341 protein-coding genes and 3 pseudogenes are annotated in these 392,370 nt (G+C 64.8%); 149 read left to right on the top strand and 195 right to left on the bottom strand.

Annotated features, from left to right (window positions below; genetic code table 11):
- Positions 1-106 precede the first annotated feature (106 nt).
- The 4 genes from LPW26_RS00005 to LPW26_RS00020 all read right to left on the bottom strand — a co-directional run bounded on the left by LPW26_RS00005 (position 107) and on the right by LPW26_RS00020 (position 4,548).
- Positions 107-1,339, bottom strand: a complete 1,233-nt coding sequence (locus LPW26_RS00005) for an ABC transporter substrate-binding protein (protein WP_238732186.1) — start codon at positions 1,337-1,339, stop codon at positions 107-109.
- A gap of 98 nt (positions 1,340-1,437) precedes the next feature.
- Entirely contained in the window at positions 1,438-2,166 is a 729-nt protein-coding gene (locus tag LPW26_RS00010; RefSeq protein ID WP_238732187.1) for a FadR/GntR family transcriptional regulator, read from the bottom strand.
- A gap of 292 nt (positions 2,167-2,458) precedes the next feature.
- Complete coding sequence (gene ilvC / locus LPW26_RS00015) at positions 2,459-3,478, bottom strand: ketol-acid reductoisomerase (protein WP_238732188.1); 1,020 nt, start codon at positions 3,476-3,478, stop codon at positions 2,459-2,461.
- 194 nt (positions 3,479-3,672) lie between these two features.
- Positions 3,673-4,548: an EamA family transporter gene (locus tag LPW26_RS00020; protein ID WP_238732189.1), complete on the bottom strand. Its 876-nt coding sequence runs from the start codon at positions 4,546-4,548 to the stop codon at positions 3,673-3,675.
- A 215-nt stretch (positions 4,549-4,763) separates the two neighbouring features.
- Between LPW26_RS00020 and LPW26_RS00025 the strand changes: the two genes are divergently transcribed.
- Complete coding sequence (locus LPW26_RS00025; RefSeq protein ID WP_238732190.1) at positions 4,764-5,162, top strand: host attachment family protein; 399 nt, start codon at positions 4,764-4,766, stop codon at positions 5,160-5,162.
- 54 nt (positions 5,163-5,216) lie between these two features.
- Here the strand turns inward: LPW26_RS00025 and ilvN are convergent, their stop codons facing one another.
- The 4 genes from ilvN to miaA form a co-directional block, all read right to left on the bottom strand.
- The gene (ilvN, locus tag LPW26_RS00030) at positions 5,217-5,759 is read right to left on the bottom strand and encodes an acetolactate synthase small subunit (RefSeq protein WP_238732191.1); all 543 of its coding nucleotides are present in this window, start codon (positions 5,757-5,759) and stop codon (positions 5,217-5,219) included.
- A 224-nt stretch (positions 5,760-5,983) separates the two neighbouring features.
- Complete coding sequence (locus LPW26_RS00035; protein ID WP_238732192.1) at positions 5,984-7,762, bottom strand: acetolactate synthase 3 large subunit; 1,779 nt, start codon at positions 7,760-7,762, stop codon at positions 5,984-5,986.
- A gap of 363 nt (positions 7,763-8,125) precedes the next feature.
- A complete protein-coding gene (locus LPW26_RS00040) occupies positions 8,126-8,977 on the bottom strand; it encodes a DUF3800 domain-containing protein (protein WP_238732193.1) in 852 nt (283 codons plus the stop codon).
- 209 nt (positions 8,978-9,186) lie between these two features.
- A complete protein-coding gene (gene miaA / locus LPW26_RS00045) occupies positions 9,187-10,125 on the bottom strand; it encodes a tRNA (adenosine(37)-N6)-dimethylallyltransferase MiaA (RefSeq protein WP_238732498.1) in 939 nt (312 codons plus the stop codon).
- Between miaA and serB the strand changes: the two genes are divergently transcribed.
- The 4 genes from serB (at position 10,124) to LPW26_RS00065 (ending at position 14,575) form a co-directional block, all read left to right on the top strand.
- A complete protein-coding gene (gene serB / locus LPW26_RS00050) occupies positions 10,124-11,017 on the top strand; it encodes a phosphoserine phosphatase SerB (RefSeq protein ID WP_238732194.1) in 894 nt (297 codons plus the stop codon). The two genes, miaA and serB, sit on opposite strands and share 2 nt — an antisense overlap.
- 487 nt (positions 11,018-11,504) lie before the next feature.
- A complete protein-coding gene (locus LPW26_RS00055) occupies positions 11,505-13,253 on the top strand; it encodes an ATP-binding protein (protein ID WP_238732195.1) in 1,749 nt (582 codons plus the stop codon).
- A gap of 237 nt (positions 13,254-13,490) precedes the next feature.
- On the top strand, positions 13,491-14,072 hold the full coding sequence (locus tag LPW26_RS00060) for a peroxidase-related enzyme (RefSeq protein ID WP_238732196.1): 582 nt from the start codon (positions 13,491-13,493) through the stop codon (positions 14,070-14,072).
- 26 nt (positions 14,073-14,098) lie between these two features.
- Complete coding sequence (locus tag LPW26_RS00065) at positions 14,099-14,575, top strand: MgtC/SapB family protein (protein ID WP_238732197.1); 477 nt, start codon at positions 14,099-14,101, stop codon at positions 14,573-14,575.
- Positions 14,576-14,603: 28 nt separating this feature from the next.
- Here LPW26_RS00065 and LPW26_RS00070 read toward each other — a convergent pair whose 3' ends face one another.
- On the bottom strand, positions 14,604-15,233 hold the full coding sequence (locus LPW26_RS00070) for a ParB-like protein (RefSeq protein ID WP_238732198.1): 630 nt from the start codon (positions 15,231-15,233) through the stop codon (positions 14,604-14,606).
- 191 nt (positions 15,234-15,424) lie between these two features.
- Between LPW26_RS00070 and LPW26_RS00075 the strand changes: the two genes are divergently transcribed.
- The 8 genes from LPW26_RS00075 (at position 15,425) to LPW26_RS00110 (ending at position 23,409) form a co-directional block, all read left to right on the top strand.
- Positions 15,425-15,757 carry a hypothetical protein gene (locus LPW26_RS00075; protein ID WP_238732199.1) on the top strand — a complete coding sequence of 111 codons (333 nt, stop codon included), beginning with the start codon at positions 15,425-15,427 and terminating at the stop codon, positions 15,755-15,757.
- A 180-nt stretch (positions 15,758-15,937) separates the two neighbouring features.
- Entirely contained in the window at positions 15,938-16,219 is a 282-nt protein-coding gene (locus LPW26_RS00080) for an acyl carrier protein (protein WP_054163491.1), read from the top strand.
- 24 nt (positions 16,220-16,243) lie between these two features.
- Positions 16,244-16,714 (top strand): 3-hydroxyacyl-ACP dehydratase FabZ family protein, encoded by a 471-nt coding sequence (locus LPW26_RS00085; protein WP_238732200.1) that lies wholly within the window; start codon positions 16,244-16,246, stop codon positions 16,712-16,714.
- Positions 16,707-17,906 carry a beta-ketoacyl-ACP synthase gene (locus LPW26_RS00090; protein ID WP_238732201.1) on the top strand — a complete coding sequence of 400 codons (1,200 nt, stop codon included), beginning with the start codon at positions 16,707-16,709 and terminating at the stop codon, positions 17,904-17,906. The genes LPW26_RS00085 and LPW26_RS00090 overlap by 8 nt, the downstream gene beginning before the upstream one ends.
- Before the next feature lie 28 nt (positions 17,907-17,934).
- On the top strand, positions 17,935-19,215 hold the full coding sequence (locus LPW26_RS00095) for a beta-ketoacyl-ACP synthase (protein ID WP_238732202.1): 1,281 nt from the start codon (positions 17,935-17,937) through the stop codon (positions 19,213-19,215).
- Between the two features lie 27 nt (positions 19,216-19,242).
- A complete protein-coding gene (locus LPW26_RS00100; RefSeq protein ID WP_238732203.1) occupies positions 19,243-20,265 on the top strand; it encodes a zinc-binding dehydrogenase in 1,023 nt (340 codons plus the stop codon).
- Positions 20,265-21,197, top strand: coding sequence for a lipid A biosynthesis lauroyl acyltransferase (locus LPW26_RS00105; RefSeq protein ID WP_238732204.1), 933 nt, complete (start codon positions 20,265-20,267; stop codon positions 21,195-21,197). The genes LPW26_RS00100 and LPW26_RS00105 overlap by 1 nt, the downstream gene beginning before the upstream one ends.
- A 250-nt stretch (positions 21,198-21,447) precedes the next feature.
- Positions 21,448-23,409 carry a B12-binding domain-containing radical SAM protein gene (locus tag LPW26_RS00110; protein WP_238732205.1) on the top strand — a complete coding sequence of 654 codons (1,962 nt, stop codon included), beginning with the start codon at positions 21,448-21,450 and terminating at the stop codon, positions 23,407-23,409.
- A gap of 15 nt (positions 23,410-23,424) precedes the next feature.
- Here the strand turns inward: LPW26_RS00110 and LPW26_RS00115 are convergent, their stop codons facing one another.
- The 9 genes from LPW26_RS00115 to LPW26_RS00155 form a co-directional block, all read right to left on the bottom strand.
- The gene (locus LPW26_RS00115) at positions 23,425-24,507 is read right to left on the bottom strand and encodes a polyamine ABC transporter substrate-binding protein (RefSeq protein ID WP_238732499.1); all 1,083 of its coding nucleotides are present in this window, start codon (positions 24,505-24,507) and stop codon (positions 23,425-23,427) included.
- Positions 24,508-24,546: 39 nt separating this feature from the next.
- Positions 24,547-25,701: an aminotransferase gene (locus LPW26_RS00120; RefSeq protein WP_238732206.1), complete on the bottom strand. Its 1,155-nt coding sequence runs from the start codon at positions 25,699-25,701 to the stop codon at positions 24,547-24,549.
- Positions 25,702-25,708: 7 nt separating this feature from the next.
- Complete coding sequence (locus LPW26_RS00125) at positions 25,709-26,035, bottom strand: rhodanese-like domain-containing protein (protein WP_238732500.1); 327 nt, start codon at positions 26,033-26,035, stop codon at positions 25,709-25,711.
- Positions 26,036-26,235: 200 nt separating this feature from the next.
- On the bottom strand, positions 26,236-28,134 hold the full coding sequence (locus LPW26_RS00130) for a potassium transporter Kup (protein WP_238732501.1): 1,899 nt from the start codon (positions 28,132-28,134) through the stop codon (positions 26,236-26,238).
- Between the two features lie 110 nt (positions 28,135-28,244).
- Positions 28,245-29,066, bottom strand: a complete 822-nt coding sequence (locus LPW26_RS00135; protein WP_238732207.1) for an OmpA/MotB family protein — start codon at positions 29,064-29,066, stop codon at positions 28,245-28,247.
- A 30-nt stretch (positions 29,067-29,096) separates the two neighbouring features.
- A complete protein-coding gene (locus LPW26_RS00140) occupies positions 29,097-29,870 on the bottom strand; it encodes a motility protein A (RefSeq protein WP_119858024.1) in 774 nt (257 codons plus the stop codon).
- A 435-nt stretch (positions 29,871-30,305) separates the two neighbouring features.
- Positions 30,306-31,175: a CDP-diacylglycerol--serine O-phosphatidyltransferase gene (gene pssA / locus LPW26_RS00145; RefSeq protein ID WP_238732208.1), complete on the bottom strand. Its 870-nt coding sequence runs from the start codon at positions 31,173-31,175 to the stop codon at positions 30,306-30,308.
- A gap of 74 nt (positions 31,176-31,249) precedes the next feature.
- Positions 31,250-31,948, bottom strand: coding sequence for a phosphatidylserine decarboxylase (locus LPW26_RS00150; protein WP_238732209.1), 699 nt, complete (start codon positions 31,946-31,948; stop codon positions 31,250-31,252).
- 48 nt (positions 31,949-31,996) lie between these two features.
- A complete protein-coding gene (locus tag LPW26_RS00155; protein WP_238732210.1) occupies positions 31,997-33,952 on the bottom strand; it encodes an ABCB family ABC transporter ATP-binding protein/permease in 1,956 nt (651 codons plus the stop codon).
- A 184-nt stretch (positions 33,953-34,136) separates the two neighbouring features.
- Between LPW26_RS00155 and LPW26_RS00160 the strand changes: the two genes are divergently transcribed.
- The gene (locus tag LPW26_RS00160; RefSeq protein ID WP_238732211.1) at positions 34,137-34,736 is read left to right on the top strand and encodes an LOG family protein; all 600 of its coding nucleotides are present in this window, start codon (positions 34,137-34,139) and stop codon (positions 34,734-34,736) included.
- 6 nt (positions 34,737-34,742) lie between these two features.
- Here LPW26_RS00160 and LPW26_RS00165 read toward each other — a convergent pair.
- The 5 genes and pseudogenes from LPW26_RS00165 to cysS form a co-directional block, all read right to left on the bottom strand.
- Positions 34,743-35,048: pseudogene (locus LPW26_RS00165) on the bottom strand (thiamine pyrophosphate-dependent enzyme); the annotation flags it as partial.
- A 124-nt stretch (positions 35,049-35,172) separates the two neighbouring features.
- Positions 35,173-36,771 (bottom strand): citramalate synthase, encoded by a 1,599-nt coding sequence (gene cimA, locus LPW26_RS00170; RefSeq protein ID WP_238732212.1) that lies wholly within the window; start codon positions 36,769-36,771, stop codon positions 35,173-35,175.
- The gene (locus tag LPW26_RS00175; RefSeq protein WP_238732213.1) at positions 36,768-37,277 is read right to left on the bottom strand and encodes a GNAT family N-acetyltransferase; all 510 of its coding nucleotides are present in this window, start codon (positions 37,275-37,277) and stop codon (positions 36,768-36,770) included. The genes cimA and LPW26_RS00175 overlap by 4 nt, the downstream gene beginning before the upstream one ends.
- Positions 37,278-37,280: 3 nt before the next feature.
- Positions 37,281-37,412: a hypothetical protein gene (locus LPW26_RS25330; protein ID WP_263858942.1), complete on the bottom strand. Its 132-nt coding sequence runs from the start codon at positions 37,410-37,412 to the stop codon at positions 37,281-37,283.
- Between the two features lie 244 nt (positions 37,413-37,656).
- Entirely contained in the window at positions 37,657-39,048 is a 1,392-nt protein-coding gene (gene cysS / locus LPW26_RS00180; protein WP_238732214.1) for a cysteine--tRNA ligase, read from the bottom strand.
- Positions 39,049-39,357: 309 nt separating this feature from the next.
- Here cysS and LPW26_RS00185 point away from each other — a divergent pair, with 309 nt between their 5' ends.
- The 3 genes from LPW26_RS00185 (at position 39,358) to LPW26_RS00195 (ending at position 42,445) form a co-directional block, all read left to right on the top strand.
- Complete coding sequence (locus LPW26_RS00185) at positions 39,358-39,666, top strand: hypothetical protein (protein WP_238732215.1); 309 nt, start codon at positions 39,358-39,360, stop codon at positions 39,664-39,666.
- 186 nt (positions 39,667-39,852) lie between these two features.
- Positions 39,853-41,001 carry a DUF2865 domain-containing protein gene (locus LPW26_RS00190; protein WP_238732216.1) on the top strand — a complete coding sequence of 383 codons (1,149 nt, stop codon included), beginning with the start codon at positions 39,853-39,855 and terminating at the stop codon, positions 40,999-41,001.
- A gap of 106 nt (positions 41,002-41,107) precedes the next feature.
- The gene (locus tag LPW26_RS00195; RefSeq protein WP_238732217.1) at positions 41,108-42,445 is read left to right on the top strand and encodes an FAD-dependent oxidoreductase; all 1,338 of its coding nucleotides are present in this window, start codon (positions 41,108-41,110) and stop codon (positions 42,443-42,445) included.
- Here the strand turns inward: LPW26_RS00195 and LPW26_RS00200 are convergent.
- Positions 42,442-43,182, bottom strand: coding sequence for a helix-turn-helix transcriptional regulator (locus LPW26_RS00200; protein ID WP_238732218.1), 741 nt, complete (start codon positions 43,180-43,182; stop codon positions 42,442-42,444). The two genes, LPW26_RS00195 and LPW26_RS00200, sit on opposite strands and share 4 nt — an antisense overlap.
- A gap of 618 nt (positions 43,183-43,800) precedes the next feature.
- Positions 43,801-44,226: a cupin domain-containing protein gene (locus LPW26_RS00205; RefSeq protein ID WP_238732219.1), complete on the bottom strand. Its 426-nt coding sequence runs from the start codon at positions 44,224-44,226 to the stop codon at positions 43,801-43,803.
- A gap of 174 nt (positions 44,227-44,400) precedes the next feature.
- Here LPW26_RS00205 and LPW26_RS00210 point away from each other — a divergent pair, with 174 nt between their 5' ends.
- A complete protein-coding gene (locus LPW26_RS00210) occupies positions 44,401-44,664 on the top strand; it encodes an antitoxin (RefSeq protein WP_238732220.1) in 264 nt (87 codons plus the stop codon).
- Positions 44,661-45,071: a type II toxin-antitoxin system VapC family toxin gene (locus tag LPW26_RS00215; RefSeq protein ID WP_238732221.1), complete on the top strand. Its 411-nt coding sequence runs from the start codon at positions 44,661-44,663 to the stop codon at positions 45,069-45,071. Before LPW26_RS00210 ends, LPW26_RS00215 begins: the two co-directional genes overlap by 4 nt.
- 89 nt (positions 45,072-45,160) lie before the next feature.
- Here the strand turns inward: LPW26_RS00215 and LPW26_RS00220 are convergent, their stop codons facing one another.
- From LPW26_RS00220 to LPW26_RS00235, 4 genes are all read right to left on the bottom strand, one after another.
- Complete coding sequence (locus LPW26_RS00220) at positions 45,161-46,189, bottom strand: COG3904 family protein (protein WP_238732222.1); 1,029 nt, start codon at positions 46,187-46,189, stop codon at positions 45,161-45,163.
- A 230-nt stretch (positions 46,190-46,419) separates the two neighbouring features.
- Positions 46,420-48,174: an NAD+ synthase gene (locus LPW26_RS00225; RefSeq protein WP_238732223.1), complete on the bottom strand. Its 1,755-nt coding sequence runs from the start codon at positions 48,172-48,174 to the stop codon at positions 46,420-46,422.
- A 108-nt stretch (positions 48,175-48,282) separates the two neighbouring features.
- A complete protein-coding gene (locus LPW26_RS00230; RefSeq protein WP_238732224.1) occupies positions 48,283-48,636 on the bottom strand; it encodes a diacylglycerol kinase in 354 nt (117 codons plus the stop codon).
- A 133-nt stretch (positions 48,637-48,769) separates the two neighbouring features.
- Positions 48,770-50,158 (bottom strand): class II 3-deoxy-7-phosphoheptulonate synthase, encoded by a 1,389-nt coding sequence (locus LPW26_RS00235; RefSeq protein WP_238732225.1) that lies wholly within the window; start codon positions 50,156-50,158, stop codon positions 48,770-48,772.
- Between the two features lie 604 nt (positions 50,159-50,762).
- On the opposite strand from LPW26_RS00235, the gene LPW26_RS00240 reads away from it, so the two are divergent.
- Positions 50,763-51,389 carry a site-2 protease family protein gene (locus LPW26_RS00240; protein WP_238732226.1) on the top strand — a complete coding sequence of 209 codons (627 nt, stop codon included), beginning with the start codon at positions 50,763-50,765 and terminating at the stop codon, positions 51,387-51,389.
- Here LPW26_RS00240 and LPW26_RS00245 read toward each other — a convergent pair.
- The 6 genes from LPW26_RS00245 to rpiA form a co-directional block, all read right to left on the bottom strand.
- Positions 51,386-52,003: a TadE/TadG family type IV pilus assembly protein gene (locus LPW26_RS00245; RefSeq protein ID WP_238732227.1), complete on the bottom strand. Its 618-nt coding sequence runs from the start codon at positions 52,001-52,003 to the stop codon at positions 51,386-51,388. The genes LPW26_RS00240 and LPW26_RS00245 overlap by 4 nt on opposite strands.
- 17 nt (positions 52,004-52,020) lie before the next feature.
- Positions 52,021-52,563, bottom strand: a complete 543-nt coding sequence (locus LPW26_RS00250) for a TadE/TadG family type IV pilus assembly protein (RefSeq protein WP_238732228.1) — start codon at positions 52,561-52,563, stop codon at positions 52,021-52,023.
- 75 nt (positions 52,564-52,638) lie between these two features.
- On the bottom strand, positions 52,639-53,958 hold the full coding sequence (locus LPW26_RS00255) for a TadE/TadG family type IV pilus assembly protein (RefSeq protein ID WP_238732229.1): 1,320 nt from the start codon (positions 53,956-53,958) through the stop codon (positions 52,639-52,641).
- Between the two features lie 277 nt (positions 53,959-54,235).
- The gene (gene gor / locus LPW26_RS00260) at positions 54,236-55,621 is read right to left on the bottom strand and encodes a glutathione-disulfide reductase (RefSeq protein WP_238732230.1); all 1,386 of its coding nucleotides are present in this window, start codon (positions 55,619-55,621) and stop codon (positions 54,236-54,238) included.
- A 231-nt stretch (positions 55,622-55,852) separates the two neighbouring features.
- On the bottom strand, positions 55,853-56,362 hold the full coding sequence (locus LPW26_RS00265; RefSeq protein ID WP_238732231.1) for a DUF2059 domain-containing protein: 510 nt from the start codon (positions 56,360-56,362) through the stop codon (positions 55,853-55,855).
- A 24-nt stretch (positions 56,363-56,386) separates the two neighbouring features.
- The gene (gene rpiA / locus LPW26_RS00270; protein WP_238732232.1) at positions 56,387-57,085 is read right to left on the bottom strand and encodes a ribose-5-phosphate isomerase RpiA; all 699 of its coding nucleotides are present in this window, start codon (positions 57,083-57,085) and stop codon (positions 56,387-56,389) included.
- Between the two features lie 139 nt (positions 57,086-57,224).
- On the opposite strand from rpiA, the gene LPW26_RS00275 reads away from it, so the two are divergent.
- The 7 genes from LPW26_RS00275 (at position 57,225) to LPW26_RS00305 (ending at position 65,194) form a co-directional block, all read left to right on the top strand.
- Positions 57,225-57,899 carry an HAD-IA family hydrolase gene (locus LPW26_RS00275; protein ID WP_238732233.1) on the top strand — a complete coding sequence of 225 codons (675 nt, stop codon included), beginning with the start codon at positions 57,225-57,227 and terminating at the stop codon, positions 57,897-57,899.
- A gap of 134 nt (positions 57,900-58,033) precedes the next feature.
- Entirely contained in the window at positions 58,034-58,489 is a 456-nt protein-coding gene (locus LPW26_RS00280) for a hypothetical protein (RefSeq protein WP_238732234.1), read from the top strand.
- 103 nt (positions 58,490-58,592) lie between these two features.
- Entirely contained in the window at positions 58,593-59,621 is a 1,029-nt protein-coding gene (moaA, locus tag LPW26_RS00285) for a GTP 3',8-cyclase MoaA (protein WP_238732235.1), read from the top strand.
- A gap of 177 nt (positions 59,622-59,798) precedes the next feature.
- The gene (locus LPW26_RS00290) at positions 59,799-60,389 is read left to right on the top strand and encodes a TRAP transporter small permease subunit (RefSeq protein WP_238732236.1); all 591 of its coding nucleotides are present in this window, start codon (positions 59,799-59,801) and stop codon (positions 60,387-60,389) included.
- Between the two features lie 37 nt (positions 60,390-60,426).
- Entirely contained in the window at positions 60,427-62,268 is a 1,842-nt protein-coding gene (locus LPW26_RS00295) for a TRAP transporter large permease (protein ID WP_238732237.1), read from the top strand.
- Between the two features lie 312 nt (positions 62,269-62,580).
- A complete protein-coding gene (locus tag LPW26_RS00300; RefSeq protein WP_238732238.1) occupies positions 62,581-64,770 on the top strand; it encodes a GNAT family N-acetyltransferase in 2,190 nt (729 codons plus the stop codon).
- Positions 64,763-65,194 carry an ASCH domain-containing protein gene (locus LPW26_RS00305; protein ID WP_238732239.1) on the top strand — a complete coding sequence of 144 codons (432 nt, stop codon included), beginning with the start codon at positions 64,763-64,765 and terminating at the stop codon, positions 65,192-65,194. The genes LPW26_RS00300 and LPW26_RS00305 overlap by 8 nt, the downstream gene beginning before the upstream one ends.
- Before the next feature lie 171 nt (positions 65,195-65,365).
- Here the strand turns inward: LPW26_RS00305 and LPW26_RS00310 are convergent, their stop codons facing one another.
- Together LPW26_RS00310 and LPW26_RS00315 are read right to left on the bottom strand one after the other, a co-directional pair.
- A complete protein-coding gene (locus tag LPW26_RS00310; protein ID WP_238732240.1) occupies positions 65,366-66,454 on the bottom strand; it encodes a TRAP transporter substrate-binding protein in 1,089 nt (362 codons plus the stop codon).
- 206 nt (positions 66,455-66,660) lie between these two features.
- On the bottom strand, positions 66,661-67,782 hold the full coding sequence (locus LPW26_RS00315; RefSeq protein WP_238732241.1) for an Mrp/NBP35 family ATP-binding protein: 1,122 nt from the start codon (positions 67,780-67,782) through the stop codon (positions 66,661-66,663).
- Positions 67,783-68,088: 306 nt separating this feature from the next.
- Here LPW26_RS00315 and LPW26_RS00320 point away from each other — a divergent pair, with 306 nt between their 5' ends.
- The 6 genes from LPW26_RS00320 to LPW26_RS00345 all read left to right on the top strand — a co-directional run bounded on the left by LPW26_RS00320 (position 68,089) and on the right by LPW26_RS00345 (position 72,336).
- Positions 68,089-68,958 carry an NAD(P)-dependent oxidoreductase gene (locus LPW26_RS00320; RefSeq protein WP_238732242.1) on the top strand — a complete coding sequence of 290 codons (870 nt, stop codon included), beginning with the start codon at positions 68,089-68,091 and terminating at the stop codon, positions 68,956-68,958.
- Between the two features lie 169 nt (positions 68,959-69,127).
- A complete protein-coding gene (locus LPW26_RS00325; RefSeq protein WP_238732243.1) occupies positions 69,128-70,720 on the top strand; it encodes a sensor histidine kinase in 1,593 nt (530 codons plus the stop codon).
- 45 nt (positions 70,721-70,765) lie between these two features.
- Positions 70,766-70,972 (top strand): DUF1289 domain-containing protein, encoded by a 207-nt coding sequence (locus LPW26_RS00330; RefSeq protein ID WP_238732244.1) that lies wholly within the window; start codon positions 70,766-70,768, stop codon positions 70,970-70,972.
- A gap of 10 nt (positions 70,973-70,982) precedes the next feature.
- Positions 70,983-71,513 (top strand): TIGR02281 family clan AA aspartic protease, encoded by a 531-nt coding sequence (locus LPW26_RS00335; protein WP_238732245.1) that lies wholly within the window; start codon positions 70,983-70,985, stop codon positions 71,511-71,513.
- A gap of 125 nt (positions 71,514-71,638) precedes the next feature.
- Complete coding sequence (locus LPW26_RS00340) at positions 71,639-72,016, top strand: type II toxin-antitoxin system RelE/ParE family toxin (protein WP_238732246.1); 378 nt, start codon at positions 71,639-71,641, stop codon at positions 72,014-72,016.
- Between the two features lie 5 nt (positions 72,017-72,021).
- A complete protein-coding gene (locus LPW26_RS00345) occupies positions 72,022-72,336 on the top strand; it encodes a helix-turn-helix domain-containing protein (RefSeq protein ID WP_238732247.1) in 315 nt (104 codons plus the stop codon).
- Positions 72,337-72,342: 6 nt separating this feature from the next.
- Here the strand turns inward: LPW26_RS00345 and dusA are convergent, their stop codons facing one another.
- On the bottom strand, positions 72,343-73,485 hold the full coding sequence (gene dusA / locus LPW26_RS00350; RefSeq protein WP_263858943.1) for a tRNA dihydrouridine(20/20a) synthase DusA: 1,143 nt from the start codon (positions 73,483-73,485) through the stop codon (positions 72,343-72,345).
- 216 nt (positions 73,486-73,701) lie between these two features.
- On the opposite strand from dusA, the gene LPW26_RS00355 reads away from it, so the two are divergent.
- A complete protein-coding gene (locus LPW26_RS00355) occupies positions 73,702-75,693 on the top strand; it encodes an adenylate/guanylate cyclase domain-containing protein (RefSeq protein WP_238732248.1) in 1,992 nt (663 codons plus the stop codon).
- 90 nt (positions 75,694-75,783) lie between these two features.
- Complete coding sequence (locus LPW26_RS00360) at positions 75,784-76,806, top strand: LLM class flavin-dependent oxidoreductase (protein WP_238732249.1); 1,023 nt, start codon at positions 75,784-75,786, stop codon at positions 76,804-76,806.
- A gap of 27 nt (positions 76,807-76,833) precedes the next feature.
- Here LPW26_RS00360 and LPW26_RS00365 read toward each other — a convergent pair whose 3' ends face one another.
- From LPW26_RS00365 to LPW26_RS00390, 6 genes are read right to left on the bottom strand one after another with little or no spacing between them, the layout of a single operon-like run.
- Positions 76,834-77,463, bottom strand: a complete 630-nt coding sequence (locus tag LPW26_RS00365) for a hypothetical protein (protein ID WP_238732250.1) — start codon at positions 77,461-77,463, stop codon at positions 76,834-76,836.
- A gap of 11 nt (positions 77,464-77,474) precedes the next feature.
- Positions 77,475-78,665: a patatin-like phospholipase family protein gene (locus tag LPW26_RS00370; protein WP_238732251.1), complete on the bottom strand. Its 1,191-nt coding sequence runs from the start codon at positions 78,663-78,665 to the stop codon at positions 77,475-77,477.
- A 26-nt stretch (positions 78,666-78,691) separates the two neighbouring features.
- On the bottom strand, positions 78,692-78,970 hold the full coding sequence (locus LPW26_RS00375; protein WP_238732252.1) for a hypothetical protein: 279 nt from the start codon (positions 78,968-78,970) through the stop codon (positions 78,692-78,694).
- Complete coding sequence (locus LPW26_RS00380) at positions 78,967-82,023, bottom strand: efflux RND transporter permease subunit (RefSeq protein WP_319942151.1); 3,057 nt, start codon at positions 82,021-82,023, stop codon at positions 78,967-78,969. Before LPW26_RS00380 ends, LPW26_RS00375 begins: the two co-directional genes overlap by 4 nt.
- Positions 82,020-83,093 carry an efflux RND transporter periplasmic adaptor subunit gene (locus tag LPW26_RS00385; protein WP_238732253.1) on the bottom strand — a complete coding sequence of 358 codons (1,074 nt, stop codon included), beginning with the start codon at positions 83,091-83,093 and terminating at the stop codon, positions 82,020-82,022. Before LPW26_RS00385 ends, LPW26_RS00380 begins: the two co-directional genes overlap by 4 nt.
- Entirely contained in the window at positions 83,090-84,169 is a 1,080-nt protein-coding gene (locus LPW26_RS00390; RefSeq protein ID WP_238732254.1) for an efflux RND transporter periplasmic adaptor subunit, read from the bottom strand. The genes LPW26_RS00385 and LPW26_RS00390 overlap by 4 nt, the downstream gene beginning before the upstream one ends.
- A gap of 89 nt (positions 84,170-84,258) precedes the next feature.
- Here LPW26_RS00390 and LPW26_RS00395 point away from each other — a divergent pair, with 89 nt between their 5' ends.
- The 3 genes from LPW26_RS00395 (at position 84,259) to LPW26_RS00405 (ending at position 87,721) form a co-directional block, all read left to right on the top strand.
- Positions 84,259-84,879, top strand: coding sequence for a TetR/AcrR family transcriptional regulator (locus LPW26_RS00395; protein ID WP_238732255.1), 621 nt, complete (start codon positions 84,259-84,261; stop codon positions 84,877-84,879).
- 129 nt (positions 84,880-85,008) lie between these two features.
- Positions 85,009-86,532 (top strand): ATP-binding protein, encoded by a 1,524-nt coding sequence (locus LPW26_RS00400; protein WP_238732256.1) that lies wholly within the window; start codon positions 85,009-85,011, stop codon positions 86,530-86,532.
- A gap of 79 nt (positions 86,533-86,611) precedes the next feature.
- Positions 86,612-87,721, top strand: a complete 1,110-nt coding sequence (locus LPW26_RS00405) for an S-(hydroxymethyl)glutathione dehydrogenase/class III alcohol dehydrogenase (protein WP_238732257.1) — start codon at positions 86,612-86,614, stop codon at positions 87,719-87,721.
- Positions 87,722-87,811: 90 nt separating this feature from the next.
- Here LPW26_RS00405 and LPW26_RS00410 read toward each other — a convergent pair whose 3' ends face one another.
- The 4 genes from LPW26_RS00410 to LPW26_RS00425 form a co-directional block, all read right to left on the bottom strand.
- Positions 87,812-88,015: a helix-turn-helix domain-containing protein gene (locus tag LPW26_RS00410; protein WP_263858944.1), complete on the bottom strand. Its 204-nt coding sequence runs from the start codon at positions 88,013-88,015 to the stop codon at positions 87,812-87,814.
- Between the two features lie 171 nt (positions 88,016-88,186).
- The gene (fabF, locus tag LPW26_RS00415) at positions 88,187-89,455 is read right to left on the bottom strand and encodes a beta-ketoacyl-ACP synthase II (RefSeq protein ID WP_238732258.1); all 1,269 of its coding nucleotides are present in this window, start codon (positions 89,453-89,455) and stop codon (positions 88,187-88,189) included.
- Between the two features lie 69 nt (positions 89,456-89,524).
- Positions 89,525-89,950, bottom strand: a complete 426-nt coding sequence (locus tag LPW26_RS00420; RefSeq protein ID WP_238732259.1) for a MarR family winged helix-turn-helix transcriptional regulator — start codon at positions 89,948-89,950, stop codon at positions 89,525-89,527.
- A gap of 525 nt (positions 89,951-90,475) precedes the next feature.
- Entirely contained in the window at positions 90,476-90,775 is a 300-nt protein-coding gene (locus LPW26_RS00425; protein WP_238732260.1) for a DUF2285 domain-containing protein, read from the bottom strand.
- Between the two features lie 68 nt (positions 90,776-90,843).
- Between LPW26_RS00425 and LPW26_RS00430 the strand changes: the two genes are divergently transcribed.
- Positions 90,844-91,611 carry a hypothetical protein gene (locus LPW26_RS00430; protein WP_238732261.1) on the top strand — a complete coding sequence of 256 codons (768 nt, stop codon included), beginning with the start codon at positions 90,844-90,846 and terminating at the stop codon, positions 91,609-91,611.
- Positions 91,612-91,782: 171 nt separating this feature from the next.
- Here LPW26_RS00430 and pqqE read toward each other — a convergent pair whose 3' ends face one another.
- From pqqE to pqqA, 5 genes are all read right to left on the bottom strand, one after another.
- Complete coding sequence (gene pqqE, locus LPW26_RS00435) at positions 91,783-92,958, bottom strand: pyrroloquinoline quinone biosynthesis protein PqqE (protein ID WP_238732262.1); 1,176 nt, start codon at positions 92,956-92,958, stop codon at positions 91,783-91,785.
- On the bottom strand, positions 92,955-93,260 hold the full coding sequence (gene pqqD, locus LPW26_RS00440; RefSeq protein WP_238732263.1) for a pyrroloquinoline quinone biosynthesis peptide chaperone PqqD: 306 nt from the start codon (positions 93,258-93,260) through the stop codon (positions 92,955-92,957). Before pqqD ends, pqqE begins: the two co-directional genes overlap by 4 nt.
- A gap of 7 nt (positions 93,261-93,267) precedes the next feature.
- The gene (pqqC, locus tag LPW26_RS00445) at positions 93,268-94,032 is read right to left on the bottom strand and encodes a pyrroloquinoline-quinone synthase PqqC (RefSeq protein ID WP_238732264.1); all 765 of its coding nucleotides are present in this window, start codon (positions 94,030-94,032) and stop codon (positions 93,268-93,270) included.
- Positions 94,029-94,955: a pyrroloquinoline quinone biosynthesis protein PqqB gene (gene pqqB / locus LPW26_RS00450; RefSeq protein ID WP_238732504.1), complete on the bottom strand. Its 927-nt coding sequence runs from the start codon at positions 94,953-94,955 to the stop codon at positions 94,029-94,031. The genes pqqC and pqqB overlap by 4 nt, the downstream gene beginning before the upstream one ends.
- A gap of 79 nt (positions 94,956-95,034) precedes the next feature.
- Entirely contained in the window at positions 95,035-95,115 is an 81-nt protein-coding gene (pqqA, locus tag LPW26_RS00455) for a pyrroloquinoline quinone precursor peptide PqqA (protein ID WP_054161083.1), read from the bottom strand.
- 406 nt (positions 95,116-95,521) lie between these two features.
- Between pqqA and LPW26_RS00460 the strand changes: the two genes are divergently transcribed.
- From LPW26_RS00460 to LPW26_RS00510, 11 genes are all read left to right on the top strand, one after another.
- The gene (locus LPW26_RS00460) at positions 95,522-96,253 is read left to right on the top strand and encodes a GntR family transcriptional regulator (protein ID WP_238732265.1); all 732 of its coding nucleotides are present in this window, start codon (positions 95,522-95,524) and stop codon (positions 96,251-96,253) included.
- Positions 96,254-96,398: 145 nt separating this feature from the next.
- Positions 96,399-97,676, top strand: coding sequence for a formyl-CoA transferase (gene frc / locus LPW26_RS00465; protein ID WP_238732266.1), 1,278 nt, complete (start codon positions 96,399-96,401; stop codon positions 97,674-97,676).
- A 215-nt stretch (positions 97,677-97,891) separates the two neighbouring features.
- Positions 97,892-98,905 carry a Bug family tripartite tricarboxylate transporter substrate binding protein gene (locus LPW26_RS00470; protein WP_238732267.1) on the top strand — a complete coding sequence of 338 codons (1,014 nt, stop codon included), beginning with the start codon at positions 97,892-97,894 and terminating at the stop codon, positions 98,903-98,905.
- A gap of 75 nt (positions 98,906-98,980) precedes the next feature.
- Positions 98,981-99,478 (top strand): tripartite tricarboxylate transporter TctB family protein, encoded by a 498-nt coding sequence (locus tag LPW26_RS00475; RefSeq protein WP_238732268.1) that lies wholly within the window; start codon positions 98,981-98,983, stop codon positions 99,476-99,478.
- Positions 99,479-99,511: 33 nt separating this feature from the next.
- The gene (locus LPW26_RS00480) at positions 99,512-101,023 is read left to right on the top strand and encodes a tripartite tricarboxylate transporter permease (protein ID WP_238732269.1); all 1,512 of its coding nucleotides are present in this window, start codon (positions 99,512-99,514) and stop codon (positions 101,021-101,023) included.
- Positions 101,024-101,134: 111 nt separating this feature from the next.
- Positions 101,135-102,109, top strand: a complete 975-nt coding sequence (locus tag LPW26_RS00485; RefSeq protein WP_238732270.1) for a 2-dehydropantoate 2-reductase — start codon at positions 101,135-101,137, stop codon at positions 102,107-102,109.
- A 188-nt stretch (positions 102,110-102,297) separates the two neighbouring features.
- Positions 102,298-103,083 (top strand): fumarylacetoacetate hydrolase family protein, encoded by a 786-nt coding sequence (locus LPW26_RS00490; protein WP_238732271.1) that lies wholly within the window; start codon positions 102,298-102,300, stop codon positions 103,081-103,083.
- A gap of 273 nt (positions 103,084-103,356) precedes the next feature.
- Entirely contained in the window at positions 103,357-104,352 is a 996-nt protein-coding gene (locus LPW26_RS00495; protein WP_238732272.1) for an NAD(P)H-dependent flavin oxidoreductase, read from the top strand.
- A 33-nt stretch (positions 104,353-104,385) separates the two neighbouring features.
- Entirely contained in the window at positions 104,386-105,354 is a 969-nt protein-coding gene (locus LPW26_RS00500; protein WP_238732273.1) for a quinone oxidoreductase family protein, read from the top strand.
- Between the two features lie 128 nt (positions 105,355-105,482).
- On the top strand, positions 105,483-106,862 hold the full coding sequence (locus LPW26_RS00505) for a cation diffusion facilitator family transporter (protein WP_238732274.1): 1,380 nt from the start codon (positions 105,483-105,485) through the stop codon (positions 106,860-106,862).
- Positions 106,863-107,082: 220 nt separating this feature from the next.
- Entirely contained in the window at positions 107,083-109,395 is a 2,313-nt protein-coding gene (locus LPW26_RS00510; RefSeq protein WP_238732275.1) for a PAS domain-containing sensor histidine kinase, read from the top strand.
- Between the two features lie 321 nt (positions 109,396-109,716).
- On the opposite strand, the gene LPW26_RS00515 is transcribed toward LPW26_RS00510, so the two are convergent.
- Complete coding sequence (locus LPW26_RS00515; protein WP_238732276.1) at positions 109,717-112,899, bottom strand: autotransporter domain-containing protein; 3,183 nt, start codon at positions 112,897-112,899, stop codon at positions 109,717-109,719.
- A gap of 682 nt (positions 112,900-113,581) precedes the next feature.
- Between LPW26_RS00515 and LPW26_RS00520 the strand changes: the two genes are divergently transcribed.
- Positions 113,582-113,869: a hypothetical protein gene (locus tag LPW26_RS00520; protein WP_238732277.1), complete on the top strand. Its 288-nt coding sequence runs from the start codon at positions 113,582-113,584 to the stop codon at positions 113,867-113,869.
- Here LPW26_RS00520 and LPW26_RS00525 read toward each other — a convergent pair.
- The 4 genes from LPW26_RS00525 to LPW26_RS00540 form a co-directional block, all read right to left on the bottom strand.
- Positions 113,866-116,835 (bottom strand): bifunctional [glutamine synthetase] adenylyltransferase/[glutamine synthetase]-adenylyl-L-tyrosine phosphorylase, encoded by a 2,970-nt coding sequence (locus LPW26_RS00525; RefSeq protein WP_238732278.1) that lies wholly within the window; start codon positions 116,833-116,835, stop codon positions 113,866-113,868. The genes LPW26_RS00520 and LPW26_RS00525 overlap by 4 nt on opposite strands.
- Positions 116,832-118,301 carry a sensor histidine kinase gene (locus LPW26_RS00530; protein WP_238732279.1) on the bottom strand — a complete coding sequence of 490 codons (1,470 nt, stop codon included), beginning with the start codon at positions 118,299-118,301 and terminating at the stop codon, positions 116,832-116,834. The genes LPW26_RS00525 and LPW26_RS00530 overlap by 4 nt, the downstream gene beginning before the upstream one ends.
- Complete coding sequence (locus tag LPW26_RS00535) at positions 118,285-118,965, bottom strand: response regulator transcription factor (protein ID WP_082363811.1); 681 nt, start codon at positions 118,963-118,965, stop codon at positions 118,285-118,287. The genes LPW26_RS00530 and LPW26_RS00535 overlap by 17 nt, the downstream gene beginning before the upstream one ends.
- 271 nt (positions 118,966-119,236) lie before the next feature.
- Positions 119,237-120,829 carry a Do family serine endopeptidase gene (locus LPW26_RS00540; RefSeq protein ID WP_238732280.1) on the bottom strand — a complete coding sequence of 531 codons (1,593 nt, stop codon included), beginning with the start codon at positions 120,827-120,829 and terminating at the stop codon, positions 119,237-119,239.
- Between the two features lie 351 nt (positions 120,830-121,180).
- Between LPW26_RS00540 and LPW26_RS00545 the strand changes: the two genes are divergently transcribed.
- The 6 genes from LPW26_RS00545 (at position 121,181) to cyoD (ending at position 126,662) form a co-directional block, all read left to right on the top strand.
- The gene (locus LPW26_RS00545) at positions 121,181-122,086 is read left to right on the top strand and encodes a 2Fe-2S iron-sulfur cluster-binding protein (RefSeq protein ID WP_238732281.1); all 906 of its coding nucleotides are present in this window, start codon (positions 121,181-121,183) and stop codon (positions 122,084-122,086) included.
- Between the two features lie 64 nt (positions 122,087-122,150).
- Positions 122,151-122,639: a ferritin-like domain-containing protein gene (locus tag LPW26_RS00550; RefSeq protein WP_238732282.1), complete on the top strand. Its 489-nt coding sequence runs from the start codon at positions 122,151-122,153 to the stop codon at positions 122,637-122,639.
- 144 nt (positions 122,640-122,783) lie between these two features.
- A complete protein-coding gene (locus tag LPW26_RS00555; protein ID WP_238732283.1) occupies positions 122,784-123,677 on the top strand; it encodes a cytochrome ubiquinol oxidase subunit II family protein in 894 nt (297 codons plus the stop codon).
- A complete protein-coding gene (cyoB, locus tag LPW26_RS00560) occupies positions 123,623-125,626 on the top strand; it encodes a cytochrome o ubiquinol oxidase subunit I (protein ID WP_238732284.1) in 2,004 nt (667 codons plus the stop codon). The genes LPW26_RS00555 and cyoB overlap by 55 nt, the downstream gene beginning before the upstream one ends.
- On the top strand, positions 125,623-126,270 hold the full coding sequence (gene cyoC / locus LPW26_RS00565) for a cytochrome o ubiquinol oxidase subunit III (RefSeq protein ID WP_238732285.1): 648 nt from the start codon (positions 125,623-125,625) through the stop codon (positions 126,268-126,270). Before cyoB ends, cyoC begins: the two co-directional genes overlap by 4 nt.
- Positions 126,267-126,662: a cytochrome o ubiquinol oxidase subunit IV gene (cyoD, locus tag LPW26_RS00570; protein ID WP_238732286.1), complete on the top strand. Its 396-nt coding sequence runs from the start codon at positions 126,267-126,269 to the stop codon at positions 126,660-126,662. The genes cyoC and cyoD overlap by 4 nt, the downstream gene beginning before the upstream one ends.
- A 15-nt stretch (positions 126,663-126,677) precedes the next feature.
- Here the strand turns inward: cyoD and LPW26_RS00575 are convergent, their stop codons facing one another.
- Together LPW26_RS00575 and LPW26_RS00580 are read right to left on the bottom strand one after the other, a co-directional pair.
- Positions 126,678-127,862, bottom strand: a complete 1,185-nt coding sequence (locus tag LPW26_RS00575) for a YihY/virulence factor BrkB family protein (RefSeq protein ID WP_238732287.1) — start codon at positions 127,860-127,862, stop codon at positions 126,678-126,680.
- A 320-nt stretch (positions 127,863-128,182) separates the two neighbouring features.
- The gene (locus LPW26_RS00580; RefSeq protein ID WP_238732288.1) at positions 128,183-128,830 is read right to left on the bottom strand and encodes a methyltransferase domain-containing protein; all 648 of its coding nucleotides are present in this window, start codon (positions 128,828-128,830) and stop codon (positions 128,183-128,185) included.
- A 107-nt stretch (positions 128,831-128,937) separates the two neighbouring features.
- Here LPW26_RS00580 and LPW26_RS00585 point away from each other — a divergent pair, with 107 nt between their 5' ends.
- Positions 128,938-129,705, top strand: coding sequence for a WecB/TagA/CpsF family glycosyltransferase (locus tag LPW26_RS00585; protein ID WP_238732289.1), 768 nt, complete (start codon positions 128,938-128,940; stop codon positions 129,703-129,705).
- On the opposite strand, the gene LPW26_RS00590 is transcribed toward LPW26_RS00585, so the two are convergent.
- The gene (locus LPW26_RS00590) at positions 129,665-131,065 is read right to left on the bottom strand and encodes a lipopolysaccharide biosynthesis protein (protein WP_238732290.1); all 1,401 of its coding nucleotides are present in this window, start codon (positions 131,063-131,065) and stop codon (positions 129,665-129,667) included. The two genes, LPW26_RS00585 and LPW26_RS00590, sit on opposite strands and share 41 nt — an antisense overlap.
- Positions 131,066-131,243: 178 nt before the next feature.
- Here LPW26_RS00590 and LPW26_RS00595 point away from each other — a divergent pair, with 178 nt between their 5' ends.
- The 5 genes from LPW26_RS00595 to LPW26_RS00615 all read left to right on the top strand — a co-directional run bounded on the left by LPW26_RS00595 (position 131,244) and on the right by LPW26_RS00615 (position 137,784).
- Complete coding sequence (locus LPW26_RS00595; protein WP_238732291.1) at positions 131,244-132,314, top strand: glycosyltransferase family 4 protein; 1,071 nt, start codon at positions 131,244-131,246, stop codon at positions 132,312-132,314.
- A complete protein-coding gene (locus LPW26_RS00600) occupies positions 132,311-133,495 on the top strand; it encodes a glycoside hydrolase family 5 protein (RefSeq protein WP_238732292.1) in 1,185 nt (394 codons plus the stop codon). The genes LPW26_RS00595 and LPW26_RS00600 overlap by 4 nt, the downstream gene beginning before the upstream one ends.
- Positions 133,496-133,580: 85 nt before the next feature.
- Entirely contained in the window at positions 133,581-135,017 is a 1,437-nt protein-coding gene (locus tag LPW26_RS00605; RefSeq protein WP_238732293.1) for a GumC family protein, read from the top strand.
- Positions 135,014-136,240 (top strand): surface polysaccharide polymerase, encoded by a 1,227-nt coding sequence (locus tag LPW26_RS00610; protein WP_238732294.1) that lies wholly within the window; start codon positions 135,014-135,016, stop codon positions 136,238-136,240. The genes LPW26_RS00605 and LPW26_RS00610 overlap by 4 nt, the downstream gene beginning before the upstream one ends.
- A gap of 380 nt (positions 136,241-136,620) precedes the next feature.
- The gene (locus tag LPW26_RS00615) at positions 136,621-137,784 is read left to right on the top strand and encodes a GNAT family N-acetyltransferase (protein ID WP_238732295.1); all 1,164 of its coding nucleotides are present in this window, start codon (positions 136,621-136,623) and stop codon (positions 137,782-137,784) included.
- A 154-nt stretch (positions 137,785-137,938) separates the two neighbouring features.
- Here the strand turns inward: LPW26_RS00615 and LPW26_RS00620 are convergent, their stop codons facing one another.
- The 14 genes from LPW26_RS00620 to LPW26_RS00685 form a co-directional block, all read right to left on the bottom strand.
- Complete coding sequence (locus tag LPW26_RS00620; RefSeq protein ID WP_238732296.1) at positions 137,939-138,433, bottom strand: cytochrome c-type biogenesis protein; 495 nt, start codon at positions 138,431-138,433, stop codon at positions 137,939-137,941.
- A 4-nt stretch (positions 138,434-138,437) separates the two neighbouring features.
- Positions 138,438-140,420: a heme lyase CcmF/NrfE family subunit gene (locus LPW26_RS00625; protein WP_238732297.1), complete on the bottom strand. Its 1,983-nt coding sequence runs from the start codon at positions 140,418-140,420 to the stop codon at positions 138,438-138,440.
- Positions 140,417-140,905, bottom strand: coding sequence for a cytochrome c maturation protein CcmE (ccmE, locus tag LPW26_RS00630; protein WP_238732298.1), 489 nt, complete (start codon positions 140,903-140,905; stop codon positions 140,417-140,419). The genes LPW26_RS00625 and ccmE overlap by 4 nt, the downstream gene beginning before the upstream one ends.
- A gap of 100 nt (positions 140,906-141,005) precedes the next feature.
- A complete protein-coding gene (gene ccmI, locus LPW26_RS00635; protein WP_238732299.1) occupies positions 141,006-142,109 on the bottom strand; it encodes a c-type cytochrome biogenesis protein CcmI in 1,104 nt (367 codons plus the stop codon).
- A gap of 368 nt (positions 142,110-142,477) precedes the next feature.
- Positions 142,478-143,332, bottom strand: coding sequence for a class I SAM-dependent methyltransferase (locus LPW26_RS00640; RefSeq protein WP_238732300.1), 855 nt, complete (start codon positions 143,330-143,332; stop codon positions 142,478-142,480).
- Positions 143,325-143,768 carry a hypothetical protein gene (locus LPW26_RS00645; RefSeq protein WP_238732301.1) on the bottom strand — a complete coding sequence of 148 codons (444 nt, stop codon included), beginning with the start codon at positions 143,766-143,768 and terminating at the stop codon, positions 143,325-143,327. The genes LPW26_RS00640 and LPW26_RS00645 overlap by 8 nt, the downstream gene beginning before the upstream one ends.
- Positions 143,769-143,775: 7 nt before the next feature.
- Positions 143,776-145,992, bottom strand: a complete 2,217-nt coding sequence (locus tag LPW26_RS00650) for a TonB-dependent receptor (protein ID WP_238732302.1) — start codon at positions 145,990-145,992, stop codon at positions 143,776-143,778.
- An 85-nt stretch (positions 145,993-146,077) separates the two neighbouring features.
- The gene (locus LPW26_RS00655; RefSeq protein WP_238732303.1) at positions 146,078-146,818 is read right to left on the bottom strand and encodes a helix-turn-helix transcriptional regulator; all 741 of its coding nucleotides are present in this window, start codon (positions 146,816-146,818) and stop codon (positions 146,078-146,080) included.
- 436 nt (positions 146,819-147,254) lie between these two features.
- Positions 147,255-148,655, bottom strand: a complete 1,401-nt coding sequence (locus tag LPW26_RS00660) for a hypothetical protein (protein WP_238732304.1) — start codon at positions 148,653-148,655, stop codon at positions 147,255-147,257.
- Between the two features lie 209 nt (positions 148,656-148,864).
- Complete coding sequence (locus LPW26_RS00665; protein ID WP_238732305.1) at positions 148,865-149,344, bottom strand: RT0821/Lpp0805 family surface protein; 480 nt, start codon at positions 149,342-149,344, stop codon at positions 148,865-148,867.
- Between the two features lie 105 nt (positions 149,345-149,449).
- Positions 149,450-150,847, bottom strand: a complete 1,398-nt coding sequence (locus LPW26_RS00670) for a sensor histidine kinase (RefSeq protein ID WP_238732306.1) — start codon at positions 150,845-150,847, stop codon at positions 149,450-149,452.
- Positions 150,848-150,903: 56 nt separating this feature from the next.
- The gene (locus LPW26_RS00675) at positions 150,904-151,578 is read right to left on the bottom strand and encodes a response regulator transcription factor (protein ID WP_238732307.1); all 675 of its coding nucleotides are present in this window, start codon (positions 151,576-151,578) and stop codon (positions 150,904-150,906) included.
- A 95-nt stretch (positions 151,579-151,673) separates the two neighbouring features.
- Entirely contained in the window at positions 151,674-152,246 is a 573-nt protein-coding gene (locus LPW26_RS00680; RefSeq protein WP_238732308.1) for a 3TM-type holin, read from the bottom strand.
- 2 nt (positions 152,247-152,248) lie between these two features.
- The gene (locus LPW26_RS00685; protein WP_238732309.1) at positions 152,249-153,031 is read right to left on the bottom strand and encodes a glycoside hydrolase family 19 protein; all 783 of its coding nucleotides are present in this window, start codon (positions 153,029-153,031) and stop codon (positions 152,249-152,251) included.
- A gap of 353 nt (positions 153,032-153,384) precedes the next feature.
- On the opposite strand from LPW26_RS00685, the gene LPW26_RS00690 reads away from it, so the two are divergent.
- Complete coding sequence (locus LPW26_RS00690; protein WP_238732310.1) at positions 153,385-154,218, top strand: class I SAM-dependent methyltransferase; 834 nt, start codon at positions 153,385-153,387, stop codon at positions 154,216-154,218.
- Between the two features lie 204 nt (positions 154,219-154,422).
- Here LPW26_RS00690 and LPW26_RS00695 read toward each other — a convergent pair whose 3' ends face one another.
- Positions 154,423-155,493, bottom strand: coding sequence for a GDSL-type esterase/lipase family protein (locus LPW26_RS00695; protein ID WP_238732311.1), 1,071 nt, complete (start codon positions 155,491-155,493; stop codon positions 154,423-154,425).
- A 316-nt stretch (positions 155,494-155,809) separates the two neighbouring features.
- Here LPW26_RS00695 and LPW26_RS00700 point away from each other — a divergent pair, with 316 nt between their 5' ends.
- Positions 155,810-156,571, top strand: a complete 762-nt coding sequence (locus tag LPW26_RS00700) for a class I SAM-dependent methyltransferase (protein ID WP_238732312.1) — start codon at positions 155,810-155,812, stop codon at positions 156,569-156,571.
- Between the two features lie 141 nt (positions 156,572-156,712).
- Here LPW26_RS00700 and LPW26_RS00705 read toward each other — a convergent pair whose 3' ends face one another.
- Positions 156,713-158,761 carry a DUF2793 domain-containing protein gene (locus tag LPW26_RS00705; protein WP_238732313.1) on the bottom strand — a complete coding sequence of 683 codons (2,049 nt, stop codon included), beginning with the start codon at positions 158,759-158,761 and terminating at the stop codon, positions 156,713-156,715.
- Between the two features lie 15 nt (positions 158,762-158,776).
- A complete protein-coding gene (locus LPW26_RS00710) occupies positions 158,777-162,628 on the bottom strand; it encodes a baseplate multidomain protein megatron (RefSeq protein WP_238732314.1) in 3,852 nt (1,283 codons plus the stop codon).
- 327 nt (positions 162,629-162,955) lie between these two features.
- Here LPW26_RS00710 and LPW26_RS00715 point away from each other — a divergent pair, with 327 nt between their 5' ends.
- Entirely contained in the window at positions 162,956-163,444 is a 489-nt protein-coding gene (locus LPW26_RS00715) for a hypothetical protein (protein WP_238732315.1), read from the top strand.
- 19 nt (positions 163,445-163,463) lie between these two features.
- On the opposite strand, the gene LPW26_RS00720 is transcribed toward LPW26_RS00715, so the two are convergent.
- The 3 genes and pseudogenes from LPW26_RS00720 to LPW26_RS00730 all read right to left on the bottom strand — a co-directional run.
- The gene (locus LPW26_RS00720) at positions 163,464-163,907 is read right to left on the bottom strand and encodes a C40 family peptidase (protein ID WP_238732316.1); all 444 of its coding nucleotides are present in this window, start codon (positions 163,905-163,907) and stop codon (positions 163,464-163,466) included.
- A gap of 20 nt (positions 163,908-163,927) precedes the next feature.
- Positions 163,928-164,839, bottom strand: a complete 912-nt coding sequence (locus LPW26_RS00725) for a DUF2163 domain-containing protein (protein WP_238732317.1) — start codon at positions 164,837-164,839, stop codon at positions 163,928-163,930.
- Between the two features lie 48 nt (positions 164,840-164,887).
- Positions 164,888-165,177 (bottom strand): annotated as a pseudogene (locus LPW26_RS00730) (ABC transporter ATP-binding protein); the annotation flags it as partial.
- Between the two features lie 309 nt (positions 165,178-165,486).
- On the opposite strand from LPW26_RS00730, the gene LPW26_RS00735 reads away from it, so the two are divergent.
- Entirely contained in the window at positions 165,487-171,417 is a 5,931-nt protein-coding gene (locus tag LPW26_RS00735; RefSeq protein WP_238732318.1) for a DUF3320 domain-containing protein, read from the top strand.
- Between the two features lie 59 nt (positions 171,418-171,476).
- Here the strand turns inward: LPW26_RS00735 and LPW26_RS00740 are convergent, their stop codons facing one another.
- The 8 genes from LPW26_RS00740 to LPW26_RS00775 all read right to left on the bottom strand — a co-directional run bounded on the left by LPW26_RS00740 (position 171,477) and on the right by LPW26_RS00775 (position 175,326).
- Entirely contained in the window at positions 171,477-172,112 is a 636-nt protein-coding gene (locus tag LPW26_RS00740; RefSeq protein ID WP_238732319.1) for a DUF2460 domain-containing protein, read from the bottom strand.
- A gap of 207 nt (positions 172,113-172,319) precedes the next feature.
- Positions 172,320-172,904 (bottom strand): phage tail tape measure protein, encoded by a 585-nt coding sequence (locus tag LPW26_RS00745; protein WP_238732320.1) that lies wholly within the window; start codon positions 172,902-172,904, stop codon positions 172,320-172,322.
- Complete coding sequence (locus LPW26_RS00750; protein ID WP_238732321.1) at positions 172,901-173,104, bottom strand: rcc01693 family protein; 204 nt, start codon at positions 173,102-173,104, stop codon at positions 172,901-172,903. The genes LPW26_RS00745 and LPW26_RS00750 overlap by 4 nt, the downstream gene beginning before the upstream one ends.
- Positions 173,101-173,418 (bottom strand): gene transfer agent family protein, encoded by a 318-nt coding sequence (locus tag LPW26_RS00755; RefSeq protein ID WP_238732322.1) that lies wholly within the window; start codon positions 173,416-173,418, stop codon positions 173,101-173,103. Before LPW26_RS00755 ends, LPW26_RS00750 begins: the two co-directional genes overlap by 4 nt.
- Positions 173,419-173,430: 12 nt before the next feature.
- A complete protein-coding gene (locus LPW26_RS00760; protein WP_238732323.1) occupies positions 173,431-173,838 on the bottom strand; it encodes a phage major tail protein, TP901-1 family in 408 nt (135 codons plus the stop codon).
- Positions 173,839-173,854: 16 nt separating this feature from the next.
- Positions 173,855-174,262, bottom strand: a complete 408-nt coding sequence (locus LPW26_RS00765) for a DUF3168 domain-containing protein (protein WP_238732324.1) — start codon at positions 174,260-174,262, stop codon at positions 173,855-173,857.
- 177 nt (positions 174,263-174,439) lie between these two features.
- Positions 174,440-174,760: a head-tail adaptor protein gene (locus LPW26_RS00770; protein WP_238732325.1), complete on the bottom strand. Its 321-nt coding sequence runs from the start codon at positions 174,758-174,760 to the stop codon at positions 174,440-174,442.
- A complete protein-coding gene (locus tag LPW26_RS00775) occupies positions 174,757-175,326 on the bottom strand; it encodes a head-tail connector protein (protein WP_238732326.1) in 570 nt (189 codons plus the stop codon). Before LPW26_RS00775 ends, LPW26_RS00770 begins: the two co-directional genes overlap by 4 nt.
- 63 nt (positions 175,327-175,389) lie before the next feature.
- On the opposite strand from LPW26_RS00775, the gene LPW26_RS00780 reads away from it, so the two are divergent.
- Positions 175,390-176,154, top strand: coding sequence for a S1 family peptidase (locus tag LPW26_RS00780; RefSeq protein ID WP_238732327.1), 765 nt, complete (start codon positions 175,390-175,392; stop codon positions 176,152-176,154).
- Between the two features lie 289 nt (positions 176,155-176,443).
- Positions 176,444-176,764, top strand: coding sequence for a hypothetical protein (locus tag LPW26_RS00785; protein ID WP_238732328.1), 321 nt, complete (start codon positions 176,444-176,446; stop codon positions 176,762-176,764).
- 8 nt (positions 176,765-176,772) lie between these two features.
- On the opposite strand, the gene LPW26_RS00790 is transcribed toward LPW26_RS00785, so the two are convergent.
- From LPW26_RS00790 to LPW26_RS00875, 18 genes are all read right to left on the bottom strand, one after another.
- Positions 176,773-177,006 (bottom strand): hypothetical protein, encoded by a 234-nt coding sequence (locus tag LPW26_RS00790; RefSeq protein WP_238732329.1) that lies wholly within the window; start codon positions 177,004-177,006, stop codon positions 176,773-176,775.
- A gap of 171 nt (positions 177,007-177,177) precedes the next feature.
- A complete protein-coding gene (locus LPW26_RS00795) occupies positions 177,178-177,555 on the bottom strand; it encodes a DUF2019 domain-containing protein (protein WP_238732330.1) in 378 nt (125 codons plus the stop codon).
- A gap of 449 nt (positions 177,556-178,004) precedes the next feature.
- A complete protein-coding gene (locus LPW26_RS00800; protein WP_238732331.1) occupies positions 178,005-178,460 on the bottom strand; it encodes a hypothetical protein in 456 nt (151 codons plus the stop codon).
- A gap of 335 nt (positions 178,461-178,795) precedes the next feature.
- Entirely contained in the window at positions 178,796-180,052 is a 1,257-nt protein-coding gene (locus LPW26_RS00805) for a phage major capsid protein (RefSeq protein WP_238732332.1), read from the bottom strand.
- A gap of 207 nt (positions 180,053-180,259) precedes the next feature.
- The gene (locus LPW26_RS00810) at positions 180,260-180,628 is read right to left on the bottom strand and encodes a hypothetical protein (protein ID WP_238732333.1); all 369 of its coding nucleotides are present in this window, start codon (positions 180,626-180,628) and stop codon (positions 180,260-180,262) included.
- Positions 180,629-180,756: 128 nt separating this feature from the next.
- On the bottom strand, positions 180,757-181,137 hold the full coding sequence (locus LPW26_RS00815; RefSeq protein WP_238732334.1) for a hypothetical protein: 381 nt from the start codon (positions 181,135-181,137) through the stop codon (positions 180,757-180,759).
- Positions 181,138-181,799: 662 nt separating this feature from the next.
- Positions 181,800-182,507 (bottom strand): HK97 family phage prohead protease, encoded by a 708-nt coding sequence (locus tag LPW26_RS00820; protein ID WP_238732335.1) that lies wholly within the window; start codon positions 182,505-182,507, stop codon positions 181,800-181,802.
- A gap of 199 nt (positions 182,508-182,706) precedes the next feature.
- The gene (locus LPW26_RS00825) at positions 182,707-182,901 is read right to left on the bottom strand and encodes a hypothetical protein (protein WP_238732336.1); all 195 of its coding nucleotides are present in this window, start codon (positions 182,899-182,901) and stop codon (positions 182,707-182,709) included.
- A complete protein-coding gene (locus LPW26_RS00830; protein ID WP_238732337.1) occupies positions 182,898-183,125 on the bottom strand; it encodes a hypothetical protein in 228 nt (75 codons plus the stop codon). The genes LPW26_RS00825 and LPW26_RS00830 overlap by 4 nt, the downstream gene beginning before the upstream one ends.
- Before the next feature lie 55 nt (positions 183,126-183,180).
- A complete protein-coding gene (locus tag LPW26_RS00835; RefSeq protein WP_238732338.1) occupies positions 183,181-184,353 on the bottom strand; it encodes a phage portal protein in 1,173 nt (390 codons plus the stop codon).
- A 294-nt stretch (positions 184,354-184,647) separates the two neighbouring features.
- A complete protein-coding gene (locus LPW26_RS00840) occupies positions 184,648-185,919 on the bottom strand; it encodes a DNA-packaging protein (protein ID WP_238732505.1) in 1,272 nt (423 codons plus the stop codon).
- Complete coding sequence (locus LPW26_RS00845) at positions 185,912-186,832, bottom strand: hypothetical protein (protein WP_238732339.1); 921 nt, start codon at positions 186,830-186,832, stop codon at positions 185,912-185,914. Before LPW26_RS00845 ends, LPW26_RS00840 begins: the two co-directional genes overlap by 8 nt.
- A gap of 200 nt (positions 186,833-187,032) precedes the next feature.
- Positions 187,033-187,185 carry a hypothetical protein gene (locus LPW26_RS00850; RefSeq protein WP_238732340.1) on the bottom strand — a complete coding sequence of 51 codons (153 nt, stop codon included), beginning with the start codon at positions 187,183-187,185 and terminating at the stop codon, positions 187,033-187,035.
- 310 nt (positions 187,186-187,495) lie between these two features.
- Positions 187,496-187,630 carry a twin-arginine translocation pathway signal protein gene (locus tag LPW26_RS00855; protein WP_238732341.1) on the bottom strand — a complete coding sequence of 45 codons (135 nt, stop codon included), beginning with the start codon at positions 187,628-187,630 and terminating at the stop codon, positions 187,496-187,498.
- Between the two features lie 163 nt (positions 187,631-187,793).
- On the bottom strand, positions 187,794-187,958 hold the full coding sequence (locus LPW26_RS00860) for a Flp family type IVb pilin (protein WP_238732342.1): 165 nt from the start codon (positions 187,956-187,958) through the stop codon (positions 187,794-187,796).
- Positions 187,959-188,138: 180 nt separating this feature from the next.
- A complete protein-coding gene (locus tag LPW26_RS00865; RefSeq protein WP_406676752.1) occupies positions 188,139-189,560 on the bottom strand; it encodes a TAXI family TRAP transporter solute-binding subunit in 1,422 nt (473 codons plus the stop codon).
- Between the two features lie 136 nt (positions 189,561-189,696).
- Complete coding sequence (locus LPW26_RS00870) at positions 189,697-191,292, bottom strand: MDR family MFS transporter (protein ID WP_238732343.1); 1,596 nt, start codon at positions 191,290-191,292, stop codon at positions 189,697-189,699.
- Between the two features lie 193 nt (positions 191,293-191,485).
- The gene (locus LPW26_RS00875; protein ID WP_238732344.1) at positions 191,486-191,779 is read right to left on the bottom strand and encodes a hypothetical protein; all 294 of its coding nucleotides are present in this window, start codon (positions 191,777-191,779) and stop codon (positions 191,486-191,488) included.
- A 302-nt stretch (positions 191,780-192,081) separates the two neighbouring features.
- Here LPW26_RS00875 and LPW26_RS00880 point away from each other — a divergent pair, with 302 nt between their 5' ends.
- Positions 192,082-193,155, top strand: coding sequence for a linear amide C-N hydrolase (locus LPW26_RS00880; RefSeq protein ID WP_238732345.1), 1,074 nt, complete (start codon positions 192,082-192,084; stop codon positions 193,153-193,155).
- A 31-nt stretch (positions 193,156-193,186) separates the two neighbouring features.
- Here LPW26_RS00880 and LPW26_RS00885 read toward each other — a convergent pair whose 3' ends face one another.
- Positions 193,187-193,489, bottom strand: a complete 303-nt coding sequence (locus tag LPW26_RS00885; protein ID WP_238732346.1) for a BrnA antitoxin family protein — start codon at positions 193,487-193,489, stop codon at positions 193,187-193,189.
- Positions 193,482-193,679: a BrnT family toxin gene (locus tag LPW26_RS00890; RefSeq protein ID WP_238732347.1), complete on the bottom strand. Its 198-nt coding sequence runs from the start codon at positions 193,677-193,679 to the stop codon at positions 193,482-193,484. The genes LPW26_RS00885 and LPW26_RS00890 overlap by 8 nt, the downstream gene beginning before the upstream one ends.
- 164 nt (positions 193,680-193,843) lie before the next feature.
- Here LPW26_RS00890 and LPW26_RS00895 point away from each other — a divergent pair, with 164 nt between their 5' ends.
- Both LPW26_RS00895 and LPW26_RS00900 read left to right on the top strand, forming a co-directional pair.
- A complete protein-coding gene (locus tag LPW26_RS00895) occupies positions 193,844-195,031 on the top strand; it encodes a serine hydrolase domain-containing protein (protein ID WP_238732348.1) in 1,188 nt (395 codons plus the stop codon).
- Positions 195,032-195,448: 417 nt separating this feature from the next.
- Complete coding sequence (locus LPW26_RS00900; protein ID WP_238732349.1) at positions 195,449-195,883, top strand: hypothetical protein; 435 nt, start codon at positions 195,449-195,451, stop codon at positions 195,881-195,883.
- Between the two features lie 14 nt (positions 195,884-195,897).
- Here the strand turns inward: LPW26_RS00900 and LPW26_RS00905 are convergent, their stop codons facing one another.
- Positions 195,898-197,232 carry a caspase family protein gene (locus LPW26_RS00905; RefSeq protein ID WP_238732350.1) on the bottom strand — a complete coding sequence of 445 codons (1,335 nt, stop codon included), beginning with the start codon at positions 197,230-197,232 and terminating at the stop codon, positions 195,898-195,900.
- Positions 197,233-197,668: 436 nt separating this feature from the next.
- On the opposite strand from LPW26_RS00905, the gene LPW26_RS00910 reads away from it, so the two are divergent.
- The gene (locus LPW26_RS00910; RefSeq protein ID WP_238732351.1) at positions 197,669-199,981 is read left to right on the top strand and encodes a TonB-dependent siderophore receptor; all 2,313 of its coding nucleotides are present in this window, start codon (positions 197,669-197,671) and stop codon (positions 199,979-199,981) included.
- Positions 199,982-200,264: 283 nt separating this feature from the next.
- Here the strand turns inward: LPW26_RS00910 and LPW26_RS00915 are convergent, their stop codons facing one another.
- The 3 genes from LPW26_RS00915 to LPW26_RS00925 all read right to left on the bottom strand — a co-directional run bounded on the left by LPW26_RS00915 (position 200,265) and on the right by LPW26_RS00925 (position 203,113).
- A complete protein-coding gene (locus LPW26_RS00915) occupies positions 200,265-201,479 on the bottom strand; it encodes an ABC transporter substrate-binding protein (protein WP_238732352.1) in 1,215 nt (404 codons plus the stop codon).
- A gap of 65 nt (positions 201,480-201,544) precedes the next feature.
- Positions 201,545-201,865, bottom strand: a complete 321-nt coding sequence (locus LPW26_RS00920) for a 2Fe-2S iron-sulfur cluster-binding protein (RefSeq protein WP_238732353.1) — start codon at positions 201,863-201,865, stop codon at positions 201,545-201,547.
- Positions 201,866-201,874: 9 nt separating this feature from the next.
- Complete coding sequence (locus tag LPW26_RS00925; protein ID WP_238732354.1) at positions 201,875-203,113, bottom strand: cytochrome P450; 1,239 nt, start codon at positions 203,111-203,113, stop codon at positions 201,875-201,877.
- A gap of 84 nt (positions 203,114-203,197) precedes the next feature.
- Here LPW26_RS00925 and LPW26_RS00930 point away from each other — a divergent pair, with 84 nt between their 5' ends.
- Positions 203,198-203,719: a MarR family winged helix-turn-helix transcriptional regulator gene (locus LPW26_RS00930; RefSeq protein ID WP_238732355.1), complete on the top strand. Its 522-nt coding sequence runs from the start codon at positions 203,198-203,200 to the stop codon at positions 203,717-203,719.
- Positions 203,720-204,071: 352 nt separating this feature from the next.
- Here the strand turns inward: LPW26_RS00930 and LPW26_RS00935 are convergent, their stop codons facing one another.
- The 4 genes from LPW26_RS00935 to LPW26_RS00950 all read right to left on the bottom strand — a co-directional run bounded on the left by LPW26_RS00935 (position 204,072) and on the right by LPW26_RS00950 (position 209,826).
- On the bottom strand, positions 204,072-205,349 hold the full coding sequence (locus LPW26_RS00935) for a ComEC/Rec2 family competence protein (RefSeq protein WP_238732356.1): 1,278 nt from the start codon (positions 205,347-205,349) through the stop codon (positions 204,072-204,074).
- A 66-nt stretch (positions 205,350-205,415) separates the two neighbouring features.
- Entirely contained in the window at positions 205,416-207,635 is a 2,220-nt protein-coding gene (locus tag LPW26_RS00940) for a S8 family peptidase (RefSeq protein WP_238732357.1), read from the bottom strand.
- A 59-nt stretch (positions 207,636-207,694) separates the two neighbouring features.
- A complete protein-coding gene (locus LPW26_RS00945; RefSeq protein ID WP_238732358.1) occupies positions 207,695-208,873 on the bottom strand; it encodes a patatin-like phospholipase family protein in 1,179 nt (392 codons plus the stop codon).
- A 206-nt stretch (positions 208,874-209,079) separates the two neighbouring features.
- A complete protein-coding gene (locus tag LPW26_RS00950) occupies positions 209,080-209,826 on the bottom strand; it encodes a sulfite exporter TauE/SafE family protein (protein ID WP_238732359.1) in 747 nt (248 codons plus the stop codon).
- A 435-nt stretch (positions 209,827-210,261) separates the two neighbouring features.
- On the opposite strand from LPW26_RS00950, the gene LPW26_RS00955 reads away from it, so the two are divergent.
- Positions 210,262-211,548, top strand: a complete 1,287-nt coding sequence (locus LPW26_RS00955) for a diguanylate cyclase domain-containing protein (protein ID WP_238732360.1) — start codon at positions 210,262-210,264, stop codon at positions 211,546-211,548.
- 36 nt (positions 211,549-211,584) lie between these two features.
- On the opposite strand, the gene LPW26_RS00960 is transcribed toward LPW26_RS00955, so the two are convergent.
- A complete protein-coding gene (locus LPW26_RS00960) occupies positions 211,585-212,097 on the bottom strand; it encodes a YcgN family cysteine cluster protein (RefSeq protein ID WP_238732361.1) in 513 nt (170 codons plus the stop codon).
- A gap of 273 nt (positions 212,098-212,370) precedes the next feature.
- Between LPW26_RS00960 and LPW26_RS00965 the strand changes: the two genes are divergently transcribed.
- Genes LPW26_RS00965 through LPW26_RS00975 form a run of 3 tightly spaced genes read left to right on the top strand, consistent with a single transcriptional unit; the run spans position 212,371 to position 215,790 of the window.
- Entirely contained in the window at positions 212,371-214,620 is a 2,250-nt protein-coding gene (locus LPW26_RS00965; protein ID WP_238732362.1) for a transglycosylase domain-containing protein, read from the top strand.
- A gap of 31 nt (positions 214,621-214,651) precedes the next feature.
- Entirely contained in the window at positions 214,652-215,230 is a 579-nt protein-coding gene (locus tag LPW26_RS00970; RefSeq protein ID WP_238732363.1) for a DUF1214 domain-containing protein, read from the top strand.
- Entirely contained in the window at positions 215,227-215,790 is a 564-nt protein-coding gene (locus tag LPW26_RS00975; RefSeq protein ID WP_238732364.1) for a DUF1254 domain-containing protein, read from the top strand. The genes LPW26_RS00970 and LPW26_RS00975 overlap by 4 nt, the downstream gene beginning before the upstream one ends.
- Positions 215,791-215,937: 147 nt before the next feature.
- Here the strand turns inward: LPW26_RS00975 and LPW26_RS00980 are convergent, their stop codons facing one another.
- The 4 genes from LPW26_RS00980 to LPW26_RS25335 form a co-directional block, all read right to left on the bottom strand.
- Positions 215,938-216,642: an SDR family oxidoreductase gene (locus LPW26_RS00980; protein ID WP_238732365.1), complete on the bottom strand. Its 705-nt coding sequence runs from the start codon at positions 216,640-216,642 to the stop codon at positions 215,938-215,940.
- Between the two features lie 72 nt (positions 216,643-216,714).
- Complete coding sequence (locus tag LPW26_RS00985) at positions 216,715-217,491, bottom strand: hypothetical protein (protein WP_238732366.1); 777 nt, start codon at positions 217,489-217,491, stop codon at positions 216,715-216,717.
- 13 nt (positions 217,492-217,504) lie between these two features.
- On the bottom strand, positions 217,505-217,702 hold the full coding sequence (locus LPW26_RS00990; RefSeq protein WP_238732367.1) for a hypothetical protein: 198 nt from the start codon (positions 217,700-217,702) through the stop codon (positions 217,505-217,507).
- A gap of 144 nt (positions 217,703-217,846) precedes the next feature.
- The gene (locus LPW26_RS25335) at positions 217,847-217,981 is read right to left on the bottom strand and encodes a hypothetical protein (protein WP_263858946.1); all 135 of its coding nucleotides are present in this window, start codon (positions 217,979-217,981) and stop codon (positions 217,847-217,849) included.
- Here LPW26_RS25335 and LPW26_RS00995 point away from each other — a divergent pair.
- The 3 genes from LPW26_RS00995 to LPW26_RS01005 all read left to right on the top strand — a co-directional run bounded on the left by LPW26_RS00995 (position 217,959) and on the right by LPW26_RS01005 (position 220,622).
- Complete coding sequence (locus LPW26_RS00995) at positions 217,959-218,387, top strand: hypothetical protein (RefSeq protein ID WP_238732368.1); 429 nt, start codon at positions 217,959-217,961, stop codon at positions 218,385-218,387. The two genes, LPW26_RS25335 and LPW26_RS00995, sit on opposite strands and share 23 nt — an antisense overlap.
- Before the next feature lie 79 nt (positions 218,388-218,466).
- Complete coding sequence (locus tag LPW26_RS01000; protein ID WP_238732369.1) at positions 218,467-219,516, top strand: polysaccharide deacetylase family protein; 1,050 nt, start codon at positions 218,467-218,469, stop codon at positions 219,514-219,516.
- 137 nt (positions 219,517-219,653) lie between these two features.
- On the top strand, positions 219,654-220,622 hold the full coding sequence (locus LPW26_RS01005) for a DUF2336 domain-containing protein (protein ID WP_238732370.1): 969 nt from the start codon (positions 219,654-219,656) through the stop codon (positions 220,620-220,622).
- A 35-nt stretch (positions 220,623-220,657) separates the two neighbouring features.
- Here LPW26_RS01005 and LPW26_RS01010 read toward each other — a convergent pair whose 3' ends face one another.
- From LPW26_RS01010 to LPW26_RS01020, 3 genes are all read right to left on the bottom strand, one after another.
- Positions 220,658-221,005: a DUF1491 family protein gene (locus tag LPW26_RS01010; protein WP_238732371.1), complete on the bottom strand. Its 348-nt coding sequence runs from the start codon at positions 221,003-221,005 to the stop codon at positions 220,658-220,660.
- 81 nt (positions 221,006-221,086) lie between these two features.
- Entirely contained in the window at positions 221,087-221,806 is a 720-nt protein-coding gene (locus LPW26_RS01015) for a peptidoglycan-binding domain-containing protein (protein WP_249784981.1), read from the bottom strand.
- An 82-nt stretch (positions 221,807-221,888) separates the two neighbouring features.
- The gene (locus LPW26_RS01020) at positions 221,889-223,706 is read right to left on the bottom strand and encodes a PAS domain-containing sensor histidine kinase (RefSeq protein WP_238732373.1); all 1,818 of its coding nucleotides are present in this window, start codon (positions 223,704-223,706) and stop codon (positions 221,889-221,891) included.
- A gap of 403 nt (positions 223,707-224,109) precedes the next feature.
- On the opposite strand from LPW26_RS01020, the gene LPW26_RS01025 reads away from it, so the two are divergent.
- Both LPW26_RS01025 and LPW26_RS01030 read left to right on the top strand, forming a co-directional pair.
- A complete protein-coding gene (locus LPW26_RS01025) occupies positions 224,110-224,514 on the top strand; it encodes a DUF5330 domain-containing protein (protein ID WP_238732374.1) in 405 nt (134 codons plus the stop codon).
- 120 nt (positions 224,515-224,634) lie between these two features.
- Complete coding sequence (locus tag LPW26_RS01030) at positions 224,635-225,063, top strand: SufE family protein (RefSeq protein ID WP_238732375.1); 429 nt, start codon at positions 224,635-224,637, stop codon at positions 225,061-225,063.
- Positions 225,064-225,069: 6 nt separating this feature from the next.
- Here LPW26_RS01030 and LPW26_RS01035 read toward each other — a convergent pair whose 3' ends face one another.
- From LPW26_RS01035 to LPW26_RS01045, 3 genes are all read right to left on the bottom strand, one after another.
- The gene (locus LPW26_RS01035) at positions 225,070-225,672 is read right to left on the bottom strand and encodes a DUF6456 domain-containing protein (RefSeq protein WP_238732376.1); all 603 of its coding nucleotides are present in this window, start codon (positions 225,670-225,672) and stop codon (positions 225,070-225,072) included.
- 329 nt (positions 225,673-226,001) lie between these two features.
- A complete protein-coding gene (locus LPW26_RS01040) occupies positions 226,002-226,421 on the bottom strand; it encodes a MucR family transcriptional regulator (protein WP_238732377.1) in 420 nt (139 codons plus the stop codon).
- Positions 226,422-226,584: 163 nt separating this feature from the next.
- On the bottom strand, positions 226,585-227,475 hold the full coding sequence (locus LPW26_RS01045) for a hypothetical protein (protein WP_238732378.1): 891 nt from the start codon (positions 227,473-227,475) through the stop codon (positions 226,585-226,587).
- Positions 227,476-227,718: 243 nt separating this feature from the next.
- On the opposite strand from LPW26_RS01045, the gene LPW26_RS01050 reads away from it, so the two are divergent.
- The gene (locus LPW26_RS01050) at positions 227,719-228,498 is read left to right on the top strand and encodes a class II aldolase/adducin family protein (RefSeq protein ID WP_238732379.1); all 780 of its coding nucleotides are present in this window, start codon (positions 227,719-227,721) and stop codon (positions 228,496-228,498) included.
- A 206-nt stretch (positions 228,499-228,704) separates the two neighbouring features.
- Here the strand turns inward: LPW26_RS01050 and LPW26_RS01055 are convergent, their stop codons facing one another.
- The 7 genes from LPW26_RS01055 to LPW26_RS01085 all read right to left on the bottom strand — a co-directional run bounded on the left by LPW26_RS01055 (position 228,705) and on the right by LPW26_RS01085 (position 237,563).
- The gene (locus LPW26_RS01055; protein WP_238732380.1) at positions 228,705-229,004 is read right to left on the bottom strand and encodes a DUF3325 family protein; all 300 of its coding nucleotides are present in this window, start codon (positions 229,002-229,004) and stop codon (positions 228,705-228,707) included.
- Positions 229,001-230,572, bottom strand: a complete 1,572-nt coding sequence (locus LPW26_RS01060) for a PepSY-associated TM helix domain-containing protein (protein WP_238732507.1) — start codon at positions 230,570-230,572, stop codon at positions 229,001-229,003. The genes LPW26_RS01055 and LPW26_RS01060 overlap by 4 nt, the downstream gene beginning before the upstream one ends.
- Positions 230,573-230,636: 64 nt before the next feature.
- Entirely contained in the window at positions 230,637-230,918 is a 282-nt protein-coding gene (locus LPW26_RS01065) for a DUF3649 domain-containing protein (protein WP_238732381.1), read from the bottom strand.
- Entirely contained in the window at positions 230,915-231,637 is a 723-nt protein-coding gene (locus tag LPW26_RS01070; protein WP_238732382.1) for a DUF4198 domain-containing protein, read from the bottom strand. Before LPW26_RS01070 ends, LPW26_RS01065 begins: the two co-directional genes overlap by 4 nt.
- 23 nt (positions 231,638-231,660) lie before the next feature.
- The gene (locus LPW26_RS01075) at positions 231,661-233,904 is read right to left on the bottom strand and encodes a TonB-dependent receptor (RefSeq protein ID WP_249785000.1); all 2,244 of its coding nucleotides are present in this window, start codon (positions 233,902-233,904) and stop codon (positions 231,661-231,663) included.
- A 397-nt stretch (positions 233,905-234,301) separates the two neighbouring features.
- Positions 234,302-235,708, bottom strand: a complete 1,407-nt coding sequence (locus LPW26_RS01080) for a M20/M25/M40 family metallo-hydrolase (protein WP_238732383.1) — start codon at positions 235,706-235,708, stop codon at positions 234,302-234,304.
- 244 nt (positions 235,709-235,952) lie between these two features.
- A complete protein-coding gene (locus tag LPW26_RS01085) occupies positions 235,953-237,563 on the bottom strand; it encodes a helicase HerA-like domain-containing protein (RefSeq protein WP_238732384.1) in 1,611 nt (536 codons plus the stop codon).
- A 347-nt stretch (positions 237,564-237,910) separates the two neighbouring features.
- On the opposite strand from LPW26_RS01085, the gene LPW26_RS01090 reads away from it, so the two are divergent.
- Complete coding sequence (locus LPW26_RS01090) at positions 237,911-238,306, top strand: DUF2267 domain-containing protein (RefSeq protein WP_238732385.1); 396 nt, start codon at positions 237,911-237,913, stop codon at positions 238,304-238,306.
- Positions 238,307-238,344: 38 nt separating this feature from the next.
- Positions 238,345-238,752, top strand: a complete 408-nt coding sequence (locus LPW26_RS01095; protein ID WP_238732386.1) for a DUF4332 domain-containing protein — start codon at positions 238,345-238,347, stop codon at positions 238,750-238,752.
- Between the two features lie 156 nt (positions 238,753-238,908).
- Here the strand turns inward: LPW26_RS01095 and LPW26_RS01100 are convergent, their stop codons facing one another.
- Positions 238,909-239,157: a hypothetical protein gene (locus tag LPW26_RS01100; protein ID WP_238732387.1), complete on the bottom strand. Its 249-nt coding sequence runs from the start codon at positions 239,155-239,157 to the stop codon at positions 238,909-238,911.
- A gap of 192 nt (positions 239,158-239,349) precedes the next feature.
- Complete coding sequence (locus LPW26_RS01105; RefSeq protein ID WP_238732388.1) at positions 239,350-240,609, bottom strand: MFS transporter; 1,260 nt, start codon at positions 240,607-240,609, stop codon at positions 239,350-239,352.
- Between the two features lie 372 nt (positions 240,610-240,981).
- On the opposite strand from LPW26_RS01105, the gene folP reads away from it, so the two are divergent.
- The 13 genes from folP to LPW26_RS01170 all read left to right on the top strand — a co-directional run bounded on the left by folP (position 240,982) and on the right by LPW26_RS01170 (position 252,464).
- Positions 240,982-241,851, top strand: coding sequence for a dihydropteroate synthase (folP, locus tag LPW26_RS01110; protein ID WP_238732389.1), 870 nt, complete (start codon positions 240,982-240,984; stop codon positions 241,849-241,851).
- The gene (gene folB / locus LPW26_RS01115) at positions 241,848-242,225 is read left to right on the top strand and encodes a dihydroneopterin aldolase (protein WP_238732390.1); all 378 of its coding nucleotides are present in this window, start codon (positions 241,848-241,850) and stop codon (positions 242,223-242,225) included. The genes folP and folB overlap by 4 nt, the downstream gene beginning before the upstream one ends.
- Positions 242,218-242,709: a 2-amino-4-hydroxy-6-hydroxymethyldihydropteridine diphosphokinase gene (gene folK, locus LPW26_RS01120; RefSeq protein ID WP_238732391.1), complete on the top strand. Its 492-nt coding sequence runs from the start codon at positions 242,218-242,220 to the stop codon at positions 242,707-242,709. Before folB ends, folK begins: the two co-directional genes overlap by 8 nt.
- 120 nt (positions 242,710-242,829) lie before the next feature.
- The gene (locus LPW26_RS01125) at positions 242,830-244,701 is read left to right on the top strand and encodes a methylmalonyl-CoA mutase subunit beta (RefSeq protein WP_238732392.1); all 1,872 of its coding nucleotides are present in this window, start codon (positions 242,830-242,832) and stop codon (positions 244,699-244,701) included.
- Positions 244,698-245,162 carry a GFA family protein gene (locus tag LPW26_RS01130; RefSeq protein WP_238732393.1) on the top strand — a complete coding sequence of 155 codons (465 nt, stop codon included), beginning with the start codon at positions 244,698-244,700 and terminating at the stop codon, positions 245,160-245,162. Before LPW26_RS01125 ends, LPW26_RS01130 begins: the two co-directional genes overlap by 4 nt.
- Positions 245,163-245,222: 60 nt before the next feature.
- Positions 245,223-247,382 carry a methylmalonyl-CoA mutase gene (gene scpA, locus LPW26_RS01135; protein ID WP_238732394.1) on the top strand — a complete coding sequence of 720 codons (2,160 nt, stop codon included), beginning with the start codon at positions 245,223-245,225 and terminating at the stop codon, positions 247,380-247,382.
- Between the two features lie 35 nt (positions 247,383-247,417).
- On the top strand, positions 247,418-247,732 hold the full coding sequence (locus tag LPW26_RS01140) for a nucleotidyltransferase family protein (RefSeq protein ID WP_238732395.1): 315 nt from the start codon (positions 247,418-247,420) through the stop codon (positions 247,730-247,732).
- A 1-nt stretch (position 247,733) separates the two neighbouring features.
- Positions 247,734-248,078 (top strand): HepT-like ribonuclease domain-containing protein, encoded by a 345-nt coding sequence (locus LPW26_RS25340; RefSeq protein WP_238732396.1) that lies wholly within the window; start codon positions 247,734-247,736, stop codon positions 248,076-248,078.
- A gap of 5 nt (positions 248,079-248,083) precedes the next feature.
- Positions 248,084-248,866 carry a DUF3298 and DUF4163 domain-containing protein gene (locus LPW26_RS01150; RefSeq protein WP_406676807.1) on the top strand — a complete coding sequence of 261 codons (783 nt, stop codon included), beginning with the start codon at positions 248,084-248,086 and terminating at the stop codon, positions 248,864-248,866.
- Positions 248,850-249,842 (top strand): methylmalonyl Co-A mutase-associated GTPase MeaB, encoded by a 993-nt coding sequence (gene meaB / locus LPW26_RS01155; protein ID WP_238732398.1) that lies wholly within the window; start codon positions 248,850-248,852, stop codon positions 249,840-249,842. The genes LPW26_RS01150 and meaB overlap by 17 nt, the downstream gene beginning before the upstream one ends.
- Positions 249,843-250,022: 180 nt before the next feature.
- On the top strand, positions 250,023-250,673 hold the full coding sequence (locus LPW26_RS01160; RefSeq protein ID WP_238732399.1) for a pyroglutamyl-peptidase I: 651 nt from the start codon (positions 250,023-250,025) through the stop codon (positions 250,671-250,673).
- A 69-nt stretch (positions 250,674-250,742) separates the two neighbouring features.
- Positions 250,743-251,000: a hypothetical protein gene (locus LPW26_RS01165; RefSeq protein ID WP_238732400.1), complete on the top strand. Its 258-nt coding sequence runs from the start codon at positions 250,743-250,745 to the stop codon at positions 250,998-251,000.
- 108 nt (positions 251,001-251,108) lie between these two features.
- Positions 251,109-252,464, top strand: a complete 1,356-nt coding sequence (locus LPW26_RS01170; protein ID WP_238732401.1) for a TIGR03808 family TAT-translocated repetitive protein — start codon at positions 251,109-251,111, stop codon at positions 252,462-252,464.
- Between the two features lie 135 nt (positions 252,465-252,599).
- On the opposite strand, the gene LPW26_RS01175 is transcribed toward LPW26_RS01170, so the two are convergent.
- Both LPW26_RS01175 and LPW26_RS01180 read right to left on the bottom strand, forming a co-directional pair.
- Positions 252,600-252,950: a hypothetical protein gene (locus LPW26_RS01175; protein ID WP_238732402.1), complete on the bottom strand. Its 351-nt coding sequence runs from the start codon at positions 252,948-252,950 to the stop codon at positions 252,600-252,602.
- A gap of 354 nt (positions 252,951-253,304) precedes the next feature.
- Entirely contained in the window at positions 253,305-255,368 is a 2,064-nt protein-coding gene (locus tag LPW26_RS01180; protein WP_238732403.1) for a HAMP domain-containing methyl-accepting chemotaxis protein, read from the bottom strand.
- Positions 255,369-255,853: 485 nt separating this feature from the next.
- Here LPW26_RS01180 and LPW26_RS01185 point away from each other — a divergent pair, with 485 nt between their 5' ends.
- Positions 255,854-256,870, top strand: coding sequence for an alpha/beta fold hydrolase (locus tag LPW26_RS01185; protein ID WP_238732404.1), 1,017 nt, complete (start codon positions 255,854-255,856; stop codon positions 256,868-256,870).
- 12 nt (positions 256,871-256,882) lie between these two features.
- Here LPW26_RS01185 and LPW26_RS01190 read toward each other — a convergent pair whose 3' ends face one another.
- The 3 genes from LPW26_RS01190 to LPW26_RS01200 form a co-directional block, all read right to left on the bottom strand.
- Positions 256,883-257,479 (bottom strand): TIGR03809 family protein, encoded by a 597-nt coding sequence (locus tag LPW26_RS01190; RefSeq protein ID WP_238732405.1) that lies wholly within the window; start codon positions 257,477-257,479, stop codon positions 256,883-256,885.
- A 463-nt stretch (positions 257,480-257,942) separates the two neighbouring features.
- The gene (locus LPW26_RS01195) at positions 257,943-258,806 is read right to left on the bottom strand and encodes a hypothetical protein (protein ID WP_238732406.1); all 864 of its coding nucleotides are present in this window, start codon (positions 258,804-258,806) and stop codon (positions 257,943-257,945) included.
- Positions 258,803-259,372, bottom strand: coding sequence for a sigma-70 family RNA polymerase sigma factor (locus tag LPW26_RS01200; protein WP_319942152.1), 570 nt, complete (start codon positions 259,370-259,372; stop codon positions 258,803-258,805). Before LPW26_RS01200 ends, LPW26_RS01195 begins: the two co-directional genes overlap by 4 nt.
- Before the next feature lie 405 nt (positions 259,373-259,777).
- Between LPW26_RS01200 and LPW26_RS01205 the strand changes: the two genes are divergently transcribed.
- Both LPW26_RS01205 and LPW26_RS01210 read left to right on the top strand, forming a co-directional pair.
- Entirely contained in the window at positions 259,778-260,923 is a 1,146-nt protein-coding gene (locus LPW26_RS01205; protein WP_238732407.1) for a GGDEF domain-containing protein, read from the top strand.
- A gap of 35 nt (positions 260,924-260,958) precedes the next feature.
- Entirely contained in the window at positions 260,959-262,113 is a 1,155-nt protein-coding gene (locus tag LPW26_RS01210; protein ID WP_238732408.1) for a DUF2336 domain-containing protein, read from the top strand.
- Here the strand turns inward: LPW26_RS01210 and LPW26_RS01215 are convergent.
- The 3 genes from LPW26_RS01215 to LPW26_RS01225 are packed head-to-tail and all read right to left on the bottom strand — an operon-like array spanning position 262,096 to position 267,001.
- Positions 262,096-264,324, bottom strand: a complete 2,229-nt coding sequence (locus LPW26_RS01215) for a TonB-dependent receptor family protein (RefSeq protein WP_238732409.1) — start codon at positions 264,322-264,324, stop codon at positions 262,096-262,098. The genes LPW26_RS01210 and LPW26_RS01215 overlap by 18 nt on opposite strands.
- Positions 264,324-266,564, bottom strand: a complete 2,241-nt coding sequence (locus LPW26_RS01220; RefSeq protein ID WP_238732410.1) for a TonB-dependent receptor domain-containing protein — start codon at positions 266,562-266,564, stop codon at positions 264,324-264,326. The genes LPW26_RS01215 and LPW26_RS01220 overlap by 1 nt, the downstream gene beginning before the upstream one ends.
- Positions 266,565-266,623: 59 nt before the next feature.
- Complete coding sequence (locus LPW26_RS01225; RefSeq protein WP_238732411.1) at positions 266,624-267,001, bottom strand: DUF2946 family protein; 378 nt, start codon at positions 266,999-267,001, stop codon at positions 266,624-266,626.
- Positions 267,002-267,262: 261 nt separating this feature from the next.
- Here LPW26_RS01225 and LPW26_RS01230 point away from each other — a divergent pair, with 261 nt between their 5' ends.
- The 3 genes from LPW26_RS01230 (at position 267,263) to LPW26_RS01240 (ending at position 270,537) form a co-directional block, all read left to right on the top strand.
- The gene (locus LPW26_RS01230) at positions 267,263-268,054 is read left to right on the top strand and encodes a hypothetical protein (protein ID WP_238732412.1); all 792 of its coding nucleotides are present in this window, start codon (positions 267,263-267,265) and stop codon (positions 268,052-268,054) included.
- An 82-nt stretch (positions 268,055-268,136) separates the two neighbouring features.
- Positions 268,137-268,916, top strand: coding sequence for an enoyl-CoA hydratase (locus LPW26_RS01235; protein ID WP_238732413.1), 780 nt, complete (start codon positions 268,137-268,139; stop codon positions 268,914-268,916).
- Positions 268,917-269,163: 247 nt separating this feature from the next.
- On the top strand, positions 269,164-270,537 hold the full coding sequence (locus LPW26_RS01240) for a TolC family outer membrane protein (RefSeq protein WP_238732414.1): 1,374 nt from the start codon (positions 269,164-269,166) through the stop codon (positions 270,535-270,537).
- 77 nt (positions 270,538-270,614) lie between these two features.
- On the opposite strand, the gene LPW26_RS01245 is transcribed toward LPW26_RS01240, so the two are convergent.
- The 4 genes from LPW26_RS01245 to LPW26_RS01260 all read right to left on the bottom strand — a co-directional run bounded on the left by LPW26_RS01245 (position 270,615) and on the right by LPW26_RS01260 (position 277,358).
- A complete protein-coding gene (locus tag LPW26_RS01245) occupies positions 270,615-270,893 on the bottom strand; it encodes a hypothetical protein (protein WP_238732415.1) in 279 nt (92 codons plus the stop codon).
- Positions 270,894-271,123: 230 nt separating this feature from the next.
- Positions 271,124-274,246 (bottom strand): efflux RND transporter permease subunit, encoded by a 3,123-nt coding sequence (locus LPW26_RS01250; protein ID WP_238732416.1) that lies wholly within the window; start codon positions 274,244-274,246, stop codon positions 271,124-271,126.
- A 199-nt stretch (positions 274,247-274,445) separates the two neighbouring features.
- Complete coding sequence (locus LPW26_RS01255) at positions 274,446-275,687, bottom strand: efflux RND transporter periplasmic adaptor subunit (RefSeq protein ID WP_238732417.1); 1,242 nt, start codon at positions 275,685-275,687, stop codon at positions 274,446-274,448.
- Between the two features lie 249 nt (positions 275,688-275,936).
- A complete protein-coding gene (locus LPW26_RS01260) occupies positions 275,937-277,358 on the bottom strand; it encodes a CoA transferase (protein ID WP_238732418.1) in 1,422 nt (473 codons plus the stop codon).
- Between the two features lie 407 nt (positions 277,359-277,765).
- Here LPW26_RS01260 and LPW26_RS01265 point away from each other — a divergent pair, with 407 nt between their 5' ends.
- Both LPW26_RS01265 and LPW26_RS01270 read left to right on the top strand, forming a co-directional pair.
- Positions 277,766-277,954 carry a hypothetical protein gene (locus tag LPW26_RS01265; protein ID WP_238732419.1) on the top strand — a complete coding sequence of 63 codons (189 nt, stop codon included), beginning with the start codon at positions 277,766-277,768 and terminating at the stop codon, positions 277,952-277,954.
- A gap of 246 nt (positions 277,955-278,200) precedes the next feature.
- Positions 278,201-278,503: a type II toxin-antitoxin system ParD family antitoxin gene (locus LPW26_RS01270; RefSeq protein WP_238732420.1), complete on the top strand. Its 303-nt coding sequence runs from the start codon at positions 278,201-278,203 to the stop codon at positions 278,501-278,503.
- A gap of 146 nt (positions 278,504-278,649) precedes the next feature.
- Here the strand turns inward: LPW26_RS01270 and LPW26_RS01275 are convergent, their stop codons facing one another.
- From LPW26_RS01275 to LPW26_RS01285, 3 genes are all read right to left on the bottom strand, one after another.
- The gene (locus tag LPW26_RS01275; protein ID WP_238732421.1) at positions 278,650-282,186 is read right to left on the bottom strand and encodes an error-prone DNA polymerase; all 3,537 of its coding nucleotides are present in this window, start codon (positions 282,184-282,186) and stop codon (positions 278,650-278,652) included.
- Between the two features lie 205 nt (positions 282,187-282,391).
- A complete protein-coding gene (locus LPW26_RS01280) occupies positions 282,392-283,990 on the bottom strand; it encodes a Y-family DNA polymerase (protein WP_249784982.1) in 1,599 nt (532 codons plus the stop codon).
- Positions 283,878-284,663, bottom strand: coding sequence for an ImuA family protein (locus tag LPW26_RS01285; protein ID WP_238732422.1), 786 nt, complete (start codon positions 284,661-284,663; stop codon positions 283,878-283,880). The genes LPW26_RS01280 and LPW26_RS01285 overlap by 113 nt, the downstream gene beginning before the upstream one ends.
- A 167-nt stretch (positions 284,664-284,830) precedes the next feature.
- Here LPW26_RS01285 and LPW26_RS01290 point away from each other — a divergent pair, with 167 nt between their 5' ends.
- From LPW26_RS01290 to LPW26_RS01305, 4 genes are all read left to right on the top strand, one after another.
- Positions 284,831-286,081 carry a putative DNA modification/repair radical SAM protein gene (locus LPW26_RS01290; RefSeq protein WP_238732423.1) on the top strand — a complete coding sequence of 417 codons (1,251 nt, stop codon included), beginning with the start codon at positions 284,831-284,833 and terminating at the stop codon, positions 286,079-286,081.
- Positions 286,082-286,243: 162 nt separating this feature from the next.
- The gene (locus LPW26_RS01295) at positions 286,244-287,728 is read left to right on the top strand and encodes a UdgX family uracil-DNA binding protein (RefSeq protein WP_238732424.1); all 1,485 of its coding nucleotides are present in this window, start codon (positions 286,244-286,246) and stop codon (positions 287,726-287,728) included.
- Between the two features lie 238 nt (positions 287,729-287,966).
- Complete coding sequence (locus LPW26_RS01300) at positions 287,967-289,202, top strand: ABC transporter substrate-binding protein (protein WP_238732425.1); 1,236 nt, start codon at positions 287,967-287,969, stop codon at positions 289,200-289,202.
- Positions 289,203-289,581: 379 nt separating this feature from the next.
- A complete protein-coding gene (locus LPW26_RS01305) occupies positions 289,582-290,862 on the top strand; it encodes a glycerate kinase type-2 family protein (RefSeq protein ID WP_238732426.1) in 1,281 nt (426 codons plus the stop codon).
- Between the two features lie 290 nt (positions 290,863-291,152).
- On the opposite strand, the gene LPW26_RS01310 is transcribed toward LPW26_RS01305, so the two are convergent.
- Together LPW26_RS01310 and LPW26_RS01315 are read right to left on the bottom strand one after the other, a co-directional pair.
- Positions 291,153-292,727 (bottom strand): adenylate/guanylate cyclase domain-containing protein, encoded by a 1,575-nt coding sequence (locus LPW26_RS01310; protein ID WP_238732427.1) that lies wholly within the window; start codon positions 292,725-292,727, stop codon positions 291,153-291,155.
- A 137-nt stretch (positions 292,728-292,864) separates the two neighbouring features.
- Positions 292,865-293,446, bottom strand: coding sequence for a DUF3124 domain-containing protein (locus LPW26_RS01315; protein ID WP_249784983.1), 582 nt, complete (start codon positions 293,444-293,446; stop codon positions 292,865-292,867).
- Positions 293,447-293,493: 47 nt separating this feature from the next.
- Here LPW26_RS01315 and LPW26_RS01320 point away from each other — a divergent pair, with 47 nt between their 5' ends.
- Entirely contained in the window at positions 293,494-295,218 is a 1,725-nt protein-coding gene (locus LPW26_RS01320) for a cation:proton antiporter (RefSeq protein ID WP_238732428.1), read from the top strand.
- Between the two features lie 53 nt (positions 295,219-295,271).
- Here the strand turns inward: LPW26_RS01320 and LPW26_RS01325 are convergent, their stop codons facing one another.
- Positions 295,272-295,784 carry a MarR family winged helix-turn-helix transcriptional regulator gene (locus LPW26_RS01325; protein WP_238732429.1) on the bottom strand — a complete coding sequence of 171 codons (513 nt, stop codon included), beginning with the start codon at positions 295,782-295,784 and terminating at the stop codon, positions 295,272-295,274.
- Between the two features lie 158 nt (positions 295,785-295,942).
- Here LPW26_RS01325 and LPW26_RS01330 point away from each other — a divergent pair, with 158 nt between their 5' ends.
- The 3 genes from LPW26_RS01330 to LPW26_RS01340 are packed head-to-tail and all read left to right on the top strand — an operon-like array spanning position 295,943 to position 299,471.
- Entirely contained in the window at positions 295,943-296,983 is a 1,041-nt protein-coding gene (locus LPW26_RS01330; RefSeq protein WP_238732430.1) for a branched-chain amino acid ABC transporter permease, read from the top strand.
- 5 nt (positions 296,984-296,988) lie between these two features.
- Positions 296,989-298,758 (top strand): branched-chain amino acid ABC transporter ATP-binding protein/permease, encoded by a 1,770-nt coding sequence (locus LPW26_RS01335; protein WP_238732431.1) that lies wholly within the window; start codon positions 296,989-296,991, stop codon positions 298,756-298,758.
- On the top strand, positions 298,755-299,471 hold the full coding sequence (locus LPW26_RS01340) for an ABC transporter ATP-binding protein (protein ID WP_238732432.1): 717 nt from the start codon (positions 298,755-298,757) through the stop codon (positions 299,469-299,471). Before LPW26_RS01335 ends, LPW26_RS01340 begins: the two co-directional genes overlap by 4 nt.
- A gap of 15 nt (positions 299,472-299,486) precedes the next feature.
- On the opposite strand, the gene LPW26_RS01345 is transcribed toward LPW26_RS01340, so the two are convergent.
- The 9 genes from LPW26_RS01345 to LPW26_RS01385 form a co-directional block, all read right to left on the bottom strand.
- On the bottom strand, positions 299,487-300,272 hold the full coding sequence (locus LPW26_RS01345; RefSeq protein WP_238732433.1) for a GGDEF domain-containing protein: 786 nt from the start codon (positions 300,270-300,272) through the stop codon (positions 299,487-299,489).
- Between the two features lie 299 nt (positions 300,273-300,571).
- Positions 300,572-301,729, bottom strand: a complete 1,158-nt coding sequence (locus LPW26_RS01350) for an ABC transporter substrate-binding protein (RefSeq protein WP_238732434.1) — start codon at positions 301,727-301,729, stop codon at positions 300,572-300,574.
- Positions 301,730-301,787: 58 nt separating this feature from the next.
- On the bottom strand, positions 301,788-302,228 hold the full coding sequence (locus LPW26_RS01355) for an acyl-CoA thioesterase (RefSeq protein ID WP_238732435.1): 441 nt from the start codon (positions 302,226-302,228) through the stop codon (positions 301,788-301,790).
- A 161-nt stretch (positions 302,229-302,389) separates the two neighbouring features.
- Positions 302,390-304,273, bottom strand: a complete 1,884-nt coding sequence (locus tag LPW26_RS01360) for a feruloyl-CoA synthase (RefSeq protein WP_238732436.1) — start codon at positions 304,271-304,273, stop codon at positions 302,390-302,392.
- Positions 304,274-304,286: 13 nt separating this feature from the next.
- Complete coding sequence (locus tag LPW26_RS01365; protein WP_406676783.1) at positions 304,287-305,096, bottom strand: crotonase/enoyl-CoA hydratase family protein; 810 nt, start codon at positions 305,094-305,096, stop codon at positions 304,287-304,289.
- A gap of 473 nt (positions 305,097-305,569) precedes the next feature.
- Positions 305,570-306,031 carry a DUF3237 domain-containing protein gene (locus tag LPW26_RS01370; protein ID WP_238732437.1) on the bottom strand — a complete coding sequence of 154 codons (462 nt, stop codon included), beginning with the start codon at positions 306,029-306,031 and terminating at the stop codon, positions 305,570-305,572.
- 124 nt (positions 306,032-306,155) lie between these two features.
- Entirely contained in the window at positions 306,156-307,460 is a 1,305-nt protein-coding gene (locus LPW26_RS01375; RefSeq protein WP_238732438.1) for a TRAP transporter large permease, read from the bottom strand.
- Between the two features lie 6 nt (positions 307,461-307,466).
- Entirely contained in the window at positions 307,467-307,961 is a 495-nt protein-coding gene (locus tag LPW26_RS01380) for a TRAP transporter small permease (protein ID WP_054162337.1), read from the bottom strand.
- 260 nt (positions 307,962-308,221) lie between these two features.
- Positions 308,222-309,247 carry a TRAP transporter substrate-binding protein gene (locus LPW26_RS01385; protein ID WP_238732439.1) on the bottom strand — a complete coding sequence of 342 codons (1,026 nt, stop codon included), beginning with the start codon at positions 309,245-309,247 and terminating at the stop codon, positions 308,222-308,224.
- A gap of 172 nt (positions 309,248-309,419) precedes the next feature.
- Here LPW26_RS01385 and pobA point away from each other — a divergent pair, with 172 nt between their 5' ends.
- Both pobA and LPW26_RS01395 read left to right on the top strand, forming a co-directional pair.
- A complete protein-coding gene (gene pobA / locus LPW26_RS01390) occupies positions 309,420-310,589 on the top strand; it encodes a 4-hydroxybenzoate 3-monooxygenase (protein WP_238732440.1) in 1,170 nt (389 codons plus the stop codon).
- 314 nt (positions 310,590-310,903) lie between these two features.
- Positions 310,904-311,347 carry a PaaI family thioesterase gene (locus LPW26_RS01395; protein WP_238732441.1) on the top strand — a complete coding sequence of 148 codons (444 nt, stop codon included), beginning with the start codon at positions 310,904-310,906 and terminating at the stop codon, positions 311,345-311,347.
- 33 nt (positions 311,348-311,380) lie between these two features.
- On the opposite strand, the gene LPW26_RS01400 is transcribed toward LPW26_RS01395, so the two are convergent.
- Positions 311,381-312,730: an amidase gene (locus LPW26_RS01400; protein WP_238732442.1), complete on the bottom strand. Its 1,350-nt coding sequence runs from the start codon at positions 312,728-312,730 to the stop codon at positions 311,381-311,383.
- A 252-nt stretch (positions 312,731-312,982) separates the two neighbouring features.
- On the opposite strand from LPW26_RS01400, the gene LPW26_RS01405 reads away from it, so the two are divergent.
- The 3 genes from LPW26_RS01405 to LPW26_RS01415 all read left to right on the top strand — a co-directional run bounded on the left by LPW26_RS01405 (position 312,983) and on the right by LPW26_RS01415 (position 315,787).
- Positions 312,983-313,390: a Zn-ribbon domain-containing OB-fold protein gene (locus LPW26_RS01405; protein WP_238732513.1), complete on the top strand. Its 408-nt coding sequence runs from the start codon at positions 312,983-312,985 to the stop codon at positions 313,388-313,390.
- Positions 313,391-313,395: 5 nt separating this feature from the next.
- The gene (locus LPW26_RS01410; protein ID WP_238732443.1) at positions 313,396-314,535 is read left to right on the top strand and encodes a thiolase C-terminal domain-containing protein; all 1,140 of its coding nucleotides are present in this window, start codon (positions 313,396-313,398) and stop codon (positions 314,533-314,535) included.
- A gap of 337 nt (positions 314,536-314,872) precedes the next feature.
- A complete protein-coding gene (locus tag LPW26_RS01415; protein WP_011442468.1) occupies positions 314,873-315,787 on the top strand; it encodes an SDR family NAD(P)-dependent oxidoreductase in 915 nt (304 codons plus the stop codon).
- A 175-nt stretch (positions 315,788-315,962) separates the two neighbouring features.
- Here the strand turns inward: LPW26_RS01415 and LPW26_RS01420 are convergent, their stop codons facing one another.
- On the bottom strand, positions 315,963-317,306 hold the full coding sequence (locus LPW26_RS01420; protein WP_238732444.1) for an OmpA family protein: 1,344 nt from the start codon (positions 317,304-317,306) through the stop codon (positions 315,963-315,965).
- Positions 317,307-317,650: 344 nt separating this feature from the next.
- Here LPW26_RS01420 and LPW26_RS01425 point away from each other — a divergent pair, with 344 nt between their 5' ends.
- Positions 317,651-319,117, top strand: coding sequence for a pentapeptide repeat-containing protein (locus LPW26_RS01425; RefSeq protein ID WP_238732445.1), 1,467 nt, complete (start codon positions 317,651-317,653; stop codon positions 319,115-319,117).
- 64 nt (positions 319,118-319,181) lie between these two features.
- Here the strand turns inward: LPW26_RS01425 and ppc are convergent, their stop codons facing one another.
- Positions 319,182-321,974 carry a phosphoenolpyruvate carboxylase gene (gene ppc / locus LPW26_RS01430; protein ID WP_238732446.1) on the bottom strand — a complete coding sequence of 931 codons (2,793 nt, stop codon included), beginning with the start codon at positions 321,972-321,974 and terminating at the stop codon, positions 319,182-319,184.
- Between the two features lie 86 nt (positions 321,975-322,060).
- On the bottom strand, positions 322,061-322,987 hold the full coding sequence (locus LPW26_RS01435; protein WP_238732447.1) for a hypothetical protein: 927 nt from the start codon (positions 322,985-322,987) through the stop codon (positions 322,061-322,063).
- 309 nt (positions 322,988-323,296) lie between these two features.
- Between LPW26_RS01435 and LPW26_RS01440 the strand changes: the two genes are divergently transcribed.
- Positions 323,297-324,355, top strand: a complete 1,059-nt coding sequence (locus LPW26_RS01440) for a YeiH family protein (protein ID WP_238732448.1) — start codon at positions 323,297-323,299, stop codon at positions 324,353-324,355.
- Positions 324,352-325,233 (top strand): LysR family transcriptional regulator, encoded by an 882-nt coding sequence (locus LPW26_RS01445; protein ID WP_238732449.1) that lies wholly within the window; start codon positions 324,352-324,354, stop codon positions 325,231-325,233. The genes LPW26_RS01440 and LPW26_RS01445 overlap by 4 nt, the downstream gene beginning before the upstream one ends.
- A 276-nt stretch (positions 325,234-325,509) precedes the next feature.
- On the opposite strand, the gene LPW26_RS01450 is transcribed toward LPW26_RS01445, so the two are convergent.
- Positions 325,510-327,051 carry an acyl-CoA synthetase gene (locus tag LPW26_RS01450; protein WP_238732514.1) on the bottom strand — a complete coding sequence of 514 codons (1,542 nt, stop codon included), beginning with the start codon at positions 327,049-327,051 and terminating at the stop codon, positions 325,510-325,512.
- A 146-nt stretch (positions 327,052-327,197) separates the two neighbouring features.
- Positions 327,198-328,010, bottom strand: coding sequence for a crotonase/enoyl-CoA hydratase family protein (locus LPW26_RS01455; protein WP_238732450.1), 813 nt, complete (start codon positions 328,008-328,010; stop codon positions 327,198-327,200).
- A 113-nt stretch (positions 328,011-328,123) separates the two neighbouring features.
- On the opposite strand from LPW26_RS01455, the gene LPW26_RS01460 reads away from it, so the two are divergent.
- Together LPW26_RS01460 and LPW26_RS01465 are read left to right on the top strand one after the other, a co-directional pair.
- Positions 328,124-328,996, top strand: a complete 873-nt coding sequence (locus LPW26_RS01460) for an SDR family oxidoreductase (protein WP_238732451.1) — start codon at positions 328,124-328,126, stop codon at positions 328,994-328,996.
- Between the two features lie 317 nt (positions 328,997-329,313).
- On the top strand, positions 329,314-330,927 hold the full coding sequence (locus LPW26_RS01465) for a fatty acid--CoA ligase (RefSeq protein WP_238732452.1): 1,614 nt from the start codon (positions 329,314-329,316) through the stop codon (positions 330,925-330,927).
- Between the two features lie 343 nt (positions 330,928-331,270).
- Here the strand turns inward: LPW26_RS01465 and LPW26_RS01470 are convergent, their stop codons facing one another.
- Positions 331,271-332,545 (bottom strand): acyl-CoA dehydrogenase family protein, encoded by a 1,275-nt coding sequence (locus LPW26_RS01470; RefSeq protein ID WP_238732453.1) that lies wholly within the window; start codon positions 332,543-332,545, stop codon positions 331,271-331,273.
- A 126-nt stretch (positions 332,546-332,671) separates the two neighbouring features.
- Between LPW26_RS01470 and LPW26_RS01475 the strand changes: the two genes are divergently transcribed.
- Positions 332,672-333,451 carry an enoyl-CoA hydratase-related protein gene (locus tag LPW26_RS01475; RefSeq protein WP_238732454.1) on the top strand — a complete coding sequence of 260 codons (780 nt, stop codon included), beginning with the start codon at positions 332,672-332,674 and terminating at the stop codon, positions 333,449-333,451.
- A 325-nt stretch (positions 333,452-333,776) separates the two neighbouring features.
- Here LPW26_RS01475 and LPW26_RS01480 read toward each other — a convergent pair whose 3' ends face one another.
- From LPW26_RS01480 to LPW26_RS01490, 3 genes are read right to left on the bottom strand one after another with little or no spacing between them, the layout of a single operon-like run.
- Entirely contained in the window at positions 333,777-334,151 is a 375-nt protein-coding gene (locus LPW26_RS01480) for a DUF6285 domain-containing protein (RefSeq protein WP_238732455.1), read from the bottom strand.
- 18 nt (positions 334,152-334,169) lie between these two features.
- Positions 334,170-335,165 carry a phosphotransferase family protein gene (locus LPW26_RS01485; protein ID WP_238732456.1) on the bottom strand — a complete coding sequence of 332 codons (996 nt, stop codon included), beginning with the start codon at positions 335,163-335,165 and terminating at the stop codon, positions 334,170-334,172.
- 6 nt (positions 335,166-335,171) lie between these two features.
- Positions 335,172-335,972: an enoyl-CoA hydratase/isomerase gene (locus tag LPW26_RS01490; RefSeq protein WP_238732457.1), complete on the bottom strand. Its 801-nt coding sequence runs from the start codon at positions 335,970-335,972 to the stop codon at positions 335,172-335,174.
- 161 nt (positions 335,973-336,133) lie between these two features.
- Here LPW26_RS01490 and LPW26_RS01495 point away from each other — a divergent pair, with 161 nt between their 5' ends.
- Positions 336,134-336,913, top strand: a complete 780-nt coding sequence (locus LPW26_RS01495; RefSeq protein ID WP_238732458.1) for an SDR family NAD(P)-dependent oxidoreductase — start codon at positions 336,134-336,136, stop codon at positions 336,911-336,913.
- A gap of 198 nt (positions 336,914-337,111) precedes the next feature.
- On the opposite strand, the gene LPW26_RS01500 is transcribed toward LPW26_RS01495, so the two are convergent.
- Positions 337,112-338,794: a flavin-containing monooxygenase gene (locus LPW26_RS01500; protein ID WP_238732459.1), complete on the bottom strand. Its 1,683-nt coding sequence runs from the start codon at positions 338,792-338,794 to the stop codon at positions 337,112-337,114.
- A 194-nt stretch (positions 338,795-338,988) separates the two neighbouring features.
- Between LPW26_RS01500 and LPW26_RS01505 the strand changes: the two genes are divergently transcribed.
- The gene (locus LPW26_RS01505; protein ID WP_238732460.1) at positions 338,989-340,503 is read left to right on the top strand and encodes an acetyl-CoA acetyltransferase; all 1,515 of its coding nucleotides are present in this window, start codon (positions 338,989-338,991) and stop codon (positions 340,501-340,503) included.
- 132 nt (positions 340,504-340,635) lie between these two features.
- Here LPW26_RS01505 and LPW26_RS01510 read toward each other — a convergent pair whose 3' ends face one another.
- From LPW26_RS01510 to LPW26_RS01565, 12 genes are all read right to left on the bottom strand, one after another.
- Complete coding sequence (locus tag LPW26_RS01510; protein ID WP_238732461.1) at positions 340,636-341,835, bottom strand: efflux RND transporter periplasmic adaptor subunit; 1,200 nt, start codon at positions 341,833-341,835, stop codon at positions 340,636-340,638.
- On the bottom strand, positions 341,825-345,019 hold the full coding sequence (locus LPW26_RS01515; protein WP_238732462.1) for an efflux RND transporter permease subunit: 3,195 nt from the start codon (positions 345,017-345,019) through the stop codon (positions 341,825-341,827). The genes LPW26_RS01510 and LPW26_RS01515 overlap by 11 nt, the downstream gene beginning before the upstream one ends.
- A 197-nt stretch (positions 345,020-345,216) precedes the next feature.
- A complete protein-coding gene (locus LPW26_RS01520; protein WP_238732463.1) occupies positions 345,217-346,908 on the bottom strand; it encodes a methyl-accepting chemotaxis protein in 1,692 nt (563 codons plus the stop codon).
- A gap of 355 nt (positions 346,909-347,263) precedes the next feature.
- Positions 347,264-348,046: a 2-oxo-tetronate isomerase gene (gene otnI, locus LPW26_RS01525; protein WP_238732464.1), complete on the bottom strand. Its 783-nt coding sequence runs from the start codon at positions 348,044-348,046 to the stop codon at positions 347,264-347,266.
- A gap of 63 nt (positions 348,047-348,109) precedes the next feature.
- Positions 348,110-348,364, bottom strand: a complete 255-nt coding sequence (locus tag LPW26_RS01530; RefSeq protein WP_238732465.1) for a type II toxin-antitoxin system RelE family toxin — start codon at positions 348,362-348,364, stop codon at positions 348,110-348,112.
- On the bottom strand, positions 348,361-348,558 hold the full coding sequence (locus tag LPW26_RS01535; RefSeq protein WP_238732466.1) for a hypothetical protein: 198 nt from the start codon (positions 348,556-348,558) through the stop codon (positions 348,361-348,363). Before LPW26_RS01535 ends, LPW26_RS01530 begins: the two co-directional genes overlap by 4 nt.
- 42 nt (positions 348,559-348,600) lie before the next feature.
- A complete protein-coding gene (locus tag LPW26_RS01540) occupies positions 348,601-349,305 on the bottom strand; it encodes an ABC transporter ATP-binding protein (RefSeq protein ID WP_238732467.1) in 705 nt (234 codons plus the stop codon).
- Positions 349,289-350,023, bottom strand: a complete 735-nt coding sequence (locus tag LPW26_RS01545; RefSeq protein ID WP_238732468.1) for an ABC transporter ATP-binding protein — start codon at positions 350,021-350,023, stop codon at positions 349,289-349,291. Before LPW26_RS01545 ends, LPW26_RS01540 begins: the two co-directional genes overlap by 17 nt.
- Positions 350,020-351,006, bottom strand: coding sequence for a branched-chain amino acid ABC transporter permease (locus LPW26_RS01550; protein WP_238732469.1), 987 nt, complete (start codon positions 351,004-351,006; stop codon positions 350,020-350,022). The genes LPW26_RS01545 and LPW26_RS01550 overlap by 4 nt, the downstream gene beginning before the upstream one ends.
- A complete protein-coding gene (locus LPW26_RS01555) occupies positions 351,006-351,884 on the bottom strand; it encodes a branched-chain amino acid ABC transporter permease (protein ID WP_263858949.1) in 879 nt (292 codons plus the stop codon). Before LPW26_RS01555 ends, LPW26_RS01550 begins: the two co-directional genes overlap by 1 nt.
- Before the next feature lie 130 nt (positions 351,885-352,014).
- A complete protein-coding gene (locus tag LPW26_RS01560) occupies positions 352,015-353,265 on the bottom strand; it encodes an ABC transporter substrate-binding protein (RefSeq protein ID WP_238732470.1) in 1,251 nt (416 codons plus the stop codon).
- A 69-nt stretch (positions 353,266-353,334) separates the two neighbouring features.
- The gene (locus LPW26_RS01565) at positions 353,335-354,153 is read right to left on the bottom strand and encodes a putative hydro-lyase (protein WP_238732471.1); all 819 of its coding nucleotides are present in this window, start codon (positions 354,151-354,153) and stop codon (positions 353,335-353,337) included.
- A gap of 115 nt (positions 354,154-354,268) precedes the next feature.
- Here LPW26_RS01565 and LPW26_RS01570 point away from each other — a divergent pair, with 115 nt between their 5' ends.
- The 4 genes from LPW26_RS01570 to LPW26_RS01585 all read left to right on the top strand — a co-directional run bounded on the left by LPW26_RS01570 (position 354,269) and on the right by LPW26_RS01585 (position 358,533).
- A complete protein-coding gene (locus LPW26_RS01570) occupies positions 354,269-355,228 on the top strand; it encodes a LysR family transcriptional regulator (protein ID WP_238732472.1) in 960 nt (319 codons plus the stop codon).
- A 72-nt stretch (positions 355,229-355,300) separates the two neighbouring features.
- Positions 355,301-356,548, top strand: coding sequence for a Zn-dependent hydrolase (locus LPW26_RS01575; RefSeq protein ID WP_238732473.1), 1,248 nt, complete (start codon positions 355,301-355,303; stop codon positions 356,546-356,548).
- 75 nt (positions 356,549-356,623) lie between these two features.
- Positions 356,624-357,538 (top strand): NAD(P)-dependent oxidoreductase, encoded by a 915-nt coding sequence (locus LPW26_RS01580; protein ID WP_238732474.1) that lies wholly within the window; start codon positions 356,624-356,626, stop codon positions 357,536-357,538.
- A 128-nt stretch (positions 357,539-357,666) separates the two neighbouring features.
- Positions 357,667-358,533: a hypothetical protein gene (locus LPW26_RS01585; protein WP_238732475.1), complete on the top strand. Its 867-nt coding sequence runs from the start codon at positions 357,667-357,669 to the stop codon at positions 358,531-358,533.
- A gap of 14 nt (positions 358,534-358,547) precedes the next feature.
- Here the strand turns inward: LPW26_RS01585 and LPW26_RS01590 are convergent, their stop codons facing one another.
- On the bottom strand, positions 358,548-359,636 hold the full coding sequence (locus tag LPW26_RS01590) for a tartrate dehydrogenase (RefSeq protein WP_263858950.1): 1,089 nt from the start codon (positions 359,634-359,636) through the stop codon (positions 358,548-358,550).
- Positions 359,637-359,910: 274 nt separating this feature from the next.
- Here LPW26_RS01590 and LPW26_RS01595 point away from each other — a divergent pair, with 274 nt between their 5' ends.
- From LPW26_RS01595 to LPW26_RS01615, 5 genes are all read left to right on the top strand, one after another.
- Positions 359,911-361,125, top strand: coding sequence for an ABC transporter substrate-binding protein (locus LPW26_RS01595; protein ID WP_238732517.1), 1,215 nt, complete (start codon positions 359,911-359,913; stop codon positions 361,123-361,125).
- Between the two features lie 192 nt (positions 361,126-361,317).
- On the top strand, positions 361,318-362,193 hold the full coding sequence (locus LPW26_RS01600) for a branched-chain amino acid ABC transporter permease (RefSeq protein ID WP_238732476.1): 876 nt from the start codon (positions 361,318-361,320) through the stop codon (positions 362,191-362,193).
- A 1-nt stretch (position 362,194) separates the two neighbouring features.
- A complete protein-coding gene (locus LPW26_RS01605) occupies positions 362,195-363,133 on the top strand; it encodes a branched-chain amino acid ABC transporter permease (RefSeq protein WP_238732477.1) in 939 nt (312 codons plus the stop codon).
- On the top strand, positions 363,133-364,611 hold the full coding sequence (locus LPW26_RS01610) for an ATP-binding cassette domain-containing protein (RefSeq protein ID WP_238732478.1): 1,479 nt from the start codon (positions 363,133-363,135) through the stop codon (positions 364,609-364,611). Before LPW26_RS01605 ends, LPW26_RS01610 begins: the two co-directional genes overlap by 1 nt.
- Positions 364,612-364,814: 203 nt before the next feature.
- The gene (locus LPW26_RS01615; protein ID WP_238732479.1) at positions 364,815-366,191 is read left to right on the top strand and encodes a GH1 family beta-glucosidase; all 1,377 of its coding nucleotides are present in this window, start codon (positions 364,815-364,817) and stop codon (positions 366,189-366,191) included.
- Here the strand turns inward: LPW26_RS01615 and LPW26_RS01620 are convergent.
- Positions 366,178-367,272 (bottom strand): SbmA/BacA-like family transporter, encoded by a 1,095-nt coding sequence (locus LPW26_RS01620; protein ID WP_238732480.1) that lies wholly within the window; start codon positions 367,270-367,272, stop codon positions 366,178-366,180. The two genes, LPW26_RS01615 and LPW26_RS01620, sit on opposite strands and share 14 nt — an antisense overlap.
- A gap of 123 nt (positions 367,273-367,395) precedes the next feature.
- Here LPW26_RS01620 and LPW26_RS01625 point away from each other — a divergent pair, with 123 nt between their 5' ends.
- The 3 genes from LPW26_RS01625 to LPW26_RS01635 all read left to right on the top strand — a co-directional run bounded on the left by LPW26_RS01625 (position 367,396) and on the right by LPW26_RS01635 (position 370,997).
- Positions 367,396-368,829 carry an amidase gene (locus LPW26_RS01625; protein ID WP_238732481.1) on the top strand — a complete coding sequence of 478 codons (1,434 nt, stop codon included), beginning with the start codon at positions 367,396-367,398 and terminating at the stop codon, positions 368,827-368,829.
- A gap of 104 nt (positions 368,830-368,933) precedes the next feature.
- The gene (locus LPW26_RS01630) at positions 368,934-369,596 is read left to right on the top strand and encodes a sulfite oxidase-like oxidoreductase (protein ID WP_238732482.1); all 663 of its coding nucleotides are present in this window, start codon (positions 368,934-368,936) and stop codon (positions 369,594-369,596) included.
- Between the two features lie 174 nt (positions 369,597-369,770).
- Positions 369,771-370,997, top strand: a complete 1,227-nt coding sequence (locus LPW26_RS01635; protein WP_238732483.1) for a bifunctional alpha/beta hydrolase/OsmC family protein — start codon at positions 369,771-369,773, stop codon at positions 370,995-370,997.
- A 1,251-nt stretch (positions 370,998-372,248) separates the two neighbouring features.
- Here LPW26_RS01635 and LPW26_RS01640 read toward each other — a convergent pair.
- Positions 372,249-378,647 (bottom strand): apolipoprotein A-IV repeat region-like domain-containing protein, encoded by a 6,399-nt coding sequence (locus LPW26_RS01640; RefSeq protein WP_238732484.1) that lies wholly within the window; start codon positions 378,645-378,647, stop codon positions 372,249-372,251.
- A gap of 412 nt (positions 378,648-379,059) precedes the next feature.
- On the opposite strand from LPW26_RS01640, the gene LPW26_RS01645 reads away from it, so the two are divergent.
- Together LPW26_RS01645 and LPW26_RS01650 are read left to right on the top strand one after the other, a co-directional pair.
- Positions 379,060-379,401 carry an Hpt domain-containing protein gene (locus tag LPW26_RS01645; RefSeq protein ID WP_238732485.1) on the top strand — a complete coding sequence of 114 codons (342 nt, stop codon included), beginning with the start codon at positions 379,060-379,062 and terminating at the stop codon, positions 379,399-379,401.
- A gap of 171 nt (positions 379,402-379,572) precedes the next feature.
- A complete protein-coding gene (locus tag LPW26_RS01650) occupies positions 379,573-379,893 on the top strand; it encodes a 2Fe-2S iron-sulfur cluster-binding protein (RefSeq protein WP_238732486.1) in 321 nt (106 codons plus the stop codon).
- A 66-nt stretch (positions 379,894-379,959) separates the two neighbouring features.
- On the opposite strand, the gene LPW26_RS01655 is transcribed toward LPW26_RS01650, so the two are convergent.
- Entirely contained in the window at positions 379,960-380,409 is a 450-nt protein-coding gene (locus LPW26_RS01655; protein WP_238732487.1) for an acyl-CoA thioesterase, read from the bottom strand.
- Between the two features lie 162 nt (positions 380,410-380,571).
- On the opposite strand from LPW26_RS01655, the gene LPW26_RS01660 reads away from it, so the two are divergent.
- From LPW26_RS01660 to LPW26_RS01675, 4 genes are all read left to right on the top strand, one after another.
- Positions 380,572-381,600 (top strand): NAD(P)/FAD-dependent oxidoreductase, encoded by a 1,029-nt coding sequence (locus LPW26_RS01660; protein WP_238732488.1) that lies wholly within the window; start codon positions 380,572-380,574, stop codon positions 381,598-381,600.
- Between the two features lie 323 nt (positions 381,601-381,923).
- Positions 381,924-383,198 carry a chloride channel protein gene (locus tag LPW26_RS01665; RefSeq protein ID WP_238732489.1) on the top strand — a complete coding sequence of 425 codons (1,275 nt, stop codon included), beginning with the start codon at positions 381,924-381,926 and terminating at the stop codon, positions 383,196-383,198.
- Between the two features lie 266 nt (positions 383,199-383,464).
- Complete coding sequence (locus LPW26_RS01670; RefSeq protein ID WP_238732490.1) at positions 383,465-384,007, top strand: hypothetical protein; 543 nt, start codon at positions 383,465-383,467, stop codon at positions 384,005-384,007.
- Positions 384,008-384,137: 130 nt separating this feature from the next.
- Entirely contained in the window at positions 384,138-384,368 is a 231-nt protein-coding gene (locus tag LPW26_RS01675; protein WP_238732491.1) for a hypothetical protein, read from the top strand.
- 695 nt (positions 384,369-385,063) lie between these two features.
- Here the strand turns inward: LPW26_RS01675 and LPW26_RS01680 are convergent.
- The 3 genes from LPW26_RS01680 to LPW26_RS01690 all read right to left on the bottom strand — a co-directional run bounded on the left by LPW26_RS01680 (position 385,064) and on the right by LPW26_RS01690 (position 388,159).
- Positions 385,064-386,047: an NAD-dependent epimerase/dehydratase family protein gene (locus tag LPW26_RS01680; protein ID WP_238732492.1), complete on the bottom strand. Its 984-nt coding sequence runs from the start codon at positions 386,045-386,047 to the stop codon at positions 385,064-385,066.
- Entirely contained in the window at positions 386,047-387,033 is a 987-nt protein-coding gene (gmd, locus tag LPW26_RS01685) for a GDP-mannose 4,6-dehydratase (protein WP_238732493.1), read from the bottom strand. Before gmd ends, LPW26_RS01680 begins: the two co-directional genes overlap by 1 nt.
- A 76-nt stretch (positions 387,034-387,109) precedes the next feature.
- Positions 387,110-388,159, bottom strand: a complete 1,050-nt coding sequence (locus tag LPW26_RS01690; protein WP_238732494.1) for a glycosyltransferase — start codon at positions 388,157-388,159, stop codon at positions 387,110-387,112.
- A gap of 254 nt (positions 388,160-388,413) precedes the next feature.
- Between LPW26_RS01690 and LPW26_RS01695 the strand changes: the two genes are divergently transcribed.
- From LPW26_RS01695 to LPW26_RS01705, 3 genes are all read left to right on the top strand, one after another.
- Positions 388,414-389,742 (top strand): glycosyltransferase family 4 protein, encoded by a 1,329-nt coding sequence (locus tag LPW26_RS01695; protein WP_238732495.1) that lies wholly within the window; start codon positions 388,414-388,416, stop codon positions 389,740-389,742.
- Between the two features lie 7 nt (positions 389,743-389,749).
- Positions 389,750-391,009: an O-antigen ligase family protein gene (locus tag LPW26_RS01700; RefSeq protein WP_238732496.1), complete on the top strand. Its 1,260-nt coding sequence runs from the start codon at positions 389,750-389,752 to the stop codon at positions 391,007-391,009.
- Between the two features lie 102 nt (positions 391,010-391,111).
- A complete protein-coding gene (locus LPW26_RS01705) occupies positions 391,112-391,765 on the top strand; it encodes a DUF2147 domain-containing protein (protein ID WP_238732497.1) in 654 nt (217 codons plus the stop codon).
- Between the two features lie 77 nt (positions 391,766-391,842).
- Here LPW26_RS01705 and LPW26_RS01710 read toward each other — a convergent pair.
- A pseudogene (locus tag LPW26_RS01710) lies at positions 391,843-392,370 on the bottom strand (patatin-like phospholipase family protein); the annotation flags it as partial.

A 392,370-nucleotide genomic window follows, 5' to 3' on the forward strand; every position in this document is an offset into this window, starting at 1 on the left:
CGAGTCGCGGACTCTCGGCCTCGCCGAGGCGCCCCCTCACCCGGATTGCTACGCAATCCGACCTCTCCCCGCCCGCGGGGAGAGGTGAAGCGGTGCCTACCGCTGATTACCGGCCCGCCGCCGCGACCTCGCCCTTGATGACGTCGCCGAAGCGCTGCCAGCGTTCGCCCTTGAAGCTCATCATCTGGAACTGATCGATCGGTGCGAAGTCGGTCGGCGAGGTGTTGACGGTGACGCCCGGCAGCAGGCCGTCGAGCTTGACGTCCTTCAGGTTCGCCGCCTGCTTCATCAGGTTCTCGCGGGTCAGCTCGTCGCCGCACATCCTGAGCGCTTCGGCCATGGTCTGGGCGATGCTGTAGCCGGACATGGCGGTGCTCGCCATCGTCTTGCCTTCAGGGAGATACTTGTCGAGGAAGGCATGAAATTTCTTCATGCCCGGATCGTCGTTCCACTGCGGATCGACCGGGTCCTTGGCGAAGGTCGCCGACACCAGATCCTGCGCGTTATCGAGGCCGGCCGGCTTCAGCACAGTGCCGAGCGAGGACGACGCGTTCGGCACGATATGCAGCGGCTTCCAGCCGAGTTCGGCCAGCTTCTTGATCGTCTGCGCGGCGAACTTGCCGGTGGCGAAGGTCAGCAGCGTGTCGGCGCCGGACGCCTTCAGCTTGACGATGTGCGAGTCGACCGTCGGCTCGGACACTTCATAGCTCGACTCCGCGACGATCATCGACGCGGCCTTGGCCCCGAGACCTTCCTTCAGGCCGCGGACGTAGTCCTTGCCGAAATCGTCGTTCTGGTAGAACACCGCGATCTTGGCGTCGGGCTTCTCCTTCAACAGATACTTCGCATAGGCGGCGGCTTCGGCCTCGTAGCTCGGCAGCCAGCCCATCGTCCACGGGAACTGCTTCGGATCGTTCCAGCGCGACGCGCCGGTGGCGAGGAACAGCTGCGGCGTCTTCTTGGCGTTGAGATATTTCTGAATGGCGGCGTTCGCCGCGGTGCCGACATTGCCGAACACCGCCATCACCTCGTCGCTCTCGACCAGCTTGCGGGTCTGCTCGACCGTCTTCGGCGGCGAGTAGGCGTCGTCGTAGGAGATCACGGCGACCTTGCGGCCGTTGATGCCGCCTTCCTCGTTGATCATGGTGAAATAGGCCGTGTAGGTCTTGCCGAGAATGCCGTAGGCGGACGCCGGGCCGCTGTAGGGCACGGTGTTGCCGAGCTTGATCTCGGTGTCGCTGGCGCCGGGGCCGTACTTCTTCTGCGCCAGTGCGGGGTTTGCGGCCAGCATCGCGATCGCAGCCGCGACCGCTGCCACGGACGTCGTTGTCTTACGCATTTTTGATCCTTCTTCTTGCGTTTCCTCGATGCGGCTGGTGCCGCGCGAAGCTGTCCCGTTGACCGGGGTTGTGTCGGCGCGTCAGAGGCGCGCGTCGTTCATGTCGTGTTGGTCGCGGTCGCGCTGCCCTGCTCCGCAAGCGCCCTTACGTCGGCGGCGGCAGTCTGGACGTGACGCTTCACCAGCGCCGCGGCGGCCGCTTCGTCACGCGCCTCGACGGCGTCGACGAAGGCGCGGTGATCGTCGAGCGAACGACGGCGGATCGCGGCGGAATCGAAGTAGCGCCGCCGCCAGGTCGTGCTCATCAGCATCAGCGGCGTCAGCGTGCGCACCAGAATGCGGTTCTGGCTGGCGGCGACGAGGGCAAGATGGAACTCGACATCGGCGTCGGACGGATTGCCGTCCGCGTCGATAATCGCCGCATAGGCATCGAGCAGCCGGCGCAGCTTCGTCAGGTCGGCCTCGGTGCGCCGCTGGCAGGCAAGCCGCAACGCCTGCTCCTCGCAGATGATCCGCGCCTCGGTGACGTCCCGCGTCACCTGCGGATCGAACGCCAGCCCGAGATCGGCCTGCAGCACCAGCGTGTCGAGGCCGCCGTCCTCGACCGCATTACGGAGGAAGATACCCGATTTAGGCTTGCGCTCGGTGATGCGCATCGCATCCAGCACCGCCAGCGCCTCGCGCACCGAACTGCGTGCGACCCCGAACCGCTCCGACAATTCCCGCTCCGACGGCAGCCGGTCGCCCTTCGCCAGCCGGTGGTGCTGGACGAATTCGAGTGTCTTGCGGACCGTCGTGGAGGTTTCGGAACTGAGCTGCGAGGCCATAATTGACCCTACCAATCTGGTCTGACCAGATCAAGGCGCGCGCCTGCGGCGGATTGCACCGGAGCCCAAACGAAGAACGGGACCGCGTTGCCACGGTCCCGTTGTTATCTCTATGCGTATCGATACTTCGCCCCGAGCTCGGCGCGCTCCCTCGCCCCGCTCTTCGCGGGGAGAGGGCTGGGGTGAGGGGCGACACGAGTGGCTGACTCTCGGCTTTACCGAGGCGCCCCCTCACCCGGATTGCTGCGCAATCCGACCTCTCCCCGCATGCGGGGAGAGGTGACTAACACGCTTAGTTCTTGCTCTTGTCGACCAGCGCGCCCTTCTTGATCCAGGGCATCATCTCGCGCAGCTTGGCGCCGACTTCCTCGATCGGGTGGGCGGCGAGCTTGGCGCGGGTGGCCTTGAACGAGGTCTGGTTGACCTTGTTCTCGAGCATCCAGTTGCGGGTGAAGATGCCGTTCTGGATGTCGGCCAGCACCCGCTTCATCTCCGCCTTGGTCTCGGCGGTGACGATGCGCGGGCCGGTGACGTATTCGCCGTATTCCGCGGTGTTGGAGATCGAGTAGTTCATGTTGGCGATGCCGCCTTCATAGATCAGGTCGACGATCAGCTTCACTTCGTGCAGGCACTCGAAATAGGCCATCTCCGGCGCGTAGCCGGCTTCCACCAGCGTCTCGAAGCCGGCCTTGATCAGCTCGACCAGACCGCCGCACAGCACCACCTGCTCGCCGAACAGATCGGTCTCGCACTCTTCCTTGAACGAGGTCTCGATGATGCCGGCGCGGCCGCCGCCGATCGCCGAGGCGTAGCTGAGGCCGAGGTCGTGGGCGTTGCCCGACGGATCCTGGTGGATCGCGATCAGGCTCGGCACGCCGCCGCCGCGCTGATATTCCGAACGCACGGTGTGGCCCGGGCCCTTCGGCGCGACCATCAGCACGTCGAGATCGGCGCGCGGCTCGATCAGGTTGAAGTGGACGTTGAGGCCGTGGGCGAACAGCAGCGCCGCGCCCTTCTTCATGTTGTCGTGCAGATGCTCGCGATAGATGTCGCCCTGCAACTCGTCGGGCGTCAGCATCATGATCACGTCGGCCCACTTGGCGGCCTCGGCGACTTCGAGCACCTTGAAGCCGGCGTTCTCGGCCTTCTGCGCCGTGGCCGAGCCCTTGCGCAGCGCGATCGCGACTTCCTTGACGCCGGAATCCTTCAGGTTCAGCGCGTGGGCGTGGCCCTGGCTGCCGTAGCCGACAATGGCGACCTTCTTGCCCTTGATCAGGTTCAGGTCGGCGTCGCGATCGTAGTAAACTCGCATCCTCGTTCCTCGTGTTCGGCGGCCCGTCCCGCCCGTGCTGTGGTGATCGGGCCGTCCCGGCCGACCTTCGAATTGCTGCTGGTTTCTAGGGCGATGGGTGCCCGGAAACAAGCCCGTGGCGGCGAATTGTGGCCGTTTGCGGCGTCATGGCTGCCGCGGCGCAAAACGGCGGCTTACGACTTTGGGGTGAAGCGTCAGGCGGTTTCGGGCAGCCCCGGCTTGGCGCGGCCGAACAGCAGCATGATCGCCAGCCCGGCGACCACGATCAGCATCCCGGCCAGCCGCAGCGGCCCGAAGGTCTCACCGAACACCAGGCTCGACGCCCCCGCCCCGATGAACGGCACCAGCAGCGCGAACGGCACCACCTGAGCGGCGCTGTAGGCGTGCAGCAGCCGGCCCCAGATCCAGTAGCCGACCGTGGTCGAGCCGATCGACAGCGACAGCATCGCCGCTATCACGCCGGGCGACAGATGCGTCAGCTCGTGCCAGATCGCCGTGCCGCCGTCGGCGACCCAGGCGGCGAGCGCCAGCGGCGGCAGCGACGCCGCACTGATCCAGGCGAACAGATCGAGCATCGGCACGCCCTGCGCGCGGCGCAGCAACAGATTGGAGAACGCGAACGCGATCGGCGCCGTCATGGTGACGCCGAAGGCCAGCAGCGTGAAATCGTAGCCGACGGTGAAGCAGATCATCAGCAGGCCGCAGGCGGCAACGCCGATGCCGATCAGCTGCACCCGTGTCGGCCGCTCGTTCAGCAACACCGCGGCGAACGCGATGGTGAACAGCGCCTGGCTCTGCACGATCACCGCGGTGAGTCCCGCCGGCACGCCCTGCGAAAGGCCCCAGCTCTGGGTGAGATACTGCCACACCAACAGCAGGCTGATGCCGATCCACACCGGCAGCGCCAGCTTCGGCCGCGGCAGCACCAGGCACGGCAGCGCGGTGATGGCGAAGCGCAGCAGATTGAGCACCGTCGGCGACATTTCGGTCAGCGCATAGCGCGTGAACACGAAGCCGAGGCCCCAGATCAAGGCGACTAGGAATGCGAGCGCCGTGTCGGCAGGCTTCATGCGGTCTCCGCCCTGGATCGGCCGCACCTATGCGCCGTTCCGCGGTTCGTAGCCGATCGCACCACGCCGCGTCACCCATCACCGTTGCGGGCCTGCATCCCGCGCAACGATGACGCATCGCGATCACGGAACGAAACCCGGCAAACGTCCGTTGGCCCCATAACGCCGGCTCGACCGCAACGGCCGCCGGCCGAATAACAAGAGGATTCCCCCCGATGACGCTCATTCCGCACAACGCCCTCATCGTCGTGGCCGACGGCGGCGGCGCCAAGCTGCTGCGCAACGCCGGCAAACCCGGCGCCGTCTCGCTCCGCGAAGAGCGTCAGCTGACGCCTACGAACCTCGACGATGACGGCCCGTCGGGGTCCCGTCCGGAAGACCAGACCCAGAGCCAGACCGACGAAGCGACCTTCGCCAAACAGCTCAGCCTGCTGATCAACAAAATGAAACTGAACGGCGAGTTCGAACACCTGGTGCTGATCGCCGACCCGCAGACACTCGGCCAGATCCGCCCGATCCTGCACAAGACCGTGGAAGCCGCGATGATACGCTCGCTGGCGAAGGACTACACCAACAGCTCGTTCGAAGACATCGCCGAGGCGCTCGCGGCGTAGCGGCCGCGAAACTTCTGCGTCAGCGCCAAGACCGGCACTTTGCGTCCGGAAAGGCTACATCCCCTCCGCGCCGCGGCTAATCGCTGCGACGCCGGTGCGGACGACTTCGACGAGGCCGAGCGGGCGCATCAGTTCGACGAACTGATTGATCTTCGAACTGTTGCCGGTGATCTCGAACACGAAGCTCTCGGTCGAAGCGTCGATCACCCGGGCGCGAAACGCTTCGGCGAGGCGCAGCGACTCGACGCGGTGGTCGCCGGTGCCGCGCAGTTTGACCATCGCCAGTTCGCGCTCGATCGAGCGGCCGGTCAGCGTCATGTCGACGACGCGATACACCGGCACCATGCGGTCGAGCTGATGCTTGATCTGCTGGATCACCATCGGCGTGCCGGTGGTGACGATGGTGACGCGCGACAAATGTTTCTGGTTTTCGGTTTCCGAGACGGTGAGGCTCTCGATATTGTAGCCCCGCCCGGAGAACAGTCCGATCACCCGCGCCAGCACGCCGGGCTCGTTCTGCACCAGCACAGATAGCGTATGCGTCTCGTTCGGGTCCTGGCGCTCTTCCATGAAGTAAGCGGATGCGGGCTGGGTCATCTCAATTCCCTGTCAATCTCGGGTCCGGTTGCGTCGGACAATTTCGGTTGCGCGCAGCGCCGCCCCACCCTTTGCCGTCATCCCCGCGAAAGCGGGGATCCAGTATTCCAGAGCCTCGGCTTAACAACACGCGCTCTGGAATACTGGGTCGCCCGGTCGAGCCGGGCGATGACGGCGGAGCAAGGAGCACCGCCGTTGGTAACAATCACCTCAGACCGATCACCTCACACCAGCGCCTTGCCGCCGGCGAAGGCGGCGGCGGTGGCTTCGTCGGTGGCTTCGGCGGGCAGCAGCATCTCGTTGTGCGCCTTGCCCGACGGGATCATCGGGAAGCAGTTCTCCAGCGCCGCGACGCGGCAGTCGAACAGCACCGGCTTCTTCACCTTGATCATGTCCATGATCGCGCCGTCGAGATCGGCCGGCTTGAACACCTGCATGCCGACGCCGCCATAGGCCTCGGCGAGCTTGACGAAGTCCGGCATCGCCTCGGTGTAGGAATGCGACAACCGGTTGCCGTGCAGCAGTTGCTGCCACTGCCGGACCATGCCCATGTACTGATTGTTGAGGATGAAGATCTTGATCGGCAGTTCGTACTGCACCGCCGTCGCCATCTCCTGCATCGTCATCTGCACCGAGGCATCGCCGGCGATGTCGATCACCAGGCTGTCGCGATGCGCGACCTGGACGCCGAGCGCCGCCGGCAGGCCGTAGCCCATGGTGCCGAGGCCGCCCGAGGTCATCCAGCGCTTGGGCTGTTCGAAGCCGTAGAACTGCGCCGCCCACATCTGATGCTGGCCCACTTCGGTGGTGATGTAAGTGTCGCGGCCTCGCGTCGCTTCATACAGCCGCTGGATCGCGTATTGCGGCATGATCACGTCGCTGTTCTTCTTGTAGGCCAGCGAATTGCGCGCGCGCCAGGTCGCGACCTGGTGCCACCACGCCTTGATGTCGGGCTTCTTCACTTCGGCCTTGAACAGCGCCAACAAATCCGTGAGCACGCTGGCGACGTCGCCGATGATCGGGACGTCGACGCGGATGTTCTTGTTGATCGACGACGGGTCGATGTCGATGTGGATCTTCTTGGCATTCGGCGCGAATGCGTCGGTGCGGCCGGTGATGCGGTCGTCGAAGCGCGCGCCGATGCACAGCATGACGTCGCAACCGTGCATCGTCATGTTGGCCTCGTACGTGCCGTGCATGCCCAGCATGCCGAGCCAGTTTTTGCCGGATGCCGGATACGCGCCGAGCCCCATCAGCGTCGAGGTGATCGGGAAATCGGTGACCTCGACCAGTTCGCGCAGCAGCCGGCAGGCCTCGTCGCCGGAATTGACCACGCCGCCGCCCGAATAGATCACCGGCCGCTGTGCGCCCGCGAGCAATGCCAGCGCCTTGCGGATCTGGTTCGGGTCACCCTTGGTGATCGGCTTGTAGGAGACGTGGACGTCGTCCTTGCGCGGCGGATGATAGGTGCCGGTGGCGAACTGCACGTCCTTCGGCACGTCGACCACGACCGGTCCCGGACGGCCCGAAGTCGCGACGTAGAACGCCTCGTGCAGCACGCGCGCCAGATCCTTGATGTCGCGCACCAGCCAATTGTGCTTGGTGCACGGCCGGGTGATGCCGACGGTGTCGCATTCCTGGAACGCGTCGTTGCCGATCAGATGCGTCGGCACCTGCCCCGTGATGCAGACGATCGGGATCGAATCCATCAGCGCGTCGGCGAGCGGCGTCACCATGTTGGTGGCGCCCGGCCCCGAGGTCACCAGCACGACGCCCGGCTTGCCGGTCGAGCGCGCATAGCCCTCGGCGGCGTGGCCGGCGCCCTGCTCGTGGCGAACCAGGATGTGCTGCACGTCGGACTGCTGGAAGATCTCGTCATAGATCGGAAGCACCGCGCCGCCGGGATAGCCGAAGATGTGTTCGACGCCGTGATCCTTCATCGCGCGGACGATCATCGCGGCGCCGGTCATCTGGTTCGGATCGTGGCTGGTGCTATCGCTCATGGTGGGCTCCGGAGGCGCTGTGTGGCGCTGACGTTCGGGTGGTTCGGACAAGCTGAAGTCGAAGCGTACGGACAATAAAAAAGGGCCCTTCAAAGGCCCTCAGCGCACCGTCCGTTCGCGGGGTGGAGTTTATCCACCCCCGGCGGTGCGCCTGGGTACGATAACGAGAAGCAGATCGGAAATTTTGTGTCGCATGTGTCGGCTCAGCTTCCCAAAGGTTGCGCGGGACCATACCCCCGAAACCTCGAATGTCAAGGCGTGTGACCGCCGTAAGGATCACACCTTAGCCGGATCTCGGCACTGTCTTGAGATATAGGTCAATCTATCGCACCTTCGTGAACGGTACCGACTATTGATCTTTGATTATCCCGACTTCCGTATTGTAGCAGTTCGAAAGGCTGCTGAGATCGCCGTCTCGTGAGTTTCGATTTCAACTACTGTTTCCGAAATTAGTGGTTGCGAAACCGTCGTTGCCTTCTTTCTTGGACGCTCAAGTACGGTACTATGAGTGGCAAGGGAGTGAATGCGCGTCCAAAAATAATCATCGTACGGCCTCAAGTCGGTCCACTCTTTCCCGCCAAGCCGATATGTCCAAAGCTTACCAATAATCGCCGCGATCCAATCGGCAGCCTGGATATTTTGATTGAGGTGACTTTCCACTTCGAAGGGTGGGCTAGCAAGATGTCGTGCGGGATCACGGCCATACATTGTCTTCACCGCCGTTTCCAAGAGCTCTCGCCGAGCGGAGTGCTCATCAACGACAATTACAAAGTTCTTGTTCTGCTCAGCGCAATAAGCCTCCAGTTTACGGATCGCATCTGAAAAAACAGTCTTGTACAAACCGTTTGGGTTCACATCTTCAGTTGCCGTGATCTTCTCTCGACCATGATAGAAGATCTTCCCGCCACACTTCCTTACTCTATTTAGAATACGGAAGGTTGTCTGCCTGATTTCGGGATAGAGTACTATGGACTTCGCGGTATACAGATTCGAGCCATGCTTTTCCCATTCGTACGCTGGCTTCTTTGATTTCTTGATCTCGAAGTTGAGGAGTTCTTCTTTTCTTTGAAGAAAGAATGATGCGAATGGGCGGATTGCCTCTTCGGGGAAAATGATTCCCCCAATCCCAAAGATAGGGCTACTGTTGAACTTGGGATGAGCCCTACTAAAATAAGGCCCTACGTGTCCAAACTCGTCGAGATAAACGAACAGCATCCGAGTTGTGTATCACAACACGTTAGAAACGCGGAAGCCCGCGCTTGGGTTGTGCGCGGGCCCCGGAACGGACGCGAGTCGGTAAACCAATCGCGTCCCGAAGCTTTTATAATTGCTCCTTAGTCCCTTCGCAAGGGGCCTTACAGCTTTGCAACGAAATGGTTAGGGGTCCGTTCCGTACTTGTAAGCACATGAATATTAATGGAAAATCATTCCATCATTCGTAGCGCGTCAGCAGCCTCCGCCGGCTCCACCCAACGAAACTCCGGCAACTGATGCCGAAACCAGGTGAATTGCCGCTTGGCGTAGTGCCGCGTGTCGGCCGCGCCGATCACCGCCGCTTCCTGCAGCGACAGCTCGCCGCGCAGATGCCGGATCAATGCCGGCACGCCATGGGCCTTCATCGCCGGCAGCAGCGGATCGAGTTGGCGATCGGCCAGCGCCGCGACCTCGTCCAGCGCGCCCGCCTGCAGCATCGCGGCGAATCGGGCGTCGATTCGCGCGTAGAGCGCCTCCCGGTCCGGCGCCAGAAACAAAGCCGCCACGCCGTCCGGCGGCAGCAGCGGCGGGGACGTCTCGCCGTGCCAGTCCGCCAACGGCCGACCGGTCGCCAGCACCACTTCCAGCGCGCGGGCGATCCGCGAGCGATCCGCCGGCGCCAGCCGTTCGGCCGCGGCCATGTCATGCCGGGCGAGTTCGGCATGCAGCGCCACCACGCCGTCGCGGTCGAGCCGCAGCCGTACCGCGTCGCGCACCTCTGCGGGAACCGGCGGCACCGCCGACAGCCCGTGCGTCAACGCTTTGAAATAAAGCCCCGTCCCGCCGATGAAGATCGGCAGTCGCCCGGCCGCGCGGGCCTCGGCCAGCGGCCCGGCCGCGGCCTCGACGAAGGCCCCGGCAGAGAAGTTCACCGAGGCATCCACAGTGCCGTAGAGGCGGTGCGGAACCACCTCCTCCTCGTCGGGCGTCGGGCGGGCGGTGATAATGCGCAGGTCGCGATAGATCTGCATCGAATCGGTGTTGATAATGATGCCGTTCCGAGCCTGCGCCAGCCGCAGCGCGAGCGCCGACTTGCCGCTGGCGGTCGGCCCTGCGATAAGCACGGCCGCCGGCCGGCCGCCGGTCTGCCCCGGATGTCGCCCTTCCATGTCGCTCATCGCCACGCTCATCTGCAATCCGAACAATCCCGCGCTCGATTCGACCGTGATCGAGGGCGCGCGCGCCGTGCTGCCGCAGCCGAATGCGGCGCGCTGGCTGCACGACGAAGTCGCCGCCGACATATCCTTCGCCAGTGACGAAGACGCGCTGACGATCGCCGAGCGCCTGCGCGCCGCGCGCGAAGACCTGCCGATCGACATCGTCGTGCAGCCGGAAGCAACGCGGCGCAAGAAGCTTTTTCTCGCCGACATGGATTCGACCATGATCGGCCAGGAGTGCATCGATGAGCTCGCCGATTTCGCCGGGCTGAAAGACCACGTCGCTGCGATCACCGAACGCGCGATGCGCGGCGAGATCGAATTCGAGCCGGCGCTGCGCGAGCGCGTCGCGCTGCTCAAGGGCCTGCCGCTGGACGTGATCGACAAGGTGCTCGACACCAGGATCACGCTGACACCGGGCGGCCGCGCGTTGGTGCAGACGATGCGCGCGAACGGCGCCTACACCTGCCTCGTCTCCGGCGGCTTCACGCAGTTCACCCGCGTCGTCGCGGAGCGCCTCGGCTTCGCCGAGCATCGCGCCAACGAACTTCTCAGCGAAGACGGCAAGCTCGCCGGCCTGGTCGCCGAGCCGATCCTCGGCCGCGAAGCCAAGCTGGCGACGCTGCTGGCGCTGCGCGAATCTGACGATCTCGACGCCATCGACACGCTCGTCGTCGGCGACGGCGCCAACGATCTCGGCATGATCCAGGCCGCCGGCCTCGGCATCGCCTACCACGCCAAGCCCGCCGTCGCCGCCGCCGCCCACGGCCGCATCGACTTCGGGGACCTGACCGCGCTGCTGTACGCGCAGGGCTACAAGCGCGACGAATTCGTCAGCGATTAGTTCGCACGCGGAACAGTATCGTCGCTTCGATGAAGCGAAGCCTGCCTGCTCTCCATCGTGCCGAAGCGGCAGCGTAGCGCACGACCCCTCGCCCTCACGCCTCGTCATTCCGGGTTCACGCTACGCGCGCCCCGGAATGACCCGGTATTGCAGAGCGCTCGTTGCCGTGCCGTGCGCTCTCCGCGAACGCGCTTCAATACTGGCCCCTCCGCTTTCGCGAAGGATCACGGCTGCGCTGTTTGGAACCGCATAGGTCGAGCGGCGACACCTCGGCTCGTCCCAACTGGTACGTCTCGCATGGTCAATGCGTTGTTAACGGCGATCGCTCACCGCGCGCCGGATTTGCAGGAAAAGCGAACCTGAACCCTATGTTCACACCACTCGCGGCCACTCGCAAGAGGTAGTGACTGCGCCACACTTAACAGTTTCTCAGCATCGGCTGATCATAGTCGCGGCAACGAAGAAAGAATTCAACGAGTCACAGAAAATGGCAGAAGCTGTTTCAATGCCGCTGTTCGGCAAGATCATTTCGGTGCGCGGCTCGATGGCCCGCGCGGGCATCCTACCCGAAAGTCGGCTGTCGCAGGCCGCGATGCGCGCCACCGTCGGCCGCTTCATCAGCATCCGCGCGGCGACGTCGACGATCATCGCGATGATCACCGAAGTATCGTGTGAGGACGTCGTCGGCGACAGCTACATCGCCAGCGCGTCGGTCGATCTGCTCGGCGAGATTCTGCCCGGCCCGGTGCGACCGAAGTTTCAGCGCGGCGTCACCAGCTATCCGACGATCGGCGACGCGGTCCAGCCGATCAGCAGCGACGATCTGCGTATCGTCTACGCACCCTCCGGTTCCGACCAGATCGATGTCGGCACGCTGCAGCAGGACCCATCGGTGATCGCTTATGTCGACATCGAGGAGATGCTTTCGAAGCACTTCGCCGTCCTCGGCTCGACAGGCGTCGGCAAATCGACCGGCGTGTCGCTGCTGCTCAACGAGATTCTGAAATCGCGGCCCACGCTGCGCCTCTTCCTGCTCGACGTGCACAACGAATACGGTCGCTGCTTCGGCGACAAGGCGCTGGTGCTCAATCCGCGCAACCTCAAGCTGCCGTTCTGGCTGTTCAATTTCGACGAGATCGTCGACGTGCTGTTCGCCGGACGGCCCGGCGTGCCGGAAGAGCTCGACGTGCTGGCCGAAGTGATCCCGATCGCCAAGGGCCTCTACGTACAATACACCAGCTCCGACCGCATCGGTCTGAAGCGCCTTGATCCCAAGTCGATCGGCTACACAGCCGATACGCCGGTGCCGTATCGGCTGGTCGACCTGATCTCGCTGATCGACGAGCGCATGGGCAAGCTCGAGAACCGCTCGTCGCGCATCGTCTATCACAAGCTGATCTCTCGCATCGAAACCGTGCGCAACGATCCGCGCTACGCCTTCATGTTCGACAACGCCAATGTCGGCGGCGACACCATGGCCGAAGTGATCAGCCATCTGTTCCGCCTGCCCGCCAATGGCAGGCCGATGACCATCATGCAACTCGCCGGCTTCCCCGCCGAAGTCGTCGACTCCGTGGTTTCCGTGCTGGCCCGGATGGCGTTCGATTTCGGGCTGTGGAGCGATGGCGTCTCGCCGCTGCTGTTCGTCTGCGAGGAAGCGCATCGCTACGCGAGCGCCGACCGCACCATCGGCTTCGGCCCGACCCGCAAGGCGGTGTCGCGTATCGCCAAGGAAGGCCGCAAATACGGCGTGTATCTCGGCCTGGTCACGCAACGCCCCGCCGAACTCGACGCCACTATCTTGTCGCAGTGCAACACACTGTTCGCGATGCGGCTCGCCAACGACCGCGATCAGTCGCTGCTGCGCTCGGCGGTTTCGGACGCAGCCGCCAACCTGTTGTCGTTCGTGCCGTCACTCGGCACCCGCGAAGTGCTGGCGTTCGGCGAAGGTGTTGCGCTGCCGACGCGGCTGCGCTTCAAGGAAGTTCCGTCGCAGCAAGTACCCCGCTCGGAAGCGGCGATCTCGACAGCGCCGTCCGCCGCCGCCGGTTACGACATACATTTCGTCGGCGCCGTGCTCGAACGCTGGCGCGGCGCGACCTCGCATCGCGACGTGCCCAACGATCAGGGCTTCACCGAGCGCCCACTGGCCCGCACCCTCGATGCACCGATGCTGCAGCCGTCGCTCGGCCTCGACCCGGATCGCTTCTCGCTGCTGAAAAAACCGTTGCGCTGAACCTTTCCACTTTCGTCATTGCGAGCCAACGGGTCGGCGCGAAGCGCCGCCCGATGACAGGCTCCGCGAAGCAATCCAGCTCGGTGCACGGAGCTGGATTGCTTCGTCGCTGCGCTCCTCGCAAACACCGGGTGACGGCGTTTCACGCTGGCACGCACTTTTCATCGATGTGATTGACTGCAATAGACTTGCCTCTAATGTTTCGCTGCGCATCCTTCAGCCCAGCGGATCTCATCAATGACCTCGCCTGCCGTCTCCCGCTTTCCCGTCCCTGCCCTCGCGGACATGCCCGAGGACATTCGCAGCCGGATCGTCGGCGTGCAGGAGAAGTCCGGCTTCGTCCCCAACGTCTTCCTGGCGCTCGCTGCGCGTCCGGACGAGTTCAGGGCGTTCTTCGCCTATCACGATGCGCTGATGGAAAAGGACAGCGGGCTCAGCAAGGCCGAGCGCGAGATGATCGTCGTGGCGACCTCGGCGGCCAATCAGTGCCAATATTGCGTGGTGGCGCACGGCGCGATCCTGCGCATCCGCGCCAAGAACCCGCTGATCGCCGATCAGATCGCCACCAACTATCGCAAGGCCGACATCACGCCGCGGCAGAAGGCGATGCTCGACTTCGCCATGAAGGTGAGCCGAGAGGCCGAGACCGTCGGCGAACCAGACTTCGAAGCGCTGAAGGCGCACGGCTTCGATGACGACGACATCTGGGACATCACCGCGGTCGCGGCGTTCTTCGCGCTGTCGAACCGGATGGCCAACGTCACCGCGATGCGGCCGAACGACGAATTCTATCTGATGGGCCGGCTGCCAAAGGCGTGACGCTCCGGCGCGCGGGAGATTGAGGTTTGCTGCCGTTCTCAGACATCGTGTTGCGGCTCGGCGTGGCGGCCCTTGCGGGCGGGCTGATCGGGCTCAATCGCGACCTGAAGGGCAAGCCGATCGGGATGCGGACGCTGTCCCTGGTCGGCCTCGCTTCGGCGCTGCTGGTGGCCGTCGCGGAGCAGTCGCTCGGGCAGGAGCGGATCGGCGATCCGACCTCGCGGGTGATCCAGGGCATTCTCACCGGGATCGGCTTTCTCGGCGCCGGCGTGATCGTGCACACCGGCCGACGCTCTCACGTGCATGGGCTGACCACCGCCGCCTGCGTCTGGCTCGCCGCCTGCATCGGCATCGCCTGCGGGTCGGGCCATTGGCTGATCGTCGGTGTCGCTCTGGTGATCGCCTTCGCGGTGCTGCTCGGCGGCCACGCCGTCGAAACCCGGTTGCATCGCCTGCTTGGCGGCAAAAGCGACGAGAAAGACTCGATCGCGCCGGAAGACTGAGCCCGGACCGCGACCGGTCGAGCCGAGCTCAATCGTCGAATGCTGGACCGCACCATCCGGGCAGATAGATCGCGTCCTTGCTCTTGGCCATCGCCAGAGATCGTTCGGTCGCCTTGGCGAAGTCGGAATCGACCGATTTGCTCGACATCCGCCGGCGCAGGAAATCCGCCCACAGGAATTCGCTGAACGGCGTGGTGTCCTTCGCATAGCCGCCGATCCGGCGCAGTTCGCCGGCGAGCGACCGGAACGGATCGTCCTTCAGCCCGGCGACGGTCTTCGGCAGATCCTTGTAATGATGCCGCTCGCCCTTGGCGTCGTAGGGATAGACCCAGCGCCGGCTGTCCAACACCACCCAGAACGCGTCGCGGTCGACCATGCTGAGGTCGGCTATCACCGTGATGGCCACGTCCTTGATGCCCTCTTCATGCAGCGCGCGCGCCAGATGATGGTGGTCGATCACGTAATGGCGCTTGCTGGGGCCAAGCACGACCGGGATCATATGCTCGGCCAGCCGCTGCTCTTCCTTCTTCTTGCTCGACGCATGCGCACGCCATCGCTGACGCTTCTCCTCGACTTCGCGCAGACCGACGGTCATCTGCGTCGGCCGCAGCGACAGGATCGGGATTGGATGCAGCACGGGTTCGCGCGGATTCGCCATGGTTGAACTCCTGATCTCCCAGCGACGCAGGCAATATGGCACGCCGGAACCCGTCCGTAACGCGTCATCCCCGCTGCGGATGCATGCGATCCGGCAACAGCGCTCCGGCAAGTTGCGGAGTTTGCGCGGCGCCTTACATCGACTAGGGTAACTAACAGGCTTCGCATCTGCCGCCGCAAGGGCCGGCCACCATGAAAAACCATCGCCTCAGCGTTCCCGACGACGACGAGCATCGCGTGCTGCAGTTTCGGCCGCGTACCCCGGCGGCAGGCAAGCCGGCCTCCCCGGCCGTGAAAGCCGCGCCGCTGCAGAACGATCTGTCACGGTACGAACAGCCGCACGATTCGGCGCAGGACGACTTTCGCCACCGTATGCTGACCAATCTCGCGGCATTGGCGTTTACAGTGGCGCTAGTGGTGGTCGGGTTTTGGCTCGCCACCAGCATTGCCGACCTGCGCAAGACGCAGGATTGTGTGTTGATGGGCCGGCGGGATTGCGCGACCCTGCCGTCGCCGCAGGGGTGATTCCCTGTCCTGCCTGACCGCAGGCCCCCGGCCGCTCTCCTGGGCGCTCCCATAGGCTGTGGCCCGCGTGCCATTGAACTCAGGGCAGCGCTCCGATATACGGGCTTCAACCTGTCGTTCCGAGCATGGCCGCGGCCGTTGCGCGCCTGCCATTTCCGGCACAATTTCAAAGGCTTAATGATGACTTCCACATTCGATCGGGTGGCTACCATCATCGCGGAAACCTGCGATATTCCGCGCGATACGATCACCCCGGAGAGCCATGCGATCGATGACCTGGGAATCGACAGCCTGGATTTCCTCGATATCGCGTTCGCGATCGACAAGGCATTCGGTATCAAACTGCCGCTCGAAAAATGGACCCAAGAGGTCAATGACGGCAAGGCGACGACCGAACAGTACTTCGTGCTGAAGAACCTCGCCGCGCGCATCGACGAGTTGGTCGCCGCCAAGGGCGCGTAGTGGCGGTCGAGAAGCCGCCACACCATGAACCTCGAATACTTCCATCTCATCGACCGGATCGCCGATCTTCATCTCGAAGAGCGCCGCATCACGGTCGAGGCGCGGGTGCCTGAGACGAGCACGATCTTCGAAGGCCACTTCCCCGGCTATCCGCTGATGCCGGGCGTGCTGCTGATCGAGACGATGGCGCAGAGTTCGGGCTGGCTGCTGATCGCGCTGATGCAGTTTCAGCGCATGCCGTTTTTGGCCGCCGTGAAGGAAGCCAAGATGCGCAGCTTCGTGACGCCGGGCGAGATGCTGACGATCGACGTCAGCGTGATCCACGAAGGCTCGGGCTACACCATGACCGAAGCGAACATCAAAGCCGGCGGCAAGCTCGCCTGTAACGCGACGCTGACCTTTCGCCATGTGTCCTTCCCGCATACGGATTTGCGCGGGCATATGGAGACCATGGCCAGGCAAATCGGATTTCCGGAGCAGATGATCCATGGCTGAGACATCGCATAAGCAACCGGCGGAAGCCTGGATCACCGGCATCGGCCTCGCCACCTCGCTGGCCGAAGGCCCCGACGCACATTGGGACGCGCTCAATCAGCGCCGCGTCAATGTCGATACCACCAGCTTCGCGCCCTACATCGTGCATCCGCTGGCGCCGCTGAGCTTCGACAAGCAGATCCCCAAAAAGGGCGATCAGCGCCAGATGGAAGCGTGGCAGCGGATCGGCACCTATGCGGCCGGCCTTGCGCTCGACTCCGCCGGCATCAAGGGCAACACCGAAATCCTGTCGCGGACCGACATGATCGTCGCGGCGGGCGGCGGCGAGCGCGATCTCTCGGTCGACTCGGCGGTGCTGAATTCCGACGCGCAGGGCGAGACGCCCGGCGTGCTCAACGAGCGACTGATGAACGATCTGCGCCCGACGCTGTTTCTGGCGCAGCTGTCGAACCTGCTCGCCGGCAACATCGCGATCGTGCACGGCGTCACCGGCTCGTCGCGCACCTTCATGGGCGAAGAGGAATCCGGCGTGGACGCCGCGCGGATCGCGCTGGCACGCATCGCTGCCGGGCAAAGCGACATCGCACTGATCGGCGCCGCCCAGAACGGCGAGCGCAAAGACCTGCTGATGCTTTACGAGTTCGGCGACTTCAACCTGAAGGACGCCTACGCGCCGGTGTTTGCACGCGGCCCCAAGGGCGGCTTCGCGCTCGGCTCCGGCAGCGCCTTCCTGGTGATCGAATCCAAAGCGCATGCGGAAGCACGCGGCGCCAAGCCGTATGCGCGGCTGACCAACGTCGTGGCCGACATGTCGCGCCGTCGCAACGCAGGCGACGTCACCGCCTCGATGCAGCAGCTGTGGGGCCAGCTCGGTACCATCCACGACGATGCCGCGATCATCACTGGCGCTACCGGTGCGAACGCGGTGACCGACGAGGAAGTCGCATTCTTGCGCGCGCAGAGCGGCCATCCGGTGCGCGCGACCGGCACAGCGTTCGGCCATGTCATGGAAGCGCAGTTCCCACTGGGCATTGCGCTGGCGGCGCTGTCGCTGTCGCGCGGCGGCCTGTTCGCCGCGAACGACCCGAGCGGCTTGGAGATTGAAACCACCAAGGCACCGGACCAGATTGTGGTGGTCGGCGCTGGCCATTGGCGCGGCGAAGGCATGGCGCTGGTCGAGGCGATCCGGTGAGCCTGATCGACCGAGCGAGGGGGATGCAATGACCGTCACGCACGACAAATTCGGAAGGCCGATCGTGGTCGTCACCGGCATGGGCGTCGTCACGTCGCTCGGCGCTGGCAAGACCGACAATTGGGCCAAGCTGACCGCCGGAGAATCCGGCATCCGCACCATCACCCGGTTTCCGATCGACGGGCTGAAGACCACGATGGCCGGGACCGTCGACTTCGTCCCGGTCGAGCCGTTCTCCTCCACCGTGCTCGGCGAGAAGCTCGCCGATCTCGCCACCGAGGAAGCGATCGCCCAGGCCGGCATCGGCCGCAAGGGTGACTTCCCCGGCCCGCTGTTCCTTGCGGTCGCGCCGGTCGAGCTGGAATGGCAGCCGCGCCAGGAGCTGGCGCGCGCCATCGGCGCCAACACGGCGATCGATTACGACGCCTTGCTCCGCGTGTCGGGCGGCGGCCGCTTTTCGCAGTATCACCACCGCTTTCTGTTCGGCTCGGTCGCCGATCACCTCGCCGACACCTTCGGCACCAAGGGTTCGCCGATCTCGCTGTCGACCGCCTGTGCGTCGGGCGCGAGCGCGATCCAGCTCGGCGTCGAGGCGATCCGGCGCGGCGAAGCCGACGCCGCGCTGTGCGTGGCGACGGATGGCTCGGTCAACGCCGAAGCGCTGATCCGCTTCTCGCTGCTGTCGGCGCTGTCGACCCAGAACGACGCGCCGCAAACCGCCTCCAAGCCGTTCGCCAAAAACCGCGACGGCTTCGTCATGGCGGAAGGCGCCGGCGCCCTGGTGCTGGAGAGCCTGGAAGCAGCCACGGCCCGCGGCGCCACGATCCTCGGCGTCATCGCCGGCTGCGGCGAGCTCGCCGACAACTTTCACCGCACCCGCTCGAGCCCGGATGGCAAACCGATTATCGGCTGCATCAACAAGACGCTGGCCGATGCCGGCATCGGTGTCGAGCAGATCGACTACATCAACGCTCACGGCACCGGCACGCCCGAGAACGACAAGATGGAGTATCTCGGCATCTCCAGCATGTTCGGCGAACGCGCGTCGACGATTCCGGTCTCCTCGAACAAGTCGATGGTCGGCCACACGTTGTCCGCCGCTGGCGCCGTCGAGGCGATCTTCTCGCTGCTGACGCTGGAGCATCAGCGGATCCCGCCGACCATCAACTACGACGTGCCCGACCCGGCGATCCCACTCGACGTGGTGCCGAACAAGGCGCGCGACGCTCGCGTCACCGCTGTGATGTCGAATTCGTTCGGCTTCGGCGGCCAGAACGCTTCCCTGATCCTGACGCGCGAACCGGTGTAGTCCGCGCTCCACTTCCGGAACACGACCATGCGCGCGCTCACTCTTGTTGCCGACCGCGACCTCGCGGTCGCAGATCTGCCGCCGCCCCCGCCCCCGGGCACTGGCGAAGTGCAGGTCCGCATCGCCGCGGTCGCGCTGAACCACATCGACGTCTGGGGCTATCGCGGCATGGCCTTCGTCAAGCGCAAGCTGCCGATCGTGGTCGGTGCCGAAGCGTCGGGCACGATCGAAGCGGTCGGCGAAGGCGTCAGCCGCTTCAAGCCCGGGCAGAAGGTCGTGATGTATGGCGCGCTGACCTGCGGGCACTGCAAGGCCTGCCAGGAAGGCCGCGACAATCTCTGCGAGAACGTCGGCGGACTGATCGGCTTCCACGTCGACGGCTTCGCCCGCGAGCTGATGAACATCGCCGATCGGCTGGTGATCCCGGTGCCGGACAGCGTCGAGCTGCGCGACGCCGCCTGCGCGCCGATCGCGTTCTCGACCGTCCAGCACATGCTGTTCGACAATGCCAAGCTGCAGCCCGGCGAAACCGTGCTGGTGCACGCCGGCGGCTCCGGCATCGGCACCGTCGCGATCATGATGGCGAAGGCGATCGGCTGCACGGTGATCACCACCGTCGGCGACGACAGCAAGATCGAGGGCGTCAAGAAGCTCGGCGCGGACCATGTGATCAACTATCGCAAGGATCGCTTCGAGCACGAGACCCGCAAGATCACCAAGAAGAAGGGCGTCGACGTCGTGTTCGAACACGTCGGTGCTGATACTTTCAACGGCTCGCTGCTGGTGATGAAGCGCGGCGGTCGTCTGGTAACGTGCGGCTCGACCTCCGGTCCGACCGCGACGATCAATCTGATGCAGCTATTCCAGCAGCAGTACCGCATCTTCGGCTCGTTCGGCGCGACGATGAAGAATATCGCCGAAAGCCTCGACAAGATGGCGGGCGGGATGCTGCCGGTGATCGACACCGAAGTGCCGCTCGACGACGTCGGTGCCGCGCTCAAGCGGATGGAAAGCCGCCAGGTGTTCGGCAAGATCATCGTCCGGTTCTGATGAAACTCGCCCTCTACCGCGCCAAGCTGCGTGCCCAACGCGCAGCCAAGACGGTGGTCGGCAAGGCCGCCGGCTCGGTGGCGATCGGCGCACTGCATCTGGCGCGAAAGTTCGATCCGGCCAAGACCGCCGACTTCTTCGGCGCGCTGGTCCGCAAGCTCGGCCCGCTGCTGCCGGAACAGCGCATCGGCCGCGACAATCTCACGGCCGCGTTCCCGGAGAAATCCGTTGACGAGATCGAGACGATCCTCGCCGGCGTCTGGGACAATCTCGGCCGCTCGGGCGCGGAGTTCGCCCACCTCGACTCCGTCTGGGACTACGACCCTGATCATCCCGAGCGCAGCCGCATCGAGGTGACGCCGCGCTCGCTCGAACTGTTCGAGCAGCTCCGCAGCGACGGCAAGCCGGCGCTGATCTTCGCCAGCCACCTCGGCAATTGGGAACTCCCCGCCGTTGCCGCGGTCGCGCACGGCCTCGACACCGCCGTGCTGTATCGCCGCCCCAACATCGAAGCTGCCGATCGCATCGTCGAGGAAATCCGGTCGGTCAAGATGGGGCAACTCATCGCGGCCGGCCGCACCGCGCCGTTCAAGCTGGCGCAGGCCCTGCAGGAGGGCAAGCACGTCGGGATGCTGATCGATCAGCATTTCTCCAACGGCGTCGACGTCACCTTCTTCGGTCGGACCTGTAAGGCCAACCCGATGCTGGCGCGGCTGCTGCGACAGATCGACTGCCCCGTGCACGGGGCGCGCGTGATCCGCATGCCGGACGGCAAGTTCCGCGCTGAACTTACTGAAGAAATTCAGCCCGTCCGCGACGCCACCGGCCAGATCGACATCCAGGGCACGATGCAAACCGTGACCGCGGTCATCGAAGGCTGGATCCGCGAAACGCCGGAACAATGGCTGTGGCTGCACCGCAGGTGGCGGTGAGCCGGACGTAGTTGGCACGCAGCAGGCCGCCACTAATTGGCGGCTTCGTTATCGGAATTTCGGACCAGTCCGCCGGGCTCATGGAGTTCCAGGACTAGTGAGCGAAATAGCTCTCGGCCATCACGTTGCCCCACTGCAACTGTAACTAGCATCCGACCATCAAGGTCTCCCCGTCAGCTTGACCGACATCGGGATTAACCTCACAGTGCCCGCAACGCTTCGCGGACATCCGGCTAGTATCGAGGCCAATATGGAACTTCCAAGGCGTGCCCGTGGCGATGAGCTTCTCGTTCCCGGCAAGATGGCGGCCTTGCGGGAGCGCCTGCGCGGCCTTTCCGCTCGGCATGATCTGACCAGCGTTGTCGTCAACGCATTCGACCATCGCACCCGGGTCCTCCCCTTCGTCCTCGCCGATACGCGTCTGGCTCCTGGCGGTGTGCGCGCGATCGGTTCGGCGCTGGCCGACGTCGGCTTCCACAAGACGCGGATCGTGCTGCAGCAGTGGAATAGGAATTTCAGCCCACTTCAAATGCGCCTCGACGGCCGCATCCCGGATCTGTTCCTGGTCTCCAGCATGCATCTGCATTCGGCCGAATGCGATCGGCTGATCCGCGAAGCCTGCCTGATCGAACCCGACAAGCGGCCGCTGATCATGGTCGGCGGCCCGCGCATCCGTTTCGAGCCCTGGCACGTCTTCGGCGGCGATCGTCACGCCGACTGGTCCGCCGACGTCGCCGTCACGGGTGAGGAATACGTCTTCCTCGATCTGCTCAACGTGTTGCTGTCGATGCGCGCCGATGGCGAGTCGATGCGGTCGGTGTTTCATCGCGCGCGAGCCAGTGGCGCGCTGGATGAGGTGCCGGGCATCGTCTATGCGAACCGAGCCTCGCCCAACGGACCGATCGACGAACTGGTCGACACCGGGGTGCAGCGCCTGCTCGGCGATCTCGATGAACTGCCCAGCCCGATGTACGGCTACACGATGCTGGAGGCGCCCAGCAATGCGGCAACGCTGGCGAGCCAGGCGCTGCCGGCCAATCGCGTCAAGCGGCACAGCCCGATCGCCGGCATCGTCATGACCGCCGGCTGCAAATTCCGCTGCTCGTACTGTCCGATCCCGGCCTACAACCAGTCGCAGTTTCGCGCCAAAAGCGGCGAGCGGATCGCCGAGGAAATCGAGCAGATCGCCAACACGTTCGGGATCTATCACTTCTTCGGCGCCGACGATAACTTCTTCAACAGCACCCAGCGCACGCTCGACATCGCCGGGACGCTCGCGAAGAAAGCGCGCACCGGCCGACCGTTCTGCAAGGTGCGGATCGGCACTGAAGTCACCGTACACGACACTGTCGGCATGCGCGATCACCTGCCGCTGATTCGCGAAGCCGGTTTTGCCGCGGTGTGGCTCGGCGTCGAGGATATGACCGCAACGCTGGTGAAGAAGGCGCAGGACAAGGACAAGACCGAACTCGCCTTCCGTCTGCTGCGCGAAAACAACATCCTGCCGATGCCGATGATGATGCACCACGACAGCCAGCCGCTGGTGACGTGGAAGTCGAATTACGGCCTGATCAATCAGATCCGCCTGCTGCGCAAGGCCGGCTCGATCACTACGCAGGTGATGATGCTGACGCCGGCGCCGGGATCGAAGTGGTACGAGAACGTGTTCGAGTCCGGCTCCGCCTTCAGCAAGGCCGGCGACGTCACCGTCGAGCCGCATATCATGGACGGCAACTACGTCGTCGCGTCGAAGCACGCGCGGCCGTGGCTGAAACAGATCAATCTGTTGCTCGCCTACACCTATTTCTTCAATCCGGTGCGCTTTGCGTCGGCGCTGGTGTTTTCGAAATCGGCGAACGTCTTTTCAAGCGCCGAGACGCGGCCCGAAGAAGAAGTCCGGAACTACTCGGCGGTCAAGAAGATGCGCCGCCGTTTCCAGCTCAAGCTGCGCGCGCATCTAATTGATGCCGGCGCACAGATCTACGGCATGATCGGCCTGGCGCACACCTATCGGCGCACGGCGGGATGGGCCTGGCGGCTGTTCAGCAGCAAGATCGAGCGGCACGAGCGCGCGCCGGTGAGCAACATCCCGATGCGCGGCGTCGGCGACAAGCCGTCCGATCATGCCCTCCCCGGGACGATCAATCTGAGGTCGCTCGAACCGGCGCCGGTTTCCAGGCCGACCGAACGCAAGCTGGCCGCGAGCGCGTGATCCGGCGGGGCGCCGTCAGCGCCCCGTTTTGACCCGCGTCCACAGCCGGTTGATCACGCGCTGTGTAGCGGGATCGCGTGCGGTGATCACGAACAGCCGCGCCTGCATCGCTTCGTCCGGATAGATCGTCTTGTCGTTCAGGACCCGCGGATTGACGAATTCCTGGCTCGCTTTGTTGCCGTTCGCATAGGAGAGGAAGTCGGAGTTGCGCGCTGCGATTTCCGGTCGGTACAGGAAGTTGATCAGTTCGTGGGCCTCGGCGACGTTCCTGGAGTCGGCTGGAATCGCCAGATTGTCGAAGAACATCTGCGCGCCCTCCTTGGGGATCGCGTAGCCGATCTCGACGCCGTTGTTCGACTCGCCGGCGCGCGACTGCGCCTGCTTGATGTCGCCGGACCAGCCGACCACCAGGCAGATTTCGCCGGTGGCCAGCGCATTCAGATACTCCGACGAGTGAAATTTGCGTACCGAGGACCGCACCTGCGCGACCACGTCGGCGGCTTTCTCGAGATCCGCCTGTTTGGTCGAATTCGGATCGAGGCCGAGATAAGTCAGCGCCGCCGGCAGGATGTCGTCCGCCGAATCCAGCATTTGCACGCCGCAATCCTTGAACTTGGCAAGGTTCTCCGGCTTGAACACCAGGCTCCAGCTGTCGATCGCAGCGTCCCCGCCGAGTATCTTCTTCACAGCCGCGACGTTGTAGCCGATGCCGGTGGTGCCCCACATGTAGTTGGCGGCGTAGTGATTGCCGGGGTCGTAAAGCGCCAGCTTCCTGGTGACGACGTCCCAGGAATTCTTCAGATTCGGCAGCTTGGATGTGTCGAGCTTCTGGAACACCTTGGCGCCGATCTGGCGCTGCAGGAAGTAAGCGGTCGGCACCACGACGTCATAGCCGGACTTGCCGGCCAGCAGCTTGGTCTCCAGCGTCTCGTTGCCATCGAAGGTGTCGTAGACAACTTTAATGCCGGTCTCGCGGGTGAATTCCTCGATCACGCCCGGCGCGACGTAATTCGACCAGTTGTAGAAATTGACGGTGCGATCCTGCGCCGGGGCGGACGCGGCAGTCCCCAGAACGAGCGCGGTGGCCGTGCTCAGCATCAGCAGCGGCCGAGAAAGAGAATGACTCATTTAGGGATCCTACCGCCCGTGCACCGCATCCGACAGACGCTCCAGGGCAGTGTCCAGCGTCTGATCGTTTTTGGCGAAACAGAACCGCACCACCGACGTGACCGGCTCCTCCTCGTAGAATGCCGACACCGGGATCGCAGCGACCTTGTAGTCGTTGACGATCCGCTTGCAGAATGCTTCGTCGGATTCGTTGAGACCGAGCGGCGCGAGGTCGACGGTGAGGAAATACGTGCCCTGCGACCGGATCACCGGCAGGCCGATCCGCGCGAGGCCGTCCGCCAGCCGATCACGGCTGCGCGCCAGATCTTTTCGCATCTGCAGAAAGTAATCGTCGCTCTTGCCAAGCCCGTAGGCCACCGCGACTTGCAGGTTCGGCGCCGTGGTGAAAGCGAGAAATTGATGCACCTTGGCGGCGACCCGCAGCAGCGGCGGCGCCGCGCAGACGAAGCCGATCTTCCAGCCGGTCAGCGAGAAGATCTTCCCCGCCGAGCCGATCTTGATACAGCGGTCGCGCATGCCTTCGATCGCGATCAGCGGAATGTGGCTGAGGCCGTCGAAGGTGACGTGCTCCCAGACCTCGTCGCAGATCGCCACCGCATCGAACTCCTGGCAGAACCGCGCCAGCAGTTCGAGATCCTCGCGCGGATACACCACCGCGGCGGGATTCAGCGGATTGTTGAAGAGGATCGCCTTGGTCTTCGGGGTGAAGACGGCGCGCAGCGCCTCCTCGGTGATCCGCCAGTGCGGCGGCTCGAGCCGCACCAGCTTCGGAATGCCGCCAGCCTGCCGGATGATCGGCAGATAGGAATCGTACACCGGCTGAAAGACGATGACTTCGTCGCCGGGCGAGACCACCGACAGGATGGCGCTGGCGAGCGCCTCGGTGGCGCCGGACGTGACCATCACCTCGGTCATCGGATCGAGCGTCACGCCGTGCCAATGCGCGTAGTGCGTGGCGATCGCCTGCCGCAGCTCGGGTATCCCCATCATCGACGGGTATTGATTGTAGCCGTTCAGCACGGCGTCTGCGGCGGCGCGGCGGATGTCTTCGGGCCCCGGATCGTCCGGAAACCCCTGCCCGAGGTTGATCGCGTTGTTGTCGCGGGCGAGCTGCGACATCGCCTCGAACACCGTGACGGGCAGATCAGCAAAGACCTTGTTCATCGCGCCGTCAGCGGCCCGGCTTGGTGGGCAAGCCCGCCGCCTTCCAGCCCAGGATGCCGCCGGCCAGATGCTTGTTGTAGGCAAGGCCGGACGCCTGCGCGGCCTGCGAGGCGGTCACCGAACGCTTACCGGAGCGGCAGGCGAACACGATCTCTTTGCCGGCCGGATCGGGGATCAGCTTCGGGTCGAAGGTCGAGAGCGGAACCACCACTGCATCCGGATAGGCCTCCGCGTCCACCTCGTTGGGTTCGCGCACATCCACCAGCAGGTAGCGCCCTTCGCTGATGCCCTTCGAGACTTCCTCGGGCGTCAAATCCTCAACCTGGCCAGCCACTCTTTTCTCTCCCGCGATCGCACTGTTCGGACCAAATAGCGCAACAACGCGAACCAAAGCCGGCCATTGCGCCGCCAAGGTCGCGCCAAGTGCGAGGAAAATCAAGCGTCGGGACAGAGTTGCTGTCATGTTTGCTGGATAGCCGCTCTCGCCCCGAAATGCATCGCCCCTTTGGTCGCAGGGGCTCGGAAGCGGGCTCGTCAGATCGTGACCTGCGTGCCGACCTCGACCACCCGTCCGGTGGGAATATGGAAATAATCCGTCGCGTCATTTGCCGACCGGCTGAGCGCGATGAACACCTTGTTCTGCCAACGCGGCATCGCGGACTTTGCCGCCGGCTTGAGCGAGCGGCGCGACACGAAGAACGACGTCGTCATGATATCGAACTGCCAGCCGAGCTTGCGCGCCAGCACCAGCGCCTTAGGCACATTGGGCGACTCCATGAAGCCGAAGCGCAGCCGCACCTTGCTGAACTTCTCGCTGACCTTCTCCAGCTGCACCCGCTCGGACGGCGGTACACGCGGGGTGTGGGCCGTCTCGATGGTCAGGATCACGTTGTGCTCGTGCAGAACCTTGTTGTGCTTGAGATTGTGCAGCAGCGCGGTGGGGACGTAGTCCGGGTCCGAGGTCAGGAAGACGGCCGTGCCCTTCACGACGTGCGGCGGATGCCGCTCCAGGTTGCCGATCAGATCGTGAAAAGGAACTTCGGAGCGACGCGTCTTGATGATCAGCAGCGCGGCGCCCTTGCGCCACGTCCAGATCAGCGCCGCCATCGACAGGCCGAACAGTAGCGGGACCCACGCGCCATCGAACAATTTCAGCAGGTTGGCGCTGAAGAACATCGCGTCCACCGCCACGAACGGCACGATCAGCAATGCCGCCGTCGCCGGTCGCCAGCCCCACAGCTTCCACACCACGACGAAGCCCATGATGCCGTCGGCCACCATGGTGGTCGACACAGCGATGCCGTAGGCCGAGGCAAGCCGGCTGGAGCTCTGGAACACCAGAACCAGGATCAGAACGCCGATCAAAAGCAGCGTGTTGACCCGAGGCAGAAAGATCTGCCCGGCATGGCTTTCCGACGTGTAGCGGACCTCGAAGCGCGGCAGCAGGCCGAGCTGCACCGCCTGGCTAACCAGCGAGTAGGCGCCGGTGATAACCGCCTGGCTGGCGATCACCGTGGCGAGCGTCGCCATTCCGACCAGCGGCAACACGAAGCTGTCCGGCACCATTCGATAGAACGGGTTCTCCAGCGCTGCCGGATTGGACAGCACGAGGGCGCCCTGCCCGAAATAATTGAGCAGCAACGCCGGCAGCACGAAGCCGAGCCAGCCTGCCTGGATCGGCCGCCGGCCGAAATGGCCGAGGTCCGCATACAGCGCCTCGCCGCCGGTGACGGCAAGAAACACCGCGCCGAGGGTCACCAACCCGATGGTGCCGTGCGTCAGAAGGAAATGCGCCGCATACCACGGGTTGATCGCCGCCAGCACGGTCGGATCGTCGTTGATATGCGCCAGTCCCATGGCGGCGAGGATACCGAACCACACGAACATGACCGGGCCGAACGCCCGCGCAACCTTCGCGGTGCCACTGCTCTGCACCCCGAACAGCATGACCAGTATGAGGATAGTGAGCGGCACGACGTAATGCTCGAGTCCCGGCGCCGCGATCTTGAGCCCCTCCACCGCCGACAGTACGGAAATGGCCGGCGTGATCATGGAATCGCCGATGAACATCGAGGCCCCGACGACGCCGAGCGTCAGCAGCAGCAGGCTGCGCCGACGCAGCGCGCGCTGCCCGAGCGCCATCAAAGACAGCGTCCCGCCTTCACCATTGTTGTCGGCGCGCAGCAACAGCAGCACGTATTTCGCCGTGACGACGATCAGCAGCGCCCAGAGAATCAAGGACAGAACGCCAAGCACCATGGCCCGGGTGGCGGGCTCGCCACCGGCGGCGCCTGCCACCGCTTCGCGGAAGGCATACAGCGGCGACGTCCCGATGTCGCCGAACACCACGCCCATGCCACCCACTGTGAGCGTCCAGAATCCGGCCGCCGCGGGAGCTTCTGGCGTCTGCTTGGATGCCTCGGTGAGGGCCATGGTCGCCGTAGAACGCTGGACCACCGGAATTGATCCAGCCGGGGCCGCCATGCATCGCTAGGATAAGTGTGCAGGCGGCTGCCGGACGCCGTCAAGATCGCGGTGTCAGCCTACGGCTTCAGTCCCGGCGGCAGGGTCGGGTTTTCGCGCATCAGCGTGATGGTTACCCGACGGTTGGCGGCAATGGACGGGTCTTCCGGAAACAGCGGCTGGGAATCCGCCCGGCCGGTCACCGCGAAGATGTGCGAGGTCGGCACGCCTTCCCGCTCGAGGATCTGCCGCACCGCGTTGGCACGATCGGCCGAAAGATCGAATCCGTTATACTCGCCACGCTGCGGCATCAGGCCCGCGGAGGTGTGGCCCGAGATCGTGAGCCGCAGCGGCGTGGCGCGCAGCGGTCCAGCCAATCGCTGCAGCAGGCGCCGGGTGCGTTCGAACGGAGCCTTGGCGCCGTCGGCGAACATGGCGCGGCCGTCCTGGTCCATGATCTCGAGGTTGAGCCCCTGCTTGGTCTCCTCGAACATCACGTTCTTGGACAGTTCGGCGATCTCCGGCATGTCCTGCAGCGCCTGGCGAAGCGAGGCGGAGGCCAGCGCGAATTCGCGATCCTCCTTGGTGAGAACGCCCTCATCCTTGCTGACATCGCCCGGCGCTGGCTTGCTGCTCGACAGCTCCGGATTGACGTGCTCGGTGTTCTTGACCTTGCCGCGGGTGGGAAGGCCGTCGTTCTCGATGATGCCGGAGTAGCGCGCGTCGGACTGCACGCCGAACGCCTCACGCATCGATCCGGCGACGATCTTGAGCTTGTCCTTGTCCTGCGTGGAGAACGCCGTCAGCATCACGAAGAACGCGAGTAGCAGCGCCATCAGGTCGGCAAAGGTCACAAACCAGCCGTGACCACCGTGTGCCTCCTCGCGCTTCTTCTTGGCCATGGCTCGCTTTCCGGGTTGCTCTCGACCCGACTAAGCGGGAACGCCCTCGTCCTCGGTGTGGCGATGCTTCTCCGGCAGATAAGCAAGAAGCATTTCCCGAACCAATGTCGGGCTCTTGGAATCGCGGATCATCAGGATGCCGTCGATGATCAGCGTCCGATTGGTCTCCTCGTCCACCAGCTTGGTGTGCAGCTTGTCGGCGATCGGAAGACAGATCAGGTTCGCTACCACGGCGCCGTACAGTGTTGCGAGCAGCGCCACCGCCATGAACGGACCGAGCTTGGAGGGGTCCGACATGTTGGAGAACATCTGGACCATGCCAAGCAACGTACCGATCATGCCGAACGCCGGCGCGCAGTCGCCGATCGCGCGATAGATCTTCGAACCTTCGTTGAGGTGCAGCAGAAAGTTGTCGCGATCGCGCTCGAGATTGTCGCGAATGAATTCGATGTCGTAGCCGTCGGCCACGTAGCGGACGCCCTTGGCCAGAAACGGATCGTCCGCCTCGACCTTTTCGAGGCCGACCGGCCCCGACTTGCGGGCGATTTCGGCGATGCGGGCGAGTTCGTCGACCAGATCGCGTGCGGAAAGATTGCTGAGCGTGAAAGCGAATTTGGCACCGAGAGGCAGGCCGTGCAGCATCGCCGACAGCGGGAAGCGGATCAGAGTGGCCGCGAAGGATCCGCCGAAGATCACGATGACAGCATGGATGTCGTAGAACATCCCGAAGTTGCCGCCCATCAGGATGAGCGAAGACACGACAGCGGCGCCCGCGACCAGGCCGAGAAGTGTGGCGATATCCATCTTGTACTCCGACACGCGCACACGCACATCGGCCTCGGCCGAAGGCGGCGCAGCACATTCTGCGCTGCGCGGCCTCAACTTAGGCGGCCGCCATTAAAGACGAGTTACTCAATTTGTAAGCCTTAACGAGGCGTTAAATTGCCAATGGCAACAGACCCCAGCGTGCGACGCACCGGACCCCGTAATGCGGTCTTGAACCACCGTTGTCGCGGCTCGCCTGTGACCGAGACTGGCGGGATGTCGGAGACCAGGGCATTCGTGATGCCCGGTCATCCTCAGTCACCTTGAAAGCAGCCGAGACGAACCAACCGACCTTGAAATCAGGTCGGTTGGACGGTCACATTCCGTCGATGCCGCACGTCGGCATCAATGTCAGCCATGCAAGCGGCGTCGGCGAGCGGCAATCTCGGCAATCGTCTGCAAGCCTGCTGGATATCAGTTCAGCCGGTTCGGCCGATCTTCCGGCGAGGCTTGCTCGGGAACCACCAGGGTCGGCTTCTTGGAAGGTGAAGCTGCCGGCTGCGGCACCTGCGCGGCCGCATCGCGCTTGTGATCGCGGTAAGACCGCCAGCCGAGCGGCAGGCTGAGCAGATACAACAGCGAACAGGCCGAGAGGATGTGCCAGGGATAGCCGATCAGCAGCGCGATGAACAACACCACCGAGACGAACAGCGGCAGCACCATTTCGGGCGCGACTCTCATCTTCACCGTCTTGCCGGAAAACACCGGCAGCCGCGACACCATCAGGAATGCGATCAACATCGTGTACAGCGCCGTCAGAACCGCAGGCGGCGTCGGCGCGCCGAGGAACGCCATATAGACCGGCAGCAGCACACAGATCGCGCCGGCCGGTGCCGGCACACCGGTGAAGAAATTTGCAGCGAACGCCGGCTTGTTGGGATCGTCCATGGTCGCGTTGAAGCGCGCCAGACGCAGGCCGCCGCTGATCGCGAAGATCATCGCGGCGATCCAGCCCACATTGCTCAGGAAGTGGAGTTGCCAGAAATACAGGATCAGGCCAGGCGCGACGCCGAAATTGACGAAGTCGGCGAGGCTGTCGAGCTCGGCGCCGAATTTGGACTGGCCCTTGATCATCCGGGCAACCCGGCCGTCGATACCGTCGAGTACCGCAGCGAACACGATCGCCGCCACCGCGAGCTCCATCCGGCCTTCGGTCGCCAGCCGGATCGCGGTGAGGCCGGCGCAGATCGCCAGCAGCGTGATGACGTTCGGCACCAGCATCCGAACCGGAATCGGGCCGAATCGGCGCCGCGGCGTCTCGGGTGGGGTCTGGTCGTAGTGCATCACGGTCGCCTCGCTCGGGAGCCCGCAGGCTGGGCCGCCATCATGGCAGCCGTTGGGCCGACGCTTTGCGCGCCTCAATCAGCCCGGAACGTCCGGCCGCCATCGCCGAGGCTGATATCCGCCAGCACGGTCTCGCCGGCGATCGCGGTCTGCCCTTCGGACACTAGGGGCTTGGTGCCTTCCGGCAGGTAAACGTCGAGCCGCGAGCCGAACCGGATCAGGCCGAATCGTTCGCCCGCCGCCAGCGGCTGCCCCTCGCGGACGAACGCCACGATCCTGCGCGCCACCAGCCCGGCGATCTGCACCACGCCGATCTGGCCGGTCGGGGTCGAGATCACCAGCGAATTGCGCTCGTTGTCCTCGCTGGCCTTGTCGAGCTCGGCGTTGATGAACTTACCCGGCGAATAGATGATGCGCTCGACCCGGCCGGCGACCGGGCTGCGGTTCACATGGCAGTTGAACACACTCATGAAGATCGAGACCCGCGGCAGCGGCTTGTCGCCGAGCCCGAGCGCCGGCGGCGGGATGATCTGCACCACCATCGACACCCGCCCGTCGGCCGGCGCCACCACCAGCCCCTCACGGACAGGGGTGACCCGAACCGGGTCGCGGAAGAACAACGCGCACCAGATCGTGAGCACGACGCCGATCCAGCCGAGCGGTGCCCAGATCAAGAACAGAACCAGCGTCGCCAGCGCAAAGGCGGCGATGAATGGATAGCCTTCCCGATGGACCGGCGGGATCTGGGCGCGGACAGAATTGACGATCGACATGGAAGATCCCCTAGCTGCGAAGACGACGGGCCGGATGCTGCGACACGATTACTCCGCCGCGGCCGAACTTGCCAGATCGTCGTCGAGCGCCGTTGGTCGCGCCTGCGACTCCTCGTCGCCGATCAACGCCAGCCGCTCGCGCGCCTCCTCGGCCTCGCGCTGCCGATTCCACATGCTGGCGTAGAGCCCGCCGTGGTCGAGCAGCTGGGCGTGGGTGCCGCGCTCGGCAATGCGGCCCTGATCCAGCACGATGATTTCGTCGGCACCGACAATGGTCGACAGCCGATGAGCGATCACCAGCGAGGTGCGGTTCTGCGACACGCGCTCGAGCGCGCCCTGGATTTCGTGCTCGGTGTGGCTGTCGAGCGCCGACGTGGCTTCGTCCAGCACCAGGATCGGCGGCGACTTGAGAACCGTTCGCGCAATTGCGACGCGCTGCTTCTCGCCGCCCGACAGCTTCAACCCGCGTTCGCCGACCTCGGTCTCGTAGCCTTTCGGCGACGCCTTGATGAAGGAGTCGATCTGGGCGGTGCGCGCGGCCTCCTCCACCTCGGCGTCGGTCGCGTCCCAGCGACCATAGCGGATGTTGTAGCGGATGGTGTCGTTGAACAGCACGGTGTCCTGCGGCACCATACCGATCGCCGAGCGCAGCGACGTCTGCGTGACGTCGCGGATGTCCTGGCCGTCGATCCGGATCGCGCCGCTGGAGATGTCGTACAGCCGGAACAGCAGCCGCGAGATCGTCGACTTGCCCGCGCCCGACGGGCCGACGATCGCCACCGTCTTGCCGGCCGGCACCTCGAAGCTCAGCCCCTTAAGGATCGGCCGCGCCGGATCATAAGAGAAGCGCACATCGTCGAACTGCAAGGTGCCGCTCGCGACGAGCAGCGGCTTGGCGCCCGGCTTGTCCTTGACCTCGGGATTGCGCGACAGCACCGCGAACATCTTCTCGATGTCGATGATCGCCTGCTTGATCTCGCGATACACCATGCCCATGAAATTCAGCGGCTGATACAGCTGGATCATCATCGCATTGATCATCACGAAATCGCCGACCGTATTGGTGCCGTTGCGCACGCCCGCGGCGCACATCAGCATCGTGCCGGTCAGCCCGAACGTGAAGATCACCGCCTGCCCGGCGTTGAGGACGGCGAGCGACGTATAGGTCGACACGCTCGCATCCTCGTAACGCCGCATCGATTTGTCGTAGCGCTGCGCCTCGCGCTCTTCGGCGCCGAAATACTTAACCGTCTCGTAGTTCAGCAGCGAGTCGATCGCCTTTTGGTTTGCGTCGCTGTCGGAATCGTTCATCCGCCGGCGGATCGCGATCCGCCATTCAGTCGCCTTGTAGGTGTAGAACATATAGACCACGACGGTGGCCATGATCACCGCGACGTAGCGCCAGTCGAACTGCCACAGCAGCACGGCCATCACCAGCGTCAGCTCGATGATGGTCGGCACCAGTTGCAGGATCACCATCCGCACGATGACTTCGATTCCGAGCCGGCCGCGCTCCAGTACGCGCGTGAGGCCGCCGGTCTTGCGCTCGAGGTGAAACCGCAGCGACAATTCGTGCATGTGCACGAAAGTACGATAAGCGAGCTTGCGCACTGCATGCATCGCCACCTGGGCGAACATACCGTCACGCCACTGCGTCAGCACCGCCATCAGGACCCGCGTCAGGCCGTAGCTCAGCGTCAGCGCGAGCGGCGACGCCAGCAGCCACAGCGTCCAGTTCGAGGGCGCCACCGGCGCGGTGTCGGCGCCGGTCAGCGCGTCGGTCGCCCATTTGAAGGTGAACGGCACAACCAGGGTGGCCGCCTTGGCGATCAGCAGCAACACCACCGACCACATCACCCGCATTTTCAGGTCGGCCCGGTCTCCGGGCCAGATATACGGCCAGAGATGAACCAGCGTTCCGCCGAGCGTCGCCTTCTGGGCGACGGCGTCCTCCGGGGTTGCGACCGAAGGACCGCTCGGCGAGTGAGAATGTGGGTGCGCCATCAAGACTGCCTGAAAGGGTCCGCCCGGACGGGCGAACAGAAATGCATCGGATGTGATCTCATATAATGTTTCGCCCGCCGCGTGCACCCTGATGGCGGAATTGTTTGTGTCATAACAGACTGTTGCGCTGCGCAACGCAGGCGCTGTCTTGACGCTGTGATGGTCCGGTGCCACATCGCCCACCATGAGCGAAATCAAGACTGTCTGCGTCTATTGCGGCTCCGGCCCCGGCACGAACCCGCTTTTCATGGAAGCCGCCGAAGCTTTCGGCAAGGAACTGGCACAAGCCGGGATCACGCTGGTCTATGGCGGCGGCGCGATCGGGCTGATGGGCGCAGTCGCGAAGGCTGTGCTCGATCACGGCGGCGCCGTCACCGGCATCATACCCGGCTTCCTCCGCACCAAGGAAATCGCGCTCGAGCGCGTCCAGGACCTGATCGTCACCGACGACATGCACGAGCGTAAGCGCCTGATGTTCGAGCGCTCCGACGCCTTCGTGGCGCTGCCGGGCGGCATCGGCACGCTCGAGGAACTGGTCGAGCAGATGACCTGGCAGCAGCTCGGCCGCCATCGCAAGCCGATCCTAATCGCCAATATCGACGGCTTCTGGAACCCCCTGCTCGGCCTGCTGACGCACATGACCGACACAGCCTTCATCCGGGCCTCGATGTCGGTCAAGGTGCTCACCGCGGACCGCGTACCGGACATCCTCCCGAAGCTGCGCGCAGCCGCTGCGCCGGATCAGGCCAGGGAGATGGCCCCCGAGGTCGCGAGCAAACTCTAAGCCGGTTCAGATCATCGCCTCGATCAGAAGCGGGCCGCGCTGGCTCATCGCCGAACCGTACTGCGCCGCGAATTCCTCGGCGGTCGTCGCGCGGCTGGCCTCGACGCCGAGGCCCTCGGCGATCTTCGTCCAGTTCATTTCCGGATTGTGCAGGTCGAGCATCGACAGCGCATTCGCGCCAGCGCCTGACGCGCCGACCCGCTGCAGCTCGACATTGAGGATCGCGTAGGAGCGGTTGGCGTAGATCACCACCGTGACGTCGAGCTTCTCCCGCGCCATCGTCCACAATGCCTGCATGGTGTAGGCGCCGCCGAGTCGAGCACCGCGATGCGGCCGTCATTGCGAGCAGACGAAACCGACGAAGCAATCCAGCTCGATGCACGGGGCTGGATTGCGTCGCCTTCGGCTCGCAAAGACGGGATAGGCCTTGGCGAGACTACATCGGTGCGTTGCTCTTGATCAGTTTGTAGACCACCGAGTCCATCAGGGCTTCGAACGAGGCGTCGATGATGTTCGGCGACACGCCGATCGTGGTCCAGCGCTCGCCGAGTTCGTCCTCGCTCTCGATCAGCACCCGAGTCACGGCCTCGGTGCCGCCATTGAGGATACGGACGCGGTAATCGACCAGCTTCAATCCCTCGATGTACTTCTGGTACTTGCCGAGGTCCTTGCGCAGCGCGACGTCGAGCGCGTTGACGGGGCCGTTGCCCTCGGCAGCCGAGATCAGCGTTTCACCGTCGACCACGACCTTGACCACCGCCATCGCCACGGTGACGCGGTTGCCGTGCGAATTGTAGCGCTGCTCGACATTCACGTCGAACTGCTCGACGTGGAAGAACTCCGGCACCTTGCCGAGGACGCCGCGCGCCAGCAGATCGAACGAGGCGTTGGCCGTCTCGTAGGCGTAGCCGGCCGCCTCGCGCTCCTTCATCTTCTCGATCAGACGGCCGAGCTTGGGATCGTTGCGGTCGAACTGGATGGTGGTGCGCTCCAGTTCCGCCACCACGTTGGAACGACCGGCCTGATCGGACACCAGCACCTTGCGATGATTGCCGACCGTCTCCGGCGCGACATGCTCGTAAGTGTGAGGGTCTTTCATCACGGCCGAGGCGTGGATGCCGGTCTTGGTGACGAAGGCGCTGCCGCCGACATAGGGCGCATGCGGATTGGGGGCGCGGTCGAGGATGTTGTCGAGCGCGCGCGACACCTGCACAAGCGTCGACAGCTTCTCGTCCGAGACGCCGATCTCGAATTTGTCGGCGAACTCCTTCTTCAGCTTCAGCGTCGGGATCATCGACACCAGGTTGGCGTTGCCGCAGCGCTCGCCGAGACCGTTCAGCGTGCCCTGGATCTGCCGCGCGCCGGCCCGCACGGCGGCGAACGAATTCGCCACCGCCTGCTCGGTGTCGTTGTGGGCATGGATGCCGACATGGCTGCCGGGGATGCGCTTGACCACCTCGCCGACGATGGCTTCGATCTCATCCGGCATCGAGCCGCCATTGGTGTCGCACAGCACCACCCAGCGCGCGCCGGACTGGTAAGCCGCCTCGGCGCATTGCAGCGCGAAATCCGGATTTTCCTTGTAGCCGTCGAAGAAGTGTTCGCAGTCGACCAGCACTTCGCGACCTCTGTCCTTCGCCAGCGCCACGCTGTCGCGGATCGAGGCGATGTTCTCCTCGTTGGTGGTTTCGAGCGCGACGCGGACCTGATACTCGCTGGACTTCGCCACGTAGCAGATCGCGCCCGCCTTGGCCTCGAGCAGCAGCGCGACGCCCGGATCGTTGGATGCCGAGCGGCCCGGCCGCCGCGTCATACCGAACGCCGCGAACGTCGCATGACTGAGCTTCTGATCCTCAGCGAAGAACTCGGTGTCGAGCGGATTGGCGCCCGGATAGCCGCCTTCGACATAGTCGAGGCCGAGATCGTCCAGCAGACCGGCGATCAGCTTCTTGTCATGCAGCGTGAAGTCGACGCCGTTGGTCTGTGCGCCATCGCGCAGCGTGGTGTCGTAGAGATACAGTCGTTCGCGACTCATTGATCCGCTCCCGGCGCTGCGGGGTCCGCGAGCGTCTTTTTCATCGAAGTATTGGCGAGCCATTCGCCGTTGATGGTGACCGTGTTACGCCGCGTCGCCACATAGGCGCGGCGCGTGAAGAACTCGGCGGCGTTGTCGCTAGCGTCGACCGTCAGCGCCTGCACGCCGCGGGCGCCGACGATCTTTTCGAGCGCGTCGATCAGCGAAGTCGCAACGCCCATCCGGGTGAAATCCGGATGGACATAGAGCATGTCGATGTGATCGGCGCCCTTCAGCGAGGCGAACCCGACCGGCGCGCCGCCCAGCGTCGCAATCAGTGTAAGCTGCGAGGCGAGCCGCGCGGCGAATTTTGCGTCGTCGTCGGCGACCGCGGACCACGCCTCCTGCTGCGCCTCGCTGTAATCGTCGTCAGTCAGTTGCTCGATCGCCGCCACAAAGATCGCCGCTGCGATCTGGGCGTCCTCGGGCAGGTACGGCCGCAGACCGGGCTTTTCACTCGCACCCATGACTCACCAGAACCCGTAAAGCTTGAGCACCAGCGCCGTCGCGCCGCCGAGCAGCGCGATCTTGATAGCGATGTAGTACAGCCAGTGCTTCGGAAAAGGCGTGTCCGGCCGCGACGTCGGCTTCGGGTTGGTCATCGAGCGAGCTCCCGCTGCGCAGTTGATTTCAATCCGAGGGCGATGCGCTGGATCTGTGCAGCGCCGATCGCGCCCCGTTTCCTCTCGGTTGTCATTCCGGGATGCGCCCGCAGGGCGCAGACCCGGAATCCATACCCCCTGGCCTCGCGATTGAAGTCCGTGCGCCTGCCGTGATTCCAGGGGGTATGGATTCCGGGTTCGCGCGAAGGCGCGCGCCCCGGAATGACTGCGCGGAGGTGGACGCTCATCGCGCGATCTCCCAGGTCGTCACCGGCTTGCCGTCGGAATCCTTGCCGTCTTTGATGGTGATGCCCATCGCGGCAAGCTCGTCGCGGATGCGGTCGGATTCCTTGAAGTCCTTGCGCGCGCGGGCAGCGGTGCGAGCATCGATCAACGACGTTGCGGTCGCGTCGAGATCGACGGGGGCACGCACCACCGGCGCAATGCCGAGCAGCTGCATCGCGCCGCGTAGTTCTTCGGCCTTCCCCGCGCGGCGCAGCGCGTGCAACTCCGCGATCATCTTCGGCGTATTGAGATCGTCGGTGAGCGGAGCGATCACCTCGTCGCAGTTCGCCGGCGTTGCGTCCTTCGTGAAGTCCGACCAGTCGAGAACAGCTTTCTCCACCTCGTGCAGCGACTCGACCGTCCAATCGATCGGCTGCCGGTAGTGAGTCTTCAGCATCGCCAGACGCAGCGTGGCGCCGTCCCAGGACCTGCCGCCGAACTTGTCGGTCGCCAGCAACTCCCGGATGGTGATGAAGTTGCCGAGGCTCTTCGACATCTTCTCGCCTTCGACCTGCAGGAAGCCGTTGTGCATCCAGGTCTGGGCCATGCGTTCGGTGTGGAAGGCGCAGCAGGTTTGGGCGACTTCGTTTTCGTGGTGCGGGAAGACGAGATCGATGCCGCCGCCGTGGATATCGAAGGTTTCGCCGAGATGCTTCCACGACATCGCCGAGCACTCGATGTGCCAGCCCGGCCGGCCTTCGGTGGTGATACCAGCCGGCGACGGCCACGACGGCTCGCCGGGCTTCGACGGCTTCCACAGCACGAAGTCGGTGGCGTCGCGCTTGTTGGGCGCGACGTCGACGCGGGCGCCGGCGATCATCTCGTCGAGCGACCGGTTGGCGAGCGCGCCGTAGCGCGGCAGTACGCCGTTGGCCGCATTCATCGCCGCCGGCGAGAACAGCACGTGGTCCTGCTCGACATAGGCGAAGCCGCCGGCGACCAGCTTCTCGATGATCGCCCGCATCTCGGCGATGTGCTCGGTCGCGCGCGGCTCGACGGACGGCCGCAGGCAGCCGAGCGCATCGACGTCGTCGTGGAATTGCTGCTCGGTCTTCTCGGTGACCTTGCGGATCGCCTCGTTCAGCGGCAGGCCGGGATAGTCACGCGCAGCGCGGTCGTTGATCTTGTCGTCGACGTCGGTGATGTTGCGGACGTATTTGACTTGGTCGGCGCCGTAGAGGTGCCGCAGCAGTCGGAACAGCACGTCGAACACGATCACCGGCCGGGCATTGCCGATATGGGCGAAGTCGTAGACCGTTGGCCCGCAGACATACATCCGCACGTTGTGCGGATCGAGCGGCGCGAAGTCGCGCTTCTCCTTGGTCAGCGTATCGTAAAGGCGCAAAGCCATGGATTCCCGTCCCCTGCGGCCGGGCGTCCAGTGATCTCATGAGAGAAAAGACGGCCTCAGCCAGCGTTGAGCTAGCTCGTAATCTCGCGGCAAATGCCACAAATCGAGAAAAGACCGTTCATTCCCGCACCATGGCCAGCCGGCCGGGGCGCGTCAAGCCCGGCAAACGCCCTAGGTCGTGCTGCTGACCGATTTTCGCCATGATCGGCGCCTAGCGCACCGTCGCGTGGTTCCACGCCATGGTTAACGAATCTTTACGTCTTCTCGTCTAATGGTCGTGGGTACGTTGCCCCCGTCATTTGGTGCCCCATGAAATTGATTTCAGCCTTCGTCGCCTGCGCGGCGCTGCTGGCGGCCTCCAGCGCGTCGGCGGACAGTCGCGTCTTCATCATCGCCAATCAGCCGGACGGCTACGGCATCGACCAGTGCCTGGCGAAAAGCGAGCGCTGCGGCGCGCATGCCGCCCTCGCCTACTGCCAGTCGCGCGAGTTCGCCCAGGCCGTGTCGTATCGCCGGGTCGATCCCGACGAGATCACCGGCGCGGTGCCCAAAACCGCCGGCGTTTCCTGCCGCCGCGGCGGCTGCGACGAATACGTCGCCATCACTTGCCAGCGCTGAGTCGGCGCGTTTTCCCCTGTGGCTCGCCACAGAGACGCCCCGGAAACGACGTGACGATGCCGTGAGAAGCCGGTATGAGGTGCGGCGCCGTCTCGGTTTAACGGATTGCCCGATGGCCTTGCTCCCGCGGGTTTGCTGAGACTGGTCGGCGCCTCGCCGATGTCCCATCCGCTCGGAATTCCCTGAATGCCGGACTTGTTCGAGACCGCCGATCGCTTCCGTCGCAGCCTGCTGGCGGGGGCCGTGCTGGCCGCCATGGCGGCTTGCGGCTCCGCAGCCAACGCCCAGCAAGGCTACCCGCCGCAGGGCGGTGCGCCGCAGGGCGCGGTCAATCCGGTCTGCCCCCGGCTCGAGGCCCAGCTCGCCAGCATCGATCGCGGTGGCGGCGGCGATCCGGCGCGGGCCGATCAGATCCGGCGCTACGAGGATTCGGTCAACCGGCAGCAGGGCGAACTCGACCGTGTCACCATGCAGGCCAAGCGGATGGGCTGCGACAGTTCGGGATTCTTCTCGCTGTTCAACGGCCAGTCGGCGCAGTGCGGACCGGTGAACAACCAGATCCAGCAGATGCGCGGCAACCTCGACCAGATGACGTCGAGCCTGGAGCGTCTGCGTTCCGGCGGTCCCGGCGGCGGCGATCGTGATAATCAGCGCCGCTCCGTGCTGATAGCGCTGGCGCAGAACAATTGCGGCCCGCAATACGCGGCCGCCGTACAGCAACAGGGCGGCGGATTCCTCGACAATCTGTTCCGCGGCAATCAGCCCGCCGCCCCCGGCGCCGGCGCGCCGCTGCCCGACTTCAACACCGACACCGGCACGTTCCGCACGGTGTGCGTGCGCACCTGCGACGGCTATTACTTCCCGATCTCCTTCGCCACCGTGCCGGGCCGCTTCGCCGACGACGAGAAGACCTGCAAGAGCCTGTGCCCGGCGTCCGACGCCGCGCTCTACGCCTACCGCAATCCCGGTCAGGACATGAACCAGGCGGTGTCGATCGCCGGCCAGCCCTACACCTCGCTGCCCGCGGCCTTCCGCTATCGGCAGGCGTTCGACCCGGCCTGCACCTGCAAGGCGGCGAACCAGAGCTGGGCGGACGCGCTGAAAGGCGTCGATGATACGTCTGCGCGCGAGCATGGGGACATCATCGTCACCGAAGAGAGCGCCAAGCGCATGGCGCTGCCGCCAGCGCAGCGCGCCAACGCCCGCAAGGGCAATGCCACCGCGCCTGCCGCAGCCAATGGCGCAGCAGCGGCACAGCCCGATCCCGGCGCGCCGGCGACCGATCCCAACAAGATCCGCACTGTCGGCCCGACCTTCCTGCCCAAGGCGCAGTAACACCGCGCCATCGCCCGAGCGCGCGGCATAGCCCATCCGGGCTATGGCCCGCGCGTTGCGCCTGATCCAGCTTGCAGCCTCTCGCGATTGTCAGAGGAGTTGCAGCATGCGGGTCATCGTTGTCGGCGGCGGCATCGCCGGATTGGGCGCGGCCGATCGGCTACGCGACGACGGCCATGAGGTCGTGCTGCTCGAACAGGACACCGAACCCGGCGGGCGCTGCCGCTCGGTGCTGTGGCATGGGGTGTGGGCGGTCACCGGCGCGTTCGCGTTTCTCGGCGCCGAGAGCAACCTGCGCGACCTCGCCGGCAAGCTCGGCATCGATCAGCCGGGCGACATCGCGGACCTGACGGCGGCGCATCGCTGGAACGTACTGGTGAAGCGCCAGCACAATGTCGGGTTCGGCGCCTTCGACCTGATCAGCGCCGCAAAACACCCGTTCATTCCCTTCGCGGAGAAGGCGCGGCTGCTCGCCACGCTGCCGAAGCTCGGCCAGATCGCCGTCACCGGCGATCCGCGCGATATCACCAGCGCGGCGGCGCTCGACGACGTCAACGCCTGCGAGTATTTCCGCCGCTTCTCGCCGACCTTCGTCGATTACTTCCTGGAGCCCTGCGTGGCGATGTTCTGCGGCTATGGCGAGGACGATTTCTCGCTAGCCTGGACGGCGTGGAGTACGGCCGGACGATTGTCGTGGTCGGGCGACAAGATCTGGAGCTTCAAGGAACGCGGCGCCGGCCGGCTGACCTGGGAGCTCGGCCGCAGCCTAGCCGCCGATCCCCGGGTCGATCTTCGACTCGCGACGAGCGTGGCCGAGGTCCGCACCCACGCTGACGGCGTGGAGGTCGACGCAGCGAGCGATGGGCGTCGTGAGACCCTTCGGGGTGACGCGGTAATCATGGCGGTCCCGGGCAACAAGGTGCCGGCGCTGATGCCGCAGCTCGATGCGGAGCGACGGCGCTTCTTCGACGGCGTCGACTACGCCGGCCACCACATTGTCTACTACCTGCTCGACCGCCCCAAGGACGACCTGCTCGACACCTACGTGCTCCCGGCCGCCGACGGCTTCCGCCGCACCGGCAATCTGCGCTTCACCGACATGGGCGACGGCACCACCTTCGCGCATTCGCAGTGGAAGGATTGGGGGTGCCGGCAGCATGCCGACGCAAGTGACGCCGACCTGCTCACCATCGCCTGGAGCGATGTGGTCGACGCCCTGCCCCAGCTCGCCGAGACGCGGCTGATCGACAGCTTCATCTCGCGCCAGCCCGATGCGATCTGCAAGCGGCCCAAGGGCTATATCCGCGGCCTGCGCCGCTTTCTCGATCTCGGGCCGATGCCGCGCGTCGCGTTCTGCGGCGACTATCTCACCAACAGCACGGTCGGTCAGTCGCATTGGTCGGGGCTGAAGGCCGCGGAGGATCTGATCGCACGCGGCGATTAGTTGCCGTCATTGGCGCGGCGGCCAGATCCCAGCAGCGCGCTCAGCTCGGTGCGATTGCGGGTGCCGGTTTTATCCAGCACCGCGCGCATCTGGTTCTTGATCGTCCACGGACTGCTGCCCAGCATCCGGGCGATCGATTTGTTGGAATGCCCCGCCGCGGCGAGCGTCGCGACTTCGCTCTCGCGCCGCGTCAGCGCGTGCTGCCGGCCGTCGTCGGCCAGCCGCTGCGCCGGGTCGATGCGAGCGGCCAAGCCGCCATACGCCATTTCCAGCAGCGGCAGCAGCGACAACGCCAGCCCTCGATCGCGCTCGTCGAAGTCGCCACGCTGGGCATCGCGTACCAGGCTCAGCGCGCCGACGATCCGGCGGCGGTCGCGTAGCGCCAGCGTCAGCACGAAGGCGGCACCGCAATCGGTCAGCAACGGCTCATCGGGCGGTGCGGCCGGCGTCAGCTCGGACAGCCGCGCGACGCCGTTATCATGGGATGCGGCAACGCGGTCCAGCCAGGTCCGGATCGGATCGCGGGCGCGTACTTCGGCGCAATAATGCGCCTCGCACCAGGACGGCCAGTTGATGAAGTACATCCTGCCGGGCCCGCCGCCGTGTCGGTCGGAGAACACCGCGCGGCTCGCTCCGAACACAGGCCGCAGCGACACCATCGCCGCCTCGGCGAACCCTGCGGGCGTGGCGGGTCGGGACAGATCGGGAGCCAGGTCGGCAGGATCGTGGATCGGCATTCGCGGCTCGCTGTGACTTGTCCGTTTCCAGGATGAGGAGACGGCACGCTGTCGGGCGCTGCGACCATCAAACCGAGTTGCGGCGAACTGCGCAAGACCGCGGCCGGTGGTCGACCGCCAGCCGGGCCAAAAACGGACTTGTGGGAGGTGCCGCTGCCCCCCGGCCGCCGCCCGAAAAACCTTGCGGCAAACCTGTGGCACGCCATTTCAGCCCGAAGAATCCGTTGCGGCGAAACGGTGTCCTCCGCCACAATTCGAACCAGCGGTAATCCCACGAAATTGCCGCCGGGCCGCCGACCAAGCGCCGCATTCGGCGGCGGCAGGCCGGACCGCCTCCGCCACGCGTTCGCACTCGCGATGCGCCGATTACCGGAAGCGGTCGATCTCACTCGAAACGGCATACGCCTGTCATGCGCATCCGCGGTGAAGCCTTCGCGAAGGTGTGGATGGCCGGGCCCTCGCCGCGCGGCTTCGGCCGCGCAGGCGGGACGAGCCCGGTCCTGACGAACAGCGAGTCGTACTCGGCCGCTAACCCGCGATGAGGCGACAGCACCAGGCAAGCCAGTCCGCGTCCTCGAACGAGGACGCGCTTGGCGATTGGCTTCCTTCGCCGGCCGCTTACACCGGGCTGGCCAGCGGCTTGCCCTTTTCGACGATGTAGTTGATCATCAGCCTTGTCTTGCCCGACGACGGCTTGCCGCCGGCGTGCGGCGTGGCGGGCGGGACCTGAAACGCTTCGCCGGCCTTGATGGTCTGTGTCGGCTTCCCCTCGATCGGCAGTTCGATCTCGCCTTCCATCACGTAGGTCGACTCGATCCCCGGGTGGGTATGGCGCCCAACGACCGCTCCGGGATCGAGCGTCACGTCCATGATAATCGTCTCGTACCCCGCCGCGGGGCCATCCGTCCGGCTCAACACCTTGCGCGTGACGCCGTTCGCCGTCGTCGCGGCCGCGCCCTGCGCGAACGCCTCCGTCGCCCCGAACCCGGCGATGGTGCAGATCGCACAGCCGGCGACCGCCGCAAATCCTCGTCGTGTCAGCATGACGTCCTCCCAATCCTTAAAGCCCGTCTGCGCGGGCGTGGGGGAAGTCTGGCAGAGCTGACGATCCTTGGGAAGGAAGTTCTATCAAGATGGTAGTAGCCTCGGCTTCCGAGCTTCCTGATATCCCCGATAGACGATATATTCGTGATAATCATCACGCGCTGGAGGCTGCCGGTGACATCCCGAACCGCCAAGATTTTCACGATCGGCAGCAGTCAGGCCGTCCAACTGCCAGCAGAGTTTTGCTTCGAAGGCAGCGAAGTTTTCGTACGCCGCAATCCGAGGACCGGCGACGTCATCCTGTCGCGAAAGCCGGACTTGTGGGATGGGCTGCTCGCGCTTCACCAGTCGGCAGACGTCCCTGACGACTTCATGGGACCGTCCGACCGCAACCAGCCCCCGCAGGATCGCGATCCGTTCGAAGGATGGAGCGAATGAGCGGCTGGATATTCGATACAAACGTCGCCAGCCGCGTCATCCGAGGCGATCGGCGTGAGATCGTCGAGCGGCTGGTCGCTCTGCCGATCTCGGACATCGTTATCTCGTCGATCACCGAAGGCGAGTTGCTTTACGGTCTGGCCAAGCGCGGCTACCCAGCAACCCTATCCAAACGCGTTCAGGAATTTCTACTCCGCGTCGACGTCCTGCCTTGGGATGACGACGTCACCAAGATCTACGCCGATCTGCGCGCCGCATGCAAAGCCAAAGGCGTCACGCTCGCGCCGCTCGACTTGATGATTGCCGCCCACGCCGCCGCGATCGACGCAACGCTGGCGACGCGGGAAAAGGCGTTTGCGCGGGTACCTCATGCGCTGAGGATCGAGGATTGGGCAGAGCGGGCCTGAATAGGTGGTAGCAAGGCTGCAGAGGAAGGAAATTCTGAGCGAAATGAAAACCAACACCCCAGATTTCAATTTCATCCGAATGACAATTGCTAGGTGTGTCGGGTTCGCTCCCAGTCATCTGAGCCACGCTCTCGGAAGAATACGTCAACCAACCCGGCCAACTTTGCTGCACCGTCCTCGAATGGGAAGTTGTCAATGCCAACAAACATCGGTGCATCCGATGAATGGCGGAGGTTGTAGCCGATTGATCTAGCGGTCAGCATCTTGTTCAAGATTTCGGGCGTCATCTGATAAACGAAATTTATGAGTCCGTTACAATCAACCCGCGACACACGGAGCGCATTCAACGGAATGGTCTCGCGATCAATCAAAAGCTCATCCATTTCCATTAGGAGGATGGTTTCGGATTCTCTGCCTCCAGCGAAAATGACGTAAAAAAACATGTTTCCTCTCGAAGGAAACACAACCATGAATTTTTGCTCTCCATAAATGGTATCCCGTGCGCCTTTCAAATAGAGCATTCCCTCGTAACTCTCGATAGTCCACCTGGCGTTTTTGATACCGTTGTTAACGATGCCAAGGCGCTTTTGAGTTGCAGGGGGCACCTCGAAGATATCGTCCGACGGACAGTCTGAGGCAAGCGAGAATAGCTCAATGTCGACATCCATCGATCGGATATACTCGATCACAGATGCAGACAAAACTTGAGCCTTCTCAGCCGCGCGCGGAGACGCATCATTGAAAGTAAACCGGTGCACGCCATACCGCGAACGACCGGACACGAAACGAAACTCGCCGCCAAGGAAAGCAAGCGCAGCAGCGCTCAGACATTGTCCGTGCAGTGTTTTCTGAAAGTTGCATTCGCGCGGTCCCTTCTTACCGACATGCGTTGTGAGTCCGTGCGCGCGAATAACGCGCCCAAGATCCATTCCGCCGACAAGGCTCCCGCCTGGTGAATCGATAAACAGATCGGATCCGTCAGGGATACGTTCTTCAGCTAAAAGACGCCGGAGGGTCTGGCCATCCTCCAAATCCACTTCGCCCGTCGCATATATATCCCAGCTCAAACCACCTGTCAGTATCGTCACCATATCCGGTCGGAGCGCTTCAAAGAACATAGATGCGACACCAATGCTAAAGTACTCTGCGAATTGATAATAGAAGCGCGCGGCTACGCGCAGCGTTCGACCTCAGGTCCTCCATTTTCTTATTAGGCGAGCGCAAGATCAGCGCGGCGATATTCTCTTGTCGCCAACAACGACGGTGCTGCAGGAGCCCCCACTTGGACCGGGTAGGAGAACGGAGCGACCGAGGCCGATGTTGTGAGTAATTTTTCCTCTCATCCATCTCACCCCTCGAACGCCTCGCTCGAAGCCCTACCCGCCCGCACCACCAGCGCCTCGTCCGGCCTCGCCAACGCTTCCGCCTTGTCGCGGAACCGATTAGTGATCGGATAGCGGCGGTCGCGGCCGAAGTTCTTTCTTGTCACCTTCACGCCCGGCGCGGCCTGGCGGCGTTTGTATTCGGCGATGTTCAACAGCCGATCTATCCGCACCACCGTGTCCTTGTCGAAGCCTTCAGCGACGATGCTGGCCAGCGGCTCCTCGCGCTCGACCAGTCGCTCCAGGATGCCGTCGAGCACGTCGTAGGGCGGCAGCGAGTCCTGATCGGTCTGATCCTCGCGTAGCTCCGCGGTCGGCGGACGGACGATGATGCTCTCCGGAATCACCTCGCCGTCGGGGCCGAGCGCGCCGTCGGGCTTCCAGCGGTTGCGCAAGGTGCACATCCGGAATACCTGCGTTTTATAGATGTCCTTGATCGGGTTGAAGCCGCCGTTCATGTCGCCGTACAGCGTCGCGTAGCCGACGCTCATTTCCGACTTGTTGCCGGTGGTCACCACCATGGCGCCGGTCTTGTTGGAGATCGCCATTAGCAGCGTGCCGCGGGTGCGCGCTTGCAAATTCTCTTCGGTGATGTCGCGCGCAAGCCCTTCGAACGGCTTGGCGAGGATCGCCTCAAAACCTTCGACCGCCTGGGCGATCGGCAGCACCTCGTAGCGGATGCCGAGCAGCGTCGTCAGTTGTGCGGCGTCGTCGAGCGAGATCTGTGCGGTGTAGCGGAACGGCAGCATCACGCCGCGGACCTTGTCGGCGCCGAGCGCGTCGACCGCGATCGCCGCGCACAGCGCCGAGTCGATGCCGCCGGAAATGCCGAGCAGCACGCCGGGAAAGCCGTTCTTGCGGACGTAGTCGCGCAGGCCGAGTACGCAGGCCGCGTAGTCGGCCTCGTCGCCCTCAAGCAACGGCGCCACCGGGCCGTCGCAGCGCCAGCCGGCGGCGCCCTTCTCGAACGACAGCGTGGTGATGGTCTCGGCGAATGCCGGCAGTTGCGCGCCCAGCGTGCGGTCGGCGTTGAGCACGAAGGACGCGCCGTCGAACACCAGCTCGTCCTGCCCGCTGACCTGATTGAGATAGACCAGCGGCAGGTCGCTTTCGGTGACGCGCGCCACCGACACCGACATCCGCAGATCCTGCTTGCCGCGCGCATAGGGCGAGCCGTTCGGCACGATCAGCAGTTCGGCGCCGGTCTCGGCGAGGCATTCGACGACGTTCTCGTAGTCCTCGGACTCTTCCAGCCAGGTGTCCTCGCAGATCGGCACGCCGACCCGCAGGCCGCGGATCGTCACCGGGCCCGACACCGGCCCGCGTGCGAACACGCGCTTCTCGTCGAACACGCCGTAGTTCGGCAGATTGACCTTGAAGCGGAGCGCCGCGATGCGGCCGCCGTCGAGCAGCGCGCAGGCGTTGTACAGCTTGCCGCCCTCGACCCAGGGCGAGCCGATCAGCATCGCCGGCCCGCCATCCGCGGTCTCGCGCGCCAGCTCCTCGATCGCCGAGCGGCACGCCGCCTGGAACGCGGGCTTCAGCACCAGATCCTCCGGCGGATAGCCGGCGATGAACAGTTCAGGGAAAACGATCAGCGCGGCGCCGTCAGCCGCCGCCTGCTTGCGCGCGGCGCGGGCCTTGTCGGCGTTGCCGGCGACATCGCCGACGGTCGGGTTGATCTGGGCGAGCGTGAGGATGAAGCGGGCTGTGTCGGTCATAGACGAGATTTAACGGGCCCCTGCCCGCTCCGCAATCGTGGGGCCTCACTCAGGATGGCTGATCTTCGAATCGTCATCTCCGGCCTGCTGGCGCGGCCGGCTCCCGCTCTAAAACAGGCCGACGCGCTCGCCGAGCGCGAACAGCCAGAGCAGCCCCGCAATTGCCAGCGCGACGCCGACCGCCGCCGAACCCATGTCCTTGACCCGGCCGATCTGCGGATCGTGTTCCGTGGTCAGGCGGTCCGCCAGCTTCTCGATCGCGGTGTTGAGCAGCTCGACCACGATCACCAGCGCCACGACCGCGACGAGCTCGACCCGGCGCGCTGGCGTGGCTCCGATCAGCCAGGCGGCCGGCACCGCGAGGACGAGCGCGGCGAGCTCCTCGCGGACCGCCTGCTCCGAGCGGATCGCGAATTTCAGCCCATGCCACGTGTTGATCGTCGCCCGCCAAACTCTCATCAACGGTTCACGCCTCTGATCCGGGTCGTCACGCCCGCGCCGGCCGCCGGCAGCCTCGTTCCGCATAGGTCAAACATGCGAATGGCCGGGACAGGCCCGGCCATTTGCGAAGCGCGTCGTGATCGCGGCGCCGAACTCACAGCCCCGCCGCCACCGGCAGCGGGTGCGCCTTGCCGACGCGGCCCTGCTTCAACTGGTCCGCGATCAGGAACGCCATGTCGATCGACTGCTCGGCGTTGAGCCGCGGATCGCAGGCGGTGTGATAGCGGTTGTTGAGGTCCTCGTCGGTGATGGCGCGGGCGCCGCCGAGGCACTCGGTGACGTTCTGCCCGGTCATCTCCAGATGCACGCCGCCGGCATGCGTCCCTTCCGCGGCGTGGACCGCGAAGAACGAGCGCACTTCGGACAGGATGCGGTCGAACGGCCGGGTCTTGTAGCCGGAGTTCGACGTGATGGTGTTGCCGTGCATCGGATCGCACGACCACACCACCGTGCGGCCCTCGCGCTGCACGGCGCGGACCATCGCCGGCAGATGCTCGCCGATCTTCTCATGGCCGAACCGGCCGATCAGCGTCAGCCGGCCCGGCTCGTTGTCCGGGTTCAGCACGTCGATCAGCTTGAGCAGTTCGTCGGTCTTCAGCGACGGGCCGCATTTCAGGCCGATCGGATTCTTGATGCCGCGGAAGTACTCGACATGGGCGTGGTCGAGCTGGCGGGTGCGGTCGCCGATCCACAGCATGTGGCCGGAGGTCGCGTACCAATCGCCGGTCGTGGAGTCGACGCGGGTCATCGCCTGCTCGTAGCCGAGCAGCAGCGCTTCGTGGCTGGTGTAGAAATCCGTCGTGCCGAGCGAACTATCGACCGCGAAAGTCAGGCCGCAGGCGCGCATGAAGTCGAGCGCGCCGGAGACGCGATCGGCCAGATCCGCATAGGCCTTCGACTGCGGGCTATCGCTGACCGACTGCAGCATCCAGCGATGCACGTTCTCGACGCTGGCGTAGCCGCCCTTGGCGAAGGCGCGCAGCAGGTTCAGCGTCGCGGCAGACTGCCGATAAGCTTCGAGCTGGCGCCGCGGATCGGGCACGCGGGCCTCTTCGGTGAACGCCACGTCGTTGATGATGTCGCCGCGATAGCTCGGCAGCTCGACGCCGTCACGCTTCTCGACCGGCGCCGAGCGCGGCTTGGCGAACTGACCGGCGATGCGGCCGACCTTCACCACCGGCGACGCGCCGGCGTAAGTCAGCACGATCGCCATCTGCAGGAAGACGCGGAACAGGTCGCGGATGTTGTTGGCACCATGCTCGGCGAAGCTTTCGGCGCAGTCGCCGCCCTGAAGCAGGAAAGCCTCGCCGGCGGCAACGCTGGCCAGCTGCTTCTTCAGGTTGCGTGCCTCACCTGCAAAAACCAGCGGCGGAAACGTCGCGAGCTGCGCCTCGACATCCGCGAGCGCTTTCGCGTCGGGATAGCCCGGCATCTGCTGCACGGGCTTGTTGCGCCAACTATCGGGTGTCCACCGCTCGGACATGAGACCAACTCCTGCGGACCTGCCGCCATATATAGGTGTTCGCGAAGGCCGCGTTATACACAGGCCCGCCCGCCACCGCTAGTTGGAAATCGGCTTCCGGGCACAACCCCTTGAGCGGACGGTCAAATTCACCCCATCGGTGCGATTTCATCCATGCCCGCCGACCGTCTCGGACAAGCCGACCGCCGAGGATGCGACCGGCGGACACAACGGCGCGACCCTACCGGCGAGGCCAAAGGCCGCGAGTGACTGCTGCGATCCTGTGGCTCGCTTCAGGCGGCCCGCGGCCGGCCCCCACTGTCCGGACCGACCACCATCCGAAGCGCTGCCACGCTCGTCGACGAACTCCGGCTCCCCGTGGAGTCGACGTGGTCGTCCGGCTGACCAGAATGATCAAGTCGCCGGCTCAGCTCGCACACCAGCAGCAGCCGCAAACAGATATTCGCCCGAACTATCCAACTACCATTCTGTTCGGCCAACAACTAATCACCGCGGTGACGACTACTCAATTGCTGCGCCTGCTGCACACCGCCTTAAGACTCTTCGATTACGTGTCGACCATTGGACTGACGCATGCATTTGATTTCAGACTGTTGGTGCATCGATGTATTCGGACATCGCGTTTTCGCTTGGTGCGATCTACGGGCTACTTCTCATCCATGAGCTTGGCCATCTTGCCGCCGCGCGCGCTGTCGGCCTTCGCGTTCACCGACTGACGCTCGGCGTCGGGCCTCAGCTATTCGGATTTCATGGACCGGCGGGGCTTTACTGTACGATCGCTCTGCTACCGATCGGCAGCGCGTGCGTGCTCGGCGATTCCGGCGCGGTGCCGCGACGTTCCGCGAATCAAACCTCTGCAGCGACTTCGATCGGCAAACGCGCCATCATCTATGCGGCGGGGCCGGTCTGCAATCTGGGCCTAGCTGCCGTGCTGGTGTTGGGGGCGAGTTGGACCCACGACGATTTCTCGCTGTCCTGGGCGCTGCAGGCGGATGCAGCAGCAATCACTCTCATTGCCGGCACGTCCCTATTGATCGGTCTGTTCAATCTTCTGCCGATCCCGCCGCTCGACGGCGGATGGCTGGCACTGCTCGTCCTTGAAGCCTGTCGTGGCGCCCCGCTCGACAGCTCCAGCGCAGCGCGTCTTCAGCGCGTCGGCAGCGGCCTGATCGCCGGCGCGAGCGTTCTGCTCATCGGCAGCTTCGCCCTCCGCTATTGGCATCTCCTCTAGCACGTCGCCGTCCCGTACTGGACGCAATCCCGCACATTGGTCTGTCGAGGCTTGGTGTAGGCTTCGTTCGTCAGATCGATGCCGGCTTTGGCCATGACGTAGCCGAACATCGGCACGTATTTGTAAGTCGTCTCGCTCTTCACGAGATAGAACGGATAATGCGGAGCGACCTGCAGCGCATCCGGCACGGTCACCGAATCCCCGTCTTTAAGACTGGACGCCGCCAACGACTCCTTCCCCGAACTGTCGAAGATCACCGCCCTGCTCCAATGGATCGTCGTGGTGATCTTGTTATTGGCATCCTTGGCGACCTTGATTTGCGAAATCGTCGCCTTCAACGGATCGATCGCCTGCGGCGACATCACTTGGCCGCCGATCGCGAAGATCACCTTCAATCCGGCATCGTCGATGGAGTCGCCACGTGAGACCAGATCGGAAAAGGTGCGGGTCGCCATTGTCAGACGACGCTTGGCCACAAATCCCGAGGTGACCTCGATGACACCGAACAGCAGCACCAGCATGATCGGCAGCGCCATCGCGAATTCGACCGCGGCGATGCCGCAGGCGTCGACGGCGAACCGCCGAAACGACCGATCAGAGCTTGACCTCGCCATATCTTTCACGACCAACCTCAAAACGGCTCGTTGCGGAATGCGAGCGTCGTCGAAAGCAGGCGTTTGCTGCCCGAGAGGTTGGCGATGTTGTAGCCCAGGCCGGTCACGACCAGCGGCCACTGATAGAACAACCGAACAACCACGACGTCGCCTGCATTACCGGTCGTGAAGCCGAAGTCTTTCGTCACGAGCTTGCCGTCGACGATCGGGCTGGTTGGCGTCGGAGGGCTGCCGAGCCCGTAACTTTTGACGTCGATCGCGAGTCCGCCGCAGTCGAACAGCGGTGGTATGCGTTTGCACACATCCGATTTGAAAGATTCGGCGGTGATGGCCGGAGATTTCCTCTGGCCGGTGAGGACCAGACGTGCCGCATCCTCCGTCGCATTGTCCAGCACCTGCCCGGCCAAAAACACCAGTCCGGTTTCCAGAATGGCGAACAGCAACGCGAAGAACGGCGGCGCAACCAGAGCGAACTCGACCGCGGCGGAGCCGGTGCGATTGCTGAAAAAACAGGCGAGACTCCGGCCTCGAGGGCATCGCATCAACAAGTGTCGGACCATGCCTGAACTCTCTCTTCCTAGGGGATCTCGCGTTGCGATCCAAATCGCCGAACGCGGTAGTGCCGATTCGCCCAGCTACTGCGCCACCCGCAGCTTTCGCATCGACGCCGCAATTTCCTCGAATGCGCCAGTCATCTGCTCAGCGTTGGTCAACGCGAAGAACTTGCTTTCCCCGCTGGCGCAGGTTTTCAGCACCGGCCGGCTCGGACCGTTATCGGTGTTGACGTCGACCGTGTAGATCAAGGTGCCGTTGTCGGCCTTGATGGCGTCGCAGAGGTACTGCTGCCGAGTATCGACCTCGGAACAGAGGGACGTCCCGTTGCACTTCTTTCCTTTGTTCTTGTCGTCGTAGTAGGAGTTTCCGGTATTCTCGCCGTCGGTCAGCAGGACGATCGCGGTCAGGTACTGTGAGTTGGGGTCCTTGGGCGGCGCGGCGAACGGCGCCGCGGACCGCAACGTCCACCAGGCCCAGAATAGCCCGACCGGCTGATTGGTGCCGCCGAGGGCGACCATCGAGTCGATTCCGGTATTGATCGCATCGAAATCATAGGTCAGCGGCAGCAATGGCTGCAGCGTCGTGCAGGCATCTACATTCTTCTTGCCGTTGCTCGTGATGTAGAGCTCCGGCGGAAAATTGCCGGAGGCCGCTGCGGAAATATCGTCCGGTTCTGCGCGGTCCTTGACGCAGCCAGTCCAGCTCGCGTGCGACTTGCCCTGAGTCTCGCTACCTGCCCGGTCCCACCACGACCAGTCGAGATAGGGACTCGTCGTTGCGGAGTTGCCGATATTGACGACCCAGTGGAACGGCACCAGCGAGATGTACACATCGCCATTCGCCACCACGGTTTCTCTCAACCGCGCGACCAGGATCTTCGCGGCCTTCTTCAACTCGACCAGCTTCTTCGATTTATCCATCGAGCCAGTATTGTCGAGTGCGAGCGCGACTCGCAGCTTCATGCTGGCCCATGTGGTGGTGGAAGATGTCCCGATATCCATTTTGTTGAAACCCACCACCTTCATGAAGGTGGTCGGCAACTGACCGGCCCCGGTGATGACCAGCTTGCCGGGCGTCGTGCCGCTCTGCGCCGTGTAGGCCGTGGCGATGGTGACGCCGGTGACCTCGTCGTGCTTGTACAACGCCGCGAAGACCGCGGCGGCGCGCGCGTTCAGGTCGGAGGACGTTGCAGCCTCTTTCGCAATCATCAGGCTGGTCGAATCGAGCGCCGCCTGCATCGCGCTGCGCGCGCTGCTGGCGCGCGAAAAATCGACGGCCACACCGACAAAGGACAGCATCGGCAGCGCCATGATGGCGAAGATCACCGCGATATTCCCGCGGTCGTCGCAGGCGAGATGGCGCCATGCCTGGGAAACACGGTCAAGAAGATCAACACGCATCACGCGCATCTCCGCCCACATTCCCTTCCACGGGTACATCGGACGAGTAAATGCCGCTTGAATCGGATCGCCTAAACGGGAAACATTTGGCCGAACTAATCGAAAGACCAAGTCCTACGCACTACTGAGGTAGTGCAGCTTAACTACATACCGGTGCAGGTAGTTCTGCGAGTGAAACGCCTCGGGATATTACCGTCAACGGCACGTGCCGCGTGGGTACGATCGGTGCGAACGGGGCGTCAGATCAGCGAGGTGAACGCGGACGCGTGAGACCGACTCACTCCGCGGCTTCGAGGCCGTAGCGGGCGGTCGGGGTCCGCATCGTCACCAGCTCTTCGGCGGCCGTCGGATGCAGCGCCATGGTGGCGTCGAAGTCGGCCTTGGTGGCCTTCATCTTCACGGCGATCGCCAGCACCTGCACCATCTCGCCCGCCTCCGGGCCGACGATGTGGCAGCCCACGACCCGGTCGGTGGCGCCATCGACCACCAGCTTCATCAGCGTGCGGATCTGGCTGCCCGATACCGTCGCTTTCAGCGGCCGGAAGTCGGTCTTGTAGATATCGACGCGGGGGTACAGCGCGCGGGCCTGGGACTCGCTCAGGCCGACGGTGCCGACCTCCGGCTGCGAGAACACCGCGGTCGGGATGTTGGTGTAATCGACCTGTGCCGGCCGATTGCCGAACACGGTGTCGGCGAAGGCATGGCCTTCTCGGATCGCCACCGGCGTCAGGTTGATCCGATGGGTGACGTCGCCGATCGCATAGATGTGCGGGATGCTGGTCTGGCAGAATTCGTTGACGGCGATGCCGCCGTTGTCCGGATTGATCGCCACGCCGGCCTTCTCGAGCCCGAGATTGGCGACGTTGGGATGGCGGCCGATCGCGAACAGCACCTGATCGGATGCGACGCTGGAGCCGCTCGACAGATGCGAGACGTACTCCTCGCCCGGCTTCTCGACCCGCGCCACGGTGCAGCCGGTCAGGATGGTGATCCCGGCCCGCTCCATCTCGGCGCGGACGTGAGCGCGGACATCCTCGTCGAACCCGCGCAGGATATTGTCGCCGCGATACACCACCGTGACGTCGCTGCCGAGGCCGGCAAAGATGCAGGCGAATTCCAGCGCGATGTAGCCGCCGCCCTGGATCAGGATGCGCTTCGGCTGCTGCTTGAGATGGAAAACTTCGTTCGACGAGATGACGTGCTCGATACCCGGGATCATCGTGCCGTGATTGGGCGCGCCGCCGGTCGCGATCAGCACGTGCTGAGCCCGGATAAACTCGCCGGTCGACAGCCGCAGGGTGTGCGGGTCCTCGAAAACAGCGCGCGCCTTGATGGTCCGCGCGCCGGTTTTCTCGACATTGGTGGCGTAGATATTTTCGAGCCGCGCGATCTCCGTGTCGATATTTTTGATCAGCGTCGGCCAGTCGAAACGTGCTTCGGGAATCGTCCAGCCGAAACCCGCGGCATCGCGGATTTCGTCGTGTATGTGCGAGGCGTGGACCATCAGTTTCTTCGGCACACAGCCGCGGATCACGCAGGTGCCGCCGAAGCGATACTCCTCGGCGACCATCACGCGAGCGCCGTGGCCGGCCGCGATCCGGGCAGCGCGCACGCCGCCGGAGCCACCGCCGATGACGAACAGATCTGTGTCGAAGTCGGTCATGACATGTTCGCCCAGACGCCTGATAAGGGGTAGCTCGAAATTTAGTGCCCGTCTTTGCGAGGAGCACCCGGATCGACGCTTCGCGTCGTCCGAGTGCAGGCTCCGCGACGAAGCAATCCAGCGCAGCGCGCGGCGCCTCTGGATTGCTTCGCGGAGCCTGTCATCGGGCCGGCCGAAGGCCGGACCCGCTCGCTCGCAATGACGAGAGAAGCCGGCGGCTTCAGCCGTGCATCAGATAGCCTTGCCACGCTTGCGCATTTCGGTGCGGAACTGGCCGTTGACTTCCTCGGCGAAGGTCTGCGCCCACTGGTTCATGTACTGCATGCTCGCGGAGATCGCCTTGGGCTCCTCGTTCAGCAGCTTCTGGCCGAGCGGCGTCTTGTAGAACGCCACCAGATCCTTCAGCTCCTGCTCGGTGAAGTCCTGCGCGTAGATCTTGGCCATGCCGTCGCCGATTTCCTTCTCGCGGCCCGCCAGATTCTTCACCACCACCTCGGCGACTTCCTTGAGATCCTTCTGGTAGTTCAGATTGGACTGCATCAGGGAGTCCATGGTGCGCTGGACGATGTTCGGCACCGCGCTGGCATAGATGGTGTTGGCACGCTTCAGCTCCAGGATCTCCTTGGCAGCAGCGATGGCGGCCGGGGTCGGCGGCTTGGCCTGCGCCATCGCCTGCCCCGCGGACAGCGCGAGGCCGAGCGACAGGCCGGCGGCCAGCAACGCTTTCGACAGATACTTCATGTGCAAGTCTCCAGGATTTGGGCGCTACGCCCGTTCGACGGTTCGAATTCCTTCGGCGCCCGCGAGCACCACGGTGCTGGCGATGCCGATAAACAATCCATGCTCGACTACGCCTGGAATCGCGGCCAACAAACGGGCCAGGCGAGGAGCATCAGGGATTCGCCCGAGATGGGCGTCGACGATCCAGTGGCCACCATCGGTGACGAAAGCATGGCCGTCCTTGCCACGCCGAAGCTTTAATTCGCCGGAAGCGCCCACTTGGGTGCAGGCATTGTCGATCGCCCGGCGGGTCGCCGCGAGACCGAAGGGGATCACCTCCACCGGCAACGGGAAACGGCCGAGCTGCTCGACCCACTTCGATTCATCGGCAATCACGATCATGCGATCGGACGCGGCGGCGACGATCTTCTCGCGCAGCAGGGCGCCGCCGCCGCCCTTGATCAGATCGAGCCGGACATCCACCTCGTCGGCGCCATCGACCGTCAGGTCGAGGTGGTCGATTTCGTCCAGCGTGGTCAGCCGGATGCCGCATCGCTCGGCATCGGCGCGCGTCGCTTCCGACGTCGGCACCCCGATGACGTCGAGCCCGCCGCGCACCTTCTCGCCCAGCAATTCGACGAAATGCTTGGCAGTCGAGCCGGTGCCGAGACCAAGCTTCATACCGCTGCGCACCTCTTCCAGAGCCCGCGCGGCCGCTTGCCGCTTCAGATCTTCTCTATCCATCGGAAATCACCCCGCTCCGCGCGTCCCCCGCGGCGCGGCATATCTAGCGGCGTTTTGGGGAGAACAACAGGGTGGATTCCAGTCGCTGACCGGCAGCAGCAGGTTGCAGAAATCTGCCGGGAACTGTAGCGCTGGTCTCATGAGCACAGTTCGCACCGTTGTCTTCGACCTGGACGGCACGCTGATCGACACCGCGCCGGACCTGATCAACGCCCTCAATTTCATCCTGGTCCGCGAAGGCATGCCCGCGGTGCCGCTGGCCAAAGCGCGCAACATGATCGGTCAAGGCGCCCGGCGCCTGCTCGAACGCGGGCTCGAGCTCGATGGCCGGGTCATCAGTCCGGACGACGTCAACCGGCTGGCGGTGGATTTCATCGACTATTATGCCGCCAACATCGCGGTCGAATCACGCCCCTTCGAGGGGCTGGAAGCCACGCTGGATCAACTGGCGGGTCAGGGCTACCAATTCGCGGTCTGCACCAACAAGCTGGAATGGCTGTCCAAGCTGCTGCTCGACCAGCTCGGCCTCAGCTCCCGTTTCGCCGCCATCTGCGGTGCCGACACCTTCGGCACCGCCAAGCCGGACCCCACCATTCTGCGCGAGACGGTGGCGAAGGCCGGCGGCACCCTGGCGTCGACGGTCATGGTCGGTGACGCGGGTCCCGACGTGGGCGTCGCGCGCCGAGCCGGTGTGCCGGTGATCGGGGTCGAGTTCGGCTACACCGAAGTGCCGATTGCCGAGCTCAACCCCGACATCGTGGTGGGCCATATGCGTGACCTGCCGCAGGCGGTGAGCCGGCTGTTGCCGGGCTGACAAGGACAAGCTTCACGTCGCGAACCGTGTTAACCAATACTTAAGATTGCAGCTCGGGCAGTTGCGCGCGCACGCCGAGCCTTTTATGGTCCGCCGGGGGCTGTGGCTGTTAGCCGCACCAAGGGTGGGTATTCATGCGTCGTCTCGTCGTCATCGCTGCCGCAGGCCTGAGCCTGGCCGGCTGTTCGTCCATGTCATTCGACGCGTTCAAGTCGGCGCCGCCGACCACGACCGTTCAGCTCGAATCGGTGCCGCCCGGCGCCGAAGCGCTCGCCTCGTCCGGCCAGAGCTGCAAGACGCCGTGCTCGATCACGGTGCCCGGTAACGATTTCAGCGTGACCTTCACCCTCGACAAGTTCCAGCCGGCGACGGTTCCAGTCCAGGTGGTGGTCAATCCGGGCGACTTCACCACCTCCGCCACCGTCACGGCGACGCCGAATCCCGTGGTCGCAGAACTGCAGTCGCTCAAGCCTGCGCGTAAGCAGAAGCCGGTCAAGCGCGTGCGAAAGCCCAAGCCGGCCGCCGCGGCAGCTGCTCCTGCAGCGGCTGAGTCGCCGTTCCCTGCCCCCGCAGCCGCACCGGCGCAGTAACTCTGTCGCGATGCGAAACGCTTCGCAATTGTGATCTGCACGGACTTGCTTACATAATGGCGGACTTCATGCCGCCGCAGCGGCTTTCTGACGGGGCCGCCGAATGATCCCTGCCGACACCCTCACGCGCGCCGGATCGGCGATGACCGATCCGTTTGGCCGCACGATCAGCTATTTGCGGGTGTCGATCACCGATCGCTGTGATTTCCGCTGCGTATACTGCATGTCGGAAGACATGACCTTTCTGCCGCGCGCGGATCTGCTGACGCTCGAAGAGCTCGACCGGCTGTGCTCCGCCTTCATCGCCCGCGGCGTCCGTAAGCTGCGCTTGACCGGCGGCGAGCCGCTGGTGCGGCGAAACATGATGTCGTTGGTCCGCGCGCTATCGCGCCACCTCGACAGCGGGGCTTTGGACGAGCTGACCCTGACCACCAACGGCTCCCAGCTCGCCCGCTTCGCCGCGGAACTGCACGACTGCGGCGTGCGCCGGGTCAACGTCTCGCTGGATACGCTCGATCCCGACAAATTTCGCGCCATCACCCGGTGGGGTGACCTCGGCCGGGTGCTCGAAGGCATCGACGCGGCGCGCGCGGCGGGGCTCGCCGTCAAGATCAACGCCGTGGTGCTGAAGGGCGAGAACGAGGACGAGATCCCGTCGCTGATGCGGTGGGCCCACGGCCTCGGCATGGGACTGACGCTGATCGAAGTGATGCCGCTGGGCGAAGTCGGCGAAGGCCGGATCGACCAGTACGTGCCGCTGTCGCTGGTCCGGGCCCGCCTCGCCAACAACTACACGTTGACCGATCTCACCGACTCGACCGGCGGTCCCGCGCGCTACGTGCGTGTCGAAGAGACCGGCGGCAAGCTCGGCTTCATCACGCCTCTCACCCATAATTTCTGCGAATCCTGCAATCGGGTTCGGATCACCTGCACGGGCACGATCCACACCTGCCTCGGTCAGGAGGATGCGTCCGACCTGCGACGGCCGCTGCGGGCGTCGGCCGACGATGCGCTGCTCAACGAAGCGATCGATCGGGCGATCGGCCAGAAGCCGAAGGGTCACGACTTCATCATCGACCGCAAGCACAACCGCCCCAGCGTCAGCCGGCATATGAGTGTGACCGGCGGTTGAGCGGCCTATGGCTGCGACGTCCTGCCTGCCCTTTTCGAACCAACCTTTTGATACGTCATCGTAATGCCAAATTCCGATTGACGGCATGCCGATGCGCTGAAATGGTGCCCCCGCTTTACGCCGAGTTGTAGTGCCGGTTCAATGCGCTGCGCGGGCGGATACGGGAGGACTCGACCGTTGCAGGCTTTGCTGGGACTGAGCCGGAAGATCGACGCGTTCAATACGCTGGTCGGGCGCTGGTTGTCGTGGCTGATCGTGGTCGCCGTGGTGATCTCAGCGGCGAATGCCGTCATCCGCAAGGTGTTCGACATGTCGTCGAACTCGTTCCTCGAGCTGCAGTGGGTGCTGTTCAGCATCGTGTTCCTGCTCTGCTCGCCATGGACGCTACTGAGCAACGAGCACATCCGGATCGACATCATCAATCACAGCCTGCCGCTCAAGGTGCGCGGCTGGATCGACATGATCGGTCACGTCTTCTTCCTGATGCCGTTCGCGATCATCCTGCTGTGGTGGTCGATCCCGTTCTTCCTGGTGTCCTACAAGCAGAACGAGCAGTCGTTCAGCGCCGGTGGCCTGCCGCAATGGCCGGCGAAGTCGCTGATCATGATCGCGTGCGTGCTGCTGATCGTTCAGGGCATCTCTGAAATCATCAAACGCGCCGCGATGCTGGCCGGGACGATTCCTGACAGCAACGCCAAGAGCTCGGCGCACGCGGCCGAACTCGAAGCCGAGCGGCTGGTGATGAACATCAGCGGCGACAAGCCGTAACTCGAACTGTGGTCATTGTCTTAGGGGGCTGGGTCGAATGACCGCGATGTTCATCCACTACATGGCGCCGATCATGTTCGGCTCCCTGGTGATCTTCCTGCTGCTGGGCTACCCGGTCGCGTTCTCTCTGGCCGCCAACGGCCTGCTGTTCGCCTTCATCGGCATCGAACTCGGGCTGTTCCGTCCCGACTTCATGCAGGCGCTGCCGGATCGCGTCTACGGGGTGATGAACAACGACACCCTGCTTGCCATTCCATTCTTCACCTTCATGGGGCTCGTGCTGGAGAGATCCGGCATGGCCGAGGATCTGCTCGAGACCATAGGACAGCTGTTCGGCTCGATCCGCGGCGGCATCGCCTATGCGGTGGTGTTCGTCGGCGCCCTGCTGGCCGCCACCACCGGCGTGGTCGCCGCCTCGGTGATCTCGATGGGCCTGATCTCGCTGCCGATCATGCTGCGCTACGGCTACGACCGCCGCGTCGCCACCGGCGTGATCGCCGCGTCGGGCACGCTGGCGCAGATCATCCCGCCGTCGCTGGTGCTGATCGTGATGGCCGACCAGCTCGGCCGCTCGGTCGGCGACATGTACGAAGGCGCGTTCATTCCCGGCATCGTGCTGTCGCTGCTGTATGCGTTCTACATCTTCCTGGTGACGGTGTTCGCGCCGAAGGCGGCGCCGGGCCTGCCGCTGGAAGCTCAGACCCTGCGCGAAATCGAAACCTTGCGCAATCCACTGCTGATCCCGCTCGCCGGGATCTCGGCGGCCGCAACCGCCTATTTCTTCGCCGTGCATCTCGGCGCCTTCCAATGGAGCATGCCGGCGTTCGACAAGGTCGGGCTGCCGACCCTGGCGATGCAGGGCTTCTGGTTTCTCGTCCTGCTCGCGGTGCTGTTCCGGCCGTTCATAGGCGTGATCCGCACCATGACCGTGTCGCTGTATCTTGTCGTGGTGCTATCGACCACGATCGGCATCATCGCGATGCGCTACACCGAGGTGAAGAGCGGCGCGGACTACGTCGTGCTGACGATGTCGGTGACCGTCGCGCTGTCCTTCGTGATCGCTGTCCTCAACCGCATGCTCCGCCTGAAGTTGCTGTCCAAGCTCGCCGAACAGGTCGTGTTCGTGATGGTGCCGCCGCTCGGGCTGATCTTCCTGGTGCTCGGCACCATCTTCATCGGCGTCGCGACCCCGACCGAGGGCGGCGCGATGGGCGCGGCGGGCGCGGTGATCCTGGCGCTGATGAAAGGACGGCTGACTTTCGATCTGACCCGTCAGGCGACCGAGGCGACCGCCAAGCTGTCGGCCTTCGTGGTGATGATCCTGGTCGGCGCCCGGGTGTTCTCGCTGACCTTCTACGGCGTCGACGGCCATCGCTGGGTCGAGGAATTGCTGGTCGGCCTGCCCGGCGGACAGCTCGGCTTCCTGATCTTCGTCAACGCCTTCGTGTTCGTCCTGGCGTTCTTCCTCGACTTCTTCGAGCTCGCCTTCATCGTCATCCCGCTGCTCGGACCCGCGGCGGAGAAGCTCGGCATCGACTTGATCTGGTTCGGCGTGATCATGGCGGTCAACATGCAGACCTCGTTCATGCATCCGCCGTTCGGCTTCGCGCTGTTCTATCTACGCTCGGTGGCGCCGAAGGAATCCTATCTCGACCGGGTCAGCGGCAAACGCATGGCGCCGGTCACCACCGGGCAGATCTATTGGGGCGCCGTGCCGTTCGTGGTGATCCAGCTGGTCATGGTCGCGCTGGTGATCACCTTCCCGGGAATGGTGATGCACTACAAGGGCATCGCCAGCACGGTCGATCCGTCGAAGATCGAATTCAACATCCCGCAGATGGAAACACCGCAACTCGACTTCGGTCCACCGAAGTTCTGATCGGGTCACGCCATTGGCTGGCTCTCCGCAGCCAGCCAATGGCGCGCACCACCAACGGGCGCGTCGCGATCAGCCAATCAACCTCGTCCCGGCCATCTACGTTATAGGTTGCGACTTCTGCCCGCAGACGTGGATGGCCGGCACAAGGCCGGCCATGACGCGGGAAGTTAGTCCCCCAGCTTCGTTGTTCGAGCTGCAGCGGATTCATGTAGCGCGGCCTGAGAGAATATGTCCTATATTTCCACTTTTGATTGAGTCTCATTTCTAGCGGACTCGTGTGTACAGTTGCGCCTTTGCCCCAGGTAATTGCATATGAGTGAAAATACGACACCGCAGAAGCCTGCAGACCGATTCATCTATCGCACCGAGACCGACCCGGCCGTTCTGCTGCAGTATCTCGCGGCTATTCGTGCGCTTGCCGATAGCGAGAGGGAGGCGCTTGGGTTCTTACCAGAGGCGGCTTATCGCGATTCCATCATGCAGAAGCGACTCCGGGCGATGTTGGCCCGCGAGAAGGGCACGTCCTATCTGGCCGGATTCATTTTGTTCAGCGGCGTCTTCCCTAATGCGCGTATACAAGCAGTAGCAGTCAGCCCCGAACACCGCCGCAGCGGCGTTGCATCGGCGCTCGTAAGCGGGCTTGTCTCGTACTTAGAAAGCCGCGGATACATCGCTGTAACGGCGGCGGTGGCATCAGACCTCGCGACCGCACAAGCCTTTTACGAGAACCACGGCTTCATCGCCAGGCGTGTTCGCGACGGCGGCCAGGCACGGCAACGCCGAATTGTATTGCGCTCGCGGGAGCTGGATACAGCTAATTTCTTCACGTTGATGGCGCCACCCACCGTGTCCGGGCAAGGCGTCGTAAATCTGGGTCTTCGCCCGCGCAGCGCTTTCGAGGCGCCTTTGTACCTCATCGATCTCAATGTCTTGTTCGACTTGGTAAAAGAGCGCGCGAGATCTGCAACAGCCAACCGAGTGTTCGGCGCTGGCCTTGCACATTTGGTTCGTCTAGCTGTCGCGCCCGAATTCATCGTCGAACTCGAACGCACCTCGAAAGACCCTGCCAACGACACTCCTCTCAAACTAGCGCGGCAACTGCCGAAACTGCCGGCATTCCCTAGAGAAGATGTGGAGCCGCTGGCGGCGGCGATTCACAAAACTGTGTTTGTCGACACTAGTCACGCGCAAGTCGGTTCGCGCCAGGCGTTAAGCGACGCGCGGCACCTTGCTGAAGCGGCACTGATCCGAGCATCAGGCTATATCACCAGTGACAGTGCTCTCCTGAACGCACGCGACGATCTGCTGAAGCTGATCGGCGTGGACATTGCAAGCCTTGATGAATTCGTCGAGCTGTTACCCACGGAGGAGCTGAACCGCGAGAGTAGCCAACTCAAGGGAACGAAATGCGAGACAAAGACGGCGACGATCAGTGAAGCCAAAGGCTACCTTACCTCTCAAAATGTCAGCGAAGGCCTAATCGCTGAGTATCTGCCATCGGCGGCCGCGTTCCAGCGCGCAAGCACGCACGGAATTTCTGAGGATGGGGAACTCGTGGCGGTTGGGATTTGGAGAATGCCGACAAGGGTCGATGCACCCGCCCGCATGCTTGTACACGTCCGGCCCGATCACGTGTCCTCCGAGACGTTTGCTGAGCATCTCCTCGACGAAGCCATCCGGGAAGCTTGTCATTCGGGGCCCGTCACCATCGAGCTCAGGTCCATTCCGGGACAGTCCACAGTTAGCCGCGCGGCGAAGCTCCGCGGCTTTTTGCCTGCAGCCAATTCCGATATCCTGATCAAGGTCGCACTGGGGCGCCCCCTCACGCCCTCTACCTGGAGCGCGATCGCACGCCAGACGCGCAGAAGGACAGGCCTCGCCCTGCCCGAAGCAACACCGGCGGCCAGTGCCGTCCAGTCGGGCCTTCCCGTCCGAGGCGCCGATGGAAGCGAAATCGTGGTTCAACTCGCCGCACTGGAGGCCGCTCTCGCTCCAACTTTGATCGTCTGGCCGGGACGGGACGGAGTGATCGTTCCAATCGCAAAATCGTTCGCCGACGACCTGCTCGGTACTGCTGAACAGCTTTGCATGTTCGGCCGCCCGAACGCTGCCTTCGTAGGCCTGCGGACCTATTTCAACAGCGCACGTACCGCAACGCTGATGCGACCCGGCGTTCCCATCCTTTTCTACGAGTCCAAGCGGTCCGGCGGCCGGGCTGCCGTTGTCGCGGTAGGCCGTATCGTGGATGCCACTATATTGTCCAAAGAGCAGGTATCTGATGATCTCATGCAACGAGCCGTAGTTGAGGATCTAGAGCCCCTGACGACATCATCGGAGGTACTGGCAACATCGTTCGATAGTCTAATTAAATTCCCGAATCCCGTCTCGCTCTATACACTCCGGCAACTCGGCGCCGACGGACCGTCGAACCTTCAGACAACAACCCCGCTGTCCAACACCCGATTGGCGGCAATTCTCGATCGTGGATGGTCAAGTGCCTGAAGCAAGCGATGCCATCATCTCGATCCATCCCGGATACGCAAATGCAATCTTGGAGGGTACCAAGACGATAGAACTCCGGCGTCGGATTCCTGAACTCGCCACTGGCACAAGGCTTTGGATTTACGCGACCCGTCCAACGGCGGCGGTCGTCGGGACCGCTACCATCCGCGATGTTAACCGGGCGCATCCCCGCACGATCTGGCGGAAACACAGGGATGGTGCAGGCGTCGATCACGCCGCTTTCATGGAGTATTTCCACGGCACGCAGGAGGCAGTCGCCATCCTGCTCGCGGCAGTCAGGCGTGTCGGCCCGATCACGATCGAAGAGCTACGGCAGATTCGAGACCGTTTTCATCCACCGCAAGTTTTGTTGCGGCTGAGCAATTCCGAAGCCAAAGCCCTCCAGCAACTCGCCAACAAATGAACGTAGGAGGCGCAGACCCGGTAGTGAACTCGCGCTGCTCCCCGAAACTCGGCGCGCTTTTCCGCCGGAAACGAGGTGTAGGCCACCTCGAAGACCGCACTAAAACCAGCAAAAAAAGCCCGGCCTCCTCGCGGAGGCCGGGCTGATTGTTTGCAGCGATGCTTACAGGGATCAGCCGCGGGTGCGCGAGCGGATCATGAAGCTGTCGTAGGTGTATTCGGCGACCTGCCACCACAGATACTGATCGGAGCGATAGGCCTGCATCGCGTCGATCGCCTTCTTGAAGTCGGGGTTCTTGGCCGAGATCTCGCCCCACAGCTCGTTGGTGGCCTTGAGGCAGGCGTCGAGGATTTCGTTGGAGAACGGACGCAGCTGCGTGCCGCTCGCCACCAGCCGCTTCAGCGCGGTCGGGTTCTGCATGTCGTAGCGCGCCGCCATCCAGGTGTTGGTCGCTTCCGCCGCATTGGCGAGAATCGACTGATAGTTCTTCGGCAGCGCGTTGAACTTGTCGAGGTTGGCGAAGGCGTGCACGGTCGGGCCGCCTTCCCAGAAGCCCGGATAGTAGTAGTACTTCGCGACCTTCTGGAAGCCGAGCTTCTCGTCGTCGTACGGACCGACCCACTCGGCGGCGTCGATGGTGCCCTTTTCCAGCGCCGGGTAGATGTCGCCGCCGGCGATCTGCTGCGGCACCACGCCGACCTTCTGCAGCACCTGACCGGCGATGCCGCCGATACGCATCTTCAGGCCGCTCATGTCGGCGACGGTCTTGATCTCCTTACGGAACCAGCCGCCCATCTGGGTGCCGGTGTTGCCGCTCGGGAAGCCGATCACGCCGTGCTTCTTGTAGAACTCGTTGGCGAGCTCGTTGCCGCCGCCCTGATACAGCCAGGAGTTTTGCTGACGGGCGTTGAGGCCGAACGGGACCGAGGCGAACACCGCGAAGGTCGGGTCCTTGCCGACGTAGTAATACGACACGGTGTGGCACATCTCGACGGTGCCGTTCGAGGTCGCGTCGAGCGCCTGCAGACCCGGGACGACTTCGCCGGCGGCGAACACCTGGATCTGAAACTTGTTGTCGGTCATCTCGGCGACCTGCTTGGAGAGATACTCCGCGCCGCCATAGATGGTGTCGAGAGACTTCGGGAAGCTCGAGGTCAACCGCCACTTCACCTCGGGCGACGACTGGGCGATCGCCGGCGAAGCCACCGCAGCAACTGCGGCACCGGTTGCTGATACTTTCAGGAAGTCACGACGTTTCATAAGGCATCTCCTTGGTTGCCGGCGTTTCCCGGATTCCTGGCTTGCGTTGGCGGAAGAACGGTCCGTGCGAAGCCGCTTGGGTGAAGCGTCTCTATCATGGATGCTCGGCGGCGGAAACGCTGCTGGGGTCCGGATAGTCGAGATTCAACCAAAGTCGAAGGGCGCCGTTACGACGAGGAAATGTCGGCGCGACGGCGGCGCCTGCGTCAGATTGCTGCGGCTGCTTTCAGCCGGTCCCGCACCTTGCCGGCGATGGTCCGATAGATTGCGGCGTGCGGCCCGTTCGGCTCACTCTCGACCACCGGCGTGCCGGCATCCGAGCTGGCGCGGATGTCCATGTGTAGCGGCACCTCGCCGAGGAACGGCACACCGAGTCGCTCGGCTTCGTGCATCGCACCACCGTGGCCGAAGATATCCGAGCGCGTGCCGCAATGCGGGCACATGAAGTAGCTCATGTTCTCGATGATGCCGAGCACCGGCACGTCGACCTTGGTGAACATGGCCAATCCCCTGCGCGCATCGATCAGCGCGAGGTCCTGTGGCGTCGAAACGATCACCGCCCCTTTCAGCGGCACATTCTGGGCCAGCGTGAGTTGGGCGTCGCCGGTCCCCGGCGGCATGTCGACCACCAGCACGTCGAGCTGGCCCCAATCGACGTCGCGCAGCATCTGGGTGATCGCCGACATCACCATCGGGCCACGCCAGATCATCGGCACCTCCTCGTCGACCAGGAAGCCGATCGACATCACCGACAGGCCGAAGCGCTTGATCGGAATCATCTTTCGACTGTCGTCGAGTTCAGGCTTTTGATGGATGCCGGTGAGCCGCGGCACCGACGGGCCGTAGATATCAGCGTCGAGCAGTCCGACGCGCAGGCCCTGGTCGCGCAGCCCGAGCGACAGGTTGAGCGCCGTCGTCGACTTGCCGACGCCGCCCTTGCCGGACGCGACTGCGATCACCGCGCGGACGCCCGGGATCTCCGCCTGCCGAGCCATCGGCGATTGCGCGCCGCCGGCCGGCGCCGGACGGTGCGCCGAGGCCGGCGCGACGCCGGCGCGTTGCTGCGGTTTGGGCGTGCCGGGCTTGCGTTCCGCCGTCAGCGCAACGAGTGCGCTGACAACGCCGGGAACCGCCCGCACGGCCGCTTCCGCCGCGGCTCGCACGCTTTCCCAGGCCCGCGCCTCAGCGGCGTCGACGTTGATCGAGAAGTACACCTTGCCATCGGTCACGGCGACGTCGGAGAGCACATCCGCCTGCGTCAGCGGCACGCCACGTGGCGTCGCCACCTTGGCCAGGCTGTCGCGAATCTGTTGCTGGGTGACGCTCACTGTAAATCTCCTCCGCCGGTCGGCCTTGTACGATCACATGGGATCGCCCGCTTCAAGGGCGGAATTGGGTTAGACGAACCGCCGCGCAATCGTCCGCATTCGCAACGTCCGTCAGAAACGAGCTACTGCTGCACCGCAGGGCAACGATCGCGCGGCAGAGCCTCGACAATTCAGCGCCGCCCTCTTGCCCGTCGAGCCTTGCGGCCTATGCTGCAGCCCCTGCCGCAGGCCTGCAAAAGGCCGCGCCCCACTCCCTCAATTCATCCGTCCGGCGTCCGTTCAAGCCGCGCAACGAAGGGTACAGACATGGCCAAAGTCGCTTTCCTCGGTCTCGGCGTGATGGGATTTCCGATGGCCGGACACCTCGCCAAAAAGGGAGGCCACGAGGTCACCGTCTATAACCGGACCGCCGCGAAGGCGAAGGCCTGGGCCGATCAGTTCGGCGGCAAGACCGCTGCGACGCCGGCCGCCGCTGCCGAAGGTCAGGATTTCGTGATGGCCTGCGTCGGCAACGACAACGACCTGCGCTCCGTCACGCTCGGCCCGGACGGCGCCTTCGCGGCGATGAAGTCGGGCTCGCTGTTCGTCGACCACACCACCGCCTCGGCCGAAGTCGCCCGCGAGCTCGACGCGGCCGCCACCAAGGCCGGCTTCGGCTTCATCGATGCCCCGGTGTCCGGGGGACAGGCCGGCGCCGAGAACGGCGTGCTGACGGTGATGTGCGGCGGCGATCCGGCCGCCTATGCCCGCGCCGAGCCGGTGATCGCGTCATATGCGCGTATGTGCAAGCTGCTCGGCCCGGCCGGCTCGGGCCAGCTCACCAAGATGGTCAACCAGATCTGCATCGCCGGTCTGGTGCAGGGCCTGTCCGAAGGCATCCACTTCGCCAAGAAGGCGGGGCTCGATGTCAACGCGGTGATCGACACCATCTCCAAGGGCGCGGCGCAGTCCTGGCAGATGGAGAACCGGCACAAGACCATGAACGACGGCAAGTACGATTTCGGCTTCGCGGTCGAATGGATGCGCAAGGACCTGTCGATCTGCCTCGCCGAATCCCGCCGCAACGGCGCCAGCCTACCGGTGACCGCGCTGGTCGACGCGTTCTATGCGGAGGTGGAGAAACTGGGCGGCCGCCGCTGGGATACCTCCAGCCTGCTTGCGCGGCTGGAGCGCTGACGCGCGCGCCACACCCGCCGACGATCGCGGTTTTCACACTTTGGTAACCGCGATCGTTAGCCAGCCATTAACCGGAATATCTTTTCCTCTAAGGCTACTCTTAAGGATTTACGGCCAGATATAGGCTGATGTAACTGCGCGCGTTTTTTGCGCTGGAATCGTGTTGGTGATGAGTGAGTCCGCCGAAAAGCCTGAAGTCTTCCAGCTTCCGGCTGAGGGCCCGGTGGTCGCCCCGGCACGCAACCGGCGCGTCGCCGCGCAGCGCGTGCGCGAAGCGCGCGATCGGCTGACCTCGACCAGCGGCACACGTCCGGCATTCGACCACGAGCTGGTTCGGCAATACGCCCAGACGCGGCAGTCGGCCTCGTTCGTCATCATGCTGCTGGTGGTCGTCACCGGCGCCCTGTTCGGCTTCTGGTCCGATCCCATCACCGCGGGCGCCTGGACCGTCGGGATGCTCTGCATCCACGCCGTGATCATCCGCAATTGCAGCCGCTTTCTGCAGGAGCCGGCCTCCCCGGCCCGCACCCGGGTCTGGCGCCGGCGCTTCGTCGTGCTCGATCTGATCTACGGACTGGCCTGGACCTCGATCCTGGTTCACCCGGTCGAGCTGACGATGGTCTCCAATACGCTGCTGATGTTCCTGATGCTGCTGGTGATTGCGGTCTCCAGCATGCTGGCGGCGAGTCTGCCGATCGCGGCGCTGGCCGCCACGATCCCGGTGACCTGCGCGATCGCGCTGAACTTCCTGCTCGGCGGCACATTCGACAGCTACGTGCTCGCCGCGCTGACGGTAGCGGCCGAAGCGTACTTCGCGTTGCTGGCGCACCGCCTGCATTCGACCACGCTGGCGACGCTGGAGGCGCGCGCCGAGAAGGATGCGCTGATCGGCGAACTCGAACAGGCCAAGGCGATCTCCGACGAGGCCCGGCATCGCGCCGAGGCCGCCAACGTCGCCAAGTCGCGGTTTCTCGCGCAGATGAGCCACGAGCTGCGCACGCCGCTCAACGCCATTCTCGGCTTTTCCGAAGTGATGAAGAGCGAGATCTTCGGCGCCCATGCCGTGCCGGTGTACAAGGACTACTCCGCCGACATCCACAATTCCGGCGTCCACCTGCTCAATCTGATCAACGAGATCCTCGATCTGTCGCGGATCGAAGCCGGCCGCTACGAGCTCAACGAGGAAGCGATCTCGCTGGTACACGTGGTGAGCGACTGCCACCATCTGCTGAAGCTGCGCGCCACCAGTCGCGGCATCACCATCCACGAAGTGTTCGAAAAGGGCATGCCGCGGATCTGGGGCGACGAACGCGCGGTGCGCCAGGTCGTACTCAATCTGCTGTCGAACTCGATCAAGTTCACGCCGCAGGGCGGCGAGATCTGGCTCAAGGTCGGCTGGACCGCGTCGGGCGGTCAGTATCTCAGCGTCAAGGACACCGGCTCCGGCATCCCCGAAGAGGAGATCCCGGTGGTGCTCGCCTCGTTCGGCCAGGGCTCGAACTCGATCAAATCGGCCGAACAGGGCGCCGGTCTCGGCCTGCCGATCGCCAAGAGCCTGGTCGACATGCACGGCGGCACGTTCACGCTGAAGTCGAAGCTGCGAATCGGCACCGAAGTCGTCGTCACCTTCCCGCCCGAGCGGGTGATGTCGGCGCTGGCGCCGATGGCTGATGAAGCACCGTTGCAGCCCCGTCTCGTCGAGATCGACGAGCGCAGCCGGGCGCGCGGCAAGCCGATCATGAACGCCGGCACCGGGCTGTAGCGATGGGGGCTTGCGGAAACCATCCAATGTCCGTCACGATCGGGGATGAGCATCGAAACGCCCTGCATCGCGGTCTGCCTGATCGATCCGCAAACAAGCCTGTGCTTCGGCTGCGGCCGTACCATGCCGGAAATCGCCCGCTGGCATCGGCTGGATCGCGACGAGCGGCTGGACATCATGGCGGCCCTGCCCGGTCGCATGGCGCAGGCCGGACTCGAGCCACCGAAGCCACGCAAGGTGCGCGCGCGCTGAGAGGTGCGCCGTGAGCCGGATCCTGCTCGTCCTCATCGTGCTGATCGGGACCGCGGGCGCCGTGGTGGCCTATGGCGACCCCAAGCGGATTTCGGACGCCGGCGACGCGGTGTCGACGATGTTGCGCAAGCGCGTCGCAGCGGCCAGCGCCAACCACGCACATGGTCGCGTGGTCGCGATTCCGCGCGGCACCGGCGGCGAGTTCGCCGTGCGGGCCAAGGTGAACGGCGTCAACGCGCCGATGGTGATCGACACCGGCGCCACCTCGGTGGTGCTCACCTTCGAGACCGCCAAGGCGGCAGGGCTGCCGCTGGAAATTCTGAATTTCGACGTCGATCTCGAGACCGTGGGCGGTCGTACCCGGGCCGCCAAGCTGTCGCTCGACAGCATCTCGATCGGCAAGCTGGTCGAACGTTCGGTGCCGGCCCTGGTGGTGCCGCGCGGTCAGATGAAGACCAATCTGCTCGGCATGAGCTTCCTCGACCGGCTGGAAAGCTGGGAGGTCCGATCCGATCAGTTGCGGCTGCGCGGCTATCCTTGAGCGACCTCAGTTACGCGAAGGGCTGCCGTCAATGCGCGCCGCCTGCAGTTGCGCGTAAGATCGCACGATTTCCAGTTCGCCATTGAAAATCATAGCTCTTAGAGCTACATTAGGCGGCGTGCGCGATGCGCATATTCAAGACCAAGGAATTCGGAAAATTTGCCCGAAAGGCAAGGCTGCCGGACACGGAACTGTTGGCGGCTGCGATCCATGTCATGGCCGGTCGATGGGACGCCGATCTTGGTGGCGGTGTGTTCAAGCAGCGTATCGCGCGGCGGGGCGCAGGCAAGTCGGGCGGCTTTCGCGTGATCCTCGTCTGCAAGGTCGGAGAGCGCAGTTTCTTCGTCCACGGCTTCGCCAAGAGTGAGAAAGCAAACATCACGTCAGCGGAGTTGAGTGCGCTGAGGAAGCTGGCGACCGTATTGACTGCTCTCGACGCTACCGCATTGGATGCCGCGATAGCCGCTGGCGAGCTGGCTGAGATTTCTAACGAGAACGGCTGAACCCGATGAGCAAGACGACCAAAGGCATCCTTGCGACTGTTCACGACACGGCCATCGGTCTCCACCGCGCCGGCGTGATCGGCAAGGAAACCATGCGCGAGTTCGATGCGCTGTGTCTGACGCCTGTCAGTCCCATGGCGCCCGATGAAATCAGGGCGTTGCGCGAGCGCGAGCAGGTCTCGCAGCCGGTGTTCGCGCGCTATCTGAATGTCCGAAAAGACGCCGTCAGCAAATGGGAGCGCGGCGAGAAACGACCGGACGGTCCCTCACTGAAGCTGCTCAATCTGGTGAAAGCCAAAGGGCTTGCTTCGATCGCCTGAACGCGTTCAAGCCGCCTCGGCGGACGCCCTCTCCTCCACCGCGACCATGGCCTTGATCAGCACGCTGGCATCGGCGTCGGGCTTGACGCCGAACTCGGATAGATAGCGCCGGAACGCCCGTGCACCGGGCACGCCCTGATACGCACCGATGAGGTGCCGGGTGATCGCATGCAGCCGCACGCCCTGCGCCAGCTGACGCTCGATATACGGCAGCAGCGCTTCCAGCGCCTGCTTCATCGAGGCATGGGGCGCGGCCTCGCCGAACAGCTCGGGATCGACATCGAGCAGGCGCCACGGCTCCTGATAAGCGGCGCGGCCGAGCATCACGCCGTCGACATGCGCCAGATGTTGCTTGGCCGCCGCGATGCTGGTGATGCCGCCGTTGATGATGATCGGAATATTCGGCAAGGCCTGCTTCAGCCGATACACCCGGTCGTAATCGAGCGGCGGGATGTCACGGTTCTCCTTCGGCGACAGACCGTTCAGCCACGCCTTGCGGGCGTGAACGACCAGCGCATCGACGCCCGCCGCGACGACGCTGCGCGCCAGCGTGTCCAGCGCGACCTCCGGATCCTGGTCGTCGATGCCGATGCGGCACTTGACCGTCACCGGCACCTTCACCGCGGCCTTCATGGCGGCGATGCCTTCGGCGACCAGCGCGGGTTCGGCCATCAGGCAGGCGCCGAAGCGCCCTTCCTTCACCCGGTCGGACGGGCAGCCGACATTGAGATTGATCTCGTCATAGCCGAAGTCTTCGCCGATCTTCGCAGCGGTCGCGAGGTCGGCCGGATTGGAGCCGCCGAGTTGCAGCGCCACCGGATGTTCGGACGGATCGAAGCCGAGCAGACGCTGCCGGTCGCCATGAATCACGGCGCCCGTGGTCAGCATCTCGGTATAGAGCAGCGCACGGCGGCTCAGCAGCCGATGGAACACGCGACAATTGCTGTCGGTCCAGTCCATCATCGGTGCCACCGAAAAGATCGGCGTGGGGAAGTAACTCATCGGCAACTCGGCTTCCTGCTCGCTCGCGCGCATCGGTCGCAGCGGGCCGATGGCGGCCGCCACAGCCTGCGTATAAGCCGCGGACGCAGCCATCGCAAGCACGCCATCCACCGGACTGGCACCGCCGGTTTCAGCTGCTAATCGCATGGAATCGGTCGCGAAACTCGGAAGACAACCGACCCGCTCGTTGCGTTTGACGGATCGCAATGCCGATCACTGCCGGGCGCGATCTGTTGACAGCCCAGTCCGGCCACGACGATAGTTCCATCATCGCCGCGACGGCTCGCGCCTCGTCGCTCCGCCCTCTCTTCGCGGCTCTCCGCATGGTGAGATAGACCACCTGCGGCCAGAACGGGTTCCTCGATGAAATTCACCACACGGCTCGTCCTCCTCGTCACCGTGCTGACGGTCGGTGCGACGCTGGTCACGGCGGCGCTGCTCACCTGGACGACGCGGCGCGCGATCATCACCGAGGCGGAAGCATCCGGTGAGAAGGTCGCGCGGCTGCTGGCCCGCAGCGCAAGCCTCGCCAGTTCGATCCCCGCCGAAGTCGAGTCGATCATCGCCGAGGAGATGGTGGCACAAGGCACGATCCTCGGACAATTCGTCGAAGCCGCGGAGCGATCCGGGATGCCACCCGACGAGATCAATCGCCGGCTGAAGAGCATCACCGACGACACCGTGCTCGATGAGATATGGATCACCGACAGCAAGGGCCACGCCTATCTGCACAGCCTGCCGGGCGTCGACTTCACCTTCAGCAATTCTCCGCAGGTGCAACCGCAGGCCTACGCGTTTCACGATCTGCTCGACGGCAAGCAGAAGGTCGTCAATCAGGATGCGCGCAAGCGCGACATCGACAACGAGCACTTCAAGTATGTCGGCGTCGGCGGCGTCGACAAACCGCGGATCATTCAGGTCGGGCGCAACGCCAGGTTTCTCGAGCAGCTCACCATGAAGGTCGGCCTGCCGCGCACCGTCGAGAACCTGCTCGCCGACGGCGACATCGACGCCGTCTGGGTGTTCGATCGCAAGCTCGACGCGCTGGTCGGGCCTGGTATCTACGGCGCCAATCTGCGCGACGGACCGAACCAGAAGGAGCTTGGTCCGGTTCAACTGGTGATCGCCGACGGCCAGACGCGCCATGTCGAGAGCCGCAACAATCTCAGCGTCATCGCGCCGGTGCACAATGAGCAGAAGGAAATCGTCGGCGCGGCGCTGGTGCGCCTTCCGATGAACCGGGTGTGGGCGACGGTGCAAAGCCAGGCCGAGATCGCGGCCGTCACCGCGTCGGCGATCGCGGCGATCGGCATCCTGCTGTCGATCGGCGTCGCGCGCTATCAGTCGGCGCCGCTGCGTCAGATCACCCGCGCGGCGACCGCGCTGGAAGCGCACAAATTCGATCCGAAGCTGCTGTCGCCGGTGTTGAGACGCCGCGACGAACTCGGCCAGCTGGCGCGGGTGTTCACCGGCATGGCCGGTCAGGTTGCGGCGCGCGAAGAGTATCTCGACTCCATGGTGAAGCAGCGCACCGAAGAACTGGAAACGCGCAACCGCAGCCTCGAAGGACTCTCGGCGGCGCTGTCGAAATATCTGTCGCCGCAGGTCTACTCGTCGATCTTTAGCGGTCACCAGGTCGCCGAGATCGCCTCCAAGCGCAAGAAGCTGACGATCTTCCTGTCCGACATCGCCAACTTCACAGCCACCACCGACAAGCTGGAGTCCGAAGACCTCACCGCGATGCTCAACCGCTATCTGGCCGAGATGGCGCAGATCGCGCTCAAGCACGGAGCCACCATCGACAAATATGTCGGCGACGCGGTGCTCGCCTTCTTCGGCGATCCGGAAAGCCGCGGCGTCAAGGAGGACGCGATGGCCTGCGTGATGATGGCCATCGAGATGCAGCAGAAGCTGATCGAACTCGAGGCCGAGTGGATGGAGACCGGCGCCGAACGCCCGTTCCGCGTGCGGATCGGCATCAACACCGGCTATTGCACGGTCGGCAATTTCGGCAGCCCCGACCGAATGGACTACACCATCGTCGGCGGCGAAGTGAACCTGACCTCGCGGCTCGAACAGAGCTGCGAGCCGGGCTCGATCCTGATCTCGCACGTCACCTGGTCGCTGGTGAACGACGTGATCGACGCCGAAGAACGGCCGGCCCTGACGGTCAAAGGCTTTGGCGAGCCGGTGCGTGCCTATGCGGTGCGCGGCCTGAAAGCCGGCGCGCCGGCGGAAGTCATCCGCAAGGAATTGCCGGGGATGCGACTGTTCATCGACACCGCGGCCGCCGACCGCGGCGAGGTCCGCGACACGCTTGCCAAAGTAGTGGCCGATCTCGACGACGCCACGTAGCACGCGCACCGCGTCCTGCATTGCAGGCATGACTTCCCCGCGCGGCGATCCTGCCTATTTAGGGGCATGACTCCACGAGGCGCTTTCCCCATGAAGAAGATCGGCTTTCTCTCGTTCGGCCACTGGTCGCCGTCGCCGCACTCCGGCACGCGCTCGGCCGCCGATGCCCTGCTGCAATCGATCGAACTGGCGCAGGCCGCCGAACAGCTCGGCGCCGATGGCGCCTATGTCCGGGTCCATCACTTCGCCCGCCAGCTCGCCTCGCCGTTCCCGCTGCTCGCCGCGATCGGCGCCAAGACCAGCCGGATCGAGATCGGCACGGCGGTGATCGACATGCGCTACGAGAATCCGCTGTATATGGCGGAGGATGCCGGCGCCGCCGATCTGATCGCCGGCGGCCGCTTGCAGCTCGGCATCAGCCGCGGCTCGCCCGAGCAGGTGATCGACGGCTTCCGCTACTTCGGCTACGAGCCGGCCGAGGGCCAGAGCGACGCCGACATGGGCCGTCGTCATACCGAAGTGCTGCTCGACGTGCTGCGCGGCGAAGGCTTCGCCAAGCCGAACCCGCGACCGATGTTTCCAAACCCGCCCGGTCTGCTGCGGCTGGAGCCGCATTCCGATGGGCTGCGCGATCGCATCTGGTGGGGCGCCGGCTCCAATTCGACTGCGGTCTGGGCCGCCAAACTCGGCATGAATTTGCAGAGTTCGACGCTGAAGAACGACGAAACCGGGGAGCCGTTTCACGTTCAGCAGGCGGCGCAGATCCGTGCCTATAGGGCCGCGTGGCAGGAAGCCGGCCATAGCCGGACGCCGCGCGTCTCGGTCAGCCGCAGCATCTTCGCGCTGGTCGATGATCGCGACCGCTCGTATTTCGGCAGCGAGAGCGGCCAGCAGGATCAAGTCGGCTATCTCGATGCCCAGACCCGCGCGATCTTCGGCCGCTCCTACGCCGCCGAGCCGGATGTGCTGATCGAGCAGCTCAGGCAGGACGAAGCGATCGCCGAGGCCGATACGCTGTTGCTAACGGTGCCGAACCAGCTCGGCGTCGACTACAACGCCCACGTGATCGAGGCGCTTCTCACCCACGTCGCCCCCGCGCTCGGCTGGCGCTGATCGGACCCTCGGCCGCGTCTGGCTTGCTCAGCGCGGCCGACTGTTGGGCGAGCGCCGCCGCCCCGGGCGCTTGTCGGGCTCGACGTGAATTTCTTTCAACGCACCACCCGACACGACGACCACGGCGAACACCAGCTTGCCCTCGGTGACGTGGAGCCCCGCGCTGATCGCCCGGCCCGCGCCGTACTTCTCGGCGATCGCGATGGCCTCGGTGAGCGGCATCCGCGAGCGCTCGAACGCCTCGATGTTGCGCTTGTCGTCTCCCCGCAACTCGGCCTTCGACATCACCACCGCGGAGCTGACGATGCGCTTCGTCGCCGCCTCGATCACGGTGCTCCAGATGTTGTCGTCCTTGAGGGATTTGATTTCGAAGAACGGCGCGCCGCCCTGATCGCTCAGCGCGAGATCGTAGGCGCGCGCGCCGAGCCCGTTCTCGACGAGGCGGACGACATCGGCTCCCGATGCAACGCTGCCGACGGCGGTTTCTGGTTGGACATCACTGGCGGCCGGAGCGGGCTCGATCGCTTCGGACTCACGGGCAGCTTGTGCACCCAGAATGCCCTGCCCGGTCAGAAGTAACACCACGACAAATTGGGCCAGCAGGCTCCGTGCAGACATGGCCCCTCGTTGATCTTGGACGCGGCATCGCAACCCCATCACCGCTTCGTTCAGTTTGCGCCCGCCATCTGGCGCACCGACGTCGCCTCGGCCATCGGTGCGGTCGCAGGTCCATCAGCCGGCGGCGCCTTCACCCAGGCATGGCCGGACAGCGCCTTGTCGTAGCCGTACTGGAACAGGTCACGCATGTAGGCGGTGTTGAATCCCGCGGGCGAAACCGGGCGATCGGCTTCGATGTAGCTGAGGTTGAAGCCGTATTTGTTCCGCTTGGCGAAGCCGTAGGTGCTGAACAGAATCGAACGGGTCTGCGCCTTGACCAGGGTGGACGACGACCGCGACGCGATCTCCAGCGTCCTGTCGGTCACCACCTGGAATTCCGGTTCGATCTTGTTGTTGATGAGAATGTAAAGCTGAAGATCCAGCGACTTGCCGGAGGCGTTGCGCAGCAGATAGGCCTCCGGCAGTGTCAGGACCGGGGCGATCACGCCGCCGTCGACGTGCATCTCCTGGAACCGGGCGCCGCCCGCTTCGGCGCTGATCAGCATCGGCGGGAACACAGCCGGCAAGCTCGCCGACGCCGCGACCACATCGCGGAACAGATTGAGCGATTGCGTTGTCCCAAGCGATGCGATGCGGCCGAGATTCCAGATCACCGAGCGCTGCGAATCCAGGTTCGTGGTCACTACGAACAGCAAGCGGCCCTTGGCGTATTCGGCCGCGACGGAGGCGACGAAATCCTCGTTGATGTATTCGGCAACCAGTTCGCGCAGGCGCTTGTTGCCGAACAGGCCGGAGCCGAAAATCGCATTCAGCGGGTTCGGCGATTCCAGCAAGGTTTCGGCGACGCCGCTGGTGTAGAATTGGCGCAAGGTCGGGTCGTATTGCGGTCCCAGAAACGCAAACGGCGCGATCAGCGCGCCGGTGCTGACGCCCGAAACGATCGAGAACGATGGACGCGTTCCGGCCGCGGTCCAGCCGTTAAGCAAACCTGCACCATAAGCCCCGTCGGCCCCGCCACCCGACAACGCCAGATAGTTGCGCGGTCCCGCAAACAGTCTGGTCTGGACGAAGGCGGAAGCCGGTTCGTCGGCGTAGCGACGCAGATCATCGAGGTTGAGGACGCGTGCGGAATTGGCCTCAGCGACGGTGTACGGCACCCGCGGCGCCGATGCGCACGCCGCCAGCATCCAACTCAACGCGATGATCAGCGGAACCATGAAAGGTCGGGACATGCGACGCATCCTGCAGCGCAACGGTTGACAACCGATTAGGGATTGGACGCATCGCAGTGTCGATCTGCAGAAGCTTCAGCCGAATGATGGGACACACCCAACCGCGGAACCCGCTCGAGATAGTCCTGATGAATCGCCTGGATGGTCTTGCGATCATCGAACTTGACCCGCCAGCTGCTCGGCGAGCCCTGCCCGACGATCAGCCCTTCGCGGTCGCCGTATTTCGGATGCCGCGAACGTCCCAGCGGACTCATGCGGACGCGGGCGCCCCGGCACAAGGGAAGCGGAGCAGAGATGTGATCGTTCGTCTTCATGAAGCCGCGCCTTCTTCCGGCATTTTGATACGAAACCACGCAACGTAGAGCGCGGGGAGAAACAGCAGTGTCAGCACGGTGCCGACGATGATGCCGCCCATCATCGCGTAGGCCATCGGGCCCCAGAACACCTCGCGGGCGATCGGGATCAGCGCGAGGCTGGCGGCAGCGGCGGTCAACAGGATCGGCCGCATCCGGTGTTCGGTCGCTTCGGCGACGGCCTCCCATGGCGATTTTCCTTCGCTGCGCAGATGTTCGATCTGCACGATCAGGATCACCGAGTTGCGGATCAGGATGCCGATCAGCGCGAGCACGCCGAGGATGGCGACGAACCCGAGCGGCGCGCCGCTCGGCAGCAGCGCCGCAACGACACCGATCAACGCCAGCGGCGCCACGGCGAACACCAGGAACAGCCGGTGGAAGCTCTGCAACTGCACCATCAGGATCGTCGCCATCGCGAACAGCATGATCGGCACCACCGCGACGATCGGCGCCTGCGACTTCGCGCTCTCTTCGACCGTGCCGCCAACCACCGCGGAATAGCCGAAGGGCAGCTTGGCGTTGAACTCGGCGACCTGCGGCTTCAGGTGATCGACCACCGTGGCCGGCTGGGTGGCGTCGAGCATCCCGGCCTTGACCGTGATGGTCGGGAGCCGAGAACGACGCCAGATCGTCGGCTGCTCAAGCTCGTAACGGAACGTCGCCACCGCTGCGAGCGGCACGGTCTGTCCGCTGCTTCCAGACAGTTGCAGGTTGCGCAGCGTCTCGATCGACCCGCGCTCCGCCGCATTGGCGCGGCCCTGCACGTTGACGAGATAGATATCGTCGCGAACCTGGGTGACGGTCGTCCCATCGACAATGGCATTCAGCGTCGACGCGATGTCTTCCGAGGTGACGCCGAGCTGCCGCGCCTTGTCCTGCAACACGTCGACTTTGACGACGCGCGCCGGCTCCATCCAGTCGTACACCACGTCGCCGAGATGCGGATCGGTCGCAATGATGCCGGCGAGCTGCCGCGCCAATTCGCGGACCTTGGCGATTTCCGGCCCGCTGACGCGATATTGGATCGGCCGGCCGACCGGCGGTCCGATGTCGAGCAGCTTCACCAGCGCGTCGGTGCCCGGAAAAGTCTTCTTCAGATAGGCCTGCAGTTCCGGCTGAAGCCGATCGCGATCGGCGAGGCTCTTGGTCACGATCACGATCTGGCCGAACGATTTGTCGGCCGGCTGCACGTCGAACGACAGCACGAAGCGCGGCGCGCCCTGGCCCACATAAGTCGACCAGTGATCGATGCCGTCCTTGCCCTGCAGCGCCTCGCGCTCGAACCGTGCCATCTGCGTGCTGGTTTCCGTGATCGAGCTGTTCTGCGGCAGATTCCAGTCGACGATCAGCTCGTTGCGATCCGAGGACGGGAAGAACTGCTGCTGCACGAAGCCCATGCCGACCAGCGACAGCGCGAACGCAGCCAGCGTCGTGCCGATCGTCAGCCACCGCCAGCGCATGCAAAACATCAGTGTCCGGCTGAAGAACCGCGAGAACCATCCCTTGGTCTCGTGATGGCTCTTCATCTGCTTCGGCAGGATGGTGACGCCGAGCAGCGGCGTGAACAGCACCGCGACGATCCAGGATGTGATCAGCGACACCGCGATGACCACGAACAGCGTGAAAGTGAATTCGCCGGCGGCGCTGCTGTTGAGGCCGATCGGAATGAAGCCCGCGACTGTCACCAGCGTGCCGGTGAGCATCGGAAACGCCGTCGACGTGTAGACGTAAGTGGCGGCTTTTTCGAGCGAGTCACCGATCTCTAGCCGCGCCACCATCATCTCAACTGCGATCATCGCGTCGTCGACCAACAGGCCGAGCGCGATGATCAGCGCGCCGAGCGAGATCCGCTGCAGTGAAATGTCGGAATACTGCATCACCAGGAAGGTGATCGCGAGCACCAGCGGAATCGAGATCGCCACGACCAGGCCGGCGCGCAGGCCGAGACTGATGAAGCTGATCGCCAGAACGATCGCGACCGCTTCGAACAGCGCCCGCGTGAAGCCCGACACCGCCTCATCGACGATCTGCGGCTGGTCCGAAACCAGATGCACCTCGGCGCCGACCGGCAGATCGGCCGAGATGAGCTTCATCTTCTTCTTGAGAGCGTCCCCGAACTCGAGCAGGTTGGCGCCGGCCTTCATGCCGATCGCCAGGCCGATCGCAGGCTCGCCCTTGTACCTGAACAGGGAGGTCGGCGGATCGGAGTAACCTCGCCGGATCGTGGCGATTTCGGTCAGCGGGAAGAACCTGTCGTTGACGCGCAGGTTGATCGCCTTGAGGCTCTCTTCCGACGTGAATTGTCCGCTGACGCGAACGCTGATCCGTTCCGGACCCGCCTGCAGCACGCCGGACGGCGTGATGGCGTTCTGCGCCTGCAGCGACGCGATGATAGAGCGTTGATCGAGCCCCAAAGCCGCGACCTTTCGCGGCGAGAACTCCAGAAAGATTACCTCATTCTGGGCACCGACGATGTCCACGCGCCCGACATTCGGCACCTGGAGCACCTTGGCGCGCACGTCCTCGACCTGGTCGCGGAGCTGGCGCTGTGTGAGGCCGTCGCTGGTGAAAGCGTAAATGTTGCCGAACACGTCGCCGAAGCGATCGTTGAATGCCGGGCCGACCACGCCCTGCGGAAAGTCGCCCTTGATATCATTGATCATGTTGCGGACGCGCACCCAGGTCGGGACCACGTCCCGCGCCTTGGTGGTGTCGCGCAGATTGACGAACACCGTGGTTTCACCCGCGGTGGTGATACTCTTGGTGTAGTCGAGGGACTCCAGTTCTTCGAGCTTCTTCTCGATCCGGTCGGTGACCTGGCGCGTCGTCTCCTCGGCCGAAGCGCCCGGCCATTTGGCCTGGATCACCATCGTCTTGATCGTGAACGCCGGGTCCTCTTCGCGGCCGAGCTCGAGATACGAAAACAGGCCCGCCGCCATGAAGGCGATCATGAAGTACCAGACCATCGAACGATGGTGCAGCGCCCAGTCGGAGAGATTGAATTTCTTCACGCTTGCGGTTCCCCTTCGAGGCGGACCCGCTGGCCCTCCTTGAGTTGATGCACCCCCGCTCTCGCAACCCGCTCGCCGGCGTTGATCCCGTCGGTCACCTGCACCGACCCGTCGTCGCCACGCACGATCTGCACCTTGCGCTTGCTGACCGACTTGGTGGCCGGATCGATCACCCAGACGTTCGCTTGATCGTTCTCGGTGAGAATGGCGGTCGCCGGCAGCCGATAGCCTTGTGTCGGCTTGCCGGGGATCAGGGTCGTGATCGTCGAGCCCAGCCGGAACGTGTCCGGCGGCGATTCGAGCGTGATCCGCACTCGCCGCGTTCGCGTCACCGGGTCGGCCTGCGGCGCCACTTCCCGCACCTTGCCGGCGGCCTCGACGTCCGCATCGAGCTGCAGCCGCACGGTGAGCGGCGAACCGATCTTGAGCATGCCGGCGAGTTCATCGGCAACGTCGATCACCGCCTCGCGAATGTCGGGTCTCGCAACCGTCACCACGGTTTGCCCAGGATTGACGATCTGTCCGACCTGAACTCCGACCGCGGTGACGACGCCGGCATACTCGACTTCCAGTTTGGTGTAGCTGAGCTGCTCGCGCGCCTTGGTCAGGTTCGATTGCGCACGCGTGACCGCCGCCTGCGCAGCCGCACTGCTTTGTTCGGCGGAATCCAGAGTCGCCTTGGTGGTGGCTCCGGTTTCGATCAGCGTCCGCTGGCGATTTGCAGTACTGCTGGCATTGACGAATTGGCCTTGCGCCGTCGACACTTCAGCAAGCGCCGACCGCACCGCCAGTTCGGCAGCGAACGGGTCGACCGCGGCGAGGAGTTGTCCCTTGTCGACGGTGTCGCCGACGTTGACCGGCCGCGCGATCAGCCGCCCCAGCATCCGGAAGCCGTAGTCGGTTTTGAACTGCGGCTCGACCGTTCCGACCACCGCGAGACTGACCGCCTCGCGCGGCGCGACGACCACCGACAGCACCGGCCGGATCGGATCCGGCTGCTCCGCCTTCTTGCCGCACCCCGCGATCAGCAGGCATGCGGCCGCGACCCCGACAACCCGAAGCGCGCTCATGCGTTTGCTCCGTCATAGGTCACGACCTGCGCCGGACGCAGCAACTTGCCGCCGTCGATCACGACCCGTTCGCCCGGAGCCAGACCGCTGGCGACCACGACCGAGTTGGTTTCATAAGCCTGCACGGCGATGCTCTTCAGCGACACCGCCCGCGTCTGCGGATCCACCACCCAGACGGCGGGGCCGTTGACGTCCCACGTCAACGCGCTCCATGGCAGCACGATCTTGTCGACCGGCTTGCTCCGCCCCTCGGCGGCGACCACGCTGCCAAGCGTCATGGCTGCGGGCGGATTGATGATCGACATCTTCACGCGGACCGCGCCGCTCTTCGGATCGACTGTCGGCGAAATTTCCCGCGGCTTTGCCAACGCCGTGACCTTCGGATCGGACAACAACATCAACTTCGCGGTGCTACCTTCCCACGGCGTCAGGAAGATCGACTCGTAGACGTCGACGACGGCGTCGCGCGCGCCATCCTCCGCCAGCGTGTAGGCGGACTGCGCCGCCTGCGCGACCTGCCCGACTTCGATGTTTCGCGCCGTGATGATGCCGGAGGCGCTGGCGCGTAGTTTGGTGTAGCTCAGCGCGTCGGTAGCATTGCCGAGCTGCGCCTTGGCGGTTTCCAGCGAGCCCTCCGCGGTGCGCAACGCCTCCTGCGCCTGATCGTACGCCACGCGCGTGGTGAACCCCTTGTCGATCAGCGATTTCTGGCGCTCGAAGTTCGCCGTTGCGACGCGGACCTGCGCTTCGGCGGCCGCCACCGCGGCTTGCGAGCCCGCAAGGTCCGCCTGCTGCTCGGTTGGATCGATCGTCGCCAGGACGTCGCCCGCATTCACATGCGCACCGACATCGACCAGGCGCTCGGTGACGCGGCCACTCACCCGAAACGACAGCTCGGTGCTGACCCGTGCCTGCACGTCGCCGGTGAGCCGGATCACGGTCTGCCACGGCTGCAATTCGACGACTTCGGTCTTCACCAGGGACAAGGACCGGGTCGGCTGGACCTTTTCGCCGCCACAGCCGGCCAGGCACAGCGCCGACAACGCCAGCAAGACGACCCGGAATGAGGAAAGCATGACGGTTGGCCCATTTCATCAATCGTTCGTCGTCAGTATTATTGACTGACCCGAAAGTCAATAGTAAGGTCGATCAACTGGAGTTTGGAATGTCTTCCGAGACCAAGACCCGCCGAAGGCGGAAAGCCGAGCGACCGGCCGAGATTTTGGACGCTGCCTTCGAAGAGTTCGTGCAGCACGGCTATTCGGCCACGCGCCTTGAAGACGTGGCGGCTCGAGCCGGCGTGACCAAGGGCACGGTGTATTTTTATTTTGACGCCAAAGAGCGCGTGTTCGAGGAGATGGTGCGGCACAAGTCGCAGACCTTCCTCCCCGATCTGGCGATGCAGGCGGAGAAGGCCGAGGGGAGCTACACCGAACGGTTGCAGGCCCTGGTCGCCTACACCTACGCACACATCGCTGAAAATAGAGACTCGCGGGAAGTCCTCCGGTTTCTGATTTCCGAAGGCGGGCGTTTTCCGGAGTTGGTGGATCGGCACTACGACGAGTTCGTCATGCCGATGATCGACCAGTTCAAACAGTTGATCGACGCTGGCGTCGCCGCCGGCGAGTTTCGCGACGCGCCGGCCTCCGAGTTCGTCGAGATCATCATGAGCCCGGGCCTGCTGGTCTGCCTCTGGTCACTGGTGTTCGGCACGCGCAAGCACTTCGATCTCGATGCTTTCACCAGAGCGAGCACCGACCTGATCCTGCGTGGCCTGGCGAAATAATCGCGCTCGCGGTTCCAGATCGGCAGCCGGCACACAGCCGTGCATAACACCTGACATGCGCCGCCGAGTGCTCGACGGGATAGCCTCGGGTTGTTAAGCCCCCTCCTCCGAAAGGAGAGTCGGGCCGACATGACCGTTGCGATCGAGATGGGGCAAACCAGCGGCGGCGGAGCGGCGACGCTCGACCTCGAGGAACTGCTGGCCACCCGCTTGCTCGTGCAGGGAAATTCCGGCTCCGGCAAATCCCATCTGCTGCGCCGCCTGCTCGAGCAGAGCGCGCCCTGGGTGCAGCAGGCGATCATCGATCCGGAAGGCGACTTCGTCACGCTGGCAGAGCGCTTCGGCCATCTGGCGATCGATGCCGAGGCTCATACCGAGCGCGGCCTGCAGGTCGCGGGCGAACGCGCCCGCATGCATCGCGTCTCGACCGTGCTCAACCTCGAAGGGCTGGACGCCGAGAACCAGATGCGGCGCGCCGCCGCATTTCTCGACGGCATGTTCAACACCCCGCGCGACCATTGGTACCCGATGCTCGTGGTGGTCGACGAGGCGCAGCTGTTCGCGCCTGCCGTCGCCGGTGAAGTCTCCGACGACGCGCGAAAGTTGTCGCTCGGGGCGATGACCAATCTGATGTGCCGCGGCCGCAAGCGCGGCCTCGCCGGCGTGATCGCGACGCAGCGGCTGGCCAAGCTCGCCAAGAACGTCGCGGCCGAAGCCTCCAACTTCCTGATGGGCCGCACCTTCCTCGACATCGACATGGCGCGCGCCGCCGATCTGCTCGGGATGGAGCGCCGCCAGGCCGAAGCGTTTCGCGATCTCGAGCGCGGCCAGTTCATGGCGCTTGGCCCCGCGCTGTCACGCCGCCCGCTTGGCCTGCGGATCGGCGCGACCGAAACCCATCCGCGCAACGCCTCGCCGAAGCTGATGCCGCTGCCGGAAGCAGCACTCGAAGACGCCCGCGCCGTCATTCTGGCCGCGCCGCCGCCGGACGCCATCGGCGCGCGGCCGCAGCGGCGGCAGCCCGCACCCGATCTGCTGAGTCAGCTGATGGCGGCGAAGACCGCCGCGATCGATGCCAGCCCCGAGCCCGAAGCCGCGCCACTCACGGAAGAACAGCTCGCCGAACGCCGCGAGCGGCTCGACCGCATCCTGCGGGCGATCCTCGCCGAGCCCGACGCCGGCTTCCGCGCCATCGGCGTGCTGTATCAGGAATTCATCGTGCGCTGCCGGATCGAAGGGCTGGCCGCGACGATTCCCGACATGATTGAATTCCGCCGCATGCTCACGCATGCCCGCGCCGGCCTCACCGCCGAGATGGCGGCAGACGGCGGCTGGCAGGACGTGACGCTGCGCGCCAGCATCCTGCCCGACGACATGCAGGGCGTGTTCATGATGATCGCGCGCGCCGCCAAGGAAGGCTGGCCCTGCCCCGGCGACGCCGCGATCGCACGCGCCTACGGCACGCACTCGCTGCGCCGGGCGCGGCGGCTGCTGACCTATATCGAAGAACAAGGTCTGATCGTCTGTCAGTTCGACGGCACCGGCCGCCGCACCGTCACGCTGGTCGAACTCGCCTGGGCCACCGCGCCGGGCGATCCGAATGCAGCGGAGGAGATGCCGGCCGACATCGAATACCGCGCCGCCCCGGCCTGAGCCCAGAAAACGGTTCAAGTCGGCGCGCCGATTTGCGATACCGATGGCAATCGCATGTTTGCCTGCCAGGAGGATCGCTATGAAGACACGGGCCGCCGTCGCGTTCGAAGCCAAGAAGCCGCTCGAAATCGTCGAAGTCGATCTCGAAGGGCCGAAGGCCGGCGAGGTCCTGGTCGAGATCAAGGCCACCGGCATCTGCCACACCGACGCCTACACGCTCGACGGCCTCGATAGCGAAGGCATCTTCCCTTCTATCCTCGGCCACGAAGGCGCCGGCATCGTGCGCGAGGTCGGGCACGGCGTTACCTCGGTGAAGGTCGGCGATCACGTCATCCCGCTGTACACGCCGGAATGCCGGCAGTGCAAAAGCTGCCTGAGCCAGAAGACCAACCTCTGCACCGCGATCCGCGCGACGCAGGGCAAGGGCCTGATGCCGGACGGCACCTCGCGCTTCAGCTACAAGGGCCAGCCGATCTTTCACTACATGGGCTGCTCGACGTTCTCGAACTTCACCGTGCTGCCGGAGATCGCTGTGGCGAAGATCCGTGACGACGCGCCGTTCGACAAGAGCTGCTACATCGGCTGCGGCGTCACCACCGGCGTCGGCGCGGTGGTCAACAGCGCGAAGGTCACGCCCGGCTCGAACGTCGTGGTGTTCGGCCTCGGCGGCATCGGCCTCAACGTCATCCAGGGCGCCAAGATGGTCGGGGCCGACAAGATCGTCGGCGTCGATATCAACGATGACAAGGAAGAATGGGGCCGCCGCTTCGGCATGACCGACTTCGTCAATCCGAAGAAGATCGACGGCGACATCGTCCAGCACCTGGTCGGCCTGACCGACGGCGGCGCCGACTACACGTTCGACTGCACCGGCAACACCACGGTGATGCGTCAGGCGCTGGAAGCCTGCCATCGCGGCTGGGGCGTCTCGGTGGTGATCGGCGTCGCCGAAGCCGGCAAGGAAATCTCGACCCGCCCGTTCCAGCTCGTCACCGGCCGCGTCTGGAAAGGCTCAGCCTTCGGCGGCGCCCGCGGCCGCACCGACGTGCCGAAGATCGTCGACTGGTACATGAACGGCAAGATCGAGATCGACCCGATGATCACCCACGTGCTGAAGCTCGAAGACATTAACAAGGGCTTCGAGCTGATGCACGAGGGCAAGTCGATCCGGTCGGTAGTGGTGTTTTAAGCTTGTTCCGGCGAACTGTCGTCCCGGCCCGCAAGCGCCATTCCAGCTAAATGCCTCTGCCGTCATTGCGAGCGAAGCGAAGCAATCCAGCTACGTGCCCTGCGCTGGATTGCTTCGTCGCGGAGCCTGTGCCCGGACAGCGCGATGCCGACGCTCGAACAGAAGAATGCCGGAGTCTTCTTCCAGCGCCTTGATGCGCGTGCTCACGCTCGATTGGCTCACGCCGAGCCTGTTAGCCGCATGGCGGAAGTTCAGATACTCCGCGACCGCCAATGTTTGAATGAGCGACACCATTGGAATACGCCTGCCAAGGAGCGTATCGACGGACACATCGTGGTCCTGTCTGCGTGAGCATCTACGCCGCATGGCTTGCGCCTCGCCTGACCGACTTGTGTAGATCAAGCATTTGGAGGTCGGACGCGGCTGTCCGCGCGGTGATGCGGCGAAAGCAACTGATAGCAAACCTCATTCGTGTCGGCTGAACACCAGTGCAGCGTTGACACCGCCGAAGCCGAAAGCATTTGACAGCACATGATTGACCTCTGCCGGGCACGCTCCGTGGGAAAGCAGGTTGAAGCCTTCTGCCTCTGGCATCGGCTGTTCGACGTTCAGGCTTGGAGGCAGCATTCGGTTCTGGATGGCGAGAATCGAGAAGACCGCTTCGATTGCACCGGCCGCGCCCAGCATATGTCCCGTCGCTGATTTGGTTGACCCAACAGGCGTACCGCCCCCGCCGGGGCCGAAGACCTTTTCCAATGCGGCGAGTTCCGCCGCATCCCCGACCGGCGTCGAGGTGGCGTGGGCATTGACGTAGCTGATTGCTCCAGTTTCGACCCCAGCCATGGCCAGAGCGATCTCCATCGCACGCCCGGCCTCGCGTCCATCGGGCCATCCCGCGGTGACATGATGAGCGTCAGTCGTCGTGCCGTAGCCGGACAACACGGCAAGCGGACGTGCGCCGCGCTGCTCTGCATGGCTCAGCCGTTCGATAACCAGCATCGCCGCACCTTCGGATAGAACAAAGCCGTCGTGGTCGATATCAAAGGGACGCGACGCCCGCTGGGGTTCATCATTGAAGTTGAAGGACAGCGCCTTGGCCGCTGTGAAGCCGCCGATGGCGACGGGATCGACACAGCCCTCCGCGCCACCACATAGCGCGATGTCGGCCTCGCCGGTTCGGATCAAGCGCATGGCGTCACCGATTGCCTGCGCGGAAGCTGCGCATGCGGTAACAGGGGCACCGGCTGGTCCGTGAAAGCCGAACCGGATAGAGACCTGCCCGGCGGCGAGGTTCGGCAGAAACGACGGCACCACGAATGGCGACAAACGGCGCACGCCAGACGTGCGGATAACCTCGTTCGCGGCGGTGATGGCCGGAACGCCGCCCACGCCGGTTCCAATCACCGTGGCGGTGCGCATCCGGTCATCGGGGTTTTCGGGATGCCAGCCTGCCTGGTCCAGGGCTTCGTGTGCGGCTGCCATCGCATAGTGAATGAACACATCAGTCCTGCGCAGTTCGCGCGGGTCCATCGATGCCTCCGGATCGAAGCCCTCAGAGTCTTCCGAACGATGGGGGACAAGGCCAGCGATCCGGCATTTCCACTTATCCGTATCGAAGCGATTATTTGCCCGGATGCCACTTTGCCCGGCGATCAGTCTGTTCCAGTTCGCAGCAACGCCAGCCCCAAGGGGCGATACAGCGCCGAGCCCTGTCACGACGATAGGTTCATACATGATAACCTCACATGTGTATTTGCACCGTGCATATACACATGTGAGGTTAAAATAGCAACTTGCCTCCCTCTAAGGCTCCGTTGCCAAGTGCTTGACGACGCAAAGGTAGATTTCAGCGTCCTGACTGGAGACGCCCTCCATGAGGTCAGACTTTGACTGCTGCCACTCTGGCATAAGGCGGTCCAGCATCATGTCGCCTTGCTCGGTTAGCTCGCAAAGACGTGCGTTTCCGGTTGCGGCCGAAACACGCCGCGCAAGCCCCTTTCGTTCGAGAAGATCAAGGTTCCGAGTCAGGCTGGTCCGATCCAGAAAAATCTGCTGCGCGAGCGATGCAACCGGCTCGCCCGGATGGAAGCGAATGGCGGCGAGGAGCGAGAACTGCTGAACCGTAACCCCGAATGGTTTCAGTTGAGCATCATAACGCCTCAGCAACGTTCTCGCCGTCGCGATGGTATTCAGAACGAGGCATTTGGAAAGATCATCTGGTAGCTGCATGGCGCACGTTTGCATATCCTTCGTCGGTCAAGTCAATCCGGGTCAGCCTTGGCCGCCTCGCTTCAGTTTCTCCATCAGACCGGTTTTGTCTTAGGGCGGTGCTCACTGTCGATCTCGCAGCCGCTCCATCTAAAACTGCGCAAGATGCCCGAATTTTGTGTATAGTGCCGTTGGTAATACAGCAATATCAGCTCCTTGAGCCGATGGACGGCACGTGAGAGCCATTCATGCGGTGCCGCGATCAGCGAACCTAACCAGTGTGCGGACAAGAACAATCTTGGAAACCCGGCCAACGTAGTGCCGGTTTCTTTTATCTTGCCCTCCTAAAATCTCGCCCTTTCCGCCTAAAATGTCGGATTCTGCTGTCCTGCCGATCCGATCAACTTGCCACATCGCGGAGAGCCAATCCGTGCGCTGGCCTGTGCATTGGCGCTGCCGTCAACGCGCAGCCGAACCGCCGATCTTTTGCCGTCGAACGGCAAGGGGAGCGTCGTCCGCCTGCGATAAATGCGCCGTCCGCCTGCCTCAATGCAGGTCCGGGCGCTGCTCCCGCGGCGCCTGTTCGAGTATCCGCCGGTAGCCGATCTTTGTCATCCATTGCACGCGGGCTAGATGGCTTTCCCAGCAGCGGCGCGTGCGGATTTCCTCCGTGACAGGATCGCGATGGAGAACGATCCGCGCCACCTCGGTCCAGTCCGCGCCGTCCGTCTCGGCGGCGAGCAGGCGCAGATAGGCGACGTAATGCTGCTCGTCGTAGGGCGCAATGCCGTCGATTGTCGGTGCTTCATCGTCAACATTAGGGTCGAGTTCTGGTTGCACTCGCACCGCTTCTCCTTCGCTATTTGAACATTGCGATGATGGCCGGAATCGCCGTTGCTTGGTAGATCACCATCATGACACGCTCCACACCAGACTGGTTCACGATCAGCGAAGAAGCCACTTCCCAAATCATGGTGCGCATTTCCGCCGCCGTGACGGCCAACGACATGGTGCCGCAAGTGAAGTCGGCATCGATGCTGGCGCACTGGTTCGTTCTCGACACGCTGTTGCTGGCAAATCAGGCGAACCGGGACGGAATGCACGCCAATGCTCTCGCATTGACGCGGCAATGCGTCGAGGCGATCAGCGTCATCGAACTGGGCATATGCGGCCACCCGGATGCGGAAGCAGCGTTGCTCAAATGGGATGCGGACGACCTGACGCCCGGCAAACTCCGCGCATGGCTCCAAGCGAACCTTTGGTCGAATTACGGATCAGGTCTCTGGAACGAGCCGTGGTCCACCTTTATGCGGGAGTTCGCTGGCGCGGTTCAGCCCTATGCGCATTACGGTCGCGGCCTCGCGCAATGGCAGCTCCGCCTGCATCGCTTTTACGACGCGAGCGAACCGGATGCCGACATGCACGCGATCATCGAGGTGCATCCACGCGCCTATGATGAACAGAAGGCGACACGCATCACGCTCTTCCATGCCCTGCTTGCCTACGTGCTTGGCCGGATTTGGCTGGCGGCGAACCCGGCCGATGCGGAGTTCGCCAACCTGATGGCATGGCTGGGCGCGGCACTCAGCAAGTCACGCTACCTCGACGGGCATCAAACCGATTGGGGTCAGCAGTTCTGGGCGATGGTCTGGGAGCGAGGCGGCGGGACGATCCTCGAATAACGTCTGCCGCCTCGGGCCTTTCAAACCTCCACGGTCATCAAATGTCTCGCTCGGTCGAAACGTGCCCTAGGCTCGCGGTGTAGCACCGCGCCGCATTCCAAATCGATGTCAGAGACTATGGATTCCGGACTTGCGCTACGCGCAATCCGGAATGACCGTGGAGACGTTGTGCTACTCGCGCTCCGCCGCGCCGCCGGCGAAATTGCGATACACGAACTTTTCGCCGCCGCCCTCCGATTCCGCTTCAGCCGTCTTGAAGATCCGCTCGTGCAGCGGTGACAGCGCGCAGGCGGGATCGGTCGCCGCTGCGTCGCCTGCCAGCGCGAAGGCCTGGCAGCGGCAGCCGCCGAAATCGATATCCTTGAAGGCGCAGCTCGCGCACGGCTCCTGCATCCAGCCCGTGCCGCGATAGCGGTTCAACGCTTCGGAGCTGCGCCAGATCTGAGCGATCGACGCGCCGCTGCGCACCGAGTCGAATGTCAGCCCGGTGATCGTCTCCGCCGCGTGGCACGGCAGCACCTTGCCGCTCGGCGAGATGTTGAAGAACTGCCGGCCCCAGCCGCCCATGCAGGTCTTCGGCCGCAGTGCGTAGTAATCCGGCACGACGTAGTCGATCGAAAGCTGGCCCTTCAGCCGCTCCCGCGCCGCTTCGACGATCGCGGTGCAGTCCTCGATCTGCTGCAGCGTCGGCATCAGCGCGGCGCGGTTCTTCAGCGCCCAGCCGTAATACTGCACATTCGCGACCTCGAGCCGATCGGCGTCGAGCGCCACCGCCATCTCGATGATGTCGGGAAGCTGATGCAGGTTCTGGCGATGCATCACCGCGTTGACGGTGAGCGGCAGGTCGAGTTCGCGCGTCCAGCGCGCCACCTCGAGCTTCTTGGCATGGCCGTCGGCATAGCCGCCGACGCGATCGGCGAGCACCGCCTCGTTGCCCTGAAAGCTGATCTGGACGTGGCACAAGCCGGCGTCGGCCAGCGCAGCCAGCCGTTCGCGCGTCAGCAACACCGCGGATGTGATCAGATTGGTGTAGAGGCCGAGATCGCTGGCGTGCTGCACAAGCGCGGTCAGATCCTTGCGCGCAGTCGGTTCGCCGCCGGAGAAGTGCACCTGTAGCACGCCGATCGCCGCGAGCTCGCTGATCACCCGCTTCCATTCGTCGGTGTACAGCTCGGCGCCGCCGCGTTCCAGCTCGACCGGGTTCGAGCAATATGGACATTGCAGCGGGCAGCGATGCGTCAGCTCCAGCAGCACGGCGAGCGGAATGCCGTAGCTCCCAGCGACGCTTCCGGGCTTGTCCAGCACCGCATCGCCCGCCGCCGCTGTCTTGACCACGCTCTCGCTCACGGCGCGGCCTCGCGTGCCTCGGCCAGAAACCCCTTGTCGGCGAGGTCCTGCAGCATCGCGACGACATCGGCGCCGATCTCGGTGCGGTCAGCCGTGTACTTGGCGGCGAGTTCATCGACGATGCGGGCGACGCTGCGCGCGCCATCGCAGAGTTGCAGGATCTCGACCGCGATGTCGTCAGGAGCGAGCACGCGCTCGGGTGCCAGGATCACCCAGCGCTGCCGCGTCTCGTCGAAACGCAGCTTGGCGTGACGCGGCAATACAGGACGGCTGGTCTCGCTCACGGTGATGTTGCGCGCCATCGCCGCCTCACCCGCCCCGCGGCACGAACGCGCCCGGCGGAATGTGGCCGTCGACATACGCATGATGCAGCGCGTCGAGCTGCGCCCACAGCACGTTGGTCTTGAAAATGAGCGCGTTGCACACCGCCTCGCGCTCCGCCGGGGTCGTCGCGTGGCGCTTGACGTATTGAAGCGCGAAATCGGCATCGCGCGGCGCCTGGGTCAGGCGGCGCTTGAAGTAGCTCATGATGTCCGGATTGACGAAGTCGTAATGCGCCAGCATGCCGGAGATGCGCTCCTCGTGCAGGTTGGGTGCGAACAACTCGGTCAGCGACGACGCGATCGCTTCGAGCGGGCTGCGGTCGCGGACGAAATGCACGTAAGCGTCGACCGCAAACCGCGTCGCCGGGAGGATGCCCTCAGTGGACTCGACATAGGCGCTGTCGAGGCCGAGCCCTTCGGTCAATTTCAGCCAGCGCTCGATCCCGCCTTCGCTGCCGAGATCGCCGTCATGGTCCTCGATCCGGTGCCGCCATTCGACGCGGGTGCCGCGGTCGCGAAATCGCGAGATCACCACCGCATCCTTGATCGGGATCGTGCTCTGATAATAATAGCGGTTGAGCGCCCAGGCCTGCACCTGCCCCTTGTTGAGTTTGCCGCCGTGCAGCAGGCGATGAAACGGGTGCAGATTATGATAGCGCGCCGCGCCGATCTGGCGCAGCGCCGCTTCGAGTTCCTCGGCCGTCTGCAGCGGCGCGGCGCCGTTGATCGAAAAGGCCGTCATCGCGTTCACGGCGTCACCTCCGTCCCATCGGGCGGAATCGTCCAGCCCGCCTCCTCCACGGCCCTGCGCTCGGCAGTGTCCGCCAGCAGGGCCGGGTTCGAGTTATTGATATGCACGAACAGCTTTTGCGCAATGCCGAGGTCGTCCAGTGCGGCAATCGCACCGCCGTCGCCGGACATCGCGATGTGCCCCATCGCCTGTCCGGTCTTGTGGCCGAGCCCCGCGACAATCAGTTCGTCGTCGCGCCACACCGTGCCGTCGAACAAGAGCACCGCCGCGCCGGCGAGCCGCGCCTTGAGGTCCTCGGTGACCCGCGCGCAGGCGGTGAGCACGTGAACGGCAGTGCCGGTCGCCTTATCGGTGATGGTCAGGCCGAGCGTGTCGCCGTCCGCCGCGTCACCGCCGGGATGCGCCTGGCCTTCGAGATACCATGCCGCTTTGCCCGGCACTGCAAACGCCGTGACGACGAGCCCGGACGGCGCGCCATCCGGCAGCGCCGGCTCGAAGGGCTGATCGATCTCGATCGGCCGCCGCGGCACAAGCCGGTCGTTCAGAACGTTGAAGATGCTGTTGGCGCGAAGAACCGCCAGCACCTTGGCGTGCCCATAGATACTGAAAGGTGCGCCTTCGCGCATCGACAGCAGCCCGGCCACCGCGTCGACCTCGCCGTTCGTCAGAATAACGCCGGCGATCGGGCTGTGCCGCAAGCTACCTTCGCGCGGATGCAGCTGCGGCGTCGCGATCACCTGCTGGCGCAGATCGGGCGAAGCGTTGATCAGGAACCAATGCGCCCCGTCGGCGCTGACCGCGACCGAGGCCTGAGTGCGCTGGGCTGCCGGATCGGCGAACGCGGCGCGGCACATCGGGCATCCGCAATTCCATTGCGGAACGCCTCCCCCCGCCGCGGCGCCCAGCACGACGACGCGCATCATTCTTCCCCTCCGGCCAAAAAACAAAGCAGCCGGCGCGTAACGCCGACTGCTCGGAACTCCACGAATGCGCGGCGGCTGATTACTTGCGCACCGCGCAGGCATACATGTTGATTTCCATGCCGACGGAGATTTCAACGATCGCAGGTTTCTTCCAGGCCATGAGGTCCTCCCGAGGATTGCAGAACTGACGTCGCAATGAGTCAAAGATAGAGTTAGGTCGAAACGCACGCAAGCACCGCGTGGTTGCGCCTCGATGCATCAACTCGGGGTGAGCAGGCGCACAACAATGTGCTGCAACGCGAGATCGATTGTCGCACCCGGTCCGAACGATGATTAGTTGGCTCCGACCTTGACGGCCGCTCGTTGATGGGGCCTCGACGCAACGACATCGCCCGTCAAACCCGAGCCGCACGATATCCAGCGCAGCGGACGTCAATCTAACCTGGCATGCCACAATCGCTTCGGATGCATGCGTTATCCCGCAACTGCGAAAGCCGGCGGCTTGACGGGTGGCATCTGGCATGCCAGATCAGAGTGAAAGCAGCCGATATTCGGCAGGGAAATCGATGACGGCGCGCGCCAGACCCAGAGCTGTAGACGTCGTCGCTGAGCCTGATCTCGCGATGACGCGGCTTGCGCCCGAGGTCAGCTACAAGGCCAAGGCCTATCAGGCGTTGAAGCAGGCCATCCTCAAGATGGACATCTACACGACGCCCGAGCCGGTGATGCTCGACGAGCGCGCGCTGTCGGACAAGCTCGGTGTCAGCCGCACGCCGATCCGCGAAGCGATCGCGATGCTCGAGCAGGAAGGGCTGGTGAAGGCGCTGCCGCGCCGCGGCATCGTCGTAGTGCGCCGGACCAAGGCCGAGATCGTCGACATGATCCGCGCCTGGGCGGCTCTGGAAAGCATGGCGGCGCGGCTGATCACCACGATGGCCCGCAAGCGCGACATCACCGCGCTACGCGATGTGTTCAAGGATTTCGGCTCGGACCGGCTGCCGCAGGATCACATCGAGGAATATTCCCGCGCCAACATCGTGTTTCACCAGGCACTGATCTCGCTCAGCGAGTCGCCGGTGCTGGTCGACATGACGGACGATATCCTGCTGCACGTGCGCGGCTATCGCCAACTCACCATCGGCCGCAAGGAGCGCATTGCCGCGTCCCTGCCCGAGCATCTCGCGATGATCGAGGCGCTGGAGGAACGCGACACCGACCTCGCCGAGAAACTCGCGCGCGATCACACGCTGCGGCTCGCCGACTATGTCGAGGCGCATGGCCAGGAGCTGTTCGCGTGACGAACACCTATCCAGGTCATGGCGAGCCGAAGGCGAAGCTATCCAGTGGCGCCGAGCACGGCGCTGGATTGCTCGTCGCTTCGCTCCTCGCAATGACCAATCGAGCTTTCACCTCAACAAGAATTAGACACCACGGAGTAACCAGATGACCAAGGCGCTCGACGGCGTTCGCATTCTCGACTTCACCCACGTCCAGTCCGGTCCGACCTGCACGCAGTTGCTGGCTTGGTTCGGCGCCGACGTCATCAAGGTCGAACGCCCCGGCACCGGCGACATCACCCGCGGCCAGCTGCAGGATATCCCGAAGGTGGACAGCCTGTATTTCACCATGCTGAACCACAACAAGCGTTCGATGACGCTCGACACCAAGAACCCGAAGGGCAAGGAGGTGCTGACCGCACTGATCCGCAGCTGCGACGTGCTGGTGGAGAACTTCGGCCCCGGCGTGCTCGACCGCATGGGCTTCACCTGGGAGAAGATCCAGGAGATCAACCCGCGCATGATCGTGGCGTCGATCAAGGGTTTCGGCCCGGGTCCGTACGAGGACTGCAAGGTCTATGAAAACGTCGCGCAGTGCACCGGCGGCGCCGCCTCGACCACAGGCTTCCGCGATGGTCCTCCGCTGGTCACCGGCGCCCAGATCGGCGACAGCGGCACCGGCCTGCATCTCGCGCTCGGCATCGTCACCGCGCTGTATCAGCGTCAGCACACAGGCCGCGGCCAGCGCGTCACCGCGGCGATGCAGGACGGCGTGCTCAACCTGTCGCGCGTCAAGCTGCGCGATCAGCAGCGCCTCGCCCACGGCCCACTGAAAGAGTACAGCCAGTTCGGCGAAGGCGTCCCGTTCGGCGAAGCTGTGCCGCGCGCCGGCAACGATTCCGGCGGCGGCCAGCCCGGCCGTATCCTGAAGTGCAAGGGCTGGGAGACCGATCCGAACGCGTACATCTATTTCATCGCCCAGGCCCCGGTCTGGGAGAAGATCTGCGACGTGATCGGCGAGACCGGCTGGAAGACCGACCCGGACTACGCGACGCCGCCGGCGCGGCTGAAGCATCTCAACCAGATCTTCGCCCGCATCGAACAATGGACGATGACCAAGACCAAATTCGAGGCGATGGAGATCCTCAACCAGGACGACATCCCCTGCGGTCCGATCCTGTCGATGAAGGAACTGGCGGAAGATCAGTCGCTGCGCGCCACCGGCACGATCGTCGAGGTCGACCACCCGACCCGCGGCAAGTACCTGTCGGTCGGCAACCCGATCAAGCTGTCGGACTCGCCGACGCATGTCGAGCGCTCGCCGCTGCTCGGCGAGCATACCGACGAGATCCTGCGCGAGGTGCTCGGCTTCAGCGAAGCCCATGTCGCCGAAATCCACGAGTCCGGCGCCACCACGCCGCCGCGCAAGCAGGCTGCGGAATAATCGCGTCGGCGACAGGCCAAACACCGAGGCCAGGATCCAAGACACGGCAATCGGCGCGGGAACACAGCCCGCGCCGGCCATTCGATGATACTACGTGATTTTCAGCAATTTCGTTTGCAGCTTTGCTGCGTTGATGGAACAATCATGCGCAGCGACTGATCAATTCAGCGAAGCCGGCGACAAAGATCGGCGATCCATCTAGGGAGAGAAGCGACATGGCACGTGGAGTGGCTCGTCTTGCGTTTTGCGTCGCGGCAGCGATCAGCAGCGCCGTTGCAGTTTGTCCGGCAAACGCCGCATGGGAACCGACCCGGCCGGTCGAATTCATCGTTCCTGCAGGTACCGGCGGCGGCGCCGACCAGATGGCGCGCACCCTTCAGGGCATCGTCACCAAATACAATCTGATGAAGCAGCCGCTGGTGGTGGTCAACAAATCGGGCGGCGCCGGGGGCGAAGGCTTCCTCGATGTGAAGATGGCGGCGAACAATCCGCACAAGATCATCATCACGCTGTCGAATCTGTTCACGACCCCGCTCGCCACCGGGATCCCGTTCAACTGGAAGGACCTCACCCCGGTCGCGATGCTGGCGCTCGACGAATTCGTGCTCTGGGTGAATGCCGAGAAGCCCTACAAGACCGCAAAGGACTATCTCGATGCGGTGAAGGCCGCGCCGTCCGGCAGCATCAAGATGGGTGGCACCGGATCCAAGCAGGAAGACCAGATCATCACCGTGGCGCTCGAGAAGGCCGCTGGCGTCAAGCTCACCTACATCCCCTACAAGGGTGGCGGCGAAGTCGCGGTCCAACTCGTCGGCAATCATGTCGATTCGACGGTCAACAATCCGATCGAAGCGGTGGCACAGTGGCGCGGCGGCAAGCTGCGGCCGCTCTGCGTGTTCGACGCCAAGCCGATGGACTACGCCGACCCGGTCGCCGACGGCAAAGCGTGGAAGGACATTCCGACCTGCAAGTCGCAGGGATTGGACATCGAGTATCTGATGCTGCGCGGCGTGTTCATGGGGCCGAAGGCGAAGCCGGACCAGGTCGCCTACTACGTCGACCTGTTCAACAAGGTACGCGAGACCCCGGATTGGAAGGAATTCATGAAGAGCGGCTCCTTCAACACCACCTTCATGACCGGCGACGACTTCGCCAAATGGCTCGCGACCGAGGAAAAGCGCCACGAGACGCTGATGAAAGACGCCGGCTTCCTCGCACCGGGCAACTGATCACACCGAGCGATCACCACATAGGCGACCGGTGGACCGTCGCCCTTTGTAGCGAATGACCATCGCGGAGGATCCATGCCAGTCATCGAGACAAAGACCTCAGCGCCGACGCATCGGGGCGTCGAAGCCGTCGTCGCCGTCGTGATCGCGGTGTTCGGCGGCGTCGTTGTGCTGGGAAGCATTCAGGCCGGCATTACGTGGGGCCCCGAGGGCCCTCGCGCCGGTTTTTTCCCGTTCTATGTCGGCCTGTGCATCATCGCCGCCAGCGCGGTCAATTTCCTCAACGCGCTGCGCAGCGATCCCACCGCGCTGTTCGCCGAGTGGGTCCAGATCCGCCACGTCTTCAGCGTGATCAATCCGACCGCCGTTTACGTTCTGGCGATGCCGTTCGTCGGGCTCTATGTCGGCTCCGCGATCTTCATCGCCTATTTCATGCGCGTCCTCGGCAAATATCGCTGGCTGACGACGCTCGCCGTCGCGATCGGCACGCCGGTGGTCGCCTACATCGTGTTCGAACGCTGGTTCCTGGTGCCGCTGCCCAAAGGCCCGCTCGAAGACTGGCTCGGACTGTAACCGTCAGCATCAGGCCCCCGCAGGACCCCGCGCATGGAAGAACTCGTCAATCTGTTTCACGGTTTCGCCGTGGCCCTGCAGCCGTTCAACATCGCGGTGATGTTCATCGGCATCGTACTCGGTGTCATAATCGGCGTGCTGCCCGGCCTCGGCGGCGCCAACGGCGTGGCGATCCTGCTGCCGCTGACCTTCAGCATGTCGCCGACCTCGGCGATCATCATGCTGTCGTGCATCTATTGGGGTGCGTTGTTCGGCGGCGCCATCACTTCGATCCTGTTCAACATCCCCGGAGAGCCATGGTCGGTCGCCACCACCTTCGACGGCTATCCGATGGCGCAGCAGGGCAAGGCCGGCGAAGCGCTGACAGCGGCCTTCACCTCGTCCTTCGTCGGTGCGCTGTTCGCGGTGATCATGATCACGCTGGTGGCGCCGCTGGTCGCCGGCTTCGCGCTGCGGTTCGGCCCCGCGGAGAAATTCGCGGTGTACTTCCTGGCGTTCTGTTCGTTCATAGGCCTCAGTAAGGAGCCGCCGTTCAAGACGCTCGCGTCGATGATGATCGGCTTCGCGCTCGCGGCCGTCGGGCTCGACTCGATGACCGGCCAGCTCCGCCTGACCTTCGGCTTCACCCCGATGCTGAACGGCTTCGACTTCTTGATCGCCGTCATCGGCCTGTTCGGGATCGGCGAAATCCTGCTGACGATGGAAGACGGCCTCGCCTTCCGCGGCGGCAAGGCGAAGATCAATCTGCGCGTCGTTCTGCAGACCTGGAAGGAGCTGCCGCGCTACTGGATGACGTCGCTGCGCTCCTGCATCATCGGCTGCTGGATGGGCATCACCCCGGCAGGCGCGACGCCAGCGTCGTTCATGAGCTACGGCATTGCCAAGCGGGTCTCGAAGCGCGGCAGCAATTTCGGTAAGGGCGAGATCGACGGCGTGATCGCGCCGGAGACCGCGGCGCACGCCGCCGGCACCGCGGCGCTGCTGCCGATGCTGTCGCTCGGCGTCCCCGGATCGCCGACCGCCGCGGTGCTGCTCGGCGGGTTGTTGATCTGGGGTCTGCAACCCGGACCGATGCTGTTCGTCGAGCAGAAGGAGTTCGTCTGGGGCTTGATTGCATCGATGTATCTCGGCAACCTCGCCGGCCTGCTGGTCGTGCTCACCTGCGTGCCCCTGTTCGCCGCGATCCTGCGGGTGCCGTTCAGCATCATCGCGCCGCTGATCTTGGTGCTGTGCGCGATCGGCGCCTATTCGGTGCACAATTCGACCGTCGACGTCATGCTGATGCTGATGTTCGGCGTCATCGGCTACGTGCTGAAGAAGTGCGACTACCCGTTGGCGCCGCTTGTGCTTGCCATCGTGCTGGGCGACAAGGCCGAAGAAGCCTTTCGGCAGTCGCTGCTGGGCTCGCAGGGCTCGCTCGGCGTGTTCTTTTCCAACGGTTTGGTCAGCTCCATCATGGTCATCGGCCTGATCGCGCTGTTCTGGTCGGTGATCCACGACGGATGGAGCAAGCTGCGGACCGGCGTGCTCAATCGCGCCGCTTGAAGAGGCCTCTGAACTGTTGAATAAACACTCACCATCAAGACCTCGCGGCGCGGTTCGCGATGTCGCACACCTCGTCGCCGGCTCTGCCCGGCTTCGCAATTGGGATGATCGATGAAAGTCTGTATTTACGGCGCCGGCGCGATCGGCGGCTATCTCGGCGTTCAGCTCGCGCAGTCCGGCGCCGACGTCAGCCTGGTGGCGCGCGGCGCTCATCTGGCGGCGATGAAGGACAAGGGCCTCAAGCTGCTGATCGGCGACGAGGAGCGCGTGGTCAAGGTGAAAGCCACCGACACGCCGTCCGAACTCGGCGTGCAGGATTTCATCATCATCTGCCTGAAGGCGCACTCGATCACCGGCGCGATCGACGCGATGAAGCCGCTGCTCGGCTCGCACACCCGCATCGTCACCGCGGTGAACGGCGTGCCGTACTGGTACTTCTACAAGCACGGCAATCAGTTCGAAGGCCGCACGCTGGAGAGCATCGATCCCGGCGCCCGCCAGTGGAACGAGCTCGGCCCCGAGCGCGGCATCGGCTGCATCGTCTATCCGGCGACCGAGCTGGAAGGCCCCGGCGTGGTGCGCCACGTCTACGGCGACAAATTCCCGGTCGGTGAAGCTTCCGGCGAAACCACCGCGGACGTCCAGAACCTCTCGAAGCTGTTGGAGGCTGCGGGCCTGAAGGCGCCAATTCTTGATCGGATCCGCGACGAGATCTGGCTGAAGCTGTGGGGCAATGTCTGCTTCAATCCGATCAGCGCCCTCACCCACGCCACGCTCGACGTGATCGCGTCCGATCCGGCGACCCGGGCACTGGCCAAGGCGATGATGCTCGAAGCGCAGGCGATCGCCGAAACCTTCGGCATCAAATTCCGCGTCGATGTCGAACGCCGCATCGAAGGCGCCCGCAAGGTCGGCGCCCACAAGACCTCCATGCTGCAGGACCTCGAACGCGGCCGGCCGATGGAAATCGATCCGCTCGTCACCGTGGTTCAGGAGATGGGCAAGATGACCGGCATCCCAACCCCGGCGATCGACAGTGTCCTCGGCCTGGTGATCCAGCGCGCCAAGGTGGCGGGGTTGTACTAGATCAGAACTAATCGTCGCCCACCGCCCTTACGATTGTCGTTCCGAGGCGCGCGAAGCGCGAGCCCGGAATCCATAACCACCGCCGGGAGTATGGATTCCGGGCCTGCGCGAAAGAGCGCGCATCCCGGAATGACGAACAATTGGTTCGTGCTCGCGGTGACACTCTAACCTTTAAGGAGACCTTCGCCGTGACCAAATGGGTTCGCTTCCGCGCCAATGGCGCGATCGGGTTCGGCACCATCGCGCATTCCGACATTTCCGTGCACGACGGCGACATGTTCGGCGCGAACAAGCCGACCGGGCAGACGTTGCAGCTGGGAGACGTCGAACTGCTGGCGCCGTGCGCGCCTGGCAAGATCGTCGGGCTGTGGAACAATTTTCGCGCGCTTGCGGCGAAGCTCAATCAGTCGATCCCGCCGGAGCCGCTGTATTTCCTCAAGGCGACCACCAGCGTCGCATCGCACGGCGCGGTCGTGAACCGCCCAGCCTCCTATGACGGCAAGGTCGTGTACGAAGGCGAGCTCGGCATCGTCATTGGCAAACGTGCCAGCAACATCTCTGAAGCCGACGCGGCGGCGCACATCTTCGGCTACACCTGCGTCAACGACATCACCGCGGCCGATATCCTCAACCGCGATCCGAGCTTCCCGCAATGGGCGCGCGCCAAGAGCTTCGACGGCTTCGGCCCGTTCGGCCCGGCGATCGCCACCGACCTCGATCCGCAGACCCTGTCGATCCGCACCATCCTCAACGGCGCCGAGCGACAGAACTACCCGGTCGCCGACATGATCTTCGCGCCGCATAAGCTTGTCAGCCTGCTGTCGCACGACATGACGCTCGAGCCGGGCGACCTGATCTGCTGTGGAACCTCGGTCGGCGTCGGCGTGATGAAGGAAGCCAGCAACAGCGTCACCATCGCGATCGAAGGCATCGGCGAACTGCACAACGAATTCCGTCAGGCGGTGAAAGGCTGACGCGGTTTCCTCCGTCGCGTCCTACTCCCCAACACGCACGTCATTCCGGGGCGCGAACGCAGTTCGCGAACCCGGAATCCCGCAGTTTTGAGCACCTCTTGTCTCGCCGCATCGAGATTCCAGGTTCGCTCGCTGACGCGAGCGCCCCGGAATGACTCGCGGAGAGGCGCTGCTCCTCCCGCATTGGACATTTCGCGCTCGGTTCGGCAATCTGCGGCCGCACCATAACAGCAACAGGCGCGTGAGGCGCCGCGAACGTCCGAGGATTCCATCATGATCAAGACCCGTTTCACCGAAACCTTCGGCGTCGAACACCCGATCGTGCAAGGCGGCATGCAGTGGGTCGGCCGCGCCGAGCTGGTAGCGGCGGTCGCGAACGCCGGTGCGCTCGGCATGATCACCGCGCTGACGCAGCCGACTCCGGAAGATCTCACCAAGGAAATCGCGCGCTGCCGCGACCTCACCGACAAGCCCTTCGGCGTCAATCTCACCATCCTGCCGGCGATCAAGCCGCCGCCTTATGCCGAGTATCGCCAGGCGATCATCGAGGCTGGGGTGAAGGTGGTCGAGACCGCGGGCAACAAGCCGCAGGAGCATGTCGACGAATTCAGGAAGGCCGGCGTCAAGGTGCTGCACAAATGCACCAGCGTCCGCCACGCGCTTTCGGCGGAGCGGATGGGCGTCGACGGCATCTCGATCGACGGCTTCGAATGCGCCGGCCATCCGGGCGAGGACGACACCCCCGGCCTGATCCTGATCCCGGCCGCCGCCGACAAGATCAAGGTGCCGATGATCGCCTCGGGCGGCTTCGCCGACGCGCGCGGCCTGGTTGCGGCGCTGGCGCTCGGCGCGGACGGCATCAACATGGGCACGCGCTTCATGTGCACCAAGGAGAGCCCGATCCACGAGGCGGTGAAGCAAAAGATCGTTGACAATGACGAACGCGCGACCGACCTGATCTTCCGCACCATGCGCAATACCTCGCGCGTCGCCCGGAACGCAGTCAGCCAGCAGGTGATCGCGCTGGAGAAGCAGGGCGCGACCTTCGAGCAGGTCAGGGAGCTGGTCGCCGGCGCACGCGGCAAGATGGTGTACGTCAACGGCGACACCGACGAGGGCGTCTGGTCGGCCGGTCAGGTCCAGGGCCTAATCCACGACATTCCGAGCTGCGCCGAACTCGTGTCGCGCATCGTGCGCGACGCCGAAGCGATCATTCGCGCACGGCTGGAATCGATGCTATCGGGTGGCGCGCGGCAGGCGGCGGAGTAGTCGCTGGACCTGCGACGACACGGGAAGCACCAGATGAAGGCCTATGTCTACGGCGCCAACGGCGCCGCCATCACCGACGTCGACAAGCCCGTGCCGACCGGACCGCAGGTCCTGATCCGCGTCCGCGCCTGCGGCCTCAACCGCGCCGATCTCGGCATGACCAAAGGCCATGCCCACGGCGCGGCCGGCGGCGCCGGCACGGTGTTGGGGATGGAGTGGGCCGGTGAAATCGAGGCGCTTGGCGACGAGGCCTTCGGCTGCCAGGTCGGCGATCGCGTGATGGGCTCCGGCGCCGCGGCGTTCGGCGAGTACACGCTCGCCGATCACGGCCGGCTGTTTCCGATCCCGGATGATATGAGCTTCGAGCAGGCCGCTACCCTGCCCGTCGCGCTGACCACGATGCACAACGCGCTGATTGCGGTCGGCAAGCTGCGCGCCGGCCAGAGCGTGCTGATCCAGGGCGCCAGTTCCGGCGTCGGCCTGATGGCGCTACAGATTGCCAAGCTCAAAGGCGCCCGCTTGGTGGTCGGCTCGTCGACCGACAAGAGCCGCCGCGATCGGCTGCCGGAATTCGGCGCCGACCTCGCGATCGACTCGTCGTCCGCAGGCTGGGTCGATCAGGTGCTCGCCGCCACCGGCGACGCCGGCGTCGACCTGATCATCGACCAGATCTCCGGCCCGGTCGCCAACCAGAACCTCGCCGCGACGCGCGTGCTCGGCCGCATCGTCAATGTCGGCCGCCTCGGCGGCACGCATGCCGACTTCAACTTCGACCTGCACGCCGCACGTCGCATCGACTATGTCGGCGTCACCTTCCGGTCACGCAGCATCGAGGAGATCCGCGAGATCTTCCGCCAGGTGCGCGGCGATATCTGGACCGCGATCGAATCGCGCAAACTCACGCTGCCGCTCGACCGCGTCTTCCCGTTCGCCGAGATCGGCCAGGCCTTCGCCCACATGGAAGCGAACCGGCATCTCGGCAAGATTGTTGTCTCGCTGTAACGGTTCCGCGAATTAATCCACGCATCTAAGATACGACTAATTCGCAATTGCACTCCTCGCGCAATTGCGAGTGGTGCGCTGGGCGCTGCGGCTTTTATGTTTGGAAGCGGGCTGCTAAACCCCGCGCCATGACTAACTACGCCAGCACAAAATCCCGTGTGGCTGCGATATCCGTGCTGGCGAGCGCCAGCATGGCCGCGGCAAAATTCGCCATCGGCATCGCCATCGGGTCGCTGGCGCTGATTTCCGAAGCCCTGCACAGCTCGATCGATCTGGTTGCAACCATCATCACCTGGCTCGTGGTGCGGGTGTCGGACCGCCCGGCCGACGACGCGCATCACTATGGTCACGGCAAGATCGAGAGCTTGTCGGCGCTGGGCGTGATCGCCCTGCTGTATGTGCTGGCCGGCGGCATTCTGGTCGAGGCCACCAGCCGGCTGCGCGAAAGCGCACCGCCGCCCAGTTTCTCTTGGATGGCCTTCGCCATTCTCGGCGTCGACATCGTGGTGAACTCCTGGCGCGCCTGGGCGCTGCACCGGACCGCGGTGGCGACCAAGAGCCAGGCGCTGGCCGCCGACGCGCTGCACTTCTCGTCCGACGTGCTCGGCTCGTTCGCCGTGATCGCGGGGTTGTCGCTGTCGGCAATGGGCTTCGCATGGGGAGACGCAGCCGCCGCGATCGGTGTCGCAGTGATGATCTCGATCCTCGGCCTGCGGCTCGGCCGCTCGACCATCCAGACGCTGCTCGACCGCGCGCCTGAGGGAGTCTCCGAAAAAGCGCGCGACGTCATCAGCGCGGTGCCAGGCGTCGTCGGCATCCCGCGGCTGCGGGCCCGCATGGTCGGCCCGACGCATTTCATCGACGCGCTGGTCGAGGTGCCCCGCACCTATCCGATCGATCGCATCGACGAGATCAAGCGGCGCGCCGACGAGGCCTTGAAACAGGTCTACGGAGACGCCGACCTCACCTTTACGGCGATTCCGGTGGCGCGCGACAATGAGACCGTGTGCGACCGCGTGATGGTGATCGCACGCAATTCCGGCCTCGCCATCCACCACGTCACCGTGCACGATCTCGGCTGCAAGATCACCGTCAGCATCGACCTCGAGGTGGACGGCAACATGCCGCTGATCGAAGCCCACGATATCGCACACCAACTCGAGCGCCACATTCGCGACGACTTCGGCACCGATGTCGAAGTCGATACGCATATCGAGCCGCTCGAGCCGGACATGCCGCACGGCTCCGACGCCGTCCCGCAGCGCACCGAGGAGATCCGCACCGAGCTGATCAAGCTCGCCAGCGACGGCGTGATCTATCACATCCACAACGTCCGGGTCCGTGACACCGAGGCCGGTGAGATCGTCAATTTCCACTGCTATGCCGAACCGTCGCTCAGCGTCATTGCAGTGCACGAGCACGTCGACAAAATTGAACGTCGGTTGCGTCGAGCGTTCCCCTCGGTGAAACGCGTGATCAGTCACGCGGAGCCCCCGAACGCGGATTGAACAATTTCCCACCTGACGAACTACGAGTCCTCGTTCTCGTTTCGGACTCGGCTCACGGACAAATGAGCATGCGATTCATCTTTGGATAAGAATTTTTCCGATCCGCCGAATCGTTGACTCTCGACAGCCTCGGAAAAGTGGATTCAAATCATCCTTATGATTCGAACGGTGAAACACTGTTCGAACGGGGTGCTGACAATCATTTTCTGGGGGCTACGGGATGGCGCGCGTGCAGGCCGCGAGCGCCTGCGCTCAATCCGATTCGATCAAAGGATTGGCGCAGTCGATCGCTAAACCGGCCTACCATCGGCTGCTGACGGCCGAGCCAGTGCTCCGCCGCGCCGTACCGATCCTGATCATCGCATTCCTCGTCACGATCTGCTTCGGCGCCGCCGTTCAAGTCATCGACCAGACGCGCCAAAAGCGTGCCGCCCTCAATCGCGATCTCTGCGCCCTCGCCGATCTTCTCGCCGAGCGTCTCGAACACATCGGTGTCGTGCGTCTCGACCGCCCGGCTTCGGTCGAGCGCCTGCAAGGTCTGCTGCCCGGCTTGATCCCATCCTGGGGAATCGCCGCCGGCCGCCACGTCATCGTCACCGGTGTCGATCAGCGCGTGCTCGCGCGCGTGCCCGGCGACGACAGCGCGCTGGCCGCCAACAAATTCCTGCAGATCATCAGCGCCGCGCCGCCACTGACCCGCTCCGCTCAGCAAGGCACGGTCACCGAGATCATTCTGCCCGGCGGAGCCTCGGCGCTGGCCACGCTGCACACCGTCAAGTCCCTGCCGGGTCAAGTCATCATCATCCAGGAGGACACCAGCTCTTTCCTGCGATCGGACGCGGCGCTGCAGATCACGCTGTCGGCCACCACCGGCTTCGTGGTGCTGATCCTCGGCTTCGCCTTTCACTGGCAGTCGACGCGCGCCCGCGAAGGCGATCTGATCAACGACGCAGTGCGCAGCCGGATCGACACCGCCCTCAATCGCGGCCGCTGCGGCCTGTGGGATTGGGATCTGTCGCGCGGTCGCATCTTCTGGTCGCAGTCGATGTTCGAACTCCTCGGGCTGGAGAGCCGCAGCGACCTGCTCACTTTCGGCGAAGTCAACGCGCGGGTGAATGCCGAAGACATCGACCTGTTCGCGATCGGCGACCAACTGATCGCCGGCAACGCCGACCACATCGACCACAGTTTCCGCATGCGTCACGCCAACGGACACTGGATCTGGGTCCGGATGCGGTGCGAGCTGAGCCAGGAGACGCTCACCGAGAACAAGCACCTGATCGGCATCGCGGTCGACGTGACCGAGCAGAAGAGCCTCGCGGAACGCACCATCGAAGCCGACCTGCGGCTGCGCGACGCGATCGAGACCATTCCCGAAGCGTTCGTCCTGTGGGACGCGGATAATCGCCTCGTGCTGTGCAATTCGCATTTCCAGCGCCTGCACAAGCTGCCGGAGTCGGCGGTTGCGCCGGGCACGTCGTACGAGACGGTCATCGAAGTCGGCCGCATGCCGGAAATTCGCACCCGGCTGGGCGATCGAGGCGGCTCCGCCCCCGGCGCACGAACCTTCGAGGCGCAGCTCGACGACGGCAGCTGGCTGCACATCAGCGAGCGCCGCACCAAGGACGGTGGCTATGTCGCCGTCGGCACCGACATCACCCGTATCAAGGCTCACGAGCAGAAGCTGGTCGACAACGACCTGCGGCTGCGCGCCACTGTGGCCGATCTGAAGATCTCTCAGGTCAAGCTGGAGCGGCAGGCGATCGAACTCGCCGACCTCGCCAAAAAGTACTCCGAGGAAAAGAACCGCGCCGAGGAAGCCAATCAGACCAAATCGAAATTCCTGGCGAATATGAGCCATGAACTGCGCACGCCGCTGAACGCAATCATCGGCTTCTCGGAAATCATGGGCAGCGGGATGTTCGGCTCGCTCGGCTCCGAGAAGTATCAGGAATACTGCCATGACATCATGACCAGCGGACACTATCTGCTGGAGGTGATCAACGACATCCTCGATATGTCGAAGATCGAGGCCGGCCGGATGCGGCTGGAGATGGAAGAACTCGATCTCGCCCGCACCCTCGGGGAATCGTTGAAGGTCGTCGCCGGGCGCGCCAACAACAAGCATCTCGATCTGCGCTCGGATATCGAAGCCGATATCCCGATCGTGGCGGATCGCCGCGCCATCAAGCAGATCCTGATCAACCTGCTGTCGAACGCGGTGAAGTTCACGCCGGATGGCGGCCGCGTGAAGGTCCGCAGCCGGACGCGGCGCGATTCCATCGTGCTGATGATCGCCGACACCGGCATCGGCATCGCCCCGCATTCATTACGTCGACTTGGCCAGCCGTTCGAGCAGGTGGAGAGCCAGCTCACCAAGAGCTATCACGGCTCCGGCCTGGGGCTGGCGATCGCCAAGTCGCTGACGACGCTGCACGGCGGCTCGATGCAGCTGCGCTCGACGCTCGGCGCCGGCACCGTGGTCATGGTCAAGTTGCCGCGCAACAGCCGACGCCATCGGATGGCAGCCTGACGGCTACTCGGCCGCGGCCACAACGGACATCGCATAGCAAAGAGCTCCGGCCCTGAGCAGCTCAGAGCCGGAGCTCTTGTTGCGAGCGCTTCACCGACGGATTGAAGCGATGCGGGTCTTTTCAAGCGGCAGAGTTGTCGTCTTCAGTTGCGCGCGTGGCGCGCTCCGAAGGATGCGGCAAAGGCGCCTGCGGCCCATCCTGCGAGGCCCCGCGGCGACTGCGCACAGCGCGCCCGGCGGGCAAATCAAAAACGACGGAGATCGTCGCATCGCGAGTTCTGATTCCATCGAAAGCGGAACTTCTCTCGCGCATTCGGACACTTACCAGTTGACGCGGGCGCCTGCCGAAACCTGATGGCTGGTTGCGTTGCTGCGATACTCGCCATGATAGGAGGCAAAAAGTCGGAATGTCTCGGTTTGCCAGCCAGACATCTTGGCACTCACCAGCGCGGCGTTTCGGCCTGGCTGGGCCGCTTCGACCAGGAAGGGCTGGTCGAGGAGCGCAGCCTGACTGACCAGCGTGGTATCGCGCAGATCGTAGCCCCAACCGACCTTCAGCTCCGGCATCAAGGTGGTGCCGTCGGCGGTGCGCAGACGCGCGCTGAAAGCCGCGCCCACCGTTGTGGAGAGCTTCTCGTATGTCTGAGCGACATAAGCGAGACCGAACGGCAAGTAAGTTTCGCTGTAGGCATCGCGGCGGAAGCCTTGCCAGCTCAAGCCGGCGAACGGCTTGACGATAACGTCCGGAGCCACCGTGAAGCGATAGCCGGCCTCCAGCGTCGTCCCGACGCCGATGCCGTTCGCGCTACCCTGCAAGGCGTTCGGCGAGAACATGATGGCGCGACTGGTCGACAGTTGGCTCGGACCCGCTGCGATCCGCAGATCGACGACCGCAGCACCGGGCATCCAGCTCGCATAGGCCGCGCCAGCGTAGCTGTCGGACCAGCCCTGGGTGCCGGCACTGGTCGCCGTCGTGCGCGCATAGCCGAACGCGCCGCCTGCCACCAGATTGTTCGAGAACCAGCGGTCCGCACCGACGACGAAGCCGCCGCTCACCGCCTTCACGCCGGAAAGATCGCTGCTGTCTCCGACCCGCACGTTGCGGCCGAACCCCTGGCCCCACGAGGTCCAGCCGTCCTGCACGCGATCAGCCGGAGTGATCGCCGCCAGTGCGTTCATCGCCGAGCTGGTTTCGACATTCATCATGTTGCGTCCGGCGTAGGACAACGCGAACGATTGCGCCGCGCCGTTCTGACCTCGGTCGCCGCCGAGCGCGATCATCTCCTGACGATCTCCGATCGCGCCGAGGAAGCCGGTGAAGGCCTGCAGCGACGAGCTCGACACCGCAGGCTGGCCGGAGCCCGCGAGCTGGCCGAGCGCCTGGTCGTAATGCGCCTCGGTGTCCAGTCGATACAATGCATCGAACAACCCTTTCGCGCGATCCGACGGCAGAACGCCGGCTGCCGGGCGGGCGCTGTCGAGTGCACCCGCGACCGAGCGCTGATTGCGGCCGAGCTGTTCGTTGCTGGCGAGGGCACTGAAGCTCGCCGGTGTCACCACCAGCGTCAGCGCGTTCGGATCGTACACCAGGTCGAAGCGTGTATTGGCTGGCAATCCGGCCGTCGGCTGCGACAGGGCGGAGAAGCTCCCCATGGTGCTGGCGCCGTTCTGCGCCTGGACGATCGTGAAGTCGGTGCCGAGCGCCGGCGTGTAGTTGCTGACAGTGCCAACGCTGCCGCGCAAGACGGGTGTCAACGTGCCCGCTGCATAGAACACGTTGCCGGCCCCCGTGACGTAGATCTTGTCGTAGGTGCCAGGACCACCCGGCACGATCAGATTGCCGTCGATGTCGATGCGGGTCGTCGCCGTGGAGGTCAGAGTGACGTTGCCGTTAAAGGTCAGCGTGCCGACCGAATTGCCGGTCAGCACGGTGCCTGCCGGCACCGAGCCGTTGACGACCAGGTCGCCGATATTGGCCATCTTGCCCGGGGACAGCGTGCCGGCGATCATCGAATCGCCCACCACCGTGCCGAAGCCGGCCAGCGTCGCGGGCTGCGCGACCGACAGCTTGCCGGAGTCCATCGTCAACGTGCCGTCCACCGCCAAGGTGCCAAGCTGCGCAAACACGTTGCCGCCAGCATTCGTGCGACCGGAGACCGTCAGAATGCCCGCCCCCACCTTGCTGAAGTCGCCCTGCGTGGTCAGCAACTGGCTCCAATAGGTCGTCTGGCCGGCATCGACGATGACCGTGCTGCTCGCTGCGAGCGTCGACGGTCCAGCGGTCGCACGGTCTAGCCGGATCAGGCCCTGACCAAACACATCATCGATACCGGGCAGGCCAAGATCTTCCGTTGTTGAAAACAACAGATGAGACAGATCCTGGGCATTATAGCTCGGGTTGGCCTCGATCAGAACGGCAAGCGCGCCCGAGACCATCGGCGCCGCCATCGACGTTCCCTCCTTAAAGCCGTACGTGTTGTTCGGAATGGTAGAATAGATCTCCGGGCCGACCTCGCGGTCGCCGCCCGGCGCCGCAACGCACCAGCTCGCTGCAACGCCGCAAAGATCAGAATAAGGGGCGGGGCGCTTCGTCGATCCGACCGACATCACCGTCATGATCTGGCCAGGCAAGCTCTGCAGCGCCGTTCCGTCGAGCTGTCGGCCCTGATCATCGTACACGCCGAACGCCGCATGAGCGGGACTCAGAAACGGCAGAAGTCCCAGACCGGAAGCGTTGCGGCCTGCAACGGGATTGTATCGGCGATCATTGCCGATACCCGCAACGATGATCTTTCCAGCCTGCAGCACCTTGAGCGCGGCGTCCAGCTCAGCCTCCACGTGACCGATCGCCCATCGGCTGAGATTTGATTGTCCATTCGTCCCGGGAGCATAGCTTGCATTGTAGACCATGGTCCCGGCCAGGCCGGCAAAGTAGCGCAGTGCGAGCTCTCCCTCCTCCGCATTCGCAAAGAACACATAGCCAAATTCCGGGTATCCCCCCAGCGCACGAACCGGAATGATATTGGCGCCATATGCCACGCCATGAGCTGCGACGTTGTCGAACTTCTCCGCCGCGATGATCCCCGAAACGTGCGTGGCGTGTTCATCGCCGACAACAACAAGCGGACTGATATCAGTCGGGTCGTAACCCTGCTCCGGCTTGTAGACGAAGTTCCGACGCAGGCCGAGCAAGAGCTTGTTGACAAGGCCTGCATTGCCGACGTCGAAACCGCTGTCCGCAACCATGACGTTGACACCGGAACCCGTGAAGCCGCGATCATACGCGGCCTGCGCACCAATCATGTTGAGGTGCCATGTCTGGTCCGCAGCACTCGGCTGCGGCACCGGAAGATGAGGAGAAGTGTTCGTTGCCGCCGGCTGGATCGATTGTGGCCAAGAGTCGAACGGTTCCGCATGGCCGATAGTTGACCATCCCGCGCCCACCATTGCGGTGCAAAGTACCAAAGGTAAGAAGTAGCGGAACTTGATCAAATGGATCTTCAAACAGCGCCCACAGGTTCCTGATTGCGAACCCGCAATCACTTGCAGAACCGGACCGCTCCCGCCGGCAAGGAACGCCTGTCGAACAATTAGTCCAACTATAAACGGAGATCGCTGCAAGGCAAGAACGAGCGCGTTCATCTTCGAAAATGGAACAAAACGGACTATCAATGCGGCCGCATCTGAGGACGACTGCCGGAAGGCTGCTGATCGATTGCCTCCGTTGGACTACCAGTTGACCCGCGCACCGACATAGCCCCCACCATCGGGAGCGCCTTGCCGCGAGGTACTGAGGCGATTATCGCGGCGGACTGGGACACGCTGACCAGAAACGTGGTGCACAGCAACAGCGCGGTGCATCTGCAGATGGTGTGGCCAGACATCGAATGTGCCCCATCTGAACGCACGCAGCCCCGCGTGCATAGTTCCCGTTCTTCCCGACGGATCGCGATTGAGTCCCCAAGGCGGCTCCATCATCGCGTTCTAATGTAGCGGTGTCGCCATCAGCCGGATTGAGACGCAGGGCCAAAGGAAAGCGGCGGACGTTTCCCCATGAGCGAGATACCGCACTGTCGGAGCAATTCAGCGTCCGTTAGCGTGCAGCGCAGCAGATTAGCCCAAATCCGTATTGTGCCACCGTCTCGCCCACGTGTATGAGCGGGCCTTGTCGGCGGAGGCAGCGGCGTTGAACTTCAGTGCCATCTTCCATCAGTTTGCGACATGGCTGTTCCGGGCCTCGATTGCGGCCGGCCTTGTGGGTGTTGTCTACCTCGCCTTGCACGGCGACGGCGACATGCCCGGAAAGCGGATGGTCGCGGCGCAGACAGCGACGCTCCCGCCGGACACCCCATGCCAGCCGATCGGCCAGACGACGGCCGGCGAATTGGTGTATTCGATGGATTGCGAGGCCTTACCCGGCGAGCCGCCTGCCCTCGGCGCTGCGGCCAGCGCCAACGGACCCGCTCGACGCTAATCGCTGCCGCCGCCGATCAGTCGGTTGAAGATCGCCCGAACGTCCGCCTGCGTTTCCTTCACCCGCGCCTGCAGCGAAGAGAAGTCCGGCGCGTCGCCGGCCCGCACCAGCACCCGCAGCAGATCGTCGCCGGCGGTTTCCGGCTTGAACTTCTCGCTGACGCACAGCCGCAGGATCTGCGTCAGGTCGTGATACAGCCGCGCCGCCGGGCGCAGCACGTCGGCGTCGGGCTGCGCCAGCAGGCCGAGCCGCGCCGCATTGTCGATCGCCGCCAGCGTATTGACCGCCAGGATCTCCGGCGTGTTCGACGCGTGGACGAGTTGCAGATATTGCGCAATGAAGTCGATATCCACCATGCCGCCGGCGGCGTATTTCAGATCCCAGACGTCATCCTCGCCCTTCTCCTGGGCGATGGCCTGGCGCATCTCTGCGACATCGTTGGCGATGATCATGGCATCGCGCGGACGCGTCAGCACCGCGCGGATGACCTCCTCGATGCGCGACTTGAACTCCGGCGAGGCCGAGATGACGCGCGCGCGGGTGAGCGCGAGATGCTCCCAGGTCCAGGCCTCGGTCTCCTGATAGGCGGCAAACGCATCGAGCCGCGACGCCACAGGTCCGGCACGCCCGGACGGTCGCAGCCGCATGTCGACGTCGTACAGCACGCCGTAATTGGTGCGCGTCGTGAAGGCCGAAATCAGCCGCTGGGTGAAGCGCGCGAAATATTGCGCGCCGTGCAACGAGCGTTCGCCATCGCTGTCGGGCTGCTCGTGGTCGAAATCATAGATCAGGATCAGATCGAGATCGGACGATGCCGTCATCTCACGGCTGCCGAGCTTGCCCATCGCCAGGATCGCGGTTTCCTGGCCCTTGATCCGGCCGTACTGCGACACGAACTGCTCGCTCACCAGCTGGTGCACCGTGCTGACGATGCCCTCGGCGACATCCGCAAAGGCGATGCTGGCCTGCTGCGTCGCCACCGTGCCGGACAGAATGCGTGTGCCGATCAGGAACAGGCTCTCCTGCCCGAACAGCCGCAGCCGGTCGAGAAACTCCTCGTATGAGCCGGCATCGGCCAACGTCGCCGCCAGACGCGACGACAGCTCGGCGCGGTCGGGCATCGCGCCGAAGAACCGCGGATCGATCAGGCCGTCGAGGATCTGCGGCTGCCGCGCCAGCATGTCGCCGAGCCGCGGCGCAGCCCCCAACACCAGCGCGACGAGGGTCAGCAAGTCGCGGTTCTGGCTCAGCAGCGAGATCAACCGGCCGCCGCGGTGCAGCGCCTGCAGCAGCCGGTCGAACGAATTGATCGCGGTGTCCGGCTCTTCGGCCCGCGCCAGCTCCTCGATCAGCGCCGGCACGAACTCGCGGAACGCACGCTGGGTCGCCTCGACCTTGAGCACGCGATAGCCGCCGGCCATCCATTGCTGCAGCGTGGTGGCGACCATCAGCGGCTTCTTGTAGCCGAGCCCGACAAGGTGATCGAGCAACCGCGTGTCTTCCGGACCAGCCGCGTAATCGATCGGCTCTTTCACCGTGCCGGTCGGGTCGCCCTCGAACAGCTTGGCATAATGCCCCTGCACGCATTCCAGATGCGCCAACAGATCGCGCGCGAACGCGGCGCGGCTGTCGTAGCCGAAGAAGCGCGCGAACCGCTCGATGCCGTCGATGCTGTCGGGCAGCGTATGGGTCTGTTCGTCGGCGATCATCTGGATGCGATGCTCGACACGGCGCAGAAACTGATAGGCGGCGCTGAGTTCGTCGCGCGCCTCGAAGGTGATCCAGTTGCGCGACGCGAGAATGTCGAGCGCCGCCAGCGTCGGCCGCACGCGCAATTCCGGGTGTCGGCCGCCCGCGATCAATTGCTGGGTCTGGGCGAAGAATTCGATCTCACGAATGCCGCCGCGGCCGACCTTGACGTTGTGGCCCTCGACCGAAATCTCGGTCTGGCCGCGGAAGGTCTGCATCTGCCGCTTCATGTCGTGCACGTCGGACAGCGCGGCAAAGTCGAGATGCTTGCGCCAGACGAACGGCGCGATGTCGGCCAGCAGTGCCTCGCCCGCGACGAGATCGCCGGCACAGGCGCGCGCCTTGATCATCGCGGCGCGCTCCCAGGTGCGGCCTTCGCGTTCGTAGTAGTTGAGTGCCGACACCGTCGACAGCGCCACCGGCGTCGACGCAGGATCGGGACGCAGCCGCAGATCGACGCGGAATACGTAGCCGTCGTGCCGGCGCTGCTGCAGAATGCGGCTCAGCCCCTGCGTGACCCGCACGAAGAACGGCTGCGGCTCGATGTCCGGCGCAAGCGTCGGCGCGTCGAGATCGTAGAACACGATCAGATCGATATCGCTGGAGTAGTTCAGCTCGCCGGCGCCCATCTTGCCCATCGCCAGCACGACAAGACCGGAGCCCTGCTCCGGCGCATCGCTGTTGGGCGGATTGATGCGGCCGCGCGCGGCTTCCTGGCGCAGCAGGAAGCGCAGCGTCATTTGCACCGAATTGACCGCGAGGTCGGTGAGCGCCTGCGTCACCTGCATCACCGGCCACAGCCCGCCGATGTCGCACAGCGCAATCGACAGCGCGGCCTCCGCCTTCATCTTGCGGAGGATGGTCATCACCTCCGCCTCGTCGGCGGCGGCCGCGACCGCGCCGGCGGTCGTGTCCAGCAGCGTCGTGAAGCCGACGTCGGGGTCGGTGCGCAGCAGGCGTACAAGCCGTGCCGGATCGGCGCGGATCAGGTCGAACAGATACGGAGACGCCTCCGCGATCGCCTGCAGCACCGTGCGGATGGGCGGGTGGCGATCGGCAATGACGCGGATCGCTGCGGCCTGTTCGGCGGCGATGTCCGCAAGCCAGTCCTCGAAACGTTTGGCAGCGTCCTCCGGCGCATGCAGCTGCGGTCCGGCGGCGAAACGCGCGGCCAGTGCGGAGGATGGAATGTCCGCGTCGATCGCGGAAGAAGTCATGCCGGCGTCGGTTCTGGGATCGGGTTGACTGGAACCAGTCCTTCGCCCGTGTGCGCCGGAATTGCAAGCGTGGCGCGCAGCCCGGGCTCAGCGTCGGACAGCCGCAGTTCGCCGCCGTGCAAAGTCGCCACCGCCGACGCGAGACTGAGCCCGAGACCGGAACCGGGCATCGTCCGACTCGCCTCGAGCCGCACAAAGCGCTCGACCGCGTGCTGGCGGTCGGCTTCGGGAATGCCCCGGCCGTGATCGGTGACGCTGACCAGCACCTGATCGCCGTCGCGCCGCGCTTCGATCAGGATCGTCGCCAGGTCCGGCGCCGCGGCCGGCTGCTCTGCGCCCGGCGCGGCCAGCGCCAGTTGCGGCTGCCCGTATTTGATGGCGTTCTCCACCAGATTCGCCAGCGCCTGGCTGATCAGCTCGCGATTGCCGCGCACCGGCGCGGGCTCGGCCGCGATCTTCAGGCTCAGACCACTGTCTTCGGCCAACGGCTCGTAGAGCTCGTGGATGTCGCGGGCGATATCGGCGGCATCGAACGAATCCATCTCGCCGGTGGCATGGCCGGATTCAGCGCGTGCGATCATCAGCAGCGCGTTGAAGGTGCGGATCAGCCCGTCGGATTCCTCGATGGTGCGCTCCAGCGCCGCCCGGTAGTCGGCCTCGTTGCCGGACAGCGCCAGCGCCTCCTCGGCGCGATTGCGCAGCCGGGTCAGCGGTGTCTTCAAATCGTGCGCGATGTTGTCGGAGACCTCCTTGAGGCCGTTCATCAGCCCCTCGATCCGCTCCAGCATGGCGTTGAGATTTTCCGCCAGACGATCGAGTTCATCGCCGCTGCGGCCGACCGGGAGCCGGCCCGACAGGTCGCCGGCCATAATCCGCTGTGTGGTGCCGGTCATCGCATCGATCCGGCGCAGCACGCGGCGGGCCGCAAAAACGCCGCCGCCGAGGCCGAGCACCACGACGATCAGGATCGACCACTGCGCAGCCGACAAAACCACCTTGTTGAGCCGGCGGCGCTCCTCGAGGTCGCGTCCGACCAGCAGCCGAAACCCGCTCGACAGCTCGCTGACCCGCACCAGTGCGCGATGATCGCCGCGATCCTGATCGTCGAGCCGTCGGTAGAACGTCTCCTTCCAGCCGATCTTGCTCATCACCCCCGGCGCCAGCGCGCCGACATTGCCGGCGACCGCCTGCCCTGCGGGCGTGGTGACGAGATAGAGGTTCGCGCCCGGCCGCAGCGCTCGGTTCTCGATGGTGAACACCAGCCCGCGCAGGCCGCGCCGCGTGTAGATATCGTCGATCTCGCCGATCTCGGCGTCCACCGTGGTGGTGATCTGATCAGTAATCAGCCGATGCGTATTCCACGCGAAATAGGCCAGCAGCGACGCCGCAAACAATCCGAACAGAAACAGATAGACCAGCGTCAGCCGAAACGCCGTGGTTCGGATCAGTTTACCGAATGCCGTCACGGATCATATACCCCGCGCCCCGGATGGTGTGCAGCAGCGGCCGGTCGAAGCCCTTGTCGATCTTGGCGCGCAGGCGGGAGATGTGGACGTCGATCACGTTGGTCTGCGGATCGAAGTGATAGTCCCACACGTTCTCCAGCAGCATGGTGCGGGTCACCACCTGGCCGGCGTGCTTCATCAGATATTCGAGCAGCCGGAATTCGCGCGGCTGCAGCGTCAGTTCCTCGCCGCCGCGGGTGACGCGGTGGGACAGCCGGTCGAGTTCGAGGTCGCCGACTCGGTAGCTTGTTTCCTCGGCGGGACCGCCGTGGCGACGTGACAGCACCTCGACCCGGGCGAGCAGTTCGGCGAAGGCGTAGGGCTTGGGCAGATAGTCGTCGCCGCCGGCGCGCAGGCCCTTGATGCGGTCGTCGACCTGACCGAGTGCGGAGAGGATCAGCGCCGGGGTGCGGTTGCCCTTGTCGCGTAGCGTGCCGATCACCGACAGGCCGTCACGCTTCGGCAGCATGCGGTCGATCACCAGCACGTCGTAATCGCCGCTGTCGGCGAGCGCGAGGCCCTCCTCGCCATCGCTGGCGAGATCGGCGACGTGGCCGACTTCGCGAAAAGCCTTCACCAGATAATCGGCGGATTCGCGGTCATCCTCGATGATCAGCAGGCGCATATTGGGTTCGGATTCGCTCGAAGGCTTGATGGTTTCTGGCACCATGGCGGGACTTCAGCCTCCATGCAAGGCGGCAGGTTGCGCCCGCCGGACATGGAAGCGGGCGATGGAGTTGGGGGGACTCCACCGCCCGCCTAGTCCTTCCGATGGAGGGGGGCTTACTCCGGCCGGAAGGTAGAGGGCGGGGACGAGTTGTTCACCCGTCCCCTGGAAAGGCCGTCGGCGGGGGCGACGTTGCCGGCGACACTCTCCAACTCTGCAGCGACGCCGATCAGCCCTTGGCCGAGATCGGCACCGCCACGAAACGAGACGACCCACCCGAGCGAACCCGGATCAGCACGCTGCTCTTGTTGTCGGCCTTGGCGGTGTTGACCGCCTCCCGGACGTCGCCGGGGCTGGCGACGTTCTTGCCGGCGACCTCGAGGATGACGTCGCCCTCCTTGAAGCCCCGCTCCGCTGCGGCGCTCTTCGGATCGACGTCGGTCACCACCACACCGTCCTTGCCGGCGCCGGCGACCGAGCCGGCCGGTGCGACGGTCAGACCGAGCCTCGGCACCTCGGTTCCGCGGCCGGAGTTCCGACCACCGTCATCGTCGCCGCTGTTGACCTTGGCCTCGATCTGGTTCGGCAACTGGCCGAGCGTCAGGCTCAGCTCTTTGTCCGAGCCCTTGTGGATCACGGTCAGCTTGACCGTATTGCCCGGCGCGAAGCCGCCGATGGTGCGGGCGAGTTCGCGCGCATCCTTGACCGGCGTGCCGTTGACGGCGGTGATCACGTCGCCGGACTCGATGCCGGCCTTGGCGGCGGGGCCGTCGCGCTGCGGCTCGGCGACCAGCGCGCCTTCCGGCTTCTTCAGCCCGAGGCTATCGGCGATCTCCGGCGTCACCGGCTGGATCTGGACGCCGATCCAGCCGCGGCTCACCGAACCCTTGTCCTTGAGCTGCTGCACCACCTGCTTGACGGTCGAAGCCGGGATCGAGAAGGCGATGCCGACGCTGCCGCCGGATGGCGAGTAGATCGCGGTGTTGACGCCCATCACTTCGCCGTTGGTGTCGAACGCCGGGCCACCGGAGTTACCCTTGTTCACCGGGGCGTCGATCTGGATGAAGTCGTCATACGGCCCGCTGCCGATGTCGCGACCGGAAGCCGAGACGATGCCGGCCGTCACCGTGCCGCCGAGACCGAATGGGTTGCCGACCGCCAGCACCCAGTCGCCGATCCGAGGCTTGCCCTCGGACAGCTTCGCGAACGGGAAGTCGGTGCGGCCTTCGACCTTGATCAGCGCGAGATCGGTGCGCTGGTCGGTGCCGATGACTTTCGCCTTGTAGCTCTTGCCGTCATCCATCGTGACTTCGACCTTGTCGGCGCCGTCGACGACGTGATTGTTGGTCACCGCATAACCATCGGCGGTGATGAAGAAGCCGGAGCCCTGCCCGGTCATCATGCCGCCGCCGCGATGGCCGCGCAGGCCCGGCGGCAGCTCACCGCCGAACCGACGGAAGAAGCGCTCCATCGGCGAGCCGGGCGGGAACGGCGAGTCTTCGCCGCGCTCACTGCGGTCGTCGTTCTTCGCCACCTTCTCGGCGATGTTGACCTTCACCGAGATCACCGAAGGCTTCACCTTCTCGACGATGTCGGCAAAGCCGACCGGCTGCTGGGCCTGATTGACCTTGTTGCCGACCTGCGCGTGGGCCGGCGTGCTGAACAGATCCGCCGAAGCCGGAGTCTGCGACAGGCCGAACGCACCCGCACCAAGGCCGGCTACCACCGACGCCATCAGCGCGAATTTACGCGCCGAAAATACGGAACGGCGCGCCGCCGGACGGAACGGCTGCGAGTGGGCATCGATACGGCGGTCAGTCATTCAGAGAGTCTCCAGAACCATGAATTCGGCGGTGCGCGATCTTGCGCTCCATGGATCTGAAGATGGGGGCTCGCGCCTTACCGCGCGCTGGCGGCGGCATTAAAGTTTCGTAACGCGGCGGTATTCCGGCGCGACGCATGGTCGCGATCCGCCAACGGCTTCGCTCCCGGTTTGTCAACACTCGTACATTTGTGTCGGGAATGCGATCCCAGCGTCCGGCGCAGCGCGCCGCCGCAACCACGCAACTACCTGATATATCTTTGGATTTAACGTGGCCTACTTCTTGCCAAGGCGGAGATCAAGGACGCTTTCTGCAGCGTCGTGCGATCATCCAGCTAACAGGAGAGCGTCTTGGCCAATATTACCTTCTCTTCGCCCGTGATGGCGAAGGACGTCACCGTCTATGCCGTCGCCGGCGATCGCGGCACCATCCTCGCCGTCGCGAAAGCCCACAAGATTCCGATCCCGTTCGATTGTCAGGACGGCGAATGCGGATCCTGCCTGGTGCAGGTCGAGCACTTCAATCCGAAGGCCAAGTCCGCGGTCGCACTGACCGAGAAGGAAAAGGAAGTGCTGCGCCAGCTCGGCAAGATCACCAAGGAGGAAGTGGCCAACGCCGAGGTCAACGATATCCCGCCGCGCTACCGCCTCGCCTGCCAGTGCTTCGTGCGTAATGAAGACATCATGGTGCGGTTCGAGGGCGACAAGACCCAGCCGCAGAAATTGGCGGTAACGCCTGCCGCGGCGCGCTACAAAGGCGGCCTGGAGATCAACACGCTGCCCGAATTCTTCAGCTACGCCGCGAAAGTCGAGGACGACGCAGCCACTCACTACGACACGCTCGCCAAGGCGATGGCCGAGGCTGGCAACGAGCCCGTCGCCAAGCTGTTCGCGCAGCTCGCCGACTTCTCCCGCCTGCATCTCGCCGAGGTGAAGGCCCGCGCCGGCTCGATCGACGTCACCAAGAACGTGCCGCCGGACTACGCGTGGCCGGACCATGCGACGCCCGAGCGCGCCGCGGTCTGGGCCTCGGACAACACCCTCACCCGCCTCGGCGCGCTGAAGGCGGCGCTGCAGGGCGAGCGCCGCGGCTACGAATTCTATCGCGCGGTCGAAGCCACCACGAAATCGTCGGAAGTCGCCACGGCGGCGAAGGAATTCGTCGGCGAGGAAGCCGAGCACGTCCACATTCTCGAGGCCTGGATCACCCAAGAGGAATGGGCGCTGAAGCACGCCAAGGCGGCGGAAAACGCCTGAACCCAACCAGCAAAAAGACGGCCGCCGTCACACCGACGGCGGCCGAACAGCGAAGGATCATCACATGGAAACGGTCGAAGAGTTTCTGGCGCACTCCATTCGCCTCGAACAAGAGGCGGCGCTGCGGTTCGGTCAACTCGCCGACGCGATGGACAGCTGCGGCAACAAGGAAGTCTCGAAGCTGTTTCGCCAGCTCGCGGACTACTCGCGCATGCACCAGGCCGATGCCCAGGCGCGTGCCGGATTTCGCGATATCCCGCAAATGGAAGCCGGCGATTTCAAATGGCCCGGCGTCGAGAGCCCGGAGACCGCGGCGATCTGGGGCACCGATCCGTTCATCGGCCGCGACCTCGCGCTGCAGATCGCGCTCGAAGCCGAGACCGGTGCGTTTGACTGGTACAAGAACGTGCTCGACACCACCGACAATCCGGAAATCAGGATGCTGGCGAAGGAGTTCGTCGAGGAGGAAAGCGGCCACGTCGCCGAGTTGCACCGCTGGATCGCTCTGCACAAGGCCGGCAAACCACTGCCGATGGAAATCGTGCCGTTCTGAGCTCGCGGCTCACGGACGCCTGCAGACGAGATCGAGGCGGCGCTGTGCCGCTGCGACATAATGCACGACGCATCAGGAACTCGGCCTGAGGCCATGGGTTGACGAGCTGTCTCTGCGGGGGAACCCGATGTACAGCCCGTCCCCATGAACATCTTCGATCCCAAAGGTCCGGTCGCGTACGGAAACTCGACCATCCTGATCGATTCCGTCCTGATCATGCTGGCGATCGTGGTGCCGACGATCGTGGCGATCCTCGCTTTTGCATTCTGGTTTCGGCACACCAACACGCGCGCGAAGTATCAACCGGACTTCGCCTATTCGGGGCGGATTGAGCTGGTCGTCTGGTCGATCCCGCTGCTGACAATCATGCTGCTCGGTGGCGTTACCTGGATCGGAGCGCATCGGCTCGATCCGGCGGCGCCGGTCGAGGGCACCGGCAGTCCCATTCGAATCCAGGTCGTCTCGCTGGATTGGAAGTGGCTGTTCATTTATCCGGACCAGCGCATCGCGACGATCAATTCGATCACCGTGCCTGTCGGCGCATCGCTCAAATTCGAGCTGACCTCTGCCAGCGTGATGAACGCGTTCTTCATCCCGCAGCTCGGCAGCATGATCTACACCATGAACGGCATGGTGACGCGGCTCGCCCTGCGCGCCGACAGCGAGGGCAAGCTGCAGGGATTGTCGTCGCATTTTAGCGGCGACGGCTTTCCCGACATGATGTTCGACGTCCATGTGGTTTCGCCGCTGGCCTTCCCCGAATGGGTCGAAGCCACCGCCAAGAGCGACCGCGTGCTCGACGCCGACAGCTACAAGACGCTTTTCAAGCAGACCACCGAAAGCGGACGGCCGACCTATCGGCTCGGCGATCCGCTGTTGTTCGATGCGATCAGCACCCAGAAGATCCCGCCGCAAGCGGGCCCGGTGCCATCCAAGGAAGCTGCGCCTTCCTATCTGCAAGCCAACTTCGGAGCCAACGCGATATGCTCGGCAAGCTCGACTGGTCGGCCATTCCAATTGATCAACCTATCCCGCTAATCGCTGCGGCGGTCGTGCTGGTCGTGATCCTGGGTGTGGTGGCATGGGCGGGGATCAAGGGCTACTTCCCGTATCTCTGGCGCGAATGGATCACCAGCGTCGATCACAAGCGGATCGGCGTCATGTACGTGCTGCTCGCCATGGTGATGCTGCTGCGCGGCGGCACCGACGCGATCATGATGCGCGCCCAGCAGGCTATCGCATTCCAATCCCAGGGCTTCTTGCCGCCGGAGCACTACAACCAGATTTTCTCCGCGCACGGCACCATCATGATCTTCTTCGTCGGCATGCCGTTCATCATCGGCTTGATGAACTTCGTGGTGCCGCTGCAGCTCGGCGTGCGCGACGTGGCATTCCCGACGCTCAACTCGGTCGGGTTCTGGCTGACGGCGAGCGGCGCCCTCCTCGTCAACATATCGCTGGTGGTCGGCGAGTTCGCCCGCACCGGCTGGCTGCCGTTTCCGCCGCTGTCCGAGCTGAGCTACTCGCCCGGCGTCGGCGTCGACTACTACGCCTGGGCGATCCAGATCTCGGGCATCGGCACGCTGGTGGCCGGCATCAATCTCGTCACCACCGTGCTCAAGCTACGCACCAAGGGCATGACCTATTTGCGCATGCCGATGTTCTGCTGGACCACGCTCGCCTCCTGCCTGCTGATCGTCGCAGCCTTTCCGATCCTCACGGCAACACTCGCGATGCTACTGCTTGACCGCTACCTCGGCTTTCATTTCTTCACCAACGAGGCCGGCGGCAACATGATGATGTTCATGAACCTGATCTGGGCGTGGGGCCACCCCGAGGTCTACATCCTCGTGCTGCCGGCGTTCGGGGTGTTTTCCGAGGTGGTGTCGACCTTCTCGAGCAAGCCGCTGTTCGGCTATCGCTCGATGGTGCTGGCGACGATGGCGATCTGCATCATTTCGTTCATGGTGTGGCTGCACCACTTCTTCACCATGGGTGCCGGGGCAACCGTCAATGCGGTGTTCGGCATCGCCAGCATGATCATCGCGGTGCCGACCGGGGTGAAGATCTACAACTGGCTGTTCACGATGTATGGCGGCCGGGTGCGCTTCGAGACGCCGATGCTGTGGGCGGTCGGCTTCATGATCACCTTCATCCTCGGCGGACTCTCCGGCGTGCTGCTGGCCGTCCCGCCGGCCGACTTCATGCTGCACAACAGCCTGTTTGTGGTCGCCCACTTCCACAACGTCATTATCGGCGGCGTGCTGTTCGGCGCATTCGCCGGCTATACATACTGGTTTCCCAAGGCGTTCGGCTTTCGCCTGCACGACGGACTCGGCAAGGCCGCGTTCTGGTTCACGCTGGCCGGCTTCTACGTCACCTTCGTGCCGCTCTATATCGCCGGTCTCATGGGCATGACGCGGCGCATGCAGCACTACGACGTCGCGGAATGGCGACCGTGGATGGTGGTCGCCGGCATCGGCACCGCGATCATCGCGATCGGAGTCGTGCTGCAACTCGTGCAGTTCATCGTCAGTATCCGGCAACGCGAGCAGCTGCGCGACCGCACCGGCGACCCGTGGGACGGCCGTTCGCTGGAATGGGCGACGGCGTCGCCGCCGCCGGTGTTCAACTTCGCGGTCTATCCGGACGTCACCGGAGAGGATGCCTATTGGACCGCGAAATCGACGGCGCGCGAGCACGGAGAGGAACAACCAAAGCAGAACTACCGGGACATCGAGATGCCCCGCAACTCGCCGACCGGCATCGTCTGCGCGTTCTTCGCCACCGTCACCGGCTTCGCGCTGATCTGGCACATCTGGTGGATGGTTGGGCTGGGTCTGGTGGGCGCGTTCGCCACCTTCGTGGTGTTCGCTTGGCGCGACCGAGAGGACTACGTCATTCCGGCCGACGAGGTGAACCGGATCGACGCGGAGAATATCGCGGAGCGTCGCCGGGCACTGGACTTTGCGGGGAGCCCGGCATGAGCGACGCCGCCCTCTCCCACGGTCACGCCGACCCGCATCATTTGGGCGGGCTGCAGGCCGCCTCCCAGCAGACCGGCCCGGCGCCGAAGCGGATCGTCACCGGCTACGGCTTCTGGATCTTCCTGCTGTCCGACATCATCATGTTCGCGTGCTTCTTCGCGGCCTATGCGGTGCTGTCCGGCGCCACCGCGGGCGGGCCGACGGGAGCGCAGCTGTTCGATTGGCGCAATGTGGCGATCGAAACGCTGCTGCTGCTGTTCTCCAGCTTCGCATGCGGGCTAGCCAGCATCGCCGCCGCGGTCGGCAGCCAGCGCTGGTTTCAACTCGCGATGCTGGCCACGGCGATCCTCGGTGCCTGTTTCCTCGGATTGGAAGTCCGTGAATTCGTCGACATGATCGCGCGCGACGCCGGCCCCACCCGCAGCGCGTTCCTGTCGGCGTTCTTCACGCTGGTCGGATGTCACGGCCTGCACGTCACGGCCGGCCTGCTGTGGCTGCTGACGATGATGGCCCAAGTCTACGCCAAGGGCTTTCGCGCCGACATCCGCCGCCGTCTGCTGTGCTTTTCGCTGTTCTGGCACGCGCTGGACATCATCTGGGTGGCCATCTTTTCGATGGTGTATCTTCTCGGGAGCCGCGCATGAGCGAGCCGCAGTTGCAGAACCTCGACCACAATTACGACGTCGCACCGGGCGACGAGGACGAAGTCCGCGTTGCGCCGCGGTTGTGGGGCTATGTGGCGGGGCTCGGCCTGTGCCTGCTGCTGACCGCGACCTCTTTCTTGATCGCCGGCACCGATCTGGTGTGGCAGCCAAGTATCCCGGTGGCGCTCGGCGTGCTGGCGATCGCCCAGATGGGAGTGCAGCTGGTGTTCTTCCTTCACCTCACCACCGGCCCGGACAACACCAACAACGTCCTCGCGCTGGCATTCGGCGTGTTGATCGTCGTGCTGGTCGTCGGCGGATCGATCTGGATCATGGGGCATCTCAACGCCAACATGATGCCGACCGAGCACCTAATGCGGAACATGAGATAATCGCGGTCGCCGGATCTAACCTTGAGCGGGGCCGACGCTATCGGCCACGCGAGCACCTCGGGTGCCGATCGGCCGCGGGTGGCCGGTGGTCGTATCGCGCGCGGTCTGGTGCTCCATCTCCGCGTCGAGCTCCGCGCCGAGCAGGATAACGATGGCAGAAATCCACAGCCAGGTCATGAAGCCGATCACGGCGCCAAGCGAGCCGTAGGTCTCGTTGAAGTTTCCGAAATTGGCCGCATAGAACGAGAACAGCCCGGACGCGAGCAGCCAGCCTAAAGCCGCCACGACACTCCCCCAGGAAATCCATCTCCAGCGCGGCGCTTCCCGGCTCGGCCCATAGCGATAGACCACCGCGAGCGCGAGCGCGAGGATGACCAGCATGGCGGGCCATCGGCCGAACCGAAGCATCAAATCGCCGAAGCTAGAGAGCCCGACCCATTCCAGCACGACGGGCACGATGACGATCGACGTCAGCGCCGCCGCAGCGAGCACGATGCCACCCAGCGTGAACGACAGCGAGATCGCGTTGAGCTTGATAAAGCTGCGCTTCTCTTCTTCGCGGTAGACGATGTTGAGCGTATCGAACAGCGACTTCACGGCGGCATTAGCGCTCCACAGCGAAATGACCAGCCCGATGGCAAAGGTGAAGCCGAGGGTTTCGGCGCCTTTAGAGGCAACGCGTGTGAGCTGATCGCGGGCAATTTCGATAGCCCCGCCGGGCAAAACACCACCGAACTGATCGACATGTTTGGCGATGCTCGACGCATCGGAGAACACGCCGTAGATCGCCACCAATGCGGCGAGCGCCGGGAAGATCGCCAGCAGGCTGTAATACGTCACGCCCGCAGCCAGCGACAGGATGCGGTGAGCCGAGATGTTCTGGAACACCCGCAGCAGGATATCCTTCCAGCCGCGCAGAGGGATTTCAGACGGCGCGGAGGCCGACCGGCCACGGTCGCCGTGCTCAGGAGCGCCGGCCCGAACGTCGTCCGAGGGCGACGCGAACTGATCGTTCTGCCCCTCGCCGCCAGTCTCTCGACCAACCGTTGGCAAGCGCCGACGATAGTCCCGCAGTTCCGCCGGACGTGGCAGAAGCCGGTCAGCAGCCGCCGAGAACGCGATCACCAGCGCTACCCGCCCCCAACTCATCCCGTGCAATCGTGAGCCGGACGCGCGCCTGCTGATTTCGGTGTCGGACATCGCCCTCGGTTCCGTGAAGCCTGGATGTCCTGCAACGGCTCACGCGGGCGGATCGTTCCTTGCATCGCGAAACAGAGGCGATCGAAGGCTCTCAGGCTGTCGAGATGAGAAATCCGCGCCCGGAGCGAGGAAAGCCGAAGCCGGCTTGAGCCAACTTCAGCTTGCTGTCTTAGCGTGTCACCTAGTCGCGAAGCGCTTTCTCGATCCCGCCTTTGCGGTATTGGATGTCTGCATTCGCGACCCTCACCCCTTCTGCGATGATCGCCACGTCTAGGGTTAATTTTCTCATGCCTGAACAGGCCATCGGGTGAGTTCGGAGCCTATCGCACGGCGATAAGAGACTTCGTTAAAACGAACCTTTCGCGCTCGATGACCGAATCCGGGAAGAGTTCGGCCATCGCGGCGGCGTCGAGCAATTGCGCATCTGCGAGGATTTCCCTGGCTTCATCGACATTTTTGGCGCGGGGGTAGAAGCCACAAGCGCGCGCTCGCACGATGCCGACGCGCCAAGGTTCGGGCAGCCAATGGATGAACGGCGTACGAAAATGGGGCTCGATCGGAAACCAAAAATTAGGCGTCTGGACATAGTGCCGAGGCGCGATTCGGCGAATCTCGGCTGCCATGCGCTTTTGGTTCGACCAGTTCCCCACATGCTCAATAACAGAGTTCGAATAGACCAGATCGAACGCAAGATCCTTGAACTGAGACAGATCGCAGGCACTGGCAGCAATGCTCACGAACCGGGCATCAAGAACCTCTTCTGACGTCAGGTTGATGAGCGTTACATGGATGGCACGGTCGGACCACAGATCCGACAAGGCATTCCAATGCTCCATATTGCCACCGACATCGATAATCCGGCAGGTTCCGTTTCGAGCAATGATCTCATCCGCGATCGCGATAAATCTCGTGAAACGCTTAAGCCGAAAACGGTTGCGATACACATCGGCCGGTGCTGTGCCCAACATTGATTGCTCACGCCAGTTGAAGGTTTTGAACGCATTCTGAATTACAGAACTAACACATAACTCTTTTACAACAGGTTCAAAGGCATCTTAGAGGTTGGTCAGGAGCCATGCCTTTTGGTGCGTGGGATGCCAGAGCTATGCGATCGCGACGAAATATTCTTGGAATTGACGTTCTGGCTGCAACACATGCCGACGCGGTCCGCACGCTTGACGAGTACATCAACACCAACGCAACTCCACTCGTAACGTTTCTCAACGCGAATGTATCGAACATCGCGGCCAAAGACCCTTCACTGAAGCGAGCGCTCGACCGGAGCCTGGTATTGAACGATGGCATTGGCATAGGACTGGCTTCTCGTTTGCTCTATGGCTCTGACTTCCCAGACAATTTGCAGGGCACCGATTTCGTCCCGGAGTATCTCAAGGAGACCAGCCGAGTATTTCGCATCTTCGCCTTGGGAGGAATCCCGAGCGTGGCCGAGCGGGCAGCCGAGGTCTTGAAAGACGCCGCCCCACAGCACGAATATGTCGGATCACATCACGGGTTCTTCGATCCGAAGGAGATTGCAACGTTGCAATCGATCATTCGTGATTCAGACGCCAACCTCATCCTGATCGGCATGGGAACGCCATATCAGGAGAAGTTGGCGGATCGACTCGCCGGAACGTTCAATGGCGTTTCGATCATATGCGTCGGCGGTCTTTTCGACTTTCTTTCCAACAACAGACCGCGAGCACCATTGTGGATGAGACAGTTGCGCTGCGAGTGGCTATTTCGACTCGCGATCGAGCCACGTCGTCTGTGGCGACGCTACCTGATCGGAAATGTGATCTTCATGGCGCGTTTGGCAAGCGCTTACGGCCGGGAACGATGAGTTTGAGCAGATCAGCGAGAGACAACGTGACGATCAAGCTCGCCGTGAACAACGTCGCCTGAGTCAGTAGGACAAGTGTCTCAGAGACTCCCTCCATCGACACCAGCGAACAAACACCCAGCAGCGCGCCAGCAGCTCCGGTGATGCCGATTGCCGCCATCCAATCGATCGGAAGAGTATGCAGCCTTCGCCCGATCACCGCGGAGACGACGAACGCCGCACCATGGCCGATCATAAGCGACGCCGCGCCGCCGGGGGCTCCGTAACGCGGGGTCAGGATGACCGCAAACAAGGCTGAAGTCGCTACAAACACCACCGCAATCAGAAGCTCGAGGAAAGCGGCGTTGGTGAAGTAGATAACCTGCGCGAAATAGAAACTCCGCAGCATCATAAATCCGAATGCAACGGCGAAGAACGGAACGATACCATCTGCAAGCCCGGCAAATTCGGCGCCGAGCAGCAAGGTGAATATTCGATGACCAAACAGAACGAAGAATGTGACCCCGAAAGCCGCCGCAACCACGCAAGCTCGAAAGGACGAGCGCATCACGGCCTCGGATTCGGCCGGGCGCCCCTCATCGGAATGCCTTTTGGCGACAGTAATCAGCGCGAGCGCGATTGATTCGCCGACAACCATGTAACTCTGCCGCATCATGTCGGCTACGACGCCATAAGGCCCGAGGACTTCGTTGCCGACATAGTGCGAGACCAGAAACCGATCGATGGATTGGCCGAGCGCAAAGACCCCGAATGAAAAAATGAGGGGCCAGCCGTATCGGAAAAGCCCGACCAACGCGTCCGATGAAGGTTCCACACCGCGAAAATCCCGCAGCCTCAGGAGGCTCGGGACTGCGGCGAGCAGATGCCCCAATGAAACACCAAAAGCGAGCATCATCGCCGATGGCTGCAATAGAAGCGCAAGGTAGCCGAGCAGGAACACGAACAACGCTCGACAAACCATGCCGATCGCCACGGTCTTGACCTGCAGTCGTGTCCGGCTGACCTCAATGGCAGCCTCGTAGATCGTCATACCTGCGAACAGGGAGATCAAAGACGCGATGAACGACAGATCCCAGGAAACGAGCCTGCCGAGCGCGACCAACACCACGGCCACGATGACCATCGATACGGCCACAAGCCGAATGTAGGAGGCGACGAGAATGCCTTCTTGCGACGAGCGATAGACCCCAAAATACGCGAACTTCATCCACTGCGTGCCGAAGCCGTAGATGATGATCGCCCACGCAAACACCAGAATGTACGAGCCGTACTCTGCCGGGCCAACGAGACGCGCAAACACCGCAACCGAGAGAAGATTGCCGACTGCGGCGACGATCCGAGATCCGAAGTACAGGACCATGTTAGGTTTTTTCATGGTTTGATACGGCTACCGCTATCAGAGTCAGTTCTAGGCTTGTTATCCTCTACAGCTCTTTCGCTTTTCTTCTGCTTGCCTGAATGTCAGCCTGCAAGCGTGCCAGCTCCGCGCAACACCAGATGACATGTTTAACATTTGATGAAGACGCAGCCAGGATCCCATGCGCATTCTACAAATTCTGCACACTAATCAACGCGGCGGGATCGAGACGCTCGGCACGATGGTGGAACAGGGTCTTACGTCCCATGGTTTTGACGTCGAAACCATCCATATGCTTTCGGCCACGGGTCTCGGCGCTCCCCGCAAGGCTTTGGAGGTGGCGAAGTTCGCCACGAGGCTCCTCCGGGACGACCACGACGCCATCATCGCATATCAAGCAACAGCATCCGTCTTGACCGGGGTCTGCGGCTTCCTGCGAGGATGTCAGTATCGGATCGTCCACCAGACCGCCATTCCCTCGGAGACCGCATGGCCGGTCCGGCTCGCGGACAAGATCGTCGGGACACTTGGCCTTTACACCGCCAATATCGCGAACACTCAATGCACGGAGCGCGAGTTTCGCGATTATCCGGCAACGTATCGAAAGAACTTGATTCTGATCGTCCATGGTCTCGACGCGCCGAAAGGCGAACGGAGCCGTTACGAGACGCGCCAGCGCCTGGGAATTCCGCAGGAACGAAAGACAATCCTCAACGTCGGACGTCTGAGCGCACAGAAGAACCAGCTCATCCTCGTGGATGCACTTTGTCGCGTCGACGACGCAATGCTCGTCGTGGGCGGCTATGGAGAGGACGCTGATTTCTCAGCTTTTATGAATCGCGCGACATCACTTGGTGTTGCGGATCGCGTGCTTGTCACAGGCCCACTCCCTCGGGCTGAGATCCTGGACCTCTACAGGGCATGCGACGTGTTCGCGTTTCCCTCGACCTGGGAGACTTTTGGTCTGGCCGCCGCGGAAGCAGCCATGGCCGAGATCCCGTTGCTGGTATCGGACCTGCCCGTCCTGCGAGAAGTCCTCCAATCAACACAACCGCTTGTTTCTTTTCTGCCGGTTGATGACGTCGCAGCCTGGGCTGCTGCCATCCAGACGGCGTTGTCGGCGCCTCCCCCACCGGAACTCCGCGCCGAGTTCAGCGAGGAGATCCGCACCCGGCTCTCTGTGGACACGATGATTGGCCACTATGTCGAACTGTTGAGACCAAAGGCAGCGGCCCCGCGGAGCGAACCGTGAGATTTGCGATCGCTGCAGTCCTGTTAGTTGCGTGGGTGGCCGGAGCTCAGGCCACCCCGTTTCACAAGGGAGCAAGCCTCCAAATCTATACGTTCCCAGCTTTGAGGGACGGCCGTTATGAAGATGATCCATATCCCGCTCGTACCGACGCCTTTGCCCACTTCCAGATCGCGCAATTGCGCAGTCTCGGCCTCGACCACGTTCGCCTGCCGGTCGACGTCGGACCGCTGCTCGACGATCCGGACGGGCAGCAGTGGCGGCAGTTCCGCCTTCCTTTTGTAACCCTCGTGCAACAACTGCACCGCGCCGGGCTAGGGACCATCGTGACCCTTGTGGCGCCCTCGCGGGCAGGAGGAATTCCAGAGGACCAGCTCGATGGTCTAGGGGGCCCACGTTTTTCCCGCTACGCGGCATTAGCCGAGCAGTTTGCGGCCGAGCTATCCAACCTGCACTTCGACGCACTCGCCCTGGAGCCGATGAACGAGCCGCAGCAAATGTGCGTCCGGACTGGCGACGTCGACTGGACGGTCTACCAGGACGTTCTGGTCGACCGGCTGCGTGGAAAGGCCCCTCTTCTCTGGTTAGGTCTCACGGGCGGTTGCTGGTCCAAGATCGAAGGTCTGAGCCATCTGAAGTCGGAGTCACTGCAGCGCCCCAAAACCTTTATCAGCGTGCACTTCTACGACCCGTTCCTTTTCACGCATCAGGGCTCCGACTGGACGTTGGATATTATGCCGCTGATCTCTGGGCTGCCCTATCCGGTTCGCCCCGACATACGGGACGATGAGGTAGCCCGGGTGCGTGCAAGGGCGGCCACAAAGGCGCGAGACAGGCTCGCCAGCGAGCAGCTCCTGGCCAGCGCCAATGCGGCAATCGATCAATATTTTCGACACGATGGAAAGACGGATTCAATCCAGCGAAAGCTCGCAGAGCTGGACGCCTGGTGCCGTCGCAACAAAGTCACGCCCGAGCGGATCATCTTTACAGAGTTCGGCGCCACCAGGTCCGGAGTGGATCGAGACGACCGCGTCAATTGGCTTCGCGACGTTTCGAACGCTATCGAATCACATGGCTGGGCATGGACGTTGTGGGTGCTACGCGACGGACCTTTTGGCCTTGATGACGCTCATGGACAACTTGATCCCGCGCTGCTCCGATCCGTCGGGCTCGCCTCCCCTTGAAGGTCTAGCACCTTGAACAGGAGCGCTTCTTGCTGGGAACCGGGATCCGCCCATCGTCCTGTGCAGCGCCGCGAGGTTGGCAGACTTGACCAATTCTTCAACAATCTCCGCCAAGATGGCCGACACAATGCCAGTCGCTAACGCACCGGAAAACGATCGTTCGGTAAGACCGTCGTCGCTCGGCCAGCGACGAGTCGCCGAGTTGCTCAACCAAAGCGGCTTCGAAATCGCGGCGGCTGTGGTCGTGTGCCTCGCTCTCGCGTTCGCCTACCTGTTGTTTTCCACGCCGAAATACACCGCTTCAGCACGCATTCTGCTCGACCCGACCGGATTGCAGATCGTTGGAACGGATCTCGCAACGCCGGGCGGACGCGACACCAATTCCATCGAGGCCGAGAGCCAAGTCTACGTCATCACATCGGGTGATGTGCTCGCGGGCGTCATTGCCAAAGAAAAACTCGATACGAACCGCTATTTCGGCACGCGACCACGCGGCCTCCTCAGCTCGGTCCTGGTCGGGCTAGGTGTATTGAGCCCAATAGAACCGCACATGATGGCGCTGCGCGAACTCGAGCGCGCCGTCACTGTGTCCAGGAACGCCAATTCGTTCGTCATTACGATCAACGTTCAAACCGAAGACCGCGACACTTCGGCGCGGATCGCAAATGCGATCACCGATGTCTATCTGCAGGATCAGGCGCGTGCGCAGGCCGAAACCGCGCGTCGGACGGCAGCGGCACTGGATGCCCGTCTTGGGGCTCTGCAACTTCGCCTCCACGAGGCTGAAGAGCGGTACGAAACATATCGTCGCGAGAACGGAATTGTGATTGTTAACGGGCAGCCGCTGCTCGAACAACAAGCTCGCGACAGCGCCGGCTTTGTCAGTGTCGCAGAACAGAAGGTCACCGAGCTCCGCTCGGCGCTTGAGCAGATCCGCAAGGCGGGCGGCGGAGATCTCGACAATCTTCCCGAGGCTTTTCGGGGCGGCTCGCTCGAAACTCTGAAAAACCGATATGCCGCCGCACGGCAGGCCGAGACCAACATCTCCGCCCTCTTGGGCCCACGTCATCCGGACATGGTGACCGCAGCGTCGCAAACGGCTGAGGCTCGGCAACTGCTGACGCAGGCCATCCAGAGCGCCATTCAGTCCACCGTGGCAGATTTGGACCGCGCACGCTCGACGGCGGCAGGTCTCAAATTACGCTTGGGAACGACCACCCGGGAACTCGACGCCAGCAATGAAGCGTCGGTGAAGTTGCGGGAACTCGGGCGCGATGTCGAGGCCAGCCGCAGAATCTATGAGGCATTCCTCAATCGCTCGCGCGAACTCACCGAACGAGAGCGCCTGGACGCATCCAATGCCAGGGTTATCAGCCGCGCGACCCGGCCGATTGATCCCAATGGTCCGCCTGCTCTGCTAATTATCTTCGCAAGCATCATCCTCGGCCTTGGCCTCGGCGTGACCTGGGCTTGGGTGCGCGGACAGTTCCTCGGACCGGCCGCCGCCATCCGAAAACAATGACCGAGATCAGCGCCCAATCAAGCTCGATCGATGGCCGCCATAATCTAGGAACGATCATCGCCGTCGGCATCGTGATCTCGGCGCTCACCTTCAATCTTGTTCTCAGCTTCGTCAACGCCAGCATTTCCCACGTCAGTTCTGGAGCGGTGATCGCGGTCGAGCTGCTGCTGATAGGCGCAGCCACGCTGATGATACTCAATCGGAGCGAGAGCTTTCTGATCGTCAGCATCGCGGTGAGCGCCTGGCTCATCTTCGAGATGCTGATCCGATATCAGTACGACCCAAAGGCATTTCGTGACGCATTCATCCCGATCATCTTTTTCTATCTCGGTCGAAGCTACGCGTCTCCCGCTTCGGCAGACCGGCTGGTCACTATTGCAATTCTAATAGTCGTAGCCGGCGCGTTGTTCGAATGGATGTTTCTTGACGTGTTTCTGAAGTATGTTGACGTGATCGGATACTATGTAGCTCGTGGCAGCGTCGACGCTAGCGCCTCGACCGGTGCGCCGGGCCTGTTCATCAGCGGTCTGCGGTTCGAGGGGCGAACGCTGCTGCCGTTCCTCGGTGAGCACAGAGTATCTTCGGTGTTCCTTGAACCGGTGTCTCTGGGAAACTTCGGAGCGATTGCTTTTGCGTGGACATTGCTTCGTGACCGCCGAAATCCAGTGGCGCTTATCGCCAAGACGATCGGCATCGCGGTCATCCTGATCCTCGGTGACGCACGCTTCGGCTTCTATCTTTGCGGCGTAGTTCTTTTGACTTATCTGATCGCGCCGATAGTGAGGCCAGCAATGGCGTTCGCACTCCCCTTTCTGGTTGTGATCGGCTTGTTGTGGTACGCAGGTGCGATGGTCGGCGTCGCATGGGACAATACGACGACGGGGCGATTTTTGCTCAGCGGCCAATTGTTATCGACACTTGATCTCGGCCAAGCACTCGGCCTGAAGATCACGACGATCGACTTCGACGATTCGGGTTACTCCTACATGCTCTCGCGGTTTGGAGTGGTCGGGGCAGCTTCTCTTTGGGCGCTCTATGTCTTTGGGAGCCCAGCCGAAACCATGGAATCCTGGCGGTTCAAGCTCTTCGTGTGCGTGTACCTGGTCTTGCTGCTGTCGATCAGCACGTCATCCGTGACCATCAAGACCGGCGCCCTGCTCTGGTTCCTCGCGGGCAGCATCGCGACCGGCTATCGTCCTGCGCCGCAAGCCTTGCATGAATGAGCCGCGCTCGAATAGTTACCGACATGGCTCTTTTCAAGTGACCGAGCGGTGGGCCCTCCTGAGCCTTTGTTCGTGTCTCCGTTCGATTCTCTCTAAGATTGATTGAAAGACCGAACGATCCCCTCTTCGGGTTTGCCGGCACGCGATCATAGCGATTCTGACAGCGTCAGTGACCGACCAGGCGCAGTCGGAAGCTCCAACCTTGACAGGACGGAGCCTTATCAGGGCTATTGGTTTAGCGACCGACGGTTCCTGGACGTGATCGGCCAAGACCGCCCGACGAAGCCGAGCAACGCGCCACGCCGAGCTGGAGCAACCGACGTGGCTGGCATAACGACAACCAGGCACCCCAAGCGTTCAGTTGATCAAGAGACAGTCCAATGATGCGCCTCCTTGGTCGATCCAGACGTGCTGATGAATCGACAGCCGTCAATTTGATCGTCAGTGAAGCCCCGGATTTCGACTTCCTGTCGGAGGAGTATCGATCGCTGTTTTCACGAAGCAGCGCTGCCCCATTTCAAAGTCCATTGTGGCTGGATCGCATCTACGCGGAGCTTATGTCCGAACGTTGCGCGCGCCGCTTGATCATCACGATCAGAGAGGCGGCGAGCCATCGTTTGGTCGGCCTGATCCCATTGATGGTCGAGCGCTATCTCGGCATTAGCGTGGCAACATTTGCTGACTGTGGGGTGAGCGACTATTGCGTGATTGTCGCAGCCACGGAGGATCTGAGTTCATTCCGCAACAATGCCGCCCTCAAATTGCAACTTAGGCGAACTCTCCGCACATGCGACCTTTTGATCGTTCGGAAGGTTCGGGAGCCGGAATTGGCGGCGTTCGACATCCTCGGATCCGTGAGACGAGCCCCTTTGGGATTGGGCGCTCATGCCACTGCTCTGTTCGGATCATTCGAGGATTGGCGCGTGCAGGTCATGACGCCACGGCAGCGTCGGTCACTCGACAAGAAGCGTAGAAGCATCGAAAGAAAAGGCTGTCTCAGGACCGAAACGATCAAGGATCCCGATCAGATCATCGCAGCACTCGATCAAATTCAGGAGTTTCGCAAGTCGAGATTCAAGGACACCGACAAGCGGAATCTGCTCGACGAAGAACGCTATTTTCGATTCTATTGCGACGTTGCGCACGATCCGATGTGCCGCGCTTATGTCATGACGCTCGATGACCGGCCGGTCAGTATTGCCTATGGCATGGCGCGAAACGGCAGGTTTCATCTGCTATTGACCGGATTTGATTCAGTGAACCACCGAAATCAATCCTTGGGGCTTCTGGTCATCGAGGATGCGATCAGGGACTGCATCTCCCGGGGTGACGACGAGTTTGACCTGACAATCGGTGATCAATCATACAAGCGCCAGTTTGGGACAGTCGAAACATCGATGTGGTGGATCCTATGCCACTTCGGATTCGTGGGCCGAACGCTGTCGTTCTTCCTGGCGCGCTATCCGCGTCCCTTGGCGCTTGTGCGACGATTCGCGCGCTTGTCCGGTTTCCGGACTGATCGTGCTCCCCGGCGGGCGGTGTAACTGGCCGGTCGTGGAGCCGCTCGCGAGCGAGCGCATCAGAGCGGGATCTTCATCGACGAGAAGACCGTCAGTTGAGGCTCTACAGCTAGCCGAGTTCGTCAAAGGCCGAAGTGCTTCAATCAATCGATGAAGTGCACAGACCAAGCGATCGAATTCACGCTTTCTGGTCGTCCTCGACCAACAAGCGCTGCAACCGCGCCTGCTCGTCGGCGCTGAGTGGCACCGGCGTGTCGGCAGTGATGGTTGCGGTCGGACCACGCCGGCGGATGTGCATCCACAGACCCAGTCCGCCGCCGAGCAGCACCAGCGGCGGGACCAGCCACAGCACGAGCGTGTGCGTCTCGAACCGCGGCTTGAGCAGCACGAACTCCCCGTAGCGGGCGACCAGATAGTCGAGCACCTGCTTGTTGCTGTCGCCGGCGGCGATCCGCTCGCGGACCAATAGGCGCAAGTCCTTGGCGAGCGTGGCGTCGGAATCGTCGATCGACTGGTTCTGGCAGACCATGCAGCGCAGCTCGCGCGACAACTCGCGCGCGCGGGCCTCCTTGGCCGGATCGGACATCACTTCGTCGGGCTGCACGGCGTATGCCAGCGGCGCAGACAGGGCGACAGCGACGACGACGAAGGCCGCGGCGATCAGCTTGCGCATCGTCCTACTCCGCCGGCTGCAGCGCGCGCTGCGGTTTCGCCGGCTTCGGTGCGCCGACGCGAAGCCTCCGATCGGACAGCGACAGCAGACCGCCGAACGCCATCATCAGAGGGCCGATCCAGATCAGCAGCACCAGCGGCTTGTGATAGATCCGGACCGTCACGGCGCCCTCGGCGTTGATATCGCCGAGCGAGACGTAGAGCTGGCTGAAGCCGCGGCTCAGCAGCGCCGCCTCGGTGGTCGAGGTGCCGCGGGTCGAGAAGCTGCGCTTCGATGGCGTCATCACGCCGATCGGCTTGCCGCCTTCGCTGACCGAGAACACGGTCTGCAGTTCGCGGAAATTCGGGCCCTGGCGCTGAACCGCCCCTTCGAATTTCAGCTCGTAGCCGGCGAGCCGCGCGGCATCGCCTTCCTTCATGGCGGCGATGTGCTCGCTGTTCCAGGTCGTCTCGCAGACGATGCCGATCAGCGCGACACCGAGGCCGGCATGCGCGAACATCGTGCCCCACGACGAACGCGGTAGGCCGCTGGCGCGGCGCCAGGCGATCGACGGGGAATTGCGCAGCAGCCCGATGCGCTCGACGATATCGACCAGCGCGCCGATGATCACGAACACCGCGAGCCCGATCGCCAGCGGCGCCAACACCGCGCCGCCGGTCGTCCAGGCGAACACGAAGGCGATCACCAGCAGCGCGACAACGCCGGCGGCGATCAGCCGCTGTGCAGCGCCGAGCAGGTCGCCGCGCTTCCAGGCCAGCAGCGGCCCGAACGGCACCGCCAGCATCAGCGGCACCATCAGCGGGCCGAAGGTGAGATTGAAGAACGGCGCGCCGACCGAGATCTTGTCGCCGGTGACGACTTCCAGCGCCAGCGGATACAGCGTGCCGACGAAGACGGTGGCGCAAGCGGTGGTGAGGAACAGATTGTTCAGGACCAGCGCACCTTCGCGGGAGATCGGCGCGAACAGCCCGCCCTGCTTCAGCGACGAGGCGCGCCAGGCAAACAGCGCCAGGCTGCCACCGATGAACACGCACAGGATCATCAGGATGAACACGCCGCGCGACGGATCGGTGGCGAACGCATGCACCGAGGTCAGCACGCCGGAGCGCACCAGGAAGGTGCCGAGCAGCGACAGCGAGAAGGTCAGGATCGATAACAGGATGGTCCAGACTTTCAGCGCGTTGCGCTTCTCCATCACCAGCGCGGAGTGCAGCAGTGCGGTGCCGGCGAGCCACGGCATCAGCGAGGCGTTCTCGACCGGGTCCCAGAACCACCAGCCACCCCAGCCGAGTTCGTAGTAGGCCCAGTACGAGCCCATCGCGATGCCGAGCGTCAGGAACATCCACGCCATCAGCGTCCACGGCCTTACCCAGCGCGCCCAGGCGGCGTCGAGCCGGCCTTCGATCAGTGCCGCGGCGGCGAACGAGAACGAGATCGAGAACCCGACATAGCCGAGATAAAGCAGCGGCGGATGCACCGCGAGGCCGATATCCTGCAGCACCGGATTGAGATCGCGCCCCTCGATCGGCGGGTTTGGAATCCGCAGGAACGGGTTCGAGGTGATCAGGATGAACAGATAGAACGCGCTGGCGATCCAGGCCTGCACCGCCAGCACATGGGCGCGCAGCGACAGCGGCAGATTGTTGCCGAACAGCGCGACCATGCCGCCGAACAGCGCCAGGATCGCCACCCACAGCAGCATCGAGCCTTCGTGGTTTCCCCACACGCCGGTGATCTTGTAGAGCAGCGGCTTGGCAGAATGCGAGTTCTCGTAAACATTCACCACCGAGAAGTCGGAGGTGACGTTGAGCCACACCAGCGCGCCGAACGACAGTGCAACGAACGCGAACTGCGCCAGCGCGCTCGAGCGCGCCACGTTCATCAGGCCGCCGTCATTGAGCCGGGCGCCGAGAATCGGCACGGTCGACTGGATCAGTGCCAGCGCGAGCGCCAGCACCAGCGCGTAGTGACCGGCCTCGGCGATCACTTGCCGGGCTCCGCGGCGTTGGCGGAGGCGGCACCGGGCGCCTTCTTCTCGTAATCGTCCTTCCAGTGGCCCTGCTTCTTCAGCGCGTCGGCCACTTCCTTCGGCATGTAGGTTTCGTCGTGCTTGGCCAGCACGGTGTCGGCCTTGAAGACGCCGGTGTTGTCGAGCGCGCCTTCGGCGACGACGCCCTGCCCTTCGCGGAACAGGTCGGGCAGGATGCCCTTGAACGCCACCGGCACGCTGGCGTCGCCGTCGGCGACCTTGAACGACACCGCGAGTTGCTCACCGCGGTGCAGCGAGCCAGGCTCGACCACGCCGCCGAGGCGGAAGCGCTTGCCGACGCCGATATGCTGCTCGAACACCATCTTGGGCGTCGAGAAAAACACGATCGAACCGCGCAGCGCGTTCAGCACCAGCCCCACCGCAATCGCGAGCACCACGCCCGCACCGCCGATCATCAACAACCGCCGCTGCTTCCGCGTCATTGCCAGATCCTGTCCCGGGGCCGTAAATCCACGCTTCGATCCCAAGCGATGCTTGGCGGACAATTCTGTCGGAAAAACCGCAAGCGCACTGATTTCTCCCTCACCCGTCGAGCCCGAGGGTCTTGAGCCCCTCGTTGAGTTGCTTCAGCCGCTCGGCGTTGCCGGCCACTGCCTGGCGCGCTTGGGCCTGCGCGCTTTTTGCCTTGTCGGCTTCGCCCAGCACCATATAGGCGCGCACCAGGCGCAGCCATCCTTCGACATCGTCGCCATTCTGTTTCAAGCGGGTCGCGAGACGGTCGACCATACCGCGGATCATCGCGCTGCGATCGGCCTCACTCATGTTCTTGGCCGAGGCGATGGTTTCGTCGGGCAGTGCCGGCAGCGGTGTTCCCTCGACGCGGGCGAGTTGCGCCTGCAGCATCGGCCGCCATGGCGCATCGGCCGGCGCCTTGTCGAGCATCGCCCGCCACATCACGGCGGCGTCCTTCGGCCGGCCATCTTGCTCGGCAGCGAGCCCGAGGAAGTAGCGCGCCTTCACATCGTCAGCGTTGAGCGCCACCGCGCGCTCGAACTCGGATTTCGCCTCGGCGGTGACAACGCCGCCGGCGGACATCGCCAGCACCTCGCCGAGATCGGCGTGGCGTTCGGCGGTCTCGCCCGCGTAGGATAGCGAATTGCGATAGGCGCGCGCCGCATCGTCGAGCCGGCCGAGCTTGGTCAGCACCGGCGCGAGCACGGTCCAGCCGCGGCCGTCGGTCGGGTTCTTTTCAAGATGCGCCTCGACCTGCGCGACCAGATTCTCCAGCGGTTGCGACGCGCTCGCCGTTCTGGTGCGCTGCGCCAGCGGATCGTCGGCCATCATCGGCGAGCCGATCGGCAGATACACCGCGAGCGCCAGTACCGGCAGCCCAAGCAGCGCCAGCACCGCGACACCGCGCCGCAAGCCACGGCGCGAGGTGGACGGGACGGCACGCTCGGCATCGGCGCTGGCGAGCAGCCTCCGGCCGATCTCGACACGCGCCGCTGCCGCCTCCGCAGGACCGATCAGCCCGACCTGCGCGTCACGATCGACTTCCGCGAGTTGGTCCTTGTAGACCACGGCCTCGCTGCCCTCGCGCTGCCGCGCCGTCCCGCGCCCGAGCGGCCACAGCACGGCGAACACCGCGATGGCCGTCATGATCGCGAACACAAACCAGGGCGACATGCGAGGAGGGTTCCGGGTGAGAATGCGCAAGCGCCCGCCGCGGCGCCTTCAAACCGGCCGGGTTACACCATGACCGGACCGGTGGCGCAATTGACAATTGCGACACTGGAATACGGCAGGCCGGCGCTCAAATTTTGATATGAATCAAGGGATTTAGTCTGAATACCGGGAGTGGACGGATCGAGTCCCGTTTCCGGTGACCTTCCCGGGGAGACCGAGACCGGGAGAATGTGGCCGCCACTTCATCGCGGTCGGAATGTCCGAGAGCGCGGACGAGACGGCTCGTTTCAAGAATGTCCTAAGCTATTGCTGCTCTCGCTTCGGCCTCGTCGGCCGACGAGGCACCCCATCCGGCATTGCAGGGCGCCCTAGACGAGCGTGGCCCTTGCCAGCCCGTAGACCATGCGCCCGGTCATCACACGGTGCATCGTCGCGATCACAGTCCCGATCGCACCGGCCCGCGCCGGACCATCGGTCTCTTCTTCGATGCGCCAGCGATGATCGAAGGCGGCGATGTCGGCGGCGTGCCTCATGCTGGACTGGAACGGCGATTTATCCGAGCGCCCGCACGACGTCTTGCGCACCGACACGTGATGTCGTCCGAGGCGCGCCATCAAGGGGCTGCAGTAATCGAAGATGATCTCGGTTGGCGCGCGTGATGCGCCGCGGCACCGGGCGATGGTTCTGAACAAAGCCTCCACCCGCTCGGGCGTCATGTACATCGATACGCCTTCGCAGGTGACGATGAGCGGACGATCCGCGGTCCCGTCCAGGGCCCTGGACCAGTCGGTGCCGTTCAAGTCCGCGGCGATCGAACGCGATGAGTCCGTATCCGGAATGAGTTGGCGACGAAGCGCCGTCACCTCCGCGAGATCCAGGTCGACCCATTCGGCGCACGCCATGTCGGTGATCCGCGCCAGCCGGGCCAGGCGTGTGTCGAGCCCGCTCCCCAGACTCACACCATAGCCGTCTGGATGAGCCATGAAGAAAGCCGCCGCCCGGCGATCGATCCAGTCGGATCGCGCAATCGCGCTCTCCATCGACGCCCTATCGCTCTGGAACCGGGTCAGATCAGCGTCGATCTGTTTCGCGATGCGGCGCGCCTCCGGATCGTCGTGATGGTTCCGCGGCAGCCGGTGCGGCGGCAGTGCGCGAGCGGCCAACGGAATAAGTAGCGTCTCCGCCACGCCGTGCAGAGTGTCGGCCGAGATCCTTTCAGGCATGCGGAAAGCCATCTGGTGCTGGATCTCGCGACGCCATCACCAGATCGAGCGCCTGTGTGATTGCAGCTTCCATGTCGCCGGCGATGATCATCGGAACCGGAAACGTCTTGGCCATGCCTTCAGCCCGCGCCTGCCACGCGGCCCGCGTGGCTTCGTCCTGTTCGACATAGACGAACCCGCGGCAAACCTGCACCAACGCCATCAGGTTGGTCTTGAACCACAAAGCGCGGGTCTTGCGATCCTCATGGCTTTCGGACGCCTCGTCTCCATCCGCGCGCGTGACCAGGACGAACGGTCGTTCTCGCCCGATCAACCATTCCAGCGCCGCATGATAGCGCTCGATCCGACCCGGCGTGCCGATCGGCGGCGGGTTGAAGACGACGACCGGGTCTCGTCCGAGGTCCATCAGATCCTTGACGTCGAGAGGGCTGTTCATCGGGCACCTATTTGACGATCGCGTGGGCGTCGTTCTGCTGCGAAAATTTGATCTTGAACGTCGCCCCCACCGTCAGCGGGGTTCCGACCGCGATCAGCGAACCGAGCCCGAAATCCGTTGCCGAGACCCGATAGCGCTGGTCGGCGAGATTGAGCCCCCACAGATGCGCGGCGTAGCGCTCGTTCTCCACCCCGATCCTCGCATTCAGCAAGCCATAGGCCGGCTGCCGCAGCGTGTTGGCGACGTCGAAGTAGAATCCGGAGCGGAACTGATACGCGACCTCCGCCGCCCCTTGCAGATCGTCGTAGCCGACGTTCCAGGCATAGCCGAGACTGACCGTGCCCGAGAATTTCGAGACGTATTGCTGCTGGTTGCCTCCGACATCGATCGTCGTCGACGCTCCGGTTGCCAGCGCGTTCTTGAAGTCGACATAGGTGGCATCGACATATCCCAGCCCGGCGCGGACCGACCAATGATCGTCGAGCTTCAGACGGGCCTCCAGTTCGGCTCCGTAGGACCGACTCTTCGGAGCATTCTGGATCGGCGTCGATTGAGTGGCGACGTTGAACGTCTGAACCTGCTGATTGCGCCAATCCATGAAGAAGACGCTGCCATTGAGTGACAGTCGATCGGCGAGGAACCGGCCTTTCCATCCCGCCTCGTAGCTCCACAGCGTCTCGGCGTCGAACGCCTTCTCGTCACCGAGAGCGACAAAGCCGGCATTGAACCCGCCCGACTTGTAGCCGCGGCTGAGGCTGGCATAGACGTTGAACGTGTCGGTCACCTCGAACTGAGTGCCGAAGCGCGGCGTCACATACGGCGCGGACAGGCTGGCGAGATAGGCCGGAGCAAAGCCGGCGACGACCGGGGTGAAGATCGTATTGAACGACGCGTTGTCGGACCGGAAGTCGTAGGAGAACTCCTTGTGATCGTAGCCGAGGCGCGCTCCCCCGAAAACCTTCCAGCGTTCCGTCAGCGCGAACGTGCCATCCGCAAAGGCAGCGAGTGCGGTCGTGTCGGTCACCCCCTTCGACTGCAGCGTCACGCCGCTCCCGCTCAGGAAGCCGCCGGAATCGAAACTGTTCGTCAGGCCGTACTGACGGGATCCATGGCTACGCTCCGCGTAGAGTCCTCCGACCCATTTGAAGCGTTCGTTGCGATCCGATTCGTAGCGGAATTCCTGGGAGACCTGATCGTAGCTTCCGTTGAACGGATTGTCGGCCCGATACTGGAAGCCGGCGACTCCGACGCTTCTGAAGAAGGCATTGGTCGCGGCGAAATAGCCTTGGGGAAACGAATTGCCCTTGAAGTCGGTTTCGTTGGTGCGGAAGCCGGTGAGCGATACCAGACGATCACCGTTGTCGAGGCGGGCGGTGAACTGAGCGCGTGCGGTCGTCGTCGACAGGGTGCCATTGAACGGGTTGACGATGTCGACGCTGCGCCGCCCGGCCTGGAAATCCGCTTCGCTCATGAACGCGCCATCGACGGTGCGTTGACGCTCGTGCTCGACGCTTCCCAGAAAATCCACCGTGTCGCTGACTGGCCCCATAACGCTGAAGCGCCCGGAGATATCCTGCAGCGAGTTGACCTTCCCCCCTGTCGCGTCATCCGGCGTATAGCCGTCATTGCGGGAGCCGGACAGCGCGCCACGAACCGCCCAACCGCTGTTACCAATCGGCGTGTTGAAGAAGCCGAAGCTGCGCGCCGTGTTGAACCGGCCGTAGTCGACGCCGAATTCGCCGTACGTCCGCGACGGATCCGGAAGATTGGATATGACGTTGACCGAACCGGCGAGATTGTTGCGTCCGTAGAGCGTGCCCTGCGGGCCGCGCAGAATCTCCACGCGATCGATATCGAGCAGATTGCCGCCATAGGTCTGCGACGCACCGGCCGCGACACCGTCCACATAGAGCCCCACGGCTGGATCGGTATCGATCAACGCCGAGCCCACGCCGCGTATCGCCGTGAAGTTCGTGTAGAGGCTGCCGGAGACCGTCCCCATCTGCGCGTTCGGCGTCGCCGAGAGCGCCTGATCGCGGCGCAGAGTCCGGCTTTCCGCGAGGCGCTGACCGCTCCAGACGTCGATACTGATCGGAACGTCGGTCGCCTGCTCAGGACGTTTCTGCGCCGTCACCGTGATTTCGTCGAGTATCACGGCCTGCTGGGCAATCGCCGGATACGACACCGAACACATCAGCAGAACGATGAGATTGCGTCTGGTCATTGGCCCCTCGCATTTCGCCGGGGCAGTCATCGCAGAGTTGTTCACGAAGCGGGACGCCGTTCGCTTATGAATTCAGACAAAGGGCTTATGAGAAGCGTCTGACGGCGCTGGGTGGCCGGCCGAAGCGACGTTTGAATGCCGTCGTGAAATTCGCCGGCTGACCATATCCACAGCGATAGGCAGCTTCCGAGACGGTCACGCCGTGGTCTTCGACGAGTTCTCGTCCGAACTGCAGGCGCCGCTCGTGAATGTAGCGCCCGAGACCGACGCCGAAGGCGGCGGAAAAGTCCTGCTTCAGTTTGCTAGGGCTGACGGCGAACGCAGCCGCCAGCGCAGTGATCGTCGTCGCCACGGCCGGATCGCGATCGATCTGCTCCCTGACGGCGACGACCCGCTCGAGCGCCGGAGCCTTGAGATCGACCGCGGGACGCTCGCCGCCGCCCTGGAATTCTGCAGCGAGAGCGGCCAACAGATCGAGTGCACGACTCTCGAGGTAGAGCGCGCTCGCGAAGCCGGAGCCGGTGGAATGCTGGATGGATCTGGCGATTTGCTTCAGGCGGGCATCGAGCGGGCGGCGCCGGGTCACGGTTGCCCGGTCGACGGCCGCGGCCATCGTGTCGAACGCCGGGTCGTCGCCGAACCGCGTCTGCGCGAACTCGAACCATTGCGGCGCGACGACCAGTTCGACCGTGCGCACCGGATGCGCCGCCAGGATGACTTTCCGTGTCGAGACGCGATCATTGGTCGACGAGATCCACAGCTCTCCGGGACGAAAGCCGGTGTCGATATCGGCGGTCTTGCCTTGCGCAAAGCCGTCGAGCACCACGCTGAGGCAGACCGCCGGAAAGGTCTCGGCTTCGACGAGTACCGGCTTGGTCAGGCGAAGATCGGTCGAGAGCAGGTTCAGGCCAGGTTGAACCTGCAGATTGCGGATGCACGAAGGAGTATCGACAGCGCGCGGCGAGCGGAGAGCCGCTTCAAATCGGATCAGATCAACTTGCTCGTACGCTTGAACATCCATATGGAGCCACTCGGACCGATGCTGTCAGGTCGTCTTCGCATCTCTCCGATAGTCTTAGGGCCACACAAATAATCACGCAAACTCAATAGTTTAGATCATCTCAAAGCAGGAATTCCGATTAGATCATCGCATGACGGTGATGCGTGCAAGGACGCCCTCCTCCGACCGGGATCGAGCCGCCGCAGGTTAGTTCGCGTGAGCTCTCGTCGCCTCGAAGCCGAGTGGGAAGCTTCAGCGCAGATCAGCCGGCCCGCGCCGGCTTGCGCTCGACTACGACCATCGCGCTTTCCACCGCCCGGCGCATCAATTGCGCGTAGTCGTGGCCGAACAGCACTTCGCAGAACCGGATCGCGGCCAGCACCTGCATGTGCCGAAATGGCTTCACCCGCGGCTCGCAGCCACGGAGCGATTGCACCAGGGCCTCGGTCGAGGTTTCGACGTATTGCTGCAGTTCCGAATAGGTCCGCAGCGTCATTTCGTTGATCGCCAGCTCGCTGGCGTAGTTGCGGCAGATCGCAACGAAGTCGATCAGCGCCGCGGCCTCGTCAACCTCGATCTGGTCGACCCGGCTGTTGGCCGAGACCTCCTTGTCAGGCCGCTGCCGCAGCAGTCGGCGGACCCGGCCGGGCACGCTCTCGATCTCGGACTTGAGCGCGCTGGAAATGTCGACCCGGATCGCCGCGAGGCGCTTGCCCCAGGTCGAGTCGCCCCGCAGATCGAGCTCGGTCCGCAACCCGCGGACGCCGTCATGGATCAGCTTCAGCTTCTCGGACACGTTGGTGTAGTGGCCCCGCTTGAGCTCGTCGTGGAGATCGGCGGTGAGCTGGGCAAGGTCGTGGATCGCCATGGTGACGGCGACGCCGTAGGGCGTGGCGGCCACGCGGATCTCGTCGTCGGAGCCGGCGACCTTGATCGCCAGCCGGACGATCTGCCACGGCAGCGTCAGGTGCTGCAGGATCATGGTCAGGGCAAATGGCAGCATGATCGGCGTCTGTAGCGCCGGTACGTTCAGCGACGCGATCACCGAATTGACCTGTGGCTCGCCGAAGCTTCGCAGATTAGACGAGAGCTTGCCGTCAAACGTCTCCAGCGCCTCGCGATTGGCCAGTACGGCGCCGACGCCGGCCAGATCCTCGACGGTCGAAGGCGGGCCAACGCGCGACATCGCACGCTGGCGATCGACGCCCGCTTCCGGATTGATCACCTTGTCGATCGCCGCGGCGGCCGCGGCCTGCAGCTTGCGCACAAGGGGGGCGATCTGCGCCGCGGTGCCGCCGCGCAGGTTAATCAGCCCGCCCTCGAATTCCCGGATCTGCGCCGTGATCGCCTCGCGTTCCAGCCACTGCCAGATCGAGGTCAGCGACCCGCGGCGGATCTGGCCGGGGCGCGGTTGTCGGTGATTGTCGATAAGGAATGGTTCGAGCACCCGAAACATCAGCCGCGCCGGATCGTCCGTTCGCGGCGCGATGTTGTCGTCGGAGCCGCGAACGATCTTGCGCAGTTCCTCGAGTACGAAGCGCGCGACCGCAACGTCGTCCCCGCGCTCCAGCGCGCGCTCGAATTCGCGCATCAGCAGCGCCTGCGACTGCGGCGGGAGCTGGGCGAGGTACTCCCTCAGCCGTTCGGTCGATGTCTGGCTCATGCGCCCGAATTCTGCGTGCGTGCGGTCGCGTCGGCAGCAGCAGATCGACGCCGGACGCTGCCCGCAGAAATAGCAGGAGCGGTGTTAAGAAGGAGTTGAGGCAATCGGATAGCAGCCCGGATTCAGGCTCTGCATCAACCGCAAGCAATCGCCGCAAGTTTTTGACCGATCACCATAATCACGATGAACGGAGTGACACAGGTGGCTGCCTAGCCGGCAGCCGTCCAAGGGCCGTCATTGGTGCGGCACGCGGTGCCCCGGGCGATCTCGAGCTGACCGCCGACCGTAACGCTATGCGAAAAGCCGCGGCAGGTGGCGCCCTGCTTGGCATAGGCGGGCCCCGGCACGATGTTGCCGTAGCGGCCTGAGGTCGGGTTCTTCCACGGCACTGGAGCCCCCGACTCGCCATGGTCGAGCGCTTCCAGCTCAGCCGCATAGGCGATCCGACGGTCCTCGGCATTCAGCAGCGCGCCGATCTTCGGACCGATCAGCCCACCCATGGCGGCGCTGTCCACAGCCGCGGCGGCGCCGTCGCCGGAGCGACCGAAATCCGTGGCGGCGTTGCTGGTGAAGGAGTCGACCCGCGCATACAGCCCGGTGGTGCGATCGCAGCCGGCCAAGGCCAAGCTGGCCAGCACCAGCAGCCCGACCGAAGGCTTCACCAAGCCGGCACGCCGACGCATCGTCATTTCAGTCCCCACTCCATTCGCTTCAGGCCGTTCTACACCGAAATCCCTAACGCTCAAGGCAACGGAGCGGCGAAATCGGGCGCTGCTGTGGCAGCATCCGATTCGTTATGCCGCAGGCAGCTTCAATTCCGCCCGCAGGCCACCGATCGGCGCCTGGCCGAGGGTCAATTCGCCGCCGTAAAGCGCTGCCAGATCGACCACAATGGCCAGGCCGAGCCCCGAGCCCGGCTTGCTCTCGTCGAGCCGTTGGCCGCGGCGGGCAACCTGAGCCTGCTCGGCGGCGGAGAGACCACGACCGTCGTCGTCGACGATGATCCGTACCAGGGCGGTCGGCCCCGATTCCGCGGTCGCTTCGATGAACACCCGACTGGTCGCCCATTTGCAGGCGTTGTCGACCAGATTGCCGACCATCTCTTCGAGGTCCTGCTTCTCGCCGCGGAACTTCAGGCCGCTGGCAACGTCGGCGCGAACCTGGATGTCGCGGTCGCGATGGATCTTCTCCATCGTTCGCCGCAGCGCCTCAATCACCGGTTGAACGTCGGTGATGGTGCCAACCACGGTCAATCGGGCGGCGATCCGTGCCCGCTCCAGGTGATGCGCCACCTGGCTGCGCATGATCTCGGCCTGCTCCAGCACCTTGGCGGCGAGCGGATCGCCAGGCCGCGCGGCGGCTTCGTTGACCAGCACCGACAGCGGCGTCTTGATGGCATGCGCGAGGTTGCCGACATGGGTGCGCGACCGTTCGACGATTTCGCGATTGGCTTCGATGAGCGCGTTGGTCTCGCGTGCCAGCGGCGCGATCTCGACCGGGAACTTGCCCTCCAGCCGCTCGGCGTGGCCGGAGCGGATGTCGGCGATCGAGTCGGATATCCGCTTCAGCGGCGCCAGGCCGAAGCGCACCTGGAAGATCGTGGTCAGTACCAAGCCGATCGACAGCGCGATAAAGGTGCCTGCGAGGTAGTAGTCGAAGGTCCGCGTCTCTTCGAAGATCTCGGTGGCGTCGCCGGCGACGGTCACGACGTATTTGCCGTCGGCGCCGAGGTCGACCGGGCGCTCGACCATGCGCAGGGTCTGCCCTTCCGGTCCCTCGACATAGCCCTGGCGCACGCCGGACGGGCCGAGCTCGACGCCCTGGTCCTCCAGCTTCGGCAGCTTGCGATCCCAAAGCGAGCGCGACGCGCGAGGATCGATCTTGTCGGTGTCGGTGCGGACGATCTGCCAATACCAGCCGGACAGCGGCAGATCGAACAGCGGCTCGCCGATCGACTGAAATTGGTCCGGCGCCGCCTCCGGCGTTGCAACTTCGGCGATGATGGTGCGCAGATAGAGATTGAGCCGGCGGTCGAAGGCGCGCTCCGAGGCCTGGCGGTACACCGACGAGAGCACGATGCCGGTGATCGCCAGGATCACCACCACCCAGGCCGTCGCCGACAGGAACAGTCGCGTGGCGAGGGAGCTGCCGCGGCGGCGCAGCGGCTTGGCGGGAGCAGCCAGGTTCGCCATCAGCAGCCCGGCTTCCGCAACATCGCCCTCGCCTGCCCCATGGTCACGGATGAGAACTAGTGCGTTTCGCCGGGCGGCGCCGACAACAGATAGCCGAGGCCACGCACGGTCTGGATGATATCGACGTCGAGCTTCTTGCGGATGCGACCGACGAACACCTCGATGGTGTTGCTGTCGCGGTCGAAATCCTGGTCGTAGAGATGCTCGACCAGCTCGGTGCGCGACACCACGCGCCCGGCGTGGTGCATCAGATAGGCCAGCAGTCGGTACTCATGCGAGGTCAGCTTGACCGGATGGCCGCGGACGCTGACGCGGCCGGTGCGGGTGTCGAGCGTCACCGGGCCGCAGGTCAGCTCGGACTGGGCGTGGCCGGCGCTCCGGCGCAGCAGCGCGCGGATCCGCGCCAGAACCTCTTCGAGGTGAAATGGCTTGGCGACGTAGTCGTCGGCGCCGGCATCGAAGCCCTGCACCTTGTCGCTCCAGCGGTCACGCGCGGTCAGGATCAGCACCGGCATCGCCCGCTGATTGCGCCGCCAGGCTTCGAGCACCGAGATGCCGTCCATCTTGGGGAGTCCGATGTCCAGCACCACGGCGTCGTACGGTTCAGTGTCGCCGAGAAAATGCCCTTCCTCGCCATCGAAGGCGCGGTCCACAACGTAGCCCGCATCGGTCAGCGCAGTGGTCAGCTGGCGATTGAGATCGGGATCATCTTCGACGACGAGCAGCCGCACTTTCAACTCCGCTCTTCCGAGTCACTGGCGATATTACCGTCGTGAAGATGAGCGGCGGCGGCGTGAATACGCGATGAACGGCACCGCCGCATGCATTACTTTTTCTTAACGACGGCTTTCACCAGTCTGTCGAGGACGCCGGGGCTGTCCTGTCCGGTGGCGGCGCAGACCTTCTCGCGTGTCCGACCGCTGACATAGACGCCTAGCACGCCGAACCGGAAAGCCCAATAGGTCGCCAGCAGCGCGGTCGCGCCGATCAGCGCGTTGATGGTCTGGATGTCTCCGGTCCAGAATTCGTGGACCAGGACCACCCACAGCGCCGCGCATTCGAGCGTCAGCTCCCACGCATAGGCCGGCCGCCACCAGCGCTGGATCACGTCGCTCGAGGCAATCTCGGCACGGATCGTCGCCTGCGTCTCGCTGATCGCGACGCGCTGGGTCTCCGCCTCGGCCCGGATCACCTCGGCCCAGCGCGCTTCGGCTTCGGCGATCTTGTCCGGATCGGCCGAGGGCAGCACGGTTTGCACCGCAGACGGGGTCGGCGTCCCCGCCCCCAACACCTCGGACAGGATCTGCCCGGCCGCGCCGCCGAGTGGGCCCCCGAGTGCGCTACCGAGCATCGGCGCGCCGAGTCCGATCACCTGTTTGGCCAGATCGTTCCAGTCCATGATCAGCTCCTCTTGAGAACAGCGGCGAGCGCCGCGATGAAGGTGTGAAGCCGCGACGGCTGCGGCTGGGCAGACGACGGGGCGGACGCCGGCGGTTGCGGAGAGGCGTGCGTCTGCGCCTCCGGCACCAGCGACGGCGAGCCGACGACCGGCACGTCGCCAAGCGCAGCCTTCCAGCGCGCCAGCCACGCCCGGCGCTGCGCCAGCCCGATCGTGCCGCCATTCAGTCGCCGGGTGACGCCGACCAGGTCATCAGCCTGTGCGAATGGCAGGCAGCCGCACGCGACGAAATCCGCGACGCCGCACAGCAGGAAGTGGCGCGGATCGTTGACCAGTTCCGGATGGCTGACGAGATCGAGCCCGGTCGCTTTCGCCAGTCGCGCGTAGCCTTCGCGCCCCGTCGTCTGCGCCGCGCCGCGGCCGCGAAAATTCCAGCCATCGTCGGAGCCCGGCGCGTTGCCCATGCGACCGTTGTAAACCTTGTTGGCGAGCCCCCGCGGGTCGTGCGCATAAGGCGCGGCGCTCGCCAGCGTGCGAAACCGCGACGGCCACACCTGCATCATGCGCTCGGCGGTGTAGTTGAGGTTCTCGACGACCTCCCGCCCCGCCCCGCATTCGTGACTGATCTGCGCCATGACATGCACGACCAGGAGCGTCGTATCGATGTGGTATCTGCCAAACGCCGCTGGCGCGGCCGCGATCATTCCGGCTCGCAACCCCGGCACCACCCGATCTGCATCCGGCCACAGACGCGCCAACGCCTCGCCAAACGACGATTGCTGCATGTTCATCTCCGTGGAATGAGGTAGCGATGTAGGATGGGCGAGGATGCGACGGTGCTGCGCTGAGACTGCGATGGCAAAAACAAGCCGCCGCGCCGACGTGCGGCCGTCTCCGCCGCATCACACGATTCTCAATCGCGCGCCTTGATACGCTCAGCCCTTGGTGCCAATAACGCTAAAGTAGCAAACTGCCGATTCACGCTTTACGCGGCGACTTCGCCCACGTTAGTCTCGCAGACCGGCTTCTCGCCGGCTTCGTCATCAATCTATAAATAAGTGACATTCACCGCAATTCGCGCGGGCATCGCTCACAGGGGCCGATGCTATTCATCCAACAACACAGAAAGATACTAATCGTGGTCATCGACGACAACCTTATCTCGGGTGTCCTCGACACTCTTGAGCTCCCATTCGGCGCCACCAATCAAGCAATCATGGCCTATCATCGCGTGTTTGTACGCCGCTATTCGAATACTATAGCGTGCCTCGCTCACCTGCCGCGAACTCTCAAAGTTCTCGAAATGGCCGCGGATCCATACGGAATGACCGCGGTCCTGAAAAAACACCTATTCGATGCAATCGAACTCGCTACATTTGGAAAACATGGCGACACCACCACAATCAGGCTCGCCGTCGGCTCGGAACAGTATCAGTTCAAGGAAACAAAATTCAATGCAGAGGCAGAACGATGGCCGTACGCAGACGAAAGCTTCGACCTCATTATCTGCTGCGAAATGCTTGAGCATCTCGCAATGGATCCCATGAACGTTTTCACCGAAGCAAATCGGGTCCTGCGACCCCACGGACGTTTATTCGTCTCGACCCCGAACGCTTCATCGTTCCAGAACGTCGTAAAATGTCTTTCCTTCAAAGCTCAAAGCCTCGCCCCGCACTATCGCGCCCCGAAAAGCATGGAGGGAATCTATCAACGCCACAACCGAGAACTCACGCCGCCAGCTTTGCAAGCGATGTTTTCAGCCGCGGGTTTCAATAGGGAGAATTTTTCCACCACAGACAGCTATCACTTTGATAGCTACGAAAATAACATCGTCTCAATCAATACACTCCGCACCATTTTCGGACCCGATATGAGATGTGACACAATGAATTTCTTGGGGCGGAAGTCGGGACCGGTCACAACCCGCTATCCGACCACCGAAGAACTTTATCTCGCATCAGACCATCCGTGATCACACAACCAACTCTGACCCGACAATTAACGCATCTTAAACGGGTTTCAGCCGCCGTCCGCTAAATTCCCGCGTCTGGAAAGCACTTCGATTGCGGTTTCCGCGTAACTTTTTGAAAGACTGGCAGCAGCCTCTCCCAAGATCGCATCGATCTTCGACGATAGGACGAACGGGTCATCATCCCTTTGCTCCCGACTGCCGGCACTAGGGACGGATCTGGTTGGCGCTACTGACGAGTATTTGACCAAATTCAACCGGGCCATCGATCGTCTTGCACAATACGGTATGGTTGCCGGCGCGCTGATACTCGAAAAGCATCACAACTCGAAGACGGGTGGCACTATCTTCGAAATTGAATGACGAGGTCTCACTACCATCGATCGTGCAGTCGAGCTTACCCCCTCCGACCATAGCACGCGTGGTAAGTCCGATCGACGTTCCGGAAAATGCAATTGTGAAAATATCGCTCGGCCGACATCTATATTGGAGATCGTCGTAAGGTATCGATTGACCGACGAAATCAAGGTGTGACGACGGGCCGTTTGGGCAAGTCGTATTGGTAATCAGGCTGAGCGGATCGACCAGCCGGGCTGTATCGAGCCGACTTTGGCCAATATACAACGACGATCGCGCTCCTACGCCCTTGGCGGGCACGATACGCTCGTCCAATTGCTGTGAAATCGAGAGATAATAGCTGCTGTGCCCTAGATCGTTTGGGTGCACGACATCGGCGAAGAAATCCTGCGGATTACGATTGGTGAGGTTGATGTGGTGCCAAAGATGAGACGCGGCATCGACGAATATTGCTCCGTTTTTCTCGACGATTTCGCGAGCATAGACCACTCGGTCGTCGCTCGACCCGGCACGCCTCAGCGCCGCCTCCCCGGGATAACTGGCAGCTATATATATGATCACGACATTCGGATTAACTCGACGCAGCTTATAGATGAGCCCGTCGATATTCTCATACACGAATGCACGGTCCGGCTCGTCGTTGACCGAAAATTCCACGAACGCTATGTCGGGCTTGAAGCCGTCAAGATCCTGCTCGAGCCTGTAAACCGCAAATTGCGAATTGGTCCCGCCGACAGCGATGTTCTTCATGGTCACACTGCCGATTTTCGTCGTGAGCCAATCGGTCAGGAACGTGACATAATCCTTGCCCGGGCTGGCCCATGCGCCCTGCGTCACGGAGCCGCCCACAAAGAGAACGGCTCGCGGCTGGGCATTCGCGGCGGTCTTTGGGGAGGGTTCAACGACCGGCGTTTTGGCCACGTCACAATTGCATCCACAACTGGCTAAAACCAACGCCAGGACCGCGCATGCCACAGGTCTCATGTATTTTTTCACTTTGAGTCTACCCCTTCGGCTATGCGATCGAGGCCGCCTATTGATATATTGGTATTAACGTTTCGATCGGATCCTATTTGAGAATCAGCTCAAGCCAGTGAAGCGGATTTTCGGTTGTTTGAACCGGTCCGATTGCGGCTGTCCACTCGACTAAGGAGTCGACACCGGTCATCCTATCGCTCGGACATGATCTGAAACAGTGCGTTAGATCTCGAAGCCGCATTGAAGGAGCACGCATGTCATGGACATTTCTCCATGTAAGACTACACAATTACCATTGCATACAGTTTCCCCCTGCGACCCGATGCGCGAAGCCGGCAAAGAGAAGGAGTATTTCGCAATCGGCCTAGGTGCTCTCGATCTCTGCAAGCGAGCGCTGCGAGGCACAATCCCGCTCAATATTGTAGATTTTCAATGCGGGTACGGCCGGGTGACTCGATGGTTCCGACGTGAGTGGCCGACAGCGACGATAACCGCTGTTGAAATCGACCAAGGCGCGCTGGATTTTGTCCAATCCACATTCCAAGCGGTCCCTGTTGCGGCAGACGCCCAGCTCACTTTTAAGCTCGAGCCAGGAGCGAACCTGATCTTCAGCGGGTCCCTCCTCACTCATCTAGACGAGTGGCAATGGGACCGCTTCCTTCGGATCGCGATCGACGCGCTCGCGCCGGATGGAATACTGGTGTTCACAATCCACGGCAGGATCGCAGCTCTGCTGGCGGAACAACGACACCCCGTTTACGGCAACGCCATCGATACCAAGAAACTCTACGACGCTTATAAAACGAGTGGCTTCGCGTTCCTCCCATATGCAAAGGAATATCCCACGTTCGGCCTGTCACTGTCGTCTCCGGAATGGATCATGCGCAAGCTGCAAGCTATCCCGGAGGTCTCGATCATAGCCTTCGAGGAAGGGGGCTGGGGACAGGACGTGGTGGCTGTCAGACGACATCCATGGCCGATGGTACTTCCGGACTTCGCTCCTCACACAAACGGGATTTGATACATGAAGGATTTTCAAATTCATCACGCGAAATTGGAGAAGTTTCTCGATAGCTTAGTGTTTCCACAGCCTGCTTGACACCTCCCGAAGACATCATCTCTGCAGGCCCCTTTGCGGCTGCAGTTCCTCTATTGTCGCTGCTTACAGCCTTGCGTTTGCAGCCACCTGGGCAACTAGCGCTCCCATAGCCGCGACGGGGACGTTGTTTACATTCGGCGAGCAACTCTTCGAATTGACACCATTCACCACACCGCTGACGTCGGAAGTCGTGCTCTGATTATAGATCTGTCCGACCGCACCGGTGGCATAAGAGTACAGCGTCACCGTGGGAATTGTACGCATTTCAACCGGGAAGAACCAAGTCGGCAGCGCGGCGTAGTTGCTGGGTGCTTCGACGATGTGCTGCAAGCCCCCTCCGGCCCATGGCGTGCCGGGCGCCATGCCGGTTGCATATGTCTTGGCGTAGTAGCGCTGACAATCGGCCAGCAGGTCGCGCCAGGGCTGCGCCACGAACGGTGTCGGCACGCTGCCGCCCTCCAGTTTGACCTTGCCGATATCCAGCGTCACGTTCTGCGGCTGCGCGGTGTCGGTCCAGAACAGCACGGCGAGATTGTTCATCGACGACGACACCGTACCGCTGAGCGGCAGAATGTCGGTCAGCGTGTTGGCGGCGAGCGCGGTGGCGCCGGTACCGACCACGAGTGTCGACGCCGCGGTGAAGAAATGGCCGGCGGTCAGGCTGGCGTTGCTCCAGTCGTTGATCACATCCTTGGCGATCGCGTCGGGGGCGCCGGTCCACTCGACGATGGCGTAGCGCAGCGTGATCGCCGCCGAACTCCGTACCCTGGCCGACAGCACCACAGCCTGGCCGCGCAGCTCGCGGCACAGCAGTCTTTCCAGCCACTGGATCCGGCCGAACCGCTGCGGCGCGGCGGCGGCCTGCAGCGACCGCATCATGAAGGGCGTGCCGTTCTCGGCGTCGAGCAGGCTGCTGGCGCTCACGGCGGCATCCTGGGTCAGCGTCAGCCATTGATCGAAATCGTAGCTCGCGTCGGCCTGACTGCCGATCGCGCTCTGGACGACTTCGCCGCTTGGGTTGATCAGGTAATTTCGGTTCGGCACGCCGGCATTGGCACGCGCCTGCGCCTGCTGCGCCGCGCTGAGGGATTGCGCCGCGCCATACGACACCGCATAGGGCGCGCCGCCGGCGAGCGCCTGCCAGCGCAGCGCGGTGGCGTCGTAGCGCAGCATCACCGCCTGCCGCGCCAGCAGCACGACCGGCGCGCCGAGCGCGAAGCGGTTCGCGGCCGCCGACGCCGCGCTGTCGTCGATTAACGTGATCGCCTGGCTGCCGACATTGACGAGCACGACGACACGTCCCTCGCTGCCGCCCGCCAGCCCGCTGATGCTGCGCGCGGCGTCGGACGACAGCTGCAGCACCGCAGCCGACGCGAGGCCGCTCGGCGCGTAGTCGTTCTGGTTGGCGCCGATCTGCGGCGGCGACACGACGCCCGACAGAGCGAGCCCGCGCGGCAGCGCCAGGTTGCCGCTGGCCGGATCGATGGTGAACGCCTCGATCCAGCCGGCGCCGTCGGCCGAGACCTTGAGCTTGAACGCATCCGTGCCGACCAGGCCGAATTCGGCGCGGCCCGAGTAGTTGTCGGAGAACACCACCGAGGCGGTCTTCGCGGCGCTCTCCTTCGACAGTTGAAGGCGGACGTCGCCGCTGCCGCCGGCGGCAGCCGTGATGGCGGCGATCAGCGCCGCGTTGGACTTGACGCTCAGCAGATTGGGCGCGGTCGCCGTGGTGCCGATGCCGAGATGTACGGCGTTGTCCAGCGACAGCGGCAGGTCACGCAGATCGCGCCACGCCGAGCCGTCGAACACCAGCAGGATATCGTCGGCGACCGACCACACGCACCAGCCCTGCTTCGGCGCAAGAAACGCCCAGGCGCCGTCCTGCCAGCTGGCGATCGCGTTGCACTGCCCGGCCCAGGCGCCGCTGCCGCCGGCGGCGACGATATGGCGCTCGCCCTCGGCGGGACTCGCCGGCGGCGTCGTCCGGGTGCGGTCGGCGACCGCGATCTGGATCGCGGCATCGAGAATGCGCAGCGCCTCGTTATGGGTGACGTGCTTCTGCGCCTGCGCGGCCTCGATGAAAGGCAGCGCGAGATTGGACGTGGCGGTCATGGCGGTCCTCTTGTCTCAAGTCAGCAGCACGGCCTCGGTCGCGAAGCCGGCGCCGACGGTGGCGGAAAGCTGGGCGATGCGAACGCGCAGCGTCGATTGCGGCGTTCCGAAATCGGCGAGCTCGAGCGCCGCCGCATACAGCGCGTTCGACGACGTGCTGCTCAGCGATCTCACGATGGCCCCGCCGGACGTGAGAACCTCGATGGTGTAGGCTTCGCTGTCCTCGCCGAGCGGCACCTCGCCCTCCCAGCTATCCGCATCGATGCGGCTGCGGCGGATCCAACTCAGATGCACGCCGGCCGCATCGCGCGAGGCTTGCAGGGAGACCGGAGCCAGCGGGCGTAGCGCCGTGGCGCCCGGCGTCACCGTCAGCGCCACCGCGCTGGGATCGTCATGGCTGCGGCTCGCCGCGACCACGCGCAGCACCTTGGGCCGCCCCAGAGCATCGCGCCCGCGCCCCAGCGGCACCAGATTTTGGTCGAGCAGCACGAACGGCGCGCCGGCCGGCAGTGGATCGCGCATCGCCTGCTCGCTGCCGGCCTGGCCGCGCAGCAACCGTGACAACAAGTACGTGTGGGCATCGACCAGCTCCGCATTGGCAAATTGCAGGATCTCCCATTCACCATCGGGGTTCTGAACCGCAGCCGCGTTGCCGCCGGCGAGCACGCGCGCATCTGGCAGCGACGACAGCGCGCCGCCATACAACCGGACCCGCACGCGATGGCCACGGTCCCACCGCGCCAGCGGTCCGCGCGGCAGCGCATCGAGCGTCTCGCCGACGACCGCGCGCACCGCGGCGCTCGCCAATGGCTGATAGCTCGCGCCATCGGCGGAGGCGTAGATCAGCTCCGCACCCGGCCACGGATTGGCGAACACCGCGAGCCGTGTCAGCACGTCGGGCGCCAGCGCGTCGATCACCGGCAGATCGAGCGCGACGACATGCGCCGGCCCGAGCGCAGCGGGCATCGGCGGATTGATGCGGCGTGACGCACGCTGCGGCAGCGCGAACACTTCCGGATCGATGCTACGTGCCTTGAGCTGCCGCGCGTGCGTGTCGACGATCTCGCCGATCTCGAACAGCCGCCGCCGGCCGTTCAGCGTCACGCCGACCACATCACCCGGCGCCAGCCGCAGATGCTGCGGGCCGAGCGCGAAGCTCGCCGTCTCACGCCCCGCCCACAGATCCTGCAGGAATATCTCCGCGCGGCGCACGGCCGCTGCCTCGTAGGTCACCACAGCGAGGTCGCTGTGCAAACTCCGCGCGGCGCCGCCGACCAGCCGGCGCGATGCCGCGGCGGCGCGGCGATAGTCGGCCAGCGCATCGGTAAAGCCGAACGCGATCTCGAGCGGCAGTTCCGTCTCCTGCGCCCGCGTCAGCCGCGACGGCGCGCCCTTGTCGGGCAGCACCAGATCTTCCTCGCCGAACTCAGCGACCGGCGCGCCGCCGCGCTGCACGAAGCGCAACACGCCATCGGCGGCCGCGGCATCGAACGCGTAGGCCATTGCCAGCGGCTCGATCATCGCCCGCGGCGTCATCGGCCGGTCGACCACATAGCCGTCGCAGGCTTCGCGCAGCGCCGACGCATCGACGCCGCCGACGCCGCAGTCGGCCAGCAGCTGCGCCACCAGCGCGTCGAGCGGCGCGCCGCCCAGCCGGCCGGTCAGCCAGTGCCCGGTCTGCCAGTTTGGCGCGTCGCTCCAGACCTCCTCGGCGCCGGGAAACACCGGATAGGGCCGCGCGTCCCAGGTCCACAGATGGATCGCCGACGGATCGATCATCCGTCCGCCATACAGCGGCGACACCGGATTGCGCGTCGCGCTCGCGCCGAACGCCGGATCGAAAGCGGTGATTATCGCTTCGAGATAGCGGCGCTGGATCAGGTCGTCGCGATCACCGCTGGAGAAATACGGCGCAAAATTCTCGCTGGATTTCGGATCGGGAAATACGCTCGGCTGGTTGGCGCCCTTGTCGACAGCCGGGCAGCCGACCTCGGTCAGCCATACCGGCTTGCTCATCGGCACCCATGCGGTCGGCGCCGCCAGCTCCGCGCCGCCGACGCGCTCGTGATGGGGCTCGGCCCAGAAGCTGCGGATGTCCTTGACGCGAAACGTCCACGGCTTGCCGAGCCCGTCGGTGATCGGCGCGCGGCTCTGCGCCGCGCGCGCGGCATCGTCCGCGTAGTACCAGTCGAACGCCTCGCCGGCCGTGACGTTGCGCGTCAGATAGTCGTGGTCGTAGGTCGAGGCGGCAACCGCAGAATCGAGATGGCCGGCGTCGTCGCGCCAATCGGCGAGCGGCGCGTAGTAATCGATGCCGATCGCCCCGATCGCCGGCGACGCCCACAACGGATCGAGCGGAAACCGCACCTCCGCCGCATCCGGCGTCACCACGTCGGCGCCGTATTCGGTCCAGTCGGCACCATATGTCACCAGCGTGCCGCCACCGACGATCGACTTGACCTCCGCTGCCAGCGCTACCAGTTGCTGCACGGCTGGATAGATGCCCGGCCCAGAACGCACCCGCGTCAGGCCGCGTAGCTCCGAACCGATCAAAAACGCGTCGACGCCTCCAGCCCCCGCGCAGAGTCGCGCGTAGTGCAGGATCATCCGCCGATAATTCCAGGCGCCGCCCGCGAAGAAACTCTCGACCTGCCCGGCCGCCGCCGCGGTGCCCTGCGGCGAGCCAGGCCGTTCAGGCGCTGGATCGCAGGTGATGCGCCCGCGCCAGGGATACGGCGGCTGCGCAGCCGCGCCGGTCCATGGATTCGGCAGCGCATTGCCGGCCGGCACGTCCATCATCACGAATGGATAGAACGTCACCTTGAGGCCGCGCGCTTTCAGTTCACGGAGCAGGTGAGCCACGCTGGCGTCGGACGGCGTGCCGCCGAACGCCGGCCGGCCGTTCACCTGCGACACCAGCAAGGCATCGTCGCGGCTGGCGCCATCGACCGCCCAGGTCGTGAGGCCGAGCCATTTGTCGCGGTTCTCGACGCCCGGTCGTATCGTGCACTGCCCCGCGCGCAGATCGGAGCCGAACCATGCCACCACCACCGCGACACGCTCCAGCCGCGGGCACACGCCCTGCAGATCGTCGAGCGCGGCGACGACGTCGGACGGCGCCTCGGTGACGTGGCGGTTTTCCGGTTCCGACGTGCCTTTGTCGACGATCCGCACCAGCGTCGACGGCTCGTAGCCGAATTCGGTGGTGCCGGGGATCAGCGTCACGGCGCGCACCATCTGTTCGAGCCGGCCGATCGGCCGCACGATCTCGAATGACAGCTGCGGAATGCGGTTGCCGAAGTCGGCCAGCGGCAGCCGCTCGAACACCACATAAGCGAGGCCGCGATAGGCCGGCGCGTTGCCGGCGCCCTCCTTGGCGACGATCAACCCGTCCGGCGCCTGATTCTCATCACCGCGATACACCCGCACGTTCAGCCCGGACAGATCGAGCAGCTTGCCGTCGGCCCAGATCCGCGCGACGCGACCGATCGGCCCTTCGCACAGTCCGACCGCAAAATTGGCGAAGTACGTGTAGGTCGTGGTGGTCGTCGTCGGCCCACCAAAACTCTTGCCACCGGCCGAGCTCTCGTCGTTGCTGACGACTTCCTCGAACTGCGTCGCCCAGATCACCTGACCTGCGAGCCGCGCCCGGCCATAGACCCGCGGGATCGGCGCGCCCTCGGTCGAGGCCATCACATCGAGATCGGCGAGCCGCGGCCCTTCGACTTTGCGCGCACCGCCGCCGAACAGCGACTGATCGAGCGAATTGCCGACCAGCGCGCCGACGAGCCGCCCGGCGATCGCACCAGCCGGCCCGAACAACGCGCCGACTGCACCGCCGGCGAGAGACAAAACCAGAGCTGCCATGGGGATCACTTCTGTAAGAGCAGGAAGGCCGATAGGCGCGGCTGATGAGTCGCGCGGAAAGTCGAAAAGATGAGTCGCCCAGCGGCACGGCGAGCTCCCTCGCCCCGCTCTTCGCGGGGAGAGGGTTGGGGTGAGGGGCTGCTGAGTCGGCGATAATAACGAAGACGTCGACTAGCCGTTCACCGCCGCTCGACCACCGCGAGACGCCCCCTCACCCGGCTCAGCGCCGCACGCGGCCCCGACCTAAGTCCAATCCCGGCGCCATTGACGGCAGCCGCGGCATTTGCAGTAGGTATCCGTCGCGGCGGCTGCCGCCAGGATGTGACGATGCACGAATTAGTGGCGAGTGCCGGAGCCGCGGTCGCAGCGTGGTTTGCGGTGTACTTCATCGGCAAGCCGGTCGTCGCGCTGCAGCGGCAGCGGATCGCGGCGCTGCAGGTGGCCGAGCGCTACTACGCGGTCGATCCCGGGAGTGACGAAGCCGAGCGCGACGCCGCCGTGAAGGCGCTGTTCGAATCCGGCATCGTCATCCGATCCTACGATCGCGGCTGGTCGACCGCCGTCAGGCTGTGGTGCTGGGCGTGGGGCTACGATCTCGACCTCGCCGCGCAGGCCCTGTTCGGCCTTGCCGAGAGCGCGCGCGGCACCACGCTGTTCCCGCCGGACGCCCGTCGCAACACGCTGAACGCGCTCTACGTCGCGCTCGGCGCTCACAAGCATCTGCCACGCGAGACCGTCGACGCCATCAAGACGATGATCGCCCAGACCAAGGCCGCGGGCGCCGCGCCGCAGCAAGTCGAGAGCTCGCCGTCTTAGGTCTCGCCGCGCAGCAGGCTCACTCCTGGACGCCGGGAAACGCGAACGCATAGGCCAGCCGCCGCCGCCACCACGGTGCGATCGCGATCTCGCACACCGCGGCGCCATCATGGGCGTGGATCATGGTGTCGGGCGAACTTGCGATCGCGACATGCTTGGCGACATACGCGTCGCGCCAGCGAAACAGCAACACGTCGCCGGGGCCGAAGCTCTCGCACGCGATCGGCTGAAGGTGGCGCAGCGCCGCACCTGCAAGCGCCTCCTCGCCGCTCGCCTCGGCCCAGTCGGGCGCATAGGGCGGCGGCGCCTCAGGCTCGTCGCCGATGCAGCCGCGCCAGACCCCACGCACCAGCCCGAGACAATCGCACCCGACTCCTTTCACCGATGCCTGATGTCGATAGCGCGTGCCGATCCAGCTCCGCGCTTCGAACACCAACGCGTCGCGCGTGATAAGTCCGCTCATGTGAGTTCTCCGCGCTCGGTTTAACGCTGGCCTTTGATCTCGCCGCCGAGCGAACCGCCGGCGTTGCCTGGCGCACCCGGCATCGGATAGCTGATGACGAAGTCGTTGCCCGGAATCTGCGGGAAGCCGCGGAAATTGGCGGCATTGCCGAAGTGATCGCGGCAGGTCGAAAAGCGCTTGTCGCAGCCCGCGGTGATCACGAAGGCATCGCCCGGCGCGATCGGCTCGGCCATCGCCTGCCACAGCGACAACCGAACTTGCCCGGCGACGATGCGGTGCTGCTTGATCTCGATCGCCGCACCGGCATTGGCGCCGCTGCGCCAACTCAGTCGCCCGCCTGTGAACAGCCCGGTCGCGAAGCCGTCCAGACCTGTGGCCGCGAGCGTCGACACGCCGAACGTCGCCGCGACGCTGCCGATGCCGCGCCACGCGGTGCTGCCAAGATCGATGCGACAGCGGCCGTCGCCGAGATCGGCGCCGCAGCCCGCGGTGTAGAGCCGCCCACTCTCCTGCGACAGCAGATCGGCGAGCCCGCGCAATTCAGCGGTGAAGGCCTGCCCCTCACGCCGCACCTCGCCCAGCCTGCCTCGTGCGACCAGCACCCGCAGCGACGGCTCGTTCCAATCGACCAGCCAGCTCTCGATCGCCGCCGCATCGTAACGCCCCGCCGCAAGATCGGCCTCGCTGAGCAGATCATCCGCCAGCGCGCCTGAGATCTCCGCGCCATCCACCGACAGATCGAACCGCTGCGCCGCCTCCGACGCGGCGAAGCCGGTGCCGGAGCGACAGGTAATGCCCTCGATGACCAGATCGCGATCGTGATCGGTGAACCCCAGCACCGCGCCATCGCGTCGTCGCACGATCCAGCACTGGGCGAGCGTGGTGACGCCGGAATCGAACTTGGCCTGGAGGGCGGAGGGGATGGGGCGCATGGTGGTCTCCGAAGCACGTCGTCACGCTCGTCGCGCGGCGCCCGCGCCGAGGATCAGGAGCGAAGGCGCCTTCGATGCGCCGAGCACAGAGGCAAGTCCGGCACGGAGAGGTTCTCCCCCGCTCAGTCCGGTGACAAGCAGCAATGCCGCATCCGCGCGGAACATGAAGCGCGCCAATGCCGCACGTCAGGCGTTCGCGTCGAGGTCGGGATTGATCCGCTGAAAATTGCCGAGGGTCGTCTCCCCGGATCCAGAAGGCTGACCTGCTGATCGAGCATCGCGATGCCAGGCGTGACATCCATAGCACCATCGCATGGCCGCAGCTCACCACTGATCACTTTCTCGCCGGCGCCCGAAAGGCGGGTAGCGAGGCGACGGCCAGTGGACAGGTGCGCGGCGTCGAGCCAGCGCGTTCAAGTCCTCGAACGTCTGAGCCGGGCGCAGCAACGTCTCGAGATCATCCAGCTTCTGATGGTTGCGCTGCCGTCGGCGCCCGCGCCGGCCGCCAAGGTGGTCCTCTCGGTCGACAGGCTCACGGCGGGTTACGATGAGGGCCAGCCCATTGGAACATAACATTCAATCTGTGCTTGCGATCAAGCCAGCAATCACGCAATGATCGATGCTAGGGAGTTATCCTTGGGCAGACGATGAACGACATTATTTCGGTGGCAATTGCGACGGACGAAACGATTTCTACGGCGGCAAAACCGGTGGTCTCGATCTCCGCGGATCTGGCTGAGAAGTTCACATTCGCATCGCACCAGAATTCGATCCCCGTCATTCGCAACATTGCGATCAGCAATACAACCGCCGATTCCCTTCAGCATCTGAACTTGGAATTGACCGCCAGTCCTGCATTTCTCCGGCCGAAAATCTGGACGATCGATCGGCTTCTGACCGGCGACACGATCAGTCTGACCGACCGAAGTGTGGATCTCGATCCTGCGTATCTGGCCAAGCTCGACGAGGCCGAGAGCGGCGACATCCGCTTGCGGCTTCTGGAGAATGAGCGCGTGGTCGTCGAAGTGGTCGTACCGGTGCGCCTCCTTGCCCGAGACGAGTGGGGCGGCGTGTCGGACATGGCGCAATTGCTGCCGGCGTTCGTGATGCCGAACGATCCCGCGATCCACCGGGTGCTTCTATCGGCCGCCGAGCGCCTTGCGGCGCACGGCCATTCATCGGCTCTGGATGGTTACCAGAGCGGCGATCCAAAGCGCGCCTATATGTTGGCTGCGGCGATCTACTCGGCGATCACCGGTCTCGGACTTCATTACGCCGAGCCGCCTGCAAGTTTCGAAAGACGCGGACAGAAGATCCGTGGTCCGAGCAGACTGGTCGAGGACAGGCTGGGGACCTGCCTCGACCTTACGCTGCTGTTCGCAGCGGCCTTGGAGGCGATCGGGCTGAATGTGGTCGCCCTGCTTCTCGACAGCCACGCTTTCGTCGGTGTGTGGCTCGTAAAGCGGACGCTGCCCAAGACCATCGAGGACGATGTCGGAGAAATTCGCAAAGCCATCGCGGCTCGAGAACTCGTAGTGTTCGAGACCACAGGTATCACGCATCGGCCGGCGCTCACTTTCGATCAGGCCAGGACGCTTGCCGAAGCGAAACTCAAAGATGATACGCACCCCGCCTTCATTGCCGCGGTCGATGTTGCGCGCTCACGCTCCTCCGGCATCTTCCCGCTGGCCTCGCATGCGGCAAAACGCGCCGCAGAGCCCGACGATGCCGATACGTCACCGGAAGTTCCGCTCCCCACCGAGCCGGACATTCTGCTGCCGGCAGAGGTGAGTGAAGAGAAGCCGACCACGCCGGCCGGCCGGATCGAACGCTGGAAATCGCGGCTGCTCGACCTCTCGTTGCGCAATCGGCTCTTGAACTTCTCCGAAGGGAAACGTGCCGTTCCGTTCGTTTGCGCAGACGTCGCCTATCTGGAGGACCGTCTGGCTGAAGGCGTCGCTATCAAGCTGATCTCGCTTCCGGAGCAGAATCCACTCGGGGAGCGCGATGCCGTGCTGCATCGTGATCGGCGCGGCGACGATCTGCACGAGCGTTTCGCCGCGGAGGCACTAAAGCGAGACGAACTCTCCTCGATGCTGGATGCCAAAGACTTGGCCGCGCGTCTCACCGAGCTTTTTCGTCAGACCAAAAGCGATCTCACCGAAGGCGGCACTAACACCCTCTATCTCGCTGTCGGTGCGTTGAAATGGAAGAAGAAGCCGACCGATCAAAAAGCCTATCGCGCGCCGTTGCTGCTGCTGCCGGTGAAGCTGGAACGCTCGGGCGCGTCGGATCGCTTTCGACTCAAATTTCACGAGGACGAGCCTCGGCTCAACGCCACGCTGCTGCAATTCCTGAAGCGTGACTTCGACCTCACTTTGCCGGACTTTCGCGACGGCCTTCCGCAGGACGGTAAAGGGATCGATGTTGCGAATATCCTCGATCGCATTCGACTGGCGGTCCGTGACGTTCCGGGCTTCGAAGTGGTCGACGATATCGCACTATCGACCTTCTCCTTCGCCAAGTATTTGATGTGGAAGGATCTGACAGACCGGGTCGATAGCCTGCGCCAAAATCGGGTCGTCAAGCACCTGATCGACAACCCTGATCGTGTCTTCGATGGTGCTGAACAGCCCTTCCCGAACGAAGCCGATATTGATCGCCACTATGCTTCTGCCGATATCGTGCTGCCGCTCTCGGCCGATTCCTCGCAGATCGCCGCATGCCTCGCAGCCGCGCAGGGGCGCGACTTCGTGATCGTTGGACCGCCCGGTACCGGAAAGAGCCAAACCATCGCCAACATGATCGCGATGTGTCTCGCCGGCGGCAAGACTGTGCTGTTCGTCGCCGAAAAGACGGCAGCACTCGATGTCGTGTACCGACGGCTGCGCGAGCATCGTCTCGGAGATCACTGCCTCGAACTGCATTCAAGCAAGGCCGACCGTAAGCACTTCTTCAGTCAGCTGAAGAACTCGTGGGAGAACCGATCAGCGAAAACCGAAACGCAGTGGGTGACGCTCAATCATCGACTGCAGGTGAGGCGCGACGAGTTGAACGCCTACGTGGCGGCACTGCACTGTAAGTCGCCCAACGGGCTGACGCCATACGCTGCCATCGGGATCGCCACGCTCGGCAAGGATGACCATGCGCCGGAGCTGAAGTGGTCGCACAAGGATGTGCACGACACCACGGTCTACGCCGAGTTGGAGGATCTGGCTGCGCGCCTTGGACTGACCTATGCCTCAGTGACCATTCGGCCGGTGTTGCGTCTGGTCCACGTCGAAGAGTGGACCAATGCGTGGCAGGAGAAGCTGATCGCAGCTACACGAACGCTCGCACGCGCGGCTGCTGCCGCGCGTGCGGCATTGGCGGCGATAAGTTCACGCCTGGGTCTCCATGTTCTGCAGGATTGCCGCGGTGATGGGCTCGGATATTTTGCGGATCTTGCCCGCGATCTGATCGCGACCGCGGGGCAGGATCACACAATCATCCTGAACCGAGACTTCGCCGCTCTGGCTCGCGCCCTCCGTGAACTCGAAACCGCGATTTCAGTCTATCGTCGTAGCGAGACGCAGTTGTCCAGGCACTATGCGCCTGACGCAGTGGCGCGTATGCCGATCGACAGCATGGAGCGCGATTGGCATGAGGCCAAAGCCGCGATGTGGCCGAAGTCGTGGTTCGCAACGCGGCGGGTGAAACGGTTGCTGGGCTCCTATGCCGGCACCACGACTGCCGATCCAAGTACCGACATTGGATTGCTTCGAAATCTGCAAGTCACTCTGCAATCGATCCAAGGCAATGCAGTCGCGAAAACACCGCTCGCCTTCAGCGGGCTCGACACCGACTGCCGTGCGCTGACTGACCATTTGGAGAAAGCGGAGCGGCTCCGAAACTCGCTGGTCCAGCTTGGCGAATTCGCCGGTGACGTTCGAAAGGTTGCGGCCAGCGTTGCGGCCAACCTAAAGGGCGAGATCAATCAGCCCCAGCTGTCAGCGGCGCAGGAATACCTTGCTCGCTACCGGGAGCTGCAGGACGCGATCGGTCTGTTCGAGAGCGCCGCCGGCTTGCCGCTCGATCGCTGTGGCAATGAGTTTCTCGGAGATCTCTCACGGCAGATGGACGAGATCGAACATGCTCGCGCATTGTTCCGCGATTGGTCGTCTTGGTGCTCCGTGCGCAAACGGGCGATCGCGTCAGGCCTATTGCCTTTGGTGGAAGATATCGAAAATGGGGCGGTGTCGTCAGAAAACAGCGTAGCGGCGTTCCGCCTCGGCTACGCCCGGTGGTGGCTCCCCTTGGCCATCGACGCCAGTGCGGATCTGCGCAACTTCCGTCGCTTCACGCACGAGGATGCTATTCTGGACTTTCGCGCGATCGACGATCTGGTGCGTAGCCATGCGAGGGACAGGATCGTCAGCGCCCTGGCGCACGGTTTGCCGCCTGCCGAGGCCGTGCCTCGAAGGTCGGAGCTGGGTCAGTTGCGGCACCAGATGGGATTGCAGCGGCCCAGTCGCTCCATCCGAGAGATGATCGCGGAGATGCCGGAAAGTTTCAGCCGGCTGGCTCCCTGCGTGCTGATGTCACCGCTATCGATCGCGCAATATCTTCCGGCAGATCAGGCGCTGTTCGACATCGTCATCTTCGACGAGGCGTCCCAGATCGCCACATGGGACGCGGTGGGAGCGATCGCGCGGGGGCGTCAGACCATCATCGTCGGCGATCCAAAACAGTTACCGCCAACCAATTTCTTCGGCCGCGCCGATGACCAGGAGGACGTTGCCGAATTCGATCGTGACCTAGAGAGCATTCTGGACGAAACCAGCACATCCGGACTGCCGGTACGGCACCTGCGCTGGCATTACCGAAGCCGTCACGAATCCCTGATCGCCTTTTCTAACTGGCACTACTACAACAATCACCTCATTACGTTTCCCAGCCCGGTCACCGACGATCGCGCGGTCTCGCTCAATTTGGTGCCGACCGGCGTCTATGATCGGGGGAAAAGCCGGACCAATCGCGAAGAAGCGCGCGCGATCGCGGTTGATATCCGCGCGAAGATCAAATCGTGGCTCAAGCGACCCGAGGCCGAGCGCCCCACGATCGGTGTCATCACCTTCAATGCCCAGCAACAGGCTCTCATCCAGGACCTGCTCGACGAAGTCCGTAACGCCGAGCCCGATCTGGAGTGGTTCTTTTCGGACGATCGAATCGAGCCGATCATCGTCAAGAACCTGGAAAACATTCAGGGCGACGAGCGCGATGTGATCTATTTCTCGATCACCTTCTGTCGCGACGCGGCGAGCAAGCTGGCGATGAATTTCGGCGCAATCAACAACGATGGCGGTGAGCGCCGTCTCAACGTTGCAGTTACCCGCGCCCGGAGCGAATTAAGAGTATTCTCCGGCATTCGCGCCGACGATATCGACCTCAGCCGCAGTAAAGCGCTCGGCGTCCGGCATCTGAAGGCTTTCCTTGACTATGCGGCCCGTGGAGCGATTGCACTGCCGGCCCAAGACCAGGGGTCCCTTGGCGGTGTCGAATCGCCTTTCGAAGCCGCCGTAGCCGAGGCGCTACAAGCGCGCGGCTGGCAAGTCGTGACCCAGGTCGGCGTCTCGGGCTATCGGATCGATCTGGGCGTCCGTCATCCTGATCTCAGCGGACTGTATCTGGCTGGCATCGAATGCGACGGCGCCACCTATCACAGTTCGGCCACCGCTCGGGACCGCGACAAGGTTCGGGAACAGGTGCTGCGAGGTCTCGGCTGGACCGTTTTGCGAATTTGGTCGACCGACTGGTGGTTCAACGCTGCCGAAGCGATCGAGCGCGTTCACGAAGCTCTCAACGAAGCGCTCGCGACCAGTCGAGCGCAGGCGGCGGACACGCCACATGCTGGCGAAGCGGACGTCGAGCCCGATGCCGGCTTCGAAAACAGCGCAGACTTTCCTTCAGCCGAACTTGACGGTGACGAGGCGACCGCGGACGTCGATATGATCGAGGATCTCCCACCGGATCCGCCAGTAGTCGTAGGCCCGACCGTGGAAAATCGTATCGCCGGCATCGTTGTCGCAGATGCACCACGAACATTTCGTGTTGCCGATTTATCCGAGATTAAAGCCGATGCGGATCTGTTTTTCGAATTCTCCTATCGTCAGACGCTGCAGACCATGATCGAGGCAGTCATGGCCACGGAAGCACCGGTACGGGAAGACGTGCTCGCGCAACGCGTCGCGCGGGCCCACGGATGGTTGCGAACAGGGCCTCGCATTCGCGAACAAGTCTCGCGTCATCTCAAGCGTTATGAGCGCACCAATGAAACGTCGGGCTCGTTCCTGTGGATGCCTGGCTCGGTCGCGTCTCGTGTGGCATTCCGCAAACCGCATGGGCCGAATCATCGACGGCCGCTTGCAGAGATCCCTCTCGCTGAACTAACCGACTTCGTCCTGTGTAACTTGGATGCCCTCGACGAAGACGATCCGCCGCTCGTCTATGCCCGTCTCTTGGAGATTGATAGGCTGGCCGCGCCGTCACGCGATCGGTTGGACGAAGCCATTTCAGCAGCCATGGCGCTGAGAGACTAATTTTATAGCCAAGTGTTCATCGGACTGCAGCCGCCTCCGTCGTTCAACGGGGACTTCCCCTACCCCCTGATCTCCACCACCGGAATTTTCGGGATCGCCCCGGCCGCGAACGCCGACAGATCCACCTCCAGATAGTCCGTGTCGAACCGTACCGGGACGTCGAACTGATAGCCTGCGGTGACGGCCGCGCCGGGCGGTGGGAGGTGGGCGGCGGGGAACGTGACCACGCCGGTGGTGGTGTCGACGCTGACGCCGCTCGTTAGTTCGACGCCGCCGACCGCGATGCGGACGGAGCCGGCGACCGGCTTGGTGATGGCGCGTGTATAGGGCGCGAAGCCGGCGCCGTAGGTCTTGACCAGCTGATAGTTCGCGGTGACGCCGTCGCCGGTGCCGATGCCCTGATCGAGCGGTGACGGCGGGTGGCCGGGGGCCGCGGAGGAATGATCGAGCCGGTCGCGCCAGCGGAAGCCGGTGAGCTGGCCGCGGCGCTCCTCGAAGAACGCCACCACCGCCTGCAGCGCCTCCAGCGTTTTGATGCCGTAGCCGGCGTCGTAGCGCCGCCGCGAGTCCGCCCAGCGCGCGTTGCGCTGTTCGCGGCCGGAGCCGAACGTCACGATCTCGGTGCGCCGCTCCGGCCCGCCGGCGCTCTTCAGCGCGACGTCGAGCGGAAACAGCACTTCGTGGAATGGTGTCATGATCGTTGGCCCGCGTCGGCTCTCGTGACGAGAGCATCATTGGGTTTCAATCGGCCGGCCGAGCGCTTTCATCGTCATTGCGAGGAGCACCCGGATCGGCGCTTCGCGCCGTCCGAGTACAGGCTCCGCGACCAAGCAATCCAGCTCAGTGCGCGGCGCTGGATTGCTTCGCTTCGCTCGCAATGACGTGGATGGAAGGCTGAGGGTTCAGAGTCCCCGCTGACCGCGCGCGACGGCGCGGGCGATCTGGCCGGTGACGTAGTTTTCGGAGCGGCGGAAGCTGTCGGCGTCGGGGGTGGCGATCTGGATGTTGACCACGCTGCTGCCGCCTTGGCTGGCGACGCCAAGCCGGCCGTCCGCGCCGCGCTGCAGCGGCAGGATCGCCTCGGCTCCGGCCTCGCCGGCGAGACCGACGCCGCCGCCGAGCATCGGGAAGTAGCTCGGCGTGCCGATCACGCCACCCGACGCGAACGGCTTGACGTTGCCGGCGCCGCTGGCGTTCGCACCGCCGAACAATCCCGAAAACAGGCTGTCGAAGCCGCTGGCGAGACCATTGGTCAGCGGCTTCAGCGCCGCCCTCAGGGCCAGATCGGAGACCTTTAGGGCGAGCGACTTCAGCACGTCCTCGAACTGCTTGCCGCCGGTGATCGACTGCGAGAACGCCGAAGTCATGGCGCGGGCGAAGCCCTTTGCCTCGCTGCTGAGCGCCTGGGTCTTGGTGGTTAACTGATCGACCTTCTGCGAGCTGTCGTCGACGCAGCCGCAGTCGCAGTTCTCGCAGTTGCCGGTCATCGCGCCCGCTCCTTGTTGTCCGGATAGCGCCGCATCAGTTCGTCGAGGCCGCCGCGATCGAGCGGCGTCACGACGCCGCCGCGCGCGCCGATCAGCGCGGCGGCGAGTTCGCGCGGCGTCATGCGCCAGAACGCGTCAGGCGCCAGCCGCAGCGTGCCGAAGCCGAACTGCATCGCCTCGCGCCAGGGAAACGGCATCATGCCGCCGCCTCGCCGAAGGTGGCGGCGATCAGCTCGGCGGCGATCGTCGCGTAACCCGTCGCACCGCCCGCGGCCGTCATCGCCGCGACCTCGTCGTCGCTCACCGCCTCGCCGGCGCCGCGCAGGCCGGCCGCGATGATGCGGACGAGGTCGCGCGCCGACAGATGTCCGCTGCCGAAGCGCTGCGCCAGCGCGACGAGATCGGACGCCGCGAACGCGTTCTCCAATTCGGCGAGCGCGCCGAGTGTCAGCACCAGCGTGCGCCGCTGGCCGCCGAGGTCGGCGTCGATCTCGCCGCGATGTCTGTTGGCCATGGTGTGTCTCCTTCACAATGCCGCGAAGCCGAGCGCGCCGGCGCTTTCCAGCGTGATGTCGAAGCTGACTTCGCCGTTGTGCTCGCCGGCAAATTCCAGGCTGGCGATCTGGAATGGCCCGCTGATCGCGCCGAAATCCGGCACGACCACCTGGCAGTCGCTGATCAGCCCGTTGAAGAAGGCAGCCCGCACCACGGCGTCGGACGCCGCGTCCTTGAACAGGCCGCGGCCGGAAATCGCGGCGCGGCGCACGCCGGCGCCGGCCAAAAGCTCGCGCCAGCGATCGGCGGATTCGGCGTGGGTGATGTCGACCAGCTCGGCGTTGAACGCGATCCTGCGACTGCGCAAGCCGGCGACGGTGACGTAGTTGCCGCCGTCGTTGATCTTGACCAGCAGGTCCTTGCCCTTCTGTGCGCCCATGCGCGCCTCCTCGTTGTTACTTCGGTTCGGTAACGGCGCGGAACCGCACCAGCGCGTGATAAAGGCGGCCGTCGGCCTCGCGGCGGATGTCGGCAAGCGCAAAGCGCAGATTGACGAGGCGATGACCGGCGGGCTGCAGCGGCGCGTCGTCGAGTGCCTGCAACAGCGCGCCGGTGATGACGTGCGCCTCCTTGTGGCCGCCCTGCCGCGACCAGGCATGCAGCGTGAGTTGATGTTCCTGCAGCGGCGCGTCGTCGGCGGAGGCGTCGACGATCCGCGCATCGCCGAGCGTGACGTAAGGAAACGCCACGCCCTGGGGCGGCTCGTCATAGACCCGCGCGCCGCCGAGCGCTGCGACGAGGCCGTGATCGGCGATCAGCGCCTGATAGATCGCAGCGCGCAGCGCCGCGGGTGCGGTGGGCATGGTAATTACTCCGGGGTGGGACTTCACCCTCCCCTGGAGGGGGAGGGTCGCTCGCGCAGCGAGCGGGGTGGGGTGGCGAAGAGTTCATCCGCAGTGCTCGTGGCTCACCCCGCCCCGTCGCCCACCCCGCTTCGCGGGCTGGCCGCCGACCCTCCCCCTCCAGGGGAGGGTGGCGCATCACATCAACTCCGTCTCCGCATCGATCTCGCGCCACGCGCCGCGGTCGCGATCGCGCCAGCTGATGATGCGGTAGATCCGCGCGCCGTCGGTGAACCGATGCGCCCGCGTCAGCGCGATGCCGCCGCGCAGCGTGATGGTCACGCGCTGCACCGCGTGGGCATCGTCCGCCGCCACGCGGTCGCGCGCCGGATGCGCTACGAGCTGGGCCCAGACCACGTTCTGCGCCGCGTAGCTGCGCATGACGCCGCCCTGGCCGTCGCCGCTCTCGACCGGGGTCTCGAGCGTCAGCCGCGTCGTCAGCTTGCCCGGATCGTTCATAGCGCCGGCACCCGGAAGCTCGCGAGCATCGCCGCGACGCTGCCGGGCAGCATCGCCACGCTCGAGCCGATCGCCGCCAGCCCGCGATTGTCGTACCAATGCGCCGCCAGCGTCCGCACCGCGTGGCGCAGCAGCTCCGGGACATCACCGGGCGTCGCGCCAAAACCGAGCTCGACGTCGAGCGCGATGCCGGCGACGCTCTGCCCCGGCTGCGGCAGCGACCAGACCGGCGCGGCGATCACGCCGTCCGCGACATCGACCACAAAGCCATCGACGTCGATCGCCTGCGCGGCACCCTGCGCATCGATCACCCGCGCCGCGGTGAGCGCGCGCAGCGGTCCGATCCGCGGCCGGATCCGGCCATCGCGCGGCCAGGCATCGTAGCTCAGCCGCCAGCTCTGCAGCAGCAGCGCGCGGCGGGTCAGCGCCTCGACCTGGCTGCGTGCTGCGGCGAGCAGCGAGGCGATCACCGCGTCGTCGGCATCGTGTTCGACGCGCAGGAACGCCTTGAGTTCGGGAACGGTCCACGGCTCCACCGTGGGGCCGGTCAGCAACAGCGCGGGCATGAGCCGCTCCTTTCGAGAATGATCCGGTTGACAGCGCCGCGGCGGCGAGGCTGGTGAGCCGCCATGATCCGCACGCTGAAACTGTGTCTGCTGCTGACCGCCACGCTCGCCACGCCGGCCGCCGCCATGGTGGGCGGCGCGCGCGAGGATGCGGCGCTCGGCCGCGCAATCGTCACCATCGTCGGTTCGCGCGGCAATTTCTGTTCAGGCACGCTGATCGCGCCGGATCTGGTGCTGAGTGCGGCGCATTGCGTCGGCCCGGGTGCGGACTACAAGATCGTGCACACCGACGCGCAGCGGCAGCCGCAGCTACGCGATGTCCGCCGCATCGCCGCGCATCCGCAATTCGACATCAAGGCGATCCAGGCGCATCGCGCCAGTGCCGACGTCGCGCTGCTGCAGCTCGCCGCTCCCCTGCCCGGCAAGTCGCCGCTGCCGCTCGGCGCGCCGAACGATCCGCTGAGCGCCGGCCAGAGTTTTACGGTCGCCGGCATCGGCGTCGCGCTGCGCGGCGACGGCAGGAGCGGCGGCACGGTACGCAGCGCCGCGCTGAGCGCCACCGGCCGCCCCGGCCGGCTGCAGATCCGCCTGGTCGACGCGGCGACGAACAACACCCGCGACGGCCAGGGCGCCTGCACCGGCGATTCCGGCGGCCCGGCGCTGCAACAGCAGGACGGCCGCGCGATCGTCGTCGGCGTGGTGTCATGGTCGACCGGCGCCAACAACGCCGCCGGCTGCGGCGGCCTCACCGGCATCACCCCGCTGACGCTGTATCGCGACTGGATCGACCGCACCGCGCAGGCCTGGGGCAGCGCGCTGGCGAAGTAGGCCCCGTGCGCTGCGAGCGACCTATCGCCCTCTCCCAGCAAACCACCTCATCCTGAGGAGCCGGGGCGTCTCGAAGGATGGGCGGCGGGCATCGCGGCAAGCACATCGCTCGTGGCGCTCATGGTTCGAGATGCCCGGCTCCGCTTCCGCTGCGCCGGGCTCCTCACCATGAGGGCTTCGGCTGTTGCATCGACCGGTTGGGCGGCGACCGCCGGGGCCGCACCACCACCGCCCTTCAGATTTCATTAACCATGTTGGCCCACCCTGCCGGCTCACCTGGAGCCTGTCGATGCGCCTTGCTGCCCTGCTGTTGCTTGCCCTCACTGCCGCCGTGCCGGCGCGGGCGGCGGATCTGCCGATGCACAGCAAGATCGGGCGGATCTTCGCCGAGCCGGAGCCGCGCGGCCGCGTCGTCATTGTCGACGTGCCGCCGACCCGCGACGTCATCAGCGCCTCGCCGGTCTACGCCCCCGAGGTCGACATTCGGCCGCTGGTGAACGGCATCTACGGCAAGCCTAACTCGTACCATTACTTCAACTACTACGGCACGCCGGCTAGCGCGATCTTTGGCCGCCTGCCCTACGCCTGCGGCTGGTACGGCTACTGCTGAGCCCGCGCTCAGCGCCGCGGCTTGCGCTTGCTGTGCGGCCTGGCCTTGCGCGGCGTGTCGACGCGCTGCCGCGGATACACCGCCGGCGGCGTCGTATAAGGCTGCTGTAGCTGCTGCCGCGATTCCTGCAGCCGCCGCTGATAGCCCGGCGAATCCATGACGCTCGGCGCCCCGCCGCGGGCGAAGGCCGGGCCGAGACCGGCGAGCGCCAGCGCAGCCGACAACGCGATCAACTTGTTCATCTCATCCTACCTCCCGCCGGCAAATCCCGCTGCGCACGATCATTCCCACACGAGTCCGTAGGGTGGGGTAGCGCGGATCACGTAACCTACCGATTCACCTAAACCACGCGCGCCGGGCCAATGGGGCTTGCTTGCGCACGCTCATCCTGCCGCCTTCGCCCGATCCGTCACCTACCGCGGCAAATATGTGCCTTCGTCGAGCGATCGCAAAGACATCCCAGCTTCCGCGACCTGTGGCATGACATTGGAATCCCGCACACTCTCCAGTGCTCGTCGAGCCTGCTCGGGTTCAATGGCCAGTAGTGCGTGGGCGGCCATCATTCGCACCTGGACGTTACGAGATTGAAGCAGCGGCAGCAAAGCCCGTCGCTGATCTCCGTCCCTTGCCTTTAGCTCATTTTTGACGGCTTCCATCCGCCGGTACAGGCGCGTATAGCGTGCAGTCTGGAGCAGCAAACTCGCCTCGCCCTGCGCGGTCGTGAGCGAATTGAACTCGTCAACCAGTTCGATCGTTGTGGCACGTCGATATCGCTCCATCATGCTCTTCATCTGAGCACCCCAAATTCTCGAAGGACTTTGAGACCAACCCGAGTCTGCTCGTCCCAACTCCGACCACGGAGATAATCTCGTGGCGCCAATCCATCGTACTCTGGGTTTGGCCTCGAATACCACCCGTTGATATCGAGATGTTTCAGGGTCGGTATTCTTACCACATTTTCGTTATCATCGATCGCGCGACTCCCGAATTGCTTACGATTTTCGTCGAACTGACCTACTATATGGTGGTCTTGATAGCCACGTTCATTTTCCAAGCCAACTCGGTCTTGGAGTTCTGGCAGGGATCGAGGTGGGTCGTTTGCTGTCCGAATCATGTCGGTCAGCCTGTTGATTTCATAAATCTGATCGAGCGCCCCGAAAAATACGTCGAGAGCCGGTGAAAGACGGCCCACGTAAGCTATCCATCGAACCGCTGTCCGGACAAATACCATCCGTCCCTCTCAGGTGACGGGCATTTGGTCGGGAATTTCCGGAGGCTGGTTGTTTGGTGGCTCGTGGCTCGGATCGCTTCCTTCCGGCATATCGCCGGCAAGCTGCATACCGGAGCGATCCGGCACACTAAGCGCGATCGAAAACAGGTGCTCGCTTTCCATCACTGCATCACTAATGGCAAGGTCGCCCACCGGCAGCGCAACGTTCGCATGCGGCGCCCCCAGCGCATCGGCGAAATCGGCGGGCCCACTTGTGCCACTCGTCCACTGCCCGCCGTCCGGATGGCCCGCTGGCACGCGTGGCTGGTTAGGACTGTATTTGAATGCGAGCACTGGGAAGGCGTTGGCCAGTTCACTACCCGGCTTCAGGAAGCGCGCGGCGTCCGGGCACACCCAACGGTAGCCATCCGGTCGCTGCCATCGCATCTGCTGATGGCGTAGCCAGACTTCGTCGTTCTTTGGCATGAGGCAATATCCTCATCGAAGACGGCAATGAAGTCCGAAAACAAAAACGGCGCACCGTTCGGTACGCCGTCCGATCATCGAGAAAGGACGCTGCTAAGCTCGACACAGATGTCCGCAGCTTGATCGCGTCGAAATCTTGTACGTCGCTACCGACGCGCTTGGTGGTGTAGAACCGCACGTTGGGCTTGGCGGAAGGCGGATCGCGCAGGATGCGGTACGTGGATGAGCGCATAGCGCGTCACACACCGATTCACCTCAACCACGCGCGCCCTACCCGCGACGTCCTCACCCCGGCCCTCTCCCGCAAGCGGGAGAGGGAGAGTGGGCGCTGTGCTTCAGCTTGCCGCGAACTTCACCAGCTTGATCGCATCGAAGTCCTGCACGCCGCCGCCGACGCGCTTGGTGGTGTAGAACAGGACGTAGGGCTTGGCGGAATACGGGTCGCGCAGGACGCGGATGCCCTGGCGGTCGACGATCAGGTAGCCGCGGCGGAAGTCGCCGAAGGCGATGCTGAGCGAGTTGGCGGCGATGTCCGGCATGTCCTCGGCGTCGGCGAGCGGGAAGCCGGCCAGGCTGGCGCGGCCGCCGGCGGCGACGGGCGGCTGCCAGATGTAGGCGCCCGAGGCGTCCTTGAACTTGCGGATCGCCGCCTGGGTGCGGCGGTTCATCACGAAGCTGGCGTTCTGGCGATAGCCGGGGCGCAGCGCGTAGATCAGGTCGATCAGCACGTCGGCCGGCGCCGACGAGGCGAAGCCGGCGGAGACGCCGGTGGCGATGTATCCCAGATGGCCCCAGCTCCAGGCGCTGTTCGCCACCGCCGGCACGGCGAGAAAGCCCTTCGGCTTGTTGGCGCCGTCGCCGGAGACGAAGGCCGTGCCCTCCTGCTCGGCGAACACCTGGTCGATCTCGCCGGCCAGCCAGTCGTCGAGGTTGACCGCCGCGTCGTCGAGCAGGTTGGCGGTCGCGGCCGGCATCGCGTACAGCTCCATCGCCGGGAACGACAGCGCGTCGAACGACGGCGACGCGGTCTGCGGCCGCGGATCGGTCTCGCCGACCCAGCCGGTCGCGGGACCGGCGACAGTGTACGGCTTCTTGTAGACGCCGCCGGAGATCTCGCGCACCGACGCCAGCGCCCGGATCGGCGAGATCGTCGCCAGCCGCGACGAGATGCTGCGCTCGAGCTCGGTCGGCACGAGATAGCCGCCGTCCGGCGCGGAGCCGACCGACAGCGCCTTGGTCTCGATCCGGCGCAGCGCGGTGGCGTCCCCGCTGCGCACGTAAGATTCGAACGCGCTCTTGTGCTCGCGCTGCTCGGCCGCCGGCAGCCGCTCCGCCGCCAGCTGCGGCCGCGCCGCCTTCAGCGCCAGATCGTCGAGCCGGCGCTGCTGGCTGTCCAGCGCCGCATCGATCCGCGCCAGCTTCTCCTCGGCGACGACGTCGCCGCGGCCGCCCTCGATCGCCTTCAGCCGCGCATCGTTCTCGGCCTTGTAGTCCTCGAAGGTGCGCATCAGCGCGTCATACACCTGCTGCGCATCGTCGCCGGCAAGGCCGGCCTTGGTCTCCGGGGCGGCGCTCTTGATCTCGTAGTCCATGGGGTTCTCCTGGTGGGCGTTGATAGCTGCACAAACGAAAGCGCCGCGGCGGCAGGCCACGGCGGTCGAACTCAGAGACGTGGAGGCAGACGGACAGGCCGCCGTTTAGCGGCGGCGGCCGGACGCTAGAGCGCGATCGATACGACGTCCTCAGTCAGGCGAAATGTAATCGCCGGCCTCGTGCTACCGCGCGGCGACGCCGAGTCGTCATCCGAACAGCGCCAAGATCTTGTCCGGCTCGCTGGGATGGTTGGTCCAGACGCGGACACGGGTGAAATGTGTTTCAACGGGACAGCGCAACAGCACTTCGCGCTCGGAGGTCGAGACCTCGATCACCCGGCTCGGCGTATCCAGCATCCCGTCAAACGCGGCCGGAGCCGACGGCACATCCTCAGCCGAATTCGACGCAACGAACTCGGTCTTGCCATCGACGAAGCACAGGCAGGCGACGATGATGCACGACCGCGTCGACCAGATACTGACCGCGCGATCGTCAATCTCCGGCGACCGACCGCCTGCCGGATCTTCGAGGAAGAACAGCGAATTCGGAGGCGCAATGCGTACGGATTGCTTCATCACTCACCCTCGAGATCCCTCACACTGCGTGACCGTCGCTGTTTGGCACACGACGACGGTCCGCCTAGACCTGCTTGCGCATCGCCGCTCCTTCGTCGAGGCCGGCCCAATGCTGCGCCGCTGGAAACCTAGTCCGGCCTGGCCCCGTCGTAGCGAACGCCACGAATTCCCTCCGGCAGATGATCCCGCTTCAAGCCATCGACGATCACGCCCTTTTCGAGCGTAAGCCCCATCCGTGGCCACGCCGTCCCCCGCGGCGGCACGACAGCAACGGTGATCGCGAACCTCGGATGCATATCGAGCAAGTCGCGAAGGCCGTAAATAACGGGCGGATCCAGCAGATCGAGCGCCATGACCTCGACCTGGATGAGGAACAGATCGTAGTCGTCGTCGACCACCCAGAAATCCTTATCTCCGAACGGACCGATCGCTTTTCCAAAGCTCTCCAGATGAGCGATCACCCGATCGCGCATGTCGTTCCAGATCGGCAAGAACTCGTCGCGGGTCATTGCACACTCCCTCAACGGACCGCTTACTCTCTTCCAAACCTCGATCTGAATACGCGCCTGAGCATCCGAATTGCTCTGTTATAGTCGCGAATCTCCGGGACGTCGGATTCTCTGATACGGGTCAGAAGCTGACGAGCATGATCCGGCGTCATCTGCCCGGGCGTGATACCATTTTGCTTCATGAATCGCTCACTCAGATCGCGAACGGCATTGTTATAGCGCGCGTGCGCTCCATTCGGACCATCCCAGTAATGCCCACGAAGAATACCGGCAGGCGTGTCGACCGTTCGCCCGGCCGGCAGCGACCCCGTGGTCGATCCATTGAAGATCCGCTCAGTCTCGGGCCGCAAGTCCCACTTCGTGTATACACCTTTCGGCATTTCATGATGGCCGCCAGAATCATAGTAAGGCAACCCGTATGCGTCAGTTACCGAGCTACCAACCTGCGCTAGCTGGACATACGGCGACGACGAGCCTTCTTTGGGTCGTCGCAGGCCGGAGAAGTCGACAGACCAACGTGTCGGTCGTCCCTCGATGGTTGATCAGGAATGCTGAAGAGCGCCGCTCACTGCGCGCCCCCTCTCCCGCTTGCGGGAGAGGGCTGGGGTGAGGGCGCCGCGCATCGTAGCGCTGCGATCAGCGAACATGCCCCCTCGTCCGGATCAGCGCTCCGTGCTGATCCGCGCCGCGCGCGGGGAGAGCTTCAGACGCGCGCGGCCGGCGACGCTAGAGAGTGCCTGTTTGCGATCGCCGCGGGAGGACAGCGTCACCGCCGTCCGCCCGCGCCGCGCAGGCAGCGCCGGTGCATCCGCGGCGCTGGCTGACTCTGATAGTTGCTTTTCCGGCGGCGTCTGCACGCTGCGCCAGGCGGCCTCGGCGGCGCGGCGCTGTGGCGAGCCGCCCTGCTTCACCGCGCCGACGCGGGCGCCCTGCAGCAGCGGGAAGGTGACGATCGAGATCTCCCAGAGGTCGACCTGATACAGCCGCCGCACCCGCGTCTTCGGATCGATCTGGCCGCGCACGGTGCGATAGCCGATCGACAGCCCGTCGATCGCGCCGGCGCGCAGCAACGCAAGGAGCTCACGCCCGCGCGCCACATCCGGGATCAGCCGGCCGCGCGCGCGCAGGCCGCGCCAGTCCTCGATCAGTTCGAGCCAGACGCCGACCGGCTCGCTTGGGTCGTGCTGAAACAACATCGGGATTTTGCGCAGGCCACGGCTCTTCAGCGTCTGCGTGAACGCGCCGGGCATCACCATGTCGCGCGCCTGGTCGACCTCGCCGAACAGGCTGGCATAACCTTCGATGCTGCCGTCCCCGGTCAGCACCAATCGCGCCGGCGCCGGGCCAGCATCGGACAACGCGGCAAGCATGAGCGCCTCGTGGATGTGTTGATGATTCAGGTGGACGACGAACAGCCCGTGCCCCGGACAAGCCGCAGCCCACAGGGCCACGGCGCAGATCCGGGGGCCCGGTTCAGCGACACGAGAGGACGCTCAACCGGTGTCCCGCATCTGCGATGCACCGCTGCGCGCTGCATCTCCGTGCGGGACACGGGAGCAGTGTTGCGAACTACTTCGCCCGCTTCTGCGGTCGCCGCGACGCCGACTTCGCCCGCACGCGGCGCGGCGCGGCGCGCTGGACGAGATCGAGATGGCTGATGAATTCGCGGAACACCCGGCCGGGATCCTTCGCCGATTTGATCTCGCTGCGGATCGACGTCAATACGCGGTGCAGCCGGTCCATCGGCTGAGCCTGATCACTCATCGTGCCCCTCCATCGTCGTCATGCTCCAGCGCGCTGCGCTCGCGCCGCCGCGCCCGGCGGTTGAACAGCTCCAGCGCGTGGACGAAATCGTCGAACCGCCGCGACGCCGCCGCCAGCTCGCGCAAGCTGAACCACAGCCCCGCCGACGCCGCCGCTGCCCATAGGAGTAACGCAAGGTGAGCCAGGTCGCCCCGCTCGGTAAACGTCTTGATCACGTCGGACATCGGCCTCTCCCTGAGATGCAGACGCTTGACGCGCCTTGCTGATGAGCCCGCGCCCTCACCCCAACCGATCGCCACCCTCGAGCGGGGCGTAGCCGACGGCTTCGCGTTTTTCGTTCAGGGTCAGGAACGGCGCGGCGGTGACGCGGTCCCATAGGGCGGCGCGGTCGACCGACAGCGCGTCAATCTGGTCCGTGTCGACGACGAGGCGGACGCCGTCGCCGAATTGCGGAGCCAGCCATTGCGCCAGCGCGTTGCCGGTGCGCGTCGCCAGCGGCAGCACGGTTTGGCGCACGAAGCTGCGGTTGGCTTCCTGATAGTTCGAAAACGTGTTGTCGCCCGGAATGCCGAGCAGCATCGGCGGCACGCCGAAGGCCAGCGCGATCTCGCGCGCTGCGGCGTGCTTGGCTTCGAGGAAGTCCATGTCCTTCGGCGACAGCGCCATCGGCTTCCAGTCGAGCCCGCCTTCGAGCAGCAGCGGCCGGCCGGCATTGGCGGCGCCTTCATAGGTGCGCTCCAGCTCCTGCTTGAGCCGGTCGAACTGCGTCTCGTTCAGCACCGCGCCTTCCGGCCCGGCATACATCAGCGCGCCGGACGGCCGCGCCGAATTGTCGAGCAGCGCCTTGTTCCAGCGCGCCGCGGCGTTGTGAGTATCGACCGCGGCGGCGGCGGCTTCGAGCGGCGCCAGGCCGTAGTGATCGTCGAGCGGATGAAACAGCGCCATGTGCAGGATCGGCGGAATTGCGCCGTGCTGATCGAACCGCACGCTGCGGCCGGCGACGCTGTAGTCGTAGGCTTCCGCCCAGCCGTCGGCGCCGGGCACCAGTCGGATACGGTCGGGGCGCAGCGCGTAGAGTTCGTGGACCTGATCGCCGAGCGCGACGGCTTCGAGATACGCGTTGCCGGCGAGCAGCAGATGCGCCACCAGCGTCTCGCGCAGCGTCGCGCCGTCCTGCCGCGGATTGGGCCGTGCCAGCAATTGCGCCAGCGGATGCCCCTCCTTCTCCTGCGCGCCGTCGAACACCGAATAAACGCAGGCGCCGACATGCTCGGCGATCAGCCGCACGCAGCGATGCACGATGGCGTTGCGCAGATAACCCTCGCGCGCCAGCCCGGTGTAGTCGCGTTGCGTCCAGCGCGCGACACCTCCCGACTCGAACGCCAGCACCCGCGCGGTGCGCGAGGCTTTGGCTTCGGGCGGCGCGAGGTAAGCCTTGAGACGATCGAACATGGTGGCGATTCCATTGATTGTGATGCCTACCCCGGACGCCGCTGCTAGGAGAGCCGGCGCTGAGTTACGCGGTCATTGCGAGGAGCGAAGCGACGAAGCAATCCAGCCCCGTGCTCGGCACTGGATTGCTTCGCTTCGCTCGCAATGACGTGGAAAGGCATCGATGCTGATCGATGCGATCGAGAGGTCGTTTCGCGTCTGAACCGGGGTCCCGCATCTGCCATGCACCGCTGCGCGCTGCATCGCGTGCGGGACACGGGGTGGATTGAATTTGCCGTGCAGAGCAAACGATCTTCAGAGCAATCTGATACGTGGCTCCGGGGCTTTTGGCTGGAGTGCCAAAGCGTGGATGGCCCAGACCAGGGCGTCGACGCGGTCCGGGGAGCGGCCGTTCGACAGGCCGTCGAGGCCGAAGTCGCACATCTCGTCTTCGAGCGCCGGGAAGCAGCCGACGTGTTTGACGCGGTGCTGCTCGTACAGCGCGGCGGCGGGCTCGGCGCGCAGCCATTTGCCGCGCAGCGCGCGCACCGGCCGCACCGGAACGCCCGGGTCGATCTCGCTGATCACCGTCCGCACCATGTCGCCGCCCTGATTGACCTCGACGACCAGCACGTCCGCACATAGCCGGCGCCACAGCGCGATCGCTTTGCTGGCCCACAGCATCGGCGTCGCCGCAGCGACGCTGTCGTCGGCGAGCACATAAACGACACCGCTCTCGGCGATCCCCGCGGCGACGATGCCGCAGCAGTCGGCGCGCTTGGTCGCCGACGCCGGCGGATCGACCGCGACGACGATGCGCGTCAGCGGCGGCGCTTCGGTGACACGGCTGGTCTCGATCAGCGTGCGCGACCACAGTGCGTCGGGTCGCTCCTCGACCAGTTCGCCCTCGAGTTCCTGACGGCCGAGCCGCGTGCCGGCGTAGCGCGCCATCACCGCGCCGAGAAACGTCGGCGCGAGGTTGAAAGCGTTGGCCTGCGTCGGCGCTCGCGTCGTCACCGCGGCCGGATCGGCCAGCAGGCGCTTGAGGAACGCGGTCGGCCGCGGCGTGGTGGTGATCAGTTGGCGCGGCTGCGTGCCGAGCCGCAGACCGAATTGCAGCATGTCGAACGCCGCCTCGGCATAGCGCCACTTCGCCATCTCGTCGGACCAGGCGCAGGAGAACTGCGGGCCGCGCAGGCTTTCCGGATCCTCGGCCGAGAACGCCTGCGCCACCGCGCCGTTGCTCCATTCCAGCCGCTTGCGCGACGGCTGCCATTGCGGACGCTGATCGGGCGGATGCACCGCCAGCAATCCCGACACACCCTCGATCATCACTTCGCGCACGTCGTGCTCGGTCTCGCCGACCAGCGCGATGCGCGCCACCGGCTCGCTCGCAAAGGGGGGAAGCCCGAGCGCCTGGCAGCGGATCCATTCGGCGCCGCCGCGGGTCTTGCCGGCGCCGCGGCCGCCGATCATCAGCCAGGTCAGCCACGGCCGGCCGTTCGGCGCCAGCAGCGGCGGACGCTGGTGATCGTGCGCGAACACGTCCCATTGCGCGTCGAGGAATTCCAGCTCCGCCTCACTCATCCCCTGCAGCAGGTAGTCGCGCTGATCCTGCGACCAACTGCTCCAGGCGCAGCGAAAGCGCCCGCCGCAACCCGTCGAGATCTCGGGGGATGGCATCATCATCGCGTACTCTCTTGCGATCATCGTCGCTGCGCAGCTTGCGCAAATCGGACAGGGTGCGCGCCAGCGACGCCAGCGTCCGGGCGCGGCGTTCGGCCTCGGTGCGTTGCGCAGGCTTCAAATGATGGCCGCCGACGATCACTTCGATCTGTGTGATCTCGCGCTCGACCGCACGGCTGACACGATCGATCAGCCGCAGGCCGGTTTCCGGCGGCGGATCGTCCAGTCGCTCGACGGCGTTGCGCGTGACGCCGCTCGGCCCGCGCCGGCGCAGCGTATCGGTCGCATCGTCAGTCGCGCTTTCGCTGAAGATGGCGTCGGATGTGATCGTCTGCTCGGACAAGTCCGTCGCCGCGGCTTCCAGCTGCGCTGCGTCGTCGCTGGCGTCGGCATCGGCCGCCGTCTTCCGGCGTAACGCAGTCTTGCGCGCCGGATTCTTGGGCGTGGATGTCTTGGCAGCTACTCGTGCGGCAGGTGCTTTCTTGGTCGCCGGCTTCTTAGCGGCAGGCTTTTTGGTCGCAGATTTGTCGCCGGCCGATCGATTGCTGGCACGCTTGCTGCCGGCGGGCCGCCCTTCGGCAGCAGCGGCCTCGGCCTTTGCTTTGCGCGCCGTGACTCGCGCGGCACGCTCCTGCCCGTCCGGATCGGACGGGTCGATTCGGATTGTCGCGTCGACCGGCTTGGCGCAAGCCGCCAGCGTTGCCTTGCGGGCCGCGACGGGGCGCGTCCTGTCGCGCGCCGGCGATGTGCCGGCCTTTCTGACGGCAGGGGTTCGGGAACGAGGACTGGGCATGAGTGATCTCTCGGTGGCCACGCGCGGAGCGATCGCCAGAAAACAGAAAGGCCCCGCACCGCGTCATCAGCGCCGGTGCAGAGCCCATTTTTGAATTCACGCGATGCGGCGTCACATCGCATCGTCTAACTCGCGAAAATTGCTGACCCCAAAACCGCCAACTCACGAAACTACGGCGATCAGCGCGTTCCTGAATGACTTCGCTCGGCCAGCGGCCGAACTCAGACCCGAAACCAGACGAACCAGATCACGCCCAGGATCAGCACGGCCAAGCCAGTGCTCACCACCAACAGCGCCAGCACGGACGGCCCGCTCTCGCCTTGCCTGACTTCGGTCGTGGTTTCGACGAATCGGGTCGGTTCTTCGGGTGCCATGGGTGCTCTCCTGCTATCGATGCCCAACTGGCACCTCCCATCGGCCAACGCCGAGGCTTTCGCGAGGTTCCGAATTGATCGAGGCGAATGCTCCCTTCCGGCACAGCAACAGCTTGCGGAGAGGCCGAACTACGGATCGCCGGGATCAGTGTCGGGATCAGTGTCGGGCCCCGCGAACCCAATTGTGGAGCATGCCGGAACCCTATTGCGGCAGCGTCACGCTGTCAAGGACTTTTTTCCTGCAACCGACACTCATCCGAATTGGATCGATCGGAGGCCACCATCAGGCGCCAAGATCGACGCTCGAGAGCTAACCCGTCAGCAGCAACAGGAATAGACCGATCACCGGCGTCAGGATGAGTGCGACGGCGGCGGCTGCCAGTGAGACAAGGATGTCGCGACCGGTGAGTCCGAACTGACCGGAATGGATGTCGAGATGCTGCATGAGACCCCCGCGGATATGATCGGCGGAGGTGATAAGCGAGGTCTCTGAATAATCGTGCCACGCGATTGGATGGATTTGCGAAGCCGCAATGGCTGGCGCTTAACCATTCCACGGCACAATCCGCGCAGGATCGCCCCCGGGACTCATCTGCCCAACCGGCAGATTACTTCAGCGAGGTGTTCACCGTCGTCAAAGTGCCGTCGAGCTTGGCGCCGATCGCATTGACTGCCACCAGGATCACGATGCTGATGCCCGTGGCGATGAGGGCATATTCGATGGCGGTCGCACCGGATTCGTCGGAGAGGAATTCGGAAATCAGGCGTCGCACCATCGCCTCCTGTCGTTGCGCCCGCAGGGGCAATCGCGGCTTCTCCCGCGTGCCGGAACCTATCTATCACTCGTTACCGGACAGTTGATGGTGATGCACACTAGGAACACCCCAAGGCCGCACCCCAAGGCTGCACCTCAAGGCTCCCCCTCGAGGCCACGCCTCAAGGTCTCTGCGCGCTCAGCCCGCGCCGGCAACGCCGAGCGTATCCGGCTGGGCGGGTGCCAGTCCCGCGCTCGGCGTCGTCAGCGTGGTGCGGCGGTCGACCACCGCGTTGTGGAACTGATCGAGCACCAGGTTGAACGGCGCCAGATCATCGAGCGCGCTGTCGTCATAAAGCTCGAGCATGTTGCGGACGATGTGGTCGATCTGCTGCTGCAACGCATCGAGCTCATCGAGCGACTCCGCCTTGCGCGCCTTGGCGACCAGCGACAGCGCGTGGTCGCGCATCCGTATTCCGGCTTCGCGCTCGTCGCGCGTGACGTAAGACCTGAACCAGGCGCCGGCCGAACCGAGGCCCGACAGCAGCACGATCAGGCCCCAGATGTAATCACTGTTACGCTCCATGAAGGTGCGCTCTGTGCCGTCGATGAACGCGGCGGCGCCGCGATGCGCCGGCAGCGCCGCTGCCTTGTCGGTATCCGGCGCTTCGATCTTGCCGGCAATCGGCATCTCTCGCGCCAGCTGCTGCCGCGCCGCAAAGATCTGCCGCGTCAGCTGCGAGATCGTGACGCTCGACAACGCGCGCTTGGCGATGATCAGGTGATTGACGCTGACGGTATCGACCTTGTCCTCCGGCCGCGCCGGGGCGGTCGAGAAGGTGCTGCCGGGGATCTCCTCGGAATCGTAGATCGGGTATTTCTTGGAGATCGAATCCGCGACATCCACCGGCAGAAACCGTGGCTCGCCGCGCGCTTTGGCGGTGGCGGCGATCGCCTCCGCGGTCGTCCTGCTATTGAGCGGCCCGACCGCCAGATAGGCCGACAGGGCTTCGTCGCGTGCCATATCGGCGATCTGCCCGGTGGCGAACTGCTCGGTCTGCACCTTGTCGGGCGACACACCGGACTCCGACAGGATAACATGGAGCAGCTTGATGTTGGCCGGCGTGCGGCCGATCACCCCGACCTTGCGGCCGGCGAGGTCGGTGATGCTCTTGACCGCCCCGCCCTTCTTGCCCTTCGACGGCACCGACCACAGCGTCACCATGTTCTTGCGCAGGATCGCCACCGACTGCGCGTCAGTGGGCAAATCCAGATCGCCGCGCGTAACGGCGAGATCCGCCAGCCCCTTGGTCCACGCGACCAGGCTCGGCGTCGCGCCATCAGTGATCACCGGCATCAGCCGCACCGAGCTGTGATCGCGCGCGAAACTCTGCGCCAGCGCCTGAATCAGCTTGAGGTCGTCGCTCCCCGCAGGCCCGACCGCGATCCGCAGCGTCACCGGCCGCAATTCGTAGAACAGCACGCCGAGCGCGCCCGCCACTAATGCGAACACCGTCAGCACGGTTGCCAGCATCAGCCGCGCGCGATTGCGTCGGCGCCGTTTGCGTAAGGATTCATGGCTGCCGTCAGGCAACGCCATCGCCGCCACCCGGTCCGTCATTGCCGCTCCACCGCTCGCGTCAGGCGCGCCATGCGCCGCTCCGAGGGCGGTTTTGCGGCAGACTACTCGGTTTTGGCGGCGGTTGGCGAAAATCCACCGGGCAATCTTGGTCGGCTCTCGCGGTAAGCGCCCGGGCCTACTCCGCCATCTCCAGCGGCGGCGGGTCCGACTGCTCGGGACCGGCGAGCTTGCGCTCTTCCATGATGGCGATGCAAAGCGCCGAGCCGGCGAGCATCACCGCCGCCGCAGCGAAGACCCAGCGGAACGCCGCGACCATATCGGTTGCCCCGACCGTGCCGATGGCGTGGCGATGCTCGGCGCCGCCGAGCTGCAGCTCGCCGCCGAACGCGATCAGCAGGATCGCGGTGAATGCCGCCACTGAGAACGACGCCATCAGTGCCCGGAAGAAGTTCATCGCCCCGGTGGCGGTGCCGATCTGCGGCCGCGCCACCGCGTTCTGGATCGACACAACGGTGACCGGGAACACGGTGCCGAGCCCGATCGAGAACACCGACAGCAGCACCAGGAACACCCACAGCGGCAGCGGCGTGAGCACCGCGATTGCGGCGGCCATCAGCGCCGAGAACGCGGTGCCGAAGATCGCGATCCGCTTGTAGCGCTCGACCTTCACCATCGCGCGGCCGGTGAACGCGGCGCCGAGCACTGAGACGGCAGCGATCGGGATCAGCGCCAGACCGGACTGGCTGGCGCTCAGATGATACACCGCTTCGTAATACAGCGGCATGTGGACGGTCAGGCCGATCATCGCGCCCATCGCGAAGCCGCCCGCCGCCATCGCCCATGGCACCACCGTGCCGCTCATCAGTTGCAGCGGCAGGAACGGCTCCTGCGCCCGCAGCGCATGCCAGATGAAGCTGGTCGCCAGCACAATGGCGGCGCCCGCGAGCGCCAGGATGGTCGGCGACAGCCACGCAAACCTGGTGCCGCCCCAGGTCAGCACAAGCATCAGGGCCAGCGCCGACGCCATCAGCAGCACGCCGCCGAGCCAGTCGACCTTGCGGCGGCGGTGATACACCGGGATCTTCGCCATCTTCGGCAACAGCAGGGCCAGCGCGCCGATCGCCAACGGCAGATTGATCCAGAAGATCACCGACCAGTGCAGATGCTCTGCGAAGGCGCCGCCGAGAATTGGACCGCCGATGCCGGCCGCGACCCAGACGCCGGAGAAGTAAGCCTGATACTGGCCGCGCTCGCGCGGCGAAACGACGTCGGAGATCACGGTCTGAACGATCGGCATGATGCCGCCGCCGCCCAGCCCCTGCAATGCGCGGCCGAGGATCAGCACGATCAGACTCGGAGCCAGCGCACACATCACGGAACCGGCAACGAACAGGCTGAGCGACGCGATGATGGTGGCGCGCCGGCCGTAGATGTCGGCGAGGCTGCCGAACACCGGCGCCACCGCGGTCGACGATAACAGATAGGCGGTGATCACCCACGACAGATTTTCGACGTCGCCAAACTGACGGCCGATCGTCGGCAGTGCCGTGGCCACGATGGTTTGGTCGAGCGCGGCGAGGAACATCGCCAGCAGCAGGCTCAACAGGATCGCCCTGACCTCGCCCTGCGACAGCGGGCTCGCCGGTGCCAGCGGCGGGGCATCGCCGAAATCGATCACCTCGGTCGGAATATGCGAAAGTTCCGCCGCCGTTTCGTCGGACAGGAGATGCCGGCCGACGGGCTCACGGCTTCGGGGCTCAGGCATGCTCATGCGGGCGCAGAATCTCGTTTTCGGCAAGCTGGGGGAGATGCGTTCAACGTTAGTAGCGGAGCCGGCGTCGATCCGGCAGCCATCGCGGCGCATGGGTGGCTCGCACCAGTCGCGGGCACCGAACGCCCCGCCGGCGAAGTCTATTCCGCATAGCGAAAGACGGCGGAGCTGAACCACCCTCTCCGCCTGGCGCTTACCTGTCTTTCGCGAACGGAATGTACTTCTGATACTCTTTCGGCACCGAGCTGCGATAGCGCTCAGGAATGGTGCGCGTTTCGATGGCGTGCTCGACCTCCTGCCGGCGCGTCAGCGGCTTCGCGGGGTTCGTCGAGACGGGTTTGGTCGCGTTGGGCCTAGAAGGCGCCACGGGCGCCGGCGTCACCTTGGCGGTATCGTGCTTCGCGCTGGCCTTTGCCCCGGTGACAGCCGCCCCCGCCATCAATGCGAGTGCCGCGATCGTCGCCACCCACCCCGCACGCGCAACCATCAAGCTTTCCTCCGTTCGGATCAGCGTCGCGGAGAACGTAGCTCAAGATTCGCGGCTCGGCTCGTCCCGAATTCTGACAGCCATGTAACCGTCTTCAAGTCGTCGCCGCACCATCTGCGTGCCGATCAACCTACCGCAATGCCGGCGGAGGGCCTGCGTTGACGAATTGTTTGCCAAGCGCAGGACCGCGGGATTGATTTGCAGCGCGATCATGCAACCCTGCGCGCCAGACGATCTGGCGGCACACAGCAGCTCGCACCTTCGCCACCGATCGACGCGCTCGCCAGCTTGGAGCCCTAGTCATGATGTCATTTCGATGCCGCTCCGCCTCCGCTTCGCTCGCAGCGCTGCTGATCGGCAGCACTGGGTTGTCACCGGCGCAGGCATGCACCCGTCTCGTCTATCTCGGCGCCGACAGTCAGGTCATCACCGCCCGATCGATGGATTGGGCGCGCGACATCGGAACCAATCTGTGGATCTTCCCGCGCGGTGCAAAGCGTAACGGCGAAGTCGGGCCGAACTCGCTGCAATGGACGTCGCGCTACGGCAGCGTCATCGCCTCGGCCTACGACATCGCCACGTCGGACGGCATCAACGAAGCGGGCCTCGTCGCCAACGTGCTGTGGCTGGCGGAGTCGACCTATCCCAAGAACGACGGCTCGAAGCCGGGCCTGGCAATTTCGATCTGGCCGCAATACGTTCTCGACAGCTTCGCCACCGTGCAGGAAGCGGTCGATGCGCTGGCGAAACAGCCGTTCATTCTCGTCACCGACATGATGCCCGGCGAGCAGCGGCTGGCGACCGTTCACCTGTCGCTATCGGATGCCAGCGGCGACAGCGCGATCATCGAATACATCGACGGCAAGCAGGTGATCCATCACAGCCGCAGCTATCAGGTGATGACCAATTCGCCAACCTTCGACCAGCAGCTCGCGCTCAACGCCTATTGGCAGCAGATCGGCGGCACCGTGATGTTGCCGGGCACCAACCGCGCTGCGGACCGCTTCGCCCGGGCGTCGTTCTATGTCGATGCAATCCCGAAGTCTGAGAATCCGACCGAGGCGCTCGCCAGCGTGTTCGGCGTGATCCGCAACGCCTCGGTGCCCTACGGCATCACCACGCCTGACCAACCGAACATTTCATCGACGCGCTGGCGCACCGTCGCAGACCAGAAACGCAAGCTGTACTTCTTCGAATCCGCGCTGACGCCGAACGTGTTCTGGGTCGATCTCACCAAGATCGATTTTTCCGCCGACAAGGGCGCGGTCAAGAAGCTCGACCTCGGCCCCGGCCAGACCAATATCTTCGCCGGCGAGGTGCACGATCAGTTCAAGCCGAGCCCGCCGTTCAACTTTCTGGGGCTACAAGGCAAGTAACAGCGCCGCGGAGCCGGCGGCGTACGACCTCTTATTTGATCTTGTTGATGCGCCGCAGGTCGGCATCGATGCGCGATTGCCAGCCATCGCCGCCGGCCTTGTATTTTTCGATCACCTCACGCGACAGCCGCAGCGACACCAGCCTCTTGGTCGGTGCCTTGTTGGGTCCGCGCCCGCGCCGGATCGAGGCAGCGAGATCGGGAAAGACTTCGGCGAACGGCTTCGCCTTCGCAAAATCCTCCGCCGTCCATTCCGGACTATCACCGACCTCGTCCCAAACCTTCTTGGTGTAACCCCGGCCGGGCTGAAACGCCTTCAAAGTCTTCTTAGCCATCGAGCAGTTTCCTTTCCCGCCGGTTGGCCGGCCGCATGCTGATCACGCTCAGGGCCTCCCGTCCCATCGGCCTGAACACAACGGCAATTGCCCCGAGTTCAGAGAGGCCGATCGCCAGCCAACGCTTCGAATGCGAGGGCCTGATGATGGCCTGCTCGAAAAATGCGACGTCGAGTTCAGCGAAGTCCATGCCGTGCTACTCGATATTCGCGATCCGCTTCAGCTCGTCCCAGACAATAATCATGTTTATATCGTATCTACAAAAAAATGCGACCTAAAACATCTGCAGCGCAGAGCATGGACCAAATGCCGCCGGCCGCCTACATCCCCCCGGCACCTTTCCGGAGACTTTCCATGCCTGCCGAGACTTCTTCGCCCAACGCAGCGTCCGGCGGCTCGCCGGCCGCGACGCTTGCCAATTGGCGGACATTGCCGTTCAGCCGCTGGGCGTTTCAGCATGTCGACGAGCTGATCGCGACGGCGCGGATTGCCAACGCGGTCGACGACGTGTGGACGCTGCAGGCCGCGCCGCACGGCCTCGATGACTTCCGCGTGCGCGCCCAGGGCGGCGAGATCCTGGACTTCGTCGGCTTCCTCGAGGCGACCGCGACGGACGCGCTGGTGATTGTTCACGACGGCGCGATCGTCTGTGAGTACTACGCTAATGGCATGACAGCGCAGACGCCGCACATCATCATGTCGGCATCGAAATCGATCACCGGACTGATCGCCGGCATTCTGGCCGGCCGCGGCACGCTCGATCTCGATGCCGAAGTCACCGCGCTGCTGCCCGAGATCGCCGCCACCGCCTATCGCGGCGCGACGCTGCGGCAGATGCTCGACATGCGGACCGGCATCGTGCTCGATCTCGACGCGACGCGCGACTACGCGGCCGCCGCCGGCTGGGACGCCCTCGCACCCGATCAGCCGCCGTCGGACCTCAAAAGCTTCTATCAAAACCTGTCGATCAAGCCGCAGCCACATGGCGGCGCGTTCCGCTACACGTCCACCAACACCGATCTGCTCGGCTGGGCGATCGAACGCGCCAGCGGCCGCCGGTTTGCGCAGTTGGTCTCGGAGCTGATCTGGCAGCCGCTCGGCGCCGAGCAACCGGCATCGATGACGCTCGATCGAGGCGGCCTGGCGCGCGCCACCGGAGGCTTCAGCATGACAGCTCGGGACTTCGCCCGCCTCGGCCAGCTGTTACTTGACGGCGGCGTGCGCGGCGGCCACGCGATCGTGCCGGGCGCCTGGATCGACGATCTCTGGAACAACGGTGATCGGGACGCGTGGCGAACCGGCGAGTGGCAGAAGCTGTTTCCCTATCGCAGCATGAGCTATCGTGGCGGCTGGTACGTGGTCGACGACGAGCCGCGCACGATGTTCGCGATGGGCATCCACGGCCAGAATCTGTTCGTCGATCCGACGAACCGTCTGGTCATCGCGAAGCTGTCGTCGCAGGGGGCGCCGGTCGACACCGCCGCCTGGGCAGTGACGCATCGCGCCTTGCCGGAGATCCGGCGATGTCTTGCTGGCTGCTAAGCTGACGCACGACATAAAAAAGGCCCGGTCGCCGATCGGCGCCCGGGCCAAAGTCAAGGGAGGAAACGCCCCAAGGAAGGGGACCACGACGCAAGGCGCCGCGGCTGTCTCCTATGTCTCACAATCGACGCGTTTGAGCTATTTGGGATGGTCCCCAGCCGTAGTATTACGGAGGTATCGGGGGCAGTAATGCGCCGCTGCCTGTGCAGAGCCCCCGCAATCAGCTGTGACTTACTTCACACAACGCGCACGACCTTGACGGCCGCTGCACCTCCGGCAACTCTCAGCCGATCGCCGATCCGCCCCGCGTAGCTCGTAGCTCTGGAAGTGGTCATCATGTCGCTCGCCCTCCGATCCTCTGCGGTCCGATACTTGATACACGTCGGCGCACTCGGCCTTGCGCTCTCGGCCGTCGCGATGCCGAATCTCGCTGGCGCACAGTCCGGCAGCGCCGGCGGCAGTCTCGGCGACGGCGAGAAGTCGCTGTCCGGATCGCGTGCACCGCGCAGCGTCGAATCGCCCGCGCCCGTACGCCCGCGCAAGCCGGCGCGCGAGAAGCCCCGCGCCGCACGATCCGGCGGCGGTGGCGGCGCGACCTTCGATGGCGCGTGGGCCGTCGTCAGCGTCGGCCGGCCCTGCGGCGGTGCCTCCGAGGCAATCGTGATCTCCGGCGGCCGGTTTGCCGGGCAGTACACCTCCGGCCAGGTGTCGCCGAGCGGCCAGACCAGCGGCGCCGGCTCGGCCAACGGCATCAGTTGGACCTCGTCCGGCCGGTTCTCGGCCCGCAGCGGCTCCGGAACGTTCCGCCGCTCCGACGGCTGCGTCGGCACCTGGACGGCGTCGAAGCAGTAGTTGAACCTAAACGATCAGCGGCCCGAGCCGTCGGCGCAGACCGCGCCGACGATCCGGCACGCTTTGCCGGACTTGCCGCAGGCGCTGAGCGCCGCCTCACGCGCACTCGCCACCGCGTCACGGTCGACCAGCGACCACGCCTGCGGCGACACCGCGAAGGCGCCGCAGCGCCCGCCATAGAAGCTGAGCTCGACCGGGCACTTCGCCGTGCCGCATTTGGCGCGGGCATCGGCCACCGCCGCCTTGCGCGTCGCGTGGTTCCAGGCGACGCCCCACTTCTCCTTGTCCGGATCATAGACGATCGAGCCCCACGGCTTGAGGCCTTCGGCGTCACGCAGCCGCGCCAGCAGGCCTTCGGTCGCCTCCCCTGTCTGCGGCAGCGACGCCCGCTGCTGGAACTTGCCGATCGCCTGCCGCAGTCCCGCGCTGCCGTTCGGCACCTCGGGATCGAAATTGAGCTCGTACAGTCGCTCGCGCAATTCACGCAGCGCCGCCGCGTCGGTCAGCGGCGTTCGCTCCGGATCGAGCCGCGGCGCCGCGCTGAGCCGTGCTTCCTGCACCGGCGAAGCCGCTGACGACGGCCGCGCCGGCGCCACGAAGTAGAACGTGCCGTCGATCGGCGACGACGCCACCCACGGTTGCTGCGCGCCGGCGGTCGCGCGCATCACCGCCAGGCCGACCTGGTTGAAGGTCTGAAACAGATCGAGCCCGGACAGCCGCACCGTGGCGGCCAGCGCGCGCGTATAGGGACTGTGGCCGTCGCCGCCGTCGAGCGCGACGCTGCCGGGCTGCGTGGCGTAGGAGATCAGCGTGCCGTCCGGTGCGCGCATCTGCGCCAGCCCGCCTTCCGACGCGCGCAAGCCGCGTACGCCGAACGGGTTGTTGCGGCAGGCATCGAGGATCACGATCTTCAGCCGCGTCCCCGCCCCCTGCATCTGGCGCAGCACGACGTTGACGTCGACCATCTGAAAATCGACATCGGCCTCGCGCACCGGATTGGCGTTGACCGGCACCAGATAGTTGGCGCCGCTGAGCTGCACGCCGTGGCCGGCGTAATAGAACAAAGCGACGTCGGCGCCCTGGATATCGCGGCCGAAGCTCTGCACCGCGGCGTCGAGTCCGGGCTTGTCGAGGTCGAGCTGCGCGCGGCCGCCGACCAGCGAAAAGCCGATGCCGGCCAGCGTCTCGGCCATCAGCGCCGCGTCGTTCTTCGGATTGTCGAGCCGCGACACGTTCTGATAGCCGGAATTGCCGATCACCAGCGCCACGCGCTTCTCGGCCTGCGCCGGCGACTGCCACAGCACAGCCGCCCACACGGCCAGCGCAACTGCGATTCCAAACCGCCCCATGCCAGATCCACTCAGCCAGACCGCGACAGCGGCGAGACTAGCGGTTTTGCGCGGCGCGGGAAACGCAACTTGTCGGACGGCTCGGCCCATCGGCGCTGGCCCCCGGCGGCCCGTGATCCTGCCCGGCTGATGCTCGCGAAGGCGCTCCCGCCCGCTGCATCGCTCCCCTCCCGGAATCCGGCCCAAAGACCACGCGCGATGCGCTTTGTACCTCGGCAACCATCTCTTTCGAACGATTCAAGGAATGGCGGCGCTTTCGCGTAGTTCATCACCTCGAGCGGGGAGATCAAGGAAATCAACACGATACAAGCGCCGGGCCGTCGCGACGACGAAGCGGTTCGATCGATTCCAAATTAGTTTCGCGCCAAAGCTTCGAGTGCGCATTGCTGCACGTGCGCCCGTCCGATTAGTAGACCCCAACAATCTGGGGGCTCAAATGAAAATCGTCGAGGCCGGCGCGAATGCCGGTCGTGGATCCGTGCTGAGTGCACTGCTGCTGAGCAGCGCCATCATGTCGCCGATAACCTGGCCGTCGTCGCCGGCCGCCGCGCAGAGCGCCCCCTCGGCCACCGAGCTGCCCCCCGTCGAAGTCACCGCGCCGCAGGCGACGCGCCGTCAGGCACAGGCTCCCCGTGCGAACACCCGCTCCGCCACAGGCCCTTCCCGCCGCTCCGCCCAGCGTGCAGCTCGCGCGCCGCAGCCGGCACAGCCGTCGCAGCGCGCCGTGTTCGAACGCGGCACCGATCCGGTGCCGGGCTTCGTGCCGAGCGTCAGCGCCAGCGGCACCAAGACCGACACCAGGCTGATCGAGACTCCGCAGTCGATCTCGGTGGTCAGCCGCGACAATCTCGACGCACGCGGCGTCGACACCATCGCGCAAGCGCTGCAATACAGCGCCGGCGTCGCGGTGCAGACCGGCGGCGCCGATCCGCGCTACGATCAGGCCCGCATTCGCGGCTTCGAGACCAACGGCTTCTCCAACTATCGCGACGGCCTGCGCGACATCGGCAACGGCTCGGCGTATTTCTCGGTGTTCCGCAACGAACCCTACGGTGTACAGCGGGTCGACATCGTCAAGGGCCCGAGCTCGGTGATGTACGGCCAGAGTCCGCCCGGCGGCCTGATCGACCTGATCAGCAAGCGGCCGACCGATCAGGCCTTCGGCGAAGTGGTCGGGCTGGTCGGCAGCGCCGACCGGCTGCAGGGCGCGTTCGACGTCGGCGGTCCGGTGGACAAGGACAAGACGCTGTTCTATCGGCTGACCGGCGTGCTGCGGGATTCCGACGCGCAGATCGCGAAGTTCTCCGACAAGGTCAAGGACGATCGCGCCTACATCGCGCCGGCGATCACCTGGCGGCCGACCAACGACACCACCCTGACGATCCTCAGCGACTATCAGCACGACGTCACCGGCAACGCGTTTCCTCTGTCGGTCGCCACGGTGCGCGGCGGCAAGGTCGTCAAGATGACGGCGCTGCCGCTGTTTCTCGGCGATCCGTCCTACAATACGTTCGACCAGTCCCAGTATCGCGTCGGCTACCAGTTCGAGCACCGTTTCAGCGACGATCTGATCGTGCGCTCGCGGGCCCGCTTCGGCCATGTCGACCTCGAATATCGCTATCTCACCTTCGCCGGCACGCCGCTCGACACCCAGACCGTGTACCCGCGCGTCTCGCGGCGGGTGTTCGAGACCAGCAACAGCTTCAACACCGACAACCACGTCATCGCCAAGACCTGGACCGGCCCGCTGCAGCACACCGTGCTGGCCGGCATGGACTATCAGGCGTTCGAACTCACCAACCGGCAGTACAACGGATCGGCGCCGTCGCTCAGCCGCATCAACCCGGTCTACGGCCAGGCCGTGACGATGCCGACGACGCTGGCCCAGAGCTTCAACCAGACCATGAACCAGGCCGGTGTCTATCTGCAGGACCAGGTCAAATGGCAGAACTGGCTGCTGACGCTCGGCGGACGTTTCGATTCGGCGCAGCAGGACACGCTCAATCGCATCACAAACCAGCCGCAGATCAGCAACGACTCCGCGTTCACCAAACGCGCCGGGCTGACCTATCTGTTCGACAGCGGCGTAGCGCCCTATGTCAGCTATTCGGAGTCGTTTCTTCAGACGGCGGGCGTGCAGTTCAGCGGCACCGCGTTCAAGCCGACCACCGGCAAGCAATATGAAGGCGGCCTGAAATTCCAGCCCAACCGCGACCTGTTGTTTACCGCGGCGATGTTCGACCTCACGCAGAACAACGTGCTGACGGCCGACCCGGCTCATCTGAACTACAGCATCCAGACCGGCCAGGTGAATTCACGCGGCCTCGAATTCGAGGTGCTGGCCAAGCCGGTCGAGGGGCTGAATGTCGTCGCCAGCTACACGGTGCTCGACATGAAGATCACCGAAAGCAACAATGGCGATGTCGGCAAGGTGCCGCTGCAGCAGCCGCGCAAACTGGCGTCCGCCTTCGCCGACTACACGCTGCAGAGCGGCCCGCTGGCCGGCTGGGGTCTCGGCGCCGGCGTGCGATATGTCGGCGAGTCCTACATGGACGCCGCCAACACGCTGACCAACGACGCCTACACGGTGTTCGACGCCGGGCTGCATTATCGCCAGCCGAAGGGCATGAACTTCGCCCTCAACGTCAAGAACATCGCCAACAAGGACACCCTGCTCTGCACCGTCACCGGCGGCTGCCAGTACATCACCCCGCGCGTCGTCACCGCGACCGCAAGCTATCGCTGGTGACGGGAACGCGCGCGCTCAGGATCTCGAGCAAGGTCCACACCTTGGACCTCGCTGATCTGCATGCTGGTCCTGCTGATGCTGTGCCTCACCGCTGATGTATTGGAGGATTGGCGCCAGGCGGGCCGGTCCCGACACGGGGCTCGCCGCCAACGCCACCGTCATTGCGAGCGAAGCGAAGCAATCCAGCGCGACGTGCGCGGCGTGGATTGCTTCGTCGCCGCGCTCCTCGCAATGACGGCCGTGCGGGACAACAGCTTCCCCCGACGTGCGGCCGAAGCTTCAGCTACTTCACCAACTCACATCCACCCTCCGCAAGCGGCCGGAACGCCTTCTCGGCCGAGACGGTCGAGACCAGCCGATAATAATCGTACGGATATTTCGACTCGTCGGGCTTCTTCACCTCGAACAGATACATCGGATGCACCACGCGTCCGTCCGGGCGGATGGTGACGTCGCCGAACAGCTTGTCTTTGCCGCTGAAGGTCTTCATCTGCGGCACCACCTGCTTGGCGTCGTCGCTGCCGGTCGCGGCGACGGCGTTGAGATAGGCGAGCGTCGAGGCGTAGACGCCGGCCTGGTTGCCGCTCGGCATCTTGCCGTTCATGCCCGGACGCTGCGCGAAGCGCTTGGCGAACGCACGGGTGTCGTCGTTCATGTCCCAGTAGAACGCCTCCATCAGTTGCAGGCCCTGCGCGACCTTCAGGCCCATGCCGTGAATGTCGTTGATGAACAGCAGGAACGCGACCAGCTTCTGGCCGCCCTGCTGGATGCCGAATTCGGCCGCCTGCTTGACGGTGTTGATGGTGTCGCCGCCCGCATTGGCGAGGCCGATCACGCCGGCCTTCGAGGTCTGCGCCTGCAGCAGGAACGAGGCGAAGTCCGAGGTGCCGAGCGGATGCTTGCTGGAGCCGATCACCTTGCCGCCATGCGCCTCGATGTATTTGCTGGCTTCGGCTTCGATGCCCTTGCCGAGCGCGTAGTCCACCGTGATGAAGTACCAGTCCTTGCCGCCGCGCTCGATCATCGCCGCCGCCGTGGTGTTGCCGGTCGCCCAGGTGTCGTTGACCCACTGGATGGTGTTGGGCGAACACGCCTTGCCGGTGAGGTCCGAGCTCGCGGTGGACGACGCCAGGAACGTCATCTTGGTGCCGCGCAGCAGCGTGTTGATCGACAGCCCCACCGACGAATTCGGCACGTCGACGATGGCGTCGACGCCCTCGTTGTCGAGCCAGCGCCGCGCGATCGCGTTGCCGACGTCGGCCTTGTTCTGGTGATCCGCATAGACGATCTCGACCTTGATGTCCTTGCCGCCGCCGGCGAAGTCTTCGGCCGCCATCCGCGCGGCCTCGACCGAGCCCATGCCGTTGGTGTCCTGGAAGATGCCGGAAATGTCGTTGAGCACGCCGACGCGCACGACGTTGCCGGAAATCTCCGCGCTGGCGGTGCTGCTCAGCAGGCACGCGGTCGCGAGACCGAGCAGGCCCTTGGTGATGGTCATGTGTCTCTCCCTGAGGTGATATTGTTTGGTGACGCCATCACCGATCGTTGCCGGCGATGGTTGGTTTAGAACTGGCGGTCCGGAATCCGCACCACCAGCCCGTCGAGGTCGTCGGTCAGCTTGATCTGACAGGACAGCCGGCTCGACGGCAGCCGCTCGGCGGCCGTGCCGTCGAGCAGATCGTCTTCGTTGCCGTCGACGGGCGGCAGCTTGCTCAGCCCCTCTTCGATATAGACGTGGCAGGTCGCGCAGACGGCGTTGCCGCCGCATTCGGCGACGATGCCGTCGAACCCCTGGCTCAGCGCCGCATACATTGCGGTGTCGCCCACGGCAGCTTCGACGCTCTCGCGGCGGCCGTCGGGCAGAATGAAAGTAATCGTGGGCATCGTGAATCCTCAGGCGGGCGTCAGTTTCAGCGGCAGGCTCTCGAGCCCGCGCAGCGTGTTGTTGAAGCGGCGCTTGACCGGTCCGGCGATCTCGATCGCCTTGACCCGTTGCGCCAGCGCGGCGAGCACCACCTCGCCTTCCAGCCGCGCCACCAGCTGGCCGACGCACATGTGAACGCCCGAGCCGAAGCCGACATGGCCGGAGGTCTTGCGGGTGATGTCGTAGCGATCCGGCTCGTCCCAGCGCCGCGGGTCGCGGTTGGCGGAGCCGAGGAACATCAGCACCTTCTCGCCCTCGCCGATCGTCGCTCCGCCGAGTTCGACCTCGCGCGTGGTGGTGCGGAAGAAGGTCTGCACCGGGCTCTCGAACCGCACCGCCTCTTCGAACGCGTTACGCGCCAGCGCCGGCTCGGCGCGCAGCCGATGCAGTTCCTCAGGAAAGCGCGCGAGGCAATACATCGCGGCGCCGATGCCGTTCACCGTGGTGTCGAGACCAGCCGACAGCAGTGAACGCACCAGCAGCGGCGCTTCGTCGGGCGTGATCTCGCCGCTGTCGGCGAAGGCGTGAATGCAGGCGCCGAAGCCGCCCGGCGCGAGGCTCGGCCGCTGGCATTGCTCGTTGACATAGGCTTGATGCGGCGCCGAGCGTTCAATCGCCGACTGACGTAGTTCATTCGGCGGGCCGAACGCATTGAACACCAGCCCGGCATAGGGCAGCAGATTCTCGCGGCCGTCCTGCTTCAATCCCATCGCGTCGGGAAACACCGACAGCGGATACGCCTCGGCAAGATCCGCGATGGCATCGATGGTGCCGCCGCGGCCCAGCAGATCGTCGATCTTGGCCTCAGCGGCCGCGGCAAAGCTGTCGCGCAGCCGCTTCATCGTTGCCGGCGACAGCACCTTGCTGAGCACCGCGCGGGGGCGCGTATGCGCCGGCGGATCGGCTTCGAGGATCAGGCTCGGCGGCCGCCACGGCTTCTCCTTCTTGAAGTCGCTGAGGCCGACGCCGCGGCTAGAGCAGAAGGTGAGCGGATCGTTGAGCACGGCGTAAACTTCGGCATAGCGCGCGACGCCGTAGACGTTCCACTTGTCGAGATAGACCACCGGCCCGGCGTCCCGCATCGCCTGCTGGTCCGGATAGGGATCGTCGAAGAAATCCAGCGAGAACGGATCGATCGGCAGATGCGGAATCGGCGCGGGCGTGGCAGACGCCGCCGCGGCCGGCGATGCAGCTTCAGTTGCAATCATCTCGTCCTCCCTTCATTCGGCACTTGTGAACCGTGCCCGCGTATCTTTATGTCTGCTCACCCGCCGCCAGCTTCCGAAAGCGCCATGACCGCCGGTTCGCCTCCCAGAAAATCACCACGCAGTTCCGCAGCGGCGCAGCCGCAGGCTCATGGCGCGCAGACGCTCGATCTCGAACGCTACGTTCCGGCCTTCATCACCTTCATCGCCAACAAGCTGTCGAACAGCGCGACGGCGTTCTATCAACGGGAGTTCGGCGTCAACGTCACCGAATGGCGGATCATGTCGCTGCTGGCGATCGAGCCCGGCATCGCGGCGTCGCGGATCTGCCAGGTGATCGGCTTCAACAAGGGCCCGGTGAGCCGCACGCTCGCCGACATGCAGCGGCGCGGACTGATCGCGATCCGCACCGATCCGAACGACGGCCGCACCCACTCGATCTCGCTGACCACCAAGGGCCGCGGCACGCACGACAAGGTGATCGTCGCCGCGCTCGACCGCGAACGGCGGCTGATGTCGTGCCTCGATACGGGGGAGCAGGAAGTGCTGATCGATCTGCTGCGCCGCCTGCACAACAATCTCAGCGCAGTCACCGGCGACGGCGGCTGACGCGCGCAGCTGCGGCCGATCCCTCTGAGCGCCTGATTGCCGGATCGCGAACACGGCGCCGCGATTGCCGGCTGAGCTGCCGAACATACTTCCTCCCGAACACGGCGACCGGGTCGCTCTTGTTCAGAATAATTCTCACAGATCAGTTGCCTTGGCAACAAATATGTTGGCGCGGGTTTTCCCTCCGCCGTCATCCTCCGCGCAACGCGGAGGATCCGGTAGTCCAGGCGCGAGCGGTCAGCGTCGCCCCCCACAACGAGCGCCCTGAACTACTGGGTCGCCCGCCTGCGCGGGCGATGATGGGAGCGGTGAGACGTGAGCGCGCCGCGACGTCCGGTTGTCGACGCCCGGCTCAGACAGCGACCGGACCGAGCAGCTCGATGAGATGCGGCTCGTCGGACTGCACGATCTGCACCTTGCTCTTGAAATCGGGATGGGCGTCGAACAGTGCAGCGAGGCTCTGCTCTTCCGCGTTCCACTCACTTTTCGCGCCAGCCTTCCGCGCCTGCTTTTCGAGCCAATCTGCCGCGCGCTCCGCGTCGATATCGGCGGGCTCGTAGGTCAGGTGGATCGCGTAGTCGTCGCCGGCGTCGCGCGCGTCGAGCAGCATCTGCAACGTCTTGCGCTCCGGATTGCCGTGCTTTCCATCGCCGGAGAACACATAGTGCCGGGCCGTGATCCGCTGGAAGAAATCCGAGGCGACATTGCGGTCGCTGCCGTGGTGCTGCATCTTCAAGATGTCGACCGCGAGCACATCGGGAATGCCGGGTGACGCCGGCTCTCCCGGACGGCTGAGCCGGCCGGCCCTCTCCAGCCCCTTCAGGATCTTGTCGCCGCTTGCATCGCCGGTCAGCAGCATGCTGCTGTCGCCGGATTCCACCAGCAGCACGATGCTCGACAGATTCGGCACCTCCTTGTCGAGGTACGCGGCTAGAACGGCCTCTGCCGTGATCGGCCGTCCCAGTGTGCTCTGCTCGCTGATCCAGTCGTTGTGCCGTTCTTGTAGCTTTGCCAATTCGTCGTGCATCGGGCCAATCACCGTCACCTTGAGGTTGTCCACATTGGCAGGCTCGGCGCCAGCCGCGGCCATGATCAGCCTGCCTTGTGAAATGTCGTTCGGGATCCAGCCCAACGCCTCGCCGAGCTTGCGCAGATTACGTCCCTGCGGGACGCTGGCGAGAAGGTGCAACAGGTCCGCCTGGTCCCCTGTCTCCGGCTCGAGCGTCGAGAACTGCGAGCCGCCGAGGCCCGCCAGGATCGAAGCTTGGGGATCGTGCGGTACTTCATCGGTGTTCAGCAGATCATCAAAACTGTTGTGCCACAGGCTGGTGACGCTCACCCGCAGGTCCGGCGCATGGTCCTGCTGTTCCTTCGCCAAATCGATGATGCCGTGAATGTGGTCGTCGTCGATGTGACTGACCAGCACCACGTCGATCGGCAGTCCAGCGCCATCGTCGAGCGCGTCTCGCCGGCTTGTCCAGAGCTGAGTAAGCCGGTCCTTCAGCGCGTTGCGATAGACACCGGCCGGACCGCCATCGATCAGCATCAGGCGGGGCCGATCGCTGTCCCCGTAGTGAAGCAGCAGGCAGTCACCTTTGCCCGCAGGCAAGACTTCCAGACTGAAAATCATCCGAGTTCTCCATCAACAAACAATCTCGCGGGCGGACACCGCCCGGACCCGAAGCCGATTGCACAATCAGATCGACTGCAGCGCCCGCAACACGTCGAGCATGCCGTGCCCCTGAAAGCTCCGCTCGCGCCGCAGATCGGTGGCGCTCTCGCAGAGGATCTGCTTGACGCGCCGTGGCTGGCCGACCAATTCGTCGTAGCGCGCCAGCAGCATCGCGGCCGCGCCGCTGACATGCGGCGCCGCCATGCTGGTGCCCGACTCGGGGGCCCATTGCTTGTCCCTCACCGTCGATTGCACCCGCTCGCCCGGCGCCACCAAATCGGGCTTCAGCCGGCCGTCGCCGGTCGGTCCGCGGCTGGAGAAGAAACTCACACCGTAGGTGTGCGGCCAGTTGCCGTGGGTCGAGCCGACGGTGATGACGCTTTCGCTGTTGCCGGGATCGGTGATGCTGAAGGCGGCGTAGTTCTCGACCGGCCCGTGCGCCGTCTCGTACTTCTGAAACCCGCGATTTCCGGCCGCGGCGACGACGACGACTCCGCTTTCGACCAGCCGTTCGCATTCGTTGCACACGGGCGTGCGGCCGCAGGCGAAATTGTGCACGTCATGCGGGATCGACAGGCTGAGATTGACGCCGTGGACATTGATGAAATTGTGCCGCTCATTGACGTAGCGGATGTACTGGAGCGCAGAAATCACCGCAAACTCCGTGTTGCCTTCGGATTTGCCGAGCACGCGGAAGTCGTACAGCCGAATGTCCGGACACATCCCGTCGTAGCTCGTGATCTTCGCCTTAGGCTTCATCTTGGCAGCCGGGGCCGCAGCAAGGCCCCTCTGCACCAGATCCGCTTCCTTCAATGCCTGTTGTCGGAGCTTGGCGTTGCGAAACGCATGTCCGTTCGCGCCGATGATCCCGGCCACGTGCGTGCCGTGCGGATTGGCCGGCTCGGGAATATTCTTCAGAGTGATGAGCTTCTCGACCTTGGCCCAGTTGATCGGTCGCTTGTCGCGGAAGTCCCGGGCTATCTCGTCGAGATAGCCCGCAACCTTCTCCGAACTGAGGCCAGTGGCTTCGGCGATCGCCGTGAAGTCGGCCGGATCGAGATCACGTGCGCGGCTGCTGATGATCTCGCGGATCCGGGTGAAATCGAACGTCTTCACGATCCGGGATTCAGGCTTTCTTGCGTTGTCCGTCCCGCCGACAGCTGCGGGGTCGCCCCCTGAGTCGTCGACGTCGAACGCAGGGTGCGTGCCGTCGATCCCGGAATCGATGACAGCCCAGACGATCTTGTTGCACTTGACCTTGAACAGGGACGCCGCAGCGTCGCCCTTAACCGCCGGCACCGAGCGATCGAGCGCGGTCGTCGCCTTGCGGTTCAGCGAAATCTGGAAGATGAAGCCCTCTTCGTTGGCATCGCGATAGGCGTCCGCGTCGTCCTGATCGCGGAGTTGCTCGAACAATCTCTCATGGTTTCTCTGAACCAGGCCGTACAGCTCGATCATGTCATAGACGATTTCCTCGACGTGGGGCCTGTACAACGCGACGGTCTCGTCCGCGGTGCGCGGCGCCCGCAAGGGCGGCAATCGCGAGGCCGACTGATGGCCCGGGCTCGCCGGTTCGGACGCGGGATCGGCCGACCTCTCGAGCCGGCCGATCCAGAAAATCAGGCCGGCCAGGGCAACGTAGCGCTCCAGCGACGAGTAGTCGTTATAGGTCTGTCGGTCCTCCGCCCCGGAGGCAGCGCTCGGTGACAGCAACAGTTCGACCAGTTGCGGCACCCGCGACTGCAACTGTTCGATGCGGTCTTTGACCTGCGGCAGCCGCCACCATTGTGTCAGCGGCACGAGGATGCAGAGCACTTCGTCGAAATAAAGTTCGGCCGCGACCAGCCCCTGCAGATAGGCGATCTTGGCGCTCGGAAGTTCTTCCTTTTTGGTATCCTCGATCGCGTCGTATTCGGACGTTTTGTGCCGGGGCGCTGGCCTCGGCAGCGGCAGCGCGTTGCGCGTCGCGTCCCAGATGTCGCGCCCGTCGGGGATCAGGTTGGCGACGCTCGCCGCAGTCGCGGCGCGATGCGGCGTGATGAGGACGTCCTGAAGATTGCCCGGATCCAACGCGTAGGCCGCCCACACGTCGCCGAGCAATGGAGAATCCTGCAGCACGCGTCGGTCGTCGGTGGGGCCGAGCAGGATCGTCTCGAGCAGATCCCTCGGCAGCGGAAACTGCGTCGGCCGGCCGTCCGCCGAATGCGGCCAGGGCTCCTTGCCGGACATTCTGTCATCGACCATGCGTGCTCCTCCCGGCAGCTCGGCGGCCGCCTATGGTCCGTCGTCCACTTGGTTGCGGCTCACACCTTGGCGTTCGGATAAGGAAAGTCCGTCGGCTTCGTAAGCTTCGGGTCGACCCAGCGGCGGAGCGCGGCGTCGCACACGGCGTAACCCCAGTTGATCAGCCGGTCCTGGGTAAGATCGTCGATTGCTGAAAGCCGGGTCGCAATGTCGGCAAGCTTCATGGTGCGGTCGTGTGGGCAGACGAGCGCGTGCTGACCTAACCCGTAGTCGGCGATATTGGTGCGGATGCCCCAATAAGTGCCGGCACGGATCTTCGCCTCGAACGAATCGATCACCTGCCGCTTGCGTAGCGCGCGAACCTGATTGTCGACCAGGTTGAGCACCCGGTAAGCATGCCGAGCCCAATCCGTCTTCGGCCCTTCTTCCGGAGCCATCTGGCCACCGGCGTCGCTCACCAGGATGGTGGTGTAGCGCTTCCACGCCGTCTCCAACCCGAGATTGTCGTAGACGCCGCCGTCGGTGAGTAACGCTTGGCTGGTGTAGGGAGGCCGCTGCAGATCGTCGCCGGTGTTGGGCTCGAAGTCCGCCGGATCGAGCGCGAGTCGGAACGGCGACAGGAACGGCGGAAACGCCGACGATGCCGCCACCGCCTTGGCCACTTCCACCTTCGGGCGATTCACTTTGCCGACCCGATAGTCCCGCATATATAGCCGGGAGAAGCGCCACAACGCGCCGGACTGCACGCTGGTTGCGTTGATCACGAAGCGCGGCGTCTCCGGCAGATCCTGCAGCGACGCGCCGCGGAATAGTTCGCGATCATAAGCTTTGGCGATCTCGTCGCCGACCGACGAGCCGGGCAGCATGCCCCGCAAGATCGCGCCGATGTCGATCGTAGTCCCCGCGAAAGCGCGCAGCGGTGCCACGACCTTCGGCACGAACTCGCTCAACGTCGTATCGGTTGCGAAGCTTAGTTCGCGCCATTTCAACGCCAGCAGGCCGGCCGTGATCGATCCACCCGAGACGCTGGAAATCCGTTTCAGCCTCTGGAGATACCCGGTCTCGTGCAACCGCCACAGCGCGCCGATATGAAACACCATGGCGCGATAACCGCCGCCCGATAGGCACAGGGCGATGCCCTCCTCGGGCGGCGATGGGACATGTGCGCGTTTGGGGTCAGGGCGCGGATCAACCGGCGAAGCCGCAGCCGACGATATCGTGATCGTTGAATCGGTCATGTCCATTGCCTCCTTGCAATCGGCTGGACGACCTGGCGAGTAAGAAATGGTGTAGAATGAATAATCTCAATGAGGCTTCATAGCACGCAGCTAGCAAACTCCGCAAGTAACATGTGCGTCGAGCACCACGTGTATTGCGCAGCGGAAGTATCCGACCAGCATCCATCGAAATTTGCCGCGCGGCGACCAGTTATGTGACGTGGCGACTATGTGACCTGCCGCCAGAACAGCCCGATCGTCAGCGCGATGCCCAGCACGACGACGCCGACGCGCAGCCATTTCTCGTTGACGCGCCGCAGCACCCAGACGCCGGCGAGATAGCCGACGGTCGACGACACGGCGAGCACGCCGGCTTCCAGCCACTTCACTTCCGGCGAGAGCGCGAACATCACCACGGCCGAGGCGTTCATCGCCGCGGCGAGTGCGTTCTTGGTGGCGCCGGCGTTGCGCGCGTGCATGCCGGCGACCGACAACGCCGCCATCATCAGAAAGCCGATGCCGCCGCCGAAGTAACCGCCATAGATCGCGATCACGAACTGGATGGCCCCCAGCATGCCGACGTTGATCTTGGCCGGCTCCGCCCTCGCCGTGCGGACGAAACTGCCCCAGGCGAACACCGCGGTGGCGAACAGTACCAGCCACGGCATCATCCGGGCGAAGATCGTCGGCGGCGTGATCAACAGCAGCAGTGCACCGACTGCCCCGCCCAGCAGGCTGATCGCGATCAGCCAGCGAAACGACAGCCGCCCGACCCCGAGCACCATCGAGCGCCCCGCGAAACCCGAAGCGAGTTGGCCGGGAAACAGCGCGACCGTCGAGGTGATGTTGGCCGACAGCGGCGATAGCCCCGCCAGCAGCAAGGCCGGCAGGGTGACGAACGAGCCGCCGCCGGCAAGCGTGTTCTGCATGCCGGCCCACAGGCCGGCAACGGCGATAAGAAGGAGAGCGGTCATGGGCCCCTTCTGCGCCAACACGCAATGAATTGAAAGCCCCTGACCGCCGGATCGGCCCGGCCTGGCGAGACCGCAAACGCACGAAATTGATCGCTGGCGGCTCTGCGCTCGGCGATCTTCTCCGGCGGGGCCGTGTCGTTCGACGCCTGTCCACTCCAGGCATGGCTGTCGGGATGAACTGCAGCGAGAATCTTCCTGGTGCTGCCTGAATGGCCACTCCACACCGATCGCCGTTGGCGTCGACAGCGTGCCGGTCGCCCAACCGAATTCGCCGCAGTATTATACCATCGAAGCGAGACACATTCACGCCAGTTGGACGACAAGTAGTTTCACGAGGTCGCATTTCCGGGTCTAAGTAACAATTTGTTCAATCGAGCCGCCGATATTTTTCGCGGCTTAGCTCAATCAAACGGTCGCGCACGACAGGTCAGGCGCATGGACGAACTGTCCAAGCTTTGCATATCCAAAGTTGAAGCTCTCGAGCGCTCTCAGGGAGTGGTCGAATTGAGCCTTGACGGCAAGATCATTCGAGCCAACTCGCTATTTCTCGATCTGATGGGGTACGAGGCATCAGAGGTCGTCGCTCACCCGCACTCGATATTCGTACCTCCCGGCCAGCGCAATGCTGCCGACCATCTGCAGCTTTGGCAGAGATTGCGCCGCGGCGAATTCACGGTCGGAGAATTCTGCCGCATCAACAAATCGAAGGACCTGGTTTGGATCCACGGCGTGTACTGCCCGCTGCTGGCAGAGGATGGGCAGCCTTATAGGATATTGAAATTCGTCAGCGACATCTCGGCACGGAAACGGCAGGACGCCGATTTTGCCGGGCAGATCGCCGCCATCCGAAGATCTCAGGCCGTGGCAGAGTTCGACCTGGACGGCCGCATTCGCTACGCCAACGATAAGTTCCTCGAGATCGTCGGGTATCGGCGTCACAAGATCATCGGCCGGCATCACGCGACATTCGTTCCCGAAGAGCAGCGGGGAACGGCCGCCTACGAGGATTTCTGGCGCCGGCTGCGGAGCGGCGAGTATCACACCGGCACGTTCAGGCGGATCGATTCCGCAGGCAAGACTCGATGGATTCAGGCGAGCTACAACCCGGTTCGTGACGAGAACGGACAGATCAGCAAGATCGTCAAGTTCGCGGTCGATCAGACCGAGGCCACCGAAGATCACATTCGGGTGGACTATCTGCACCGTCACGACACGCTGACCGAACTCGCCAATCGAGCAGGGCTGAACCTGGCGATCAATGCCGCGCTGGAGCAGGGAGGCGGCCGGCGTCTGTCGATGCTGCTGGTCGATCTCGACCGGTTCAAGTGTATCAACGACACGTTCGGTCATGCGGTCGGAGACCAGGTGCTGAAGACGGCTGCGGCTCGCATCAAGGAAGTGGTGCCCGGGGCGGTGGTTGTAGCCAGGTTGGGAGGGGACGAATTTGCGATCGTCCTGGACGAACTGGCCGACTGCCAGGCCGCCGCCGCACAGATCGTCAGTTCTGTCGCAGAGCCGATCTTCCTGGACGGCGTCGTGCACAAGATCGGCGCCAGCGTCGGAATCTCACGCCACGGTGCAAGCGGGAGCGAGATGCTGCGCCGCGCGGATATTGCGCTCTATGCGGCCAAGGATGCAGGCCGCAACACCTATCGCTTGTTCGGGGAAAGCGACGCGGTCGAGACCGATCTTCCTAAAACCGCCGGCGCCTGCACCTTCTGAAGTTCACCCATCGAAGCATCGCCGCAGCAAGTCATTTCACCGCGGCGGCTTCTTCAGCTTCGCCCGCTTCGGCAGCAGCGCCGGCCAGGACACGATGTGATCCTCGAGGTCCTCGACCGAGATCTCGGTTTCAGTCGCCTCGACTCGCCCGCGCACCGAGACGCCAGCGTCGTGAACGCTGTTCGAATCACCGGAGATCAGCGGATGCCACCAGTACAGGTCCCGCCCCTCGGCGACCAGCTTGTAGCCGCAGCTCGGCGGCAGCCAGGTCAACTCACGGACGGTCTGAGGAGTCAGCCGCACGCAATCCGGCACCCGCTCCGACCTGTTCGCGTAGTCGTGGCAAGCACACGCCTGCCCGTCGAGCAACCGGCACCCGACATGGGTGAAGTAGATCCGCCCGGTGTCCTCATCCTCGAGCTTCTCCAGACAGCAGCGCGCACAGCCGTCGCACAGGCTCTCCCACTCGGCCGCGGACATCTGTTCCAAGGTTTTGGTTTTCCAGAAGAAACCGTCCTGGTCGGAGGCCTTCTTGCGGGCTGAGGTCATGCCGTTCGGGTTGCTTCCGTGCTGTCAAAACGTGGTTCTAGGAGGAGTTACGCCGACGGCGCAAGCGGTTAGCCCCGATCGGCGGCGTCCAAGCTGTTGCAAGGTCGCCGCTTCGCCGAAAAATCCCTGCGCGGCCATTGGTTTATGACCGGCGCTCGGCTACAAGAAACGAGATTCCCGGGGACCGCAATCGGTGCCTTGGGTTTGCCGCAACGCTCCCGCAAGACAGATTGAGGCGCCCGCCCGGCGTCGCATGCGATTGGTCGAAACCCGGTGCCGAAGATTCTGCCAGACAATTGGATGCAGCGGATCCGGAACTGGTTTCTGGACCTCGACGCCCGGCTCGACTCGACGCTGTTCTCCTCCGCGTCCGGCATCCGCGAATTGTGGGAACGCTTCGCCACCTTCATGGACCGCTTCTATGTCGGTCACTGGAAACGCTGGGTGTTCATCGAGCCGCTGTCGGAAGCCGCCACGATGGGCGCCGTCGGCCTTTTGGTGCTGCTGGCGCTGGCGCAGCCGGCGTTTCGCGAGACGCTCGACGAAGACTGGCTGAAGAAGTCCGACCTCGCCGTCACCTTCCTCGACCGCTACGGCAACCCGATCGGCAGCCGCGGCATCAAGCACAACGACTCGATCCCGCTCGAGGACTTCCCCGACAATCTGATCAAGGCGACGCTCGCGACCGAGGACCGCCGCTTCTACGATCACTTCGGCATCGACGTCGCCGGCACCGCCCGCGCGCTGGTCACCAACGCACAGGCCGGCGGCGTGCGCCAGGGCGGCTCGTCGATCACCCAGCAGCTCGCCAAGAACCTGTTCCTGTCGAACGAGCGCACGCTCGAGCGCAAGGTCAACGAAGCCTTTCTGGCGATCTGGCTCGAGACGCGGCTCACCAAGAACGAGATCCTCAAGCTCTATCTCGACCGCGCCTATATGGGCGGTGGCACTTTCGGCGCCGATGGCGCGGCGCATTTCTACTTCAACAAGTCCGTGCGTGACGTGAACCTCGCCGAGGCAGCGATGCTGGCAGGCCTGTTCAAGGCGCCGACCAAGTTCGCCCCGCATATCAACCTGCCCGCCGCGCGCGCGCGCGCCAACGTCGTGCTCGACAATCTTGTCGACGCCGGCTTCATGACCGAGGGTCAAGTGTTCGGCGCGCGGCGTAATCCGGCCTCGGTGGTCGATCGCCGCGACGAGAATTCGCCGAACTACTATCTCGACTGGGCGTTCGACGAAGTCCGCAAGGTCGTCGAGACGTTCCCGAAGTCCTATACCGAGCGCGTCTTCGTGGTCCGCACCACGATCGACATGAACGTGCAGCGCGCGGCTGAAGGCGCGATCGAGAACCAGCTCCGCCAGTTCGGCCGCGATTATCACGCGACGCAAGCCGCCACCGTGGTGTCGGATCTCGACGGCGGCGTCCGCGCGATGGTCGGCGGCCGCGACTACGGCTCCAGCCAGTTCAACCGCGCGGTCGATGCCTATCGCCAGCCCGGCTCGTCGTTCAAGCCGTATGTCTACACGACCGCGCTGCTCAACGGCTTCAAGCCGACCTCGATCGTGGTCGACGGGCCGGTCTGCATCGGCAACTGGTGCCCGCAGAACTACGGCCACTCGTATTCCGGTTCGGTGACCCTGACCCAGGCAATCACCCGCTCGATCAACGTCGTGCCGGTGAAACTTTCCATCACGCTCGGCGGCAAGGCGGGACCGAAGGCCGGCCGCGCCAAGATTATCGAAGTCGCCCGCCGCTTCGGCATCAAGGCGCCGCTGAACGACACGCCGTCGCTGCCGATCGGCTCGACTGAAGTCACCGTGCTGGAGCATGCCGTCGCCTATGCGACCTTCCCCAACAAGGGCAAGGCGCCGACGCCCCATGCGGTGCTGGAAGTCCGCACCGGCGCCGGCGACCTCGTGTGGCGGTTCGATCGCGACGGCCCAAAGCAGAAGCAGGCGATCCCCGCGTCGGTGGCGGCCGACATGGCCGGCATGATGAGCCACGTCGTCAGCGAAGGCACCGCGCGCCGCGCCGCGCTCGACGGCATTCCGACCGCCGGCAAGACCGGCACCACCAACGCCTATCGCGATGCCTGGTTCGTCGGCTACACCGGCAACTTCAGCTGCGCGGTGTGGTACGGCAACGACGACTACTCGCCGACTAATCGCATGACCGGCGGCTCGCTGCCGGCGCAGACCTGGCACGACATTATGCTTGCGGCACATCAGGGGGTTGAGGTCAAGGAACTCGCCGGCGTCGGCATGGGCACCAAGTTGCCGGTCTCGCCGGCGCAGGCCAATGCGCGCGCGGCCGACGACGACGGCAAGCCGGCGCCGCCACCGGTGCTGACGCGAAAGGGCGCCGACATCCTGGTGCGCGTCGAGAAGATGCTCGACGACGCCACCAGGGACATGGAGAAGGCCGAGCCCGGCAAACCGCTTTCGTCGAACACCGTCGGCTATCCGGACAGTTTCGCCTCAGCGACCAACGGCGCGCCGGCGACGGCGCCGCGCAAGAACTGACGGCCGCGGGAAGCGCAAGGACGATTGCAACGTGCGCCTGATCTTCTTCACTTTGCTGGCGCTGATCATCGCCGCGGGCGTCGGTGTCGGCGCGACCTGGATGACGGCGACGCGCGGCACCGACTTCGGCACGCTGACGATCGGCGCGTGGACCGCGCGGCCGCGCGCCGGCACCGCCGAGATCGATCCCTATGCCCGCGCCGCGATTGCGCGCAGCGGTGAACTGCCGATCGGCGCCGGCGACGGCATCGCCTTCATCGCCAAGGCGGACGACAACAAGCGCGCGCTCGATGGACGATGCGACGTCGAAGTCAGCGGCGTGACGCCGCCGGCGCGGTTCTGGACGCTGACGCTGTACGATCCGCGCGGCGCTTTGATCGCTAACGGGGTCGAGCGCTACGGCTTCACCAGCCAGGAAATCGTCCGTTCGGCCGACGGTGAGTTCAAGATCCGCGTCGCCGCACGATCACGCGCGGGCAACTGGCTGCCGACCGGCGGCGTCGATCGCTACATCCTGATGCTGCGGCTGTACGACACCCCGGTCGGGGTCGCGACCCGGACCCAGCGCGACGCGCCGATGCCGGCGATCACTACGGTCGGCTGCCCATGATCCGCTTCCTCGCCACCATCATCGCCGGCATCGTCCTCGGCGGCATCGTGCATCTGGTCAGCGTGCTGGCATTGCCGCGGATCGCCAGCCAGGACGCCTATGCGCGGCTGACACCGCTGACCCAGGTCAACGAAGTTTCGCAAGTGCCTCAAGTCTCGCCCGACAATGCGCCGCTGCCGTTCCTCGATCCGGCGTTCGCGATCGCGGTCTGCCGCTACGATCTGTCGAAGGGGCCGCTGAAGCTGACCGTGCCGGTCAGCCAGGCCTACACCGCCGTGTCGTTCTACACCCGCAGCGAGATCGCCTACTACGCGATCAATGATCGCTCCGCCGGCCGCAAGGTGATCGAGCTCGATCTGATGACCAGCGAGCAGCACGGCAATCTGCCGGAAGACGAAGACGTCACCGCCGCCGACCGCCTGATCATCGACTCGCCGACGACGACTGGCCTGATCGTGATGAAGGCCCTCGCCTCCGAACCCGGCATGATGAGCCAGGCTCGCGCGGCGCTGAATTCCGCGAGCTGCAAGGTGCAGCCGGAGCCGCAGGCGAAGTCGTAGTTGCGGCACCTGTAGGGTGGGCGGAGCGAAGCGTGCTCACCATCATCACAAACTACGTTGTTATGCCCTCGCGTGGGCACGGCGCTGCGCGCCTTTGCCCACCCTACAGGCTACTGAGCCGCACGCCATGAATTCCGGCGCAGCCGATCAGATGGCGCGGGTGACGCCGCCGTCGACGCGGATGTTCTGACCTGTGATGTAGCCGGCGCCGTCCGACAGCAGGAACGCGACCGTCGCGGCGATCTCTTCGGTTTTGCCGTAGCGTCCCATCGGCACGCTTTCACGTCGTTCATCGGTCGCCGGCAGGCTATCGATCCAGCCCGGCAATACGTTGTTCATACGAATGTTCTTGGCCGCGTAGCTGTCGGTGAACAGTTTCGTGAAGGTCGCCAGCCCGGCGCGAAACACAGTCGACGTCGGAAATGCCGCGGCCGGTTCGAACGCCCAAGCGGTCGAGATGTTGACGATAGCGCCGCCGCCCTGCATCTGCATGATCGGCGCCACAAGCCGGACGGCCCGCACGGCGCTGAGGAAGTACACCTCCATCCCTTTGTGCCAATCCTCGTCCGAAATCTCGAGGATCGGCGCGCGCGGCCCGTGGCCGGCGGAATTGACCAGCGCGTCGATCCGTCCCCATCGCGTCATCGCGAGGTCGACTAATCGCTTGACGTCGTCGGTCACGAGGTTCGACCCCGTGACTCCAACTCCGCCCAGCTCATTGGCGAGCGCTTCGCCCTTTCCCGATGACGATAGGATTGCGACACCATAGCCGTCCTGCGCCAACTTGCGGGCAATGGCCGCCCCCATGCCGGAACCTGCAGCCGTAATCAACGCGACTTTCTCGCTGGACATGAAGGTCTCCGGATTGCGTGTTGATGATGAGCAGCGACCAACCATTTGGAAGGCGGCGAGCCACCGCGGCCCTCACCCCTTCGAGACCAGCACATGGCCCCTCGCCGGGCCCGCCGGCACGGACATATTGGCCGCCTGCAATTCCAGCTCGGCGATCAGCCTGTCAACGTCGGCCGCCAGCGTATCGGGCGCCATGATCACCAGCCGTTCCAGCGCCCATCGATAGGACGAGGCGCGCCGGTTGAGGCATTGCTCGACCCACTGGATGATCAGCGCGTTCTCTTCCATCCGGCCGATCGCGTCGGCGCGCTCGCGTGGCGACAGGTCGGACACGTATTTCAGCGCTGCGGCGCGTTTGCGGTCCATCTCGATCACGCGCATCGCGGTGAAGCGGAACGGCTCGAACCGCGTCAGATCGTTACGGATGTCTTCGTTCAGCGCTGAATAGCGCGAGGTGTGCGAGCGGTGCGGCTCGTCGACCAGCATCCTGCCATAGGCGGAGCGGTCGAACGGCGGAGACTGCCGCCATGGCGCTGCGATCGGCTGATAGTCGCCGAACACGGTCTTCCAAGCCGGCCGCGAGCGCGGCGGCTCGACCAGCGGATACGCCATGTCGCGCAGCGTGCGTTCCTCATCGGTGAGCTGGAAATCCGACGCCCGCGCTCCGACGCTGCCGGTCGCCTCGATGCCCATCCAGCGATGCATATCGTCGGTGACGAAGTCGCCGCGGGTACGGCCGAAATCGCCCCCGGCGCAGCCGCCAAGCGTGACGCCGAGCACAGCGAACAACGCAGTTCCACGACGGACGCGATCCCCCCCCATCAGGGTTTGACGACGAAGCGCGCCCATCGCTTCGATCGGATCAGGATCGGACGCGGCGACGGCGACGCCGTGGCGGCGCGCCCTGCTCCGGTCCGCTGTCATCTTGCGACGGGGCATGGCGCTCGATCCGAACCACCGGCAGGATCACCACTGTCGCGCGGTGGCCCGGTGACGGGACCATGGTTGAGCCCGACCGCCGCGCCGACGCGTCTATCGGAAATTCAATGATGGTGCCCATGTCGACCTCTCACAGCCCTTCCTGATTTGGTGTGACGCCGGGCCATTAAGTCGCGTTATGGTTAATGCGTTGTTAAAGTCGCCGGATTGGGAAGTTGCAACCGCGACGGGCGGAATGCTAATTGTTCCATGTGGGGCGGGAACTTCATTCGGACGCGAGGCTTGAGACGTCCATGACCGAGATTCCACCGTCAGACTTCCGGTCGCGCGCGATGTCGACGATCGGCGCGCAGCCGATCGCGATCACCGCTGCCGCGTTGGTGCTGATCGTCTCCGGCATCGGGGCGATCTTGTTGTGGCGAATGGCCACCGGCGTGACTCCGGAAACCGATCGCGTGGTTGCCGGCCGACAGATGCAGGTCCGCGTCGCCCAAACCTCCGAGCAGATCATGGAGAAGGCCAAGGGCCTCGAAATGTCCCAGCAGGAGTCGATCGATCAGTTGCAAGCTGTGCAAGATCAGCTCCGCACGTTGCAGCAACTGATCACTGCACAGCGCAGCGAGACCAAGAGACTGTCCGACCAGGTTGCGGAAATCGGCAGCAGCCTTGATAGTTTGCGCCAATCCTACGCCTCAGCGCAGCCCGCCGACACCGCGGAACGGCCGTCCGCCAAGAAGCCATCTGCACGTGCGGCGCGTGGCAAAGCGCAGAAGTCCCTGCGCAAGCGAACAAAAGCGCGTCGCTGAGCTGCAATAAAAACCCCGGCTTAACCATTTCGCGAGCAAGTTGACGCTGGTTGGCGGCAATCATGTTCGGGAGTTGAGTATGCGTAGGGTTGCGGTGTTGACGGCCGGCTGCAGCGCGCTGGCCGTTCTGGTGGGCCTGGGTGCGGGCCGCGCCTACTTCTCGGCTCCGAGCGCGCCGACCGCGGCCGCCTCCTCCGAGCTCACCACCGGCGCAATCGCGACGCGCTGGCCGACGCCGGCCTCCGAAGCACCGAAGTCGCCCGCGCCGCCGATCCAGCCGGTCGTCGCCAAAGAGCCCGCCGCAATGCCGGCCCCCGCTCCGGCGCCCGCGCCTGCGCAGCAGGCCTGCACCAATCCCAACGCGCTCGGCATTTCGCGCACGGTCGAGATCGACACCACCGGCGGACCCGGCCTCGGCCTGTCGCAATATCGCGATTACGATTTCCTCGAGCCGGGCGAAGTCGCGCTGACGTTCGATGACGGCCCGTGGCCGGTGAATACGCCTGCGGTGCTGGCGGCGCTCGCGAACGAGTGCGTCAAGGCGGTGTTCTTCCCGATCGGCAAGCATTCGAGCTGGCATCCGGCAATCCTCAAGCAGGTCGTCGCCGCCGGACACACGGTCGGATCGCACACCTGGTCGCACGTCAATCTGGCCATCAAGCCGTTCGCCGAGGCCAAGACCGAGATCGAGAAGGGCATCAGCGGCACCGTGCTTGCGGCCGGCCAGCCGACCTCGCCGTTCTTCCGTTTCCCGCAACTGCGCCAGACGCCGGAGTTGAAGGCCTATCTCGGCGAGCGCAACATCGCGACGTTCTCGATCGACATCGACTCCGAGGACTTCCGCATCCACAAGCCGGAGCAGCTGATCACCGGCGTGATGACGAAGCTGAAGAAGGCCGGCAAGGGCATCATCCTGATGCACGACTTCCAGAAGTCGACCGCGCAGGCGCTGCCCGAGCTGCTCTCCCAGCTCAAGGCCGGCGGCTACAAGGTGGTGTTCCTCACGGCCAAGGATCGGGTGACGACGCTGCCGGAATACGACGCGCAGGTCCAACCCGCCCAGCAGCCGACGGCCAGCAATGCGCGGCCGATCAACAGCGTGATCCGTACCGTCAGTGGCACGAAGTAGTTCGCCTCTCTGACGCGGCGGCTTCTTCCGCCGCGTCAACACCTTGCCGGATGCTGCTGATTAACAAAGCGTTTTGCTTAACGCGGCATTAAACAGGCTGGGCTAGATTGAGCGCAGTTGCCCTCTTTTGCGACGCCATGACCCAGTCAGCACCATTCCCAGGATTCGACGGCCTGATGTCGCTCTCGCGCCGCGAGGGCATCGACATCCGTCCGACCCTGCTGCGCGTGCTGACCGATCTCTATGTGCAGAGCGCCGTGCATACGCGCGAGGAAGAGCAGCAGTTCGTTGAACTGACGTCGCGACTGATCGACGAAGTTGATGACGCGACACGGGCTGCGGTTCGCGCGAGGCTGTCGATCTACCCGCATACGCCGGAAGCGATCGCGCGGCGTCTGGCGCTGCGCAGCGCGGCAGAGCAGCGCGCGCCACAGGCCGCGACCATTTCGACAGAAACACCCTCGACCGCTACCCAGCCAGCGCGACCAGCAACCGAAGCCGAGCAGCGGGTTGCCGCTTTGCCGATGCAGCCCGACGACGCTGCACAGATCAACGACATGTTCTTTGCCGCTGCGCCGCGTGAGCGCGCCCTGATCCTGCACAATCTCGCCGAAGCGCCGCTGCGCCCGGCGGTGCGGATCCCCGCTCCGCGCGCCAAGCGTGCGATCGAGACACTTCACATGGCGGCCTACGCGCAGGATGCCGAGAACTTCACCGCTGAACTCGGCGATGCGCTGATCCTCGCGACGGCCATGGCCGAGCGCGTGGTGAGCGATCCCGGCGGCGAACCTCTGGCATGCGCGCTCAAGGCACTGGGCATGAGCAGCGCGGTGTTCGAACAGGTGCTGATGTTTCTCGATCCGGAGCGCGGCACCTCGGTGGATTGGGTGTACCGGCTGTCGCGTCTCTACGACCGGCTCGACGAACGCACCGCCCTGATCATGATCGCAGCCTGGCGCGGTGCAACCGTGGCCTCGGCACGCGCAAAGTATCGATCCATGCTGCACGACGACGAGCGCCACCGCGCTCGCGCAGGGACTACCCACGGAGCCCGACCCGCGGCCCAGCCCGGGACGGTGCCTTCGCGGGTCGGCAGCAACCGCTGACGTTTCGCGAGTCAGCGCGCCTCGTTACATGCCGCTCAGCTCTGCTTGGCCAGATCGAGGAAGTGCCGGCCGGCACGATCGTCGGTTTCGATGATCCAGATGTCCGGGTCGAACCGAATCTCCTTGGCGAGCCGCTCGTCGACGGTCGCCTCCGGCTGCGGCTGCGGCGACACCGGCGCGAAGACGCGCTCGAACGGCCGGCTTTCGTCATAGGCGGTCTGCGGCGCCGGTGCGTACAGCATTGCTGTCCGATCCGGCAGCACCACCTTGACGAACACGGCGCCGGCATCCTCGGCGCCGCGCCGGCTCACCGCGCCGAACACGCCCTCGCCTTGGCAGCGGCGCAGATAAGCGGATACCCAGATTGAACTCTTCAGTCGCATGGCGAGAGGTTTAGGCCGGCCACCGCCGCAGCGCCAGAGCGTTCTCGAGCAAACAGCGCGCGCGAGAAAGCCTGCAACGCGCTAGTCGATCGAACGACCCGTCACCATGCCGAGCTCGCGCACCAGACGGTCCGAGACCTGCCCGGTGACCGGCAGCCGGCGGGCACGCTCGAAGCGCTGGATCGCCGCCTGGGTATCGGAGCCGACATTGCCGGTCGGCTTGAGTTGGCCATAGCCGTATTCCGTCAACGCGCGCTGGACGGCGGCGATGCGGCGCGACGAGCTGATCATGTCGCCGACCGGATCGCGCGAGGCGGACGCCGGAATCGCCGCCGGCGGGCGTGGCACATTCGAGGCGGTCGAGGACGCCGCAGCGGGCGCAGCAGCGCGCGGCTGCGTGGTGCGCTGAACCAGGCTGCCGAGCGGATCGCTTGCGTCGGCGTCTGCGGCGCGGGTGCGTTCCACGCGGCGGTTGTCCGGCTTGCTGTCGTGCTTGGGCTCGGACGCACGCGTCTCAGCCGGCTTGGCGTCGGCGGCTTTGGAGTCAGACGGCTTCAGTTCGGTCGAACTCGGCTCGAGCAGCGCAGAATCCAGCGCCTTGGTGTCCGTGCGCGGCTCGACTGGGCGCGGACGCGGCAGGGTCACGACCGAGACTGAGGCCGATGCAGCGCTGCGACCGAACATTGGCGACGGATGCTGCCCTGCCTGCATGAAAATCGCATTGGTGATGATCGCCACCACGGCGGCGGACGCGAACATTCCGGCGATGACATCGCGCGGACTGCTGGTCAGCAGGCGCATCGCGAATCCCCGCTCGTCGCTGTCCGCAACGGCCGCCACAGCCGCACCGCGACGGCGCGGCGCATCATCGTCCTTCCGTCTCTTAGGCACTCTTCTTCACCTGATAGTCTTGCAGTTTCGGCTCGGCCGGTAGAACCGGCGCGAGGGTCGTGACGTTGCTACGCATCGGCTGCGCCAGCGGCAACGAGACCGTCACGGTCGTGCCGCGGTCGACTTCGCTCGTGACGTCGATCGTCCCGCCGTGCAGGCCGACCAAGCTCTTGACGATCGACAGGCCGAGGCCGGTGCCTTCGTGACGGCGCTGATAGATCGTCCCGGCCTGAAAGAACGGGTCGCCGATCCGCTTGAGATCCTCCGCCGCGATGCCGACGCCGGTGTCGCTGACGCGCAGCACCAGGCGCGCGCCCTCCACCACCGCCTCGACCGACACCGCGCCGCCGCGCTCGGTGAACTTGATGGCGTTCGATACCAGATTGAGCAGGATCTGCTTGAAGGCGCGCGGATCGCCGACGATCTCAGGCAAATTTTCCGGTGCGCGGGTGACCAGATCGATGCCGTTCTCACGCGCTTTGAGCGCCAGCAGATTGCAGCAGTTCAGCAGCGCCGGCCGCGGCGCGAACGGCTCCGGAGCGATCTCGAAATTGCCGGACTCCATCTTCGACATGTCGAGAATGCCGTTGACGACCGACAGCAGGTGTTGACCGGAATCGTTGATCAGTTGGGCGTATTCCTTGCGCCGCTCCGGCGCCAGCATCAGCTCGTCCTCGTGCAGGATCATGTCGGAGAACCCGATGATCGCGTTGAGCGGCGTGCGCAGTTCGTGGCTCATGGTGGCGAGGAAGCGCGACTTGGCGGCATCGGCGCGGTCCGCGTCGGCGCGCGCCTGTTCGAGTGCCTGTTCCTGCAGCTTGCGATCGGTGACGTCGCGCATCACCGCGACTACGTCGTTATCGCGGGGGCTGGCAGCCTCACCCGCTTCGAACGGGCGGCAGCGCATCTCAAGCCAGATGAATTCGGACGCAATCGGCCGGCCGCGATCGTCTCGCGGCACATCGCGGCGGATGCGGAATTCGACGCTGCCGGCCTCGCCGCGCGCGGCGTCGGACAGCGCCTTGAGATAAGCCGGCCGATCGGCCACATGCACGCGGTCGAACAATCCGTGACCGAGCAGCCGCTGCGCCGGCTGACCGATCAACGCTTCCACCGCCGGCGAGATGAACTGCACATCGCCGCTGCGGGCGTGGCGCGAAATCACGTCACTCATATGCCGTGCGAGCAGCCGATAGCGCTCTTCCTCGACGCTCAGAAGCGTATCGCTGGTGCGGGCCAGCGACTCGGCGCCGAACGCCAGCCCGGCCGCATACAGAGTGGCTGCTGCGACGCTGATCGCCATCACCACGCCGTGCGACACATCGGCGACCGCAGGCGCCGGAAGCAAGCCGAAATGTCCGGCGGCGATCAGCACCGTAGCGCAGCCAAGGGCCAGCGCGGTGGCAAAGCCGACCACGCGGCGCGACGCCGACAGCGCGGCTTCGAGCGGCACCAACACCAGCCAGATCGCCGCAAAAGATTCGATGCCGCCGGTCAGCGCCGCGATCACCATGACCAGACTGGCGAGCGACAATGACGACAGCACATGCGCGCTCTCGTAGCGGCCTGTGCGCGACAGGAACCACGACAGCAGGATCGGCGCGATCAGCCACACGAACGCAAGCGCTTCCAGCGCGCTCGGCGCGCCGCGCAGGACGAGATAGACCGGGAACGCTGCAAGCGCCGCGAGGCTGCCCAGAAGCCGCGGCGCGATGAAGGCGCGATGCCGCGCGCTCGCCAGCGCATCGAACCGCGCTGACGGGTGCAGCAGTGCATCGAGACACTCGCTGATGATCTTGGATATTGCCACGCGGTCCGCGCTCGCTGTCGCCTCGTGACGGGGGGACGGCGCCCCCGTTTCTGGTTGGCTCACCGTGTCAGAGCCACCTTAAACGAACGCTAAGGCATTCACCGACATCGCAATGCGTAAGGATTTGAGACGGCATCCAAGCCGCATTCGGCGAAGGATGGTGAACACATGGTTTCGAAACCGGCAGCCTATGGTTTCGAATTGGTAGCCGCGTGACGCGCCCGTCCCCGAATGGCGAGCGGCATCAATCGAATGTTTACGTCGAATCGTTTCGTCGCAGTGTTGAGGCGGATTTTGCTCGAATTGTAAGTAACCAAAACACGCTCGGTTCATTGGAGAGGAGTTAGGCAAGGGTCGGATTGAAAGGCCAATCATAGCGCGGATTGGACGACGGGGTCGCGAGATGTTTTTTCTGCTTCGATTGACGTTCTGGCTTGGACTGGTCCTGGTGCTACTTCCCCAGGACAAGACCCCGGAATCCGAAAAGCTGCCGCAGGTCGGCGCGTCCGAAGCCGTCGGCGCCGCGACCGCTGCGGTTTCCGATTTCACGCAGTTCTGCAAGCGCCAGCCGGCCGCCTGCGAAGTCGGCGAGCACGCGGCGACCGTGATCGGCCATCGCGCGCAGGAAGGCGCCCGCAAGGTCTACAAGATGATCATCGAGAAGCGCGCCAGCGACCAGACCAGCTCGATCGTGCGCGGGGACGGATCCGACGATGCGCCGGTCGGCCTCGCTCCGCGCGACACGCTGGCGCCCGACGACCTCGCCATCGAATGGCGGCTGGAACAGGTCGCGGCCCGCGCCAACTGAGCCGACCGCGCTCCGACTTTCCGCCGAGGCCGCGATCTCGCTTTCGAGGCGCGGCAATGCCATATATCTGGTACGGAGAGGTTCCACCTTCGGAGCCGCGACGAGCAGATACGGGTCACCATGACGATCGACGAAATCAGGGACAATTTCGCGCTGCTGGACGACTGGGACGATCGCTATCGCTATGTGATCGAACTCGGCCGCACCCTCGATCCGATGCCCGAGGAGGAACATTCCTCCGCGAACAAGGTCAACGGCTGCGCCAGCCAGGTCTGGCTGTCGCGCAAGACCAGCCGGAACGACGCCAACGAGCCGGTGCTCAGCTATCTCGGCGACAGCGACGCGCATATCGTGCGCGGGCTGATCGCGATTCTGCTGACGCTGGTCTCCGGCCGGACGCCCAAGGAGATCCTGGCGGCCGAGCCGATCGCCGTGTTCGACGAACTCGGCTTTCGCGAGCACCTGACGCCGCAGCGTTCCAACGGGCTGCGCTCGATGATCGAGCGGATCAAGGCCGACGCACACGCGGCGCTCGCAGCGCCGGCCTGACCCGCCCTAACCAACGACGAATTCCGCGTCCTCCGCAAGCCAGCTGCGCAGCTTCGGACGCGCCACGCCGGCCGTCGGCGACAGCCCGTAGTGGCGGGCTAGCCGATCCAGCGCGAGTTGCAGCACCACCTTGGCAGAGCGCGCCGGCCAGCCGCGTTCGTGCTCGACGTCTTCCAGTCCCCGCAGAAAGCAGCAGACGTCGAGCAGGATGCCGGAGAATTCCGGCCCGCAGGCCGCGATCGCGTTCTGGACCCGCTGTCGCGACGCCAACACCAGATCGGTCATCTCGCCCGCGCCGCCACCGCTCGACCGGCCAGTCGGCGCGCCCCAGTTCGCAGTGACGCGCGGTGTGAGGTTGCCGCGGGTAAAGTCGGCGCGCAGCCGCTCGCCCGCGACGAACTGATGGGCGCTGATCATGCTGCGCCCGTCCCGCCCCTTGCGCCGCGCCAGCCAGGCCAGCGGGCTCTCGCTATCGTCGACGGTCACCCGGGCAAACCCATCCTCCGTCATGATCTGGCGTTCGGAGAGGGACAGATGCTGGGCGCGGAAGTTGCCGATCTCGGCCGCGTCTTGCGTGGCCGCCCTGGCGGCGGGCTTGCGGCGCTTCATCGGCCGCCTCCCGACGCACGATCGACGGCCCGCGTGCCGTTCGCCGTTCGTGCCTGATCGCGCCTCTCTCCAAAACCGGCGGCTCTGCGCAGTAGGACTGACATCAACATCGGTCGCACCTCAACTGAGAAACCTGAATAAGGAATATATTCTCAGAACAGTTCGACCAGATCAACCCCTCAGAAGTGGATATTCGGATTTTTTTCCTCGGAACGCAACCCACCCACTCCCGCTGTCGTGCCCGTCTTGCCCGCACCGAAACTGGCTCTGGCAAAATCGGGGTCGAAGGGAATCGCTGGGCGCAGTGGGCGCCGTGGCGCTCGACCGGCTTACTTGCCGCGGCGGCGGCGCTGTTGGCCAAGGCCCATTTTCTTGGCGAGCTGGGAGCGCTCCACCGCGTAGTTCGGCGCCACCATCGGATAGTCCGGCGGCAGGCCCCACTTCTCGCGGTATTGTTCTGGAGTCATCTTGTACTGCGTGCGCAGATGCCGCTTCAGCGACTTGAAGCGTTTGCCGTCTTCGAGACAGATCAGATATTCGGGCGTCATCGACTTCTTCAGCGGCACCGCCGGCTTGGCCGGCTCCGCCACCGGCGTCTCAGGTCGCCCGGCGGACAGCCGCTGCAGCGCCGTGTGCACCTGCCCGATCAGGCCCGGAAGATCGGCGGCGGGTGTCGGATTGTTGCTGACATAGGCGGAGACGATGGTCGCGGTCAGTTCGACAAATGTTTTGCCCGCGGGGTCACTCATGAGAAATCCAATCGTCTCGAGACCGGCGGCGGATCCCGCCCCAGTCGAATCTTGTCGGTTGCTTGAACGATGATCGACAGGGTCGGCGCGAAACGCAACCGAGAGCTTGCCGCGATCCGATTGTAAGGCGCGCCATTCAGTCGGCGCAAGGTAGACCAACAGCTTAGCTGCGCTGGTCGAGATGCTCGCGCAGGGCATCGATCGACTCGAAGCGCATCATGCCTTCAGGCATCTGCGCCTCGATCGAGCCGTCCGAATACAGCGAATACGCCATGCCGTCGACGACCCCGGATTTCAGCACGGTAACTTCAGTCATCTCTTCGCTGCGGGGGGGCGGCGTTGTCTCCAAACGCGGCCGCTCCGGCTGCTCTGGGGGCGCCGACTCGGCGGCGCTGTCGCTGCCCCCAAGCAACGACCGGCGCTTCCGTGGGACGGCTTCGTCGCGTGACCGATCCGGTTGCGGCCAAGCTTCTTCGAAGCTGCGCACCGTCGTGGTCGGCGCAGTCGCGGCCGCATCATCGGCGGCCGCCTGAGCGGCACGCTCGCGGTCCCGGCGCGTGGTCGAGGCGAACAGCAGATTGCGCTTCTTGGGCGACGAATCGGCCGATGGCGCGGACGGAGCTTCGGGCGTTCGCGCCCGGGAGCGCTCCCGGGATGCGTCCTCCTGCCAGGGCTGCGAAGATGGCGCGGCAGACGCTTCCTGGCCGGTCCTGGGCTCGCCCCGTTGGGTGAGTTCGGACTCGGATCGGTCACCGGGGAACATCAGCCCTTCGTCAGTTTCGGGCTCCGAGGCATTCGCGGGTGGAAACCCGGGGCGCGGCTTGTCTGCCGGCCGCTGAGCGGACGCACCCGCGGCCGCCGTCACCGCCTCCAGCGCGCGAATCTGGCGGCCGACCACATGTAACCCAACCAGGATCGCACCGGTGCATCCCCCGATGACGCCGGACAGGATCAGGGTATTGCCGAAGCTGAATTCCTTGACGGGGACGCCGAATCCGATCGACGCAAGCCCGGCCAACAGGAACACAATCCCAGCCACCAGTAGAAAGACCATCCCAAACTCCCGTCCCGCCGCAGCAGGCGCGGCGGTCGCCAGGCTACGATAACGTCATATGATTGTGATCGGCAATCGCCTTTCTCGTTTGCAAACAACTTGTTGGCGGGTTCTGGAACGCAAAATAACGGGGCTGGGCTCGTGAACAACAGTCATGACTGCCGCGCGCGGGGCAGCTTGCTGCGAAGCAATCGCAGAGCTACCGTGGTGGCAATCATCACCGAACAATTGGGAGAGAAACGCATGTCGCCAGCTGAAGCCCGCCTGAAGGAAGTCCCGTCTCAGATGACCGAGGCGGAGTGGGAGCAGCGGGTCAATCTCGCCGCCTGCTATCGCCTCGTCGCGCATTACGGCTGGGATGATCTGGTCGATACCCACATCTCGGCGCGCGTGCCCGGCCCCGAACATCACTTTCTGATCAATCCCTACGGCCTGATGTTCGACGAGATCACCGCGTCGAGCCTGGTCAAGGTCGACCTCGACGGCAACCAGCTCAGCGACAGCCCGTACAAGATCAACCCGGCCGGCTTCACCATCCATTCGGCGATCCATGAGGTGCGCGAGGACGCCGGCTGCGTTCTGCATCTGCACACGCCGGACGGCACCGCCGTGGCGAGCTGCATGGAAGGTCTGTTGCCGCTGAACCAGACCGCGCATTTCGTCACCGGCGACCTCGCCTATCACGACTACGAAGGCGTCGCGCTCGATCACGACGAGCGCCCGCGGCTGCAGCGCGATCTCGGCGACAAGAACCACATGCTGCTGCGCAATCACGGCACGCTGACGGTCGGCCGCAGCGTCGCGTCGGCGTTCGAGCGGATGTATCACCTTGAGCGCGCCTGCACGATGCAGGTCCGCACCCGGATGCTCGGTCCGACCGCCTATCCGATCGAGCACCTCGCGGTCGACAAGAACCACGAACTGATGACCAACCGCGACTCCATGGAGCTGCGCTCGACCAAGCTGGTCTGGCCGCCGCTGCTGCGCAAGCTCGATCGGATCGACCCGAGCTACCGGACCTGAGGGACAGAGCTTCGTCATTGCGATCGCTGCGAGGCAATCCAGACTCGTGCACTTGGCTGGATTGCTTCGTCGGCTTCGCCTCCTCGCAATGACGGTCGAGGTTGCGGTTGAAGTTCGCCAAGGTGATGCTATCTTTCTCGCATCACCCTCTACGCTTCTCGGACGTCAAACGCCGCCCAATTCCGGGCGGCGTTTTTGCGTTCGGGTCAGCTTCGCCGAACGGGAACGCCGAGCCCGTTTCGTCCAAAGATGATCAGCCCCGCGTACACCAGCGCCGCCGCCAGCGTGGTGTGCCCGCTGAACATCACCAGTCCGAGCGCCCACCCGCGCGCGATGACCAGCAGGATCAACGCGACCAGCAGGGCGGCGCTGCCGGCGATGCGCAGCGCCGTAACGATCCTGCGCGGCAGGGATCGGCGGAGGAACTCGTTCTGTTGCCGGCGGGTCGCCAGTGCGAGCGCGGCGAAGCCCGCGAGGCTGAACGCCAGAGCGAGGGCGTGGATCATTGCGCCGCCTCGCTCGCGGCGATCGTGACAGGTCGGCGCCGTTTAGCCTCGGTCTGCCCCCGCGCGCCATGCCGCGCAGCGCGGAGTGCCAGCACGGCGTGCAGCAACGCCAGCGCACAGCACATCAGATCGACGCCGGCGAACACCCAGTCTCCGGCCGCGAGGCTGCGCCACAGCGGGCGCGGCGTCGTCGCGGCGTTGAGCACCGGTACCAGCGCCAGGAGGGCAGCGGCCGCCCAGAGTTGCTCGACCCAGGCCGTGCGCGCCGGCCGGAGCAGCGCGTGCAGCAGCGCCAGCCCCCAGACGATGAAGAAGACGTGGATCTCCCAGAACGGCCGCTCCGCCATCGAGATCGGCAGCAGCCGGTTCGCCCACAGGAAGCCCGTCATCGCGATCGACAGCCCGGCAATGCTGGCGATGTTCAGCCGTTCGACCAATCGGAAGCCGAAATAGGGCCGCGCCGGGTCCGGCAGCTTCTGCCGCCGCTTCACCGTCCACATCACCAGCCCGGTGCCGACCATCGCGGTGCCCATCAGGCTGGTGAGGAAGTACAGCCAGCGTGTCTCGACATCGCTGAAGCGGCCGAGATGCAGCGCGTAGAGCACCCCGCGGGTTTCCGCGGCGGCGCCGACACGGTCGTGCACGGAGAGCAGCTTGCCGCTGACGCCGTCGAATTCGACGTAGTCCGGACTCATCGAGACGCGCCCGGCGTCGCCGCGTGTCACCGCGATGCGCGCTGTGGAGTCTCCCGGGTTAGCGGCGTTGACGCGGCCGATATTGGCCGCCCCCCAGCGCTCCTGCGCCTGACGCACCATCGCTTCGAGCGGCGCCAGTGCCGCCTTCTCTCCGCTCGGCTTTCCGGCCGGGATGAAGGCACTCAGTTCAGAGGTGAACTGCTGACGTTCGGCCGGCGTCTTGATGGCGGCGCGCTCGCCCCATGGCATGTACAACGCCATCAGCGTCACCAGCCCGGTGTAGGTGATCATCACGTGGAACGGCAGCCCGAACACCGACAGCGCGTTGTGCGCATCGAGCCACGAGCGCTGGCCCTTGCCCCAGCGGAAGGTAAAGAAGTCCGTGAAGATCTTCTTGTGGGTAATCACTCCGGCGATGATCGCAACCAGCATCGACATCGCCGCGAGCCCGGCGAGCCATCGTCCCCAGAACGGTGACATGTAGTAGAACTGGAAGTGGAAGCGATAGAAGAAGTCGCCACCGAGCGTGCCGCGCGCCTCGACACGATGCCCGGTCAGCGGGTCGAAGTGCCCCTCGCCGAATGCTCGTGCGCCCTGCCCGCCGCCGGGAAGTCGCCAGAACGCATAGACGCTGTTGGTGCGTCCGTCCGGCAGCTTCAGGCTCCACTGCGTCGCCCCTGGGGCGATCCGCCCGAGTTCGTCGGCAACGCGCTGCGCCACCACGGCTGGATCGAGAGCCTGCGCGAGGCGCGGCAGCTCGGGCCGCATCCATTGCGACAACTCGTCCTTGAAGAACGACACAGTGCCGGTGAGAAACATCGCATACAGCACCCAGCCGAGCAGCAGCCCAGTCCAGGTGTGCAGGCCCGACATGCTTTGCCGGATGCCACGACCCGACTCGCGCGGAGTGCTGTCCACCGTCACCACTTGCCTCTCGTCAGGACCCCGACCAGGCCAGCGGCGCCAGCGCCGCGGCCACGATCAGCAGGCCGATCCATGCCGTGAGCGCGCGGCGCACGGCGAACACCCAGATCACCGCTCCGGCATAGATCGCAAAGCTCGCGAGCTGCCCGGTGAGCACCGCCTGCGGCTTGCTGATCGGCAGCGCCAGTACGGCGAGACTGAACAGCACCGCGATACCGTAGCCGCCGAGCAGCGCCGCGACGATCCGCGAGACCAGCGGACCGGTGCGCCGCGCCCGCTCGGCCAACGCTGTCATTTCGGCGCAGCCGGCTTGGCCGGCGGACCCGCGGGGATCGGCGGCAGGCCATCGGCCTGCACGAACGTGACGGAGGTGGCGTAGCTCACCGCGTCGTACTTTTCGCCGCCGCGCTCACCCGCGGTCTTGTCGTTGACGCTGACTTCCGCGACATAGGTGCCCTTCCAGGGCATCTCAAAGCTGACCAAACCCTGCGCATCGCTGTGCTCTTCCTTGGCCCAGCCCGATTGCGTGGTCAGCGTCACCTTGGTCTTCGGCTTCGGCTGATCCTTGAACACCAGCTTGAACTGGCCCGGCTGCCCGGTCGGCACCAGATCCAGCACCAGCTTCGGCGGCTGCGCCGCTGAACCGGTGATGAAGCGCGCTGCCGGATAGAACCAGTTCCGGACGTCCTTGTCCTGCTGCTTCCAGGTGTACAGCGGATAGTTCGCGTCCTCGGCGACGAGCGCCTCGCCGGCAGATGCCGCGAACGGCAGCGTGAAGCCGTCCGCGGTCTTGGTGGCGTCGGCCTTCTGCTCGCCCTTGGCGGAGAGCAGCGTCGCCGTCACCTTGCCGAACTTGTCGAGCAGGCCGGGCGACGCTTCGCGCAAGTTTTCGCCGAACTCGCCGAACCGCACCACCGCATTCTTCCCGTCGGCTTGCTCGATCCAGATCTGATGCGCCTGCGCCGGCAGCGCTGTGCCGAGCAATGCGACGATCGTGAGCGACAGCTTGTTCATCTCGTCACCGTTGAATTGCGCGATCAGAAATCGAACGCCGCGGAGAGGATGTAGGTGCGCGGCGCACCGACGGTCACGTATGTGCCGGTGGTGAGCCAGTAGTTCTCGCCGGTGACGTTTTCGATAGTGGCGCGGAACGTAACCGGCTTTCCGGTGAGCGCCGTCGTGGTGTAGCGCGCGCCAATGTCCAGACGCGTCCAGTCCGGGAATTTCGCCGTGTTCGCAGTGGTGAGGTAGGAGCCCGAGGTGTAGATCACGCGGCCGTTGAGCGCGAGCCCGCGAACCCACGGCGTATCCCAGTCGAGGCTGGCCGAGAACGTCTTGTCCGGCACGCCGGCGGCGTCGTTGCCGCGCTGGGTCGGATCGCTCGGGTTGGTCAGTTCGGGCTTGAGGAAGGTCGCACTGACCATGCCGCGCAGGTTCGGCAGGATCAGGCCGTAGGCATTGAGCTCGACGCCGCGATTGCGCTGCTCGCCGTCGTAGGCCAGCGAGCCGAGCACGCCGCCCGCTGTCCGGATCTGGCTCGGTCGCGCGATCTGGAACACCGCTGCGGTCGTCGTGATCAGGCCCCAGTCGACCTTGACGCCCGCTTCCTGCTGCTTCGACTTGTACGGTGCGAGAACCGCTCCGGTGTTATCGTAACCGGCGCCGACGATGGTGCCGCGGGTCAGTCCTTCCGCGTAGTTGGCATAGAGCGACACGTTGTGCCACGGCTTCACGACGATGCCGGCCAGCGGCGTCGTCGCGCTGGCGTCATAGCCGCTGGTGAACGCACCGGTGGTGGTGTTGAAGCTGTCCACCTTGACGTTCTGCTCGCGCACGCCGAGCGTCAGCAGCACCGACTCGTTCAGGAACGACATCGTGTCGACGATCGCGACGCTGGTCAGCGTCGATTCCGACGCGAGCCGCGGCGACGTCCGAGTTGCCGTCACCGCTGGGAGCGGCGCCGGGTTGTAGATGTTGGACGCGGTCGTCGTCGAACCCTGAATATAGGCGTTACCCGCCTCCTGATAGAAGCCCGTATAGGCGACGTTGACCTTGTGGCCGATGAAGCCGGTTTCAAACTGCGACCGGAATCCGACATTGCCGCTGACGGTTTTGGTGTAGGAATCGTAGTACGTATTCCGGACGGTGAAGTTGCCGAGCGCATCGACGGCCGCGGTGGACACCGGGAAGGTCTGATAGTTCGAACCGTCGCGATAGCCGACACCCGCATAGGCGGTCAGCCAGTCGGTCAGGTCGTATTCGAGACCGGTGGCGATGGTGTTGTCCTTCTGGCGCAGCTTTGTGCCGGGATACCAGTTGCTGCGCGCATCCGGCGCTGCCGGAACGGCCCCCAGGAACGACGACAGGCTGATCTGCGGACGGAAATTGTCGGTGTTGTCGTTCTGCGAGATCGCATCGAGGGTCCAGCGCAGCCGGTCGCCGCGATAGTCGATTGCTAGCGCGCCGAGACCGCTGCGGAAATTGCCGTCGTCGATCGAGGCCTCGCCGTTGCGACCGACGCCGTTGAAGCGGACGCCCCACTCCTTGTTGTCGCCGAAGCGGCGGCTGGTCTCGAGGTGCAAGCCGTAATTCGCCGAACTCATGAAGAATGGCGTCAGCCGCGAAAAATCCTGCTCGGTGGCGCGCTTGGTGACGATGTTGATGCCACCGCCGACGGTGCCGCTCGGTGCGATGCCGTTGATCAGCGCGCCGGGGCCCTTCAGCAGTTCGATCCGTTCGATGATCTGCGCCGGAATGCGCTGCGACGACGACAGCCCGTACAGGCCGTTGAGGCCGACGTCGCTGGCGTTGACGGGGAAGCCGCGGATCTGGAAGGTGTCGTCGAAGCCGTTGGCGCCGGTGGTGGTGCGTACCGATGCATCGTTGATCAGTGTGTCGGCCGCCGTTCGCGCCTGCTGGTCCTCGATCAATTGCGAGGTGTAGTTCACCGTCGAGAACGGCGTATTCATCACGCTGGTCGAGCCGAGCAGGCCGAGCGTGCCGCCCCGCGCCACCTGCCCGCCGGCATAGGCGGGGGCCGGCGCGCCGATCGTGCGCGTGCTTCCCATCGTCGGCGGCGGCGCCACCGGGGCCGGTGGCCGCTCGGTGGTCTGCCGCGGCGTGACGCGCGCGGCGCGTTGAGCCGTCGCGCGCGGCTGCACGGCGCGCGTTGCGCGCGCGCGCTGTTGGGGCGCATCAACGGAAACCGGCGGCAACACCCGCGATTCCGTGCTTTGCGCGCGGCTCTCCGACACGCCTACGCCAGTCAGGCACACCGACATCACGCCCGTCGCGACGCCCAAGTACCAACGATTATTGTTGTTCTTGAAGTAATTCACCGGATGCCCCCAGCTCACGTTGAGGCACGTGACTAGGAGATGACGACCGGCGAGACAACGCAGCGAGTTTAGAATGCGTTTACGTTGGAGATGCAATTACGGCCTCGTCGCGGCCGGTGAATTAGAACAACTCTAGAGAAGCCCCAATCATGGGCACGCACGATCGCATCGCGTATGAATCTGTGCGGCCGGAAATTTGAAGTTGCGACAACGCCTTCTCGTCGGAGGGCGTTGTCGAACTACACGGATGGAACCGCGCGGCGGATTTGCTGCGAGCAAGCACCGATCGTTTGCCGGGCAACGCGCGCGGGTCGATATGTGACGTTCTGCCGCACCGACGTCAGCGCGGCGACTCGGCCAGAGCCGCGAGAATCCGCACCCACGAGCGGATGCCCTTCTGAAAGCTGTTCAGGTCGTACTTTTCATTCGGCGAATGGATGTTGTCGTCGTCGAGTCCAAAGCCGATCAGCACGCTGTCGAGACCGAGCGTGCGCTTGAAGTCTGCGACGATCGGGATCGAAGCCCCGGAGCCGATCAGCACCGCGTCCCTGCCCCATTCATCCGTCAGCGCACGCTTCGCTGCGGCGAGCGGCTTCATGTTCCAGTCGAGCGCGATCGCCGCGCCGTTGGAGTGATCGAGGAACTCGGCGCGGCAATCGCCCGGCAGCCGCGCGCTGACGAAGGCGCGGAACGCGTCGCGGATCTTGGCCGGGTCCTGCCCTTCGACGATGCGGAACGATACTTTCGCCGAGGCCTCGGCGGCGATCACCGTCTTGGAACCCTCGCCGGTGTAGCCGCCGACGATGCCGTTGATGTCGCAGGTCGGGCGCGAGATCAGCTGCTCGATCAGCAGACGATCATCTTCGCCGGCCGGGATCGACAGCCCGATCGGTCCGAGGAAGCTTTCGGCGGTCAGATTCAGACTCTTCCACTGCGCCAGAATCTCCGGCGGCAGATCCTTCACGCCATCGTAGAAGCCCGGGATGGTGACGCGACCGTGGTCGTCGTGCAACGCGCCGAGGATACGCGTCAGCACGCGGATCGGATTCTGCGCGCCGCCGCCGTAGACGCCCGAATGCAGATCGCGATTGGCGGCCTTGATCTTCACCTCTTCGTAAACCAGCCCGCGCAGCGCCGTGGTGATTGCCGGCGTCTGCGGATCCCACATCCCCGTGTCGCAGACGAGCGCGAAGTCCGCTGCGAGGTCGGCCTTGTTGGCTTCGAGGAACGGCACGAAATTCTTCGAGCCGACTTCTTCCTCGCCTTCGATCACGATGGTGAGGTCGATCGGCAGTTCGCCCGTCGCCTGCTTCCATGCACGACACGCTTCAATGAAGGTCGAGAGTTGGCCCTTGTCGTCCTGGGCGCCGCGCCCGACGATGATCTTGCGGCCGTCGGCGTGGTCGGTCACCACCGGCTCGAACGGCGGGCGATGCCAAAGCTCCAGCGGATCGACCGGCTGCACGTCGTAGTGGCCGTAAAACAGCGCGTGCGGCCGCTTGCCGGTGTTGCCCTTGGACTTGGCGACGATCGCCGGATGCCCCGCCGTCTCGCGAACCTCGGCGTCGAAGCCGAGCGACGCGATGTCGGCGCACAGATGCCCGGCAGCCGCCTTGCAGTCAGCGGCGAACGCCGGATCGGCCGAGATCGACTTGATCCGCAGCAGCGCGAACAGCCGCTGCAGCGCGGCCTCGAAATCGGCATCGGCGCGAGCGAGAACGGCGGGCAGTTGCGATGGAACGGACATCGTGTGTTTTCCTTTTGTAACTCATCGAGACGTTGCGCCGCACATCCTTCGAGACGCGGCCTGCGGCCGCTCCTCAGGATGAGGGGGCCGTGCGTGTGGCGGTCCACATCATCTTCATCGCGGCGAGACTCTGCACAGCCTCATGGTGAGGAGCCCGGCATCGCACCACGAAGCCGAGCGTCTCGAACCATGCGCCACACAGCGCGGCGCATCGACGCGCGTCATCACCGTGCACAACGCACCATCACCGCCGCAGCATCCCGCCCAGCGTGCCGCGCACGATCGAGCGGCCGACCGAGCTGCCCATCGATCCGCCGACTTTCTTGCCGAGCTCGGCGGCGAGGCCGCCCACCACAGTGGTGGCGACGGTGCGGGCGACGCTGCGCGCCACGACCTGGCCGGTGGAGAGCTTGCCACGCGGCGTGTTGGTGCCGAACACCGTCGAGACCAGGCTGCCGAGCTGTCCGAACAGCCCGCCTTCCGCTGGCGCAGCGTCGGCGCCAGCCGTCTTGCCCTCCAACCGATCGCGCAGCTTCTCGTAGGCGGATTCGGAATCGATCGCCGTGTCGTACTTCCCTTTCATCGGGCTCGCTGCAAGGATCGACTTGCGCTCCTCCGGCGTGATCGGCCCGATCCGCGCCGACGGCGGCCGGATCATCACCCGCTCGACCATCGCCGGCGTGCCGTTGCCTTCGAGGAACGACACCAGCGCCTCGCCCTTGCCGAGTTCGGTGATCGCCTTCGCGGTGTCGAGCTTCGGATTGGGACGGAAGGTGTCGGCGGCCGCGGCCACCGACTTCTGGTCGCGCGGCGTGAAGGCGCGCAGCGCATGCTGCACCCGGTTGCCGAGCTGCGCCAGCACACGGTCCGGCACGTCAATCGGATTTTGCGTGACGAAGTACACGCCGACACCCTTGGAGCGGATCAGCCGCACCACCTGTTCGATTTTGTCCATCAACGGTTTCGGCGCGTCGTTGAACAACAGATGCGCCTCGTCGAAGAAGAACACCAGCTTCGGCTTTTCGGGATCGCCGACTTCGGGCAGTTCCTCGAACAGCTCGGACAGCATCCACAGCAGGAAGGTCGCATACAACCGCGGATTGCTCATCAGCTTGTCGGCAACGAGAATGTTGACGAGGCCGCGGCCCTGATTGTCGGTGCGGATGAAATCCTTCAGCTGCAGCGCCGGCTCGCCGAAGAAGCTCTCGCCTCCCTGGTTCTCGAGCACGAGCAACTGGCGCTGAATCGTGCCCACCGTCTGCTTGGTGACGTTGCCGAGCGCCTGCGCGGCCTGGCGGATGTCGGCATTGACGTCGCCGTTCTCGGCGACCTTGGCGGCGATCGGCGCGATCGCGTCGAGCATCGCGCGCAGATCCTTCATGTCGACCAGCGGCAATCCCATGTCGTCGGCGACACGGAAGGCGACGTTGAGCACGCCTTCCTGCACGTCGTTGAGATCGAGCATCCGCGACAGCAGCAGCGGCCCCATCTCTGAAACCGTGGCGCGCACCGGATGGCCCTGCTCGCCGAACACATCCCAGAATACGGTGTTGAACTGATCGGGCTGGAACGTCAGCCCCATCTCCTTGGCGCGCTTGAGGATGAAGTCCTTCGCCTCGCCGACCTCGGCGATGCCGGACAGATCGCCTTTGATGTCGGCGGCGAATACCGGCACGCCGGCGCGCGCGAAGCCCTCCGCCATCACCTGCAACGACACCGTCTTGCCGGTGCCGGTTGCGCCGGTGACGAGGCCGTGGCGATTGGCGAGACCAAGCGTCAGCCACGCCGACTGCTCGCCTTTGCCGATGAAGATCTTGTCGTCGGTATCGCCGCTACCGGTTTCGCTCGCCGCCATCGTGTGGTGTCCTCGGTGTCGCTTCCTCGCACGCAGAAACAGTCGAGTCTGCGGCTTCTTCGACACTTATCCTGCATATCGATCAAGACTGTTCAATGTTCTTCGCTGCGGATGCGTCGTGGCGCCGGCCAGCGGCCACGTCGAGCCGTGATGACGTCCACCGAAATCGCTCCGCATTAATCTGTTGGTGAGAGCCGCTCAGGCAACAACGCTTGCAATGTTGCAACACTCGCGAATCGAATCCCGCGGAACAGCGGCTTGTCGCGCGGGCATTGCTTGTGTTTCGAAACGCGAAAGATCAGGATGATCCAACAAATAAAATCCGGCCGACAGCCGGCGGGGGCGTTATGGACGAGTTGATTGAGCGGCTGGCTGAAAAGGCCGGCCTCGAGAAAGCCGTTGCCGGCAAGAGCGTCGGCATCATCCTCGGCTTCCTCCGCAACGAGGGTCCGCAAGAACCCGTCCAGGCCTTGATCGACACCATCCCCGGCGCCGAAGACGCGATCGCATCCGCCGATAGCGCACGCGGCGGCCTCGGCCGCCTGGTCGGCGGCGTGATGGGCGCAAGCCTCAACGGAGGCGGCGTGATGGCGATGGGCGCCCGGCTGATGGGCCTCGGCCTCAGCGTTGCCGACATCCAGAAGCTGGCGCGCGAGCTGTTTCACATCGGCCGCGAGAAGATCGGTGCCGATCAGATGGCGGCGATCGTCGCCGGCACACCGGGACTGCGCCAGTTCACTTGAGACGTCCTGCCTCCGAGTAGTCTGTTTTTCCGAGTATCATGACATATCCCATCTCCCAGATCGACGGCATGACGACAGCGGCCGCAGCCAAGCTCAAATCCGTCGGCATCCGCACCACTGAAGCGCTGCTCGAAGCCGCCCGCACCATGCGCGGCCGCAAGGCGCTCGCCGCCAAGACCGACCTCACCGAACAGCAATTGCTCGAATGGGCCAACCTCGCCGACTGCATGCGCATCCCAGGCATGGGCAAGGCCAAGGCCGAATTGCTGCGCGCAGCCGGCGTGAACACCCTGCGTGAATTCACCCACCGCAACCCGGCGCGGCTGGCGCAGAACATGAAAGAAGCCAACCTCAAGCGCAAACTCGTCCGCGCGCTGCCGTCCGAGAAGGAAGTCGGGCAACTGATCGAAAAAGCGCGAAAGCTGCCGCTGAAGATTAGCTACTAGGTCTCGTCATCGCGAGGCGCGCAGCGCCGAAGCAATCCAGAAGCTCAATACACGGCGCGCTGGATTGCTTCGCTTCGCTCGCAATGACGGCATGAAGGAGCGGCGTCCCACCTCAACTACGCAAATGTTGAAATCGCTCTCCCGCGCCTCCGCCTCTCAGAATCCCGCGAACTCGCTCGGCACTTCCCCGAACGCCTTGATCAGCACCGCGTCCTGAAACTCGCCGATCATCGGATCGCCGGTCCGACTGAAAGCCACCGCACCGGCATTCTCGTCCAGCCGTGCCAGCGCCTCCGCCCGACGGATCGCCCCGCTCGCACTCTGACACTCAGCCGGCTCCCCCGCCACGACGCCTTCGTCCGATGCCCGAAATGGCAGCGCGACGTAGTAAGTAACATCCGCCATCGATTTCATCCTCCGGCTTGAAGCCGTGAGGAATGTTCACATTATGTTCTTCTAAAGTCAAGCGCGCACTGAGGACCCCGACAGGCTTGTTTCAGCCGCAACAGAAGGCGAAGCGGGTCTTGTCGCTGAACATGGGTTGGCGATTGCCAGGCGGCATGAAGGTCGCCGCCGCCAGCGCAGACGCACGCTTTGTTACGAGGAGGACGCGCCCAACCGCTGGGTGCTGTCGCTCGTGTTCATTCGCACTTTGGCTTCGCGGATCGGAAGATTGATCAAGGCCGCCAACAAGGCGAGCAAGATGTCGGCGTACCACATCAACTGATAGTCGCCGTTGCGTGCCACCGCCAACCCGCCCAGCCAGGCGCCGAAGAAGCCGCCGATCTGGTGGGACAAGAGCGTGAGGCCGAACAGCGTTGCCAGATAGCGCGTGCCGAACAGCTTGGCGACGAGGCCTGCCGTCGGCGGCACGGTGGCGAGCCAGGTGAAGCCGAGCGCCGCCGCAAACACGTAGAACGTGATCGGGTCCTTTGGCGAAACCAGATAGATCGCGATGATCACAGCCCGGCTCGCATACATCACGGCCAGGATGTACTTCATCCGACAAAAGGTGCCGAGCCAACCGGCGCACAAGCTGCCGGCGATGTTGAACAGACCGATCAGGCCGATCGACGTGGCCGAGACCGCCGCCGACTGTCCGCACAGCGCCACCTCACCGGGCAGATGCGTGACCAGGAAGGCGATGTGAAAGCCGCAGGTGAAGAAGCCCGCGTGCAGACACAGATAGCTGCGGTCGCCCATCGACGTGCGGATCTGCGCCATCAGGCCCGACGAGGGGAGCGGGTCGACGGCGGGCTGCGCCGGAACATCGCGGCTGACCAGCCAGCTCAGCGGAATCGTGACGAGCGCACTCGCCGCCAGTGCGAACATGGCGACGATCCAGCCGAACGAACTGATCACGGCCTGGACGAATGGGGCGAACACGAACTGGCCGAACGAACCGCCGGCATTGATAAATCCGGCTGCGAACGAACGCCGGTCCGGCGACAGCCGCTGCGCGCTGGCGCCGATCAGCACCGAAAAGCTGCCGGCGCCTGCACCCGCCGCGGTCAGGATCCCCATGGTCAGCACCAGGGTCCATTCGGAATGGGCCGCGAAAGGCGTCAGCGCGAGGCCCGCGACCAGCAGAAGCGCGCCGCTCACAAGCGTGGCGCGCGGGCCGTACTGGTCGGCGATGGCGCCGAACAGCGGCTGGACCAGTCCCCAGACAAACTGCGCGATCGCCAGAGCGAACGAGATCGCAACGATGCCGAGGCCAGTCGTGCTGTTGATGGGATCGATGAACAGGCCGGAGGTCTGCCGGATGCCCATCGTGATCATCAGGATCGCCGCCGCGCACAGCATGATGGTCCAGGATGACCAGCGTTCGCCTGCAGCTCTTTGCCCTGCTTCCACGACCTGTCCTTTTGTTATTGGAGCGCTCCGGTTCGTCGCGCCGGCTGCGCCCGTCCCACGCCACTTGCAGCGCAGTCCGGGAACGGGCTGCAATTCACCTCGGGCCAAGCCGAGGCGGACGCAAGGCGCCGCGACGAGACCGCCGTGTCATAGGCCAGATCAGGAGCGCGCGGAAGCTGCCGCGGCGTCGATCCGTGAGGGGCGCCGACGCATGACAGCCTTTCAATCGAAGAGGTCGCTGCGGTCTTCGATCGTCATCAGGATCGCCGTCAACAAGGCGACCAGCTTCTCGCGTTCATCGCGCCCTGGCCGCCGGAGCCGCGGTTGGCGCGGCCGCTTGACAGCCCGCCGCTTCCCGCGCAAAGCGCTGACATGAGCGCAGCGCAGCAAACCCCAGCGCCTCCCACCGCGACCGGCGGCGCCGCCGCGCTGCGCGAACTGCTCGCGCGCCCGGTGCCCGCCGTGATGGGCATTCTCAACGTCACCCCCGATTCCTTCTCCGACGGCGGCGACTTTCTCAGCCCGGAGCGCGCGCGCGAGCACGCCGCACGGATGATCGCCGAGGGTGCCGACATCATAGATATCGGCGCGGAGTCCACGCGCCCCTATGGGTCGCAGCCGGTCTCGGCCGAACAGGAGCTGCAGCGCCTCCGCCCGGTGCTAGCGGAGATCGCTTCGCTCGGCACGCCGGTGTCGATCGACAGCATGAAGGCCGAGGTGGTGGCGTGGGCGCTCGACCATGGCGCGTCGATTGCCAACGACGTCTGGGGCCTGCAGCGCGATGCCGAGATGGCGCATGTAGTCGCAGCGCGCGGCGCGCCGGTGATCGTAATGCATAATCGCGACGCCGCCGATCCTTCGATCGATATCGTTGCTGATATCAACGCCTTCTTCGAGCGCTCGCTCGCGATCGCCGCAGCTGCCGGCATCGCGGAAGCAAACGTTGTGCTCGATCCCGGTATCGGCTTCGGCAAGACCCCGCAGCAGAGCATGATCGCGCTGGCGCGGCTCGCCGCCTTCAAGCATTTCGGCCTGCCGATCCTGGTCGGCGCCTCGCGAAAACGCTTCATCAGCACGGTGGTGCCGTCAGAGCCGAAGGACCGCCTCGGCGGCTCCCTCGCCGCGCACCTGATCGCCGTGCAGAATGGCGCCCAGATCATCCGCGCGCACGACGTCGCCGCCACCGCGCAGGCGCTGAAGGTCGCGCACGCCATCACCACCAGCATCGAGGACTGCCGATGAGCGACACCATCTTCATCACCGGCCTGGTGCTGCATGCGCGGCACGGCGTGATGGATCACGAGACCGAAGTCGGCCAGCGCTTCGTCATCGATCTCGAACTCGCGGTCGATCTCGCCGAGTCCTCGCGCACCGACCGATTGTCCGACACCGTGTCGTATTCCAACGTCGTCGCCTGCGCGACCGCCGCGTTCAAGGACGTCAACTACAAACTGCTGGAGCGCGCCGCCGGCGCGGTGGCGGAAGCGATCCTGTCGAGTTTTTCGAAAATCGGCGCGGTCAAGGTCACGGTCCACAAACCGCACGCCCCGATCGCCGCGATCTTCGACGATGTCGGCGTGATCATCACCCGCACGCGCCAGGCCCCGCATGGCTGAGGCCCTGATCGCACTCGGCGGCAATGTCGGCGACGTCCGCGCGACCTTCGACAAGGCGATCGCCAACATCTGCGGCATGACGCAGGCCGAGCTGCTGGCGCGCTCCTCGGACTACACGACGCCGCCCTGGGGCGACGAGCAGCAGGACGCCTTCGTCAACGCATGCATCGCAATCGACACAAGGCTGGATCCGCACGCGCTGCTGTTCACGCTGCATAAGATCGAAAAGAAATTCGGCCGCGACCGCGCGAGCGAGCGCCGCTGGGGCCCGCGCACGCTCGACCTCGATCTGCTGTCCTATGACGACGGCGTCATCAATCGCCCCGACCTGACCCTCCCCCACCCGCGCCTGTTCGACCGCGCCTTCGTGCTGGTGCCGCTGGTCGAAATCCGGCCGGACGGGACGATCGGCGGGCGGTCTCTGCGAGACGCGCTGGCGGCGCTGCCCACCGCCGGAATCGAGCGTCTGCCGCCACGCGGTTAATGCGGCGCACAATCGCGCATCGTGCGCCTATTGGCCCGAAACAACCGTTTGGCATGTCGCGCCGCGCGTGGCATTTTCCCGCCCAATCAAGTTTTCGTACCGGGGAGTCCGATTTCCAAAATGTCTTCCGCAAGCACCGAGCTGTCGCTCGCCGCCGATTTCCCGCCGGCCGACTACGATCAATGGCGCAAGCTCGTCGATGGCGTGCTCAAGGGCGCCCCGTTCGAGAAGCTGGTCAGCAAGACGCATGACGGCCTGACCATCCAGCCGATCTATCCGCGCTCCAAGGGCGCCGCGCCGGTCGCCGGCCGCGCCCCCGCCGCGCCGTGGCAGATCATGCAGCGGATCGATCACACGGATGCACGCGAGGCCAACAAGCAGGCGCTCCACGATCTCGAAAACGGCGCGACCGGATTGACACTGGTGTTCGCCGGCAGCGTCGGCGCACGCAGCTTCGGACTGCCGCCGACCAAGGACGCGCTCGAGGCGGTGCTGGACGGCGTTCATCTCGATGCCGGGATCGCGATCGAGTTGCAGTTCGCGCCGCAATCCTGCGAGCTGGTTCGTCATCTCGCCGAGCTGATCAAGAGCCGCGGCACCGATCCGGCCGCCTGCGACATCCGCTTCGGGATCGATCCGCTCGGCGCCCGCGCCGTGCAGGGATCGAGTTCATCTGACTGGGCCGAGATCGGGCGCGGCGTCGCCGAAGTCGCCACTGGCCTCGCCGGCCGCGGCTTCAACGCCAACCTCCTCGCCGCGGATGGCCGCGTGATCCACGACGCCGGCGGCTCGGAGGCGCAGGAGCTGGCCTTCGTGCTCGCATCCGGCGCGGCCTATCTGCGCGCGCTAGACAGCGCCGGCGTGCCGCTGGAGCAGGCCCGCGGCATGATCTATGCGCGGCTCGCCACCGATGCAGACCAGTTCCTGACGCTGGCGAAGTTCCGCGCGCTGCGCCTGCTGTGGGCGCGCGTCGAGGAAAGCTGCGGGCTGTCGCAGAAGCCGCTGTTCGTCGCCGCCGAAACCGCGTGGCGGATGCTGACGCAGCGCGACCCGTCGGTAAACATGCTGCGCGCCACGGTCGCGACCTTCTCGGCCGCGCTGGGCGGCGCCAATTCGCTGGTGGTGCTGCCGCACACGCTGGCGCTTGGCCTGCCTGACGCCTTCGCACGCCGCGTCGCCCGCAACACGCAACTGATCCTGCTCGAGGAGTCCAACCTCGACAAGGTCGCCGATCCGGCCGCCGGCGCCGGTGGCATCGAGGCGCTGACGCGCGAGCTATGCGCCTCCTCGTGGGCGCAGTTCCAGGAGATCGAGCAAGCCGGCGGCGCGTTCGCGGCGCTGGCCGCGGGGACGATCCAGCCGAAGGTCGCGGCGACCCGCGCGGCGCGCGACAAGGCGATCGGCAAGCGCCGCGACGTGCTGACTGGCGCCAGCGAATTCCCGAACCTGCACGAAACGCAGGCGACGGTGCTGAACACCGCTCCGGCCGCCGTGCCGCCGTCAGGCGAGGCCAAGATCAGCTTTGCTCCGCTGGCCCCTATCCGGATAGCGACGCCATTCGAAGTGCTACGCGACAAGTCCGATGCGGTGCTGGCCGCCAAGACGGCGCGGCCGAAGGTGTTCCTGGCCAATCTCGGCACCGCGGCCGATTTTACCGCACGGGCGACCTTCGCCAAGAGCTTCTTCGAGACCGGCGGTATCGAGGCGATCGACAGCGAGGGCTTCGCCGATCCGGCCGCGCTCGCGGCCGCCTTCAAGGCCTCCGGCGCGGCATTCGCCTGTCTGTGCTCGTCCGACAAGGCTTACCCGGCGCACGCGGCTGCGGCCGCTCAGGCGCTGCGCCAGGCCGGCTGCAAGCGGATCTATCTCGCCGGCCGTCCGGGTGAACTGGAGGCCGGCCTGCGCGACGCCGGCGTGCAGGAGTTCATCTTCGCCGGTGGTGACGCCATCGCGCTCCTCACCGACGCCTGGACCGAGATCGAGGCGGCATGACCACGACCGGCAGACCAGTGCTCACCGGCGGCTGCCAGTGCGGGGCGATCCGCTTCGCGCTGTCGGCCGCGCCGCTGCGGGTGACGCTGTGCCATTGCCGGATGTGCCAGAAGGCGACGGGCAGCCCGTTCGCCTCGATGGCCGAGATCGCCCGCGAGAACTTCGCCTGGACGCGCGGCAAGCCCGCATCGTTCCGCTCCTCCTCGGTCGCCGAGCGCGACTTCTGCAAGGACTGCGGCACGCCGCTCGGCTACCGGCTGCTCGTCTGCGACAGCATCGAGATCATGACCGGAACCTTCGACCGGCCAGACCGTGTGGTCCCGACCATCCAATATGGCATCGAGGCGCGGCTCGGCTGGACCGGAACCATCGCGAACCTGCCGGGCAAGACCACGTTGCAGAACTACGGGCCCGACAGGCTGGCACAAGTATTCAGTTATCAGCAGCCGGACCACGACTGAGCTCCGAATGACGCGTCAAACCGGTCGTGCTAATATCGACTGGAACAGAGAACGAAGAACATGACCAAGATTCCGAACTTCGCCGACGTCGCTTTCCAGCCCACCGCCGCCCCGACGCCCGCAGGCGAGGCCCAGCCGTGGCTGACGCCCGAGGGTATCCTGGTTAAGCCGGGCTACTCCGAGGCGGACGTCGCGGGCATCGATTTCCTCGACACCTGGCCGGGCGTCGCGCCGTTCCTGCGCGGCCCCTACCCGACCATGTACGTCAATCAGCCGTGGACGATCCGGCAATATGCCGGCTTCTCCACTGCCGAGGATTCCAACGCGTTCTATCGGCGCAACCTCGCAGCCGGTCAGAAGGGCCTGTCAGTCGCGTTCGACCTCGCCACCCATCGCGGCTACGACTCTGATCATCCGCGCGTCGCCGGCGACGTCGGCATGGCGGGCGTGGCGATCGATAGTATCTACGACATGCGCACGCTGTTCGCCGGCATCCCGCTCGACCAGATGAGCGTGTCGATGACCATGAACGGCGCAGTGCTGCCGATCCTCGCTCTGTTCGTCGCCGCAGCAGAAGAGCAAGGCGTGCCGCCGGAGAAGCTGTCGGGCACCATTCAGAACGACATTCTGAAAGAGTTCATGGTGCGCAACACCTACATCTATCCGCCGACGCCGTCGATGCGGGTGATCTCCGACATCTTCGCCTACACCTCGCAGAAGATGCCGAAGTACAATTCGATTTCGATCTCCGGCTATCACATGCAGGAAGCCGGCGCGACGCAGGACCTCGAACTGGCCTACACGCTGGCCGACGGCGTCGAATATCTGCGCGCCGGCATCGCCGCAGGCCTCGACGTCGACCGCTTCGCGCCGCGGCTGTCGTTCTTCTGGGCGATCGGCATGAACTTCTTCATGGAAGTCGCCAAGATGCGCGCGGCGCGGCTGCTGTGGGCCAAGCTGCTGACACAGTTCAATCCGAAGGATCCAAAGTCGCTGTCGCTGCGCACCCATTGCCAGACCTCCGGCTGGTCGCTGACCGCGCAGGACGTATACAACAACGTGATGCGCACCACGATCGAGGCGATGGCGGCGACGCAGGGTCACACCCAGTCGCTGCACACCAACGCACTCGACGAGGCGCTCGCCCTGCCGACCGACTTCTCGGCGCGGATCGCGCGCAACACGCAATTGTTCTTGCAGCAGGAGACCGGCACCACGCGGATCATCGATCCGTGGGGTGGCAGTTACTACGTCGAGCGGCTGACCCACGATCTCGCCGTCAAGGCGTGGGGCCACATCCAGGAGGTCGAGGCGCTCGGCGGCATGGCCAAGGCGATCGAAGCCGGCGTGCCGAAGCTGCGCATCGAGGAGGCCTCGGCCAAGACCCAGGCACGGATCGACACCGGCCGCCAGTCGGTGATCGGCGTCAACAAATACAAGCCGGTCGACGAAGCGCCGCTCGACGTGCTCAAGGTCGAGAACTCGACGGTGCGGCGGCTGCAGATCGATAAATTGAAGCGCCTGCGCAGCGACCGCAGCCAGCCCGACGTCGACGCCGCGCTCGCCGCGCTGACCCGCTCGGCCGCGGACGGCAACGGCAACCTGCTGGCGTTGGCGATCGACGCGGCGCGGGCCAAGGCGACCGTCGGCGAAATCTCCGACGCGCTGGAGAAGGTCTATGGCCGGCATCGCGCCGAGATCCGGTCGATCACCGGCGTCTACAAACGGGAGGTCGCGAGCATGCCGAACCGGATGGAGAAGGTGCAGGCGCTGATCGACGCGTTCGAGGACGCCGAGGGGCGCCGCCCGCGCATCCTCGTCGCCAAGATCGGCCAGGACGGCCACGACCGCGGCCAGAAGGTGATCGCGTCGGCGTTCGCCGACATCGGCTTCGACGTCGACATCGGGCCGCTGTTCGCCACCGCGGACGAAGCGGCGCGGCAGGCGGTGGAGAACGACGTCCATATCCTCGGCGTGTCGTCGCTGGCCGCAGCGCATCTCACCGCGGTGCCGGAACTCAAGGCGGCGCTGAAGAAGCAGGGCCGCGAAGACATCATGATCATCATCGGCGGCGTCGTCCCGCCGCAGGATTACGACGCGCTGGTCAAAGCCGGCGCCGAAGCGATCTTCCCGCCCGGCACCGTGATCGCCGACGCCGCCGAGGAGCTGATCCACAAGCTCAACATCAGGCTGGGACACGCGAGCCAGGCGGCGGAGTAGCTGCGGGACGACCGGCGATGTGGTAGGATGACGGCATGACAACCGTTCTCGACATGCCGCTGGACGCCATCCTCGCCCGCCTTCGCGAGCGGGCCGATGCCCTGCGTGCGGAGGGAGTCAGCAAGCTGTTCGTATTCGGATCCCGCGCCCGCGGGGACGCGCGCCCCGACAGTGATCTCGACGTGCTGGTGGAGGTGGTGGCAGACTCTCGCCTCTCGCTGCTCGACTTGATCGGCGTTGAGCACATCATCGAAGACGCCACTGGCCTCAAGGTACAAGCGACGATGCGCCGCTCGATCCCGCCAGCCTTCGCGGAGCGCATTTCCGACAGCCTCGTCGAGGTCTTTTGAAGTGCCTCCAAACCTCGGAGATCGACTAGGCCACGTCGCGATTGCGATCCAGAACATCCGTGACGCGCTGTCCGATCGCGCCTTATCGGATTTGCAATCAGATCCTGTGTTACTTGCGGCGATCGAGCGATTCCTGGAAAGGATCAGCGAGGCGTCGCGGCACATTCCTCGGGATCTGCAAGACAGCGAACCAACCATCAACTGGCGACGTCTTGCCGATCTCGGCAACTGGCTTCGCCACGGCTATCATGCAACCGACGCCGGCTTGCTATGGGAGATGGTCCAGCGCGATCTCGAGCCACTCCAGCAGTTCATTACACGCGTCAGCAAGGAAACCGATCGTTGAGCAACATCAGCCGCTGGCGACATGCGCTGGCTCTCTTATTCGCCTCGCTCCTCCTCTCCCCCGCCCTCGCCGAGCCGGCCAAGCCGAAGCCCGATTTCGCGGTCAAGACCAAGGCGATCGACGGCAAGGTGCTGCTCGATGCGGCCATCAAGGCCGATCCGAAGCTGGCGGAGAATTGCCTGGCCGAGGGCAAGAAGTATATCGCCGAGCAGCGCGCCGAGGCCGAGCCAGAATTCAAGAGCGACCCGGAACTGTTCCGCAACGGACCTTGGACCTATGAGCGCAGCTACACGGCGGACTCGCTGGTCGCGGACCGCTATGTCAGCGTGCTGCGCATCGACTACAGCTACACCGGCGGCGCACACCCTAATACGGAGATCGACACCGTCCTGTGGGACAAGGCGCAGAGCAAGCGGATCAGCATCCGCCCGTTCTTCACCGACCTCGCCGATGGCAGTCCGGCGATGCAGGCGATGGTCAAGGGCGTGCTGGCCTCGCTGAAGGCCGAAAAGAAGGCGCGTGGCACCGATGACGACGGCGACGACTACGTCAAGAGCATCGAGCCGAAGCTGCTGAAGATCGGCCCGGTGACGCTCGCCCGCTCGACAGAGGCCGGCAGAAGTTCCGGCCTGATCTTCCACTACGCGCCTTACGCCGTCGGCGCCTATGCGGAAGGCAGCTACGACGCCTACGTGCCGTGGCAGAGCCTGAAGCCGTATCTGTCCGCGGAAGGCACCGCGATCTTCGGCGGCGATCGGCCGAAAGGCGACGATGAACGCAACAAGTAAGAAGCCGCTCGATCTGCCGTCGCTGGCGAGCGAGGTGCGCGATGGGCACCGCGCCGCGCTGGCGCGCGCGATCACGCTGATCGAGAGCCGCCGCGGCGATCATCAGGCGTCCGCACGCGCGCTGGTGCAGGATCTGCTGCCGCTAACCGGCCGCGCGATCCGCGTCGGCATCACCGGCTCGCCCGGCGTCGGCAAGTCGACCACGATCGACGCGCTCGGCATGTATCTGATCGAGCAGGGCCACAAGGTGGCGGTGCTGGCGGTCGATCCGTCGTCGGCGCGCACCGGCGGTTCGATCCTCGGCGACAAGACGCGGATGGCGCGGCTGTCCGCCGAGCCGAACGCCTTCATACGCCCCTCGCCCTCCTCCGGCACGCTTGGCGGCGTCGCAGCGAAGACGCGCGAGGCGATGCTGCTGTGCGAGGCAGCGGGCTTCGATGTCGTGCTGGTGGAGACCGTCGGCATCGGCCAGTCCGAAACCGCGGTCTGCGACATGACCGACTTCTTCCTCGCACTGATGCTGCCGGGCGCCGGCGACGAGCTGCAAGGCATCAAGAAGGGCCTGGTCGAACTCGCCGACATGATCGCCATCAACAAGGCCGATGGCGACAACATCGCGCGCGCCAATCTGGCCGCCGGAGAGTATCGCGCCGCGCTGCATATCCTGACGCCACGCTCGCCGCACTGGCAGCCGCCGGTGCAGACCTATTCGGCAATCACCGGTACCGGCATCGCGGAGCTCTGGCAGAGCGTCCTCGCCCATCGCGACGCCACCACGCCCTCCGGCGAGTTTGAGGCGCGGCGCCGCGAGCAGCAGGTCAAATGGATGTGGACGATGCTGGAAGACCGCTGGAAAGCGCGCCTCAAGAGCGACCCCACGATCCGCGCCAAGGTGAAGCAGACCGAAGCCGCCGTCGCCGAAGGCCGTGTCACGCCGGCGATCGGCGCCGACGCGATCGCCGAGCTACTGGTGTGAGAGACCCGACACCGGCTCTCACGCTGCACAGACGCGTCTCGGCACGCCAGCAACGCCAAGCATGGGCCCGCGCCTCATCCGTCATTGCGAGCGAAGCGAAACAATCCAGGCGTCAGGCGCTGAGCCGCTGGATTGCTTCGTCGCTTCGCTCCTCGCAATGACGGCGATGGGGATCGCGCCATGACCGCACTCCGCATCCTGATCACCGGCTTCGGCTCGTTTCCGGGGGCGCCGTACAATCCAACGCCGGCGCTGGTCGACCGGCTGGTGAAGCTGCGGCGACCGGCCTTCGAGGCAGTTGCGCGCATCGGCCATGTCTTTCCGGTGAGCTACCGCGCCGTCGATCGCGAACTTCCCGAACTGCTGGCCAACCAGCCCGATGCACTGCTGATGTTCGGCCTCGCGGCGCGCACATCGCATCTACGAATCGAGACCCGCGCGCGCAATGCCGTGACGACGCTGTGGCCGGACGCGGAACGCACGACGCTGCGCACCGCCTCGATCGCGTTGCATCAGGATGCGCAGCTGTTCGGGCCGCATTGCGCCAAGCTGATGCGCGCCGCCTGCGCGACCGGCATCGATGCCCGGCTCTCGCGCGATGCCGGGCGCTATCTGTGCAACTATCTGAGCTGGCGCGCGATCGAGGCGACACATCGGCCGCACGGCCCCCGCCTCGCCGCGTTCGTCCACGTTCCACTGATCGCCCGCGACGGCCGGCCGTGGCGGGACGGTACGATCAGTGCGGAGCACCTGGTCGACGCCGGCGAAGCCATCCTGCTGGAAATGATCAGCCAGGCGCGACGAGCAAGCCCCTCGCTCACGACGGCGTGATCCGAGATCGAAGTTCCAGGTTTGAACCCCAGCCGCGGCTCGGCGTTGAAAGGCGAACGGGAGGTCCGCATGCCCTACGCGCTGTATTGCGACGACGCCAAGATCAGCAAGGCCTATCCGACCGAGGCCAGCGTGTGGAAACATGCGCAGGAAAGCGGTCTCGTTGTCGACGTCGATCCCGGCGGCGAGTCACCGCAGCCGCGCCGCATCCTCGATAACGGCTACCAAATCCGTGCCTGCAGCGCTGACCCGGGCGAAAACCCGGAGCACAACGACGCCGAGGCCCATGCGGAGCGCGACTACCAACTCGCCCGCAACGCCGCCTGAGGGTTAACCCTACCGCCAAACATCTCGCTGCTGCGACGCCGCCGTCCTCCGTGGGGCGGCGGTTTTTGCGTTACCAGTTCAACGTTGGTCCACGCGAGAGGCGCAGACATGACGATCCATCGGCGCGACCTGCTCGGCGCGGTCGCCGGCGCACTGACTCTGGCCGCAACGCCGCTCGCGGCAGCGCCGCTGACCTCTAAGCGCGGCCGCGATGCCACCCAGTTCGGGGTCCGGCCTGATAGTTCGGAGGATCAAACCCTCGCGTTGCAACGCGCCATCGACGATGCCGCCGAGCGGCGCATGCCGCTGGCACTGCCGCCGGGCACCTATCGCACCGCCACGTTGCGGCTGCCGTCCGGCGCGCAGCTCAGCGGCGTGCGCGGCGCGACACGGCTGATCTTCACAGGCGGCCCGTCCCTGTTCGACAGCGCGGGCGCCGAGACGCCGACGCTGCAAGGTTTGGTGATCGACGGCGGCGGCATCACGCTTCCGGCGCGGCGTGGCCTGGTCCACTGCGTCGGGGCGCGGTCGCTGCGGATCGAGCAATGCGAGATCACCGCCAGCGGCGGCAGCGGCATCTGGCTGGAAACCACCGCCGGCATCATCACCGACAACACGCTGACCGCGATCGCCGTGACCGGCGTGGTGTCGTTCGACGCCAAGGGGCTGAGCGTGTCGCGCAATACGATCATCGGCACCAACGACAACGGCATCGAAATCCTGCGTACCGCGATCGGCGACGACGGCACGCTCGTCACCGGCAACCGGATCGAGAACATCAAGGCCGGCCCCGGCGGCTCGGGGCAATATGGCAACGCCATCAACGCGTTTCGCGCCGGCAACGTCATCGTCAGCGGCAACCGCATCAAGAATTGCGATTACTCCGCGGTGCGCGGCAATTCGGCCTCGAACATCCACATCACCGACAACAGCGTCAGCGACGTGCGCGAAGTCGCGTTGTATTCAGAGTTCGCCTTCGAGGGCGCGGTGATCGCGAACAACACCGTCGACGGCGCGGCGCTCGGCGTCTCAGTGTGCAACTTCAACGAAGGCGGACGGCTCAGCACCGTGCAGGGCAATATCATCCGCAATCTGCGGCCGAAGCGACCGATCGGCACGGCGCCCGACGACGACGCCGGCATCGGTATCTATGTCGAAGCCGACACCGCGGTGACCGGCAACGTGATCGAGAATGCGCCGTCGTTCGGCATCGTCGCAGGCTGGGGCCGCTATCTGCGCGACGTCGCGATCACCGGAAACGTGGTCCGCAAGGCGTTCGTCGGCATCGGAGTGTCGGTCGCGGACGGCGCCGGCACGGCGGCGATCAACGGCAACGTCATCGCCGAAACGCAGCGCGGCGCGGTGGTCGGTCTCGATCATGCCAGGCCAGTGACGCCGGACCTGACCGCGCCAAATGCAGCGCGGTTCGCCCAGATCGCGCTCGGCACGAATTCCGTTCGCTGACTCAGCGCTTTCAACGATGCACAACCTCATGGTGAGGAGGCCCGCAGCGCCGTCTCGAACCATGGACAAGGGACGCTCCACAGCCCCATTCTTCGAGACGCTCGGCTCCGCCGGGCCGAGAAGGAGCACTGCCGCTTACTGATACGCTGCCGCGAAATAACTTCGCTTCAGCCTGAACTGCCCGCCGACCGCGCGGTACACTTGCCGCAGATACTGGCCGTTCCGACACAGCGCGGCCACGCCGGACCGGCATCCGAGATACTCGTAGTGCAGCACGATGGTCGCCGGCGTATAGGTCGCGAAATAATGACCGGCAATCGAGCCGGACGGACATTGCGCCGCGAGGTTGCGCTGGATCTCCAACGGCAATTGCGCCAGGTGATACGAATTCCACAGCGGATCCTTCGGCGACTGCGCAGACGCAGCAAACCCGGCTCCGCCAAACGACAGCGCGGCGTGTCCCGCCGACAATAACTGTGAGATCACGGCATCCTCCCGACCATGCATCGCGTCTCGTCTGATCGCGATTGGGGATCTGAATGGGAGGATAGCCGAGCGAAACTGACAGGACGCTTTCAACGCCGGCCCGCACACATCGCGTATCCGCGATTGCGAGGCAGCTACATCTGAATCTCGGGGATCGACCGCGCGGCTAAAACATCGCCACGTCTTTTTATGGAGCTTCGGCTCCAATGCATCGCGCGGCTTTGCTTGCTGTTGAGGCTGAAAGGATGAACCACAGGGACTTGTGGTTCATCCTTCGCAGTTCGCTGCTCTCAAGCGTTGGAAGATACTGGAAGGGCAACCAGAACTGTGCCCCACCTACTTCTTCCCGTTCCCTCAGGCCGCCCGCACCGTCTCGACGAACCGCCCAACCTCCTGGCGCAGGCGGGTGCTGTCGCGCGAGAGGGACTGCGCGGCGGACAGTACCTGCGTCGAGGCTGCGCCGGTTTCGGTGGCGCCGCGTTGAACGTCGGTGATGTTCGACGAGACTTGCTGGGTGCCGCGCGCCGCCTGCTGGACATTGCGGGAAATTTCCTGCGTCGCCGCACCCTGCTCTTCCACCGCCGAGGCGATGGTCGAGGCGATCTCCGACATACGCTCGATCGTGCCGCCGATCTCGCGGATTGCTCCGACGGAATCCTGCGTCGCCGACTGCATCCCAGTGATCTGCTGACTGATCTCGCCGGTCGCCTTGGCGGTCTGCTCGGCCAGCGCCTTGACCTCCTGCGCCACCACGGCGAAGCCGCGGCCGGCGTCGCCGGCGCGCGCAGCTTCGATCGTGGCATTGAGCGCCAAGAGATTAGTCTGTCCCGCAATAGTGTTGATCAGATCGACCACGTCGCCGATGCGATTGGCGGCGTCCGATAGCTGCCCGATCCGGTGATTGGTCTTGCGGGCCTGATCGACTGCTTCGCCGGCGATCCGGGCAGCTTCCTGCACCTGGCGGCTGATCTCCGAGATCGACGACGCCATCTGTTCGGTGGCGGAAGCGACCGATTGCACATTGGCGGAGGCTTGTTCCGAGGCAGCCGCCACCGACGTCGCCAGCTCCTGCGAGCGGTCGGCGGTCGACGTCAGCGTACCGGCCGACGACTCCAGTTCGGATGAAGCCGACGAGACGGTGTGGATGATTTCGCCGACGGCGCCCTCGAAGTCATCGGCCAGCCGCCGCATTTCGGCTTTGTGTTGCTCGGCAACCCGTCGCTCGGCCTCTTCCTGCTCTTCCTTCAGCCGCTTCACGTCGAGCGCATTGGACTTGAAGACTTCGACCGTGCAGGCCATCAGGCCGATCTCGTCGAGCCGGCCGGAGCCGGCAACTTCAACGTCGAGATTGCCCGAGGCCAGTTCGCGCATCGTGTCGGAAATTCGCACGATCGGACGTGACACCGCGCGGCCGATCAGCCACGCCAGCACGATGCCGATGAGTTGCGCCGAGATGGTGATGATCAGCGTCTGCGACCTGGTATCGAACACCTGCGCCTGCGTGGCCTGGCTGATCTGCTGCTGCTCTGCGATGCCGATCTGGTTGATACGCCCGGCAGCGGCCGCCAGCGTGCCCGCCACTTTGCTCATCTCGTGGATCTTTGCCTCGACGCCGGCAATATCCGCCGCCGCCTGCCGGAAACCGTCCGCATAGATCGTCAGGTCGGTCTCGATCGCGGCGATCTGCTTCTGCTCCGAGACCGTGTCGACGGAGGTCTTCAGCGCCGACAGCGCGCTCTTGAGATCGGCGAGCGATTTATCGGCGGTCGCCAGCGCGTCCTTCTCGAGCCGGATGCCCAACATCTTGCTGGCGGCAAGCCGCAACATCATGAAACTCTTCAGGCCCTGCCCGACCAGCAGCGCATTGCGGCCGTCGCCATCGCCGGTCATCGTCGCGCTCTGCAGTTGTTCGAACTTCGCCATCAGACGCTGTCCCACGGGACCAAGTACCTCGACCGTGATCCGGCTCTGGTCGCGGCGCAGCTTGACTATTTCGGAGAATTTGCCGCTGTACTGACCGAACTGCTGATCGATGTCGGTCAGCAGCGTATGGATCTCGGGATTTTGAATCTGGCGGGTGCCTTGGGCGATGCCGGCCGTGAGCTTCTGAGCAGCCCGTTCGACCTCGCTGACCAGCGGCTCGTCGCCGGTGAGCCCGTATTCGTGCACGACACTGCGCAGCGCCGCAAAGCCGCTGTCGATCTTGTGCGCGAGATCGACGACCTCGACGCGTTGGCCGAACGAAGTCACGGCCGCTCCCAGGCTCCCGAAGCTGGTGTAGTTCATCACGGCGAGGATCGCCATCAGCACCTGAATGGCAGCGAAGCCGATCGCGATTTTGACGCCGATCTTGCGATTGGTGAACAGCGCGAGCGGACTGAATGAACGGGGTGTGAGCGGCGGGGGTGTGCGGGTCATGATCTGACTTTCACTGCGGGCGCAAGTGCGCGCTCGGGCTGCGACCTTCCAGTGCACGGCAGGCGCCGATCCGCGTCGCAGCGTCGACACGATCGTCGCGGCGGATCACCCCGGCGTGCTGATGAGTTTTGTGGGCGGACGCCAATGTCCGCTGGCCCCACGTGCGCTGGAAATCATTTGAAAAGTTTAAAGAGGCGAGCCGCACAACCATTCGAATGTGCGTGAAATTTGGCGCAGCTAAGCGCTGGCCACTACTTGATATCGATCGGGCCGATCACGCGAGAGCTTGACGATGTTGGACTTTTCGCCCACGCCGCGGTCAGGGGTCAGACCAGCGCGGCGACAAATTAGGTCGTCCTGCCTGCCATGTCTTCGCCGAAAGTCTAGCTTATCCTTGTGTATCAGCCGTCGCGTTACTGCGCTCTCCGGAACGAATTGCACGGCCGCGCGTCGTGGCTGAGATGTACTCGCACCGATGGCTTCTCATGCCTCATCTTCTCAAGATGCTGTTCGCTGCCGCTCTCGGTGCGACGCCCGTCGTGACGCCGTTGCTCACGACCGCCGACGCCGCGCCACGCGAGCCATATGGGATCAATCTGGAAGGCTATGCCTATCCATATCCGGTGCATTCGTTCGCCGTGACGTCGGGCGGCGAGCAACTCGCCATGGCCTATATGGATGTCGCGCCCGCGCAGCCGAACGGTCGCACCGTCGTGCTGCTGCACGGCCGTAACTTTCCGTCGAGCTATTGGGCGCCGGTCATCAAGATGCTGGGCGAAGCAGGCTACCGCGTGGTGGCGCCCGATCAGATCGGCTTCGGCAAATCCTCGAAGCCGACCGGCGATCTGCACTTCGACGACCTTGCCCGCAACACCATCGCGCTGCTCGACAAGCTCGGGATCGCCAAGGCCGACGTCGTCGCGCATTCGCTCGGCGGCATGCTGGGCGTTCGGATCGCCCGCGCCTATCCGGACCGTGTCGACCATCTGGTGCTGACGGCGCCGATCGGTCTGGAAGACTATCGGCTCTACGTGCCGCCGACGCCGACAGAGAAGATCATCGCCAATGAGGACATGCTCACGGCCGAGACTTATCGCAAGCAGCTCGAAACCAACTACGCGCTGAAGTTGCCGCCCGATCAGGTCACGCCCTTCATCGACGCGCGTTTCAACCTCAAGGGCAGTCCGGACTATCCGCGTTGGCTACGCGCCTTCGTGGCGTCGGCGCAACTGATCTATCGCGAGCCGGTGGCGCACGAAATTCCGCTGATCAGCCGCCCCACGCTGTTCATCATGGGCGCCGACGATCACAACGCCCCGGGCAAGCCCAACGCGCCCGAGCCGCTGCGCGCCAAGATGGGGCAGAACGCCGAGTTGGCGAAGAAGCTTGCGGCCGAGATGCCGAACGCGCGTGCCGAGGTGCTGCCGAACACCGGCCACCTGGTGTTTCTCGAAGCGCCCGATCGCTATCGCGACCTGGTGCTGGATTTTCTCGGCAAGTAGCCCGTCGGCCGCTCAGCTGGCCCGGCGCAGCAGCGGATAGCGCTCGGCCAGTACTGCGACGTCGAGGGCGTGCTGCCAGGCAGGCGGCGCAATCTCGATCGGCTCAGCGATGTCCGGGGCGATGTCGTCGTCGAGATCGATCGGCGGGACGATGCTGAGCTGCGGTGGGGCCACTTCCACCGCCAGCTCCATCTCGAGCGCCGGCATGCCAGGATCGTCCGATTCCAGTTCGACGGGCAAAGTGACGCTATAGATCTGCTCCGGCGCCGGAGCGACGGGCGACGGAATGACGTTGAAGACCCGCGTCGGTTCGACCGCGGTCTCGTCGCTCAGATAGAAGATCGGCCGTGGCGCCAGATCTTTATTTTGGCCGAGCCATGACAGGTCGACTGGCAGATTGTCGTCCGTCGCCTCGCGGTACAGCAGGTCGCGCCAGGTATCAACCGCCGCTTTGGCTTCCTGGATGTTCTCCAAAAAGGCCACTTCGGTGAAAAACCGTCGCCAGCGGCCGGTCTCGAATAGTTCGGTGAGATATTCCAGTCGCTGTTCGGCGAGCACGCACCAGCGCTCGACGATTGCGCGGCCGCGCATCGCGTCGGTGACTTCCATGACCAATCCGCCAATGAGGGGAGAGACGAACGCGACGCTACTTACGAATCAACGCAAGCATATGAATCAGTTTGTTAACAAAAATTTACCATGTCCAGCCGGCGGTGCCCCCGTATTGCCCCGAAGACCGTGAGTGGCCGAATCGCATGCGGTCACAAATGGTCGCAGTTAGGGACGGGTGATTTGTTCTGTGGGTGGGCGTCCAAAGAAAAGGACCCGCCCGGGGGGACAACCGGGCGGGTCACAAGCCATATTGGCGCTGGGGTGGATGGGCGCTCGCGCCGAATACAGCCTCGTTGGGGCTTTGCGCTCCCACAACGATTGGTCAGCGGGACAACACCAAACGTTCAATGCGGTTGCGAATTTTTTGTAGATTGAGAGAGGTGGCGTGGACGCGAGCCGGCAAGCTGCCGACATGACCGTCTGCACAAACAAACCAAGCGGCGGTCAGGGTTTGTGGTCGTCAGGGCGCCGGGAGCGCCATCGTGACGAGCGGCTCCTTTTCCAACCGGGCGATCAGGCGGGCCTGATCCTGCTGCGACTTTGCCCCCGCAAGCTGCAGGCGGAAGACCCCACCCTTGCTACTGTCGATCACCGAGGCCTGATAGCTGTCGAGCAGCGCGGTGATGTCGGAGATCCGGGCATCCGGCGCAAACCGGACAAAGACACGCTGGCTGATGTCGCCGCCGAGGCTGCGCGTCAGAGGCGCAGCGCGCTGCATCGCAGGCGCTGACAGCGATGGACCCGGGGCAGGTGCCGCGACCGGCGGTGCCGCAGCAGCGGGCGGCGACGCCGGCGCCGGGGCGGGCGGCGCCTGGACACGTTCCGCCTCGTTCCGCGGCGCAGGCGCGCGATCGTATTGCGGTTGATAGGTGCCGGTTTCGAGCACGCCGCCCGGCGACCACACCAGCATCGCGCCGATCAGCCCCGCTTGTACCACCAGGGCCGTGCTGGCTAGAGAAGCCGACCAGGTCAGCACCTTCGGCGAGAGACTCTTCACGAATGAGGCGAAGCGAGTTCCAAAACTCCGCCCTGCCGCTTTGAAGCCGACTTGCGCAGACCGCGCCGGCTCGGCATCGATCGCCGAGAACAGCTTCTGCATGGCCCTGGACGAGGGCACGCCGAGGCTCTCGTTCAGCTCGATCGTCGAGGCATATTCTTCGAGTACGGCGGCATATTGCTTGGCGAGGTCGGGATCGCGTTCGAGCGCCTCGGCGACACGGCGCGTGTCGCGGGCGCTCAGCGTGCCGGCCGCATACCACGGCAGCAGCGCTTCGAGGTCGCCCGGCTCCTGATGCTCAAGCATCGATTTGCTCATCGCCATCATGGCCAGCCTCGCTGCACGCCGGCTGCCTGAAGCAGATCGGCCAGTTTCTTGCGCGCGTAAAACAGTCGGGTCTTCACGGTGTTCTCCGGAATGCCGACGATATTGGCGACCTCTTCCACCGATTTCTCGTGGTAGTAGACGAGATCGACGATTTCCCGATGGTCAGGCGAAAGCCCTTCCAGGCACTTTCGCAACGCATTGCCTGTGTCCTTTTTCTGGACAGTCACTTCCGGATCGTCGGAAGGGTCTTCGATCGCGGCAGCGGATTCGTCGTCGAGTTCGGCGTCCTTACGGCGTCGCATCGCCGACAGCGCCTTGAACCGCGTGATCGCCAGCAGCCAAGTGGAAACAGCTGACCGTCCTTCGAACTTCCCCGCCTGGCGCCAGACGTCCAGAAAAACCTCGCTGATAAGGTCTTCGGCGGTCTGTTCGTTCCGCACCAGCCGCAGTCCGAAGCGATAGACCCGAACGTGATGCCTGCCATAAAGCACCTGCATCGCCATCCGGTCGCCCTGGGCGATCCGCGCGATCAGTTCCTCGTCCGCAGTCCCCTGCCTGGTATTCACTGGCCGCCTCGCACGATAGGTCGGACGAAACCCGCGGAAGGTTCGAAAATAAAAGGCAAATTTATCATCCTGGCCGACTGCAGCAGCCCAACTGTGAGGTTGAGCACAGATGCAAATACCTTTCACCAGCGCCGCGAGTCCACCTTCCTCGAGGGTTGATCTTTAGCTCGATTCGCCAGCTGCAACCTGGCCAGGGGCATTTTCATTCCCCGTCCTTGCCCGCTTGGTGCCCGCTCCCAACGCCGCCAGCCCCCGTGGAACACCATCTGGAGGCTCGGCATTCGAAAATAGTTCAATTTGAGCAAACGCATAGACAGGCCACCGCGGGGAACTACGAAACTCAGGATACGAAACCTAAAGGCTTTCCTCGTAAGTTCCCTTAACTCACACGCATCGAAGCGCACGATGAATTCAACTGCCGCAACTCCGGGCCTCTCATCAGTGCCAGCGGACGAGGTCGATTGGGCCCGGACGCTCGCGGTCCGTGCCAAGCGGATGAAGCAGCGGCGGCAGATCTTCGACCTCGTTGCCGTCAGTTATCTGATCGATGCAGCGCTGCTGCTGATGTACGCGTTCGCGGACACAATTCCTTTCGGCATCGTGCCTGCCTATCTTGCCGCTGTTCTGCTGATCATGGTCGCGACCATAGCGCTGTCCGAGCATGGCTTTCATGATCGTCATAAGGATTTTTTCCTGGTCTTGCCGACCTTGGCTGTCAACATGGCGTTGGCCCTCGGCTTTATGGTTTGGGTGCCGCAGGCGGCCTTCGTGTTCATGGGCGCGCTGCTGATTCTTTTCAGCGTCGCTTCGCTTCACGCCAGCCGCAAGCAGAGCCTGGTCGGCTGGAGCGTGATGACGATCGCGCTGGCGATGCTGTTCCTATTGAATGATCGCCCTATTTCCGTGCCGGGCGGCTCGATGCTCGAACGTCTGACGACGCTCCTGGTGCTGGTGCTGACGATCGGCCGCTGCATGTTCGTCGGCATGTACTCTGCCAGCCTGCGGGAGACGCTTTACAAACGCGGCGTGGAATTGCGCGAAGCCTATCAGCGGATCGAGGAGCTCGCGGAGCTCGACGAGCTCACCGGCGCATTCAACCGCCGCTGCATCATGCGGATGCTCAACGAAGAGATCGACCGCGCCGAACGCAACGGTACGCCGCTTTCACTGGCATTGATCGATCTCGACTGGTTCAAGCGCATCAACGACGGCTTCGGTCATCCGATCGGCGATGAGGTGCTCCGCACCTTCGCCATCACCATCTTCGCCAACATTCGCAGCTTCGATCGCTTCGGCCGCTACGGCGGCGAGGAATTTCTGTTGCTGCTACCCAATACATCGCGCGAGGAAGCGCACGCCATGCTGGAGCGACTGCGTGAGATCGTCGCAGAACTCGACTGGACGGCTTTTTCGCCGCGCATGCAGGTGACCCTCTCCGCGGGCATCGCCACGATGACGCTCGGCGAAACCGCCGATGCCGCCCTCGCCCGCTCTGACAGCGCGCTCTACACCGCCAAGGAAATGGGACGTAACCGGATTTTCACGATCTGAAGAATTCAGATTTGAACGCGACGCCAGGATGGACGATGAGCTCTCAGCCGGCCCTTACCGCCGCCAATCTCCTCGATGAACTGCAGGCCACGCTGATGCACGGAACGGTCGCGCGCCGGGTCGAGACCCTGCGCCGCGTCACCGATCTGTATCTCGATGGCGAGGTCGACTACAGCGACGATCAGGTCACGGTGTTCGACGACGTCTTCAACTGCCTCGTCAGGAATATCGAATGCAACGCCAAGGTGCTGCTGGCACAGCGGCTGGCCCAGGTGAAGGCGCCGCCGCGGATCATCCATCACCTTGCCTTCGAAGACATGATCGAGATCGCAGCGCCGGTGCTGTCGCATTCCGAGCAGCTCGACGACGCCGCCTTGATTGCGAACGCCCGCACCAAGAGTCAGCGACATATGCTGGCGATCTCGACCCGTCGTTCGCTCAGCGGCGCGGTCACCGACGTGTTGGTCGAGCTCGGTAGCCAGGATGTGGTCCACAGCACCGTGCGCAACCCCGGCGCGGAGTTTTCCGACAGCGGTTACTCCACCCTGGTCAAGCGGGCCGAACTGGACGAGGCCCTCGCGACCGAACTGAGCCGTCGCGCCATCCCGCGCGCCCAAGTGCTCAAGATGATCGCGCTCGCTTCGGCCTCCGTGCGGGAGAAGCTCAAGGCCGCCAATCCGGACGCGGCCGCCGAGGTGAGTAGCGCGGTGAAGACGGCGACCCGGCTGGCACGCTCCGCGCCGGCAGCGATCAGCCGTCAGACCAACATCGCTCATGGACTGGTTCGAGCGCTTTATGAAGAAGGCCGTATCAACGAAGAGCAGATCTACATCTTCGCCAACGAACGCAAATTCGACGAACTCAACCAGGCCATTGCCTGCCTCGCCGGCACGTCGGTAGAGACCGCTGAAGCCTTGATGGTCGAATCCCGCGACGAGGGCCTGTTGATTCTCGCCAAGGTCTGCAAGCTGAGCTGGAGCACCGTCAAAGCGATCATCCGGATGCGCGACGAGCTGACCAGCGCGAAGTCTGGCGATCTCGAGGAGTGCCGATTCACCTACGAACGGCTGCGCACCTCGACCGCGCAGCAGGTGCTGCGCTTTCACCGGATGCAGCAATCCACCGCGGTCGCCAAGCCGCCGGCCGCCTGCGCGGCCGGCGGCATGGGCCCATCACCACCGGGTGCGTAAACCCGCGTAGACGGCCCGCCCCATCCCGGGATTGAACAGCGCCGACGCCGCCGTGGCGGTCTCGACCGCGATGGCGGTCGAGATGTAGCGCTTGTCGAGCAGATTGCGGGCTTCGATATAGCCGGACCAACCGGTGCCGCGATCGTAGCCGAGCTTGAAGTTCAACAGCGCATACGGATCAACCGTCAGCGTGTTGGCGTTGTCGGCGAAGAAAGCCTGGGGCATCCATTCGACGTTCGGGCCGGCATAGAAACCATTGGCGTGCTTGTACAACACCTCGGCCCGAAGCCAGTGTGCCGGCACCGCCGGGAGCTGATTATTGCCCCAGGTCGCATCGCCGTCGAACCGGAAGTCGCTGTAGGTGTAGGCGACGTTGAACCAGAATCGGTCCTCCTGCGCAAAGGTCGACTTCAGGAACGCGACGCCCAGCCCCGCCTCGACGCCTTGATGCACGGTGCGATCGGCGTTGCGGATGGTGCAGGCCCCTGGTGTCGACGGGCTGGTCAGACATTGCAGCTCGTTGCGGATGTCGGAGCGATACAGCGACACGTCCCAGGTCAGATCCGGCCGCCGGCCGCGGGTGCCGATCTCGTAGGTGGTGGCGGTCTGTGCATTGATGTCGGTGCTCGCCGGCGACGCAAACGTGGTGACGTCGTAGGTCGGCACCTCGGCGCTGCGCGAGATGTTGCCGTACACTTGCCAGGTCGGATCGACGTCCCAGAGCAACCCGATCTTCGGACTGAACGGATTGTAGGCCCGCCGTCCCGACTGATCGCCGTTGGCCAGGAAACGGTCCTGCTGATCGCGGACGGCGTGGAGGAATTGCGCGCCCGCGACCACAGCCACATTCGGCAGAACGAAGAATGAATTCTCGCCATAGGCGGAGACGTTCTGCGACTTCCACAGATAGGACGCCGCCAAAGGTCCCTTGGTGGCGGCGCCGATGTTCCAGTACTGGTTGATGTCGATCGTGCCATTCTGGATGTTGACGCCGGTGACCAACCGATTGCGGTAGCCGCCGATGATGCGGTCGTCGGTGACACGGGCGAAGCCGCCGTAGTCGTGAACATGGAAATCCAGCCACTGATAGATCGGATGCATCACGTGGCGTTCGAGCACGGAAGCGCCGAAGTCCACGGTCGTCTCGTCGAATCGCAGCGTCGTCTTGTTGGCGACGCGCACGGAGTCGATGTTGCGCTGCTGATCCTGCTGCACCCACACCGGATTGGCGGCGCGTGGTGTCATCAGCGCCGCGTCCTTCGTCACCTCGCCGGGAATCTCCGAGCGCCATCGGCCTGCGTTCAGATAGAACCGTGTCTCGGCGTCCGGTGAAAACTGATAGCCGAAATTGGCATTGAGGCGCTCGGCGTCGGTCTTGCTGTGCTCGCGATAGCCGTCCTCGCGCTGCGCCGACATCGTCATGTACCAGTCGAATGGACCGGCGAAGCCGCCGACACTGGTGGCGGACTTCAGATAGCCGAAGCTGCCGCCGTCGATGCGGGCTTCGAACTCGGGCGCGTTGCGGCCGGTCGGCATCACGAAGTTGATCGCACCGCCGAGCGAATTCGCGCCGTAGCGCAGGGCATTGGCCCCCTTGTAGACCTCGACATAGCGATACGCGGTCGGATCGATCTCGAACAGATCGAACAGGCCATCGGCAGTGCTGATCGGAAGGCCGTCCATCAAGGGGATGATGCCGCGATTGCCATAAGCGCGCGACAGGCCCGACCCACGGATCGAGATACGCGCATCCGGCCCCCAGCGCTGCTGGATCAAGACGCCCGGCACCCAGCCGAGCGCATCCTTGATGCTGTTGGCCGGCGAGTTCTTGAACTCGGTGTCGGCCACCAGCGCGACGCCGCCCGGCGTGCGCTGGATGTCCTGCCGCGCCTGCTCGGTGGTCGGCACCGTGAGGCTCGCCGAGCCAGCCGTCCCTGCCGGCTGCGCGGCCCCCGCGACCGGCTGCGCTATCGGAGCGCCGCGGCTAGCCGCGCGCATCGCCCGGCTGCCGCCGATGGCGGCGCGCGGCTTCGGCTGTACGACAGGGCGCGCCGCCTGATCCGGCGCCTGCACGGTCACCGGCGGCAGCGAGTTCGGCGAGCTCCGCGCCAAGGCGGACGGGCTCCACGACGCGGAGCACGCGATGGCAGCAGCAGAGGCCAGCAACGCGCGACGGAACGATACTGACATCGACACCTTCAGGCGCTCCATCACCAGCGCACCTTGAAGCCCGCATAGACCGCGCGGCCGGTGCCGGGCTCGAACAGCGGCGACGAGGCGGTTGCCTTGTCGATGATGCTGGCCGAGGCGATGTAGGTCTTGTTGAGGATGTTGCGGCCCTCGATGTAGACCGAATACGGCCCGCCATTGTCGATGCCGGCCTTGAGGCCGAGCAACGCATAGGGCTCGGTCTGCAGCGTGTTGGCGCTGTCGACGTAGTAAGCCTGCGGCACCCATTCGACGTTCGGCCCGGCATAGAAGCCGTTCGGATTTTTGTAGAGCAGCTCGGCGCGGAGATAGTGCCGTGGCGCTCCCGGCAGCAGGTTGGTACCGAATTTCGCGTCGTTGTCGAAGCGGAAATCGTTCAGCGTGTAGGCCATGTTCAGCCACAGCCGATCGGCGACCGGTCCACGCTCGAACAGATTGTTGAACAGCGCGACGCCGAGCCCGGCCTCGATGCCCTGGTGAACGGTGCGGTCGGCGTTGGTGACGTTGCAATTGCCGAACGCACTGTACAGGCACAGCAGTTCGTCTTTGATCTCGGCGCGGTAGCCGGTCAGCTCCCAGGTCAGGTCCGGCCGGTTGCCGCGCGTGCCGATCTCATATGTCGTCGCGCGCTGCGGCCGGATGCTGGTGAACGGAATGGTCGGGATGCCCGGCCCCGATGCGCTTTCGCCGAAGCTCGGCACCTCGGCACTGCGCGAGATATTGGCGAAGGCCTGCCAGGTCGGATCGATCTGCCACAACAGCCCGCCCTTCGGGCTCCACAGATTGAATTCCGTGGATCCCGACTGATTGCCATCGGACAGAACGCGGTCGCGGCGGTCGCGCGTTGCATGCAGGAACTGCGTTCCGGCCACCAGCGCGACGTTGTGCAGGACGTAAAACGAGTCCTCGATATAAACCGAGGTGTTGGTCGACTTGTCGAGTGACGACGAAGCCAGCGCGCCCTTCTGCCCTGCGATGTTGACATACTGCTTGTTGTCGAGGCGACCGTTGAGAATATTGACGCCGGCGACCAGGCGATTGCGATAGCCGCCGATCTCGCGATCGTCGGTGACTTTGGCGAAGCCGCCATAGTCTTGATAGCGATAGTCCAGCCACTGGAAGATCGGATGCATCAGATGGCGATCGACGCCGAAGGCTCCGAGATCCACCACCGTATTGTCGAAGCGGATCGTCGTCTTGTTGGCGAGCCGCACCGTGTCGATGTTGCGCTGCTGATCGAGTGCGAGGTTGCCCGCCGCCGCGGTCTGCGGCGAGTTCAGCGCGGTGTCCTTGCTAACGGTGCCGGGAATCCGCTGACGAACGCTGTTGGCGTTGAGATAGAACCGCGTCTCGATGTCCGGGGTGATCTGGTAGCCGATATTCCCGCTCAGCCTATAGGCCTGTCCGTTGCTGTGGTCGCGAAAGCCCTCCGCGGCTTGCGCAGATGCGGTGACGTATCCGTCCCACGCGCCGTTGACGCCGCCGGCATTGGCCTGCAGCCGCCGATAGCCGAACGCGCCGGCGTCGACGCTGACGCCGTTTGGAAACGGATCACGCCCCGTCTTGGTGACGAAGTTGATCGCGCCGCCGAGCGAATTGGCGCCGAACTGCAGCGCGTTGGCCCCCTTGTACACCGCGACGTATTTATACGCCGTCGGATCAATCTCCTGAAAATCCCCATAGCCATCGGCGGTGTTGATCGGGATGCCGTCCATGTAGAGCTGCACGCCGCGCAGATGGAAATTGCGCGACAGGCCTGAGCCGCGAACCGACAGCCGCGTGTCGTCGCCCCATTTCGGCTGCGCGAACACGCCGGGCACGTAGTCGAGAATGTCCTTGATGGTGTTGGACACTGTCGAGCTCCGATAGGCGTTCGCCGGCACCAGCGCGACGCCGCCCGGCGTCTGCTGGATGTCGGCGAGCGCCTGCTGCACGGTCAGCACGGTCAGCGCAGGCCCCCGCGCAGTTGCCCGCGGAACTGCGGTCGGCGCGACAGCTGGCGTCGGCGCAACGGCCGGCGTGACGCGAGGGCTTCGTGATGCGCTGCGCTGCTGCAGCCGCGTGCGCGGCGCTGCCTGGCGCGCCTGCTCGGGCGCCTGCACGGTGACAGGTGGCAGCACGGACTGCCGACTCTGGGCGAGCGCAGGCAACGTGAACAGCGATGTGGTGACGATGGACGTGGCGACGAGCGCTGCAGCGTGCGCGAGCACGGGACAGCGCCGCCGCGAAGAAGCGGACGACATAGATGAAACTCCGGGAGCTGAAGTGACGAGGACATACGCGCCGCAAGCGGCGCAGGTCGTCAGATCAGGGCCGGAGGTCCGCGTGGCTGGTGATCGCGGGACTGGGTGAAGGCGACGAACGGCGTGTCGCGCGGCGGATCATAGGCCGTCCCGAACGCGAGACGAATAGCGACCGCAGGTGCCACCGGCGGCGGCGCGGCACCGACATGGTGGCCGATACACAAAGGACAATGGGCGGGCGCGGTCTTGGCCTTACCGGAGTCCTCGGGCGACGTTGCGTCACCGCTCGGCAGACAGAGTTCGTGGCCGGCCTGGAGCTGCGCAGGCGACTGAGCCGCAAGCAGCGCGCTGGTGAGCAGCACGTTCAGCACAAGCGCATACACGGCCGCCCAAGCGGCGCTCCATGCGATTCTACGCTTACGTGCGAAATGGCTCACAAAGTATTCCCCCACCTTTTGCTATCACAGTGCAGGCGCGAGTCAATTTCGTTAGCGATCCGTAAACCACCGGACACTTGGACGATGAGTTGGGCCTATGCGTCCACACCGTGCGCCAGACCCGCGCCTTACCGGCCGCGATGACCGCTCTGGCAGCTGCGCGCCGCGGCCCGGACTGCCGGCGATCCGGTGGGCAAATGAGGCAGGCCGCCACACAGGTTGCCAAGATATTGCCGCGGGCCGGCGAAGATTTCTCACGTTTTGGCCCCGCTGACGCCATTGCCGCAGGGACATTTTACCCTCGGGCTGGCAGATGGGGAGATTGCCATGACATACACAGCCAGCGGGCGCTTGGCTCTGATCATTGCGGCCGGGATGTTCGCCTGCCTGCTTGGACCTTTACAGCCGGCGCCGGCCAGTGCCGCTCCGGAGGGGAACGCGGCACAGCAGACCGCGCCGCCGACCGCCAAGAAGAAGGTTGCGCGCTCGCACGCCAAGCACGTCAAGAAAAAGGCCGCGCCTGCCAAGCCGGCGAAGCCGACCGCCGAAAATTCCGGCAATGACGTCAAAGCCAAGGATCAGAGCAAGCTCGCCATCATGCCGCTGCCTCAGGCCACGCCGCAGGACGAGGCTCAGGCTGCTGCAGATTCGCCGGCGTCGGCCGCTCTGCCCCCGACGATTGCCAATGCCAATGCCCAGTTCCCTGAAGTGGCGGCCGCCGATGGCGCAACCTTGGGCGCAGCGCCCGCGGCGTCTCACCCTGCCGGCTCCGACGCCGCCGCGAAGCCCGCTGCCGATGTCACGGTCATGGCCCCTGACGAGGTGAACGACCTCGATCGCGCCGCAGCGGATTCAGCGCCATCGACCACGATGGCCGCCGTCACCGCCGCGCCCACCGCGAACGCCCAACCCTCCACGACCGGCACCGCTCAACTGTCGTCGGCGTCCGGCGCTGACGGTGCCTGGGACAAGGCGTCGCTGATCGGCAAGCTCTTCATTGCGGCCGGCGGGCTGCTGACGCTGGCCTCGGCCGCGCGAATGTTCATCGCCTGAGATCCGCCGCCTCCCCTTGAAGCGCCTCGCGCCAGCGGGCAGATTGCCCGCGGCCGCGACCGGCCCTCAACGGGAATGCAACATGAGCACTTTTGAATTCATCATCGTCGAGCGCCAGAACGCGGTCGGCATCATCAAGCTCAACCGTCCGAAGATGCTGAACGCGCTGTCGTTCGGCGTATTCGGCGAGATCGGCGCCGCGGTCGAGGACCTGGAGGCCGACGATGCGATCGGTTGCATTCTGATCACCGGCAGCGAGAAGGCTTTCGCCGCCGGCGCCGACATCAAGGAGATGCAGCCGAAGGGCTTCATCGACATGTTCAATGAGGATTTCACCGCGATCGGCGGTGACCGGCTGGCACGCTGCCGGAAGCCGACCATCGCGGCAGTTGCCGGCTACGCGCTCGGTGGTGGCTGCGAATTGGCCATGATGGCCGACTTCATCATCGCGGCCGACACCGCCAAGTTCGGTCAGCCGGAGATCACCCTTGGCACCATCCCGGGCATTGGTGGTACGCAGCGACTCACTCGCGCAATCGGCAAGGCGAAAGCGATGGACCTCTGCCTCACCGGACGGATGATGGACGCGCAGGAGGCTGAACGCGCCGGTCTGGTCAGCCGCATCGTCCCCGCCGATAAGTTGATGGAAGAAGCACTCGCCGCAGCCGAAAAGATCGCGTCGATGTCACGCCCGGCCGCGGCGATGGCGAAGAACGCCGTCAACCGTGCGCTGGAGAGCACTCTGGCCGAAGGCCTTGCGGTCGAGCGCGATCTCTTCCACGCCACCTTCGCGCTGGACGATCGGGCCGAAGGCATGGCGGCGTTCATCGAGAAGCGGAAACCGAACATCCAGAACCGCTGACGACGAACTGACGGATGCGGTGATCGCAAGGCGATTGCCGCATCTTGCCACGCGCCCCATCGTCGCAGCGTTGCCGCATCACCACAGTGGACCGGCCAATCATCCACAGTTCCGGCAGGATGGTTTGCCTCTCGCGGCACCGCGTTCTAAACATGCGAGGGCATCGGCGGGGGCGCAGATATCCAGATCACAGCGGGACCGAATGGACGAGTACGCCCAGATCAACGGTGGTGGAGATTACCCGCGCATGGCGCGACGGAGCTTCTACGTCGCGACGGCCGTCGCCCTTCTGCTGATCACTCCAGCAAGCGCCGAGAGCCTCACTGACGCGCTTGCCAAAGCCTATCAGACTAATCCCCAGTTGAACGCCGAGCGCGCGCGGCAGCGCGCCACTGACGAGAACGTGCCGGCGCAATTGTCGGGCTACCGGCCGCAGATCATCGCCAGCCTCGGTGCCGGCATGCAGGCGATCCGCAATCTGCTGCCGGACAACACTGTCCAGACCGCCAATTTGAAGCCGTGGACGATCGGCGTCACCGTGACGCAAACGTTGTTCAACGGCTTCCGCACCGCCAACAGCGTTCGCGTTGCCGAGCTTCAGGTGAAGTCCGGCCGCGAAGCGCTGCGCAATGTCGGACAGGGCGTGCTGCTCGACGCGGTCACCGCCTATACCAACGTGCTGGCCAACCAGGCTCTCGTGGCGGCGCAAAAGGCCAACGTCGACTTCCTCAGCCAGACGCTGGACATCACCAACAAGCGGCTCAACGCCGGCGACGTCACGCCGACCGACACCGCCCAGGCCGAAGCGCGGCTCAGTCGCGGTCGCGCCGATCTCAATGCCGCAGAGGTCAATCTTGCGGTCAGCCAGGCCACCTATGCTGAAGTCATCGGCAACACGCCGTCGCGGCTGGGACCCGCCTCGCCCGTCGACCGTCTGCTGCCGCGCAGCCGAGAGGATGCGATGTCGCTGGCGATGCAAGGCAATCCTGCCGTGCTGGCGGCCAGCTACGACGTCGACGTCGCCACCACGACCATCAAGGTCGCCGAGGGCGCGCTGCTGCCGACCGTCACCTTGCAGGGCAGCGCCAGCCGCAGCCGCGGGACCGACCAAACGCTCGGCAGCGCCGGCACCGATCAGGCTTCGATCCTCGGCCAGATCAACGCGCCGATCTATGACGGCGGTCTCGCCGCTGCTCAGACCCGGCAGTCGAAGGAAATCGCCGCGCAGAGCCGGCTGGTGCTCGATCAGGTCCGCAATCAGTCGCGCACCGCGGCGATCGCCGCCTGGGTCAGCAACGAGGGCGCCAAGATCGCCGTCAGCGCCTCGGAGGCGGAAGTGCGGGCCGCCGAAATCGCGCTCAAGGGCGTCAGCCGCGAGGCCCAGGGCGGCCAGCGCACCACCGTCGACGTGCTCAACTCGCAGCAGGACCTCATCCAGGCGCGGGCCCGTCTGATCGGCGCCCAGCGCGACCGCGTGGTCGCCTCCTACACACTACTCAGCGCCATCGGCCGCCTCGACGTGCAGACGCTCGGGCTCAACACGCCGGACTACCTGCCCGAGGTTCACTATCACCAGGTGCGCGACGCATGGCACGGACTGCGTACGCCGTCGGGGCAGTAATCTCGGCAACGCTGCGAGAACGGCGGCCGAACTCGTACAATCCCGCGTCGATCCACACGATCGATCAACACGATCGATCAACACGCCTTGGCGTGATTGCGGGCCGGCATGCCGGCAGGCGCGCGACCTAACGGGTCGGACGGGGACTGCACTGCACCGCGGGCGCTCTGCGTCCGGCTCTGGCCCGGCGGAAAGGTCGGACCATGGGTGACTGTCGCGGCTTCGACCCGGTCACCGAGAGCCCTGCCGGTTTCGGCGCAGATGAAATGCTGCTGCGAGCAGGCCAGGCAGAACACGGGCTCGTAGGTCAGCCGATCTCCGCCCGCCGAGTCGTCGGCCAGCCAGGTCTGAGCCATCAGACCGCTTTGCGGACATCGATATACCAGAAGCCTAGCCATAATCGCATGCTGACACGGCGTTCGCGCATGACGCTTGACGCAAGTCAATCGGCCGATGCGTACAATTGACGCGATCGCCGTCGGCGCGAATGTCATCGCGCTGCAACATAGCATTTCCTACTGTCTTGCAGGTGTTTTTGGAAATGCTAGTTGCGAATCTTCGTAGAACTACGCGAGCCCTTAAGTAATCATCCCAGGCGACGGCGGGAGAAATACGAGATGAGAACCGGCAGGGTGATCAGAATCACGCCGGGCGCCAGCATCATCCCCGTAACAACGACGATCGCGAGCGGCTTCTGCACCTGCGAGCCGATGCCGTGCGATACAGCCGCGGGTAACAGGCCGACACCGGCGATCACGCAGGTCATCAGTACCGGTCGCAATTGCAATTCGCCCGTCCGGATCACCGCTCTGATCCGGTCGAAGCCCTGATCGATGAGCTGATTGTACTGTGACAGAATGATGATGCCGTCCATGACGGCAATTCCAAACAGCGCGATGAAGCCGATCGCCGCCGAGACGCTGAATGGGATGCCAGTCACCAGCAGTCCCATCACGCCGCCGAAAATCGCCATCGGGATCACGCTCATCGCCAACAAGGTGTCGGCGAACGATCCGAAATTGAAGAACAGCAGGACGCCAATCAACAGCAAGCTGATCGGCACCACAATCGACAAGCGCTTGATGGCATCCTGCAGATTGCCGAATTCGCCGACCCACTCGGCCCGCGAGCCCGGCGGCAGGTGCACCTGCTCGGCGACCTTCTGCTGCGCTTCCTGGATCGCGCTGCCGAGGTCGCGTTCGCGCACCGAAAATTTGATCGGCAGATAGCGCTCCTGCTGCTCGCGATAGATATAGGCCGCGCCCGAGACGAGCTGGATCGAAGCGACCTCGCTGAGCGGAATCTGGGTGATGCCGTTCGGGCCCTGCACGCCGATCCGCAGATTGTGGATCGCCTCCGCGCTCTTGCGATACTCCGGCGCCAGCCGAATGATGATCGGAAAGTGCCGGTCGCTGCCCGGCTCGTAGAGGTCGCCTGCGCTGTCGCCGCCGATCGCCACGCGGATCGTCGAATTGATGTCGCCGGGCGTCAGGCCGTAGCGCGCGGCGCGGGCGCGGTCGACGTCGATCTGGATCGTCGGCTGGCCGAGCGAGGTGAACACCGCGAGGTCCTGCACGCCCTGCACCGTCGCCAGCACGGCCTTGATCTTGTTGGCGGTTTCGGTGAGCGCCTGCAGATCGTTGCCGAACAGCTTGATCGAATTCTCGCCCTTCACGCCGGACACCGCTTCCGAGACGTTGTCCTGCAGATATTGCGAGAAGTTGAACTCGACGCCGGGAAATTTCTCCTGCAGCTGCTTCAGCATCCGCGCGGTGAGATCGTCCTTGTCCTTGACGCCGGGCCATTGCGAGACTGGCTTCAGCGGCGCGAAGAATTCGGCGTTGAACAGGCCGGCTGCGTCGGTGCCGTCGTCGGGCCGGCCATGCTGCGACACCACCGATTCCACCTCTGGGAAGCTCTGGATCAGCTTGCGCATCTGGTTGACGTAGGTGTTGCCCTCCGTCAGCGAGATCGTCGGCGGCAGCGTCGCACGTACCCAGAGGTTGCCCTCTTCCAGCTTGGGCAGAAATTCCAGGCCGAGGAAGCGCGTCGCCACCACGGTCATCAGCACGAGCCCAACGGCCCCGGCCATCACCAGCCGGCGATTGGCCACGGCCCAGCCGAGCAACGGCATGTACAGCCGATGCAGCCAGCGCATCAGGAAAGTCTCGGTCTCCTGCACGTGCGACGGCAGGATGATGGCGGACAGCGCGGGCGTCACCGTGAAGGTCGCCAGCAGGCCGCCGGCGAGCGCATACGCATAGGTCCGCGCCATCGGGCCGAAGATGTTGCCCTCGACGCCGGACAGCGTGAACAGCGGCAGGAACGCCGCGATGATGATCGCCGCGGCGAAGAAGATCGAACGCGACACGTCGGCGGACGCCGACAGGATCGCGTGGCTCTTCATCCCCATTATTGTTTCGGGCGAGATCTGGCTCCGCTCTTCGGGCGAAAGGGCGGTGGTGTGCGACAATCGCCTGAAGATCGCCTCGACCATGATCACGGTGGCGTCGACGATCAGGCCGAAATCGATTGCACCGACCGACAGGAGGTTGGCGGACTCGCCACGCAACACCAGGATGATCACGGCGAAGAACAGCGCGAACGGAATCGTTGCGCCGACGATCAGCGCGCTGCGCAGATTGCCGAGAAACACCCACTGCAGAAAGACGATCAGCAGGATGCCGACCACCATGTTGTGCAGCACCGTGTGGGTCGTGGTGTCGATCAGGTCTTTGCGGTCGTAGATACGTTCGATCCGCACGCCAGGGGGCAGCACGCCGGACGCGTTGATCGCGTGCACGGTCTGCTCGACTCGCGCGATGGTGGGCGAGCTCTTCTCGCCGCGCCGCATCAGTACGATGCCCTGAACGATGTCGTCGTCGCCGTTCATGCCGGCGATGCCGAGCCGAGGCTTTTCGCCGACACTCACAGTGGCGATGTCCTTGACCAAAACGGGGTTGCCGTTGCTCGAGGTCACCATCGTGTTGGCGAGATCGTCGATCGAGCGGATCAGGCCGACGCCGCGCACCACCGCGGACTGTGCGCCGATGTCGACGGTGTTGCCGCCGACGTTGATGTTGGAATTGGAGACTGCCTGCAGCACCTGCGGCAACGTCAGGCCGTTCGCGACAAGCTTGTTGAAATCGACCTGGACCTCGTAGGTCTTGGTCTTGCCGCCCCAGCCTGTGACGTCGATGACGCCCGGCACCGCGCGGAAGCGGCGCTGCAGCACCCAATCCTGCAAGGTCTTGAGATCGAGGACGCTGTAGCCCGGCGGGCCGACCAGCCGATAGCGGAAGATCTCACCGATCGGGCTCAGCGGCGAGATGCCCGGCTGCGCATTGCCCGGCAGCGGCGGCAGCTGCGACAGCCGGTTGAGCACCTGCTGCAACGCTTCGTCGTAGGTGTAGTCGAACGAGAACTGCAGTTTGACGTCGGACAGGCCGTACAGCGAGATGGTGCGGATCGTCTTCAGGTTCTTGATGCCGGCGACCTGCGTCTCGATCGGAATCGTGATGTAACGCTCGATCTCCTCGGCCGAGAGCCCGGGGCTCTGGGTCACGATGTCGACCATCGGCGGCGTCGGATCGGGATAGGCTTCGATGTTGAGCTGATTGAAAGCGATGACGCCACCGGCCATCACCAGCACGAACATCAGCACCATCAGATAGCGACGGTTGACGGCAAGAGCGACGAGGCGACCCATCCGGATCGAACCTTTCAGGCAGGCGGGCGGCGGGAGCCGCGATCAGGCGTCCGTTGTGTTCTCTCCACCATCGTTCCGCGCCGTCAAATGAACTCTGCGACAGGTTGCGCGGAGCCCGATCTTCGCGAGCGGGATGCGGCCGGACGAAAGCTGGAGGGAAATAAGGAAGGAGCGGCGCGCACCGCGATGTCTGACAGCGTCAGCCGGTGGCGGCGCGGTCGATAAAGAGGCTACCCTTGGTGACGATCTTCTCGCCGGGCTTCAGGTTGCCGATGACTTCGACCAGATTGCCTGCGGTCAGGCCGGGCTTGATCGTGCGCAATTCGATCGAGCGATCGTCGCGTGCGACCCAGACGCGAACCTGATCGCCTTCATAGATCAGCGCCGTTCGCGGAACACCGACCGCCGGATGGTCGGACGCCGAGTAGATCGTGACGTTGGCGAACATTTCCGGCTTCAGCGCGCCGTCCGGATTGTCCAGCGTGGCGCGGACCATCAACCGGCGCGTATTCGGATCGATCGCAGTGGCGACGTAATTGACCCGCGCCGTCAACGTGCGGTTCGGCAGCGCCAGCACTTTGAAGCTGACGTCCTGCCCGATCTCGACCGCGGCGGCTTCGGATTCGCGAACGAAGGCGGTGAGCCAGACAGTCGACAAATCGCCGATCACGAACACCGGATCGCTGGCGCCGGCGTTGACGTATTGTCCTGGACCGATCTTGCGCTGAACCACGGTGCCGGCAATCGGCGCGTAGATCGTGGTCTCGGGATTGATCTTGCCCTTGTCCTGAAATGCCGCGATCGCCGCCTCGGTGAGGCCGAGGATGCGCAGGCGGTTTCGCGCGGCCTCGAGTGCGGTGGTGGCAGATTGCATGTCGTTCTGCGCGCCGATCAGCGTCGTCTGCGCCTGCTGGTAGTCCTTCAGCGGCACCGCCTTGCCTTCAAACAGATCGCGCGCGCGCTTGTCCTGCAGCTGTGCGAGTTCGAGCTGCGATTTGGCTTTGTTGAGTGCGGTCGAAGCGACGATGAAATCGTTCTGCGCCTGCACCGTGTCGGGCGCCTCGATGGTGAACAGCGGCTGACCCTGCTGGACGTGATCGCCTGCGCGAGCCAGCAGTTTAGTCACCCGGCCCGCGTAGGGCGAGAACACCGGGGTCGAGCGGTCTTCGTCGATCGCGATCTTGCCTTCGGTGACGTGCTCGGCACGGAAGCTGAAATCGCTCACCGGCTCGATCGTCAGGCTGGCCCATTCCGACGCGCTCGGCGTGTAGCGATCGGCGCTGCGGCGCGATTGGCTGGAGATTTCCGAATGAACCTCCGGAGTCGTGAAACTCTGGACCAGAGCCGTGCCAGCCACGGCGCCGCCGGCCACCACGCAACCGGCGACCACCAGCCACTTGCGCGGCATCATACGCAGACGTTGAGATAATTCGTTCAGCATGGCCCAGCTCGAGATCCGGCTTGATCGCCGTTTTGCCTCCCGGCGGCTCATAATGCCGAGTTCATGTGACACGCCAACTAAAAAGCGTGAAAGATGAAATATCCGGCAACCGCAGCGCACCATCCTGGCAGACCATGCCCGGATGAACGTTCGTAGCGATCGGAACCTGAACGACGGATTAACCGGGTCAGTTTCCCCGTTAACGTTCATGGGGCGTCCTTCTCCACAGGTGAAAGGTCGGGAACGCGCTCAGCCGCGCGCCGGCCAGCGCGGCGGATCAGAACCGAGCGGCACCGACGGCAGTGCCCAGTGAGCCGGCGTTTTCGACAGTTGAGCGGCGTGCAGCACCGCTGTCAGCATCCCGAAGCCCGAGGGCGTCGGTGCAAGACGTGGAGCCGCTGCTTCTGCGGTGATGTCGGGAACGAGCAGGCCTTCGGTCAGCCGTCCCATCTCCCACAGCCATTGGCCGGTGCGGGCGAGCGACACCTGGACGTGCCAGCTGCCGCCTTCGCGGGCCTGCCGCGCTTTGGCGACCATCGCGCCGCACGCCATCAGATAGCCGGTGGCGTGGTCGAGGATCTGCATCGGCAGTTCCTTGGGTCCGGCGACACCAGCCGCCTGCCCTTCGGCAGCATTGAAGCCGGTGGCGCATTGCACCAGCGAGTCGAAACCACGCCGGTCCGCCCACGGCCCGCTGCGGCCATAGGCCGACAGCGACACATAGACGAGCCCGGGATTGATCGCGGCCGCTTCCTCCGGCGAAAAGCCGAGCGCCGCGAGCGAGCGCGGGCGATAGCCCTGGCTGAAGATATCCGCTTCGGCGAGCAGCGCGCGTAGCGCGGCCTGACCGTCCTTGGTGGTGAGATCGGCAAAGCTCGACAGCTTGCCGCGGCCGGTGTCGATCACCAACCACGGGATCGACGGCAGCTTTGGACTTGATACCAGCATGAGATCGGCGCCATGCGCCGCCAGCGTACGGCCGGCGACCGGGCCGGCGATCACCCGCGACAGATCGAGCACCCGCACCCCGCCGAGCGGGCGATCGCCGGCCGGCCAAGGAGCCGGCCAAGGAGCCGCCCATGGCTTCGGCGCCGCCTCGCCTATCCTGGTGATGTCCAACAGCGGCAGGTCGGCCAGCGCGGACGCCTGCGGCAGCGCCTGCCATTCCTCGCGCGTGCGCATCAGCGCCACCACGCCGCCGGCCGCATAGGCGGCGGTCTCGAACGCCTCGCCGTCCCACGTCAGCAGCGCGGCCTGCACCGCCTCGCGCGTCGCCGCGCAGCTCAGCACCTTGCAGACAGCATCGCGATGGTGCGGGAAGTTGGTATGGAGCCGGACATAGCGTCCGCCTTTGACCTGATACACGCCGGCGATCGGATCCCACATCGGCGGCGGCGGCTCGCCGTCGCGGCGCAAGTAACGCTCGGAGCGGCACTCGATCGCGGCGTGGCGCATATCGACGCTGATGCTCTGCGCCTGCCCGCTGCGCATCTCCCAGATCTGCGCCGCCGCCATCGCGCTGGCCGCGATCGACACCTGGGCGGCGGCGTCGACGCGAAACGACGACGGCAGCTGCGGCTCGTCGCCGGTCAGCGTAACACGCTCCAGCGCGGCGGCATCGCCCCCGACCGAGGTCCACAGATCGGCGAGCAGATCGCGGGGAGCTTGCATGGGGTCGAATCCTTGCCTTGGCGGAGCGTTGATCTGATTAGCAGGCTTCGGCTCGGCGTGTCCCACATTGCAGCCAAGCCTTTTCGGCCCCGCGGCGCGCTGCGCCCGAGTTTTGCAAGACTCCTCCCCGAGGGGAGGCGGCGCGCCGCACGGCGCAATGGGTAGTGTATCGCGGCCATGTCGTCGCCTGTGCGAGAGCAACGGCACGCCCGCGCGTCGCCTTGCGGCGCGCCACCGGCGGCGGTTTTTGGCTGTCGGGCCCGTGCTTCCGGGGACAGGCAAGGGTAATAAAACCCCACTGATCCGGCGGATTTCGCCGCCTTCACCTGCCCCCGTCCAGCGAACTAACAAGTCGCAGAGCCTCATAGTGGGCCCGGACGGGTCCCCGACGCCTCCCGGACGAATGGGTGCGAGCCACCCGCGCGGGACGCCGCGTCGATCCGGCTTGGTCGACCGATGCCGACGTCGCCGAACTCGCCCGGCTGGTCACCCAGCCGACCGATCTGCCCCACACCAAGACGCCTCATGATGCGCCCCTCGTTGGACAGGACGAGAAGGAATATAATCTAATTAGGAATTTTGTCAATACAAACTAGTGATGTGTTCAGACATTGCGGACGTTGACATGACTACAGAGCGCTACAGCAAACAGGCTGTCTAAGAATGGCCGGTATCCTGAGGTAGATGGACTAAACAGTCTGGCCGTCACGTCTTGACCCGAGCTTCGGGTTTCCCAGCAGTCATGTGATCGAACAGCCGACAGCATTCCAATTGAGACGATTATACGCCTATGGCATATTATGAGTTGATTGCTTGGCTGCGGACCAACCAGGAGGATGCCCATGCCCTTACGAAATGTCGTCCTGACGGAGCCTCAGGAAGAACTGCTCGACAGTCTCGTCAAGTCCGGCCGCTATCAAGATGCGAGCGAGGTGCTTGGCGAAGGTCTCAGACTTGTGGAGCGTCGTGAGGCGGAGGACGCAGACAAATTGCAAGCGCTTCAGGCCGCCGCCCGCGCCGGCGTTTCGGCGCTCGATCGCGGAGAGTTCAAGGACTTCGATACGGTCGAGAACCTTGAAAACTATCTCAACGGGCTGTCGGACGAGATCGTAGCGAGCGCAGCGAATAGCCACTCTGATGCATGAAAAAACGACGCTTCCTCAGAGCCTGAACGGAAATGCGCCCTTTGAAATCAGGCGCTTTCGTATCCCCGCGTCATGCCCGGCCTTGTCCCGGCCATGACGGGATTGCTGAGCAGACTAAGCGACTAAAAGGCGCTGAGAGTCATACCTCAATGAAAATCCCGCGACGGCGGCAGGATGCGGACGTCGCGGGGGTGGCGATGGCGTTGGGCGGGGGCGTCGGGCGTGTCGCGGCGATCGCCGTTGAGGGCTTCGTAGCCGTTCTTCTCGGAGGTCAGCGGCTCGTACAGCTCGGCGCCGACCGGTAGCGCCGGACTTACCAGGCCCTCGGACAGGCGGCCCATCTCGAAGCTGCGGTCGATCAGCCGCTCGGCCACCAGATGCACCACGCCTTCCGGGCTCGCCTGGATCCGGCCCTCGACCAGCACCAGGCGTGCGCCCATCACCTCCTTGCGAAACTTCTCCATCACCGCCGGCCACACCACGATGTTGGCGATGCCGGTTTCGTCCTCGATCGTCATGAAGATCACGCCTTTGGCGCTGCCCGGCCGCTGCCGCACCAGCACGACGCCGGCGCAGCGCGCGCGCCGGTTGTTACTGCGCGTCTCCGATACGCTGCGGCAGGTCACGACGCGTTCGGCCGTGAACAGCGGACGCAAAAACTCCAACGGATGGCCCTTCAACGACAGCCGCACCGTCTGATAATCGGCGACGACGTGCTCGGCCATCGGCATCTGCGGCAACGGCGCCGCCTGCTCGTCCTGCTGCTCGCGCGCCTGGGCGGCTTCGAACAGCGGCAGCGGCACGTCGTCCGGTAAGCGCCGCACCGCCCACAGCGCGGCGCGGCGATCGAGCCCGAGCGAGCGAAATGCGTCGGCGTCCGCCAACAGGATCAGCGCCCGCTTCGGCAGCGCGGTGATGCGCGCGAACTGTTCGAGCGAGCCGAACGGCCCCCTCGCCCGCTCCGCGACGATGCGCGCCGCCCAGTCGTCGCTCGGCGCCTCGCCAGCTTCGCGCCGCACCCGCTCCTCGTCCGGATCGGCCCAACGGAAGCCGTCGATCATCCGGAAGCCGAGCCGCACGGCGTGATACTTGCCGCACGGCTCCTCCAGCGTGCACTGGCCTTCGCTGAACGACACGTCGACCGGCCGCACGTCGACGCGATTACTTCGCGCGTCGCCGACGATCTGTGCCGGCGCATAAAAGCCCATCGGCTGCGAATTGAGCAGCGCGCAGCAGAACGCGTCGGGATGGAAATGCTTCATCCACGACGACACGTAGACCAGCTTGGCGAAGCTGGCGGCGTGGCTTTCCGGAAAGCCGTAGGTGCCGAACCCCTTGATCTGGTTGAAGCAGTTTTCGGCGAAGGCCTGCGGATAGCCGCGCGCCACCAGATTGCCGATCATCTTGGTTTCGAACTTGCCGATGGTGCCGACATTGCGGAACGTCGCCATGGCGCGGCGCAGCTGATTGGCCTCGTCCGGCGTGAAGTGCGCGGCCTCGATGGCGATCCGCATCGCCTGCTCCTGGAACAGCGGCACGCCGAGCGTCTTGCCGAGGATCTGCTGCAGCTCGTTCTTGTCGCCGGCCTCGCCGGACGGCTGCGGATACACCACCGGCTCCTGCTTGTTGCGACGGCGAAGATAGGGATGCACCATGTCGCCCTGGATCGGCCCCGGCCGCACGATCGCGACTTGAATGACGAGATCGTAGAAACATTTCGGTTTGAGGCGCGGCAGCATGTTCATCTGCGCCCGGCTCTCGACCTGGAACACGCCGAGCGACTCGCCGCGCTGGAGCATCTGATACACTTCATTGTCGTCCTCCGACTTGATGTCGGAGAGCTGGAAACGAAGGCCCTTGTGCTGCTCGATCAGGTGAAATCCCTTGCGGATGCAGGTCAGCATGCCGAGCGCCAGCACGTCGACCTTCATCATCTGCACCGCGTCGATGTCGTCCTTGTCCCACTCGATGAAGGTGCGGTCCGCCATCGCGGCATTGCCGATCGGCACATACGTATCGAGCCGGTCCTGGGTCAGCACGTAGCCGCCGACATGCTGCGACAGATGCCGCGGAAATCCGATCAGCTCGGTGGCGAGTTCGACCGCGCGGCCGATCATCGGATTGTCGGGATCGAGCCCGGCCTGCTTGACCTGCATCTCGTTCAGGCCCTTGCCCCAGCTTCCCCACACCGTATCGGCCAGCGCGGCAGTGACGTCCTCGGACAGGCCCAGCGCCTTGCCGACGTCGCGGATCGCCGAACGCGGCCGATAATGGATCACGGTGGCGACGATCGCGGCGCGATGCCGGCCGTAGCGGCGATAGATGTACTGCATCACCTCTTCGCGGCGCGAATGCTCGAAATCGACGTCGATGTCCGGCGGCTCGTTGCGCTCCTCGGAGACGAAGCGCTCGAACAGCAGGTCGATCTCGGTCGGATCGACGCAGGTGATGCCGAGCACGTAGCACACCGCCGAATTCGCCGCAGAGCCGCGGCCCTGGCACAGGATGTCCTGCGACCGCGCATAGCGGACGATGTCGTGCACGGTGAGAAAATAATGCGCGTAGCCGCGCTTGGCGATGATCGTCAACTCCTTGGCGATGGTGGCGCGCAGCCTGTCGCTGATGCCATTCGGGAAATATTCGGCGATGCCCTGCTCGGTGAGGTCCTGCAGATGCTGCTGCGCGGTCTTGCCGGGCGGTACAGGTTCGTCGGGATAGTGATATTTCAGCTCGTCGAGCGTGAAGTTGATCCTGTCCGCAAACCGCAGCGTCTCGGCGATGGCGTCGGGATCATTGCGGAACAGCCGCGCCATTTCGGCCGCCGGCTTGAGATGGCGCTCGGCATTGCCTTCGAGCCGGCGGCCGGCCTTGTCGATCGAGGTCTTTTCGCGCACGCAGGTCAGCACATCCTGCAGCGCGCGCCGCGCCGGGTGGTGATACAGCACGTCGTTGGTGGCGATGCCCGGGGCTTTCGCCGCAGCCGCAATCCGGCGCAGCCGGTCCAGCCGCCGCTTGTCGTCGCCGCGATAATACGGCGCGAGGCCGAGCCAGACGTTGGGGGTGAGCGCGGCGAGACGCGTCAGAGCGGCTGCGATCGGCTTGGTCTGGAATCGGTAGGACGGCATAAGGACGAGGAGGATTTGCGAGTCATCGACTTTGCGGTTTGCTCCGTCATGCCCGGGCTTGTCCCGGGCATCCACGCCTGGCGGGCGGAGTTGCAGCACAGGCGTGGATGGCCGGGACGAGCCCGGCCATGACGGCTGGGAGAGGTGGTGGATGGTGGCGGAAGGCGGACCCATTGAAGGGGACGGTTCGTGAATGAACGCCTCCAGATCCGCAAACGTCAGGTGACACTCGCCCTTGTCGGCGCGCAGCTTGCCGGCGCTGAGCAGGCGGCAGAGACGGCCATAAGCAGCGCGGTCGGTCGGATAGGCCAGCAGATCGGGCGTGCCGTCGCTGAAGCACAGCCGGGTGCCGATCAAGAGCTTGGGCTTGTGCACCACCTCCTCGTTGTCGAGCTCGCTGTAAGCGCGGACCACGCCGGCCAGCGTATTGCGGTCGGCGATGCCGATCGCATCGAGTTCGAGCGCGCTCGCTTGATGCACATAGTCCTGCGGATGCGAGCCGCCTTCGAGGAACGAGAAGTTGGTGGTGACGCCTATCTCGGCGTAGCGCGGGCTCATGGGCGTCTCGGCTCAGGAATTCAAAATTTAGCCCGTCATTAAGCCCGTCATTGCGAGGAGCGAAGCGACGAAGCAATCCAGCTCAGTGCACGACGCTGGATTGCTTCGTCGGTTTCGCCTCCTCGCAATGACGGGGAGAGACTGCGCACACAAACTCGCCTCGCAATGACGGGGAGAGGTCGTGCCTCGGGCCAGATGCCATCCCTCACGCGAACAACCCATGCATGTACCAGCGCGGCTGGCCGCTGCCGTCCTGCTGGGGCATCACTTCGATCGCATAGAGGCCGTCGCGATACAGCCAGAAGCGTGCGCCGTCCTCGTCCTCGATGCGGAAGTAATCGCGGGTCAGGCCGGGCTCGGCGGCGCGCCACCATTCGGCGGCGATGCGCTCCGGGCCTTCGGCGCGGGTGACGCGGTGGGTGACGCGGCGCCAGATGAACTGTGCCGGCGGCCCGTCCGGCACGCCGGCCAGCACCTCGATCGGCTCAGGCGGCTGCAGCAGCCGCAGCGGCCGCAACGGCGGCTCGTCGGCCCGCGCCGGCCACGGCGCATCGCCGGCGTCCGGCGGACAATGCTGCACCGGCACGGCCAATGCGGCGCGCTCGGGAATATGCGTGTCCTGCGGCAAATAGCGCACCACGCGGCGCGCACCCAGCCGCGCCGTCAGCGTGTCGGCCAGCAAGGCGACATCTTCGGCCTGATGCGCCTGCGTGTCGAAGCCGCGCTGCGCCTCCGCCGTGGTCACGCTGACGCTGGCGGCGAGGCGGATCAGATCGTAGCCGAAGCCGGGATCGAGCGGATCATTGAGCGCGTCGAGCTTTTCGGCGAACAGCCGCTGGACCACCTCGACCCGCGTCACCGGCTGGCCGGTCTCGACACTGATCGACCGCACCGCGCCGTCGCTGCGGAAGAAGCTGGCGACGAGCTGCCGTGCGCCCTTGCCGCTTCGCTCCATCGCGGCGATCAGCAGCTTCGCCAGGCCCAGCAGCGTCGGCAGGATGACGTCGGTGGTGGCGACCGGCTCGGGGAAACGCTTGTCGATCAAATAGTCCGGTGCCGGCCGGCGCGGCGAGATCGGCGCATCGTCGTCGCCAGTGGCCTGGCGCAGCACCGCGACGAAGCCTTCGCCGAAACGGGCGGCGAGTTCGGACGGCTTTCGCGCCAGCACCTCGCCGATGGTCTTGAGCCCGGCGCGGCGCAGGCCGCGGACGATCGCATCATCGACGCCGAGCGCTGCCACTTGCAGCGGCGCCACCGCCCGCGCCTCCTCGCCCGGCGCGACGATGCTGCGCGGCGCACCGCGCGTCAGCGCCCGCGCCGCGACCGCGGTGCCGGCAATTGCCGCGCTGGTCTCGAAGCCCTGCCGGGTCAGCGACGTCGTCAACGACTGCATCAGTGCGGCCTCGTCGCCGAACAGATGCGCGCAGCCGGTGATATCCAGGAACAGCCCGTCAGCGCCATCGAGCGCCACCAGCGGCGTGAAGCGATCGCACCAGTCGGCGATGGCATTCAGCAGTACCGCGTCGGCGTGCGGATCGTGATCGATCACATCGAGCGCCGGATGCATCGCCCGCACGGTGGCGAGCGGCATCCCCGGCAGCACCCCGCCTTGGCTCGCGCGCGCATCGCAGGCGACTACCACCAGCGCGTTGTCGCGTTTGGCGGCGACCACGCGCGGCGGGCGTGGCGCTTCAGCCGGCGAGCCGCTGCTCGGCGGAAGTAACTGACGTTCGAACCGATCGGTCGACAACCTCGGCAACCACAGGCCGAGGATGCGTCTGCGGTTCACGGAAGTGGCACGCATCACAATTCCATTCCATGATCCAACGGCCGGTCTGGCCGTGACGATTGCGGATGAGCGATGTCTCGAGGACCGGCGCGCCCCAATCCTCACCCGGCGGCGAATGCGCCGCGCGCACCATCCAGCGCGTCTCCGCGGTGGACGCCTGCGGCGCGGCGGCGATGCGCAGCATCAGCGCGGTGACGCCGCTTTCCTGCGCCGCCAGCGTCAGTTTTCGCGAGGCGACCTGATCGAACGCGCGGGTCTCGCCCCAGAGTTCGGTGATCACCGCGCCGAGGCCGTTGCAAGCCAGCGCATCGGCGGCGGCGCGCAGCGCGCTGTCGGCATCGTGGGCCCGCACCATCACCAGGCGGCGCGGATCGAGGCCGAGTTCGGCGAAGCCCTCCATCGCCAGGTCGCCGCTCTCCCGCGCGGAAAAATCCTGGCGGATCCAGATGAGGAACCGCTGATCGGCCAGCCGCCGCGCCACGCCCGCCGCAAAGCCGGTGGCCGCCGCGCCGTGGTGGCCATCGCAAAACACCTCATGCAGGGCGCCCTGCACCAGCCCGCCTTGCAGAACGGCGTCGGCGTCGGCATGACCGAGCGGCACGCGGCGCAGCGTCTCGGCCGTCCCGCTTTCGAGCCGGTCGATCTCGCCTTTCAGGCGCGCAAGCATGCTGTGGCGCGCGCCGTCCATGCGCCGCTCCTTTTTCGTTGCCGGTTACGAGAGTCGATGAACCCGTTGCCGGCTCATTTGTTCATGATATGTTCTAATAAATCCCTGCCTCGGGAGAGAGTCAATCGGGTTCGGCCCGAGTCTCCGGAGCAAAATTTTTTCGGCAGTTGAATCAAGGAGATTCCCATATGGACGTGCAGCGCAAGCTGGCCATCCTGGCGGACGCGGCAAAGTACGACGCCTCCTGCGCCTCGAGCGGAACGGAGAAACGCGACAGCCGGGACGGCAAGGGGCTGGGTTCGACCGCGCCCGGCATGGGCATCTGCCATTCCTACGCGCCGGACGGCCGCTGCATCTCGCTCCTCAAGGTGTTGCTGACCAACGCCTGCAACTACGATTGTCTGTACTGCGTCAACCGCGCCTCGTCGAACGTTCCGCGCGCGCGCTTCACCGTCGACGAGGTGGTGCAACTGACGCTCGATTTCTATCGCCGCAACTACATCGAAGGGCTGTTCCTCTCCTCCGGCATCATCCGTAGCGCGGACTACACCATGGAACAGGTCGTGCAAGTTGCACAGACGTTGCGCGAAAAGCATCACTTCCGCGGCTATATTCATCTCAAGACCATTCCCGAAGCCGACGATACGCTGATCGCCAAGGCCGGCCGCTATGCCGACCGGCTCAGCATCAACATCGAGGTGCCGGAGGAGAACAGCCTGGCCAAGCTGGCGCCCGAGAAAGACGTCCGCGCCATCCGCCGCACCATGGGGCGGCTGCGGCTGCGACTGGACGAAGCCACCGAGGCCAAGGCCGAGGCGCGCAAGCAGCCTTCCCGCGCCAAGCCGCCGCGCTTCGCCCCGGCCGGCCAGAGCACGCAGATGATCATCGGTGCCGATGCCGCCACCGACCAGACCATCCTCGAAACCAGCGCCAACCTGTACGGTTCGTACAACCTCAAGCGGGTGTACTACTCGGCGTTCAGCCCGATCCCGGATTCCAGTCGCGCGCTGCCGCTACAAGCGCCGCCGCTGGTGCGCGAGCATCGGCTGTATCAGGCCGATTGGCTGATGCGATTTTACGGCTTCGGCGCGCAGGAGATTATCGATCCGTCGATCGGCATGCTGTCGCTGGAGATGGATCCGAAGCTGGCCTGGGCGCTCCGCCACCGCGACCGCTTCCCGCTCGACGTCAACCGCGCCAGCCGCGAGGAATTGCTGCGCGTCCCCGGCTTCGGCCGCAAGGCGGTGGACCGCATCATCGATACACGGCGGCACAGCGCCATCCGCTCCGCCGACCTGGCGCGGCTGCACATCCCAAGGAACAAGGCACTACCCTTCATCGTTCTCCCCGACCACCGCCCCCCGAGCTATCTGCTCGACGGCGCGCGGCTGGCGGAGCGATTTCGACCGAAGGCGCAGCAACTGGGGTTTGGGTTTTGAACTAAGCGACGAAGAACGACCTCCGTCATGCCCGGCCTTGTGTCGGGCATACACGCCTTACTGACGGAAACTCAGAAAAGGCGTGGATGCCCGGGACAAGCCCGGCCATGACGCGGGGAGAGGTTTCACTGAACTAATCAGGGAGTCGAACTAATCGCCACCATGCACCACATCCGCCTCGACAGCGACACTGATTTCGACGGCTGGCGCAAGGCGGCGCGGGAGTTGGTGATGGCGGATGTGGCGCCGGCGGATGTGACATGGACGGTGGCGGGCGACGAGCCGGAACTGTTCGATGCGCCGGGACTGGCGCCGGGGGAACAAGGTTTTGCCGAAGCAGCGGGGCCGTTCTCACAGCCCGCATCGCCCTCGCCTACGCAAACCTTCAACGTCCCCGCCCGGTTCGTCGACCTTGCCAAGACCGTGATCCTGCATCGCGATCCGCAACGCTTCGCGTATCTCTATCAATTGCTGTGGCGGCTGCGCGCCAATTCCGAGCTGATGCAAATTGCGACCGATCCGGATGTCGCGCGCTTGCAGGCGATGGCCAAGGCGATCCGCCGCGATGAGCACAAGATGCACGCCTTCGTCCGCTTTCGCGAAATCGGCCGCGAGCCGAAGTCGCGCTACGTCGCCTGGTTCGAGCCGGAGCATCACATCGTCGAACTCGCCGCGCCGTTCTTCGCGAGGCGCTTCGCCGACATGGCCTGGTCGATCCTGACGCCCGACGTCTGCGCGCATTGGGACGGCCATGCGATCGCGATCACGCCCGGCGTGGCGAAATCAATGGCGCCGTCGGAGGATCGGCTGGAGGAAACCTGGCTCACCTACTACGCCAGCATTTTCAATCCGGCGCGGCTGAAGACCAAAGCGATGCAGGCCGAGATGCCGAAGAAATATTGGCGCAACCTGCCGGAGGCTGCGCTGATCAAACCCTTGATCGAAGACGCCGAACGCAAGACCCACGCGATGGTCGCGGCGCAGGCGACCGCGCCGAAGAAGCCGCAGCGACAGGAGCAGCCGATGGCCAAGGCGAAGCAAGGCGGCGACTCTCTTGAGGCGCTGCGCGAGCAGGCGCGCGAGTGCCGCGACTGCGATCTGTGGAAGCCGGCGACCCAGACCGTGTTCGGCGAAGGCCCGCAACATGCCACTGTGATGCTGGTCGGCGAGCAGCCCGGCGACAAGGAAGACCTCGCCGGCAAGCCGTTCGTCGGCCCCGCCGGTCAGATGCTCGATCGCGCCTTAGCCGAAGCCGGCGTCGATCGCGGCAAGACCTACGTCACCAACGCGGTGAAGCATTTCAAATTCGTGCCGCGCGGCAAGATCCGTCTGCACCAGAAGCCGAACACGCCGGAGATCAAGGCGTGCCGGCAGTGGTACGAGCGCGAGCTCGCCACCATCAAGCCGCTGCTGGTGGTGGCGATGGGCGCCACCGCGGCGCAAAGCGTGCTCGGCAAGGTGACGCCGATCAACGCAAACCGCGGCCATCTGATCGAGCGCGACGACGGCCCGCAGGTGCTGGTGACGGTTCACCCGTCATATTTGCTCCGGCTGCCGGACGCCGACGCCAAGGAACGCGAATACGCCCGGTTCGTCGACGACCTCAGACTCGTCGCCGAGCACCTCAAGAAGGCGGAAGCGGCTTGAGCCAAGCCAAGCCGCGGAAACGTCCGCATGGCACCGTACACAACGCACCTGTTCCATCGTGACGTTTCTGTGCAGGCATCGGAACCCGATCGATTCAATCGAAACCGAACCAGTTCCGGTAACCGTCGCGATCCTGGCGGGTTGAGCAAGCGGGCCGAACCGGCTAACGCTCCGCCGCAATGCTGCGCTGCAGAGCAGCGTCCGCAGCAAGACCAACAACAAGCATATGAGGAATTCGATGTCGGCCCTTTCCCGCTCGATCGCCACTTTGGCGGCCGCCGCCCTGCTGACCGCCGCCGGCGGACAAGCCATGGCGCAGAAGAAATACGGCCCCGGCGCCAGCGATACCGAGGTCAAGATCGGCAATATCGTGCCCTACAGCGGCCCCGCGTCGGCGTATGGCAGCGTCGGCCGCGCGCAGGACGCCTACTTCAAGATGATCAACGACAAGGGCGGCATCAACGGCCGCAAGATCGTCTACATCTCCTATGACGACGCCTACTCGCCGCCGAAGGCGGTCGAGCAGACCCGCAAGCTGGTCGAGAGCGACGAAGTGCTGTTCATGTTCTCGCCGCTCGGCACGCCGTCCAACACGGCGATCCAGAAATATCTGAACGCCAAGAAGGTCCCGCATCTGTTCCTGGCGTCGGGCGCCACCAAGTGGAACGACCCGAAGCGCTTCCCGTGGACGATGGGCTGGCTGCCGAGCTACCAGAGCGAAGGTCGCATCTACGCCAAGTACCTGATGAAGGAAAAGCCGGACGCCAAGATCGCCGTGCTGTATCAGGGCGACGATTTCGGCAAGGACTATCTGAAGGGCCTCAAGGATGGCCTCGGCGCCAAGGCGTCGCAGATCGTGATCGAGGACAGCTACGAGCTGACCGAGCCGACCGTCGATTCCCACATCGTCAACATCAAGGCCAAGTCGCCGGACGTGCTGGTGATCTTCGCGACGCCGAAGTTCGCCGCGCAGACCATCAAGAAGGTCGCCGAGCTGGCCTGGAAGCCGATGATGATCGTGCCGAACGTGTCGGCCTCGACCGGCAGCGTCATGAAGCCGGCCGGCTTCGAGAATGCCCAGGGCATCGTCTCGGCCTCCTACGCCAAGGACGCCACCGACAAGCAGTGGGAAAACGACCCGGGCATGAAGGCGTATTACGAGTTCATGGCGAAGTACGCGCCCGACGCCAGCCGCGCCGATAGCTCGTTCATGACCGGCTACAACATCGCCGAGACCGTCGCGGTGCTGATCAAGCAGTGCGGCGACGACCTCACCCGTGAGAACGTCATGAAGCAGGCGGCCAGCCTCAAGGGCGTCCAGCTCGGCGGCCTGCTGCCCGGCATCACCCTCACCACCTCGGCGACCGACTTCGCGCCGATCGAGCAGCTGCAGATGATGCGGTTCGAAGGCCAGAACTGGAAGCTGTTCGGCGACGTCATCGAAGGCGAAGTCGCCTCCCCGACCGGCGGTTAGTTCGGCTCGCCTCCAACAGCCTCGTCATTCCGGGGCGCGAGCGCAGCTCGCGAACCCGGAATCCCGAGCTTGTCGACCATAGCTTCGACCTGACCATCGAGCCCTCCGCGACCACCGCGGAGGGCTTTTTTCGTGCTCCACTTCTGCCAGCTCTCTGCCCTTCTCCCCTCGTGGGAGAAGGTGGCACGGACGCAGTCCGTGCCGGATGAGGGGCGCGGCAGCGCATCGGACGCGTACGTCAACAGCATCGCCGTTCCGCGCGGCGCCCCCTCACCCGCCGTCGCTGCGCGACGGCCCGCTCTCCCACAAGGGGAGAGGTTGAAGCGGCGCCGTGCCTCACGCTCTTGCCGCCTCGCTTGGTGCCTGCCAAAACGGCGCCATGATCGATCATCGCCCGCTTCTCCGCGCCATCTTCGACGCCGCCGTGGCGGCAGCGCATCCTGACAGCATCCTGGCCGCCCGCCTTCCTGACGTTCCGCGCGGCCGGATCATCTGCCTTGCCGCCGGCAAGGGCGCGGCCGCGATGGCTGCCGCCGCGGAGCGGCATTATCTCGACACGCTGGGCCTTGATCCCGCGCGGCTGGTCGGCATCGCCACAACGCGCCACGGCCACCGCGTGCCGACGCGCGCGATCGAGGTGATCGAAGCCGGCCATCCGGTGCCCGACGCCGAAGGGCTGCGCGGCGCCGAAGCCAGTCTGGCCCTCGCCGCCACCGCGACGCCGGACGATCTGCTGCTCGTGCTGCTGTCCGGCGGCGGTTCGGCGAACTGGATTCTGCCGGCCGAAGGCATCACTCTGGCGCAGAAGCAGCAGACCACCCGCGCACTGCTGCGCTCCGGCGCGCCGATCGGCGAGGTCAACGCGGTGCGCAAGCATCTGTCGCGCATCAAGGGCGGCCGCCTCGCCCGCGCCGGTGCCAATGCCGCCGAGATCGTCACCCTGGCGATCTCCGACGTGCCGCGCGACGAGCCTTCCGCAATCGCGTCGGGGCCGACGGTGCCCGATCCGACCACGCTGGCCGACGCCCGCGCGCTCGTCGCGCGTTACAAGCTCGAGCTCGACGATGCGGTCCGCGCCGCGCTGAACGATCCGCGCAACGAAAGCGTCAAGGCCGGCGATGCCGCGTTCGCGCGGGCCCGGTTCGAGATCATCGCGACGCCGCGGCAATCGCTCGATGCCGCCATCCAGGTCGCGCGCGACGCCGGCTATGAGGTCACCGATCTCGGCGCCGATCTCGAGGGCGAGGCCCGCGACGTTGCGGCCGCACATGCTGGGCTGGCGCGCGAAGCCCGTGCGGCGGGCAAGAAGCTTGCGATCCTGTCCGGCGGCGAACTCACCGTCACGGTCCGTGGCAATGGCCGCGGCGGCCCCAATCAGGAATACGCGCTGTCCCTCGCGCAGCACTTGAAGGACCTGCCGGACGTCGCCGCCCTCGCCGCCGACACCGACGGCGCCGATGGCGGCGCCGGCAATGCCACCGACCCGGCCGGCGCACTGATCGACGCGCGCACCTTCGCCAAGCTCGACGAACTGAAGCTCGATCCCGCCGCCACGCTGGCCGCCAACGACGCCACAACCTTCTTCGAACACACCGGCGACCTGCTGCTGACCGGCCCGACGCTGACCAACGTCAATGATATTCGAGTGATCTTGGTGTGAGCGCTATCCGCTCCGTCATTGCGAGGAGCGAAGCCGACGAAGCAATCCAGCTCCGTGCACGGCGCTGGATTGCTTCGCGGAGCCTGTGCCCGGCCGGCGCGATGCGCCGATCCGTATGCTCAAAATAACGAAACCGATTGCATCACTCAGCCGTCATGCGCGGACCTTGACCCGCCCGCGCGGCCGAAGCCGCTTCGGCGCGGCGAAGGCCCGCGCATCCATCGTTCTCGAAGAAGATGGATCGCCGGATCCAGTCCGGCGATGACGACCGTCGTTGTGGATCGATCCTGCTACTCCGCCGACTTCACCTCTCGCCGCTCCAGCGACGACAGCGCGTGCAGCAGCACGTTGCGGATCTTGTCGCTGTCGGCCGGCGTGACCGCGGCGGTGTCGAGATAGAAATCGAGTCCCGGCATTTTTTCGATCACCACCTCGGAATTCTCCGCGCCGTCGTGCAGACGATCGATCACATACGGCACAACGTCTCGGCTGATGCCCTTCATGGTGATCAAAGGCAGCGTGTGGGCGGCGACGATGTCGCTGACCAGCGCGTAGGTTTCGTAGCTGACCACGATGCCGCCGGGCTCGGCGATCGACTGCAGCCGCGCCGCGAGGTTCGCCTCCGCGCCGATGATGGTGTAGTCCATCCGGTCGGCGCTGCCGAAATTCCCCACATTGCAGTAGCCGGAGTTGATCCCCATTCGCGCGCGGAACGGCTGTTCGATGCCGGCGGCGCGCCATTTTCCGTTGAGTTCGGCGAGCCGTCGCTGCATCGCCCAGGCCATCCGCACGCAGGCCTGCGCGTCGGCGCGGTCGCCCTTGGTGTCCGGATCGCCGAAGAAGATCAGCATCGCGTCGCCGATGAACTTGTCGATCGTGCCGCCGTAGCGATGCGCGATCTCCGACATCTCGGTGAAGTACTCGTTGAGCAGCTGGGTGATCAGTTCCGGCTGCAGCCGCTCGGTGGTCGCGGTGAAATTCTGGATGTCCGAGAAGAAGATCGTCAGCTTCTTGCGCTCGGTGTGGATGGTGACGTCCTTCTGGCCGGAGAAGATGCTCTTGTAGATCTGCGGCGGGATGTAGCGCGAGATCTTCATCGACAGCGTGGCGAGGAAATCGTTGTTGGTCTCCAGCTCCCTGTTCATGGCGACGATGCGGTCGGCCTGCCGCCGCTGCATCGCCAGGAACGACACGCCGCACACCGCGGCCAGCGCGAAATAGGCCAGCAGGAATTTGAACGAGAACAGATTGGCGGCGATCGGCTGGGTGATCGTCACTTCCTGAATGCCGCGGACGTCGCCGACCTTCCAGTCGGTCTTCGGGCTTTCGGGGTGGACGTTGTGGCAGGCCACACAGGCCGGCGCCATCGTCACCGGCGACACCAGCCGCACGCTGTCGCTGAACAGGCCAGCCTTGCCGGACACGATGTTGCTGCTCGCATCCTTGCGCAACGCCGCCAGAGCGTCGCGCTCGAACGCGTCGAGTTCGTGCGGCGCACGATTGGCGAACGGATAGTCCGAGACGAACCGATAGGAGATGTTGCTCTGCTGCTCGCCGATCACCCGGCCGAGTTCGAGCGACAGCGTCGCCGGAATCGGGATCGCGCCCGGGATATTCTGATAGTCGTGCACGACCTTGACGTCGCCGGGGTGCTCCAGGATCCGGCCGACGACGTTGGCGGCGTAATAGTGCCGGACGCTCTTGATCACAGAATTCAGGTCGGAGGCCTGTCGCCGTAGGGCCGCGTCGGCAAGGTTGGTCAGGTCGAGCCACACCGCCGCCGGCAGCGCCAGCAGCAGCACCGCGATCAGGCCGGCCGTCAATCCGCTGCGCCGCCGCAGAGCCTGCCGATTGTCGTGATCCATCCGCCTGTCTTGCCCCGCTGTTCTGGTTCCGGCGGCCGAACCCTAGAGCGGGCAGCGGGGGCTGAGAAGACGCAACGGTGCAACGCTACCAGACTTGTGATTCACCGCCGCCGCGCTCCACGGCTGGCGCGACCGGCTCAAGGTCCGACGGTTCGGATCGCCCGGCCCTGCGAGATGAAGGCGTAGTGGCCGTTGGCGAAGGTGCCGAGCATCAGCGCTTCGACGACCGGCTCGGCGATCTCGCCGCTGCCGGCCCAATCGACCACGAAATTGGCACCGGTGCCGGCGCGGTTGTCCAGCGTCGGGACAAAGGCCTCGATGGTGGCAAACGGTTTCAGCGCCACCGGCGCCTTGAGATAGCTCTGCACCATCTTGCCGGCACCGTCGAAATAGGCGATCCGCCGGATCACCAGCGGCTTGGTCTCGGAGGCGTTGTGGACGCTCAGCGTCACGGAAAAGTCCGCCCGCGCCTTGCCCTGCGCGATCGAGACGCTCGAATAGGCCGGCACATAGACCGAGCCGGCGGTTGGCAGCGGCTCAGCCGGCAGCGCGGTCAGCGACGCCGCGAAGGTCTGCTCCAGCCCCGGCGCTTCCGCCTTGCCCTGCGCGACCGATGGCGCCACCGACGCCAGCAGCAGCCCGGCCACGAGCCCAATCCGGTAGCAAGCACCGATTCGGCCGGCCAGACCATCGTCCCGAGTTATGTCTTCCGGTCGCATGGCATTACCCTTATTGTGCGACGATCCATCCAACGGCGGCCGAGGGCATGCACGAACTGATTCGCGACATTACGCTGTGCATCCTGTTCGCCTGGATGCTCGGCCTCTCGGCACACTTCTTCCGTCAGCCGCTGATCCTCGCTTATCTTATCGCCGGCTTCGTAATCGGTCCATTCGGCCTCGGTCTGGTGCAGTCGCAGGAATCGATCTCGGTGATTTCCGAGCTCGGCCTGATCTTCATGCTGTTCATGATCGGGCTGGAGATCGATCTGAAGAAGATCGTCCGCGCCGGCAGCGTGATCCTGGTGGCGGCGGGCGTCCAGCTGGTCGGCGGCTGCCTGCTCGGCATCGCCTTCTTCGCCACCATCGGGCTGGCGATCGGCGGCGGCCAGTTCGACGCCGTGTATCTGATGGTCGCCTGTGCGCTGTCCTCCACCGTGATCATCGTCAAGGTGCTGTACGAGAAGCGCGAGCTCGACACCCTGCCCGGCCGCATCACGCTGGGCATCCTGGTGCTGCAGGATATCTTCGCGATCCTGTTTCTCGCCGTGCAGCCGAGCCTGGCCGATTTGCAGATCTCCGTACTGGTGCTGTCGATCGCCCGCGTGGCGGCGCTGGTCGCGACCGCTCTGGTGCTGTCGCGCTACGTGCTGCCCTGGCTGTTTCACCGCATCGCCCGCACCCCCGAGCTGGTGCTGCTCGGCGCGCTGGCCTGGTGTTTCCTGATCGGCGAAATCGCCGAGCGGCTGCATCTGTCGCGCGAAATGGGCTCGCTGGTCGCCGGCGTGTCGCTGTCGACCTTCCCCTACGCGCTCGACGTCACCGCCAAGGTGACCACGCTGCGCGACTTCTTCATCACGCTGTTCTTCGTCGGCCTCGGCATGACGATCCCAATTCCGAACGGCTCGATCATCTCGATGGCGCTGGCGATCGCCGTCTTCACGGTCGTCAGCCGCGTGCTGACCACCTTCGTGCCGCTGTATCTGATGCGTCAGGGGCTGCGCGCCAGCCTGCTGCCGGCGCTGAACCTGGCGCAGATCAGTGAGTTCTCGCTGGTGGTGATCCAGACCGGCATTCCGGCCGGCCATCTGCGCACCGAAACCTCGAGCGCGGCGTCGTTCGCCTTCGTGCTGCTCGCGGTGCTGTCGACCTTCGTGATGGTGCGCAGCGATCAGATCACCCGCCGCGCCATTCCGCTGCTCAAGCGCCTCGGCCTGCGTGATCTCGATCAGCAGGCGGAAGCCGCCGAGCATGGCGGCGGCCACGGCGCCGCGCGGCGGATCGTCATTCTGGGCTTCTTCCGTGCCGCCAGCGCCCTGGTCAGCGAGATCGAGCGGCGCAACGAGGATCTGCTGCAGCAGATCACCGTCATCGACTTCAATCCCAACGTCTATCGCACGCTCGCCGCGCGCGGCATGCACGTGGTCTATGGCGACATCAGCAATGTCGACACGCTGCTGCACGCCGGCGTCGGCAACGCCGAGATCATCATTCTCAGCGTGCCGGATTCACTGCTGAAGGGTGCCACCAACGAACGTCTGGTGCGCCACGTGCGCGGCCTCAATCCGACCGCCAAGATCGTCGCCACCGCTGATCTGCTCGCCGACGTCGAGGCGCTCTACAGCGCAGGCGCCGATTACGTAACGGTGACCCGGCTCAGCGATGCCGAGCAACTGTACAGCGTGATCGAAGCCGCCGACGACGGCCTGCTCGGCGACAAACGCGCCGCTCTCGACGCGCTGCTGGCGGAGCGCAAGGAAGTCCTGCCGTAGCCGCGCGGGTGTCGAACGTAGGGACGATCAGCCTGATCGCCTCGGGCGCCCGCTCAAAACTCGCGCGCAATCTTGGCCAGCATCGCCAGCAGCGCAGTGCGGTTGTCGTCGCCGATCAGTTCGACGAGCCGCGCTTCGTGCTGGGACTCGACCAGCTTCTTGGCGCGCGCCAGCGTGGCTCGGCCCTTGTCGGTCAGCATCAGAATGTGCGAGCGGCGATCGTTCCGCGATCGCGTCCGCACGCACAGGCCGCGCCCTTCCAACGCATCCAGCATCGCCACGAAGTTCGGCCGCAGGATGCCGAGCGTAGTGGCGATCTCGGTCTGGTTGCGGCCGGGATTGGCATCGAGCAGCAGCAGCACCGAGAACTGCGCCGGCGTCAGTTGAACCGGCGCGACGCAATGCAGGAAGTCCTCGAACACGCGCAGCTGTGCCCGCTTCAGCGCGTAGCCGAGCAGCCCGGCAAGCTCGCCCATCGCCAGTTCGCCGGACTCGTGGACGACTTCACCAGGCGGCTGTTTGCGCTCGGGGATCGACTTGCCGGCGGCAGGTTTGGAAGCGGTCATTGCCTCGGATCTTGTGCTGATTGATTGTTTGGCCCTTGCGCGGGCCTTGAGCTTATAATCGATAATTGTTATGCATCATACCAAATTGGCCGCGCAGAATTCAACTGTCGGCCGGCGGGTCGCGGCGGGGCCGCACCCTGCGGGAGGGGAGCGTCCGCTTGAACACCACGATTCTGCTTTTTCTGCTGCAGGACGGCATCACCAATGGCGCGATCTACGCGCTGCTCGGACTGGCCCTCGTGCTGGTCTTTGCGGTGACGCGGGTGATCCTGATTCCGCAGGGCGAATTCATCACCTTTGGCGCACTGACCTACGCGACGCTGTCGACCGGCGGATCGCCCGGCACTGCTTATCTGGCGATGGTGATGGGCATCGTCGCCTTCGCGTTCGAACTGTTCGGCATCCGCAAGGCGCTGCACGCCGGCAAAGTGCTCCGCGCCGTGCTGATTTATCTGGTGTTTCCCGCAATCGTGCTGGCGCTGACGATCTGGCTGCCCGCGACGAAGCCCGGCGTCGCCGTGAACATCGCGCTGTCGCTGCTGATCGTCGCCGCGATCGGGCTGTTTCTGTATCGCATCGCCTTCCAGCCGCTGGCGCACACGTCGGTCCTCGTCCTGCTGATCGCCTCGGTCGGCGTGCACCTCGCTCTGCAGGGCTTCGGCCTGGTGTTCTTCGGCGCCGAAGGCCTGCGCGGTCCGCCGCTGTCCGACGCGGCAGTGACCGTCGGGCCGCTGCGCTTCACCGGCCAGAGCCTGGCCGTCTACGCCATCACCATTGTCGTCATGATCGGTCTGTGGCTGTTCTTCGGCTACACCCGCACCGGCAAGGCGCTGCGCGCCACCGCGGTCAATAGGCTCGGCGCCCGGCTGGTCGGGATCCGCACCTCGCTGTCCGGCCAGCTCGCCTTCCTGCTCGCCTCGGTCATCGGCGCGATCTCGGGCATCCTGATCGTGCCGATCACCACGCTCTATTACGACACGGGCTTCCTGATCGGCCTCAAGGGCTTCGTCGCCGCGATCATCGGCGGCCTGATCAGCTATCCGCTCACCGCCGTGGCGGCGATCGTGGTCGGCGTCGTCGAGGCGTTTTCCTCGTTCTACGCCTCGAACTACAAGGAGGTCATCGTCTTCACGCTGATCCTGCCGGTGCTGGTGCTGCGCTCGCTCGCCGCCCCCGCGGTCGAAGAAGAGAAGGATTGAGCGCGATGCCGCGTTGGCTTCCTATCCTCGTATTCGGGGTCGTGATGGCGGCGCTGCCGCTGATCCCCGGCATGCCGCCGTTCTGGATCGTGCTCTTGGACAATATCGGCCTCGCCGCGCTGGTGGCGATGGGCCTGGTGTTGCTGACCGGCGTCGGCGGGCTGACCTCGTTCGGCCAGGCCGCGTTCTGCGGCTTCGGCGCCTACACCACCGCCTATCTGACCACGGTCTACGGCGTCTCGCCGTGGCTGACGCTGCCGCTGTCGCTGCTGGTCGCCGGCGGCGCAGCCGTCATCCTGGGGCTGATGACGGTGCGGCTCAGCGGCCATTATCTGCCGCTCGGCACGATCGCCTGGGGCATCTCGCTGTACTATCTGTTCAGCAAGCTCGACTTCCTCGGCCGCAACGACGGCATCTCCCGGGTGCCGCCGCTGTCGATCGGCTCGCTCGACATGTGGTCGCCGCAGTCGATCTATTTCGTGATCTGGGCGATGGTGCTGATCAGCGCCCTCCTCACCATGAACCTGCTCGACAGCCGCACCGGCCGCGCCATCCGGGCGCTGCGCCGTGGCCATATCGCCGCCGAAGCCTTCGGCGTACGCACCGCGCGGGCGAAGCTGCTGGTCTTCATCTACGCGGCGGTGCTGGCAGGCCTGTCCGGCTGGCTCTACGCGCACTTCCAGCGCAGTGTGAACCCGACGCCGTTCGGCCCGCAGGCCGGCATCGAGTATCTGTTCATTGCCGTGGTCGGCGGCGCCGGCTATGTCTGGGGCGGCGTGCTCGGCGCCGCGATCGTGATCATCCTCAAGGAAGTGCTGCAGAGCTACCTGCCGCTGCTGTTCGGCGGCCAGGGCCAGCTCGAAATCATCGTGTTCGGCATCCTGCTGGTGATCCTGCTGCAGCTCGCGCCGGGCGGCGTCTGGCCGTGGCTGAGCAGCCTCGTCCCGATCAAGACACGCCGCGCGCGGATCGACCAGAGCGCCGCGCCGCCGCCGCGCGAGCGCAAGCTGGCCGAGACCGGCACTCTCCTCAAGGTCGAGCGCGCGCGAAAACAGTTCGGCGGCGTGGTTGCGGTCAACGACGTGTCGTTCGACGTTCATGCCCGCGAGATCGTCGCGCTGATCGGCCCCAACGGCGCCGGCAAGTCGACCACCTTCAACCTGATCACCGGCATTCTCACCACCACCGGCGGACGCATCGAACTCCACGGCAAGCCGATCGACAACGCGCCGCCGCAGGACGTCGTGCAGCTCGGCATCGCCCGCACCTTCCAGCACGTCAAGCTGGTACCCGATATGACCGTGCTGGAGAACGTCGCGATCGGCGCGCATCTGCGCGGCAGCGCCGGCGCGATCAGCAGCATGCTGCGGTTCGACCGCGCCGAAGAGGCCAAGCTGCTCGCCGAAGCGACCCGACAGATCGAGCGCGTCGGCCTCAGCGCCGAAATCGATCAGCTCGCAGGCTCGCTGTCGCTCGGTCAGCAGCGCATCGTCGAGATCGCGCGCGCGCTGTGCGCCGATCCGGTTCTGCTGCTGCTCGATGAGCCGGCCGCAGGCCTGCGCCATATGGAAAAGCAGCGCCTCGCCGCGCTGCTGCGGCAATTGCGCGACGGCGGCATGTCGGTGCTGCTGGTCGAACACGACATGGGCTTCGTGATGGATCTCGCTGACCGCATCGTCGTGCTCGATTTCGGCACGCGGATCGCAGAGGGGACTCCCGCGACGATCAAGACCAATCCTGAAGTCATCAAGGCCTATCTGGGAGCGCTGTCATGAGCGCGCTGCTGCAGATTTCCGACGTCTCGGTGTCTTATGGCAAAGTCGAGGCAGTCCGTTCGGTCAATCTCGAGGTACGCCCGCGCGAGATCGTCACCGTGGTCGGCGCCAACGGTGCCGGCAAGACGACGCTGCTGAGCGCCACGATGGGGATCTTCCCGCTGAAGGGCCGCGTCACCTTCGAGGGCGTAGACATCGACCGCCTCGACATCGAGGACCGCGTCGCCGCCGGGCTATCGCTGGTGCCGGAGCATCGCGAGCTGTTTGCTACCATGACGGTGGAAGACAATCTCGAACTCGGCGCCTTCCGCATTGCCAAGTCGGTCGCGGCGCAATCCCAGGAGCGCGTCTACGGACTGTTTCCGCGGCTGAAGGAACGGCGCAAGCAGCTCGCCGGCACGCTCTCCGGCGGCGAGCAACAGATGCTGGCGATGGGCCGCGCGCTGATGGGCGCGCCGAAGCTGTTGATGCTCGACGAGCCGAGCCTCGGCCTCGCTCCGATCATCGTCGCCGATATCTTCCGCATCGTCGGCGAACTACGCGAAGCCGGCGTCTCGGTGCTGCTCGTCGAACAGAACGCCAAGGCGGCGCTGGCGATCGCCGACCGGGCCTACGTGATGGAGCTCGGCGAGTTCGTGCTCGACGGCAAGGCGTCGGAGGTCGCGGAGAACGAGCAGGTGGTGGCGAGCTATCTCGGCTTCTCGCACGCCTGACCGGGCTCGGCCGCCTCAGCAGGCGATGGCCGCCTCGACGTCATCGAGCTGCACGACGCAGTTGCGGCCGAGCTCCTTGGCGCGATACAGCGCCTGATCGGCCCGCCGCATCAGCGCCGACAGATCGCTGCCGGCAACATGGGTCGCGAGCCCGAAGCTCATCGTCACCGGCACGTCGACGACGCCGCCGCCGATCTTTGTCGAACACAGCCGGCACAACGCCTGCACACAGCGTCTCGCCTTCTCGTCGCCGACGTCGATCATCAGTCCGGCAAATTCCTCGCCGCCATGGCGAGCGATCAGTAGGTCGTTACGCGCGCCGAAATCCCGCAGGATTTCGCCGACTTCCGCCAGAACGCGGTCGCCGACTTCGTGGCCGTAGCGATCGTTGATCGCCTTGAAACGGTCGATGTCGCACATCACCGCGACGACGCGGTGCCCGGCCGTCGCCGCCTTCGCGAGCAACGCGCTGGCAGCTTCGTCGAAGCCGCGCCGGTTGAGCAACCCGGTGAGTGGATCGGTGCGCGACACCCGGATCAGTTCGGCGCGGGTCAATGCCAGTTGCTGCATCAGCTTTGCCGAACGATAGCTCATCACCCCCGACAACAAGATCGACACCGTCAGCGCCACCGTCATCGATGCGTGTGCAACGGTGCCGACCGGCACCAGCGCAGTTTCATTCGTGCCAAGATCGGTGATCAGGAAGCCCATCGTCACCAGAGCCGTCAGGCCACCGGCGATGGCTACCCGGCCGGCGGTGTAGCGCATGACATCGTAACGCGTGACGATTGAATGCGGCATGCTCTGCAATCGTTCGGAGTAACGGCCCCTCTCCAAACACTAGGAGCCGCCCCTCCCTCTCGTCGGAGAGTTGTTCGAATGCACATAGTGATACCAGACGCTGATCTCGAAACAGGTTAAATTTAAGCAATCCGCGAGATCAGACTTAATGGATCGATAACGCAATTCACCGATCAGTTTCCGCCGCAGCGGATCCGAGGGGCGGCGCGGCGCAGGGCCGCGGTACTGGCCAAAAGAAAACCGGCCTCGCGCGAACGAGGCCGGCTTTCATATTTGATGCGGGGCTCAGTTGCCCGCGATTACTTGACCATGACGTACTTGCCGCCCTTGACCGTCAGCAGGATGCGCGAGCGGTCGTCGAGGCCGTAGCGGTCGGTCTCGGTGAACGTGTAGACGCCCTGGCTGGCGGCGATGTCCTTTTCGCTCAGCAGCGCCTTGCGGATCGCCTCGCGGAACTCCTGCGTGCCGGGCTTGGCGGTCTTCAGCGCGACCGGAACCACACGCTCGAGCACCTTGAAAGCGTCGAACGAATGGCCGGCGAACTGGCTGCGGCTGTTCGGGCCGTACTTGGCCTCATAGGCGGTGTTGAGCTCGAGGCCCGGCTTCTTGGTCAGGGCGCTGTCGTCCTGGCCTTCCGGATCCATCACCGGGCCCGACGCCATCAGCACGCCCTCGGCGGACTTGCCGGCGATGCGGATGAAGTCCATCGAGGCGGCGCCGTGGGTCTGGTAGATCAGGCCGTTGTAGCCGCGCTCGCGCAGCGCGGTCTGCGGCAGCGCCGCGGCGGTGCCGGAGGCGCCGACCAGGATCGCGTCCGGATTGGCGGCGACCAGCTTCAGCACCTGGCCGGCAACCGACGTGTCGGGACGCGCGAAGCGTTCCTCGGCGACGACCTTGAGGCCCATCGCCTCGCCCTGCTTCTTGAGGTCGTTGAACCACAGATCGCCATAGCTGTCGGAGTAACCTATGTAGCCGACGGTCTTGATGTTGTGCTTCTTCATGTGCTCGTAGAGCACCTTGCCCATGACGGGGATCGGCTGCGGCATCACCACCGACCACTTGGCGCGCTCCGGCGTGATCGGCAGCGGCGCGAGTGCGATGTGCGGCACCTGGGCCTCGTTGGCGACGTTGGAGATCGCCACCGTCGGCGGCGTCACCGACGAGCCCATGATCACGTCGGCCTTCGACTCCGTGACGAAACGCCGCGCATTGGTGGTCGCCGCCGTCGGGTCTCCGCCGTCGTCGAGCACGATCACCTTGATCGGATGTCCGCCGATCTCCTTCGGGACGAATTCCAGCGCGTTGCGTTCCGGGATGCCGAGCGCGGCCGCCGGGCCGGTCGTGGTGACGCTGATGCCCACCGTGATCTCGTTGGTTTCGGCCAATGCGGCGCCGGACAGCGCCGGCAGCGCGATCGCCACCGCCATCGTGGCAACGGACAGCTTGAATTTGCTCATCTGCTCCTCCTCCCTCGTTATACTGACGGCCGTTCGGCCTGGTTGTGCTGTGGTGTTCTTACGTCATGCGGGGCGGCGAGTCAGCCCTCATGAATTTCTCGACGATCTCGGCTGGCACCGCGACCGACTTCAGCTTGTCGGGATTGCCCGGATCGCGGCCGACAAGCACCCGCGTCTCGAACGCCTCGATCGCCAGCGCGTCGCCCTTCAGCACCCTGTGAGTCACCTCGAAGCTCGAGCGATTGAACTTCTCGATCCGGCTCTCGATCGTGATCACGTCGCCATAGGTCGACGGGATATAGAACTTGGCGCGGGTGTCGACCATCGGAATGCCGACCAGCCCATAGACCCGCACCAGGTCCTGCTTGGAGCAGCCGGCAGCGGCGAACAGCGCCGACGTCGAATCGTCGAACATCGCGAAGTAACGCGGGTAGTAAACAATATTCGCCGGGTCGCAATCGCCCCATTGAATCTGCACATCGCGGCGGTTGGTGAGCATTGGGCGGCGCCTAATCCAGACTCGTTACATCAAAATTCGTCATTCCGGGACGCACCTCTTGGCGCGGGCCCGGAATCCATATTTCCTGACGGTGGTTATGGATTCCGGGCTCGCGCTTCGCGCGCCCCGGAATGACGAACGCTAAGGCATCCATCGATCCGTCAATCCGCCGCGATCACGTGCGGCGGCGGCGGGTCGGCGTAAAGGTCGGCGATCAGCGCGGCGCGATGTTCGAGGACCGCGCGCTGGTTGACCGAGCCCTTGTCGGTGACTTCGCCGGCGTCGATCGACAGCGGCTCGCCGAGCAGTGTGGCGCGGGTGATGCGGTTTGACGAGCCCGTCGCCTGCGTCAGCAGCTTGCGGAAGCTCTCGCGAAACGTCTCGCGAATAGCGCCGTCCTTCGCCATTCCGGCGAGATCGTCGAGCGCCAGCGCCGGGTTGATCAGCCTGCAGCCGTCCGCATCGAGGATCACCACGGCCGACACCGTATCGTGGTCGAGCCCGGCGATCACCACATCGCGCACCAGCGGCGCGCAGGCGGCGATGAACTTGGCGCGCAGCGGACCGACGCTGACCCAGGTGCCAGATGCGAGCTTGAAATCCTCGGAAATACGCCCGTCGAAATCGAAGCCCGCGGTGAGATCGTTGGCATCGACCGGCTTCAGCGCGTCGTTGAGCTTGTAGTAGCCCTCTTCGTCGAACGCCTTGGCGGTCAGCTCCGGCGCACGCCAATAGCCGGGCGTGATGTTCGGGCCTCTGGCGCGGACTTCCAGCTTGCCGTTATTCGGCACCAGCTTGGCCTCGTTGCCGGGCACCGGCAGGCCGACGTGGCCGGACCGGCTGGTCTGCGGCGTCACCGACATGAAGAAGGGCGCGGTCTCGGTAGCGCCGAGGCCGGTGAGCATCGGCACGCGCGCGCCGGTCTCCTGCACGGCGACTTCGTCGAGTCCGTCCCAGACGTGCCGCGCCAGGCTGGCGCCGGAGAAGAACATCGCATGCAGCCGGCTGAAGAACAGCTGCCGAAGCTGTGCATCCTCGCGCAGCACCGGCAACAGCGATTCGTAGCCCTTGGGGACGTTGAAGTACACGGTCGGGGCGATCTCACGCAGATTGCGGATCGTCGCCGCGATGCCGGCAGGCGTCGGCTTGCCGTCGTCGATATACATCGAGCCGCCGTTGAACAACGTCAGCCCGATATTGTGGTTGCCGCCGAAGGTGTGATTCCACGGCAGCCAGTCGACGATCACCGGCGGCTCGTCCTTCAGGAACGCCATCGCCTCGCGGATCATCACCTGATTGGCGCAGATCATCCGCTGGGTGTTGATCACCGCCTTCGGATTTCCGGTCGAGCCGGAGGTCAGCAGAAACTTCGCGATGGTGTCGTGACCGATCGCGTCGTGCTTCGCCGCCAGGTCCGGATGGTCGGGCGTGTTCAAGAGGTCCTCGAGCGCCGTCACCTTGCGGCCCGGCACCTCACCGCGCGTCGCGGCGATCTCGACGTCTTCCGGCACGGTGGCGAGGATCGCCGGCGCGAACGGCGTGACGTCGTCGGCAAAAATGAGTCCAGGCGTCAGCAGGCCGACGATGTAGCGCAGCTTGCCGAAATCCTTCGACACCAGCGAATAAGGCGGCGACACCGGGCACATCGCGACGCCCGCATACAGCGCGCCGAACATCATTTGGGCGTGGTCGATCGAATTGCCCGACAGGATCATCACCGGCCGCTCGGCCGAGAGCCCGCGCGCCAGCAGCGCCGAGGCGATGCGCTGCGCTGCGCTCAGCATCTGCGCGTAACTGATCGTGCGCCAGCCGCCGGTCTTGTCGCGCTCCGCCATGAACACCCGGTCGGGCGTCTGCTCGGCGAAATGGTGCAGGCGGTCGGTGATCCGCACCGGATAGTCCGCGAGCGTCGTGGTCGAGCGCACATAGATCGTGCCGTCCGGCTTGCGGTCGGTCGAGATGCCTATCCGGCCGAACGAAATGTCCCGCAGCGGATGAAGCCCGCCGTCGCTCCCCGCCGTATCGGCGCGTGCAGTCGCGTTCATCATGATATCCACCTCAGGTGGGTTTGACCTTGGCGGTCTTGTGATCGAGGAAGGCGCGGATCCGGTTCTTGGCTTCCTGGTCGCTCTGCGCGACGGTGGCCATCAGCGATTCCATCAGCAGCCCGGTCTGCGGATTGGCCTCGGCGATCATCGGCAGCGCCTGCAGCACGGCGAAATTCGTCAGCGGCGCGTTCTGCGCAACGCGATTGCCGAGTTCGATCGCCTTGTCGTAGGCCGAGCCGCCGTCGTCGGTGAGATATTGCGAGAAGCCGTGCACCACGCCGTCCGCCGCGGAATACACCCGGCCGGTCAGCATCATGTCGGCCATCCGCGCCACGCCGATCAACCGCGGCAGACGGACCGAGCCGCCGCCGCCGACGAAGATGCCGCGGCTGCCTTCCGGCAGCGCGTAATAGGCCGATGGCTCGGCGACACGGATATGCGCCGCGCAGGCGAGCTCGAGCCCGCCGCCGATCACCGCGCCCTTCAGTGCCGCGATCACCGGCACGCGGCAATACTGAACTCTGTCGAACACCCGGTGCCAGGTCTGCGAATGCACCAGCCCTTCGGTGGCGTCGCGCTCGCGCAGTTCGGACAGATCGAGGCCGGCGGAGAAGTGATCGCCGATGCCGTGGATTACCACCGCGCGAATGTCGTCCGGGATGTCGGTGAAGCAATCTTTCAGCGCAGCCATCAGCCCGTCATTCAGCGCATTGCGCTTTTTCGGGCGATTGAGGCCGATCGTCAGCACGGAGCCGACGGTTTCGACGACCAGCGTCGATGAGTCCGCGAGCGTCGCGGCAGAGGCGTTTCCTGTGAGCACTTATTACGTCCTGTGCAGAATAGTTATAGACTATAACGAATGCGGCGGGAGTCAATGGGCGTAGCGCGGCGATGGGAAATCGAATGCCGTGAGATGCACAAACGTAGCCAAGACGACTGCGCGCTCCCTCTCCCGCTTGCGGGATAGGGCTGGGGTGAGGGCGACACGCGCACTGACTCTGGGCCACGCGGAGGCACCACCTCACCCGGCTTCGCTGCGCCAAGCAACCCTCTCCCACGAGGGGAGAGGGTTGGGCTGCCGTCGCGGAGATCGATGCTCGAGACGATTGCCTCCCCGCGAGCACGGCGAGCTCCCTCGCCCCGCTCTTCGCGGGGAGAGGGTTGGGGTGAGGGGCGCCCCGAGCACAGAGGCTCGGCAGCGGCGAAGCGCCCCCTCACCCGGCTTGCATCTGGCGATGCAAGCCGACCTCTCCCCGCTCGCGGGGAGAGGTGAAGGCGGCGGCTTTGCTGAGCCTACAGCACCTGATGCACGTCGACGACGACGCGATCTTTGTGGCGGGCGGCGGAGCCGATGAACAAATACTGGGTCAGCCACTGATAATTCGGGTGCCCGGTCTCGAACCGCGGGCGGGTGCGGAAATAGATCAGCTTGGGATCGACCGGCTCGCCGCGTTTCAGCTTCTGCAGAAGTTCGATCGGCCCGAACCGGATTCCGAAATTTTCGACATAGACCACCGCGCCGTCGTCGGTCTCGAACGCGTATTTGGCCTCCAGCTCGATCAGCTCGTTCGGCCGGATGATCTGAAAGTCGGCGCCGGACGGCAGGATGCGACCGCTGATGCCCTCGCCCTTCACGGTGCCGCCGATCACGGGAATCACCCGCCGCACACCGGCGCCGGTGTCGCCGGCGGAGATCACCTCGCCGATATGCGCCGTGATGGTGAAGACGTATTTGGTTTCGAGCGTGGGCGTCATCGTCAAATCCTCCGTCCCCCGTCATGGCCGGGCTTGTCCCGGCCATCCACGCCTTTTATGCGTTTTAGTCAGCAAGGCGTGGATGCCCGGGACGAGCCCGGGCATGACGGGCTTTGTTAGCTGATCACCCGATCATCCGCATCGGCAGCCAGGTGGCGATTACCGGAAAAGCGACCAGGATGCCGAGGCGGATCAGGTCGGTGGCAACGAACGGCAGCACGCCTTTGAAGATCGTCGACATGCTGACGTCCTTGATCACGCTCTTGATCACGAACACGTTCATGCCGACCGGCGGATGGATCAGGCCGAGTTCGACTGTCATCACGATGATGATGCCGAACCAGATCGGATCGAAGCCCAGCGCCATGATGACCGGGAACACGATCGGCACGGTGAGGATCACCATCGCCATCGCATCCATCAGGCAGCCGAGCACCAGATACATCAACAGGATCAGCGCCAGCACGCCGTACGGGCCGATGCCGAGGCCGGTGAGAAACTCGGTGATCAGCTGCGGCGTCTGAGTGATGGTGAGAAAATAACCGAAGCACAGCGCGCCGATCAGCACGGTGAACACGGCGGCAGCGGTGCGCGTCGCCTGCAGCAGCGACTGCAGGATGCCCTCGCGGCTGAGCTTGCCGCGGAGGATGCCGATCAGGAAAGCGCCGACGGCGCCGACCGCACCGGCCTCGGTCGGAATGAAGAATCCGCCATACAGGCCGCCGATGACGAACACGAACAGCAGAAGCGGCGACCACACGTCGCGAAACGCCGCCAAGCGGTCGGCCCACGATGCCTTCGGGCCGGCGGGCAGGAAGCCGGGCTTGGCCACGCCGATGATCCAGATCGTGATCATATGCATGACTATCGCGAGCAGGCCCGGCACGATGCCGGCGATGAACAATTTGCCGATGTCCTGCTGGGTGATGATGCCGTACACGGCGAGCACCGTCGACGGCGGCAGCATCGCGCCGAGCGTGCCGCCGACGGCGATCACGCCGGTCGAGAACGACTGCGGATAGCCGAACCGCCGCATTTCCGGATACGCCACGGCCGAGAACGTCGCGGCAGTCGCGACGGACGAGCCGGAGATCGCCGCGAAGCCGCCGCAGGCGCCGATCGTGGCGATGCCGAGCCCGCCCTTCCAATGGCCGACGAAGGTGTTGCCGGCGCGGAACAGCTCGCGGCTGATCCCCGATGCGGACACGAACGCGCCCATCAGCAGGAACATCGGGATCACGCCGAACGAGTAGTCGGTGACGGTCCGCATCGTGGTCTGGCCGACCAGCTTCAGCGCCGGATCGAGGCCGGTGAGATAGCCGAAGCCGGTGGCGCCGACGAGCCCCATCGCCATGCCGACCGGCACGCGCAGCAGCATCAGCACGAACAGGCTGACGAAGCCGATCAGCGCAACCATTTCGTTGGACATCGCGGCTTACTCCACCGGCTTCATGCGCTGTTCGCGCATCTGCTCCGGATGGAAGATCAGCCGGAAAGTTCGGATTGCGATCAACAGCACCGCGGAGACGTCGCCGATCCACGACACCAGATAGAACGGCCAGATCGGTACCTGCAGGTCCATGGTGACGATGTGATCGGCGCGCGTCGTCACCACCTTGTCGAACAGCGTGTAGGTCTGCACGCTGACGACGAACAGCAGCACCAGCGTCGCGAAGATATCGATGACGCGCTGCCAGCGCGGCGATGCCGCCGCCCAGACCAGATCGACGGTGATGTGCGAGCCGCGATAGGAGGTCGCCGCGATGCCCCAGAAGATCAGCACGCCGAGCATGAACTGCCCGAAATTGTAGTAGTCCGGGATCGTCACCGCGAAGAATTTTCGCATGAACACCGCCAGGAAGGTGTTCAGCGCCACGATGCCGACGAAGAACGCCGCGATCCATTCGATCACGTCGATGAATCGGTCCATCCGGTTCTTGGCGACACGCTTCGTCTCCAGCGCGCCGGGCAGCCGATCGGCCAGCTTGTCGAGGTCGGAGGTCATGGGGTCAGAACGTTTGGAGCCTGAGTGTTTTGCGTTTCGTCACCACAAACGATTCGTCATTCCGGGGCGCGCGCAGCGCGAGCCCGGAATCCATAACCACCGCCAGGGGATATGGATTCCGGGCCTGCGCCCCAGCCGGCTGACGCCGTCTGGGACGCATCCCGGAATGACAAAGCCTCATAGGCTTACAGCCCCGCGTCGTACTTCTTCAGCGCGGCCTTGAGTTCGCCGTCGATCGCAGCGGCGTCGGCGCCGGCTTTCTTGACGCCTTCGGCCCAGGAGTCGCGCAGCGGCTGGGTGGCCTTCTTCCACTCGGCGAGTTGCTCGTCGGTCAGCGGATAGACCTCGTGGCCTTGCAGCGCCTTCATCTTGGTGCGGCCGTTGGCTTCGAAGTCGACCCACGGATCGGTGACCTTCGAGGCCCATTCCGGCGTGCAATGATCGTCAATGATCTTCTTCTGGGTCGGCGACAGCGCGTTGTAGGCCTTCAGGCCGATATTGTAGGTAAACACGGTCGAGTACAGCGGCACGTCCATGTGATACTTGACCACCTTGTCGATGCCGAACAGGAAGATCGACCCCCAGGGGAAGGTGATCTCGTCCGCCACGCCGCGCTCCAGCGCGTCACGCGATTCCGGCGCCGAGGCCTGCACGTTGGTGCCGCCGAACAGCTTCACCATCTCGCCGATGGTCGATTGCGCCGGACGGACCTTGAGGCCCTTCATGTCCGACGGCAGCACGACCTTCTTCTTGCCGTGCAGCGCGCCCGGATCGTGGATGAAGGCGAAGCACAGCTTGGTGTCCTTCATCTCGGTCGGCGCGTATTTCTGGTACCACTCGTTGAACGCCTGCGTGCCCTTCTTGCCGTCCTTGAAGGTGAACGGCAATTGGCCGGCGGAGACGATCGGGAAGCGGCCGGGCTGATAGCCGGGATTGACGTAGGTGACGTCGGCGATGCCGTCGCGCGCCATGTCGTAATGATCGAAAGCCTTGCCGAGCTGCTCGGAGGGGAAGACGGCCATCTTGATGGTGCCGCCCGAGGCCTTCTCGATGTCGGCCGCCCACTCCTTGGTGGCGGGGACCAGCGGATGCGCCGGCGGCACCCAGAGCGAGACTTTCCAGTTGACGGTCTTGTCCTGCGCCGAGGCGGCGGACACGCAGGCGGGCGTCACGCTGGCTGCAAGCAGCAGCGCGAGCATCATTCTCCTCATCGAGGTCTCTCCCTGTTGGATGGCTTCAAACGGCCTTTGGTTGTATTGTTATAGAATATAACCTTCAAAGCAAGTGACCGGCTCGGAATAGCTGGTAGATGGCGGACCGCAACTGGACGGCGACGGCGGCGTCTCGTAACCAAACCCCAAACCAACCTGCGGGGGAAAGCCCATGCGCACACAAGTCGCCATCATCGGTGCCGGGCCTTCGGGCCTGCTGCTCGGCCAGCTGCTGCACAGCTACGGCATCGACGCGGTGATCCTCGAGCGCAAGGACCCCGACTACGTGCTGTCGCGAATCCGCGCCGGCGTGCTGGAACAGGGCATGGTCGGCCTGCTCGAAGAGGCCGGCGTCGCCGCGCGGCTGCATCAGAAAGCGCTGGTGCATGACGGCTTCGAGATCGCCTTCTCGGGCAAGCGCCATCGCATCGACCTCAAGGGCGCCACCGGCGGCAAAGTCGTCACGGTGTACGGCCAGACCGAAGTGACGCGCGACCTGATGGAGGCGCGCAGCACGGCCGGACTGACGACGATCTATGACGCCGCCGATGTCACGCTGCACGATTTCGACGGCGACACCCCGAAGGTGCGCTGGACCAAGGACGGCACCACGCACGAGCTCACCTGCGATTTCATCGCCGGCTGCGACGGCTTCCATGGCGTGTCGCGGCAAAGCGCCGGGAGCGCGGTCAAGACCTACGAGCGGGTGTATCCGTTCGGTTGGCTGGGCATCCTGTCCGATACGCCGCCGGTGTCGCACGAGCTGATCTACGTCAACCACGACCGCGGCTTTGCGCTGTGCTCGATGCGCTCGGCGCATCGCAGCCGTTATTACGTGCAGTGTCCGCTCAGCGACGACGTCGCCGAGTGGAGCGACGAGCGGTTCTGGAACGAACTGAAGAGCCGGCTCGATCCGGAGACCGCGCAAAAACTCGTCACCGGGGCGTCGATCGAAAAGAGCATCGCGCCGCTGCGCTCCTTCGTGGCCGAGCCGATGCGGTTCGGCCGGCTGTTCCTCGCCGGCGATGCCGCCCACATCGTGCCGCCGACCGGCGCCAAGGGCCTCAACCTCGCCGCCAGCGACATCTACTATCTGTCGCGCGCGCTGCGCGAGTTCTACGGCGAGAAGTCGAGCGCCGGCATCGACGCTTACTCTGAGAAAGCGCTGAGACGGGTGTGGAAGGCCGAGCGGTTCTCGTGGTGGATGACCTCGATGCTCCACCGCTTCCCCGACAGCGACGCCTTCTCCCAGCGCATCCAGACCGCCGAGCTCGACTATTTGATCAGCTCGCAAGCGGCGACGACCTCGCTTGCCGAGAACTACGTCGGGTTGCCGTACTAAGACGCTTCCCCCACGCCGTCATTCCGGGGCGCGCGCAGCGCGAACCCGGAATCCATAACCCCTGTGCTCTCGGCGTGAGGACCACGTCCGTGCAAACCCCCGCGCGCTGCAGAGTATGGATTCCGGGTTCACGCGCTGCGCGCGTGCCCCGGAATGACGGGACTGGGGCATCGTGACAGTCGCGCTGGTCGGTTTGCGTCCTCGCAGCCCGTTTCAAACACTCTCTCAAATCGCGCTTCAAACTTTGTCGGCGTTGCGAGTGATGCTGCGCTGCGGTCTATAGGTGGGGGACGCAACGACGCGAGTGCCCTCCGATGACCGACAACGATCCGAGCGACATCGTCTTTGAAGACATTCCCGCCGGCTTTGCACGGCACACGCGCAGCAGCCCCCTCACCGCGCCGTGGGAGCCGCTGTATGCGCGGACCACGGCCGATGCAGTGATACTCGGCCTGCGGGTTCGCGAGGCGCATACCAATTCGCGCGGCCTCGCGCATGGCGGGCTGATCACCGCGCTCGCCGACAACGCGATGGGCTACAGCTGCGGCCTCAAGCTCGGCGGCGCCGCGCGGCTGCTGACGGCGTCGCTGGCGATCGATTTCATCGGCTCGGCGAGGATCGGCCAATGGCTGCAGATCGAACCGGAGGTGATCAAAGTCGGCCGGACGCTGTGCGTCACGCAGTGCTTCGTCACCGCCGACGGCGTCCGCTGCGCCCGCGCCAACGGCACCTTCAGCGTGGTCGAGGCGAAGGCCTGACCACGCTGATGACGATGTGGCGCGCGGCTCGCCTCAGCCGCAGACCACCGCTTCCACGCCGGCCGCCACCTCGAACAGCTCGCGGTCGGCGCCGTTCACGCCCGCCAGCATCAGCCCCACCGGCGCCTCGCCCTTCTGGTGGCAGGGCAGCGAGATCGCGCAGCCATCGATCATGTTGATCAGCGTGCAGTTGCGCAGGGCCAGCAGATTGGCCTTGGTGAAGGCCTTGTCGTCGGCGAGCTCGGCGATCTTCGGCGGGGTGATCGCGGCGGTCGGCAGCGCCACCGCGTCGTAGGGTGCGAGCCGCGCCATGGCGCGGGCGATCAGCGATTTGCGGGCACCGACCGTGTCGATGTATTCGGCGGCGCTCTGCGTTTCGCCGCGCGCGATGCGCTCGCGCACGCGCGGATCATAGACGTCGCCCTTGGCGACCAGCAGATAGCGATGCCAGGCGTAGCTCTCCGCCGCAGTGAGCCCGCCCTTGGCGCCGAGCGGCGCGACGTCGTTGAATTCCGGCACCTCGATCTTCTCGATGATCGCGCCGTGGCTCGCCAGCGTCTTCAGCGCGCGCTCGAACGCGGTACGCACGGTTTCATCCAATTCGTCGAGCGCCACCGTGGTCGGCACCGCGATGCGCAGGCCCTTCACGGGCCGCGGCGCCAGCGGCACGATCGGCTCGTCGGCCAGCACGGCATCGACCACCGCACAGCAGGCGACGCTGCGCGCCAGCGGCCCGATCGAATCCAGCGAGAACGACAGCGGCACCGCGCCGTCGCGTGGCACGCGGCTCTGCGACGGCTTGTAGCCGACGATGCCGTTGAACGCCGCCGGGATCCGGCACGAGCCGCCGGTGTCGGTGCCGAGCCCGACATGCGCCATGCCGTCGACCACCGACACCGCCGCGCCCGACGACGAGCCGCCGGGGACGTGGCCGACGTCGCGGCCGTAGGCCGATTTCGGCGTGCCGTAATGCGGGTTGATGCCGATGCCCGAATAGGCGAACTCGGTCATGTTGGTGCGGCCGATCACCACGAAGCCGGCGCGCCGCAACCGCGCCACGGCGGGCGCATCGGCCTCGGCCGGCGGATTGTCGTCGAGCGCGCGCGAGCCGGCGCGGCTCACCTGGCCCTTGATGTCGAACAGATCCTTGATCGAAACCGGAATGCCCGCATAAGGCGACGGCGCCGCCTTGATGGCGCGCAGCGCGTCCATCGCGTCGGCCGCCTTCAGCGCCGCGTCGCGGTCGACATGAATGAAGGTCCGTGCGCCCTCGCCCGCCGCGTCGGCGATCCGCGCCAGACATTGTTCGACGAGCTTGCGCGCCGTGGTGCGCCCGGCGTCGAGATCCGCCGCGAGCGCGGCAAGCGTGGGAAGGTCGGTCATGGCGTTCGTTCCGCTGGAGGGGCGATCGGACGTGCCCGGTCGGAACGCCGCGATCGCCGAATGGACAATCGGGGACTCCTGTAGCGCGGAGCCCGGCATTTGACCATGCGCACCATGCTGATTGTTCGCGCCCCGGAATACGTTTCCTGCACATCCCCCCGCGCCGGCCGCGTGTTGACGGTGGCCGGTCGATATCGCATCAAGACGAACAACCAATGGGCCACCGAGCCAGCTCAGGGAGAAAACCAACACATGGCTGAACGCGCACGTCCCAAGATCACTCCCGAAACCCAATTTTACTGGGACGGCGCCAAGCAAGGCGAATTGCGGCTGCAGCGCTGCGATTCCTGCGCCCATGCGTATTTCCCGGCCCGCCCGTTCTGCCCGAAATGCGGCTCGCGCGAGGTCAGCGTGTTCAAGGCCTCCGGCAACGGCACCCTGTATTCCTACGTGATCAATCATCGCCCGCTGGCCGCCGGCTTCACCGAGCCATACGCGATCGCGGTGGTCGAACTGGAAGAAGGTCCGCGGATGATGAGCAACATTCTGGAGTGCCCGCAGACGCCCGAGGCGCTCGAGCTCGACATGAAGCTGGAAGTCACCTTCCAGAAGATCGACGACAACCTCACCCTTCCGCAATTCCGTCCGGCGAAGGGGTAAGCAGCATGCGTCGCAATCAGGTTGCTATCGTCGGTGCCGCCGAGACCACCAAGCTCGGCGTCATTCCCGACATGTCGCAGATCCAGCTCCACGCCGACGCCGCGCTCAACGCGATCGCCGACGCCGGGCTGAAGCTGTCGGACATCGACGGCATCGCCACCGCGGTCGAGACGCCGCAGCAGATCGCCCACTATCTCGGCATCACGCCCACCTGGGTCGACGGCACCTCGGTCGGCGGCTGCTCGTTCATGCTGCATGTCCGCCACGCCGCCGCGGCGATCGAGGCCGGGCTGTGCAAGACCGTGCTGATCACCCACGCCGAGAGCGGCAAGTCGATGATCGGCAAGCTGCCGCGCTCGATCCCCGCCGACAGCCTGCAGGGCCAGTTCGAAGCGCCCTACGGCATCTACGGGCCGCCGAGCCAGTTCCCGATTCCGGTGCTGCGCTTCATGAAGACCTACGGCATCACCCACGAGCAGATCGCCTCGGTGGCCGTGGTGCAGCGCGAATGGGCGGCGAAGAATCCGCGCGCGATGATGAAGGACCCGATCACCGTCGCCGACGTGCTGAACTCGCGAATGATCGCCTATCCGTTCCGGCTGTTGCAGTGCTGCCTCGTCACCGACGGCGGCGGCGCGCTGATCATGACCTCGGCCGATCGCGCCAAGGACTTTCCGAACAAGCCGGTCTACGTGCTCGGCACCGGCGAGAGCGTCGAGACCCCGATGGTCAGCCAGATGGAGAGCTTCAACTCCTCGCGCGCCTTCAAGGTGGCGGGCCCGACCGCGTTCCGCGAGGCTGGTATCAGCCACAGCGACGTCGATCATCTGATGATCTACGACGCCTTCGCGCATCTGCCGCTGTTCGGCCTCGGCGACCTCGGCTTCATGCCGTATGAGGAGACCGGCAAGTTCATCGCCGACGGCAACACCCGCCCCGGCGGCAAGCTGCCGCTCAACACCAATGGCGGCGGGCTCAGCTACATGCACTCCGGCATGTACGGCATGTACGCGCTGCAGGAGAGCGTGAGGCAGATGCGCGGCATCGCGCCCGCGCAGGTGCCGAACGCGAAGATCTCGGTCTGCCACGGCGTCGGTGGCATGTTCGCCGCGTCGGGGACGATCATCTTCACGAACGAGAAGTAGTTCAGCGCAAGCCGCACCAAACCACGTCATCGCCGGGCTCGACCCGGCGATCCATCTCACGAAGAAGATGGATGCGCGGGTCAAGCCCGCGCATGACGAATGGAGCCCGGAGGAAGTAACTACAAACCATCAGCGCCGCGAGGCGCACTCCCTCTCCCCGCTCGCGGGGAGAGGGTTGGGGTGAGGGGGCGCCCCCGCAAGGCCGAGAGGCTCGACCGCGTGGATACGCCCCCTCACCCGGCCCAGCATCGCTACGCGACGCCGGGCCGACCTCTCCCCGCACGCGGGGAGAGGTCACAGCAACCGCATCAACCAACAAACAAAAAGGAAGACACACATGGCCAAGGCACTCGACGGCAAAGTCATCATCGTCACCGGCGCGGGGCGCGGCATTGGGCGCGAGATCGCGCTGCTGGCGGCGCGTGAAGGCGCCAAGGTCGTCGTCAACGATCCCGGCGTCGCCGCCGACGGTTCGGGCACCGACGCCTCGCCGGCCGAGCAGGTCGTCGAGGAGATCAAGAAGGAAGGCGGCATCGCGGTCGCGAACTTCGAGAGCGTGGCGGAAGCCGTGCCTGCCAGCAAGATCGTCAAGCAGGCGGTCGATACCTGGGGCAAGCTCGACGGCGTAGTGAACAACGCCGGCATCCTGCGCGACGCGATCTTCCACCGCATGAGCATCGACGCGTTCGAGCAGGTCATCAAGGTGCATCTGATGGGCTCGTTCTACGTGTCGCACGCAGCCGCCCGGCTGTTCCGCGAGCAGGAGAGCGGCTCGTTCGTGCACTTCACCTCGACCTCGGGCCTGATCGGCAATTTCGGCCAGGCCAACTACGCGGCCGCCAAGCTCGGCATCGTCGGCCTGTCGAAGTCGATCGCGCTCGACATGCAGCGCTTCAACGTCCGCTCCAACTGCGTGTCGCCGTTCGCCTGGTCGCGGCTGATCGGCACCATCCCGACCGAGACCGAAGCCGAGAAGGCCCGCGTCGCGCGGATGCAGCAGATGGGCCCGGAGAAGATCGCGCCGCTGTCGGTGTTCCTGCTCGGCGACGCCGCCAAGGACGTCACCGGCCAGATCTTCGCCGTGCGCATGAACGAGATCTTCCTGATGGGCCAGTCACGCCCGATCCGCTCGGTGCACCGCGACGGCGGCTGGACCTGCGAGACGCTGGCCGAGCACGGCATGCCGGCACTGAAGGGCTCGTTCTACAAGCTCGACCGCTCCGCCGACATCTTCAACTGGGACGCGATCTAAGAGTCACCACCTCGCCTCTCCCCCCCTGCGGGGAGAGGCGCCGATCTGATCGTAAGTCTCTCCACCGTCATGCCCGGGCTCGTCCCGGGCATCCACGTCTTCGGCATCGCGTTTTGGCAAGGCGTGGATGGCCGGGACGAGCCCGGCCATGACGTGGGGTTGATGCAATGCCGAACTACTTCACCACGAACTCGATGCGCCGGTTCTTCGCACGCGCGTCCGCGGTGCCGTTGGCGGCGAGCGGCTTGGACGCGCCGTAGCCGACGGCGGTGAGTTTGGCCGAGCCGATGCCGGCCTTGGTCAGGCTGTCCACGACCGCTTCGGCGCGGCGCTTCGACAGCGCCTCGTTGGCGGACTTCTTGCCGGCAGCGTCGGTGTGGCCGGCGACCTCGATGGTCGCTGCCGGGCAATGCGCGATCACTTCGGCAAGCTGCTTCAGCACCGGCAGCGACGCCTGCGTGATCTCGGCGCTGCCGCGCTCGAAGTTGATCTTCTGCGCCGCCGTCACCGCCGACAGCCGGCTCTGGCAGGCTTCCAGCGACGGGATCGACGCCGTGTCGTCGGCATTGGCGGTGCGGGTCGCTGTCGCAGCGGCGGGCGCTGTGGACGGCGCGACGGCGGCGTGCTTGGCCTCTTCAGCGGTCGCGGCCTTCGCGGCCGCTTCCTTGGCAGCAGCTTCCTTGGCGGCAGCCTCTTTCTCGGCGGCTTCCTTCGCCGCAACTTCCTTGGCGGCCGCTTCGGCCGCAGCCTTGGCGGCAGCTTCCTTGGCGGCCGCTTCCTTCGCCTCAGCATCGGCCTTCGCCTTGGCGTGCTTCGCCGCCTTGGCAGTGGCTTCCTTGGCCGCAGCCGCGGTGGCCGCCTGCTCGACCGCCTCTCGCGCCTCGGCTTCGGCTTTTGCCTTGGCTTCAGCCTCGGCCTTCGCGGTAGCTTCCGCCTGCAGCTTGGCGACGGTCTTGGCCGCCAGCGCCGGACCGCTCAGCTCCTCGACGTCCGACACCAGCCGCACGCCCTTGACCTGCAGGATCTGTTCACTCAACGCCGCCCGCTTATCACCGAGATCGTCCGGCAGCAGCACGTCGCGCCCGGCGACGTCGAAATTCAGCGGGTCGGCGCCTGCCGTCTTCACCACCTCGGCGACACGCTCACGCAGATCCGGCTCGACCTTCGGCAGCGTGGTGATGCCGAACCCCAGCCAGATCAGTCCGATGGCGAACAGCCCGACCCACCAGCCCTCGTATCGCACCGGCAGAAGCTGCACGGAGAGCCCGCCGACGATGCCGCCGAGGATGTAAGCCACGACGAGGCCCGCGGCCGCCTCAAGCATCAGTTCAGGCCTGCCCGACGCCACCCGCATCACGACCAGCAACACCAGCAGGACAAGCACGATGCCGGCCCGCACCAGCCAATAGTTCTCGAGGTCCGCCGCCCAGCCGGCCTCATTCGCGATCAGCGGCGTCACGATCCCGACCACGCCCGCGGCGATCAGCCAGGGCCAATATTGCATCACCAGATAGATCATCGACCACGTCCCCCACGACGGCGACGCGCGCAGATGCGATTCACTCGCGGCGCGCGCAGCGACGGTTACTTCCCGAGGATCAGGCTAACGCGACGGAGACGGTGACGACCATCTGACTTAAGTTCAGGCGCGCAGTTGCGAATGATGATGGAACGAGCAGAGCGCATGGCTGCAACGCCCAACATGTTCAGGACCAAGACCTATTCACACAGCGTGGGGATTTCGCAAAAACCGCGCAAGGATCTAATATCGTAAAACTTGTTTGAGGCCGGTGTTAGCTCAGAATTCGGCAGCTCAATAGAACAAACAGAAAACGCGCGATTGACTTGGCAGTAGTTGAATAAATGAAAATCAACGCTTTGATGAAAGAGAGCTTATTGATAATTCAATCGAAGAGCTTCCTTGGTCGATGCTTAGCTACGCAAAATGCGAGCCATGCGCTTGCAATCGGATTTGATATACAGATGCCTCACCCCACACGCAGAACCTCCAATCCTAGGCACACCACCACCCTGCCAACGCTGATCGTGGGCTTGGCAATTGGCGGCTGTCTAGGGCCAGCACTCTTTCTGTCGATTGACAAACTTGAACTATCCGGGGGTACCTTACTAGCATTTTCCGTTGGAGCCTTTTTGTCTCTGGGACTTTCTCTAGCCGCCGCCGTTGTTGGCCTACATTTGATATTGCCCCGCATTCTAGCGAGAACTAGGGGTACCCTCAATGAAATGATCGGCAATCTGACTTCGGCAACTCATTCCATCACCAACGGCGATACGGCACAGGCCATCGACAGCGTTGGACTCGCTGTGGCGGAAGGCGCCACATGGTATTCAATTTCAGTTACTAGACGCTTTGCAACTCAAGCTGCACTTGGATTACTAATATCATTCGGCAGCACAATTGGTGCCACACTACTCTTGAACCAAAACACCTTGCTGCATGACCAAAACGATCTACTGAAAGATCAAAACACAAAGATTGATGAACAACTAACTCTATTGAAAACGCAAAATGGGAAAATCGATCAACAGACTGCTGTAGCAGACTCACAGAAGCGAGGCGCTTTTGTTACCGAAATGTTCTCAATCTTGCAGGAAGTCGCCAAAACGGCGGGCCAAGATGGAATTTTGCCGAAAGAGCTTATGAGCCGCATAGCAGTACTATCTACGAGTTCAGTTCCCTACATTTATCTTGATTTCTTAGGCGCACATGGAGCGATTGAACCAAAGCCAATTCCACGCCCCCTGAGCCCAGAAAGAGGGCAACTGGTAGTTGCGCTTGCACGAATGAGCGTCAAATTCGAACCTCTGATGCATGCTGGAGCAATTTTCACTTATTCGGACCTTCGCGGGGTCAATCTACTCCATGCAAATATGGCAGGTATTGACCTACAGAATTCCGACCTATCTTCTGCAAATCTCAACAACACTGACTTCTTTGCGGCAAACCTCAGTGGCGCAATCCTCACTAATGTTGCGGCATCGTACGCGAACTTTGATCACGCATCCATCACTAATACCATCATTGAGGATTCCAATTTTAGATCAGCTACCTTCAGGAACGCTCTTTTGCAGAATGTTGACATCAAAAGAGGCGCTTTTGGCTTCAGCGACTTCCGTGACTGCCGACTGAGCCTCACAATTTCGTTTGAAAACGTAGACACCGAGGGTCGCCTGCCTTTGGGAATTAATTGGCCAGTCCAGATACAAAAGACTTATGAAGGTGGTGAAAAGCTATTGAATTATATCTTTGTATTTCCATCCAACATAGAACGCGTGGGAAAACTGGCTCCAAGCATTCTTGGACGATGAGCACACTGATGCTTAGTTCCACGCCCCGAGAGAACCCGGCAATTACATGTCTCGCTTCGCCCCCTCACCCGCTATTCCGCAGTCCCGCCGAGATCCCGTTGATCGTCAGCTGAATCCCGCGCAGCACCTGTTCGTCGGGATCGTGGGTGCGGTGCTCGCGAAGGAGCTGGACCTGGACGTGGTTGAGCGGGTCGAGATACGGGAAGCGGTGGCGGATCGAGCGTTCGAGCAGGGGGTTGCCTTGCAGCAGGCGGTCGTGGCCCATGATGGCCAGCAGGCTGTCGGTCGAGGCGTGCCATTCGGCGCGGATGCGGCCGAAGATGTTTTCCCGCAGCGCTTCGTCTGGGACCAGCTCGGCGTAGCGCGAGGCGATGCCGAGCGCGCTCTTCGACAGCACCATGTCCATGTTCGACAGCAGCGTGCGGAAGAACGGCCACTCCTGATACATCGCGCGCAGGAAGGCGACGCCCTTGTCGGGATGTTCGGCGATCCAGGCTTCGACCGCGCTGCCGAAGCCGTACCAGCCCGGCAGCATCAGCCGGCACTGCGCCCATGAGAACACCCAGGGGATCGCGCGCAGATCCTCGATCGCGCGGGTCTTCTTGCGCGACGCCGGGCGGCTGCCGATGTTCAGCGTGGCGATCTCGTTGATCACCGTCGAGGCCCAGAAGTAATCGACGAAGCCCTCGGTCTCGTAGACGAGGCCGCGATACGCCTTGAACGCCAGCGCCGAGAGCTGCTCCATCGCTTCGAGATAGTCCGCGTGCGGCGCGACGCGCCTGGGCTGCAGCAGGCTCGCTTCCAGCGTCGCGGCGGCGAGGATCTCCAGATTGTTGCGGCCGACTTCGCGATTCGAGTACTTGCTGGTGATGATCTCGCCCTGCTCGGTGATGCGGATCTGGCCGTTCACCGCGCCGCCCGGCTGCGCCACGATGGCGTCGTAGCTCGGGCCGCCGCCACGGCCAACGGAGCCGCCACGGCCGTGGAACAGCCGAAGCCGCACGCCGTGATGCTCGAACACCTCGATCAGGCCGATCTCGGCCTTGTACAGCTCCCAGCCGGAGGTGACGAAGCCGCCATCCTTGTTGCTGTCGGAGTAGCCGAGCATCACTTCCTGCACGCCGCCGCGGCTGTCGACCAGCCGGCGATATTCCGGAATGCCGAGCAGCTGGTCCATGATCTTGGCGCAGGCCTGCAGATCCTCGATGGTCTCGAACAGCGGCACGATGTTGATGGCGCTGCGGCCGGTCGGCCCGAGCAGCCCCGCCTCCTTCAGCAGCACCGCGGCCTCGAGCAGATCGGAAACGCCCTTGGTCATCGAGATGATGCATTGGGGGATCGACCGCGCACCGTAAGTGGCGTGCGCCACCGCAGCCTGGCGAAACACCGCGAGTTCGCCGACGGCCTCGTCGCTGTATTTGACGAACATCGACGTCAGCGGCCGGGCGCTGCGGAGTTCGGCGGTGAGCAGCGCGATGCGCTGGTCCTCGCTCATCGCCGCGTAGGACTTGCCGGGCTGCGCCGCGTCGATCAGCTCGGCCATGGTGCGCTCGTGCACGGCGGAATTCTGCCGCATGTCGAGGCTGGCGAGGTGGAAGCCGAAACAGTCGATCGCCCGGCGCAGCCGTCGCAGCCGGCCGCGCGCGATCACCGCCGCATTGGTGCTGACCAGCGACGCATGGATGGCGTCGAGATCGGCCTTGAAGGCGTGGACGCTGTCATACGGCTCGGCCTCGCCGACCGGCGCGCGCACGCTGTCGATCTTCAGCCGTGTCGCCGTCGCCGCGAGCCGCGCATAGATGCCGGACACCGCAAGCCGATACGGCTCGTAGCGGCGATGCGGCGAGTGGTCCGGCGAACGCTCCGCCAGGGTGCGCACCTCGTCGCTGATCGGCGCCAGATGCGATGCCAGCGACAGCTCGGAGCCGAGTTCGTGCAGCTCGTCGAGATAATAGCGCAGCACCCGCGCGCTGTGCAGCTGCAACGTGCCCTGCAACACGTCGGCGGTCACGAACGGGTTGCCGTCGCGGTCGCCGCCGATCCAGCTGCCCATCCGCAGAAAGCTCGCCAGCTCCTCGCTGCTGCCGTCCTCGGCGGCGAGCTGGTCCTCGAGCGCACCGTACAGCCGCGGCACTTCGCTCAGAAACGTGTAGTCGTAGAACGACAGGCCGTTGGTGACCTCGTCGAGCACGTTGAGCTTGGTCCGTCGCAGCAGATTGGTCTTCCACAGCGTCAGCACGGCGCGGCGCAGCTGCTCCTCATTCTGCGCCCATTCGTCGGCGGTGAGTTTGACGCGGTCGCGCTGATCGAGCAGCGCGGCGATCTCCATCTCGCGGTCCATCGTGCTCTTGCGCCGCACCTCGGTCGGGTGCGCGGTCAGCACCGGGCTCACCAGCGCGGTCTTGAAGAAGTCGCGCAGCTCGCGCGCGCCGATCCCCTCCTCGCGCGCATGCTGCAGCGTCTTCGCCAGCATGCCGGCCCGCGGCGCGGAGCCGGCGGTCGAGCCGGCGCGCATCTGACGGATGTTGTTCTGGTCCTCGGCGATGTTGGCGAGGTGGGAGAAATAGCTGAAGGCGCGGACGATCTTGACCGTGTCGGATGCCGACATCCCATCGAGGATGGCTTCGAGCTCGCGCCGGGCGGTCTTGTCCTCGTCGCGGTGGAAGCGAATCGAGGTCTGGCGGATCAGTTCGACCAGATCGAACGCCGCGGCGCCCTCCTGGTCGCGCACGGTGTCGCCGAGAATCCGGCCGAGCAGCCGGATATCGTTGCGTAGCCGGATTTCCTCGTCGGTCAGCGCGCCGTCGTCGGCGCGGTTCGGCAACGTTTCAGGCTCCGTCGGCATAGTGATGGACATCGCGCACTCCAGGCTGGCGATGTCCATCCTGACGGATTGTGCGCCGCACGCAAGGTCAACCGGCGGGCGGCGCGATCACGGCGAGGTCAGCGCCCGCCGAACAGCGGGCGGATGTTGTTGTCGGGGCGCGACTCGTCGTCACCCTGCGGGTCGGCCGAATCGCGCGGCGCGGTCGTGTCCGCCGGGTCGGCCGGCAGCACAGGCGGGATCGTCGGGCCGGGGTCGGCGGTGCCGACCGGCGGCGGCGCGGCGGGGCGCGGCAGCACCGGATCGTGCAGTGACGCACGCGGCGCAGGCGTCGTCTCCGGCGGCCCGAACAGCGGCGGTTCGAACAAGGTGGTCTGTGCGACCGGCGCGGCCGGCGTCGCGGTCATCGCCGTGGCGGTCGCGGGCGCCGAAGGTATCGGCGCATCGGCGGCCGGGGCAGCGGCGGCGTGCGTCCGCGTCTCGTACAGCGGATGCTCCGGCCCGACCGGCGAACGCAGGCGGGCCCACACGAACGGCACTGCGATCGCAATCAGCACCGCGACCACAAGCAGGATCAGCAGCGCCGACTGCTGCAGCAACGCCGCCGACGGCACGCTGAGCGCCAGCAGCACGCCGACCACGCTGACCTTCCACGAGCGGATGTGCAGACCGGCGCTGAAGGTGCCGAGCGCCAGCAGAGTCAACACACTCAGGGCCGAGGCGATGCCGGTCACGTTTCGCAGCACCTGCAGCGACATCAGTTGCATCGTCAGCAGGACGGCTGCCCAATGCAGCGCCTGAGAGATCACCAGATGGATGTGCTCGTCGCGGCCGACCACATTGGGCCAGCGGGCGATCACACAGATCAACCCGAACAGCGGCGTGATCAGGACCCAATACAGCCCGGTCGGATTGAAGCTGGTGTAGGCGACGCCGCCGAGCGACAGCAGCAGCATCAACACATAGGGCCAGTCCCGCAGCAGAAAGCCGCCGAATCCGGAATGCCATTTGCTTGCGGAGGGTTGTTCGTAATCCACGGCAGTCATGATCGAAGCTCCTGAAGCTGGTCTCACGGCTCGCGGTCGACGGACGATCGATGCGGCGCCGATCTTATCACGCCTGAGCCCCGACGCGGAGGTTGCTCGATCCGGCGGCAACTTATCTGCCTGAAGCCGTAAAATTCTGGCAGCGGCGAGCCCTTGCGGGGCCAACCGCGTCCGGCGGCTCTGGTTCCAGCGCCGATGGTCGCGGCGTAAATAATCGATTTTTATGATTGAAATGACAAAATCAATCCGTTTGATTGATGTTTCGAATGGCCCGACATGGTGGGGACGCCAGCCGTTCAGGAGCCGCACATGCCCGCACCCGCCAACGTCCATGCCGATCGTCCCGACCGCCCTGCTCACTTCGCCCGGCACATCAGAGCCGTAGCGCCGGGCCTGCTGCTGACCGGCACGATCGCGGCGGCTGCAACAGCACTGCATGGGCTGCCGGGCGCGGCCGATCTCAGCCCGATGCTGCTGGCGATCGTGATCGGCATCGCCGGACACAATCTCGTCGGCACGCCGGCTTGGGCGGTGCCGGGCGTCAAGGTGAGCCTGCGCCGGGTGCTGCGCTTCGCCATCATCCTGCTCGGCTTGCAACTCACCACAGCGCAACTGATCGAGGTCGGCGGCGAAGGGCTGGCGATCATCGCGGCGACGTTGCTCGCCACCTTCAGCTTCACGGTGTGGCTCGGCCGCCGGCTCGGCGTCGACCGCAAGCTCGCCGAACTGATCGCCGCCGGCACCTCGATCTGCGGCGCCTCGGCGATCATCGCCACCAACACCGTGACCCGCGCCGACGACGAGGACGTCGCCTATGGCATCGCCTGCGTCACCGTGTTCGGCTCCGCCGCGATGATCGCGCTGCCACTGCTCGCCGGGCCGCTCGGGCTCGATGCGCGGACATTCGGCCTATGGACCGGTGCCTCGATCCACGAGATCGCCCAGGTCGTCGCCGCCAGCTTCCAGGCCGGGCACGACGCCGGCGAGTTCGGCACCATTGCCAAGCTGTCGCGCGTCGCGATGCTGGCGCCGCTGGTGATCGGCCTCGGCCTACTGGCCCGCGCCCGCCTTCGCCACGCGCCGGGCAGCGCCGGCCATGCCGCGCCGCCGATGCCGTGGTTCGTGCTCGGCTTCCTGGCGATGATCGGGGTCAACCACGTCGTGGCGATCCCGAGCGGGGTGAAGAGCCAGATCGTGGCGCTCACCACCTTCCTGCTGGCGATGGCGCTGGCCGCGATGGGACTGGAAACCGACCTGCGCAAGCTCGCGGCGCGCGGCCTGCGGCCGGCCCTGCTCGGCCTCGCCGCGGCCCTTTTCGTCGCCAGCTTCTCGCTGACGCTGATCAAGCTCACAGGATGGCATGGATGACACTGGAGCAACTGCGCATCTTCATCGCGGTCGCCGAACAGCAGCATGTGACGCGCGCCGCCGCCGACCTGAACCTCACCCAATCGGCCACCAGCGCGGCGATCGCCGCGCTGGAAGCGCGTTACGACGTCAAGCTGTTCGACCGCGTCGGCCGCGGCATCGTGCTGACGCAGCCCGGACGTGACTTTCTCGGCGAGGCCCGCGCCGTGGTGAGCCGCGCAAAGGCTGCCGCCCAGGCGCTGGACGATCTCGCCGGGCTCAAGCGTGGCGCGCTGGCGCTGGCCGCAAGCCAGACTGTCGGCAATTACTGGCTGCCGCCGCGCCTGCTGGCGTTTCAGCAGAGCTATCCGGGCATCGCGCTGCAGGTGTCGATCGCCAACACCGAGCAGGTCGCGGAGGCCGTGCACCATGGCCGCGCCGATCTCGGCGTGGTGGAGGGCGAGGTCGACGATCCGGCGCTGAGCGCGACGCGCATCGCCGGCGACACGCTGGCGATCGTGGTCGGACGACAACATCCGTGGGCGACCCAATCCCGGGTCGCGGTCAGCAAGCTCACCGCCACAGGCTGGGTGCTGCGCGAGCGCGGCTCAGGGACGCGCGCGCTGTTCGAGGCCGCGCTGCACCGGGCCGGCATCGCGCTGGCCGACCTCGACGTCCGGCTCGAACTGCCCTCGAACGAAGCGCTGCGCGCTGCGGTCGAGCAATCGGACTGCGCCACCGCGATCTCCGACCTCGTCGCCGCGCCCTCCCTTGCCGCCGGCACGCTGCACCGCGTCCGCTTCGATCTCCCCGGCCGCTCGTTCTATTTGCTCCGCCACAAGGAGCACACGGCCAGCAAAGCCGTCACCGCAATGATCGACGCGCTACGGGAGGAGTGACTTGAATGACTTCGGACGATCTGCCGTCATGCCCGGGCTCGTCCCGGGCATCCACGCCTTCACTGCGGATCGACGTCCAAGGGCGTGGATGGCCGGGACAAGCCCGGCCATGACGCGGTGCTAAGTAACAGTCTCCGTCATTGCGAGGAGCACTCGGATCGGCGCGTTGCGCCGTCCGAGCACAGGCTCCGCGACGAAGCAATCCAGCTCCGTGTACTGAGCTGGATTGCTTCGCTTCGCTCGCAATGACGGAGAGGCATGATTGACGAGCGAGGCTCAGATCGTCCGCCCCGCTTGCGCCCAATACGGATCGCGCAAACGACGTTTGAAGATCTTGCCGGAATCTTCGCGCGGCAGTTCGGTCATGATCTGGATGTGCTTGGGCACCTTGTAGCCGGCCAGCGCGTGCTTGAGCTGGTCGCGGATGAAGGCCTCGTCCAGCGTCACGCCGGGCTGCGGCTCGAGCATCGCCATCAGCGACTCGCCGAACTCCGCGTCCGGGATGCCGAACACCGCGCAGTCGTGCACGCCGGGGATGGCGTGGATCGCGGCCTCGATCTCGGCCGGATAGATGTTGACGCCGCCGGAGATCACCATGTCGCGCTTGCGGTCGCAAATGAAGACATAGCCGTCGGCGTCGATGTAGCCGACGTCGCCCGAGGTGATGAAGCCGTCGCGGTCGATCTCGGCGCGCTTCTCCGGCTTGTTGTGATAGGTGAAGTCCGGATTGCCGGCGATCCGCGAAAAGATCTCGCCGATCTCGCCCTGCGGCAACTCCTTGCCGTCGTCATCGATGAACTTGATCTCGGCGCCGGGCGCGATCTTGCCGACGGTGCCGGGCTTGTTCAGCGCGTCCTCGGAGCTGGCGAAGGTCACGGCGCCGGATTCGGTCGAGCCGTAGAACTCGTAAATCACCGGCCCCCACCACTCGATCATCGCGCGCTTGACGTCGGCCGGGCACGGCGCCGCGGCGTGGATGACGTGGCGGAGCGACGACACATCGTACTTGCTACGCACCTCCGCCGGGAGCTTCATCAGCCGGATGAACATCGTCGGCACCATGAACACGGTGTCGATACGGTGGCGTTCGATCAGTTGCAGCAAAGTCTCCGGCTCGAACCGCGGCATCAGCACCAGCACGCCGCCGAGCCGGCCGGCCCGGATGCCGAACGCGTTCGGCGCGGAGTGATACAGCGGACCCGGGCACACCACGCGGGCGCCGGGCTTCAGCCCATAGATCAGCGCGCGCATCGCCTCGCTGTTCCTGGCCTGCTCCGGCGTCGGCGAGAACCGCTTGACGCCCTTGGGATGGCCGGTGGTGCCCGAGGTGTAGATCATGTTCTGCGGCTGCGGCAGCGCCGGGCCGTCATACGGCTTCTGCTGCGTCAGCCAGCCGTCGAGATCGATGGCGCCGGCCGGCGCGGCGCGATGCTCCGGCGCGACCTTGTAGTTGGCCAGAATTTCCGCCGGCGTCTCCACGCTCAACATCGTCACGCCGGCCGGCAGCACCGAGGCCGCCTCATGCAGCAGGTCGGCATGGCCGATCAGCACCCGCGTGCCGGTGTCGCCCAGCACATAAGCGAGCTCGTCCTGTTTGAAGTGCCAGTTCACCGGCACCATGTAGGCGCCGACCGTCATCACCGCATAGGCGGCTTCGAGAAACGCGATGTCGTTGCGCATCAGCACGCAGACGCAATCACCCGGCGCGACGCCGAGCGCCTGCAGCCCGCCCGCCACCCGCGCCGCCCGCGCATTGACCTCGTCGAAACTGCGATGCCGTTCGCCGGACAGGATGCCGTGGAGGAGTTGGTTGGTCATGGTCTTCTTCTTGTTCGAGGTGTCGTCATCCTGAGGCGCCGTCGCGAAGCGACGGCCTCGAAGGATGTGGCTGCAAGCACGCGTGTCGGTCATCCTTCGAGGCTCGCCCTCGCGGGCGAGCACCTCAGGATGACGGCGAGGCTGAACTACCCGTCGGCGAAATTCGGCGCGCGCTTTTCCATGTTGGCGCGGACGGCTTCGGTCTGGTTGGGCGAGCCGATCAGCTTCTGCTGCTCGACGCTTTCGGCCAGCAGCGCCGGGCCGGGATCGACCGTGAGATTGTTCATCATCCGCTTGGCGGCGCGGATCGCATCCGGGCTCTTGCCGGCGATCTCACGCGCCATCTCCAGCGCCGCCGCGCGCGGGTCGTCGACGACCCGAGTGGCAAGGCCGAGGCTCACGGCCTCCTGCGCACCAACGATGCGGCCAGTGTAAGTGAGTTCGCGCAGCACGTCGTCGCGCAGCAGCGACGCCAGGATCGGCGTGCCGGCCATATCGGGCACCAGGCCCCATTTGATTTCCATGATCGACATCCTGGCATCCGGCGCCATCAGCCGGATATCGGCGCCGAGCGCGAGCTGGCAGCCGCCGCCGAACGCGACGCCGTGCACCGCAGCAATCACCGGCACCGGCAGCATCCGCCAGCCCCACACCGCCTGCTGCGCCGCGTTGGCCTGGCCATGCGTCCGCTTGGTGAGATCGCGAAATTCGCCTCCCGGAATTCCGTTGCCGCCGCTCTCCTTCATCGCGGCGAAACGTCCCATATCGAGGCCGGCGCAAAACGCCTTACCCTCGCCGGACAGCACCACGACGCGGACGCTCTTGTCGCTGGCGAGGCGCTCGGTCGTCGCCACCAGCGCCTCGAACATCGCCGCATCGAGCGCATTCATCTTGTCCGCCCGCACCAGCCGGACGTCGGCAACGCCGTCAGTCAGCGACACCGAAACGCGATCATTCATGGGGCGGTTTCCTCTGTTGTGATTGTCAGCAAGTGCGCCGTACAGAAAAGCGTTGTCGGAATTTAGTCAATCGCTTAATCAACAGAGACCTTCCACTTTTCCGGGCACCAGACATGTTCACCGATCAGCTTCTCGCAGGCCGCCGCATCCTCGTCACCGGCGGAGGCACCGGCCTCGGCAAGGCGATGGCGGCGCGTTTCCTCCAGCTCGGCGCCGAAGTGCATATCTGCGGCCGCCGCAAAGGCGTGTGCGACGAGACCGCCACCGAGCTGATGGATCAGTACGGCGGCAAGGTGATGACTTACGGCGTCGACATCCGCGACTCCGCCGCGGTCGACCACATGATCGAAACGATCTGGGCGAACGGCCCGCTCACCGACCTGATCAACAACGCGGCCGGAAATTTCATCTCACGGACGGAAGACCTGTCGCCGCGCGGCTTCGACGCGGTCGCCAACATCGTGATGCACGGCACCTTCTACGTGACGCATGCGGTCGGCCGGCGCTGGGTCGAAGGCGGCCACCGCGGCAACGTAGTGTCGATCACCACCACCTGGGTGCGCAACGGCAGCCCCTATGTGGTTCCCTCGGCGATGAGCAAGTCGGCGATCCACGCGATGACGATGTCGCTCGCCACCGAATGGGGCCGCTACGGCATCCGCCTCAACACCATCGCGCCGGGCGAAATTCCGACCGAGGGCATGAGCAAGCGGATCAAGCCCGGCGACGAAGCCGGCGCCCGCACCATCAAGATGAACCCGATGGGCCGCGTCGGCACCATGGAAGAGCTGCAGAACGTCGCAGTGTTCCTGATCTCCGGCGGCTGCGATTGGATCAACGGCGAAACCATCGCGATGGACGGCGCCCAGGGCCTGGCGATGGGCGGCAACTTCTATCAGCTCCGCGACTGGAGCAACGACGACTGGGAAACCGCAAAGGCCTCGATCAAGGCACAAAACGAAAAGGACCGCGCCAAGCGCGGCTAACACGCAACGCGTGCGCTATCTTGAGGCGCGCAAAGCAACTAACGACGACGTCATCCCCCGCGCATGCGGGGGATCCAGTATTGCAGGGCGTCAGCGGCTAACCACGAACGCCCTGGAATACTGGGTCGCCCGGACAAGCCGGGCGATGACCCCTTTCCTCTGCGTGGCGATTGTGCTCTGCCCACGGCGCCACTGGCCACGACGGCCTGCACCTCCTCCCCTTCCCGCGACACTCCCTCCCGCTTGTGTTTGCCTGCGAAGCGCGGCAGACTTCCGGCCAAGCAACAACTAACAAAAAACACATCCAGGGAGTTACAATGTCCGACCTTCAGGAGAAGGCCCGCGCAGCCGCGCCGGCAGCTTCGTCCGAGCCGGCCACGCTGGCCGACGTCATCCGCGCGCAGGCCAAGGCCCGCGGCGACGAGGTGGTCTACGAATTCGAAGGCCGCATCAGCAGTTTCGCGCAGTTCGATGCGCACACCAACCAGATCGCCCGCGCGCTCAAAGCCTCCGGCGTCAAGCCGAACGAGCGCATCGCTTATCTCGGCAAGAACAGCGATATCTATTTCGAGATCTGGGGCGGCGCCATCAAGGCCAAGGTGGTGATGGCGCCGGTGAACTGGCGGCTCGCAGGGCCCGAGATCGCCTACATCGTCGAGGACTGCAAAGCCGCGATCCTGTTCGTCGGTCCGGAATTCGTCGATCAGGTGCGCGGCCTCAAGGACCAGATCCCGAGCGTCCGCCATATCATCACCACCGAAGGCGGCGCGCCGGAGTGGCAGGACTTCACGAAATGGCGCGATGCGCAGCCGAGTGACGACCCGCAAGTCGCCGTCGCGCCGTCCGACATCGCCATCCAGCTCTACACCTCGGGTACCACCGGCAAGCCCAAGGGCGCGATGCTGAGCCACGCCAACTTCCTGTCGCTGGTTCGCGCGGGCCAGGACAACAAGCCGGACTGGAACAAGTGGTCGACCGAGGATGTCTCGCTGGTGGCGATGCCGGTGTTCCACATCGGCGGCTCGGGCTGGGGCATGATGGGCGTGTATCACGGCGCCAAGGGCGTGATCGCGCGCGAGTTCGATCCCACCAAGGTGCTCGATTTCTTCGAGCAGTCCGGCATCACCAAGCTGTTCATGGTGCCGGCCGCGATGCAGTTCGTGGTGCGTCAGCCGCGCGCCCGTGAGGTCGATTTCTCGCGGCTGAAATACATGCTGTACGGCGCCTCGCCGATCCCCGCGGCGCTGCTGAAGGAATGCATCGACGTTTTCAAATGCGGCTTCGTGCAGATGTACGGCATGACCGAGACCACCGGCACCATCGTGGCGCTGCCGCCCGAGGATCACGTCGAAGGGCTGGAGCGGATGCGCTCCGCCGGCAAGGCGCTGCCCGGCGTCGAGATCGCGATCCTCGATCCCGATGGCAAGCCGCTGCCGCCGCGCCAAGTCGGCGAGATCGCCACCCGCTCCGGGTCGAACATGGCCGGCTACTGGAATCTGCCGGAGGCGACCAAGAAGACCATCGACAGCAACAACTGGCTGCGCACCGGCGACGCCGGCTACATGGACGAAGACGGCTACGTCTACATCCACGACCGCATCAAGGACATGATCATCTCCGGCGGCGAGAACATCTACCCGGCCGAAGTCGAGAGCGCGATCTGCGACCATCCCGACGTCGCCGAAGTCGCGGTCGTGGGCGTGCCCGACGATCAGTGGGGCGAAGCGGTGAAAGCCGTGGTGGTGATGAAGCCCGGCAAGGACGCCACCGCGCAGGACATCATCAGCTTCACCCGCAGCCGCATCGCCGGCTACAAGACCCCGAAGTCGATCGACTTCATTCCCGCCCTGCCCCGCAACGCGTCGGGCAAGATCCTGCGCCGCCACCTCCGCGATCCGTATTGGGCGGGGAAGGATCGGCAGGTGAACTGAGCGGCGTCTACACCGGACGGCGACGCTGCGCCGCCAAGCCGCGGCGCACATCCCTCACGTTTGTCATTCCGGGGCGCGAGCGTAGCTCGCGAACCCGGAATCCATAATCACGGTGGTCGCGTTAAGGCGCCACGTGGCAAGCATCTGCCAGCACAGCAAAGTCAGGGGATATGGATTCCGGGTTCGCGCTTCGCGCGCGCCGGAATGACGACGGAGAGGTTGTGCGTGTAGCACCGTAGGGTGGGCAAAGCGAAGCGTGCCCACGCGGTGCGTGGACACGGACTACGCATCGCGTGGGCGCGTGGGCACGGCGCTGCGCGCCTTTGCCCACCCTACTGATCACTCACCTCTTGTTCGCGCCCATGTAGCCGAACAGGAATCCCGCGACCTTGCGCATCTGGATTTCCTCGCTGCCTTCGGTGATACGATAGCGGCGGTGGTGGCGGTAGATGTGCTCGAACGGCTTGTGGCGCGAATAGCCGATGCCGCCGTGGACCTGGATCGCCCGATCGGCAGCCTGACCGCACAGCCGGTTCGCCCAGTAGTTGCACATCGACACCTTGTCGGACAGCGTGTGCTCGACCTGCGCCTGGGTCATCTGATCCATCTCCCACGCGGTCTTGCGGATCAAGAGGCGCAGCATCTCGGCCTGGGTGGCGAGTTCGACCAACGGAAACTGGATCGCCTGGTTGCGCGCCAGTTCCTCGCCGAACGGTTTTCGCTCACGCGCGTATTTGACGCTCTCGTTGATGCAGAACACCGCGGCGCCGAGCGACGATGCCGCCTGCCGGATGCGATTCTCGTGCACGAAGCACTGCGCCAGCGACAGGCCGCGCCCGACCTCGCCGAACAGCGCCTCTTCGGTCACGAACACATCCTTGAACGACACCCGCGGATGGTCGGTCGGCATGTTGAAGGTCCACAGATATTCCTCGACCTTCACGCCCGGCGCATCGGACGGCACCAGGAAGCAGGTGATGCCGCGCGCGTCGCCGTCGTTGCCCGAGGTGCGGACGAACAGCGCGCAATGTGTGGCGACGTGCATGCCCGTCGTCCACATCTTCTCGCCGTTGATCACCCAGCCCTTCTTGCCGTCGCGCGTCGCGGGTTCGGCGCGCGTCTCCATGTGGGTCGCGTCGGAACCGTGATCGGGCTCCGTCAGTCCGAACGTGATGCGATACTTGCCCTTGATCGAACCGTCGATCATCGCCTTCTGATCGTCGCGGCCGTAAAGATCCAGCATCTTCACGATCGGGAAGTTGCCGACGATCGAATGTTCGTTCTGCAGATCGTTGTGCAGGCCGAGGCCTTTCGCGGCGAAGTGCTCGCGGATCACCGCCATCCACAAATTCGTGCCGTCCTGGCCGCCGTAACGCTTCGGAATCGCGAAGCGCAAATGCCCGGCATCATCGGCGAGATTCTTCGCCTTGCGCAGCAGCTCTTCCCATTCATGACGCGGCAGCCCGCCGCCTTCGAAATCGGTGCGCGCCCATTCGCGGCGATGATCGAAGAAGCGGATGTTGTCGTCCGCCTGTTCCAGCGGCTTGATCGTGGCATCGATGAAGCGATCGAGTTCGGCCAGATAGGCGACCAGATCCTGCGGCAGAGAAAAATCCAAGGCGTGCTCCCACGGTTTTCGTGTTGTTGTTGATCTTGTTAAGCGAGTGATTAACATGCGCCGCGCACGACAAGTCAAGCGCGCTTCAGCCGCATCAATTCTGCTCAACGAAAAAAGGAAACGCCGATGGCGCTGCAATTCTCCACCGTGACCCGCAAGGGCCCGATCACCATCGTCACGCTGTCGCGGCCCGAGGTCTACAACGCGCTGCACACCGATGCGCATTACGAGCTCGAAGGCGTGTTCAACGAATTCGCTGCGGATCCGGAGCAATGGGTGGCGATCGTCACCGGCGCCGGTGACAAGGCGTTTTGCGCCGGCAACGATCTGAAGTGGCAGGCCGCCGGCGGCAAGCGCGGCTGGGGCGAGAGCGGCTTCGGCGGGCTCACCTCGCGGTTCGATTGCGACAAGCCGATCATCGCCGCCGTCAACGGCGTGGCGATGGGCGGCGGCTTCGAGATCGCGCTCGCCTGCGACCTGATCATCGCGTCGGAGAACGCAACCTTCGCGTTGCCCGAGCCGCGCGTCGGCCTCGCCGCGCTCGCCGGCGGCCTGCACCGCCTGCCCCGCCAGATCGGCCTGAAGCGCGCGATGGGCATGATCCTCACCGCGCGCCACGTCAAGGCGCAGGAAGGCTACGAACTCGGCTTCGTCAACGAAGTCGTCCCGCAAGGCGAAGCGCTCGCCGCGGCGGAGCGCTGGGCCGAAACCATCTGCACCGTCTCGCCGATGTCGATCCGCGCCTCCAAGCAGACGCTGAGCCGCGGCCTCGAAGTGTCGCTGCCGCAAGCAATCACCGAGCAGCGCGACTACCCGGCAGTGAAAGCCATGGTCGCCTCGCAGGACTACATCGAGGGCCCGAAAGCGTTCTCCGAGAAACGCAAGCCGAACTGGACGGGGAAGTAGTTCGTCAGCGCGACATCCCCCCGTCATTGCGAGCGAAGCGAAGCAATCCAGAAGCTCCGAGCACGACGCTGGATTGCTTCGTCGCGGAGCCTGTGCTCGGACGGCGCGAAGCGCCGATCCGGGTGCTCCTCGCAATGACGGCAGACAACAATGGCGCGCAAGGCCTCTCGTTCGTCATTGCGGGGCGCGAGCGCAGCTCGCGAACCCGAAATCCGGACGTGCTGAACTCATCGAGATTCCGGGTTCGCGCTGCGCGCGCCCCGGAATGACGAACGATAGGTGTCGGACGTGGCGACGGCGAGCCGATCACGGCTCAGCGGACCAACTACTTCTGTTCCAGCTCCCGCCGGTAGCTCGCGTAGTTTGGTTGGTCGACTGCGAGCTTGGCGAGCGTCGTGCGCCACAAATGGTCCTGCAGGCCGGGCGTCGACAGATCCATTGTGCCGGCGGCGATGCGCTCGGACAGCACACCGTTGAGTTCCAGCAGCGAACCATCGGCGCCGAGCAGGCCCTGCAGGCTCGCGAGTTCGGCCGCATCGCTTGGATCGGCCAGCGTCAACTGTCGCGTCACCAGATCAAGCGCGTTGATGCCGACGCGCAGCTTGAAGGCGGCGTGGCCGCTGATCTGCGGCGCGATCTGGTCACGCAGGAAGTCGGCGACCGCCTTGATCAGTTCGTCGGGCCTCGGTTCGTCCTGCATCGGCGTCGCCTTTCCTACCTAACCGCGCGGCGCCAGCAGCCGCAGCAGATCGATCTCGGTTTCGGACGAGCGACGGCCAATCATCGCGCGCTCCATCGAATGATCGGGACCCTGGCGGAACCGCTGCATCATGCCGCAACACATGATGCCCCAGCGCAGCGTGCCCATCACTTCCCAAAATTTGACGCGATCGGGATCGACGTGGCCGCCTGCGGCTTCGTAACCCGCGAACATTTCCTCGCGCGAGCCGAGGCCGCCGACCGGCTTGTCGATCTCGCCGAACCGCCACGAGTTGACGCACACCCAGCCGAGATCCTCCATCGGGTCACCGCAATGCGCCAGCTCCCAGTCGAGCACGGCGCGCACGCCGTCAGCACCAATGATCAGATTGCCGTGGCGGAAATCGCCATGTACCAGCGCGATCACTTTCGACGCGCCGGGGTCGTGGTCGGTGAGCCAGCGTAGCGCCAGCTCGAACACCGGGCGCGGCCACTGCATGCCACGATAATCGGCGCGCAGCAGCTCGATCTCTTCGGTCGAACTGATCGTCCGCAGCGCAGGCAGCGCGGCGCGATCGATGCCGTGCAGGCCGGCGAGGATACTGCCGATCTGCCGCGCCAGCTTCGGGCGCGCGGCGGCGAACTCAGCGTCGCGCAAAATCTTGCGCGGGATAGTTTCGCCCTCGACCTTCTCCATGATGAAGCCGGCGCCGAGCTGATCGTCGTCGGTCAATACATGCAGCACGCGCGGCGACGGCACGCCGGCCTGATAAGCGAGCCGCATCAGTTCGGCTTCAGCGTCGAGCCCCGCCGCACGGCCCGACACGCTGCCGTAGCCGGGCGGCGAGCGGCGCAGGATCGCGGCGACATCGCCATCCGGCCGCTCGATCACGAACGACCACGTCTCCTGGCTCGCGCCGCCGGACAGCTGCGCGGCGGCGCGGATTCCCGTGGCGCCCGCGCACCAGCGCCTGACGCTGTGCGCGAGCGCGTCCGCAATCGCGGCCTTGGTCATTCGCGGTTACTTGCCCTGGAATTTCGCCGGACGCTTCTCGAGAAACGCGCCGACGCCTTCCTTGAAGTCGTCGGTCGAGCCGGCGATGCGCTGCGATTCGAATTCGAGGTTGAGCTGTTCCTCGAACGAGTTCTCCGGGGAGTCCCAATACAGCTTGCGGATCAGCGACAGCGCGATGGTCGGGCCGTTGGCGAGTTCCTGCGCGAGCTTCATGGTCTCGGCCCACAGCTCGGCATCGTCATAGACGCGATTGACCAGACCCCATTCCAGCGCCTTCTCGGCCGGCAGCTTCTCGCCGAGCAGCGACAGCTCCACGGATCGCGCCTTGCCGACGAGGCGCGGCAGCAGCCAGGTCGAGCCGCAATCCGGCACCAGACCGATGCGACGGAACGCCTGCAGGAAGTAGGACGACTTGGCGCACAGGATCATGTCGCCCATCAGGGCGAAACTCATGCCGGCGCCGGCGGCCGGCCCGTTGACCGACGTGACGATCGGGCAGTGCAGCTTGCGCAGCCGGCGCAGGAACGGATGGAAGGCGGTCTCGAGCGCGGCGCCCGCGCCCTTGCCGCTCTGGCTCATGTTGTTGCCGGAGCTGCGGCCCTGCAGATTAGCACCCGTGCAGAACGCACGGCCGGCGCCGGTGATCACCAGGCAGCGCACTTCGGCGCGCTTCTCCTCGATCGCATCGAGCGCGTCGCCGAGGCCGCCCAGCATGTCGATCGACACCGCGTTCATCACTTCCTGATGGTCGAGCTTCAGGACGGCGACCGGCCCGTCGAATTCGAGCGTGACGTGTTTGAACTGCATAGTTTCCTCGCTGGGTCCGCGTTATTCCGCGATGTGGAAGGGCCTCGTTCTCCGAAGCCATATTTGATTTTTGCGGCGCGCTTGTCCATGGTCGAGCCACGAACGCAGCGCGCAACCGTGGTGCACGGTTTAGCGCCCAACAACAAAAATGGAAACGCTGTATGAGCATTTTCGATCTGAGCGGCCGCGTCGCGGTCATCACCGGCGGCAACGGCGGCATTGGTCTCGGCATGGCGCAGGCGCTCGCCGCCGCGGGCTGCAACGTCTCGATCTGGGGCCGCAATCCGGACAAGAACAAGGCCGCGGTCGAAAGCCTCTCCAGCTTGAGTGGCAAGGCCGAGGCGCAGGTCTGCGACGTCACCGATCCGGCGTCGGTGAAAGCCGCCATGGAGTCGACACTGAAGTCATTCGGTCGCGTCGACGGCTGCTTCGCCAATGCGGGCATCGGCGGCGGCGGTCGGCAGGCCTTCATCGACCGTACCGAAGAGCAGTGGCGCACGATGTTCGCCACCAATCTCGACGGCGTCTTCCACGCCTTCCAGGCCGCGGCGCGGCACATGACCGAACGCGCCGCCAATGGTGATGGCTTCGGCCGGCTGGTCGCGACCTCGAGCCTCGCGTCGATCTTCGGCACCGCGCGCAACGAGCACTACGCGGCCACCAAGGCGGCGATCAACGCGCTGGTACGGGCCCTCGCGGTCGAACTCGCCCGCCACAACATCACAGCGAATGCGATCCTGCCCGGCTGGATCAAGAGCGACATGACCGCCGGCATCATGGGCAACGACAAATTCGTCGCCAACGTGATGCCGCGTATTCCGGTGCGCCGCTTCGGCGAGCCTGAAGATTTCGGCGGCATCGCCGTGTACCTGATGAGCAAGGCCTCGTCGTATCACACCGCCGACACGTTCGTGATCGACGGCGGCTACACGGCGTTCTGAGGCTCACGGGCGACGACCGCTGCGTCGTCGTCATCGCGCTTGACGCTCGCCCTCCTGGTCTGCGTCTCGCTCATCCTCTCCGTCATGGCCGGGCTCGTCCCGGCCATCCACGCCTTTTCTACCGCGGCTGCCGCAAGGCGTGGATGCCCGGGACAAGCCCGGGCACGACGTGGTGAGAGGCTCTGCGCAATCTGATCATCAGTTTGCCACGGCGCGTTCGGACTCCGCAGTTCGGCGCTCGGCAGTGAGACTGCCGCTCATCACAAACCCCTCGTAGCCTTTCGCCGCGACGTCGTTGCAGATCTGGCGATAGACGCCGACGCCGCCGATATAGGGCATGAACACGCGCGGCTTGCCGGGCACGTTGGCGCCCATGTACCAGGAATTCGCCTGCGGATAGAGCGTCCCCGCCGCGACTTCGTTGACGTGCGCGACCCAATTGTCTTCCGCCTGCCTGGTCGCCTCGATGCAAGCCGCGCCGCGATCCCGCATCGCCACCAGGCAATCGGTGATCCAGTCGACATGCTGTTCGATCGACAGGATCATGTTGCTCAGCACCGACGGACTGCCCGGACCGGTGACGACGAACAGATTCGGAAAACCCTCGGTCATCAGTCCGAGATAGGTGCGCGGGCCTTCGGCCCATTTGTCGTTGAGAGTGCGGCCCGCCCTGCCACGGATGGCGATCTTCGCGACCGATCCCGTCATCGCATCGAAGCCGGTGGCGAAGACGATCGCGTCGAGCGGATAGTGCCGCACACCGGCGCGCAGCCCGTCCGGCACGATCCGGTCGATCGGATCGGCGCGCAGGTCGACCAGCTCGACATTGGGGCGGTTGAACGTCGCGTAGTAATCGGTGTCGACACAGATGCGTTTGGAGCCGACCGGATGATTGGTCGGCTGCAGCTTGCCGGCGACCACCGGATCCTTGACGATCTCGGCGATCTTGCCCCGGATGAAGTCCGCAGCGGTGTCGTTGGCGGCTTTCTCCAACGCCAGATTGTTGTAGGCCGCCATGAAGGTCAGCCCGCCGCTTGTCCACCGGCCTTCGTAATTCTGCCGGCGCACCTCGTCGGGATCGTCGAACGCGCCCTTCTGCGGGGGCTCGGTGAAGATGCCGTTGCGCATCTCCTCGCGCGCCTTGCGGCGGATCTCGGGATAGTTGTCGCGAAACCACTGTCGCTCCTCGGCAGTGAGCGGCGCGTTGCGGGCCGGGACAGAGAAATTGGCGGTGCGCTGAAACACGGTCAGCCGCTCGGCCTGCTCGGCGATCAGCGGGATCGATTGAATCGCCGACGAGCCGGTGCCGATCACGCCGACCCGCAGGCCGGTGAAATCGACCGGCCGATGCGGCCAATGCGCCGTGTGATAGATCGCGCCCTTGTAGTCGGCCGCGCCGGCGATGTCCGGCATGCGGGCGTTGGACAGGCACCCGGTCGCGAGCACGACGAATTGCGCCGACGCCGTCGCCCCGTCCGAGGTCGTCACCGTCCAGCGCTGCTCGTGTTCGTCAAACAGCGCGGCCTCGACCCGCGTGTCGAACTGAATGTCGCGGCGCAGATCGAAACGGTCGGCGACGTGGTCGGCGTAAGCGAGAATTTCCGGCTGCGGCGCGTAGCGTTCGCTCCAGTCCCATTCCTGCTGCAGCTCTTCGGAAAACGAGTAGGAGTACTGCATGCTCTCGACGTCGCAGCGCGCGCCGGGATAGCGATTCCAGTACCACGTGCCGCCGACGCCCGATCCCTGCTCGAACACGCGGACCGTAAAGCCCTGCCCGCGCAGCCGGTGCAGCAAGTACATGCCGGCGAAGCCGGCTCCGACCACGATGACATCGTAATGCGCTTGCGGGACGTTGCCCGGTCGACCTTCGCCTGCGGTCATGGTTCCACTCCCAGATTTTGTTGTTTGTTGACCCCAGCATTTCCTTCGCCGGCGCAAAGCGCAAGAGCACTATATTCTGTAGGGCGGAAACGGAGGCCAGCCACCGCGACCCGGCCGCGACAAATGCCATCGAGCCGGCTAAGAATGGGCTCGAACCAGCCGACCAACGACAACAAGAAACGAGCCGCAGCATCATGAAAGCCGAGCTTCCGCCAGACCGCATTCCCGTCATCGCCGGTGTCGGCGAGATCGCCGATCACCCCAAGGACATCGCACAGGGGCTGGAGCCGTTGGCGCTGCTGGAAGCCGCGGTGCGACGCGCCGGCGACGACAGCGCGGCGACCCTGACACGCGAGATCGACTCGCTCGATATCGTCAACTTCCTGAGCTGGCGCTATCACGATCCGGAACAGCAGCTCGCCACAAGGCTCGGCGTGACGCCGCGGCATTGTTACTACGGGCCGGTCGGCGGCGAGAGCCCGATCCGGTTCATTCACGAGGCAGCGCTCCGGATCGCGCGCGGCGAATCCCAGGTCGCGGTGGTCTGCGGCGCCGAGGCGCAATCGACCGCCACCAAGGCGGCGCGCGCCAAACTCGAGCTGCCGTGGACGCCGTTCGCCAGCGATGCGCCCGAGCCGAAGCGCGGCGCGGCGTTCCAGAAGCCGCTCGCCACCCAGCTCGGCGTGGCGCGGCCGATCACCGTGTATCCGCTGTACGAGGCCGCGACCGCGGCGCATTGGGGGCAGACGCCGCGTCAGGCGCTCGATGAGTCCGGGGTTCTGTGGTCGCGCTACGCAGAGGCCGCTGCGGCCAATCCGAACGCCTGGATCAAGCGCGGCTTCACGCCCGACGAGATCACCACGCCGTCCGCCGACAACCGGCTGATCGCGTGGCCCTACACCAAGCTGATGGTGGCGAATCCCAGCGTCAATTTGGGCGCCGCGGTGCTGCTGACGTCGCTGGCGAAAGCGCGCGAGGCCGGCATTGCCGACGACAAGCTGATCTACATTCACGGCGGCGCTTCGGCCGAAGAGCCGCGCGATTTTCTGGCGCGCGATCAGTTCGTTCAGAGTCACGCCCAGAACGCCGTGCTGGACACGATCAAGTCTCTGGTCGGAGGCGACGGCCGCGCCTTCGATGCGATCGAGCTGTATTCCTGCTTCCCGGTGGTGCCGAAGATGGCGCGGCGGACGCTGGGTCTCGGCGACGACGTGCAGCCCACCGTGACCGGCGGACTGACGTTCTTCGGCGCGCCGCTCAACACCTACATGACCCACGCCGCCTGCGCGATGGTGCGCAAGCTGCGCGGCGGCGGCAAGCTCGGCCTGCTTTACGGGCAAGGCGGCTTCGTCACCAAGCACCACGCCCTGGTGGTGTCGCGCACGCCGCAATGCGAGGCGCTGAGCGAGAGCGTCAGCGTCCAGGCCAGGGCCGACGCGGCTTACGGCGAGGTGCCGCCGTTCATCACCGACGCAACAGGCGACGGCACGGTCGAGAGCTTCACGGTGATCTACACCGGCCGCGGCGAGGTCGAGCATGGCGTCGTGGTGCTGCGGACGTCCGGGGGCGCGCGAACCCTGGCGCGGGTTCCGGCACAGGATCAGGCGACGCTGGCGTTCCTGACGAACATGGACCGCAGCCCGATCGGCACGCGCGGCGAGATCACGATCGGCGCCGATGGCGTGCCGGAGTTGCGAGCGGCTAGCTAACACGAGCCTCTCGAGGAATCCGGCAGAGCGCTGCAAAGCTGCGATCCGTCATTGCGAGGAGCGAAGCGACGAAGCAATCCACGCCGCACGCGTGGCGCTGGATTGCTTCGCCGCGCTCGCAATGACGACGAACTATCCCTTCACGTCCTGCTTCTCCGACGCCGTCGGCTTTCCGCTGGCGCCGTCGCCGCCGACGACGCGGACTTTCTCGCCGCTGGACAGGCCGTCGGGCGGCGCGATGATGATGCGGTCGTCGGGCGACAGGCCCGAGGCGAGTTCGATTTCGCGGCCGAGGTCGCGGGCGATCTTGACGTCCTTGAACTGCACGCGGTCATCGGGGCCGACGGTCGCGACACGCAGCCCGGCGCGATTGAACATCAACGCACTCGCCGGAATGTAAAGCGACACCTGATCGCTCAACAGGCTGAGCTTCACATTGGCATAGCCGCCGGGCATCAGTTCGCCCTTCGGATTGTCGAGCGCGAGCTGCATCCGCGTGGTGCCGGTGGTGGAGTCGACGGACTGCGACGAGGCCTCGACCGTCGCCGGGAAGGTCCGGTTCGGATATTCCGGCAGCGTGATCACCGCCTTGGCGCCGATCCGGATCATCGGCACGTAGGTCTGCGGCACGTTGACGTAGACGCGCAGCTTGGCGATGTCGGAGACAATGAACATCGCCGGCCCGGCGTTGGAGCCGGCGCTGATCAGCGCGCCGACGTCGGTGTTGCGCTCGGTGACGACGCCGTCGAACGGCACGGTGATCTTCTTGTAGCCGGCCAGCGCTTCGAGCCGCTCGACATTGGCCTCGCCGGACTTCACCGAGGCCTTCTTGTTCGACAGATCCGCGGTGCGTTCGTCGATCTCCTGCGCGGACACGAAGTTCGACGCCACCAGCGTCTTGCGGCGGTTGAGCGTCGCTTCCGACAGCCGCGCGCTGGCCTGCTGGCTGAGAAGATCGGCGCGAGCCTGCAGCAATTGCTGATCGAGATCCGGCGCCTCGACTTCGGCGATCACCTGGCCGGCCTTGACCTTCGCGCCGATGTCCGCGCTCCAGCTCTTCACGTAGCCGGAGACGCGCGCGTAGATCGGCGCGCGGGAATAGGCCTCGAGCCGGCCCGGCAGATCGAGCGTGGCGGCGCGCGCCTTGCCGTCCGGCTTGGCGACCGCGACGCTCGATATCGCCTGCTCATCGGTCCAGGCGCGCAGTTCCGCGCTGCTCTTCTGCCGCGCGCTGATGCCGGTGACGACGACCGCGACCGCGCCGCAGGCGAGCAGCAGGCCGGCGATGCCGAGACCGCGACGGGACTTGCGCGGTGGCGCCTCAGTGGACATGCGACATCTCCGGAGCCGGCGCTGCGTCTTGCGGCGGCTGCTTCTTGTGAACCATGCTGAACACCACGGGCACGAACATCAGGGTGGCGACGGTGGCGAATATCAGGCCGCCGATCACGGCGCGGCCGAGCGGCGCGTTCTGCTCGCCGCCCTCGCCGAGCCCGAGCGCCATCGGCGCCATGCCGATGATCATCGCCAGCGCCGTCATCAGCACCGGGCGGAAACGAACGAAGCCGGACTCCAGCGCAGCCTGCACCGGATCGCCCAGCACCGCATAACGCTCGCGCGCGAACGAGATCACCAGCACGCTGTTGGCGGTGGCGACGCCCATGCACATGATCGCGCCGGTCAGCGCCGGCACCGACATGGTGGTGCCGGTGGCGAACAGCATCCAGACAATGCCGGCGAGCGCGGCCGGCAGCGCCGTGATGATCACGAACGGATCGGCCCAGGACTGGAAGTTCACCACGATCAGCAAATAGATCAGCACGATCGCGCCGAGCAGACCGAACAGCAGGCCCGAGAATGCGCTGTTCATGGTCTCCACCTGGCCGAGCAGCACCACCGACGAGCCCTTCGGCACCTCGGCCTTGGTCTCGTCGATCACCTTGCGAATGTCGGCCGACACCGCGCCGAGATCGCGGCCCTGCGTGGTGGCGAAGATCTGCACCATAGACTGAATGTCGTATTGCGAGATCACCGCGTTGCCGGCGGAGCGCGTGACGTCGGCGATGCCGCCGAGGATCGGCGCGCTGGCGCCGGCGGTGCCGGTCGCGGAGATCGGGATGGTCTCGAGCTTGCCCAGCGAGTCGATCTGATATTGCGGCGTCTGCATCACGATCGAATAGGACACGCCGTTGTCGGGGTTGAGATAATAGGTCGGCGCGACCTGCGACGAGCCGGCGAGGTTCACCACCAGGCTGTTGGTGATGTCCCGCGTCGTCAGGCCAACATACTGTGCGCGGGTGCGGTCGACATCGATATTGAAGGTCGGGTTGTTGGGCGACTGCTGCAGCCGCGCGTCGGCGACGCCGGGAATGCGCTTGATCTTGGCCAGCAGCTTGCCGGCATATTCGAAATTGGCGGCGAGATTGGCGCCGCGCACCTGCAGATCGATCGGCGCAGGTGCGCCGAAGTTGAGGATCTGGCTGACGATGTCGGCCGGCAGGAAGGCGAAGCTCATGCCGGGGAACTGCCGTGGCAACTGCTCGCGCAGCAGCCTGACGTAGTCCTCGGTCGGCCGATGCTCGCCCTTCAGCTTGATCTGGATATCGCCGTCCTGCGTGCCGATCACGCCCGTGTTGTTGTAGGTCAGGTTGATGCCCGAGATCGGCATGCCGATGTTGTCGGTCATGGTCTCGATCTGGTCCGGAGGAATGATCGCGCGGATCGCCTTCTGCACGTCGGCGAGCTGATTGGCCGTTTCCTCGACGCGGGTGCCGACCTGGGTGCGAACGTGCATCAGGATCTGGCCGGCATCGACCGACGGGAAGAAGTTGCGGCCGAGGAACGGCACCAGCGTGAACGACACCGCGACGACGGCGAGGAAGCCGGCGACGAACAGCCTGCGATGCCCCATCGCCAGCGTCAGCAGATCGCCGTAGCCGTGGCGGAAGCGCGCGAACAGCCCCTCGAACCCCTGCTGGAAGCGGACCAGCGGATTGCGCGAGCGCTGCTTGCCGTCGAGGCTGCCGTGATGCACATGCGGCTTCAGCAGATACTTGGCCATCGTCGGCACCAGCGTGCGCGACAGGATGAACGACCACAGCATCGCGAACATCACCGCTTCGGCCATCGGCACGAACAGGAAGCGCGCGACGCCCTGCAGGAAGAACATCGGCACGAATACGATGCAGATGCACAGCAGCGACACGAAGGCCGGCGTCACGATCTGATGAGCGCCGTCGAGAATCGAGGTCTCGACGTCCTTGCCCTGTTCCAGATGCCAGTTGATGTTCTCGATCGTCACCGTGGCGTCGTCGACCAGAATGCCGACCGCGAGCGCGAGGCCGCCCAGCGTCATGATGTTCAGCGTCTCGCCGATCGCCGCCAGACAGACGATGGCGCCCAGCACCGACAGCGGGATCGACACGGCGATGATGATGGTCGAGCGCCAGCTGCCGAGAAACAGCAGGATCATGACGCTGGTGAGCAGCGCCGCGATCACGCCCTCGACCGCGACGCCGGCGATGGCGCCGCGCACGAACACCGACTGATCGCCGATGAAGGCGATCTTGAGCGACTCCGGCATCGCATCCTTGACCTCGGCGACCTTGCGCTTGATGCCGTCGATGATGTCGAGCGTCGAGACGGCGCCGGCTTTCAGCACCATCATCAGCACCGAGCGGTTGCCGTCGACATGGACGATGTTGGTCTGCGGCGGGTTGCCGTCGCGCACCGAGGCGACGTCGCGGATGTAGACCATCGCGCCGTTCACCGCCTTGATCGGCAGATTGCCGAGATCGGCGATCTGCCGCGGCGAGTTGTTGAGCTGGATGACGTACTCGAACTCGCCGATCTTCTGGGTACCGACCGGGGTGATCAGGTTCTGCGCCGCCAGCGCGTTGGCGACGTCCTGCCCGGACAGACCGCGGGCCTGCAGCGCGCCGGGATTGAGGTCGATCTGCACCTGCCGCTGCTTGCCGCCGAACGGCCACGGAATCGCGGCGCCGGGGACGGTGACCAGCGGCGTGCGGAGCTGATTGATCGCGAGGTCGGCGAGGCTCTGCTCGGTCATGCCGTCGCCGGACAGCGCGAGCTGGATGATCGGGACGGTCGAGGCCGAGTAGTTCAGGATCAGCGGCGGCGTCGCGCCCGGCGGCATCTGTTTCAGCAGCGTCTGCGAGATAGCCGTCACCTGCGCATTGGCGGTGCGGATATCGACGTTGGGCTGGAAGAAGATCTTGACGATGCCGAAGCCGTTATACGAGTTCGCGACGATATGCTCGATATCGTTGACCGTGGTGGTCAGCGCGCGCTGGAACGGCGTGGTGATGCGGCCGGCCATCTGATCGGGCGGCAGGCCGGTGTACTGCCAGACCACGCCGATCACCGGAATGCGGATCTCGGGGAAGATATCGGTGGGCGTGCGCATCGCGGCGAGCGGCCCGACGATCAGCAGGAGCAGCGCGAGCACCACGAAGGTGTAGGGCCGGCTCAGTGCGATGCGGACCAGCGATATCATCCGTCGGCGTTCCCCGATCATTGGAGGTGGCCGCGCTGCCACACGGCCCTCAGCAGACTTACCCAACCACCGCCCAATAGCCAAGCGGCAGGGCGCGCATGGCGCCCTGCCGCATCGCACAATCTCGCGAGGTGATCAGTGCACAGAGCTATGCAGCCGAGCCGCCGAAAGCGGTCCGGCGGCGCAATCTCTCTGCATCAGGCCGCGCGCACCGATTCCAGAAACTGGCCAACCTCGGATTTCAGCCGGTTGCTCTCGACGGAAAGCGACTGGGCGGCGGACAGCACCTGGGTCGAAGCGGCGGTCGCTTCGGTGGCACCACGCTGGACGTCGACGATATTCGCAGACACCTGCTGGGTTCCGAGCGCAGCCTGCTGAACGTTGCGGGCAATCTCCTGGGTGGCGGCGCCCTGCTCTTCCACCGCCGAGGCGATGGTCGAAGCGATCTCGGACATATGGCCGATGATATCGCCGATATCCTTGATGGCTCCGACGGATTCCTGCGTGGCCGCCTGAATGCCGGTGATCTGCTGGCTGATCTCGCCGGTTGCCTTGGCGGTTTGCTCGGCCAGCGCCTTGACCTCGCTGGCGACGACGGCGAAGCCGCGGCCGGCCTCGCCAGCGCGCGCCGCTTCGATTGTGGCATTGAGCGCGAGCAGATTGGTCTGACCAGCGATGGTGTTGATCAGCTCGACGACATCGCCGATCCGGGTCGCAGCCTGCGCCAATTCGCCGACGCGGGCATTTGTGCGGCGAGCCTGCTCGACCGCCTCGTGGGCGATCCGAGCCGAATCCTGCACCTGCCGGCTGATCTCGTTGACGGACGAGGCCATCTCTTCGGTCGCGGAAGCGACCGAAGAGACGTTGTTGGATGCTTCTTCGGACGCCGAGGCGACCACGGTGGTGACTTCCTGAGAGCGGCCGGCTGTCGCCGACAACGACCCGGCAGACGCTTCGAGCTGGGTCGAGGCGGACGACACGGTCTGAACGATCTCGCCGATCATCAATTCGAACGAGTGGGTGATCGCGTCGACGCGCTGCCCGCGCGCGATCTTGGCATCAGCCTCGACGGCGGCGGCTTCGTCCGCGGCCTTCTTCTCGATCAGCGCCAGCTTGAACACCTGGAGCACGTCGGCCATCGAGCCGATCTCGGTCTTCTCGCCCTGGTGAGGCACCATTGCGGTCAGATCACCGCGGCCGAGCGCCTGCATGGGTTGAATGATCGAGGCAATCCCGCGAGATACGTCGCGGACCAGAAAGAAGCCGAGTCCGATTGCAGCGAGCGTCGCGATGGCAAGGATGCCGACGACCAAGTACAGGGCGGAGCGGTAGCTGTCAGCCGCGGACTTGCTGGCCTGATCACCGCCCTTTTTGTTGAAGTCGATGCCTCGTTCAAGCACGTCGTCGGCCTTGAGGCCAATCGGATTCACCTGCTTGGCGTTGTAGTCGTGGGTCTCTTCGGACACTCGGCCGACGTCCCGACGCGACCGCGCCAGCACCTGTTCGCTGCCGCGAACATACTCGTCCCAGAGCTGGGACCATTCACGATAGATTGCCCGCTCCTCGGCCGAGGTGATCAACTGCTCGTAGGCATTGCGAGCTGTGTCGATGCGCGCCTTCACGGTCTCGACGGTCTTGTCCACCGCCTGCTTGTCCTCCGCGGAGAACGCGAGGAGATGCTGACGAATGACGGTCCGATAGGTGATTCCGGCTGCTCGCAAATCCCCGAGCGCCCTGACGCTGGGCAACCAGTTGGTCGCGACGTCTTCTGTATTCGCATTGATGGACTGCATTTTCAGGATAGCTACGCCACCCAGCCCCATCATCAGGATCAAAAGCAACGCCAGCACTGTGGTGATTTTTGCGCGGATCGAAAGCCGGTCGAACATCGTCATTTCCTTGTAGTTGCTGAAGACGCGCCGCCCCGTGGCCCCACGGCTGAATCCGCGCGTAGCGGCTTCTGCCGCCACTACTCGAATAATGGACTAATCCTAACGCAGACCTTAAGATTGGAACCCGGCGAGCGGTGTCTTTCGAAGGTGCGCGCGTCGCGCGCTTCGAAGGAAGCGGCCAAGTCGGTTGCGGCTCATCCTTTGAAGCCTGGCCATCCACGTCTTTCATGCGTTTCCGTCAGCAAGGCGTGGATGCCCGGCACAAGGCCGGGCATGACGGGTGGAAACGAAACGGCCCGATTTCAAAGGCTCTCAGGATGACGGCGATGCTTCGATAAGAAGCAAGACTTCTCTAGGCTTCGATATTTCTGTAGGGCGCGAACCAGCCAAGTCCGTCGGTGGTGGCGCCGCGCGGCCGATACTCGGCGCCGACGAAGCCGGCATAGCCGAGCCGGTCGAGTTCCGCGAACAGGAAGGCCGAGTTCAACTCCTCGCTATCAGGCTCCTGGCGCGAGGGCACGCTGGCGATCTGGATGTGGCCGATGACGGGCATCATCTCACGCAGTCGCATCACCACATCGCCGTGCAGGATCTGGCAGTGATAGATGTCGAACTGCAATTTGAGGTTCGGAATGCCGAGTTCGCGGATCAGGTCGCGCGCCATAGCGAAATCATCGAGGAAATAGCCCGGCACGTCTCGCCCGTTGAGCGGCTCGATCATCACCTCGATGCCATGCGGAGCGAAAAAATGAGCCGCCACCGTCAGCGAGCGACGGAACGCCAAAGCGGCAGCGCCGTCGTGGCGATCGGCCAGCCCGGCCAACAGATGCACCCGCTTGGCGCCAGTCGCCAGCGCATAAGGCAGCGCCGTGTGCAGGCTCTGCTGCAGCTCCTCGAACTTGTCGGGCCGCGCCGCGAAACCGCGCTCGCCGGCCGTCCAGTCCCCCGGCGGCAGGTTGAACAGCGCCAGCGTCAGATCATGGCGCTTCAGCCGCTCGGCGATGTCGTCCGGTGCGTAGTCGTAGGGAAACAGAAACTCGACCGCCCGAAACCCCGACGCAGCCGCCGCCTCGAACCGGTCGAGGAACGGCACTTCGGTGAATAGAAACGAGAGATTGGCGGCGAAGCGCGGCATGGGCGTGATCCTGGACGAAGCATCACCCTAGCAACCTGGACGGATCTGCGCAGCAGTCACTTGCTAACGCAGCATCGCATCGTAGTCGGCATGAGACCCGATCCAGAACCACAGCAGACCGTCCTCGACCGGCACGGCAAGTGCACGATAGCCGAGGCCAACCCTGACCGAGAACAGTTCGCCGACTTTCTTGAAGTGCAGTGATGGATGATGCGGGTCGGCTTTGAGGAGCCCGAAATTCTTGTCGGCGAGATCACGAACAGCGGGTGGCAGCGCCCTGTAGGCAGTCCAAAATTTGGAGCTGGCAAAATGCTTCACAGCTCGCCGGAGCTGCCGCGCCGATACTCCGCGAGGGCCTCGTTGGCGAGTTCGTTCAATCTTCCCGCGGCGGCATCGCGGGCGATGCGATCGTCAAAACGCGCAGCATCGAAGGCCGCGAACCAGGCACGAAACCGCGCCAGCTGGTCCTCGGGAAGCTGCTCGACCGCCTTTTCGATGTCCTCGACGCTCATGCGGTCATTCTAGCATGATAGCCAAGGCATGAGAACGGGCCGTCACAACCCTAAATACGCCTTCCTGACGTCCGGGTTGTCCATCAGCTCGGCCGACTTGCCCTGCATCAGAACGCGGCCGGTCTGCAGGATGTAGGCGCGGTCGGCGATTTCGAGGCATTCGGCCATGCGCTGCTCGACGATCAGCACCGTCATGCCGGCGTCGCGGATCTTCTTCACCGACTGGAAGATCTCGCTGACCAGTTTCGGCATGATGCCCTGCGACGGCTCATCGAGCATCAGCAGCCGCGGCCGGGTCATCAGCGCGCGGCCGATCGCCAGCATCTGCTGCTCTCCGCCCGACAGCGTTTCGGCGCGCTGCTCGAGCCGCTCCTTCAGGCGCGGAAACAGGCTGAACACCAGTTCCAGCGGCTGCTCTCGATCCGCCTTGCCGCGGAACAGATAGCTGCCGAGCCGCAGATTGTCCTGCACCGACAGCCGCGGAAACAGCCGGCGGTTTTCCGGCACATAGGCGATGCCACGCGCGGTGATCAGATGCTGAGCGGTGCCGTCGACGCGCTCGCCGTCGAACGACACCTCGCCGGAGCGGATCCGCTCGGCCCCGGCGATCGATTTCAGCAGCGTCGACTTACCCGCGCCATTGGCACCAGCCACGCAGACGATCTCGCCCTTTTCGACCTCGATCGACACCGACGAGATGGCCACCAACCCTTTATAGGCGGTGGTGACGTCACGCACCGACAGCATGGCGATCCCCAAGGTAGGCAGTGATGACTTTCGGATCGCGGACGACGTCGGCCGGCTTGCCCTCGACCAGCACCTTGCCGAGATCGAGCACGATGGCGCGATCGACCAACGGCATCACGATCTCCATGACGTGCTCGACCATCAGCACGGTCACTCCGGTGTCCCGGACGCGGCGGACCAGTTCGACGCCGGTCTGCGCTTCGGTCGGCGTGAGGCCCGTCAGCACCTCGTCGAGCAGCAGCAGCTTCGGTTCGGTCGCGAGCGCGCGCGCTACTTCGAGGCGGCGCTTCTCCGAGGGGATCAACTGGTTGGCGAGCACATCGGCGCGCGCGTCGAGGCCGCAGAATTTGAGCACTTCGTCCGCCTTGCGGCGCGCTTCGCGCATCACCGTCGTGCGGATCAGCGCGCCGACGATGACGTTGTCAATCACCGTCATCGACTCGAAGCTCTTCACCACCTGAAAGGTGCGGCCGATTCCGCGCGCGCAGCGCGCGGTCGCCGGCAGTTTGGTGACGTCTTCGCCGTCGAAGATGATCGAGCCCTGGGTCGGCGGCAGCACGCCGGCGATCAGGTTGAACAGCGTCGACTTGCCGGCGCCGTTCGGGCCGATCAGGCCGACGATCTCGCCGCGGCCGACCGAGATCGAGACATCGGAATTGGCGATCAGACCGCCGAAGCGTTGCCAGACGCCGCGGGTTTCCAGCAAGGGCGTCGTCATTGCGGCACTCCCTTCGAGGCCGGCCGGCGCGAGAACAGACCGATCAGGCCTTCGGGCCGGGCCAAAGCGATCACCACGATCACGGCGCCGTAGAGAATGAGATCGACGCCGCGGCCGGAGCCGCCGATAAACGATCGCGTCACTTCGGTGAGCGGGATCAGGATCGCCGCCCCGAGCACCGGCCCCCACAGCGTGCCGATGCCACCCAGCACGGCCGGGAGCGCCATCAGCAGCGAGAACTGGAAGGTCATCACGCTTTCAGGATCGATGTAGGACACGAACATCGCGTAGAACGCGCCGCCAATCGCTGTGAGGAAAGCCGAGACGGCGGCGGCGCCCATCTTGGAATTGAACACCACGACGCCCAGGCTCTCGGCGGCTTCGGGATTGTCCTTCACCGCGCGCCACCAGTAGCCCCATTTGGAATTCTCCAGCCACCACGTCACCAGCCAGGCAACGCAGCAGAAAACCAGGGCGAAGTAGAAGTAAGGCAGCTTGCTGCGGGTGAACTGGAATTTCGCCCAGCTGTCGCCGCGGACCGGGATATCGATGCCGAGCGCCGCTCCGGCCCAGTCCCAATTATGGAACAACAGAAGGCCGATCTCGGCGATCACGATGGTGGCGATGACGAAATAGTGCCCGCGCAGCCGGAAGGTCGGATAGCCGAGCGCCAGCGCGATGGCCGCGGAGATCACACCGCCGCCGAGCATGCCGAACCACGGCAGCACGCCGAACTTCGTGAACAGCAAGGCGGTGGTGTAAGCGCCGAGCCCGAAATACAGCGCGTGCCCGAGCGAGATCTGGCCACAATAGCCGCCGAGGATGTTCCAGGCCTGCGACAGCGCCGCGTACATCAGGGTCAGCACCATGATGTTCTGGACGTAGACATCCTTGACGAACAGCGGCGCACAGGCGGCCGCGCCGGCGAGCATGGCGGCGACGATGAGGTCGCGGCGGCGACGGTTGGTGTGAGCCTGGTCCATCAGATCGATCCGAACAGGCCACGCGGCCGAATGAAGACAACCAGCAGATACACGGCGTAGATGCCGATCGACTTCAGCGACGGCGGCAGGATCATCGCGGTGGTCGCCTCGACCAGGCCGACGATGATGCCGCCCGCAAAGGCGCCGAACACGCTGCCGAAGCCGCCGAGCGCCACCGTGACGTAGGCGATCAGCGCGAACGAGGCGCCGACGTCAGGATAGATATAGAAGAACATCGCCATCACGGCGCCGGCGAGCCCGATCAGCGCGGAGCCGAGGCCCCAGCCGAGTGCAAACACCTTGTTCTTGTCGATGCCGACCAGCGCCACCGCGCCGGCGTCCTCTCGCGTCGCCTCGAGCGCCCGACCGAAGTCGGTCTTCTTCATGAAGAAGAAGAGCGCGCCGAACGCAGCCAGTGACACCAGGGCGCCGACCAATTGCGGCACCGGCAGGAATACGCCGCCGATCTCGATCGTCTTACCGCCCAGCCAGGAGACGTTGATGCTGCGATAGTCGGGCGTGAAGAAGTACTGCGCCAGGCCGCGCATCAGGATGGCGAGGCCGAAGGTGGTGAAGATCTGCACCATGCCGATATTGGCTTTGGCCCGCATCGCAAAGCGCACGACCAATAGATAGGCCAGAGCCCCGAACACGAACATCGCGGCGCCGACCAGCGGCGCCGATAGTAATGGGTCGATCGCGAAGAAGGCGAACAGGAAGAAGGTGATGTACATCGCCAACATCAGGAATTCGCCGTGGGCGAAGTTGGTGACGTCCATCAGCCCGAAGATCAGAGCCAGGCCGACCGCGACCAGCCCATAAAGAAGTCCCATCAGCAGGCCGCTGGCCAGGGACTGGATGATCGTGGCTGTGGTCAAAACCCTCTCTCCGTCATTGCGAGCGAAGCGAAGCAATCCATGACGATGGCGGAGCGCTGGATTGCTTCGTCGCTGCGCTCCTCGCAATGACGGCGACGCCGAAGCGCCCCCGTCCCTCTCGCGAGTTCGACTACGGCATCGGCCAGATCGCCTCGGCCACCTTGGCCTGTTCGGGAAAGATGGTGACGAACTTGCCGTCGACATATTGCAGCAGCACCGGGTCGGCGAAGGTGTTCTGTCCCATCTCGTCGAATTTGACCCGAGCCCACGGCATGATGGTCTGCTCGCCCGGCATGTCGGTGGCGACCAACGCTTCGCGGATCTTCTCGCCGTCGGTCGACTTGGCGCGATTGATGGCGTCCGCCATCACGATCAGGCCCATGAATTGCCGCGACGAGTAATCGTTGAAGTCCTTGCCGGACTTCTCCTTGTACATGTCGTTGATCTTGCCGACCATCGGCCGCTTCTTGGCCAGATCAATCGAGAACGAGCCGCGCGAGATGACGCCCGGGATCTTGTCGCCGACCGCGTCGTACAGCGCCTTCTCGGAGAAGCCGGCGTCCTGAGCGACGATATTCTTGGCCTTGTAGCCGAGCTCGCCCATAGTACGAATCAGCAGGATGCCGTCGGTGGTGTAGCTCGACGGCATCAGCACGTCGGCATTGGCAGCCTTGAGCTGCTGGACCTCCGCGGTGAGCGACGGCGAGTTGGCGCGATACTTGATGTCGGCGGCGACCTTGTAGCCGCGTTCCTGCGCCAGCTTGAGCTGGGCGTTCGACGAGTCGGTGCCGAAGATGGTGTCCTCGTGGAACAGCGCCAGCGTCTCGATCTTCTGGCCCTTCTTCTTCAGCGCGTCGAAGAAGTCGAACATCGCCTGCGAAAACATCTCGTCGTGCGGCGCAGCGCGGAAATAGTACTTGAGACCGCGGCGATGCAGGCTGGGCGAAGAATTGTCGGCCGACAGGAACGGAACCTGATAACGCTCGCAGATCTGACTGACCGTGACGGCGACGGCACTCTGATAGGTGCCGACGATGGCAGAGACCTTTTCCTGCGTGATCAGTCGCTCGGCCTCGGCGCGCCCCTTCTGCGGATCCGCCTGATGGTCGGCAAATACCAGCCGTATCTTGGCGCCGTCGAGCCCGGGCAGGCCTTCGCCGCGCGCCAGCGGCAAGTCGTAGTCATACTTGTTATTGATCAGTTCGGCCGCGGTCTGGAACGCCTTCTGGGCATCGACGCCGATCTGGGCGCTGGCGCCGGACAGCGGATAAATCACGCCGATCACGACTTCCTTGGCCTGCGCACGGGCGGTGGTGGCGAATGGCAACACGGCAGCGGTTGCGGCGCCACCCAGCAGGAGATTACGGCGATCGATCTTCATGTCATATTCCTTTGCTACCAGCGCTGTCGGTCAAGGATCGAAGGTTTGGGATCGAAGGGTCGGTCGGCCTCACAGCACCGCAAGGTGCTTGTTCTTCAGGTCGGTGACAAGCATCAATCCGGGGGCATGCGTAATTGCGAACGGCACTTTCGCAGCGGCAATCACTGCCTGCGGAGTGACACCGCATGCCCAGAACACCGGCAACTCGTCGGGCGCGATCGTCACCGCGTCTCCGTAATCCGGCTTGGAAATGTCGGCGATGCCGATCGACTGCGGCAGGCCGATATGCACAGGCGCGCCGTGAACCGAGGGGAAACGCGACGTGATCTGCACGGCGCGGATCGCATCCCTGGGCCGCAGCGGCCGCATCGATACCACCATGGGCCCGGCGAACGGTCCCGCCGGCGTGCACTGAATGTTCGTGCGATACATCGGCACGCGGACCTTCTCGTCGATGTGCCGGATCGGAATGTCGTCGGCGAGCAGCGCCTCTTCGAACGAGAACGAGCAGCCGATCACGAACGCGACCAGATCGTCCCGCCAATGCGCCAACACATCGGCCGGCTCGTCGATCACCTCGCCGTCGCGCCACACCCGATAGGCCGGCACGTCGGTGCGGATGTCGAGATCGACGCCGAGCGACGGGATCATCGGATTGCCGACATCGGACATGCCGATGATCGGACACGGCTTGGGATTGAGCTGGCAGAAGCGATGGAAGGCGGCGGCGTACTTTTCAGGAAGGATCGCCAGATTGCCCTGGACGAAGCCGGGGGCAACGCCGGCGGTCGAGTCGGCCAGGCCAGCCCGATAAGCGAGCCTCGCCTGGTGAGATGGACTCATCGAACCATCGGACTGGAGCTGCTCACTTGCCGCAAAAACAGTCATTCGTCCGTCCTGCCTAGTCTCTCGACAGCACTGGAGCGCAAGCCTACTATAATGTCTAATCTTTGTTTCTGATCAGAAACGATAAAAGTTCTTTATCCAGATAGGAGCCACCCCCATGGTGGACTTCAAGGCGCTCGAGACGTTCCTCTGGGTCGTGACACTCGGCAGCTTTCGGGGAGCCGCGCAAAAACTCAACACGACCCAGCCCGCGATCTCCCAACGGATCGCACAACTCGAACGCGAACTCGGCGTCCGCCTCCTCCAGCGCGATCATCGCATGGCGTCGCCGACGCCGAGCGGGCGTCAGCTGATGCTGTACGCGGAAAAGCTGATCGGGCTGCGGACCGAGATGCTCGCGGTCGTCAGCGATCAATCCAGCATGCGCGGCGTGCTGCGCCTCGGGGTCGCCGAGACTATCGTCCATACGTGGCTGCCGCGCCTGATCGAGCGGGTCAATCGACTGTATCCGAACTTGTCGCTCGAAATCGAAGTCGACATCACGCCGAACCTGCGGGCGCGGCTGCTGGCCCAGGAGATCGAGCTCGCCTTCCTGCTCGGGCCGATGACCGCATCGACGGTCCGCAGCCGGGTGCTGTGCGACTACGCGATCGGCTTTCTGGCGAGCCCTTCGCTCGGGCTCGGCGACGGCGAGCTCGCGGTCGAAGATCTCGCCAAATTTCCGATCATCACTTTCCCGCGCAAGACCCAGCCCTACGAGATCGTCCGCTCGTTGTTCAACAAGCCGGAGCTGCCGCCGATCCGGCTGCACGCGTCGGCATCGCTCGGCACCGTGATTCACATGGCGATCGAGGGACTTGGCGTCGCCGTGATCCCGACCGCGATCGTCGAGAACGAACTCACAGATGGGCGGCTGAAGTTGCTGCACACCAACCTCAAGATCCCACCCTTGCGCTTCACGGCGAGCTGGCTCGCCTCACCCGACACGGTCGCGATCGAACGCGTCGCCGAGCTCGCCGTCGACATCGCGCACAGCGGCGGATTCATGCCGGAGACTGCGCCGGCTGCAGCGCAGCTCCGCGAACATCTGCCGGCGAGCGAGCCGGTGATCGGTTGACGCGCGGCGCAGCGCGTTGAAATCTTTGACACCTGCCGCGCCGCCCGGCGCCCAACGATATCCGGAGACCCCATGACCAAGCCTGCCTCGAACCTGCAGATCGATTCCGCACGCCTGTGGGACACCATCCACGCCACGGCCAAGTTCGGCGCGACGCCGAAAGGCGGTGTGCGGCGGCTCACGCTCGGGCCGGAGGACAAGCAGGTCCGCGACTGGTTTCGTAACGCCTGCGAACAGGCCGGGCTCGAGGTGCATGTCGATGCGCTCGGCAACATGTTCGCGCTGCGCAAGGGCCGCGACATGTCGAAACCGCCGATCGGGCTCGGCTCGCATCTCGACACCCAGCCGACCGGCGGCAAGTTCGATGGCATTCTCGGCACACTCGGCGCGCTCGAAGTAATCCGCACGCTGAACGACGCCGGCATCGAGACCGAGCTGCCGCTCTGCGTCACCAACTGGACCAATGAAGAAGGCTCACGCTACGCCCCGGCGATGATGGGATCGGCCGCTTTCGTCGGCGACTTCACGGTCGAGGACATTCTCGGCCGCAAGGACGCCGCGGGCATCAGCGTCGCCGAGGCGCTCGACAGCATCGGCTATCGCGGCGATCAGGCGGTCGGGGCCCAGCCGTTCAGCGGCTTCATCGAACTGCATATCGAACAGGGCCCGATCCTCGAAGCCGAGGGCAAAACTATCGGCGTCGTCGAAGATGGCCAGGGCGTGCTGTGGTACGACGGCAAGATCACCGGCTTCGAGAGCCATGCCGGCTCCACGCCGATGAATCTGCGACGCGACGCGTTGGCGACGCTGTCGGAGATCGTGCTGGCGGTCGAGCGGATCGCGACCGAACTCGGCAACGCCGTCGGCACCGTCGGCGAAGCGGTGATCGCGGCACCGTCGCGCAACGTCATCCCCGGCGAGATCGCCTTCACCATCGATGCCCGCAGTGCGGATTCGGCCATTCTCGCGCAGCTCGACACCCGCATCCGCGCCGCGGCTACCGAGATCGCCGCCAAGCGCAAGGTCGAGGTGACGCTCGACCTGGTCTGGCGCAAGGAGCCGACGCATTTCGACAAGACGCTGGTCGGCGCGGTCGCGTCCGCCGCGGAGACGCTCGGCTACGCCAACCGCCGCATCACCTCGGGCGCCGGCCACGACGCCTGCAACCTCAACGCCAAGGTGCCGACCGCGATGATCTTCGTGCCGTGCAAGGACGGCATCAGCCACAACGAGCTGGAGGATGCGACCCAGGCCGATTGCGCGGCCGGCGCCAATGTGCTGCTGCACACCGTGCTGTCGCTCGCCGGCGTCGCGAAGTAACACAAATCCGATCATCATCAGGTGGCGCGGCTCGGCCACGCCGCCTGCCAGCAAGGCTGCAACGGGGAATCCAACATGCACGCGGTGTTCGTCGATGCCAGCGACACGCTGGCGCTGATCATGGAGCAGCAGGCCAAGCCCGGCGATCCGCCGATGGTGATCCATCGCGATCCCGACGTGAAGCCGGGCGACCTGCCGGGCGTCCTCGCCGGCGCCGCCATCGCCGTCATCGATCACACCTATCTGCCGACTCCGATCGCGACGCAGTGCACCGGGCTGAAGCACGTGGTGTTTCTCGGCACAGGCGCGCGCAGCTACATGAACATCGAGGAGCTCGCCGAGCTCGGCATCACCGTGCATCTGATCCGCGGCTATGGCGACACGGCCGTGGCCGAAGCCACCATCGCGTTGATGTGGGCAGCCGCGCGCAACCTCGCACTGATGGACCGTGAGATGCGCGCCGGGCAATGGCTGCGCGAGGACGGCATGCAGCTCACCGGCAAGACGCTCGGCCTGATCGGCTTCGGCGGCATCGGCGCCGAAGTCGCGCGGATCGCGCATGGCTCCGGCATGAAGGTGCTGGCCTGGAATCGCTCGCCAAAGACCGCCGCCGGCGTGACGTTCGTCGACGTCGACACGCTGCTCCGCGACAGCCACGTCGTCTCGCTCCATTTGCTGCTCGACGACGACACCCGCGGCTTTCTCTCGCGCGAACGCATCGCCGCGATGCGGCCAGGTGCGATCCTGATCAACACCGCACGCGCCGGACTCACCGACGAGGCGGCCATGATCGATGCGCTGCGCTCCGGCCACCTGCGCCACGCCGCGCTCGACGTATTCGACATCGAGCCGCTGCCGCAGGACCATCCGCTGACGATGCTGCCGAACGTCACCCTCTCGGCGCACTCCGCCTTCCGGACTCCGGAAGCCAGCGTCAATCTGATCGAGGCATCGCTCGCGCATTGCCGCCGGATCGCGACCGCAGGTTAGTCAGTAACCGTAGAAAACCGGCAGCGGACTACCAATCCGCCTCGCCGAACCATCATCGCTGCTGATCCCGATCAACGATACGGGTCCAGTCTTCGTGCAACATTGCTGCAACTGCAGGGAGTGTGGGCATGAGGGACTGGTTTGCGGCTCTCGCCGTTGGACTTGTGATCGTGGTCGGCTGCGCTGCCGGCCTGGGCGGCATGCTGGCGTTCCTGCTGGCCTTCGGCATCGCCTGGTATCTGTTCGCCGCCCGCGATCTCGGCTTCGCCCAAGCGCGCGACAGACTTGGGATCAGGCTGCTGCCGCCGATCTGGCGACGCAGCAACTGGATCTGGATCGACACGCTGTTCGAGGACGGCGAGCGGCTGCTCAAGGCCGCGACCGCGGCGCTGCTCGTAACGGGGCTGGCGCTGATGTTCTGGCCGGACATCGTGTACGGCGCCGCGCTGCTGATCGCGGCGTTCTACGTCTCGGAGATTCTGCGCGGACATTTCGGACCACGTCCGCGTCTCGTCCGCATTCCCGATGCTGCTCACCGCCCGAGCCAGGGCCCGCAGATGATCACGGCAGCCGCTCCGGCTCCGCCGTCGTTAAGCCGGGCCATGCTTATCACCCACGCCGATCTCACCAGTGCGCAGGCGCCCGCTTTGTCGGTCCAGTCCGCGATCCGCTTGAAGACCTTCGATCAACCGCATCCGAAGGCTACGCCGCTGCACCAGCCGCGCAAGCGCCGGGCGCTCCGTCGGCGCCGTGAGGCGGTCCGCAATCGGGCCGCGAAGCGCTCGGCCCCGGCCATGCGGGCGCGGCTCGAGAAGGCCAAGCGCCCGCTCCGCGCCCTGCCCGCACTGCCGAGCCGCAAGCCGGACTATCCGATCGCGCTACGGGCAACCAAACCGCGGCCGCAACGTCCGCCAATGCGGCGGCGGACGATGCGCAAATTGGTCGTGCAGACCGGACGCGGCACGCCGAAGCCCGCCGCGCCCGCCAGTCGCTGAACGCCGGCGCGGCGCTACTCCACCATCTCGGCAACCGCCTTGCCGCACGCAGTCGTGTCAGCTTGGCCGCCAAGATCGCGGGTGCGCAGCGTGCGCTCGCCGAGCGTCCGCTCGATCGCCTTGACGATCGAATCGGCTGCCTGCTTCTCGCCGAGGTGCTCCAGCATCATCGCGCCCGACCAGATCATTCCGATCGGATTGGCGATGCCCTGCCCTGCAATGTCCGGCGCCGAGCCGTGCACGGGCTCGAACACGCTGGGATAATCGCCCTCCGGATTAATGTTGCCCGACGGCGCGATGCCGATCGTGCCGGTGCAGGCCGGGCCGAGATCCGACAGGATGTCACCGAACAGATTGGAGCCGACCACAACATCGAACCAGTCCGGATGCAGCACGAAATGCGCTGTCAGGATATCGATGTGATACTTGTCCCACTTCACATCGGGATAGGCCTTCGCCATCGCTTCGACGCGCTCGTCCCAATACGGCATGGTGATCGAGATGCCATTCGACTTGGTTGCCGAGGTCAGATGTCGCTTCGGCCGCGACTGCGCCAGATCGAACGCGAACTTCAGAATGCGATCGACGCCGGTCCGGGTCATCACCGTCTGCTGGGTAACGAACTCGCGCTCGGTGTCCGGGAACATCCGGCCGCCGACCGATGAATACTCACCCTCGGTGTTTTCACGCACCACCCAGAAATCGATATCTCCCGGTTTGCGGCCCGCGAGCGGCGACGGCACGCCGGGCATCAGCCGAACCGGGCGCAGGTTGACGTACTGATCGAATTCGCGGCGGAACTTGATCAGCGAGCCCCACAGCGAGATATGGTCCGGGATCTTCGCAGGCCAGCCGACAGCGCCGAAGAAGATGGCGTCGTGCTTGCCGATCTGTTCCTTCCAGTCGTCCGGCATCATCTGGCCGTTATTGGCGTAGTAGTCGTAACTGGCGAAGTCGAAATGATCGAACTTCACGGCGACGCGATGCTTCTTGGCCGCGGCTTCGAGCGCCCGAAGCCCCTCCGGCATCACTTCTTTGCCGATGCCGTCTCCCGGGATGACCGCAATCCGATATTCGTTCTTGGTTGTCTTCGTGTTGTCCAAGGAAAGTTCCTCGATGCATGAGCTGCACAGAATGTCAGCACGGTTGATGTGGACCATTCTGCGTACGCGATCAACGTTGCAGCGCACACATTAACAACTACCAGCAACCTGCCATTGTGCTTGCCTGCGTCAAAACGCGCGTTACACTCTGCCGCGGCTGATCAACAAGGCCAAGGGCCAACGAGCCCACAAGAACGGAGCCAATGCGCCCGCTCAATAAGAACAACGAGGAAACGTCATGACAGCAGCTCCCCTTTCATCGCATTCGTGGTCGATGCGCGCCGTCGTGATGGCGACGGCATTGGGCTTTGGCATATCATCCGCCTGGGCGGCCGATCCAATCAAGATCGGCGTCATCGCCGAAGCCCAGGCGATCGCCGGAGCCTCGATTCCGCAGGCTGCGCAGCTCGCCGCCGAGGAAATCAACGCCAAGGGCGGCATCGACGGCCGCAAGATCGAGATCGTCACCTACGATAATCACTCCTCCTCGGCCGATTCCGTGCGTGCGTTTCAGCGCGCCGTCAATGAGGACAAGGTCCATGCGGTGATCGCGAGCTACATTTCCGAAGTGGTGTTGGCGCTGATGCCATGGGCGTCGCGCCTGAAGACGCCTCTCGTGACGCCGGGCGCGGCCTCGAATGAAATCGCCAAGGCCGTGAACAAGGATTACGACAAGAACAAGTACACCTTCCACGGCTATCTCACATCCGGAGAACTCGCGCAGTCGGTCTGCGACGCAGCGAAGGACCTGCTGGTCGACGCCCGCAAAATGAAGAGCGCGGTGATCATGAGCGAGGATGCCGCCTGGACCAAGCCGCTCGACGTTGGCTACAAGGAGTGCCTGCCGAAGGTGGGCCTGAAAGTGCTGGACCACATCCGTTTCTCGCCGGACACCACCGACTTCACCCCAATTTTCAACAAGATCGAATCCTCCAAGCCGGACGTGATCATCACCGGCATTTCGCATGTCGGCGTGCAGCCGACCGTGCAGTGGAAGAACCAGCAGGTGCCGATCCCGATGTTCGGCATCGCCTCGCAGGCCACAAACTCGACCTTCGGCAAGGACACCAACAACGCCTCGGACGGCGTGCTGTATCAGGGGGTGTCCGGTCCCGGCGTCGCGGTGACGCCGAAGTCGGTGCCGTTCGCCGACGCCTTCAAGGCCAAATTTGGCAACTATCCGTCCTACGCGGGCTACACCGCCTATGACGAAGTCTACTACATCGCCGAAGCGGTGAAGCGCGCCGGTTCGAGCGACGGCGACAAGCTGGTCGAGGCGCTTGAGAAGACCGACTACGAGGGCACGATCGGCCGCGTCCAGTTCTACGGCAAGGACGAGCCGTTCACCCACGGCCTGAAATACGGCAAGGGCCTGATCACCGGCCTGATGCTGCAATGGCAGGACGGCCAGCAGGTCGCGGTGTGGCCGCCGGAAGTCGCCAAGGCGAAGATCAAGTTCCCGGCCTTCATCAAGGTGACGGCGAACTGAGCGCCGGAAGACAAGAGCTCTCGGTTCGCCGAGAGCTCTCTTCGCATCCACACATCGCAACCTCTCGTTCGTCATTCCGGGGCGCGGGCACAGCCCGCGAACCCGGAATCTCAGAACATCTCGGGATTCCGGGTCTGCACGCCTGCGGCGCGCATCCCGGAATGACTCCCCCGGTTTGCACAGAAGGCCCGCATGCTCGCCCTTCAAATCCTGATCGACGGCTTCGCTATCAGCGCGCTGTATGCGCTCGGGGCGACCGGGTTCACGCTGATCTTCGGCGTCTCCGGCGTGCTCAATCTCTCACACGGCGCCATCATGGTGGCGGCAGCCGTGGCGGCCTGGGCCGCGTCGAGCACCTTCGGCCTCGGCAACTATCTTGGCGCGCTGGTCGGTGTCGCGACGGCACTGATCGCCGCACTGCTGACCTACTTCGCGGTGGTTCAGCCGATCCAGCGCTCGCGGCGGATCGCCAATGAGGAGAAGGAGATTTTCGTCCTCACCGGCACGCTGCTGTGGGGCATCATGATCCAGGAGGCGATCGCCTACTTCTTCACCAACAACGCCAAGACGGTGCTGCCGATCGTCCAGGGCGTGGTCGAGATCTTTGGGGTGCGGACGCCGCGCAATCAGATCTTCACTGCGCTGGTGTGCTGTCTGGTGATCGCCCTGCTCTGGCTGCTCGTGAACCGCACCAAGATGGGCAAGGCGGTGCTGGCGGCGTCGATGAATCCGCGCGGCGTCACGCTACTCGGGCTGGAGCTCACCAGCATCTATGTCGTTGTGTGGGCGATCTACGGCGTGCTGGCCGGCATCGCCGGCGTGTTGCTCGGGATGTTTCTCGGCGTGTCGTCCTACAGCGTCGGGCCGCTCACCGCGAGCGCGTTCTCGATTGTGGTGCTGGGCGGCCTCGGAAGCGTGTCCGGCTCGCTGATCGCCGCCTTCGTGGTCGGCTATCTCGAAACCTTCACGGCCTACATGATCTCCCCGGCCTATCGGACCATTCCGGCGCTGCTGCTCCTGGTGATCGTGATGTATCTGCGGCCGCAGGGCCTGCTCGGGAGGCGCTGAGATGGGGTTCTTCAAGACGCGGCTGTTCTGGATTTCGCTGGTGATGGTCGTCGTCGCCTCGACGCTGCCGCTGTATGTCTCAGGTTATATCCTCGGCCTACTGACCGTGGCGTATTATTTCGGCGTGTTCGCGATGTCCTGGGACCTGCTGTTCGGCTTCGCCGGCGAGGTCAATTTCGGCCCGACCTTTCTGATCGGCGTCGGCGCCTACACGGCCGGCATCATCAACAACCAATATGGCATCTCGCCCTACTTCTGCATCTTCATCGGCGCCGGCGCCTCGGTGATCGCCGGCTTTGTACTGGCGCTGCCGGCGCTGCGGGTGCGCGGGCCGTATTTCGGCCTGACCACGCTGGTCGCGGTGCTGATGCTGCAGAACTTCATCGTGGTGTTCGCCGACCTCACCGGCGGCGAGATCGGCCTCACCATTCCGGATGTCATCACCATCAGCGCCAGCGCCAATTACTGGATCGCGCTCGGCTTCATGACCGTCAGCGCGGCGATCCTTTACGGCCTGTCGCAATCGCCGATCGGGCTCGTGCTGCAGGCTTCGGGACAGGACCCGGCGCAGGCCGGCGCGCTCGGCTTCAACATCGTCAAGCACAAGCTGTTCGCCTTCGTGGTCAGCGCCTTCTTCTCCGGCCTCGCCGGCGCCCTGCTGGTGTTCTACTTCGGCACCGCCTCGGTCGGCACGGTGGTCGACATCGCGGTCGGTGTGAACGTGATCGTCGCAGCCGTGCTCGGCGGCCGGCGAACCGTGCTGGGTGCCGCGCTTGGGGCGATCTTCCTGATCGTCGCCGGCGAATTCCTGCGGCCGACCGGCGAGCTCGCCACCTTCATCGTCTCGGGGATCGCGCTGCTCGTCGTGCTGTTCTTCCCCGGCGGTTTCCTTGGAGCGGCCATGTCTCGAGAAACAGTGTCGCCAGAGGCCCGAACCTGATGGACGCCAGCAACTTCGCACCTGTGCTCGAGGCGCGCGGCCTCACCAAGAAATTCGGCGGCCTCACCGCGGTCAAAAACCTGTCGTTCGAGCTGCGCGCCGGCGAGATCTTCGGGCTGATCGGCCCGAACGGCTCCGGCAAATCCACCGCGATGAAATCGCTGATGGGGATCGAGCGGCCAACCTCCGGGGAGGTCGTGTTCGAAGGCGAGAACATCGCCGGCTTGCCCGCCCACAAGATCGCCCGCAAGGGCTTTGGCATGGTGTTCCAGCATTCGCGGCCGCTGAATCGGCAGACTGTGCTGGAAAACATCATGGTGGCGCTGCTGCCCGACAGCCTGCTGGCGCTGTTTCACGACAAGGCGCTGGCCGAACGCGCCGAGGCGATTGCGGAGCGTGTCGGCCTCGGCTCCGTGATGCGGCGCAAGCCGCCGACGCTGCCGTTCGCCGATCTGCGCCGGCTGGAGCTGGCGAAAGCCATCGCGCGTGATCCAAAAGTGGTGCTGGTCGACGAACCGTTCGCCGGGCTGACGCTGGCCGAGGTCGGCGTGTTCTCCGAACTGATCGCGAGCTTCCGCGACGAGGGCCGCGCGGTGCTGCTTGTCGACCACAACGTCAAGAGCGTCGCCGCGCTGGTCGATCGTGTGCTGGCGATGTATCTCGGCGAGGAGATCTGCACCGGCGCCGCTGCCGACGTGATGAAGAACGAGACGGTGCGCAAGGTGTATCTCGGCGGCAAGATCGAGACATCGTCGCGGCCGGAAACCAGCTTCAAGGACAAGGTGCCGCTGCTGCAGGTCGAGAACGTCAGCGTGTTCTACGGCAAGGCGCAGGCGCTGGAGAACGTCTCGATCCACATTCACGAGGGCGAGTTCGTTTCCGTGGTCGGCCTCAACGGCGCCGGCAAGACCACGCTGTTCAACACCATCTCCGGCTTTCTGCCCTACACCGGCGAGATCGTGCGCGGCGGCGACAGACTGCGCGGCATCTCTCCGGCGAAGATCGCGCGCAGCGGCATCGTGCAATGCCCGGAGTCGCGCGAATTGTTCGGCGAGATGAGCGTGCGCGAAAATCTCGACCTCGGCGGACAGGCGTTGCCGGACGCCGAGCGCGAGGCGCAGCTCGCCTGGCTGTTCGAGCTGTTTCCGATCCTCAAAGACCGCCAGGGCCAGATGGCGCAGACGCTGTCGGGCGGCGAACAGCAGATGCTGGCGATCGGCCGTGCGCTGATGATGAAGCCGAAGATCCTGATCCTCGACGAGCCGACGCTCGGTCTCGCGCCGGTGATCCTCGAACAGCTCTCGAAGGCGCTGGAGAGACTGCGGCAGACCACACCGATCACCGTGCTGCTCGGCGAGCAGAACGTCACCTTCGCGCTGCCCCACGCCGACCGCGTCTACGTGCTCGAGCATGCGCGGATCGTGTGGGAAGGCGATCCGGCACGCTTCGCGGCCGAAGCCGGGGAAGGATATCTCTGATCCGTCGCAGCCGTCCCACTCTCTCACCGATGCGATGCGGTCATCACGAGCTATCAACCGCGATGCGCAGCGTCGGCCGCTGAGCCCCACGTGCCACACCGGCGCGAGCCGGGGCGGCACAACGCCGCGGTTTGATCCAGCGCAAGCGCCGCGGGCTTTCGCGGGGCGTATCACAACGCAAAGCAACAATCCGGAGATAGGCCATGGACAAGCTCGCACCTCAAACCAACGAGCCGATGCCGGGTCTTCCGTCGCTGTCCCACGTCAAGCCCGGCTTCATCTGGGGCGTTTCGACCGCGAGCTTCCAGATCGAAGGCGCGGCCAACGAAGACGGCCGTGGCCTCAGCATCTGGGACACTTATTGCCGCACCGGACAGGTCGCGAACAACGACACCGGCGATATCGCCTGCGATCACTATCACCGCTATAAGGAAGACGTCGCGCTGATGAAGGCGCTTGGCCTGCAGGCGTATCGTTTCTCGATCGCCTGGCCACGCGTGCTGCCGAACGGCACGGGCGCGGTGAACGAACCGGGCCTCGCCTTCTATGACCGCCTGATCGACGAACTCCTGGCCGCCGGCATCGAGCCGTGGATCTGCTTGTATCACTGGGATCTGCCGCAGGCGCTGGAGGATCGCGGCGGCTGGATGAACCGCGAGATCGTCGGCTGGTTCGCCGACTATGCGCGTCTGGTCGGCCGGCGCTACGGTCATCGCGTGAAGCACTTCGCGACGTTCAACGAGCCCGGCATCTTCAGCCTGTTCGCCCGCTCGTTCGGCGCCCGCGACCGCACCGCCGACGACAAGCTGCATCGCTGGATCCATCACGTGAACCTCGCCCACGGCGCTGCCGTCGATGCGCTGCGCGAGACCGTCAAGGATGCGAAGATCGGGCTGGTCAGCAACTATCAGCCGATCTATCCATCGAGCGATAAGTCCGAGGACGTCGCCGAGGCCGCGCTTATCAGCGATTACTGGAATCGCGCGTTCACCGATCCGCAATATCTCGGCGAATATCCCGCCCTGATACGCGACGCGATCGCGCCGCACGTTCGGCCCGGCGATCTGCAGGCGATTATCCGGCCGCTCGACTGGATCGGCGTCAATCATTACAGCCCGGTCTACATCAACTCCGATCCGAACGCGATCATCGGCCTCGGCTGGGGCCCGAAACCCGAAAGCATCCCGCGCACGCCGATCGACTGGACGATCGAGCCGGAGGCATTCCGCGACACGCTGATCGAGGTCAGCCGCCGCTACGGCAAGCCGGTCTACGTTACGGAGAACGGCTACGGCTCGACGTTGGAGAAGCTGGATGACGACGGCAAGCTGATCGATCCGGGCCGCATCGCCTTCCTGCGTGACTACATTTCCGGCCTCGATGCTGCGCTCGCTGCCGGCGCCGACATCCGCGGCTATTTCGTCTGGTCGCTGCTCGACAATTTCGAATGGGAGTCGGGCTACGGCGTACGCTTCGGGCTCGTCTACATGGACTATCCGACGTTGAGACGGATTCCGAAGGCGTCGTTCGCGTGGTACGCCGACGTTATCCGGCACGCTCGGGGTATCACATCGGCATAGCGGCCGGGCTGTTGTTCGCCTCCGGCATCCGGTCGATCGCGGCGATCAGTGCCGCGACCCTGTTCGCCGACGAACGCCAGTCGGCGATACGCTGATAGTTGTCGACCAGCCAATTGACGGCTCCCTGCACGGTCACGAATGCGGCGGCGCTCTGCGTCACCTCGCCGAGCGACATCGCGCCGCTCAGATATTTCGGGAAACAGAGGAAATACGCCGCCACCGGTGCGAGCAGGAAGTTGGCGTGCGACACCAGCGTCATGTCGACCAGTTGCCAGCACAGATCGCGCCAGGACCGCAGCACTTCCCGCAGCCGGCGATCGAGCTGCGCCATCCATTTGGTCTCGCGGCCCTCGCCGCCCGGATCGCAACCGCGCAGCACCTCGGCGGCGGCGCGGAATTCGGCTTCGTTCTGGTTGCGCTGCTCGCTGATACTGGTCATGCGCCGGCCGAACCACAGCATCAGCGCGGTCATGATGCTCGAATAGCCGATCACGCCGAGCACCAGATAGCCGGGAATGTCGATGCGGCTGCCGAAGACCGTGAGGCCGATACTGCCGCCGACGCTCCACAGCACACCGAAGAAGGTGCCTGCGGTGAGCACTGAGGACAGCAGCGCCATCAGCAGATCGACCGGCGAGTCGGTGGCGACCCGGACGTCCTCGGCGAGGCGATATTCCGGATTGTCGGCGTTGTGGTCGTGGCCGTTCATCGGCGCCGAGTGGCTCTTCGCCGACCATCGCTCCAGGATCGCCCGCGTCATCGACTCGCGCCATTTGCGCTGCCCGGTCATCCGCGCCCAGACCGAGGTGGCGGCCATCACGATGCTGGCGCAGGCCAAGACCAGAAACACGAATGTTTGAGTCCAGAGTTCGCCGCCGTCGCGCCGCTCGAGCGCGTCGAAAAAGTGCCGATTCCATTGGTTTAGATAGAACTGAACCGCCAGTTGGGCCAGCACGACGCCGATCATCACGACGATCAGGCCGGTCACGCGGGGCTTGCCGCTGAGCCAGAAGCGCTGCGACAATTGCCAGAACTCGGACAGGTTGTGGCCGTTCGCGTCGTTATGTGAGAAGAGACCCATGGCGCGATATAAAGCCCGAAACGGCGGCTTGGGAAGCGACCCGGGCTACCCAATGCGTCTAGTCTCGCAGTCCGATTCATGTAGCCGCTCGGTCGCTACAATCAACTCAGGGGAGTTCACAGGGTGAGTGCAGATCCGGCTCTGGTGCGGGAAACCGCGTGCGCGATCGTCGACAAGCTGAAGGCCGGCGAGGTCACGCCGCTCGACCTGCTCGATACGCTGGAGCAGCGGATCGCCGAGGTCGATGGCGCTGTCAACGCGCTGCCGACGCTGTGCTTCGATCGCGCCCGCAGCCGCGCCGCCGAGCTGATGCGCAAGCCTGCCGCCGAGCGCGGCGTGCTCGCCGGCATGCCGCTGCCGATCAAGGATCTCACCGCGGTCGAGGGCGTGCTGACCACGCAGGGCTCGCCGATCTACAAGGACCACATCCCAGCCCGCTCCGACCTGATGGTCGAGCACCTCGAGCGCAATGGCGCGCTGGTCTACGCCAAGTCCAACACGCCGGAGTTCGGTGCCGGCGCCAACACCTTCAACGAAGTGTTCGGCGCCACGCGTAACCCGTGGGACCTGTCGCGCTCCGCGGCGGGCTCGTCGGGCGGCGCGGCAGCGGCGCTCGCCTCGGGCACCGCGTGGCTCGCGCACGGCTCCGACATGGGCGGCTCGCTGCGCAATCCGGCGAGCTTCTGCGGCATCGTCGGCCTGCGCCCGAGCTTCGGCCGTGTCGCGCATACGCCGGCGGCGAAGATCGACCGCAACCTCGGCGTCCAGGGCCCGATGGCGCGCAATGTCGAGGACGTAGCCCTGCTGCTCGACGCGATGAGCGGTGAGTACGCGGCCGACCCGCTATCGCTGCCTGCGCCGGCCTCCTCCTTCCTCGCCGCCGCGCGGGCGCGCACCAAGCCGCTGCGCGTCGCGTTTTCGCCCGATCTCGGCATCACCCCGGTCGATCCGGACGTCGCGGCGATCACCCGCAAGGCGGCCGAGCGCTTCGCCGAAGCCGGGGTCGTCGTCGAACAGGCGCAACCCGATCTATCCGAAGCGCACGAATGTTTCCACGTGCTGCGCGCTTTCGATTTCGCAATCAGCAAGGCCGACCTGTTGCGCACCAAGCGCGACCTGCTGAAGCCCGAGGTGATCTGGAATATCGAGCAGGGCCTGGCGCTCAGCGTCGACGATCTGGCGAAGGCCGAAGCGCAGCGCGTGGCGATGGCAGCGCGCACCATCGCGTTCTTCGAGAGCTACGATTTGCTGCTGTGCCCGGCGACCATCACCGCGCCGTTCCCGGTCGAGCAGCGCTATCTTGCCGAGTGCAACGGCCACACCTTCGACAACTACGTCCAGTGGCTCGGCATCGTCTATGCGATCACGCTGGTGTGCTGCCCGGCGCTGTCGCTGCCCTGCGGCTTCACCGCCTCCGGGCTGCCGGTCGGCCTGCAGATGATCGCACGGCCGCGCAACGAAGCCGGCCTGCTCGCCGGCGCCGCCGTGCTCGAAGACATCCTCGGCCTGCGCGGCTCGACGCCGATCGATCCGCGCCCGGCTCCGGCCAGCCTCTGAGCGCGCCTGCTTTTGAGCGTACTGCCGGTGGTGATGCGTCGTACTAGCCTTGGCGTATCATCACAATTCAAAGCTGACGCGTGCAGCGGATCAGGAGGAGCGCCATGTCCGACGATCCCGAATTGCCGGACTCCAAGCTCACCCGCAGCAAGCAGCGCTGGGCTGCCGAGGGCAAGTTTCTCACCGGGCGCCACGCGCGCCCGGACGAGCAGCGTCTGCCGCCAGGCCAACATCTGACGCAGGACTGGCCGGTGCTCGATCTCGGCGTGTTGCCGCCGGTCAACCGCGAGCGCTGGCGGCTCGATGTCTACGGCGCGGTGGCGCAGCCGCTGTTCTGGGATTGGGCGCAGTTCATGGCGCAGCCGCAGTCGGACTTCGTCTCGGACATCCACTGCGTCACCACCTGGTCGCGCTACGACAACCGCTGGCAGGGCGTCGCGACGCGCGATCTGCTGGAGGCCTGCCAGCCGCACGATCAGGCGCGCTACGTCGTGCTGCATAGCTCTGACGGCTACACCACCAACCTTGCGCTCGCGGACTTCGCCGCTGCGGACGCGCTGATCGCGCATGCGTGGTCCGGCGAGCCGCTGGAGCTGGAGCACGGCGGGCCGGCGCGCCTGGTCGTGCCGCATCTCTACTTCTGGAAGAGCGCCAAGTGGCTGCAGGCGATCGAATTCCGCACCGACGACGCCCCCGGTTTCTGGGAAGTCCGCGGCTATCACAACCGCGGCGATCCGTGGCACGAGCAGCGCTACTCGGACGATTGAACGTTTTGTCATTCCGGGCGCGCGTAGCGCGAGCCCGGAATCCATAACCCCTGCCCGCGGAAAATTGATCCCGGCGCTGCCCCGCTGTGCCTTAACTGGGACACCAGGGGTTATGGATTCCGGACTTGCTCGCTTCGCTCGCAATCCGGAATGACGCGGAAAAGGGAGTCCACCATGCCGACCGAACGTTTCCAATTCACCGGCAGCGGCGGCCATCAGCTCGCGGCGGCGCTCGATCTGCCGGAGGGGGCGCCGGTGGCGTTCGCGCTGTTCGCGCATTGCTTCACCTGCAGCAAGGACAATCTCGCGGCGCGGCGGATCGCGGCGGCGCTGGCGGCGCGGAACATCGCGGTGCTGCGGTTCGACTTCACCGGCCTCGGCGCCAGCGAGGGTGAATTCGCCAACGCGACATTCTCGTCCAACGTCGCCGACCTGGTGCGCGCCGCCGATCATCTGCGCGACACTTATCAGGCGCCGGCGCTGCTGATCGGGCACAGCCTCGGCGGCGCCGCGGTGCTGGCGGCCGCCGCGCAGATCCCCGAGGCGAAGGCGGTCGCGACCATCGCGGCGCCGTCGGATCCGTCGCATGTGGCGCATCTGTTCGCCGACCAGATCGACGCCATCCGCACCGAGGGCAGCGTCGAGGTGACGCTGGCCGGCCGGCCGTTCACCATCAAGCGCGAGTTTCTCGACGACATCGCCGAGCACAATCTGCTGGCGCAGATCGGCAAGCTGCACAAGGCGCTGCTGATCATGCACGCGCCCGGCGACGACACCGTGGGCATCGACAATGCGACGAAGATCTTCCTCGCCGCCAAACACCCGAAGAGCTTCGTCTCGCTCGACCACGCCGATCATCTTCTCAGTGATCGCCGCGACGCCAGCTACGCGGCCGATGTGATCGCCGCCTGGGCCGAGCGCTATCTCGAAACGCCGGCGCGCGTCGCGACGCCGGCCGGCGCGCCCGAAGTGCCGCGCAGCGTCGTGGTGCAGGAGACCGGCGGCGGCAAGTTCCAGAACACGATCAGCGTCGGGCCGCATCGGCTGAGCGCCGACGAGCCGGTCGCGGTCGGCGGCGCCGATTCCGGTCCGGGGCCTTATGATCTGTTGCTGTCGGCGCTCGGCGCCTGCACGTCGATGACGGTGCGGCTCTATGCCGACCGCAAGCAGCTGCCGCTGGAGCGCACCACCGTGACGCTCAGCCACGCCAAGATCCACGCGGAGGACTGCGCCGAGTGCGAAACCAAAGTCGGCCTGCTCGACCGCATCGAACGCGTCATCGCCTTCGAAGGCAACCTCGACGCCGAGCAACGCGCCAAGCTGATCGAGATCGCCGACAAATGCCCGGTGCATCGGACGCTGACCTCGGAAGTCAGGATCGTGACGCGGATGGCGGAGTAACGGAGATTGTCATCACCCGCGAATGCGGGTGATCCAGTATCCCAGAGCGCTCGCGATGCTACGAGGCCGTACAGCCCGCGATTGTCATCGCCATCGCTGGCTCTCTGCGATACTGGGTCGCCCGCCTGCGCGGGCGATGACGGCGGTGGGTGGGGCAAGGCGCCTGAACTAACAACACCCGTCATTGCAGGGGTGGATGCGCGGGCCGTCGCCGCGCCGAAGGGGCTCTGGCCCCGCACGCGGGTCAAGCCCCGCGCATGACGGCGGAGGGTGGGGCATGGCCGTGCTCCCAAGTAAGCTGTCATCACCCGCGAATGCGGGTGATCCAGTATTGCAGAGCGCTCGGCAATGTTGGTGCCGACCAACGAAATGCTCTGGGATACTGGGTCGCCCGCTTTCGCGGGCGATGACGTAGGAGGATGGGGTGCCCCTCGTCCGTGACGTCGAACCGATTCAAGTATCAAACAGCCACGTCTTCGCGATCTCGCGGCGCGATGCGCCCGAGGTTTGCCGCGGTCCCTTCGCCCTCCTTGGAAGAGGGCGCGCGGAACGCCGGGTGCCCGATGCACCCGCGGCCTCGTGTGCATAAGTAAAAAGCACACGAGTTAGAAACCACGGTCACACCGGAGAACATCCGGCGTTCCGCGCGCGATGGTGTTAACGGCTTATGTCGTGCTCTCCCCGGCGCCCGACCCGGTTTTTGGTCGCCGTCGCGTCCGACATGAGGTTGGGCTTCGGTGGAAGCCGGACCTCCGTCGGGGCTTGATGCCACGCGGGACATCAGGACCACACGCCTTCGCCGTCCGCAGCAGCGTGGTCGTCAGCGCTTCGGTGTCGGCTCACGGGACCTTTCAATGAAAGGGAGCCCGCCCTGCCTTCACGTCCCCGCCTGACGCTGCCGCGTCCATCGCCCCCCGCCCCGCGAACCGTGACGATCGCGTGTCGCCCCTCTCCTTGGGACGGGATGAGGAGACTATAGTCCTTGTAGGAATATTGTCAAGGGAGGCTGTCGATAGTCTGTAGCCCGGATGGAGCGAAGCGTAATCCGGGGAGCGTTGTCGATGCCGTCCCGGATTTCGCTTCGCTTCATCCGGGCTACTGACGGAGTCAGTGCTCGCGTCGCCCTCACCCCAACCCTCTCCCGCAGGCGGGAGAGGGGGCGCGCTGCGATGCGGGGGTGACTGATTGAGCTACACGTTCGCCAAGTCATCGCGGTGCGCAGCGGGCGAGGGGCCCGCCGCGCTTGTTACCTCATCCCAGTCGTCCGGCCGCGTGGGCCAGCAGCGTGTACACCAGGCCGGTTTCCGAGCTCAGGTGCGTGCGCAGGGCTTGTGGGCCGCGTTCGTCGCGGGCGACTTCGTCGAGCAGGCGCTCGAACTCGGTAATGTAGCGGTCGACGGTCTGCTTGAAGGCGCGGTCGGCGCGATATTTGCGGGCGACCTCGTCGAACGCCTTCTGGCCGGCCGGGGTGTAGAGCCGCTTGGTGAAGGCCTTGGCCTCACCGCGCTGATAGCGGTCCCACATCTCCAGCACCAGGTTGCGATCCATCAGCCGGCCGATGTCGAGCGACAGCGACTCCAGCGGATTGCCGCTCACGGCCTGCTGGGCCGTCCGGCCGCGCGGAGCTTCGCGCTCCGGCGTGGTCTCGGCGCGGTTGAGCAGGTCGGACAGCCAGCCGTCGCGGTCCTGATCGGCGGCCGGCGCGACCGGCGGCGCTTCGGTGCGGCGCGGGGCCGGACCGTGCAGGCCGAGATCGGGCGGCGGCAACGTCGCGGCGCTGGTCTCGCGGCGCGGCGCCGGGCGCGGTTCTGGCCGGGGCTCGGAGACGCGCGCGACGGCTTCGCCGCGGCCGCCGCCGGCGGTGACCAGCATCGGCTCCTCCTCACGCACAGTGCTGGCGCGCGAGGTCGGGACCACGTCCATGCCGCGGCCGTGACGGGCCACGATACGGTTGAGTTCGGCCAGCGCCTCGATCTGGTCGACGATCACCTTGCGCATCTGCGCAGTGCTCTCGGCGGCCTCCTGGGGGATTTCGAGGACGCCGCGGCGTAGCTCCTCGCGGGTCGATTCCAGCTCGGTGTGCATCTCCGAGGCCATCTGCTTGATGCCCTGGACGATGGCGGCGAAGCGGTCGGCAGACTGCTTGAACAGCGCGTCGGCCTGCTGGGTGCCCTGCTGATAGACCTGCTTCATCGCCTCGGTGGTGAGCACGCGTTCGTTCTCGGCCGCGGCACGCACCGCCTCGAACTGCTGGGTGATGGTGGTGGAACCAGCTCCGGCGGTTTCGGCAACGACCCGCGCGATGTCGCGGGCGCGTTCTTCGGCAGCCGCCAGCGATTCGTCGAGCAGGCTGGTGAAGCGGGTCAGGCGCTGATCGAGATCGGTGGTGCGCAGGTCGATGGTCGTGACCAGCGACTCCAGCGCCTCCTTGCGCTCGCTGACCGAGGTCGAGGCGCTGCGGTTGCTCTGCTGCACAAGCTCGGCGGCCTGGGCCAGGGCGCGACCATGGGCATCGAACTGCGCCGACAGCGCGCTGAGATCGGCGAGCGCCTGCGAGGTCTTGCCGTGGAAGCCGCCGAGCTGGTCTTCCAGACCCTGCGTCGCCGCCGTGCTGCGTGCGTTGACGTCGTTCATGGTGGCGACGAAGTCGGCGACCCGGGTGACCAGCGCGCGTTCCAGCGAGTTGAGATTCTCGTGGGCGCCGGTGAGCACTTCCTGCAGCAGGATGTTGCCTTCGCGCAGCCGTTCGAACAGCGCGACGGTGTCGCTGCGCAGGATCTTGCTGGTCTCCTGCATTTCGGTGACGGCCGCGACCGACACCTGACGCGACTGATCGATCGCGGAGCGCGACGCCAGTTCGAGGTCCTTGAGCGACTTGTTGATCGCGCCGGTGGCGAGATCGCCGGCGCCGTTGATCGAGCGCGCGACATCGTTGCCGTTTGCGACGATCGCGTTCGAGAACGACTTGCCGCGGGTCTCGATCGCATTGAGCGCGTCGGTGGTCACGCGGTCGATGTCGATCGTCAGCTGGTTGGTCTTGCCCGAGAGGGCTTCGACCAGCACGCCGCGCTTGCTGTCGACGATCTGCGACAGCCGGTCGGCCTGCTGCTGCACGTAGCTGACGATCTCGTCGGTCTTGGCCGTCATGGTCGAGCCGAAGCTGCCGCTGGCGGCGAACACCGAGCGTTCGATTTCCGCCGAGGTCGACTTGATCTTCGACGACACTTCGTTGGATGCCGCCACCAAGGCGGTCTGCGCCGCGGCGGCGCTGACCTGGATGTTGTCGGTGGTGGTGGTGGTGACGCCGGCGAGGGTGCGCTCGATGTCGGCGGAGATCGCCTTGATCTGGCTCGCCGCCTCCGACGTGCTGGTGCTGAGCGTCGACTGCACCTCGCGGGCGCTGCCGAGGATGGTGGTCGCCGCCGCGGCGCTGACGGTCGTCAGCGTGCGTTCGACGTCGACCGCCAGCGACTTGACGTGGTTGGCCGCATCGGTCGACGCGGTGACCAGCGAGGTCTGGGCTTCGCGCGCTCCGGCGACGATCGACTCGGCCGAGGTCTTGCCCGCCGTGAGGAGGGTGCGCTCGACTTCAGCCGCGAGCGTCCGCACCTGGTCGGACGCGGTGGTCGACGCGGTCGTGAGCGTGCCCTGCAGGTCGCGGGCGCTGGACAGGATGGCCCCCGCGGTCGCGCTGCCGGCGGCCGTGAGCGTGCGTTCGATGTCGCTGGTGAGTGCCTTGACGTGATCGCTGGCCTCGGTCGAGCGCGTGACCAGGATCTGCTCCGCCGCGCGGGTCCCGGACAGGATCGTTTCGATCGTCGCGGAGCTCGCGGCGGTGAGACGGCGTTCGATGTCGCTGGCGAGCGAGCCCACCTGGCTCGAGGTCTCCGACGAGGCGGCGACCAGCGCCGTCTGCGCTTCGCGGGCCCCGACCACGATCGCGTTCGCGGTGGTGGAGCCGGCTTCCGACAGGGTGCGCTGCACCTCTTCGCTGATCGACTTGACGCGCTCGGCCGCTTCCTCGGAGGCCGCGACCAGCGTGGTCTGGGCCGCGCGGGCGCCGCCAAGCACCGACTCGGCGGTGGCGTTGCCGGCCGCATAGAGCGTGCGTTCGATGTCCGACGAAAGCGAGCGGATCTGGCCGGTGATCTCGGACGAAGCCGACACCAGCGTGGTCTGCGCCTCGCGGGCGCTGGCCAGCACCGACGCCGCGGTCTGGTCACCGGCGCCCGTCAGGGTGCGCTCGATATCGGTGGTGAGCGAACGCAGCTGATTGGCGACGTCGGAGGACGACGACACCAGCGTGGTCTGCGCCTCGCGGGCACCGGCCAGCACCGATGCCGAGGTGGCATCGCCGGCGCTGGTCAGCGTGCGTTCGATATCGGCGGACAGCGAGCGGATCTGATTGGCAACGTCGGACGACGAGGCGACCAGCGTGGACTGAGCTTCGCGGGCGCTGCTGACGACGGCGGTGGCGGTGGTGCCGCCGACATCCGTCAGGGTGCGCTGGATCTCCGCCGTCAACGAGCGGATCTCGTTGGTGACGTCGGTGGAGGTCGTCACCAGAGTGTTCTGCGCTTCACGTGCACCGGCCAGCACCGAGGCGGCCGTCGACGTGCCGGCGACCGCGAGCGTGCGCTCGATGTCGGCCGACAACGACCGGATCTGCGCGAGCGTATCGCTCGACGCGGCGGCCAGTTTCGACTGGGCCTCGGTTGCGCTCGCCAGCACCGTGTTGGCGGCATTGGTGCCGACGGCGGTGAGGGCGCGCTCGACCTCGGAGGAGGTGAGCTGCAGCTGAGCGCCGACTTCGCTCGACACCGACAGCATCGCTTCCTTGGCGCTGCGGGTGCCGGTCTGGATGGTGTCGGTGGTGCTGATCGCCAGGCTTGTGAGCGAGCGTTCAGCGTCGGAGACGTGCGAGCGGATGCCGAGCGACAGCTCTTCGGCGCGCGCCATCAGCAGGCTGCTGGCCTCGCGGCCGGTGTGCTCGAAGCGGCCGGCGACCGCCTCGACGCGGGAGCCGAGCAGATCCTCGAACTGCGACACGCGCAGATCGATATCGGTCAGCACGCTGTCGATGCGGCGTTCCAGGCCTTCGTGGATGTCCTGGAAGCGGGCCGTGACGGTGGCGGCGAGGCCGTTGCTGCGGCCGTCGATGGTCTCGGTGACGTCGGCGATGCGCGTGTCGATCGCGCTGATCGCCTGAGCGGTGCCGTCGGTCAGCGAGGAGGTGAGGTGGGACAGCCGCGAGTCGATCGACTCGATCGCCTGCGCCGCGCCGGCGGTCAAAGTCTCGCCGAGCTTGCCGATCCGGGTGTCGATCAGTTCGACTACCTGGCCGGTGCCGTTCGACATGGTCGACGACAGCCGTGCGATGCGGTCGTCGATCAGTTCGACGGCCTGATTGGTGCCGCTCGACATGGTCACCAGCAACTGTGCGATCCGTTCGTCCATCAGTCCGACCGCCTGGCCGGTGCCGTTCGACATGGTCGACGACAGCTGCGCGATGCGATCGTCGATCAATCCGACAGCCTGGTCGGTCCCCGTCGACATCGTCGTCGTCAGCTGGCCGATGCGATCTTCGATCAGTTCGACCGCCTGCGTCACGCCGCCCGACATGGTCGACGACAGCTCGGTGATGCGGTTGTCGATCAGCTCGACGGCCTCGCCGGCGCCGGTCGACATGGTCGACGACAGTTGCGTGATCCGGTCGCTGATCAGATCGATGGCCTGGCTGGAGCCGCTGGTCAGTGTCTCCGACAACCGCTCGATCCTGGCATCGATGGTCTCGGTCACCGACTGGGCGCGCGACGCGAAGTTGTCGTCGAGCGTCCGCAGGTGGGTGCCGACGGTGTCTTCGAACAGCTTGATCTTGCCCTCGAGCGAGCCGTCGAGGCCGCTGACGCGGGTGTCGAACACGTTCTCGAAATGCGACAGCCGCTGATCCAGCGTGGCGCTGAGTTCGCCGCCGCGCGAGGCGACGCGCTGATCGAAATTGTCGACGTAGGTTTTGAGCGTGTTGGAGATGTCCTCGGTGCGCTGGCCCATCCGCTCGACGATCTCGCCGCCATAGGTTTTCACCGTGCGGTCGAATTCGGAGATGTGGCGGGTGATCAGCGCGCCGAGCGTGCCCGAATCGCGCGCGAACTTCTCGGCGAGTTCGGAGCCCTGCTGCTTCACGAGGTCGTCGAACGAGCTCATCTGCAGGCTGAGCGTGTCGTGCGCGCTCTCGGTCTGGCTCACCACCTTGGCGACCAGGGTGTTGACGGTGACGTCGAGTGCTTCGCTGGCCTTGTCGCCGCTGGTCAGGATCTGGTCGGCGAGCCGGTTGCCGGCCTCGTCGATCTTGCTGACCAGATCGTCGCTGCGCAGCTCGAGCTCGAGCAGCAGCGAGTCCGAGGAGTTCTTCAGCGAATCGTGGACCTGCTCGGTGCGTTCGGAGATGCCGTCGACGATGCTGACCGAGCGCTGTTCGAACTCGCCGGTGATGCGGTCGAGCCGCTCGTTGAGCATCTCGTGAACGCGGTCGGCGAGTTCGACGAACTCGTCATGGACGTGGCCGGTCTTGAAATTCAGGCTTGCGGTCAGCCGCTCGCTGGCCTCCAGCACGGCGCGGGTGGTTTCGCCGCTGGCTTCTTCGAGTCGGTCGAGCAAATCGCCGCCGCGCTCCCCGAGCGCCAGGATCATGTTGTCGCCGGCGCTGCCGAGCGCGCTGGTGATATGGGCGCCGCGCTCTTCCAGCGCGCCGGTGATGCTCTTGGCAACTTCATCGACACGCGAGGCGATCGCGTCGGAGATCAGCGCGATGTCGTGGCGCAGGTCGATCTGCACGCCGGAGATGGCGCTGCGGACCTGCTCGGCCTGGCCGACCAGGTTGTCACGCTGATGCGCGATGTCCTGCAACAAAGCGCGGATGCGGACTTCGTTGTCGGAATAGGCGCGTTCCAGCGCCGAGACTTCGTTGGCCACCAGGGTTTCGAGTTCGCCGGCGCGCGCGATCGCGCGCTCGACGCCGTCGCCCATCGCGGCGACCTCGCGGCGGATCGCCTGGCCGACGGTGACGACGGAATCGCTGGCGGCGATCTCCGGCTCGGAGAATCGGATTGCGACCTGCGCCATCGACTGCGCGATCATGCGCAGTTCCTGGCCGCGCCAGGTCAGGCTCGCCAGGAAGTAGAACAGCATGATCGGCGCCACGAACAGCGCGATCAGACCGACCAGCGCCAGCACGCCGCCGCTCTGGCCGACCATCGCCTGCAGGGCGGGCAGGAAGCTGATGGTCAGGGCGATGCCGCCGAACACCCAGGCGCCGGTGAAGATCGACGCGAGGGTATAGACGTTGCGGGCGGGGCGGCCCTTCTGCAGCGCCTGGAGAAGCTGGCCGATGGTCTCGCGATCGTCATTGGCCGGCCGCTGGGCGAAGCGGCGGTCGTCGGCCTGTTCGAAACTGGGACGCTCGAGCGTGATCCGTGGTTCAGGCGCGCCGTCGTTGAAGGCCGGGGGCGGAGCGAGCGTTGCGGCGTCGTCGGGGGCCGCCGCGGCATCCTTGTCGGTCGCAGCGGGCGCGTCGCTGATGTTCAGAGCCTCCTGAATCGCGGACAGCGCCACTTCGGTCGGATCTTTGATTTTCTTGGGATTATTCGCCATGTGACCTACGCCCTCGCTCTACGCATCCGGGGACACTGCATAAATTGCCGCTGCAGCCTGCCAGCCGGCCTGATGGTCAGCCGGCGCGGTCGAACCCCCACGACACCGGACTTTTCTCCACCACTTCCTCAAACATCCTATTGGCTGGGTGCGTCGAATGAAATGGAGAACGTTAAGACATTCTTAATCATCGTTAACGGGATCGGCTGCTAAGCCCTTTGGGTGGCGCGTAAATCCGCCTTAGGCCCGGAAACGGCAGCGAATTACCGGCAAACTGGCCTCAAACTTGCGAGGGTGTCCCGAAATGATCCGTTAACCTTTCCTGTGCTTCCCTTGGGAAAACCTTCGCCGCCTCGCGGAGCGGCGTTGTTCGGAGGCTGTCTTGCCGTTGCGGGTTGAACGGATCGAGTGGATGGCGTCGCCGCCTTTAGTGCCCGAGTTCGCGATCGACCAGGCGCATCTCGAGCGGATGACGCTGGGTGATGTCGCGCTGGAGCGCGAGGTCCTGAGGATGTTCTCGGCGCAGGCGGCCAGCGTGGTGGCGCTGCTGGCGTCGTGGCCGGACGATGCTGCGGTGCTGGCGCATACGCTGAAGGGCTCGGCGCGCGCGATCGGGGCGTTTGCGGTGGCCGACGCCGCCGGCGAGCTGGAAGATGTGATCCGGCAGAACGGCGATGCGGCCGATCTGCTCGAAGCCCTGGAGGCGGCGGTCGACCTCGCCCGGGACGCGATCGCCGACCGGCTGGAGCGCTGAGCTCCGTTCTGCCGCCGCGGAACGCATTCAGCCTCAGGCCGCGGCGAAAGGACGATCGGGCGGCGCCGGTTTTTGGCCGCCGCGGCGCTGGCGGAAAGCCGATCGACCCGCTATAGGACAGCCCGTCATCCTTTCCCTGTCAGAACCTTGCAGAGCGTCCGACGAGCAATCATGGCCAAGATTCACTTTGTTGATCATTCCGGAGAAACCCGCACGGTCGACGTCGAGAACGGCGCGACGGTGATGGAAGCGGCGATCCGCAACGCCATCCCCGGCATCGAGGCCGAATGCGGCGGCGCCTGCGCCTGCGCGACCTGCCACGTCTATATCGACGAAGCCTGGCGCGAGAAGGTCGGCGGCCCGACGCCGATGGAAGAAGACATGCTCGACTTCGGCTACGACGTGCGGCCGAACTCGCGGCTGTCGTGCCAGATCAAGGTCTCGGACGAACTCGACGGTCTCGTCGTCTCGACCCCGGACCGCCAGGCCTGATCACGGCCGCGACCGCGTGGGCGATGCGCCCCCGCGGGTTCGACGGCGCGGCCGATCGGCGCCGCGCTACGCCTGCTCCTGCGAGAAGCCGCGACGCCACCACGGTTTCAATCGTTCGATCAGTTCGCCGGTCAGCGGCGTCGGCTTGCGGCTGACGCGATCGACCAGCACCGTCACGGCGCGCGCCGAGGCGACGCAGACGCCCTCCGAAAACACCGCCTGATCGAAATGCGTCGAGGTGCGGCCGAGCTTGACCAGGCCGATGCCGAGCTCGATGGTTCCCGGCCAGTGCAACTCGCTGCGGAAGTGAATGTCGAGCCGCGCCAGCACCCACGCCATCCCCTCAGGCACCAGCCCCCTGATCAGCGTGACCCGCGCGCTCTCGAAATAACTGGCATAGACCGCGTTGTTGACGTGGTTGTTCGGGTCGAGATCGGCGAAGCGGACGTTGTCCGAAAGTCGATAGGGAAAGTCTTCGAGCTGAGGGACAGCGTGGTCGCGGGATCGTGCGGTCAAGGGCCATTCTCCGGGCTTTTGCCGTCCATTGAGCGCAGTTCTTGAGGTAGGACAAGGTGGCACCGCCTAATTATGGCTTTTCTCCCCCGCCCGGCTTGGCTAGACAAGCCGCGGCCGGACCGCCCCGCGTCCGAGAATTCTTCAACACGAAAAGAATAAGCGATGACCGAAACGATCAAGACTGATGTGCTGATTGTCGGCGCGGGTCCGTGCGGACTGTTCGCCGTGTTCGAACTCGGCCTGCTGGATGTGAAGACCCATCTGGTGGACATCCTCGACAAGGTCGGCGGCCAGTGCGCCGAGCTGTATCCGGAAAAGCCGATCTACGATATTCCGGGCGTGCCGATGATCACCGGCCACGGCCTCACCGAAGCGCTGATGGAGCAGATCAAGCCGTTCAGCCCGACGTTCCATCTCAACGAGATGATCGAGACCGTCGAGAAGATCGGCGATCCGGAATTCCGCGTCACGACGAATGCCGGCACCGTGTTCGAGTGCAAGGTGCTGGTCGTCGCCGCGGGCGGCGGCTCGTTCCAGCCGAAGCGGCCGCCGGTGCCGGGCGTCGAAGCCTATGAGGGCAAGTCGGTGCACTACGCGGTGCGCAAGATGGAAGAGTTCCGCGGCAAGGACATCCTGATCGTCGGCGGTGGCGACTCGGCGCTCGACTGGACGCTCAACCTCAACCCGATCTGCAAGAGCATGACGCTGGTGCATCGCCGCGACGATTTCCGCGGCGCGCCGCACAGCGTCGAGCAGATGCGCCAGCTGGTCGCCAGCGGCAAGCTCAACCTCAAGATCGGCCAGATCACCGAATTGCACGGTGATAACGGTCAGCTCGCAAGCGCCACCATCAAGCTGAACGACAACTCGGTCGAGCAGATCATCTGCGACGCGATGCTGCCGTTCTTCGGCCTGACCATGAAGCTCGGCCCGGTCGCGAACTGGGGCCTGCAGCTCGAGAACAATCTGATCCCGGTCGACACCGGCACGTTCGAAACCAACGTCCCCGGCATCTTCGCGATCGGCGACATCAACACCTATCCGGGCAAGCTGAAGCTGATCCTCTCCGGCTTCCACGAAGGCGCGCTGATGGCCCAGAAGGCCGTCAAATACGTCTATCCGGACAAGCGCGTCGTGTTCCAGTACACCACCTCGTCGACCAATCTGCAGAAGAAGCTCGGCGTGAACTAAGCACGGCGGCGACGGCTGCGAAGCGAATGATGACGGAGGGCGCGCCGCGAGGTGCGCCCTTTTTGTTTTGGGCGGTGCTCCCCGCGTCATTGCGAGAAGCGTAGCGACGAAGCAATCCAGCAGCGCAGCGCTCGGCGCTTCTGGATTGCTTCGCTGCGCTCGCAATGGCGGTGAAGGATGCGAGTCGTTTCGTTTTGCTCGGCGACGGGGGGGGCTGCCGCGTTTCACGTCAAGTTGACGCGATCACTTGCTGGACTCGGGGCGGCCGGACGCGTCATGAAGGGACGCACGCCGTTCACATCCGCGCGAGGCATTATCTGCCGATGAAATTCGCCGTCACTCACCGCCAGAAGCGAAAGTTCGTGATCTTCTCGTCACGCTCGCGGCGGCGGGCGATCTTTCTGGCGGGCGGGCTGTTCATCGGCGTCGCGGCGGCGGCGCTGGCTTGGCTCGCCGACCTGGCGCAGGACGCATTCGCGGTTCTGCTCGGGCATTCGCGCTACTGGCCGCTGCTGATCACGCCGCTCGGCTTCCTGATCTCGGTGTATCTCACCAACCGTTTCTTCCCGAACGCGGGGGGCAGCGGCATCCCGCAGGCGATCGCGGCGCGGCGGCTGACCGACCAGGGCGCGCGCGGCCGGCTGGTCTCGCTCCGCGCGGCGGTCGGCAAGTTCGTGCTGACGCTGTTCGGCCTGCTGATCGGCGCCTCGGTCGGCCGCGAGGGACCGACGGTGCAGATCGGCGCCTCGATCATGTTCGCGCTCGGCCGTCTGTCACCACGGCGGCAGCCGGCGCTGATCCTGGCCGGCGCCTCGGCCGGCGTGGCGGCGGCGTTCAACACGCCGCTCGCCGGCATCATCTTCGGCATCGAGGAAATGAGCCGCTCGTTCGAGACGCGCGCCAGCACGCTGATCATCGCCGCGGTGGTGGCGGCCGGGCTGACCTCGATCGCGCTGCTCGGCAACTACACGTATTTCGGCAGCAGCGCGATGGGGCTGCGCGGCGGGCTCGACTGGCTGGCGATCCCCGTCTGCGGCATCGTCGGCGGTCTGGCCGGTGGCCTGTTCAACCGCGCGGTGGTGACCGCCGGCACGGTCGCGGCCCTCAATCGCCGGCCGTTGCTGCTGGCGCTCGGCTGCGGCCTCGCGGTCGCGCTGTGCGGGCTCGCCTCCAACGACGCCATCTACGGCACCAGCTACACCCAGGTGAAAGCCGCGCTGGAAAGCGGCACGCCGCTGCCGGGCGATTTCGGCGTGCTGAAGCTGCTCGCCACCGCGCTGTCGTCGATCAGCGGCCTGCCGGGCGGCATCTTCTCGCCATCGCTGGCGGTCGGCGCCGGGCTCGGCAGCAACATCGCGGCGCTGTTCGCCGGCACGCCGGTGGCGGCGATCATGCTGCTCGGCATGGTGTCGTACTTCTCCGGCGTGGTGCAGGCGCCGATCACCGCGTTCGTCATCGTCATCGAAATGACCGACAACCACGCCATGGTGATCCCGGTGATGGCCGCCTCGCTGCTTGCCTACGCGACCTCGCGACTGATCGCCGAGGAGGGCATCTACCACGCGCTGGCGAAGCGCTTCGTGCAGCCGGCGGGGTAAGGCGCGCGACAGAGGCATGGGCGTCCGGAGGTTCGTAAGATATTCGCAGCGTGCAGGACGTAGCCAGCATGCATTGTCGGTAATCCAAGAAGTCCTGCGCCGGTGAGGCCAGTCAAGCCTCCCGTTTGTGGTCCACCGGCGGCTCTGCCGTCAGATATTAGTGCAACGGGTTGCCCAGCGATCGAAAATCAGGCGATATAGGGTGACGCAATGGGCGTCGGCGATCCGTGAAATTCTTTAGGTACGAAATTGCCATAGGTATCGGAGTGGCTACCACGTTCTGGGGCGTAGTCGCTCTGTTCTATTCAGGCTTGCCGAACATCAAGGAGATTGCTGGTCCACTCGCGACCGTGATGGCAGCCGCAGCGGCCGCATTCGTGGCTTACACATTAGGGAAAGCCCAGATCGATGTTGCCGAGCGAAACTGGCAAACCGCGAACGAGAAGCTCGTGCTGGAGCTCTTCGAAAGGCGTATAGCCGTGTTCGAAGAGATCCGCTCAGCGGTAAGCGGTGTGTTGCGTACGGGGCAGCCAACAGACGGGGATTATTTGGCGTATTGCCGTGCGATAGATCGGGCGCCTTACTATTTCGGATCTGAAGTCGGTGTGTATCTTGAAAAGATTAGGTTGCTAATAATCGAACTTCAATTGGATGCGACCATTATTGCTGATCACCATGCGTCTGATCAACATGCTAGGATTTGGGGGCGGGTGGAGCGAATGAAGGAATTGGCCGGCTTCTATGATCAAGCCGGCGCATTGTTCGGGCCTTATATCAAAGCGCACCAAAAAATCGTTAGTAGCGATTAGGCGCTGCGTTGAAGCGAATGAGTGGAATTTTCGCTCATCTATTTGTTCGCGGAGTATAGTTATCAATTCTGCTTGATCAAAGCCGTAATTATTTAGGGTGGTATTCACTTTAGCGCGAAGGAGGCTGAAAATGGTCGGTGGGCCTACAGTAAATTACAATCACCAGCATATTGCCCGTGGCTACAGCATCTCAGGCGCATCGCAGGGTTACGTGTTGACAGTCAGGGATGTCCGCGATGCGATTGCGTATCTTCCTGATCATGCGGAGATCATCTTCGGCCCATGTGAGCACGGCGAGCCGCTGCAATTCTATCGTTTTAAGACGCGAGGTGAAAATCTGCTCGCAATTGAGTTCGGTTGATTAGAAGCCGCAACATGCGTGCTCTAATAGTTTTGTTGGTCTTAATCGCGGTGGCAGGGTGGTGGGAGCCACTAGTCTATGAGCGTTTTGAGGTCAAGTTGGGTGTCTATGGCGCTAAACCCGAAATGATGTCGCGAACATGCATCTTCTTCACGTGGCATGCGATCATTGAGCACAGGGTAGTTGGAGATTTTGAGTATAGTTGCCCCCGGCGTAGAGGTCAGATCGCGCTTGGTGCGCCTGGGTTGTTGATTGACTGATCAGAGGCGGCGAAGCGGCGTTATATGCGCGAGATTGGTGTCGAAGCTTGGAGATGCTCCGGGTATATACTGTGGCAGATGGCTTTTGAGGGGGGGGGCTGGTTCGGCGCCGATGGTCGGTCTCTGCCGTGAGTGGTGGATGATTATTCGCGCTCTCCGCCTGAAGGGCTCCGCAAATCGGCGCGGCGAGATGGTGCAGGCTGCAGAAGACCATCGATGACTGGGGCCTCGTCCTAAGCGATCTTCGTAAAAGCGGGCCGCCCTGACGGAGTCGCGGGAAAGTCGTGGATGGCAAGGACGAGCTTGCCCATGATGCAGTAAACAAGACTGTTAGTCTCGTGCGAATTTTAGACCAGGCTCTTAGGTTGAGTTGTCGCCTCTGGGCCGTATAGGTTTAATAATCGCAAACATGCTCTTATTTCGTTGCTTCGCTGCTTATCTTGCGGTCTTCGCGACCAGAGATCTTTGCTCATCCAGCACGTCGGCAAGCGTTTGCTCGAACGCGATCTTCGGCGCCCAGCCGAGCAACTCGCGGGCGCGGCTGGCGTCGCCGAGGATGATGTCGGCGGCGTCATTGGCGCCGCGCGCGGGATCGTTGTGCACGTCGATCGGCACCCGGGCCATCGCCAGTAACTGCTGCAGCACATCGCCGATCCGGTGGGAGACGCCCGATGCGATGTTGAGGATGGTGTCGGGTGCCAGGCCTGGACTCCGCGCGATGGCTTCCGCATAGGCCTCGGCGACGTCGCGAACGTCGAGGAAGTCGCGCTGGCCGTCGAGATTGCCGACTCGAATCTGCGGCGGCGCAAGCCCAGCCTCGATCCGGGCAATCTGGCGCGCGAAGGCCGGGATGACGAAGGCGTCGGTTTGACCGGGGCCGGTGTGATTGAAGGGGCGCAAACGAACGCAGCGCAGTCCCTTGGCGATCAGCGGGCCGAGCGCGAGGTCGGCCGCCGCTTTCGACGCCCCGTAGTCGTCGGTCGGCGCCAACGCCGTCTGTTCGCTGGTCGGCCGGATCGGCGGGCGATTGCGTCCGTAAGCGAGGCCCGAGCCGACGTTGAGCAGGACGCAGCTCGGCGCAGCCTCGAGGATGGTTCGCCCGATGATGCGGACGCCATCGAGATGGACCCGCCAGCTCGCCGCCGGATCCGCATTGGCGGCACCGGGCGCCGCTAGCGCGGCCAGATTGACGAAGTGCGTCGGCCGCACCGCCGCGAGTGCACTCGCAACCGCCGCGGCGTCGGTGACGTCGAGAGCCGCGACGTCGCCGAGGGTCGGATTGCTGCCGGCGTAAAGCGCGGTCGGGATGATCGCGGCGCTGTCGCCGAATTTGCGACGGATCGCATCGGCCAGATGCAGGCCGACGAAACCGGTGGCGCCGGTGATCAGGATCCGCAACGGAGCCGCGCGCTCAGCCATTACAGCCGCTCGCTGGTCCGGATGCGGGCAAGGTCGGCCTCGACCATTTCGGCGACCATCTGCTCGAGCGTAGTCTCGAAGGTCCAGCCGAGCTTCTGCTTCGCCTTGGAGGCGTCGCCGTGCAGATAGTCGACCTCGGCCGGCCGCAGATAGCGCGGATCGGTGACGACGTGGTTGTTCATGTCGAGCCCGACGCGGCCGAACGCAATCTCGCAGAACTCGCGCACTGATGCGGTGCGGCCCGTGGCGATGACGTAGTCGTCCGGCACGTCCTGCTGCAGCATCAGCCACATCGCCCGCGTGTAGTCGCGCGCGTGGCCCCAGTCGCGCTTGGCGTCGAGATTGCCGAGCGACAGCGTCGCCTGCAGGCCGAGCTTGATCCGCGCCACGGCGTCGGTGATCTTGCGGGTGACGAATTCGATGCCGCGCAGCGGCGACTCGTGATTGAACAGGATGCCGCACGACGCGTGCATGCCGAAGCTCTCGCGATAATTGATGGTCATCCAATGCGCGTAGAGCTTGGCCGCCGCATAGGGCGAGCGCGGATAGAACGGCGTCGATTCGGATTGCACCGGCTGCTGGATCATCCCGTACATTTCCGAGGATGAGGCCTGATAGAACCGTGCGCCCGGGCAGGCGATCCGCACCGCCTCCAGCACGTTGACAGCACCCAGGCCGGTGACCGTTCCGGTCAGCAGCGGCTGCTGCCACGACGACTTCACGAACGACTGGGCCGCGAGATTGTAGACCTCGTCCGGCTTCAGCTCCGACACCAGACGAATCAGGCTGGAGAGATCGGTGAGATTGCCGTCATGCAGCGTCACCCCGTCCTCGATCCCGAGCCATTTCAGCCGGCTGGTCATCCCGTCCGCCGACGCGCTGCGCCGGAGCAGGCCATGCACGGCATAGCCGTGCTCGATCAGCAGCTGCGCCAGGTAAGCGCCGTCCTGGCCGGTGATGCCGGTGATGAATGCCGTCTTGCCCATGATGATATCAGAATGCTTCCTGTTGGTTGGCCGGCACCAGGCCGACCGAGCGGCGGCCTGGCTTTCGTTTGGCCGCCTAGCCGCCGCGAGATTGCCAAGCGGCCTTGATGCCCTTCAGCGCTCCGAGCCGCAGCAGTAGCACAACCAGTTTCCAACGAGAGGACTCGGGCGGGCATTTTTCCGCCCGCAGCAGGTTGAGCACGGCGGCCTGGGCGAATTTCCGCTCGCCCGCGGTCAGGGTGGCGAACTGGGAGGCGATGGCGTCGATGTCGATCGCGGTCGCCGGCGCGGCGCGGGTCAGCTCCGGGTCGGCAAATGCGAGCATGCGGAACAGGCGCGAGCTGTCGCGCTCGAATGCGCCCGGATTCGGATCATGCCAGTCGGGCGGGGCGGTGAGCGAGGCCGACGGGTCTGGACGGCCGGCGCGGCGTTCGGCGCTGGCGAGCTTGGCCAGACGGGCGGAGTAGATCTGACGCAGTTCCCGCGTGCGCGTCACGCTGCCGCCGTGCTCGCGATAGCGGATCAGCAGCTCGGGCAGGATCGCGATCTCGCCGATCTCGGCCAGCCGCAGCCAGAAATCATAGTCCTCACCGGCCTCGAAGGCGGCCCGATAGCCGCCGACCCGGCGCGCGGCGTCGGCGCGAAACATAACCGTCGGGTGGATGAACGGGCTTTTCCTGGCCAGCGTCTCGCGTGGGTGCCCTGGATCCGGCCGCATCTGACGGCCCCTCGGCATGCCGTGCTCGTCGATGATCTCGGCCCAGCCGCCGAGCAGCACGACCTCCGGATGGGCGCGCATGTAATCGCGCTGTCGTGCCAGCCGCTCCGGCAGCGCGATGTCGTCGGCGTCGAGCCGCGCGATCAGTGGCGCGCGGGCCTGCGCCAGCCCGCGATTGAGCGCCGCAACCAGCCCGTCACGGTCCTGGCGCAGCACCAAGAGCCGCGAATCGGCTGCCTGCAGTTCCGCCAGGATGGCCGGCGTGGAGTCGCTGGAGCCATCGTCGATCACCAGCAGTTCCAGATTCGCCAGCGTCTGCGTCAGCACGCTGCCGACCGCCTCGCGCAGCCAGCGCTGGCCGTCGCGGACCGGCAGGATCACCGAAACCTCTGGCGTGACCGGCAGCACTGTCGTCCTCGCTCGAATCGTGCACCCCGCGGGCAGGGCCCGCGGATGGCGGCGACATAGACCCTGCCGACCGGCGCATTGCAAGCGCAGCCCCTGCAGCTTTCGAGCGCCAGATTCGGGGCGAGCGGCCGGGCCGCCATTGACGCTGCGAAGCAGGACCCGTTACATCGCCGGATCGATTTGGTGACCGCGCGGGCCTCCGCGGGATGGTTTCATCCGGCCGTCACGGTCGACGTCAAGCGACGGACAACTCTTTGGCGCAGCCTCACGATCCGAACACCCCGACGCAGCCCTGGCTGTGGATGGACGTGTCGACCAGCAGCCGGGCGCGGTCCGGGCAGATGAACGGGACGTTGCGGGTCGAGCACAGCGTCGCCACCGCGCTGTCGGACGCGATCGGGCCGGAGCTTCGGTTCTGCCGCTACGAGCCGTTGCGGCGTGATTACGTGCCGGTGAGCTACGCGCCGGATCTCGGGGCGAAGCCGGTGGCGGCCGCACCGAAGTCGAAGTCGCGCACAACGCTGCTGTCATCGATCAAGCCGCTCGGCAAACGCCTCGAGCGCGCGGTCAAGACCTCGGTGCGGGGCGCCGTGGCGCCGATGATGCAGAAGATGTCCGCCGGCGAAGCCTTGCCGCGGCTCGGCGGCGGGGCTGCCGGCGAGGTGTTGCTGCTGGCCGGCGAGAACTGGTCCCGGGTCGATTATGCGGCGGTGGCGCGGATGCGCCGCGAGCGGGGTACGCGTGTGGCGGCGGTCTGCCAGGATTTCATCCCGGTGGTTGCGCCGCAGTTCTTCGCCGACGGCGAGTTCGTCACCCAGTTCGAGGCCTACGCGCAATTTCTCATCCACGAATGCGATCTGGTGGTGTCGATCTCCGATTCGACGAGCGCCGATGTGAGAAGCTACGCTCAGCGCCATGGCGGTTTGCGCGGCGGGCTCGAGGTGGTGCACCTCGGCGCCGATCTGGTCGCGCCGAAAACCGTCATGCGGCCAGCGGCGCTGACGGATGCGCAGGCGAAGCGCTTCGTGATCAGCGTCTCGACCATCCAGTCGCGCAAGAATTTCGATCTGCTGTATCATGTGTGGCGACGGTTGACCGAGCAGGGCACGCCGGATCTGCCGACGCTGGTGATGGTCGGCCAACCCGGCTTCGGCAGCTCGGACCTGTTGTGGCAGATCGCCCACGATCCGGTCACCGCATCGTCGATCCTGCATCTGCCGCGGGTCGGCGACGAGGAACTCGCCTGGCTGTATCAGCACTGCGCTTTCACGCTGTATCCTTCGTTCTACGAAGGCTGGGGCCTGCCGGTGTCGGAGAGCCTTGCTTTCGGCAAATACTGTCTTGCTTCAAACACCTCTTCGCTGCCGGAAGCGGGCGCCGGCCTGGCGGGGCACCTCGATCCGCTCGATTTCGCCGCCTGGCGCGACGCGGTCCTTGACCTGATCCGTACCCCTGAGCACCTTGCGCAGCACGAGGCGGCGATCCGGGCGCAGTATCGTCCGGTCACATGGGCACAATCCGCCCGCCGGCTCGCCGAGGTGCTGCGAGGCCTTGCGGCCGCGCCGGCCACGATCCAGAGTTAGGAGTCCAATGGTTTCCGCAGTGGCCCAACCGTCCTCGATCAAGCAAAGGCTGGAGCGCACCCGCGACTGGTTGCTACGCACCCGGGCCGGGGAGAAGCTATTCATTCTGTCGCTGTGCCTGGTCTATGTGATGCACAGCATCTGGTCGGCCCGCACCGTGTTGTGGTTCTTGGTGGTGCCGGCGATGCTGCTGTCGGCGGTGCCGTATCGCAATTTGCTGCCGATCGTGAAGTCGTGGGTGTTCGTCGCCTGCGCGTGCTTCCTGGGGCTGATCCTCGCCACCTCGGTGCTCGGCGGCGGCACGCCGGCGCAGATGCTGCTGCTGAACCTGCGCTACACGGCAGCCGTGCTGGCCTTCGTGCTGATCACCGCGCATCTGGTCCGGAACGACGGCGACTTCCTCCGCCTGCTGTTCCTGGTCCTCGCGCCGGTCGCGGCGTTGACGGCGGTCCGCGACGTGGCGTCGTTCACCGGCCTGTCGCTCGAGACCCTGATGTCGACGCGGCTGGAGGGGGTCAAGGGTCTCACCGTGTACTACAACTCCAACGTGATCGGGATGATGTACGCGATGCCCTGCGTCGGCGCCGCGGCAATCATGACCTCGCGATCGCTGAAGCTGTGGCAGCATGCGATGCTTGCGGTTGCGATCCTGGTGCTGCTCGGCGCGATCCTGCTCACCGGCAGCCGCGGTTCGCTGATCGCCGCCGGTGTCGGCATCGGCGTCTCGGTGTTGTTCTCGGAGCATCGGCGCCTGAAGGTGGCGCTGATCGCGCTGGCCGTGGTGGCGGTCGCCGTCATCGTGTTGGCGCCGTTCAAGAGCGAGTTGTTACAGCGGCGTGACAGCCTGCGGCTGTCGTTGTGGCCGGTGTATCTGCAATTGGCGATGGCGAAGCCGTGGCTGGGCTATGGGCTGGCCTTCGACACGCAGCGGACGCTGCCCGATGGCAACGTCGTGATGAATGCGCACAATATCGTGCTGTGCGCGCTGGTGCGCGGCGGCGTGCTGACCGCGTTGGCGCTGATCGGCATCGCCCTGGCGTCCGGCATCAGCGGGCTCAAAGCCTGGCGCCGCTCCGGCGAAGTCGCGGCATTGGCGCTGCTGGCAACCTGCCTGACGGCCTCGAGCGTCGATTACGAGATCATTCCCACCGATCTCGGTTATCTTTACTTTCTGTTCTGGCTGCCCGTCGGTGTCTGTCTCGGCGCTGGGCTGGCCGCTGCTCATCGTGTTCTGCCCGGCCGGCTGCCGAAAACCCAGCCGGTCTAGCCTCGTCACAAAATCGCCCGCCGGCGAGGGATCAGTCCGCCGGCCGGATACTGCTACCGCTCCGCCATATTATCGTCTCATCGCGATGTTTCAGGTGTTACCATGAATACACATCGACCGATCCGCCTCCTCGCGCTGGCGGCTGCCGCCCTTGTATCCTACGTGATGACCGCGACGGCCCCGGCCGCCGCGGCGGAACCGACAGCGGCCGGCCTCTGGCAACGGACCGACAACGGCAAGGCCGGCGGCAAGCCGGTGGTCTGGGTGCTGATGCTCGACCGCGGCAACAACATGTACGAAGGCGTCGTCGCCAAGACCTTCACGCAACCGGGCCAGAGCAATCTGACGGTGTGCGAGGAGTGTGAGGACGATCGCAAGGATCAGCCTATCCTCGGCATCTCGCTGATCCGCGACATGAAGCGGAAGGCCCGCGTCTACGAAGGCGGCAACATCCTCGACCCGCGTAACGGCGACGTCTGGAAGGCGATGCTGACGGTCAGCCCGGACGGCCAGACCCTGACGCTGCGCGGCTACCTGATGACGCCGGCGCTCGGCAAGGACGAAGACTGGTTCAGGCTGCCCGACAGCGCGATCGCTCAGCTCGATCCGGCGATCGTCGCCAAGTTCATGCCCGAGCAGGCCGCCGCGCTCACCGGCAAACCCGGCGCCGTCCCGCCTGCCACCGCCGGCAAGGCGAAGGCCACGCCCGCACCGGCCCCGAAGGGCGGCGCGATGGCGCCGGCCCCGGCGAAGTAAGCGGGCGGCATTCGTCGCCGGTTTCCCGGCCAGCATGCTAAGCAGTAAACCGGCGATCGCGCGCAGCGGTCGCCGGTTCATGCGTCGGGTATATCGCGCAAACGCGCTCTGCTGGCCGGTATCCACGCGTCGTAGTTTTTCAGCAACTCGGCCGGTTTGTCGAAGTTCGCCGCCAGGTCGAGCGTGTCGGCCATGATTGCACCGCTGTTGCGACCGAGGTTGCGATAGGCCTGGAATTGATCGGGATCGAAGAACTGATCCGCAGTGGTCTGGTGAGGAAAATCCGGATTGATCGCGCGATAGCCGAGGGTGGCGAAATCCAGCCCATGCACGATGGTCGATTTCAGATAGATCAGTAGGCCGGTCTTTGCCGGCTCGCCGCCAGCCTTCGCCGGATAATCGATATGCGCCACCACGAACGGTGATTTCGCCAGCGGCAGGCCGCGTGGATATTTGTCTTTGGTCTCTGCGCCGAGAAATACTTCCGGCCCCTTGCCGTCGCTGAAGCGGATCACCGTCTGGAAGTCCTCGCGGACGCGATTGCTGGACGACACCAGCGCTGACAGACTGATCGCCTTATCCTGCTCGGCGTCGACGACGATTAT

The sequence above is a fragment of the Rhodopseudomonas infernalis genome (assembly GCF_022271405.1).
Classification (GTDB): domain Bacteria; phylum Pseudomonadota; class Alphaproteobacteria; order Rhizobiales; family Xanthobacteraceae; genus Rhodopseudomonas; species Rhodopseudomonas infernalis.

What these genes read in the sequence shown, in the direction of transcription:
- LPW26_RS00505 (WP_238732274.1), top strand. Translation starts at nt 105,483, where the DNA reads ATGACTAACTACGCCAGCACAAAATCCCGTGTGGCTGCGATATCCGTG.
- LPW26_RS01505 (WP_238732460.1), top strand. Translation starts at nt 338,989, where the DNA reads ATGAAAGCCGAGCTTCCGCCAGACCGCATTCCCGTCATCGCCGGTGTC.
- LPW26_RS01395 (WP_238732441.1), top strand. Translation starts at nt 310,904, where the DNA reads ATGACCGACAACGATCCGAGCGACATCGTCTTTGAAGACATTCCCGCC.
- LPW26_RS01125 (WP_238732392.1), top strand. Translation starts at nt 242,830, where the DNA reads ATGTCTTCCGCAAGCACCGAGCTGTCGCTCGCCGCCGATTTCCCGCCG.
- cysS (WP_238732214.1), bottom strand. Translation starts at nt 39,048, where the DNA reads ATGGCTTTGCGCCTTTACGATACGCTGACCAAGGAGAAGCGCGACTTC.
- LPW26_RS00385 (WP_238732253.1), bottom strand. Translation starts at nt 83,093, where the DNA reads ATGAGCGCGCTTCGGGTTGTCGGGGTCGCGGCCGCATGCCTGCTGATC.
- LPW26_RS01375 (WP_238732438.1), bottom strand. Translation starts at nt 307,460, where the DNA reads ATGTCCAACGAAATGGTTGCGCTGATCGGCTTCGTCAGCCTGTTCGTG.
- LPW26_RS00400 (WP_238732256.1), top strand. Translation starts at nt 85,009, where the DNA reads ATGACCGTTGCGATCGAGATGGGGCAAACCAGCGGCGGCGGAGCGGCG.
- LPW26_RS00355 (WP_238732248.1), top strand. Translation starts at nt 73,702, where the DNA reads ATGAAATTCACCACACGGCTCGTCCTCCTCGTCACCGTGCTGACGGTC.
- LPW26_RS01370 (WP_238732437.1), bottom strand. Translation starts at nt 306,031, where the DNA reads ATGACGCCCACGCTCGAAACCAAATACGTCTTCACCATCACGGCGCAT.
- LPW26_RS01005 (WP_238732370.1), top strand. Translation starts at nt 219,654, where the DNA reads ATGACCCAGTCAGCACCATTCCCAGGATTCGACGGCCTGATGTCGCTC.
- LPW26_RS00240 (WP_238732226.1), top strand. Translation starts at nt 50,763, where the DNA reads ATGTATTCGGACATCGCGTTTTCGCTTGGTGCGATCTACGGGCTACTT.
- LPW26_RS00640 (WP_238732300.1), bottom strand. Translation starts at nt 143,332, where the DNA reads ATGCCTGAAAGGATCTCGGCCGACACTCTGCACGGCGTGGCGGAGACG.
- LPW26_RS00750 (WP_238732321.1), bottom strand. Translation starts at nt 173,104, where the DNA reads ATGATGCCGTTTCCCTGGCGCGAGGCGATGCAGTTCGGCTTCGGCACG.
- LPW26_RS01385 (WP_238732439.1), bottom strand. Translation starts at nt 309,247, where the DNA reads ATGAGGAGAATGATGCTCGCGCTGCTGCTTGCAGCCAGCGTGACGCCC.
- LPW26_RS01610 (WP_238732478.1), top strand. Translation starts at nt 363,133, where the DNA reads ATGGACGCCAGCAACTTCGCACCTGTGCTCGAGGCGCGCGGCCTCACC.
- LPW26_RS01170 (WP_238732401.1), top strand. Translation starts at nt 251,109, where the DNA reads ATGACGATCCATCGGCGCGACCTGCTCGGCGCGGTCGCCGGCGCACTG.
- ccmE (WP_238732298.1), bottom strand. Translation starts at nt 140,905, where the DNA reads ATGACGCGGAAGCAGCGGCGGTTGTTGATGATCGGCGGTGCGGGCGTG.
- LPW26_RS00375 (WP_238732252.1), bottom strand. Translation starts at nt 78,970, where the DNA reads ATGAAGACGAACGATCACATCTCTGCTCCGCTTCCCTTGTGCCGGGGC.
- serB (WP_238732194.1), top strand. Translation starts at nt 10,124, where the DNA reads ATGTCGCTCATCGCCACGCTCATCTGCAATCCGAACAATCCCGCGCTC.
- pqqD (WP_238732263.1), bottom strand. Translation starts at nt 93,260, where the DNA reads ATGGCGCGCAACATCACCGTGAGCGAGACCAGCCGTCCTGTATTGCCG.
- LPW26_RS01565 (WP_238732471.1), bottom strand. Translation starts at nt 354,153, where the DNA reads ATGACTGTTTTTGCGGCAAGTGAGCAGCTCCAGTCCGATGGTTCGATG.
- LPW26_RS01305 (WP_238732426.1), top strand. Translation starts at nt 289,582, where the DNA reads ATGATCGATCATCGCCCGCTTCTCCGCGCCATCTTCGACGCCGCCGTG.
- gmd (WP_238732493.1), bottom strand. Translation starts at nt 387,033, where the DNA reads ATGGGCAAGACGGCATTCATCACCGGCATCACCGGCCAGGACGGCGCT.
- pssA (WP_238732208.1), bottom strand. Translation starts at nt 31,175, where the DNA reads ATGCACTACGACCAGACCCCACCCGAGACGCCGCGGCGCCGATTCGGC.
- LPW26_RS01000 (WP_238732369.1), top strand. Translation starts at nt 218,467, where the DNA reads ATGCGTAGGGTTGCGGTGTTGACGGCCGGCTGCAGCGCGCTGGCCGTT.
- LPW26_RS00160 (WP_238732211.1), top strand. Translation starts at nt 34,137, where the DNA reads ATGAGCGAAATCAAGACTGTCTGCGTCTATTGCGGCTCCGGCCCCGGC.
- LPW26_RS00370 (WP_238732251.1), bottom strand. Translation starts at nt 78,665, where the DNA reads ATGCGTCGCATGTCCCGACCTTTCATGGTTCCGCTGATCATCGCGTTG.
- LPW26_RS00795 (WP_238732330.1), bottom strand. Translation starts at nt 177,555, where the DNA reads ATGAAGAGCATGATGGAGCGATATCGACGTGCCACAACGATCGAACTG.
- LPW26_RS00880 (WP_238732345.1), top strand. Translation starts at nt 192,082, where the DNA reads ATGATGTCATTTCGATGCCGCTCCGCCTCCGCTTCGCTCGCAGCGCTG.
- LPW26_RS01195 (WP_238732406.1), bottom strand. Translation starts at nt 258,806, where the DNA reads ATGATGGCGATGAGCAAATCGATGCTTGAGCATCAGGAGCCGGGCGAC.
- dusA (WP_263858943.1), bottom strand. Translation starts at nt 73,485, where the DNA reads ATGCGATTAGCAGCTGAAACCGGCGGTGCCAGTCCGGTGGATGGCGTG.
- LPW26_RS01165 (WP_238732400.1), top strand. Translation starts at nt 250,743, where the DNA reads ATGCCCTACGCGCTGTATTGCGACGACGCCAAGATCAGCAAGGCCTAT.
- LPW26_RS01615 (WP_238732479.1), top strand. Translation starts at nt 364,815, where the DNA reads ATGGACAAGCTCGCACCTCAAACCAACGAGCCGATGCCGGGTCTTCCG.
- ilvN (WP_238732191.1), bottom strand. Translation starts at nt 5,759, where the DNA reads ATGACCCAGCCCGCATCCGCTTACTTCATGGAAGAGCGCCAGGACCCG.
- LPW26_RS01515 (WP_238732462.1), bottom strand. Translation starts at nt 345,019, where the DNA reads ATGATATCGCTGGTCCGCATCGCACTGAGCCGGCCCTACACCTTCGTG.
- LPW26_RS00740 (WP_238732319.1), bottom strand. Translation starts at nt 172,112, where the DNA reads ATGACACCATTCCACGAAGTGCTGTTTCCGCTCGACGTCGCGCTGAAG.
- LPW26_RS01350 (WP_238732434.1), bottom strand. Translation starts at nt 301,729, where the DNA reads ATGAGCAAATTCAAGCTGTCCGTTGCCACGATGGCGGTGGCGATCGCG.
- LPW26_RS01485 (WP_238732456.1), bottom strand. Translation starts at nt 335,165, where the DNA reads ATGACCAAGGCCGCGATTGCGGACGCGCTCGCGCACAGCGTCAGGCGC.
- ppc (WP_238732446.1), bottom strand. Translation starts at nt 321,974, where the DNA reads ATGTCCATCACTATGCCGACGGAGCCTGAAACGTTGCCGAACCGCGCC.
- LPW26_RS00005 (WP_238732186.1), bottom strand. Translation starts at nt 1,339, where the DNA reads ATGCGTAAGACAACGACGTCCGTGGCAGCGGTCGCGGCTGCGATCGCG.
- LPW26_RS00615 (WP_238732295.1), top strand. Translation starts at nt 136,621, where the DNA reads ATGATGCGCCTCCTTGGTCGATCCAGACGTGCTGATGAATCGACAGCC.
- LPW26_RS00150 (WP_238732209.1), bottom strand. Translation starts at nt 31,948, where the DNA reads ATGTCGATCGTCAATTCTGTCCGCGCCCAGATCCCGCCGGTCCATCGG.
- LPW26_RS00925 (WP_238732354.1), bottom strand. Translation starts at nt 203,113, where the DNA reads ATGATTGCAACTGAAGCTGCATCGCCGGCCGCGGCGGCGTCTGCCACG.
- pqqB (WP_238732504.1), bottom strand. Translation starts at nt 94,955, where the DNA reads ATGATGCGCGTCGTCGTGCTGGGCGCCGCGGCGGGGGGAGGCGTTCCG.
- LPW26_RS01550 (WP_238732469.1), bottom strand. Translation starts at nt 351,006, where the DNA reads ATGGACCAGGCTCACACCAACCGTCGCCGCCGCGACCTCATCGTCGCC.
- LPW26_RS00250 (WP_238732228.1), bottom strand. Translation starts at nt 52,563, where the DNA reads ATGGTCCGACACTTGTTGATGCGATGCCCTCGAGGCCGGAGTCTCGCC.
- LPW26_RS01585 (WP_238732475.1), top strand. Translation starts at nt 357,667, where the DNA reads ATGAGGGACTGGTTTGCGGCTCTCGCCGTTGGACTTGTGATCGTGGTC.
- LPW26_RS01490 (WP_238732457.1), bottom strand. Translation starts at nt 335,972, where the DNA reads ATGCAGTTCAAACACGTCACGCTCGAATTCGACGGGCCGGTCGCCGTC.
- LPW26_RS00235 (WP_238732225.1), bottom strand. Translation starts at nt 50,158, where the DNA reads ATGTCCGAGCGGTGGACACCCGATAGTTGGCGCAACAAGCCCGTGCAG.
- LPW26_RS01090 (WP_238732385.1), top strand. Translation starts at nt 237,911, where the DNA reads ATGGACGAGTTGATTGAGCGGCTGGCTGAAAAGGCCGGCCTCGAGAAA.
- LPW26_RS00865 (WP_406676752.1), bottom strand. Translation starts at nt 189,560, where the DNA reads ATGACGGACCGGGTGGCGGCGATGGCGTTGCCTGACGGCAGCCATGAA.
- LPW26_RS00805 (WP_238732332.1), bottom strand. Translation starts at nt 180,052, where the DNA reads ATGGACTACGAGATCAAGAGCGCCGCCCCGGAGACCAAGGCCGGCCTT.
- LPW26_RS01425 (WP_238732445.1), top strand. Translation starts at nt 317,651, where the DNA reads ATGAAAATCAACGCTTTGATGAAAGAGAGCTTATTGATAATTCAATCG.
- LPW26_RS00405 (WP_238732257.1), top strand. Translation starts at nt 86,612, where the DNA reads ATGAAGACACGGGCCGCCGTCGCGTTCGAAGCCAAGAAGCCGCTCGAA.
- LPW26_RS00650 (WP_238732302.1), bottom strand. Translation starts at nt 145,992, where the DNA reads ATGACCAGACGCAATCTCATCGTTCTGCTGATGTGTTCGGTGTCGTAT.
- LPW26_RS00010 (WP_238732187.1), bottom strand. Translation starts at nt 2,166, where the DNA reads ATGGCCTCGCAGCTCAGTTCCGAAACCTCCACGACGGTCCGCAAGACA.
- LPW26_RS00120 (WP_238732206.1), bottom strand. Translation starts at nt 25,701, where the DNA reads ATGAACAAGGTCTTTGCTGATCTGCCCGTCACGGTGTTCGAGGCGATG.
- LPW26_RS01520 (WP_238732463.1), bottom strand. Translation starts at nt 346,908, where the DNA reads ATGTTCGACCGGCTTTCGATCCGCGCAAAAATCACCACAGTGCTGGCG.
- cyoD (WP_238732286.1), top strand. Translation starts at nt 126,267, where the DNA reads ATGAGCGAGCCGCAGTTGCAGAACCTCGACCACAATTACGACGTCGCA.
- LPW26_RS01025 (WP_238732374.1), top strand. Translation starts at nt 224,110, where the DNA reads ATGTTTTTTCTGCTTCGATTGACGTTCTGGCTTGGACTGGTCCTGGTG.
- LPW26_RS00660 (WP_238732304.1), bottom strand. Translation starts at nt 148,655, where the DNA reads ATGAGCCAGACATCGACCGAACGGCTGAGGGAGTACCTCGCCCAGCTC.
- LPW26_RS00220 (WP_238732222.1), bottom strand. Translation starts at nt 46,189, where the DNA reads ATGTTCTTTGAAGCGCTCCGACCGGATATGGTGACGATACTGACAGGT.
- LPW26_RS00915 (WP_238732352.1), bottom strand. Translation starts at nt 201,479, where the DNA reads ATGACCATCACCAAGGGCCTGCTCGGTCTCGCGACCGCGTGCCTGCTG.
- LPW26_RS00955 (WP_238732360.1), top strand. Translation starts at nt 210,262, where the DNA reads ATGGACGAACTGTCCAAGCTTTGCATATCCAAAGTTGAAGCTCTCGAG.
- LPW26_RS01015 (WP_249784981.1), bottom strand. Translation starts at nt 221,806, where the DNA reads ATGCGCCTGCTGACCAGCAGTCCGCGCGATGTCATCGCCGGAATGTTC.
- LPW26_RS01660 (WP_238732488.1), top strand. Translation starts at nt 380,572, where the DNA reads ATGACCGAAACGATCAAGACTGATGTGCTGATTGTCGGCGCGGGTCCG.
- LPW26_RS00215 (WP_238732221.1), top strand. Translation starts at nt 44,661, where the DNA reads ATGAGCGGCTGGATATTCGATACAAACGTCGCCAGCCGCGTCATCCGA.
- LPW26_RS00420 (WP_238732259.1), bottom strand. Translation starts at nt 89,950, where the DNA reads ATGCAGCTACCAGATGATCTTTCCAAATGCCTCGTTCTGAATACCATC.
- LPW26_RS00620 (WP_238732296.1), bottom strand. Translation starts at nt 138,433, where the DNA reads ATGCGCAAGCTGATCGCCGCGGCCTTCGTCGTCGTCGCTGTCGCCCTG.
- folP (WP_238732389.1), top strand. Translation starts at nt 240,982, where the DNA reads ATGAGCGCAGCGCAGCAAACCCCAGCGCCTCCCACCGCGACCGGCGGC.
- LPW26_RS00080 (WP_054163491.1), top strand. Translation starts at nt 15,938, where the DNA reads ATGACTTCCACATTCGATCGGGTGGCTACCATCATCGCGGAAACCTGC.
- LPW26_RS00850 (WP_238732340.1), bottom strand. Translation starts at nt 187,185, where the DNA reads ATGGCACCCGAAGAACCGACCCGATTCGTCGAAACCACGACCGAAGTC.
- LPW26_RS00555 (WP_238732283.1), top strand. Translation starts at nt 122,784, where the DNA reads ATGAACATCTTCGATCCCAAAGGTCCGGTCGCGTACGGAAACTCGACC.
- LPW26_RS00025 (WP_238732190.1), top strand. Translation starts at nt 4,764, where the DNA reads ATGACGCTCATTCCGCACAACGCCCTCATCGTCGTGGCCGACGGCGGC.
- LPW26_RS00055 (WP_238732195.1), top strand. Translation starts at nt 11,505, where the DNA reads ATGGCAGAAGCTGTTTCAATGCCGCTGTTCGGCAAGATCATTTCGGTG.
- LPW26_RS01290 (WP_238732423.1), top strand. Translation starts at nt 284,831, where the DNA reads ATGGACGTGCAGCGCAAGCTGGCCATCCTGGCGGACGCGGCAAAGTAC.
- ilvC (WP_238732188.1), bottom strand. Translation starts at nt 3,478, where the DNA reads ATGCGAGTTTACTACGATCGCGACGCCGACCTGAACCTGATCAAGGGC.
- LPW26_RS00495 (WP_238732272.1), top strand. Translation starts at nt 103,357, where the DNA reads ATGATCAAGACCCGTTTCACCGAAACCTTCGGCGTCGAACACCCGATC.
- LPW26_RS00820 (WP_238732335.1), bottom strand. Translation starts at nt 182,507, where the DNA reads ATGCTTGCCGCGTTGTCCGATGCTGGCCCGGCGCCGGCGCGATTGGTG.
- LPW26_RS00360 (WP_238732249.1), top strand. Translation starts at nt 75,784, where the DNA reads ATGAAGAAGATCGGCTTTCTCTCGTTCGGCCACTGGTCGCCGTCGCCG.
- LPW26_RS00175 (WP_238732213.1), bottom strand. Translation starts at nt 37,277, where the DNA reads ATGGGTGCGAGTGAAAAGCCCGGTCTGCGGCCGTACCTGCCCGAGGAC.
- LPW26_RS01640 (WP_238732484.1), bottom strand. Translation starts at nt 378,647, where the DNA reads ATGGCGAATAATCCCAAGAAAATCAAAGATCCGACCGAAGTGGCGCTG.
- LPW26_RS00720 (WP_238732316.1), bottom strand. Translation starts at nt 163,907, where the DNA reads ATGAGCGGACTTATCACGCGCGACGCGTTGGTGTTCGAAGCGCGGAGC.
- LPW26_RS00075 (WP_238732199.1), top strand. Translation starts at nt 15,425, where the DNA reads ATGAAAAACCATCGCCTCAGCGTTCCCGACGACGACGAGCATCGCGTG.
- LPW26_RS00020 (WP_238732189.1), bottom strand. Translation starts at nt 4,548, where the DNA reads ATGAAGCCTGCCGACACGGCGCTCGCATTCCTAGTCGCCTTGATCTGG.
- LPW26_RS00115 (WP_238732499.1), bottom strand. Translation starts at nt 24,507, where the DNA reads ATGCTGAGCACGGCCACCGCGCTCGTTCTGGGGACTGCCGCGTCCGCC.
- LPW26_RS01320 (WP_238732428.1), top strand. Translation starts at nt 293,494, where the DNA reads ATGCACGAACTGATTCGCGACATTACGCTGTGCATCCTGTTCGCCTGG.
- LPW26_RS00155 (WP_238732210.1), bottom strand. Translation starts at nt 33,952, where the DNA reads ATGGCGCACCCACATTCTCACTCGCCGAGCGGTCCTTCGGTCGCAACC.
- LPW26_RS01325 (WP_238732429.1), bottom strand. Translation starts at nt 295,784, where the DNA reads ATGACCGCTTCCAAACCTGCCGCCGGCAAGTCGATCCCCGAGCGCAAA.
- LPW26_RS00100 (WP_238732203.1), top strand. Translation starts at nt 19,243, where the DNA reads ATGCGCGCGCTCACTCTTGTTGCCGACCGCGACCTCGCGGTCGCAGAT.
- LPW26_RS00680 (WP_238732308.1), bottom strand. Translation starts at nt 152,246, where the DNA reads ATGGACTGGAACGATCTGGCCAAACAGGTGATCGGACTCGGCGCGCCG.
- LPW26_RS01480 (WP_238732455.1), bottom strand. Translation starts at nt 334,151, where the DNA reads ATGCAGGACGAACCGAGGCCCGACGAACTGATCAAGGCGGTCGCCGAC.
- LPW26_RS00140 (WP_119858024.1), bottom strand. Translation starts at nt 29,870, where the DNA reads ATGGATATCGCCACACTTCTCGGCCTGGTCGCGGGCGCCGCTGTCGTG.
- LPW26_RS00525 (WP_238732278.1), bottom strand. Translation starts at nt 116,835, where the DNA reads ATGACTTCTTCCGCGATCGACGCGGACATTCCATCCTCCGCACTGGCC.
- LPW26_RS01270 (WP_238732420.1), top strand. Translation starts at nt 278,201, where the DNA reads ATGCCCTTACGAAATGTCGTCCTGACGGAGCCTCAGGAAGAACTGCTC.
- LPW26_RS01410 (WP_238732443.1), top strand. Translation starts at nt 313,396, where the DNA reads ATGCGTCGCAATCAGGTTGCTATCGTCGGTGCCGCCGAGACCACCAAG.
- LPW26_RS00705 (WP_238732313.1), bottom strand. Translation starts at nt 158,761, where the DNA reads ATGACCGCCACGTCCAATCTCGCGCTGCCTTTCATCGAGGCCGCGCAG.
- LPW26_RS00810 (WP_238732333.1), bottom strand. Translation starts at nt 180,628, where the DNA reads ATGAAGCAATCCGTACGCATTGCGCCTCCGAATTCGCTGTTCTTCCTC.
- LPW26_RS00835 (WP_238732338.1), bottom strand. Translation starts at nt 184,353, where the DNA reads ATGTTCGATCGTCTCAAGGCTTACCTCGCGCCGCCCGAAGCCAAAGCC.
- LPW26_RS00110 (WP_238732205.1), top strand. Translation starts at nt 21,448, where the DNA reads ATGGAACTTCCAAGGCGTGCCCGTGGCGATGAGCTTCTCGTTCCCGGC.
- LPW26_RS01540 (WP_238732467.1), bottom strand. Translation starts at nt 349,305, where the DNA reads ATGCTGTCGGTGCGTGACGTCACCACCGCCTATAAAGGGTTGGTGGCC.
- LPW26_RS01080 (WP_238732383.1), bottom strand. Translation starts at nt 235,708, where the DNA reads ATGTCCGTTCCATCGCAACTGCCCGCCGTTCTCGCTCGCGCCGATGCC.
- pqqA (WP_054161083.1), bottom strand. Translation starts at nt 95,115, where the DNA reads ATGGCCTGGAAGAAACCTGCGATCGTTGAAATCTCCGTCGGCATGGAA.
- LPW26_RS01355 (WP_238732435.1), bottom strand. Translation starts at nt 302,228, where the DNA reads ATGCTCACCAACCGCCGCGATGTGCAGATTCAATGGGGCGATTGCGAC.
- LPW26_RS00900 (WP_238732349.1), top strand. Translation starts at nt 195,449, where the DNA reads ATGCCGAATCTCGCTGGCGCACAGTCCGGCAGCGCCGGCGGCAGTCTC.
- LPW26_RS01010 (WP_238732371.1), bottom strand. Translation starts at nt 221,005, where the DNA reads ATGCGACTGAAGAGTTCAATCTGGGTATCCGCTTATCTGCGCCGCTGC.
- LPW26_RS00910 (WP_238732351.1), top strand. Translation starts at nt 197,669, where the DNA reads ATGAAAATCGTCGAGGCCGGCGCGAATGCCGGTCGTGGATCCGTGCTG.
- LPW26_RS00365 (WP_238732250.1), bottom strand. Translation starts at nt 77,463, where the DNA reads ATGGGGTTGCGATGCCGCGTCCAAGATCAACGAGGGGCCATGTCTGCA.
- LPW26_RS00590 (WP_238732290.1), bottom strand. Translation starts at nt 131,065, where the DNA reads ATGGTCCTGTACTTCGGATCTCGGATCGTCGCCGCAGTCGGCAATCTT.
- LPW26_RS00920 (WP_238732353.1), bottom strand. Translation starts at nt 201,865, where the DNA reads ATGCCCACGATTACTTTCATTCTGCCCGACGGCCGCCGCGAGAGCGTC.
- LPW26_RS01580 (WP_238732474.1), top strand. Translation starts at nt 356,624, where the DNA reads ATGCACGCGGTGTTCGTCGATGCCAGCGACACGCTGGCGCTGATCATG.
- LPW26_RS01545 (WP_238732468.1), bottom strand. Translation starts at nt 350,023, where the DNA reads ATGACGACGCCCTTGCTGGAAACCCGCGGCGTCTGGCAACGCTTCGGC.
- LPW26_RS00725 (WP_238732317.1), bottom strand. Translation starts at nt 164,839, where the DNA reads ATGCGCCCCATCCCCTCCGCCCTCCAGGCCAAGTTCGATTCCGGCGTC.
- fabF (WP_238732258.1), bottom strand. Translation starts at nt 89,455, where the DNA reads ATGTATGAACCTATCGTCGTGACAGGGCTCGGCGCTGTATCGCCCCTT.
- LPW26_RS00755 (WP_238732322.1), bottom strand. Translation starts at nt 173,418, where the DNA reads ATGGCCAACAGACATCGCGGCGAGATCGACGCCGACCTCGGCGGCCAG.
- LPW26_RS01420 (WP_238732444.1), bottom strand. Translation starts at nt 317,306, where the DNA reads ATGATCTATCTGGTGATGCAATATTGGCCCTGGCTGATCGCCGCGGGC.
- rpiA (WP_238732232.1), bottom strand. Translation starts at nt 57,085, where the DNA reads ATGGATAGAGAAGATCTGAAGCGGCAAGCGGCCGCGCGGGCTCTGGAA.
- LPW26_RS01645 (WP_238732485.1), top strand. Translation starts at nt 379,060, where the DNA reads ATGGCGTCGCCGCCTTTAGTGCCCGAGTTCGCGATCGACCAGGCGCAT.
- LPW26_RS00205 (WP_238732219.1), bottom strand. Translation starts at nt 44,226, where the DNA reads ATGCTGACACGACGAGGATTTGCGGCGGTCGCCGGCTGTGCGATCTGC.
- LPW26_RS01630 (WP_238732482.1), top strand. Translation starts at nt 368,934, where the DNA reads ATGTCCGACGATCCCGAATTGCCGGACTCCAAGCTCACCCGCAGCAAG.
- LPW26_RS00715 (WP_238732315.1), top strand. Translation starts at nt 162,956, where the DNA reads ATGCACGAATTAGTGGCGAGTGCCGGAGCCGCGGTCGCAGCGTGGTTT.
- LPW26_RS01035 (WP_238732376.1), bottom strand. Translation starts at nt 225,672, where the DNA reads ATGAAGCGCCGCAAGCCCGCCGCCAGGGCGGCCACGCAAGACGCGGCC.
- LPW26_RS01465 (WP_238732452.1), top strand. Translation starts at nt 329,314, where the DNA reads ATGTCCGACCTTCAGGAGAAGGCCCGCGCAGCCGCGCCGGCAGCTTCG.
- LPW26_RS00990 (WP_238732367.1), bottom strand. Translation starts at nt 217,702, where the DNA reads ATGGGCACCATCATTGAATTTCCGATAGACGCGTCGGCGCGGCGGTCG.
- LPW26_RS01405 (WP_238732513.1), top strand. Translation starts at nt 312,983, where the DNA reads ATGGCTGAACGCGCACGTCCCAAGATCACTCCCGAAACCCAATTTTAC.
- LPW26_RS01285 (WP_238732422.1), bottom strand. Translation starts at nt 284,663, where the DNA reads ATGGACGGCGCGCGCCACAGCATGCTTGCGCGCCTGAAAGGCGAGATC.
- LPW26_RS00540 (WP_238732280.1), bottom strand. Translation starts at nt 120,829, where the DNA reads ATGACTGACCGCCGTATCGATGCCCACTCGCAGCCGTTCCGTCCGGCG.
- LPW26_RS01250 (WP_238732416.1), bottom strand. Translation starts at nt 274,246, where the DNA reads ATGGGTCGCCTCGTCGCTCTTGCCGTCAACCGTCGCTATCTGATGGTG.
- LPW26_RS00905 (WP_238732350.1), bottom strand. Translation starts at nt 197,232, where the DNA reads ATGGGGCGGTTTGGAATCGCAGTTGCGCTGGCCGTGTGGGCGGCTGTG.
- LPW26_RS00500 (WP_238732273.1), top strand. Translation starts at nt 104,386, where the DNA reads ATGAAGGCCTATGTCTACGGCGCCAACGGCGCCGCCATCACCGACGTC.
- LPW26_RS00775 (WP_238732326.1), bottom strand. Translation starts at nt 175,326, where the DNA reads ATGCCCGCGCTGTTGCTGACCGGCCCCACGGTGGAGCCGTGGACCGTT.
- LPW26_RS00060 (WP_238732196.1), top strand. Translation starts at nt 13,491, where the DNA reads ATGACCTCGCCTGCCGTCTCCCGCTTTCCCGTCCCTGCCCTCGCGGAC.
- LPW26_RS00710 (WP_238732314.1), bottom strand. Translation starts at nt 162,628, where the DNA reads ATGGCAGCTCTGGTTTTGTCTCTCGCCGGCGGTGCAGTCGGCGCGTTG.
- LPW26_RS00340 (WP_238732246.1), top strand. Translation starts at nt 71,639, where the DNA reads ATGCGCATATTCAAGACCAAGGAATTCGGAAAATTTGCCCGAAAGGCA.
- LPW26_RS01055 (WP_238732380.1), bottom strand. Translation starts at nt 229,004, where the DNA reads ATGATCCACGCCCTCGCTCTGGCGTTCAGCCTCGCGGGCTTCGCCGCG.
- LPW26_RS01460 (WP_238732451.1), top strand. Translation starts at nt 328,124, where the DNA reads ATGTTCACCGATCAGCTTCTCGCAGGCCGCCGCATCCTCGTCACCGGC.
- LPW26_RS01220 (WP_238732410.1), bottom strand. Translation starts at nt 266,564, where the DNA reads ATGTCGTCCGCTTCTTCGCGGCGGCGCTGTCCCGTGCTCGCGCACGCT.
- LPW26_RS00410 (WP_263858944.1), bottom strand. Translation starts at nt 88,015, where the DNA reads ATGGTGTCGCTCATTCAAACATTGGCGGTCGCGGAGTATCTGAACTTC.
- LPW26_RS00460 (WP_238732265.1), top strand. Translation starts at nt 95,522, where the DNA reads ATGACGGCGCGCGCCAGACCCAGAGCTGTAGACGTCGTCGCTGAGCCT.
- ccmI (WP_238732299.1), bottom strand. Translation starts at nt 142,109, where the DNA reads ATGTCGCCCTGGTTTGTGTTCGCGATCATGACGGCCATCGCGGTGTTC.
- LPW26_RS01190 (WP_238732405.1), bottom strand. Translation starts at nt 257,479, where the DNA reads ATGGAAGTCACCGACGCGATGCGCGGCCGCGCAATCGTCGAGCGCTGG.
- LPW26_RS01030 (WP_238732375.1), top strand. Translation starts at nt 224,635, where the DNA reads ATGACGATCGACGAAATCAGGGACAATTTCGCGCTGCTGGACGACTGG.
- LPW26_RS01575 (WP_238732473.1), top strand. Translation starts at nt 355,301, where the DNA reads ATGACCAAGCCTGCCTCGAACCTGCAGATCGATTCCGCACGCCTGTGG.
- LPW26_RS01450 (WP_238732514.1), bottom strand. Translation starts at nt 327,051, where the DNA reads ATGACCAACCAACTCCTCCACGGCATCCTGTCCGGCGAACGGCATCGC.
- gor (WP_238732230.1), bottom strand. Translation starts at nt 55,621, where the DNA reads ATGACCGACTTCGACACAGATCTGTTCGTCATCGGCGGTGGCTCCGGC.
- LPW26_RS00585 (WP_238732289.1), top strand. Translation starts at nt 128,938, where the DNA reads ATGCCTTTTGGTGCGTGGGATGCCAGAGCTATGCGATCGCGACGAAAT.
- LPW26_RS00700 (WP_238732312.1), top strand. Translation starts at nt 155,810, where the DNA reads ATGGACATTTCTCCATGTAAGACTACACAATTACCATTGCATACAGTT.
- LPW26_RS01345 (WP_238732433.1), bottom strand. Translation starts at nt 300,272, where the DNA reads ATGCCGCATTCAATCGTCACGCGTTACGATGTCATGCGCTACACCGCC.
- LPW26_RS00195 (WP_238732217.1), top strand. Translation starts at nt 41,108, where the DNA reads ATGCGGGTCATCGTTGTCGGCGGCGGCATCGCCGGATTGGGCGCGGCC.
- LPW26_RS01415 (WP_011442468.1), top strand. Translation starts at nt 314,873, where the DNA reads ATGGCCAAGGCACTCGACGGCAAAGTCATCATCGTCACCGGCGCGGGG.
- meaB (WP_238732398.1), top strand. Translation starts at nt 248,850, where the DNA reads ATGAACGCAACAAGTAAGAAGCCGCTCGATCTGCCGTCGCTGGCGAGC.
- LPW26_RS01335 (WP_238732431.1), top strand. Translation starts at nt 296,989, where the DNA reads ATGCCGCGTTGGCTTCCTATCCTCGTATTCGGGGTCGTGATGGCGGCG.
- LPW26_RS01620 (WP_238732480.1), bottom strand. Translation starts at nt 367,272, where the DNA reads ATGGGTCTCTTCTCACATAACGACGCGAACGGCCACAACCTGTCCGAG.
- LPW26_RS00975 (WP_238732364.1), top strand. Translation starts at nt 215,227, where the DNA reads ATGATCCGCTTCCTCGCCACCATCATCGCCGGCATCGTCCTCGGCGGC.
- LPW26_RS01700 (WP_238732496.1), top strand. Translation starts at nt 389,750, where the DNA reads ATGGTTTCCGCAGTGGCCCAACCGTCCTCGATCAAGCAAAGGCTGGAG.
- LPW26_RS00330 (WP_238732244.1), top strand. Translation starts at nt 70,766, where the DNA reads ATGAGCATCGAAACGCCCTGCATCGCGGTCTGCCTGATCGATCCGCAA.
- LPW26_RS00275 (WP_238732233.1), top strand. Translation starts at nt 57,225, where the DNA reads ATGAGCACAGTTCGCACCGTTGTCTTCGACCTGGACGGCACGCTGATC.
- LPW26_RS00475 (WP_238732268.1), top strand. Translation starts at nt 98,981, where the DNA reads ATGCCAGTCATCGAGACAAAGACCTCAGCGCCGACGCATCGGGGCGTC.
- LPW26_RS00855 (WP_238732341.1), bottom strand. Translation starts at nt 187,630, where the DNA reads ATGCAGCATCTCGACATCCATTCCGGTCAGTTCGGACTCACCGGTCGC.
- LPW26_RS01500 (WP_238732459.1), bottom strand. Translation starts at nt 338,794, where the DNA reads ATGACCGCAGGCGAAGGTCGACCGGGCAACGTCCCGCAAGCGCATTAC.
- LPW26_RS00765 (WP_238732324.1), bottom strand. Translation starts at nt 174,262, where the DNA reads ATGCCCACCGCACCCGCGGCGCTGCGCGCTGCGATCTATCAGGCGCTG.
- LPW26_RS01340 (WP_238732432.1), top strand. Translation starts at nt 298,755, where the DNA reads ATGAGCGCGCTGCTGCAGATTTCCGACGTCTCGGTGTCTTATGGCAAA.
- LPW26_RS00595 (WP_238732291.1), top strand. Translation starts at nt 131,244, where the DNA reads ATGCGCATTCTACAAATTCTGCACACTAATCAACGCGGCGGGATCGAG.
- LPW26_RS00320 (WP_238732242.1), top strand. Translation starts at nt 68,089, where the DNA reads ATGGCCAAAGTCGCTTTCCTCGGTCTCGGCGTGATGGGATTTCCGATG.
- LPW26_RS00535 (WP_082363811.1), bottom strand. Translation starts at nt 118,965, where the DNA reads ATGCGCCTGCTGATCATCGAGGATGACCGCGAATCCGCCGATTATCTG.
- LPW26_RS00325 (WP_238732243.1), top strand. Translation starts at nt 69,128, where the DNA reads ATGAGTGAGTCCGCCGAAAAGCCTGAAGTCTTCCAGCTTCCGGCTGAG.
- LPW26_RS01160 (WP_238732399.1), top strand. Translation starts at nt 250,023, where the DNA reads ATGACCGCACTCCGCATCCTGATCACCGGCTTCGGCTCGTTTCCGGGG.
- LPW26_RS01075 (WP_249785000.1), bottom strand. Translation starts at nt 233,904, where the DNA reads ATGTCGGTGTGCCTGACTGGCGTAGGCGTGTCGGAGAGCCGCGCGCAA.
- LPW26_RS00265 (WP_238732231.1), bottom strand. Translation starts at nt 56,362, where the DNA reads ATGAAGTATCTGTCGAAAGCGTTGCTGGCCGCCGGCCTGTCGCTCGGC.
- LPW26_RS01140 (WP_238732395.1), top strand. Translation starts at nt 247,418, where the DNA reads ATGACAACCGTTCTCGACATGCCGCTGGACGCCATCCTCGCCCGCCTT.
- LPW26_RS00945 (WP_238732358.1), bottom strand. Translation starts at nt 208,873, where the DNA reads ATGACCGATTCAACGATCACGATATCGTCGGCTGCGGCTTCGCCGGTT.
- LPW26_RS00135 (WP_238732207.1), bottom strand. Translation starts at nt 29,066, where the DNA reads ATGGCCAAGAAGAAGCGCGAGGAGGCACACGGTGGTCACGGCTGGTTT.
- LPW26_RS01595 (WP_238732517.1), top strand. Translation starts at nt 359,911, where the DNA reads ATGCGCGCCGTCGTGATGGCGACGGCATTGGGCTTTGGCATATCATCC.
- LPW26_RS00550 (WP_238732282.1), top strand. Translation starts at nt 122,151, where the DNA reads ATGGAAACGGTCGAAGAGTTTCTGGCGCACTCCATTCGCCTCGAACAA.
- LPW26_RS01205 (WP_238732407.1), top strand. Translation starts at nt 259,778, where the DNA reads ATGAATTCAACTGCCGCAACTCCGGGCCTCTCATCAGTGCCAGCGGAC.
- LPW26_RS00310 (WP_238732240.1), bottom strand. Translation starts at nt 66,454, where the DNA reads ATGAAACGTCGTGACTTCCTGAAAGTATCAGCAACCGGTGCCGCAGTT.
- LPW26_RS25335 (WP_263858946.1), bottom strand. Translation starts at nt 217,981, where the DNA reads ATGCCGGAGACGATCAGCACCAACGCGGCAGCGGTGATCGCGATCGGC.
- LPW26_RS00395 (WP_238732255.1), top strand. Translation starts at nt 84,259, where the DNA reads ATGTCTTCCGAGACCAAGACCCGCCGAAGGCGGAAAGCCGAGCGACCG.
- LPW26_RS00935 (WP_238732356.1), bottom strand. Translation starts at nt 205,349, where the DNA reads ATGATTTTCAGTCTGGAAGTCTTGCCTGCGGGCAAAGGTGACTGCCTG.
- LPW26_RS00980 (WP_238732365.1), bottom strand. Translation starts at nt 216,642, where the DNA reads ATGTCCAGCGAGAAAGTCGCGTTGATTACGGCTGCAGGTTCCGGCATG.
- moaA (WP_238732235.1), top strand. Translation starts at nt 58,593, where the DNA reads ATGATCCCTGCCGACACCCTCACGCGCGCCGGATCGGCGATGACCGAT.
- LPW26_RS01650 (WP_238732486.1), top strand. Translation starts at nt 379,573, where the DNA reads ATGGCCAAGATTCACTTTGTTGATCATTCCGGAGAAACCCGCACGGTC.
- LPW26_RS01680 (WP_238732492.1), bottom strand. Translation starts at nt 386,047, where the DNA reads ATGGCTGAGCGCGCGGCTCCGTTGCGGATCCTGATCACCGGCGCCACC.
- LPW26_RS00430 (WP_238732261.1), top strand. Translation starts at nt 90,844, where the DNA reads ATGACACGCTCCACACCAGACTGGTTCACGATCAGCGAAGAAGCCACT.
- LPW26_RS01280 (WP_249784982.1), bottom strand. Translation starts at nt 283,990, where the DNA reads ATGCGTGCCACTTCCGTGAACCGCAGACGCATCCTCGGCCTGTGGTTG.
- LPW26_RS01440 (WP_238732448.1), top strand. Translation starts at nt 323,297, where the DNA reads ATGCCCGCACCCGCCAACGTCCATGCCGATCGTCCCGACCGCCCTGCT.
- scpA (WP_238732394.1), top strand. Translation starts at nt 245,223, where the DNA reads ATGACCAAGATTCCGAACTTCGCCGACGTCGCTTTCCAGCCCACCGCC.
- LPW26_RS00070 (WP_238732198.1), bottom strand. Translation starts at nt 15,233, where the DNA reads ATGGCGAATCCGCGCGAACCCGTGCTGCATCCAATCCCGATCCTGTCG.
- LPW26_RS00035 (WP_238732192.1), bottom strand. Translation starts at nt 7,762, where the DNA reads ATGAGCGATAGCACCAGCCACGATCCGAACCAGATGACCGGCGCCGCG.
- LPW26_RS00940 (WP_238732357.1), bottom strand. Translation starts at nt 207,635, where the DNA reads ATGGTCGATGACAGAATGTCCGGCAAGGAGCCCTGGCCGCATTCGGCG.
- LPW26_RS00225 (WP_238732223.1), bottom strand. Translation starts at nt 48,174, where the DNA reads ATGACCGACACAGCCCGCTTCATCCTCACGCTCGCCCAGATCAACCCG.
- LPW26_RS01495 (WP_238732458.1), top strand. Translation starts at nt 336,134, where the DNA reads ATGAGCATTTTCGATCTGAGCGGCCGCGTCGCGGTCATCACCGGCGGC.
- LPW26_RS01310 (WP_238732427.1), bottom strand. Translation starts at nt 292,727, where the DNA reads ATGGATCACGACAATCGGCAGGCTCTGCGGCGGCGCAGCGGATTGACG.
- LPW26_RS01180 (WP_238732403.1), bottom strand. Translation starts at nt 255,368, where the DNA reads ATGACCCGCACACCCCCGCCGCTCACACCCCGTTCATTCAGTCCGCTC.
- LPW26_RS00890 (WP_238732347.1), bottom strand. Translation starts at nt 193,679, where the DNA reads ATGGACTTCGCTGAACTCGACGTCGCATTTTTCGAGCAGGCCATCATC.
- LPW26_RS01065 (WP_238732381.1), bottom strand. Translation starts at nt 230,918, where the DNA reads ATGACAGCGTTGGCCGAGCGGGCGCGGCGCACCGGTCCGCTGGTCTCG.
- LPW26_RS00280 (WP_238732234.1), top strand. Translation starts at nt 58,034, where the DNA reads ATGCGTCGTCTCGTCGTCATCGCTGCCGCAGGCCTGAGCCTGGCCGGC.
- LPW26_RS01435 (WP_238732447.1), bottom strand. Translation starts at nt 322,987, where the DNA reads ATGACTGCCGTGGATTACGAACAACCCTCCGCAAGCAAATGGCATTCC.
- LPW26_RS01605 (WP_238732477.1), top strand. Translation starts at nt 362,195, where the DNA reads ATGGGGTTCTTCAAGACGCGGCTGTTCTGGATTTCGCTGGTGATGGTC.
- LPW26_RS01260 (WP_238732418.1), bottom strand. Translation starts at nt 277,358, where the DNA reads ATGCAAGCTCCCCGCGATCTGCTCGCCGATCTGTGGACCTCGGTCGGG.
- LPW26_RS01400 (WP_238732442.1), bottom strand. Translation starts at nt 312,730, where the DNA reads ATGACCGACCTTCCCACGCTTGCCGCGCTCGCGGCGGATCTCGACGCC.
- LPW26_RS01060 (WP_238732507.1), bottom strand. Translation starts at nt 230,572, where the DNA reads ATGTCGGGCCTGCACACCTGGACTGGGCTGCTGCTCGGCTGGGTGCTG.
- LPW26_RS00870 (WP_238732343.1), bottom strand. Translation starts at nt 191,292, where the DNA reads ATGAGCATGCCTGAGCCCCGAAGCCGTGAGCCCGTCGGCCGGCATCTC.
- LPW26_RS00875 (WP_238732344.1), bottom strand. Translation starts at nt 191,779, where the DNA reads ATGGTTGCGCGTGCGGGGTGGGTGGCGACGATCGCGGCACTCGCATTG.
- LPW26_RS00470 (WP_238732267.1), top strand. Translation starts at nt 97,892, where the DNA reads ATGGCACGTGGAGTGGCTCGTCTTGCGTTTTGCGTCGCGGCAGCGATC.
- LPW26_RS00785 (WP_238732328.1), top strand. Translation starts at nt 176,444, where the DNA reads ATGCGCCTTGCTGCCCTGCTGTTGCTTGCCCTCACTGCCGCCGTGCCG.
- LPW26_RS01510 (WP_238732461.1), bottom strand. Translation starts at nt 341,835, where the DNA reads ATGTCCACTGAGGCGCCACCGCGCAAGTCCCGTCGCGGTCTCGGCATC.
- LPW26_RS01240 (WP_238732414.1), top strand. Translation starts at nt 269,164, where the DNA reads ATGGCGCGACGGAGCTTCTACGTCGCGACGGCCGTCGCCCTTCTGCTG.
- LPW26_RS01095 (WP_238732386.1), top strand. Translation starts at nt 238,345, where the DNA reads ATGACATATCCCATCTCCCAGATCGACGGCATGACGACAGCGGCCGCA.
- LPW26_RS00670 (WP_238732306.1), bottom strand. Translation starts at nt 150,847, where the DNA reads ATGGCGAACCTGGCTGCTCCCGCCAAGCCGCTGCGCCGCCGCGGCAGC.
- LPW26_RS00040 (WP_238732193.1), bottom strand. Translation starts at nt 8,977, where the DNA reads ATGCTGTTCGTTTATCTCGACGAGTTTGGACACGTAGGGCCTTATTTT.
- LPW26_RS01300 (WP_238732425.1), top strand. Translation starts at nt 287,967, where the DNA reads ATGTCGGCCCTTTCCCGCTCGATCGCCACTTTGGCGGCCGCCGCCCTG.
- LPW26_RS01245 (WP_238732415.1), bottom strand. Translation starts at nt 270,893, where the DNA reads ATGGCTCAGACCTGGCTGGCCGACGACTCGGCGGGCGGAGATCGGCTG.
- folB (WP_238732390.1), top strand. Translation starts at nt 241,848, where the DNA reads ATGAGCGACACCATCTTCATCACCGGCCTGGTGCTGCATGCGCGGCAC.
- folK (WP_238732391.1), top strand. Translation starts at nt 242,218, where the DNA reads ATGGCTGAGGCCCTGATCGCACTCGGCGGCAATGTCGGCGACGTCCGC.
- LPW26_RS01570 (WP_238732472.1), top strand. Translation starts at nt 354,269, where the DNA reads ATGGTGGACTTCAAGGCGCTCGAGACGTTCCTCTGGGTCGTGACACTC.
- LPW26_RS00200 (WP_238732218.1), bottom strand. Translation starts at nt 43,182, where the DNA reads ATGCCGATCCACGATCCTGCCGACCTGGCTCCCGATCTGTCCCGACCC.
- LPW26_RS00960 (WP_238732361.1), bottom strand. Translation starts at nt 212,097, where the DNA reads ATGACCTCAGCCCGCAAGAAGGCCTCCGACCAGGACGGTTTCTTCTGG.
- LPW26_RS00575 (WP_238732287.1), bottom strand. Translation starts at nt 127,862, where the DNA reads ATGTCCGACACCGAAATCAGCAGGCGCGCGTCCGGCTCACGATTGCAC.
- LPW26_RS00770 (WP_238732325.1), bottom strand. Translation starts at nt 174,760, where the DNA reads ATGAACGATCCGGGCAAGCTGACGACGCGGCTGACGCTCGAGACCCCG.
- LPW26_RS01315 (WP_249784983.1), bottom strand. Translation starts at nt 293,446, where the DNA reads ATGCGACCGGAAGACATAACTCGGGACGATGGTCTGGCCGGCCGAATC.
- LPW26_RS01635 (WP_238732483.1), top strand. Translation starts at nt 369,771, where the DNA reads ATGCCGACCGAACGTTTCCAATTCACCGGCAGCGGCGGCCATCAGCTC.
- LPW26_RS01215 (WP_238732409.1), bottom strand. Translation starts at nt 264,324, where the DNA reads ATGGAGCGCCTGAAGGTGTCGATGTCAGTATCGTTCCGTCGCGCGTTG.
- LPW26_RS00245 (WP_238732227.1), bottom strand. Translation starts at nt 52,003, where the DNA reads ATGGCGAGGTCAAGCTCTGATCGGTCGTTTCGGCGGTTCGCCGTCGAC.
- LPW26_RS00665 (WP_238732305.1), bottom strand. Translation starts at nt 149,344, where the DNA reads ATGACGATGCGTCGGCGTGCCGGCTTGGTGAAGCCTTCGGTCGGGCTG.
- LPW26_RS01360 (WP_238732436.1), bottom strand. Translation starts at nt 304,273, where the DNA reads ATGAACGCGACTGCACGCGCCGATACGGCGGGGAGCGACGGCGGGCTT.
- LPW26_RS01085 (WP_238732384.1), bottom strand. Translation starts at nt 237,563, where the DNA reads ATGGCGGCGAGCGAAACCGGTAGCGGCGATACCGACGACAAGATCTTC.
- LPW26_RS00090 (WP_238732201.1), top strand. Translation starts at nt 16,707, where the DNA reads ATGGCTGAGACATCGCATAAGCAACCGGCGGAAGCCTGGATCACCGGC.
- LPW26_RS00800 (WP_238732331.1), bottom strand. Translation starts at nt 178,460, where the DNA reads ATGCCAAAGAACGACGAAGTCTGGCTACGCCATCAGCAGATGCGATGG.
- LPW26_RS01455 (WP_238732450.1), bottom strand. Translation starts at nt 328,010, where the DNA reads ATGAATGATCGCGTTTCGGTGTCGCTGACTGACGGCGTTGCCGACGTC.
- cyoB (WP_238732284.1), top strand. Translation starts at nt 123,623, where the DNA reads ATGCTCGGCAAGCTCGACTGGTCGGCCATTCCAATTGATCAACCTATC.
- LPW26_RS00190 (WP_238732216.1), top strand. Translation starts at nt 39,853, where the DNA reads ATGCCGGACTTGTTCGAGACCGCCGATCGCTTCCGTCGCAGCCTGCTG.
- LPW26_RS00985 (WP_238732366.1), bottom strand. Translation starts at nt 217,491, where the DNA reads ATGGGCGCGCTTCGTCGTCAAACCCTGATGGGGGGGGATCGCGTCCGT.
- LPW26_RS00790 (WP_238732329.1), bottom strand. Translation starts at nt 177,006, where the DNA reads ATGAACAAGTTGATCGCGTTGTCGGCTGCGCTGGCGCTCGCCGGTCTC.
- LPW26_RS00825 (WP_238732336.1), bottom strand. Translation starts at nt 182,901, where the DNA reads ATGAGTGATCAGGCTCAGCCGATGGACCGGCTGCACCGCGTATTGACG.
- LPW26_RS01705 (WP_238732497.1), top strand. Translation starts at nt 391,112, where the DNA reads ATGAATACACATCGACCGATCCGCCTCCTCGCGCTGGCGGCTGCCGCC.
- LPW26_RS00580 (WP_238732288.1), bottom strand. Translation starts at nt 128,830, where the DNA reads ATGTTGGGCACAGCACCGGCCGATGTGTATCGCAACCGTTTTCGGCTT.
- frc (WP_238732266.1), top strand. Translation starts at nt 96,399, where the DNA reads ATGACCAAGGCGCTCGACGGCGTTCGCATTCTCGACTTCACCCACGTC.
- LPW26_RS00745 (WP_238732320.1), bottom strand. Translation starts at nt 172,904, where the DNA reads ATGACCGGCAACTGCGAGAACTGCGACTGCGGCTGCGTCGACGACAGC.
- LPW26_RS00295 (WP_238732237.1), top strand. Translation starts at nt 60,427, where the DNA reads ATGACCGCGATGTTCATCCACTACATGGCGCCGATCATGTTCGGCTCC.
- LPW26_RS00510 (WP_238732275.1), top strand. Translation starts at nt 107,083, where the DNA reads ATGGCGCGCGTGCAGGCCGCGAGCGCCTGCGCTCAATCCGATTCGATC.
- LPW26_RS00885 (WP_238732346.1), bottom strand. Translation starts at nt 193,489, where the DNA reads ATGGCTAAGAAGACTTTGAAGGCGTTTCAGCCCGGCCGGGGTTACACC.
- LPW26_RS01295 (WP_238732424.1), top strand. Translation starts at nt 286,244, where the DNA reads ATGCACCACATCCGCCTCGACAGCGACACTGATTTCGACGGCTGGCGC.
- LPW26_RS00130 (WP_238732501.1), bottom strand. Translation starts at nt 28,134, where the DNA reads ATGGCCCTCACCGAGGCATCCAAGCAGACGCCAGAAGCTCCCGCGGCG.
- LPW26_RS01100 (WP_238732387.1), bottom strand. Translation starts at nt 239,157, where the DNA reads ATGGCGGATGTTACTTACTACGTCGCGCTGCCATTTCGGGCATCGGAC.
- LPW26_RS01475 (WP_238732454.1), top strand. Translation starts at nt 332,672, where the DNA reads ATGGCGCTGCAATTCTCCACCGTGACCCGCAAGGGCCCGATCACCATC.
- LPW26_RS01675 (WP_238732491.1), top strand. Translation starts at nt 384,138, where the DNA reads ATGGTCGGTGGGCCTACAGTAAATTACAATCACCAGCATATTGCCCGT.
- LPW26_RS01210 (WP_238732408.1), top strand. Translation starts at nt 260,959, where the DNA reads ATGAGCTCTCAGCCGGCCCTTACCGCCGCCAATCTCCTCGATGAACTG.
- LPW26_RS01130 (WP_238732393.1), top strand. Translation starts at nt 244,698, where the DNA reads ATGACCACGACCGGCAGACCAGTGCTCACCGGCGGCTGCCAGTGCGGG.
- LPW26_RS00300 (WP_238732238.1), top strand. Translation starts at nt 62,581, where the DNA reads ATGAGTGAAAATACGACACCGCAGAAGCCTGCAGACCGATTCATCTAT.
- LPW26_RS01070 (WP_238732382.1), bottom strand. Translation starts at nt 231,637, where the DNA reads ATGAACAAGCTGTCGCTCACGATCGTCGCATTGCTCGGCACAGCGCTG.
- LPW26_RS00485 (WP_238732270.1), top strand. Translation starts at nt 101,135, where the DNA reads ATGAAAGTCTGTATTTACGGCGCCGGCGCGATCGGCGGCTATCTCGGC.
- LPW26_RS01560 (WP_238732470.1), bottom strand. Translation starts at nt 353,265, where the DNA reads ATGAAGATCGATCGCCGTAATCTCCTGCTGGGTGGCGCCGCAACCGCT.
- LPW26_RS01040 (WP_238732377.1), bottom strand. Translation starts at nt 226,421, where the DNA reads ATGAGTGACCCCGCGGGCAAAACATTTGTCGAACTGACCGCGACCATC.
- LPW26_RS01535 (WP_238732466.1), bottom strand. Translation starts at nt 348,558, where the DNA reads ATGAGCGTCGAGGACATCGAAAAGGCGGTCGAGCAGCTTCCCGAGGAC.
- cyoC (WP_238732285.1), top strand. Translation starts at nt 125,623, where the DNA reads ATGAGCGACGCCGCCCTCTCCCACGGTCACGCCGACCCGCATCATTTG.
- LPW26_RS00105 (WP_238732204.1), top strand. Translation starts at nt 20,265, where the DNA reads ATGAAACTCGCCCTCTACCGCGCCAAGCTGCGTGCCCAACGCGCAGCC.
- LPW26_RS01600 (WP_238732476.1), top strand. Translation starts at nt 361,318, where the DNA reads ATGCTCGCCCTTCAAATCCTGATCGACGGCTTCGCTATCAGCGCGCTG.
- LPW26_RS00950 (WP_238732359.1), bottom strand. Translation starts at nt 209,826, where the DNA reads ATGACCGCTCTCCTTCTTATCGCCGTTGCCGGCCTGTGGGCCGGCATG.
- LPW26_RS01050 (WP_238732379.1), top strand. Translation starts at nt 227,719, where the DNA reads ATGTCGCCAGCTGAAGCCCGCCTGAAGGAAGTCCCGTCTCAGATGACC.
- LPW26_RS00610 (WP_238732294.1), top strand. Translation starts at nt 135,014, where the DNA reads ATGACCGAGATCAGCGCCCAATCAAGCTCGATCGATGGCCGCCATAAT.
- LPW26_RS00760 (WP_238732323.1), bottom strand. Translation starts at nt 173,838, where the DNA reads ATGGGCGCACAGAAGGGCAAGGACCTGCTGGTCAAGATCAACGACGGC.
- LPW26_RS01255 (WP_238732417.1), bottom strand. Translation starts at nt 275,687, where the DNA reads ATGCTGAACGAATTATCTCAACGTCTGCGTATGATGCCGCGCAAGTGG.
- LPW26_RS00645 (WP_238732301.1), bottom strand. Translation starts at nt 143,768, where the DNA reads ATGAACAGCCCTCTCGACGTCAAGGATCTGATGGACCTCGGACGAGAC.
- miaA (WP_238732498.1), bottom strand. Translation starts at nt 10,125, where the DNA reads ATGGAAGGGCGACATCCGGGGCAGACCGGCGGCCGGCCGGCGGCCGTG.
- LPW26_RS01235 (WP_238732413.1), top strand. Translation starts at nt 268,137, where the DNA reads ATGAGCACTTTTGAATTCATCATCGTCGAGCGCCAGAACGCGGTCGGC.
- LPW26_RS00685 (WP_238732309.1), bottom strand. Translation starts at nt 153,031, where the DNA reads ATGCAGCAATCGTCGTTTGGCGAGGCGTTGGCGCGTCTGTGGCCGGAT.
- LPW26_RS00095 (WP_238732202.1), top strand. Translation starts at nt 17,935, where the DNA reads ATGACCGTCACGCACGACAAATTCGGAAGGCCGATCGTGGTCGTCACC.
- LPW26_RS25330 (WP_263858942.1), bottom strand. Translation starts at nt 37,412, where the DNA reads ATGACCAACCCGAAGCCGACGTCGCGGCCGGACACGCCTTTTCCGAAG.
- LPW26_RS00830 (WP_238732337.1), bottom strand. Translation starts at nt 183,125, where the DNA reads ATGTCCGACGTGATCAAGACGTTTACCGAGCGGGGCGACCTGGCTCAC.
- LPW26_RS00345 (WP_238732247.1), top strand. Translation starts at nt 72,022, where the DNA reads ATGAGCAAGACGACCAAAGGCATCCTTGCGACTGTTCACGACACGGCC.
- pobA (WP_238732440.1), top strand. Translation starts at nt 309,420, where the DNA reads ATGCGCACACAAGTCGCCATCATCGGTGCCGGGCCTTCGGGCCTGCTG.
- LPW26_RS01380 (WP_054162337.1), bottom strand. Translation starts at nt 307,961, where the DNA reads ATGGACCGATTCATCGACGTGATCGAATGGATCGCGGCGTTCTTCGTC.
- LPW26_RS01185 (WP_238732404.1), top strand. Translation starts at nt 255,854, where the DNA reads ATGCCTCATCTTCTCAAGATGCTGTTCGCTGCCGCTCTCGGTGCGACG.
- LPW26_RS00815 (WP_238732334.1), bottom strand. Translation starts at nt 181,137, where the DNA reads ATGACCCGCGACGAGTTCTTGCCGATCTGGAACGACATGCGCGATCGG.
- LPW26_RS01445 (WP_238732449.1), top strand. Translation starts at nt 324,352, where the DNA reads ATGACACTGGAGCAACTGCGCATCTTCATCGCGGTCGCCGAACAGCAG.
- LPW26_RS00390 (WP_238732254.1), bottom strand. Translation starts at nt 84,169, where the DNA reads ATGCTTTCCTCATTCCGGGTCGTCTTGCTGGCGTTGTCGGCGCTGTGC.
- LPW26_RS00085 (WP_238732200.1), top strand. Translation starts at nt 16,244, where the DNA reads ATGAACCTCGAATACTTCCATCTCATCGACCGGATCGCCGATCTTCAT.
- LPW26_RS00480 (WP_238732269.1), top strand. Translation starts at nt 99,512, where the DNA reads ATGGAAGAACTCGTCAATCTGTTTCACGGTTTCGCCGTGGCCCTGCAG.
- otnI (WP_238732464.1), bottom strand. Translation starts at nt 348,046, where the DNA reads ATGCCGCGCTTCGCCGCCAATCTCTCGTTTCTATTCACCGAAGTGCCG.
- LPW26_RS01275 (WP_238732421.1), bottom strand. Translation starts at nt 282,186, where the DNA reads ATGAGCCCGCGCTACGCCGAGATAGGCGTCACCACCAACTTCTCGTTC.
- LPW26_RS00255 (WP_238732229.1), bottom strand. Translation starts at nt 53,958, where the DNA reads ATGCGTGTTGATCTTCTTGACCGTGTTTCCCAGGCATGGCGCCATCTC.
- LPW26_RS01045 (WP_238732378.1), bottom strand. Translation starts at nt 227,475, where the DNA reads ATGGTCTTTCTACTGGTGGCTGGGATTGTGTTCCTGTTGGCCGGGCTT.
- LPW26_RS00840 (WP_238732505.1), bottom strand. Translation starts at nt 185,919, where the DNA reads ATGAGTGAGGCGGAGCTGGAATTCCTCGACGCGCAATGGGACGTGTTC.
- LPW26_RS00735 (WP_238732318.1), top strand. Translation starts at nt 165,487, where the DNA reads ATGAACGACATTATTTCGGTGGCAATTGCGACGGACGAAACGATTTCT.
- LPW26_RS00895 (WP_238732348.1), top strand. Translation starts at nt 193,844, where the DNA reads ATGCCTGCCGAGACTTCTTCGCCCAACGCAGCGTCCGGCGGCTCGCCG.
- LPW26_RS00185 (WP_238732215.1), top strand. Translation starts at nt 39,358, where the DNA reads ATGAAATTGATTTCAGCCTTCGTCGCCTGCGCGGCGCTGCTGGCGGCC.
- LPW26_RS00930 (WP_238732355.1), top strand. Translation starts at nt 203,198, where the DNA reads ATGACCGCCGGTTCGCCTCCCAGAAAATCACCACGCAGTTCCGCAGCG.
- LPW26_RS01665 (WP_238732489.1), top strand. Translation starts at nt 381,924, where the DNA reads ATGAAATTCGCCGTCACTCACCGCCAGAAGCGAAAGTTCGTGATCTTC.
- LPW26_RS00780 (WP_238732327.1), top strand. Translation starts at nt 175,390, where the DNA reads ATGATCCGCACGCTGAAACTGTGTCTGCTGCTGACCGCCACGCTCGCC.
- cimA (WP_238732212.1), bottom strand. Translation starts at nt 36,771, where the DNA reads ATGAGTCGCGAACGACTGTATCTCTACGACACCACGCTGCGCGATGGC.